At 69.4% G+C, this 450,423-nt stretch carries 446 protein-coding genes, 1 tRNA gene, 5 pseudogenes and 1 riboswitch (1 of these 453 cut by a window edge); of the genes and pseudogenes, 289 read left to right on the top strand and 163 right to left on the bottom strand.

The window, feature by feature from the left end:
• Positions 1–838: 838 nt before the first annotated feature.
• Complete coding sequence (rmuC, locus tag BM362_RS13420) at positions 839–1,753, bottom strand: DNA recombination protein RmuC (RefSeq protein ID WP_093573293.1); 915 nt, start codon at positions 1,751–1,753, stop codon at positions 839–841.
• Between the two features lie 229 nt (positions 1,754–1,982).
• On the opposite strand from rmuC, the gene BM362_RS13415 reads away from it, so the two are divergent.
• Positions 1,983–3,137, top strand: coding sequence for an exonuclease SbcCD subunit D (locus BM362_RS13415; RefSeq protein WP_167545278.1), 1,155 nt, complete (start codon positions 1,983–1,985; stop codon positions 3,135–3,137).
• Positions 3,134–6,097 carry an AAA family ATPase gene (locus BM362_RS13410; RefSeq protein ID WP_093573291.1) on the top strand — a complete coding sequence of 988 codons (2,964 nt, stop codon included), beginning with the start codon at positions 3,134–3,136 and terminating at the stop codon, positions 6,095–6,097. The genes BM362_RS13415 and BM362_RS13410 overlap by 4 nt, the downstream gene beginning before the upstream one ends.
• A 776-nt stretch (positions 6,098–6,873) precedes the next feature.
• On the opposite strand, the gene BM362_RS13405 is transcribed toward BM362_RS13410, so the two are convergent.
• Both BM362_RS13405 and BM362_RS13400 read right to left on the bottom strand, forming a co-directional pair.
• Positions 6,874–7,377: a methylated-DNA--[protein]-cysteine S-methyltransferase gene (locus BM362_RS13405; RefSeq protein ID WP_093573290.1), complete on the bottom strand. Its 504-nt coding sequence runs from the start codon at positions 7,375–7,377 to the stop codon at positions 6,874–6,876.
• Between the two features lie 13 nt (positions 7,378–7,390).
• The gene (locus BM362_RS13400) at positions 7,391–8,800 is read right to left on the bottom strand and encodes a DNA-3-methyladenine glycosylase 2 family protein (RefSeq protein WP_093573289.1); all 1,410 of its coding nucleotides are present in this window, start codon (positions 8,798–8,800) and stop codon (positions 7,391–7,393) included.
• 102 nt (positions 8,801–8,902) lie between these two features.
• Here BM362_RS13400 and ychF point away from each other — a divergent pair, with 102 nt between their 5' ends.
• The gene (gene ychF, locus BM362_RS13395) at positions 8,903–9,985 is read left to right on the top strand and encodes a redox-regulated ATPase YchF (protein WP_093573288.1); all 1,083 of its coding nucleotides are present in this window, start codon (positions 8,903–8,905) and stop codon (positions 9,983–9,985) included.
• Between the two features lie 608 nt (positions 9,986–10,593).
• Here the strand turns inward: ychF and BM362_RS13390 are convergent.
• Positions 10,594–11,184, bottom strand: a complete 591-nt coding sequence (locus BM362_RS13390) for a cysteine hydrolase family protein (protein WP_067575935.1) — start codon at positions 11,182–11,184, stop codon at positions 10,594–10,596.
• 102 nt (positions 11,185–11,286) lie between these two features.
• On the opposite strand from BM362_RS13390, the gene BM362_RS13385 reads away from it, so the two are divergent.
• Entirely contained in the window at positions 11,287–12,264 is a 978-nt protein-coding gene (locus BM362_RS13385; RefSeq protein ID WP_093573287.1) for a GlxA family transcriptional regulator, read from the top strand.
• Positions 12,265–12,281: 17 nt separating this feature from the next.
• On the opposite strand, the gene BM362_RS13380 is transcribed toward BM362_RS13385, so the two are convergent.
• Entirely contained in the window at positions 12,282–15,566 is a 3,285-nt protein-coding gene (locus tag BM362_RS13380; protein WP_093573444.1) for a DEAD/DEAH box helicase, read from the bottom strand.
• A 209-nt stretch (positions 15,567–15,775) separates the two neighbouring features.
• On the opposite strand from BM362_RS13380, the gene BM362_RS13375 reads away from it, so the two are divergent.
• A complete protein-coding gene (locus BM362_RS13375) occupies positions 15,776–16,462 on the top strand; it encodes a hypothetical protein (RefSeq protein ID WP_093573286.1) in 687 nt (228 codons plus the stop codon).
• Between the two features lie 586 nt (positions 16,463–17,048).
• Here the strand turns inward: BM362_RS13375 and BM362_RS13370 are convergent.
• Positions 17,049–17,339: a 4a-hydroxytetrahydrobiopterin dehydratase gene (locus tag BM362_RS13370; RefSeq protein ID WP_093573285.1), complete on the bottom strand. Its 291-nt coding sequence runs from the start codon at positions 17,337–17,339 to the stop codon at positions 17,049–17,051.
• 24 nt (positions 17,340–17,363) lie between these two features.
• Positions 17,364–17,475: riboswitch (TPP riboswitch) on the top strand.
• A 31-nt stretch (positions 17,476–17,506) separates the two neighbouring features.
• Here BM362_RS13370 and BM362_RS13365 point away from each other — a divergent pair.
• From BM362_RS13365 to BM362_RS13355, 3 genes are read left to right on the top strand one after another with little or no spacing between them, the layout of a single operon-like run.
• Positions 17,507–18,574, top strand: coding sequence for a thiamine ABC transporter substrate-binding protein (locus BM362_RS13365; RefSeq protein WP_093573443.1), 1,068 nt, complete (start codon positions 17,507–17,509; stop codon positions 18,572–18,574).
• The gene (locus BM362_RS13360) at positions 18,550–20,187 is read left to right on the top strand and encodes an ABC transporter permease (RefSeq protein WP_232791468.1); all 1,638 of its coding nucleotides are present in this window, start codon (positions 18,550–18,552) and stop codon (positions 20,185–20,187) included. The genes BM362_RS13365 and BM362_RS13360 overlap by 25 nt, the downstream gene beginning before the upstream one ends.
• Positions 20,187–21,194, top strand: coding sequence for an ABC transporter ATP-binding protein (locus tag BM362_RS13355; RefSeq protein ID WP_067575944.1), 1,008 nt, complete (start codon positions 20,187–20,189; stop codon positions 21,192–21,194). The genes BM362_RS13360 and BM362_RS13355 overlap by 1 nt, the downstream gene beginning before the upstream one ends.
• A gap of 9 nt (positions 21,195–21,203) precedes the next feature.
• Here BM362_RS13355 and BM362_RS13350 read toward each other — a convergent pair whose 3' ends face one another.
• Genes BM362_RS13350 through BM362_RS13340 form a run of 3 tightly spaced genes read right to left on the bottom strand, consistent with a single transcriptional unit; the run spans position 21,204 to position 24,168 of the window.
• Positions 21,204–22,082, bottom strand: coding sequence for an ABC transporter permease (locus BM362_RS13350; RefSeq protein WP_093573284.1), 879 nt, complete (start codon positions 22,080–22,082; stop codon positions 21,204–21,206).
• The gene (locus BM362_RS13345) at positions 22,079–23,083 is read right to left on the bottom strand and encodes an ABC transporter ATP-binding protein (RefSeq protein WP_093573283.1); all 1,005 of its coding nucleotides are present in this window, start codon (positions 23,081–23,083) and stop codon (positions 22,079–22,081) included. Before BM362_RS13345 ends, BM362_RS13350 begins: the two co-directional genes overlap by 4 nt.
• A complete protein-coding gene (locus BM362_RS13340; RefSeq protein WP_093573282.1) occupies positions 23,080–24,168 on the bottom strand; it encodes a LolA family protein in 1,089 nt (362 codons plus the stop codon). Before BM362_RS13340 ends, BM362_RS13345 begins: the two co-directional genes overlap by 4 nt.
• A 145-nt stretch (positions 24,169–24,313) precedes the next feature.
• Here BM362_RS13340 and BM362_RS13335 point away from each other — a divergent pair, with 145 nt between their 5' ends.
• From BM362_RS13335 to BM362_RS13325, 3 genes are read left to right on the top strand one after another with little or no spacing between them, the layout of a single operon-like run.
• Positions 24,314–25,024 carry a response regulator transcription factor gene (locus BM362_RS13335; protein ID WP_067575952.1) on the top strand — a complete coding sequence of 237 codons (711 nt, stop codon included), beginning with the start codon at positions 24,314–24,316 and terminating at the stop codon, positions 25,022–25,024.
• Positions 25,021–26,346 carry a sensor histidine kinase gene (locus tag BM362_RS13330; protein WP_093573280.1) on the top strand — a complete coding sequence of 442 codons (1,326 nt, stop codon included), beginning with the start codon at positions 25,021–25,023 and terminating at the stop codon, positions 26,344–26,346. Before BM362_RS13335 ends, BM362_RS13330 begins: the two co-directional genes overlap by 4 nt.
• Before the next feature lie 23 nt (positions 26,347–26,369).
• A complete protein-coding gene (locus tag BM362_RS13325) occupies positions 26,370–26,771 on the top strand; it encodes a (deoxy)nucleoside triphosphate pyrophosphohydrolase (protein ID WP_067575956.1) in 402 nt (133 codons plus the stop codon).
• 27 nt (positions 26,772–26,798) lie between these two features.
• Here the strand turns inward: BM362_RS13325 and trpS are convergent, their stop codons facing one another.
• Positions 26,799–27,764, bottom strand: a complete 966-nt coding sequence (gene trpS, locus BM362_RS13320) for a tryptophan--tRNA ligase (RefSeq protein WP_093573279.1) — start codon at positions 27,762–27,764, stop codon at positions 26,799–26,801.
• A 176-nt stretch (positions 27,765–27,940) separates the two neighbouring features.
• Between trpS and BM362_RS13315 the strand changes: the two genes are divergently transcribed.
• Positions 27,941–28,243, top strand: a complete 303-nt coding sequence (locus tag BM362_RS13315; protein ID WP_067575960.1) for a YciI family protein — start codon at positions 27,941–27,943, stop codon at positions 28,241–28,243.
• Between the two features lie 287 nt (positions 28,244–28,530).
• Here BM362_RS13315 and BM362_RS47390 read toward each other — a convergent pair whose 3' ends face one another.
• A complete protein-coding gene (locus BM362_RS47390) occupies positions 28,531–28,689 on the bottom strand; it encodes a hypothetical protein (RefSeq protein ID WP_167545277.1) in 159 nt (52 codons plus the stop codon).
• A gap of 222 nt (positions 28,690–28,911) precedes the next feature.
• Between BM362_RS47390 and typA the strand changes: the two genes are divergently transcribed.
• Both typA and BM362_RS13305 read left to right on the top strand, forming a co-directional pair.
• Positions 28,912–30,843: a translational GTPase TypA gene (typA, locus tag BM362_RS13310; RefSeq protein WP_067575962.1), complete on the top strand. Its 1,932-nt coding sequence runs from the start codon at positions 28,912–28,914 to the stop codon at positions 30,841–30,843.
• Positions 30,844–31,085: 242 nt separating this feature from the next.
• Positions 31,086–32,789, top strand: a complete 1,704-nt coding sequence (locus BM362_RS13305; RefSeq protein ID WP_369805818.1) for an ABC transporter family substrate-binding protein — start codon at positions 31,086–31,088, stop codon at positions 32,787–32,789.
• A gap of 60 nt (positions 32,790–32,849) precedes the next feature.
• On the opposite strand, the gene BM362_RS13300 is transcribed toward BM362_RS13305, so the two are convergent.
• From BM362_RS13300 to BM362_RS13280, 5 genes are all read right to left on the bottom strand, one after another.
• Positions 32,850–33,881 carry an ABC transporter ATP-binding protein gene (locus tag BM362_RS13300; RefSeq protein WP_067575966.1) on the bottom strand — a complete coding sequence of 344 codons (1,032 nt, stop codon included), beginning with the start codon at positions 33,879–33,881 and terminating at the stop codon, positions 32,850–32,852.
• Complete coding sequence (locus BM362_RS13295; protein ID WP_067575968.1) at positions 33,878–34,975, bottom strand: ABC transporter ATP-binding protein; 1,098 nt, start codon at positions 34,973–34,975, stop codon at positions 33,878–33,880. Before BM362_RS13295 ends, BM362_RS13300 begins: the two co-directional genes overlap by 4 nt.
• A complete protein-coding gene (locus tag BM362_RS13290; RefSeq protein WP_232791469.1) occupies positions 34,972–35,931 on the bottom strand; it encodes an ABC transporter permease in 960 nt (319 codons plus the stop codon). Before BM362_RS13290 ends, BM362_RS13295 begins: the two co-directional genes overlap by 4 nt.
• A complete protein-coding gene (locus tag BM362_RS13285) occupies positions 35,924–36,904 on the bottom strand; it encodes an ABC transporter permease (RefSeq protein WP_067575970.1) in 981 nt (326 codons plus the stop codon). The genes BM362_RS13290 and BM362_RS13285 overlap by 8 nt, the downstream gene beginning before the upstream one ends.
• Before the next feature lie 187 nt (positions 36,905–37,091).
• The gene (locus BM362_RS13280) at positions 37,092–38,831 is read right to left on the bottom strand and encodes an ABC transporter family substrate-binding protein (protein WP_093573278.1); all 1,740 of its coding nucleotides are present in this window, start codon (positions 38,829–38,831) and stop codon (positions 37,092–37,094) included.
• A gap of 656 nt (positions 38,832–39,487) precedes the next feature.
• On the opposite strand from BM362_RS13280, the gene mshB reads away from it, so the two are divergent.
• From mshB to BM362_RS13265, 3 genes are read left to right on the top strand one after another with little or no spacing between them, the layout of a single operon-like run.
• Positions 39,488–40,315 (top strand): N-acetyl-1-D-myo-inositol-2-amino-2-deoxy-alpha-D-glucopyranoside deacetylase, encoded by an 828-nt coding sequence (mshB, locus tag BM362_RS13275; protein WP_067575975.1) that lies wholly within the window; start codon positions 39,488–39,490, stop codon positions 40,313–40,315.
• Positions 40,312–40,713, top strand: a complete 402-nt coding sequence (locus tag BM362_RS13270) for a hypothetical protein (RefSeq protein WP_067576564.1) — start codon at positions 40,312–40,314, stop codon at positions 40,711–40,713. The genes mshB and BM362_RS13270 overlap by 4 nt, the downstream gene beginning before the upstream one ends.
• The gene (locus BM362_RS13265) at positions 40,706–41,497 is read left to right on the top strand and encodes a hypothetical protein (RefSeq protein WP_093573277.1); all 792 of its coding nucleotides are present in this window, start codon (positions 40,706–40,708) and stop codon (positions 41,495–41,497) included. The genes BM362_RS13270 and BM362_RS13265 overlap by 8 nt, the downstream gene beginning before the upstream one ends.
• A gap of 4 nt (positions 41,498–41,501) precedes the next feature.
• Here BM362_RS13265 and BM362_RS13260 read toward each other — a convergent pair whose 3' ends face one another.
• Positions 41,502–42,260: a site-2 protease family protein gene (locus BM362_RS13260; protein WP_093573276.1), complete on the bottom strand. Its 759-nt coding sequence runs from the start codon at positions 42,258–42,260 to the stop codon at positions 41,502–41,504.
• Positions 42,261–42,483: 223 nt separating this feature from the next.
• Here BM362_RS13260 and BM362_RS13255 point away from each other — a divergent pair, with 223 nt between their 5' ends.
• The gene (locus BM362_RS13255; RefSeq protein WP_037355639.1) at positions 42,484–42,807 is read left to right on the top strand and encodes a WhiB family transcriptional regulator; all 324 of its coding nucleotides are present in this window, start codon (positions 42,484–42,486) and stop codon (positions 42,805–42,807) included.
• A gap of 456 nt (positions 42,808–43,263) precedes the next feature.
• Complete coding sequence (locus tag BM362_RS13250) at positions 43,264–46,566, top strand: glycosyltransferase family 2 protein (protein ID WP_093573441.1); 3,303 nt, start codon at positions 43,264–43,266, stop codon at positions 46,564–46,566.
• Between the two features lie 177 nt (positions 46,567–46,743).
• Here the strand turns inward: BM362_RS13250 and BM362_RS13245 are convergent, their stop codons facing one another.
• The gene (locus tag BM362_RS13245; RefSeq protein WP_067575981.1) at positions 46,744–47,172 is read right to left on the bottom strand and encodes a metallopeptidase family protein; all 429 of its coding nucleotides are present in this window, start codon (positions 47,170–47,172) and stop codon (positions 46,744–46,746) included.
• Positions 47,173–47,288: 116 nt separating this feature from the next.
• Here BM362_RS13245 and BM362_RS13240 point away from each other — a divergent pair, with 116 nt between their 5' ends.
• From BM362_RS13240 to manA, 5 genes are all read left to right on the top strand, one after another.
• Positions 47,289–47,642: a DUF3499 domain-containing protein gene (locus tag BM362_RS13240; protein WP_067575983.1), complete on the top strand. Its 354-nt coding sequence runs from the start codon at positions 47,289–47,291 to the stop codon at positions 47,640–47,642.
• A 75-nt stretch (positions 47,643–47,717) separates the two neighbouring features.
• A complete protein-coding gene (locus BM362_RS13235; RefSeq protein ID WP_093573275.1) occupies positions 47,718–49,073 on the top strand; it encodes a phosphomannomutase/phosphoglucomutase in 1,356 nt (451 codons plus the stop codon).
• Positions 49,074–49,141: 68 nt separating this feature from the next.
• Entirely contained in the window at positions 49,142–49,360 is a 219-nt protein-coding gene (locus BM362_RS13230; protein WP_093573274.1) for a Trm112 family protein, read from the top strand.
• Between the two features lie 2 nt (positions 49,361–49,362).
• Entirely contained in the window at positions 49,363–50,448 is a 1,086-nt protein-coding gene (locus tag BM362_RS13225; protein ID WP_067575989.1) for a hypothetical protein, read from the top strand.
• Between the two features lie 82 nt (positions 50,449–50,530).
• Positions 50,531–51,763, top strand: a complete 1,233-nt coding sequence (manA, locus tag BM362_RS13220; RefSeq protein ID WP_093573273.1) for a mannose-6-phosphate isomerase, class I — start codon at positions 50,531–50,533, stop codon at positions 51,761–51,763.
• A 15-nt stretch (positions 51,764–51,778) separates the two neighbouring features.
• On the opposite strand, the gene BM362_RS47385 is transcribed toward manA, so the two are convergent.
• Entirely contained in the window at positions 51,779–51,946 is a 168-nt protein-coding gene (locus tag BM362_RS47385) for a hypothetical protein (protein ID WP_157904808.1), read from the bottom strand.
• 108 nt (positions 51,947–52,054) lie between these two features.
• Complete coding sequence (locus BM362_RS13215) at positions 52,055–52,573, bottom strand: helix-turn-helix domain-containing protein (protein WP_093573272.1); 519 nt, start codon at positions 52,571–52,573, stop codon at positions 52,055–52,057.
• 169 nt (positions 52,574–52,742) lie between these two features.
• On the opposite strand from BM362_RS13215, the gene BM362_RS13210 reads away from it, so the two are divergent.
• The 3 genes from BM362_RS13210 to BM362_RS13200 all read left to right on the top strand — a co-directional run bounded on the left by BM362_RS13210 (position 52,743) and on the right by BM362_RS13200 (position 56,267).
• A complete protein-coding gene (locus BM362_RS13210) occupies positions 52,743–53,657 on the top strand; it encodes a cation diffusion facilitator family transporter (protein WP_093573271.1) in 915 nt (304 codons plus the stop codon).
• Between the two features lie 78 nt (positions 53,658–53,735).
• Positions 53,736–55,280 carry an amino acid permease gene (locus BM362_RS13205; protein WP_093573270.1) on the top strand — a complete coding sequence of 515 codons (1,545 nt, stop codon included), beginning with the start codon at positions 53,736–53,738 and terminating at the stop codon, positions 55,278–55,280.
• Positions 55,281–55,559: 279 nt separating this feature from the next.
• The gene (locus BM362_RS13200; RefSeq protein ID WP_067575999.1) at positions 55,560–56,267 is read left to right on the top strand and encodes an LPXTG cell wall anchor domain-containing protein; all 708 of its coding nucleotides are present in this window, start codon (positions 55,560–55,562) and stop codon (positions 56,265–56,267) included.
• Between the two features lie 295 nt (positions 56,268–56,562).
• Here the strand turns inward: BM362_RS13200 and BM362_RS13195 are convergent, their stop codons facing one another.
• A complete protein-coding gene (locus BM362_RS13195; RefSeq protein ID WP_093573440.1) occupies positions 56,563–58,788 on the bottom strand; it encodes a hypothetical protein in 2,226 nt (741 codons plus the stop codon).
• Between the two features lie 128 nt (positions 58,789–58,916).
• On the opposite strand from BM362_RS13195, the gene ahcY reads away from it, so the two are divergent.
• Both ahcY and BM362_RS13185 read left to right on the top strand, forming a co-directional pair.
• Positions 58,917–60,389 carry an adenosylhomocysteinase gene (ahcY, locus tag BM362_RS13190; protein WP_067576002.1) on the top strand — a complete coding sequence of 491 codons (1,473 nt, stop codon included), beginning with the start codon at positions 58,917–58,919 and terminating at the stop codon, positions 60,387–60,389.
• A 278-nt stretch (positions 60,390–60,667) separates the two neighbouring features.
• Positions 60,668–60,880 carry a hypothetical protein gene (locus tag BM362_RS13185; protein WP_067576004.1) on the top strand — a complete coding sequence of 71 codons (213 nt, stop codon included), beginning with the start codon at positions 60,668–60,670 and terminating at the stop codon, positions 60,878–60,880.
• Between the two features lie 61 nt (positions 60,881–60,941).
• Here BM362_RS13185 and BM362_RS13180 read toward each other — a convergent pair whose 3' ends face one another.
• Entirely contained in the window at positions 60,942–61,484 is a 543-nt protein-coding gene (locus tag BM362_RS13180; RefSeq protein WP_093573269.1) for a helix-turn-helix domain-containing protein, read from the bottom strand.
• A gap of 47 nt (positions 61,485–61,531) precedes the next feature.
• Here BM362_RS13180 and BM362_RS13175 point away from each other — a divergent pair, with 47 nt between their 5' ends.
• Entirely contained in the window at positions 61,532–61,999 is a 468-nt protein-coding gene (locus tag BM362_RS13175; protein ID WP_067576008.1) for a YbaK/EbsC family protein, read from the top strand.
• Between the two features lie 28 nt (positions 62,000–62,027).
• Here the strand turns inward: BM362_RS13175 and BM362_RS13170 are convergent, their stop codons facing one another.
• Positions 62,028–62,990: a hypothetical protein gene (locus BM362_RS13170; protein ID WP_202508091.1), complete on the bottom strand. Its 963-nt coding sequence runs from the start codon at positions 62,988–62,990 to the stop codon at positions 62,028–62,030.
• Between the two features lie 366 nt (positions 62,991–63,356).
• Between BM362_RS13170 and BM362_RS13165 the strand changes: the two genes are divergently transcribed.
• From BM362_RS13165 to BM362_RS48850, 3 genes and pseudogenes are all read left to right on the top strand, one after another.
• Entirely contained in the window at positions 63,357–63,605 is a 249-nt protein-coding gene (locus tag BM362_RS13165) for a hypothetical protein (protein WP_232791471.1), read from the top strand.
• 26 nt (positions 63,606–63,631) lie between these two features.
• On the top strand, positions 63,632–64,273 hold the full coding sequence (locus BM362_RS13160) for a dTMP kinase (protein WP_067576015.1): 642 nt from the start codon (positions 63,632–63,634) through the stop codon (positions 64,271–64,273).
• A gap of 139 nt (positions 64,274–64,412) precedes the next feature.
• Positions 64,413–64,505: pseudogene (locus BM362_RS48850) on the top strand (dTMP kinase); the annotation flags it as partial.
• Here BM362_RS48850 and BM362_RS13150 read toward each other — a convergent pair.
• Complete coding sequence (locus BM362_RS13150; RefSeq protein WP_093573268.1) at positions 64,502–65,074, bottom strand: TetR family transcriptional regulator; 573 nt, start codon at positions 65,072–65,074, stop codon at positions 64,502–64,504. The pseudogene BM362_RS48850 and the gene BM362_RS13150 overlap by 4 nt on opposite strands.
• A gap of 84 nt (positions 65,075–65,158) precedes the next feature.
• Between BM362_RS13150 and BM362_RS13145 the strand changes: the two genes are divergently transcribed.
• The gene (locus BM362_RS13145; RefSeq protein ID WP_093573267.1) at positions 65,159–66,061 is read left to right on the top strand and encodes an SDR family oxidoreductase; all 903 of its coding nucleotides are present in this window, start codon (positions 65,159–65,161) and stop codon (positions 66,059–66,061) included.
• On the opposite strand, the gene solA is transcribed toward BM362_RS13145, so the two are convergent.
• From solA to BM362_RS13130, 3 genes are all read right to left on the bottom strand, one after another.
• Positions 66,051–67,175 (bottom strand): N-methyl-L-tryptophan oxidase, encoded by a 1,125-nt coding sequence (solA, locus tag BM362_RS13140; protein ID WP_093573266.1) that lies wholly within the window; start codon positions 67,173–67,175, stop codon positions 66,051–66,053. The two genes, BM362_RS13145 and solA, sit on opposite strands and share 11 nt — an antisense overlap.
• Positions 67,172–69,409 (bottom strand): FAD-dependent oxidoreductase, encoded by a 2,238-nt coding sequence (locus tag BM362_RS13135; protein ID WP_093573265.1) that lies wholly within the window; start codon positions 69,407–69,409, stop codon positions 67,172–67,174. The genes solA and BM362_RS13135 overlap by 4 nt, the downstream gene beginning before the upstream one ends.
• Positions 69,410–69,590: 181 nt before the next feature.
• A complete protein-coding gene (locus BM362_RS13130; RefSeq protein ID WP_067576025.1) occupies positions 69,591–70,376 on the bottom strand; it encodes an IclR family transcriptional regulator in 786 nt (261 codons plus the stop codon).
• A gap of 173 nt (positions 70,377–70,549) precedes the next feature.
• On the opposite strand from BM362_RS13130, the gene mtrA reads away from it, so the two are divergent.
• The 6 genes and pseudogenes from mtrA to secA all read left to right on the top strand — a co-directional run.
• Entirely contained in the window at positions 70,550–71,227 is a 678-nt protein-coding gene (gene mtrA, locus BM362_RS13125; protein ID WP_005150760.1) for an MtrAB system response regulator MtrA, read from the top strand.
• Between the two features lie 7 nt (positions 71,228–71,234).
• Positions 71,235–72,965 carry an MtrAB system histidine kinase MtrB gene (gene mtrB / locus BM362_RS13120; RefSeq protein ID WP_093573264.1) on the top strand — a complete coding sequence of 577 codons (1,731 nt, stop codon included), beginning with the start codon at positions 71,235–71,237 and terminating at the stop codon, positions 72,963–72,965.
• Entirely contained in the window at positions 72,962–74,719 is a 1,758-nt protein-coding gene (locus BM362_RS13115; RefSeq protein ID WP_093573263.1) for an LpqB family beta-propeller domain-containing protein, read from the top strand. Before mtrB ends, BM362_RS13115 begins: the two co-directional genes overlap by 4 nt.
• A gap of 62 nt (positions 74,720–74,781) precedes the next feature.
• Positions 74,782–75,426 carry a ComF family protein gene (locus BM362_RS13110; RefSeq protein ID WP_093573439.1) on the top strand — a complete coding sequence of 215 codons (645 nt, stop codon included), beginning with the start codon at positions 74,782–74,784 and terminating at the stop codon, positions 75,424–75,426.
• Between the two features lie 984 nt (positions 75,427–76,410).
• Positions 76,411–77,094: a ribosome hibernation-promoting factor, HPF/YfiA family gene (gene hpf, locus BM362_RS13105; protein WP_067576031.1), complete on the top strand. Its 684-nt coding sequence runs from the start codon at positions 76,411–76,413 to the stop codon at positions 77,092–77,094.
• A 261-nt stretch (positions 77,095–77,355) separates the two neighbouring features.
• Positions 77,356–79,911, top strand: a pseudogene (gene secA / locus BM362_RS13100) (preprotein translocase subunit SecA); the annotation flags it as partial.
• A gap of 496 nt (positions 79,912–80,407) precedes the next feature.
• Here the strand turns inward: secA and BM362_RS13095 are convergent.
• Positions 80,408–80,887 carry an Rv3235 family protein gene (locus BM362_RS13095; protein ID WP_198545140.1) on the bottom strand — a complete coding sequence of 160 codons (480 nt, stop codon included), beginning with the start codon at positions 80,885–80,887 and terminating at the stop codon, positions 80,408–80,410.
• A 504-nt stretch (positions 80,888–81,391) separates the two neighbouring features.
• Between BM362_RS13095 and BM362_RS13090 the strand changes: the two genes are divergently transcribed.
• Positions 81,392–81,775 carry an HAD-IA family hydrolase gene (locus BM362_RS13090; protein ID WP_067576037.1) on the top strand — a complete coding sequence of 128 codons (384 nt, stop codon included), beginning with the start codon at positions 81,392–81,394 and terminating at the stop codon, positions 81,773–81,775.
• Here the strand turns inward: BM362_RS13090 and BM362_RS13085 are convergent.
• Positions 81,768–82,532 (bottom strand): TrmH family RNA methyltransferase, encoded by a 765-nt coding sequence (locus BM362_RS13085; RefSeq protein ID WP_067576039.1) that lies wholly within the window; start codon positions 82,530–82,532, stop codon positions 81,768–81,770. The two genes, BM362_RS13090 and BM362_RS13085, sit on opposite strands and share 8 nt — an antisense overlap.
• 34 nt (positions 82,533–82,566) lie before the next feature.
• Between BM362_RS13085 and BM362_RS13080 the strand changes: the two genes are divergently transcribed.
• Together BM362_RS13080 and BM362_RS13075 are read left to right on the top strand one after the other, a co-directional pair.
• Positions 82,567–83,964: a WS/DGAT/MGAT family O-acyltransferase gene (locus BM362_RS13080; protein WP_067576042.1), complete on the top strand. Its 1,398-nt coding sequence runs from the start codon at positions 82,567–82,569 to the stop codon at positions 83,962–83,964.
• Positions 83,961–84,452, top strand: a complete 492-nt coding sequence (locus BM362_RS13075; protein ID WP_093573261.1) for a DUF6912 family protein — start codon at positions 83,961–83,963, stop codon at positions 84,450–84,452. Before BM362_RS13080 ends, BM362_RS13075 begins: the two co-directional genes overlap by 4 nt.
• 351 nt (positions 84,453–84,803) lie before the next feature.
• Here BM362_RS13075 and BM362_RS13070 read toward each other — a convergent pair whose 3' ends face one another.
• From BM362_RS13070 to rsgA, 4 genes are all read right to left on the bottom strand, one after another.
• Entirely contained in the window at positions 84,804–85,601 is a 798-nt protein-coding gene (locus tag BM362_RS13070; protein ID WP_093573260.1) for an SCO4651 family lipoprotein, read from the bottom strand.
• 150 nt (positions 85,602–85,751) lie between these two features.
• The gene (locus BM362_RS13065; protein WP_067576046.1) at positions 85,752–86,660 is read right to left on the bottom strand and encodes an SCO4651 family lipoprotein; all 909 of its coding nucleotides are present in this window, start codon (positions 86,658–86,660) and stop codon (positions 85,752–85,754) included.
• A gap of 178 nt (positions 86,661–86,838) precedes the next feature.
• Positions 86,839–87,639 carry an SCO4651 family lipoprotein gene (locus BM362_RS13060; RefSeq protein ID WP_093573258.1) on the bottom strand — a complete coding sequence of 267 codons (801 nt, stop codon included), beginning with the start codon at positions 87,637–87,639 and terminating at the stop codon, positions 86,839–86,841.
• A gap of 72 nt (positions 87,640–87,711) precedes the next feature.
• Entirely contained in the window at positions 87,712–88,782 is a 1,071-nt protein-coding gene (rsgA, locus tag BM362_RS13055) for a ribosome small subunit-dependent GTPase A (RefSeq protein ID WP_369805801.1), read from the bottom strand.
• Positions 88,783–88,846: 64 nt separating this feature from the next.
• Between rsgA and BM362_RS13050 the strand changes: the two genes are divergently transcribed.
• The 3 genes from BM362_RS13050 to BM362_RS13040 all read left to right on the top strand — a co-directional run bounded on the left by BM362_RS13050 (position 88,847) and on the right by BM362_RS13040 (position 91,473).
• Positions 88,847–89,602, top strand: a complete 756-nt coding sequence (locus BM362_RS13050) for an SOS response-associated peptidase (RefSeq protein ID WP_093573257.1) — start codon at positions 88,847–88,849, stop codon at positions 89,600–89,602.
• Positions 89,599–90,207, top strand: coding sequence for an alpha/beta hydrolase family protein (locus BM362_RS13045; RefSeq protein WP_067576052.1), 609 nt, complete (start codon positions 89,599–89,601; stop codon positions 90,205–90,207). The genes BM362_RS13050 and BM362_RS13045 overlap by 4 nt, the downstream gene beginning before the upstream one ends.
• Positions 90,208–90,735: 528 nt before the next feature.
• Positions 90,736–91,473: a class I SAM-dependent methyltransferase gene (locus tag BM362_RS13040; RefSeq protein ID WP_067576054.1), complete on the top strand. Its 738-nt coding sequence runs from the start codon at positions 90,736–90,738 to the stop codon at positions 91,471–91,473.
• Here the strand turns inward: BM362_RS13040 and ybaK are convergent.
• Entirely contained in the window at positions 91,470–91,949 is a 480-nt protein-coding gene (gene ybaK / locus BM362_RS13035) for a Cys-tRNA(Pro) deacylase (RefSeq protein ID WP_037816530.1), read from the bottom strand. The two genes, BM362_RS13040 and ybaK, sit on opposite strands and share 4 nt — an antisense overlap.
• A 189-nt stretch (positions 91,950–92,138) precedes the next feature.
• Between ybaK and BM362_RS13030 the strand changes: the two genes are divergently transcribed.
• Together BM362_RS13030 and rsrA are read left to right on the top strand one after the other, a co-directional pair.
• Positions 92,139–92,765 (top strand): sigma-70 family RNA polymerase sigma factor, encoded by a 627-nt coding sequence (locus BM362_RS13030; protein WP_037355674.1) that lies wholly within the window; start codon positions 92,139–92,141, stop codon positions 92,763–92,765.
• Positions 92,762–93,085: a mycothiol system anti-sigma-R factor gene (gene rsrA / locus BM362_RS13025; protein WP_067576056.1), complete on the top strand. Its 324-nt coding sequence runs from the start codon at positions 92,762–92,764 to the stop codon at positions 93,083–93,085. Before BM362_RS13030 ends, rsrA begins: the two co-directional genes overlap by 4 nt.
• A gap of 67 nt (positions 93,086–93,152) precedes the next feature.
• On the opposite strand, the gene BM362_RS50505 is transcribed toward rsrA, so the two are convergent.
• Complete coding sequence (locus BM362_RS50505) at positions 93,153–93,227, bottom strand: 50S ribosomal protein bL37 (protein WP_098515123.1); 75 nt, start codon at positions 93,225–93,227, stop codon at positions 93,153–93,155.
• 193 nt (positions 93,228–93,420) lie between these two features.
• Between BM362_RS50505 and BM362_RS13020 the strand changes: the two genes are divergently transcribed.
• The 3 genes from BM362_RS13020 to BM362_RS48185 all read left to right on the top strand — a co-directional run bounded on the left by BM362_RS13020 (position 93,421) and on the right by BM362_RS48185 (position 95,560).
• Positions 93,421–94,941 (top strand): sensor histidine kinase, encoded by a 1,521-nt coding sequence (locus tag BM362_RS13020; protein ID WP_067576058.1) that lies wholly within the window; start codon positions 93,421–93,423, stop codon positions 94,939–94,941.
• 229 nt (positions 94,942–95,170) lie between these two features.
• Positions 95,171–95,317, top strand: coding sequence for a hypothetical protein (locus tag BM362_RS48190; protein WP_208865176.1), 147 nt, complete (start codon positions 95,171–95,173; stop codon positions 95,315–95,317).
• Between the two features lie 75 nt (positions 95,318–95,392).
• Complete coding sequence (locus BM362_RS48185; RefSeq protein ID WP_208865175.1) at positions 95,393–95,560, top strand: hypothetical protein; 168 nt, start codon at positions 95,393–95,395, stop codon at positions 95,558–95,560.
• A gap of 354 nt (positions 95,561–95,914) precedes the next feature.
• On the opposite strand, the gene BM362_RS13015 is transcribed toward BM362_RS48185, so the two are convergent.
• Entirely contained in the window at positions 95,915–96,169 is a 255-nt protein-coding gene (locus BM362_RS13015) for a WhiB family transcriptional regulator (RefSeq protein WP_009082948.1), read from the bottom strand.
• A gap of 271 nt (positions 96,170–96,440) precedes the next feature.
• Entirely contained in the window at positions 96,441–97,367 is a 927-nt protein-coding gene (locus BM362_RS13010; RefSeq protein WP_067576060.1) for a diacylglycerol/lipid kinase family protein, read from the bottom strand.
• A 345-nt stretch (positions 97,368–97,712) separates the two neighbouring features.
• On the opposite strand from BM362_RS13010, the gene BM362_RS13005 reads away from it, so the two are divergent.
• On the top strand, positions 97,713–98,195 hold the full coding sequence (locus BM362_RS13005; RefSeq protein WP_067576062.1) for a hypothetical protein: 483 nt from the start codon (positions 97,713–97,715) through the stop codon (positions 98,193–98,195).
• A 120-nt stretch (positions 98,196–98,315) separates the two neighbouring features.
• Positions 98,316–99,899, top strand: coding sequence for an alpha/beta hydrolase (locus BM362_RS13000; RefSeq protein WP_093573256.1), 1,584 nt, complete (start codon positions 98,316–98,318; stop codon positions 99,897–99,899).
• A gap of 49 nt (positions 99,900–99,948) precedes the next feature.
• Here BM362_RS13000 and BM362_RS12995 read toward each other — a convergent pair whose 3' ends face one another.
• A complete protein-coding gene (locus BM362_RS12995) occupies positions 99,949–100,431 on the bottom strand; it encodes a GNAT family N-acetyltransferase (RefSeq protein ID WP_067576066.1) in 483 nt (160 codons plus the stop codon).
• Between the two features lies 1 nt (position 100,432).
• Positions 100,433–101,023: an acid phosphatase gene (locus BM362_RS12990; protein ID WP_067576068.1), complete on the bottom strand. Its 591-nt coding sequence runs from the start codon at positions 101,021–101,023 to the stop codon at positions 100,433–100,435.
• An 86-nt stretch (positions 101,024–101,109) separates the two neighbouring features.
• On the opposite strand from BM362_RS12990, the gene BM362_RS12985 reads away from it, so the two are divergent.
• Both BM362_RS12985 and BM362_RS12980 read left to right on the top strand, forming a co-directional pair.
• Positions 101,110–101,586: a hotdog fold domain-containing protein gene (locus tag BM362_RS12985; protein ID WP_067576070.1), complete on the top strand. Its 477-nt coding sequence runs from the start codon at positions 101,110–101,112 to the stop codon at positions 101,584–101,586.
• Positions 101,587–101,710: 124 nt separating this feature from the next.
• The gene (locus BM362_RS12980; protein ID WP_093573438.1) at positions 101,711–103,333 is read left to right on the top strand and encodes a GMC oxidoreductase; all 1,623 of its coding nucleotides are present in this window, start codon (positions 101,711–101,713) and stop codon (positions 103,331–103,333) included.
• On the opposite strand, the gene BM362_RS12975 is transcribed toward BM362_RS12980, so the two are convergent.
• Positions 103,330–103,938 (bottom strand): dTDP-4-dehydrorhamnose 3,5-epimerase family protein, encoded by a 609-nt coding sequence (locus tag BM362_RS12975; RefSeq protein WP_093573255.1) that lies wholly within the window; start codon positions 103,936–103,938, stop codon positions 103,330–103,332. The two genes, BM362_RS12980 and BM362_RS12975, sit on opposite strands and share 4 nt — an antisense overlap.
• A 371-nt stretch (positions 103,939–104,309) precedes the next feature.
• Here BM362_RS12975 and BM362_RS12970 point away from each other — a divergent pair, with 371 nt between their 5' ends.
• Positions 104,310–105,491 (top strand): NAD(P)-dependent malic enzyme, encoded by a 1,182-nt coding sequence (locus BM362_RS12970; RefSeq protein WP_067576074.1) that lies wholly within the window; start codon positions 104,310–104,312, stop codon positions 105,489–105,491.
• Between the two features lie 384 nt (positions 105,492–105,875).
• On the opposite strand, the gene BM362_RS12965 is transcribed toward BM362_RS12970, so the two are convergent.
• Positions 105,876–107,300, bottom strand: coding sequence for a bis-aminopropyl spermidine synthase family protein (locus BM362_RS12965; RefSeq protein ID WP_093573254.1), 1,425 nt, complete (start codon positions 107,298–107,300; stop codon positions 105,876–105,878).
• Positions 107,301–107,397: 97 nt separating this feature from the next.
• On the opposite strand from BM362_RS12965, the gene BM362_RS12960 reads away from it, so the two are divergent.
• The 4 genes from BM362_RS12960 to BM362_RS12945 are packed head-to-tail and all read left to right on the top strand — an operon-like array spanning position 107,398 to position 110,769.
• Positions 107,398–108,486 (top strand): ABC transporter ATP-binding protein, encoded by a 1,089-nt coding sequence (locus BM362_RS12960; protein WP_093573253.1) that lies wholly within the window; start codon positions 107,398–107,400, stop codon positions 108,484–108,486.
• A complete protein-coding gene (locus tag BM362_RS12955) occupies positions 108,486–109,178 on the top strand; it encodes an ABC transporter permease (protein WP_093573252.1) in 693 nt (230 codons plus the stop codon). The genes BM362_RS12960 and BM362_RS12955 overlap by 1 nt, the downstream gene beginning before the upstream one ends.
• On the top strand, positions 109,175–109,879 hold the full coding sequence (locus BM362_RS12950) for an ABC transporter permease (protein ID WP_067576082.1): 705 nt from the start codon (positions 109,175–109,177) through the stop codon (positions 109,877–109,879). The genes BM362_RS12955 and BM362_RS12950 overlap by 4 nt, the downstream gene beginning before the upstream one ends.
• Complete coding sequence (locus BM362_RS12945) at positions 109,876–110,769, top strand: ABC transporter substrate-binding protein (protein ID WP_093573251.1); 894 nt, start codon at positions 109,876–109,878, stop codon at positions 110,767–110,769. Before BM362_RS12950 ends, BM362_RS12945 begins: the two co-directional genes overlap by 4 nt.
• A 56-nt stretch (positions 110,770–110,825) precedes the next feature.
• Here the strand turns inward: BM362_RS12945 and BM362_RS12940 are convergent, their stop codons facing one another.
• The 3 genes from BM362_RS12940 to BM362_RS12930 all read right to left on the bottom strand — a co-directional run bounded on the left by BM362_RS12940 (position 110,826) and on the right by BM362_RS12930 (position 114,061).
• Positions 110,826–111,353, bottom strand: coding sequence for a GNAT family N-acetyltransferase (locus BM362_RS12940; protein ID WP_067576086.1), 528 nt, complete (start codon positions 111,351–111,353; stop codon positions 110,826–110,828).
• Positions 111,354–111,563: 210 nt separating this feature from the next.
• Positions 111,564–112,763, bottom strand: coding sequence for an MFS transporter (locus BM362_RS12935; RefSeq protein ID WP_067576088.1), 1,200 nt, complete (start codon positions 112,761–112,763; stop codon positions 111,564–111,566).
• A 59-nt stretch (positions 112,764–112,822) separates the two neighbouring features.
• A complete protein-coding gene (locus BM362_RS12930) occupies positions 112,823–114,061 on the bottom strand; it encodes an FAD-dependent oxidoreductase (RefSeq protein ID WP_067576090.1) in 1,239 nt (412 codons plus the stop codon).
• Between the two features lie 150 nt (positions 114,062–114,211).
• On the opposite strand from BM362_RS12930, the gene BM362_RS12925 reads away from it, so the two are divergent.
• Positions 114,212–114,679, top strand: a complete 468-nt coding sequence (locus tag BM362_RS12925) for a nitroreductase family deazaflavin-dependent oxidoreductase (protein ID WP_067576576.1) — start codon at positions 114,212–114,214, stop codon at positions 114,677–114,679.
• 103 nt (positions 114,680–114,782) lie between these two features.
• Here the strand turns inward: BM362_RS12925 and BM362_RS12920 are convergent, their stop codons facing one another.
• Both BM362_RS12920 and BM362_RS12915 read right to left on the bottom strand, forming a co-directional pair.
• Entirely contained in the window at positions 114,783–118,463 is a 3,681-nt protein-coding gene (locus BM362_RS12920; protein ID WP_093573250.1) for a multifunctional oxoglutarate decarboxylase/oxoglutarate dehydrogenase thiamine pyrophosphate-binding subunit/dihydrolipoyllysine-residue succinyltransferase subunit, read from the bottom strand.
• A gap of 261 nt (positions 118,464–118,724) precedes the next feature.
• Entirely contained in the window at positions 118,725–120,224 is a 1,500-nt protein-coding gene (locus BM362_RS12915; protein ID WP_067576092.1) for an FAD-dependent monooxygenase, read from the bottom strand.
• A 270-nt stretch (positions 120,225–120,494) separates the two neighbouring features.
• On the opposite strand from BM362_RS12915, the gene BM362_RS12910 reads away from it, so the two are divergent.
• From BM362_RS12910 to BM362_RS12875, 8 genes are all read left to right on the top strand, one after another.
• Complete coding sequence (locus BM362_RS12910) at positions 120,495–121,517, top strand: methyltransferase (RefSeq protein ID WP_093573248.1); 1,023 nt, start codon at positions 120,495–120,497, stop codon at positions 121,515–121,517.
• Positions 121,514–123,064, top strand: a complete 1,551-nt coding sequence (locus BM362_RS12905; RefSeq protein WP_208865174.1) for an FAD-dependent oxidoreductase — start codon at positions 121,514–121,516, stop codon at positions 123,062–123,064. Before BM362_RS12910 ends, BM362_RS12905 begins: the two co-directional genes overlap by 4 nt.
• 43 nt (positions 123,065–123,107) lie before the next feature.
• Positions 123,108–123,863 carry an SDR family NAD(P)-dependent oxidoreductase gene (locus BM362_RS12900; protein ID WP_067576096.1) on the top strand — a complete coding sequence of 252 codons (756 nt, stop codon included), beginning with the start codon at positions 123,108–123,110 and terminating at the stop codon, positions 123,861–123,863.
• Positions 123,864–123,986: 123 nt separating this feature from the next.
• Complete coding sequence (locus BM362_RS12895; RefSeq protein WP_093573246.1) at positions 123,987–126,074, top strand: AfsR/SARP family transcriptional regulator; 2,088 nt, start codon at positions 123,987–123,989, stop codon at positions 126,072–126,074.
• A 203-nt stretch (positions 126,075–126,277) separates the two neighbouring features.
• On the top strand, positions 126,278–127,531 hold the full coding sequence (locus tag BM362_RS12890; protein WP_093573245.1) for a beta-ketoacyl-[acyl-carrier-protein] synthase family protein: 1,254 nt from the start codon (positions 126,278–126,280) through the stop codon (positions 127,529–127,531).
• On the top strand, positions 127,528–128,733 hold the full coding sequence (locus tag BM362_RS12885) for a ketosynthase chain-length factor (protein WP_093573244.1): 1,206 nt from the start codon (positions 127,528–127,530) through the stop codon (positions 128,731–128,733). The genes BM362_RS12890 and BM362_RS12885 overlap by 4 nt, the downstream gene beginning before the upstream one ends.
• A 100-nt stretch (positions 128,734–128,833) precedes the next feature.
• Entirely contained in the window at positions 128,834–129,091 is a 258-nt protein-coding gene (locus BM362_RS12880; RefSeq protein WP_067576102.1) for an acyl carrier protein, read from the top strand.
• A 35-nt stretch (positions 129,092–129,126) separates the two neighbouring features.
• Complete coding sequence (locus BM362_RS12875; protein WP_067576104.1) at positions 129,127–130,656, top strand: MFS transporter; 1,530 nt, start codon at positions 129,127–129,129, stop codon at positions 130,654–130,656.
• Between the two features lie 105 nt (positions 130,657–130,761).
• Here BM362_RS12875 and BM362_RS12870 read toward each other — a convergent pair whose 3' ends face one another.
• Positions 130,762–131,790, bottom strand: a complete 1,029-nt coding sequence (locus BM362_RS12870; RefSeq protein WP_093573242.1) for a methyltransferase — start codon at positions 131,788–131,790, stop codon at positions 130,762–130,764.
• 166 nt (positions 131,791–131,956) lie between these two features.
• Between BM362_RS12870 and BM362_RS12865 the strand changes: the two genes are divergently transcribed.
• Positions 131,957–132,715 carry an SDR family NAD(P)-dependent oxidoreductase gene (locus BM362_RS12865; RefSeq protein WP_067576108.1) on the top strand — a complete coding sequence of 253 codons (759 nt, stop codon included), beginning with the start codon at positions 131,957–131,959 and terminating at the stop codon, positions 132,713–132,715.
• A gap of 237 nt (positions 132,716–132,952) precedes the next feature.
• Here the strand turns inward: BM362_RS12865 and BM362_RS12860 are convergent, their stop codons facing one another.
• Positions 132,953–133,375 carry a nuclear transport factor 2 family protein gene (locus tag BM362_RS12860; protein ID WP_198545142.1) on the bottom strand — a complete coding sequence of 141 codons (423 nt, stop codon included), beginning with the start codon at positions 133,373–133,375 and terminating at the stop codon, positions 132,953–132,955.
• On the bottom strand, positions 133,372–133,833 hold the full coding sequence (locus BM362_RS12855; protein WP_143132416.1) for a nuclear transport factor 2 family protein: 462 nt from the start codon (positions 133,831–133,833) through the stop codon (positions 133,372–133,374). Before BM362_RS12855 ends, BM362_RS12860 begins: the two co-directional genes overlap by 4 nt.
• 159 nt (positions 133,834–133,992) lie before the next feature.
• Between BM362_RS12855 and BM362_RS12850 the strand changes: the two genes are divergently transcribed.
• The 6 genes from BM362_RS12850 to BM362_RS12825 are packed head-to-tail and all read left to right on the top strand — an operon-like array spanning position 133,993 to position 140,366.
• Positions 133,993–135,228, top strand: a complete 1,236-nt coding sequence (locus BM362_RS12850; protein WP_067576114.1) for an FAD-dependent monooxygenase — start codon at positions 133,993–133,995, stop codon at positions 135,226–135,228.
• Positions 135,225–136,010: a 3-oxoacyl-ACP reductase FabG gene (gene fabG, locus BM362_RS12845; protein WP_067576117.1), complete on the top strand. Its 786-nt coding sequence runs from the start codon at positions 135,225–135,227 to the stop codon at positions 136,008–136,010. Before BM362_RS12850 ends, fabG begins: the two co-directional genes overlap by 4 nt.
• 13 nt (positions 136,011–136,023) lie before the next feature.
• Complete coding sequence (locus BM362_RS12840; RefSeq protein WP_067576118.1) at positions 136,024–136,983, top strand: aromatase/cyclase; 960 nt, start codon at positions 136,024–136,026, stop codon at positions 136,981–136,983.
• Positions 136,976–138,829 carry an AMP-binding protein gene (locus BM362_RS12835; protein WP_093573239.1) on the top strand — a complete coding sequence of 618 codons (1,854 nt, stop codon included), beginning with the start codon at positions 136,976–136,978 and terminating at the stop codon, positions 138,827–138,829. Before BM362_RS12840 ends, BM362_RS12835 begins: the two co-directional genes overlap by 8 nt.
• A complete protein-coding gene (locus tag BM362_RS12830; protein ID WP_067576122.1) occupies positions 138,826–139,575 on the top strand; it encodes an SDR family oxidoreductase in 750 nt (249 codons plus the stop codon). The genes BM362_RS12835 and BM362_RS12830 overlap by 4 nt, the downstream gene beginning before the upstream one ends.
• A 17-nt stretch (positions 139,576–139,592) precedes the next feature.
• The gene (locus BM362_RS12825) at positions 139,593–140,366 is read left to right on the top strand and encodes a cyclase family protein (protein ID WP_067576124.1); all 774 of its coding nucleotides are present in this window, start codon (positions 139,593–139,595) and stop codon (positions 140,364–140,366) included.
• Positions 140,367–140,426: 60 nt separating this feature from the next.
• Here BM362_RS12825 and BM362_RS12820 read toward each other — a convergent pair whose 3' ends face one another.
• Positions 140,427–141,461 carry a ketoacyl-ACP synthase III family protein gene (locus BM362_RS12820; RefSeq protein ID WP_093573238.1) on the bottom strand — a complete coding sequence of 345 codons (1,035 nt, stop codon included), beginning with the start codon at positions 141,459–141,461 and terminating at the stop codon, positions 140,427–140,429.
• A gap of 152 nt (positions 141,462–141,613) precedes the next feature.
• On the opposite strand from BM362_RS12820, the gene BM362_RS12815 reads away from it, so the two are divergent.
• The 3 genes from BM362_RS12815 to BM362_RS12805 all read left to right on the top strand — a co-directional run bounded on the left by BM362_RS12815 (position 141,614) and on the right by BM362_RS12805 (position 144,305).
• Positions 141,614–142,600, top strand: coding sequence for an acyltransferase domain-containing protein (locus tag BM362_RS12815; protein WP_093573237.1), 987 nt, complete (start codon positions 141,614–141,616; stop codon positions 142,598–142,600).
• Positions 142,601–143,234: 634 nt separating this feature from the next.
• Positions 143,235–143,507, top strand: a complete 273-nt coding sequence (locus tag BM362_RS12810) for a hypothetical protein (protein WP_067576130.1) — start codon at positions 143,235–143,237, stop codon at positions 143,505–143,507.
• Between the two features lie 204 nt (positions 143,508–143,711).
• Positions 143,712–144,305, top strand: coding sequence for a VOC family protein (locus BM362_RS12805; protein WP_093573236.1), 594 nt, complete (start codon positions 143,712–143,714; stop codon positions 144,303–144,305).
• A 186-nt stretch (positions 144,306–144,491) separates the two neighbouring features.
• On the opposite strand, the gene BM362_RS12800 is transcribed toward BM362_RS12805, so the two are convergent.
• Complete coding sequence (locus BM362_RS12800; RefSeq protein ID WP_093573235.1) at positions 144,492–148,247, bottom strand: ABC transporter ATP-binding protein; 3,756 nt, start codon at positions 148,245–148,247, stop codon at positions 144,492–144,494.
• A 533-nt stretch (positions 148,248–148,780) separates the two neighbouring features.
• A complete protein-coding gene (gene ald / locus BM362_RS12795; RefSeq protein WP_067576134.1) occupies positions 148,781–149,896 on the bottom strand; it encodes an alanine dehydrogenase in 1,116 nt (371 codons plus the stop codon).
• 190 nt (positions 149,897–150,086) lie between these two features.
• On the opposite strand from ald, the gene BM362_RS12790 reads away from it, so the two are divergent.
• Positions 150,087–151,028 carry a zinc-binding dehydrogenase gene (locus tag BM362_RS12790; protein WP_067576135.1) on the top strand — a complete coding sequence of 314 codons (942 nt, stop codon included), beginning with the start codon at positions 150,087–150,089 and terminating at the stop codon, positions 151,026–151,028.
• 198 nt (positions 151,029–151,226) lie between these two features.
• The gene (locus BM362_RS48840) at positions 151,227–151,469 is read left to right on the top strand and encodes a hypothetical protein (protein WP_244287152.1); all 243 of its coding nucleotides are present in this window, start codon (positions 151,227–151,229) and stop codon (positions 151,467–151,469) included.
• Here the strand turns inward: BM362_RS48840 and BM362_RS12780 are convergent.
• Both BM362_RS12780 and BM362_RS12775 read right to left on the bottom strand, forming a co-directional pair.
• Entirely contained in the window at positions 151,438–153,006 is a 1,569-nt protein-coding gene (locus BM362_RS12780; RefSeq protein WP_093573234.1) for a PucR family transcriptional regulator, read from the bottom strand. The two genes, BM362_RS48840 and BM362_RS12780, sit on opposite strands and share 32 nt — an antisense overlap.
• A gap of 71 nt (positions 153,007–153,077) precedes the next feature.
• Entirely contained in the window at positions 153,078–153,566 is a 489-nt protein-coding gene (locus BM362_RS12775) for a hypothetical protein (protein WP_093573233.1), read from the bottom strand.
• A gap of 170 nt (positions 153,567–153,736) precedes the next feature.
• On the opposite strand from BM362_RS12775, the gene BM362_RS12770 reads away from it, so the two are divergent.
• Positions 153,737–155,044: a bifunctional o-acetylhomoserine/o-acetylserine sulfhydrylase gene (locus BM362_RS12770; protein ID WP_067576141.1), complete on the top strand. Its 1,308-nt coding sequence runs from the start codon at positions 153,737–153,739 to the stop codon at positions 155,042–155,044.
• The gene (gene metX / locus BM362_RS12765; protein ID WP_093573232.1) at positions 155,041–156,168 is read left to right on the top strand and encodes a homoserine O-acetyltransferase MetX; all 1,128 of its coding nucleotides are present in this window, start codon (positions 155,041–155,043) and stop codon (positions 156,166–156,168) included. The genes BM362_RS12770 and metX overlap by 4 nt, the downstream gene beginning before the upstream one ends.
• A gap of 77 nt (positions 156,169–156,245) precedes the next feature.
• On the opposite strand, the gene BM362_RS12760 is transcribed toward metX, so the two are convergent.
• Entirely contained in the window at positions 156,246–157,016 is a 771-nt protein-coding gene (locus tag BM362_RS12760) for an SGNH/GDSL hydrolase family protein (RefSeq protein WP_067576145.1), read from the bottom strand.
• 195 nt (positions 157,017–157,211) lie between these two features.
• On the opposite strand from BM362_RS12760, the gene BM362_RS12755 reads away from it, so the two are divergent.
• From BM362_RS12755 to BM362_RS12720, 8 genes are all read left to right on the top strand, one after another.
• Complete coding sequence (locus BM362_RS12755) at positions 157,212–157,802, top strand: SACE_7040 family transcriptional regulator (RefSeq protein ID WP_067576582.1); 591 nt, start codon at positions 157,212–157,214, stop codon at positions 157,800–157,802.
• A 52-nt stretch (positions 157,803–157,854) separates the two neighbouring features.
• Positions 157,855–158,352, top strand: a complete 498-nt coding sequence (locus tag BM362_RS12750) for a hypothetical protein (RefSeq protein WP_086024916.1) — start codon at positions 157,855–157,857, stop codon at positions 158,350–158,352.
• Between the two features lie 120 nt (positions 158,353–158,472).
• Complete coding sequence (locus tag BM362_RS12745; protein WP_067576147.1) at positions 158,473–160,086, top strand: carboxyl transferase domain-containing protein; 1,614 nt, start codon at positions 158,473–158,475, stop codon at positions 160,084–160,086.
• 20 nt (positions 160,087–160,106) lie between these two features.
• Positions 160,107–162,092 (top strand): acetyl/propionyl/methylcrotonyl-CoA carboxylase subunit alpha, encoded by a 1,986-nt coding sequence (locus tag BM362_RS12740; protein ID WP_093573435.1) that lies wholly within the window; start codon positions 160,107–160,109, stop codon positions 162,090–162,092.
• Positions 162,089–163,246, top strand: a complete 1,158-nt coding sequence (locus BM362_RS12735) for an acyl-CoA dehydrogenase family protein (RefSeq protein ID WP_067576149.1) — start codon at positions 162,089–162,091, stop codon at positions 163,244–163,246. Before BM362_RS12740 ends, BM362_RS12735 begins: the two co-directional genes overlap by 4 nt.
• A gap of 118 nt (positions 163,247–163,364) precedes the next feature.
• Positions 163,365–163,874, top strand: a complete 510-nt coding sequence (locus tag BM362_RS12730) for a GNAT family N-acetyltransferase (RefSeq protein WP_093573230.1) — start codon at positions 163,365–163,367, stop codon at positions 163,872–163,874.
• Positions 163,875–163,934: 60 nt separating this feature from the next.
• On the top strand, positions 163,935–164,801 hold the full coding sequence (locus BM362_RS12725; protein ID WP_093573229.1) for an SDR family oxidoreductase: 867 nt from the start codon (positions 163,935–163,937) through the stop codon (positions 164,799–164,801).
• Positions 164,802–164,904: 103 nt separating this feature from the next.
• A complete protein-coding gene (locus BM362_RS12720; protein WP_067576155.1) occupies positions 164,905–165,960 on the top strand; it encodes an alpha/beta fold hydrolase in 1,056 nt (351 codons plus the stop codon).
• Here BM362_RS12720 and BM362_RS47380 read toward each other — a convergent pair.
• Positions 165,953–166,111, bottom strand: a complete 159-nt coding sequence (locus tag BM362_RS47380; protein ID WP_157904809.1) for a hypothetical protein — start codon at positions 166,109–166,111, stop codon at positions 165,953–165,955. The two genes, BM362_RS12720 and BM362_RS47380, sit on opposite strands and share 8 nt — an antisense overlap.
• 108 nt (positions 166,112–166,219) lie before the next feature.
• On the opposite strand from BM362_RS47380, the gene BM362_RS12715 reads away from it, so the two are divergent.
• A complete protein-coding gene (locus BM362_RS12715; RefSeq protein WP_067576586.1) occupies positions 166,220–167,167 on the top strand; it encodes an NADPH:quinone reductase in 948 nt (315 codons plus the stop codon).
• Here the strand turns inward: BM362_RS12715 and BM362_RS12710 are convergent.
• Together BM362_RS12710 and BM362_RS12705 are read right to left on the bottom strand one after the other, a co-directional pair.
• Complete coding sequence (locus BM362_RS12710; protein WP_093573228.1) at positions 167,164–168,603, bottom strand: alpha/beta hydrolase; 1,440 nt, start codon at positions 168,601–168,603, stop codon at positions 167,164–167,166. The two genes, BM362_RS12715 and BM362_RS12710, sit on opposite strands and share 4 nt — an antisense overlap.
• 271 nt (positions 168,604–168,874) lie before the next feature.
• On the bottom strand, positions 168,875–169,807 hold the full coding sequence (locus BM362_RS12705; RefSeq protein ID WP_067576159.1) for an NADP-dependent oxidoreductase: 933 nt from the start codon (positions 169,805–169,807) through the stop codon (positions 168,875–168,877).
• Between the two features lie 75 nt (positions 169,808–169,882).
• Between BM362_RS12705 and BM362_RS12700 the strand changes: the two genes are divergently transcribed.
• Positions 169,883–170,239 carry a winged helix-turn-helix transcriptional regulator gene (locus BM362_RS12700; RefSeq protein WP_067576161.1) on the top strand — a complete coding sequence of 119 codons (357 nt, stop codon included), beginning with the start codon at positions 169,883–169,885 and terminating at the stop codon, positions 170,237–170,239.
• Positions 170,240–170,308: 69 nt separating this feature from the next.
• On the opposite strand, the gene BM362_RS12695 is transcribed toward BM362_RS12700, so the two are convergent.
• The 4 genes from BM362_RS12695 to BM362_RS12685 form a co-directional block, all read right to left on the bottom strand.
• The gene (locus BM362_RS12695; protein ID WP_067576163.1) at positions 170,309–171,520 is read right to left on the bottom strand and encodes an acyl-CoA dehydrogenase family protein; all 1,212 of its coding nucleotides are present in this window, start codon (positions 171,518–171,520) and stop codon (positions 170,309–170,311) included.
• Positions 171,521–171,589: 69 nt separating this feature from the next.
• The gene (locus tag BM362_RS12690; RefSeq protein WP_067576164.1) at positions 171,590–172,885 is read right to left on the bottom strand and encodes an acyl-CoA dehydrogenase family protein; all 1,296 of its coding nucleotides are present in this window, start codon (positions 172,883–172,885) and stop codon (positions 171,590–171,592) included.
• A 63-nt stretch (positions 172,886–172,948) separates the two neighbouring features.
• The gene (locus BM362_RS47375; RefSeq protein ID WP_167545276.1) at positions 172,949–173,110 is read right to left on the bottom strand and encodes a hypothetical protein; all 162 of its coding nucleotides are present in this window, start codon (positions 173,108–173,110) and stop codon (positions 172,949–172,951) included.
• Positions 173,111–173,172: 62 nt separating this feature from the next.
• A complete protein-coding gene (locus BM362_RS12685; protein ID WP_067576166.1) occupies positions 173,173–174,354 on the bottom strand; it encodes a TetR/AcrR family transcriptional regulator in 1,182 nt (393 codons plus the stop codon).
• A 159-nt stretch (positions 174,355–174,513) separates the two neighbouring features.
• Here BM362_RS12685 and BM362_RS12680 point away from each other — a divergent pair, with 159 nt between their 5' ends.
• The 6 genes from BM362_RS12680 (at position 174,514) to BM362_RS12655 (ending at position 182,932) form a co-directional block, all read left to right on the top strand.
• Complete coding sequence (locus BM362_RS12680) at positions 174,514–175,725, top strand: acetyl-CoA C-acetyltransferase (RefSeq protein ID WP_067576168.1); 1,212 nt, start codon at positions 174,514–174,516, stop codon at positions 175,723–175,725.
• A gap of 8 nt (positions 175,726–175,733) precedes the next feature.
• Positions 175,734–177,905 carry a 3-hydroxyacyl-CoA dehydrogenase NAD-binding domain-containing protein gene (locus tag BM362_RS12675; RefSeq protein WP_067576170.1) on the top strand — a complete coding sequence of 724 codons (2,172 nt, stop codon included), beginning with the start codon at positions 175,734–175,736 and terminating at the stop codon, positions 177,903–177,905.
• A 71-nt stretch (positions 177,906–177,976) separates the two neighbouring features.
• A complete protein-coding gene (locus BM362_RS12670) occupies positions 177,977–178,426 on the top strand; it encodes a hypothetical protein (protein ID WP_067576172.1) in 450 nt (149 codons plus the stop codon).
• A 101-nt stretch (positions 178,427–178,527) separates the two neighbouring features.
• Entirely contained in the window at positions 178,528–180,879 is a 2,352-nt protein-coding gene (locus BM362_RS12665; RefSeq protein ID WP_093573227.1) for a GH92 family glycosyl hydrolase, read from the top strand.
• Between the two features lie 53 nt (positions 180,880–180,932).
• Positions 180,933–181,406 (top strand): DUF3761 domain-containing protein, encoded by a 474-nt coding sequence (locus tag BM362_RS12660; protein WP_067576176.1) that lies wholly within the window; start codon positions 180,933–180,935, stop codon positions 181,404–181,406.
• A gap of 47 nt (positions 181,407–181,453) precedes the next feature.
• The gene (locus BM362_RS12655; RefSeq protein WP_425285700.1) at positions 181,454–182,932 is read left to right on the top strand and encodes an MFS transporter; all 1,479 of its coding nucleotides are present in this window, start codon (positions 181,454–181,456) and stop codon (positions 182,930–182,932) included.
• Positions 182,933–182,981: 49 nt separating this feature from the next.
• On the opposite strand, the gene BM362_RS12650 is transcribed toward BM362_RS12655, so the two are convergent.
• From BM362_RS12650 to BM362_RS12635, 4 genes are all read right to left on the bottom strand, one after another.
• A complete protein-coding gene (locus tag BM362_RS12650; RefSeq protein WP_093573225.1) occupies positions 182,982–184,544 on the bottom strand; it encodes an acetolactate synthase large subunit in 1,563 nt (520 codons plus the stop codon).
• Positions 184,545–184,549: 5 nt separating this feature from the next.
• Positions 184,550–185,935: an FAD-binding oxidoreductase gene (locus BM362_RS12645; protein ID WP_067576181.1), complete on the bottom strand. Its 1,386-nt coding sequence runs from the start codon at positions 185,933–185,935 to the stop codon at positions 184,550–184,552.
• A 1,108-nt stretch (positions 185,936–187,043) separates the two neighbouring features.
• A complete protein-coding gene (locus tag BM362_RS12640) occupies positions 187,044–187,544 on the bottom strand; it encodes a DUF3830 family protein (protein ID WP_067576183.1) in 501 nt (166 codons plus the stop codon).
• Between the two features lie 3 nt (positions 187,545–187,547).
• Positions 187,548–188,804 carry an aspartate aminotransferase family protein gene (locus BM362_RS12635; RefSeq protein WP_093573224.1) on the bottom strand — a complete coding sequence of 419 codons (1,257 nt, stop codon included), beginning with the start codon at positions 188,802–188,804 and terminating at the stop codon, positions 187,548–187,550.
• A 93-nt stretch (positions 188,805–188,897) separates the two neighbouring features.
• Here BM362_RS12635 and BM362_RS12630 point away from each other — a divergent pair, with 93 nt between their 5' ends.
• The 4 genes from BM362_RS12630 to BM362_RS12615 all read left to right on the top strand — a co-directional run bounded on the left by BM362_RS12630 (position 188,898) and on the right by BM362_RS12615 (position 192,519).
• A complete protein-coding gene (locus tag BM362_RS12630; RefSeq protein WP_093573223.1) occupies positions 188,898–190,361 on the top strand; it encodes an NAD-dependent succinate-semialdehyde dehydrogenase in 1,464 nt (487 codons plus the stop codon).
• Positions 190,358–191,413, top strand: coding sequence for a tartrate dehydrogenase (locus BM362_RS12625; protein WP_093573222.1), 1,056 nt, complete (start codon positions 190,358–190,360; stop codon positions 191,411–191,413). The genes BM362_RS12630 and BM362_RS12625 overlap by 4 nt, the downstream gene beginning before the upstream one ends.
• Positions 191,414–191,482: 69 nt before the next feature.
• Positions 191,483–191,950 carry a DUF4262 domain-containing protein gene (locus BM362_RS12620; protein WP_067576190.1) on the top strand — a complete coding sequence of 156 codons (468 nt, stop codon included), beginning with the start codon at positions 191,483–191,485 and terminating at the stop codon, positions 191,948–191,950.
• Between the two features lie 53 nt (positions 191,951–192,003).
• Positions 192,004–192,519 (top strand): GNAT family N-acetyltransferase, encoded by a 516-nt coding sequence (locus tag BM362_RS12615; RefSeq protein WP_067576192.1) that lies wholly within the window; start codon positions 192,004–192,006, stop codon positions 192,517–192,519.
• Positions 192,520–193,064: 545 nt separating this feature from the next.
• Here the strand turns inward: BM362_RS12615 and BM362_RS50500 are convergent.
• Complete coding sequence (locus BM362_RS50500; protein WP_338080336.1) at positions 193,065–193,274, bottom strand: MerR family DNA-binding protein; 210 nt, start codon at positions 193,272–193,274, stop codon at positions 193,065–193,067.
• A gap of 30 nt (positions 193,275–193,304) precedes the next feature.
• Positions 193,305–193,418 (bottom strand): MerR family DNA-binding transcriptional regulator, encoded by a 114-nt coding sequence (locus BM362_RS50495; RefSeq protein WP_425285697.1) that lies wholly within the window; start codon positions 193,416–193,418, stop codon positions 193,305–193,307.
• Between the two features lie 30 nt (positions 193,419–193,448).
• Between BM362_RS50495 and BM362_RS48180 the strand changes: the two genes are divergently transcribed.
• Positions 193,449–193,859, top strand: a complete 411-nt coding sequence (locus tag BM362_RS48180; protein ID WP_208865173.1) for an amidohydrolase family protein — start codon at positions 193,449–193,451, stop codon at positions 193,857–193,859.
• Between the two features lie 60 nt (positions 193,860–193,919).
• Positions 193,920–194,288, top strand: a complete 369-nt coding sequence (locus BM362_RS48175) for an amidohydrolase family protein (protein WP_208865172.1) — start codon at positions 193,920–193,922, stop codon at positions 194,286–194,288.
• A gap of 107 nt (positions 194,289–194,395) precedes the next feature.
• Here the strand turns inward: BM362_RS48175 and BM362_RS12600 are convergent, their stop codons facing one another.
• From BM362_RS12600 to BM362_RS12590, 3 genes are read right to left on the bottom strand one after another with little or no spacing between them, the layout of a single operon-like run.
• Positions 194,396–195,082, bottom strand: coding sequence for a GntR family transcriptional regulator (locus tag BM362_RS12600; protein ID WP_067576194.1), 687 nt, complete (start codon positions 195,080–195,082; stop codon positions 194,396–194,398).
• A 3-nt stretch (positions 195,083–195,085) separates the two neighbouring features.
• The gene (locus BM362_RS12595) at positions 195,086–195,811 is read right to left on the bottom strand and encodes a maleate cis-trans isomerase family protein (protein ID WP_067576196.1); all 726 of its coding nucleotides are present in this window, start codon (positions 195,809–195,811) and stop codon (positions 195,086–195,088) included.
• 46 nt (positions 195,812–195,857) lie between these two features.
• Entirely contained in the window at positions 195,858–196,598 is a 741-nt protein-coding gene (locus BM362_RS12590; RefSeq protein ID WP_093573221.1) for a maleate cis-trans isomerase family protein, read from the bottom strand.
• Positions 196,599–196,760: 162 nt separating this feature from the next.
• Here BM362_RS12590 and BM362_RS12585 point away from each other — a divergent pair, with 162 nt between their 5' ends.
• Genes BM362_RS12585 through BM362_RS12575 form a run of 3 tightly spaced genes read left to right on the top strand, consistent with a single transcriptional unit; the run spans position 196,761 to position 199,598 of the window.
• The gene (locus tag BM362_RS12585; RefSeq protein WP_067576587.1) at positions 196,761–197,708 is read left to right on the top strand and encodes a D-2-hydroxyacid dehydrogenase; all 948 of its coding nucleotides are present in this window, start codon (positions 196,761–196,763) and stop codon (positions 197,706–197,708) included.
• Positions 197,690–199,072 (top strand): amidase, encoded by a 1,383-nt coding sequence (locus BM362_RS12580; protein WP_093573219.1) that lies wholly within the window; start codon positions 197,690–197,692, stop codon positions 199,070–199,072. The genes BM362_RS12585 and BM362_RS12580 overlap by 19 nt, the downstream gene beginning before the upstream one ends.
• A 49-nt stretch (positions 199,073–199,121) precedes the next feature.
• On the top strand, positions 199,122–199,598 hold the full coding sequence (locus BM362_RS12575) for a MaoC family dehydratase (protein WP_093573218.1): 477 nt from the start codon (positions 199,122–199,124) through the stop codon (positions 199,596–199,598).
• On the opposite strand, the gene BM362_RS12570 is transcribed toward BM362_RS12575, so the two are convergent.
• Positions 199,564–200,784 carry an MFS transporter gene (locus BM362_RS12570; RefSeq protein WP_093573217.1) on the bottom strand — a complete coding sequence of 407 codons (1,221 nt, stop codon included), beginning with the start codon at positions 200,782–200,784 and terminating at the stop codon, positions 199,564–199,566. The two genes, BM362_RS12575 and BM362_RS12570, sit on opposite strands and share 35 nt — an antisense overlap.
• 121 nt (positions 200,785–200,905) lie before the next feature.
• Positions 200,906–202,285: a WS/DGAT/MGAT family O-acyltransferase gene (locus tag BM362_RS12565; protein ID WP_067576206.1), complete on the bottom strand. Its 1,380-nt coding sequence runs from the start codon at positions 202,283–202,285 to the stop codon at positions 200,906–200,908.
• Between the two features lie 183 nt (positions 202,286–202,468).
• On the opposite strand from BM362_RS12565, the gene BM362_RS12560 reads away from it, so the two are divergent.
• Positions 202,469–204,115, top strand: a complete 1,647-nt coding sequence (locus BM362_RS12560; protein WP_067576208.1) for a thiamine pyrophosphate-binding protein — start codon at positions 202,469–202,471, stop codon at positions 204,113–204,115.
• A gap of 30 nt (positions 204,116–204,145) precedes the next feature.
• Here BM362_RS12560 and BM362_RS12555 read toward each other — a convergent pair whose 3' ends face one another.
• Positions 204,146–204,595: a MarR family winged helix-turn-helix transcriptional regulator gene (locus tag BM362_RS12555; RefSeq protein ID WP_067576210.1), complete on the bottom strand. Its 450-nt coding sequence runs from the start codon at positions 204,593–204,595 to the stop codon at positions 204,146–204,148.
• A gap of 63 nt (positions 204,596–204,658) precedes the next feature.
• Here BM362_RS12555 and BM362_RS12550 point away from each other — a divergent pair, with 63 nt between their 5' ends.
• From BM362_RS12550 to BM362_RS12540, 3 genes are read left to right on the top strand one after another with little or no spacing between them, the layout of a single operon-like run.
• A complete protein-coding gene (locus BM362_RS12550; RefSeq protein ID WP_067576212.1) occupies positions 204,659–205,027 on the top strand; it encodes a VOC family protein in 369 nt (122 codons plus the stop codon).
• Positions 205,020–205,871 (top strand): NAD(P)H-binding protein, encoded by an 852-nt coding sequence (locus BM362_RS12545; RefSeq protein WP_093573216.1) that lies wholly within the window; start codon positions 205,020–205,022, stop codon positions 205,869–205,871. Before BM362_RS12550 ends, BM362_RS12545 begins: the two co-directional genes overlap by 8 nt.
• Positions 205,868–206,296, top strand: coding sequence for an EVE domain-containing protein (locus tag BM362_RS12540; protein ID WP_067576216.1), 429 nt, complete (start codon positions 205,868–205,870; stop codon positions 206,294–206,296). Before BM362_RS12545 ends, BM362_RS12540 begins: the two co-directional genes overlap by 4 nt.
• Positions 206,297–206,324: 28 nt before the next feature.
• Here BM362_RS12540 and BM362_RS12535 read toward each other — a convergent pair whose 3' ends face one another.
• Positions 206,325–207,002, bottom strand: a complete 678-nt coding sequence (locus BM362_RS12535; protein ID WP_093573215.1) for a GntR family transcriptional regulator — start codon at positions 207,000–207,002, stop codon at positions 206,325–206,327.
• Between the two features lie 235 nt (positions 207,003–207,237).
• Here BM362_RS12535 and BM362_RS12530 point away from each other — a divergent pair, with 235 nt between their 5' ends.
• From BM362_RS12530 to BM362_RS12520, 3 genes are all read left to right on the top strand, one after another.
• Positions 207,238–208,566 carry an MFS transporter gene (locus tag BM362_RS12530; RefSeq protein ID WP_093573214.1) on the top strand — a complete coding sequence of 443 codons (1,329 nt, stop codon included), beginning with the start codon at positions 207,238–207,240 and terminating at the stop codon, positions 208,564–208,566.
• Between the two features lie 13 nt (positions 208,567–208,579).
• Positions 208,580–208,855: a hypothetical protein gene (locus BM362_RS12525; protein WP_067576220.1), complete on the top strand. Its 276-nt coding sequence runs from the start codon at positions 208,580–208,582 to the stop codon at positions 208,853–208,855.
• Positions 208,856–208,924: 69 nt separating this feature from the next.
• Positions 208,925–210,196, top strand: a complete 1,272-nt coding sequence (locus BM362_RS12520) for an aminotransferase family protein (protein ID WP_093573213.1) — start codon at positions 208,925–208,927, stop codon at positions 210,194–210,196.
• A gap of 57 nt (positions 210,197–210,253) precedes the next feature.
• Here BM362_RS12520 and BM362_RS12515 read toward each other — a convergent pair whose 3' ends face one another.
• The 6 genes from BM362_RS12515 to BM362_RS12490 all read right to left on the bottom strand — a co-directional run bounded on the left by BM362_RS12515 (position 210,254) and on the right by BM362_RS12490 (position 216,057).
• Positions 210,254–211,228: an esterase-like activity of phytase family protein gene (locus BM362_RS12515; protein ID WP_244287134.1), complete on the bottom strand. Its 975-nt coding sequence runs from the start codon at positions 211,226–211,228 to the stop codon at positions 210,254–210,256.
• A 909-nt stretch (positions 211,229–212,137) separates the two neighbouring features.
• Positions 212,138–212,335 carry a hypothetical protein gene (locus BM362_RS12510; RefSeq protein ID WP_093573211.1) on the bottom strand — a complete coding sequence of 66 codons (198 nt, stop codon included), beginning with the start codon at positions 212,333–212,335 and terminating at the stop codon, positions 212,138–212,140.
• Positions 212,336–212,683: 348 nt separating this feature from the next.
• The gene (locus tag BM362_RS12505; protein ID WP_093573210.1) at positions 212,684–213,184 is read right to left on the bottom strand and encodes a GNAT family N-acetyltransferase; all 501 of its coding nucleotides are present in this window, start codon (positions 213,182–213,184) and stop codon (positions 212,684–212,686) included.
• Positions 213,185–213,200: 16 nt separating this feature from the next.
• Positions 213,201–213,956 carry an IclR family transcriptional regulator gene (locus BM362_RS12500; protein WP_067576228.1) on the bottom strand — a complete coding sequence of 252 codons (756 nt, stop codon included), beginning with the start codon at positions 213,954–213,956 and terminating at the stop codon, positions 213,201–213,203.
• A 62-nt stretch (positions 213,957–214,018) separates the two neighbouring features.
• Entirely contained in the window at positions 214,019–215,470 is a 1,452-nt protein-coding gene (locus tag BM362_RS12495; protein ID WP_208865199.1) for a PH domain-containing protein, read from the bottom strand.
• A gap of 74 nt (positions 215,471–215,544) precedes the next feature.
• The gene (locus BM362_RS12490; RefSeq protein WP_093573208.1) at positions 215,545–216,057 is read right to left on the bottom strand and encodes a PH domain-containing protein; all 513 of its coding nucleotides are present in this window, start codon (positions 216,055–216,057) and stop codon (positions 215,545–215,547) included.
• A 174-nt stretch (positions 216,058–216,231) separates the two neighbouring features.
• Here BM362_RS12490 and BM362_RS12485 point away from each other — a divergent pair, with 174 nt between their 5' ends.
• The gene (locus BM362_RS12485) at positions 216,232–217,146 is read left to right on the top strand and encodes a proteasome assembly chaperone family protein (RefSeq protein ID WP_093573207.1); all 915 of its coding nucleotides are present in this window, start codon (positions 216,232–216,234) and stop codon (positions 217,144–217,146) included.
• 268 nt (positions 217,147–217,414) lie between these two features.
• Here the strand turns inward: BM362_RS12485 and BM362_RS12480 are convergent, their stop codons facing one another.
• Complete coding sequence (locus tag BM362_RS12480) at positions 217,415–217,834, bottom strand: MarR family winged helix-turn-helix transcriptional regulator (RefSeq protein ID WP_093573206.1); 420 nt, start codon at positions 217,832–217,834, stop codon at positions 217,415–217,417.
• An 83-nt stretch (positions 217,835–217,917) separates the two neighbouring features.
• Between BM362_RS12480 and BM362_RS12475 the strand changes: the two genes are divergently transcribed.
• Together BM362_RS12475 and BM362_RS12470 are read left to right on the top strand one after the other, a co-directional pair.
• Positions 217,918–218,337, top strand: coding sequence for a PaaI family thioesterase (locus tag BM362_RS12475; protein ID WP_067576238.1), 420 nt, complete (start codon positions 217,918–217,920; stop codon positions 218,335–218,337).
• Positions 218,338–218,383: 46 nt separating this feature from the next.
• Positions 218,384–219,265 (top strand): class I SAM-dependent methyltransferase, encoded by an 882-nt coding sequence (locus BM362_RS12470; protein WP_244287133.1) that lies wholly within the window; start codon positions 218,384–218,386, stop codon positions 219,263–219,265.
• Here BM362_RS12470 and BM362_RS12465 read toward each other — a convergent pair.
• A complete protein-coding gene (locus tag BM362_RS12465; RefSeq protein ID WP_067576591.1) occupies positions 219,255–220,193 on the bottom strand; it encodes an MCE family protein in 939 nt (312 codons plus the stop codon). The two genes, BM362_RS12470 and BM362_RS12465, sit on opposite strands and share 11 nt — an antisense overlap.
• Before the next feature lie 311 nt (positions 220,194–220,504).
• Here BM362_RS12465 and BM362_RS12460 point away from each other — a divergent pair, with 311 nt between their 5' ends.
• Both BM362_RS12460 and BM362_RS12455 read left to right on the top strand, forming a co-directional pair.
• Positions 220,505–220,699 carry a hypothetical protein gene (locus BM362_RS12460; protein WP_093573204.1) on the top strand — a complete coding sequence of 65 codons (195 nt, stop codon included), beginning with the start codon at positions 220,505–220,507 and terminating at the stop codon, positions 220,697–220,699.
• A gap of 978 nt (positions 220,700–221,677) precedes the next feature.
• On the top strand, positions 221,678–222,133 hold the full coding sequence (locus tag BM362_RS12455) for a hypothetical protein (protein WP_093573203.1): 456 nt from the start codon (positions 221,678–221,680) through the stop codon (positions 222,131–222,133).
• Between the two features lie 11 nt (positions 222,134–222,144).
• Here BM362_RS12455 and BM362_RS12450 read toward each other — a convergent pair whose 3' ends face one another.
• Positions 222,145–223,197: a reverse transcriptase family protein gene (locus BM362_RS12450; protein WP_093573202.1), complete on the bottom strand. Its 1,053-nt coding sequence runs from the start codon at positions 223,195–223,197 to the stop codon at positions 222,145–222,147.
• Positions 223,198–223,436: 239 nt separating this feature from the next.
• Between BM362_RS12450 and BM362_RS49915 the strand changes: the two genes are divergently transcribed.
• On the top strand, positions 223,437–224,378 hold the full coding sequence (locus tag BM362_RS49915; protein ID WP_280142724.1) for a MarR family transcriptional regulator: 942 nt from the start codon (positions 223,437–223,439) through the stop codon (positions 224,376–224,378).
• A complete protein-coding gene (locus BM362_RS49910) occupies positions 224,372–225,493 on the top strand; it encodes a chloride channel protein (RefSeq protein WP_342029802.1) in 1,122 nt (373 codons plus the stop codon). The genes BM362_RS49915 and BM362_RS49910 overlap by 7 nt, the downstream gene beginning before the upstream one ends.
• On the opposite strand, the gene BM362_RS12435 is transcribed toward BM362_RS49910, so the two are convergent.
• Positions 225,483–226,811 carry a class I adenylate-forming enzyme family protein gene (locus tag BM362_RS12435; RefSeq protein WP_093573433.1) on the bottom strand — a complete coding sequence of 443 codons (1,329 nt, stop codon included), beginning with the start codon at positions 226,809–226,811 and terminating at the stop codon, positions 225,483–225,485. The two genes, BM362_RS49910 and BM362_RS12435, sit on opposite strands and share 11 nt — an antisense overlap.
• A gap of 58 nt (positions 226,812–226,869) precedes the next feature.
• Here BM362_RS12435 and wzm point away from each other — a divergent pair, with 58 nt between their 5' ends.
• The 4 genes from wzm (at position 226,870) to BM362_RS12415 (ending at position 231,922) form a co-directional block, all read left to right on the top strand.
• The gene (gene wzm / locus BM362_RS12430) at positions 226,870–227,778 is read left to right on the top strand and encodes a galactan export ABC transporter permease subunit Wzm/RfbD (protein ID WP_067576246.1); all 909 of its coding nucleotides are present in this window, start codon (positions 226,870–226,872) and stop codon (positions 227,776–227,778) included.
• 278 nt (positions 227,779–228,056) lie between these two features.
• Positions 228,057–229,136, top strand: coding sequence for a glycoside hydrolase family 3 N-terminal domain-containing protein (locus BM362_RS12425; RefSeq protein ID WP_093573201.1), 1,080 nt, complete (start codon positions 228,057–228,059; stop codon positions 229,134–229,136).
• 1,253 nt (positions 229,137–230,389) lie between these two features.
• Complete coding sequence (locus BM362_RS12420; RefSeq protein WP_093573200.1) at positions 230,390–230,896, top strand: cysteine hydrolase family protein; 507 nt, start codon at positions 230,390–230,392, stop codon at positions 230,894–230,896.
• A 129-nt stretch (positions 230,897–231,025) separates the two neighbouring features.
• Positions 231,026–231,922 carry a hypothetical protein gene (locus BM362_RS12415; RefSeq protein ID WP_093573199.1) on the top strand — a complete coding sequence of 299 codons (897 nt, stop codon included), beginning with the start codon at positions 231,026–231,028 and terminating at the stop codon, positions 231,920–231,922.
• Here BM362_RS12415 and BM362_RS12410 read toward each other — a convergent pair.
• The 4 genes from BM362_RS12410 to BM362_RS12395 form a co-directional block, all read right to left on the bottom strand.
• Positions 231,876–232,733 (bottom strand): LysR family transcriptional regulator, encoded by an 858-nt coding sequence (locus BM362_RS12410; protein WP_067576251.1) that lies wholly within the window; start codon positions 232,731–232,733, stop codon positions 231,876–231,878. The genes BM362_RS12415 and BM362_RS12410 overlap by 47 nt on opposite strands.
• Positions 232,734–233,383: 650 nt before the next feature.
• Positions 233,384–234,136 (bottom strand): SDR family NAD(P)-dependent oxidoreductase, encoded by a 753-nt coding sequence (locus tag BM362_RS12405; RefSeq protein WP_067576253.1) that lies wholly within the window; start codon positions 234,134–234,136, stop codon positions 233,384–233,386.
• 61 nt (positions 234,137–234,197) lie between these two features.
• Positions 234,198–234,482 carry a hypothetical protein gene (locus BM362_RS12400; RefSeq protein ID WP_067576595.1) on the bottom strand — a complete coding sequence of 95 codons (285 nt, stop codon included), beginning with the start codon at positions 234,480–234,482 and terminating at the stop codon, positions 234,198–234,200.
• 200 nt (positions 234,483–234,682) lie between these two features.
• Entirely contained in the window at positions 234,683–235,924 is a 1,242-nt protein-coding gene (locus BM362_RS12395; RefSeq protein ID WP_093573432.1) for a PucR family transcriptional regulator, read from the bottom strand.
• A 189-nt stretch (positions 235,925–236,113) separates the two neighbouring features.
• Here BM362_RS12395 and BM362_RS12390 point away from each other — a divergent pair, with 189 nt between their 5' ends.
• The 3 genes from BM362_RS12390 to BM362_RS12380 all read left to right on the top strand — a co-directional run bounded on the left by BM362_RS12390 (position 236,114) and on the right by BM362_RS12380 (position 240,827).
• Positions 236,114–237,556, top strand: coding sequence for a class I adenylate-forming enzyme family protein (locus BM362_RS12390; protein ID WP_093573198.1), 1,443 nt, complete (start codon positions 236,114–236,116; stop codon positions 237,554–237,556).
• Between the two features lie 74 nt (positions 237,557–237,630).
• Positions 237,631–239,415, top strand: coding sequence for a DUF3556 domain-containing protein (locus BM362_RS12385; RefSeq protein ID WP_093573197.1), 1,785 nt, complete (start codon positions 237,631–237,633; stop codon positions 239,413–239,415).
• Positions 239,412–240,827: a phytoene desaturase family protein gene (locus tag BM362_RS12380; RefSeq protein WP_093573431.1), complete on the top strand. Its 1,416-nt coding sequence runs from the start codon at positions 239,412–239,414 to the stop codon at positions 240,825–240,827. Before BM362_RS12385 ends, BM362_RS12380 begins: the two co-directional genes overlap by 4 nt.
• Before the next feature lie 4 nt (positions 240,828–240,831).
• Here BM362_RS12380 and BM362_RS12375 read toward each other — a convergent pair whose 3' ends face one another.
• Positions 240,832–242,382 (bottom strand): FAD-binding oxidoreductase, encoded by a 1,551-nt coding sequence (locus BM362_RS12375; RefSeq protein ID WP_093573196.1) that lies wholly within the window; start codon positions 242,380–242,382, stop codon positions 240,832–240,834.
• Positions 242,383–242,450: 68 nt separating this feature from the next.
• Between BM362_RS12375 and BM362_RS12370 the strand changes: the two genes are divergently transcribed.
• The gene (locus BM362_RS12370) at positions 242,451–243,521 is read left to right on the top strand and encodes a DUF6670 family protein (protein ID WP_067576261.1); all 1,071 of its coding nucleotides are present in this window, start codon (positions 242,451–242,453) and stop codon (positions 243,519–243,521) included.
• Here the strand turns inward: BM362_RS12370 and BM362_RS12365 are convergent.
• Positions 243,502–244,095, bottom strand: a complete 594-nt coding sequence (locus BM362_RS12365) for a TetR/AcrR family transcriptional regulator (RefSeq protein WP_244287132.1) — start codon at positions 244,093–244,095, stop codon at positions 243,502–243,504. The two genes, BM362_RS12370 and BM362_RS12365, sit on opposite strands and share 20 nt — an antisense overlap.
• A gap of 113 nt (positions 244,096–244,208) precedes the next feature.
• Here BM362_RS12365 and BM362_RS12360 point away from each other — a divergent pair, with 113 nt between their 5' ends.
• Both BM362_RS12360 and BM362_RS12355 read left to right on the top strand, forming a co-directional pair.
• Positions 244,209–245,066 (top strand): alpha/beta hydrolase, encoded by an 858-nt coding sequence (locus tag BM362_RS12360; protein WP_244287131.1) that lies wholly within the window; start codon positions 244,209–244,211, stop codon positions 245,064–245,066.
• A 534-nt stretch (positions 245,067–245,600) separates the two neighbouring features.
• Entirely contained in the window at positions 245,601–247,031 is a 1,431-nt protein-coding gene (locus tag BM362_RS12355; RefSeq protein ID WP_093573194.1) for an APC family permease, read from the top strand.
• A gap of 13 nt (positions 247,032–247,044) precedes the next feature.
• Here BM362_RS12355 and BM362_RS12350 read toward each other — a convergent pair whose 3' ends face one another.
• On the bottom strand, positions 247,045–247,275 hold the full coding sequence (locus BM362_RS12350; protein WP_093573193.1) for a hypothetical protein: 231 nt from the start codon (positions 247,273–247,275) through the stop codon (positions 247,045–247,047).
• A 171-nt stretch (positions 247,276–247,446) separates the two neighbouring features.
• On the opposite strand from BM362_RS12350, the gene BM362_RS12345 reads away from it, so the two are divergent.
• Both BM362_RS12345 and BM362_RS12340 read left to right on the top strand, forming a co-directional pair.
• Positions 247,447–248,625: a sensor histidine kinase gene (locus BM362_RS12345; protein WP_093573192.1), complete on the top strand. Its 1,179-nt coding sequence runs from the start codon at positions 247,447–247,449 to the stop codon at positions 248,623–248,625.
• Positions 248,626–249,291, top strand: coding sequence for a response regulator transcription factor (locus BM362_RS12340; RefSeq protein ID WP_067576272.1), 666 nt, complete (start codon positions 248,626–248,628; stop codon positions 249,289–249,291).
• 175 nt (positions 249,292–249,466) lie between these two features.
• Here BM362_RS12340 and BM362_RS12335 read toward each other — a convergent pair whose 3' ends face one another.
• The 3 genes from BM362_RS12335 to BM362_RS12325 form a co-directional block, all read right to left on the bottom strand.
• The gene (locus tag BM362_RS12335) at positions 249,467–249,847 is read right to left on the bottom strand and encodes a MarR family winged helix-turn-helix transcriptional regulator (RefSeq protein ID WP_067576274.1); all 381 of its coding nucleotides are present in this window, start codon (positions 249,845–249,847) and stop codon (positions 249,467–249,469) included.
• 260 nt (positions 249,848–250,107) lie between these two features.
• A complete protein-coding gene (locus tag BM362_RS12330) occupies positions 250,108–251,463 on the bottom strand; it encodes an aspartate aminotransferase family protein (RefSeq protein WP_067576276.1) in 1,356 nt (451 codons plus the stop codon).
• Between the two features lie 12 nt (positions 251,464–251,475).
• Positions 251,476–252,978 carry a CoA-acylating methylmalonate-semialdehyde dehydrogenase gene (locus BM362_RS12325; protein WP_093573191.1) on the bottom strand — a complete coding sequence of 501 codons (1,503 nt, stop codon included), beginning with the start codon at positions 252,976–252,978 and terminating at the stop codon, positions 251,476–251,478.
• 122 nt (positions 252,979–253,100) lie between these two features.
• Here BM362_RS12325 and BM362_RS12320 point away from each other — a divergent pair, with 122 nt between their 5' ends.
• Positions 253,101–254,654: a PucR family transcriptional regulator gene (locus BM362_RS12320; RefSeq protein WP_093573190.1), complete on the top strand. Its 1,554-nt coding sequence runs from the start codon at positions 253,101–253,103 to the stop codon at positions 254,652–254,654.
• Here BM362_RS12320 and BM362_RS12315 read toward each other — a convergent pair.
• The 4 genes from BM362_RS12315 to BM362_RS50490 all read right to left on the bottom strand — a co-directional run bounded on the left by BM362_RS12315 (position 254,628) and on the right by BM362_RS50490 (position 257,950).
• Positions 254,628–255,362, bottom strand: coding sequence for a GntR family transcriptional regulator (locus BM362_RS12315; RefSeq protein ID WP_093573189.1), 735 nt, complete (start codon positions 255,360–255,362; stop codon positions 254,628–254,630). The genes BM362_RS12320 and BM362_RS12315 overlap by 27 nt on opposite strands.
• A gap of 41 nt (positions 255,363–255,403) precedes the next feature.
• On the bottom strand, positions 255,404–256,117 hold the full coding sequence (gene trpA / locus BM362_RS12310; RefSeq protein ID WP_093573188.1) for a tryptophan synthase subunit alpha: 714 nt from the start codon (positions 256,115–256,117) through the stop codon (positions 255,404–255,406).
• Positions 256,114–257,271 carry a tryptophan synthase subunit beta gene (gene trpB, locus BM362_RS12305; protein ID WP_093573187.1) on the bottom strand — a complete coding sequence of 386 codons (1,158 nt, stop codon included), beginning with the start codon at positions 257,269–257,271 and terminating at the stop codon, positions 256,114–256,116. The genes trpA and trpB overlap by 4 nt, the downstream gene beginning before the upstream one ends.
• Before the next feature lie 196 nt (positions 257,272–257,467).
• A complete protein-coding gene (locus BM362_RS50490; protein ID WP_167545275.1) occupies positions 257,468–257,950 on the bottom strand; it encodes a maleylpyruvate isomerase family mycothiol-dependent enzyme in 483 nt (160 codons plus the stop codon).
• Between the two features lie 62 nt (positions 257,951–258,012).
• On the opposite strand from BM362_RS50490, the gene BM362_RS12295 reads away from it, so the two are divergent.
• A complete protein-coding gene (locus tag BM362_RS12295; protein WP_093573186.1) occupies positions 258,013–258,969 on the top strand; it encodes a sigma-70 family RNA polymerase sigma factor in 957 nt (318 codons plus the stop codon).
• On the opposite strand, the gene BM362_RS12290 is transcribed toward BM362_RS12295, so the two are convergent.
• Positions 258,959–259,537, bottom strand: a complete 579-nt coding sequence (locus BM362_RS12290; RefSeq protein ID WP_093573185.1) for a helix-turn-helix domain-containing protein — start codon at positions 259,535–259,537, stop codon at positions 258,959–258,961. The genes BM362_RS12295 and BM362_RS12290 overlap by 11 nt on opposite strands.
• Positions 259,538–259,625: 88 nt before the next feature.
• On the opposite strand from BM362_RS12290, the gene BM362_RS12285 reads away from it, so the two are divergent.
• Positions 259,626–260,189, top strand: coding sequence for a class I SAM-dependent methyltransferase (locus BM362_RS12285; RefSeq protein ID WP_067576287.1), 564 nt, complete (start codon positions 259,626–259,628; stop codon positions 260,187–260,189).
• A 72-nt stretch (positions 260,190–260,261) separates the two neighbouring features.
• A complete protein-coding gene (locus BM362_RS50485; protein ID WP_425285696.1) occupies positions 260,262–260,534 on the top strand; it encodes a methyltransferase domain-containing protein in 273 nt (90 codons plus the stop codon).
• Positions 260,535–260,570: 36 nt separating this feature from the next.
• On the opposite strand, the gene BM362_RS12280 is transcribed toward BM362_RS50485, so the two are convergent.
• Positions 260,571–261,914, bottom strand: coding sequence for an MFS transporter (locus BM362_RS12280; protein WP_093573184.1), 1,344 nt, complete (start codon positions 261,912–261,914; stop codon positions 260,571–260,573).
• Between BM362_RS12280 and BM362_RS12275 the strand changes: the two genes are divergently transcribed.
• The 5 genes from BM362_RS12275 (at position 261,909) to BM362_RS12255 (ending at position 267,068) form a co-directional block, all read left to right on the top strand.
• Entirely contained in the window at positions 261,909–262,814 is a 906-nt protein-coding gene (locus BM362_RS12275; RefSeq protein WP_244287130.1) for a helix-turn-helix transcriptional regulator, read from the top strand. The genes BM362_RS12280 and BM362_RS12275 overlap by 6 nt on opposite strands.
• A gap of 160 nt (positions 262,815–262,974) precedes the next feature.
• Complete coding sequence (locus tag BM362_RS12270) at positions 262,975–264,555, top strand: ABC-F family ATP-binding cassette domain-containing protein (protein WP_093573182.1); 1,581 nt, start codon at positions 262,975–262,977, stop codon at positions 264,553–264,555.
• Between the two features lie 83 nt (positions 264,556–264,638).
• A complete protein-coding gene (locus tag BM362_RS12265; RefSeq protein ID WP_093573181.1) occupies positions 264,639–265,100 on the top strand; it encodes a GNAT family N-acetyltransferase in 462 nt (153 codons plus the stop codon).
• A gap of 70 nt (positions 265,101–265,170) precedes the next feature.
• Entirely contained in the window at positions 265,171–266,199 is a 1,029-nt protein-coding gene (locus BM362_RS12260; RefSeq protein WP_067576289.1) for an NAD(P)/FAD-dependent oxidoreductase, read from the top strand.
• A gap of 11 nt (positions 266,200–266,210) precedes the next feature.
• On the top strand, positions 266,211–267,068 hold the full coding sequence (locus tag BM362_RS12255; RefSeq protein WP_143132415.1) for a sigma factor: 858 nt from the start codon (positions 266,211–266,213) through the stop codon (positions 267,066–267,068).
• On the opposite strand, the gene BM362_RS12250 is transcribed toward BM362_RS12255, so the two are convergent.
• Positions 267,055–267,696 (bottom strand): TetR/AcrR family transcriptional regulator, encoded by a 642-nt coding sequence (locus tag BM362_RS12250; protein ID WP_037817003.1) that lies wholly within the window; start codon positions 267,694–267,696, stop codon positions 267,055–267,057. The two genes, BM362_RS12255 and BM362_RS12250, sit on opposite strands and share 14 nt — an antisense overlap.
• Positions 267,697–267,776: 80 nt before the next feature.
• Between BM362_RS12250 and BM362_RS12245 the strand changes: the two genes are divergently transcribed.
• The 4 genes from BM362_RS12245 (at position 267,777) to BM362_RS12230 (ending at position 270,908) form a co-directional block, all read left to right on the top strand.
• The gene (locus BM362_RS12245) at positions 267,777–269,252 is read left to right on the top strand and encodes a flavin-containing monooxygenase (RefSeq protein WP_093573179.1); all 1,476 of its coding nucleotides are present in this window, start codon (positions 267,777–267,779) and stop codon (positions 269,250–269,252) included.
• Between the two features lie 196 nt (positions 269,253–269,448).
• Positions 269,449–269,982 (top strand): RDD family protein, encoded by a 534-nt coding sequence (locus BM362_RS12240; protein WP_244287129.1) that lies wholly within the window; start codon positions 269,449–269,451, stop codon positions 269,980–269,982.
• The gene (locus tag BM362_RS46815) at positions 269,979–270,554 is read left to right on the top strand and encodes a hypothetical protein (RefSeq protein WP_093573177.1); all 576 of its coding nucleotides are present in this window, start codon (positions 269,979–269,981) and stop codon (positions 270,552–270,554) included. The genes BM362_RS12240 and BM362_RS46815 overlap by 4 nt, the downstream gene beginning before the upstream one ends.
• Positions 270,555–270,722: 168 nt before the next feature.
• Entirely contained in the window at positions 270,723–270,908 is a 186-nt protein-coding gene (locus BM362_RS12230) for a response regulator transcription factor (RefSeq protein WP_425285695.1), read from the top strand.
• A gap of 42 nt (positions 270,909–270,950) precedes the next feature.
• On the opposite strand, the gene BM362_RS12225 is transcribed toward BM362_RS12230, so the two are convergent.
• From BM362_RS12225 to BM362_RS12205, 5 genes are all read right to left on the bottom strand, one after another.
• The gene (locus BM362_RS12225; RefSeq protein WP_093573176.1) at positions 270,951–271,589 is read right to left on the bottom strand and encodes a helix-turn-helix transcriptional regulator; all 639 of its coding nucleotides are present in this window, start codon (positions 271,587–271,589) and stop codon (positions 270,951–270,953) included.
• A 274-nt stretch (positions 271,590–271,863) separates the two neighbouring features.
• Complete coding sequence (locus tag BM362_RS12220) at positions 271,864–273,069, bottom strand: ABC transporter permease (RefSeq protein ID WP_093573175.1); 1,206 nt, start codon at positions 273,067–273,069, stop codon at positions 271,864–271,866.
• Positions 273,066–273,764, bottom strand: coding sequence for an ABC transporter ATP-binding protein (locus BM362_RS12215; RefSeq protein WP_093573174.1), 699 nt, complete (start codon positions 273,762–273,764; stop codon positions 273,066–273,068). Before BM362_RS12215 ends, BM362_RS12220 begins: the two co-directional genes overlap by 4 nt.
• Positions 273,761–274,810: a peptidoglycan-binding protein gene (locus BM362_RS12210; protein WP_093573173.1), complete on the bottom strand. Its 1,050-nt coding sequence runs from the start codon at positions 274,808–274,810 to the stop codon at positions 273,761–273,763. The genes BM362_RS12215 and BM362_RS12210 overlap by 4 nt, the downstream gene beginning before the upstream one ends.
• Positions 274,807–275,313 (bottom strand): hypothetical protein, encoded by a 507-nt coding sequence (locus BM362_RS12205; protein ID WP_093573172.1) that lies wholly within the window; start codon positions 275,311–275,313, stop codon positions 274,807–274,809. The genes BM362_RS12210 and BM362_RS12205 overlap by 4 nt, the downstream gene beginning before the upstream one ends.
• Positions 275,314–275,461: 148 nt before the next feature.
• Between BM362_RS12205 and BM362_RS12200 the strand changes: the two genes are divergently transcribed.
• Together BM362_RS12200 and BM362_RS12195 are read left to right on the top strand one after the other, a co-directional pair.
• On the top strand, positions 275,462–276,667 hold the full coding sequence (locus BM362_RS12200) for a sensor histidine kinase (protein ID WP_244287128.1): 1,206 nt from the start codon (positions 275,462–275,464) through the stop codon (positions 276,665–276,667).
• Between the two features lie 42 nt (positions 276,668–276,709).
• Entirely contained in the window at positions 276,710–277,381 is a 672-nt protein-coding gene (locus BM362_RS12195; RefSeq protein ID WP_093573170.1) for a response regulator transcription factor, read from the top strand.
• Positions 277,382–277,525: 144 nt separating this feature from the next.
• Here BM362_RS12195 and BM362_RS12190 read toward each other — a convergent pair whose 3' ends face one another.
• Complete coding sequence (locus tag BM362_RS12190) at positions 277,526–279,100, bottom strand: multicopper oxidase family protein (RefSeq protein WP_093573169.1); 1,575 nt, start codon at positions 279,098–279,100, stop codon at positions 277,526–277,528.
• Positions 279,097–279,486: a hypothetical protein gene (locus tag BM362_RS12185; protein ID WP_093573168.1), complete on the bottom strand. Its 390-nt coding sequence runs from the start codon at positions 279,484–279,486 to the stop codon at positions 279,097–279,099. The genes BM362_RS12190 and BM362_RS12185 overlap by 4 nt, the downstream gene beginning before the upstream one ends.
• A 107-nt stretch (positions 279,487–279,593) precedes the next feature.
• On the opposite strand from BM362_RS12185, the gene BM362_RS12180 reads away from it, so the two are divergent.
• Together BM362_RS12180 and BM362_RS12175 are read left to right on the top strand one after the other, a co-directional pair.
• Complete coding sequence (locus BM362_RS12180; RefSeq protein WP_093573167.1) at positions 279,594–280,496, top strand: LysR family transcriptional regulator; 903 nt, start codon at positions 279,594–279,596, stop codon at positions 280,494–280,496.
• Positions 280,497–280,754: 258 nt separating this feature from the next.
• Positions 280,755–281,690: a helix-turn-helix domain-containing protein gene (locus BM362_RS12175; RefSeq protein ID WP_067576304.1), complete on the top strand. Its 936-nt coding sequence runs from the start codon at positions 280,755–280,757 to the stop codon at positions 281,688–281,690.
• On the opposite strand, the gene BM362_RS12170 is transcribed toward BM362_RS12175, so the two are convergent.
• The 3 genes from BM362_RS12170 to BM362_RS12160 all read right to left on the bottom strand — a co-directional run bounded on the left by BM362_RS12170 (position 281,677) and on the right by BM362_RS12160 (position 283,999).
• Entirely contained in the window at positions 281,677–282,459 is a 783-nt protein-coding gene (locus tag BM362_RS12170; RefSeq protein WP_067576305.1) for a hypothetical protein, read from the bottom strand. The genes BM362_RS12175 and BM362_RS12170 overlap by 14 nt on opposite strands.
• A 9-nt stretch (positions 282,460–282,468) precedes the next feature.
• Positions 282,469–283,152 (bottom strand): papain-like cysteine protease family protein, encoded by a 684-nt coding sequence (locus BM362_RS12165; protein ID WP_067576306.1) that lies wholly within the window; start codon positions 283,150–283,152, stop codon positions 282,469–282,471.
• A 253-nt stretch (positions 283,153–283,405) separates the two neighbouring features.
• Positions 283,406–283,999 carry a TetR/AcrR family transcriptional regulator gene (locus BM362_RS12160; RefSeq protein WP_093573166.1) on the bottom strand — a complete coding sequence of 198 codons (594 nt, stop codon included), beginning with the start codon at positions 283,997–283,999 and terminating at the stop codon, positions 283,406–283,408.
• 98 nt (positions 284,000–284,097) lie between these two features.
• On the opposite strand from BM362_RS12160, the gene BM362_RS12155 reads away from it, so the two are divergent.
• Complete coding sequence (locus tag BM362_RS12155) at positions 284,098–284,589, top strand: DUF1453 family protein (RefSeq protein WP_067576308.1); 492 nt, start codon at positions 284,098–284,100, stop codon at positions 284,587–284,589.
• A 6-nt stretch (positions 284,590–284,595) separates the two neighbouring features.
• Here the strand turns inward: BM362_RS12155 and BM362_RS12150 are convergent, their stop codons facing one another.
• Positions 284,596–285,489, bottom strand: coding sequence for a hypothetical protein (locus BM362_RS12150; protein ID WP_143132414.1), 894 nt, complete (start codon positions 285,487–285,489; stop codon positions 284,596–284,598).
• Between the two features lie 298 nt (positions 285,490–285,787).
• On the opposite strand from BM362_RS12150, the gene BM362_RS12140 reads away from it, so the two are divergent.
• On the top strand, positions 285,788–286,585 hold the full coding sequence (locus tag BM362_RS12140) for a thymidylate synthase (protein ID WP_093573163.1): 798 nt from the start codon (positions 285,788–285,790) through the stop codon (positions 286,583–286,585).
• Positions 286,585–287,046 carry a dihydrofolate reductase gene (locus BM362_RS12135; protein WP_093573162.1) on the top strand — a complete coding sequence of 154 codons (462 nt, stop codon included), beginning with the start codon at positions 286,585–286,587 and terminating at the stop codon, positions 287,044–287,046. The genes BM362_RS12140 and BM362_RS12135 overlap by 1 nt, the downstream gene beginning before the upstream one ends.
• On the opposite strand, the gene BM362_RS12130 is transcribed toward BM362_RS12135, so the two are convergent.
• Complete coding sequence (locus tag BM362_RS12130; RefSeq protein WP_093573428.1) at positions 287,043–287,945, bottom strand: S66 peptidase family protein; 903 nt, start codon at positions 287,943–287,945, stop codon at positions 287,043–287,045. The two genes, BM362_RS12135 and BM362_RS12130, sit on opposite strands and share 4 nt — an antisense overlap.
• Before the next feature lie 91 nt (positions 287,946–288,036).
• On the opposite strand from BM362_RS12130, the gene BM362_RS12125 reads away from it, so the two are divergent.
• On the top strand, positions 288,037–289,050 hold the full coding sequence (locus BM362_RS12125) for an aldo/keto reductase (protein WP_067576313.1): 1,014 nt from the start codon (positions 288,037–288,039) through the stop codon (positions 289,048–289,050).
• Here BM362_RS12125 and BM362_RS12120 read toward each other — a convergent pair.
• Entirely contained in the window at positions 289,013–290,200 is a 1,188-nt protein-coding gene (locus BM362_RS12120) for a winged helix DNA-binding domain-containing protein (protein ID WP_093573427.1), read from the bottom strand. The two genes, BM362_RS12125 and BM362_RS12120, sit on opposite strands and share 38 nt — an antisense overlap.
• Before the next feature lie 106 nt (positions 290,201–290,306).
• On the opposite strand from BM362_RS12120, the gene BM362_RS12115 reads away from it, so the two are divergent.
• The gene (locus tag BM362_RS12115) at positions 290,307–290,753 is read left to right on the top strand and encodes a VOC family protein (RefSeq protein WP_093573161.1); all 447 of its coding nucleotides are present in this window, start codon (positions 290,307–290,309) and stop codon (positions 290,751–290,753) included.
• A gap of 133 nt (positions 290,754–290,886) precedes the next feature.
• Here the strand turns inward: BM362_RS12115 and BM362_RS12110 are convergent, their stop codons facing one another.
• A complete protein-coding gene (locus tag BM362_RS12110) occupies positions 290,887–292,317 on the bottom strand; it encodes an FAD-binding oxidoreductase (RefSeq protein ID WP_161269401.1) in 1,431 nt (476 codons plus the stop codon).
• A gap of 211 nt (positions 292,318–292,528) precedes the next feature.
• On the opposite strand from BM362_RS12110, the gene BM362_RS12105 reads away from it, so the two are divergent.
• Positions 292,529–293,866, top strand: a complete 1,338-nt coding sequence (locus BM362_RS12105; RefSeq protein WP_093573159.1) for an MFS transporter — start codon at positions 292,529–292,531, stop codon at positions 293,864–293,866.
• Positions 293,863–295,443 (top strand): carboxypeptidase-like regulatory domain-containing protein, encoded by a 1,581-nt coding sequence (locus BM362_RS12100; protein ID WP_093573158.1) that lies wholly within the window; start codon positions 293,863–293,865, stop codon positions 295,441–295,443. Before BM362_RS12105 ends, BM362_RS12100 begins: the two co-directional genes overlap by 4 nt.
• On the opposite strand, the gene BM362_RS12095 is transcribed toward BM362_RS12100, so the two are convergent.
• The 6 genes from BM362_RS12095 to BM362_RS12070 form a co-directional block, all read right to left on the bottom strand.
• Complete coding sequence (locus tag BM362_RS12095; protein ID WP_067576317.1) at positions 295,427–296,539, bottom strand: mandelate racemase/muconate lactonizing enzyme family protein; 1,113 nt, start codon at positions 296,537–296,539, stop codon at positions 295,427–295,429. The two genes, BM362_RS12100 and BM362_RS12095, sit on opposite strands and share 17 nt — an antisense overlap.
• Entirely contained in the window at positions 296,536–297,438 is a 903-nt protein-coding gene (locus BM362_RS12090) for a dihydrodipicolinate synthase family protein (RefSeq protein WP_093573157.1), read from the bottom strand. Before BM362_RS12090 ends, BM362_RS12095 begins: the two co-directional genes overlap by 4 nt.
• A complete protein-coding gene (locus BM362_RS12085) occupies positions 297,435–298,313 on the bottom strand; it encodes an amidohydrolase family protein (protein ID WP_067576319.1) in 879 nt (292 codons plus the stop codon). The genes BM362_RS12090 and BM362_RS12085 overlap by 4 nt, the downstream gene beginning before the upstream one ends.
• Positions 298,314–298,317: 4 nt before the next feature.
• Positions 298,318–299,043 (bottom strand): creatininase family protein, encoded by a 726-nt coding sequence (locus BM362_RS12080; RefSeq protein ID WP_167545274.1) that lies wholly within the window; start codon positions 299,041–299,043, stop codon positions 298,318–298,320.
• A 331-nt stretch (positions 299,044–299,374) separates the two neighbouring features.
• A complete protein-coding gene (locus tag BM362_RS12075) occupies positions 299,375–300,157 on the bottom strand; it encodes an IclR family transcriptional regulator (protein WP_067576321.1) in 783 nt (260 codons plus the stop codon).
• Positions 300,158–300,212: 55 nt separating this feature from the next.
• Positions 300,213–300,656 carry a MarR family winged helix-turn-helix transcriptional regulator gene (locus BM362_RS12070; protein ID WP_067576322.1) on the bottom strand — a complete coding sequence of 148 codons (444 nt, stop codon included), beginning with the start codon at positions 300,654–300,656 and terminating at the stop codon, positions 300,213–300,215.
• 79 nt (positions 300,657–300,735) lie between these two features.
• On the opposite strand from BM362_RS12070, the gene BM362_RS12065 reads away from it, so the two are divergent.
• The 4 genes from BM362_RS12065 (at position 300,736) to BM362_RS12050 (ending at position 306,268) form a co-directional block, all read left to right on the top strand.
• The gene (locus BM362_RS12065) at positions 300,736–301,971 is read left to right on the top strand and encodes an amidohydrolase family protein (protein ID WP_167545273.1); all 1,236 of its coding nucleotides are present in this window, start codon (positions 300,736–300,738) and stop codon (positions 301,969–301,971) included.
• Positions 301,968–302,528, top strand: a complete 561-nt coding sequence (locus BM362_RS12060) for a GNAT family N-acetyltransferase (protein ID WP_093573155.1) — start codon at positions 301,968–301,970, stop codon at positions 302,526–302,528. Before BM362_RS12065 ends, BM362_RS12060 begins: the two co-directional genes overlap by 4 nt.
• Before the next feature lie 34 nt (positions 302,529–302,562).
• Positions 302,563–305,415: an AfsR/SARP family transcriptional regulator gene (locus tag BM362_RS12055; RefSeq protein WP_093573154.1), complete on the top strand. Its 2,853-nt coding sequence runs from the start codon at positions 302,563–302,565 to the stop codon at positions 305,413–305,415.
• Positions 305,416–305,941: 526 nt separating this feature from the next.
• Positions 305,942–306,268: a hypothetical protein gene (locus BM362_RS12050; protein WP_143132412.1), complete on the top strand. Its 327-nt coding sequence runs from the start codon at positions 305,942–305,944 to the stop codon at positions 306,266–306,268.
• 56 nt (positions 306,269–306,324) lie between these two features.
• Here BM362_RS12050 and BM362_RS12045 read toward each other — a convergent pair.
• Positions 306,325–306,681, bottom strand: a pseudogene (locus tag BM362_RS12045) (RICIN domain-containing protein); the annotation flags it as partial.
• Positions 306,682–306,782: 101 nt separating this feature from the next.
• Here BM362_RS12045 and BM362_RS12040 point away from each other — a divergent pair.
• Complete coding sequence (locus BM362_RS12040) at positions 306,783–307,073, top strand: response regulator transcription factor (RefSeq protein ID WP_244287126.1); 291 nt, start codon at positions 306,783–306,785, stop codon at positions 307,071–307,073.
• 494 nt (positions 307,074–307,567) lie between these two features.
• On the opposite strand, the gene BM362_RS12035 is transcribed toward BM362_RS12040, so the two are convergent.
• A complete protein-coding gene (locus BM362_RS12035) occupies positions 307,568–308,182 on the bottom strand; it encodes a DUF6292 family protein (RefSeq protein WP_244287125.1) in 615 nt (204 codons plus the stop codon).
• A gap of 71 nt (positions 308,183–308,253) precedes the next feature.
• Positions 308,254–308,457 carry a cold-shock protein gene (locus BM362_RS12030; RefSeq protein ID WP_067576327.1) on the bottom strand — a complete coding sequence of 68 codons (204 nt, stop codon included), beginning with the start codon at positions 308,455–308,457 and terminating at the stop codon, positions 308,254–308,256.
• Positions 308,458–309,330: 873 nt separating this feature from the next.
• On the opposite strand from BM362_RS12030, the gene BM362_RS48825 reads away from it, so the two are divergent.
• The 3 genes and pseudogenes from BM362_RS48825 to BM362_RS12020 form a co-directional block, all read left to right on the top strand.
• Positions 309,331–309,738 (top strand): fatty acid desaturase family protein, encoded by a 408-nt coding sequence (locus BM362_RS48825; RefSeq protein WP_244287124.1) that lies wholly within the window; start codon positions 309,331–309,333, stop codon positions 309,736–309,738.
• A gap of 21 nt (positions 309,739–309,759) precedes the next feature.
• Positions 309,760–310,230, top strand: coding sequence for a fatty acid desaturase (locus BM362_RS50480; protein ID WP_244287123.1), 471 nt, complete (start codon positions 309,760–309,762; stop codon positions 310,228–310,230).
• Positions 310,231–310,797: 567 nt separating this feature from the next.
• A pseudogene (locus BM362_RS12020) lies at positions 310,798–311,001 on the top strand (DUF779 domain-containing protein); the annotation flags it as partial.
• 297 nt (positions 311,002–311,298) lie between these two features.
• Here the strand turns inward: BM362_RS12020 and BM362_RS12015 are convergent.
• Positions 311,299–311,374: transfer RNA gene (locus BM362_RS12015), tRNA-Arg, on the bottom strand.
• Positions 311,375–311,479: 105 nt separating this feature from the next.
• On the opposite strand from BM362_RS12015, the gene BM362_RS12010 reads away from it, so the two are divergent.
• The 3 genes from BM362_RS12010 (at position 311,480) to BM362_RS12000 (ending at position 314,272) form a co-directional block, all read left to right on the top strand.
• On the top strand, positions 311,480–312,601 hold the full coding sequence (locus tag BM362_RS12010; protein WP_093573151.1) for an epoxide hydrolase family protein: 1,122 nt from the start codon (positions 311,480–311,482) through the stop codon (positions 312,599–312,601).
• Positions 312,602–312,735: 134 nt separating this feature from the next.
• On the top strand, positions 312,736–313,656 hold the full coding sequence (locus BM362_RS12005) for a cation diffusion facilitator family transporter (RefSeq protein WP_093573150.1): 921 nt from the start codon (positions 312,736–312,738) through the stop codon (positions 313,654–313,656).
• Positions 313,657–313,666: 10 nt separating this feature from the next.
• Positions 313,667–314,272, top strand: a complete 606-nt coding sequence (locus BM362_RS12000; RefSeq protein ID WP_093573149.1) for a flavin reductase family protein — start codon at positions 313,667–313,669, stop codon at positions 314,270–314,272.
• Here the strand turns inward: BM362_RS12000 and BM362_RS11995 are convergent.
• Positions 314,269–314,946 (bottom strand): DUF305 domain-containing protein, encoded by a 678-nt coding sequence (locus tag BM362_RS11995; RefSeq protein ID WP_067576613.1) that lies wholly within the window; start codon positions 314,944–314,946, stop codon positions 314,269–314,271. The two genes, BM362_RS12000 and BM362_RS11995, sit on opposite strands and share 4 nt — an antisense overlap.
• A gap of 110 nt (positions 314,947–315,056) precedes the next feature.
• Positions 315,057–315,893 (bottom strand): thioredoxin-like domain-containing protein, encoded by an 837-nt coding sequence (locus BM362_RS11990; protein WP_208865171.1) that lies wholly within the window; start codon positions 315,891–315,893, stop codon positions 315,057–315,059.
• A 202-nt stretch (positions 315,894–316,095) separates the two neighbouring features.
• Between BM362_RS11990 and argS the strand changes: the two genes are divergently transcribed.
• The 6 genes from argS to rho all read left to right on the top strand — a co-directional run bounded on the left by argS (position 316,096) and on the right by rho (position 325,071).
• Positions 316,096–317,751, top strand: coding sequence for an arginine--tRNA ligase (argS, locus tag BM362_RS11985; protein ID WP_067576333.1), 1,656 nt, complete (start codon positions 316,096–316,098; stop codon positions 317,749–317,751).
• 3 nt (positions 317,752–317,754) lie between these two features.
• Positions 317,755–319,185, top strand: coding sequence for a diaminopimelate decarboxylase (lysA, locus tag BM362_RS11980; RefSeq protein ID WP_067576334.1), 1,431 nt, complete (start codon positions 317,755–317,757; stop codon positions 319,183–319,185).
• 12 nt (positions 319,186–319,197) lie between these two features.
• Entirely contained in the window at positions 319,198–320,523 is a 1,326-nt protein-coding gene (locus BM362_RS11975; RefSeq protein ID WP_255366056.1) for a homoserine dehydrogenase, read from the top strand.
• A 40-nt stretch (positions 320,524–320,563) separates the two neighbouring features.
• Positions 320,564–321,619 (top strand): threonine synthase, encoded by a 1,056-nt coding sequence (gene thrC, locus BM362_RS11970; protein WP_067576335.1) that lies wholly within the window; start codon positions 320,564–320,566, stop codon positions 321,617–321,619.
• Between the two features lie 118 nt (positions 321,620–321,737).
• The gene (thrB, locus tag BM362_RS11965) at positions 321,738–322,649 is read left to right on the top strand and encodes a homoserine kinase (RefSeq protein ID WP_425285694.1); all 912 of its coding nucleotides are present in this window, start codon (positions 321,738–321,740) and stop codon (positions 322,647–322,649) included.
• Positions 322,650–323,055: 406 nt separating this feature from the next.
• Positions 323,056–325,071, top strand: coding sequence for a transcription termination factor Rho (gene rho, locus BM362_RS11960; protein ID WP_067576336.1), 2,016 nt, complete (start codon positions 323,056–323,058; stop codon positions 325,069–325,071).
• A gap of 155 nt (positions 325,072–325,226) precedes the next feature.
• On the opposite strand, the gene BM362_RS11955 is transcribed toward rho, so the two are convergent.
• Entirely contained in the window at positions 325,227–325,751 is a 525-nt protein-coding gene (locus tag BM362_RS11955; protein ID WP_067576619.1) for a hypothetical protein, read from the bottom strand.
• A gap of 233 nt (positions 325,752–325,984) precedes the next feature.
• Between BM362_RS11955 and rpmE the strand changes: the two genes are divergently transcribed.
• Together rpmE and prfA are read left to right on the top strand one after the other, a co-directional pair.
• On the top strand, positions 325,985–326,212 hold the full coding sequence (gene rpmE, locus BM362_RS11950; protein ID WP_067576337.1) for a 50S ribosomal protein L31: 228 nt from the start codon (positions 325,985–325,987) through the stop codon (positions 326,210–326,212).
• Positions 326,213–326,293: 81 nt separating this feature from the next.
• Entirely contained in the window at positions 326,294–327,364 is a 1,071-nt protein-coding gene (gene prfA / locus BM362_RS11945; RefSeq protein WP_067576338.1) for a peptide chain release factor 1, read from the top strand.
• Between the two features lie 145 nt (positions 327,365–327,509).
• Here prfA and BM362_RS11940 read toward each other — a convergent pair whose 3' ends face one another.
• Both BM362_RS11940 and BM362_RS11935 read right to left on the bottom strand, forming a co-directional pair.
• A complete protein-coding gene (locus BM362_RS11940) occupies positions 327,510–328,283 on the bottom strand; it encodes a TIGR03619 family F420-dependent LLM class oxidoreductase (RefSeq protein ID WP_093573147.1) in 774 nt (257 codons plus the stop codon).
• Positions 328,280–329,017 (bottom strand): alpha/beta fold hydrolase, encoded by a 738-nt coding sequence (locus BM362_RS11935; RefSeq protein WP_093573146.1) that lies wholly within the window; start codon positions 329,015–329,017, stop codon positions 328,280–328,282. The genes BM362_RS11940 and BM362_RS11935 overlap by 4 nt, the downstream gene beginning before the upstream one ends.
• 56 nt (positions 329,018–329,073) lie before the next feature.
• Here BM362_RS11935 and BM362_RS11930 point away from each other — a divergent pair, with 56 nt between their 5' ends.
• From BM362_RS11930 to BM362_RS11855, 16 genes are all read left to right on the top strand, one after another.
• Positions 329,074–329,418: a MerR family transcriptional regulator gene (locus tag BM362_RS11930; RefSeq protein WP_067576341.1), complete on the top strand. Its 345-nt coding sequence runs from the start codon at positions 329,074–329,076 to the stop codon at positions 329,416–329,418.
• A gap of 75 nt (positions 329,419–329,493) precedes the next feature.
• Positions 329,494–330,360, top strand: coding sequence for a peptide chain release factor N(5)-glutamine methyltransferase (gene prmC, locus BM362_RS11925; RefSeq protein ID WP_037815384.1), 867 nt, complete (start codon positions 329,494–329,496; stop codon positions 330,358–330,360).
• Between the two features lie 418 nt (positions 330,361–330,778).
• A complete protein-coding gene (locus BM362_RS11920; protein WP_093573145.1) occupies positions 330,779–332,791 on the top strand; it encodes a M6 family metalloprotease domain-containing protein in 2,013 nt (670 codons plus the stop codon).
• A gap of 114 nt (positions 332,792–332,905) precedes the next feature.
• Positions 332,906–334,102: a hypothetical protein gene (locus BM362_RS11915; protein ID WP_093573144.1), complete on the top strand. Its 1,197-nt coding sequence runs from the start codon at positions 332,906–332,908 to the stop codon at positions 334,100–334,102.
• 100 nt (positions 334,103–334,202) lie between these two features.
• On the top strand, positions 334,203–334,853 hold the full coding sequence (locus tag BM362_RS11910; RefSeq protein WP_067576345.1) for an L-threonylcarbamoyladenylate synthase: 651 nt from the start codon (positions 334,203–334,205) through the stop codon (positions 334,851–334,853).
• Between the two features lie 87 nt (positions 334,854–334,940).
• Entirely contained in the window at positions 334,941–336,098 is a 1,158-nt protein-coding gene (locus BM362_RS11905) for a glycosyltransferase family 4 protein (protein ID WP_093573143.1), read from the top strand.
• A 51-nt stretch (positions 336,099–336,149) separates the two neighbouring features.
• A complete protein-coding gene (locus BM362_RS11900) occupies positions 336,150–336,629 on the top strand; it encodes a Cg1360 family ATP-synthase-associated protein (RefSeq protein WP_093573142.1) in 480 nt (159 codons plus the stop codon).
• Positions 336,630–337,013: 384 nt separating this feature from the next.
• A complete protein-coding gene (atpB, locus tag BM362_RS11895) occupies positions 337,014–337,799 on the top strand; it encodes a F0F1 ATP synthase subunit A (RefSeq protein ID WP_067576346.1) in 786 nt (261 codons plus the stop codon).
• Positions 337,800–337,857: 58 nt separating this feature from the next.
• A complete protein-coding gene (locus tag BM362_RS11890; protein ID WP_009082593.1) occupies positions 337,858–338,112 on the top strand; it encodes an ATP synthase subunit c family protein in 255 nt (84 codons plus the stop codon).
• A 28-nt stretch (positions 338,113–338,140) separates the two neighbouring features.
• Positions 338,141–338,689 (top strand): F0F1 ATP synthase subunit B, encoded by a 549-nt coding sequence (locus tag BM362_RS11885; protein ID WP_067576347.1) that lies wholly within the window; start codon positions 338,141–338,143, stop codon positions 338,687–338,689.
• 6 nt (positions 338,690–338,695) lie between these two features.
• Positions 338,696–339,520 (top strand): F0F1 ATP synthase subunit delta, encoded by an 825-nt coding sequence (locus BM362_RS11880; RefSeq protein ID WP_067576348.1) that lies wholly within the window; start codon positions 338,696–338,698, stop codon positions 339,518–339,520.
• Positions 339,521–339,574: 54 nt separating this feature from the next.
• Positions 339,575–341,212 carry a F0F1 ATP synthase subunit alpha gene (gene atpA, locus BM362_RS11875; RefSeq protein WP_067576349.1) on the top strand — a complete coding sequence of 546 codons (1,638 nt, stop codon included), beginning with the start codon at positions 339,575–339,577 and terminating at the stop codon, positions 341,210–341,212.
• Between the two features lie 11 nt (positions 341,213–341,223).
• Positions 341,224–342,162, top strand: coding sequence for a F0F1 ATP synthase subunit gamma (locus BM362_RS11870; RefSeq protein WP_067576350.1), 939 nt, complete (start codon positions 341,224–341,226; stop codon positions 342,160–342,162).
• Entirely contained in the window at positions 342,162–343,589 is a 1,428-nt protein-coding gene (atpD, locus tag BM362_RS11865; RefSeq protein ID WP_067576351.1) for a F0F1 ATP synthase subunit beta, read from the top strand. Before BM362_RS11870 ends, atpD begins: the two co-directional genes overlap by 1 nt.
• A gap of 114 nt (positions 343,590–343,703) precedes the next feature.
• Positions 343,704–344,069, top strand: coding sequence for a F0F1 ATP synthase subunit epsilon (locus tag BM362_RS11860; protein ID WP_009082582.1), 366 nt, complete (start codon positions 343,704–343,706; stop codon positions 344,067–344,069).
• Between the two features lie 27 nt (positions 344,070–344,096).
• Positions 344,097–344,531: a DUF2550 domain-containing protein gene (locus BM362_RS11855; protein WP_037815359.1), complete on the top strand. Its 435-nt coding sequence runs from the start codon at positions 344,097–344,099 to the stop codon at positions 344,529–344,531.
• Between the two features lie 13 nt (positions 344,532–344,544).
• Here BM362_RS11855 and BM362_RS11850 read toward each other — a convergent pair whose 3' ends face one another.
• Positions 344,545–345,591 (bottom strand): alpha/beta fold hydrolase, encoded by a 1,047-nt coding sequence (locus BM362_RS11850; RefSeq protein WP_093573141.1) that lies wholly within the window; start codon positions 345,589–345,591, stop codon positions 344,545–344,547.
• A complete protein-coding gene (locus BM362_RS11845; protein ID WP_093573140.1) occupies positions 345,573–346,139 on the bottom strand; it encodes a cob(I)yrinic acid a,c-diamide adenosyltransferase in 567 nt (188 codons plus the stop codon). Before BM362_RS11845 ends, BM362_RS11850 begins: the two co-directional genes overlap by 19 nt.
• Before the next feature lie 61 nt (positions 346,140–346,200).
• Here BM362_RS11845 and murA point away from each other — a divergent pair, with 61 nt between their 5' ends.
• Positions 346,201–347,475, top strand: a complete 1,275-nt coding sequence (gene murA / locus BM362_RS11840; protein ID WP_067576354.1) for a UDP-N-acetylglucosamine 1-carboxyvinyltransferase — start codon at positions 346,201–346,203, stop codon at positions 347,473–347,475.
• Positions 347,476–347,521: 46 nt separating this feature from the next.
• Here murA and BM362_RS11835 read toward each other — a convergent pair whose 3' ends face one another.
• The gene (locus BM362_RS11835) at positions 347,522–348,115 is read right to left on the bottom strand and encodes a TetR/AcrR family transcriptional regulator (RefSeq protein WP_093573139.1); all 594 of its coding nucleotides are present in this window, start codon (positions 348,113–348,115) and stop codon (positions 347,522–347,524) included.
• A 92-nt stretch (positions 348,116–348,207) separates the two neighbouring features.
• Between BM362_RS11835 and BM362_RS11830 the strand changes: the two genes are divergently transcribed.
• From BM362_RS11830 to BM362_RS11820, 3 genes are read left to right on the top strand one after another with little or no spacing between them, the layout of a single operon-like run.
• The gene (locus BM362_RS11830) at positions 348,208–348,603 is read left to right on the top strand and encodes a nuclear transport factor 2 family protein (protein WP_067576356.1); all 396 of its coding nucleotides are present in this window, start codon (positions 348,208–348,210) and stop codon (positions 348,601–348,603) included.
• The gene (locus tag BM362_RS11825) at positions 348,596–349,402 is read left to right on the top strand and encodes an NmrA family NAD(P)-binding protein (RefSeq protein ID WP_093573138.1); all 807 of its coding nucleotides are present in this window, start codon (positions 348,596–348,598) and stop codon (positions 349,400–349,402) included. Before BM362_RS11830 ends, BM362_RS11825 begins: the two co-directional genes overlap by 8 nt.
• Positions 349,399–350,589: an alpha/beta hydrolase family protein gene (locus BM362_RS11820; RefSeq protein WP_093573137.1), complete on the top strand. Its 1,191-nt coding sequence runs from the start codon at positions 349,399–349,401 to the stop codon at positions 350,587–350,589. Before BM362_RS11825 ends, BM362_RS11820 begins: the two co-directional genes overlap by 4 nt.
• 42 nt (positions 350,590–350,631) lie before the next feature.
• Here BM362_RS11820 and BM362_RS11815 read toward each other — a convergent pair whose 3' ends face one another.
• Positions 350,632–351,261: a LysE family translocator gene (locus BM362_RS11815; RefSeq protein WP_067593817.1), complete on the bottom strand. Its 630-nt coding sequence runs from the start codon at positions 351,259–351,261 to the stop codon at positions 350,632–350,634.
• A gap of 114 nt (positions 351,262–351,375) precedes the next feature.
• Between BM362_RS11815 and BM362_RS11810 the strand changes: the two genes are divergently transcribed.
• Genes BM362_RS11810 through BM362_RS11800 form a run of 3 tightly spaced genes read left to right on the top strand, consistent with a single transcriptional unit; the run spans position 351,376 to position 354,283 of the window.
• Positions 351,376–351,849: a hypothetical protein gene (locus BM362_RS11810; RefSeq protein WP_093573136.1), complete on the top strand. Its 474-nt coding sequence runs from the start codon at positions 351,376–351,378 to the stop codon at positions 351,847–351,849.
• 41 nt (positions 351,850–351,890) lie between these two features.
• Positions 351,891–352,208 (top strand): DUF6191 domain-containing protein, encoded by a 318-nt coding sequence (locus BM362_RS11805; protein WP_338080371.1) that lies wholly within the window; start codon positions 351,891–351,893, stop codon positions 352,206–352,208.
• A gap of 50 nt (positions 352,209–352,258) precedes the next feature.
• Complete coding sequence (locus tag BM362_RS11800) at positions 352,259–354,283, top strand: protein meaA (RefSeq protein ID WP_093573135.1); 2,025 nt, start codon at positions 352,259–352,261, stop codon at positions 354,281–354,283.
• Here BM362_RS11800 and BM362_RS11795 read toward each other — a convergent pair.
• Entirely contained in the window at positions 354,280–354,903 is a 624-nt protein-coding gene (locus BM362_RS11795) for a cysteine hydrolase family protein (protein WP_093573134.1), read from the bottom strand. The two genes, BM362_RS11800 and BM362_RS11795, sit on opposite strands and share 4 nt — an antisense overlap.
• 71 nt (positions 354,904–354,974) lie before the next feature.
• Between BM362_RS11795 and BM362_RS11790 the strand changes: the two genes are divergently transcribed.
• Together BM362_RS11790 and BM362_RS11785 are read left to right on the top strand one after the other, a co-directional pair.
• Positions 354,975–355,973, top strand: coding sequence for a GlxA family transcriptional regulator (locus tag BM362_RS11790; RefSeq protein WP_093573133.1), 999 nt, complete (start codon positions 354,975–354,977; stop codon positions 355,971–355,973).
• On the top strand, positions 355,946–356,719 hold the full coding sequence (locus BM362_RS11785) for an enoyl-CoA hydratase-related protein (protein ID WP_093573132.1): 774 nt from the start codon (positions 355,946–355,948) through the stop codon (positions 356,717–356,719). The genes BM362_RS11790 and BM362_RS11785 overlap by 28 nt, the downstream gene beginning before the upstream one ends.
• A 75-nt stretch (positions 356,720–356,794) precedes the next feature.
• Here BM362_RS11785 and BM362_RS11780 read toward each other — a convergent pair whose 3' ends face one another.
• The gene (locus tag BM362_RS11780; RefSeq protein WP_067593805.1) at positions 356,795–357,334 is read right to left on the bottom strand and encodes an NUDIX domain-containing protein; all 540 of its coding nucleotides are present in this window, start codon (positions 357,332–357,334) and stop codon (positions 356,795–356,797) included.
• Positions 357,335–357,427: 93 nt separating this feature from the next.
• Here BM362_RS11780 and nucS point away from each other — a divergent pair, with 93 nt between their 5' ends.
• The gene (gene nucS / locus BM362_RS11775; protein WP_067593802.1) at positions 357,428–358,087 is read left to right on the top strand and encodes an endonuclease NucS; all 660 of its coding nucleotides are present in this window, start codon (positions 357,428–357,430) and stop codon (positions 358,085–358,087) included.
• A gap of 185 nt (positions 358,088–358,272) precedes the next feature.
• Here the strand turns inward: nucS and BM362_RS11770 are convergent, their stop codons facing one another.
• The 3 genes from BM362_RS11770 to tgmA are packed head-to-tail and all read right to left on the bottom strand — an operon-like array spanning position 358,273 to position 360,760.
• Positions 358,273–359,466, bottom strand: coding sequence for a methyltransferase domain-containing protein (locus BM362_RS11770; RefSeq protein ID WP_093573131.1), 1,194 nt, complete (start codon positions 359,464–359,466; stop codon positions 358,273–358,275).
• Positions 359,463–360,446 carry an ATP-grasp ribosomal peptide maturase gene (tgmB, locus tag BM362_RS11765; protein ID WP_093573130.1) on the bottom strand — a complete coding sequence of 328 codons (984 nt, stop codon included), beginning with the start codon at positions 360,444–360,446 and terminating at the stop codon, positions 359,463–359,465. The genes BM362_RS11770 and tgmB overlap by 4 nt, the downstream gene beginning before the upstream one ends.
• Positions 360,443–360,760 (bottom strand): putative ATP-grasp-modified RiPP, encoded by a 318-nt coding sequence (tgmA, locus tag BM362_RS11760; protein WP_067593792.1) that lies wholly within the window; start codon positions 360,758–360,760, stop codon positions 360,443–360,445. The genes tgmB and tgmA overlap by 4 nt, the downstream gene beginning before the upstream one ends.
• Positions 360,761–361,035: 275 nt before the next feature.
• Between tgmA and BM362_RS11755 the strand changes: the two genes are divergently transcribed.
• From BM362_RS11755 to BM362_RS11715, 8 genes are all read left to right on the top strand, one after another.
• Entirely contained in the window at positions 361,036–362,430 is a 1,395-nt protein-coding gene (locus BM362_RS11755) for a helix-turn-helix domain-containing protein (RefSeq protein WP_244287122.1), read from the top strand.
• Between the two features lie 760 nt (positions 362,431–363,190).
• The gene (locus BM362_RS11745) at positions 363,191–364,888 is read left to right on the top strand and encodes a sodium:solute symporter family protein (protein WP_067593789.1); all 1,698 of its coding nucleotides are present in this window, start codon (positions 363,191–363,193) and stop codon (positions 364,886–364,888) included.
• A gap of 10 nt (positions 364,889–364,898) precedes the next feature.
• A complete protein-coding gene (locus tag BM362_RS11740) occupies positions 364,899–365,174 on the top strand; it encodes a hypothetical protein (RefSeq protein ID WP_067593786.1) in 276 nt (91 codons plus the stop codon).
• Between the two features lie 47 nt (positions 365,175–365,221).
• Positions 365,222–366,229, top strand: coding sequence for a DUF3558 domain-containing protein (locus tag BM362_RS11735; protein WP_143132411.1), 1,008 nt, complete (start codon positions 365,222–365,224; stop codon positions 366,227–366,229).
• Positions 366,230–366,321: 92 nt separating this feature from the next.
• Entirely contained in the window at positions 366,322–367,323 is a 1,002-nt protein-coding gene (gene dhaK / locus BM362_RS11730) for a dihydroxyacetone kinase subunit DhaK (RefSeq protein ID WP_067593780.1), read from the top strand.
• Positions 367,323–367,946 carry a dihydroxyacetone kinase subunit DhaL gene (gene dhaL / locus BM362_RS11725; RefSeq protein WP_067593965.1) on the top strand — a complete coding sequence of 208 codons (624 nt, stop codon included), beginning with the start codon at positions 367,323–367,325 and terminating at the stop codon, positions 367,944–367,946. The genes dhaK and dhaL overlap by 1 nt, the downstream gene beginning before the upstream one ends.
• Positions 367,943–368,629, top strand: coding sequence for a dihydroxyacetone kinase phosphoryl donor subunit DhaM (gene dhaM, locus BM362_RS11720; protein WP_093573127.1), 687 nt, complete (start codon positions 367,943–367,945; stop codon positions 368,627–368,629). The genes dhaL and dhaM overlap by 4 nt, the downstream gene beginning before the upstream one ends.
• Before the next feature lie 114 nt (positions 368,630–368,743).
• Positions 368,744–370,510: a 3-hydroxyacyl-CoA dehydrogenase family protein gene (locus BM362_RS11715; RefSeq protein ID WP_093573126.1), complete on the top strand. Its 1,767-nt coding sequence runs from the start codon at positions 368,744–368,746 to the stop codon at positions 370,508–370,510.
• On the opposite strand, the gene BM362_RS11710 is transcribed toward BM362_RS11715, so the two are convergent.
• Both BM362_RS11710 and BM362_RS11705 read right to left on the bottom strand, forming a co-directional pair.
• The gene (locus BM362_RS11710) at positions 370,504–370,938 is read right to left on the bottom strand and encodes a GNAT family N-acetyltransferase (protein WP_093573125.1); all 435 of its coding nucleotides are present in this window, start codon (positions 370,936–370,938) and stop codon (positions 370,504–370,506) included. The two genes, BM362_RS11715 and BM362_RS11710, sit on opposite strands and share 7 nt — an antisense overlap.
• Before the next feature lie 18 nt (positions 370,939–370,956).
• The gene (locus BM362_RS11705; RefSeq protein WP_067593768.1) at positions 370,957–371,472 is read right to left on the bottom strand and encodes an Lrp/AsnC family transcriptional regulator; all 516 of its coding nucleotides are present in this window, start codon (positions 371,470–371,472) and stop codon (positions 370,957–370,959) included.
• A gap of 59 nt (positions 371,473–371,531) precedes the next feature.
• On the opposite strand from BM362_RS11705, the gene BM362_RS11700 reads away from it, so the two are divergent.
• Complete coding sequence (locus tag BM362_RS11700; RefSeq protein WP_093573124.1) at positions 371,532–372,644, top strand: trans-sulfuration enzyme family protein; 1,113 nt, start codon at positions 371,532–371,534, stop codon at positions 372,642–372,644.
• Positions 372,645–372,819: 175 nt separating this feature from the next.
• On the opposite strand, the gene BM362_RS11695 is transcribed toward BM362_RS11700, so the two are convergent.
• A complete protein-coding gene (locus BM362_RS11695; protein ID WP_067593762.1) occupies positions 372,820–373,023 on the bottom strand; it encodes an FmdB family zinc ribbon protein in 204 nt (67 codons plus the stop codon).
• Positions 373,024–373,068: 45 nt separating this feature from the next.
• Here BM362_RS11695 and BM362_RS11690 point away from each other — a divergent pair, with 45 nt between their 5' ends.
• The 6 genes from BM362_RS11690 to asnB all read left to right on the top strand — a co-directional run bounded on the left by BM362_RS11690 (position 373,069) and on the right by asnB (position 380,106).
• The gene (locus BM362_RS11690) at positions 373,069–374,193 is read left to right on the top strand and encodes an alkaline phosphatase family protein (RefSeq protein ID WP_093573123.1); all 1,125 of its coding nucleotides are present in this window, start codon (positions 373,069–373,071) and stop codon (positions 374,191–374,193) included.
• A gap of 137 nt (positions 374,194–374,330) precedes the next feature.
• Complete coding sequence (locus BM362_RS11685) at positions 374,331–374,636, top strand: hypothetical protein (protein ID WP_093573122.1); 306 nt, start codon at positions 374,331–374,333, stop codon at positions 374,634–374,636.
• A 46-nt stretch (positions 374,637–374,682) separates the two neighbouring features.
• Positions 374,683–375,684, top strand: coding sequence for a helix-turn-helix transcriptional regulator (locus BM362_RS11680; protein ID WP_093573421.1), 1,002 nt, complete (start codon positions 374,683–374,685; stop codon positions 375,682–375,684).
• A 121-nt stretch (positions 375,685–375,805) separates the two neighbouring features.
• Positions 375,806–377,038, top strand: a complete 1,233-nt coding sequence (locus BM362_RS11675) for a Bcr/CflA family efflux MFS transporter (RefSeq protein ID WP_067593757.1) — start codon at positions 375,806–375,808, stop codon at positions 377,036–377,038.
• Between the two features lie 16 nt (positions 377,039–377,054).
• Positions 377,055–378,248 (top strand): cytochrome P450, encoded by a 1,194-nt coding sequence (locus BM362_RS11670; RefSeq protein ID WP_244287121.1) that lies wholly within the window; start codon positions 377,055–377,057, stop codon positions 378,246–378,248.
• A 28-nt stretch (positions 378,249–378,276) separates the two neighbouring features.
• Positions 378,277–380,106 (top strand): asparagine synthase (glutamine-hydrolyzing), encoded by a 1,830-nt coding sequence (gene asnB / locus BM362_RS11665; protein WP_067593754.1) that lies wholly within the window; start codon positions 378,277–378,279, stop codon positions 380,104–380,106.
• Between the two features lie 164 nt (positions 380,107–380,270).
• On the opposite strand, the gene BM362_RS11660 is transcribed toward asnB, so the two are convergent.
• Entirely contained in the window at positions 380,271–380,804 is a 534-nt protein-coding gene (locus BM362_RS11660; RefSeq protein ID WP_067593751.1) for a CGNR zinc finger domain-containing protein, read from the bottom strand.
• Between the two features lie 26 nt (positions 380,805–380,830).
• Between BM362_RS11660 and BM362_RS11655 the strand changes: the two genes are divergently transcribed.
• From BM362_RS11655 to BM362_RS11605, 11 genes are all read left to right on the top strand, one after another.
• Positions 380,831–382,237, top strand: a complete 1,407-nt coding sequence (locus BM362_RS11655) for an MFS transporter (protein ID WP_067593748.1) — start codon at positions 380,831–380,833, stop codon at positions 382,235–382,237.
• Positions 382,238–382,547: 310 nt separating this feature from the next.
• A complete protein-coding gene (locus tag BM362_RS11650) occupies positions 382,548–383,795 on the top strand; it encodes a DegT/DnrJ/EryC1/StrS family aminotransferase (RefSeq protein WP_232792003.1) in 1,248 nt (415 codons plus the stop codon).
• A complete protein-coding gene (locus BM362_RS11645) occupies positions 383,792–384,739 on the top strand; it encodes a ParB N-terminal domain-containing protein (protein ID WP_208865170.1) in 948 nt (315 codons plus the stop codon). The genes BM362_RS11650 and BM362_RS11645 overlap by 4 nt, the downstream gene beginning before the upstream one ends.
• Before the next feature lie 100 nt (positions 384,740–384,839).
• Positions 384,840–385,097, top strand: coding sequence for a hypothetical protein (locus tag BM362_RS11640; RefSeq protein ID WP_067593742.1), 258 nt, complete (start codon positions 384,840–384,842; stop codon positions 385,095–385,097).
• Positions 385,094–386,740 (top strand): (2,3-dihydroxybenzoyl)adenylate synthase, encoded by a 1,647-nt coding sequence (locus BM362_RS11635; RefSeq protein WP_067593739.1) that lies wholly within the window; start codon positions 385,094–385,096, stop codon positions 386,738–386,740. Before BM362_RS11640 ends, BM362_RS11635 begins: the two co-directional genes overlap by 4 nt.
• Positions 386,737–387,486 (top strand): thioesterase II family protein, encoded by a 750-nt coding sequence (locus BM362_RS11630; protein ID WP_093573120.1) that lies wholly within the window; start codon positions 386,737–386,739, stop codon positions 387,484–387,486. Before BM362_RS11635 ends, BM362_RS11630 begins: the two co-directional genes overlap by 4 nt.
• Positions 387,483–388,673: an NAD(P)/FAD-dependent oxidoreductase gene (locus BM362_RS11625; protein WP_093573119.1), complete on the top strand. Its 1,191-nt coding sequence runs from the start codon at positions 387,483–387,485 to the stop codon at positions 388,671–388,673. The genes BM362_RS11630 and BM362_RS11625 overlap by 4 nt, the downstream gene beginning before the upstream one ends.
• Positions 388,670–391,579, top strand: coding sequence for a type I polyketide synthase (locus tag BM362_RS11620; protein WP_093573118.1), 2,910 nt, complete (start codon positions 388,670–388,672; stop codon positions 391,577–391,579). Before BM362_RS11625 ends, BM362_RS11620 begins: the two co-directional genes overlap by 4 nt.
• Positions 391,580–391,587: 8 nt before the next feature.
• Positions 391,588–392,598, top strand: coding sequence for a pyridoxal-phosphate dependent enzyme (locus BM362_RS11615; protein ID WP_167545272.1), 1,011 nt, complete (start codon positions 391,588–391,590; stop codon positions 392,596–392,598).
• Positions 392,599–392,601: 3 nt separating this feature from the next.
• Positions 392,602–393,204, top strand: coding sequence for a serine O-acetyltransferase EpsC (gene epsC / locus BM362_RS11610; RefSeq protein ID WP_067593724.1), 603 nt, complete (start codon positions 392,602–392,604; stop codon positions 393,202–393,204).
• Positions 393,205–393,378: 174 nt separating this feature from the next.
• Positions 393,379–394,047: a hypothetical protein gene (locus BM362_RS11605; RefSeq protein ID WP_093573116.1), complete on the top strand. Its 669-nt coding sequence runs from the start codon at positions 393,379–393,381 to the stop codon at positions 394,045–394,047.
• Between the two features lie 20 nt (positions 394,048–394,067).
• Here BM362_RS11605 and BM362_RS11600 read toward each other — a convergent pair whose 3' ends face one another.
• Both BM362_RS11600 and BM362_RS11595 read right to left on the bottom strand, forming a co-directional pair.
• The gene (locus BM362_RS11600) at positions 394,068–395,039 is read right to left on the bottom strand and encodes a FecCD family ABC transporter permease (protein ID WP_167545271.1); all 972 of its coding nucleotides are present in this window, start codon (positions 395,037–395,039) and stop codon (positions 394,068–394,070) included.
• A 171-nt stretch (positions 395,040–395,210) separates the two neighbouring features.
• Entirely contained in the window at positions 395,211–396,194 is a 984-nt protein-coding gene (locus BM362_RS11595; RefSeq protein ID WP_232792002.1) for a FecCD family ABC transporter permease, read from the bottom strand.
• Between the two features lie 170 nt (positions 396,195–396,364).
• Between BM362_RS11595 and BM362_RS11590 the strand changes: the two genes are divergently transcribed.
• Positions 396,365–397,333 carry an ABC transporter substrate-binding protein gene (locus tag BM362_RS11590; protein WP_093573114.1) on the top strand — a complete coding sequence of 323 codons (969 nt, stop codon included), beginning with the start codon at positions 396,365–396,367 and terminating at the stop codon, positions 397,331–397,333.
• Positions 397,334–397,422: 89 nt separating this feature from the next.
• Complete coding sequence (locus tag BM362_RS11585; RefSeq protein WP_093573113.1) at positions 397,423–398,445, top strand: pyridoxal-phosphate dependent enzyme; 1,023 nt, start codon at positions 397,423–397,425, stop codon at positions 398,443–398,445.
• Positions 398,446–399,117: 672 nt separating this feature from the next.
• Here the strand turns inward: BM362_RS11585 and BM362_RS11580 are convergent.
• On the bottom strand, positions 399,118–399,630 hold the full coding sequence (locus BM362_RS11580) for a GNAT family N-acetyltransferase (protein WP_244287120.1): 513 nt from the start codon (positions 399,628–399,630) through the stop codon (positions 399,118–399,120).
• Positions 399,631–399,692: 62 nt separating this feature from the next.
• On the opposite strand from BM362_RS11580, the gene BM362_RS11575 reads away from it, so the two are divergent.
• The gene (locus tag BM362_RS11575) at positions 399,693–400,430 is read left to right on the top strand and encodes an alpha/beta fold hydrolase (protein WP_067593708.1); all 738 of its coding nucleotides are present in this window, start codon (positions 399,693–399,695) and stop codon (positions 400,428–400,430) included.
• Here the strand turns inward: BM362_RS11575 and BM362_RS11570 are convergent.
• Entirely contained in the window at positions 400,423–401,253 is an 831-nt protein-coding gene (locus BM362_RS11570) for a phosphotransferase enzyme family protein (RefSeq protein WP_067593705.1), read from the bottom strand. The two genes, BM362_RS11575 and BM362_RS11570, sit on opposite strands and share 8 nt — an antisense overlap.
• Positions 401,254–401,388: 135 nt before the next feature.
• On the opposite strand from BM362_RS11570, the gene ctaD reads away from it, so the two are divergent.
• The 4 genes from ctaD to BM362_RS11550 all read left to right on the top strand — a co-directional run bounded on the left by ctaD (position 401,389) and on the right by BM362_RS11550 (position 406,558).
• Positions 401,389–403,161 carry an aa3-type cytochrome oxidase subunit I gene (ctaD, locus tag BM362_RS11565; protein WP_093573112.1) on the top strand — a complete coding sequence of 591 codons (1,773 nt, stop codon included), beginning with the start codon at positions 401,389–401,391 and terminating at the stop codon, positions 403,159–403,161.
• Between the two features lie 950 nt (positions 403,162–404,111).
• A complete protein-coding gene (gene serB, locus BM362_RS11560) occupies positions 404,112–405,341 on the top strand; it encodes a phosphoserine phosphatase SerB (RefSeq protein ID WP_067593699.1) in 1,230 nt (409 codons plus the stop codon).
• Positions 405,338–406,102 (top strand): peptidyl-tRNA hydrolase, encoded by a 765-nt coding sequence (locus BM362_RS11555; protein ID WP_093573111.1) that lies wholly within the window; start codon positions 405,338–405,340, stop codon positions 406,100–406,102. Before serB ends, BM362_RS11555 begins: the two co-directional genes overlap by 4 nt.
• Before the next feature lie 51 nt (positions 406,103–406,153).
• Entirely contained in the window at positions 406,154–406,558 is a 405-nt protein-coding gene (locus tag BM362_RS11550; RefSeq protein ID WP_067593693.1) for an OsmC family protein, read from the top strand.
• 469 nt (positions 406,559–407,027) lie between these two features.
• On the opposite strand, the gene BM362_RS11545 is transcribed toward BM362_RS11550, so the two are convergent.
• From BM362_RS11545 to BM362_RS11535, 3 genes are all read right to left on the bottom strand, one after another.
• Positions 407,028–407,360 (bottom strand): hypothetical protein, encoded by a 333-nt coding sequence (locus BM362_RS11545; protein ID WP_067593690.1) that lies wholly within the window; start codon positions 407,358–407,360, stop codon positions 407,028–407,030.
• Between the two features lie 57 nt (positions 407,361–407,417).
• The gene (locus tag BM362_RS11540) at positions 407,418–409,469 is read right to left on the bottom strand and encodes an ATP-dependent DNA helicase (RefSeq protein WP_067593687.1); all 2,052 of its coding nucleotides are present in this window, start codon (positions 409,467–409,469) and stop codon (positions 407,418–407,420) included.
• A 91-nt stretch (positions 409,470–409,560) separates the two neighbouring features.
• Positions 409,561–410,151 (bottom strand): biotin transporter BioY, encoded by a 591-nt coding sequence (locus tag BM362_RS11535; protein WP_067593684.1) that lies wholly within the window; start codon positions 410,149–410,151, stop codon positions 409,561–409,563.
• Positions 410,152–410,338: 187 nt separating this feature from the next.
• Between BM362_RS11535 and BM362_RS11530 the strand changes: the two genes are divergently transcribed.
• Positions 410,339–410,995: a choice-of-anchor P family protein gene (locus tag BM362_RS11530; RefSeq protein ID WP_167545270.1), complete on the top strand. Its 657-nt coding sequence runs from the start codon at positions 410,339–410,341 to the stop codon at positions 410,993–410,995.
• Positions 410,996–411,112: 117 nt separating this feature from the next.
• On the opposite strand, the gene BM362_RS11525 is transcribed toward BM362_RS11530, so the two are convergent.
• Positions 411,113–411,688 carry an isochorismatase family protein gene (locus tag BM362_RS11525; protein WP_093573109.1) on the bottom strand — a complete coding sequence of 192 codons (576 nt, stop codon included), beginning with the start codon at positions 411,686–411,688 and terminating at the stop codon, positions 411,113–411,115.
• Positions 411,689–411,698: 10 nt separating this feature from the next.
• Positions 411,699–413,003: a nicotinate phosphoribosyltransferase gene (locus BM362_RS11520; RefSeq protein ID WP_067593675.1), complete on the bottom strand. Its 1,305-nt coding sequence runs from the start codon at positions 413,001–413,003 to the stop codon at positions 411,699–411,701.
• A gap of 74 nt (positions 413,004–413,077) precedes the next feature.
• Between BM362_RS11520 and clpS the strand changes: the two genes are divergently transcribed.
• Genes clpS through BM362_RS11505 form a run of 3 tightly spaced genes read left to right on the top strand, consistent with a single transcriptional unit; the run spans position 413,078 to position 414,944 of the window.
• Positions 413,078–413,377 carry an ATP-dependent Clp protease adapter ClpS gene (gene clpS / locus BM362_RS11515; RefSeq protein WP_067593947.1) on the top strand — a complete coding sequence of 100 codons (300 nt, stop codon included), beginning with the start codon at positions 413,078–413,080 and terminating at the stop codon, positions 413,375–413,377.
• On the top strand, positions 413,374–413,931 hold the full coding sequence (locus BM362_RS11510) for a DUF2017 domain-containing protein (protein WP_067593672.1): 558 nt from the start codon (positions 413,374–413,376) through the stop codon (positions 413,929–413,931). Before clpS ends, BM362_RS11510 begins: the two co-directional genes overlap by 4 nt.
• Positions 413,892–414,944, top strand: coding sequence for a P1 family peptidase (locus BM362_RS11505; protein WP_093573108.1), 1,053 nt, complete (start codon positions 413,892–413,894; stop codon positions 414,942–414,944). Before BM362_RS11510 ends, BM362_RS11505 begins: the two co-directional genes overlap by 40 nt.
• Here BM362_RS11505 and BM362_RS11500 read toward each other — a convergent pair.
• A complete protein-coding gene (locus BM362_RS11500; protein ID WP_093573107.1) occupies positions 414,928–415,299 on the bottom strand; it encodes a hypothetical protein in 372 nt (123 codons plus the stop codon). The genes BM362_RS11505 and BM362_RS11500 overlap by 17 nt on opposite strands.
• A gap of 81 nt (positions 415,300–415,380) precedes the next feature.
• Here BM362_RS11500 and BM362_RS11495 point away from each other — a divergent pair, with 81 nt between their 5' ends.
• From BM362_RS11495 to BM362_RS11485, 3 genes are all read left to right on the top strand, one after another.
• Positions 415,381–415,788, top strand: a complete 408-nt coding sequence (locus tag BM362_RS11495) for a M67 family metallopeptidase (RefSeq protein ID WP_093573106.1) — start codon at positions 415,381–415,383, stop codon at positions 415,786–415,788.
• A 68-nt stretch (positions 415,789–415,856) separates the two neighbouring features.
• On the top strand, positions 415,857–416,135 hold the full coding sequence (locus tag BM362_RS11490; protein WP_009082495.1) for a MoaD/ThiS family protein: 279 nt from the start codon (positions 415,857–415,859) through the stop codon (positions 416,133–416,135).
• 4 nt (positions 416,136–416,139) lie between these two features.
• On the top strand, positions 416,140–417,090 hold the full coding sequence (locus BM362_RS11485) for a PLP-dependent cysteine synthase family protein (protein WP_067593660.1): 951 nt from the start codon (positions 416,140–416,142) through the stop codon (positions 417,088–417,090).
• 53 nt (positions 417,091–417,143) lie between these two features.
• On the opposite strand, the gene BM362_RS11480 is transcribed toward BM362_RS11485, so the two are convergent.
• Positions 417,144–417,788 (bottom strand): TetR/AcrR family transcriptional regulator, encoded by a 645-nt coding sequence (locus tag BM362_RS11480; protein WP_093573105.1) that lies wholly within the window; start codon positions 417,786–417,788, stop codon positions 417,144–417,146.
• Positions 417,789–417,810: 22 nt separating this feature from the next.
• On the opposite strand from BM362_RS11480, the gene BM362_RS11475 reads away from it, so the two are divergent.
• From BM362_RS11475 to BM362_RS11430, 10 genes are all read left to right on the top strand, one after another.
• Positions 417,811–419,145: an MFS transporter gene (locus BM362_RS11475; RefSeq protein WP_093573104.1), complete on the top strand. Its 1,335-nt coding sequence runs from the start codon at positions 417,811–417,813 to the stop codon at positions 419,143–419,145.
• Between the two features lie 191 nt (positions 419,146–419,336).
• Positions 419,337–420,023: a rhomboid family intramembrane serine protease gene (locus tag BM362_RS11470; protein ID WP_369805897.1), complete on the top strand. Its 687-nt coding sequence runs from the start codon at positions 419,337–419,339 to the stop codon at positions 420,021–420,023.
• Positions 420,020–420,820, top strand: coding sequence for a glutamate racemase (gene murI / locus BM362_RS11465; RefSeq protein WP_037815260.1), 801 nt, complete (start codon positions 420,020–420,022; stop codon positions 420,818–420,820). Before BM362_RS11470 ends, murI begins: the two co-directional genes overlap by 4 nt.
• 122 nt (positions 420,821–420,942) lie before the next feature.
• Positions 420,943–421,710, top strand: coding sequence for an MBL fold metallo-hydrolase (locus tag BM362_RS11460; RefSeq protein ID WP_093573103.1), 768 nt, complete (start codon positions 420,943–420,945; stop codon positions 421,708–421,710).
• Between the two features lie 38 nt (positions 421,711–421,748).
• Positions 421,749–422,525, top strand: a complete 777-nt coding sequence (gene rph, locus BM362_RS11455) for a ribonuclease PH (RefSeq protein ID WP_067580269.1) — start codon at positions 421,749–421,751, stop codon at positions 422,523–422,525.
• Positions 422,522–423,130, top strand: a complete 609-nt coding sequence (gene rdgB / locus BM362_RS11450; protein WP_093573102.1) for an RdgB/HAM1 family non-canonical purine NTP pyrophosphatase — start codon at positions 422,522–422,524, stop codon at positions 423,128–423,130. The genes rph and rdgB overlap by 4 nt, the downstream gene beginning before the upstream one ends.
• A 66-nt stretch (positions 423,131–423,196) precedes the next feature.
• Positions 423,197–423,886 carry a response regulator transcription factor gene (locus BM362_RS11445; RefSeq protein WP_067580273.1) on the top strand — a complete coding sequence of 230 codons (690 nt, stop codon included), beginning with the start codon at positions 423,197–423,199 and terminating at the stop codon, positions 423,884–423,886.
• Positions 423,876–425,621, top strand: coding sequence for a sensor histidine kinase (locus BM362_RS11440; protein ID WP_067580275.1), 1,746 nt, complete (start codon positions 423,876–423,878; stop codon positions 425,619–425,621). Before BM362_RS11445 ends, BM362_RS11440 begins: the two co-directional genes overlap by 11 nt.
• Positions 425,622–425,654: 33 nt before the next feature.
• Positions 425,655–426,488: a helix-turn-helix domain-containing protein gene (locus tag BM362_RS11435; RefSeq protein WP_093573101.1), complete on the top strand. Its 834-nt coding sequence runs from the start codon at positions 425,655–425,657 to the stop codon at positions 426,486–426,488.
• A 66-nt stretch (positions 426,489–426,554) separates the two neighbouring features.
• Positions 426,555–427,133 (top strand): dihydrofolate reductase family protein, encoded by a 579-nt coding sequence (locus BM362_RS11430; RefSeq protein ID WP_093573100.1) that lies wholly within the window; start codon positions 426,555–426,557, stop codon positions 427,131–427,133.
• Between the two features lie 50 nt (positions 427,134–427,183).
• Here BM362_RS11430 and bcp read toward each other — a convergent pair whose 3' ends face one another.
• From bcp to BM362_RS11410, 4 genes are all read right to left on the bottom strand, one after another.
• The gene (bcp, locus tag BM362_RS11425; RefSeq protein ID WP_067580279.1) at positions 427,184–427,660 is read right to left on the bottom strand and encodes a thioredoxin-dependent thiol peroxidase; all 477 of its coding nucleotides are present in this window, start codon (positions 427,658–427,660) and stop codon (positions 427,184–427,186) included.
• 15 nt (positions 427,661–427,675) lie between these two features.
• Positions 427,676–428,215 carry a hypothetical protein gene (locus BM362_RS11420; protein ID WP_093573099.1) on the bottom strand — a complete coding sequence of 180 codons (540 nt, stop codon included), beginning with the start codon at positions 428,213–428,215 and terminating at the stop codon, positions 427,676–427,678.
• Positions 428,216–428,412: 197 nt separating this feature from the next.
• Positions 428,413–428,595 (bottom strand): hypothetical protein, encoded by a 183-nt coding sequence (locus BM362_RS11415; RefSeq protein ID WP_037358542.1) that lies wholly within the window; start codon positions 428,593–428,595, stop codon positions 428,413–428,415.
• 31 nt (positions 428,596–428,626) lie between these two features.
• Complete coding sequence (locus tag BM362_RS11410) at positions 428,627–429,499, bottom strand: LysR family transcriptional regulator (protein WP_093573098.1); 873 nt, start codon at positions 429,497–429,499, stop codon at positions 428,627–428,629.
• A gap of 116 nt (positions 429,500–429,615) precedes the next feature.
• Here BM362_RS11410 and BM362_RS11405 point away from each other — a divergent pair, with 116 nt between their 5' ends.
• Positions 429,616–430,515, top strand: coding sequence for an MBL fold metallo-hydrolase (locus tag BM362_RS11405; RefSeq protein WP_093573097.1), 900 nt, complete (start codon positions 429,616–429,618; stop codon positions 430,513–430,515).
• On the opposite strand, the gene BM362_RS11400 is transcribed toward BM362_RS11405, so the two are convergent.
• Complete coding sequence (locus tag BM362_RS11400; protein WP_067580287.1) at positions 430,502–431,101, bottom strand: TetR/AcrR family transcriptional regulator; 600 nt, start codon at positions 431,099–431,101, stop codon at positions 430,502–430,504. The genes BM362_RS11405 and BM362_RS11400 overlap by 14 nt on opposite strands.
• A 75-nt stretch (positions 431,102–431,176) precedes the next feature.
• Between BM362_RS11400 and BM362_RS11395 the strand changes: the two genes are divergently transcribed.
• From BM362_RS11395 to BM362_RS11375, 5 genes are read left to right on the top strand one after another with little or no spacing between them, the layout of a single operon-like run.
• Positions 431,177–432,241, top strand: coding sequence for an FAD-dependent oxidoreductase (locus tag BM362_RS11395; RefSeq protein ID WP_093573096.1), 1,065 nt, complete (start codon positions 431,177–431,179; stop codon positions 432,239–432,241).
• A 47-nt stretch (positions 432,242–432,288) separates the two neighbouring features.
• Positions 432,289–433,098 carry a metalloregulator ArsR/SmtB family transcription factor gene (locus tag BM362_RS11390; RefSeq protein WP_093573095.1) on the top strand — a complete coding sequence of 270 codons (810 nt, stop codon included), beginning with the start codon at positions 432,289–432,291 and terminating at the stop codon, positions 433,096–433,098.
• Positions 433,095–433,685, top strand: coding sequence for a dihydrofolate reductase family protein (locus BM362_RS11385; protein WP_093573094.1), 591 nt, complete (start codon positions 433,095–433,097; stop codon positions 433,683–433,685). Before BM362_RS11390 ends, BM362_RS11385 begins: the two co-directional genes overlap by 4 nt.
• A gap of 45 nt (positions 433,686–433,730) precedes the next feature.
• On the top strand, positions 433,731–434,486 hold the full coding sequence (locus BM362_RS11380; protein WP_093573093.1) for an SDR family NAD(P)-dependent oxidoreductase: 756 nt from the start codon (positions 433,731–433,733) through the stop codon (positions 434,484–434,486).
• A gap of 18 nt (positions 434,487–434,504) precedes the next feature.
• Positions 434,505–434,870: a MerR family transcriptional regulator gene (locus BM362_RS11375; RefSeq protein WP_067580298.1), complete on the top strand. Its 366-nt coding sequence runs from the start codon at positions 434,505–434,507 to the stop codon at positions 434,868–434,870.
• 247 nt (positions 434,871–435,117) lie between these two features.
• Here the strand turns inward: BM362_RS11375 and BM362_RS11370 are convergent, their stop codons facing one another.
• From BM362_RS11370 to BM362_RS11365, 3 genes are all read right to left on the bottom strand, one after another.
• Entirely contained in the window at positions 435,118–436,413 is a 1,296-nt protein-coding gene (locus tag BM362_RS11370; RefSeq protein ID WP_167545269.1) for a tyrosine-type recombinase/integrase, read from the bottom strand.
• A gap of 32 nt (positions 436,414–436,445) precedes the next feature.
• Positions 436,446–436,844: a hypothetical protein gene (locus tag BM362_RS47370; protein WP_167545268.1), complete on the bottom strand. Its 399-nt coding sequence runs from the start codon at positions 436,842–436,844 to the stop codon at positions 436,446–436,448.
• A 106-nt stretch (positions 436,845–436,950) separates the two neighbouring features.
• Positions 436,951–437,268: a hypothetical protein gene (locus tag BM362_RS11365; protein WP_143132410.1), complete on the bottom strand. Its 318-nt coding sequence runs from the start codon at positions 437,266–437,268 to the stop codon at positions 436,951–436,953.
• 298 nt (positions 437,269–437,566) lie between these two features.
• Between BM362_RS11365 and BM362_RS11360 the strand changes: the two genes are divergently transcribed.
• The 30 genes and pseudogenes from BM362_RS11360 to BM362_RS11225 all read left to right on the top strand — a co-directional run.
• Positions 437,567–437,893, top strand: coding sequence for a hypothetical protein (locus tag BM362_RS11360; RefSeq protein ID WP_143132409.1), 327 nt, complete (start codon positions 437,567–437,569; stop codon positions 437,891–437,893).
• A complete protein-coding gene (locus tag BM362_RS11355; protein WP_093573089.1) occupies positions 437,890–438,105 on the top strand; it encodes a helix-turn-helix domain-containing protein in 216 nt (71 codons plus the stop codon). Before BM362_RS11360 ends, BM362_RS11355 begins: the two co-directional genes overlap by 4 nt.
• Positions 438,106–438,131: 26 nt before the next feature.
• The gene (locus tag BM362_RS11350) at positions 438,132–438,884 is read left to right on the top strand and encodes a phage antirepressor KilAC domain-containing protein (protein ID WP_093573088.1); all 753 of its coding nucleotides are present in this window, start codon (positions 438,132–438,134) and stop codon (positions 438,882–438,884) included.
• 114 nt (positions 438,885–438,998) lie between these two features.
• Complete coding sequence (locus tag BM362_RS11345; RefSeq protein ID WP_093573087.1) at positions 438,999–439,409, top strand: hypothetical protein; 411 nt, start codon at positions 438,999–439,001, stop codon at positions 439,407–439,409.
• Positions 439,409–439,771, top strand: coding sequence for a hypothetical protein (locus BM362_RS11340; protein ID WP_093573086.1), 363 nt, complete (start codon positions 439,409–439,411; stop codon positions 439,769–439,771). Before BM362_RS11345 ends, BM362_RS11340 begins: the two co-directional genes overlap by 1 nt.
• Positions 439,768–440,061 (top strand): hypothetical protein, encoded by a 294-nt coding sequence (locus BM362_RS11335; RefSeq protein WP_093573085.1) that lies wholly within the window; start codon positions 439,768–439,770, stop codon positions 440,059–440,061. The genes BM362_RS11340 and BM362_RS11335 overlap by 4 nt, the downstream gene beginning before the upstream one ends.
• 156 nt (positions 440,062–440,217) lie before the next feature.
• Positions 440,218–440,520 carry a hypothetical protein gene (locus tag BM362_RS11330; protein WP_093573084.1) on the top strand — a complete coding sequence of 101 codons (303 nt, stop codon included), beginning with the start codon at positions 440,218–440,220 and terminating at the stop codon, positions 440,518–440,520.
• Positions 440,517–440,771 carry a hypothetical protein gene (locus BM362_RS11325; protein WP_093573083.1) on the top strand — a complete coding sequence of 85 codons (255 nt, stop codon included), beginning with the start codon at positions 440,517–440,519 and terminating at the stop codon, positions 440,769–440,771. The genes BM362_RS11330 and BM362_RS11325 overlap by 4 nt, the downstream gene beginning before the upstream one ends.
• Positions 440,768–441,004, top strand: a complete 237-nt coding sequence (locus tag BM362_RS11320) for a hypothetical protein (RefSeq protein ID WP_093573082.1) — start codon at positions 440,768–440,770, stop codon at positions 441,002–441,004. Before BM362_RS11325 ends, BM362_RS11320 begins: the two co-directional genes overlap by 4 nt.
• A complete protein-coding gene (locus BM362_RS11315; RefSeq protein ID WP_093573081.1) occupies positions 441,001–441,588 on the top strand; it encodes a hypothetical protein in 588 nt (195 codons plus the stop codon). The genes BM362_RS11320 and BM362_RS11315 overlap by 4 nt, the downstream gene beginning before the upstream one ends.
• The gene (locus BM362_RS11310; RefSeq protein WP_093573080.1) at positions 441,585–442,265 is read left to right on the top strand and encodes a hypothetical protein; all 681 of its coding nucleotides are present in this window, start codon (positions 441,585–441,587) and stop codon (positions 442,263–442,265) included. Before BM362_RS11315 ends, BM362_RS11310 begins: the two co-directional genes overlap by 4 nt.
• Positions 442,258–442,695 carry an HNH endonuclease signature motif containing protein gene (locus tag BM362_RS11305; RefSeq protein WP_143132408.1) on the top strand — a complete coding sequence of 146 codons (438 nt, stop codon included), beginning with the start codon at positions 442,258–442,260 and terminating at the stop codon, positions 442,693–442,695. Before BM362_RS11310 ends, BM362_RS11305 begins: the two co-directional genes overlap by 8 nt.
• The gene (locus tag BM362_RS11300; protein WP_093573078.1) at positions 442,692–443,084 is read left to right on the top strand and encodes a C2H2-type zinc finger protein; all 393 of its coding nucleotides are present in this window, start codon (positions 442,692–442,694) and stop codon (positions 443,082–443,084) included. Before BM362_RS11305 ends, BM362_RS11300 begins: the two co-directional genes overlap by 4 nt.
• Positions 443,081–443,461 (top strand): hypothetical protein, encoded by a 381-nt coding sequence (locus BM362_RS11295; RefSeq protein ID WP_093573077.1) that lies wholly within the window; start codon positions 443,081–443,083, stop codon positions 443,459–443,461. Before BM362_RS11300 ends, BM362_RS11295 begins: the two co-directional genes overlap by 4 nt.
• Positions 443,458–443,685 (top strand): hypothetical protein, encoded by a 228-nt coding sequence (locus BM362_RS11290; protein WP_093573076.1) that lies wholly within the window; start codon positions 443,458–443,460, stop codon positions 443,683–443,685. The genes BM362_RS11295 and BM362_RS11290 overlap by 4 nt, the downstream gene beginning before the upstream one ends.
• Positions 443,679–443,942: a hypothetical protein gene (locus tag BM362_RS11285; protein WP_093573075.1), complete on the top strand. Its 264-nt coding sequence runs from the start codon at positions 443,679–443,681 to the stop codon at positions 443,940–443,942. Before BM362_RS11290 ends, BM362_RS11285 begins: the two co-directional genes overlap by 7 nt.
• Positions 443,939–444,379 (top strand): annotated as a pseudogene (locus BM362_RS50475) (DNA cytosine methyltransferase); the annotation flags it as partial. The gene BM362_RS11285 and the pseudogene BM362_RS50475, both read left to right, overlap by 4 nt.
• Before the next feature lie 351 nt (positions 444,380–444,730).
• The gene (locus BM362_RS48815; RefSeq protein WP_244287119.1) at positions 444,731–444,889 is read left to right on the top strand and encodes a hypothetical protein; all 159 of its coding nucleotides are present in this window, start codon (positions 444,731–444,733) and stop codon (positions 444,887–444,889) included.
• The gene (locus BM362_RS11275; protein ID WP_093573073.1) at positions 444,886–445,125 is read left to right on the top strand and encodes a hypothetical protein; all 240 of its coding nucleotides are present in this window, start codon (positions 444,886–444,888) and stop codon (positions 445,123–445,125) included. Before BM362_RS48815 ends, BM362_RS11275 begins: the two co-directional genes overlap by 4 nt.
• Entirely contained in the window at positions 445,122–445,616 is a 495-nt protein-coding gene (locus tag BM362_RS11270) for a DUF6011 domain-containing protein (RefSeq protein WP_143132407.1), read from the top strand. The genes BM362_RS11275 and BM362_RS11270 overlap by 4 nt, the downstream gene beginning before the upstream one ends.
• Positions 445,616–446,035 (top strand): hypothetical protein, encoded by a 420-nt coding sequence (locus BM362_RS11265; RefSeq protein WP_093573071.1) that lies wholly within the window; start codon positions 445,616–445,618, stop codon positions 446,033–446,035. The genes BM362_RS11270 and BM362_RS11265 overlap by 1 nt, the downstream gene beginning before the upstream one ends.
• A 13-nt stretch (positions 446,036–446,048) precedes the next feature.
• Positions 446,049–446,375, top strand: a complete 327-nt coding sequence (locus tag BM362_RS11260) for a hypothetical protein (RefSeq protein ID WP_093573070.1) — start codon at positions 446,049–446,051, stop codon at positions 446,373–446,375.
• Between the two features lie 72 nt (positions 446,376–446,447).
• Positions 446,448–447,320, top strand: a complete 873-nt coding sequence (locus BM362_RS11255; protein WP_208865169.1) for a helix-turn-helix domain-containing protein — start codon at positions 446,448–446,450, stop codon at positions 447,318–447,320.
• Positions 447,317–447,541, top strand: coding sequence for a hypothetical protein (locus BM362_RS11250; RefSeq protein WP_093573068.1), 225 nt, complete (start codon positions 447,317–447,319; stop codon positions 447,539–447,541). The genes BM362_RS11255 and BM362_RS11250 overlap by 4 nt, the downstream gene beginning before the upstream one ends.
• Positions 447,538–447,753: a hypothetical protein gene (locus tag BM362_RS11245; protein WP_093573067.1), complete on the top strand. Its 216-nt coding sequence runs from the start codon at positions 447,538–447,540 to the stop codon at positions 447,751–447,753. The genes BM362_RS11250 and BM362_RS11245 overlap by 4 nt, the downstream gene beginning before the upstream one ends.
• Positions 447,746–448,015: a hypothetical protein gene (locus BM362_RS11240; protein WP_143132406.1), complete on the top strand. Its 270-nt coding sequence runs from the start codon at positions 447,746–447,748 to the stop codon at positions 448,013–448,015. The genes BM362_RS11245 and BM362_RS11240 overlap by 8 nt, the downstream gene beginning before the upstream one ends.
• Entirely contained in the window at positions 448,008–449,228 is a 1,221-nt protein-coding gene (locus BM362_RS11235; protein WP_093573065.1) for a hypothetical protein, read from the top strand. The genes BM362_RS11240 and BM362_RS11235 overlap by 8 nt, the downstream gene beginning before the upstream one ends.
• 606 nt (positions 449,229–449,834) lie before the next feature.
• Positions 449,835–450,110, top strand: coding sequence for a hypothetical protein (locus BM362_RS46810; RefSeq protein WP_143132405.1), 276 nt, complete (start codon positions 449,835–449,837; stop codon positions 450,108–450,110).
• A complete protein-coding gene (locus BM362_RS11230) occupies positions 450,107–450,418 on the top strand; it encodes a hypothetical protein (RefSeq protein ID WP_093573064.1) in 312 nt (103 codons plus the stop codon). Before BM362_RS46810 ends, BM362_RS11230 begins: the two co-directional genes overlap by 4 nt.
• Positions 450,419–450,420: 2 nt before the next feature.
• A protein-coding gene (locus tag BM362_RS11225; protein WP_093573063.1) for a hypothetical protein crosses the window boundary here: on the top strand, positions 450,421–450,423 show its beginning. The gene runs 915 nt beyond the window's last position; 3 of the gene's 918 nt are visible here — the first part of the coding sequence; its start codon is at positions 450,421–450,423; the stop codon falls past the right edge of the window.

Here is a 450,423-nt window from a genome sequence, read left to right as displayed (position 1 = left end):
CTCACCGGGAGGGCGCTCAACTCACCTTGGACGCCTACCTCGCCACCGCGATGCGCTACCGCCCACGGCGACTCCCGAGGGAGCTCTCGCGCTCTGCGTGCGAAGAGCGCCAGGGCGCCCGAGCCGGACCGAGCTAGGACGCTCAGCCGCTCCCGCGCCCAGGCTCACTCCCGCCGGACGATGCCAACCCAGATCGCGCCGCCGAGACTCGCAGTGCCGGATCGCACCGCCGGGGCCCACACCGCCAGGGCCCACACCGCCAGGGCCCACACCGCCAGGGCCCACACCGCCAGATCGCAGTGCCGTGGCGGGGCTCCGGCGAAATGCACCGCTGATGCCCAGGTCCGCCCGGCCGCCGTGCCCTGGCTTGCTCCCGACGCCCACGTCACCAGGGCTGACTTGCTCCCGACGCCCACGCCACCGGGGCTGGCTTGCTCCGCCGCGACGAGCCGCCGAGGCCAATGCCGCCAGACCGTGCTGCTGTGGCTTCCGCCGCTAGACCGCGCTGCAGGGTCCGGCTCGTCGGAACGTGCCTGCTCGCGACCGTGCCACCGGATCCGTGCCCCGGCCGCATTTCGGCGAACTGTTTCGCCACGTGCGCGCCCGCCAAGTCCGCACGGCCGTCGTGCCATTGGGCCGGGCAACCGAAACCTCGCCCTCCCCAACAGCACGGCCAGGCTTCAAGCACACTCCACGCGCGAGCGCATCAGCCCACGCCCCGCGAACCCAATGCCGTCATCCTGACGCCAGCAAGCCACGCCGCTGAACCCGTCCCGCAAGACGAGACCGTCGATCGTCCGATCGCGACTGTCGAGCCCGCGGCCATCGCGCCGCGACCTCAACCAGCTGCCACCTCGTCTCCCTTCCGAAGCTGCGGTACCGGCGCCGGACTGCCCGACGCGTCGGTGAGCGGCGCGACCGTCGCACGGAACGACTCCAGCGCCTCGAGTTCCCGGCGGCGGGCCGAGACGAAGCGCTGCAGGTGCGTAGAGGACAGATTCAGCGCCTCCACCGCATTGCCGGCGGCTCGGTGCGCGGCGGCGGCACCCGCGCGCACTTGCTCGACGTCCTCGACGAGCGCCCGGTCGCTGGCGGCGAACAGCGCTGCCGACGCGAGCACCCCGAATCCCGTGGGGCCGCACAGGAAGACGCGGCGGTCGATCAGCCAGCGCAGCAGTTCGGGATCGGTGTCGAGCGCGGCGACCACGGCCGCGTCGGACGGGACGAACATGATGGTGCCGTAAATCGCGTCCGCCCAGCGCTGGTAGCCCTTGCCCGCCAGCTCCGCCGCGCGGGAGCGCAGCTGCCGGACGTGGACGCGCAGCGCGTCGAGCCGTTCTTCCGGATCGTCGGTCTCGACCGCCTCCGCCCAGATGGCCATGCTTGCCTTCGCGTCGACCGGCACCGCCCGGCCGCCGCCGACATTCAGCACCAGGTCGGGTTTCGCGCTTCCACCGCCGCCCAAATCGGTCTGCAGGGTGAAGTGCAGTCCCTCCCGCAGTCCGAGTGCGCGCGCGGTCTCCACGAGCACCTGTTCGCCGAGTTCGCCGCGGCCGTGAATCGACGCGAACGCCACCTCGTACCGGCGCAGCGCGAGCTGCTGCTGGTCGCCTTTCGCGCGCTCCGTGGCCACGAGCCGCGCGGCTGCGTCGGCGCGGCGCATTCCGTCGTTGTACAGCCGCCACAGCGCGACAACCGCGACGCACAGGAGCAGCGCGAGCACGACGGCCGCAGTGGTGATCACCGTCTCCACCCGGTCCTCCTCTCCGTCGGGTCCGGCGGGTGTCCGGACGCGAGACATCATGGCGGACCCCACCGACAAAAACCGGCACCCGCGGTCGCGCTGCGTAGCTGACCTGCGACTTTCCAGATTCGAGGCTGGGCGTGTCCGCAGTGGACCTGATCGGCTTCGTACACACGTTCGAGTGGGGCATCGGCGTGCCTCCGGGATTTCGTCGGGGTCTGCTCCTAACGTGGTCGCCGTGAGAGTCCTCCATACGTCTGACTGGCACATCGGCCGCACGTTCCACGGCGCCGATCTGCTCACCGAACAGGAGGCCGCCCTCACGCACATCGCCGAACTCGTCGACCGCGAGTCGGTCGACGTCGTGGTGGTGGCCGGTGACATCTACGACCGAGCGGTGCCGTCCGCCGAAGCCGTCCGCGTCGCCACGGCCGCAATGACCCGCATCCGCCGGGCCGGCGCGGAACTCGTGGTCACGCCTGGCAACCACGATTCGGCCGCGCGGCTGGGCGCGTTCGCCGAGTTCGCGGCGGCGGGCGGGCTGCACGTCCGCGCGACCGTCGAAGGCATCGCGGAACCCGTTGTGCTGCACGACGAACACGGCGCGGTCGCGTTCTACGGCATCCCGTATCTCGAACCCGAGCCGTCGCGGCACGCGCTGGGCGTGCCGGAGGCGCGCGGCCACACCGGTGTGCTCGGCGAGGCGATGCGGCGGGTGCGGGACGACCTGGCCAGTCGTCCGGGGGCTCGATCCGTAGTGCTGGCACACGCTTTCGTCACCGGCGGCGAGGCCAGCGAATCAGAACGCACCATCGCGGTGGGCGGAGTCGAGCAGGTTCCCGGATCGGTGTTCGACGGCGTGGACTACGTCGCGCTCGGGCACTTGCACGGACCGCAGACGCTCGCGGAACACCTCCGGTACTCCGGGAGTCCGCTGGCGTACTCGTTCTCCGAAGCGCGGCAACGGAAATCGGTGTGGTTCGTGGATCTCGACGCGACCGGTCTGGCCGAGGTCCGCCGGCATGAGCTGCCGGTGCCGCGTCCGCTCGCGACGCTCTCCGGCGAGCTCGCCGCTTTGCTCGAAGACCCGGAACACGAGCAATGGCGCGAGCATTTCCTCTCGATCACGGTCACCGATCGAGTGCGCCCGATCGACGCGATGCGGTTGCTGCAGGACCGTTTTCCCTATGCGGTGCACATGGATTGGCGGCCCGACGGCGGGGTCGCCGGCACCGAACTGAAGTACGCCGAGGCGGTGCGCGGGCGCAGCGACATCGAGATCGCGCGCAGCTTCCTCGACGATTGCCGTGGCGCTCCGCCGAGCGAACGAGAGGAGCGGCTCGTGCACCTGGCGCTCGAAGCAGCGAACCGGGCGGCGGTGGAGAAGCTGTGAGACTGCATCTGCTGGAGGTAGAAGCCTTCGGCCCTTACGCGGGGCGGGAGGTGGTGGACTTCGACGCCCTTGGCACCGACGGTCTCTTCCTTCTCCACGGCGACACCGGAGCGGGCAAAACCACGCTGCTCGACGCGATCGCGTTCGCGTTGTTCGGCGTGGTGCCGGGTGCGCGCGGCGACGTCAAGCGGTTGCGGTGCGATCTCGCCGAACCGGATCGGCAGACCGAGGTCGTGCTGGAGCTGACCGTGCAGGGCCAGCGGTTGCGGATCGTGCGCAGTCCGGAGTACCAGCGGCCGAAGAAACGCGGCGACGGATTCACCACGCAGCAGGCCCGGGTTTCGCTGACCTGGGTCGGCGAACCGCCCGCCGGGCTGCCGCCGGACGGGAGCATCCGCATCGACGAGGTGGCGCGCACCGTCGAGCGGCTGCTGGGCATGACGGCACCGCAGTTCTTCCAGGTTGTGCTGCTGCCGCAAGGAGAATTCGCGAAGTTTCTCCGCAGCGACACCACCGAGCGCGAGAAGCTGCTGGAACGGCTTTTCGGCACCGAGCGGTTCTCCGACGTCGAACGCTGGTTCGCTGACCTTCGCGCGGAACGCGGCCGTGCGCTGGACAAGCGGCAGCAGGAGGTCCGCGAGCTGCTCGCCCGCTACGCCCAGGAAGCGCAGCAGGAACCGCCGGAGGAAGGGCGGCCGGAGTGGGTCGAGGCTGTGCTGGCCGAGATCGCTGTCCAGGCCGAGGCGGCGGAAACCGAGGCAGGGCAAGCACGTTCGGCGGCGAAGTCCGCTGAGGTCGCGCTGCGCGAGGCGGAAGAGGACGCGGAAAAGATCCGCCGGGTCCGCACCGCGCACACCCGGCTGGCGCAGATCGCCGAGCAGGCGACCGAACGTGCTGAGTGGACGGAAGAAATCGCGGCGGCTCGGCGTGCTGCCGCGGTAGTTCCCGAGGCTGAGTTGATGGACCGGCGCACGGCCGAACTCGGCGATGCGCAGGTGCTGGTGGCCGATCGGATCCGAGATCTCGCCGACCTCGGTTTCGACGCGGTCGGGCTCGCGGTCGCGGACCTGCGCGAGCGCGCGGGCTCCGTTCGCGAGGAGGCGGGTGCTCTCGCCGAGTTGGCCGCGGAAGCCAACCAGCAGAAGAGCGACGAGCAACGCCGCGCGGAGCGGCAGAAAGCCGCGGAGAAAGCCGCTGAGCAAGTTGCTGGGCTCGCCAAGCGGTTGGCCGAGCTGCCCGGTCGGATTGCCGCTGCGCGTGCTGAAGCGACGGTAGCCGGAGAAGCGGCGGCGAAGCTGGACGGTGCTAAATCTCGCGTCGAAGAGCTGATGGTGCTCACTCGTGCAGCCGAGGAGTTGCCGCCAGCTGAGGCCAGAGTCGAGCGTGGTGAAGCGAAACTGCGCGAAGTGGTCGACGAGCACCAGACGGCTCGGCAACGTCGGCTCGATCTCCGCGAGCGGCGTCTCGACGGTATGGCAGCAGAGCTGGCTGCTGGCTTGGCCGAGGGAGCGGCGTGCCCGGTGTGCGGGTCGGCCGAACATCCGGCACCGGCGAACCATGACGCGCCATTGGTGGACGCGGCCGAAGAACGTGCTGCGGAAGAAGCCGAGCAGAAGGCGTCCGCGTTGCGCCAGCGAGTGGTGTCCGCGCTGGAAGAGGCCAAGGCACGGGCTGTCTCCCTGCGCGAACGGTTGGACGGGCGTACTGCGGAGGAGATCGCGACCGCGCTGACCGAAGCCCGGACGCTCGTCGCCGAACTCTCCGAGAAGGCGCAGCGCAAGGACCAGCTGAACACGAAGGTCACTGAACTGGAGCGCGGTGCCGAGCAGTTGGCCGAACAGCGTCGCCTCGCCGAGCAGACGGTTACCGAGGCGAACGGCGAGATCCGCGCGTTGGACGAGCGGATGGCCGAGCGCGAGCAGCGGCTGGTCGCGGGCCGGGGAGAGTTCCCGGACGTTCCCGCCCGGCGGCAGCACCTGCTCACGTTCGCCGGCGCGCTCGACCTGGCGGCGGAGGCGCACACGGCGGTGTCCGGGGCGGAGGCCCGGCTGGCTGAGCAACGGGATCTGGTGGAAATCTCGTTGCATGCCAAGGGTTTCTCGACCCTGGTGGAAATGCGCGCCGCCGTCCGGACCGAAGAGCAGATCACGAAGCTCGAACAGGGCCTCGCCGAGGCGGAAGCGACCGCCGCCGGTGCGCGGGAGATGCTCGCGCAACCGGAACTGTTCGGGATCTCGCCGGACGACGCGGTGGACGTCGTGCCGCTGGCCGAGCAAGCGAAGGAGACGCGGGCTCGCGCGGATACCGCTTTCGCCGCGCAGCAAGCGGTTTCGGCGCAGCACCGCGAACTGGTGAAGCTGGCCGGGCGGTTGAGCAAGGCACTGTCGGAGCTGGTGCCGTTGGAGGAGGAACACGCCGAACTCCGGGCGTTGTCCGAAGTGGTCAATGGACGAGGGCAGAACGCGCGGAAGATGTCGCTGCGCTCGTATGTCCTGGCTGCCCGGCTGGAAGAGGTCGCGCTCGCGGCGACCGCACGACTGCGGACCATGAGCCAGGGCCGCTATTCGTTCGTGCACTCGGACGCGGCCGGCGCGCGCGGCACTAGGGGCGGCCTCGGCCTCGACGTGCTGGACGACTACTCCGGCGCGGTGCGCCCAGCGAAAACGCTGTCGGGCGGCGAGTCGTTCCTCGCGTCGCTGTCGCTGGCGCTGGGTCTGGCCGATGTGGTGGCAGGCGAAACCGGCGGCGCGCTGCTCGACACCCTCTTCGTGGACGAGGGTTTCGGCACCCTGGACGCCGAAACGCTGGACGTGGTGATGAACATCCTCGACGAACTCCGCGCTGGCGGCCGCGTGGTGGGCCTGGTGTCGCACGTCGAGGAACTCCGCCAGCGCATCCCCACGCGGCTGCGGGTGCGGAAGTCCCGCACCGGGTCGAGAGTGGAGCTGCAGATGGCTTGACGAGAGCAGGATGAGCCTGCGCCGGACGGCGGTTGGCTCCTGCACCGAGTTGCCGCTGGGCTGGCCGCGTGGCCGGATGGCTGAGCAGCCGATGACTGGGGCGCGCGGCGGCCAAACGGTTGGTGCGGCTGGATGGCGGGGCTGGCTTGTGACCGGGTAGCCGGATGTTTCGGCTGGAAGCGGGCTGGGCTGGAAACGGGCAAGTCGGAAGCTGGTGTCAAAGTGCTGGCTGGCCGCGGAATGTCGACCGCGAAGCATGTTGCGTGGCCATAGCCGCAGTGCCGCTGGTGCTGTGCGGCTGGTGTGGTGAGGGAAGCGCGACAGTCACGTCGTGATGCTCGCAGTTCGCCTAGCCGGGTGTCGCTGGCTGGCGAGCGGGGCTGAACACTGCGGTGGGCGGCCGTTGCAGCGGCGGGCTGAGTGCTGCGGCGGGACGCTGCTGAAGTGGCGGGCTCAGCCCGGTCACTTCAGCAAGACTCGCCACGTCGGCCTGGCCGCCCCAACCACGCTCGCCGCGTCGGCCCAGCCCAGCCGACCCGGCCCGACCAAGCCGACCCGATCAGACCCGAGCCAGCCTGCCGACCCGGCCCAGCCCAGCCGACCCAGGCCGCCGACCCGAGCCAGCCAAGCCGCCCCAACCACGCTCGCCGCGTCGGCCCAGCCCAGCCGACCCGGCCCGACCAAGCCGACCCGATCAGACCCGAGCCAGCCTGCCGACCCGAGCCAGCCAAGCCAACTTGAGCCAGCCAAGCCAACCCCCGACCCGTAGCGGATCGTCAGGCGGACTCTTCGTGGTGCAGGAGCCACCGCTTGGCGTTGACGCCCCAGCGGAAGTTGCCGATCGCTCCGCCCGTCCGCACCACCCGGTGGCACGGCACGAACAGAGCCGCAGCGTTGCGGGCGCAGGCAGTTGCTGCGGCGCGGACTGCCGACGGGTTGCCGGAGAGGGCGGCGTACTCCGCGTAGCTCACCGGGCTGCCTGCTGGGATTTTGCGCAGCATCTCCCAGGCGTGCTCGCGGAACGGGCCCGAGCGTTGGCGTACCTCGATGTCGGCGACGGCGTCGAGGTCGCCGCCGTGGTAGCGGCGGATTGCGGTCGTCACGGGGCCCAGGTCGCGGCGTTCGGTCAGAGCCGCCGGGGCCAGGGACGGCGAGATGAGGGGTGTCAGCTCGGCGACGTCGGCGGTCCAGCCGGAGGCCAGTACGGCGCCGTCGCCGGTCACTGCTGCGGTGAACGGGCCGATGCGTGTGTCCAAAGTGGACCAGAAGGCGGTGGGCACGGGAAAAGTCTCCTCAAGCGGTTCGGGAACTGAGATACCGGCTGGCGTACGAACTCCACGGCTGCCAGCCGCGCGCGGACGTCGCCAGGTCGATGCCCAGCTCGGCCGCGCCTCGGCGGACGGCTGGGTCGGCGGTCAACAGGACGTCGGGGGCACCGAGCAGGCGCATCACGACGTAGTCGGCGGTGGCGGGGTCGACGCCGACCGCGAGCATTTCGGTGCGGAGCTCGTCCGCGTCGCGGCCTACGTGCGGGTCCAGTGCACCGCCGACGATTGCGGCGGCGACTTTCTTGACCAGGGGTTTTACCTCTGCCTCGGCGATGGCGGACGGGGTCGGGAAAAGGGTTGTCAGGGTGTCCATGGGCGGGTCGGCGGGTGGGACAGGCTCGCCGAGTTCGACAACGTCGGCCACGTCCTCGCCGAGCAGGGTGCGGAGCAGGACTTCCGGGCCGTCGACAGCGCCTGGCACGCGGATGCCGGGGACGGCGGCGACCAGTGGGGCCAGCGCATCGTCGGCGGAGAGCACACGCGAGACGGCTTCCGGGTCGGCGTCCAGGTCCAACAAGCGTCGTACGCGGCTGACGGCGCTGCTCAGGTCGCGTAGGTCCGAGAGAGCCAGGTCGCATTGTACGTAACCGGCGCGCGGGCTGACCCACGCTGACGCCGGGCCGTGCGGCAGGCGCAAGGTGCGGCCGTAGCCGTCGTCGGAGACGGCTTCGATGCCTGGCAACGCCCGCGAGGCGTGGTAGTTCAGCACGCTCGCGGCGTCGAACGGGACACGGAACGGCAGGCGAAGGCTGAGCCGCGTCGCGCCGCTGGGTTCGTTGCGGTTTCCGCGGCGAAGCGAAGCTGCTCGGAGCTGCGACGGGGTCGTCGCGAACACCTCGCGGATGGTCTCGTTGAACTGCCGGATGCTGGAGAACCCGGCTGCGAATGCGACATCGGTGAGCGGCAGCTGCGACATCTCGATCAGCAAGCGCGCCGAGTGGGCGCGGTGTGCTCGGGCGAGGCGGATCGGGCCTGCGCCCAGTTCGGCTGTCAAAACGCGTCCGAGCTGGCGTTCCGAGTAGCCGAGTTGACGGGCCAAGCCGGGCACGCCTTCGCGCTCGACCAGGCCGTCCGAGATCAGTCGCATCGCGCGGGCGGCCAGGTCGGCGCGCACGTTCCAGTCCGGCGAACCGGGGACCGCGTCCGGCAGGCAGCGGCGGCAAGCGCGGAAACCGCCGGCCTGCGCGGCTGCCGACGTGGGGTAGAACCGGACGTTCTGCGCCTTCGGCGTGAGCGCCGGACAGGACGGGCGGCAGTAGATGCCCGTGGTGCGCACCGCCATGATGAACTGGCCATCGAACCGCTGGTCGCGGGCGGTCACCGCGCGGTAGCAGCGCTCGGTGTCGCGCCAGATCGGGATGGTCGAGGTAGCCATGTGGTCGATGATGCCAGCAGGTGAGAGCTCTGACTGGCGGAAAACCGACACGACGTTACCGGGTCGGCGACGGTCCGCGCGCAGCACGTAGACTTACCGGTCGTGAGTCTCACCCTCGGTATCGTCGGCCTGCCCAACGTCGGCAAGTCCACCCTGTTCAACGCGCTGACGCGCAACGACGTGCTCGCCGCGAACTACCCGTTCGCCACGATCGAGCCCAACGTCGGCGTCGTGCCGCTGCCGGACCCGCGGCTGGACCAGCTGGCCGGGATCTTCTCGTCGGAGAAGACCGTGCCCGCCGTGGTGTCCTTTGTGGACATCGCGGGCATCGTGAAGGGCGCGTCCGAGGGCGCGGGGCTGGGCAACAAGTTCCTCGCGAACATCCGCGAGGCCAACGCGATCTGCCAGGTCATCCGCGTGTTCGACGACCCGGACGTCGTGCACGTCGACGGCCGGATCGAACCGATGTCCGACATCGAGACCATCAACACCGAGCTGATCCTCGCCGACCTGCAGACGCTGGAGAAGGCGCTGCCGCGGCTGGAGAAAGAGGCGCGCACCAAGAAGGAAGCGCGTCCGGCGCTCGAAAACGCCCAGAAGGCCAAGGAAATCCTCGACTCCGGGCGCACACTGTTCCAGGCGCAGAAGGACATCGACGGCGAGGCGCTGCGCGAGCTGAGCTTGCTCACCACGAAACCGTTCCTGTACGTCTTCAACGCCGACGAGGCCGTGCTGACCGACGAGGCGCGCCGCGAGGAGCTGGCGAAGCTCGTCGCGCCGGCGGACGCGGTGTTCCTGGACGCGAAGGTCGAAGCCGAGCTGCTGGAGCTGGACGACGAGGAGTCCGTGCGCGAGCTGCTGGAGTCCGTCGGCCAGCTGGAACCGGGCCTGCACGCGCTGGCCCGCGCCGGTTTCCACACGCTCGGCCTGCAGACGTACCTCACGGCCGGTCCGAAGGAATCCCGCGCCTGGACGATCTCGCAGGGCGCGACCGCCCCGCAGGCCGCCGGCGTCATCCACACGGACTTCGAGCGCGGCTTCATCAAGGCGGAGGTTGTGTCCTTCGAGGACCTGGTCGAGGCGGGTTCGATGGCGGCCGCGCGCTCGGCGGGCAAGGTCCGCATGGAGGGCAAGGACTACGTGATGGCGGACGGCGACGTCGTGGAGTTCCGCTTCAACGTCTGATCGGGTTCGCGGCTGAACGGCTTCCCCGGTCGTCAGTCTTCGACTGATTGCCGGGGCTCTTCACCTCCTCCCTTGCCGGATAGCGCGGGGGGAGGTCGTCCGGGTGGCGCGCCGCCCGTGGCGATCGAGGCGCATCAGTTTCTCGCGACGCATCGCTACCTGCTGACCGTCCCCGCAACTCCATGGTCCCGGGCTACGAGGTTTCCGTGGTGCTGCACAATGGATTCGACATTGACGATGCGGACGCTAGTACGCCCACCCTCATCGCGCGGTGAGCGAGCCGACCTCGGGTGGCCTGAGCTTCGCTCGGCGGCGCGCTCCGAGATGCCTGACGCGGAAGACGCGATCGCCCTTGTCCAGTTCGGGTCGAACCGGTGCTGATTCGAAACGAGCCGAGCTACGCCGATGCCGTACGAGCCGACGGGCATCAGTTTCTCTTTCGGGTCAACGAAGAGGGCTGGCCGGTCGAGGAGTATCTCTGGGGCTAAGGGCCGGTCTACTTCTATGGCACTCCGGAAGCAGACGGGACCGTGCGTGAGGTCGTTGCGGGGTTCATCGAGTTCTGAAGAACCCGCCTCGGCAGAACAGGCCTGCCGAGGCCAGGGGGTTCAGTTCAGCTCGGCAACGCTCGGCACGACCACGCCGTAAAGATCCCCGATGGTCGCCAGCGCGCTGTTGTGCAGCTGATCCGCGCTGACTTCCCCGGCCGGGGTCGGCAGCGGACGGGTGGCGCAGGCGTCGGCGACGACGGTCGGGTGGTTGCCGCGCAGGAAGGCGCCCTCGGTGGTGAACGTGACGCACATGTTGGTCATGAACCCGGCGATCACCACGTTCTTGTGCCCGGCCGCGTCGACCTGTGCGCCCAGGTCCGTGTCGACGAACGAGTTCGGCGCGCCCTTGACGACGACCGGTTCGCCCTCGATCGGGGCGACGTCCGGGTGGATGCTGCCGATCTCGGCCCGGATGTCGTACGGCGTGCCTTCGCCACCGTCGTTGACGACGTGGACCACTTTCGCCCCGGCGGCGCGGGCCTTGGCGAGCAGGTCTTTCGCCGCGGTCAACGCCGGACGCCAGCCTTCCAGCTCCATCACGCCGCGGGTGTAGGTGTTCTGGTAGTCGACCAGGATCAGCGTCGCGTCGGCCAGCGTTGCCGGGGTCTGGTCGAGACCGTTCAGCTCTCGCAGCGTTTTCCTTGCCATGGTGGGGGTTTCCTCTCGTTTCTGTTCCGCACGACCGACGCTAGACTCGGCTCCGGATGTCGGCAATGACATGCAAAGCGCAGAAACCGACATGGGGTGCGAATGAAGAGACTGGTGGTCGTGGTCCTGTTCGACCAGATCGACCTGCTCGACGTGACCGGTCCCGCTGAGGTGTTTTCCTTGCTGCAGCGGGAACTGGACCGTCCGACGGGCTACGAGGTAGTGCTCGCGGCTGAGACGCTGGACCCGGTGACGACCTCGGCCGGGGTGCGCGTCTTGCCGGACGTGACGTTCGCTGAGCTGGCGAGAAAGGCGATCGACACCCTGATCGTCCCCGGTGCGGTGACGACAGGGGAAAGCGGGGAGATCGTCGCCCAGTGCGACCCAGCGGTGGTCGAGGAGGTGCGCCGCCTGGCTGGGCGGGCGCGCCGGGTGGCGTCCGTCTGCGTCGGCGCGCACATCCTGGCGGCGGCGGGGCTGCTCGACGGCAAACGCGCCACTACGCACTGGTCGACGGCCCGGCAGCTGGCCGCGGAGCATCCCGAGGTGACCGTCGACGCGGACCCGATCTTCATCCGCGACGGGTCCGTGTGGACGGGGGCTGGGCTGAGTGCCTGCCTCGATCTCGCGCTGGCGCTGGTAGCCGACGATTTCGGTCCGGAATCAGCCTCGCGAGTGGCTCGTCAACTGGTGATGTTCCTGCGGCGGCCCGGCGGGCAGAGCCAGTTCAGCGTGTCGCTGGAGCCCGCGTCCGCGACCCGGCGGGTCGACGAACTGCGGCAGTACATCGCGGCTCATCTGGCGGATCCGCTGACGGTGTCCGATCTCGCCGCGCACGCGCATGTGACGGACCGGCAGATCACGCGCGTGTTCAAGGCGGAGTTGGGGATGACCCCTGCCGCCTACGTCGAGCACGTGCGGGTCGAAGCCGCGCGGCATCGGCTGGAGACGACTGACGAGACGTTGTCGCGGATCGCCGGGGCTTGCGGATTCGGGACTGTTTCTACGTTGAACCGCTCATTTCGGCGGACGCTGACCACGACGCCGCATGAATACCGCGAGCGGTTCCGGATCGGTTAACGAGGTGGCCGGACTGGTCATCGCACCGGTTCCGCCACCGCTAGTTGCGCCGCCAGCACCGTGAAGTGCGGAAGGTCCTTCCACCGTTCCCGGTTGCCGATGACGTAGAAGCGCCGTTTCGCCCGGGACACCGCGACGTTCAGCAGGTTCGGCTTCTCCGCGGCCCACTGCCGAGCCCCCGACCGGTTCGGCGCACTGCCCAGTACCAGCACCACAACGTCGGATTCCTGGCCTTGCACGGTGTGCACGGTGCCGATGTTGCGCGCCGGGAAGGCGTCGGCGAAGGCGTCGGCGACGCAGGTCTTGACACCCCGCACGACGTCGGTGAAGGGACTGACGACGCGGATGTCCTGGGGCGCGGTGCCGTGGCCGGTGAGAGTGTTGAGCAGCGCGATCAACGCCGTTCCTTCCGCCGGGATCCAATGGTCCTTCGCCTGATCGGAACGGACGTCGAGCCATTCGTTTCGCCCGGGGAATTCCGGGCGCTCGGGAGTGCCGTAGATCATCAGGTCGCCGCCGTAGGCGACGGTGTTGGAGATGTGGAACATCGGATAGTCGCAGCGCCGGTGGACTCGAAGCGGCGCGCCGACCCACACCTTCTCGTCACCGGCCGGTGCCGGGACCCAGGTGCCGTACCGGGCGTGGCAGTCGGCGACCTGCTGGGCGGAAAGGGCCGCCGGACTCCACTGTTCAGCGACTCCGTGATACCGGCGGAGCGCGTGTTGCGCGGGCACCGGCAGTGTGACGATCGGTTCGAGCTGGAGTGGGTCTCCGACCAGCACCGCGCGGCGGCAGCGCCAGATTCCGCCTGCCACCTGCTGTGGCGTGGCCTGTCCGGCCTCGTCCACGAAAAGCCAGCCGAGCGACTCGCTGCCGAGATCCGAGAACAGCCGGGGCAGCGACGCGAAAGTGGTGGACACGACTGGCACGGCGAGGAACAACGTTTGCCAGGCGGCGAGCGCGGTCCGCGGCCCGACCTTCGCTTTGCCCTGGATGAGCTGGACGACGGCGGCGAGATTGACGTCGGTCTGTTCCGCGGTCGAGCAGAGGAAGGCTTTGTGGAGGGCGAGCGCGCGAAGGAACAGCCGAGTGCGGGCCGCGATGAACTCGGGATCCGCCCAGGGCGCGCACAGCTGAAGTTGCTCGTCTCCGGCGATCGCGGGTCCGAACGGGACGACGCCCGGCCAGCGGGCACATGCCGCGTCCACTTGCCCCCGGACTCGCGCTAGCGCCTGCTCGGCGGCAGCGTGCTCGGCCGCCAGCCGAGCGTGGTTCTGCTGCGCTTGCCGGAGTTCATCCGCCAGTCGCGCCGCGGCACCCGCGTGCTGCTGGTAGGTCTGGTCGGCCGCGATCCGGGCTTTGATGGCTTCGCGATAGGCCGTCCGCCATTCCCGTGACGCGCGGAAGAAAGTGAGCACAGAGGTCCAGAAGCTTGGCCGGCAATCCAGCCAGCCGCGAATCCGCTGATCGGCTTCGTTCAGCGATTGCGCTGACCTCGCGCGGAGTTCCTCGGTTTGCCGCGCGGCCTCGCCGAGCTGACCGCAGTAGGTGTGCGATTGCCGGAGGCGTTCGGTCGTCCACGCGACGGCCTGGGTGCACCGGGCGTGCTCGCCGAGGCTGGCGGCCGCGGCTTGGCGGGCGGTGGTCAGATCGCGGACTGCTGCGTCCGCTTCGGCGAAGGCTTTGACCGCGCCTTCCCAGCCGTCGAACTGCTCTGGTGCCGAGCGGACTTCCTTGAGCTGACCTTTCATCCCGAGGACTTCGCCCGCGGCGCTCGCTTCGGCTTTCGACTTGGTGTGCGCGCTCCACCAGAACTTGTTCGCGAAATCCCTGCGGTGCTCCATCTTCCCGAGCATCGCCGCGACCAGGCCCCAGGCCGGCTTCCCCAGTACGTGGCTGCCCAGTTCGGTGAAGTAGTCAGCGGCGACAGCCTCTTCCTCGACTCCCTTCACCGCGCTCAGCGCCGGCATCTCCTGGGTGATGTTGGCTGCCGCGTCGTTGCTTGCAGTCGCGACGACGATTTCGAACCCGGTCAGCTCAGGCCGGAGCGCGCGAACCGGACTTGAGTAAGGGCGAACAGATTCCCGTGGTTCGGTGTAGGCGTCCGACGGAGTTCCGAGCCGGCTGAGCAACCTCGCCCGCTTGACTACGATCCCCGCGAGCACGTCCCGCAGCATCGTGGTCTTACCGGTGCCGGGCGGTCCGTTCACCGCGAACAGACCCGCATCAGGTCCGGCCATGATCCAGTCGACCGCGAATTGCTGTCCGGTGACGAGAGGGTATGCCGAAGGCCAGCGCCCGCCGGGGATGGCGGCCGGTTCGACACCGGCGAGCAGCGCACCGGGCTGCTCGCGGAGATCGACGCGGTCGGACCCGGCTGCGGAAGGCTCCTCGCTGAGGAAGGCGCGCAGCGCTTCGCCCCGGTGGCCGGCCCGGACCTCCTTCCCGAGGAGCCCGAGGTCCCCGGCGATCGAGCTGTTGAGGAAATCCTGATCGTCCGCCCTGCCCGCGTTCCGGCGGGAAATCTGGTAGCACTTCACTCGGATCCCGGTCGCGTGCAGGCTGTCCTTCAGCCCGAGGGCCGTGACCAGTTCCCGGGTGAACGCATGCAACGTCCTCGAAGTCAGTTCCACTCGCGGCTCGCGGTCTTGCTCGGTTTCGTCCGCGGCTTTCTTCGCGCCGGGCGGGGTCAGGAGCCGTTCGGCGAAGGCTCCGGCTGTCGCTCCGGCGATCCCGCCGACGACCGGCCCGACGACGGGGCCCGCCAGCGATGTCGCACCGGCCGCTACCGCGGTCTTCACCGCGGAGCCGGTCGCCTTCGCCCCGGCAGCAGCCGCTTCGTGGGCGGCTTCCTTGACCTGGCCGGCTACTGCGGCGGCCAGCTTGCCACCCGGTTTCTTCTTCGGCGAAAGCCGGTTGAGCTGTTCGGCAAAGGAACCGCTTTCGTCGTCGAAACCGTCCAGCCACTTCGGATCACGCGGTCCTGGAGACTTCAGTCTGCTGATTGCCCAGGCGCACGCGGATAATACCGGGGAATCCTCAATGAGGGTTCCCTCGGAGTCCACTGTGAAGGCGTACACCGCCGTGGTTCCGTCTTTTCGTCGTTCCTCCGGGGTGTCTTCCTTGCCGAATTGCGCGCTGAGCTCAGCGTGGACCGACGAGACGTCGTACAACGCGCCGTACACGACGAATTGCCAGGTCTTGTCGTGCGGCAACCGGGCCTGGGACAGCGGATGTCCTGCCTCCCACGGGGCTGGCTGGCCCGGCTCGACGTCGCATACGAGGTACTCGGTCTTCGCCATGGAACGAGGCGACGTCAAGTCTGGAATATTCTGCGGACCGAACATTTCCACCGTGCGCCAGAACTGCAGCAGGTGCGCAGCGCGCACATTTTCCTGCACCGGAATGGCTCCCCTCCACTGAGTGCAGCGGGACCATACTCCATGATCCGATTTCGGATCCAGGCGGTGCGTACCGCTACGATCGTCCCTCATTCAGCGAGGGGGTTTGAATGGCGAAAGAACAGTCGTCCCCGATGACACCGCCCTGGACCTATCGCGACGACGTGCTGAGCTATACCTGCTACCTGGCGGGCTTGATGGCGGACAACGCCGACCTCGGCCACGTCGAGGAAGTGCTCGCGCCGTTTCCCGGCCGGAACGTGGCCGGCGAACGATTCTGGGCTACCGGGCAGGTCGTGGTTTCGGACTTCCGTGCGGTCGGAGACGGGAGCTGGAGCGTCTCGACGCCGTTCGTGGCCGGGACGGGCGCACTGGGGGTCGGGCTCGTGGCCGGTTCGCTGGTGGGCGGGGCGATCGCGCGGTCCCGGGCACGGCAGGCGGCGGCCGCGGCCGCGGTTCCGCGCTGGGTGCCGATCGAGCAAGGCGGGCTATACCTGAGCGTGCACGGCTTCCACCTCTACACGCCGCGCGTGCTTTCGTGGCGCTGGGGGGCGGTCACTGGCGCGGCGATGGTCGCTCCCGCGGTCGTGCACGTGACGGGGAACAGCAAGGACGGCCCGGTGTCCTGGCTGATCCAGTCGGAGTGGGCCGAACTGCTCTTCGTGACCTGGGCGAACGCCGAACATCCCCGGCATCCGCAGCTCGTCACCGGACAGTGGCTGCCGCCTGGCTGGGTCGAGCACGCGAGGTGGCATCGGAGAGTCCCGGCCTTGCCGCCCGGGGACGCGGTGACCTGACCCGCGCGAGGCAATTTCGGCGAAACGTCCCACTCGTGCCGATCGCTGGCCGATCAGGGCGTTCCCGAGACCGTCAGCGACAACTCGCCGCGGCGAGGTGCGAGGCGTCAGGTCCCGGTGAACCCTGCGGGCCGGCCAGGATGTGGGTGATCGGTCGTGCTCGGGCTCATCGGGATCGCCGTGTGCTGGCTCATCCGGATGTTCCCGCTGCCGTGACGCTCAGCCGAGCAGGCCGAGCACGATCATCGACAGGAGGACGACAGCGGTCGAGAAAGCCGCGACCCACGTGCGCTGTGCGGCGGTGAGCTGGGCGGTTGTGCTGTTCATGGCGAGTCCTAGCGGGGCGAGTGCCGACGGTTCCGCTGGGATAGCGCCTTGATCTAGCTCACTGTTACCTCTTGTGATCAAGGTCACGTCGATTGCGCGCGGTGTGCCACAGCACCCCGCCCGCGGCGGCCACCATCAGGCCGAACGAACCCATTCCCACCACGAGTGCCTGAACCATGAGGCCTCCTTTCTTCGCGTCTGTCCGGAAGACGCGCGAAGGGGCCGCTTGTGTTGCCAGGGTTGCCGACATCACACCTGGTCAGCGGGCCGCGAGGACCTCGTCGATCTGGCGGGCCAGTGCGAAATCGCGTTCGGTCAGGCCGCCGAGGTAGTGGGTGCTGAGGCGGAAGGTCAGGGTGCGCCAGCGGATGTCGATGTCGGGATGGTGGTCGGCTTCCTCGGCGAGTTCGGCCACCCGGTCCACCACCTCGATCGCCGCCGGAAAGGACGGGAGTTCGACCGTCCGCGCGATGCTGTCGTCCTCGCGCCGCCATTCCGGAACGCTGCCGAGGGCCTGCTCCACTGCCGAGTCGTTCAATAGCTGCGTCATCACTCCATGGTGTCGGCTACGCTGCGGCATTGCCACGGGAGTCCGGTACGCCGGACTGAGAGGCGGGCCGTCAACCCGCGACCGTTCGCACCTGGATCCGGATCATGCCGGCGTAGGGAGGCCGTATCGCTCTCCCTCGTCCGGCGCAGTGCAGGAGGGGAAGAATGATGTCGCGGACCGTCCGCACAGTGGCAGGCCTCGCCGGAGTCTCGATGCTCGCCAGCGCCTGCTCGCTGTCCAGCGGCGACTCGGGCGGGTCGTCCGCGAGCCAGGACCAGCAGACGCCGACCGTCACGCTGGTCACGCACGATTCGTTCGCCGCCCCGCAGGACGTGCTCGACGCCTTCCAGCGCCAGTCCGGGATCAAGCTCAAGATCCTCAAGTCCGGCGACGCCGGCGCGCTCACCAACAAGCTCGTGCTCACCAAGGGCAGTCCGATCGGCGACGTCGCGTACGGCGTCGACAACACTTTCGCCTCGCGCGCGCTCAGCGAGGGCGTCTTCCAGCCCTACACGAGCCCGGAGGCCGACCGCGGCCCGCAGCGCTACTCCGTCGACCCGCAGCACCGGCTGGCGGCGGTCGACCTCGGCGACGTCTGCGTGAACATCGATCCGGCGTACTTCGCGAGCAAGGGCCTCCCGGAGCCGAAGAGCTACGACGACCTCGCCGACCCCAAGTACAAGGACCTGACCGTCGCGGAGAGCCCGGCCACTGCGTCGCCGGGGCTGGCTTTCCTGCTCGGCACGGTCGCGAAGTACGGCGAGAACGGCTGGCAGGGCTACTGGCGGAAGCTGAAGGACAACGGCCTCAAGACCGTCAGCGGCTGGGAGGAGGCCTACACCAAGGACTTCTCCGGCTCGTCGGGCAAGGGCTCGCGGCCGATCGTCGTGTCCTACGCGTCGTCGCCGGCCGCCGAACTCGGCGAGGACGGCAAGCCGCGTACCAAGGCGCTGCTCGACACGTGCTTCCGCCAGGTCGAGTACGCGGGCGTGCTCACCAACGGCAAGCAGATCCCGCAGGCACAGAAGGTCGTCGACTTCCTGTTGTCGCAGCAGTTCCAGACGACGGTCGCGGCGAACATGTACGTCTACCCGGCGCGCCAGGGCGTCGAACTGCCCGCAGGCTGGGCCACCGCGGCTCCGCTGCCGCAGACGCCGGCGACCCTGCCCGCGGACAAGGTGCAGGCCGGCCGGGAGAAGTGGATCGGGGAATGGCGCTCGCTCATGGGCGCGTGATCCCCGCGCGCACTCTCGGGCTCACGCTGCTCGGCTTGCTGCCGGTCGCGTTCCTGGTGGTGTTCTTCGCCTGGCCGGTCGTCGCGATCGTCGGCCGGGGGTTTTCCGCGGGCGGCGTCGACACCGTGCTCGGCGACCCGCAGACGTGGCGGCTCGCCGGGTTCACGCTGGCCAGCGCGGCCGCGTCGACCGCGGTCGCGGTGCTCGCCGGGCTGCCGGTGGCGTACCTGCTGGCGCGAGTCCGGCTGCCCGGGGTCGGACTCGCGCGCACGATCGTGCTGGTCCCGTTCGTGCTGCCGACGGTCGTCGTCGGACTGGCTTTCCGGGCGATCTGGCCGGACGGGGGCGTACTGCCGCTCATCCTGGCCAACGCCTTCTTCAACGTCGCCGTCGTCGCGCGCACGGTCGCCGGACTGTGGGCGCACCTCGATCCGCGAGCGACCGAGGCAGCGCGGGCGCTCGGGGCCTCGCCGTGGCGAGCGTTCCGATCGGTGACTCTGCCCGCGCTCGGCCCGGCTGTCGCGTCCGCCGCCGCAGTGGTGTTTCTGTTCTGCGCCACCAGTTTCGGCGTGGTGCTGATTCTCGGCGGCGGGAGTTATCGGACGCTGGAGACCGAGATCTACCTCCGGACGGTCGACCTGCTGGACCTCTCCGGCGCGGCCGCGTTGTCGCTGATCCAGTTCGCCGCCGTGGTCGCCGCGCTGGTGCTCGGGGCGGTGGCGCGCCGGAAGCGGGAGAACGCGGTGAAGCTGCGGTCCGCGCAGGTCACCGCACGTCGGCCGCGCGGCGGGGAGTGGTGGACAGTCGGCGCGGCGGTCGTGGTGCTCGGTCTGCTGCTGACGCCGATCGTCTCGCTGCTCGTCGAGTCGGTATCGAGTTCGGACGGATGGAGCCTCGCCGGATACCGGGCGCTGAACACTGTCGGGCAGAACGACGCGCTGCAGGTGTCCGGCTGGATCGCAGCGCAGAATTCGCTCGCCGCGGCCACTGACGCGACGCTGCTGGCGATGGCTGTCGGACTGGTCGCCAGCGTCGTGCTGGTGGCGCTTCGCCGTTCGCCCGGCGGGCTGGCACGCGGGATGGGCGAGACCATGGACGTCGCGTTGATGCTCCCGTTGGGCGTGTCCGCGGTGACCGTCGGCTTCGGTTATCTGGTGACGCTCGACGCGTTGCCCGGCGACCTCCGCACGTCGCCGCTGCTCGTGCCGTTCGCCCAAGCGCTGGTGATCATGCCGCTGGTCGTGCGGATGATCCTGCCGGTGCTGCGCGCGGTCGACGTCCGGCTGCGCCAGGCCGCCGCGACGCTCGGCGCGAGCCCGGCGCGGGTGTGGCGGGAGATCGACTTTCCGCTGGTCGCGCGGTCGGTGGTGGCCGCGGCGGGCTTCGGGTACGTTGTCGCGCTCGGCGAGTTCGGCGCGACCAGCTTCCTCGCCCGGCCGGACGCGCCGACGCTCCCGGTGGCCGTCGCGACGCTGATCGGCAGGCCGGGGGAGCTGAACAACCAGATGGCGTACGCCTCGTGCGCCCTGCTCATGGTGGTGACTGTGGTGGCGGTGGCGCTGATCGACCGGTTCGGCTCGGTCCGCGGCCGCAGCACGGTCGGGGAGTTCTGATGGCGTTAACGGTACGGGATCTGACTGTCCACTATGGATCATTCGCTGCGGTCCGCGACGCGAAGCTGGACATCGCCGACGGCGAGGTGCTCGCGTTGCTCGGCCCGTCCGGTTCGGGCAAGTCGACGTTGCTGCGGGCGATCACCGGACTGGAGCCGGTGTCGTCCGGTTCGGTGTCGTGGGACGGTACTGATCTCGCCGCGGTGCCGGTGCACAAGCGCGAGTTCGGTCTGGTGTTCCAGGACGGACAGCTGTTTCCGCACCGCGATGTCGCGGCGAACATCGCGTTCGGCCTGCGGATGCACGGCGTGCCTCGCGAGCGGCACGCGGCACGCGTCGAGGAGCTGCTGAAGCTGGTCGGGCTGGAAGGCTACGAACGGCGACGGGTGACCGAGCTGTCCGGCGGGCAGGCGCAGCGGGTCGCGTTGGCTCGCGCGCTGGCGCCGGAACCGCGCTTGCTGCTGCTGGACGAGCCGCTGTCCGGATTGGACGCCGGCCTGCGCGAGCAGTTGGCGATCGACCTGGCGGATCTGTTGCGGCGCAGCAAAATCACCGCGCTGCTGGTGACGCACGATCAGGAGGAAGCGTTCACCCTCGCCGATCGCGTGGCCGTGCTCGACGCCGGGGAAATCCGGCAGGAGGGCGCGGTCCGGTCGGTGTGGAACAAGCCGGTCGACGACGAAGTGGCGCGATTCCTTGGGGTCACTACGTTCCTGGACGGCACCGCGACCGAAGGGGTGGTGCGGACCAAGCTGGGCACCGTCGAGCTGCAAGGGCTCGACGACGGCCCGGTAAGGCTCGGACTGCGCCCGCATGGCTTGAAAGTGTCCGCCGAAGGCGTGCCCGGCGAAGTGACCGCCGCGGTGCACCGGCGGGAGCACCTGCGGCTGGTCGTCCGGTGCGGCGAGTCCACTGTGGACGCGATCGCCCCGGCGGGGGCGGACTTCCGGGCGGGCGATCCCGTCCGGCTCCAGCCGGATCCGGACGGGATCGCCGTGGTGGGCTGAACCCCCAGGTCAGCCGTCCCGGGTGGCGAGACGCGCGTACGCGAGCGAAAGTCCCACCACGATGTAGCAGACCGCGCGGATCGCGCCGTCGCCGAACCTGGTCAGCATCATCGGATCCTGGAGGACGGCGGCCGGGGCCAGCGTCCAGTCCTGCGTGAGCAGGAACGGATGCAGCCACTTCAGCGAGGTCAGGAAGCCGAGGATGGTGAAGACGATGTTCATCGCCAGCACCGAGGCGACCACGAGCATCGGGTGCTCGGTCCAGCTCGACACCGCCAGCGCGACCGCGCCGACCGCCCACAGCTGCAACACGATCCAGCCGCCGACGAGCAGGATCCGCAGCAGCGCCTCGCCGAGCGACAACGTGGTGCCCGAGAGTGTGAACAGCGAATCCGTGCCGTTGATGATCAACCCGGTGGCCACGCCGGTCACGCACATCGCGAGCACCGCGACCACGGACACCGTCGCCACGCCGAACGCCTTGACCGCCAGCAGCCGTCCCCGGCTCACCGGCGCGATGAGCCAGCCGCGCAGCGTGCCGTGCGCGGCCTCGCCGGCGATCGCGTCCGCACCGGCCATCGCGGAGGCGAGCGGCAGCAGCAGCGTGAGCGTCATGACCATCGCGGCGATCGGCAGCACGAACGCGTTGTTCACCGCGGACGCCAGCAGCGCCCCGCCGCTGTCGTCCGGCGCGTCGCTCCCGGAGTTCTGGCCGACCAGGGTGAGGCCGATCCCGACCACGATCGGCACCAGCGCCAGCAGCCCCAGCACGGCGAGCGTGCGCGGCCTGCGGAAGATCCAGCGCAGCTCCGCGGCGAACAGCCGGAACAACGGCACCGTGTCGTGCCCGGTCCGGCTCACCGGCACCGAAACAGCCATGGCGGTCATGCGTCCCCCTCGGATTCGTCGCCGGCCGCCGATTCCCCTTCGGTCAGCCGCGCGAACAGGTCCTCCAGCCCGGTCCGCGCCCGGGTCGCCTCGTGCACCTCGACCCCCGCTTGCACGAGGACCTGCAGCACTCGCGGCGCGGGCGTGGCGGTGAGGTCGGCGCGGACGCCGTCCGGGGTCAGCCGCGCCCCGATCCGGTTCTCCCGCAACGTTTCCACCGCGTGCTCGGCGTCCGGGGTGCGCACCAGCAGCGCGGCGTTTCCCGACTCCAGCAGGTCGGACAGCTCGCCTTGCGCGACCACCGTGCCGGACTGCAACACCGCCACGTGCGTACAGGTCGCTTCGACCTCAGCGAGCAGGTGCGACGAAACCACCACAGTCACGCCGTCCGCGTGCAGTTCGGCGATGATCCGGCGGATCTCCCTGGTACCCGCCGGATCCAGCCCGTTGGTGGGTTCGTCGAGCACGACCATCCGGCGCGGCACCAGCAGCGCGCTCGCCAAGCCGAGCCGCTGTTTCATGCCGAGCGAATAGCCCTTGTACCGGCGGCGCGCGGCGACCGACAGCCCGACCCGGTCCAGCGCGGCATCGACCGCGCCGGGGATCGCGGGCGACGCCAGCCGCGGTTCGGCCGCGGCGAACCGCAGCAGGTTGTCGCGTCCGGAAAGGAAGGGGTGGAAGCCCGGCCCCTCGACCAGCGCGCCGACGTCCGGCAGCGCGTGCGCGGATTCCTCCGGCATCTTCCGGCCGAGCAGTTCGACCTCGCCCGCGGTCGGGCGGACGAGCCCGAGCAGCATCCGGATCGTGGTCGTCTTGCCCGAACCGTTGGGCCCGAGCATGCCGAGAACGGCGCCTTCGGGCACGTCCAGGTCCACGTGGTCCACCGCGACCGTGCTGCGGTAGACCTTGCGCACCCCTCGGGTGCGCGCGGCCAGCGGGACCGCCGGGGCGGGCGCCTCCTCGGAGACGCCCGCCCCGGTTTCGACCGCGGTGCTGGTCACTTGGCGCCCAGCGCTTCGTAGAGGACCTGCTCCGGGACCGCGCCGGCGGCGAACCGGCCGTCGTCGGTCAGCACCGCGCCGCCCACCTTCGTGGTGAAGAGGTAGCCGCTGCCCCACGGGCCGTTGACCCGCTTGGCGAACCGGCTCAGCATCTTCTGCACGTCCGCGCCGCCCTTTTCGTCGCCCTGTGCCTGCTTCGGCTTCATCAGGTCCGCGGGCACCTTGCCGGTGACGACGGTGTCCCAGCCGTCGCCGACGAGCTTGGTGGCCTGCTTGGCCTCGTTCGCGAGCGCCTTGTCGCGGTCGTCGATCTTGGCCTGCTTCTCGGTCACCTTCGCGCCCTTGGGCGGGGAGAAGGCGAACAGGTCGGCCGACTGGCCGGCGAACTCGATCTTGCTGAACGCCAGCTCCAGCGCCGGGGCGGTGGTTCCGTTGCTCAGCACCGAAAGCCGCAGCGGCATCCGGGTCTGCGAGTCGACCGCGACGCGGATCTCGCGCAGCAGCGTGCGCTCGGTCGGCTTCGGCGTGAGGACCAGCTCGTACGCCGGCCGGTCGGCGACCGTGGCCGTGCCGTCGACCGCGACGTTGCTGCTCTCGCGCACCTTGGCGAGCAGTTCCTTGGCCGCCGTGGACGGGTCGGCGGTCTTGCCCTCGACCGGTGCGTGCTTGGTCGCGACGTCCGCCGGGACCGTCGTCTTGGTCGCGCTGTTGGTCTTGGAGTCGTAGTCCCACACGGTGTTGCCGTTGTGGATGATCGTCTCCTGCGCCTGCCCCTTGGTGAGCGACACCTTCGTCTTGCCCGCGCCGTCGCTGAACACCTGCGCCGAGTCGATGCCCAGCGCGCTCGCCCCCGGGACCGCGCCGGTCGCCATCTTCGGCAGGCCGAGGTCATTGCTCACCGTGACCGTGCCGTCGAACGGCGCCGGCTTGGCGGTGACCACCGACTGGACCAGTTCCTCCGCGCTGACCTGAGGCAGCTTCGGCGCGTCCCCCGCCGAGGCAGGCATTGCCACCACGACCAGTCCGCCCACGCCGAGCGCGGTGCCGACGACGGCCGCGGTGATGGCCTTCTTCTTCGGATCCATCTCGTCTCTCCCTGTGTTCCCGGGCTCTGGTGGGCCCGGCTCCCGGTGCAGACGTTCCCCCGCCGAGGCTGAGATACCCCTGAATGTTCGGCCCGTTCAGCTGAGATGGCACTGAGAGTACGCGCGTCAACTGCACAAACCGGCCATGATGAGGATCGTGAAACCTCGGGTGCTGGTGGTCGACGACGAACCTGGTGTGCGCAAGGCGCTGCAGCGCGGCCTGCGCGCGGAGGACATGGACGTGGTCACCGCCGCGGACGGGCCGACCGGGCTGCAGCTCGCGCGCACCGGCTCGTTCGACGTTGTGCTGCTGGACATCATGCTGCCCGGCCTGTCCGGCTATCGCGTGCTGGAACGGCTGCGCGCGGAGAACGTGACCACGCCGGTGCTGCTGGTGTCGGCGAAGGACGGCGAGATCGACCAGGCAGACGGCCTCGACCTCGGTGCCGACGGTTACCTCGTGAAGCCGTTCTCGTTCGTCGTGCTGGTCGCGCAGGTGCGGGCGGTGCTGCGCCGTGCCGGGCCGGACGCCTCGCGCGGCGCGCTGAAACTCGGTGCGCTGGAGGTCGACCGGGCGCTGCGGCAGGTGCACTGGGACGGCCGGGAAGTGCCGTTGAGCCCGCGCGAATTCGGCTTGCTGGAGGTACTAGTCGGGCGCGCGGGGACGGTCGTGACGAAGGACGAGCTGCTGCGCGCGGTGTGGGGCGAGGAGCAGGCCGTCACGCGGAATCTCGTTGAGGTGTATGTGGGTTACGTGCGGCGCAAGCTCGACGCGGTCGGCGCGGGCTCGATCCTGCGGACGGTGCGCGGGCACGGCTATCTCGCCTCCGACGACCAGCTCGACGAGGTCATGTGACCGGCTCGCCGTCGTCGTGGTGGAGCCGCCGTTCGCTGCAGGTCCGGATCACCGTGCTGGCCGCGGCGATCACCCTCGGCTGCCTGCTGGGCCTCGCCGCGCTGGCGGCGAACAAGCTCGACCCGCTGCTCACTGATTCGGTCGACAAGGAGCTGTCCGCCGCGCTCGTCCCGGCGGCCGGCGCGGTTTCCGCCGGGACTTCGCTCACCTCGGCGGACCCGGTTTTGGTGCGGGTGCTGGACATCGCCGGGAATCCGGCGGACGGCCAGGCGCGGCCCAAGCTGACCGGCCACGAGATCTCGCAGCTCAAGGCGGGTGTGCCGGTGCAGTCGGACGGATCCCGCTGGCGCGGCCAGGTGGTCAGCACGCCGAATGGCAGCCAGCGGCTGGTCGTCGCCGGGGCCGGGCTGGTCGGCTTCGCCGCCGCGGTGCATTACGGCGGGCTGTGGCTGGTCGTGGTCGCGCTGGTCGGCGCGCTGGTGGCAGGCCTGGCGACCTGGCTGGTCGTCCGGCTCGCGCTGCGGCCGGTGGCGCGGATGCGCGGGCTGGTGCGCGCGCTGCCGCCGGGTTCCCGGCTGCCGCTGCCGACGTCGCACGACGAAATGCGCGCGCTGGCCGAGGAATTCAACGCGCTGCTCGAACGCCAGGAAGAGGTCAGCCAGCGGCTGCGCAGGTTCACCGGCGACGCGGCGCACGAGCTGCGGTCACCGGTCGCGTCGATCCGGGTGCAGGCCGAGGTGGCCGTGACGAATCCCGATCCGGAACTGTCGCAGGAGACGCTCTCGGACATCCTCGAAGAGTCCGAACGACTGTCCGGCCTGCTCGACGGCCTGCTCGCGCTCGCACGTTCCGACGCTGGCGAGGTGCCGCCCGCGGAACCGGTCGAGGTGGTGTCCGAGGTCCGCGCGGCGGTGCGCCGGCTGCCGTCCGGAGCACCGGACACACGCGTGAGCAGCGGAGTCGCGCAGGCCTGGGCGTCGGCGGCGCACCAGGAGGTCGAGCTGGTGCTGGACAACCTGCTGCGCAACGCCTGCCGGTACGCGTCCGGGCAGATCGTGGTGTCCGTGCTGGCCTCGCGCTCGAAGGTGCGGGTCGTGGTGGACGACGACGGTCCCGGCATCGCGCCCGAGCACCGGAGCAAGGTGTTCGACCGGTTCTACCGGGTGTCCGACGACCGGGCGCGCTCGTCCGGCGGAACCGGGCTGGGCCTGGCGATGGTCGCCGAAACAGTCCGCCGCCGAGGCGGTCAGGTGCGGGTAGGCGAGTCGCCCGACGGCGGCGCGCGGTTCGAGGTCACCTGGCGGGCGGGCGCGGACCGGTGAATCCGGTGGGGGAGACTGAGCGCATGGACGCGGTCATCGTCGGGGCGGCACTGGTGCGCGACGGCAAGCTTCTTGCCCAGCAACGGGCTTGGCCGCCGCATCACGCAGGCCAGTGGGAACTGCCGGGCGGGCGCGTCGAGGAGGGCGAGACCGAGGCCTTCGCGCTGGCCAGGGAATGCCATGAGGAACTGGACGTGGTGGTCACCGTCGGCGACCGGGTCGGCCCGGAAATCCCGCTGCCGGGCGGAAAAGTCCTGCGCGTGTATGCGGCCGCGCTGCTGTCTCCCGGTGACGAGCCGCGCGCGGTCGAGCACACCGCGCTGCGCTGGGTGGGGTGCGACGAACTGGACGAGCTGGACTGGCTTCCGGCGGACCGGGATCTGCTGCCGGCGCTGCATGGTCTCGTGAGTGCTGAGCACGGTTAGAACCGTGCTCAGCGCTCACGAGCCCCCTCACGCAGCCCCCACCATCCGCAAGGCCGCCGACACCCGGTGCGCACTGCGATCGATCGCCCGTTCCGCTCCCGCCTTGCGAACCCGTTCCAGCTCAGCGACGTCGTCCAGCAACGCGCGCGTGCCCTCCCGGATCGGACGCAACTCCTCGATCACCGCATCCGCGACAGCGTCCTTGAGCACGCCGTACGACGGGTACTTCTCGGCCAGCTCCGGCGGCTCACCGCCCACGCAAGCAGCCAGGATCTCCAGCAAATTCGAGATCCCCGGCCGATTCTCCGGGTCGTAAACCGGTATCGAATCACCGTCCGTACGCGCCTTGCGAATCTTGCGCCGAACCTGATCCGGCTCGTCCAGCACGAACACGACGCCCGCGGAATCCTGTGCGGACTTGGACATCTTCCGCGTCGGCTCAGCCAGGTCCTTCACCCGCGCCCCAGCAGGCGGCAACGTCGCCTCCGGAACGACGAACACCTCGCCGTACGTGGAGTTGAACCGCCGGGCAAGCGTGCGAGCCAACTCGACATGCTGCCGCTGATCCTCGCCGACCGGCACTTCATCCGCCCCTTGCAACAAGATGTCGGCCGCCATCAACACCGGATAGGTCAGCAAACTGAGCCGTACCCCGGCCTGCCCCTTGGATTTCTCCTTGAACTGGATCATCCGCGCCGCCTCGCCGTACGAGCAGGTGCACTCCAAAACCCACGTCAGCGCACCCAGCTCCCGGGCAAGATCGGACTGCACGAACACCCGCTCCGGCGCGATCCCGGCGGCCACCAGCACGGCAAGCTGCTCCGTCGCCAAGGACCGCAACTTCGCCGGATTGTGCGCGGTCGTCATCGCATGCAGGTCGGACACGAAATACAGATCGTCCGGCCCGCCTTCAGCAGCCCAGCGCCGCAACGCGCCGAGGTGGTTGCCGAGCTGAACGTGCCCAGACGGAGTGATACCGGACAGCTGGACCATGGGTCTTCCTCTCCCTTGGATGTCGGGACCCCGGGAGCAGGCACAAAAAAAGCCGCCCACCGGGGCGGCCTTCGCTGATTTTTCAGCGCAGAGCTTCAGGGCCGCCAACCGGCGGCCACCACTGAGTGCTCTGAAAACGCATGCGACGAGCCTAGCACCGGACTACGGTTCGAACCATGTTCGTCGTCGTGCTCACGTACATCGTTCCGCTGGCGGAAATCGACCGCGCCCTCCCCGCTCACAACGAGTGGCTCACGAAGCAGTACGAAGACGGCCACTTCCTGGCCTCCGGCGGCCAACGCCCCCGCACCGGCGGCGTGGTGATCACCCGCCCCATGGAGCGCGCGCAGCTGGACGCGATCCTGGCCACCGACCCGTTCGCGATCGGCCAGCTGGCCACCTACGAAATCATCCACTTCCAGCCCACCAGGACAGCCCCCGAACTGAACCTGGTGAACGAACTCCTGGACAACAACTAGCGAATTCCGTGCGGGCCACCCTCACGGCCAGCAACGGGTCCGAGCGGGGTCCCTCGGCGGTCCGCTGGCCCCGCTCGCGAAACCGCAGCCGGTGCACCCAGTGAACGGTGCATCCATACCGCCCCCGCACCCCGATACGAAGCCGAAATGCGGTCCGAGGGTGCTTGTCAAGGCATCTTTCCCGCCTTGACAAGCACCCTCAGACCGTCAGCACAATCAAGCTTCGGGGCGCCCCGCGACCCCGGGCGCAATGTCGCCGCCAGGCGACGAGCCGCCGAACAAGACCGTCAAGCAGCCTTAGCCACCTGCTTCTTGGCCTTCTTCAACGCCAAAACCGGACACTTCTTGCACCGATCCTCCGACCGGCAGCACTTCTTCTTGACCTTCCCGGCCTTCATCAGCTTCCGCACCACAGCCCGAGGATCGTCCGCGTGCTTCTTCCCCACCGCGCACTCCTCAAACCGGCCGCCGAAAACACCTGAAACGTTAGGTGAGCCTAACCGATGATAGGGCGTGGCGCTCCTCACACCAACCCAACAGGTATCCTGATTGAAGTCCGCGTGTGGCCAAAGCCGGTCAGCGAGAGCCGGTCTCAGTGCCCGGAGCCCGTGATCTCTTCTTCGCCGCGCGGCGCCACCCGCCTTTCTTTCGAGTTCAGGAGTCTTCGCGTGCCCGCAGCCAGCGCCACCGCGGTCGAAACCGGCCGCGCGTCCGGCAAGACCCGGCCCGACCTGCGCAACGTCGCGATCGTCGCCCACGTCGACCACGGCAAGACCACCCTGGTCGACGCCATGCTCCGCCAGTCCGGCGCCTTCGCCGAACGCGCCGAGCTGGTCGACCGCGTGATGGACTCCGGCGAGCTGGAGCGGGAAAAGGGCATCACCATTCTCGCGAAGAACACCTCCATCCACCGCCAGACCCCCGAGGGCACGGTCACCATCAACGTGATCGACACCCCGGGCCACGCCGACTTCGGCGGCGAGGTCGAGCGCGGCCTCTCCATGGTCGACGGCGTCGTGCTGCTGGTCGACGCGAGCGAGGGCCCGCTGCCGCAGACCCGCTTCGTGCTGCGCAAGACGCTTGAGGCGAAGCTGCCGGTGATCCTGCTGGTCAACAAGGTCGACCGGCCGGACGCGCGGATCTCCGAGGTCGTCGAGGAGACCCACGATCTGCTGCTCGACCTGGCCGGCGACATCGAGGACGCCGATCTCGACGCGATCCTCGACCTCCCGGTGGTCTACGCCTCGGCGCGCGCGGGCAAGGCATCGCTGACCCAGCCGGAGGACGGCGGCCTCCCGGACAGCGAGAACCTCGACCCGCTGTTCGAGACCCTGCTCCAGCACGTCCCGGCCCCGGCCGCGGACCTGGACGCCCCGCTGCAGGCGCTGGTCACCAACCTCGACGCGTCGAACTTCCTCGGCCGCATCGCGCTGATCCGCATCCACGCCGGCAAGCTGCGCAAGGGCCAGACCGTGGCCTGGATGCGCGAGGACGGCACCGTGCAGAACGTCCGGATCTCGGAGCTGCTGGTCACCGAGGCGCTCACCCGCGTTCCGGCGTCCGAAGCCAGTGCGGGCGAACTGGTCGCGATCGCGGGTATCCCGGAGATCACCATCGGCGACACGCTCGCCGACGCGGAGAACCCGGTCGCGCTGCCCCGGATCACCGTGGACGAGCCCGCCATCTCGATGACCATCGGCGTCAACACCTCGCCGCTGGCCGGGCGCAACGGCGGCGACAAGGTCACTGCCCGGCTGGTCAAGGCCCGTCTCGACCAGGAGCTGATCGGCAACGTCTCGATCCGCGTGCTGCCGACCGAGCGCCCGGACACCTGGGAGGTGCAGGGCCGCGGCGAGCTGGCGCTGGCCATCCTGGTCGAGCAGATGCGCCGCGAGGGCTTCGAGCTGACCGTCGGCAAGCCGCAGGTGGTGCTGCGCACGATCGACGGCAAGCTGCACGAGCCGTTCGAGCGGCTGTACATCGACTCGCCCGAGGAGCACCTCGGCGCGATCACGCAGCTGCTCGCGTCCCGCAAGGGCCGCATGGAGGACATGAGCGGCAACGGCACCGGCCGGATCAAGCTGGTCTACGTGCTGCCCTCGCGCGGCCTCATCGGCTTCCGCACCGACTTCCTCACCGAAACCCGCGGCACCGGCATCGCGAACCACGTGTTCGAGGGCTACTTCCCGTGGGCTGGCGAGATCCGCACCCGGCACAGCGGTTCCTTGGTCGCCGACCGTTCGGGCCCGATCACCGCGTACGCGATGATCCAGCTCGCCGACCGCGGCACGTTCTTCGTCGAGCCCGGCGCGGAGGTGTACGAGGGCATGGTCGTGGGCGAGAACCCGCGGTTCGAGGACCTCGACATCAACATCACCAAGGAAAAGAAGCTGACCAACATGCGGCAGTCCTCGGCCGACGTGATGGAGACGCTGGCCCGCCCGCGCAAGCTCAGCCTCGAAGAGGCGCTGGAGTTCTGCGCGAGCGACGAATGCGTCGAGGTCGCGCCGGAGGTCGTGCGGGTCCGCAAGGTCACGCTCGACATCAACACCCGCGCCAAGGAGCGCTCGCGGGCCAAGAGCCGCGACAACAACAGCTGAACCTCTCGCAGGTGAAAAGGGCGCCTCCCGTTCCCGGGAGGCGCCCTTTCGCGTGAACCGCGACGGTGGTTCGCGCGTCCACTCTTATGGCGGTACCCGCTCCGATGTCACGGAGCGGCGGCCGATGTGGGAATCTCGATGCCGGCCCCCGCCCTGGCATGGCAGCATGTCCGCTCGGACCACGGAGCGCGGCGGGAACTTTCAGGAGGACGAGCGTGCGATTCGGACGCCGGCTAGCGCCGGTGCTGGCGCTGGCGGGAGTACTGCTCGCCGCGTGTTCGAACACCCCGCCGCCCCCGGTGGTCACGTCGGCCCCGCCGTCGAGCACGACCAGCGCGGCGTCGCTCTCGCAGATCGTGGTCGGCGTGGACGACGTGGTCGGCGGCTACAACCCGCACAGCATCGCGGACTCCTCGACGATCACCACGGCGCTGTCGCAGCTGCTGCTGCCCTCGGTGTTCCGCCAGTCCGACGACGGCACGCGCACGCTCGACAAGACGCTGATGGTCTCGGCCGAGGTCGTCTCGCAGGTGCCGTTCACGGTCAAGTACGTCATCCGCCCGGACGCCTCGTGGTCCGACGGCGCTCCGATCGCCACCGAGGACTTCATCTATCTCGCCAACGCGATGAAGACGAATCCCGGCGTGATCGACCCGGCCGGGTACCGGCTGATCTCGGACATCGAATCCCGCGACGGCGGCAAGGGCGTCGAGGTCACCTTCAGCAAGCCGTACCCGGCCTGGCAGACGCTGTTCGACAACCTGCTGCCGCAGCACCTGCTCAAGGACTCGCCCGGCGGCTGGACGAACGCCCTCGCGACGAGCTTCCCCGCGGTAGCCGGACCGTTCGCGATCAAAACGATCGACACCGCCCGCGGCGAAGCGACGCTCCAGCGCAACGACCGGTACTGGGAAAAGCCGGCCGCGGTCGACACCCTGATCCTGCGCCGCTCCGACGCGGCCGGCATCGCGACCGCGCTGCGCAGCGGCAACGACCAGTTCTCCCTGACCCGCACCGATTCCACCGGCCTGCAGCTGCTGAACGACCTGGGCTCGGCGGTCAAACTGCACCCGGTGCCGCGGCCGCTGACCGCGTCGGTGCTGCTGCGCCCGGTGAGCGCCACGCTTTCCGAGCCCCAAGTCCGCGCGGGCATCGCCGCGCTGCTGGACCGCGGAAAGCTGATCACGACCGGGGCGAAGGGCGGCCCGTCCGCGACGCTCAAAGCGGACGCCCAGGTCCTGCCGCCTTCGGCGAAGGGGTACGCGGCCACCATTCCGGCCGGTCCGCCAGCCGCGCCGGACGCGACCAAGGCCGAGCAGTACTTCACCGCCGCCGGGTACAAGAAAGAAGCCGGCGTGTGGCGCAAGGGAAACAAGACGCTGTCGATCGTGCTCGCGTCGCCCGGCGATCAGGAACCGTACGCGTCCATCGCGAAGGAACTGGCATCGGAGCTGGTCGCGGGCGGCATCGAGGTCAACCAGATCAAACCGCAGCCGCGCGATCTGTATTCGTCCCTGCTGGCAATGCCGGTGGTGAACGGGAAACAGCAAGCGAGCCCGGACTCGAACAGCACCGTCGGCGTCGACATCGCCGTGGTAGGCCAACCCGTCGGCGGCGACCCGGCGACAGTCTTGGCTTCGAGCTACGGCTGCGCCCCTGAACCCGCGCCCGTGGACAAGACGAAGCCCGTCATTCCGGCCAACCCCGCGGGAATGTGCGACCAGGGCCTGCAGGCGACGATCGATTCCGCCCTTACCGGTTCGGCGACCGTCACCGACTCGCTCAAGACGCTGGAACCGCAGCTGTGGTCCCAAAACGTCGTGATCCCGCTGTTCCAGGAAGCCGAGACGTTGGCGGTAGGCAAGGGAATCTCCGGCCTGACGCCCGGTCCGCCGATGCAGGGCCCCTTCGGCTCGGCGGTGAACTGGACCCGCGGCACCACCTGATCCGGCACGGGAAAAGGGGCCCCGCATTGATCCGTGCGAGGCCCCTTTTCCCGTGCTGCGTCAGATCAGCTGCAGGCTTTCCGCGAAGTGGCACGCCACCGGGTGCGCGTGGCCGCGGTCCACCAGGGCGGGCTCTTCCGTCTTGCACTTCTCGCGTCCGGCGTCGTCCAGCTGGTTCGCGAACTTCGGGCACCGGGTGCGGAACCGGCAGCCCGACGGCGGGTTGGCCGGGCTGGGCACGTCACCGGTGATGACGATCCGCTGCCGCGTCCGCTCCTTGCGCGGATCCGGCACCGGAATCGCCGAGATCAGCGCCTGCGTGTACGGATGCGCCGGGGTCTCGAACAGCTCCTCCGAGGGCGCGGTCTCCACGATCTTGCCGAGGTACATCACCGCGATCCGGTCCGCCACGTGCCGCACCACCGAAAGGTCGTGGGACACGAACAGATACGACAATCCGAACTCCGCCTGCAAATCCTTCAGCAGGTTGAGCACGCCAGCCTGGATCGAAACGTCCAGCGCGGACACTGGCTCGTCCAGTACCAGCACCTTCGGCCGCAACGCGAGCGCGCGGGCGATGCCGATGCGCTGCCGCTGACCGCCGGAGAACTCGTGCGGGAACCGGTTGCCGTGCTCCGGGCGCAGCCCGACGGTCTTCATCAGGTCGCGGACCTGCTGTTTGCCGCCGTTGTCGTACAGCCCGTGGATGCGCAGCGGCTCGGCGATGATCTCGTTCACCGGCAGCCGCGGGTCGACCGAGGCGTACGGGTCCTGGAACACGATCTGCATGCTGCGCCGCAGCCGCTGCAGTTCGCGCTTGCCCATGGACGCGAGGTCTTTGCCCTCGTAGGTCACCTTGCCGCCGGTGAGCGGCTGCAGCGCCAGCGCGATCCGGGCGGTGGTCGACTTGCCGCAGCCGGATTCGCCGACCAGTGCGAGCGTCTCGTGCGGATAGATGTCGAACGACACGTCCGACACCGCCTGCACCGCCCCCGAAACGCGGCGGATCAGGCCGCCGCCGCGGATGGGGAAGTGCTTCACCAGGTTCTGCGCGGAGAGGACGGGCGACTGTCCCGTCGTGGCCTCGCTCATCGGTTCGTCTCCGTGTCGGTCGCGGCGGCCTCCACGGCGACCGGGACGGCTGCCGCGTCGGCCGAGGTGGCGCTGAACAGCTCGGCCGGGTCCTTCCCGACAACCTGCTCGGTGAAGTGGCAAGCCGCGTGCTGGCCGTTCGGACCGGCGACGAGCGCCGGCTCGTCCTCGTCGCAAATCGGCTGCGACAACGGGCAGCGCGGGCTGAACGGGCAGCCCGGCGGCATGTTCTGCGTGGCGGGCGGCGAACCGGTGATCGGCGTGAGCCGTTCGGTCTTCACGTCCAGCCGCGGCAGGCTGCCGAGCAGGCCCAGCGTGTAGGGCATCCGCGGGTTGTAGAAGATGTCGTCGACCGTGCCGGACTCGACGACCTTGCCCGCGTACATCACGTGCACCCGGTCCGCCTGACCCGCGATCACGCCGAGGTCGTGGGTGATCAGCACCATCGCCGCGCCGGTTTCCTTCTGCGCGGCCTGGAGCGCTTCGAGGATCTGCGCCTGCACCGTCACGTCGAGCGCGGTGGTCGGCTCGTCCGCGATGATCACGTCCGGATTGTTGGCCATCGCGATCGCGATCACCACGCGCTGGCGCATGCCGCCGGACAGCTGGTGCGGGTACTCGTCCGCGCGCTGCGCCGGGTTCGGGATGCGGACCAGGTCGAGCAGTTCGACGGCCTGCTTCTTCGCGACGTCCTTGCGCACGTCGTGGTGCGCGGTGATCGCCTCGGAGATCTGGTCGCCCACGGTGTACACCGGGTTCAGCGAGGTCATCGGGTCCTGGAAGACCATCGCGATGCCCTTGCCGCGGACCCTGTTCAGTTCCTTCTCGCTGCACTTCAGCAGGTCCTGCCCGCCGAACCGGATCGAGCCGGACACTTTCGCGGTCTTCGGCAGCAGGCCCATCACCGCGAGCGAGGTCACCGACTTGCCGGAGCCGGATTCGCCGACGATGCCGAGCACCTCGCCGCGGCGAAGCTGGTAGTTCACCCCGCGCACGGCGCTGACCACGCCCTCGCTGGTCGGGAACTGCACGGTCAGGTCCTCAACGACGAGGACGGGATCGCCGCCGCGTCCGTCGGAGACGTTCTGGGTCATGCGCGCACCTTCGTCTGCTGGGGGTCGAACGCGTCCCGCAGGCCGTCCCCGATGAAGTTGATCGTCAGCGCGATCAGGATGATGAAAATGCCCGGGAAGTAGAACAGCCACGGCCGCGTGTCGATCGCGGTCTGCGCGCTGCTCACGAGCAGCCCGAGCGAGGTGTCCGGCGGCTGCACGCCGAAGCCGAGGAACGACAGCGCCGTTTCGAGCAGGATGGCGATCGACACGAGGATCGTCAGGTTGACGATGATCGCGCCGAGTGCGTTGGGCACCAGGTGCCGGAAGATGATCCGGCTGTCGCTCGCGCCGAGCGCCTTCGACGCCTCGACGAACTCCTTCTCGCGCAGGGAAAGCACGACGCCTCGCGCCACCCGGGACACATACGCCCAGTAGAGGCCGGCGATGACGACCGCGATCAGCCACCACGTGCCGCCGGACTGGTGGCCGAGCACCGCGGCCACCGCGAGCAGCGGCAGCGTGAGCACGAGGTCGGCGATCCGCATGAGGACCGTGTCGATCCAGCCGCGGTAATAACCGGCGATCGCGCCCCACACGGTGCCCACGACGGTCGCGAAGATCGCGACCAGGATCGAGATCTGCAGGGAGATCTGCGTCCCGCGCATGACCTGCGCGAGGGTGTCGTGGCCGACCGCGTCGGTGCCGAACGGGTGGTCGCCCGAGGGCGGGGCCGAGTTCTGGTCGGTGATGGCGCCCGCGTCGTACTTCCAGATCGCCGCGCCCACGTAGGCGAACAGGATGATCAGCACGAACACGACGAGGCTGATCATCGCGAGCCGGTGCTGCAGGAACCGCCGGAAGACCAGCTGCGCCTGGCTGCGCTCCTTGACCGTGAACTCGCGTTCCGGCGCGCCCTTCGGGGTCTGCGGGTCGTCCGGAGCGAACCGAGCACCGCCCAGGGTGGTGGGCGGAGTGGGGATTGCGTCGTTAGGCATAGCGGATCCTCGGGTCGAGCAGGCCGTAGAGCAGATCGGCGACCAAGTTGAGCAGGATGATGAACGTGGCCGCGATGAGAAGCCACGCTTCCACCGCGTACACGTCGCTTCGCTTGATCGCGTCCAGCAGGAAAGCGCCCGCGCCTTGCCATTGGAACACGGTCTCGGTGACGACCGCGCCGCCGAGGATCGAGCCGATGTCGAGTGCGGTCACCGTGGTCAGCGGGATCAGCGCGTTGCGCAGCGCGTGCTTGCGCGTCACCGTCCAGCGCGGCAGGCCCTTGGCCCGCGCGAGGCGGACGTAGTCGCTGTTGAGCACTTCGAGCATCGACGCGCGCTGGTAGCGGCTCCAGGCCGCGTAACTGGTCAGCGCGAGCGAGATCGTCGGCAGGATCAGGTGGCCGAGCACGTCGCCGAACTGGTCCCAGAACCCGCCCGCGGCGACCACCGACGAGGACCCGATGGTGTAGAAGACCTGGTCGCCGACCGTCGTGTTGATCGAGATGCCGATCTGCTTCAGCACGAGGGCGAACCAGAACGACGGCATCGACAGGAAGAGGAAGCCGAAGAAGGTCGCGGTGTAGTCGAACTTGGAGTACTGCCGCGACGCGCTGATCACGCCGATCAGCACGGCCAGGATCAGCGCCACCACCATGGCGAGCACGATCAGCCGCAGCGTCACGCCGAACCGGCCGAACACCTCGCTGCCGATGTTCATGGTGGACTGGACCGAGGGACCGAAATCACCGTGCAGCACGCCGGTGATCCAGTGCCAGTATCGCTCAAGAATCGGCTGGTCGAGATGCAGCCGGATGCGTTCGAGCTCGATGGTGCGAGGGGGCGGCGGCGGGTTTCTCGCGATCAGCGGAGTCAACGGGTTGGCCGAAAGCGACACCATCACGAAGACGACGAACGTCGACACGATGAGGATCGGCACCGAGACGAAAAGCCGGCGCAGTGCGAAGGCAAGCATGGAGGTCTTCCTGCTCTGGACGGTGTTCTGCCGGCGCCCGCCGCTCGTGGTGGCAGGGCCTTGGCGACGTAACGGGGCAATCGTGGTGTTCGGGAACTAATGGGGCAATTGTTCGCGGATACGGTGAAGGGCCGGCTTTGCGGCCGGCCCTTCACCGGTGCTCCTGCGGGAATCTACCGGTCGTTGATCACTTCCGGATGCCCCACTCCTGCATGTTGTACACCGGCCCGTCGAGGGTCGAGTTGTTGCGGATGTTCGCGATCTTGTCCGACGAGGCGATGAAGGTCGGCTTCTGGTAGAGCGGAAGCACGTACGCGTCGTTGGTCATGATCTGGTCGGCCTGGTTGAGCAGGTCCGCCGCCTTGGTCTGGTCGGTCTCGGCGTTGGCCTGCGCCATCAGGTCGTCGACCTGCTTGCTGGTGTACTTGCCGTAGTTGCTGCCCTGGCCGGTGCCCCACAGCTGCTTCGCGCCGCCGAACGGGAACGGCGAGGAGACCCAGGCGAACACGATGACGTCGTAGTCGCCGCTGGTGGTCGTCTGGCCGAGGTCGTCAGTGGACTGGACCTTCACCTTGACGCCCAGCTGGGCCGCGGTCTGCGCGAACAGCTCGCACTCGTTCTGCCGGATCTGGTTGCCGACGGTGTAGCGGATGCGCAGTTCGGGGATGGCCTTGCCGCTCGGGTCGGACAGCTGGTTGTTGGCCAGCTTGTAACCCGCGTCGGTCAGCATCTTCTTGGCCTTCTCGATGTCACCGGAGCCCTGGCCGGTCGAGCTCACCACGTCCTTGTAGCCCTGCTGCTGCGGCATGAAGTTGTGGTTGTTGAGCGGCTCGACCTTGTTGGTGAACTGGCCGACGGTCTTGGCGATCATGTCCTTGCGGTTGATCGCGGTGTAGAGGGCCTGGCGCAGCGTCTTGTCGCCGAGCGCCGGGCTCTTCAGGTTGAAGTCGAAGTGCTCCCAGGTCAGGCCGAGGCCGATGAACGAGGAGATGTTCGGCATGTTCTTGACCTGGTTGATGAGGTCGACCTGCGGCTGCGGGTAGATGACCTGCACCTCGTTGTTCTGCAGGGCGGTCGGTTCCTGCGTCGCGTCGGTGATGACGCGGAAGATGACGCTGTTCAGCTTCGGCTTCTCGCCCCAGTACTTCTCGTTGGGGACCTCGGTGATCGACTGGTTGTTGACGAACTTCGAGATCTTCCAGGGGCCGCCGGTCCAGGTCGGGACAGTCGTGCCGAACCACTTGTAGGACGACGCGAGGCCGGCCGGGGTGTTGGTGTCGCCGTGCTGCTTGGCCAGGTGCGCGGGGTACATCGCGCCCGACGAGCCCCACAGCTTCTTCCAGTCGGTGAACGGCGTGGAGAGAGTGGCGGTCACCGTCTTGCCGCCGTCCGAGCCGACCACCGAGGCGAGCTGGTCGTAGCCGGAGGTGTCGGCCGGGGTGCAGTCCGGGCAGTCTTTGCCGTTCTGCACCTTCCAGTTGTAGATGAAGTCGTCAGCCGACAGCGGCGTGCCGTCCGACCAGACCGCCTTCGGGTTGATCTTGTAGACGATCGTCGTCGGGTTGGTCAGTTCGGCCGACTCGACGAAGTCCTTGTTCAGGACTGGCTTCAGGTCCGGCGTCGCGTAGAAGGTGTAGGGCAGGATGCCCTTCGTGACCATGCCCGTTTCGAAGACGTTGCCCTCGGCCGAGGTCACGTTCCAGTTCGGCACGTTCTTCTCGATGGCGTAGGTGACGTCGCCGCCCTGCGTCAGCTGATCGGCCTGCGCCGAGTTGCAGGTGTTCGGGTTCTTGTCGCAGTCGGCGAATGCCTGCCCGGTCTGCACCGCGCTGTTGCCGCCTCCGCCACCGCATGCGGAGAGCAGAAGGGCCGCGCCCGCGACGAACGCGCCGAGTTTCGCGGCGCGCGACCTAGTCGTCACTAACATTCATTCTCCTTGCTCGACGCCGTCGCGGGTTTGCGAGGCGGCTCTTCCTGACGCGCAAGCACCGATCGGTATCGCGTTGCTCACCGTAGCCGTGAAACTTAGGCATTGGACAGACGGCAAACCTATCGATCCGGACACTCTCAGTGAGATCGTTGCGGAACAGATATCTCGTGCCCCCTGGTTGCACCGTGGTTTCCGCACTCGATTGACTACGGACTGTAGTTGATCAAGGGAATTCCAGACCGGTTCGGGTGGCAGTTCGGTCCAGCGGGCCGATGGGCCCGGCGGACAATTACCGCCCCGTTCCGTATGCGGTACCCCAGCTAATGGAGTAGTCACGCGGCCGCGACGTACCCGAAGTGACAAGAAATTGGTCCGATCTCGTGAAGCGAAACAATGCGCCCCCGCCGAACGCGGGCACGGCGGCCCGGACGGCGAAAGGCTCGGTGGGTGTTCCGAGCATCTTGCGTCCTGACCCCGGTATTCCGAACCGCGGAACGTTCCGCGGCCGGAAACGCCCACCGCTCGGGACGCTGGTCCGGCTTTGTGGGATGCGAGTGCATTTTCCCGTGCATGCCGCGGATTTTCCGGTCATCGAGCGCCGCGCCGGGGGTCGGCCTCCCCGGCGCGGACCCACCGGTCATTAACCTGAGGGCGTGAAGCGGAAGCTGCTGCTGGTCCACGCGCACCCGGACGACGAAAGCATCGCCACCGGCGGGGTCATCGCGCGTTATGCGGCCGAAGGCGCCGAGGTGTGCGTCGTGACCTGCACGCTCGGCGAAGAGGGTGAAATCGTCCCGCCCCGGCTCGCGCGGCTCGTCGCGGCGGAGGCCGACCAGCTCGGCGGGTACCGGTCCGGGGAAATGGCTGCCGCGGCCGCCGCCCTCGGCCTCGCCCGCCACGATTACCTCGGCGGCATCGGCCGGTGGCGCGATTCGGGCATGGCGGGCACTCCCGCCGCCGAGCACCCGCGGGCGTTCACCGGCGGGCCGGCGGTGGAGCAGGCCGCTCAGCTGCGCGAGCTCATCGACGATTTCGCCCCGCAGGTAGTCGTCACCTACGACTCCTTCGGCGGCTACGGCCATCCCGACCACATCCGCGCGCACGAAATCACCATGGCGGCGGCCCCGGAAGCCTCGTCGGTCCGGCGGGTCTTCCACGTCGTCCAGTCCGAGGCCGCGCTCACCGCAGGGCTCGCCGAACTGCGCGCCGACCGAACGTCACCGTTTCGGGTGGCTGACGACGGCGAGCTTCCGTCCACTCCGGACGGCAAGATCACCACCGTGGTCGACATCTCCGCGCACCGGCAGACGAAGCTGGCGGCACTGCGCGCACACGAAACCCAGCTGACCGTGGTCGACGGCGCGGTCAGCCACTTCGCACTGACCAACAGCATCGCGCAGCCGATCCCGTCCGCCGAATACTTCGTCCTCGCCCACGGCGACGCCGGCGGAGCCGAGACCGATCTGTTCGGCGGGTGGTGACCGTGCCTGCCCCGCTTGCTCGCGACCAGCGGCTGATGCTGGTGCTGCTGGCGTTCGACGCGGTTGTGCTGGCGCTGCTCGAACTGTTCTTCCTCCCGCTGCGGCTCGGCCCGCTCGGCGAGGTGCCGTTGCCGATCACCGCGGTGGTCGGCGCGGTCACCACGCCGTGGCTGGTGCTGACCGCGGCGAAGCTCGTCCGCCCGGGGCTCTCGTTCGTGCCGCTGCTGGTGTGGGTACTCGTCGTGTTCGGGGTCGGCCTGTTCGGTCCGGGCGGCGACGTCGTGCTCGTTCAGGACTGGCGCGCGCTGCTGCTGCTCGGCGCGAGCGCTCTGCCCGCCGCGCTCGTTCTCGGCGGCGGGCTGGGCCGGGCCGCGGCGAAGGGAGGTGCCCGTGTCTGAGGCCATTTCGGACCGCCAGGTCGTAGCGATTCTGCGCCCGTTCGTCCGCGCCTGCGCTCCGATGATCGACGCGCTGCGCGAGGCCGACCCGTTCGGCTTGCAGGCGCGAGCCCGGCGCGGCGAGGGCGAATTCTCCGATGCCGGGTTCAAGAAGAAAATGCTCCACGCGCTGACGACAGTGAAGGTGCCCGGCACCGCCGGATGGGCGGCGATGGACATCGACCAGCGCGCGAGCTGGTGGGTCAACCGGGTCGGCAGGCTCACCTCGTTGCTGACATCTATCCCCGGACTCGGCGGCGCGCTCGCCGACCGGCTGCCGGTGCAGGACACCCTCGGCGCGGCGTCGCAGGGACTGGTGCTGTGCGCGATCGCGGGGGAGTACGGCGTGACCGACGTCGGCAGCCGCGTCCGGCTGATCGCCTCGGCGCTGTTCGAACGAGACATCGACGCCGACCTCGCGGCGGGAGTGGCCCACGACAAGTCCGCGAAGTCCGCAGAGGACAGCGAGACCGCTCGGCTCACCGAGGAACTCGACGAATCCCACCGCAAACACGGCAAGGTGACCGCGAAAGCCGTCGCCAGCACGCTCTGGCACCTTGGCAAGTCGCTGTGGGGGATCACCGGCGAACTCGAGAAGCGCCCGCGCGGCCGATGGTTCCACCGGGCACTCGGGATGCTGCCGGTGGTCGGCGCGGCGGGCGACTACCTCGGCGAGCGCTCCGGGCTCAAAAAGGTCTGGAAGCGCGCGCACGCGTGGCTCATGGTCCACCGGGAGTGGGCCTGAGCCCTCAGCGCCAGAAGAGGAACGCTTTCTGCCCGATGGCGGCCGCGACCGCGTTGCCGCCGAGCGGTTCGTAGATGGCCCCGGCGATCGTCCAGAGCAGATCCGACACCGGACGGAAAAGGAAGAACAGCGCGAAGAGCACCAGCGGAGCCCACGGCCGCACCCGCGCGCCGAACGCCCGCGCCTGCGGCGAGAGGTACGGCTCCAGCGCGCCCCAGCCGTCCAGTCCCGGCACCGGCAGGATGTTGATCAGGAACGTCATCATCTGCAGCAGCGCGAGGTACGACATCGCGTAGAAGAGGCCGCTCGCCATCGGGATCAGCATGGTCGCCAGGCACAGCGCGGCGCCGACGGCGAGGTTGCTGAGCGGGCCGGCCAGCGAGGTCCACGACGCGGTCGCGCGATTGCGCAGCGCGCCGCGGTTGATCCACACCGCGCCGCCTGGCAGCGGGATGCCGCCGATCACCAAGAAGATGAGCGGAAGCACGAAGGACAGGACGGGGTCGGCGTAGCGCCGGACGTCCAGCGAGAGGTACCCCTTGTGAGCGATCTCGTGATCACCGCCGCGGAAGGCGACGAAGGCGTGCCCGAACTCGTGGAGCGTCAGCGAAGCCATCCAGCCGCCCAGCACGAGCAGCACGACGCCCGCGATGAACATCGGGTCGCGGGAACTGAGAAGAGTCGTTGAATCACCGTATGCAGCCAGGAAACCACCGGCGACGGCGACGGCGAGGATGCCGAGGAAGATCGGGCTCGGACGCACTGCTGATCTCTGCACCCCACCAGTCTTCCGTATGCCCGGTGTGAAGTCTTCGGCGTGTCCCCTTGCGCACCCGGGCCCAGAGATCCCCCGAACTCGCTACTCGGCTTGACCTGGCCGCACTACACAGGTGTAATCACAGTGATGTCATTCGCTGCCGGAGGGGGCAGCGGGTGTCGTTTCACCACCGCCAGCCTGGGGAGTGCGTAGGAGCGAGGAGGCGGACGTGCGGTTGGAAGCGGACAACAGGGAATGGGGGCACGTCGTGGGTTGGGGAGAGAACCCGGAGCAGCAGCTCGGGGATCTGACCGACCTTTTCGACGTCCCCGAGGAGCAGGACTGGCAGGAGCGCGCCCTGTGCGCGCAGACCGACCCGGAGGCGTTCTTCCCCGAGAAGGGCGGCTCGACCCGCGAGGCCAAGCGGATTTGCCTTGGCTGCGAGGTCAAGGACGACTGTCTCGAGTATGCGCTGGCGCACGACGAGCGCTTCGGCATCTGGGGCGGACTGTCCGAACGGGAACGTCGCAAGCTGAAGAAACGGGCCGTCTAAACGGGTTCCGGTTCCCCCGGTCCACGCGGACCGGGGGCGCGCCCCGCCGACGGCACGGCGGCGAGCGAGTGCTGCGCCCGGCGCGGCACGGCGGGATGGGAGTCCTCGCCGAGGTGGCACCGGGCACATTCGCCGGATTCGCGCGGCCCGGTCCAGCAGCGGGCGTGCGGGCAGAAGTGCCGTCACAGCGGCCGGAAAATCGGTGCTGTGCCGTGGTTCTCTTTGTGATCTTCGTCTTCCGCGGCGGAAACCCCGGGCCGCGGCGGATCTCGCGGCTGCACCGGGTGCCGCTGGTTCCCGCTTGAGCGAGCCGGTTCGGCGCTCGCGGAATTTCTCTCGCGCTCGGTTCGTCCACGCGGTGGGATCCGCCGGACGCGCGGCGTGGGCCGGTGCCCGCGCGTCGGCGCAGGCCGTAGGGTGACCGCACCCATCGTCCCGTCCGAGCAGGAGCCGTTCTTGCCTCGCACCGTCGTTCCGCCCGCTGTGCGGACGTTGCCCGTTCTGGCCATTGTGGTCTGTCACGACGGCGAAGAATGGCTGCCGCTGGCGCTTTCCGCGTTGCGGCGCAGCACAGTCCGCCCGCGGCACGTGCTCGCCGTGGACACCGGATCAACCGACCGTACCCCGAAACTGCTCGCCGACGCAGCGCAGCCGGGCGCGGCCGCCGAGGAACCCGTGCTGTCCGGAGTTGTCACTCTGACGAGTGAAACCGGATTCGCGGAGGCGGTCGCCGCGGGCGTCGCGCACGCGGTGGAACGGTGGGGCGACCCGGGAACGTGGCTGTGGGTGCTGCACGACGACTGCGCCCCCGAACCCGACTGCCTCGACCAGCTCGTCCGCGCCGCGGAGGAAAACCCGTCCGCGAAGGTGCTCGGGCCGCTCGGCATCGACTGGGCCGATCCGCGGTTGATCGTCGAAGCGGGGCTGTCCACCGACGCCTCCGGGCACCGCCAGCAGATGGCCGCGCCGGACGGCGAACCCAGCGAGGTCCTCGCCGTCCCGAGCGCCGGATCGTTGGTGCAGCGGGAACTCTGGGACGCCCTCGGCGGCTACGACGAGGACTTCCCGTTGCTGCGCGAGGATCTCGACTTCGGCTGGCGCGCCAACGCGGCGGGCTCGCTCGTGCTGTCGGTGCCCTCCGCGCGCGTCCGGCACGCTCGCGCCGTGTCCACCGGGCAGCGCACCCCGGACGCCGCCGGTCGTCCGCTGGCCGCGCTGAACCGTTCGCACGGCGTCCGCGTCTTTCTCGTGAACTGCTCGACCCCGTCGTTCTGGTTCGGTCTCGTCCGGTTGCCGGTCATGCTGGTGCTGCGCGCATTCGTGTTCTTCGTGCTGCGGCGCACCACCGAAGCCGGCGCGGAACTGGCCGCGCTCGGATACCTGTGCGGCGGCAAGGGGAATCTCCGCGCGGCCCGTGCGCGGCGGCGCGAGCAGCCGCGGCCGGGCACCGTCCGCGGGCTCTTCACGAGCCGGATCGCGCGGCTGCGCAACGCGATCAGCGCCGGAGTGGTTGGACTCGTCCGGCGCGGGGTACAGAGCGATGTAGCACTCGGGACGGTGCCGGACAGCGTCGAGCAGGAGTCGGCGTGGATTCCGCCGGAGGCGCTCGCCGCGTCCGGCGCGCGTCCGGTCGGTCCGGACGCCTTGCCCGCCGGTGCGCTGCGCGGGCTGAGCACTCGCGGCCGAGGACTGCGTCGGCCGGGCACGGTCGTCGCAGTCACGTTGCCGGAAGCGCCGGTGTCCGAAGAGGACACCGAACCGGCCGGGGAGACCGCGGCCCAGCCGTCGCCGTCGCCCCGTCCGGAACCGGCCGCGCCGGAACCGGATCTGGTGTTCGTGGAGGTCAACCGGCGACGCGTGCTCGCCGCGACCGTCTTCGCGCCGCCAGTGGTGCTGGTCGTTCTGCTCACCGCGCTGGCTTTGGCGCTCAACCGCGGACGGCTCGGTCTCGACCTGTGGGGCGGCCAGCTGCTGCCGGTCGGCGGGCTCGGCGAGATCTGGTCGACGTACCTGTCGCCGTGGCATTCGGTGGCCGGCGGCACCGGTGCGCCCGCTCCCGCGACGCTGCCGGTGCTCGGCACGATCGGCGCGATCTTCGCTCCGATCGGCGGTCCGGCCGCGCTCGTGGCGATCCTGCTGATCGGCGACATCCCGCTTGCCGCGCTCAGTGCGTACGTCGCCACTCGCAAGCTCGCTGTGCGCCGCTGGGTGCGCGCTGCTGTTGCCGCGACGTACGCGTTGCTGCCTGCCGCGACTGCGTCGGTCGCGCAGGGGCGGCTTGATGTGGTTGTGGTCCATCTTGTGCTGCCGCTTGTGGTGGCGGGCATCGTCCGGTTGCTGACCCGGCCGGGTACGCGCTGGTTGCACGTCTCGGCGCTGTCGGCGTTCGGGGTCGCGTTGCTTGGGGCGTTCTCGCCGCTCGCGCACGGGCTCGCGCTGGTCGGGCTGCTGGTCGGGTTCGTGGTGTTGCCTGCGCCGTCCGGGCTGGCTCGGCGGGTGGCGTCGGTCGGGATCGTGGTGCTGCTGCCGCTGGTGCTGTTGCTGCCGTGGCCGACTGTGCTGCTGCGGCATCCGGAACTGCTGCTGCAAGGTCTCGGCGGTCCGGCCGCACCTGCGTCGGCTACGGATCTTGCCGGGCTTACGCCGGGCGGGCCGGGGGCGTGGCCGATCGGGGTGGTGGTGCTCGCGGCGACGCTTGTCGCGCTCGTGGTTCGGCCGCGGAAGCAGGTCGTTGGCGGGCTGGCGCTCGCGGTGCTCGGCCTGATCGGCGTGGTGTTGGTGCGGCAGGTGCAGTTGACGCCGATGCAGGGCGGGGCGCCTGCGTCTGGGTACGCCGGGGTGCCGTTGCTGGTGGTCGGTGCCGGGTTGTTGTGGGCGGTGCTGGCCACTTGGCAGCGGGGCGGTCCGGCGGTGCCCGCCGTCTGGTTGCCGAAGGTGCTGGCGGTTGCTGGGGTCGTGGTGGTGGCTGCGTTGGCTGCCGGGGCGGTCGCGACTGGTCCCGAGGGGCCGTTGACGGCAGCGGCGCGGCCGCAGCTCGCTCCTGAGGTGGCGGCGGATGTCGCGGCTACTGGGCGGGCGGTGCTTGACGTGAGTGCCGGGCAGGTTCGGCAGACCGGGGGGCGGTTGGCGCTCTTCGGCGATGATGAGCTCGCGCCGGTCAAGGGGACGCCGGAGCGGCTGGCTGAGTGGCGGCGTGGGCTGGGGCAGGGGGATGTCGCGGCGCTCAAGCGGGTGTTCGCGGCTGCTGCGGCGGCTGGGGTTCAGTACGTGGTGCTGCCTGCTGGGACGGATGCGCGGGCTTTCGCCGCGGCGGCTAGTGATCTCGCCGCGGTGGCGGCTCCGACTTCGGACGGGCGTCCTGCGTTGCGGTTGCTGCCCAAGTCCGGGGAGGTCGCGTTGATCTCGCCGGAGTTGGCTAAGCAGGCTGTTACCGGCGGGGGTGCGCCGGGGACCAATCCGGGGATTTCGCCGGTGGCCGCGCGGTTGCCGGAGGTGCGGGTGCGGGCGTCGGAGGGGCCGACGGGGCGGTTGCTGGTGCTGGCGGCTGAGCAGGAGGCCGGGTGGCAGGCGAGCGTTGACGGGAAGGCTGTGCCGATCGTGCCTGCTTGGGGGCATCAAGTCGCGGTGTCGGTGCCGCCTCGGTCTTCGGAGGTGTCGGTGACGTTTCCGGGGACTGAGCGGGGGTTGTTGCTGCTGGTGCAACTGGCGGCGGTGTTGTTCACGGCGTTGACGGCTATTCCGTCTCGGCGGCGGGAGTGACGGGCTCGTCGCCTGGCGGCGACATTGCCTTTGGGGGTTGCGTGGGGCACCCCGAAGCTTGAGTGTGCAGGGGGGCTTCGTATCGGGGTGCGGGGGAGGGCCTGGGTGCCTCGACTGTTGGGTGCGCTGGCTGCGGTTGGGGTGGGGCTGGTGGTGGCCCTCACAGACGGTGGTGTGTCAGTCGCCTTCGATGACGTCTGGTTCTACGCCTAGGTAGCCTGCGACTTGCTCTACCAGGACGTCGTGGACCAGGTCTGCCAGTTCCGCCGGGTCTTTGGCGCGTGCTTCCAAGGGGCGGCGGTAGAGCACGATGCGGGCTCGGGTGGGCAGGCCGGTTCGGTCGACGCCGGCTGGGACCAGGCGGGACAGGGGGACTGCGCCGTCGTGCAGCACTCCGTCTGCGGGGGCTCGGCCGTCCATGCGGACTTCGGGGACGTCGTCTACCGCTACGTCCAGTTTCGTCAGTTCGTGTCGCCAGCGGGCCTCGATGGGCTCCAGGGCGTCCAGCACCAGCGCGTCGAAGCGCTCCGCGCGGCTCGCTGCTGCGGGCAGGGACGCTGGATAGAGCGTCCCGCGCAGGCCCCGGCCGTGCCGGTCCCGTCGCATTCGCTGCCGTTGTCGGTAGTCACGAGCCGTCGCCACCGTCCAAGTCTATGCGGTCGCCAGGACAACGCGCGTGTCGCCGGTACTTCACTTGCGGCGACGCGCTATCGTTTCCGATCGTGCGGAGCGTACGGAAATGTTCGCGAACGGGTTGCCTCGAACCCGCTGTCGCCACGCTCACGTATGCCTACCAGGACTCGACCGCGGTCGTCGGACCGCTGGCCACCGCTTCCGAACCGCATTCCTACGACCTCTGCGAGGCCCACGCGCTGCGGCTGACCGTCCCGAAGGGCTGGGAAGTCGTCCGCCACGAGGGGGCCTTCGCGGCTCCGGAGCAGTCCGCCGACGAGCTGACCGCGCTGGCCGAGGCGGTTCGCGAGGCCGGTCGCTCTGACGTCCCGTCCGTGCAGCCCGAGCCCGAAGGGCCCTCCGGCAGGCGCGGCCATCTGCGCGTCCTCCCGGGGCGCGCCTGAGCCATCCTCCCGACCGGTAGGCTTTCGCCCGCGGCGCGAGTGGCGTCGCCACGGAACTAGCGGCGGGGAGAAGGCGTGCCAGACCTTTCGGGCATCGTGAAGGCCTACGACATTCGCGGCGTGGTCGGCGAACAGCTCGACGCCGCCCTCGTCCGGGACTTCGGGGCCGCGTTCGCGCTGCTCATCAAACCCGAGGCACCGGCCGTGGTGATCGGCCACGACATGCGCGATTCGTCGCCGGAGCTGTCCGCGGCGTTCGCCGACGGGGTGACCTCCCAGGGCCTCGACGTGGTGACGATCGGCCTGGCCAGCACCGACCAGCTCTACTTCGCCTCCGGCTCGCTCAACCTGCCCGGCGCGATGTTCACCGCGAGCCACAACCCCGCGAAGTACAACGGCATCAAGATGTGCCGCGCCGGAGCCTCGCCGGTCGGGCAGGACACCGGCCTCGCGGAGATCCGCGACACCGTCGAGCAGGGCGTTCCCGCCTTCGAAGGCCAGCGCGGCACCGTCTCCGAGCGCGATGTCCTCAGCGACTACGCCGCTTACCTGCGCAACCTCGTCGACCTCTCCGGCTCGCGGCTGCTCAAGGTCGTGGTCGACGCGGGCAACGGCATGGGCGGGCACACCGTCCCGACCGTGTTCGAGGGACTGCCGATCGAGATCGTGCCGATGTACTTCGAGCTCGACGGCACCTTCCCGAACCACGAGGCCAACCCGCTCGACCCGGCCAACATCGTCGACCTGCAAGCCAAGGTGCGCGAGGTCGGCGCGGACGCCGGGCTGGCATTCGACGGCGACGCGGACCGCTGCTTCGTCGTCGACGAGCGCGGCGAGCCGGTCTCGCCGAGCGCGATCACCGCGCTGGTCGCGGTGCGCGAGCTGGCCAAGGAGCCGGGCGGAACGGTGATCCACAACCTGATCACGTCGAAGGGCGTGCCGGAGATCGTCGCCGAGCACGGCGGCAAGCCGGTGCGCACGCGGGTCGGGCACTCCTTCATCAAGGCCGAGATGGCCCGTACCGGGGCGATTTTCGGCGGCGAGCACTCCGCGCACTACTACTTCCGCGACTTCTGGCGCGCCGACACCGGCATGCTGGCCGCGCTGCACGTGCTCGCCGCGCTCGGCGAGCAGAACGGGCCGCTGTCCACGCTCACCCAGGACTTCTCGCGCTACGCGGCGTCCGGCGAGATCAACTCGACGGTCGGCGACCAGGTCGCGCGGATGCTCGCGGTGAAGGACGCGTACGCGGGCAAGTCCGGCGTCGAGATCGACGAGCTGGACGGGCTCACCGTGCAGCTGCCCGGCGGCGCGTGGTTCAACCTGCGCCCCTCCAACACCGAACCGCTGCTGCGGCTCAACGTGGAGGCCGCCGACCGGGCCGCGGTCGAGGCGCTCACCGCCGAGGTGCTGGCCATTGTCCGGGCCTGACCGGCTGGCGCCGGATTGTGTCCGGAAGGCGCCCTCAACACCCCAACGACGCGTGGTATGGAGGAACTATGGCCATCACGCTTGACGCACAGCTGCTGGAGATCCTCGCGTGCCCGTCACCGGATCACGCGCCGCTGCGTCCCGGCACGCCGGACGACGCCGAGGCCGAAGCGCTGACCTGCACCGAATGCGGCCGGGTGTACCCGGTGCGCGACGGCATCCCGGTGCTGCTGCTCGACGAGGCGACGCTGCCCGGTTCGGCCGCTGACCATGGCGACAGTGCTTGACCATGCTTGACGATTCCCTGCTCGACGACTCCGCGCGGCTGGCCGACGCCGACCGCGCGGGGTTGCTGCGCGCTGCCGCGATGGCGGGCGCGCAGGTGCGGGCCACCGCCGAGGCGGCGGCCGAACTGGAGCTGAGCGAACGGCTGGACGTCGGGCGGCCGCGTTCGCTGGTGCTCATCGACCGGCCGGGGGTGAGCCGCACGCTCACCCGGCTGCTGGCCGCGCTGCTCACGCCGTCGTGCCCGGTGCCGGTCGTGGTGACCGAATCGGTTCCGGCCTGGATCGGCGCGCTCGACGTGGTGTTCGCGCACACCGACGACGCGGGCGACCGCGAGCTGGCCGCTTCGCTGGAGCGCGCCGCCCGGTTCGGTGCGTCGGTGGTGCTGTCCGGGCCCGCGGAGGGGCCGGTCGCGGCGTCGGTGGCGGGCAAGGGCGTGCTGCTCGTGCCGCGCGTGCCGGTGCCGCCGGAGCTGGCGTTCCCGCGCGGGCTGGCCGCCGGGCTGCTCACCGCGAACGCGCTTGGCCTGCTGGTCGCGGACGTGCAGGCGCTCGCCGACCAGCTCGACCTCGAAGCGGAGAAGGACTACCTGGCCCGCGAGTCGTTCGCCAACCCGGCGAAGGCGCTCGCGCTGCGGGTCGCGGACCGGGTGCCGCTGCTGTGGGGGCTCGACCCGGTCGCGGTGGCGGTCGGCGAGCACGCGGCGCACGCGTTCGCCGCGCACGCCGCGCTGGTGTGCGACGTGGAGGACTACCGGCAGGCGCTGGCCCGCCCGGCGTTGCGCCGCGTCGCACAATCGAACGGCGTGGAACGAGACATTTTCGCCGACCCGGACGACTCCGCCGGTGGCGTCGCGACGCGGGTGCTGCTGCTGTCGGTGCGGACCGGCCCGGCCGCCGAGGCGGCCCGGTACCAAGCCGAGGAGTTCCTGCCGGGTGCGGACCTGATCGCGCCAGCCGAGGAGATCGAGGCCGACGAGATCGTCCGCGCCGCGGTGCTGGCGCTGCGGTTCGAGCTGGCCGCGGTGTACCTGGGGCTGGCGGCGGGCAGCATCGGCGGGGCCGGGAGATACGAACCGGCCTCCGCCTGAGGGAGCAGGGGGGAACGCGGGCAGGCGGTTCCGCCGCCGCGTGCGTCGGCCCAGTGCCGACGGGAAGGATGGGGAGTTGACAGTGGAGCTGTTGCGCAACGCCGTACGGCCCTACGCCTGGGGATCGCGAACGGCGATCCCGCAGTTGCAGGGACGCCCGGTGCCGGCGCCGCACCCCGAGGCCGAGCTGTGGATGGGAGCGCACCCAGGGGACCCGTCGCACGTGCTCGGCCCGGACGGCGCCGAACTGAGCCTGCTCGAACTCGTCGACGCCGATCCGGTCGGCCAGCTCGGCGAGGATTGCGCGCGGCGCTGGGGCAACCGGCTGCCGTTCCTGCTGAAGATCCTCGCCGCGGAAGAACCGCTGTCGATGCAGGCGCATCCGTCGGCGGCGCAGGCGGCCGAGGGACACGCCCGCGAGGAGAAGCTGGGCATCCCGCGCGACGCCGCGAACCGGAATTACCCGGACCCCACGGCGAAGCCGGAGCTGGTCTGCGCGCTGACGGAGTTCCACGCGCTCGCCGGGTTCCGCGACCCGAACCGCACGGTCAAGCTGCTGAAGGCGATCGAGACGCCCGGGCTGGGCAAGTACACCGGCCTGCTGGAAGCCCAACCGGATCCGGCGGGCCTGCGTGCGCTGTTCACCACCTGGATCACGCTGCCGCAGTCCGCACTGGACGAACTGCTGCCGGAGGTGCTCGACGCGTGCGTCCGGCACGTCCAGGACCACGGCGAGTTCGCGACCGAATGCCGCACGATCCTGGAACTGGGCGAGACCCACCCGCGCGACGCCGGCGTGCTGGCCGCGCTGCTGCTCAACCGCCTGACCCTGCGCGCGGGCGAGGCGATCTACCTGCCTGCCGGAAACCTGCACCTGTACCTGCACGGCACCGCGGTGGAGATCCTGGCGAACTCGGACAACATCCTGCGCTGCGGCCTCACCCCGAAGCACGTGGACGTGCCGGAACTGCTGCGCGTGGTCGACTTCGCGTGCGGGGAAATGCCGGTGCAGCACGGAGAATGCGCCGGCCAGCGGATGGCGGTGTACCACACCGACGCCCCGGAATTCGAACTGTCCCGAATGGAATGGCCGGCGGGGGACGACGCCGAGATCGAGGTCGACTCGGCTGGGCCGCAGATCCTGTTGTGCACCGAGGGAGATCTTCTGGTGCTCGCTTCGGACGGGGAACAGGTGGAATTGCGGCGGGGGCAGTCGGTGTGGCTGCCTGCCGCGGATCCTGCGGTGCGGGTACGGCCGTGGGGCGGGGAGCGGTCGCAGCTGTTTCGGGCTACAGCCGGGGCCTGCGAGCTGTGATCTGACTTCAGACGTTCAGCGGCGCAGCGCAGGGACCTCGTCGAGGGCGAGGGGCAGCTCCCGATTTCCGAAGCGGGACAGGAAGCCGAGCATCTGCGCGAACACCGAGGTATCGAAGCCCTGATCCTGTTGAGTAAGTGGCGGACAGCCCGTAGACGTCGGTGAAGTCGCGTGCTTCGGCACGGTCGAAAAGTGCGACCACCGTGCTCTGGGCTTGCGAAGAAGTCGAGATCCTGCGTCGGCCGGCCCTCGACTGTTGCGCCAGCAGCGCCGCCCCCCCCACTGGCGCGGTCACGACGTAGTTGCCGGCCGGACGCTCTCGATGAGCGGAGCCCAGGCAGCCCGCACACCCCGCGGCAGGACCAGTTCGTCCCACAGGTCGACCAGCAGTGCGCCATCGATGTATTCCGCGATGTGTTCGCTCGCTCCTTCCCTCAGCACGATCTCGTAGACCCTGGCCCGTTCCGCGCGTGCGGCGAGGTCGAAGCGGCGTTCCGGTTCTGCCCAGTCGAGTTCGATCGGCAGGACAACCGTCGCGAAGGCTTTCGCGAGGGGCAGCCGGGGCAAGCTGGCGGGTACTGAAATCGAACGGCCGCTGGTCGTGTGTTCGTGGAAAAGGAACTGCGGCTCAAGGGCAAGCGTGAAGCCCGCCCCGGCGAGCAGGCGGATGACCGTGTCGACAGTGGGCGACTTCTTGCCCCTCTCGTACGCGGACAAGGTGGGGCGCGAAGTACCTGCTCGCTGGGCCAGCTCCTGCTGGCTCAGCTCCGCTGCCCTGCGTGCTGTCGTGAGCAGTTCGGCTGTGCGCATCGTCGCCCTCCTCGCGGCCGCCAGGTATCCGATAGGATACCACCGCAGAGGTATCTGATCGGATACGTGGGGGAGAACGGGCAAACAGGGTGACGGCCCCGCGCTCCCCGCCGCCAAGGCTCCTCTAGGCTCCCACCGGGCAATTCGGGCGCGGAGCAGGGAGCGGGAAGTGTCAGCTGGCGGGGGAACCAAGGCGATCATCGCGGCGCTCGCCGCCAATGCCGGGATCGCGGTGGCCAAGTTCGCCGGCTTCCTGGTCACCGGGTCGTCGTCGATGCTGGCGGAGGCGGTGCACTCGCTGGCCGACACGTCGAACCAGGGGTTGCTGCTGCTCGGGCAGAAGACCTCGAAGCGGCGCGCCACCCGGGAGCATCCGTTCGGGTTCGGCCGCGAGCGGTACTTCTACTCGTTCATCGTCGCGCTCATGCTCTTCACCCTCGGCGCGGCGTTCGCGCTCTACGAGGGCATTCACAAGATCATCGAGCCGCAGCCGCTGGAGACGCCGGTCGTCGCGGTGGTCATTCTGCTCGTCGCGATCTGCCTTGAGGGCTACAGCTTCCGCACCGCGATGGGCGAATCGCGCAAGATCAAGGGCAATGCGAGCTGGTGGCGGTTCATCCGCCAGGCCAAGGAACCCGAGCTGCCGGTCGTGCTGCTGGAGGATTCCGGCGCGCTGCTCGGCCTCGTGTTCGCGTTGCTCGGCGTCGGGCTGTCGGTGCTGACCGGAAACCCGGTGTTCGACGGCATCGGCACGGTCTTCATCGGGGTGCTGCTCGGCGTCATCGCGATCATCCTGATCGTCGAGATGAAGAGCCTGCTGATCGGTGAGGGCGCGACCGAAACCGATCTCGCGACCATCGTGGACGAGCTGGCCGCGGGCAAGGTCGAGCGCGTCATCCACATCCGCACCCAGTACCTCGGCCCGGACGAGCTGCTGATCGCCGCGAAGCTCGCGCTCGTGCCCGGTCTCGACACCGCCGCGGTCGCCGGCGCGATCGACGACGCCGAGGCCCGTGTGCGCGCGAAGGTTCCCGTCGCGACACTGATTTACCTGGAGCCCGACCTCGACCGCGAGGCGCGCTGACTGTCCGGACAGCTGGCGCCCAACTGACAGGCTAGGGTGGCGCCCGGTCCCCACGAAGGTCACCGCAGGAGGTCAACGTTGCCCGGCACTGGGTTGTGGCGCACTAAGTCAATCGAGCAGTCCATTTCGGACACCGATGAACCGGAGACGAAACTCCGCAGGAACCTGGGCGCGTGGGACCTCACGGTCTTCGGCGTCGCGGTGGTCATCGGTGCTGGCATCTTCACGCTCACCGCGCGCACGGCAGGGGACTTCGCCGGTCCGTCGGTGTCCGTCGCGTTCGTGATCGCGGCGATCGCCTGTGCGCTCGCCGCGTTGTGCTACGCCGAATTCGCTTCCACCGTCCCGGTCGCGGGCAGCGCGTACACGTTCTCCTACGCCACCTTCGGCGAGTTCATGGCGTGGATCATCGGCTGGGACCTGATCCTGGAGCTGGCTGTCGGCGCCGCCGCGGTCGCCAAGGGCTGGTCGTCTTATCTGCAGACGGTGCTGGAGTACATCTTCGGCAAGGGCACCAAGACGTCGATCGATCTCGGCGGCGGATTCGGTTTCGACTGGGGCGCGCTGATCGTGGTGGTGGTCCTGGTGACGCTGCTGGTGATCGGCACGAAGCTGTCGTCGCGGTTCTCGATGGTGATCACCGGCATCAAGGTCGCCGTCGTGCTGTTCGTGGTCATCCTCGGCATTTTCTACATCAAGTCGAGCAACTACACGCCTTTCATTCCCGAGGGCAAACCGGCGGGCGCCGGCGAAAGCGGCGTCGACCAGTCGCTGTTCTCGCTCCTCGCCGGCGGCGGCAGCAGCTCCTTCGGCATCTTCGGCCTGCTGGCCGGCGCGTCGATCGTGTTCTTCGCGTTCATCGGCTTCGACATCGTCGCGACCACCGCGGAGGAGACCCGCAACCCGCAGAAGGCCGTGCCGCGCGGCATTTTCGGCTCGCTGGCGATCGTGACCGTCCTGTACGTCGCGGTGTCGCTCGTGGTCGTCGGCATGGTGCCCTACACCGACCTGTCGACCTCGGCGGGCGACGGCAGCCACAAGACGCTCGCCACCGCGTTCTCCGCGAACGGCGTCGACTGGGCCGCGAACGTCATCTCCGTCGGTGCGCTGGCCGGGCTGACCACCGTCGTCATGGTCCTGATGCTCGGCCAGGTGCGGATCATCTTCGCGATGTCCCGCGACGGTCTCATGCCGCGTTCGCTGGCCAAGACGAGCGATCGCGGGACGCCGAAGCGCGCGACGCTCGTGGTCGGTGCCCTGGTCGCGGCAGGCGCGACGTTCTTCCCGGCCGACAAGCTTGAGGAAATGGTCAACGTCGGCACGCTGTTCGCGTTCATCCTCGTGTCCGCGGGCGTGCTGATCCTGCGCAAGACCCGCCCCGACCTCACCCGCGCGTTCCGCGTGCCGGGCGTGTGGGTCATCGCGCCGCTGGCGATCCTGGCGTGCCTGTGGCTGATGCTGAACCTGACCGTGCTGACCTGGCTGCGGTTCGTCGCCTGGATGGTGATCGGCGTGGTCATCTACTTCGCCTACAGCCGCCGGCATTCACTGCTGGGGAAGCGGCAGTCGGGCGTCGAACAGGGCGGGGCGGTTTCCGAGCCACCGCCGCCGGTTGCCGACTGACCTGTTTTCGCTGCTCAGCGGCCCGTCGCCCAGTGTGGGCGGCGGGCCGTTTCGCATGGGCGGGCACGGGCGCGCAACTCGCGGATTTCGGTTCGGGCGGCGACGCGAACCCAGGGCGATCGGGCCACTGCGAGTGCGATACTCTCCGCGTCGTCTTCCCTCTGACGGGTTAATCACTCTCGGGTAATTCGCGCGAACAGTGGTCGGGGTTCCTCCGGAGGGTCGTGGTTTTCCGCATGCGCTTTCCCCCGTTCGGAATTTCCTTCGAGGAGTAACTCCATGCCTATCCCCACCAAACTTCGCGCCGGGTTCGCGGTCGCCGCGGTCGCTGGACTTGCCCTGCTCGGCACCGCGACGTCGGCGCTTGCTTGCACCACCGGCGACGACCGCGGGCACCCGGTTCCGGGTACGAAGATCACTGACTGCAGCAAGGTCGAAGGGGTCAGCGGTAAGACGCTGGACCAGGGTGAGGTGAAGTTCACCGGCGGGGCCGGCGAGAAGACGCTGACGATCACCGAGGCTGCCGAGGGGGTCACGGTCGAGGCCATCGTGGTCGTGGGTGGCGACGACGGGCACGCGGTTTATGTGCCGGGGAAGAAGAAGCTGCCCGAGGTCGCGCCTTGGAAGGACCTGGTCGCGCCGCACAACCATGACGGGTCGCAGCCCAAGATCGATCGGTGGTTCGCCTGTGGCGTGAAGACCGCGCCGACTAAGCCGCCGGTTTCCGAGACGCCTACTTCGCCGTCTGAGCCGACTTCCCCCGCGCCGTCCGCTTCGCCCACTTCGGCTCCGTCCAGTGTGACTGTCGCGCCGACTACGACTAGTGCTCCGGCTGTTGTGCCTGCTGGGAACCAGAACGGGACCGGTGGCGGGTTGGCTAACACCGGGTTCGACAACGCTTGGCTGTTTTGGGTCGGCGGGGTGTTGATTGTCGGCGGCGGCGGTCTGCTGGTGCTGCTGAAGCTGCGTCGTCGCGGGACTAACTGATCGCGGTAGGGGTTCGGCTCGTCGCCTGGCCGCGACATTGCGCCCGGTCTGGTTTGGGGCACCCCGAAGCCCGATCGTGCTGACGGACGGCGGGTGCTTGTCAAGGCGGGAAGGATGCCTTGACAAGCACCCGCCGTCCGCATTGCGGCTCCGGATCGGAGCGCGGGGGTGGTGTGGGTGCACCGGCCGCGGTTTCGCGAGTGGGGCGCTCTCAGCGGGCGGGCGGCGGTGGTGGTGGCTGGTCGTGAGGGAATCAGCGGCTGTGAGGGTGGCCCTCACGGACCTCCCGGGGGAGTTAGCGGGGGCGAGGGAGGTCGCCGAACAGGGAGCCTTGTTCGCCCAGGGTTTTGGGGCGGCCTAGGCCCGCGGCCATCGCGACCGCGTTGTCCCACTCCGGGTCGGCCAAATACTCGGTGTGTTTGAGGACTCCGGGGGCCCAGCGGCTGCGGCCGTCGGGGGCTCGCAGGGGGTCGGGGACCCAATGGTCGCCGCCGAGGATGAGGACTCCCGCGTCGTCTGGGGTGGTTTCCAGTGCGCCCCATTTGCCTTCGGGGAGGTAGCCCTCGCCCAGCAGGTGGCCGTTGCTCGTTTGGTGGCGCCAGGTGGTTACGCCGCCGCCGAAGATGTCGGTGCCTCGGCACAGTGCGCGCCAGCGGCCGTCCAGCGACGAGAACAAGTCGGCCAGTGAGTCCTGGGGCAGGACTGCGGGGAAAGCGCGCTGGTAGCCCCATTGCAAGGGGGAGCCCGCGGTGAGGAGGCCGAGTCGGTCGCGTTCGTCCGGGGGGAGTTCGGCGCTGAGTTGAGCTGCGGTGAGCACGGTGAGGATGCTGCCAAGGTTCAGGCCGGACAGGACGACTCGGGTGCCGGGTTCGGCGAGGTGTTCCTTGACCCGTGCGGCCAGTTCGGGAACGACCTTGAGCGCGTAGCAAGGGGGTACGCCGGGGTGCGCGGCGCGCGGCCAGAACGAGACCAGATCCGCCAGCGCGCCCAGGTGGCGGCTTCGTTGTGGGGAGCGTGCCGCGGAGTAGACCACTCGCAGCAGACCGGCGGCCAGCGCGCCTAGCGCGAATACGCCGATCGCCGAGACGGTGGTGAACCAGCCTGGTTGCAGGGTGAAGCCGAAGCGTACGACCAGCAGTGCGATCGCGCCGACGCAGAGACCCAGTGCGACGATCACGGCCAGATGGTGCAGGTGGCGGCGTTCCCAGGCCGAGCGTGCCCAGGCTCGGGCGGCGTCTTGTTCCTGTTGTTCGTCGTGTTCCATCAGTTCGACGATGGGCGGGATGCCGCGTCGGCGGCGGCGCAGGGGGACGGCGATGGCGTACCCGGCGATGGCGAGCAGGGCCATCAGGCCGAGTCCGCCGCCCCACAGGACGGTGACCAGGTCGTATGTCGTGGGCAGGGCCAGGTTTTCCTCGCGGAGCAGTTTTCGGACAGCGATCGCCAGTCCGGCGCCGAAACCGCCGCCGAGGAGGCCCGCGAGGGCGAGTACCGGGGCCGCTGCCCAGCCGCCCAGCCACGGGCGGAGCCGGCGCGGGCGGTCGCGCCAGGCGGGGCGGGCCAGCAGCGCCGACGGGATCAGCGCGAGTGCGAACAGCACGGTCACCACGAGCAGAGAGCCGCCGAGTCCTTCGACGGTGTTGTCGACGCCGGGCAACCGGTTGTCGACTGGCGCGGCCAGCACGGTGGCGTAGATGACCAGCAGCGTCGCGAAGGTGAGCAAGCTTCGGCGTGCGATGGCGCCGGTGTCGCTGCCGATCGCGCCGCCGAGCAAAACCGCGAGGACCAGGGCGAGGGTGCAAATCCACGCGATCAATTGCGGGATTTTCGTGGGCACGTGGAATGGTCCGCCCAGCAAAAGCAAGGCGATGCAGGCGAGTGCGGCAACGGCGTGCGTCGCGGACATTCCGGGCGCTTCCGGATCGGCGCGCAACCGCATCGGGACGCCTTTGCGGCCGGGATGTCCGGGCGGGCGGACGCGCCAGTTCGTCGCCGAGATCCGGTGCAGGGCGTAGACCAGGGCCAAGAGCAGCGCTACGCCGATGCCGATCCGCAGCGGTCCCTCGCGCAGCTCCGGGGTCACCCAGGTGAGGCAGGCGCGTCCGGGGGCGAGGCATTGGGCGGCGACGAGGTCCAGTACCGCGGCCGCGACCTGGCTGACCAGCAGCATGGTGAGCAGCACCGAGGCGATCCGCAGCAGGCCGCGGCACAGGCCGCCGAGCCAGCGGCCGCGGTGGACCGGCGGCAGCATCCAGAACGCGACGTTCGCCAGCGAGAACGGGAACAGCAGCGCCCAGGCGGCCTTCGCGACGCCGCCGGAGGTCATGCCGCTCCACAGGTAGCCTTCGACGGTGCGCGGGATCGACCGGCCGAGCGCGGGTACCACCGGACCGGGAGCCGGGCGCCGCAGCCGGTCGGCCGGGCGCACCACGCGGCCGAGTTCGTCGCCGGCGACGTCGACGGTCTGGACCGTGTCGAGGAGCGTCTCGCCGCTCGTGCCCACGAGTCCGGACACCCTCATTTCGACGATGCGGGTGTCAGGGCCGGGGAGCGGGGCGGGCACGGTGATTCTCTCCTCATCCGTTCGAGTCAGGGTCGAGCCGACAACGGTACTGTTCAGGTGCCATCAAACCTTGGAGGAACCGCACTATGACCCCCGAAAGCGTTGTCAAGCGGCACGACACCCGGGGCGGCATCGAATTCGCCGTCGCCGATCTCGAGGCCGCCGAGTTCGGCCGGAAGGAGATCCGGCTCGCCGAGCACGAGATGCCCGGCCTGATGGCGCTGCGTCGTGAATACGCTGAGGTCTACCCGCTGCGCGGGGCGCGAATCGCCGGTTCGCTGCACATGACCGTGCAGACCGCGGTGCTGATCGAGACGCTGGTGGCGCTCGGCGCTGAGGTGCGCTGGGCTTCGTGCAACATTTTCTCCACCCAGGACCACGCCGCGGCCGCGGTCGTCGTCGGACCGCACGGCACGCCCGAGGAGCCCAAGGGCGTCCCGGTGTTCGCGTGGAAGGGCGAAACGCTCGAAGAGTACTGGTGGTGTACTGAGCGGATGCTCACGTGGGAGGGCGAAGGCCCGAACATGATCCTCGACGACGGCGGCGACGCCACCATGCTGGTGCACAAGGGCACCGAGTACGAGAAGGCAGGCGTGGTTCCGTCCGCCGAGGACGAGGACCCCGAGGAGTGGAAGGTCTTCCTGGAGCTGCTGCGCGCGTCGCTCGCGGCGGACAAGGGCAAGTGGACCGCCATCGGGCAGAGCGTCAAGGGCGTCACCGAGGAGACCACCACCGGCGTGCTGCGGCTGTACCAGCTGGCGGCCGCGGGCGAGCTGCTGTTCCCGGCGATCAACGTCAACGACTCGGTGACGAAGTCGAAGTTCGACAACCGCTACGGCATCCGCCACTCGCTGATCGACGGCATCAACCGCGGCACCGACGTGCTGATCGGCGGCAAGGTCGCGGTGGTCTGCGGCTACGGCGACGTCGGCAAGGGCGCCGCGGAATCGCTGCGCGGTCAGGGCGCCCGGGTGATCATCACCGAGATCGACCCGATCTGCGCGCTGCAGGCGATGATGGACGGCTACGAGGTCAAGCGCCTGGAAACAGTGCTGGACGAGGGCGACATCTACGTGACCACCACCGGCAACAAGAACGTGGTGATGGTCGAGCACATGGCGCGGATGAAGCACCAGGCGATTGTCGGCAACATCGGCCACTTCGACAACGAACTCGACATGGCCGGCCTCGCCCGTTACCCCGGCGTGCGGCGCGTGAACATCAAGCCGCAGGTCGACGAGTGGGTGTTCCCGGACGGCAAGAGCATTCTCGTGCTTTCCGAGGGCCGGCTGCTGAACCTGGGCAACGCGACCGGGCACCCGAGCTTCGTGATGTCGAACAGCTTCGCGAACCAGGTCATCGCGCAGGTCGAACTCTTCACCAAGACCGAGGAGTACGACAAGGAGGTCTACCGGCTTCCGAAGAAGCTGGACGAAAAGGTCGCGCGGATCCACCTTGAGGCGCTGGGCGGCGAGCTGACGAAGCTTTCGAAGGAACAGGCGGAATACATCGACGTGGACGTCGAGGGCCCGTTCAAGTCGGAGCACTATCGTTACTGATCGCTGACGCTGAAGCCGCCCCGGAATGCGTTTCGGGGCGGCTTTTGTCTGCGATTGATCACTCGCGTCGACGACGAGCTGCACGCTCGGCTGAAGGCCGGGGCCGAGGCTGAGCGACGCTGGAGGCATGGAAGGCTCGGCTGCTCGCGGAGGGCAAGCTGATCACCTTCGAGCCTGAACGGGAGCCGGTCGGCCTTGACGAACTGGAGCGGCGTTCGGCTGGATGAGGCGCGTCGTGCAGTGAGGCGCTCGGCTGGTCGCCGGGGTGTTCTTCGCCGGTGAGCCTGAGCATGCTGAGTTGCGCGACCTGCGGGAACCGGGTTCTCGCCAATGAGCTGACCCGGATCGAGTCCGCGAGCGCGATGGCGGCGGCCAAGCGATCCGGGCGCATCCCGGATGCGCGGGAGTTTCTCGATCAGTTCGATGCGATGAGCCGTTCGCCGAAAACTATTTTCTCCGCGCGCTCGACGCGTTTCACCGCGCGGTCGTGATGAGGGAAACCGGCGATCTCACCGGTGGTGAACCCGGCACTGCCAACGGGCTCCTCGTCCGCTAACGCGGATACCGCATCGTCAGCACCGCAGTGGCCGGCCCGCCGATTCCGCGATAAACATGGTCCGTTTCCGCGATAAACGTATGCGTCCCCGCCGCGGAAACCGTCACCGGCGCGTCGACCGGCCCCACCTCCGCTGTCCCGGTGAGCACCGTCAGCACCTCCCGCACTCCAGGGCTGTGCGGATGCGACACCTGAACCCGCTCATGGATCGTCAGCCGGTACACCTCGGTCACGCCGTCCGCGTCCTCCCATCGGCCGAGCAGGGTCGCGGCCACGCTGTCGCCGTGGGCTTCGGCTACCCCGTCGTCGCCGAAGAGCAAGTCGCTCAACGGGATCGACAGCGCTGTGGCGATAGCGAACAGCGTGTCCAGCGTCGGGTTGCGGCGGCCGTTTTCCAGTTCCGACAGCGTTCCCTTGCCGAGGCCGCTGTCGGCGGCGAGCGTGGTCAGGCCGACGCCCGCGCGGGTGCGCAGCGTGCGGATGCGGGTACCGACCGCTGCGGCGAGGGCGCGGCCGTCCGGGGCGGGTGACGTCGACACTCGGCCTAGTCTAGTGTTCTGTTTACAGAACATCTGGAGGTGTGCGAATGTCGGCAGTGCACAACGTGCAGGAAGCGCTCGACGCGGCAGGCGTCGAAGGCCGGGCGCGGACTCTCCCGCAGTCCACGCGGACGGCGGCCGAAGCGGCGGACGCGCTGGGCTGTCCGGTCGGCGCGATCGCGAACAGCCTGGTCTTCATGGCCGACGACGCTCCGCTGCTGGTCCTGACCAGTGGTGCGCACCGGGTGGATGTCGAGGCGCTCGCCGCGCGGCTCGGGCGTCGCCGGATCCGCCGGGCCAAGCCGGACGAGGTGCGGGCCGCCACGGGACAGGTGATCGGCGGGGTGTCGCCAGTCGGGCATCCGGCTCCGCTGGAGACGGTGGTCGACGAGGCGTTGCGGCAGTACGCCGAGGTGTGGGCCGCGGCCGGCACGCCGAACGCTGTCTTCCCGACGACGTTCGACGAACTGGTGCGGATCACCAAGGGCACGGTCGTGAGTGTTGCCGCCGGTTAGAACCGGCGCCAACACTCACGACGGCAGCTCAGTTCCATTCCACCGCGATGCCGGCCAGCCCTGGTCCGGTGTCGCGGAAATACCCGCTCGTCACGCCGCCGGTGTCGCACGGCAACTCCTCCGCCTCGACGGGCAGGGCGTCGTCGCGGGCGCGGACTTCGCGGGTGATCCGGGCGGGCATCGCGGTCGGCGCGAACTGCAGTTGCAGCAGATAGCTCGCGCATTGGTCGCGCAGCATCCGGTAGTACCCGGGGAACGTCACGGCGGAATTGTCGTGGATTTCGAAGCAGAAAACGTGGATCTCGCCCTCGGCGAGCTTCCGGTCGAAAAGCAGTTCCGTCGCCATCGTCTCGCGCGCCGGATGCCTGCGGATGCGCCCGACGCGGCAGCCTTCCGCGGTGATCAGTTCGACGTCGTCGATCCGGCAGCCGGGGTCGCCGTTGTAGACCGCCACGTACCGGTCCGGTCCGTGCCGCCGCGCGCGGGTGACCAGCCGGGTGCGAAATTTAACCTGATGTTTTTGCTCGTCGATGGTGATCTGGTCGTGCACCGACAGCATTTCCAGATCGGAGTTCGACTGTCGCGACGTCGGCGGCGCGCCGAGGTCGCTCATCAGCTGTTCGACGATCGCGCCCATCTCGCCCGAGCGCAGGTCGTGGAACGACGCCGCGGCCTGGTGCCCGCGCGGGCGCGCCGTGCGCGGGCCGATGAGCACCACGAGCGAGTCCGCGGGCAACTGCAGCACTGACTCCAGCGCGCGGACCGCCGGCAGCGCTTTCGGCACCTCCGGCTGGCGCAGTCCCCGCTGCCAGTAGCTCAGCGTCGACTGTCCGATGTGGACGCCGCGGAGCGCGAGATGCGCCCGCAGCCGGGCGAGCGACAGGCCGCGATGCGCGATCGCGAGCCGCAGCGCCTGATGGAATTCTCCGGATCGCAAAGCTTCGCCGAGCTCGGGCGGCAGTTCACCCGCGCCGCGCCGGCCAGGTTCCATGATCAGTGGGCCATCCCCGTCTCGTGCCACCGCTGTCCCTTCAACGCCGCCCGTGCGCTGGGCGTGAATGCCGCGGAACGTTCACGTTAGCAGCGCGCGGTAACGGGTCCGGCCCCCGTTTGGTGTGCTTGGCCACGGAAGGGTAACCGTTCCGTGTTCCACCGCCGACCCGGAACACCCTCGTCGCGGGACAGGCATCTTGCTCGGCGTGATCGACCAGTTCACCGTTGTGACAACCACTGGCCACGTCTAGGCGGGAGGTGCGTCATGGATCTGGGGAAACCGAATCACGTGGAGAGCACTGCCGGGCGAGTCCGGCGGTCCTCGACCACTTGCCGAAGGCACGTCGGACGCCTGCTGCTCCTTGTGGCGTTCACGGGCCTGGCGTTGCCGGTGTCGGCTCCGGGCGCGGGCGCGGCGCAGCCCGCTGACACCGGCAACGCCCACCTTACGGCCGCACCTCGCAGCGAGGTGGTGCCGCGGGACGGCGGCCAGAGCACGCCGGCGCAGCCGCACGGCGACGACTGGATTCCGCTGCTCTGCCTCGCCGGGCTGCTGGTCGCGGTGCCGGTGGGTTACTTCGGCTACGTCCGCGCGCGCCGCGAGACGGCCTGAGCGCGCCACCAAGTATCTTCGACGGCGTGGGGCGACTGGTCGTAATCGAAGGTCTGGACGGCGCGGGCAAGCGGACGCTGTCCGAGGGGCTGACTGCTGCGCTGGAAGACGCCGGCGCGAGCGTCGGCAGTCTCGCCTTCCCGCGTTACGGCCGCAGCGTGCACGCCGATCTGGTGCGGGAAGCGCTGCATCGCGGGCACGGCGACCTCGCCGACTCGGTGTACGGAATGGCACTGCTCTACGCCCTCGACCGCAGCGGTGCGGCCGAGGAGATCCGTGCGCTCCTCGCGGCCAACGACGTGGTCCTGCTGGATCGCTACGTCGCCTCGAACGCCGCGTACGCGGCCGCGCGCCTGCGCGAGCACGCGGATGGCGCTGTGGTGCAGTGGGTTTGGGACCTCGAGGTGACGCGGTTCGGGTTGCCGCGGCCGGACGCGCATCTGCTGCTGCGGGTGAGCCCGGAGGTCGCTGCCGAGCGGGCAGTGCGCCGGGCGGAGTCGGACGCGGCGCGGGCGCGGGACGCCTTCGAGTCGGACGATTCGCTGCAGCAGCGTTGCGCCGCGGTGTACGACGAGCTGGCCGCGGCTTCGTGGCTCGCGCCGTGGCGTGTGTTGGACGGTGTGGCTGGTGTTGATCTGCCGATGTTGGCGAAGTCCTTGCTCGCTTAGTCCAGGGCGGCGGTTGCGGTGCGCAGTTCGGTGAGGGCTTCGTCGGCGAGTGCGCCGAATTCGCGCTGGTTGCTTGTGTCGATCCAGCGGTGGAAGGTCGTGCCGAACGCGAGGCAGCCCGATTCGGCCGTGGTGCGGGCTGGCCGCGGCTTCGTGGCTCGCGCCGTGGCGTGTGCTGGACGGTGTGGCTGGTGTTGATCTGCCGATGTTGGCGAAGTCCTTGCTTGCTTAGTCCAGGGCGGCGGTTGCGGTGCGCAGTTCGGTGAGGGCTTCGTCGGCGAGTGCGCCGAATTCGCGCTGGTTGCTTGTGTCGATCCAGCGGTGGAAGGTCGTGCCGAACGCGAGGCAGCCCAATTCGGCCGCGACGCGCGCGGTCGGCTCGCTGACTCCGCGTGCGGCGAGTGCGTCGTGTATGGCCTGGACCATCTTGGTGCGCTTGAGCAGTTCGCGTTCGAGCAGTTCGCTGTTCGCTGCCACGACCGGCTGCCGCGCCCGGGCCTGAGCCAGCCGCTCGCTGGTGAAAACCGCCGCCACGGCATCCAACGCCCCGCCGACCGCTTCGAGCGGCGTCGCGCCCGCTGGTGTCCCGGCAATGCCCTCGGAGAACAGCCGGGTCAGTTCCTCCTGCCCACCGAACAGCACCTCGCGCTTGTCGGCGAAATAGCGGAAGAAGGTTCGTTTCGTGAGCCCGGCGTGCTCGGCGATTTCGGCGACCGTGGTCTGGTCGTAGCCGCGTTCGGTGAACAGGTCGAGCGCGGCCCGTTCCAGGCGTTGGCGTGCGTTCGGTTCCCAGCGGCCCATGCCGTCCAGTCTAGGTGATGACACCGGATGACATCAGGCGTACTGTGATGGCACTAGGTGTCATCATGAGTGAAAGGACAGCCCATGCGGGTTTTCGTCACCGGGGCCAGCGGCCACGTCGGCTCGGCCCTCGTTCCCGAACTGCTCTCCGCCGGACACGAGGTGGTCGGGCTCGCCCGGTCGGACGCCTCCGCCGCGGCGCTCGCCGAACGCGGTGCGCAGGTGCGGCGCGGCGACCTCGACGATCTCGACGGCCTGCGCGCGGCGGCCGCCGAGGCGGACGGCGTCGTGCACTTGGCGTTCAAGCACGACCTGATGGCCAGCGGCGAGTTCGCCAGCGCGGTCGACGCGGATCTCGCCGCGCTCCAGGCGCTCGGCGAACCTCTCGTCGGCACTGGCAAACCGCTGGTCTCGACCTCCGGAACCCTGATGCTCGCCGGGCTCGGCCGCGCTGGCACCGAGGCCGACCGGCTTCCCGGCGGCCCGCGCGTGGACGCGGAGAACTACGTGCTCGGGCTCGCTGACCACGGTGTCCGGTCGGCAGTCGTGCGGCTGCCGCCGTCGGTGCACAGTTCGCTCGACAAGCACGGTTTCGTCCCGGCCATGATCCGTTTCGCCCGCGCGGCCGGGGTTTCCCCGTATGTCGGCGAGGGTGCCAACCGCTGGTCCGCCGGTCACACGCTCGACGCGGCCCGGCTCTACCGGCTGGCCCTGGAGAAGGCTCCGGCCGGGGCCATGCTGCACGCCGTCGGCGACGAAGCCATCTCGCTCCGGCAGATCGCTGAGACGATCGGCGCGCGGCTGGGCGTCCCGGCGAAGTCCATCGCGCCGGAGGAAGCCGCGGCGCACTTCGCGTTCCTGGCGCCGATGGTGCAGTCGGACGCGCCGACGTCCGCCGCGAGCACGCGTGAACTCCTCGACTGGAAGCCGGAACACCCTGGCCTGCTTGAAGATCTGGCTGAAGAGCACTACTTCGCTACGGCGTGAACCTCGCCGGGTCAAACAGCGAGATCGGGTGCCGCGTCTCCCCGTCGACCACCAGGTCCGCGAGGATTTCCCCCATCACCGGCACGAACTTGAACCCGTGCCCGGAAAACCCGCACGCCACCACCACTCGCGGATACTTCGGGTGCGGGGCGATCACGAAGTGTTCGTCCGGGGTGTTCGTGTAGAGGCAGGTCGCCGCTCGGCGGAAGGCCGCCGGGAGCGTCGGCATCCGGGAGCCGACGACGTCCGCGACCGCGCGTACCTCGTCGTCGTGGACCCGCCGGTCGATCGTGTCGGTGGTGCACGGCGTGCCGCCAAGGTGCACGGCGACTTTGACGCCTTGTGCGGTGTGCGCGGGAAAACCGTAGAACTGGCCGCCTTCAGCGGTTTCCCAAAGGTAGACCGGATGATCAGTGAACTGCTGCACGTCCGCTGGTTCGAACCAGTACTGGACCTGGCGCCGCACCTCGAAATCGACGCCTAGGTCCGCGAGCAGCACGGGTGCCCAAGCGCCGGGGCACAGCACGAGCCGCTCGGCGGTGTAGTAGCTCGAAGCGGTGCCGACGCGCACCCCGGTTTCCGTGCTGGTCCACGTGAATACCTGCTCCTCGTGGTGCAATTCGGCACCGTGGCGCGCGGCGAGTTGCAGGTGCGCGGCGACGCTTCCCTCCGGCGAGACGAAACCGGCACCCGGTTCCCAGAGTGCCACCTCGTCCTCGGCCGGGGTGATGGTGGGGAACCGGTGCCGGATCTCGGCCGCGTCCAGTATTTCGTGCGGGATGTCGAACTTCTCCGCGGAAAGCGTGCTGCCCGCGATCGTGCGCGACTCCGGCGGTCCGCCCATCACCGCGCCGCAGCGGGTGAACAGCGACCGCCCGGAGTCGCGTTCGAGTGCGTCCCACATCTCGTGCGCGCGCAGCAGCAGCGGCACGTAGTCCGGACCTTCGAGGTACGCCTGCCGCGTGATCCGCGACCCGCCGTGGCTCGAACCGAGGTTGTGCACCGGCGCGAACTGGTCGATCCCGAGCACCTTCTGGCCTCGTCGTGCCAGCCGGTAGGCGGCGGCGCTGCCCATTCCGCCGAGACCGATCACGATCACGTCGTAATGCGTCATTCGCTGCTCCTCAGCGGCTCCGCGGTCACCCTTGCCGCGAGCCGTTTTCCGAAGTGCTCGATTTCCACTGGCGACCGCGGCCGGGTGTCCTCGACGGGAAGCCAGGCATAGGCCAGATTTTTGTCGACGGTGTAGCCGTACGCGCCGCTCGTGACGTATCCCGCCGGACGGCCGTCGACGTACACCGGCTCCCGGCCCTGCATCACCGAATGCGTGTTGGCGATGGTCAAGCACGCCAGTTTCCGCCGTACTTTCGAGGGAGAACGGTGGAGAAGCGTGTCCCGGCCGAGGAAGTAGCCCTTGTCCATCCGCACCGCGAACCCGAGACCCGCCTCGTACGGATCGTGCTCGGTGGTCACGTCGATGCCGCAGGTGCGGTGGCCTTCCTCCATCCGGAGGCTGCGCAGCGCGTCCTCTCCGGCCGCGACGATCCCGTACGGCTGCCCGGCCGACCAGAGCGCGTCCCACAGCGACCGGCCGAGATCCGCGCCAGTGTGCAGCTCCCAGCCGGGTTCGCCCACGTCGGACACGCGCAGCACGGTCACCGGCACGTCGCCGAGGTACGTCCGCCACGCGCGAAAGTCCGATGTGGACAGTTCGGGCAGCACCTGTTCGGCGAGCGGCCCCCACAAGCCGAGACAGCAGGTGCCGCCGGTGGTTTCGCGCAGCTGGACCGAGCCGTCGCCGGGCAGATGCCGGCGCAGCCAGGCGACGTCCCGATGATGGTGCGCGGCGACGTGAAACTGCTCCACGCCAAGCCGGGTGACGGTCAGATCGCTGCGGATCCCGCCGTCTTCGCCGAGCAGCAACGTGCTGGTGACCGAGCCGGACGGCCGGTCGAGCTGGTTGGTGGTCATCGTCTGCAGGAACGGCAGCGCGCCGCGACCGGTGATCTCCAGCCGCCGCCGCGGGGTCAGATCGAACAACGCCACCCGGCTGCGAGCCGCGACTGCCTCCGCGCGTCCGCCAGAGGGGTACTGCTGCGGCCGCGCCCAGCCGTCTTCCTCGCGAAACTCCGCGCCCAGCGCGACCTCGCGTTCGTAGCAGGGCGTGGTCCGCACCGGTTCCGCCGCCGGTCGCGGATGGCCCGCCGCCGCCAAACTCCGCTCCCGCACCCGGCCGGGCGCGAGCTGCAGCCGATCGAACCGAGCGAGGTCGACGGAGTGCAGGTCGAGGTGCGCTTGCCCCTCGATGAGCCAGCGCGTCAGCTCCCGCGCGACCCCGGCGGACCACGCGCAGTCCACCGCTTCGGCGACCCAGAACCCGTCGAGATCCGGATGTTCGCCCAGCAGCGGCAATCCGTCCGGCGTACCCGGGACCAGCTGCCGGACGCCCTCCTCGACCTTCGCGTCGGCGAGCGCGGGCACCAATCCGAGCGCGGCCGTCCACGACTCCTCGAAGCCCGCCGGAGCGAACGCGGCGTCGGTCTCGACCGGACCCAGCGCACTGATGCCCAGCCGGTCGACGTGTTCGCGCAGCGACAGCCCGGCTCCGCGCAGGATCGGTTTGTCCGCCTCGGTGAAGTGGTCGTTGTCCCCGGCGAGCTGCGCCAGCGGGGTGGTCCGCGCGTGCTCGACGGCGATCGGCACCACCGGCACCGCGAGATCGACCAGGCGGCCGAACTGCGGCCCGCGCACTCCGGTGCACGAGATGACCACGTCGGCGCGGAACCGATCGGTCGCGGTCGCCACCGCGGTCACCCGGCCCGCCGTGCGTGCGATCTCGACAATCTCTTGCCCGGTAAGGAATTTCGCGCCCCGCTCGGTCGCGCGACGAGCCTGGGCGAGCGCCGCGCGGATCGGTTTGACCAGCCCGTCGCCGGGAATGTGCAGGCCGCCGAACACCTTCGCGGAGTCGAGCAGCGGGTGCAGCTGGGCGCATTCGCCCGGTTCGCGCAGGTAGCCGCGCACGCCGGACGACGTCGCCCAGCCAAGCCGTTGCCGCAGCCGGGAAAGCTGCTCGGGCGAGGTCGCGAGTTCGAGGCTCCCGACCGGCTGGAAACACCAGCCGCCGTCGACGGTCAGCCCGCTGTACTTCTCCGCGGTGTACCTGGCGAACTCGGACGCCGTGCGGTCGGCGTGCGTGCGGAAGAGCAGCCCCGGCCCGGCGGAAGCGACCGCCGGTTCCGGTTCGAGGACGGTGACGTCCGTCCAGCCGCGTTCGGTCAGCTCGTCGGCGACCGCGCAACCGAGGAGCCCGGCGCCGAGCACAACCACCCGCGGTCGCACCGCCATCGCGAGGTACCTCCTGCCTGCCGGCCGTCGCGGACGGCCCGGCTCGGGACGAGACAGGCATGCCGGAACGCCCCGCCGGGGAACGGACGCGTTGCGGATGGAGATCGGTGTTCCGTCTGCTGCAACTCACAAATTGCGGGATCGCGGGCGCGCTGTCAAGAGAGCCGCCGCGGCCGCCGGGTCACGCGGAAAAGTAGCCAAGCTGAGCGGAAAGCTCCCGGGCCGCCTCCGCCATCGGCGCGACGATCTGCCGGATCCGCTGTTTGGACAACCGGTAGGACGGGCCGGACGCGCTCATCGCCGCGACGACCTCGCCGCCGGGGCCGCGCACCGGCACCGCGACCGCGTGCATGCCCAGCTCCAGCTCCTCGAAGGAGGCCGCGTAGCCGTCCTCGGCGACGCGATCCAGTTCGGCCGCCAGCTCGTCCCGGTCGACTGTGGTGCGCGGCGTGTACTGCTCCAGTTCGTGCGCGAGCATCCGCTTGCGCTCGGCGTCGTCCATCGCGGCGAGCAGGACCTTGCCGCTGGACGTGGCGTGCAACGGCGTGCGCTGCCCGGTCCAGTTCTGCGTGGTGATCGCCGCCGACCCGCGGGCCTGGCTGATGTTGATCGCTACGCCGTCGTCGGCGATCGCGATGTTGACCGTCTCGCCCAGTTCCTCGGCGAGCGACTGGCAGGTCTGCCTGCCGAGCTTCGCCAGGTCCATCCGGCCGGTCGCGGCGCCCGCCAGCCGGACGACGCCGAACCCGATCGCGTACTTGCCGCGTTCGCCAAGCTGCTCGACCAGCCCGTGCGCCTCCAGCACGCTCAGCAGCCGGGACGCGGTGGACTTGTGCACGCCCAGCTCGCCCGCGATCTCGGTGATGCCGATTTCGCCATTGCGGGCCAGCAGCTCCAGGACCGTGATCGCCCGGTCGACGGACTGCACCGCGCTTCCCGTTGCGTTTCCCGAGTCCTGGTTCCGCATAGCGCAACAGTAACCGTTCGGCTGCGATCTGTTCGGCTGAGCGGGCGAATCCCGTCGCGGCCGGACGCCCGAGGCGTCCGGATGGCCCAACCGGGCCGGTGATCTTGATCTTTCCGGTGGTCAAACGCGCGGGTCGTGCGCACGGGTGCGGGCGGTAGTGCGAACATGTGGTCATGAAGGCACGTGTCTTGGTGGTCGACGACGACCCGGCGCTGGCGGAGATGCTCACCATCGTCCTGCGCGGCGAGGGGTTCGACACCGCGGTGGTCGCGGACGGTTCGCGGGCGCTGCCCGCGCTGCGGGAGCTGAAACCGGACCTCGTCCTGCTCGACCTCATGCTGCCCGGCATGAACGGCATCGACGTGTGCAAGGCGATCCGCGCCGAGTCCGGCGTGCCCATCGTCATGCTCACCGCCAAGAGCGACACCGTGGACATCGTGCTCGGGCTCGAGTCCGGTGCCGACGACTACGTGGTCAAGCCGTTCAAGCCGAAAGAACTCGTCGCCCGCGTGCGCGCCCGGATGCGCCGCACCGAGGCCGAGCCCGCCGAATCGCTCACCATCGGTGACCTCGCGATCGACGTTCCCGGGCACGAGGTCACCCGCGAAGGCAAGGCGATCCCGCTGACGCCGCTCGAGTTCGACCTGCTCGTGGCGCTGGCCCGCAAGCCGCGCCAGGTGTTCACCCGCGAGGTGCTGCTCGAACAGGTGTGGGGCTACCGGCACGCGGCCGACACCCGGCTGGTGAACGTGCACGTCCAGCGCCTTCGCTCGAAGGTGGAGAAGGACCCGGAGCATCCTGAGGTGGTGCTGACGGTGCGCGGGGTCGGGTACAAGGCCGGCCCGCCGTGATCCGCCGATGACCGGTTTCGCGGGGCGGCTTCGCGCCGCCGCCCGCGCCACGGCTCGGCTCTCGGCCCGGGTCGTGGTTTTCGCCCGCCGCCGCGCGGTGGCGTTCAACGAGCTGTGGAAGCACTCGCTGCAGTTCCGCGTCACGATCTCGACGCTCGCGCTGTCCTCGGCCGTGGTGTTCGTGCTGGGCATGGTCCTGCAGAACCAGATCACCGAACGGCTGCTGGACACCAAGCGCCGCGCCGCGATCGAGCAGACCCAGGCGCTGGCCGACACCGCCGCGCGCGAACTGGTCGGGATCGGCGGCGAGTCCCCGGAGGCGCTGCACACGCGCCTGCAGAACGCGCTCAAGAAGATCTCGACCACGTCTTCCTCGCGCGCGGGTTCCACCGCGGGCACCTTCGAACCGGTGCTGGCCAGCGTCGGCCGCGGCCAATCGGATGCCGACCCGGTATACGTCGGGCCGTTCCCCGCGGTGCCGGAGCGGCTGCGCCAGTTCGTCGAGGCCGACCATCTCGCGCGGCTTGAGCACACGGTCGACGAGAACGGCGCCCGGACCACTTACCTGATCGTCGGCACCCCGCTGGCGACCGCGGCCAGCCCGCTGCAGCTGTATTTGCTGTTCCCGCTCACCAGCGAGCAGACCACCGTGTCGACGGTGCAGAACACGTTGTTCGTCGCCGGCATCGTGCTGCTGCTGTTGCTCGCCGGCATCACGAACCTGGTGGTCCGGCAGGTGGTGCGGCCGGTCCGGCAAGCCGTCGCGGCGGCCGAGCAGTTCGCGGGCGGCGACCTCGACCAGCGGCTCGCCGTCGTGGGCGAGGACGATCTCGCCAAACTCGCGGTGTCCTACAACAGCATGGCGGCCAGCATCCAGAACCAGATCCGCCAGCTCGAGGAATTCGGCGGACTGCAGCGCCGGTTCACCTCCGACGTGTCACACGAGCTGCGCACCCCGCTCACCACCGTGCGGATGGCCGCCGACGTGCTGCACGCCTCCCGAGAGCAGTTCCCGCCCGGCTTGGCCCGCTCGACCGAGCTGCTCGTCGACGAGCTGGACCGGTTCGAGGCGCTGCTCGGCGACCTGCTGGAGATCAGCAGGCTCGACGCGGGTGTCGAGGAGCTGTCGGCGGAGTACATCGACGTGCGGCCGATCGCGACGCGCGCGGTCGAGCAGGTGCGGGTGCTCGCCGGGACCGCGGGCAGCGCGGTCGAACTGGTGTTGCCGGACGAGGACACCTCCGCCGAGGTGGACGCGCGGCGCATCGAACGGATCCTGCGCAATCTGCTGGCCAACGCCGTCGACCACAGCGAGGGCAAAACGGTGGTGCTGACGGTCGCGGTGAACGAGTCCGCGGTCGCGATCACCGTCCGGGACTACGGCGTCGGCCTGCGGGCGGGGGAGGCCGAGCTGGTGTTCAACCGGTTCTGGCGCGCCGACCCGTCGCGCAACCGGCGCACCGGCGGTACCGGGCTCGGCCTCGCGATCAGCCAGGAGGACGCGCGGCTGCACGGCGGCGTCCTCGACGCGTGGGGCGAGCCGGGACACGGTGCGTGCTTCCGGCTCGTGGTGCCGCGCCGGCAAGGCGTGCCGATCGCGGACAGCCCGCTGGTGCTGCCGCCGCCGGACGCTGTTTCGGAGATCACGCTGTCGCCGTCGTCGGTCGCCGAACTGCACCCCGCGCCGGAGGCGATCCTCGCCGATCCGGCCCCGGACCGGGAGGAGGTCGGTCAGTGAGGCGAGTGCTCGTCCTTCTCGCCTGCGCACTGGTGCTCGTGAGCTGCGCGAACGTTCCGCAGGAATCGCTGCCGGTCGTGGTGTCGGTCGAAAAAGCGCCACAGCAGGCCAACAACGCGCCGGAACCGCCGGCCAACGCCGAACCGCTCGACATCGTGCGGCTGTTCATCAAGGCCAACGCCGATCCGCGGTCGGGCAACGCGGCCTCGCGGGCGTTCCTCGACGACAAACAGCGGGGCGCGTGGCGGCCGAACCGCTCGTTCACGATCATCGACAAGACCTTCAGCACGGTCTACGACCCCACGGCCAGCACCGGCCCCACCACGACGCCCACGCCGTCGTCGGCCGCGCCGGACCCGAACGTCCGCACGGTCACCGTGCGCGGTTCGGTGCTCGGCACGCTGAGCGCGGACTCCGCGTTCATCCCCAGCAGCGGCCCCGCCGAGCAGACCTTCCAGGTGCGCAAGCAGGCCGACGGCCAATGGCGGATCTCCAGCCCGCCCCCGCCGGTGCTGCTGGTGACCGACGACGAGTTCGACGGCAACTACAACCCGGTCGTGGTGAGCTTCTACTCCGGCGACTCCGGATCCTTCGCGCCGGACCTGCGCTACGTCCCGGCGAAACCGCAGTCGGGCATGCCGGGCCGGGTGATGGACCTGATCCTTCAGGGCCCCTCCGCCGGACTCACCGGCGCGGTGAAAAACCTGTTCGGCGACGGGGTGTCGCTTGAGAACAACGTGAAGAACAACGACGACGGCTCGCTGACCGTGCAGCTGAGCGGGCTCACCGGCGTCGGCCCGGACACACGGTCGCTGATCGCCGCGCAGATCGTGCTGTCGATGCAGACCGTCACGTCCACCCGGATCCGGCTGCTCGCCGACGGCGCGCCGCTCGTGGCAGGCCACGAATACTGGCGCAGCAGCGATTTGCCCTCGTACAACGCTTCCTCGTCGCCGAACGGCCTGATGACGGTCGGCGGCCGCGTCCGCTCGCTCAGCGACGGCGCCCCGATCGCGGGCGCGGTGGGCAACGGTGCGTACCCGGTGGTGAGCGCGGCCCAATCGATCGACGGCAAACGCCTCGCGGTGGTCGAGCAGGACGGCGACCGCGTGCGGCTGCGCATCGGCGACCTCGGCCGCGACCTGCCGACGGTCGACCTCGGCGGCGGTTCGCTGAGCCGCCCGACCTGGCGTCCGGCGCAGATCGGGGCCGGGCCGTCGAACGAGGTGTGGACGGTCGTCGACCATTCGATCATCGCGCGGATGGTCCTCGACCCGAACGGCCACTGGCTGCGCCAGAGCGTCAACGCGAACGACCTGCTGGCGCTGGGGTCGATCGGCGTCCTGCGGCTTTCCCGGGACGGCACCCGCGTGGCCGCGACGGTGAACGGCCAGCTGGTCGTGGCGTCGGTGGTGCGCAGCAGCGACACGGTCACCTTGCGCGAGCCGCGGGTGCTGCAGCCCGGCGTGCTGACGGACGTGCTGGACGTGGACTGGGGCTCGACGCCGGACACCCTGGTGGCCGCGACGTCCTCGCCCTCGCAGCCAGTCCAGCGGCTGTCGATCGACGGGCGGCGGATGGACGCTTACAACAGCTCGAACCTCACCGCGCCGGTGCGCGCGGTCGCGTCCGCCCCGAGCCAGCCGATCGTGGTCGCGGACGCCGGAGGGCTGTGGACGGCGACCGAGCTGGGTGAGGTGTGGCGGCCGCAGGCGCACTCGATGCAGAACGCGGATCCGTTCTATCCGGGGTGATTTCCCGGCTCCGGTGTTCGCGCGGCCGAAAACTGTCGGTGCTCGGGTGCACACTCGGAGTCATGTTGCTGAGACTGCTGTTGAACCTGCTCCTGCCGACCTACTGTGCGGGCTGTGCGACCCGTGGCGCGCCTGTGTGCGCCGGATGCTTCACGACGTGGGGGTCCCCCACTGCGGTGTTTCGCGCGCCGCTGGCGACCTTGGTCCCGGCCTATGCCTTGGCTCGTTACGCGGGCGTCGCCAAGCGGACCTTGATCGCCGGCAAGGAACGCCGCCGTCGGGACGTGGCCCCGTTTTTGGGCCGAGTGCTGGCGGCTGGGCTGATGGCGTTGCCTTCCGGTGGTCCTCGCGCCAGTCCGTGGTGTCTCGTACCGGCACCGAGCCGGCGGATCGCTTCGCGGGTGCGCGGAGGTCCGCACGTCCAGCGAATCGCGTCGGAAGCCGCTCGGCTGGCGGGGGCGTATGTCGCGCCTGCCCTGGTGCTGAAGGGCGGACGGGACGCGGTCGGGCTGAGCCGGGCGGAACGGACGGCCAATCTGGAGGGACGGCTGCGGTTCGCCGCGGCCGGCCGTCCGCCGCCGGGTACGCGGGTCGTGGTGGTGGACGACGTGATCACCACAGGCGCCACGTCCGCCGCATGCGTCACGGCGTTGAAAAACGCGGGCGTGCCGGTGGTGGCGGTACTCGCCCTGCTGGCGACAGTCTGAAAGGCAGCGTGTCTCGCGTTCGAGACCTGGCCGGGTCCCTGGCTGTCTGCGCATCCGAGTTCTGTGGTCTCGGGAACCGGAATCGGGTTACCAGGCAGAGCGTGTCCCGTGTTCGAGACCTGGCCGGGTCCCTGGCTGTCTGCGCATCCGAGTTCTGTGGTCTCGGGAACCGAAATCCGGTTACCAGGCAGAGCGTGTCCCGCGTCCGAAACCCGGCCGCGTCCCGGCCGCCTGCGCATCCGAGCCTTGCGTGCCACCGGAAGCGCTCCACGATCGGCTCCGGATCGCCGGGGCAGCGGCCCTGGAAACCGAAATCCGGTTACGCGGAAACCGATCGTCCACTCCGCACCCGGCCAAAACGGAACGATTCCAAAAACCGTCCGCCCGAAAACTTCCGCCCGCTTTCTCACCAGGGAGGCCACTCGCGTTCGAGCACCCACTACCGCCAGGCGTCACCTACACGAGTGACGTCAAGAGGGAACCTCCTGCCGTCGCCGCCCGTTGTCCGGGCATGAGGGTCAAGGCCGGAACCACCCCCGCGACGGGGCAGTCCACCGAGGTGGCGGCTGCGCCGGAGGGGCCGGTCACCCTCGGCGTCCGAGGTGCCGCTTTGTTGAGCCGTCCGCGTGAAACTTGGGCACGCGCGCTCGGCCTTCCGAGCGGCGGTTCCGGGCTGCGCACGCATGATTCACTGCGCCCCGTGACGAGTTCCCGGATCGTGACATCCCCCGGCTCGGGGGCTGTTGCGGACGGCGTGATGAAGCTAACGTGCTCCGCTATCAGCAATACCCGCAGGCAGGGAGGTGTGCAGCCCATGTCCCTGGCGCCGGCGGCCCGCTGAGTCCGCGTTCGCGCTACCGCCACGAGACGTCGTGACCCGGTCGCGAATTCTTTATCAGCCCGCCGAATCCGTGCAGTAGCCGTTCAGTACCGGTGCCGTGAGAACACAACAGCTCGCAGTTTCCTCAGCGAGGGAGGTCGTGTATGGACATCGTCGTTAAGGGCCGCAACGTGGAGGTGCCCGCGCATTACCGGGCGCTTGTCAGCGAAAAGCTGGCCCGCCTTGAGCGCTACGACAAGAAGGTCATCCGCTACGAAGTGGAACTCTTCCACGAGCCCAACCGCAGGCAGGCCAAGAGCTGCCAGCGCGTCGAGATCACCGGGAAGGGCCGCGGTCCGGCTGTCCGCTCCGAAGCGAGCGCGGCCGACTTCTACGCAGCGCTCGACTCCGCCGTCACCAAGCTGGAAAACCGGCTCCGGCGGACACACGACCGCAGGCGCGTGCATTACGGACGCAGCCGTCCGGAGTCGGTCGCCGAGGCGACGTCGATGGCCGGCGGATCCGATGCCGTCGCCGGGCCCGCGATGGGCACGGCCGTCCTGGACGCACCCGACGCGACCGAACCCATGGTGAACGGTTTCGCGGCGACGAGTGCGGGCGACATTCCCCGGCAGGGGCGCTGGGAGGACGAGGACCTGGGCCATCAGCCCGGCCGCGTCGTCCGCGAGAAGCAACACGACGCGGACCCCATGACGGTGGACCAGGCTCTCTACGAGATGGAGCTGGTCGGCCACGACTTCTACCTGTTCAACGACTCCGAGGCGGGCCGGCCGAGCGTCGTCTACCGGCGAAAGGGCTTCGACTACGGCGTGATCCGGCTGGGCTGATCCAGTCCGGGACAACCGCACCGGCGGCCCGCACGCGAACGCGTGCGGGCCGCCGGTGTGCCCGGAGCACGACCCGAGGCACGACCTTCGTCGGGACCTGTGCACACCTCCGTGACCTTCTGCGACGACGTGCGTGCGCGGACCAGCCCGCGTTCCCTACGATGGGGGAGACGGCGGCGGCGCACACGGGCGCCAGCCGTGGCGATTTACTGCCCGGGAACGGCCTGGGCGCGATCATGATCAGCTAGTGAGGTCGACCGGATGGTGCTGAACCGCCTGCTCCGCGCGGGCGAGGGCAAGATGGTGAAGCGGCTGCGCAACATCGCCGATCACATCAACACCCTCGAAGACGACGTGAAGGACCTGTCGGACGCCGAGCTGCGGGCCAAGACCGACGAGTTCCGCGAGCGGTACGGCAAGGGCGAATCCCTGGACGAGCTGCTGCCGGAGGCGTTCGCCGTCGCCAGGGAAGCCGCGCACCGGGTGCTCGGCCAGCGGCCGTACGACGTCCAGCTCATGGGCGGGGCCGCGCTGCACCTCGGCCAGGTCGCCGAGATGAAGACCGGCGAGGGCAAGACGCTGACCTGCGTCCTCGCGGCCTACCTGAACGCCATCCCCGGGGACGGGGTGCACGTCGTCACCACCAACGACTACCTCGCCAAGCGCGACGCCGAGTGGATGGGCCGCATCCACCGCTTCCTCGGGCTCGAGGTCGGCGTCATCATCGCCGAGCAGGACCCGCAGGAGCGCCGCAAGCACTACAACGCCGACGTCACCTACGGCACGAACAACGAGTTCGGCTTCGACTACCTGCGCGACAACATGACCTGGTCGCTCGACGAGTGCGTGCAGCGCGGGCACAACTTCGCGATCGTCGACGAGGTCGACTCGATCCTCATCGACGAGGCGCGCACCCCGCTGATCATCTCCGGCCCGGCGGACCAGTCGTCGCGGTGGTACGTCGAGTTCGCCCGGCTCGCGCCGCTGATGCAGGGCATCGACACCACCACGATGGGCACGCGCGAGCGGGTCGAGAAGGCCAACCTGATCAACTCGAAGTACCACTACGAGACCGACGTCCGCAAGCGCACCGTCGCGGTCACCGAGAAGGGCGTCCGGTTCGTCGAGGACCAGCTCGGCATCGAGAACCTCTACGAGGCGGCGAACACCCCGCTGGTCGGCTACTTGAACAACGCCTTGAAGGTCAAGGAGCTCTACCACAAGGACAAGGACTACATCGTCCGCGACGGCGAGGTCATGATCGTCGACGAGTTCACCGGGCGCATCCTGGTGGGCCGCCGGTACAACGAGGGCATGCACCAGGCGATCGAGGCCAAGGAAGGCGTCGAGATCAAGGCGGAGAACCAGACGCTCGCCACGATCACGCTGCAGAACTACTTCCGGCTCTACAAGAAGCTGGCCGGCATGACCGGTACCGCCGAGACCGAGGCCGCGGAGTTCCACCAGACCTACAAGCTCGGCGTGGTGCCGATCCCGACGAACCGGCCGATGGTCCGCGCGGACCGCGCCGACCTGATCTACAAGAACGAGCAGGCCAAGTTCGAGGCCGTCGCCGAGGACATCGCCGAGCGGCACGAAAAGGGCCAGCCGGTGCTGGTCGGCACGACGAGCGTGGAGAAGTCCGAGCACCTGTCGAAGCTGCTGCTCAAGCTCGGCGTGCCGCACGAGGTGCTGAACGCGAAGTACCACAACAAGGAAGCGCTGATCGTCGCGCGCGCGGGCAAGAAGGGCCAGGTCACCGTCGCCACCAACATGGCGGGCCGCGGTACCGACATCGTGCTCGGCGGCAACCCGGACATCATGGCCGACGAGGTGCTGCGCGAGCGCGGTCTCGACCCGGTCGAGCACTCCGAGGAGTACGAGGCCGCCTGGCCGAAGGTGCTTGAGGAGATCAAGGAAGAGGCGCTGGCCGAAGCCGACGTCGTCCGCGAGGCGGGCGGGCTCTACGTGCTCGGCACCGAGCGGCACGAATCGCGGCGCATCGACAATCAGCTGCGCGGTCGTTCCGGACGGCAGGGCGACCCCGGCGAATCGCGGTTCTACCTGTCGCTGGGCGACGACCTGATGCGCCGGTTCAACGCGGTGCTGGTCGAACGCATCATGACCACGATGCGGCTGCCGGACGACGTGCCGATCGAGCACAAGATGGTCTCCAAGGCGATCAAGAGCGCGCAGACCCAGGTCGAGCAGCTCAACATGGAGACCCGCAAGAACGTCCTCAAGTACGACGAGGTCATGAACGAGCAGCGCAAGGTGATCTACGCCGAGCGGCACCGCGTGCTTGAGGGCGAGGACCTGCGCGAGCAGATCGAGCACATGATCATCGACGTGGTGAAGGCGTACGTCTCGGGCGCGACCTCCCAGGGGTACGCCGAGGACTGGGACCACGAGCAGCTGTGGACCGCGCTGAAGACGCTGTACCCGGTCAGCCTCGACTGGGACGACCTGATCGAGGACGGCGACCTCGACGCGGAATCGCTCAGCCAGGCGCTGGTCGACGACGCGCTCGACGCCTACGCCAAGCGCGAGGCCGAGATCGACGAACTGGTCGGCGAGGAAGGCTCGATGCGCCGCCTCGAGCGCCAGGTCATGCTCACCGTGCTGGACCGCAAGTGGCGCGAGCACCTCTACGAGATGGACTATCTCAAGGAGGGCATCGGCATGCGGGCGCTCGCGCAGCGCGACCCGCTGATCGAGTACCAGCGCGAGGGCTTCGACATGTTCCGCGCGATGCTCGACTCGCTGAAGGAGGAGGCCGTCGGCTTCCTGTTCAATCTTCAGGTCGAGCGCGCGGAGCCGGAAACCGTGCAGCAGCCGGAACCGTCGGCGCTCCCGGGCGGCGTCACGTCCGCGACCGCCGCGGCGGCGGGCGCCTTCGGCAACCAGGGCGAGGACGAGGGCAAGCACGCCCGCCCGGCCCCGCCGCAGCCCCCGGCCACTGACTCCGATTCGGTCCCGTCCGCCTTGCGCGGCAAGGGAATCGGCGGCGGTGTCCAATCCGGGCTGACGATGTCCGGCCCCTCCGAGGGCGGCGGTGTCGAGTCCCATTCGGACAGCGCGAACGACGCGGACGCCGGGTCCGCGGGCGGCACCCGCCGCGAACGCCGGGCCGCTGAGCGGGCACAGGCGAAGAAGGGCAAGAAGGGACCGCGTCGCTGACGCCGTCCACTGTGGATGGTTTGACCGGGAACGGCAGCACGAGAGCGCTCGTGCTGCCGTTCTTTTTCAGTTCCCCAGTGGACTCGATATAGGCTCAGTGTCCTGATGTTGAGGACGTCTGTCCCAATCGGGTTCAGGCCACCGAGGGCCGACCCGCCTGTGCGATCTCGGCGCGCGGCGCGAGCACGTGAAACCGCGTGCACACCCACCCCGTCCGCGTGCGCTCGAACCGGGCCGCCAGCGCCAGCACCCGAGGTCCGGAATGGATGATCGTGCTGGTCTCCAGCACGGTCTCGGTCGGACGGCAGACCCGCAACTCCCCGGCGACGTGATGGCGGATGCCCGGCATCAGCCCTTGACTGCTGAGCCGGGAAAACAACGCCTCGTCCACGAGCGGACGGATCTGCCCGGCCGAGCGTCGCCCGGCGAGGACTTCGAGGATGGCGTTGAGCCGTTGGCTGAGCCGCTGCCCGGTAGGCGGGTCGGCGAGCCGCGACAGCCGATGCCCGGCAGGCGGCAGATCGTAGGGCGAGGGCCACCGGCTGCGCCGATGCGTACGTCGGCCCTTGACCTCCGGGACCGCGGCCAGCGGCCGGAGGCTGTGGTTCGTCATTGAGTTCCCTCCCCGAAACATGGACGTCCACCCGCGGATTAGTGCGTCCTGCGGCCGGGTGATGGGACGGTGAGTGCCTGATCCGGCGAAAAGGGCAGATTGGCGCAGACGGTATGTGCCTGATGCGCTAAGGGGGAGGACTGCCTGGCCGATTCGGGTAGGGCGAGCGGACTGTGGACTGCGGGGTGAAGTTTTGACCTGCTCGCGGCAGGAGGCCCGCGACGAACCCGGTCAGTTCGCGTGCCACGTTGAGCGGCGTACCGGAGGTGATGACTTGAATCCCGCGCGGGACTGCTTCTCGGGAATCCGTCCTGTCCGAATTGCCGCAACGCACACCGCACTGTCCGCCGAGAAAGCCTCAATGGGGTTCTCTCAGCAGCGGGCGCAGCGTCGTGGCGCGCGAAGCTGTACCTGGTCGATGGGCGTGGTCCGGCCGGTCGCGGGAGCGAAACCCGGTGGCTCGTCTCGCCGCAGGGGCTCCGAACAAGCAGATAGGCTGGCGAAGTGCTGAAAGGTTTGCTCGTCGACTACGCCGGAGTGCTGACCGACCCGGACGCCGCGCTGCTCTACGAATACCTCCGCGACGCCCGCGCGAACGGTACCCGCACCGCACTGGTCTCGAACGCGCCTGGAGCCGCTCCTGGGGTGAAAACCGAGCTGGCGCAATACTTTGACGCGCTCGTCTTCTCCGGCGAGGTCGGCGTCGCCAAGCCGAACCGCGAGATCTACCTGGTCGCGGCGGAACGGATCGGGCTGGCCGCGCCCCGGTGTGTGTTCGTGGACGACGCCGAGCGCAACGTGCGCGGGGCGGTGGCTGCGGGCATGGTCGGCGTGCAGCACCGCACCATCGCCGAAACGCTGGACGAGCTGGCGGCGTTGTTCAGCTGACCCCGCGCCGCACCAGTTCGAACGACAGCACAGCAGCCGCGGCGGAGACGTTCAGTGATTCGACGTCGCCGGGCATCGGGATCGACAGCCACTCGGTGACCAGCTCGGCAACAGCCTCGCCGACGCCTTCGGTTTCCCCGCCCAGCACGAACGCCGAACGCTGCGGCAGCTCTGCGTCGAACACTGACCTCGACGCTGAGGCACCGAGCGCGAACAGGCTGTACCCGGCCTCCACCAGCATTTCCGCCGCCTCTCGCGCCGATCCACAGCGCAGCACCGGTGCCCGGAAGGCAACGCCTGCCGAGGATTTCACCACCATCGGATCCAGCGCGGCGACGCCCCGGCGCGGCACGATCACGCCCGACAGCCCGGCGGCCGTCGCGGTGCGCAGGATCATTCCGACGTTGGCCGGCGTGGTGATGCCGTCCAGGAGCAGCAGCCGGGCGGGCGGGCGGCGGTCGTCGAGGGCCGCGGCGAGGGCGCGCATTCGCGGCGCGACGACGTCGGCCAGTACGCCCTGGTCCTGTTTTCCGTTGCCGGCCAGCACTTTCACCCGGTGTGCGCTCGCTCGCTGCACCGGTACCCCGGCGGCTTTCGCGGCGCGCTGAATCTCCGCGGCGGCGGGACCGCGCGCGGTGTCGGCGAGGATCACCTTGTCCACGCGCAGGTCCGGATCGCCCAGCGCCTCCAGCACGGGCTTGCGCCCGTATACGGTCAGGAAGCGGTCTTTCGGCGAACCCGCCAGCTCATCACCCACACCGGTCAGTCTCGCATTGTGTAAGGATCGGCTCATGCCCGACCGCCTGTCCGCGCTGGACGCCTCGTTCCTGTACGTCGAGGACCAGACGACGCCGATGCACGTCGGGGGCGTGGCGATCTTCGAACGGCCGTCGTCCGGGTTCTCCTACGAGCAGGTGCTCGACCTCGTCGGCGCGCGGCTGGCGTTCCTGCCCCGCTACCGCCAGCGCGTGCTCGGCGTGCCGGGGCACCTCGCGCGCCCGGTGTGGGTGGACGACGTCGACTTCGACCTGAACTACCACGTCCGCCGTTCCGCGCTGCCCCAGCCGGGCAGCGACGACCAGCTGTTCGACCTGGTCGCGCGGCTGATGTCGCGGCGGCTCGCGCCGGAACGTCCGTTGTGGGAAGCGTATTTCGTCGAGGGGCTGGCGGGCGACCGGGTCGCGATGGTGACGAAAACGCACCAGTCCGTTGTGGACGGTGTCGGCACGATCGACCTCGGCCAGCTCATCCTCGACGAGACTGCCGAACCGCCCGAGCCGTTCGAGGACATGTGGGCGCCGCGGCGCGAGCCCAGCCGTGCGCAACTGGTGCTCGACGCGATGAGCGAGACCGTGCAACGCCCCGGCGAGCTGATCGAAAACGTGCGCGCGATCGCCGGTGATGCGGTGACCACGGTGAGCAAGGCTGTCGAGACGCTCGGTGGTGTCGCGGCGACCATCACGCGGCCCGCTCCGTCCGGGCCGTTGAACGTCCGGGTTTCCGGCGGCCGCGTGTTCTCGGTCGTGCGCACGCGGCTGGAGGATTTCCGCAAGATCCGCGCGGACCACGGCGGTACGGTCAACGACGTCATCCTGGCCGCGATCACCGGTGCGCTGCGGGAATGGCTGCTGTCACGCGGGGAGAACCTCACGCCGACCGAGACCGTGCGCGCGCTCGTGCCGCTGGCGGTCACCGACGCCGAAACCGCCGAGTTCGCCACGCCCGCGCTGGTCGGCAACCAGGTCGCGGCCTATCTGGTCGACCTGCCGGTCGGCGAGCCGAGCGCGGTGCTGCGGCTGCAGCACCTCGGTCACGCGATGGCCGAGCACCTGGATTCGGGAAGATCGGTGGCCGCGCGCGGGTTGCTGAAGGTGAGCGGGTTCGCGCCGGCGACGCTGCATTCGCTCGGCGCGCGGGCGGGCGGATCGCTGTCCGGGCGGATTTTCAACCTGATGATCACGAATTCGCCGGGGCCGCAGGTGCCGATGTACGCCGGAGAGGCGAGACTGGTGGAGATGTTCCCGGTGATGCCGCTGATGCGCACGCAGGCGCTGGCGATCGGGGTCACCTCCTACCACGGCGGTGTCTACTTCGGACTCAACGGCGACCGCAAGGCCGCGTTCGACGTCGGGCTGCTCGGCGGGATGATCGAAGAAGCACTGGAAGAGCTGAAGGGTGCGCATTGGTGAGGGTTTATCTGCCTGCGACGATCGCGATGCTGCGCGATCTGGAGGCCACTGGCGAGTTCCGCGCTCGCAGCGGCACCGGTTTCGCGCTGACGCCCGCCCTGCGCGAGGCGTATGCGAGCGGTTCCGACGAGGAACTGGAATACGCGGCTTTGCTGGAGGCGGCCCGTGCTTCGCTGCGCCTGATCGCCGCTGAGGAAAAGGCCGAACCGCGGCGAGCCGTGGTTTCGGTGGACGTCGACGACGCGACGCTGCGGCCGGATCTGGACGCGGCCGTCGTGCGCCTCGCCGGTCCGGTGCCGAAGTCCCAGATCGCGGCGATCCACGTGGACTCGACCGAGGCGGAGGACGCGGTGGCCGCCGCGGCAGCGGTGATCGACGCCGCCGACCTGGGCGACGAGGACGCCGAGTTCACCCTCGGCGACGCCGAGGACCACGAGCTGGCCTGGTACGCACTGCAGGAGCTGCCCTTCCTGCTCGAACTGCTCTAGCGGTCTGAGGGGGCACGCCTGGTGTGGGCGCGCGGGGTGTCGTGAGTGTTTATCGCGGTTCCAACCCTCTCCAGCACGTTCAACCGGACCGCCCCATCGAGACCTCCTCGGTAGCCGCTACACCCGGTCTCGCTACCGCGCTGCGCAGCACCGCCCGGACCGAGGGGCCCCTCACAGACGGGCGCACCAGCCAGACCGCACCCCCACGACCAGGGGACGACCTCGCCCCCCGCTACCGAGAAAACCTCAATGCCACCTCGGGTGCATGTGACGCACCCAAGGTGAGACGGTTGGGTCCGTAGGCAGCCGGAACACGGTGCGCCCTAACCGGCATAACCCACTCGCGAGACTTCAGCCGCCGGTGAGGGTGCCGATGTCGGCCGGGGCGGGAGCGTTGACCGTGACCGGGGAGTTCCAGTCCGTGTAGCGCGCCTTGACCGTGGCGACGCCGGTCTGTCCGGTGGCCTGCATGACCGGCGTCAGGTCCAGGACCAGCTGCATCGGCCGGTGCTGCGGATCGAGCCAGAGGTCGAACGGGACCGTCTTGCCGCGGTCGCCGAGCCGGGTCAGCGCTTCGGCGGGCAGGCCGCCAGGCAGTTCGGAGCCGAGTTTCGCCAGGTCGACGGTCAGGTGATAGTGCTCGGCCGGGGCGCCGTCGAGGGTGGTTTCCTCGCTGGAGGCCACCGTCCCGGCCGTGCGGACCTGCGTCAGGGTGCGCGCTGGGTCGTTCTGCTCGGCCAGTTGCGCCAGGCTGCCGCCTAGCACCTGCGAGAGCGGATCGGTGCCCTCGGGCGACACCTTCACCCACGCTTTGTGGTCGCTGACCTGGTCGCGCGCGCTTTCCGGGACCTTCGCGTACAGCGTCTTGTCCACCAGGCGCAGTTCGAGCGGCTCGCCGACGTAGTCCGTCGTCATCGACAGCGAGGTTCCGGAAGGGGCGAATTTCGCCTGGCCCTGCCCGTGGGACACGAGGGTGCCGGTGGTGACGTCAGCGGTGAACTTCGCGGTGTGCCCGGCCAAAGTCGCGGCCGACGCGGCGTCGGCGAGCGCGCGGGCGTCGGTGAAGCGCTGCGGTTCGGGAGCGCTGGAGCAACCCGCCGAGGCAATCGCCAGCAGCGCGGCGACACCCGTCACGGCCGTCCTGCGCATCCCAAAACCCTCTCTGACCGGCCGTAAGTGCCTCAAGCCAAGCACAACGGGCGGGTCCGCCCCGTTCGGGGGAACGCGTGCTACTGGCAGTAGCGCCTAAAAACGGGCCCCGAGCCGGAATGGCTCGGGGCCCGCGAAAAGCCGAAGGGATCAGTGCCCCAGCTTCTTCATGATCTCGCCGAAGTCGGTGACCTGGTCGGCGGCAGGCGCGGCCACGTCGACCGGCTTGCCCCAGTCGGTGTACTTGACGGTGATCTTGCCGCCCGCGGCAGCGGCGGCGCCCGAACCCGTCGACGCGCCGAGCGACTTCATCATCTCGGACTGGTCCATGGTGACCTGCAGCGGAAGCTGGTCCTTGTCGATCCAGATCTCGGCCGGGATCTTGATGTTCTTGCCCGCGAGCATCTTCTTCATCTGCTCCTGGACCTCGGCGGGCTGGCCCTTGGCGTAGGTCTCGATGGACTTGCTGACGTCCAGTTCGACCTTGTAGTGGTTGACCTTCTCGCCGTTCAGGTCGACCTGGTCGGCCCCGATGATCTGGCCGGTCTTGGAGACCTGGTCGAGGATCTGCGTCGGGTCGCTCTGCTGGGTCGACTGCGCCATCGCCTTGCTGAACGACTGCGACATCGGGTCGGTGGCGTCCGGCGAGATCTTCAGCCACGGCTTGTCGGTGCCGAACTGCTTGGCCTGCGCGGCCGGGACCTTCATGTAGAGGGTCTTGTCGACGTAGCGCATCTCGGTGGCGCCCTGCGGGGAGTCCATGGTCATCGTCATGGCGGAGTTCTCGCCGTCGAAGCGCATCGAACCCTCGGCCTTCATCGACTGGCCGCCCATGGACATGTCCATCGACATCTTCGCCGACTTGGCCTTCTCCGTACCCTGCTTGGCCGCGTCGGCCAGCTTGAGCGCGTCGCTGAACGGCGACGCCAGGCCGGACCCGCCGTCCTTGGACTGCCCGGCCGGGGCCGCGGTGCCGTTCTCGGCGCTCGAGCCGCAGCCGGTCAGCACCAGCGCCAGCGCCGCACCGGCGGCGACAGCGAACGTCGTGGTCTTGCGCATCGTTCTCCCCCTAGGAAGGAATCGGTCTTTCACCTGCGTTGTCGCCGGCCGGCCATGAGGCCGCGTCCTTGCGTTCCGGCGCGCGGGCCACTGGCGGGGTGACTCCGCGAGGTTGCTCCTGTGACGCTGTCCGGCGGGAAAAGGTTCCCTCCGCCGGAGAGGTTTCTTCCGGTTTATCTTATCCGCCCAGGTTGTCCACCAGTTCCGCAGCCGGAGCCGCGACCTCGACCGGAGTGCCCCAGCGGCGGTACTGCACGGTCAGCACGGAGCCGGTCACGTCGGGGTCGAACCGGGTCATGGGCCGTTCGTCCAGGGTGACCTTGACCGGCCGCTGATAGTCGTCGAGCCACAGGTCCAGCGGGATCCGGACCCCCTTTCCGGCCAGTCGCGACCGGATCCGGTACTGCGACTCGTCGGCGATGAATCCGATCAGATGGTTCGAGACCCGGTCGAAATCAAGCCGCGCGCGGTAGTGCGTGAGCTTGCGGCCGTCGAGTTGGACCTGCTCCGACCCGGTCAGTTCGCCGGCTTGGCCGAGCTGGTCGACGGTGCGCAGCGGGTCGGTCTGCTCGGCGGTTTGCTTCGCGAGCGTCCAGAACGCCCTGGAGTAGATGTCGGCGGCGAGCGGGAAGAACCGGATCCACCGGCGAGCGGAGCCGAGCTGGTCGGGCTGTGCGCTGGGCGGCTTGAAGAACAGCGTCTCGCCGGCCATGCGCATTTCGCTGCCGTTGGACAGGCGCAGGTCGACCGCGGTGTGCGGGCCGTTGTAGAGGAGGCCGACCTCGACTTCGGTCGCTTTCGTGCCGCTCTCTTCGGACATGACCAGCCGCACCGTGCCGGTCTTGCCGAGGCTCTGGCGGACGGCCGCGGCGAGCGATCCGGCATCGGTGAACGGCTTCGCCGCCGACGCCGCGGGCGCGCCGCATCCAGCCAGCGTGAGCGCGGCGCAAACGGCCGCGGCGCCACCACGGAGCCGCATGGATTTCCCCCTGGACTTGAATGCTGTCGCACTCCGTATCGGCGGCCGACGCCAGGGGTTACGCCATTCAGGTCACGATTCGGTGCGGATGTCCCCGCTGCCGCCCGAGCGCGACACCAGGAGCCTGCGCAGCGAAGCCAGCCGCTCCGCTCCGGCGTTTCCGTCGGCGACCACGTCGTCCAGCGCGCAGTCCGGGTCCTCGGGCGGGCCGAGGTGGCCGCAGTTCGGCGGGCATTCCTCGGCGGCCTCGGCGAACTCCTCGAAGGCGTTCACGATGTCGTCCGCGGTCACGTGCGCGAGCCCGAAGGACCGGACGCCGGGGGTGTCGACCACCCAGCCGCCGCCCGCCAGCGGCAGCGCCACCGCGGCGACCGAGGTGTGCCGTCCCTTGCCGACCGAGCTGACGTCGCCGGTCGCCAGTTCGGCGGCGGGCACCAGGCGGTTGACCAATGTCGACTTGCCGACTCCGGAGTGTCCGACGAGGGCGGTGGTCCGGCCGGCGAGGCGTTCGCGCAGGCCCTCGGGTTCCTCGTCGTGCCGGGTGACGATGGCCGGGACGTCGAGGCCCGCATAGCCGGCGAGCAGCGAATCCGGGCTGGCGAGGTCGGCTTTGGTCAGGCACAGCACGGGTTCCAGGCCGCCCGCGTAGCACGCGACGAGGCAGCGGTCGATGAATCCGGGGCGGGGAAGGGGATCGGCCAGCGAGGTGACGATCAGCAGTTGCGCGGCGTTGGCGACGACCACGCGTTCGTACGGGTCGGTGTCGTCGGCGGTGCGGCGCAGCACGCTGGTGCGCTCGTCGACGCGGACGATCCTGGCGAGCGTGTCCGGCCGTCCGGACACGTCGCCGACCAGCGCGACCAGGTCTCCGACGACCACCGACACGCGGCCCATTTCGCGGGCTCGCATGGCCATCACGACGTGCCCCGGATCGGCGTCGACCGCGCACGTCCAGCGGCCGCGGTCCTTGCCGATCACCATCGCGGTGACCGCGTCGGCGTGCTCGGGCCTGCGCTTGCTGCGTGGCCTGGTGCCCTTGCCGGGACGCACCCGCACGTCGGATTCGTCCAGCCGCCTCCAGTCGCCTCGCCCCAAGCCGCCCACGTCCTCCCGGTCGCCCTTTGCCTGGTCGAATGATCCCATGCCAGTCGCGCCGGGCCCGGTTTGCGTGCGACGATGGCACCCGAGGCACCCCGAGGAGGTTGGCATGTGCGGCCGTTACGCCGCGACGAAAGACCCGGCGAAGCTGGTCGAGGAGTTCGCCGCGGTCGACCTGACCGAGGGCCGGGCGCGAGCGGACCACAACGTCGCGCCGACCAAGAACGTGGTGACCGTGGTGCAGCGGCATCCCCGCGACGCCGAGGGGCTCGTCCTGGAAGACGAACCGGCGGAGCGCTCGCTGCGGATCATGCGGTGGGGCCTGGTTCCGTTCTGGGCCAAGGATCCTTCGGCGGGTTCGCGGATGATCAACACCCGTGCGGAAACCGCGAAGGAGAAGCCCGCGTTCAAGCGCGCGCTGGCGTCGCGGCGCTGCCTCGTTCCCGCCGACGGCTGGTTCGAGTGGCGGCGCACCGGCAAGGAGAAGGAGCCGTTCTACATGACGGATCCCTCCGGAAAATCGCTCGCCTTAGGCGGAATCTGGGAAAGCTGGCGGCCGAAGGACGACGCCGGCGCCGAACCGCTGATCACCTTCTCGATCCTGACGACGGACGCCGAGGGGCAGCTCACCGACGTCCACCACCGGATGCCGCTGATCGTGCCGCACGAGCACTGGGCGGGCTGGCTCGACCCGGACCGCTCCGAAGTGGACGAACTGATGGTGCCGACCTCGCCCGAGGTCGTGGAAGCGCTGGAGCTGCGGCCGGTGTCGAGCCTGGTGAACAACGTCCGCAACAACGGCCCGGAACTGCTGCGGCGCACGGAAACCGAGCAACCCGTCGACTCGCTGTTCGACCTGCCATGACCACGCTTGAGATCGACACCGAACACGGGCTCGCGCGAGTCGAACTGCATTGCGCGCCCGACGGCGACGCGGTGCTGCTGCTCGGCCACGGCGCGGGCGGCGGCATCGGGGCGAAGGACCTCGTCGCGGTAGCCCAGGCGGCGAAGGCGGCCGGGACGCATGTGGCGCTGGTGGAACAGCCGTACCGGGTGGCCGGCCGCCGGGCTCCGGCCCCGGCCAAGCAGCTGGACACGGCGTGGCTGACGGTGGCGGACGAGATCTCCGCCCGGTTCGACGATTTGCCGCTGGTGTTCGGCGGTCGTTCTTCCGGAGCCAGGGTCGCCTGCCGGACAGCTTCGGCCGGGCAGGCGGTCGCGGTGCTCTGCCTGGCTTTTCCGGAACATCCGCCGGGGAAGCCGGAGAAGTCGCGGCAAGCCGAGTTGGACGCGGTCGAGGTCCCCGCACTGGTGATCCAGGGTGAGCGGGACCCGTTCGGGCGGCCTTCGGCGGCTCCGCATCATGAGGTCGTCATGGTGGCGGGGGACCACACGCTGGCCGGCGATTTGGACGCGGTGGCGCGGGCTGCCGCGGAGTGGCTGGGGCGGGTTGTCCGGCCGCATCTGTGATGGCCTCGGTTTGGCCGCGGTGGAGGTGCGTGAGGGGAAATCTGATTCCCTCAGGGTTCCCCTCACGCACCTCTGAGCCGACGCGAACTGGCCAGTGCGGACCGCGGCTGTCTCGATGTGCCTGCCGCATTGTCTGGCGCGTTTTCCGACTGTGCCGTCGCGGCGGCCTGTGGATAATCGTCTGCGAAGAATCCGCAGGCCAGCACCTGTTCGGTCGAGTTATCCACAACCTGGTGAGCCTGTGGGCAACTCAAGGAGAGCCCGGTCCTGCGCGGGTGCTGGCGGATAGACTGGGCAAGGGCAGCCCCCGTTATCGTTTTCGCAGTTTCTGATCAAGGAGCTGTGGTCGCCAGGCCCGGCATGTCTTTGTCCCCACCGCGGCTTGACGGCCACATAAGGACACCCCCGTGGCGGGCGGGGGTGCGCGCCGTCTTCTTCGGTCCGCGGCCGCGGCTGCGGCTGCAAGCGGCGGCAGCGGCTGCGGCTGCAAGCGGCGGGCAATGGGTAAACCCGTGCCAGGGTGGATCCATGGCTGCCAACGCTTCCGAAGAGACCCTCGCCAACGACTACGACACTTTCGGCGAGGCCTACGCGATCGAAACCGAGCACAGTCTCATCAACGCCTATTACACCCGCCCCGCGATTCTGGACCTCGTTGGCGACGTGGCAGGCCGGAAGATCCTCGACGCGGGCTGCGGAGCCGGACCGCTTTCCGCCTCGCTGAGGGATCGCGGCGCGCGGGTGAGCGGCTTCGATTTCAGTGCCACCATGGTCGAGCTGGCCCGGAAAAGACTCGGCGAGGACGCGGACCTCCGGGTCGCCGACATCAGCCAGCCGCTGCCCTACGCCGACCAGCAGTTCGACGACGTCGTCGCGGCATTGGTGCTGCACTACCTGGAGGACTGGACCGCCCCGCTGGCCGAGCTGCGGCGGATCATCCGGCCCGGCGGGCGGCTGATCCTGGCCGTCAACCACCCGCTCCTCTACAAATTCGTCCACCCCGAGGGCAACTACTTCGCCGTCGAACGGTGGTCCGAGGAATACACCTTCAACGGGCAACAGGGCGTGCTCGCGTACTGGCACCGGCCGCTGCACGCGATGACCGACGACTTCACCCGGGCCGGTTTCCGCGTGTCGGTGATCAGCGAGCCGTACCCGGCGGCGGGCGCCCAGGAGAAGTTCCCCGAGGAGATGCAGGGCAAGGAAGCTTTCCTCTGCTTCCTGTTCTTCGTCCTCGAAGTACCCGAGGCGCCCGAAGCCGCTTAACCCGCCGCGATCCCGGCCACGACCGCGCCGGTCAGCCGGACCAGTTCGGCCGGGTCCAGTTCCACCTCTAGCCCGCGCCGGCCGCCGGAGCAGAACATCGTGGGGTGGTCCAGTGCCGAGCCGTCCAGGACCACGGGCAGGCGGCTCCGGTGGCCGAGCGGCGAGATCCCGCCGAGGACGTATCCGGTGGCCCGCTGGGCCGCGGCCGGGTCGGCCATTTTCGCCTTTTTGCCCCCGGCCGCCGCGGCGAGCGCCTTCAGGTCCAGCTGGCCGGTGACCGGCACCACGCCGACGACCAGTTTCCCGTCCACGTCCGCGACCAGCGTTTTGAACACCCGGCCGGGCTCCAGGCCCAGCGCTTCCACCGCCTCCAGGCCGAACGACTCCGCCCGGGGGTCGTGGTCGTAGGTGTGCACGGTGTGCGCCACCTTCTGCTTCTGCAGCAGCGCCGTCGCCGGAGTGCCCTTGCCCGCCATGCCGGGGAGTCTACGAAACAGCTCGGGAATGCCTGGTCGGCACTCTCTGTTGAAGACAGCGTGACCACCACGCTCGCCACCCCCCGCCCCGCAAGGAGCCGTCCCGGGACCGGCTTTCCGAATCCCCGCGTAAACTCGGTACTGCCGTATGCGCAAACGCGCATCGACGCCGAACGGGAAGGGAACGGTTTGCCGAGCACCCCCAACTCCGCGCCGGAGACGGCGGCCGACGAACTGGAGCTCGCGGAGCGCTTCGAGCGCGACGCGATGCCCCTGCTCGACCAGCTATACGCGGCCGCGATGCGGATGACCCGCAACCCCTCCGACGCCGAGGACCTGGTCCAGGAGACCTACCTGAAGGCGTACGCGGCGTTCGCGTCCTTCAAGGCGGGCACGAACCTCAAGGCGTGGATGTACCGCATCCTCACCAACACCTACATCAACGGCTACCGCAAGCGTCAGCGGCAGCCGGTGCAGCAGCCGACCGACGAGATCAGCGACTGGCAGATCGCCCGGGCGGAAAGCCACACCTCGAGCGGCCTTCGCTCGGCAGAGGTCGAGGCGATGGACAATCTCCCGGACACCGACGTCAAGGCCGCTTTGCAGAAGCTGCCTGAGGAGTTCCGGCTCGCGGTTTACCTCGCCGACGTCGAGGGCTTCGCGTACAAGGAGATCGCCGAGATCATGGACACTCCGATCGGCACCGTGATGTCCAGGCTGCACCGCGGCCGCGCTCAGCTGCGCGACCTGCTGGCCGACGTCGCGCGCGAGCGCGGCTTCATCCGGGGGAACCGCGAGGAGGTGGCGAAACGATGAGCTCGGAAGACGTGCCCGCGGAGAAGATGCCCTGCGAGGACGCGCTCGCGGAGATCTACCTGCTGCTGGACCGCGAGTGCAGTCCGGAGCGGGACGCGGAACTGCGCAGGCACATCGAGGACTGCCCGCCGTGCCTTGAGGAATACGGCATCGACGAGCAGATCAAGCACCTGCTTGCCCGCAAGTGCGGCGGCGACCTCGCCCCGGCGGAGCTGAAGAGCAGGCTGCGCGCCTCCATCCGGCAGACCGTCGCCACCCAGGGCGGCGTCACCGTGGAGCGCACCGAGATCACCGTGGAGCAGCGCACCACCAGCGACTGAGCACCACACACGACAACGGCCCCCGTACCGATCCGGTGCGGGGGCCGTGTCACGTCCGGGCGCGGACTCAGGCGTTGGGCTTCTTGCCGTGGTTGGCGCCGTTCTTCTTGCGGTCGCGACGCTTGCGGGCGCGCTTCGACATGTTCTCTCCTCGGGTGTCCGCTGCATGTCCCGGGGCGGGGTTCGACACACCGACCGGGAACGGGTCAACCGTTCCAGTGTGTCATGCGGCCCCCGCGCTCCTCGGCGGCACCCGCGCCTACGCTCTGGTTGGATGAACTCAGGAGGTGCGCAGGCATGAACGAACACACCGCATTCGAGGACGGCCGGTAGCCGTGTCGACCCTTTCCGACCTGCTCGCCGAGAACACCGGCCTCCCCGGCGAAGCGGCCGACCATCTGCAGACCGTCGTCGCGGAGTGGCAGCTGCTGGCCGACCTTTCGTTCGCCGACTTCCTGCTCTGGGTTCCGGTTTCCGCCGAACACCAGCCCGACGGCGGCGATTTCGTGTGCGTCGCGCACGCCCGGCCGACCACCGCGCCCACCGCGCATCCCGAGGACGTCGTCGGCACCCGGTTCACCGTGGACGAGCACCCGCAGCTGGCCAAGGCCATGCGCGAGGTCAAGATCTGCCGCGAGGAAGACCCGCACTGGTACCGCGACCTGCCGATGCGCCGCGAAGCGGTGCCGGTGAGCTTCGCCGGCGAGGTGGTCGCCGTGCTGAGCCGCGAGACCAACCTCGCCGCGCCGCGCGTGCCGAGCCCGCTGGAGATCGCGTACCTCGGCAGCGCGGGCGACCTGTGCCAGATGATCGTGGACGGCACCTTCCCACCGGCCGGGGGCAACCAGACCGACACGCACACCAGCCCGCGCGTCGGCGACGGTCTCGTCCGGCTCGACCAAGCAGGCACCGTCGTGTTCGCCAGCCCCAACGGCCTGTCCGCCTACCATCGGATGGGCCACGAATCCGACCTCGTCGGGCAGCGGCTGGCCCCGCTCACCCGGTCGCTGATCCGCGACCCGTTCGACGCCACCGAGGTGTCGCACCGGATCATCGAGGCCCTCGACGGCAAGCCGTCCACCCGCACCGAGGCCGACTCGAAGCGGGGCGCGGTCGTGCTGTTCCGGGCGCTGCCGCTGCGCCCGGCCGGACAGCCCGCGGGCGCGTTGGTGCTGGTCCGTGACGTCACCGAGGTCAAGCGCCGCGACCGTGCGCTGATGTCGAAGGACGCCACGATCCGCGAGATCCATCACCGCGTGAAGAACAATCTGCAGACCGTCGCCGCGTTGCTGCGGCTGCAGTCGCGGCGCACCACGAGCGAGGAGGCCCGGCTGGCGCTGGGCGAATCGGTGCGGCGGGTGTCGTCGATCGCGATGGTGCACGAGGCGCTGTCGATCTCCGTCGACGAGCGCGTGGACCTGGACAAACTGCTCGACAACGTGCTCCCGATGGTCGGCGAGGTCGCCACCGCGGAATCGCAGGTCGGGCTCACCCGCAAGGGCTCGTTCGGCGTGGTCGTGGCCGAGATCGCGACGCCGCTGGTGATGGTGCTGGCCGAACTCGTGCAGAACGCGATCGAGCACGCGTTCCCGCAGGGGCGGCCGGGCAAGGTCGAGCTGATCGTGGAGCGGTCGGCGCGCTGGCTGGACATCCTGATCCGCGACAACGGCCGGGGCCTGCCGTCCGGGTTCTCGCTGGAGCGCAGCGACGGGCTCGGGCTGCAGATCGTGCGGACGCTGGTGGAATCGGAGCTGCGCGGGTCGCTTTCGCTGCGCCAGGTCCGGACCGACGAGGCGGGCAACCGGGTGCCAGGCACCGAAGCGGCGCTGCGGATCCCGTTGTCCCGGCGGCTCTAGGAAATCCGGCGACAGCCTGCCCTCAAGCGGCGGCCGATCTGCTCAACGCCATCGAAACGGCCGACGTCATCGGCGCAAACTACACCGCCGATGCAGCTCTTCAAGGCCTGATCGCCGCGTTCGACGGCGCCGGACAAGCGCCATCGACATCCACCAGGCCGAGCACATCGCCGGGGCGAAAGAACTCTTTGTCGCACAAGGATTTTCGCCCGCCCGCTACTTCCAGCGCATGGAACATCCATTCGGGACGTCCGGCGAGGAGTCCATCCCGGACGGATTCCAGGTCGAACAGTGGACCCAGGACCTCGACGAGGAGTTCCGGCTCGTGCGCAACGAGTCCTTTCCGGACCGCTGGGGCGCGACCCCGGACGCGTGACAGAACAAGTTCGTCAACCACACCCTTCAGCCGGAGAACAGTTTTCTGCTGCGGGACAAGACCACCGGTGCTCCGGTGAGTCTCGTGCTGACCCTGTCCTGGGTGGCCGACACCGAGGCGACCGGCATTCGCGACGCGCACATCGGCACCATTCCCGGCTACCGGAACCGCGGACTTGCCAGCGCGGGCATCGCTGCGGGCCGCCGCCGCGCACGGGTACGACCAAGCCAGCCTCACCGTTGATGCGGCGAGCGCTGCTGGGGCTTCCGGAGTTTCGAGCGCGCCGGGTTCGCGGCGAAGACGCGGTACGTGCGCTGGGCACGAGAGGCTGAGGCGGCCGCCTCGGACCCCAGACGCGTTGAAGGGCCGGTACCAGTGAAGCTCGGCGGTACCGGCCCGTTCAACGTTCCGCGGGAGGACTGGGATAGTCCTTGGCGAGGCGGCACCCGGATGCGGGGTGGCCGACCTCGGTTGTTACGCTTGAACCGGGTATTTGTCGCCATGTGCGGCACGGGCACGCGAATGCCCGCCGGGCGAAAGTCCGGTCCGAAGTGGTGGTGCTTGCGATTCTGGGTGCTGCAGCTGAGTCGAAAAGACTCAGGCGGTGGTACGCGTGCCGATGTGCGTACGGCGGCGCTTGAGCGCGCGTCGCTCGTCTTCGCTCATTCCGCCCCAGACGCCTGCGTCCTGGCCGCTGGCCAGAGCCCAGGCCAGGCAGTCAGACGCTGCGGGGCAGCGGTGGCACACGGCCTTCGCCTCGGAGACCTGCAACAGAGCCGGACCGCTGGTTCCCACCGGGAAGAACAGCTCGGGGTCCTCGTCTCGGCAGGCCGCGTCGTGGCGCCAGTCCATGTTCGTGAGCTCCTTCACAGTGACGCGGGAGGGCCGCGCCACAGTAGTGGCGGTCGTGTTTTTGGGTGCTTGTGAATGCTTTCACGAAGCACCGCGTTCGACAAGGGTTTCGACAAGATCGGTGAGTCAGCTCACCCGGCCGAGCTATGCCTCTGACCTGCGGTTTCGTTCTGAAAAGCTCCGCTCGCCGGAAGGCCGGTGCGGTGAACGGAGGGTTTGCGTCGCCGAGCGGCAGAACGCACTTTGCCGCAGGCGATCAGCGTTCACTTCGTCATCCGACTACGGTGAGTGCGTCCGGGACGCTCTGAAACTCGACTCGGGTGCGTTGCCCGACCAGGTCCCCGTCGACCTGGAAGTTGACCGGTTCAGCTGCGTCGATGCGGATCAGCGGCACATCGTCGCGGCGGAGCAGCCGGCGGCCGCGCTGATCGCTCTCCGTGAGCAGAGCTTGCCGTACATGCGTGAACACGGTGGGCAATCGCAGACCGTTCAACGCGAACAGGCCCAATCCGGTCTCGAACGAGCAGCCGGAGTTGAGATGGACCGGACGTTCCCCGAGGTAAGTCCACGGATCGGTGTTGGACACGAACGCGGTCACCGCCTCGGCCGGTTCCTCGCCCGGGATCCGGACGGTCAGCGCCGGGCGCCCGAGCGGCGGACGAAAGTAGGAGCGCACCGCGGCCCGCAGGTAAAGGCTCGCGCTGGTTTGCTTGCCGCGCCGTTTCGCGACGCGGCCGACGACGTCGGCGTCCCAGCCGAGGCCCGCGTTGAAGGTGAACCAGTGCCCGTCGGCCAGCCCGAGGCCGATCCGCCTGCTCCGTTCGGTTTCCAGCGCGGTGAGCAGTTGGTGGGTCGCCTCGACCGGATCGGCGGGAAGGCCGACCGCGCGGGCGAACACGTTGGCCGAGCCGCCCGGCACGACGCCGAGCATCGGCACCGACCCGGAGCGTCCGGGAGCGCCCGCGGAATCGGCGAGGAGGCCGTTGACGACCTCGTTGACCGTGCCGTCGCCGCCGTGCGCCACGACCAGGTCGAAACCGTCGCGGGCCGCCGAACGGGCCACCGCGAGCGCGTGCCCGCGGTAGTCGGTTTCGACGACGTCGAGCTTCACCTGGCTGGCCAGCGCGTGCGCCAGCACGTCCCGGCCACCCGCGGTGGTCGAGGTGGCCTGGGGGTTCACGACGAGGATGGCGCGCACTACCGCAGGGTAGGTGCTTTCCGCCCGGCGGACGTACCTTCAGCGCCACATGGTGACGCGAAGCTCAGCCGCTCGCGCACGCCGTCCCGGCTCGGTGACCTGTGGCGGGCGGTCCTCCTCTGCAGACGGCGAAAACTCCGCGCGTCGTGACAAGTGCACCCGGGCCGACCGCCCGCTCATCGACGACTACCCCGATTTTCTCCGCGGCCGCCGCCCCGGAAAACGGCCGACCGGGTGGCATACGATCAGTAGTGCTCACGCACGGTGACTCGCGCTGGTCGGGTGGCTGTGCCCCGGCGAAGCTCCCCGCAAAGTTCCCGCACAGCAGCTGAAAGGGCCGCGCCCGTGTCGCATCCCGAGAACCCGCCGCCCACCCCGTTCGAGGTCCGTCTCGCCGGCGTCCTGACCGGGCTGCCCGGCCTGGGCCTGCTGGTCTTCGGCGTGGTGCTGCTGGTGCACGGGCTGCGGAACCCGCCGATGCCCGGCAACAACGTGTGGGCCGAGTTCGGCACCTACGCGGTGCTGGCGCTGGTCTTCCTCGCCGCCTCGGTCGGACTGCTGCTCGGCCAGACGTGGGCGCGTTCGCCCGGCGTCGTCGTGGCGCTGCTGCTGATCGGGATCGGCTGGTACCTGCTCGGGCCGTCCGGGCAGCCGCTGTGGGGCGTGCCGATCGGGCTGTGCGGGCTGGCGGCGCTGGTGCTGCTGTTCCGTCGTCCGTCGCGGGCGTGGGCGCTCGGAATGCACGACGACGAGACCGAGGAAGAGGCGGCCGAGCGCGGCGGTCTCGCGGGACGGCGTGCCGAGCGGGAGCGGCGCGAACAAGACTGAGCGACAGTGACGTCACGTCATAGCGGACAGGTGACGCGACGGCACTGGCAGCGGCACCCCTCAGCCGATGGAATCGGGACTGCGCAACCGAATTCACCCGAATTCCGAAGAGGGGAACCCATGCGGAGACTGCGTATCGTCGTGACCAGCACGGCGGTGGTGTGCGGGCTGCTCGCCGGGGTACTGCCGGCCGCGGCGGGCAGCGCCACAATCCCGGCCCGCTACACCGGGCAGGCGCTGGACTGGCACGCCTGCGCGCCGGACGAGCTGGCCGACCTGCCACCGGGCACCGATATCTCGGGGCTCGAATGCTCCGCCTATCGCACGCCCCGGGACTGGGATCGTCCGGACGACGGGCAGTACCTGACCATCGCGATCAGCAGGCTCAAATCCACCGGAGCCACGACGGCGTCGGTGCTCACCAACCCGGGCGGTCCCGGCGGTCCTGGCCGCTGGTTCCCGGTCGAACTGCGCGGCCAGGGCAAACTGCGCGAGCACCAGGAGATCATCGGCATCGACACCCGCGGCACCGGCCGCAGCACCAATGTCACCTGCGGTGGCGCGGCCAGTACTGGCGCCGATCTCGACCCGCGCGACCGCGATCCGCGCAATCTGAACCAGATCGTCGACGCGGTCCGGTACGTCGCGACCGCCTGCCACCAGACCGCGGGCGAACTGGGGGAGCTGATCAGCACCTTCCAGAACGTCCGGGACCTGGACCTGCTGCGCACCCTGCTCGGCCGCGACCGGATCAACTGGATCGGATACTCGGCGGGCACCTGGCTCGGTGCGCACTACGCCCAGCAGTTCCCGCAGCACACCGGCCGGTTCGTGCTCGATTCCTCGACCCAGTTCACCGGTACCTGGCAGCAGTCGTTCGACTTCCAGCCGGCGGGCTACGAACGCCGCTGGCGCCAGGATTTCCTGCCCTGGCTGGCTCGCTACGACGCCAAGTACCATTTCGGCGCCCGCGGCGAGGCGGCCCGGCAAACCTACGAAAGCGTCCGGTACGCGCTGACCCGCGAGCCGGTCGAGGTGAACGGCACGAAGTTCGGCGCGGTCGCGCTGGACTCCTTCATCGTCGGCGCGCTCAAGGCCAAGAGCCAGTTCCCGACGATCGCCGCCGTGCTGGTCCAGGTCAAAACGCTGACCGACGCGCGGGCTTCGGCGCAGGCCAAGGGCGACGCTCGCGCGGCGCTCGGCAAGACGTTGTCGGGAGCGAAGAAAGCCGGTCCGATGGACCTTGCGGTTCAGTCCGGTGCTGATGACGCGATGGTGTCGACGTTGATCACGACCCTGTGCAACGACGGGCCGTGGACGGGCAGTCGGCAGTCGCTGATCCGCCGGTCGCAGGAGTATCTCGACCGGGGCGTGACCCTGCACAGTTCGCTGTGGATGGGGCTTCAGGTCTGCGCCTTCTGGCCGGGGCAGCCGCGGCCGATGCCGGTGCTGAACGGCAAAGGCGTGCCGCCGGTGGTGATCGTGCAGTCCGAGCACGATCCGGCCACGCCGATCGAGGGTGCGCGGAAGGCCCGTGCTGAGTTTCAGAACTCGCGGTTGCTGACTGTTGCCGGGGAAGGCGACCACGGGATCTACGGCATCGGCGGAAACAAGGCGGTGGACAAGGTGGTCGACGAGTATCTGGTCGACGGGGTGGTGCCGGCGGACCAGAGTCTGCGGGGGCTGCCGTTGCCGACGCCGTGAGGGACTCGTGAGTGCTGATCACGGTTCTGACCGTGATCAGCACTCACGACTACGCCTCCTTGGCCAACCCCCGCAACGCCTCGTCCGTCAGCCGATACACCGACCACTCGTCCTGCGGCCGTGCTCCCAGCGCCCGGTAGAACCCGACCGCCGGGTTCCAGTTCAGCACCGACCACTCCAGCCGGTGGTAGCCCTTGTCGACGCATTCCGCGGCCAGTGTCGCCAGCAGCACCTTGCCGAGGCCCGAACCGCGCTGTTCCTCGCGCACGTACAGGTCTTCCAGGTAGATCCCGTGCGTGCCGCGCCAGGTGGAGAAGTTCAAGAACCACAAGGTGAATCCGGCGATCTCGCCGTCCACCTCGGCCACGTGGCCGAACAACGCCGGGGCCTCGCCGAACAGCGCGCCGTGCAACTGCTCGGAGGTGAGATGGCATTCCTGCGGGGCGCGTTCGTATTCGGCCAGTGCGTAGACGAGTTCCACGACGGCGTCGACGTCTTCCGGCCGGATCCGCCGTACGCGGGGGTCGGTCACTTCATCCCTCCAACGCGGGCAGCAGGTTCAGGTGCTCGATCTGCGGTTCGCCGCGCTCGTCGCCGAGCACCGCGAGACCGGCCGGGTCCAGTCCGAAGTGGACACCCGAGGTGCCGGGAAGGCCGAGCCAGCGCGCGACGAGCACGCGGCTGAAGTGCCCGTGCCCGACCAGGACGACGTCGCCGTTCTCGATTTCGCGCCGGGCGCGGTCGAGTACCTTGTCCGCGCGGGCCTGCACGTCGTCGGCGCTTTCGCCGCCGGGGACGGGGTGGGTCCAGACTGTCCAGTCCGGAACCGTCTCGCGGATCGTCGGCGTGGTGACGCCTTCGTAGTCGCCGTAGTCCCATTCGGCGAGGTCGTCGGTGACCTCGTCCACGCGCAGGCCGGCGAGTTCCGCCGTGCGCAGCGCGCGGCCGCGAGGGCTGGAGAGCACCAGCCCGGGCCCGCCGAGCAGGGTCCGCAGGGTGCCGCCCGCCGCGCGCGCCTGGTCCTCGCCCGCCGGGGTCAGCGGGATGTCGGTGCGTCCGGTGTGCTTGCCGTTCGACGACCATTCGGTCTGGCCGTGCCGGAGAAGAAAGAGCCGATGTGCCACGCGGCCGAATATAGCCGGGGCGGGTTTGCCCGGCAGGTTCGTCGTGTGCTTCGCTACTGGAGAGTAACTTCACTTCGGGAGGACTGATGGGTACGCCGTCGACGTACGGGCTGTGGCGCAAGCTGGCCGCCAAACCGGGCGGCAAGCAGCTGTTTTCCGCCGCGATGTGCCTGCGTGTGCCCTACTTCGGCACCGTGCTGCCCACCATCCGGGAGATCCGTCCCGGCCACTGTTCGGTGACCGCGCCGAAGTGGTGGGGTGTCCACAACCACATCCGGACCTTCCACGCGATCGCCGCCTGCAACCTCGCCGAGATCGCGATGGGGATGCTGGCCGAGGCCACCGTCCCGGCCACGCACCGGTGGCTGCCCAAGGGGATGGAAGTGAGTTACGTCGCGAAAGCCGGAACGGGGCTGCGGGCGATCGCCGCATTGCCGGAACTTCCCGAGTTCGGTCCCGAGGGATTCGATCTTCCGGTTCCGGTGCGGATCGTCGACGCCCGCGGGACCGAGGTCGTCACCGCGACGATCACGGTGTGGGTCACGCCCCGGAAAGCCGCCTGACCGGCGAAACCTGTCCGTCCCGTTACCCCGGCCGAGTGAAACTTAACACCGTTTACTGGGCAAATGCGAATAGCGTTCGTTTTAGCCTTGCCAGGGTGCGCGGGACCACGTCAGCATGCCGGGCATGGCCTCCCTCAACCGTCGCCGATTTCTCGGCCTCGCCGCGCTGAACTCCGCCGCGGCCCTCGGACTGACCAGCATTTCGGCGACGACCGCGCGTGCCGCGACCGTTGCACCGCTGCCGGACTATTCGCCCGCGGTGGTGATCGGCACCGGGTACGGCGCGGCGGTCACCGCGCTGCGGCTCGGCGAGGCGGGCGTGCCCACGGTGATGCTCGAAATGGGCCAGCTGTGGAACGAACCGGGCCCGGACGGCAAGGTCTTCTGCGACATGCTGAAGCCGGACCGGCGGTCGATGTGGTTCAAGAAGCGCACTGAAGCGCCGCTCGCGTCCTTCCTGTGGCTGGATATCGCGAACCACGACATCGATCCGTACGCCGGGGTGCTGGACCGGGTGAACTACGGCGGGATGTCGGTGTACGTCGGGCGCGGCGTCGGCGGCGGGTCGCTGGTGAACGGCGCGATGGCGGTGCAGCCGAAGCGTTCGTACTTCGAGGAAATCCTGCCGCGGGTGGACGCCGACGAGATGTATGGCAAGTACTATCCGCGCGCCAACGCTGGTCTCGGCGTGAACCACATCGACGAGGACTGGTTCGAGACCTGCAAGTCCTACCAGTTCGCGCGCGTTTCCCGGAAAGCCGCGCGGAAAACCGGGCTGAAGACGACGTTCGTACCGAGCGTCTACGACTTCGAGTACCTGAAGAAGGAAGAGGCCGGCACAGTCGAACGCTCGGCGCTGGCTTCCGAGGTCATTTACGGCAACAACCACGGCAAACGCTCGCTGGACAAGACGTATCTCGCCGCCGCGCTCGGCACCGGGCACGTGACCATCCAGACGCTGCACGAAGTCCGCGAGATCATCCAGCAGCAGGACGGCACGTACACGCTCGTAGTACGCGAGTCCGACGCGCTCGGCAACGTGCTCGCCACCAAACACCTGTCCACGAAGTACCTGTTCCTCGGCGCGGGCAGCCTCGGCTCGACCGAACTGCTGGTGCGCGCCCGCGACACCGGACGGCTGCCGCGGCTGTCCGAGGCCGTCGGCCAGGGCTGGGGCACCAACGGCAACGTGATGCTCGGCCGCGCCAACCACGTGTGGGACACGACCGGCAGCCTGGAATCGGGAATGCCCGCGCTCGGCATCGACGACTGGGACAACCCGGCGCATCCGGTGTTCGCCGAGATCGCGCCGGTGCCCGCCGGACTCGAAACGTGGGCCAGCCTGTACCTGGCGATCACCAAGAACCCCGAACGCGGCCACTTCACCTATGACGCCGTCAGCGATTCGGCGAAACTGCAGTGGACGCCGGAGCAGGGGCAGCCGTCGATCGACGCGGCGAAATCGCTGTTCGACCGGATCAACAAGGCGAACTCCACGATCTACCGCTACGACCTCTTCGGCGACACGCGGGCGTTCGAGAACCGCTTCACCTACCACCCGCTCGGCGGATTGGTGCTCGGCGACGCGACCGACGACTACGGGCGCGTGAAGGGGTACCGGAACCTGTACGTGACGGACGGTTCGCTGATTCCGGGCAGCACCGGCGTGAACCCGTTCGTGACGATCACCGCGCTGGCCGAGCGCAATATCGAACGGGTCATCGCCGAGGACGGTGTGCGCGCCTAGCGGTGCGCTGACCGCAGCTTTTCGTAGTACGCCACGCAATCCGCGTATGTCGGCAGCAGGCCCTGGCCGAGCGCTTCGGCCAGGGTCGGCGCCGCTTCGTCCTTTTCGGACACAATGGGCGTCAGATCCGCCGGCCAGGGAAGGTCCAGTGCCGGGTCGAGCGGGCTGATGCCGTGCTCGCGCGCCGGGTTGTACGGCTCCGAGCAGAGATACGCCATCACGGTGTTGTCTTCCAGCGCGATGAAGGCGTGCCCGATGCCTTCCGCCACGTAGACCGCGCGGAACTCGGCCGCATCGAGCCGCACCGAATCCCATTCGCCGAACGTCGGCGAGCCGACGCGCAGGTCCACCACCACGTCCAGCAACGAGCCGATCGGGCAGTAGACGTATTTCGCCTGCCCGGGCGGGGTGTCGGCGAAGTGCACGCCGCGGATCGAGCCCGCGCGGGAAACGCTGTGGTTCGTCTGCGCGACCCGCAGCGGATGTCCGGCGGCGCGGACGATCGCTTCCTCCTGGAACGGCGCGACGAACAACCCGCGTTCGTCGGGGAAGACACGCGGGACGAACTCGAAAGCGCCGGAGACCTTGAGCGGGCGGAAGTCCATGCCCGCCACCCTATCGAGTGCGAATTGCGGCCCCGGAACGGAACTGCTTCCGAAACCGGACGGACGTCTTGGGAATAGCGAATCTGTGACATGAGCCGCACCGAGGGGTCGGGTGTGACCGGGGGCCTGTCATGATTGACGAACCGCAGCGTCGGCGGCCATCGCCACACCCCACGGATCGGATGGCCGTGCAGACGCCTCGCCGACAGGCCGGCGCTACCGCGCTGGGCTGCCGTCCGGAGGACGAGTTCCCACACGCGACGGGCGTGTTCGCCCGTCGACCAGGTGGTCCCCCGCTCGCAGTCCCAGGAGTACGTTCGATGACCCAGACCCATCCGCCCGCTTCCGTCATTTCCACGACAGGAACCCCGATGACCGACCAGGCCAGCACCGTCGAGGCCGTGACCGACGCCGAGATCTTCACCGGGCACGAGGGCGGCAAGCTCTCCGTGGCGGCGACCCGGCCGATCTCCGACCCGCGCGACCTCTCGATCGCCTACACGCCCGGCGTGGCGAAGGTGAGCCGCGCGATCGCCGAGGACGCGGCCAAGGCGAAGCGGTACACCTGGGCGGACCGGCTCGTGGCAGTGGTCAGCGACGGCACCGCGGTGCTCGGCCTCGGGGACATCGGCGCGAGCGCGTCGTTGCCGGTCATGGAGGGGAAGTCGGTCCTCTTCAAGACCTTCGGCGGGCTGGACTCGATCCCGCTGGTGCTCGACACCACCGACGTCGACGAGATCGTCGAGACCCTGGTGCGGCTGCGCCCGTCGTTCGGCGCGGTCAACCTGGAGGACATTTCCGCGCCGCGCTGCTTCGAGCTGGAGGACAAGCTCAAGGAGGCGCTGGACTGCCCGGTCATGCACGACGACCAGCACGGCACCGCGATCGTCACCCTCGCCGCCCTGCGCGGTGCGAACCTGGTGCTCGACCGTGACATCGCCGGTGAGCGGGTCGTGGTCTCCGGGGCGGGCGCGGCTGGGGTGGCCTGCGCGAAGATCCTGCTCGCGGCCGGGGTCGCGGACGTGACGGTGCTCGACTCGCGCGGCATCGTGCACGCCGGGCGCGAGGACCTGAACCCGATCAAGCGGCAGCTGGTGGCGACCACGAACAAGGCCGGGCTCACCGGCGGTCTCGCCGAGGCGCTGCGCGGGGCGGACGTCTTCCTCGGGCTGTCCGGGGCGACGATCGACCCGGCGCTGCTGTCGACGATGGCGGACGACTCGATCGTGTTCGCGCTGTCCAATCCGGACCCGGAGGTGCACCCGGCGGTCGCCGCACAGCACGCGGCGATTGTCGCGACCGGGCGGAGCGACTTCCCGAACCAGATCAACAACGTGCTGGCGTTCCCCGGGGTGTTCCGCGGGGCGCTCGACGCCGGGGCGCGGGCGATCACGGAGAACATGAAGCTGGCTGCCGCGGAGGCGATCGTGGCGGTGGCTTCGGATGATCTCGGGCCGGATCGGATCGTGCCCAGCCCGTTGGACCCGAGGGTCGCGCCCGAGGTGGCGGCCGCGGTGGCCAAGGCGGCTGAGCAGGACGGCGTGACTGGCTGAGTGTTCTTGGGAAGGGCTCTCCGGCTTTGGTTGCCGGGGAGCCCTTCTTGCTGGAGTGGTGTGGACTGGTGGTCCGTTTTTCGTTCGGGTGTTGACCGCTCCGGCGACGGCCGCCGAGATCGGGCAGCTGGGGTTGCTTCGGCGGCGGCTCGTCGCCTGGCGGCGACCTTGCGCCCGGTCGTGTTGGGGCACCCCGAAGCCCATTGTGATGACAGTCTGCGGGGGCGCAGACTGCATTTCCGGCTTCGTATCGGGGTGCGGGGGTGGTGTGGGTGCCTGGTTTCGTGGGTGCATCGCGGGCGGCGGGTCGTGAGGGGGTCCCTGACGGACTCTGATTCCCTCAGGGGTCCCTCACGACCATGCGCCGGGAGCGCTGCGCGCGGATCAGCCGGGGAGCAGCTCCGCCAGCCGGTGTCGTGGGACGTCCACCAGGCGCAGGTCGGCCAGGTCTTCCGGGACGTTCAGCGCGGCATTGGCCAATCGGGCGTGGGCGCGGGTGAGCAGTTCGGAGGGATGGTCGACCAGGTCGGCGGCGACGATGGCGTGGCGGTTGTCGGGGGTGCTGCGCAGCAGGCGAAGGCGGTACTTGTCCGCCACCAGCGTGGTGAGCGCGGCCTGGGCGGCTGCGTCCGCGATGTCGGGGTGGTTGTTCGGCAGCAGCAGTGCCAGGCGCCGGGCGTTCGTGCCCAGCAGGGTGCGCAGGAGCCAGGGGCCGGGGTCGGCGGAGAGGTCCATGGCGACGGCATCGCCTTCGGGACCGGACGTGGCCCAGCCGACGGGGCGGGTTTCCAGGGCCAGGCCGCCTTCGGAGGCGATTTCCCGGGCGGCGGCCAGGAGGCCCGGTTTGGTGCCGGCTGATTCGACTGATTGCGGGCCGTGCGTGTAGATGGCGGAGCTTCCCTTGCGGGCGAACGATTTCTTCGCTTTCGCGGTTGGTTGGCAGACATACAAGTCCGCCGCGCTGCCGATTGCTTGGGCACCGGTGTAGCGGTTGAAGTCCGGGAGGATCGCTTCGAAGGTCAGGCCAAGGGTGGCGAGGGAGCGCTGCACCTGCGCGCCTAGGGCGGGGTGGCGTGGGCTGTAGCCGTAGGCCAGAAGGATTCGGCCTTCGGTGGGTTCGCGCAAAGCTTGCACCGCGCGGGCGGCGAAGAGGCCCATGCCTTCCGGCGTGTAGGGCGGGTCGCTGAAGACCAGGTCTGCCTTGCCGGTCAGGGCCGGGGGCAGGCCGACGCGCAGGTCGGCGTGTGCGGTGAAGATGGTGCGTTCGCCGGTTGTGTCCAGGTAGGACAGGACGCGTTCGTCCAGGTCCACTACGGACAGTTCGGCTTCCGGGCACACCGCGCGCACGGCTAGCGACGTCAGGTCGTGGTCGCCGAGGAAGAGCACCTTGCCGCGGCGGAGGTCGTAGCGAGAGTTCAGCCACAACGCGCGGCGCAGCACGGTCTCCGGGGTCGCTTGCACGTGGTCCAGGGCGGCGAGCGGGGGCGGGACGGCGGCGATTCGTTCGGCCAGCATGGTGAGCAAGGCCGGTTGGGCGGCGACTGCTGCTTCGAGCGGGTCGGGCAGGGACGGCAAGGAGTACGGCGTGTAGGCGGCGCGTGCGTGCGGGGCGATGCGGACGCCGGCGGCGGAGCGTTCCAAGTCCGGTTCCAGCGCCGCGAGAAGGTCCTCGATGCTTCGGCGTGGGGCGGCGGTGAGCCGCACTAGGTCGGCCAACTCGTACGAGCCGCTGCGCAGCAGGGCGAGCACTTCGTAGAGCGGGCGGACGGCGGCGCCGTGTGCGGCGAGGGCGTCGTCTAGGGCGGTCACGGGGTCCGAGGGTAGTCGGCCACGCTGCGGGACAGGCTGCCAAGGCCGCGCGAGTGGGCTACCGTCGGACTCTGCACCAGGACGTGGGGAGAAGTCTGTGACCATCGAATTCCGAGACGTCGTCAAACGCTATCCGGACGGCACGGTCGCGGTCGACGGCCTCTCGCTCACCGTGGAAGACGGCACGATCACAGTGTTCGTCGGCCCGTCCGGGTGCGGGAAGACGACCTCGCTGCGGATGATCAACCGGATGGTCGAGCTGACGTCGGGCGCGGTGCTGCTGGACGGCAAGGACGTCAGCGAAGGCGACCCGGCGGTGCTGCGCCGCGGCATCGGCTACGTGATCCAGCACGCCGGGCTCTTTCCGCACCGGACAGTGCTCGACAACATCGCTACCGTGCCGCTGCTGTCCGGATGGGACAAACGCAAGGCGCGCGCCCGGGCGGCCGAGCTGCTCGAGACGGTCGGCCTGCCGACGGAACTCGGGAAGCGTTATCCGGCGCAGCTGTCCGGCGGGCAGCAGCAGCGCGTCGGCGTGGCTCGCGCGCTCGCCGCGGATTCTCCGGTGTTGCTGATGGACGAGCCGTTCTCCGCGGTCGACCCGGTGGTCCGCGAAGGGCTTCAAGACGAGTTGCTGCGGCTGCAATCCCAGCTGGGCAAGACAATCGTGTTCGTCACGCACGACATCGACGAGGCCGTGCGGCTCGGGGACAAGGTCGCGGTGATGCGCGTCGGCGGGAAGCTCGCGCAGTACGGCACGCCAGCCGAGGTGCTGCGGCATCCGGTGGACGACTTCGTCGCGTCGTTCGTCGGCCGGGACCGGGGGTATCGAGGGCTTTCGTTCCTGCCGGCGAGCGGTGTCGAGGTGTCGCCGGCTCGCACGATCGAGCTCGGCAGCAAGATCGACGGTCCGTCGGAGGGCTGGCTCCTCGCGGTGAACGACGAGAAGCAGCCGCGCGGCTGGTTGCCACCAGGCTCCACAGTGGACGGTCCGTTGACGGAAACCGACCTCGTGGCAGGCGGATCGCTGTACGTGCAGGGCACGCCGATCCGCGGGGCGCTCGACGCGGCGCTGTCGTCGCCTGCCAGTCTCGGCGTCGTGGTGGACGGCGGGAACCGGGTGCTCGGGACGGTGGTCGCGCACCAGGTCCTGGACGTGATCGAGGCCTCCCCGCAGGCGTCCTGATGGGCGGCTTCTTCGGCGAACTCGGCCGGTACCTGTCGAGTTCCAACAACCGCGGCGAAATCCTCGCCAACCTGCTTGAGAACATCTATCTCGCGCTGGTGCCGCTGGTCGCGGGCATCGTGCTGGCGATCCTGCTCGGCTGGCTCGGGCATCGCTGGCGGCCCGCGCGCAGTGTGCTGCTGGTCGTGGGGAATCTGCTGTACACGATTCCGTCGCTGGCGCTTTTCGTGGTGATTCCCGGCATTATCGGCACAAAAATTCTCGACAGTGTCAACGTGATCGTCGCGCTGACCATCTACACCACCGCGCTGCTGGTGCGTCCGGTGCTCGACGCGCTGGAAGCCGTGCCACCGCACATCGTCGCGGCGGCCACGGCGATCGGATATCGCGGGCCGCGCCGGTTCTTCAGCGTCGAACTGCCGCTCGCGGTACCGGTGCTCGCGGCGGGGGTCCGGGTGGCGTCGGTGAGCAACATCAGCCTGGTCAGCGTCGGTGCGCTGATCGGGACCGGGGCGCTCGGCGTGCTGTTCACCGACGGGTTCCAGCGAGAGTACTTCTCGCCGATCGTGGTCGGGATCGTGCTGACCATGCTGCTCGCGTTGATCGTCGACCTGCTGCTGGTGCTGCTGCGCAATCTGTTGACGCCTTGGGAGAGAGCGGGTCGCGCGCCGGCCGCGGAGGTGGCGGGATGATCGGCGACGTCTTCACCTGGTTCACCACGGCCGCGAACTGGCAGGGCACGGACGGCATTCTCGCCCGGCTGGCCCAGCACGTCGGCTACGTCGCGCTGGCACTGGTCATCGCGCTGGTGATCGCGATCCCGATCGGACTGTTCGTCGGGCACACCGGCCGCGGCGGCGTCGTGCTGGTCGGTGTCGGCAACGCGATCCGCGCACTGCCGACGCTGGGGCTCGTCACGTTCCTGTTCCTGCTCTTCACCGAAAGCACCACGGCGACCATCATCGGCCTGGTGGTGCTGGCGATCCCGCCGGTGCTGGCGGGCACGTACGCCGGTCTGCAAGCGGCCGAGCACGACGTCGTCGACGCCGCGCAAGGCATCGGGATGACCGGCTGGCAACGACTGTGGCAAGTGGAGGTGCCGATCGCGCTTCCGCTGGTGCTGGGCGGAATCCGCAACGCCGTCCTGCAGCTGATCGCGACCGCCGCGGTGGCCGCGTACGTGGGTCTCGGCGGCCTCGGTCGGTTCCTGCTCGACGGACTGGCCATTTTGGACTACACCGAGGTCGTCGCGGGCGCGATTCTCACCGCGTTGCTGGCGATCGTGATCGACCTGCTGCTCGCCGCGGCACAGCGAGCCTTGGTGCCCAAGGGGGTCCGGCTGGCCGCGCAGGCAGCGTCCGGCCGGGCAGTGGCTGCGGGAGGAGCGGCGTGAAACGGTGGGGCATCCTGGTGGCCGGGCTGGCGCTGCTGGCGTCGGCATGCGGAAACCCGCTGTCGGGCGGGGGTGAGGGCGGCAGTACCGGCGATATCATCATCGGTGCGTCGGATGTCGGGGAAAGTTCTTTGCTGGCCCAGATTTACGCCGGGGCCCTGCGGAATGTCGGTGCGCACAACGTGACGGTTCGGCCACCGGTCGGCAGTCGCGAGGTCGTGGTGAAAGCGTTGCAGGACAAGTCGTTGTCGGTGGTGCCGGATTACTCCGGGAACTTGCTGCGGTACTTCGACAAGAATACCGCGGCGACGACTTCGGAAGATGTCTACGCGCAGCTCAAGCAGAAGATCCCGGGTGGATTTGAGGTGCTCGACCAGTCGCCCGCGCAGGACAAGGACTTGCTCGTGGTGGGCAAGGAACTCGCGGCCACCGGCGTGAAGACGTTTTCCGACCTCGGACCGAGGTGCGAAGACCTGGTGATGGGCGGGCCGGGGCAGTGGAGCAGCCGGTGGAAGGACCGGATCAAGCAGCTGTACGGATGCGAGTTCAAGGAAATCCGCACGACGGACACCGGCGGACCGGTGACGGTGGCGGCGTTGAAGTCTGGCGATGTGCAGGTGGCGGACCTGTTCAGCACATCGGCGACTATCGCGTCCAACGGGTTTGTGCCGCTGGAGGACGACAAGCACATGTTCCCGGCGCAGAACATCGTGCCGCTGGTGTCGCGGGGGACGTTGAATGACGCCGAGACGGCGGCGTTGAACCGGGTTTCGGCTGCGCTGACTACCGAGCAGTTGACCGAGTTGAACGTGCAGTACACGGATGAGAAGCGGAATGCCAAGGATATCGCTGGGGAGTTCTTGCGGCGGAACGGGCTGGCGGCGTCGTGAGTGGCGATCCCGGTGAGAACCGGGATCGCCACTCACGACTCGTCCTCAGCCATTGCTCACAGCCGGTCGAAGGCCGCGGCGTAGCGGAACGCTCCGCGGTTTCCCGGGTTGTACGCCGCGAGCGGGAGGGCCTGGAAGTGCGGCGCCCATTCCGGCACCGGCGGCGTGACGCCGAGCTTCTCGGCCAGGACGAAGCCGAAGCGGGAGTAATAGCCCGGGTCGCCCAGGAGCACGATCAGGCCGTAGCCGAGTGCGTTGGCGGCGCCGATCGTTGCGTGGACCAAGGCGGAGCCCGTGCCGCCGCGGTGGTGGGCGGGGAGGACGCCCAGCGGGCCGAAGCCGATGGCGGAATCTGGGTCGTCGTCGAGACGGCCTGGGCTGGAGCAGGCGTGGCCGATCACCTCTCCGTCGCGGAGGGCGACGAGCGAGAGCGCGGGGAGCAGATCGCCGTCGGCGGTGAGTTCGGCGACTAGCTTCGCTTCCGGCATTTCGCCGGTGACGTCGGGGTTGTGGGCGCGGAACGCGGCGGTGTGCACGGCGTGGATCGCGGGTGCGTCGTCGGCGGTCGACTGGCGGATCTGCATGCGTCCAGTTTCCGTGAGCGACGGCCTGTGCGGAAATTGATTTTGGCCGGCCGCGTCAGGGGAACCGGGGGACGATGAGCGAGTCGGTGGCGATTGGGGCGCGGGCGAACACCTGCGGGGCGGCCGGCGGGTTCGGCTGGCGTCGATGGAGGAGCGGCTCGACCCGACCGACACCGTGGCCGGCTGTCGTTGCGGATCGGCGAGCGCTGATCAGGCCGTCGCTGTCTGCGGAGCAACCCGCGCCGGGCGGTCGTCCCGCATGAAGAGGAGGACCAGGGCTCCCACGAGCGGTCCGGCGGCCAGGGTGAGGAACGCCGAATAGAACGAGCCGGTCGCGTGGAAGACCGGGCCCACGACGGCGGGCACGATTACGCTGCCCAGTTGCCAGAAGGCGTTCACCGCGCCAGCGGCGGAACCGGCTAGCCCGGCACCGGTCAGGGCGGGGATCATGGCGGCTGTCAGCGGGCTGTAGGCGTACGCGCCGATGCCGAGAATCGGGGCTACCACTAGGAAAGCGCTGTAGCTGCTGAGGGAACCGAAGACCAGCAGCGCCCCGCCGAAGAGGATGAGGACGGCGATGATCGGGATTCGCCTGCCTAGGCCGGCTTTGTCGGTGAGCCAGCCGATCAACGGCTTGATCACGACCGCGGTGCCGGAGAAGATGACCAGGACTACGCCAGCCCGTACGGGGTCGATGTGTTCGCCGCGGATCATCAGGGTGTTGGACCACGTGACGAAACCGTAGGTGCCCCACAGGCCGCCGAAACCGGCCAAACCCAGCAGCAGTAGGTCGCGGTTGCGGAAGAGCGGGCGGGGATCCGGCAGTGCGCGGCGGGTGGAAGCGGAGACGGTGCCGTTGCGGATGAAGGCCAGGCACAGCAGGCCGAGTGCGACGGTGACTCCGCCGAAAAGGTGGTACGACACTGGCCAGCCGCTGTTTTTCACGAGCGTGGGCACGACGGCGTTGGCTACGACGGTGCCCAGTGACGTCGCGGTCATGAAGACGCCGCTCGCGAGACCGTGTTCTTCTGGGCGGAACCAGGTGGTGATCAGCTTCAGCCCGGCCGAGAAGTCGACTCCGGCGAAGAGGCCTAGCAAGGCTTGCAGGACCAGGCCCCAGGCGATCGAGGTGGTCGAGCCGAACCCCACCATCAGCGCGCCCGCGACCAGCGAGCTGATGCCCAGGACCGCCCGGCTGCCCAGCCAGTCGGAGAGGAAGCCGCCCGCGGTGTTGGAGACGACGTAGCCGAGGTAGTAGCAGGTGGCGAAGATTCCGAGCGCGGCGAGCGGGACGCCGAGCGAATCGCTGACCGCCGCCGACGCGGGGCCCCAGGTTGAGCGGTCTACCGAGGTCATCGTGAACACTGCCCAGCAGAGCAGCAGGACGACCCAGCGATAGCGGCTCGGCATGGGGGCTCCTTCGACCGGGCGGATGATCAGGGAAGGTTCCCGTCGCCGGCGGTGGCGGGTCAAGCCAAGGCGCCCTGCCGGTGCAACTCGGCCCGGATCGCGCGAACGTCGTGGGCTCGGCCGCCGACGTACTGGGCGGCGGCGATTCCCGCGGCGTGGCCGGTGGCGAAGGCGGTGCCCATGACGCGGACGGAGGCGTACGCGTCGTCGTCGGAGCTGGTCAGCCGGCCGGCTGCCCAGAGGTTCGCGGTGTCGGCGGAGCAGATCGCGCCGTAGGGGAGGTCGTACCAGCCTCGGTCGGCGATCGGTTCGTAGCGGGTGACGCCTGGGCCCGCGTGGTCTTCGATCGGCCAGCCGCAGCGGCCGATGGACGCGCCGGGGCGTTTGCGGGCGGTCAGGACGTCGCGGCCGGTGAGTTGTTCGCGGCCTGCCAGGTGCCGGCCTTCGCGGATGCCCAGCTGGGGGCCGGTTTCCTCTAGGCGCGCCGACGACCAGCCGGAAAGGTGTTTGCGCAACGCGTCCAGGTATTGCCATGCCTGGCGTCGCGCATTGGCCTCGTCGCGGCTCAGCGAGACGGCGTCCAGGACGTCGGTTTGTTCGTCCACCAGGAGTGCGATGACGTCGCGGGTCAACGGAAGGTGCACGGCGATGCCGTAATCGCGGGACAACTGGACGCCGGTTTCCCGTTGGTACGCGGCGACCGCGGCGCGCAGGCCCTCGCGCGAAAGGTCGGCATCCTCGGGGACGCCGGAGAATCGGCAGACGAGCGTGCTGGTTTGCCGCTCGCGCACCGGGGCTAGGCGGACGGCGGCTCCAGCGGCGGCCAGGAGTGCGCCGTCGCCGCTGGTGTCGATGAACGCACCGGCGGTGACCCGTTCCCGGCCGCCGCGGTGGTGCAGTTCGACCTCGGTGACGACGCCGTGCGTGCGCCGCGCGCCGATGAGTTTGGTGTGCAGGAGGACGTCCACGCCGGCGTCGGCGGCCAGTTCGTCGTAGACCAGCTTGGTGGTTTCCAGGTCGAGCAAGACGATCTTGTTGCCGGTCCAGCCCATCGTCTTCTCTTCGTAGGCGCCGCGGTGGCGCAGCCGCCGCAGCACCTCCTCGCCGACGCCCGCGACGACCTGCTGCCCGGTCTGGTCGAAGAAACCGCAAAGGGTCAGCACGGAACTGATCGTCGCCGCGCCGCCGAGGTACGGGTACTGCTCGACCAGCAGCACCCGCGCCCCGGCCCGCGCCGCCCCGGTCGCGGAGGCGATACCCCCAGCACCGCCTCCGACTACGACGACGTCGTAGTGCACTCCAGCCCTCCTCGGGTGTTTGGCACCCAGTGAACTGGGTCCGGCCGGGACGTCGCCACTGCCTTTCCGGCACCCCGGGCATACCCGCGAGGTATATATATGAATACCAGAAAGTATGAAACTCATACAAGTTGGCGTACGATCGAAGGTATGGACACGAAGGCCGCCGGATACCGGCGCAAGGTCAACACGATCAACCGGGTCATCACCGCCCTGCAGCGCGCGGGGCTCGCGTTCGGGCCGATGCAACTGCTCACCGTCCCCGGACGGCGCAGCGGCGAGCCGCGGACGTTTCCGTTGGCAGTATTGAAAGTCCAGGGCGGGGAGTACCTGATCCAGGCGTTCCCGAAGGCGGCGTGGGTGGCGAACGTCCGCGCGGCCAAGGAAGGCACGCTGTCGCGCGGGCGGCGGCAGCGGCGGGTGCGGTTCGTGGAGTTGCCGGTCGCGGAGCGGGGGCCGGTGTTGCGGGAGGTGGTCGCGGGCGGGCCGCCGAGCGTGGGGCGGCGTTACGTGACGACGGGGTTGGCGGAGTCGCCGACGCCGGACGGGGTGGCGGCCGCTGCGGCTGCGGGGAGGATCGCGGTGTTCCGGGTGGAGGCAGCGGGGCTGGGGTCGTGAGTGGCGATCCCGGTGAGAACCGGGATCGCCACTCACGACCACCCCACAACGGCGAAGGCCGCCGCGGGAACGATCCCGCGGCGGCCTTGCGCGTAACTGAGGATCAGTCGAACGCCTTGGCGATCAGCGCCTTCTGCTCGACGTCGTGCACCTTCGACGAACCGGCCGACGGGGCGGCCATCGGGCGGCGCGCCACCACGTCGAGCCCGCCGAAGAACTCCGGGAACTTCCGGGGCAGGTTGAGGCCGAAGAACGGCCACGCGCCCTGGTTTTCCGGCTCTTCCTGGACCCAGGCGATCTGCTGGGCGTTCGTGTAGCGCTCCACCGCCGCCAGCAGCTTCTTCTTCGGCAGCGGGTAGTACTGCTCGATCCGCACGATCGCGACGTCGTCCGCACCGCGCTTCTCGCGCTCGGCCACCAGCTCCCAGTAGAGCTTGCCCGAGGTGAGCAGCACCTTGCGGACCTTCGCCGGGTCCTGGGTGGCGTCGTCGATCACCGACATGAAGCGGCTCTGGCCGGTGAAGTCCTCGACCGTCGACGTCGCCGCCTTGTTGCGCAGCATCGACTTCGGGGTGAAGACGATCAGCGGACGCTGGATGCCGTCGAGGGCGTGGCGGCGCAGCAGGTGGAAGTAGTTCGCCGGGGTGGAGGGCACCGCGACGGTCATCGACGCTTCCGCGCACAGCGACAGGAACCGCTCGATCCGGCCGGACGTGTGGTCCGGGCCCTGGCCCTCGTGGCCGTGCGGCAGCAGCAGCACGACGTCCGAGCGCTGGCCCCACTTGGCCTCGCCGGAGGAGATGTACTCGTCGATCACGGTCTGCGCGCCGTTGACGAAGTCGCCGAACTGCGCTTCCCACATCACCAGCGCCTCGGAGTTCGCCACCGAGTAGCCGTACTCGAAGCCGACGGCCGCGTACTCCGACAGCGCCGAGTCGTAGATCATCACGCGGCCCTGGCCCTCGGCAAGGTGCTGCAGCGGCGAGTACTCCTGGCCGTTCTTGCGGTCGATGAACACCGAGTGCCGCTGGGTGAAGGTGCCGCGCCGGGAGTCCTGGCCGGACAGCCGCACGAGACGGCCTTCCAGTGCCAGCGACCCGAACGCGAGCAGTTCGCCGAACGCCCAGTCGACGCCGCCCTCGCGCGACATCTTGTGCCTGCGCTCCATGACCGGCTTGACCCGCGGGTGCGGGGTGAAGCCCTCGGGCAGGTTGACGAACGCGTCGCCGATCTGCTCGACGACCTCGCGCGACACGGCGGTGGTGACCTTCGCCGGGATCTGCTGCTCGCCCTCGACCGACGGGCTCGCCTTCGCCGGGTGCTTCTCCAGTTCGCGCACCTCGTTGAAGACATGCTCTAGCTGGCTGGAGAAGTCGCGCAGCGCGGCCTCGGCCTCTTCGACGGAGATGTCGCCCCGGCCGATCAGCGATTCGGTGTAGATCTTCCGGACCGAACGCTTCGTGTCGATGATGTCGTACATCGCCGGCTGCGTCATGGAGGGGTCGTCGCCCTCGTTGTGGCCGCGGCGGCGGTAGCAGATCAGGTCGATCACGACGTCCTTGTGGAACGCCTGGCGGTAGTCCATCGCCAGCTTCGCGACCCAGTGCGCGGCTTCCGGGTCGTCGCCGTTCACGTGGAAGACCGGCGCGCCGATCATCTTCGCGACGTCGGTGGCGTACTGGCTGGAGCGCGAGTGCTCCGGCGCGGTGGTGAAGCCGACCTGGTTGTTGACGACGATGTGCACGGTGCCGCCGGTGCGATAGCCGCGCAGCAGCGCCAGGTTCAGGGTCTCGGCCACGACGCCCTGCCCCGCGAAGGCCGCGTCGCCGTGCATCAGGACCGGCAGCACGGTGTAGCCCTCGCCGCCCTTGTCGAGGACGTCCTGCTTGGCGCGGACGATGCCCTCGAGGACCGGGTCGACGGTCTCCAGGTGCGACGGGTTGGACGCCAGCGACACCCGGGTCTCCCCGTCGCCGAACATCCGGAAGTACTTGCCCTCGGCCCCGAGGTGGTACTTCACGTCGCCGGAGCCGTGCGCCTGGCCCGGGTCGAGGTTGCCCTCGAACTCCTGGAAGATCTGGCTGATCGGCTTGCCGACGATGTTCGCCAGCACGTTCAGCCTGCCGCGGTGCGGCATGCCGATGACGACCTCGTCCAGTTCCGCCTCGGCGGCCTTGTCGAGCACCGTGTCCAGCAGCGGGACCAGGGTCTCGCCGCCTTCCAGCGAGAACCGCCGCTGGCCGACGTACTTGGTCTGCAGGAAGGTCTCGAACGCCTCGGCGGCGTTGAGCTTCGACAGGATGTACTTCTGCGCGGACGGCTCCGGCTTGTTGTGCCGGACCTCGACGCGCTCCTGGATCCAGCGCCGCTCCTCGGGGTCGAGGATGTGCGTGTACTCCACGCCGACCGTGCGGCAGTAGGAGTCGCGCAGCACGCCGAGGATGTCGCGCAGCTTCATCCGCTCGCGGCTGGAGAAGTCGCCGACCGCGAACTCGCGGTCCAGGTCCCACAGGGTCAGGCCGTGGCTGAGCACGTCAAGGTCGTGGTGGCTGCGCTGGCGGTAGTTCAGCGGGTCGGTGTCGGCCATCAGGTGGCCGCGCATCCGGAACGCCTCGATCAGCTCCATCACGCGCGCGGTCTTGTCGACCGGGCCGTCCGGGATGTCGGCGACCCAGCGGATCGGCTCGTAGGGCAGCCGCAGGCTGGTGAAGACGTCGTCGTAGAAGCCGTCCTCGCCGAGCAGCAGTGCGTGAATGCGCTTCAGGAACTCGCCGGACTCGGCGCCCTGGATGATGCGGTGGTCATAGGTCGAGGTCAGCGTCATGATCTTGCTGACGGCGAGGTCGACCAGGGTCTTCTCGCTGGTGCCCTCGAACGACGCCGGGTACTGCATCGCGCCGACGCCGATGATCGCGCCCTGGCCCGCCTGCAGCCGCGGCACCGAGTGGTTCGTGCCGATGCCGCCCGGGTTGGTGAGCGAGATGGTGGTGCCCGCGAAGTCGTCCGCGGTGAGCTTGTTCGTGCGGGCCTTCTTGACGATCTCCTCGTAGGCCTGCCAGAACTGCATGAACGTCATGTTCTCGGTGGCCTTGATGGAGGCCACGACGAGAGTGCGGGAGTCGTCCTTGCCCTTCATGTCGATGGCAAGCCCGAAGTTCACGTGCTCCGGCGTGATCGCGAACGGCTTCCCGTCGATCAGCTGGTAGTGCCGGTTCATGTTCGGGAAGTCCTTCAGCGCCCGCACCATGGCGTAGCCGATGAGGTGGGTGAAGGAGATCTTGCCGCCGCGGGTGCGCTTGAGGTGGTTGTTGATGACGATGCGGTTGTCCGCCATCAGCTTCGCCGGGACCGCGCGCACGCTGGTCGCGGTGGGCACGGTGAGCGAGGCGTCCATGTTCTTGGCGATCGCCGCCGCGGCGCCGCGCAGCTGCTTGGACTCCGGCTCGGCGTCCTTCGCCGGAGCGGACTTGGCGGGCGCGGAAGCCGCGGGCTTCGCGGCCGGGGCGGGCTTGGCCGGAGCCTTGGCCGCCGGGGCCGCGGCGGCCTTGGCGGCCGGTGCTGCCGGGGCCTTCGCGGCGGGCTTGGCCGCGGGGGCGGACGCGGCGGCCTTGGCTTCCCCGTTCCCTTCCTGCGTACCGTTGCCGCCCGGAGTGGGCTTGTAGTCGGCGAAGAAATCGTGCCAGGCGGCGTCTACCGACTGGGGGTCCGCGAGAAACCGCTCGTACATTTCTTCGACGAGCCACTCATTGGCACCGAACTGCGATGCGGGACTGCTGCTGGCCACGGCTGGCTCTCGCCTCTATCCATTCTCGATCCGATATCACAAGCATCTGCTGACCGCCAGGCTAGTCCCCTGCCGGTGGCCCGAAACACGCCACCTGGACGCTCGTGAGACAGGTCATTGTCTGGATCGGTTGAGAGGCCCAGCCTGACAGACAGCAGGGCCCACCGTACGCGTCGCAAGGGCCGAATGCCGTCACCTCGGCCGCTCTGGGGTGACCTCGGCCACAACACAGCCACAGCTTTCTCCGCGGCGCGGCCGGGGTCAGCTCGCCGCGGCGGGCAGCGAGCGCACGGGTGCTGGTCCGAACCACGCGCGCAGGGCTTCGCGCAGATCGGCGGGATCGGTGTCCGGGCTCGCGGCGAGCCAGGCGACGTGCCCGTCCGGGCGGAGCAGGAACGCGGCGGGGACCTCGCTGGTGCACGGGGTGCCGGAGACGAGGTCGAGCCGGTCGAGCCACGGCGCGGCGGTGCGGGCCACGGCGGGGCCGTCGGTGAGGTCGACGAGCACGCCGCGGCCGGAGTGCAGCAGCTTCATCGTGGTCGTCGCGGTGCCGTCCACGACGATCGACCACTCCGGAACGCGGGTCCCGGCCAGCGGGTGGTCCGAGGCGGGGAAGGTCGGGTAGCGCACGTCGAGCGCGGTGATCATCTCCGCGAGGTAGCGGTTGACCTCGTCGAATTCCATCAGCGTCCCGAACAGCTCGCGCAGCGGGCCGATCTCCGGGCGCGGGTCCATCAGCGCGAGCTGGGCCTGGGTGTTGAAGCAGACGCGCGCGCCGACCGGATGGCGTTCCTCGTGGTAGGTGTCGAGCAGGGCGTCGGGGCTGCCGTTGACGACCGCGGCGAGTTTCCAGCCGAGGTTCACCACGTCCTGGATGCCGGTGTTGAGGCCCTGTCCGCCGGCCGGGAAGTGCACGTGCGCCGCGTCGCCGGCGAGCATCACGCGGCCCTTGCGGTACTGCGCGGCCTGCCGGGTCGCGTCGCCGAAGCGTGACAGCCACACCGGGTCGCGCATCGGGAGCTCCTGGTCGGTGACCCGCTTGACCGAGGCGGCGAGTTCTTCCAGCTCGACCGGGTCGTCGCGGTGCGCGGCAGGCGGCCGGAACTCGACCGACACGACGCGGTAGAGGTCGCCGCCGAGCGGGACCGTGCCGAACACGCCGCCCTGGCAGCGAGCCAGGTGCGGGCCGTCGGGCACCTGGTCGAGGTGGACGTCGGCGAGCATCGCGTCGATGTTGGAGGCGGTGCCGGGGAAGTCGATGCCGGCCAGTTTGCGGACCAGGCTGCTGCCGCCGTCGCAGCCGACGAGGTAGCGGGAGCGGATCCGGTACTCGCCGTCCGGGCCGGTCACGGTGGCGACCACCGCGTCGGGCCCGTTCTCCAGTTCGGTGAGCCGGTGCCCGCGGCGGATCTCGACGTCCAGTTCCCGCGCGCGCTCTTCGAGGATCGCCTCGGTGCGCGACTGCGGGACCATCAGCGCGTAGGTGTGTCGTCCGTTGAGCTTGCTGAGGTCGAGCAGCCGCATGCCGGCGAAGTGCCCCTTCGGCCAGACCGGCGCGCCCTCGCTGAAGCGGGGCAGCAGGCCGCGCTGGTCGAGCACCTCGACGGTGCGCGAGTGCAGGCCGAGCGCGCGGGACTGCCCGCTCGGCTCGGGAAGCCGCTCCAGCACCAGCACTCGGCCGGGCCGCAGCCCCAGCTCGCTCGCGAGCATCAGCCCGACCGGGCCGCCGCCCACGATCACCACGTCGTACTCGACATCCATCCCGGTGCTCCCCATATGTCCCGTCCCTGTTGTCAGCCCGGTCAAGCCTGGAGTACCGCGCGGGTTCGCGGCTATACGCGCTGTGCTGGGGATTCAGCGCTCGCCGAGCGGTCCTGGACGCTGCGCGAGCGGGTCCGAGGCGGGCGTCGGCGGAGGTCGAGAGCGTGTTGAGGGGCCTTCGAGATCCGGCCGGAAACATCGCCGCACACGAGGATTTCCGCGGCGGTGCCGCCCGCGGACCACCAGAACGGAAGGCAGGTACGACCCGGGATGACTGCCCACACCACCGTGGACGCGCAGGCGATCGCCCGCCTCAACATGTTGTTCACCCAGTCGAAGATCCTGCACAGCGCGGTCGAACTGGGCGTGTTCGAACTGCTGGCTTCCGCGCCGCGGACGATCGACGAGATCCGGCAGGAACTCGGGCTGCACCAGCGGTTCACCGGCGATTTCGTCCAGGCGCTGGCCGCGCTCGGCCTGCTGGAACGCGACGGCGAGAAGTTCGGCAACACCCTGGCGGCCGCGGAGGTGCTGGTGCCGGGCGCGCCTGGCGGCGGTTACCTCGGCGCGCGGGTCCGCACGACCGCGCAGCGGCATTACGCGATGTGGGGCAAGTTGTCCGAGGCGCTGCGCGACGGCGAGCCGAAGGCGGATATCGGCGGGCACGGCGCGTTCGCCAAGCTGTACGAGGATCCGGTGCGCGCCAAGGCTTTCCTGGTGCACATGGACGCGAACAACGCGTTGGTCGCGCCGCAGCTGGCCGAGCACGTGGACTGGTCTTCCTACAAGAGCTTTGTCGACGTCGGCGGCGCTCGTGGCAACGTCGCGGCACAGTTGTGCCTCGCGCACCCGCACCTGCACGGCGGGGTGTTCGAGCTTCCGCCGATCGAACCGCACTTTGCCGAGCTGATGGCGGAACTCGGTGTCGCGGACCGGGTCACGTTCCACGCGGGTGACTTCTTCGAGACGCCATTGCCCGAGACCGATGTGGTCGTGTTCGGTCATGTGCTGCACGACTGGGACCCGAAACGCCGGGTGGAACTGCTGAAGCGAGCCAAGGACGCGGTGCCGGGCGGGGGCGCGGTCGTGGTGTACGACCAGATCCTCGACGACGAGAACCCGGATCTGCGCAGCCTGATCGGCAGCATCAACGTCGGCCTGATCACCGACGGCGGTTCCGAGTACACCGTGCCGCAGCTGCGCGAGTGGCTGGCCGAAGCCGGACTGGAGTTCCGGGCCGCCACCGCTCTGCCGAAGGGCAACGACACCGTTGTGGTCGCGGTGAAACCGTGAGTGCGCAAGCCCTGGTGGTCGGTGCCGGACCGGTCGGGCTGACCGCGGCGCACGAGCTGGCCCGGCGCGGCGTGCGGGTGCGGATCGTGGACCGGGCGGCCGGTCCGGCGGTGACCAGCCGGGCGCTGGCGACGCATCCGCGTTCGCTGGAGATCTACGACCAGATGGGCGTGCTCGACGATCTGCTGCCGCGTGGACAGCAGGTGCGCGCGTTCACGATTCACATGCGCGGCAAGCGAATGGTCGGTCTCCGGGCGGACTACTCGCGGCTGCCGACGCGGCTGCCGTTCACGTTGATGGTCGACCAGGTCATCACCGAGGAGGTGCTGCGGACCGCGTTGGCCAAGCAGGGCGTCGAGGTCGAATGGGGCGTGGCGCTGGCCGGCTTCACCGACACCGGAGACGGCGTCCAGGTGCGGCTCGAACGCGACGGCGAGAGCGAGGAGACCTCGGCGGACTGGCTGGTCGGCTGCGACGGCGGGCACAGCGCGGTGCGCAAGAAGCTGGGGCTGAAGCTCGAAGGAGACTCGTCGGAGACCTGGCTGATCGCCGACGCACAGGCGGATACCGCGTTGCCGCGCGACAGCATCCACCTGATCCGGACCCCGGGCGGTTCGGTGATGCTGGTGCCGTTCCCGGACGAGGGCAAATGGCGGCTGCTCGACACCCGGGACGTGGAGTACTCCGGCCCCGGCGACGACGCGGCGGTAGCGCGGCGGTTCTCGGAGAAGGTGTCCGCGGCGACCGGCGTGCCGACCGTGGTTTCCCCGCCGACGTGGGTTTCGGTGTTCTCCATCCAGCAGCGGATGGTGCCTTCGATGCGGTCTGGCCGCTGTCTGGTCGCCGGCGACGCCGCGCACGTGCACAGCCCGGCGTCCGGCCAGGGCATGAACACCGGCGTCCAGGACGCGTACAACCTCGCGTGGAAGCTGGCGATGGTCATCGACGGACACGCCGACGAGCGGCTGCTCGACAGCTACTCGCGCGAGCGCGTGCCGGTGGGCGCGGAGCTGCTGCGCACCACGAAGAAGGCGACTTTCCTGGTACAGCTGAAAAATCCGTACGTCGCCGCAGTGCTGCCGGTGGCCTTCGGCGTGATGCGCAACGTTTCGGCGCTGCGCGGCAAGCTGGAACGCAAGATCATGGGCGGGATGTCCGCGCTCGGCCTGTCCTATGGCGACGGTCCCGCGGCGGCCGGGCCTGGACCGCGACCGGGCGAGCGGCTGTCGGTCGTCGCCGGTGCGGACGCGGAAACCCCGGCGTGGCAAGCGTTGCTGGCGCAGTTGCGCGAGCCGGGCTGGACGCTGGTGCTCGGCCCGGAAGCGGATCGAGCCGATCTGCCGTCCTTGGGCGGCTGGCTGGTGCCGCAGGTGGCGGGCACTGGCGGAGACCTGCCGGACGCCGACGGCGCGTTGCGGCGGGCGCTCGGCCTTTCAGCGGCGGGCTGGATCCTGACGCGTCCGGACGGCTACGTGGCCGACCGCGGCGACCGGACGTCCGCTGCCGCCGTGCGCGCGGTCCTGCGGCACGCGCACATCACTGTCTGAGGAGCGGGAAGTCCTTCACGGACCTGAGGAGACTGGAGCGAAGGTGGATCTGGGGCTGACCGGCAAGGTCGTGCTGGTGACCGGCGGCAGCGGCGGGATCGGGGCCGAACTCGCGCGCACGTTCGCCGCGGAAGGGGCCAAGGTCGCGGTGACCTACCGGGCCAACCGCGAGGCGGCCGAAGTGCTCGCGCGCGAATGCGGCCCGGACCGCGGCCTCGCCGTGCACTACGACCTGACCGAACTGGCCAGTGTGGACGCGGCAGTCGAGCAGGTGACGCGGCACTGGGGGCCGGTGGACGTGCTGGTCGCGAATGCGATCAGCCCCGGCGCGCTGCGCAAGCCGGGAAAACTGTTCGAAGAACTACCTACGGAGGATTGCGCTTCGTTCATCAATGTGAATATCGCGCCGGTGTTCCACACAGTGGCGAAGGTGCTGCCCGGTATGCGCGAGAAGAAATGGGGACGGATCGCATTTATTTCGTCGCGCGCGGCGACCGCGGGCAAGCCGGGCCGCGAGGCTTATGGTGCGGTGAAGTCGGCATTGCACGGTTTCGCCACGAGTCTCGCCTGGGACGTCGGCCGCGACGGAGTGCTGGTCAACACCATTCTTCCTGGCCTGACCGTCACTCCCCGTGTTGCGGAACAGGTTCCGGCCGCGGTTCTGGAGCGCGAGCGAGCCATCACGCCCAGTGGCCGGTTGAGCTGTCCGGGTGATGTCGCGCAACTGGCAGTGTTCCTGTGTTCGGCCGCCAACGGCAATACGAACGGGCAGTTCGCAGAAGTATCAGGTGGACGTTAAGTTTTTCCCGCCCGGGATCAGGAAGCCGTTTCTCTGCTAGCGTCGCTGGCGTCTCACTGGGGGAAAGCGAAGCACGCGAGGCCGCTGCCTGGCGTGCTCTTTCGGCAGGTATCTGGGGGTCGGATGCAGATCGCAATATTGGGACCGCTGGCGGTACGTGCGGACGGAGTGGGCAAGACGCCGTCCGCGCCGAAGCTCCGCACCGTGCTGGCCATGCTCGCACTGAACGCCAACCGGGCAGTGCACTTCGAGCAGTTCGTCGAGGAGCTGTGGGAGAACAACCCTCCGGCGAGCGCGGCCACGACGTTGCAGACCTACGTCTACCAGCTGCGCAAATCGCTGCGGCTGGCCGGTTCGGCCGAGGAGGGCGCGACAGTTCTGCTGACCCGCCCGCACGGCTACGAACTGCAGGTGCCGCGGGCGGACGTGGTCGACGCGGTGCGCTTTTCGGCGCTGCTCGACCAAGCCCGCGACCGGCACGACGCGGGTGATCTCGAAGCGTGCGCCGAACTGGCCAGACAGGCGCTCGCACTGTGGCGCGGGGCCGCGCTTTCCGATCTTCCGCTCGGCCCGACCCTCGCCGCGCGGGCGACCCAGCTGGAGGAGAGCCGCAAGGCGGCCCTTGACCTGCGGTTCGAGGCCGAACTGGCGCTGGGCAGGCATCGCCGCGTCGTGGACGAGCTGGCCGGGGTGGTCAAGGCGAATCCGACGCACGAGGCGTACTCGGCGAAGCTGATGGTCGCGCTCTACCGGTGCGGCCGCCGGGTCGAGGCGCTCGACGTCTACCACCGGGTGCGCAGCGATTTCATCGCGCAGCTGGGCATCGAGCCGTCGGCGACGCTGCGCTCGGTGCATCAGCAGATCCTGGTGGACGATCCCGCGCTCACCCTTCCGGCCCCGCGCGGCTCCGGTGTGAGTGAAGCCACAACTGGTCTAGACAACGGGCAAACCGGGCAGGGTGCGCAAAACGATCGCGCTGCGAAAGCAGTCGTCCGGAGTATCGACGACAACGACACCGTGACTGAGAGCAGTGTCGTCGAAGTGGTTTCCGCCGTGCGCGCGGATGCGGAGGGTGATCTGGTCCCGCTGCGGCCCGCGGCACCGGAGGCGCTGGGGCCGAATCACCTCCCGTCCGACGTGACCGACTTCGTCGGCCGGGGCGAGGAGATCCGCGAGCTGGTGCGGCGGTGTTCCGCCGCGCGCACCAAGCTCACCGGCGGCAGCGCCGTCGTGGAGATCACCGGCGGGCCGGGCGCGGGCAAGACCTCGCTGCTCGTGCACGTCGCGCACCGGGTCCGCGCGACATTCCCGGACGGGCAGATCTTCGCGTCGCTGACGCCGGTGCACCGCGGCGAGGAGACGATGGCCGAGGTGCTCGCCGGCTGCCTGCGCGCGTGCGGGGTTCCGCTGTCGCCCGCGCCGTCGATGTCCGAGCTGGTGAACGTCTACCGCGACTACACCGCCACCCGGCGGCTGCTGGTCGTCGTGGACGACGCGTCCCGGTCCGCCGAGGTGGATCTGTTGCGCCCCAGCGGTTCCGGTAGTCTGCTGCTGGTCGCGAGCAGGCGGCGGCTGTACCTGCGCGGCGTGGTCGCGCCGGTCAATCTGCCGCCGCTGACGGTCAACGAATCGCTGGAGCTGCTCGGTCAGTTCATCGGGCGGCGGCGGATGCTGGAGGACCTCGACTGCGCCAGCGCGCTGGTGCGGATGTGCGGCAGGCTGCCGCTGGCCGTCGCGGCGGTCGGCGGGTATCTGGCTTACCGGCCGGCCTGGTCGTTGCGCCGGATGCACGACCGGCTGTCCCGCGATCCCGGTGCGGTGCTTCGGTTGCCGTGCGGGGAAGGCACGGTCGACGCGAGCGTCCGGGCGAGCTACCGGACCCTGTGCGGACCGGCGCAGGAGGCGTTCCGGCAGCTGGCGGGCATCGACGAGTTCACCGTGCCGGACGCGGTCAAGCTCCTTGGCAGGCCTGGAGAACTGGTGCGCGAAGTGCTCGAAGATCTCGAATCCGCCGGGCTGGCCGAGGAAATCGGCGAACGCGGCGGTTCGGGACCGCACCGGTACCGCGACGCCGAGTCCAATGTAGACTTTCTGCGCCCGTCCGCATCGGACGCGGTCTATTGCGTTCCCCGGCTGCCGTCGTTCGCGGGCCGCCTGCTGGCAAGGGAAGCCGAGCCCGCGGCGCGCGAGGCGGCGGTCGCCACCGGCTGAAAACGAGGCGGGGTCGAATCCGGCTGGAGCGCGTTCGACCCCTCTTCGATCCGTCTTGGACACCCCGGGCCCAGACTCGACATCAGCGACGTCGGGCGCTCGGAGCGCGAAGGGCAGGTGCAGACGGAGTGAGTACGAGTGCGGGGCACCCCGGGGCAGCGGGAGTGCCGGCGCGGCACGGCAGCGGAGGTCCGCGGCGGGCGGTGATCACCGGAATAGGTGTTGTCGCACCAGGGAAACCGGGGCGCGAACCGTTCTGGGACATGGTGTCGGGCGGACGGACCGCCACCCGGCCGGTGTCGTTCTTCGACGCCTCCCAGTTCCGCTCGCGGATCGCCGCCGAATGCGATTTCGATCCGGAGGCGGCGGGGCTCGGTCCGCAGCAGGTGCGGCGGATGGACCGGGTGGCCCAGTTCGCGGTGGCGTGCACGCGGGAGGCGCTGGCCGACGCGGGGCTCGCACCGTCCGATGTGGACCCGTACCGGACCGGCGTGTCGATCGGCAGCGCGGTCGGGGCCACGATGAGCCTCGAACGCGAGTACGTCGTGGTGAGCGACGGCGGCAGGAAGTGGGAGGTCGACGCGGACTACGCGGTGCCGCATCTGTTCGACCAGTTCGTGCCGAGTTCGATGGCCAAGGAAGTGGCCTGGGAAGCGGGCGCGGAAGGTTCGGTGCAGGTCATCTCGACCGGGTGCACGTCCGGATTGGACTCGGTGGGCCACGCGCGGGACCTGATCGCCGAAGGCAGCGCGGACATCGTCCTCGCGGGCGGCTCGGACGCGCCGATCTCGCCGATCACTGTGGCGTGCTTCGACGCGATCAAGGCGACTTCGCCGCGCAATGACGAAGCGGCGACGGCGTCGCGGCCGTTCGACAACACCCGCAACGGGTTCGTGCTCGGCGAGGGCGCCGCGGTGTTCGTGGTGGAGGAACTGGGCCGGGCGCTCGCCCGAGGGGCCCGGATCTACGGTGAGATCGCCGGGTTCGCCACGCGGTGCAACGCCTACCACATGACCGGCCTGCGCGCGGACGGCGTGGAAATGACCGAGGCGATCCGGCAGGCGATGGGCCAAGCGCGGGTGCCGCCGGAAGCGATCGGCTACGTCAACGCGCACGGCTCGGGCACGAAGCAGAACGACCGGCACGAGACGCAGGCGTTCAAGAATTCGCTGGGAGAACACGCTTATCGTGTCCCGGTGAGCTCGATCAAGTCGATGGTCGGGCATTCGCTCGGCGCGATCGGCTCGATCGAGATCGCCGCCAGCCTGCTCGCGATGCGCGACGGGCTGCTGCCGCCGACGGCCAACCTCAACGAACCCGACCCGGAGCTCGACTTGGACTACATTCCTTTGGTGGCAAGAGAAGCCGCGGTGGACACGGTGCTGACGGTCGGCAGCGGGTTCGGCGGTTTCCAGAGCGCCATGGTGCTCACCGGCAACGTCGGCGGCACGGCATGAACGCGGTGATCACCGGTCTCGGCGTGCTCGCGCCGACCGGAAGCGGGGTCAAGCAGTTCTGGGAAGCCACTCTCGAAGGGGCCAGCGGAATCGGCCCGGTGACCCGGTTCGACGCTTCGAATTACCCCAGCACGCTCGCCGGCGAGGTCACCGGGTTCAGCGCGAAGGGCATCCTGCCCAGCAGGCTGCTGCCGCAGACCGACCATTCCACTCGAATGTCGCTCGTGGGCGCGGAATGGGCGCTGGCCGACGCCGGGGTCGACCCGGCGGCGCACGAGGGGTTCGACCTCGCGGTGATCACCGCCAGTTCGGCGGGCGGCTACGAGTTCGGGCAGCGCGAACTGCAGAACATGTGGAGCAAGGGCGGCAAGTACGTCAGCGCGTACCAGTCGTTCGCGTGGTTCTACGCGGTCAACACCGGGCAGATCTCCATCCGGCACGGCATGCGCGGGCCCGGCGCGGTGGTGGTGTCCGAACAAGCTGGCGGGCTGGACGCGATCGGAAAGGCCCGGCGCGCGGTGCGTTCCGGGACCGCGGTCGCGCTGACCGGCGGCATCGACAGCGCACTGTGCCCGTGGGGCTGGGCGGCGATGCTTACTTCCGGACGGCTCAGCGGGAGCAGCGATCCGGCGTCGGCCTATCTGCCGTTCGACCGGTCCGCCGCCGGGTACGTGCCCGGCGAGGGCGGCGCGGTGCTCGTGCTGGAACCGGCCGACTCGTCGCGGGACCGGCAGCCGCCGTACGCCGAGATCGCCGGATATGCGTCCACTTTCGACCCGAAACCGGGCAGCGGCCGTCCGCCTGGACTGCGCAGGGCGATCGAACTCGCCCTGACGGATGCGGGCATTTCCGCCGCCGAGGCCGACGTCGTTTTCGCCGACGCGGCCGGGGATCGGAAGCTCGACCGCGAGGAGGCCGAAGCGATCAGCGCGGTGTTCGGCGAACGCGGTGTCCCGGTCACCGCGCCGAAGGCCGGGGTGGGCCGGTTGGCCGCGGGCGGGGCGGCGCTGGACGTCGCGTGTGCGGCGCTGGCGATCCGGCACGGCGTGGTGCCGCCGACGCCGAACGTCTCGGATCCGGTGCCGGAGCACGGGATCGACCTGGTCACCGGCGCCGCGCGGGAAACGCCGGTGCGCACCGCGGTCGTCCTCGCCCGCGGCATCGGCGGGCACAACGCCGCGCTGGTGTTGCGCGGAGTGTGAGGGAAGACTTTTCAAGATCACCCGAACGGCCGAACCGCAAAGCTTTGTCCAGCAAGAAGAACCCACTGACAGCCGCTTTCGCGCGGCAGGAGGAGCGATCATGCGCGAGCTGACCTACGAAGATCTGATGGAGATCATCCGCCGCTGCGCCGGAGAGAGCGACGAAATGGCACAAACCGCCGACGCGCGCGACATTCCGTTCGCCGAATTGGGCTATGACTCGCTCGCACTGATGGAGACCGCGAGTATGCTCCAGCGCGACTACGGAGTCGAGCTGCCGGACGAAACGGTGGTCGACATCGACACGCCGCGCGCTCTGGTCGAACTGGTGAACAGCAGGCTCGGTTCCGCGGTGTAAGGGGAATTCCGCCAAAGCCTTCCGAAGGAGGACAGGTGTCCGAGCCTGCCCTGAACCCGCGCCGCTGGGCGATCCTCGCGGTGCTGCTGACGTCCTTTTTGCTCACCGTGCTGGACGCGACGATCGTGACCATCGCCTTCCGCGCGCTCGCCGATCCGGTCGGCGGGCTCGGCGCGTCCGCGGACCAGCTGCAGTGGGTGGTCAACGGGTTCACCCTCGTGTACGCCGGTCTGCTGCTGGCGTGGGGCGTGCTGGGGGACCGGCTCGGGCACCGGAAGGTGCTCCTGATCGGACTCGTGGTGTTCGGCGTCTCCAGCGTGCTGGCGGCGTTCGCGCACTCACCCGGCGAACTGGTGCTGTGGCGCGTCGTGATGGGCGCGGGCGGAGCGGCGATCCCGCCGACCACGCTCGCGACCATCTCGCACGTGTTCGGCGACAAGGAGCGCCCGCGCGCCATCGGGTACTGGGTGTCCGCCGCCGGCATCGCGGCCGTGGTGGCCCCGGTGCTTGGCGGCTTCCTCATCCAGTTCGCTTGGTGGGGCTCGATTTTCCTGGTGAACGGCCCGATCGTGCTCGCCGCGATCGTGCTGACCGTGCTGATGGTCCCGGAGTCCACTTCGACCGCGCGCAAGCTCGACGTGCCCGGGGTGGTGCTGTCGGTCGCGTGGAGCACCGCGCTCGTCTACGGAATCATCCAGGCGGGCAACCTGGCCACGATCGCCGATCCGCGGGTGTACCTCCCGCTGGTGCTCGGCGTGGTGCTGCTGGTCGTGTTCATCCTGGTGGAACTGCGGTCCGCGGCTCCCGCACTGGACCTGCGGCTGGTGTCGGATCGCCGGGTCGCGGGCGCGACCAGTGCGGTGACGCTCGCGTTCTTCGTGAACTTCGGCGTGCCGTTCTTCCTGATTTTCTACCTGCAGAGCGTGCTCGGCGTGAGCCCGCTGATGACCGGTTTGGCGATTCTCCCGCTGGCACTGGCCCTGGCGGTGTTCTCGCCGCGCTCGGCGACGCTGTCGGCGAAGTTCGGCGCCAAAACCGTGCTGGTCGGCGGCTTGCTGCTGCTGGCTGCCGGCGTGGCGATCTTCGCGCTGCTGGACCAGAACAGTCCGTTGTGGCCGGTGTTCGTCGCCGACTTCCTGGTCGGTTTGGCGATGGCCAACGTGATGCCGCCCGCGACCACCACGATCATGTCGGCGGTGCCGCGCGAGCGCGCGGGGGTCGGTTCGGCGCTGACGAACATGGGCCGCAGCATCGGTGGCGCGATCGGCATCGCGGTGCTGGGTTCGCTGCTGACTGTCGTGTACCGCAACGGGGTTGAGCCGGCGTTGTCGGTGCTGCCGGCGCAGTCTCGCGCCGCCGCGGGCGATTCGATCGAAGCGACGAAGGCCGCCGCGGCGGGCCTGGGCGGCAACCAGGGCGCTGACCTGTTCGCCGCGGGCGCGGACGCGTTCTCGGTCGCGATGCGCACGACGGCCCTCGCTGCCGCCGGTGCCGCGGTGCTGGCAGCGATCGTGGTGCTCGTGGTGGTGCCGGCCCGGGAACGGCAGGCGGCTGAGGTTTCCTGACGCGTTCCCGGGCCTGAGCTTTTCCTGATCCGGTCAGAAGCAGGCTGACCCTGAAGCGGCACGTGACCGTCGCAGCGAAGTCATTCGGCCGTGGCTGTGGTCTGATTAGGAGTAGTTTCGGCGGGTGGCGGTGATCAGCGAGAACTCCTGCGGCAGCGGAGTGATCGCGTCCAGCGCGAACCCGGCTTCCTCAAGCAGCCGGGTCACTTCCGCGCTGGAGCGGATCCCGCCCCCGCCGAAGAGCACGTACATCAGGGTGTCGTGCGAAAGCAGCAGTGCGTTGTCGACACCCGGCCCGGAAACCCGCTCCACCAGCAGCAACCGCGTCCCCGGAGCGGCCGCCGCCGCGCAGTTCGCCAGGATCCGCGCACAGTCCTCGTCCGGCCAGTTCACCAGCACTCGAGCGAGCAGATAGACGTCGCCGCCTTCGGGAACGGACTCCAGGAAGTCCCCGGACGCCACCTCGCATCGCTCGATGAGACCAGCGTCCGCGATGGCCTTTTTCGCGGCCTCAGCGGACTGTTCGGCGTCGTAGACCGTGCCGTGGAGGTGCTGGTGCGCGGCGAGCAGCCGGCCCGCCAGCTCGCCACTGCCGCCGCCGACATCGACAAATCGCTGGTGCGCACCGAAGTCGTAGGCAGCGGGCAGCGCGTCGAACAACGCCGTGTTGCCCGCCATCGCGCGGTCGAAAAGTTTTCCGCGTTCGGGGTTTGCGGAGAGGTACTCGAAGAAGCTAGACTGAAATGCGCCTTCGAAAGCATTTTGTCCGGTTCGCACGGCGGAGGCGATGTCAGTCCAGGCGCGATGGAATTCGGAGCCCGCGATGAGCGTATACGGCCGCAGGGAGTCTTCCCGGTCGCTGCGCAACAGCTCGCCGAGTTCGGCGAGGGAGAATGAGCCGTTCTCCTCGCGGAACACGCCCAGTGCGGTGAGGTACTGCAGGAACCGGTGGGTGGCAACGGGATCTGTGCCCGAGGCAGCGGCCACCTGAGCGGCCGTAAGGGGCCCGTCGGCGAGCCGGTCGGGCCAGCCGAGTTCGGCCGCCGTGTAGACGGCGCGGGCTTTCCAGTCGCCGATGATGAGATTCATCAGCTCGAGCTGCGGCGTTTTCGCGCGCGCGGGATCGTCGGGCATCCGGGTTGTCTCCTCAGCCGTTTCGGGTAGTCCTCCGATGCTCGCCGCCGCCGTTCAAGAGGTTCTCGAAGATCTCTGAAGGCGGTGTCGCGGCAACGGTTTCAGCCGATACATTGGCAGAAACGGCACCCGGAGAAGCCGGGAGCCCGAAACCGAGGAGCAGCGGGTGGAAGACCAGGTACGCCGCGTCGCGGTGGTGACCGGTGCGGCACGCGGAATCGGCCGCGGCATCGCGGAACGGCTGGCCGCACGAGGCGACCGGGTGGTGATCAACTACCTGACGTCCAAAGAGGCCGCGGAAGAAGCGGTAGCGGCCATCACCGCCGCCGGCGGCGAAGCGATCGCAGTAGGAGCCGACGTCCGCAACGAGGAGGGCGCGCAAGCACTGGTGGCCGCGACCGTCGAAGCATACGGCCGCGTGGACGCACTGGTCTGCAACGCCAACGTCGGACTGGCTCAAGGCTCGGTCGCGGAAATCCCGTGGGAAACGTTCTCCGCGAAGGTGAACGACGAACTGGCAGCGGCCTTCCACCCCACCCGCGCGGTGTGGCAGCTGATGAAGGACCAGGGCTACGGCCGCATCGTCTACCTGGCGGCAGAAGCAAGCAAGGGTCCAGTAGGCGCAGAGGTAGTCGCGCACGCCGCGGCAAAGTCGGCCCTGATCTCCTACGCCAAGTTCGCCGCCCGCGAAGGCGCCCCCAACGGCGTAGTGGCAAACGTGGTTTCTCCCGGCCTGACCCGCACCGACGCCCTGGGCGAGGCCCCGCCGGACTGGTTCGCCGCCTTCGAAAAGCGCATCCCAGCGGGCCGCGCGGCAGAACCGGAAGACGTAGCGGCCATGGTCGCCTTCTTCACCAGCGAAGAAGCAGGCTACATCGCAGGCACAGTGGTCTCAGTCAACGGCGGCTCGGACATGACCCGCTAACTGCGCGAGATGTCGGTGAGGGGAGCCCTGAGGGAATCAGATTCCCTCAGGGCTCCCCTCACGACCCGCCTGCCGTCCCCAGCGTCGGCTGTGTGGCTTGCTCGGGCGGACCTCACCGTCGCGCTGCGAGTCAGTCGGCAGGGCGAGCACCACGTGCGCTGCTAAACCGCAACCCGCCTACGCAACAGCCAAGGCGCCCCGGTGCAACCATCTTTTCCGGCCGAAGGCCGGCTCAGCTCAACGAATATCATCCCGAGAAACAGTCCGGTATTTAACGAGCCAAGCCCCGTCAACCCGAACCAGCTGATCCTCACACAACGTACTGCAGTGAATCCGAGGCTCCCCGCCCTTGCGCGTAGCAATAATCAACGCATAACACCGAGTATGCAGCTCGTCCGCTGAAGCGCCCGGGGAGACAGTCAGCATCCCCAGCCAATGCCGCCGCAGTTCATGCACCTCGGCCAGCTGCCGATGCGTAGCCGCCGAAGCCGCGGCAATAGCGGCACGACCCTTAACCGGCTCCGGCGCGGCATTAGCCGCGAAAACCCCGTCCTCGGTGAAAGTATCGGCCCACTCATCAGTACGAGCCTGGTCAAGCAACTGCATCTGCCACGCGTAATACTGCTGAATCTCCTGATACAACTCGCCCGACACAGTCACGCCTGCTCCTCCGATCGAGAACCCTGAATATCGTCATGAGTCACCACCCGGCGGGCGACCTGCCACCCGCCCGCCCCGCGAACCAACGTGTCCCGGCAAAACGTGCTACGCCACAACCGAGCCTCACCCCCAGCGGGAATCTCGGCGACCATCGCGTACAACTGCGTGCGCACTTGATCCGCACTGTCCTCTGTGACCACCAGCATCCCAGTCCAATGCCGATGCTGAACCCCTCGCGAAACAACGTCGGCGGCTAGCTTCCGAGCCACCTTCAAGATCAACTCCCGCCCCGTGGCCGGGGCCGGGTTGGCGTTGTTCGCGATAGTGGCGTCCGCGGTGAACGTTTCCGCCCACGGTTCCACGTCGCCGTCGTCCATCAGCTGCATCTGCTTGGCGTAAAAGGCCTGCACCTGGTGGTACAGCTCCATTTTCACCCGCGGGTGCGCGGTTGTCGCCACCGTTTCCTCCTCGTCGGCCGCGTGTCGTCCGACAGTCGCGCGGCCGGCTCAAAGTCCCCTCGTGGACCACTCGCGCGGGACGGCCGACTGTGCGTCGAGCCGTTTTGGACCGGCTCGCTGGAGGGTGGGCCGAGGCGGTGCGACAGCGGGAGGGATCGAGTGCGCGAGATCGAAGCGGACGTGTGCGTGTCCGGTGGCGGACCGGCGGGTCTGGTGCTGGCGCTGCTGCTCGCCCGGTCCGGAGTGGACGTCGTGGTCGCGGAGCGCAGCGCGTCGCTGGACCGCGAATACCGCGGCGAGATCATCCAGCCCGGTGCGCTGCGCACGCTTGACCAACTCGGCGTCCTCGACGGCCTCGGCGGTTACCCGATGCGCCATTTCCAGCTGGTGCAAGGGGAACGCACGCTGCTCGACATCGACTACCAGACGCTTCCCGCGCCGGATGACCATTTGCTCAGCCTGCCGCAGCGGCTCCTGCTGGAGCGCTTGCTCGGCGAATGCAAGGCGACGCCGGGCTTCCGTCTGCTCAGCGGCTGCTCGACCCGGGCGCTGCTGGAGGAGAACGGCGCGGTGACCGGGATCCGCTGCGGCTCCGGCGACGGCGAGACGCAGGTGCGCGCTCGCTGGGTGGTTGCCGCGGACGGCCGGTACTCGAAGACTCGCTCGCTCGCCGGGATCGGCTACGACAAGTTCGAGAAGTTCGAGCACGACGTCGTGTGGTTCAAGCTGATCGCCCCGGAGCGGCGCACCAGCGCGGTCCGCATTCACCGCACCGCCGCCGATCCGGTGCTGGTGCACGATTCCTACCCGGACCGCGTCCAGATCGGCTGGACGCTGGCGAAGGGCAGCTACAAGACGGTGGCCGCCAAGGGCATCGAGCACGTCCGGGAGCAGCTGATCGCCGCGGTCCCGCAGCACGCGGACCTGATTCGAGAGCAAGTGACCGCGCTGTCCGAACTGTCGCCGCTGGACGTGTTTTCCGGCCGTGCGCAGGAATGGGTCCGGCCGGGCCTCGTGCTCATCGGCGACGCGGCGCACACGCACAGCCCGATCGGCGCACAGGGCATCAACCTGGCCATCGCGGACGCCGTCGCGCTGCACCCCGAACTCGTCGCCGCCGTCGCCGCGAAAGACAACCGACCGGCCGCGCTCGCCGGCTTCGAAGCCGAGCGACGCGCCGCGGTGGACACCGTGTTCACGCTCCAGTCGAGGCAGAACAAGGGAATGCTGTCCTCCGGCCGGATCGTGGACGCGGTGCGACCGGTGATCGCGAAGCTGCTGCCGCACACCCCGATCTTCCGCAAGATCCTCAATCTCGTCGCGTTCGGAGCTCGCCCGCGCGACGTGCGCGCGGACCTGTTCCGCGCGCCGAGCAACCCAGGAGGGACACGATGACCGAACAGAGCCGGGGCGTAGCGCTGGTCACCGGCGGCACCAGCGGGATCGGGCTCGCGGTGACCCGATCGCTGGCGCAGCAGGGCTACCAGGTGTACTTCTGCGCCCGTACCCAGGGATCCGTCGACGACACGGTGCGGGACCTGCGCGCCGAGGGACTGGACGTGGACGGCAGCACCTGCGACGTCCGCGAGAAGGACGACATCCAGTCGCTGGTTTCGGCCGCGGTGGACCGGTACGGCCCGATCGACGTCCTGGTCAACAACGCGGGCCGCAGCGGCGGCGGGCAGACCGCGGAAATCCCGGACGAGCTGTGGTTCGACGTGATCAACACGAACCTCAACAGCGTGTTCCTGATGACCCGCGAGGTGCTCACCAAGGGCGGGATGCTGGCCAAGGACAAGGGCCGGGTCATCAACATCGCGTCCACCGCGGGCAAGCAGGGCGTGGTGCTCGGCGCGCCGTATTCGGCGTCCAAGCACGGTGTCGTCGGCTTCACCAAGGCGCTCGGGTTCGAACTGGGCAAGACCGGGGTCACGGTCAACGCGGTGTGCCCCGGTTACGTCGAGACCCCGATGGCACAGGCGATCCGCGGCCGCTACGCGAAGGCGTGGGACACCACCGAGGAAGCCGTGCTGGAGAAGTTCACCGCGAAGATCCCGCTCGGCCGGTACTCCACTCCGGAGGAGGTGGCGGGCCTCGTCGGCTACCTCGTCACCGACACCGCGGCGTCCATGACCGGGCAGGCGATCAACGTCTGCGGCGGGCTTGGCAACTACTGAGAGGACCGAGCACGTGGCTGCACCACTCCGGATCTACGAGACCGAACACAAGATCGACGTCGCCGCGCCCGCCTCGGCGGTGTACGCGCTGCTCGCCGACGTGACCCGCTGGCCGGTCTACTTCGGCCCGACGGTCCACGCACGCCAGCTCGAACGCGACGGCACCACTGAGCGAATCCGGTTGTGGGCTACCGCGAACGACGAGCCCAAGACCTGGACCTCGCGCCGCGACCTGGACGAGGACGGCCTGCGCATCGACTTCCGCCAGGAGGTTTCGCAGCATCCGGTCGCGTCGATGACCGGGGCGTGGAACATCCAGCCCGGCGGCCCGAACTCGTGCACGGTCGTCCTGGAGCACGCGTTCAGCGCGGTGCGGGACCTGCCGGAGAACGTCGAATGGGTGAGCAAGGCGGTCGACCGCAACAGCGAGCACGAGCTGGAGAATCTCCGCGGCATCGCGGAAGGCATCGCCGAAACCGAAGAACTCACCACGGTGTTCGCCGACAGCGTCGACATCGACGCGGACGCGGCGGCGGTGTATGAGTTCCTCTACCGGTCGGACCTGTGGCCGGAACGGCTGCCGCACGTCCAGCGGCTCGACCTGACCGAGGAAACCCCGGGTCTGCAGGTCATGGAGATGGACACCAAGACCGCGACCGGTGCCGTGCACACCACGAAGTCGGTGCGTGTGTGCTTCGACGACGAGCACGCCATCGCATACAAGCAGCAGGTGCTGCCCGCGCTGATGACCGTCCACAACGGACTGTGGACGATCGTGCCGCAGCCGGGTGGCGGGGTGCGTGCGACGTCCGAGCACACCGTGGTGATCAAGCGCGACGCGGTGGAGAAGATCCTCGGCGAAGGCAAGACTGTCGAGGACGCGAAGGCTTTCGTGCGCAATGCGTTGGGTACCAACAGCACCGCGACGCTGAACCTCGCCAAGGGCTGGGCGGAGGAGCGCGCCGATGGCTGACGGTGTCCTCCCGGTCGCGTCGCTGCTCGACACGCCGTTGCTGCCGGACGCGCTGCGCATCCTCGCGGAGAACAGCCCGAACCAGATCGCGGTACGGCTCGGCGAGACAGCCCTGACGTTCGCTGAACTCGACCGGGCCGCGTCCGGGTTCGCGGCCGCACTGGCGGATCGGATCGGGTCGGCTGGTTCGGTCGTCGCGATGTCGTCGGTGCTGCACCCGGAGTTCGCGATCGCTTACTACGGCACTTTGCGCAGCGGAAACGTCGTGCTGCCGTTGAGCCCGCTGCTGCGGGAAGGCGATCTCGGCCGGGTGCTGACCGAGTCCGCTGCCGCTGCCGCGGTGCTGAACGATTCGATGACCGCAGCGGTCGCTCGTGCCTCCGCGACGCCGGAACACCTGCTGTGCTTCGGGAATCCGGACCGCGCTGCGTCGGTCGCTGCTTTGGCGGCAGGCCCGGTCGGTGCGCCGGTGGAACTGGAGCCGGACGCGGTCGCGTGCATCCACTTCACCAGCGGCACCACCGGTCAGTCGAAGGGCGTGCGGCTCACCCACCGCAATATCGCGGTCAACGCGGTGCAGGTCGCCGACGCGCACGGGGTGACCGGAACGTCGGTGACGTTCAACCACCTGCCCAGCTACCACCCGATGCACCTGAACTCCGCGCTGATCGCCGGCGCCACCCAGGTGCTCTGCCTGGTGCCGGATCCGGTGGCCACGATCGCTCTCGCGGCGGGGGTGACGCACTACTATTCAATGCCGTTCCGCCTGGCCCGGCTCGCCACCGACGCGCGGCTGGCGGACCTGAAGCTGCCCGGCTGCGAGGTCATCCTGTCCGGCGGTTCGGCGTTGTCCCCGGTGCACGCGGAAATCCTCCGCGCCCAGTTCGGCATCCCGGTCGTGCAGGGTTACGGCCTCGCCGAAACCGCGCCGCTGGTGCTGTCCGACGGCCCGGCGGCACCGCGCCCGGGTTCGGTCGGCCAGGTGGTGCGCGACACCGAGGTGCGCGTCGTCGATTTGACGACTCGGGAGCCGCTCCCGGCCGGTGAACGCGGCGAAGTCGAGGTGCGCGGCCCGCAGGTGATGCGCGGCTACCTCGGCCGCCCGGACGGCGACGGCATCGGCGCGGACGGCTGGCTGCCCACCGGCGACGTCGGCTGCCTGGACGAGGACGGGTACCTGTTCCTGGTCGACCGCATCAAGGACGTCTTCAAACGCGACAACTGGCTGATCTCGCCCACCGAAATCGAGGCCGAGCTGCTGCGCCACCCCGGCGTGGCCGACTGCGCGGTGGTCGACCAGCCGGACGAGTTCGCCGGCGCGGTGGCGGCCGCGCTGATCGTCCCGGCCGGCGACGAGTGGGTGCCGCGCGCGGGAGAGATCGCCGCGGAGATCAACGCCGCGCAGCCGTATTACAAGCACATCGAGCACGTAGAGCTGACCAGGGCGATCCCGCGTTCGCCCAACGGCAAGCTCGTCCGCCGCGAGCTGCGCGAGGCGCTGTCCTCCGTGCGCGGCAGCCAGAATCCCGGAACCGCACTGCTAGGAGCCGATACCGTGGTCACGTTCATCAGCAAGTTCACCGTCAAGGGCGAGCCGGAAGAGTTCGAGAAGGTCTTCACCGAGCACGCGCAGTACATGGCCGAGCAGCCCGGGTTCGTCGCCTACCAGATGGTGCGGTCGCTGCGCGATCCCAAGGTGTATCTGAACATCGGCCAGTGGGTCGACGCGAACGCGCACAAGGCCGTCGTGACCAGCCCGGAGTTCCAGGCGCACGTGAAGAAGTTCGTCGAGCTGGTCGACGTCGAGGCGGACCTCTACTCGACGGTCTCCGAGGCGTCGGCGTGAGCGAGCTCGGTCTGGCCGGCCGCAGCGTCCTGGTGGTCGGCGCCACCAAGGGGCTGGGGCTGGCCATCGCCCGCAAATTCTGCGCGAGCGGCGCGCACGTCCTGCTCGACTACGCACACGACGACGAAGCCGCCAAAGCCGCTCTAGCGAGCCTTGAGGGGCTTCCCGGTTCGGCGTCGCTGATCCGCGCCGATCCATCCACTGAGGACGGTTCCGCGCAGCTGGCCGCCGCTGTTTCGGCGGCCGGTCGCGGCTTGGACGTCCTGGTGCACAACGCCGCGTCGTGGCATCCGATGCCCGCTGCCGGAGCGTCGGTCGCCGACCTGCACACCGACGTGGCCGCTGCGCTGAATCCGTTGTTGCGCTTGGTTCCCGCGCTTCTCGAACACTTCAAGCCAGGTAGTCGCGTGCTTGCCGTTTCCAGCTCCGGCGCGCAGCGGGTCATCCCGCGCTACGTCGCGCTGGGCGTCGCGAAGGCCGCGCTCGAATCGCTCGTGCGCTACCTGGCGGTCGAGCTGGCCCCGCGCGGCATCACGGTCAACGCCGTCACGACCGCGAAGCTGGACAAGGGCGACGAGACCACCCAGCCCGAGATGGTGCAGGTCCTGGCGGCTCGCACCCCCGCCGGACGGTTGAGCACGCCCGCCGACGTCGCCGATGTCGTCGCGCTGCTGAGCGCGCCGGAAGCGAGCTGGATCCACGGCCAGGTGATCACCGCGGACGGCGGCCTCGGCCTGCGGTCTTGACGATAAGGAGAACTCCGTTGCAGCTGATTGACCTGTCCTCCCCGATCGACCCGGCAGGCTGGGAGCCCGAGCCGCTGTCGCTGGTCACCATGTCCGCCCAGGACGGGGCCAAGCACCTGGTGTCGGAAATGCGCGAGCACTTCGGCATGGACCTCGACCCGGAAGTACTGCGGGACGCCGAGTTCCTGACGAACGACACGGTGTCGCTGACCACGCACACCGGCACGCACATCGACGCGCCGGCGCACTACGGCGACGCCACGTCGTACGGTTCGGCCCCACGCACGATCGACCAGATGCCGGTCGACTGGTTCCACCGTCCCGCCGTGGTCCTGGACTTCACCGGCCGCGCGCCGGGCGTCCTCACCGCGGACGACGTGCGCGCCGAACTGTCCCGTGTGGACTATCAGCCGAAGGAGCTGGACATCGTCCTGCTCCACACCGGAGCCGACCAGCACGCCGGTACGCCGAAGTACTTCACCGAGTTCGTCGGCCTCGACCAGTCCGGGCTGGACCTGCTGCTGGACTTCGGGGTCCGCGTGATCGGCACGGACGCGTTCAGCCTCGACGCGCCGTTCACGCACATCATCGAGACCTACCAGCGGACCGGCGACAAGTCGGTGCTGTGGCCGGCGCACATGCGCGGACGCGACCGGGAGTACTGCCAGATCGAACGGCTGGCGAACCTGGCCGAACTGCCGCGGGCGCACGGTTTCACGCTGTCGTGCTTCCCGGTGAAACTGGCCGGCGCCGGCGCCGGATGGGCTCGCGCGGTCGCTATCGTCGAGTAGCTTTCCGCGCGAGAAAAGGCCCCGCGATTCCTCCTCTCGCGGGGCCTTTCCTGGTGCTCGCTAGTCAGCCCACTCGGGCTTCTCAAGAAGCTCGATCACCGCACTGCTCCACGAAAATCCCGCGCCGACGCCCATCAGCAGGCACGTCTGCCCCGGCTGCAACCCGCCGGTACGCACCAAGTTTTCCAGGCTGACGATGTGGTCGCCCGCGCCGAGATGGCCGATCTTGCTGTCGAAGTCCCACGTGGTTCGTTCGAGCGGAACGTCCATGTGCCGCAGGTAGTTCGACACCAGCCGCCGCCTCCCGAAGTGCGGCAGCACCAGCCGGTCCACATCGGACAGTTCCAGCTCGGCGTCGCTCAGCGCGCGCTTCAACGCCTCGCGCTGCCCGTCGAGAATGGCCGCGAGGGTCTGTGACATTCCGGCTTCGGACAGGTATGATCGTTTGTGCGCGTCCAGATCGACCAGCTGCCGAGTCCGCATCTCGACCTCACCGAACGCCGCCCCCGCACGGTGCATGCCTTCCAGCTCAGGTCCGCTGACCACCGCCAGGCTGCGCAACCGCGCGAACCCGCCGACGCGGGACAGCACCATCGCCGTCCCGCCATCGGCGTACGCCGTCCCCGGATCGCTGTGCCAGCGGTCGAAATCGGGCCCGTCAAAGCGATCCGCCGCGGTGATCAACGCCGCCTGCCGAGCCGGGTCCGCGAGAAGGTAACTGGCCGCGAGGTCGAGCGCTGCCATTCCGCCATTGGAAACCTGCCGCACCTCGATCGCCGGACAGGTCCCGCCGACCGCTGCCCGCTGGACGTACGCGGCAGGCGACCACAGGTCGTACCCTTGATGGAACAACGTCGCGTGCAGCAACACCGCGATGTCGCCACGCGCCACCCCGGACCGCTCCAAGGCGACTCGCGCGGCCCGAGCCGCCATCTCCGGCGGCGCGATCCCGTCAGGTGCGACGAGGACCGATTCCATCTCGCTTTTGCGCGCCGTCTCGGCCGAGCATTGCCCGCTCCGCACCGCTTCGGCGCTCGTCGTCGCCGGTGGCAGCCAGCTCCCGAGCCCGGCGAGGTACAGCCCGTCGAATCTCATGCCGCCACCCTTCCGGCGAGCCCTCGACAGCCTGTGGGAACGGACTCGACCTGGCGGTCCAGCGGGGGTCGAGCAGCCGTCGACCGCCGTGCCCGACGATCCGGTTTGTTTCCGGTGCTTCCGGTGTTTCGGGGCGGAAGGAGTTTCGTTTGATGACCGAGGTCGCACTGCTGTTCCCGGGCCAAGGCTCGCAGCACGTCCGAATGGCCGCCGGCCTGTACGGTCACGACGACGTCTTCACTGATGCGGTAGACGAAGTCTTCGCCGCGTTGGGCCCCGAGGGCCCCGCCGTCCGCGCCGACTGGCTGAGCGATTCGCCCGCTGTTCCTCTTGACCACGTCACCCGCTCGCAGATCCTGCTGTTCACCGTAGGCCACGCCCTGGGCCGGATGATCCTTTCCTGGGGCGTGCAACCAGCCGCTTTGCTGGGCCACAGCGTCGGCGAAGTAGCCGCCGCGACTCTGGCCGGTGTCTTCGAAGTCCCCGCCGCCGCCGAGCTGATGTGGCACCGGGTGCAGGAACTGGCGTCCGCCTCCGCAGGCGGAATGCTCGCCGTAGCCGCGACCGTCGAGGAGGTCGCCTCGGTCCTGACCGATGAGGTTGTGATCGGCGCGATCAACGCTCCCCGCCAGCTGATCCTCTCCGGCCCGGAAGCGCCGTTGGCGGAGGCCTCGGCGAAGTTGCGCGCCGAGGGGCGGACTTGCCTCCGGGTCCCCGCGACGTCGGCCTTCCACAGCCCTGCCTTGGCCGAAGCTGCCGCCCGGTGTCTCCCGTCGGTCGCTGCCGCACAGCCATCGCCGCCGAAGATCCCGATGGTGTCGGGCTACACCGGCCGCCTGCTCACCGATACGGAGGCGACAGATCCTTCCTACTGGGCTTCGCACCCGGTAGAACCGGTGCGGTTCTGGCCCGCATTGGGCACGCTGCTGGGTCCGGATTCGCCGCTCTCGGTTGCGGGCCGACGGGTGCTGGTGGAGACGGGGCCGTCGCAGTTGCTGGCCAAGGCCGCACGCATCCATCCGACGGTGCGAGCGAAGGAGGCTTCGGTACTGGCGATGCTGCCCGCGCGAGCTGGAGGCCCGGACGCGGATCTCACCGCAGTGGCGGCTTGCCGGGAAGCGGTGGAGATGGCGGGGTGATGGTGGCGGTCTGGTTAGCTGGGCGGTTGCGTATCGCGTGGTGGTGGCGGTTTGTCGGGGAGCGGTGGAGATGGCGGGGTGATGGTGGCGGTCTGGTTAGCTGGGCGGTTGCGTATCGCGTGGTGGTGGCGGTTTTCCGGGAGCGTTGGAGATGGCGGGGTGATGGTGGCGGTCTGGTTAGGCGGACGGCCGCGAATCGCGTGGCGGTGCCGGTTTTCCGGGTGAGTGGTTTGCCAGTGCGTTTCGTGTGCGGTGGGAGTTTGCGGGGAGGGCTTGGGCGCGCGGGATGAGTGGTGTGCCGCAACGGGTGTCGTCTGTTGGGCGGAGGCGATTCGTGTGGTGCGAGCTCGCCGGAAGGCGTTGGGTGCGCAGGTGCCTTCCGCCGTGGCGAGCCGGGTCGGTTGGACACGAACCGCGTGTCGTCCGTCGGTGTGTTGCGCGCGGTGGCGGCTTGGCAGTCGATATCGCGGGCCGCGTCACTCACGTGAGCGGTGCGGGGCAAGGACGTCCACGCCTGTTACGGCTGAGTTGGGATCTGCGTAGCGACTCGTTCACTGACCGGTGTTGTGCTGTCGAAAGGCTGCGGCCTCACCGGGCCGCAGCGATTTCCGAGGTGCGAGGCGGTGGTGACGCGATGTGGCTGGTCGAATGCCCGTCGTTCTGGGACCAGGGTTTGATCCGCCCGCTTGTCACCGAACACGGCAAGGTCGTGCTGATGTGCGATTCCTGCACCGCGGTGTGGCGAACCCCGTCCGGTATCGACGAGTTCGAGCACGTCGAGCCGGAAGCGCCCGAGTGGTCCATCGGCTCGGACACGCACGTCCGCCCCGGGACTACCCGCTGGGCCGAGCTGGCCGACGTCGCCTCAGCAGGCTGGGGCGACCTCCGCTGGCGCGAGCTGCCCTGAACCGCGGCAGCACGGATCCTCGGGAATGGCGCGGATTTCCGGTGCGCGCAAGTCCGAGATGCCACGCACGCCGCGAGATCGCTCGTCCCGGACAGCGCGAACAGCAGGTCCCCACCGACGTGCAGCGCGACTTTGCCGGGCAAGTTATTCGCATGAGCAAATAGCTCCGTGTCGTTTCGGCGAGTTCGGGCCTAGGTTCGGGCGGTGGCGAACGAACTGACCATTCCGCTCCTGCCCTGCCCCTCCATCGACGAGATCGCGTCGTTCTACCAGATGCTCGGCTTCGAGATCACCTATCGGCAGACGCGGCCGAACCCGTACGTCGCGGTGCGCCGGGAAGACATCAATCTGCACTTCTTCGGCATGGACGGCTACGACCCGGCACAGTCGTACAGCACGTGCCTGGTCATCGTGCCGGACATCGGCGGGCTGTTCGAGGCCTTCGCGGCCGGGATGCGTTCTGTGCACGGAAAACTGCTCATCTCCGGTATCCCGCGGATGACCCGGCCGCGGCTGCGCAACGACCGCTACACCGGGTTCACCGTCGTCGATCCGGGCGGCAATGAGATCCGGATCAACCAGAAAGGCAAGCAACCCGAGGCGCGGACCAAGCTCGCGAAAGCACTGGAGAACGCCGCGCGGCAGGCGGACGCGCACGGCGACGAGCCCCAGGGGCTGAAGATCCTGGAAGGCGCGCTGAAGCGGGCGACCGGCGACGAACCGGAGTTTCAGGCGGTGCGGGAGTACCGCGACGAGCTCGTCGAACGGATCAACGGGGCCGAGTCGCTACGTCCTTGACCGCCTCGGGGGAACCGACGTAGCGGGTCGTGGCCGGTCTCGGATCCGGGACCGGCCACGACGCCCTTGTCCGTCATCGACCGCGGCAACGGTCCTGAGCCAGCAACGCCGCGACCGAGAAGCCGTTGTCTCCGATGCCCGCCCCTGCGACGGTCCGCGAGGGGACAGCTCACAAGATCTGCTGGCTCACCCCAAAGCCCACAGCCGTGCGTAGTGGCCGTCCGCGGCGACCAACTCGGGGTGGGTGCCCTGCTCGACGATGCGGCCGTGGTCGAGTACCACGATCCGGTCGGCCTTCGCGGCGGTTGCCAGGCGGTGGGCGACTACGAAGGTGGTGCGGCGCCGGGCGAGGTGTTCGGTGGCGCGCAGGACTGTGGCTTCGGTGGCTGGGTCCAGTGCGGCGGTGGCTTCGTCCAGCAGGAGCACGTCCGGGTCGACCAGCTCGGCTCGGGCGAGTGCGACGAGTTGCCGCTGTCCGGCGGACAGGGAGCGGCCGCGTTCGCCTACTGGCTGCCGGAAACCGGCGGGCAGCGCGGCGACTCCGTCCAGGGCGCCGACGGCGCGCACGGCTGCCTCGACTTCCGCATCGGTGGCGCCGGGGCGGCCGTACCGCACGTTGTCCGCGACGGTGCCGGAGAACAGGTGCGCTTCCTGCGGTACCACGCCCATCCGGGCGCGCAGTGCGGGCAGGTCGTACTCGCGGACGTCGACACCGTCAATCAAGACCGCGCCGCCGGTGGCGTCGTAGTAGCGCGCGACGAGCTTCACCGCAGTGGACTTGCCCGCGCCGGTCGCGCCGACCAGCGCGACGGTTTCGCCTGCCGCGACGTCGAGCGTCAGGTTCTCCAGCGCGGGCTTTTCCGCGCCGGTGTAGGAGAAATCGACGTCCTTGAACCGCACTTCGCCGGACAGGTGTGCGGGCAGTTCGACCGGTTTCTCGGCCGGAGGCACCGACGTCGGCGTGCGCAGCAGGTCGCCGATGCGGCTCAGGCCGACGCGGGCCTGCTGGTAGCCGTCGAACACTGAGGACAGTTGCTGGATCGGCGAGAAGAATTGCTGCAGGTACAGCAAGAATCCGAGCAGCACACCGGCTTCGAGGGTGCCGCCTGCGACGCGGTGGGCGCCGACGACCAGCACCGTGGTGGTCGCCAGATCCGACAGCAACGAGACGAGCGGGAAGTATGTCGCGATGTACCGCTGCGCCCGCAGTCGCGACCGGCGGTAGTCGTCACTGCGCGACGCGAACACCTCCGCCGAACGCTCTTCGCGCGTGTACGCCTGGGCGACCCGCAGACCGCTGACGTTCTCCTGCATGTCCGCGTTGACGACGCTTACCTTCTCGCGCGCCTCGCTGTACGCACGCGACGCGACCCGCCGGAAGATCAGGGTGGCTACGAGCAGGATCGGCAGCATGGCCAGCGCGTACCCGGCCAGCGCGGCATCGGTGACCAGCAGCGCGACCGTGATGCCCACCAACGTGAGCGCGCTGACGACTGCGGTGGCGAGGCCGGTTTGCAGGAACGTCGACAACGCGTCGACGTCCGTGGTCATCCGGGTCATGATCTTGCCGGACAGTTCGCGCTCGTAGTAGTCCAGCCCAAGTCGTTGCAGGTGTGCGTAACTGCGCACGCGCAGCGAGTACAGCACCGTCTCGCCGACGCGGGCAGTGAGCCGGGTTTGCCAGCGCACCACGAACCAGTCGGCCGCCACCACCACCGCGCCGATCCCGGCCAGCAGCCACACGACGCTCGCCACGCCGGGCAGGACGCCGTGGTCGACCCCGCGCTGGTACAGCGCGGGCAGTGCGAGCGAGGCCAGTGCGTCCGCCGCGACCAGACCGATCACGCCGATGAGCGGCCACCGCACCGGACGAAGGATCCGGGACAGCTTGAAGCCGGGGTCCGAGGCCGTGACGTCCACATCGGACAGCCGGGGCCGGTCGGTAGCCGGAGGCAGCCGGCGGACGCCTTCCAGCAGTTCCGGAGTAGGTGGCACGTCAGCGCCGCCGCTGCCCGCGAACCCGCTGCCGCCGCCTGGCATGCCGCCGCGGGACTGCGCGGCTTCCGCGAGCGCGTCGACCTCGTCGCGGTCGTCGTTTGGCCACAGGACTGCCGTGGTGCCGTCCGCGCCCGGCTCAAGATTGTCGCAACGGTGCGGCTTTTCGACGTCGTCGTCCGGACCGGCGACCAGTTCGCGGAACAGTGCGCACCGCGCCAGCAGTTCCTCCTCGGTGCCGACGTCGACCACTCGGCCCTGATCCATCACCGCGATCCGGTCAGCGAGTTGCAGTGTCGACCGGCGGTGCGCGATGAGCAACGTGGTGCGTTCGGCGGTGACCGCGCGCAGCGTGTCGTGGATCGCGGCTTCGGTGACGGTGTCGATCGCCGAGGTCGCGTCGTCCAGGATCAGCACGCGCGGGTCGGTAAGCAGGGCCCGGGCCAGCCCGAGCCGTTGCCGCTGCCCGCCGGACAGCGTGAGGCCGCGCTCGCCGACCTCGGTGGCGTATCCGTCCGGCAGCGCGCGGATGAACTCGTCCGCCTCCGCCGCGCGGGCGGCCGCGAAGACCTCCTCGTCGCTCGCGTCCGGGCGGCCGTAAGCGATGTTGTCCCGCACTGAGGTGGAGAACAGGAACGCTTCCTCGAAGACCACGCCGATCGCCTGCCGCAGGTCCTTCAACGGCACGTCCCGCACATCCAGCCCGCCGACCCGCGCCGAACCCGAGTGCACGTCGTAAAACCGGGGCAGCAGCATGGAAATCGTGGACTTGCCGGACCCCGCCGTGCCCACCAGCGCGAGCGTTTCGCCGGGCCGGGCTTCGAGAGTGAGCCCGTCGAGCACCGGGTCGCTGCGGGTGTAGCCGAACTTCACGTCGTTCAGCTCGACGCCCAGCGCGCCGGGCGGCAGCGGCCGCGCGTCGGGGCTGTCGGTGACCTCCGGCTGCGCGTCGATCAGCTCGTACACCCGCTCCGCACCGGCACGCGTGAGCTGCGCCTGCACGACCAGCCCGGACAGGAACCGCGCCGGGCCGATCAACGCGGCGAGATAGGTGGCGAACGCGAGGAACGTGCCGAGACTGATCTGCCCGTTCAACGCCAGCATGCCGCCGATCGCCAGCACCGCGACCTGACCCGCGGCAGGCAGCGCCGACGTGGTCGCTGTCGGCAACGCGGACAGCTTCGCCGCGCGCAACCGCTCCGCGAAAAGCTTCCGTGCCGTGCGCTCCAGCCGCGCGACCTCGCGTGCCTCCTGCCCGAACCCCTTCACCACGCGCACGCCGGTGACGGTTTCCTCGACGTGCTGCGCGACATCCGCCGCGCGCTGCTGCGCCGACCAGGTCGCCGGGAACAACCGCCGCCTGCTCAACGCCACGACGATCCCGACCCCGGGCGCGACCACCAGCGCGATGAGCGTGAGCAGCGGCGACATCCACACCATCGCGCCCAGCGACAACACCGCGAAAATCACCGACCCCGCCGACAGCGGAACCTGCATCAGCAACCCGGTGACCAGCTGCAGATCCGAAATCGCGCGCGACACGACCTGCCCGGTGCGCAACGCGTCCTGCTTCCCGCCGTCCAGCCGCGAGACCGCGCCGAACACCCGGTTCCGCAGATCGTGCTGCACGTCCAGCGCCAGCCGCCCGCCCACATACCGGCGCAGAAACGCCGACCCGAACGCGACCAGCTGCAACGCCACCAGCCCCACCGCGAGCCCGGTCAGCTGCGACGTATGCCCGGCCACCGCGTCGTCCACCGCCGACCGCACCAGCAACGGACTCGCCGCCTGCACCCCGACGCTCAGCACCGCCGCTGTCATCGCGAGCACGACGACGCCGCGGTGCTCCCAGCAGGCAGCGGACAACCGGCGCACCCAGCCGACCGGTCGGGGCGCCGTCTCAGCAATCGGACGGTCTTGACGCGCAGGCGTCGCAGTGGTGGTCACATCACAAGGTTAGGCAGCGGCACCGACAATTTATTCCCGGGCGAGCCGGCGGCCCGGACCAAACAGGCACAACCGGCGCTCCGGCGGGCAGAGGTGACGAACGGCACGCCAGCGCGTTCCGAAGGACCCTGGAAGCCTCGTGGAGCAGGGAAACCCTGGTCCGGGCAGCAAAGGTGAAAGGTTGAACGTTCACCTGGTCACCGGGAAGAACCCCGGCGAAATCCACCCCCGGACGAGCGCTCCCGCCCAATGTTCTTTAAGCTAGTACTCGGCGACCCGCTCCCAGTGACCCCCAGGCTGGTTGAGCGGGTCGCCCCTTCTGGCCTTCCCCTACTCGCGCCTGGTGGCGCTTCGTCGGGAAGGGGCGTCGTAGTACCCGGGGGGCCGAGCCCCCCGGACCCCCGCGGTGCCTTCGGCGGCGGTTGGGTGGGGGGCCGGGGTTGGGGTTGGGATGGCGTGGGGTGGAACAAAAAGCGTTGTGGCGTGGCAAAAGCGGCGAGGGCCTTGGGGGCCTCGCCGCTTTTGTGTGCTGGTTATGCCAGGGCGGTTTCGACGGGGGTGTGGGGGAGGTTGTGGGCGGTGGCGACCGGGGCGTTGGTCAGGGCGCCGGAGTGGGTGTTGAGGCCAAGGGCCAGGGCTGGGTCGGCGGAGAGGGCGGCCTTCCAGCCCTTGTCGGCCAGCTGCACGGCGTAGGGGAGGGTCACGTTGGTGAGGCCGTAGGTGCTCGTGCGCGGGACTGCGCCAGGCATGTTGGCCACGCAGTAGAAGACCGAGTTGTGGACCGTGTAGGTCGGGTCGTCGTGCGTGGTGGGGCGCGAGTCGGCGAAGCAGCCGCCCTGGTCGATGGCGATGTCCACGAGGACGCTGCCCGGCTTCATGCGCGAGACCAGGTCGTTGGAGACCAGCTTCGGAGCCTTCGCGCCGGGGACCAGGACCGCGCCGACGACCATGTCCGCTTCCAGGACCGACTCTTCTACCGACAGGCGGTTCGAGGTGACGGTGCGGATTCGGCCGCCGAAGTCGTTGTCGATCTGGCGCAGGCGGTCGACGTTCGTGTCGAGGATTTCCACGTCGGAGCCGAGGCCGAGGGCGACCCGGGCGGCATTGAGGCCCGCCACGCCGCCGCCGATGACGACCACGCGCGCCGGGTGCACGCCGGGGATGCCGCCGGGCAGGACGCCCCGGCCGCCGCTCGGCTTCATCAGGGCGTAGGCGCCGACCTGCGGAGCCAGCCGGCCCGCGACCTCGGACATCGGGGCCAGCAACGGCAGCGCGCCGTTCGGCTTCTGCACCGTCTCGTAAGCGATCGCGGTGGTGCCCGCGGCCAGCAGCGCGTCGGTCAGCGGACGGTCCGCGGCGATGTGCAGATAGGTGAACAGCACCAGATCCTTGCGCAGGCGCGGGTACTCCTCGGCGATCGGCTCCTTCACCTTCAGCACGAGCTCGCCCTCGGCCCACGTCTCGTCCGCGGTGGCGAGCACCTTCGCGCCCGCGGCGACGTACTCCTCGTCCGTGATGGACGACCCGGTCCCGGCACCCGTCTCGACGAAGACGTCGTGCCCGCGACCGACCAGTTCGTGCACGCCTGCCGGGGTCAACGCGACCCGGTACTCGTGCTTCTTGATCTCACGGGGAACGGCGATGCGCACTGCTTGCCTCCTGGCGGCGGTTCTGTCGAAGGTGGTGCCACTCACGGTGATCTACCCGGACGGCGGTGTCATCATCCTTCCGGCACAGTCTTGCGCTGGGTCAATAGTGCTGCCAGGACAACGCACTTGACCTCGACCGCACTTGAGGTAGTTGGCTGGCCCCCGGCGGAGACTTCGAGGAAGGGCTTACATGCGAGCGGTGTGGCTGCGGGAGTTCGGCGGGCCGGCGGTGCTGGAGGCGGGGGAGGCCCCCGATCCGGCTCCCGGGCCGGGACAGGTGCTGATCGAGGTGGCGTTCGCCAACGTCACCTTCGTGGAAACGCAGTTCCGGGCGACGGGGACGGGGCCGTTCGGCAGCACGCTTCCGATGGTGCCCGGCAACGGCGTCGGGGGTGTGATCAGCCGCGCCGGGGAGGGCGTGGACCCGGCGCTGGTCGGGAAACGCGTGGTGACGTCGACCGGCGGCAGCGGCGGTTACGCGCAGCGCGTGGTCGTGGACGCGGCGTTGGTGTTCCCGGTGCCGCACGCGCTGAGCCTCGACGCGGCCGTCGCGCTGCTGGCCGACGGCCGCACGGCGACCGGGCTGGTGCACGCGACCGCGGTGGCGCCAGGGGAACGGGTGCTCGTCGAGGCTGCCGCCGGAGGGGTCGGCAGCCTCCTGGTGCAACTGGCGAAGGCCGCGGGCGCGGAGGTCGTGGCAGCCGCGGGCGGGGCGGAAAAGCTTGCCCGCGCCCGGGAATTGGGTGCGGATCTGGCGGTCGACTACACCGATCCGGAGTGGACCGCCGAGGCCGGGGAGGTGGACGTGGTGTTCGACGGCGTGGGAGGCGCGGTCGGCACCGCGGCGTTCGCGCTGGTGCGGCCCGGCGGGCGGATGGCGATCTACGGTCTGGCAAGCGGTTCCTGGACCGAAGTGTCCGAAGAGGACGCTGCCGCGCGCGGCGTGAAGCTGATCCGATCGATCGGCGACGCGGCGGAGATGCGCGGCTACACCGAATCGGCACTGGCGGCCGCCGCGTCCGGACAGCTCACGCCGGTGATCGGACAGCGGTTCCCGCTGGAGCGGGCGGCTGACGCGCACGCGGCGATCGAATCTCGGGGCACGATCGGGAAGACGCTGCTGGTCGCATGACCGGTTTCGACGTCGACAGTTTCCTCGCGCAGCCGCTGACCGCACGGGTCGCCACCGCTGGTCCGACCGTCCGGCCCACCTGGTATCTCTGGGAGGACAGGGCGTTCTGGATCCTCAGCGGCCCGTGGTCGCGGCTGCCCGCTCGGGTGCGCGAGGAGCCGCGGATCGCGGTGACGGTGGACGTTTGCGACCGGCTTGGTGCGTCAGGTGGTCGCGCGCGGACCAGCCGCCCTCGAACCGTTCGACGTGCCGCGCGGACGGCGGAAACTAGTGCGGTACCTGGGCCCCGACGAGTCCGTGTGGGATCCGCGGTTCCGCGCGTATCTGCTGGACGACCCGGCCGAACGCGGCACGGTGTGGGTCCGGATGGAGCCGGAATCGTTGCGTGCCAACGATCTCAGCTACCAGGTCAGCTCCAGCGGAGTGCGATCAGCTGGGTGAGCAGAGCAAGCCGCGTATCCGGGTCGTCGAGGTTCAGCGGGACCAGTTCCAGCAGCCGTTTCATCCGGTACCGCAGCGTGTTCGGGTGAATCCGCAGCCGTTCCGCGGCGGCGCGGGGGTCGCCGGGATACCGGAGCCATTCGTAAAGAGTGTCGACGTACCCGGCGTTGCTCGCCTCGTCGTGTGCGCGCAGCACGCCGAGCGGGCCGAGTTCGGACACCTGCGCCGCCGCTGCTCCGGCGGCGGCGCGGTGCAAAACCAGCGCGGTCCATGCCTCGTCGTACGCCACGACACGGCCCTCGACCAGTCCTGCTCGCAGCAGTCCCAGCGCCTCGTCCGCCTGGGCTCGCGACGCGGCCAGCGCAGTCGGATCGCCCGGCGCGCCCGCAGCCGCGCGCGGTAGCCCGCCCCGGCGAGACGCGGGCTGGGCGAGCAGCGCCTCCCGCAGTTCCGGCCAGCCGCCCTCGCCGGGGCGATCCGGAACCACGACGTAGAGCAACCCACCCAGTTCAGCCGCGACCGGACGGCGTCCGAAACCCTGCGAAATCCGTTCCAGCAACGCCAGCAACAGTCCCTCGGCGTCCCGGCTGTCGCCGCCGCTGACGTCCACGACGACGACCCGATGCGGCTCGTCGGACAGGTCCAGTTCGGCGACTACCCGACGCGGAGGGACCTGTCCTTCCAAAACCGCGCGCAGCAATTCGGCGGAAGCCCGGCGTTGTGCGTCCGTATGCGCGCGCCGCCGCAGCAGGTGCAGCGCGACCACCGGGGCCGCGTCGGCGAAAGCCGCCGCGCGTTCCTCGGAAACCGGACCGGGGACGACCGCCCACATCGAGCCCAGCAGTTCGCCGCCCATCCGGATCGGCACGATCAGCCGCGGCAGGGTGCCGTCGCGCTGGGCCGGGACGAAGATCGTCTGCCTGCCGCGGGAAAGCTCGCGGAACACGCCGCGCGAGCGGAACCGGGCCAGCACGTCGTCCGGGATTCGGCGGCCCATGATCGTCGCGACGCGCGCCGGGTCGGTGAGGTCCTGGCGCGCGGAGTAGGCGAGGACGCGCGAGTTGGTGTCCTCGATCGTGACCGACGCGTCGACCACCGCGGCCACGGCGTCGGCGAGCCGGAAGAGGTCGCCGGAACCCGGGTCGCCGCCTTCTTCGAGCGCTTCGGATTCGTCGGCGAGTGCGTCCAGCACCGTGCGCAACAGCCAGACCAGCTGGGCCCAGGAGGTCGCCGCGTGCACCTGGATCAACGCGATCCCCGCCGACTTCGCCGCGCGTCGCACCGGCTGTTTCGCCGCCAGCGGCGGTTTCAGCAGCACCGCTGCCGCACCCCGTCCGGCGCTCACCCGGACGAGTGCCGCGGCGTCGGCCTGCTCGATCGTGGCGACGCCCAGCACCAGGTCACCCGCGGCGATGGCGGACTCCGCACCGGGCTCGGCGATCACCACGTCGCCGACCGCGGGACAGCCTTCGGGCACGAGAAGCGCGTGGAGCAGCGTCGGACCGACCCGGTCCACGACGCTGCGCACCGAAACCACAGCTACCTCCAGCGCTCCTGACGTTCTTGCTGGAACGGTAGAAGACTGCACCGGTTTCGCCACCCGCGGCACTAGTTAGCGCGAAACACCTTCGGCCACGGCTTGAAGTACGACACCAGCGTCGCCCCCAGCAGCAACGTCAGCCCGACGCTCATCGCGCCGGTGCCCGACACCGCGCCCGCCCCGACGATCTCCCCGCGTGAAGCCTGCTCGCCGTGCTCGACGAATAACGGGACCACCATCAGGTTGCCGCCGGCGAAGAGGGCCAGCGTGGCCAGCAGTTTCCACAGCACCCAGTGGTAGCGGACCAGCTTCCACTTCGTGCCGAGGCCGAGGACGACACCGGTCGCCAGCGCGAGGAGGCTGGCCGGGAAATAGAGTGCACCGGCGAGCACCCCGGCGATGACGTTCGCGCTGCGCGTGGTCACCGGATCGGGGACGGCGATCGCGAGAATGCTGCAGATCAGCACCGCGAGCTCGGCGCCGATCCAGCCGACCGACGTGACGACGTGGCCGAACAGGAGCCACTTCCGGGTCGACGGCCGCATTCTCCAGTCCATGCGCCTGAGCGTGCGCTTCACCGCGCTGTCGCGTCGTCCGTCAGCGCTCGGCACTTGCTCATACGTCCGGGTGCGTAGGACTCTCATCTCGTGAGAGCGGTTGGGCGTTTCGTCCGGCCTGGTTAACGTCGCGCCCAGCCGACCCGTTCACGACCGCTAGGAGCGAGCAGATGCCGGAAGACACCACGAGCTGGTCCTTCGAGACCAAGCAGATCCACGCGGGGGCGGCGCCCGATCCGGCCACCGGCGCCCGCGCGACGCCGATCTACCAGACCACGTCGTACGTCTTCCGCGACACTCAGCACGGGGCGGATCTGTTCAGCCTCGCCGAGCCCGGCCACATCTACACGCGCATCAACAACCCGACCCAGGACGTCCTGGAGCAGCGCGTCGCCACCCTCGAAGGCGGCGTCGCCGGTCTCGCGTTCGCTTCCGGTTCGGCGGCGGTCACCGCGGCGATCCTGACCCTGGCGAACGCGGGCGACCACTTCGTCACCAGCCCGTCGCTGTACGGCGGCACCTACAACCTGTTCCACTACACGCTGCCGAAGCTCGGCATCGAGGTCACCTTCATCGACGACCAGGACGACGCCGAGCAGTGGCGGGCCGCGGTCCGGCCGAACACCAAGCTGTTCTTCGCCGAGACGCTGGCCAACCCGAGCAGCGCCGTCCTCGACATCCGCAAGGTCGCCGACGTCGCGCACGAGGCCGGTGTTCCGCTGGTCGTGGACAACACCGTGCCGACGCCGTACCTTGTCCGCCCCATCGAGCACGGTGCCGACATCGTCGTGCACTCGGCGACGAAGTACCTCGGCGGCCACGGCACGACTGTCGCCGGCGTGCTGGTCGACGGCGGCACGTTCGACTTCGGCAAGGACCCGGCCCGGTTCCCGGGCTTCAACGAGCCCGACCCCAGCTACCACGGTCTCAAGTACTGGGAGGCGCTCGGCCCGGGTGCGTTCGCGGCCAAGGCACGCGTGCAGATCCTGCGCGACACCGGCGCGGCGATCGCCCCGTTGAACAGCTTCCTCATTTTGCAGGGCATCGAGACGCTGTCGCTGCGCGTGGAGCGGCATTCCACGAACGCGCAGGCGCTCGCGGAATGGCTGGAAGGGCGCGACGAGGTCGAGAAGGTCTACTACGCCGGGCTGCCGTCGAGCCCGTACCACGCGGCGGCGCAGAAGTACCTGCCGCGCGGCGTCGGCGCGGTGCTGTCGTTCGAGCTGCGCGGCGGGGTCGAAGCGGGCCGGAAGTTCGTCGACGGCACCGAGCTGCACAGTCAGCTGGTGAACCTCGGCGACGTGCGCAGCCTGATCGTGCACCCGGCTTCGACCACGCACAGCCAGCTCGGCCCGGAGGAGCAGGTCGCCGCGGGCGTCACGCCGGGTCTCGTGCGGCTCGCTGTCGGACTGGAAGGAATCGAGGACCTGAAGGCCGACCTCGAGGCGGGCTTCCGAGCCGCCAAGGCGGCGCTGTGACGGATCCCGGCGCGAGTCTTCCGCCCGTCACCGGTGCGTGGCGGGCGGGCGACCCACCCGGCAGGCGGCAGTGGTTCACCGGCCCCGGCGCGCTCGCGCTGGAGGCCGGTGCGACCCTGCCCGGCTACACCCTCGCGTACGAAACGTGGGGAACGCTCAACTCCGACGGGTCCAACGCGGTCCTCGTCGAGCACGCTCTCACCGGCGACAGCCATGTCGCAGGCCCCGCTGAACCCGGGCATCCGAGTCCCGGATGGTGGGAGGGACTGATCGGCCCCGGCAAGGCTTTCGACACCGACGAGCTGTTCGTCGTCGCGCCTAACGTGCTCGGCGGCTGTCAGGGGTCGACCGGCCCCGCCTCGCCCGCTCCGGACGGTGCGGCGTGGGGCAGCCGATTCCCGGCTTTGACCGTCCGGGACCAGGTCAATGCCGAAGCGGAGCTCTCGGACGCACTCGGCATCGCACGCTGGGCCGCCGTCGCGGGCGGTTCGATGGGCGGGATGCGGGCTCTCGAATGGGCCGTAAGTCAACCCGATCGGGTCGCCTCGGCGCTCGTTCTCGCTTCGACCGCTCGCGCGTCCGCCGAGCAAATCGCCTGGGCCGCCCCGCAGCTGCACGCGATCCGCGGCGACCGGGCCTGGCACGGCGGCGACTACTACACCGCGGCCGAAGGCCCGCACCGCGGACTGGGCGTGGCCCGGCGGATCGCGCACGTCACCTACCGCTGCGAACCCGAATTGGAGACGCGTTTCGGGAACCGTCCGCAGCGGGACGAGGATCCGCTGGCCGGCGGCCGGTTCGCGGTCGAGTCCTATCTGGACCATCACGCGGCCAAGCTCGCCCACCGGTTCGACGCGGGTTCCTACGTGGTGCTCACCGAATCGATGAACACCCACGACGTCGGACGGGACCGCGGCGGGGTAGCTGCTGCCCTGGGCCGGGTCACCGCGCGCACCGTGGTCGCGGCAGTGGACAGCGACCGGCTTTACCCGCCGTACCAGTCGCACGAGATCGCGGCGGGGGTCGGCGGCGAGGTCACGGTGCTGACTTCGCCGTACGGCCATGACTCGTTCCTGATCGAGACCGAGCAGATCGCCGCGCTGGTCAAGACTCTGCTGGGCTGACCTCGCCCGCTGGGCGGTCCGGGAAGGGCTCCTTGCGGGACTTGGATTCCCGCAAGGAGTCCTTCCCGGACCGGGCCTCAGCCGATCGCCGAGGTCAGCGGCGCGTAGTATCCGCCCCGCTGCCCAGCGGCAGTCGGGTGGTACGACTCGTCCACCGGCCACGTCAAGCTGTGCAGGTAGTCGCTCGCCGACGAGCAGATGTTGTGCCCGACGAACGCCGACCGGACGTCCACGAACTTCCCGCCCGCCGCGGAAACCCGCGACGACAGCACCGAGGCCAGCGTGTCCGCCCCGGAGTTGATCGCCGACCGCTTCGTGTCGCTCAGCCCGACGTTGCACGAGCCCGGCACGGTGTAGAAGCGCGGGTACGAGAGCACGACCAGTTGCGCCCCGGGGGCCTTGCTCTTGGCCGCCGAGTACACCTTGTCCAGCAGTCCGGGCAGGGTGTTCTGGACGTAGGTCTTGGCGGTGTTGACCCGGTCCGTGCAGGTCTGGTCGCTGCCCAGCGTGCACGTCTTGATCACGTCGGTGAACCCGGCGTCGTTGCCGCCCACGGTGAGCGTGATCAAGGTGGCGTTGGAGGGCATCGAGCTGATCTGGCTCAGCACGTCGCTGGTCTTCGCGCCCGAGCAGGCGAGGAAGGTGAAATTGGTGCCGGAGTGGGCGTTGGCCCACAGTTGGCTGTACGCGTTGGCACTGCGTTTGCAGCTGCCGGAATCTCCGTAGCTCCCGGCGCCCACTCCGGCGGAGTAGGAGTCGCCGAGTGCGACATAGTTTTGCGACGCGGCGCTCGCGGTGTTGGCGAAGCCGAGCGAGGCAGCGAGAGCGACCCCCAGGGCCGCGCACATCCGAAGGATGCGTCGTGATGGTTGACGGGTGTTTGCAGCCATGGGTCACTCCTGTCGTGACAGCTTGACGCGGTAAAGCTTTACCAGGTGCAATCCCCACGTGACACCCCTCAAATCCGGGTGCCGCCACTTGGCTCAAGCAGGAAGTAGGACCGGAAGTTAGCGCTCGCTAACCACGGGACCTACTATGTGCCGATGCCGGCGAATTCCCTCCCACTGGTGAACGGCGCGAAGCCGAACAGGCGGGAACAGATCCTCTCCGCCGCCGCCGAGCTGTTCGCCCACCACGGTTTCCACGGCGTCGGCATCGACGACATCGGCGCGGCCGTCGGCATCTCCGGTCCCGCGCTGTACCGGCATTTCCGCAGCAAGGACGCGATTCTCGGGGAAATGCTGAACTCGATCAGCCACTTCCTGCTCGAAGGCGGCACCGCGCGCGCCGCGGCGGGCGGCACGCCGGACGAGCTGCTGGCCGCGCTCGTGCGGTTCCACGTCGACTTCGCGCTCGATCATCCGGCGCTCATCACCGTGCAGGAGCGCAATCTCGCGAACCTCACCGACGGTGACCGGAAACAGGTGCGCGCGCTCCAGCGGCAGTATGTCGAGGTGTGGGTGCGGGCGATTCGCGAAGCTGTGCCCGGCCTCGGCGAACGCCAGGCGCGCTCGGCGGCACACGCCGTGTTCGGCTTGATCAACTCGACGCCCTACAACCGCCATCTCGGTGACGGCCCGCTCGCCGATCTGCTGTGCCGGCTCGCGCTGGGTGCGCTTTCCGCGGCGGGCTGAGCCCGCGATCCGGGGTATCCCGCCGACCGCCGGTCTGGTGTTTGATAGGCACGTGACCGCGGACCGGAGCGAGGGCGAGCAGCGACTCGTCGAGAAGGCACAGCGCGCGCTCGTCGCCATCAGCCTTGGCGAGGACACGGAGGCGCTGGAAGAGGTCACGCCCTCGTCGCAGGAGCCGGGCGAACGCGACGAGGAAACCAAAGAGCTGATGCTGCTGCTCTTCGGCGAGTGCAGCGCCATGGTGTCCACCCTCGGTGACGGCGGCACCGCGCCGGTCAAGGTGCAGGTTTTCGACGAGGCCGGCGAAGAGGTTTCGATCGACCAGGCCGACCCGCCGGTCCGCACCGCCGTCCGCACGCTGCTCGCCGAGGTGCACGGCAATACCGCGGCCGCGCGCGAACAGGTCGAGATCGCGTTGGCGAGCGCCGCGCCGAACGAGGTGGACAGCCTCTTGCTGCAGGCGCTGCGCTGGACGATCCGGCTGTCGGTCGAATGTCTCGAACGGGACCTGCCGGTGGCCGGCTGGATCTCCGACGCCGTCGCGGGCTGAGTGTTTCCTCTTTCACCCGCCTCGCGGGGGCGGGCGCTTCGGGCTGGACTGGACAGGGCGGTTAACGAGCACTAACATCTCCGACGGAGTTAACGACCGCTAACGTCTCGACGGAGAGCCATGGACACGCCGGTACTGCGCAGTTCCGCGGATCCGAACAGCGACACCTTCACCCGCAGCGTCACTTCGCACGGAGAATTGGTCGAGGATCTGCACAAGCGGCTCGCCGCCGCCCGTCTCGGCGGGCCGGAGAAGTCGCGTGCCCGCCATGTGGAACGCGGCAAGCTGCTGCCCCGCGACCGGGTGGACGCGCTGCTGGACCCGGGATCCCCGTTCCTCGAGCTTTCCCCGCTCGCGGCCACCGGGCTGTACGACGACGAGGCACCGTCGGCGGGCATCATCACCGGGATCGGGCGGGTGGCCGGCCGCGAATGCGTGATCGTGGCCAACGACGCCACGGTCAAGGGCGGCACGTACTACCCGATGACGGTGAAGAAGCACCTGCGGGCGCAGGAAGTCGCACTGCACAACAACCTGCCGTGCATTTACCTGGTCGACTCGGGCGGCGCGTTCCTCCCGCGCCAGGACGAGGTCTTCCCGGACCGCGAACACTTCGGCCGGATCTTCTACAACCAGGCCACCATGTCCGCGCGCGGGATCCCGCAGATCGCCGCCGTGCTCGGCTCGTGCACCGCAGGCGGCGCGTACGTCCCGGCGATGAGCGACGAAGCGGTCATCGTGCGCAATCAGGGCACCATTTTCCTCGGCGGCCCGCCGCTGGTGAAGGCCGCGACCGGCGAGGTCGTCACGGCCGAGGAACTGGGCGGCGGCGACGTGCACTCGCGGCAGTCCGGTGTCACCGACCACCTCGCCGACGACGACGCGCACGCGCTGCGCATCGTCCGCGACATCGTTTCCACGCTCGGCCCGCGCACGCCGCGGCCGTGGGACGTCAAGGCGATCGAGCCGCCCGCGGCGGACGAACGCGAGCTGTACGGCGTGGTGCCGACGGATTCGCGGACCCCGTACGACGTGCGCGAGGTCATCGCCCGCGTCGTCGACGGCAGCCGGTTCGCGGAGTTCAAGAAGGAATACGGCTCGACGCTCGTCACCGGCTTCGCGCACATCCACGGCCACCCGGTCGGCATCATCGCGAACAATGGCGTGCTGTTCGCCGAGTCCGCGATGAAGGGCGCGCACTTCATCGAACTGTGCGACCGGCGCTCGATCCCGTTGGTGTTCCTGCAGAACATCACCGGCTTCATGGTCGGCCGCGCGTACGAGGCGGGCGGCATCGCCAAGCACGGCGCGAAAATGGTCACCGCGGTGGCCTGCGCGCGGGTGCCGAAGTTCACCGTGATCATCGGCGGCTCCTTCGGCGCGGGCAACTACTCCATGTGCGGCCGGGCGTATTCGCCGCGGTTCCTGTGGATGTGGCCGAACGCGCGGATTTCCGTGATGGGCGGCGAGCAGGCGGCCTCGGTGCTGTCGACGGTGCGCCGCGACGCGATCGAGGGCCGCGGCGGCGAATGGTCCACTGAGGACGAAGAAACCTTCAAGGACCCGATCCGCGAGCAGTACGAGGAACAGGGCAGCCCGTACTACTCCACGGCGCGGCTGTGGGACGACGGCGTGATCGACCCGGCGGACACCCGCACGGTGCTCGGGCTCGCGCTTTCGGCCGCGGCTAACGCTCCCTTGCCCGAGGTCAACTACGGCGTCTTCCGGATGTGATGAGCGTGTTCGAGGGTTCTCTGTTCAACACTGTTCTGGTCGCCAACCGCGGGGAGATCGCGGTTCGCGTAATCCGGTCGCTGCGTGCGCTCGGGATCCGTTCGGTGGCGGTGTACAGCGACGCGGACGCCGACGCCCGGCATGTCCGCGAGGCTGACACCGCGGTGCGCCTCGGCCCGGCCGAAGCGGCGAAGAGCTACCTGTCGATCCCGGCGATCGTCGCCGCGGCAACGGAAACCGGTGCGCAAGCGGTGCACCCGGGTTATGGCTTCCTTGCCGAGAACACCGCGTTCGCGCGGGCTTGCGCGGAGGCCGGACTGGTGTTCATCGGTCCGCCGCCGGAAGCGATCGACAAGATGGGCGACAAGATCCGGGCGAAGGCCACGGTGTCCGCGGCCGGGGTACCGGTGGTGCCCGGTGCGTCCGATGTGGACATCCCGGAGGGCGGGTTCGCCGAAGCCGCGGCGAAAGTCGGCTATCCGCTGCTGCTGAAGCCGTCCGCGGGCGGTGGCGGCAAGGGAATGCGCCTGGTGCACGAAGAGTCCGAACTGGACGCTGCGATCGAGTCCGCGCGCCGGGAAGCGAAGAGTTCGTTCGGGGACGACACACTGTTGATGGAGCGGTTCGTCACCACGCCGCGGCACATCGAGATCCAGGTGCTGGCCGACACCCACGGCACCGTGCTGCACCTCGGCGAACGCGAGTGCAGCCTGCAGCGGCGGCACCAGAAGATCATCGAGGAAGCGCCGTCGGTGCTGCTGGACGAGGCCACCCGGGCGAAGATGGGCGCGGCGGCCGCGGAAGCCGCGCGGTCGGTCGGCTACGTCGGCGCGGGCACGGTCGAGTTCATCATGTCCGCGCACAATCCGGACGAGTTCTTCTTCATGGAGATGAACACCCGGCTGCAGGTCGAGCACCCGGTCACGGAAATGGTGACCGGCCTCGACCTGGTGTCCTGGCAGGTTCGGGTCGCGGCCGGGGAGCCACTCGGCTTGACGCAGGACGACGTGCGCCTCGACGGGCACGCGGTCGAAGCCCGCGTCTACGCCGAGGACCCGGCACGCGGATTCATCCCGACCGGCGGCACGGTGCTGGCCGTGCACGAACCGTCCGGCGACGGCGTGCGGGTGGACTCGTGGATGTCGGCCGGTGCGGTGGTCGGGTCGAACTACGACCCGATGCTGGCGAAGATCATCGCGCACGGCCCGGACCGCGCCTCGGCGCTGCAGAAACTGGACCGCGCGCTGGCCGACACCGCGTTGCTCGGCCTCGGCACGAACATCGCGTTCCTGCGCGGGTTGCTGGCTGACGAGGACGTTCGCGCCGGACGGCTGGACACCGAACTGGTGGACCGGCGACTGTCCGAACTGATCTCTTCGGAAGTCCCGGCTGGGTTTTTCGTCGCCGCGGCCATGGACCGGCTGCTCTCGCTGCAGCCGACCGGCGCGGTCGTGGACCCGTGGGACATCCCGAGCGGATGGCGGCTCAGCGGCCCCGGCGGGATCACTTTCCGCTTGCGGACTGGGGAAAGCCAGGCCGTGGTGCGGGTCGAGGGCACTCCGTCGGACGCTTCGGTGCAGGTGGACGACGCCGAGCCAGTGCGCGTTTCGGCTCGCCGCGAAGGCGATCTGCTTGAAGTGCGCCGGGCGAATGGCATGGAGCGGTACCGCTGCGCGGACGGTCCACAACGGACGGTGTGGCTGGCCCGCGAAGGCCGGTCGTTCGCGTTCGCCGACCAGGAATTCACGTTGTCCTCGCGCGGCGAGGCGGCGGGCGCCGGCCCGGTGAAGAGCCCGATGCCGGGAACGGTGCTGGTGGTGAAGGGCGCCGAAGGCGACGTGGTGAGCGCGGGGACGCCGCTGCTGGTCGTCGAGGCGATGAAGATGGAGCACACCGTGACCGCGCCGATCGACGGTGTGGTGACTGAGCTTTCGGTGCGGGTCGGCCAGCAGGTCGCGCTCGACGAGACGCTGGCCGTGGTGAGCGCGGTGGAGGAGAAGCAGTGATCGACTTCCGGCTGGACGACGAATACGAAGCGCTTCGCAAGACGGTCGAGGACTTCGCTCAGGCGGAGGTCGCGCCGGTGATCGGCCCGCTGTACGAGAAGGAAGAATTCCCGTACGAGCTGGTCGCGAAAATGGGCGAGATGGGCCTGTTCGGCCTGCCGTTCCCGGAGGAATTCGGCGGCATGGGCGGGGATTACTTCGCGCTGTGCCTCGCGCTGGAGGAGCTGGCGCGGGTCGATTCCTCGGTCGCGATCACGCTGGAGGCGGGGGTTTCGCTCGGCGCGATGCCCATTTACCGCTTCGGCACCCAGGAGCAGAAGGAAACCTGGCTGCCGATGCTGACCACGGCCGAGGCGCTCGGCGGATTCGGCCTCACCGAACCCGGCGGCGGCTCCGACGCCGGGGCCACCCGCACGCGCGCCCGGCTCGACGGCGACGAGTGGGTCATCAACGGCAGCAAGGCGTTCATCACCAACTCCGGCACCGACATCACGAAACTGGTCACCGTCACCGCGGTCACCGACGTGATGGAGAACGGCCGCAAGGAGATCTCGGCGATCATCGTCCCGTCCGGCACGCCGGGCTTCGCGGTGGCCCCGAAGTACTCGAAGGTCGGCTGGAACTGCTCGGACACCCACGAACTGTCCTTTTCCGACGTCCGGGTGCCCGCCGAGAACCTGGTCGGCAAGCGGGGCCGCGGCTACGCGCAGTTCCTGTCCATTTTGGACGAGGGACGGGTGGCGATCGCCGCGCTGAGCGTCGGTCTCGCGCAGGGCTGCGTGGACGAATGCCTGAAGTACGCGAAGGACCGCGTCGCGTTCGGCCACCGGATCGGCGAGTACCAGGCGATCCAGTTCAAGATCGCGGAGATGGAGGTCCGCGCGCACACCGCCCGGCTGGCGTACTACCAGGCGGCGTCGAAAATGCTGCGCGGCGAACCGTTCAAGAAGGAAGCGTCGATCGCGAAACTGGTGGCGTCGGACGCGGCGATGGACAACGCCCGCGACGCGACGCAGATCTACGGCGGATACGGCTTCATGAACGAATTCCCGGTCAGCCGTTTCTACCGCGACGCGAAGATCCTGGAAATCGGCGAGGGAACCAGCGAGGTCCAGAAGATGCTGATCGCGCGCCACCTCGGGGTCGGCGCCTGAGACCCAGGCACCGCCAGGGCGTCCGGGCCGAGTCGCGTACGTGCACACTGGCCGCACCGGAGGACTGCGTGCACGGTTGTCGCGGTGTCTGCTGCGGAGAAATCCCTATTGTGGGCATATGGAGTTCACTATCCGGCCTGGGGTCGCCGGAGACGCAGACGTTGTACTGGGGTTTTTCGACGACGCCGTCGCCTGGCTGGTCGCTCGCGGCAGCGCGGGTCAATGGGGCACCGAACCGTGGAGCAAGATCCCGAAGCGGGCCGAGCGAGTGCGCGAGTACGCGGCGGACCCCGAGTTCCGGATGGCGGAGATCGACGGAAAGCCCGCGGGCGCGTTGATCCTCGGCCAAGCCATGCCCTACGTCCCGCCGGTCGACGAGCCCGAGTTGTACGTGCGGCTGTTGATCACCTCGCGCCAGTTCACCGGGCAACGGGTCGGCTCGCGGCTGCTGCGGCATTCGATGGACGAGGCGAAACGCCGCGGGATCGACCTGGTGCGCGTCGACTGCTGGGCGGGCGGCGACGGCGATCTGCCGCGCTACTACCAGAGCCAGGGCTTCACGCCGGCCGAGCAGTTCACCGTCGACGGCTGGCTCGGGCAGGTCCTTGAGCAACGGGTTGGGGGATAGCGGCCCGGACTGGTCCGGAGGACGATATTGGCCAAGTGTCAATAGACCGAGGAGTCCGCCATGGCGAGGCAGTCGCTCTCCGGAAAGGTCGTTGTCGTCACGGGCGGCGCGCAGGGCATCGGGGCGGCCACCGCCGCCGCGCTGCACCGGCGCGGCTCCCGGCTGGTGCTGGGTGACCTCGACCGGGTCCGCGCCGGGAAAACCGCTGGTGAGCTGGGCCCGGAGGTGGTCGCGTCGCCGCTGGACGTCACCGACCCGGCCGCCTTCACCGCGTTCCTGGACGACGTCGAACGCACCGTCGGGCCGATCGACGTGCTGATCAACAACGCCGGGATCATGCCGCTTTCGCCGCTGGACGAGGAGGACGACGCGGCCACGCGGCGGCTGCTGGAGATCAATGTGCACGCGGTCGTGCACGGCACGCGCGAGGCCGTCAAGCGGATGAAGCCGCGCGGCCGTGGACACATCGTGAACGTGGCGTCGATGGCTGGAAAGTCCGGATTCTCCGGAGCGGCCACGTACTGCGCTACGAAACACGCAGTGGTCGGGCTGTCCGAGGCGGTGCGGCTGGAGCTGCGCGGCACCGGTGTCGAGGTGTCCTGCGTGATGCCCGCGGTGGTGCGCACGGAACTCGCGTCGGGGCTGGGCGAGGCGCGGTTCATCAAGTCGGTGGGGCCCGACGACGTCGCGGCGGCGATCGTCGACGCGCTGGAGCGGCCGAAGTTCGACGTCTTCGTCCCGAAATCGCTCGATCTGACCGGCCGGATCACGCGGCTGTTCCCGCGCGCGTTCGGGGAATGGCTGATGCGCGCTCTCGGGGGCGACCAGCTGCTCGCGTCGGCCGCGCATTCGCCCGAGCGCGCCGAATACGAGGGCCGGGCCGCCCGGAGCGCGCCGTCGGCCGTCCCGCCTGGTGGGAGCGGCTGAGGCGCACGTGCGCTTGCCGGGTGCTTGCGGGAGTGGCGTGTTGATGCCGCGCCCGCGCGCACGGCAAGATGCCCGGCAGACGACGAGTTCCAGGAGGCGCTGAATGGTTTCCCCACCGGCCCGGTTGGCTGCCGCGGCGGCCAATGTCGTGGGCAAGGTTTTTCAGGGTGGGGTCGCCGATCTGCGGCCGATGCCGAGGGTGCTGATCGACCAGGGGCCGAACCGGTCGGTGTACCGGATGACGCACGGCGCGGCCGAGACCTCGGGCCCGCCGGTGCTGCTGGTGCCGCCGCTGGCCGCGCCCGCGCTCTGCTTCGACCTGCGCCGCGGCTGCAGCCTCATCGAGCACCTGGTCGAGCGCGGACGCCCGACCTACCTGGTGGATTACGGCATGGTCGCCTTCTCCGACCGCCGCCTCGGCATCGAGCACTGGATCGACGAGGTGCTGCCGAGGGCGATCCGGAAGGTCAGCGAGGACGCCGGCGGACAGGGCGTGCACCTGGTGTCGTGGTCGCTCGGCGGGATCTTCTCCATGCTGGTCAGCGCGGACCAGCCGGACCTGCCGATCGAATCGATCACCGCGGTCGGCTCGCCGGTCGATTTCACCGCGATCCCGATCGTCGCGCCGTTCCGTCCGCTCGTGGACCTGACCGGCGGGCATCTGCTCACGCCGGTGTACCGGGTGTTCGGCGGCGCACCGTCCTATGTGGTCACCCGGGTGTTCCGCGCCACCGGGATCTCCAAGGAGATCACGAAACCGCTGGCGATCCTGAAAAACCTCGACGACCGCGACTACCTCGCGCAGATCGAGGCCGTGGACCACTTCATGGGCAACATGTACGCCTACCCCGGGCGGACCTTCGGCCAGCTGTACCACCGTCTGTTCCGCACCAACGACCTAGCCGAGGGCACTGTCGACCTGAACGGGCGCAAGATCAGCCTGTCCGACGTGAAGACGCCGATGCTCGTGGTGGCGGGCGAAAACGACACCATCGCGCCGCGGGCGTCGGTGGAACGTGTGGTCGCGCTGCTGGAGAACGCGCCGGAGGTCCGGTTCCGCACCGCGCCCGGCGGGCACCTCGGCGTGCTCACCGGACGCCGGGCCCGAGGCACGACCTGGCGGTACCTGGACGAGTTCCTGGACGAACGGATCAGCTGACCGACGGCTGCGGCGGGAAGAACCAGGTCCGCACGTCGCGGGTGCGCACCGCGAGCCCGGCGAAAATCAGCGGCAGCAGCGGCCCGATCGCGCTCAGCGCGACCTGGATCCACCTGAAGATGCGGGCCTGTTCGAGGTCGGCCGGTGCCACCGGAGCGGTCAGGTCGAGCGGCTCAGGCCGGTTCCGCGGATTTCCGCGCGGCGGAGAGCAATCCGATGTCCGCGCGAAGCCGGGAAAAACCGGCGGTACCGTGTGCCGGTGATCGGTGCATATGTGACCTCCCTCGGCAGCAGTTCCGAGATCAAGATCGGCCCGCTCCCGGACCCGGTGCCCGGCCCGCGCGAGGTGCTGGTGAAAGTCTCCGCGGTGGCGGTGAACCACGTCGACACCTTCGTCCGTTCCGGCGCGTACGCCACCGACGTTTCGTTTCCGTTCGTCATCGGCCGGGATCTGGTGGGCACCGTCGTCTCCTCGCCGGTCAACCGCTTCGCCCCCGGCGACCGAGTGTGGTGCAACAGCCTCGGCTACGACGGACGGCAGGGTTCCTTCGCCGAGTACTGCGCGGTCCCCGAGGACCGGCTGTATGCGTTGCCGGACGGGGTTTCTGACGACGCGGTCGCCGTCCTGCACTCCGCCGCCACGGCGTATCTCGGTCTCTTCGAGCACGCCGACGCCGGCTACGGCGAGACGATCGCGGTGCTCGGCGCGGGCGGCGGCGTCGGCAGCGCGGTCGTCCAACTTGCTTCGACCGCCGGCCTGCGCGTCATCGCCACCGCCCGCGCCGACGACGCGGAGTGGTGCTGGGAATGCGGTGCCGAAGAGGTTTTCGACTACACCGATCCCGACCTCTACGACAAACTCCCCGCAGTGGATCTGTTGTGGGACAACGCGGGCCGCCACGACCTGATCTCGGCAGTGCCGCTGTTGTCCCGAGGCGGACGCATCGTGGCGATGGCCGGACTGCGGGAGACGCCGACGCTGCCGATCGGCGAGTTGTACACCCGGGATGCCAGCATCCGCGGTTTCGCCCTCAGCAACGCCGGTGTCACCGCGCTGGGTTCCGCGGCTCGCGTCATCAACCAGGGCCTGTCCACCGGCATCCTGCGTCCCCGGATCGGTACCCGCCTGACTCTGTCGTCGGCCGCCGAAGCGCACCGATTGCTGGAGTCAGGCGAGGCGCGCGGCCGGATCGTGCTGGAGGTTTAAGCCGCGCAGAAAACGTCCGCCGCGGGCCGCTTTCCGGTGGTGAGGAACTCGTTCACCGCGTTGTTCCCGCACTTGTTGGCCGCGAATACGTAAGCCCCGTGTCCGCCTTGGTCGACGGTCACCATCCGCGCCCGGTCACCGAACGCCGCGCGCAGCTTGCGTGCGTTGACCAGCGGCGTGCCCGGGTCGCGCGTGTTCTGCACCATCAGCACATTCGACGGCCCGCGGTCGCTGATCCGCACCTTCTGCTCGACCGGCGCGGCCCAGTACGCACACGCCGCGATGTTCGCCTCGCCCGCCCCGATCAGCGGATACCGGACGCGGTCGAGCGCCACGTTCACCTGGTAGGCTCCGATCGATTTCGGCCAGTTCGAATCGCCGCAGATCACCGCGAACCGGGAGGCGAACATGTTCTCGCTCGCCGCCGGTCCTTCTTGGGCCGGTTCCTTGCCCTGGTCAAGGTCGTGCATCATCGCGGCCAGCGTCGTGAACTGAGAGTCGCTGTAGGTCAACGAAAACGCCGCCCCGCGCAGGAGCCCGCCGGTGATCCCGGCGACCGGGTGCCGGTCCAGCCGCGCGACCAGGTCGTAGAACTTCGCCGTCGCCTGCGCTGGCGTGCTGCCGAGACCGTACTGCGGATTCGCCGCGGCGTACTTCGCGAAATCGGGGAAGCGATCCTCGATTCCCCGGCCGAAGCCGTGCATCGCGTCGATGTCGTAACCGCCCGGTCCGAGGTTGCTGTCGAGCACGATCCGGTCGCTGCGCCGCGGGTACATCGTGGTGTACACCGCGCCGAGGTAGGTCCCGTACGACGCGCCCAGGTAGGAGATCTTCTGCTCGCCCAACGCCTCGCGGATCCGGTCCATGTCGCGCGCGGTGTTCGCCGTGGTGGTGTAGGGCAGCATCCAGCCGGTTTTGGCGTCAGCGCACTGTTTGGCCTCCGCCTTCGCCACGGCTGCCTGCTTCACGACGTCTTGCGGTCCGTTGGCGTACGGCAAGTTCCCGATCGCCATCTGTTCCGGCGTGAGATTGCAGGTAACCGGCGCACTGTGCCCGACCCCGCGCGGATCGAAGCCGATGAGGTCGTAGCTGTCGAGCACGTCCTTCGGCATCGGCGACGGAATCCCCGGCACCTGAAGCGACAGGACGCCGGGATAGCTCAGCCCTTCGCCGCCCGGACCGCCTGGGTTGAGCAACAGCACCCCGCGCTTCTTCGCCGGATTCTTGCTGGGCAGGCGGGAGATCGCGAGATCGATCTTGCGCCCGTCCGGATCCTGGTAGTTCACTGGCACCTTGAGTGTCGTGCATTGCAGCCCCGGAGCTGGATGCGCGTCGGCCGGGCACGCTCCCCACTCGATCGCTGTGGATGCTGACGCCGCCGGTGCCGTAGTCGCCGCGATCGCGGCGACGGCGGCGAGCAACAGGACTTTCCGCATTGGATCCCCTTTCCTCCTCCCGATTTCATCGGAATCCGGGGCCAGCGGCCAGTGCCGCCGCGTCATCGCTCCGCCGTGACATTCCGGCCGGAAGGCAATGACGCGGTGTCACTGGCGTAAGCAATTGCCAACAGGTACAAGCGCCCGTGACAAACCAATCGCCGCGATGCGCGAGGTGCGAGATGCGACCGAAGACCTGCCCGGAATGCCTGGGCTCCGGCATGGACCGAGACCGGAAGATCTGCCCGAAGTGCGGCGGGCTGGGAGAGATCTACGAGTTCAGCGTGAGAACCACTTTGCCCTGCAGGTGACCGCCGTCGAGCAGGCGATGCGCGTCGGCGACGCGCTCGAACGGGAACGTCTCCTGCACGTGGACGCGGAGCTTGCCCTGGTCCACGAGTGCGACGAGGTTGCGCAGACCGACCGGATCCGGGTCGACCGCGATGCCGCTGAAGCGCATGCCCGCCGCCTCGAACCTCCCGATCAGCTCTGTGTCCTCCTCGGCGACCGCCGTCACCAGATGCCCTCCTGGGCGGAGCACTCCGAGCGACCGCTCGACGGTGTCGCCGCCGAGGGTGTCGAGTACAACGTCGATGTCGCGGACCACCTCGGCGAAGTCGACCTTCGTGTAGTCGATGACTTCATCGGCACCGAGCCCCTCGACGAACTCGCGCTTGCTCTCGCTGGCCGTCGTAAGCACCTGCGCGCCAAGGGCTTTCGCGATCTGGATCGCGACGTGCCCGACCCCGCCGCCACCGCCGTGGACCAGAACGCGATCGCCCGCCGCCACGCCGCCGAGGTCGACCAGGCCCTGCCACGCCGTCAGCCCGACGACCGGCAACGCCGCGGCCTCGACGTGCGAAAGCTCCTTCGGCTTGCCGACGAGATGCAAGGCCGGAGCAGCCACCGCCTCGGCGTACGCGTTGGCCGCACGGGGAAACAACGGCATCCCGAACACTTCGTCACCAGGCCGGAACCGCCAGGTCAACGCCTCTTCGACCACGCCGCTGAGGTCCCAGCCGAGGACGAACGGCGGCTGGCCGAGCAACGGGAACTCGCCGTCGCGCAGCCGCGCCTCCAACGGATTGAGCCCGATCGCCTTGACGCGCACGAGGACTTCGGTCGGCAAGGCCCGGGGTTCGGGCGCGTCCGCGACCGTGAGCACTTCGGGGCCGCCGAGCTTCTGCTGGGTGATGACTCGCATGACTCTCCTGGTTTCTGGAGGGATACGAGAACCAGGCTAGGATTGCGATAGGTACCTGCGGGTACCTTGGCCGCCATGAGCGGTTCCCGCGGCATCTTCCTCGCCGACTGCCCGGCGCGGCTGGCAGTAGAGCTGATCGCCGACAAGTGGACCGTGGTCGTGCTCGCGGGCCTCAGCGAGGGCCCGGTCCGCCACGGCGACCTGGTCGAGCTGATCGGCGGCATCTCCCGAAAGATGCTCACCCAGACCCTGCGCCGGCTCGAAGCGCACGGGCTCGTTCGCCGCCAGGCGTATGCGGAGGCACCGCCGCGGGTCGAGTACGAACTGACGCCGCTGGGAGCGACGCTGATCGAGCCGATCCATACCCTGACGGAGTGGGCCCGGGCGAATGGGGACGCGGTTCTGGATGCGCTGGACGCTGCGCACGGCTGAGCGCTGAGTGTCTGGACACGAGAAAGCCGCCCGGTCGAAACGCCCGAGCGGCTTCCCCTCGCCGCATAACTACTTCAACTGCGCCGAAGTCTTCCCCAGCACCCGCCGAGCCACGATCAACTGCTGAATCTGCTGCGTACCCTCGAAGATGTCCAGGATCTTGGCATCCCGGGACCACTTCTCCAGCAGCGATTCCTCCGTGTACCCGTACGACCCGGCGAGTTCAACACACTTCAGCGTCACCTCGACCACCGTCCGCCCCGCCTTGGCCTTGGCCATCGACGCCTGCAGCGAGTTCGGCTGACGGTTGTCCGCCATCCAAGCCGACTCCAGCGTCAGCAGATACGCGGCCTCGTAATCCGCCTCCAACTGCAGGAACGTCGCCGCCGCGGCGTGCTGGGTCAACGCCGGACGGTCGTAGTCGATGCCGACGCCGGCTTCGGTCAGGATGCGGCGGGTTTCGTCCAGTGCCGCGCGGGCGACGCCGATCGCCATCGCGGCTACCAGCGGGCGGGTGTTGTCGAAGGTCTGCATGACCCCGGCGAACCCCTTGGCCGTGTCGATTTCCGGCGTGCCCAGGAGGTTTTCGCGCGGAACGCGGCAGTTCTCGAAGCGCAGCACGGCGGTGTCGGACGCGCGGATGCCCAGTTTGTGTTCCACGCGCACGACCTCGAAACCGGGCGTGCCCTTCTCCACCACGAACGACTTGATCGCGGCGCGGCCCTTCGTGCGGTCCAGTGTCGCCCAGACCACGACGGCGTCGGCGCGCTGGCCGGAGGTCACGAAGATCTTTTCGCCGTTCAGGATGTAGTCGTCGCCGTCCTGGGTGGCCGTGGTGGTGATGGCGGCCGAGTCCGAACCGCAGCCGGGTTCGGTGATCGCCATCGCGGCCCACAGGCCCTTGAAGCGCTCAAGCTGCTCGTCGGTCGCCACGGAGCCGATCGCGGCGTTGCCGAGGCCCTGGCGCGGCATGGACAGCAGCAGGCCGACGTCGCCCCAGCACATTTCGATCGTGCCGAGCACCACGTTCAGGTTGGCGCCGTTGCGGTTTCCCTTGGGGCCGTCGTCCTTTCCGGACCGGCGCACCCCGGCCGCGCCCGCGCCGCCTTCGCCGGAGGAGTTCAGGCCGTCCAGCAGCGCGGCGAACATGTCCAATTCGGACGGATAGGTGTGCTCGGCGCGGTCGTACTTGCGCGAGATCGGCCGGAACACCTCGGCCGCGGCCTGGTACGCCTGGTTGATCAGGGCGCCGGCTTTCTTCGGGGTTTCCAGGTTGATCATGAGGGGGGTGCCTTTCGGAGGGGGTCGTGAGTGGCGATGCCGGTGAGAACCGGGATGAACACTCACGAGTCAGAGGAGGACGGCGCCTTCCAGCACGCCGATCGCCCGCAGGTCGCGGTACCAGCGCTCCACCGGGTGCTCCTTCACGAACCCGTGCCCGCCCAGCAGTTGCACGCCGGCGTTGCCGATCTGCATGCCCTTGTCCGTCGCGAGCTTGCGGGCGAGCGCCGCTTCCCGCGCGTATTCCTTGCCCTGTTCGGCCCGGGCGGCCGCGCGCAGCGTGACCAGGCGCAGGCCCTCCAGCTCGATCGCGATGTCCGCCACCGAGAACGCGACCGCCTGCCGGTGGCTGATCGGTTCGCCGAACGCGGTGCGCTCGTTCACGTAAGGCACCACGTAGTCCAGCACGGCCTTGCCGACACCGGCGGCGAGCGCCGCCCAGCCGAGCCGGGAAAGCCGGACCACCTCGGTGAACACGTCCGCCTTGCCGCCGCCGAGCAGCGCGCCCGCGGGCAGCGAAACCTTCTCCAGGTGCAGTTTCCCGGTGGCCGCGCCGCGCAGCCCCATCGCGGGCTCGGACTCGATCGTCACGCCCGCGCTGGACGATTCGACCAGGAACAGCGCCGGTCCGCGGCCTTCCAGATCGGCCGAGACAATGAACAGCTCGGCCTCCGCCGCACGCGGGACGAGCGACTTCACGCCGTCGAGCTGATAGCCCTTCGGGGTGCGCTTCGCCTTGGTGGCGGGCTTGAACGGGTCGAACAACGGCGTCCGCTCCAGCAGCGCGAGCGCCGCGGCGGGCACCTGCTCGCCGGTGAACGCGGGCACGTAGTCGGCTTGCTGCTGCTCGTCGCCCCACGCGACCAGTGCGGTGCTCACCGCGGACGGGGCCAGCACGGCCACCGCCAGTCCGAGGTCGCCGTGCGCGAGCGCCTCCGCGACCAGCGCGTTCGTCACGACCGAACGCTCAGTTCCCGCGCCGCCCAGCTCTTCTGGAATACCGATGAGGCTGACGCCCAGTTCGGCCGCGCGGCTGAGCAGGCCCTCCGGCGCGGCGAGCTTCTCGTCGGCGTCCGCGGCCGCCGGACGCAGCTGTTCGGCGGCGAACTCGCTGACCGTCTCGACGATGAGCTTCTGGTCCTCGTCCGGCGTCAGGTCGAACAGCCCGCGGTCGTCCGGCTTCGCCAGCCGCGCCGGTTTGCCCAGCCGCTGGACCGAGGTGAACGACCTGGTCGCCGCCCCCGCCGCGCGGAAGCCGCCGCGGGTCCCCGTCTTGACCAGGTTCTGCACCGGCCCGCGCAGCCCGACCCGGTCGATCGCCTTGCTCCCGGCCAACCGGGTGAGCGCGGCCAGGCCGAGGCCCATCGCGTCTCGTTTCCTTGGCGCAGCCATGCAGCATCTCCCTCGCGTTACCTACTCACGAGTAGGTTAGCGTGGCGATCCGGAATCCGCCAGTGCGGCCCGGCTCACCCGGCGACCGGCCGGCCGGGTGAGCGACGTGCGTTCGAACGCGATGAGCAGCGGGACCGAGGCCGTGACGACCAGCGGCGAGGCCGCGGGCACGTAGCTGCACCAGCACCGCCACGGCACCAGCAGTCCCTCGCCGACGCCACGTGCCCGCGTGACCCGACGAAGCTGGATATTCCCAAACCTCAGCCGAGCCCGAGAACCGCGTGCAGCACCGTCGTCAGCTCCGTCTGCAGATGCGGCCTGCTCTTGATCCGTCCAGTCCGGCTGAGATCGTTCGCGATGGTCAGCGCGGCGTGCACCCGGATCTTCGCCTCGCGTGCCGGAAGCTCCGGAAACACCGTGCACAGCAAGGAAACCCACTGATCGACGTAGTCGCGCTGAACCCGGCGCAGATCGGCTTTGTCCCGCTGCGGCATGGTCGCGCGGTCCGCGGTGAAGGACACCAGCAATTCCGGCGTGCGCAGCAGAATATGCACGTACGACGCGGCGAGCCTGCCCAGTGCGGACCGTTCGTCCGGGGCTTGCAGCGCCTGTTCGGCGGCCAGCGCGAGCCGATCGGCGGCGCGGTGTCCGATCGCGACCATCAGCGCGGCCTTGCTGGGGAAGTGCCGGTACACGCTGGGCCCGGCGATGCCCGCCGCCGCGCCGATGTCTTCCATGCTCACCGTGTGGAAGCCGCGTTCGGCGAAGAGCCCGGTCGCGGCGGTCAGCACCTGCTCGCGCCGGGACGGCGTGCCGAGGCTGCTCGCGACCGGCGGCGCGGGCTCGTCCGGGGCCGGCAGTGAGACGTCGAGCACAGTCTGAGCCAGTTCGGCCAGCAGCGGCACGAAGCGTTTGCGCGCCACCGACGTGTGGTGCACCGCGACGCTCCCGAACACCGACAGCGCGGCCCAGCACAGCAGCTCGGCCTCGTCCGCGGACAGTTCCGGACGCAGCGTGAGCAGGGCTTTCGTCCACGCGCCGAGCACCGCGCCGGACCGGCGGCGGATCTCCCGGCGCTGCTCGCGCGGCAGATGCGGACCTTCCCAGCGCCACAGCGCGGCGATCTCCCGGCGTTCGACCGCCTGCGTCGCGAGGCCGGTGAGCAGGGCGTCCAGCTGGGAAAGCGGCGGCGCGGAATCTGCGAGCGCGGCCGCGGTGGCCGACTCCATGTCGTCGATCCCGGCGAGCACGACGTAGGCGAGGATCGCCTGCTTGTCGGCGAAATGCCGGTACAGCGCGGGTCCGGTCACGCCCGCCGCGGCGGCGATGTCGATGACCGCGACGCCGTGGAACCCCCGCGCGCGAAACAGCTCGGCCGCGACGGCGGCGAGCTGGGCCTTGCGGTCGCGAGGCCGCGTGCCGCGAGCGGGAGACGTACTCATGGTGAACTGACCATAGCGCCTATCGAAACTACGGCAACCCATTGACACCATGGGGTTCATCGGGCTTATGTTAATGGCGATTAGCACCTACTGGCCGGTATAGTCGGCGGCGAGATACACCGCAGTGTCCAACCATGCCGCTTCGCGGAGGAGTGTTCAGTGAGTAGCGAGGCCTACATCTACGAGGCGTTGCGCACGCCCCGGGGCAAGAACAAGGGCGGTGCCCTGCACGGCACCAAGCCGGTCGACTTGGTGGTCGGCCTCATTCAGGAGCTGAAGGTCCGCCACCCGAACCTCGATCCGCAGGCGATCGACGACATCGTGCTCGGCGTCGTGTCCCCGGTGGGCGAGCAGGGCGCGGACATCGCGCGCACCGCCGCGCTCGTCGCGGGCCTGCCGCAGACGGTCGCGGGCGTGCAGCTCAACCGGTTCTGCGCGTCCGGGCTCGAAGCCACGAACGTCGCGGCGCAGAAGGTCCGCTCCGGCTGGGACCAGCTGGTCATCGCGGGCGGCGTGGAGTCGATGTCGCGCGTGCCGATGGGTTCCGACGGCGGCGCGCTGTTCATGGACCCGGCCACGGCCTACGACCACTACATCGCCCCGCAGGGCATCGGCGCGGACCTGATCGCGACGATGGAGGGCTTCTCCCGCGAGGACGTCGACGCCTTCGCGGTCCGTTCACAGGAGAAGGCCGAGGCGGCCTGGTCCGGCGGCTACTTCGCCAAGTCCGTGGTGCCGGTGAAGGACATGAACGGCGTCACGATCCTCGACCACGACGAACACCGCCGTCCGGGGTCCACCGTGGAGGGTCTGGCGAAGCTCAAGCCCGCCTTCACCACGATCGGCGAGATGGGCGGCTTCGACGCCGTCGCGCTCCAGAAGTACCACCAGGTCGAGAAGATCGACCACGTGCACACCGGCGGCAACTCCTCCGGCATCGTCGACGGCTCGGCCATCGTCCTGGTCGGCAGCGAGGAAGCGGGCAAGCGGGCCGGTCTCACGCCGCGGGCACGCATCGTCGCCACCGCCTCGATCGGCTCCGAGCCGACGATCATGCTGACCGGTCCGACGCCCGCCACCGAAAAGGTGCTGAAGACCGCGGGCCTGACCCCGGACGACATCGACCTGTGGGAGCTCAACGAGGCGTTCGCGTCCGTCGTGCTCAAGTGGCAGAAGGACTTCGACCTGCCGGACGAGAAGATCAACGTCAACGGCGGCGCCATCGCCATGGGCCACCCGCTCGGCGCGACCGGCGCGATGCTGGTCGGCACCGTGGTCGACGAGCTGGAACGCCGCGAGGCGCGCCGGGCCCTGGTGACCCTGTGCATCGGCGGCGGCATGGGCGTCGCGACCATCATCGAGCGGGTGTGAGGACCGACATGACCGAGAGCAAGACCATCCGCTGGGACAAGGATTCCGACGGCATCGTCACGCTGACGCTGGACGACCCGGACCAGTCGGCCAACACGATGAACCAGGCCTTCCGCGAGTCGCTCGCCGCGACCGTGGACCGGCTCGAAGCGGAGAAGGACGACATCGCCGGTGTCGTGCTCACCTCGGCGAAGAAGACCTTCTTCGCCGGCGGCGACCTGCGCGACCTGATCCAGGCGCAGCCGGAGCACGCGGCCGAGATCACCGCGTCCAGCACCGCGATGAAAGGCCAGATGCGCCGGCTCGAACAACTCGGCAAGCCGGTCGTCGCGGCCATCAACGGCGCGGCGCTCGGCGGCGGCCTCGAAATCGCGCTGGCGACGCACCACCGCATCGCGGCCGACGTCAAGGGCAGCCAGATCGGCCTGCCCGAGGTCACCCTGGGCCTGCTGCCCGGCGGTGGCGGCGTGGTCCGCACCGTGCGGCTGCTCGGCATCCAGAGCGCGCTGCTGAACGTCCTGCTGCAGGGCCAGCGGCTCAAGCCGCGCAAGGCGCTGGAGCTGGGCTTGGTGCACGAGGTCGTGGACACCGTCGACGAGCTGGTGCCCGCCGCGAAGGCGTGGATCAAGGCCAACCCCGAGGGCGGCGTGCAGCCGTGGGACGTCAAGGGCTACAAGATCCCGGGCGGCACCCCGTCGAACCCGAGTTTCGCGGCGAACCTGCCCGCGTTCCCGGCGAACCTGCGCAAGCAGCTCAAGGGCGCGCCGATGCCCGCGCCGCGCGCGATCCTCGCCGCCGCGATCGAGGGTTCGCAGGTCGACTTCGACACCGCGATCACCGTCGAGACGCGCTACTTCGTGAGCCTGGCCACCGGGCAGGTCTCGAAGAACATGACCAAGGCGTTCTTCTTCGACCTGCAGACGATCAACTCCGGCGGTTCGCGGCCGGACGGGTTCGAGAAGTTCACCGCCAAGAAGGTCGGCGTGCTCGGCGCCGGGATGATGGGCGCCGCGATCGCCTACGTCTCGGCGAAGGCGGGCATCGACGTGGTCCTCAAGGACGTCTCGCAGGAGGCAGCTGACAAGGGCAAGGGCTACGCGGTCAAGCTTGAGGAGAAGGCGCTCTCGCGCGGCAAGACCACGCAGGAGAAGTCGGACGCGCTGCTGGCGCGGATCAAGCCCACCGCCGACCCGGCCGACTTCGCGGGCGTCGACTTCGTCATCGAGGCCGTGTTCGAGAGCGTCGAGCTGAAGCACAAGGTGTTCGGCGAGATCGAGAGCATCGTCAACGCGGACGCGGTGCTGGGTTCCAACACCTCGACGCTGCCGATCACCACCCTTGCCGAGGGCGTGCAGCGCACCGAGGACTTCATCGGGATCCACTTCTTCTCGCCGGTGGACAAGATGCCGCTGGTCGAGATCATCTGCGGCGAGAAGACGTCGCCCGCCACGCTGGCGAAGGTCTTCGACTACACGTTGCAGATCCGCAAGACTCCGATCGTCGTCAACGACAGCCGCGGCTTCTTCACCTCGCGGGTCATCGGCACCTTCATCAACGAGGCCGTGGCCGCGCTGGGCGAGGGCGTCGAACCGGCGTCGATCGAGCAGGCGGGTTCGCAGGCCGGTTACCCGGCGCCGCCGCTGCAGCTGATGGACGAGCTGACCCTGACGCTGCCGCGCAAGATCCGCGCGGAAACCCGCGCCGCGATCGAGGCCGCGGGCGGCACCTGGAACGCGCACGCGTCCGAGGCCGTCATCGACACGATGCTCGACAAGTACGACCGCAAGGGCCGCAGCAGCGGGGCTGGCTTCTACGAGTACGACGAGAACGGCAAGCGCACCGGTCTGTGGCCGGGCCTGCGCGAGGCGTTCAACTCGGGTTCGGCGGACGTGCCGTTCGAGGACCTCAAGGAGCGCATGCTCTTCGCCGAGGCGCTGGAAACGGTGAAGTGCTTCGACGAGGGCGTCCTGACCTCGATCGCGGACGCCAACATCGGGTCCATCTTCGGCATCGGCTTCCCGCCCTGGACCGGTGGCGTGATCCAGTACATCAACCAGTACGAGGGCGGCCTGCAGGGCTTCGTGGACCGGTCCCGCGAGCTGGCGGCGCGGTACGGCAGCCACTTCGAGCCGCCGCAGTCGCTGGTGGAGAAGGCCGCCAAGGGCGAGATCTACGAATAGAGCTCGGTCTTGCGCTGACGGGGCCGCTTCGGGGGATTCCCCCGGGGCGGCCCCGTTTCGCGGAGGTGACGATGACGGAACAGCAGCTGCCGGTCTTGGACGAACATCGGATCGTCGTGCACGCGGACGCCGAGACAACCTGGCGTGCGGTCAACCAGGTCGCCGAACATTTCTCCGGCCGGCTCGCCACCGCCTACGCCTGGGCGGTCCGCTGCGCTGACTGGAAAGCAACCGGCCCCCGCCCCCTCGCGGAGGGCTCCACCGTCCCCGGCTTCCGGGTCGCGGTCGCCGAACGGCCGCACCGGCTCGTGCTCGCCGGGCGGCATCTGTTCTCCGAGTACCGCCTCACGTTCCGGCTCGAATCCGTTTCCGAAGAACAGACCGTGGTCCGCGCCGAGAGCCGGGCCCGGTTTCCCGGCGTGGCCGGGGCGGGCTACCGCTTGCTCGTCGTCGGGAGCGGGGGCCACGTCTTCGGAATGCGGAGGCTGCTGGGGACGATCGCGAGACTCGCGAACGGCTGAATCCGTGCCGTCGCGCGCAGTGATCCGGCGGATGGCGCAGTCAGGGCGGGCGTTCGGCCCGAATTCTCCCGGAAGTCACCGATCGCGGTTAAAGTCGCGTCATGCGCCGTAGTGCCACGGTGGTTCTCGCCGCCGTTCTGCTGACCTCCGCCTTGGTGCCGACAACGTTGTCATCGGCCAGTCCGCTCGATCCCGCCGCCTCCGTCGACCCGTTGATCGGCTCCAAGGGCGACGGCAACACCTATCCGGGCGCGACGGCCCCGTTCGGCATGCTGGCCTGGAGTCCGACGAGCACCCGCGGCGACCAGACCAGCACCGGCGCGGCCAACGGCTACCAGTACGACACCACACGGCTGCGCGGGTTCAGTCTCACGCACGTCAACGGCGCGGGCTGCAATCCAGGCGCGGCGGGTGACGTGCCAATCATGCCGTTCACCGGGAACGTCACGTCATCGCCGACCGCGGACACCAAAGACGCGATGTATGCCAGCGACTTCAGTCACGCGGACGAGAAAGCGACCCCGGGCCGGTACCGGCTCGGCCTCGCGAACGGCGTGACCACGGACTTCGCCGCGACCGAGCGCACAGCGGCCGGGCGGGTGGAGTTCCCCGCGGGCTCCCCGGCGAACCTGCTGTTCCGCACGTCGAATTCGCTCAACGGCAGCGAGGACGCGGAGACGCACATCGATCCGGCGCGCCGGCAGGTCACTGGCTCGGTGCTCACCGGCGCGTTCTGCGGCCGCCGCGCCAACGGCGGCGTGAACAACCGCAAGACCTACTACCGGCTGTACTTCACCGCGCAGTTCGACCAGCCGTTCACCAGCACCGGCACCTGGCGCGACAGCACGCTGCAGCCGGGCGGCCGGGACCAGACCGGCGGCGAGGGCTACGCGACCGGCAAGGACCGCGCCGGCCGCGGTTCCGGCGGCTGGGTCGGGTTCGCGCCGGGCAGCCGGGTCGCCATGCGGATCTCGATCTCCTACGTGTCGCTCGCCGGGGCCGAACGGAACCTGCGCGCGGAGCAGCCGCCGTGGTCCACTGTGGACTCGGTGGCCGCGGCGGCTCGCCGGGAATGGAACACCAGGCTGGGCCGGGTGCGGATCGGCGGCGGAACTCCCGCGCAGCGCACCGTGTTCTACACCGCGCTGTACCACTCGCTGCAGCAGCCGAACCTGGTCAGCGACGTCGACGGCCACTACCTCGGGATGGACCGCGAACCGCACCGGCTCGAACGCGGCCAGGACGCGCAGTACAGCAACTTCTCCGGCTGGGACCAGTATCGCGCGCAGATTCAGCTGCTGGCTTTGCTTGAGCCGCGCGTCGCCGGGAACTTCGCGCAGTCATTGTTCAACTATGCCAAGCAAAACGACGGCGTCTGGGACCGCTGGGTCCACGTGAACGGCGCGACCCACGTGATGACCGGGGACCCGACCGCCGCCACGCTCGCGACCTTCTACGCCATGGGCGTGCGCAACTTCGACTACCGCGGCGCCTTCGATTCGTTGTACGCCCAGGCCACCGTGCCGCGGCCGGAAGGCTTGCAGGACGCGGGTTGTCCGGGGCAATGCGTCGGCCAGCGACCGAATCTCGCGCAATATCTCCAATCGCACTACGCGGCCAACGACGTGTGCCATTGCTGGGGCGGCGGCGCGGAAACGCTGGAAGACTCGATCGCGGACTTCGCGCTCGGGCAGTGGGCCGCGCAGCTGGGGCGGAAGAAGGAAGCCGCTGAGCTTTCCGCGCGCGGCGAATACTGGCGCAACGTCTTCAACCCCGCGACCGGGTACCCGCAGGCCCGAAATCTGGACGGCTCCTGGGCGACGCCGTTCGACCCGGCCAGCGACCGCGGCTTCGCGCAGGGCAGCGCCGCCGCGTATGCGTGGCTGGTACCGCAAGACGTCACCGGCCTCGCAGATGCCATGGGTGGCAAGGAAACCGCGGCGAAGCGGCTGGACGGGTTCTTCCACGACGCGGCCGGGAACTGGCAGTTGCGCGGCGGCGGTCCGTTGAAGTACGACCCGACGAACGAGCCGGACATCCACGCGCCATGGCTGTACAACGAGCTGGGCCGTCCGTGGCAGACGCAGGAAACCGTGCGGCAGATCGTCGACACGGTCTACACCACCGGTCCGTCGGGCCTGCCGGGCAACGACGATCTCGGCACCATGTCGGCCTGGTACGTCTTCGGCGCGCTCGGCATTTACCCGCGTACGCCGGGGTCAGGCGAGATGCTGCTGTCGAGCCCCCTGTTCCCGCACGCGGAGGTGCGCTCCGGCAGCGGCGCGGTACTGACGATCACCGGGCTGGGTTCCGGGAAGTACGTGCGGTCGGCCTGGCGCGACGGCAAGCCGCAGCGGGACTGGAAGGCGCCCGCTTCGCTGACCCGGTACGGCGGGCGGCTCGATTTCGTGCTCTCTCCGTCACCGACCGAGTGGGCTTCGCAACCGCTGTAACAGTTTTCCGCGGATTCTCGACCTCCTCGCATTGGCTCTAGAGGAGGAACCGCATGCTGCGGAAACTGGGGATGGCGTTGGCCGCGGGCGTTCTGGTCGCCGGATGCGGTGCGGTACCGACCGGGACCGCACCGTCGGCGGTCACGAGCGAGTACTCGCCGACGACGACCTACAGCACGCCGGAAACGTCGGCGACTTCAACCACGCCGACTTCAACGGCACCGTCCACGTCGGTCGCACCACCGGTCACCACGCCTCCGGTGGTCCCGCCCACCACGGTCGCCAAGCCGAAAACGACACCGAAGGCCCAGGCCGCACCGCGGGTCGCCCCGGCCCAGCAGCCGCCGGTGCGGAAACCAGCGGAGTGCGGCTCCGACTACTACCGCAACTCCTCGGGAAACTGCGTCCACCGCCCGGACTCGAACCCCTCCGGCGCGACCGCCCAGTGCAAGGACGGCAGCTACAGCTACAGCCAGCACCGTTCCGGCACCTGCTCCGGTCACGGCGGTGTCAAACAGTGGCTCTGACCCCAGCGAGCACTGGGCCAGACGGAGCAGCCCGGTAAGTCGGATCGATCACGAACCGCCCGTTCCGCCCGCCTCGCCCGGTAGCGTACGAATCCGGTACGGCATACGGGACGGGGGACGTGGTGGCGCGGGCGGGTTCGGGGCCGATCATCGTGGTGCTCGCCTCGTGCGGGCTGGTCGCTTCGTTCATGCAGACGCTGGTCATCCCGTTGATCCCGGCGTTTCCGAGACTGCTGGACACCACGCCGACCGACGCCTCGTGGGTTGTCACCGTCACGTTGCTCGCGGCGGCGGTGTGCACGCCGGTCGCCGGGCGGCTCGGCGATCTTTACGGCAAACGCCGGGTGCTGCTCGTGAGCCTCGGGGTGCTGATCGCCGGGTCCGTGGTCTCGGCGCTCACCAGTTCGCTCGCGCTGATGATCGTCGGCCGCGGGTTGCAGGGCTGCGTGATGGGCGTCATCCCGCTCGGCATCAGCATCATGCGCGACGAACTGCCTGCCGAGCGCGTGAGCGGCGCGATTTCGCTGATGAGCGCGACGCTCGGCGTCGGCGGTGCGATCGGGTTGCCGGTCGCGGCGATCGTGGCCGAGCACGCGGACTGGCACGTCCTGTTCTGGGGCGCGGCCGGGCTCGGGCTCGGTTGTGCGCTGCTGATCCTGCGGTTCGTCCCGGAATCGCCGGTGCGCACGCCCGCACCGTTCGATTTCCTCGGCACGCTCGGGTTGATCGTCGGGCTCACCAGTCTGCTGCTGCCGATCGTGAAGGGCGGCGAGTGGGGCTGGGGCAGTCCGGCGACGCTCGGGTTCGCCGCGACGGCCGTGGTCGTTCTCGCGGCCTGGGGCTGGTATCAGCTGCGCCGTCGTGACCCGCTGGTCGACCTGCGCGTTTCGGCGCGGCGGCCGGTGTTGTTCACGAACCTCGCATCGGTCCTCGTCGGCTTCGCGATGTATGCGATGTCGCTGTCGTTCCCGCAGTTGCTGCAGGCGCCTTCGGTTACCGGCTACGGCCTCGGGCTCACCATGGTGCAAGCCGGACTGTGCCTCGCGCCGAACGGCCTGGTCATGATGGCGCTGTCCCCGGTCTCCGCGCGGCTGACCAACCGCTACGGCGCGCGCGTCACGCTCATGACCGGCGCGATCGTGATCGCGGTCGGCTATGTCTTCGCGATTTTCCTGATGGCCACGGCGGTCGAGCTGATCATCGCGTCTGTGATCATCGGGGCGGGCGTCGGCATCGCTTACGCCGCGATGCCCGCGCTGATCATGAGCGCGGTGCCGGTCACCGAAACCGCGTCGGCGAACGGGCTCAACTCGCTCATGCGGTCCGTCGGCACCTCGACGTCCAGCGCCGTGATGGCCACGATGCTCGCCCACCTGACGATCACCGTCGGCTCGTTCACCGTGCCCTCGCTCGCGGGTTTCCGCGCCACGTTCGCGGTCGCCGCGGTCGCGGCGGTGGCCGGGCTGGCGTTGACCGCGGTGGTGCCGCGGTTCCGTGCCGCCAGCCCGGAACTCGCCCGGGTCTAGAGCCTCGTGAGTGTTTGTGCCGGTCAGAACCGGCATCAACACTCACGAGTCAGAGCAGCGGGGGAACGGCCGCGTCGATCAGATGCGGTCCCGGTTCGGCGATCGCGCGCCGGAACTGTCCGGCCAGCTCCTCCGCGGTCGTCGCCCGGGTCGCCGGAACGCCCATGCCTTCGGCGATCTTCACGAAATCCAGGTCCGGACGGCCGATGTCCAGCAGGTCTTTCGCCCGCGGCCCGTCTCCGGACGCGCCGACGCGCTGCAGCTCCATCCGCAGGATCGCGTACGCGTTGTTGTTGAGCACCACCGTGGTGACGTCGAGGTTCTCGCGCGCCTGCGTCCAGAGTGCGGAGATCGTGTACATCGCGCTGCCGTCGGATTCGAGGTTGACCACCGGTCGCCTCGGAGCCGCGATCGCCGCGCCGACGGCCACCGGCATTCCGTAGCCGATCGCGCCGCCGGTCAGGGTCAGCACGTCGTGCCGCGGCGCGCCCGCGGTCGCCGCGGGGAGCATCAGCCCGGACGTGTTCGCCTCGTCCACGATGATCGCGTTCTCCGGCAGCAGCGCGCCGATCACATCGACCCAGTTCTGCACAGTGAGCGGACCGCTCGGCAGCTCCGGCCGTCCAGCCTCCCGCACAACCGGCTCGGTGTCCGCGGCGACCAACGCGGCGACCGCTTCCAGCGCGGCCGGGACGTCCTGTCCGACGTTCGCGAGGACGTGGACGTCCGCGCCTTCCGGGGTCAGCTCGCTCGGCATGCCGGGGTAGGCGAAGAACGACACCGGTGCCCGCGTGCCCGCGACGATCAGGTGCTTGATTCCGTCCAGCTGGTACTTGGCCTGCTCGGCGAGATACCCCAGCCGTTCGATGTTCGGCAACCCCGCGCCGAGCTCCAGCCGGGCGGGGAAGGTCTCGGCGAACACCTTCACCCCGGTTGCCGCCGCGATCCGGCTGGCCGCGCGCAAACCGGCCTCGCGGCAGGCGGATCCGCCGATCAGCAACGCCACCGGCTCGCCGCTGCGCAGCACGTCCGCGATCTTCTGCACGGTCGTCGAGTCGACCGCCTGCGGCACGCGCGGCGGAATCGGCTCGCACGTTTCACCGCCCTCGCCCCACGACGCGTCGGCGGGAAGGATCAGCGTCGCGACCCGGCCCGGTGCGTCCTGCGCCGCCGCGACCGCCGCCGCGGCGTCCGCGCCGACGTCCTTCGTGTGCCCGGACCGGCGCACCCAGCCTTCGAGCGAGCCCGCGATGGCGTCGATGTCCGACTCCAGCGGGGCGTCGTACTGCTTGTGATAGGTGGCGTGGTCGCCGATCACGTTGACCACCGGCGTGTGCGCGCGCCGCGCGTTGTGCAGGTTCGCCAGGCCGTTCCCCAGCCCGGGGCCGAGGTGCAGCAGCGTCGCGGCGGGCTTGCCCGCGACCCGCGCGTACCCGTCCGCGGCCCCGGTCACGACGCCCTCGAACAGCGCGAGCACGCCGCGCATCTCCGGCACCGAATCGAGCGCGGCGACGAAATGCATTTCCGACGTGCCGGGGTTGGAGAAGCACACGTCGACCCCGCTGTCGACGAGCGTGCGGATGAGGGACTGGGCGCCGTTGAGCGTGCTCACTGTGCTCACTTTCCGGTTTGCGCGAACAGAACGCCGGGGTTCAGGATCCCGGCCGGGTCGAAGCTTTCCTTGACCCGGCGCAGCAGATCGAGCTTCGCCGGGTCTTCGAGCTTGGCGTAGTACTTGGTCTTGGTGCGGCCGAGGCCGTGCTCGCCGGAGATCGCGCCGCCCAGCTCGTACGCGTAACCGAAGATGTCGGTCAGCAACTGCGCGCGGGTGTCCGGGTCCTTGCAGAAGATCGCCAGGTGGACGTTGCCGTCGCCGGCGTGCCCGCAGCCGATCGCGCCGCCGCCGGTCGCCATCGCCAGCTCGCGGGCTTTGGCCAGGAACTGCGGCATCGCGGTCCGTGGCACCACCACGTCGATCACGTCGTCCGCGCCCGCGGCTTTGGCGTTCCAGAAGGCTTTTTCGCGGGCTTCGATGAGCTTGCGCGCGGCTCCGCCTTCGAGCACGTACGCGTCGATCGCGCCGAGTTCGGTGAGCAGTTCGCCGAGCGCCTCGACGTCCTCGCCGAGCCGGTCGGCCACCCGGTTTTCCAGCGCCACGGCCAGATACGCCTGGGTCCGGTCGCGGATTTCCGCCGGGACGCCCAGTTCGAGCTTGTCGTTGTAGACCATCGCGGCCATCGTCATGTTGTCGATGTACTCGAGGATCTGCGGGGCGAGACCGCTCGCGGCGATCTTCGGCACCGCCGCCATCACCTGCTCGAAATCGTCGAACGGGGCCAGCACCGTCGCGCTGTGCGGCAGCCGGGGCTGCAGCTTCACGATCACCTCGGTCACCAGCGCGAGCGTGCCCTCCGAGCCGATGATCAGCTGGGTGAGGTCGTAGCCGCTGGAGATCTTCGACATCCGGCCGCCGGTGCGAACGATCTCGCCCGTCGCGAGCACCGCCTGCAAACCGGAGACGTTGCCGCGGGTGATGCCGTAGCGGATCGCGCGCATCCCGCCGGCGTTGGTGCCGACGGTGCCGCCGACGCTCGCGCTCAGCTCGCCGGGATAGACGGGGTAGGTGAGCCCGTGTTCGGCGGTCTTCGCGTCGAGTTCGGCCAGCGTGACGCCCGGCTGGACGACGGCGACGTGGTTGCCGTCGTCGATCTCAAGCACCGAGTTCATCCGCTCGAACGAGACGACCAGCCCGCCTTCGACCGGCCGAGCCGCGGCGGACAGCCCGCTGCCGGACCCGCGCGCGGTCACCGGGATGCCCTCGGCGGCGGCGATCTTCAGCAGCGCGGAGACTTCTTCGGCAGTGGCCGGCTTCGCGACGTACGCCGGTTTCTGGACTGGCGTGCTGAGTGCCTCGTCGTGCGCGTAGTCGTCGGAAATCGCGTCACCGGTCAGCAGGTTCCCCGCTCCGACGGCCCCTGCCAGCTGTGTTGCGATCTCGCTCATGCCACTCCCTCGTGCGCGTGCCTCGTGGCCGAAGCCTAGCTGTTCTGGCACGAGGCTGGCCATGAATAGTTTTCACGTTAGCCGACGCGGGCACGAAAAAGGCCACGCCGCGCGCGTGGCCAGGAAGGGGAGAGAACCCAAGCAGGGACCGGCCCGCGCCAACAGGCCGGCCCCTGGGTTAATCCTCGGTGCCGGTCAGACGAGCCAGCCGAGCACGTGCGCCAGGTGCGCGAGCAGACCCGAGATCAGGTCGTGGCCGTGGTGCACGTGCTGGGTGAACATCTGCATTGAGGGGCTCCTTGTTCGGATTGTTCTTACTTGGTGCTCTCGCGAGGAGCCAACGCAGATTTCCACCGGCCCGCTCGCGGTGTCAAAACGCGGGTTTCCCTGTGCTGGCAAGGGATCGGCGGCCGGAGAATCTTCCCATGTTAAACATGTAAGGCTTTCGGGTTTGTCGCCGGGGGTGCACTGTGGACTCTTCGCCACGGTTCGTAGCGAACCCCGGCTCCGATCACCCTGGGTAGCAGACGCGCACTGCGGCAACCGGGCGGCGCGGCCCCTCGAACCGGTGAATGTGAGGCCACGATTGGTGAGTTGCCGAGGTTCACACCGCCGGGTGATCAGCGGGGGCTGGATCCCTTGTCCGGCAGCGAATATCGGGCCGAGTTCATGATCGCGGAGGGTTAACCCGGCTTCACTCCGGAGGAACAATCTGGCCCGATGGGGTTTTCTCGGCAGTGGGTGCGGGGTCGGCGGTGCGCGAGGGATCTGCCCTGCCGGTGGATCCGGCGCACGATGCGGAAGTCCGTGAGGGGCCCTTCGCGGGAATCTGATCCCCGCGAAGGGCCCCTCACGGACTCGGCGGGGACGGTGCCGGGCGGGCTTCGCGGGGGCGGTGCCGGGCGGGCTTCGCGGGGGCGGTGCCGGGCGGGCTTCGCGGGGGCGGAGTCCGGCGACCCGTCTCGTCGGCCGGTGCTGGGCGCTGCCTTGGCGAGCCATGCGCAACCGAGCGGCGCGCGGCTAATCCGGGGGCTCGTGAGTGTTGATCACGGTGAGAATTGTGATCAACACTCACGAGCCCACCTGCACGTCGCCGTCGGACGACCCGTCAGTCAGCTCGCGCGAACGACAGCGTCTCGCCTTCCACGCCGCGCAGCCACAGGTCCTGCGCGGCCGCGGCCATCTCGGACAGGCCTTCTTCGATCGTCGCGAACACGTTGCCGGGCACCCAGCCCGCGTCGCCGTTGATCAGCAGGTTGTTGCGGCCGTAGAAAATCGCGAGATCCGTGGCACCCTGGTCGCTGTGCGCCTCGCTGCCGTCGTCGTAGCCGTACGCTGGATTGCCGATTTCCCACGCCTCGAATCCGAAGTAGACGACATCGCCCGGAATCGGGGTGATCGTCGGATTCTCACGGCCCGGCTTAGGCTCCGCGAAGGGCGGCACGAGCGTGTAGACCTCGTTGCGCGCGTACTTCGCGTGGTAGGCCGAACCGCTCTGCGGCAGTGCGTCCCACACCGCCTTGCAGGTGCGCGGTGCTTCGTCGTCGAGCAGCCGGGCGCGACAGGTGACGCCGCGCTTGTCGAGGCTGATGGTGATGTAACGCGCCATGCCTCAGCTCCCCGTGACCGAAGTGACGACCTCGCCCCAGATACGCAGCGCGTCGTCGACCTGTTCCGCGTTGACGACCAGAGGCGGCACCATGCGCACGACGTTCGAGTACGCCCCACAGGTGAGCAACAGCAGTCCGCTCTTCGCGGCTGCCTGCTGCGCGGCCTGCGCGGTGGCCGTGTCCGGTTCGCCGTCCGCTGTAGTGAACTCAGTGCCCACGAGGAGCCCGAGACCGCGTACGTCGCCGATAGCCGGCGTCTTGTCCGCGATGACGCGCGCGCCCTCGAGAAGCTGACGGCCACGCTCCGCGGCGTTCTCGACCAAGCCTTCGTCCTGAATGACGTCGAGCGTCGCGATAGCCGCCGCGCACGACACTGCGTTGCCGCCGTACGTGCCGCCCTGCGAGCCCGGGTACGCCTTCGCCATCAGCTCTTCCGAAGCGGCGATGCCCGACAGCGGGAAGCCGCTCGCGAGACCCTTCGCGATCAGCACGACGTCCGGGTGGACGTCGAAGTGGTCGTGGCCCCAGAACTTGCCGGTGCGGCCGAACCCGGCCTGCACCTCGTCGAGCACCAGCAGGATCCCGTGCCGGTCGGCGCGCTCGCGCAGCCCGGCCATGAACGCGGTGTTCGCGGGGACGTAGCCGCCCTCGCCGAGCACCGGCTCGATGAAGAACGCTGCCGTCTCGTTCGGCGCGGAGACTGTCTGGAAGAGGTAGTCGAGCTCGCGCAGGGCGAACTTCGTCGCCGTCTCCTCGTCCCAGCCGTAGTGGTAGGCGTACGGGAACGGCGCGACGTGCACGCCGGACATCAGCGGCGAGATGCCCGCGCTGAACCGCGTGCCGGAGGTGGTCATGGCCGCCGCGGCGACCGTGCGGCCGTGGAAGCCGCCCTGGAACACGATGACATTCGGCCGCTTGGTCGCCTGCCGGGCCAGCCGCAGCGCGGCCTCGACAGCTTCGCTGCCCGAGTTGGCGTAGAAGAGCGAATCGAGCCCGGACGGCAGCACCTCGCCGAGCTTGCGGGTCAGTTCGAGCAGCGGCTGGTGCATCACCGTCGTGTACTGGCCGTGCACGAGCTTGCCGATCTGCTCGCGCGCGGCTTCGACCACGCGCGGGTGACAGTGCCCGGTGCTGGTCACCCCGATGCCCGCGGTGAAGTCGAGATGACGTTTCCCGTCCACGTCGTAGAGGTAAACCCCTTCACCGTGGTCGACGACGACGGGCGTTGCCTGCTTGAGCAGCGGGGAAAGCTGGGCCATGCGGCGCCCTCCTGGATGCGGGTGGAGACGGTTGTCGATTGTTGACAATATCCATAGCATGAGTTCGGGACAACAGGAACAGGAGCAACCTGGATGAGCGGGATCACCGAGAACGGCGTCGTGGACGCGGTCGGCAAGGAACTCTTCATCGGCGGCAAGTGGGTCGCCGCGCGCAGCGGGAAGACCTTCGACGTGCAGGACCCCTCCACCGGCGAGGTGCTGTGCCAGGTCGCGGACGCCGCACCGGAAGACGGTCTCGCGGCGCTCGACGCGGCCGTCGCGGCGCAAGCTGACTGGGCCGCGGTGGCCCCTCGGGAGCGCGGCGAGATCCTGCGCCGCGCGTACGACAAGCTCATCGAGCGCCGAGACGAGCTGGCGCTGCTGATGACCCTGGAAATGGGCAAGCCGCTGGCCGAGGCCGCCGGGGAAATCACTTACGCCGCCGAGTTCTTCCGCTGGTTCGCCGAGGAAGCGGTGCGGATCGACGGCGGCTACGCGGTGGCCCCGAACGGTTCGGGCCGGTTCCTGATCGCGCGCCAGCCGGTCGGTCCGACGCTGCTCATCACGCCGTGGAACTTCCCGATGGCGATGGGCACGCGCAAGATCGGCCCGGCCGTCGCCGCGGGCTGCACGATGGTGATCAAGCCCGCCGCGCAGACGCCGCTGTCGATGCTCGCGCTCGCCCAGATCCTCGCCGACGCCGGGCTGCCCGAAGGCGTGCTGAACGTCGTCACCACCAAGGACGCGGGCGGCGTGATGGAGCCGCTGATCCGCGACGGACGCGCGCGCAAGCTGTCCTTCACCGGCTCGACCGGGGTCGGGCGCAAGCTGCTGGAGCAGTGCGCGGAGAAGGTGCTGCGCACGTCGATGGAACTGGGCGGCAACGCGCCGTTCGTCGTGTTCGACGACGCGGATCTGGACGCCGCGGTCGAGGGCGCGATGCAGGCCAAGATGCGCAACATCGGCGAGGCGTGCACCGCGGCCAACCGGTTCTACGTGCAGCGCGGTGTCGCCGAGGAGTTCTCCCGCCGGCTCACCGAGCGGATGCAGGCGCTGCCGATGGGCCGCGGCACCGACGAAGGCGTCGTGGTCGGCCCGCTCATCGACGAGGCCGCGGTGAAGAAGGTGACCGAGCTGGTCAAGGACGCCACAGACCGGGGTGCGCGGGTGCTCACCGGCGGCTCACGCGTCGACGGTCCTGGGCACTTCTACCCGGCCACCGTGCTCACGGACGTTCCGGTGGACGCCCGGCTGGCCAGCGAGGAAATCTTCGGCCCGGTGGCGCCGATCACCCCGTTCGACACCGAGGACGAGGCGGTCGAGAAGGCCAACGACACCGAATTCGGCCTGGTGTCCTACCTGTTCACCAGCGACCTGAAGCGCGCGCTGCGGGTGTCGGAACGCTTGGAGGCCGGGATGATCGGCCTCAACCAGGGCATCGTGTCCAACCCGGCGGCTCCGTTCGGCGGCGTCAAGCAGTCCGGCCTCGGCCGCGAGGGCGGCACGGTCGGCATCGACGAGTTCCTGGAGACCAAGTACATCGCGGTGAGCCTGTGACACACCGGATTGCGAGCATCCCCGGCGACGGGATCGGGGTCGACGTCACGATCGAGGCGCGCCGGGTCCTCGACGCGGCCGCGGCGAAGTACGGATTCTCCCTGGAGTGGACCGAATTCGACTGGAGCTGCGAGCGGTACGCGAAGAGCGGCGCGATGATGCCGGAGGATGGGGTCGAGCAGCTGTCGGGTTTCGACGGCATCCTGCTCGGCGCGGTCGGCTTCCCCGGCGTCGCGGACCACGTTTCGTTGTGGGGCTTGCTGATCCCGTTGCGGCGGGCGTTCCAGCAGTACGTCAACCTGCGCCCGGTCCGGTTGCTTCCGGGGACGTCCTCGGTGCTGGCCGGGCGGAAGGCCGACGAGCTGGAAATGGTGATCGTCCGGGAGAACTCCGAGGGCGAGTACTCGGAGATCGGCGGACGGCACAACGCCGGGCGGCCGGACGAGTTCGTGCTGCAGGAGTCGGTGTTCACCCGGGTCGGGGTGGAACGGATCATCCGGTACGCCTTCGATCTCGCGCGCACGCGTTCCCGGCGCGTGACCTCGGCGACCAAGTCCAACGGGCTGATCCACTCGATGCCTTACTGGGACGAGATTTTCGCCGAGGTGGCGGCGCGGTACCCGGACGTCCGCGCGGAACAGTGCCATGTGGACGCTCTCGCCGCGCGGATGGTGCAGGCCCCGGACCGGCTCGACGTGGTGGTGGCGTCGAACCTGTTCGGCGACATCCTGAGCGACCTCGCGGCCGCGATCACCGGCGGACTGGGCATGGCGCCGTCGGGAAACATCAACCCATCAGGTGAGTTTCCGTCGATGTTCGAGGCGGTCCACGGCAGTGCTCCGGACATCGCCGGACAGGGCATCGCGAACCCGGTCGCCCAGATCCTCGCCGCGGCGATGCTGCTGGAGCACCTCGGGGAAACCGTTGCCGCACAAGCGATCCGCGCCTCTGTCGACGAGGTGCTGGCCGCGGGCGAAACGCTCACCCCCGACCTCGGCGGAACCGCTACCACAACCGCGCTCGGCACCGCGGTGGCCGCTTCGCTCCGCTGATTTTTCGTCGGTGCCGCGCGGTTGACTCTTCCCTGACCCGCCGACGGGTCCCGAGGGGAGGAGGAGCCGATGTGCCAGAGGTGCGAGGAACCGGAAAGACCGGAGGAGCAGTACCTGATCGAGGTGCTCGACGAGATCAGGGAGAACGGCTGGTGCGTCCAGGGCGTGCTGGGAACAGGTTCCCGGCCGCCCTGGGCCTACACCGCGGGCCTGACCGTGCAGGGCCTGCCTGAGCTGATTGTCACCGGATTGCTGCCGCACCGTGCGATGCGGTTGCTGAACGCCGCGGCCGAACAGTCGCTGTGCACCGGCCCGCCGGTGCCCGGGGAACAGTGGCTGCTGCCCCGGTTGCCGCGACTGGAGATCGTCCAGCTCAGTGCTCCCGCGGCACACCTGGATATCGCGGTGTGCTGTTACGGCACGGGAATCGAAGCCAGGCAGCTGGTCTACGCCGACTCGGCGGGCCGGTTCCCGTGGTCTCCGCAGTACAACTCCGGCCGCGGCGGACAGCCCGTGCTGGGGGTGCGTCGTGCCTGAGTTTTTCTCGCTGTGCCAGGTTTTTCGTCGCCGGTGGCCGGTAGCATCGGAGCATGCCCGAACTTCTGGCCCCCACTGCCGGTCTGTACCGCTCATGGCTGGAAGCGCATCGCGAATGGGGCCCGGGTTTGCACGAGGACGGTTTCGGCCTGTCCGCGTCGGATCAGGTCGATTCTCCGGCTGGCTTCGCCGCCTGGGTCGGCTCATTGGCGCGAGACCGCGCCGTATACCGCTGGCTGGTCGAGGACGGACAGGTGCTCGGCGGAATCGCCCTGCGCACTGGACCGGCCGAGTATGTCCGATGGGCCGGACACCTCGGCTTCGGCATCCGCCCGTCGGCGCGCGGGCGTGGTCTCGCTTCCTGGGCACTGCGCCAGATGCTGACCGAAGCCCGGCGGATGGACCTGGCTCGCGTGCTCTTGGTGTGCGCGGAGGAAAACCTGGCTTCCGCCACGACGATCGAACGCGCGGGCGGAGTGCTGGAGGAAGTCCGCCAGACCGGCCGCGGACCGGTTCGGCGGTACTGGGTCACGGTGGGAGCCGCATCGTCTGGGGCTCCTTCGAGCTGACTGCGGGGCCGGTTTTCCCTGGCATTGTGGAAGCCGGGGGCGCTCCTCCCTTCTTCGCTGACGGCGATTTCGTGCCAGTCCGGGATGCCATCGGGCACAAGGAGCCGCGGTTGTTCAGTTATGCGAAGCGGATGGCGGTGGAGCGGCTGGAACTCGATACTCGCCTCACCGGCACGCCGGTGCCGAGCTGCCGAGACCTCAACGCGGATTCGGCCATTCCGTTGCTGCTGCTCACGTTGACCGGTGGCTCGGGTTTCGCGGCCTGTTGCGCGGCGAGTGCCGTCAGGATCGGCCAGCGGGACGGCGAGCCTGGCGAAAGAGAGGTCCTGTTCCGGGAGAGCGCCGCCTATCCCGCCCACGCGGTAAGGGGTGAAGCCGCCAAACCCGGCCAGGCGGCGTTCGGTCGGCCGGTGCCGCACCAGTTTTCCCGCGAGAAGCGGACCGCCGCGCGGTTCCCGCTCCGGCGGGAGCAGCGGGCCAGGTCAGGTGTGGAAGGGAGCGCGGCTGGCCGGGATTTCGTGTGCCCGGGCGGTGCGGGAGTGAGTTCAGGTGGCGTGCTCCGTCGCCGCGATCGCCGCACGGAGCGTCCGCCGCGCCTGCGCGATGTCCTCCGCTCGGCGGTCGAGTTCGCCGAGGTGAGTGCGCAGCGCACCCAGTACTCCCGGGCACGGACGCAACGAACCGTCCGCTTCCGCGCACGGCAGCATCCGCTTGATCATGCTGGTCGGCAACCCGGCCGCCAGCAACGCGCGAATCTGCCGGACGGTCTGCTCGGCGGCCGGAGCCTAGTCGCGGTAGCCGTTGGGCAGCCGGTCCTCCGTCAGCAGACCGAGGCGTTCGTAGTACCGCAGGAGCCGTTCGCTGGTCCCGGTGCGTTCGGCAAGCTGCCCGATTCGCATCGCCCCTCCGCTGAGCTTGACCTTGGCATGGTGCCAACGTTCAGCACTGGTCCCGGCGGCCGCATTCCGCGCGCCCAACCCGACCGGGAGCTGCTGTTGATCATCGACGCCCACAGCCACGTCCACGACCCAGTGCGCCAGCACCTCGCCCTCCTCGGCGAAGCCGGCGTCGACCGCGCCGTGCTCTTCGCGACCCGGCCGCACCCGGAACGCGCCGTCGACCTGGCTTCGTTCCGGCAGGAAATGAGCGTGCTGGACGCCGCGCTCAACGGGCGCTCCGGCGAGGGCTATCAGTCCGCTTGGCAAGGACTGGACGCCGCGCTGGCCGCGCACCCTGGCCGGTTTCCCGGTTTCCGCTCGATCCGGCTCGACCTTCCCCGGACGACATCGCCGCCGCGGTCGACTCCGCCGCCAGTGGCTTCCACGGAATCGGCGAACTGACGCCGACTCCCGGCGCGGCCGCCCGGATCGAACCGGTCCTGCGAGCCGCCACCGACCACAATGGACTCCCGGGTCGTGGTGCACGGCTCCGCCCCGACCACGGAAGACGATCTGTCCACCCCGGCCGCACTGGCCCGCCGCTACCCGGCCGTACCGCTGGTGATCAGCCAATTGGGCGGGGCCCATTGGCTCACCGCGATCGAGCTGGCCCGCGAAACGCCGAACGGCTACCTGGAACTGTCCGCCGCCAGCATCGTTTTCGCGGTCCGGCTGGGCATCGCCGAACTCCCGGACCACACCGTGTTCGGTTCGGACGCTCCTTACGGCGACCCGGCCCTGTCCCGCACGACTGTCGAACGCGTGACCCCGCCCGGAGAACTGCGCGCCCGCGTCCTGGGCGGCACGATGGCGGAGTTGCCGCGGTTGTGAACTCGGCTCCCGGCAGAGAGCGAAGCCCGGCCTGGCAGGGGAGGCTGGGCGGTGCGACGGGTTACCGCGCGGAAGCTGGCGCGGGCGCGATCAAGAAGCCGCCCGCCTCACTCCGCGGCCGCGGCTCCACCCTTCAAACTCCGCCCCGGAAGCAACCGGCTGATCGCGTCCTCCATGTGCGCGTCCAGCAAGTGCAGCGCAGTTTCCTCGTCACCCGACCGCAGGGTTTCAATGATCCTGGTGTGCTCCTCCAACCGATCCTCCACGCCCTGATACGTGCTCTGCAGCAGCGTCAGGCACATCCGCGTCTCGATCAGCAGCGTCCGCGCCATGCGCACCAGCCGTTTGCTGCCGGACGCATTGATCAGCGCCTCGTGGAACCGCAGATCAGCCTCCGACAACGCAGCCGGGTCGTCCGCGGCGGCGGCCATGTCGGCCACGTTCTGCTCCAGCATCGCCGCCACTGCCTCGCGATCTCCCCGGAAGGCGCAGAGCAGGGCAGCCCGTTCGACCGCCGAGCGGGCGAGGTAGATGTCGAAGACGTCCGCCGGTTCGAGGTCGATCACGAACAGGCCCCGATGGCGTTCGCTGCGCAGCAGACCCTCGGACACGAGGTGCTGCATCGCCTCGCGCAGCGGGCCGCGCGAGACCTGGAAGCGGGCGGCCAGGTCGGTTTCGCCGAGCTGGGTGCCCGGCGGCAGCGCGCCGGTCATGATCGCGTCGCGCAGCTGGCGCGCGATCACGGCGGCGGTCGATTCCCGGCTGACCGGTTCTATGTCAGGGAGTGCGACCACGGGTCAGCCCCTCGTCCGGAACAACGCGCCCAGCGAACGCACCAGCCTGCTCGCGCCGGTCAGTCGCAGGCCTTCCCACACCGTCACCTGGTTCGCGGTCAGCACCGGCTTGCCGAGCTTCGCCTCGATGTCGGTGATCTCGCCGAGCGTGCGCATCGCGGTGTCGGGCACCAGTACCGCGTCGGCGTCGGGATGGTCGTGGCTTACCGCGAGGTCCACCACGGCCTCGGGAGCGAGCTGGCCTACCTCGGCGGCGGTGTCGATGTCGGCGCTCGACATCGAGAGCACCTCGACGCCTCCCGCGGCGAGGAAGTCCACGAACAGCCGCGCGACGTCGTCGGGGTAGCTCGCGGCCACTGCGACTCGTTGCACGCCAAGGGCTTTCGCCGCGTGCACGAAGGCGAACGACGTGCTCGAAGCCGGCACTCCGGCGGCCTTGGCGAGCTGGTCGGCCTGGTTGCGCGCGCCGTCCCAGCCGTACACGAAGCTGCCGGACGTGCATGCCCACACCACCGCTTCCGGCTGGTGCTTCGCGAGCAGCCGGGCGCCTTCGGCGAGCCGGGTTTCGCTGCCGAGGTCGAGCAGTTCCGGCACGGCGTGCAGGTCGGTGCCGTAGATGTGCGCGACCGGCAGGCTGATGTCGCCGTCGGAGCCGCCGAGAAGCTGTTCCGCGAGCGGGTAGTCGTCCTCGGCCGCGTGGTCGGGGTAGATGAAGCCGATCGTGGTCACGAAACCTCCGGGATGCGCAAATTGTCGACAATATTAGCGGGACCGGTCAAGACACCTCCCGCAGCCACTGGCCGGGTCCCACGATGGGCAGCCGCATCCGGCGCAGGCATGCCCACATCGTCAGCTGGTTGGCGGTCAGCACGGGTTTGCCGAGTGCCTTCTCCAGCGGTTCGATCAGGTCGAACGTCGGGAGGTTGGTGCAGCTGACGAAGATCGCCTCGGCGTCGCGGTGGTCCGCGGCCAGGATCCGCTCGGCGATGGTGCGGTAGCTGACCTTCCAGATGCCGCCGCCCAGTCCGAGATGGTCGCTGGACACCGTGGTCACGCCGACCTCGCCGAGGAAATCGTGGAGTTTGCCGGTGAGATCGGCGTCGTAGGGGGTGAGCACCGAGACCCGCCGCAGGTCGAGCTGGTGCAGCACCTCGACCAACGCCCCGGAGGTGGTGACCGCGTCCGGCGCGCCCGCGTCGCAGATCGCCTTGGTGAGGGAGCGTTCGTAGTCGATGCCGTTCACGAAGCTGCCCGAGGTGCACAGGTACGCGACCACCTCCGGCTCCACGTGCAGCACGTCGCGCGTGGCCGTGGCGAGGTGCCTGCTGTCGCTCACCAGCTGTGCCATCTCCATGCTCACCGGAACCGGTTCGTAGGGGGTGCGGGCGAGATGCAGCGACACCTCCATCGGCACCCAGCGCCACAGCTCGCGCTCAAGCGCGAGGTCGAACGGCGCGATCACGCCGATGCCGCGCTGGGCGAGCGGGCCCTCGAACGCGAGGAAGTCCAGATCCAAGGTTCAGCCTCCGGAATACGCCTGTGCCGATGCCCGTCCGGTGCTCCGGGGGTGGTCCTCGGATTGTTGACAATCATACGAGCCACTTTTACCGTGTCAATCGTGATCGCCCCGGAAAACCCCGTACTGGCAGTGCTCTGCGGGGCAGACCATCCACCGGACATGGCCGCTATCGAAGACGCGGCGTCAGTTCGTTACACCGACGAGCGCGGCCTCGCCGGTGCGCTGGCCGGTGCCGACGCGCTCTTCGTCTACGACTTCCTGTCCGGAGCCGTCCCCGGAGCCTGGTCTGCCGCGGACCAGGTGAAGTGGCTGCACATCGCGAGCGCCGGCGTCGACCCGGTGCTGTTTCCGGGGCTGCGCGAGAGCGATGTCGTGCTCACGAACTCGCGTGGGGTGTTCGACGACGCCATCGCCGAGTACGTGCTCGGCGTCGTGCTGTCGTTCGCCAAGGACTTCGCGCGTTCGCTCGACCTGCAGCGCGCCGGCACGTGGAAGCACCGCGAGACCGAGCGGATCGCCGGGCGGGAGGTGCTGGTGGTCGGCACCGGGCCGATCGGCAGGGCCATCGCGCGGATGCTGCGTGCGGCCGGGATGCGCGTGTCCGGGGCGGGCCGGCGGGCCAGGGCCGCGGATCCGGACTTCGGTGTCGTGCACGAATCCGCCGGGCTGACGCGGTATCTGCCCGAGTTCGACTACGTCGTCGCGGTCGCGCCGCTCACCGACCAGACCAAGGGCATGTTCGACGCCGCCGCGTTCGCCGCGATGAAACCGTCCGCGCGGTTCGTCAACGTGGGCCGCGGCGAGCTCGTGGTCACGTCCGAGCTGATCGCGGCGTTGCAAGCAGGCGAAATCGCCGGTGCCGCGCTCGACGTCTTCGAAACCGAGCCGCTGCCCGCCGAGAGTCCGCTGTGGACCATGCCGGACGTTCTGCTGTCCCCGCACATGTCGGGCGACTTCATCGGCTGGCGGCGGACGCTGGTCGAGGTGTTCGCGGGGAACTTCCGGCGCTGGCTCGCCGGGGAACCGCTGTGGAACGTCGTGGACAAACGGCTCGGGTACGTGCCGTCCGAATCGCAGGGAGGCGCCGGATGGGTGACCGGGAATTGACTGCCAGCGAACTCGTCGCCGCTTACGCCACCGGCGAACTGTCGCCGGTCGAGGCGACGAAAGCCGCCCTGCAGAACATCGAGAATCGCGACGGCGAGGTCAACGCCTTCTGCCTCGTCGACGCCGAGCGCGCGCTCGACCAGGCGAAAGCGGCCGAAGCCCGCTGGCGCGACGGGAATCCGATCGGTGCGCTCGACGGAGTCCCGGCGTCGATCAAGGACATCTTCCTCACCCAGGGCTGGCCGACGCTGCGCGGTTCCACGAGCATCCCGGTCGAGCAGCCTTGGGAGGTGGACAGCCCGGTAATGGCGCGGATGCGCGAAGCGGGCCTGGTCGTGCTGGGCAAAACGACCACGCCGGAGATCGCCTGGAAAGGCGTCACTGACAGCGCGCTCGCGGGCATCACGCGCAATCCGGTGAATCCGCGGATGACGGCGGGCGGGTCCAGCGGCGGCAGCGCGGCCGCGGTCGCCGCGGCGATGGGCGAGCTGTCCGTCGGCACCGACGGCGGCGGCTCGATCCGGATTCCCGCGTCGTTCTGCGGAATCGTCGGCATGAAGCCGACCCACGGCCGGGTCCCGCTGTTCCCGGCGAGCCCGTTCGGCCCGCTCGCGCATGCCGGGCCGATGGCCCGCAGCGTGGACGACACGGCGTTGCTGCTGGACGTCCTGGCGCTGCCGGACCACCGCGACCCGACCGGGCTCGCGCCGCCGATCAGCGCATACCGCGAGGCCGTGCGGCGCGACGTGCGCGGGCTCATCGCCGCGTACTCGCCGACGCTCGGTTTCGCCGACGTGGACCCGGAAGTCGCGGCGATCGTCCAGTCGGCGGTGCAGTCCCTCGCCGACGCCGGATTGCAGGTGGAGCAGACCGACCCCGGCTTCGCCGACCCGAAGAACGCCTTCGACGTGCTGTGGTCCGCTGGCGCGGCGAAGTCCCTCGAAGCGTTCCCGCCGGGCAGCGAGTCGCGGATCGATCCGGGCCTGCGCCGCGTGTGGGAACAGGGCCGCACCTATTCCGCGGGCGACTACCTCGACGCCACCGCGGAACGCGCCGCGCTCGGCATCCTGATGGGCGAGTTCCACACCCGCTACGACGTGCTGCTCACGCCGACCGTCCCGATCCCGCCGTTCGAGGCGGGCCACGACGTGCCGCCGGGCAGCGGGATGACCGAATGGCCGGAGTGGACGCCGTTCACCTACCCGTTCAACATGACGCAACAGCCCGCGATCAGCGTCCCGGCCGGGCGCACCGAATCGGGTCTCCCGGTGGGCCTGCAGATCGTCGGCCCGCGGCATTCGGACGACCTGGTGCTGGCGGTGGCGAAGCTGCTCGAGGAGGTCCGGCCCTGGGCCGCGCCGTGACGACGCGCGGCACCGTCCCCGGGTGCCAAGCTGTGGCAGGCTGTCGCGCATGACCGAGTTCACCGCGCCCATCGATGACCGCTGGTTCGAGGATTACCCCGAGGGCTCGGTGTACGAGTTCGGCGACACGACCGTCACCGAGGCGGAGATCATCGAGTTCGCCGGGAAGTACGACCCGCAGAGCTTCCACGTCGACCCGGTGGCGGCGAAGGAAGGCCCGTTCGGCGGGTTGATCGCGAGCGGCTGGCACACGTCGAGCCTGATGATGCGGATGTTCGCCGACCACTACCTGTCGTCGGTCGCGAGCCTCGGCAGCCCGGGCGTCGACGAACTGCGCTGGCCGCGCCCGGTTCGGCCGGGGGACCGGCTGCGGATGCGGGCGACCGTCACCGAGGCGCGGCTGTCGAAGTCGAAGCCCGGTCGCGGTCTCGTGCGCACCCGGATGGAGCTGTTCAACGGCGACGACGAGCTGGTGTTCAGCGCGAGCGCGGTCAACTTCCTGTCGGTACGTCCTGCCGGTTCGTGAGCTGCCGGATCTCGCGGCTGCACAGCGCGAGCCCGGTCGAGACGAGGATCAACACACCACACGCGACGAGCACGGTTTCGCGGCCGAAGTGCTGCACGAAGGGACCCGCCGCGATCTGCCCGAGCGGCATCGCGGCGAGTGAACCCAGCATGTCGTAGGAGTACACGCGGGCGAGCCGGTCGGGCGGGATGTGTTCCTGCAGCGAAACGTCCCAGGCGACGCTGAACTGCTCCATCGCCAGCCCGGCCGCCAGCATCGCGATCAGCAGCGGGACGAGCGAGGGCCACCAGCCGAGTGTCAGCACCGGCAGCGCTTCCATCGTCACCAGCAGCACCCCGGCGAACAACGCGCGCCGCGGCCGCCAATGCGCGGCGACGATCCCGCCGGCCAGCGCGCCCGCCGTCTGCGTCGCCAGCGCCAGCCCCCATCCGGACCGCCCGAACGTCTCGTCCGCGACGACCGGCCCGATGACCACGAGCGTGCCGAGCCCGGCGGCGTTGACGAAGGCGAACTGCGCCACCACCACCCACACCCAGGTGCGGGACCGGAACTCGTGCCACCCGGCGACCAGCTCGGCGATCGGCCGGGCACCCGAAACCCGCTCGGCGCGCGGCAGCCGAACCGCGTGATAGGCGAGTGCGGCGGCGAAGAACAGCAGCGCGTTCACCGCCAGCGCCCAGCCGGACCCGGCCGCCGCCACCGCGACCCCGGCGACCCCGGCCCCGGCGATGCGACCGCCGTTGACCAGCAGCCTCAGCAACGCGTTCGACGGGGCCAGTAGTTCTCGCGGCACGGTCTGCGGAGTGATCGCCGCCGCGGCGGGCAGCGACATCGCCGAGACCGCGCCGTTGACCACGCTCAGCGAGACGAGGACCGGGAGGGAGGAGAATCCACAAAGGACACTCACGGCGATGAGCGCCTGGCTGAGCCCGGCGGCGATCTCGGTGCCCTGGAGGATCACCGCGCGCGGCAGCCGGTCCGCGAGGACCCCGCCGAAAAGCAGCAGCAGCACGTTCGCCAGCGACCGGGCCCCGACGACCAGCCCGAGATCGACCGCCGACCCGGTGCGGTCGAGCACCGCGAACGCGAGCGCGACCGGAGCGACCGAATTGCCGAAGGTCCCGAGCGTCCGCCCGGCGGCGAGGGCGCGGAAACTGCGGTGCCGCAACGGCTCCAGGAGGCTCACCGGCCGAGCCTCCCGCGGCCGTCAACCGAATAACCCGCGGCTGAGAGCGGCAAGCGGCGACGTCGGGTCCGGCTCGTGCGGACGAAGGTTCGTGAGGGGAACCCTCACGACCCGCCGCTGTTCAGAGGCCCGGCTGCCCCCGGCTCGCGAACTCCAGCTCGGCGAGCGCCGTGTCCAGATGCGTCAGGATCCGCTGCAGGTGCGGGACGCTGCGCCGGCACCCGGTGACGCCGAAGTCGAGATTGTCCCCGTTGCTGGTCAGCGTGATGTTCAGGGCTTGCCCGTCGAGCAGCACCGACGCCGGGTAGATGCCGTCGAGCGCCGCGCCGTTCCAGTACATCTGCTTGCGCGGGCCCGGCACGTTCGAGATCACCAGGTTGAACGGTGGCCGCGTGTTGCCGACGACTCCGGGGATCGGCGACGCGCCCAGCTGGGCCACGTTGATCCCGGACAGCAGCAACGTCTGGAGCGGCGAGAGCTGCGAAAACAGCTTCTTGCCATTCGCCATCGATTCGGAGATCGCGGCCAGCCGCTGCGCTGGATCGGTCAGGTCGGTGGCGAGGTTGCACAGCAGCGCGCCGATGTTGTTGCCGGTCGCGTCGCCGGAGTCGCGGCGGCGCAGCGACACCGGGACCATCGCGACCAGCGGCGCGTCCGGCAGCGCGCTCTGCTCGATCAGGTAGTCGCGCAGCGCGCCGGAGCACATCGCGAGCACGACATCATTGCGGGACACGCCCGCGGCGGTCGCGACCTCGCGCACCCGCTCGATCGGCCAGGACTGCGCGGCGAACCGGCGCGCGCCGCCGATCGGCACGTTCAGCATCGTCTTCGGCGCCTGCATCGGCAGCGTGAGCCGGTGCTCGCGGAACGCCTCGCGCGCCACCTTCGCCGCGGCCGGCGCGATCCCCGCGATCTGCTCGAACGTCTTGCCCACCAGGGCGAACGGCGACGCCGGGGCCCGGCCGTCGTGGTTCGCGGCGGGCTTGTCGCGCGAACCCCACGGCGGCGGACAGTCCAGGTCAGCGGGGTCGTCGGACAGCGTGCCCTGCAGATGCCGCAGCGCCGAAACGCCGTCCATCAGCGCGTGGTGGATCTTCGAGTACACCGCGAACCGGCCGTCGCGCAGTCCTTCGATGAGATGCGTTTCCCACAGCGGCCGGTGCCGGTCGAGCAGCGTGCTGTGCCAGCGCGAGGTGAGTTCGAGCAGCTCGCGGACCCGGCCCGGTTGCGGCAGCGCGGAATGCCGGAAGTGGTAGTCGAGCTCCAGGTCGGCGTCGCGGGACCAGCGCACGTGCCCGACGGTGTTCACCGGACGGCTCGGCCGCATCCGGAACACGCCGCGCATGTTGTCCGATTCGAGCAGGGACCGGCGGAGATCGCGCAGGTAGTCCTCGCCCGCGCCGTCGGGTTTGCCGAACAGCTGGAGCCCGCCTACGTGCATCGGGTGCTCGCGGGTCTCGACCATCAGGAACATCGAGTCGGTCACCGGCATCAACGGCATTCGGCCACCCCTTTCCGCCGCCTTGGGGACCTCGGCGTCCCCGGCACCCGGAGTGTACGCACGAAAAAGGCGGCGCCTCGGATCTCGCGGCCAGGTGGGGGACAGCCGGGCCGCGCGGCGATGACAAACCCTGTCCGGTGACGTGTCTGCAGCTGCTTACGCGAGGCGGATACCATCGCTGGCGTGGCAGGACGGACTGGAGCTCAGCAGCTGGGGGACACGCTCACGGCTCTCGGGACCGAGGTGGTGTTCGGCCTGCCGGGAGTCCACAACCTGCCGCTGTGGGAGGCGTTGGCCGACACCGGGATCCGGCTCGTCAACGTCCGGCACGAACAAACCGCGGGGTACGCCGCCGACGGTTATGCGCGCAGGACGGGAAAACTCGGTGTCGCGCTCGTGACCACCGGCCCCGGTGCGGCGAACACGCTCGGTGCGGTCGGCGAAGCGATGGCCTCCGCGGCTCCGGTGCTCGTGATCGCCACGGACATTCCGTCGACGCTGCGCCGTCCGGGTGTCGTGCGCGGAGTGCTGCACGAAACTTCCGACCAGCAGGCGATGTTCGCACCGGTGACGAAAGCCGGTTTCACGGTGCACCGCGCGGACCAGATCGCCGCGACGTTGCACCGCGCCGCCCGGCTCGCGCTGATGCCGCAAAGCGGCCCGGTGTATTTGGGTATTCCGACCGATTTCCTCCGCGAGGCCACGCCGCCGCGCGAACCGCCCGCGCCGCCCGCCGAACGCGTGCTCGACCTGCCGGACCTGCCTCGCGCGGCGGAGCTGCTGGCGTCCGCGCGCCGTCCGCTGATCTGGGCGGGCGGCGGTGCGTTGCGCTCCGAAGCGGGCGAAGCGATCGGGCAGCTGGCTGAGCGGCTGGCCGCGCCGGTGCTCACCACCTTCGGCGCCCGCGGCCTGCTGCCGCCCGAACATCCTTGCCTGGCCCCGAATCCGGTGCACGCGCCGGAGGTCGGACAGCTGTGGGACGAGGCCGACGTGGTGCTCGCGATCGGCACCGATTTCGACGGCCTGATGACGCAGAACTGGCTGATGCCCGCGCCGCCGAAGCTGATCGCGATCAACGTCGACGCGGGCGACGCGGCGAAGAACTACCGGCCGGATGTCACCCTGGTCGGCGACGCCCGCCGCGTCGTCGAATCCCTGCACCCGGAAACGCGGCCCGGCCTGGACGAACTCACCACCCGGCTGGCCGGTATCGGCCGCCGGGTGCGCAGGCGCATCCGCGACGAGGAACCGCAGGCCGCCGACTTTCTGTCCACTTTGGAGGAAGTGCTCCCGGCGGACGGGACGATCGTCACGGACATGTGCGTCGCCGGGTACTGGATCGGCGGCTTCCATCGGGTCCGCGCGCCGCGGCGGCTGGCGTACCCGATGGGCTGGGGCACGCTCGGCTACGGCTTCCCGGCGTCGCTCGGCGCGGGCGCGGCAGCCGAGGCGGCGGGTGGCGGGCGCGTCCTGTGCGTCACCGGTGACGGTGGTTTCCTTTACGCGGTAGGGGATTTGGCGACCCTCGCCGAGGAACAGCTGCCGGTGACGGTCGTGGTCGTCGACGACGGCGGCTACGGCATGCTGCGCTTCGACCAGGACCAGGAAGGCCTGCCGCACCGCGGCGTCGACTGGGACAGCCCGGATTTCGTCGGACTGGCCCGTTCGTTCGGGGTGCACGCGGACCGGGTGTCCGGCTTCGGTCGCGCCTTTCGCCGTCTGCTGAGCGAATTCGTGGAGTCGGACGAGCCGAACGTGCTGGTGGTGCGCGCGAAGCTCAAGCCGCCGCTGAACACCTCGCCGCGGTGGTACCGCAAACCGCGCGGCTGAGCGGCGAACGCCGGGGAAGTCGGGGTCGGGCTATCTGCCGTCCCGCAGGGAACTGGCCATGTTCCGCAGGATCCGGAACGCGTCCGATTGCTCGGCCTCGGTCAGCCCGGACAGCATCCTGACCTCGACAGCCCGTACCGCGGCGCTCGCCTTCTCCAGGTTCCGCCGCCCGCGCGGCGTGAGACGAGTGGGAAGAGCCTTCCCGACCGGTGCCTCCGCGGGCCTGGTCACGTAACCGTCCCGTTCCAGAGCCTGGAGCAGCACGTTCATCGACTGCCGGGTCACGAACGTCCCCCGCGCGAGTTCGGAGTTCGACAGGCCCGGCCGCTGCGCCAGCAGTTCGAGACAGGAGTAGTGCGTCACCGTCATCCCGAGCGGACGCAGCACCTCCTCCATAGCCGCCCGCAGCGCGCTCGACGTCTCTTTCAGCAGGTAGCCCAGTGACTTGTTCAGGTCGACACCGCCACGGTCTTGACTCATGTCAGGATTCTGACATACAGTGGATCGTGTCAGAAACCTGACATGAAGAAAAGGAGCAGCACCATGCCCGCCATCGGCCCCGATTTCCTCTCGCTCCAGGCGCGTGACCTGGACGCTTCCCAGGCGTTCTACGAGCGCTACCTCGGCCTCGTCCGCTCGCCGGCCGGACCGCCGCACGCTGTCGTCTTCGAGACGAAGCCGATCGCGTTCGCCCTCCGCGAGGTCGTTCCCGGCACCAGCCTCGCCTCCGTCGCCCAGCCCGGCATCGGCGCCGCGATCTGGCTGCTCGCCACCGACGTCCAGGCCATTCACGACGCGCTCGTCGCCGACGGGCACCCGATCGTCTCCGCGCCGATCGACGGTCCCTTCGGCCGCACGTTCACTTTCGCCGACCCCGACGGCTACCACGTCACCCTTCACGACCGTGGCTGAGGCGAGCACCCTCGTTTTCGGGGCTACCGGAGCACTCGGCCAGCACGTCCTGGGCGCGCTGGTCTCGCGGGGCATGAATCCCGCGACGATCACCGCGGCCGGCCGCAACCCGGCGCGCCTCGCGGAACTCGCTTCCGCCGGGTTCCGCGCCGCGTCCGTCGACCTGTCGGACGCAGCTGGTGTCGCGGAACTGGTCACGCGGCATTCGGACATCGTGCTGATCTCGGGACGCGACGAGAATCGCCTCGCCCAGCACAAGTCGGTCATCGAAGCCGCGAAGAACGTCCGGCAGATCTACTACACCAGCGGCGTCCGGGCCGACGACGACCGGTTCGAGATCAACGCGGACCACCGGGCGACGGAGAAGGCCCTTGTCGAGTCCGGCGTGCCGTACACGATCCTGCGGAACACTTGGTATATCGAGAACTATGTCCAGTCGCTGGCCGGTCCCCGCTTCACCGGCGTTCTCGCCGCGGCGACCGGCGACGCTGTTGTCGCGGCGGCGAGCCGGAAGGACCTGGCCGAGGCGCTGGCCGTCGTGGTCACCACCGATGGGCACGACAACGTCACGTACAGCCTTTCCGGCGACACGGACTTCACCTACGCCGACATTGCCGAAGCGATGTCGGTCGTGCTGGAGCGGGAAGTCGCCTATCAGCCGGTCGCTCCCGGGGAATTGCGGGCACTGCTCAGCAAAACGGGAATGCCCGACGAGCTGGCCGGCTTCCTGGTCAGTCTCGACGAAACCATTGCCGCCGGGGTTTTCGCCCGGGTCGGCGACGATCTTTCCCGGCTCCTCGGCAGGCCGACGACCGGCCTGGTCGAAGGGCTGACAGCAAAGTGACCCCGTCCGGCCAGCGATTCTGGATCAACACCGTCAGCCTCGACCACGTGGAAGCCGCCATCGAAGGCGGCTTCACCCAGGCGGATCACGGTGCGGGCAAACGTCTCCGCCAGCCGAGTCCCGGCGACGAGATGATCTTCTACTCGCCGCGCACGAGCTTGCAGGGCGGCGCACCGGTCCGGCAGTTCACCGCGTGGGCCACTATCACCGGCGAAAAGCCTTACCAGGCCTACGTCAGCGACGACTTCCAGCCATGGCGGCTCGCGGCTTCCTTCCACGCCTGTCAGCGGGTGGACGCGAAGCCGCTGGTCGGCCAGTTGTCGTTTGTCACCGACCCCGCGCATTGGGGATTGCCGTTTCGCCGCGGCTTGTTTCCCGTTCCACAGCAGGATTTCGCGACGATCCTCGCGCGCATGACCGCGTGACGGTGCGGAGCTCTGCGGCTGAGCGCGGTCAGCCGTGGTGCGCCTCCGCCTCCCAGCTGAGGAACGCGTCCAGCGTCGCTGACCGGTGTGCCCGCGCACAGTGCTCGATCCATTCGGCTCCGGAACCGGAGCGGATCAGGTCCAGCAGCTGGTCGTGTTCAGCGACGGAGGCGAGTGCGCGGGCGGGCACGAACGAGAAGGTCGAATCGCGGATCGTGGCGAGCTGGGCCCAGCCCTTCTTGACCAGGTCGACCAGGCTCGGATTGGGGCAGCGGCTGTAGAGCACCTCGTGGAACTCGTGGTTGAGCCGGGTGAATTCGACCGGTTCGAGCTGGTCGAGACCGGCGCGCATCCGGTCGTTGAGCTCGCCTGCCTCGGCGAGGTCGTCGGCGGTCAGATGCGGCGCGGCGAGTGCGGTCGCCGCGCTTTCCACGATCGCGAGCATCTGCATCGTGTGCTCGTAGCCGACCGGGTCGATCGCCGCGACAGTCGCACCGACGTTGCGCTCGTAGTGCACCAGCCCCTCGGCCTGCAACAGCCGCACCGCTTCCCGCACCGGGACCGAGCTCACGTCGAATTCCTTGGCCAGCGAACCCAGGACGAGCCGGTGCCCGGCCGGGTATTCGCCCGCGGTGATCCGGGACTTCAGCACTTGATACGTGTGCTGGCTCTTGCTGAGCCCCGCCTGCTCGTGCGTTGTGGACATCCCTGTCGCCTCCCCTTCGCGGGCCCGCCGGGGCGGGGTGTCCAGGCCACGGTAACCGGTCCGTTCGCCATGCTAAATAATATACTATCCAGCCCGCGCGGCCGCTGGCTGGAATCCACGCGCACGCTGTCAATAGACGAAAAGCCAGCTCAGTTACCGCAGTGAGGCTTGTCGAAATGGCGACTGATTATATACGATCCGGCACGACCTGAAGCACTGTCAGCAGGGAGGCGCGATGCCGCGCACGACCGGGATCAGCAGAGAGCACCGCCGCGTCGTGCTGGCGGCGATGGTCGGCACGACTATCGAATGGTTCGACTTCTTCATCTACGCGATCTGTGCCGGACTGGTCTTCGCGACGCAGTATTTCGCGGTGCTCGGCAAGGACGCGCTGATCGTCTCGTTCGCGACGGTCGGCATCAGCTTCTTCTTCCGCCCGATCGGCGCGGTGATCGCCGGGCATCTCGGCGACCGGCTCGGCAGGCGCGCGATGCTGATCCTCACGCTGCTGCTGATGGGGATCTCGACGGTGCTGATCGGCCTGGTGCCGAACACCGCGTCGATCGGGGTGTGGGCGCCGATCATCCTGGTGCTGCTGCGCGTCGTGCAGGGGCTTTCGGCAGGCGGCGAATGGGGCGGGGCGGCCCTGCTCGCGGTCGAGCACGCGCCCGCTGACCGGCGCGGGCTCTACGGCGCGTTCCCGCAGATCGGCGTGCCGATCGGGTTGCTGCTGGCCAACGGTGTCCTCGCGCTGGTCACCGCGCTGACCTCGCCGGAGCAGTTCCTGGCGTGGGGCTGGCGGATCCCGTTCCTGCTGAGCGTCGTGTTGATCGTCGCCGGCCTGATGATCCGGTCCCGGGTCGCGGAAAGCCCGGTGTTCGAGGAGGTCCGCGAGAAGAAGGCGCGGTCGAGCATGCCGCTGGTGCAGTTGTTCCGGCACCACTGGAAGCTGGTCGTCGCGGGTGCGCTGCTGTTCGCGGCCAACAACGCCGTCGGGTACATGACCACCGGCGGGTACGTGCAGTCGTACGCGACGAAGACACTGCACCTCGGCCGTTCGACGGTGCTGATCGCGGTGATGCTGTCCGCGGTCGCCTGGCTGGTGAGCACGCTGCTCGGCGGCTGGCTCGCGGACCGGATCGGCCGCGTCCGCACTTACCAGATCGGGTTCGTCATCCAGCTGGTGTGGATGTTCCCGTTTTTCGCTCTGATCAACACGGCCAACGTCGGACTGCTTCTGGTGGCGCTGTTCCTGTTCTCGATCGGGCTCGGGTTCACCTACGGCCCGCAGTCGGCGCTGTACGCGGAGATGTACCCGACGACAGTCCGCTACAGCGGCGCGGCGATCTCTTACGCGATCGGCGCGGTGCTCGGCGGGGCGTTCGCGCCGACCATCGCCGAAACACTGCAGACCAGCACCGGCACGGTCTACGCGGTCGGCGGCTACCTCGCCGTGATGACCGTGCTCGGCCTGGTCACCAGCTTCTTCATCAAGGACCGGAAGGGTGCGTCACTGAGTTCCGCGCCCGCGAACGCACCGGCAACCACCGTCGAAAACGTCTGAGCGGGGGCGCGCGATGCGGACCCAGACCCGAAGCGACTACTGCGCGTGGCTCGACGCGGCCGCCCGGGACGCGCACGACGCGATCAACCGGATCCACGTCGAGGCCTACGCCGATCTGGTCCGCGCCGCCGAGCTGTACAAGGGCGAGCTGGCCTGCCGCCGTCCGGCGCGGCGGCCCGCGACCGGTCTTCCCGGCCGGGGACATCGCCATCGGGACTACGGACTGCGGAGTTCCGCGATGGCGCGCGTCGAGGGGTCGCGGTTCGCCGATCCCCGGCCGGGCGGGTAGAAAGGGCGGCGGCGGCCGGTCACCGCTCCCCGCGGCACCGGCCGGTTGAGCCGACCCCGAGGAGGAGCAATGCCGGACCAGCAGCCGAACCCGCTGTGGCACCCGTTCGCGGACATGGGCGCGGTCGACGGGAACCGGTTCGTGGTGACCCGCGGCGAGGGGTCTTATGTCTGGGACGACGCGGGCCGTCGCTACTTCGACGCCTCCGCGTCGCTGTGGTACTCGAACCTCGGCCACGGCCGTCCGGAGATCACCCGCGCGGTGACCGAGCAGCTGGAGAAGCTCGACGCGTACAACCTGTTCGGCGGCGTCGCGAACGAACCGGCGCTGAAGCTGGCTTCGCGGCTGGCCGAGCTGGCTCCGGTGCCGGGGTCGAAGGTGTTCCTCGGCTCGGGCGGCGGCGACATGGTGGACACCGCGGTGAAGATCGCGCGGTCCTACTTCGTCCACACCGGACGCCCGGACAAGACCCACGTCATCAGCCGGACCCAGGGCTACCACGGCACCCACGGATTCGGCACTGCCGCGGCCGGGATTCCGGTGAACGCGGAGGGCTGGGGCCCGCCTGCCGCGGATTTCTCGCAGGTGCCGTATGACAACGCGGCGGCACTGGAGGAGGAAATCCTCCGCGTGGGCCCGGATCGGGTGGCCGCGTTCTTCTGCGAACCGGTCATCGGCGCGGGCGGCGTGCTGCTTCCGCCGGACGGCTACATCGAGGAAGTGGCGGCGATCTGCCGCAAGCACGAGGTGCTGTTCGTCGCGGACTGCGTGATCTGCGCGTGGGGCAGGCTCGGCACCTGGTACGGCATCGACCGCTGGTCAGTGCGGCCGGACCTGGTGACCACGGCGAAGGGCGTGACGAGCGGGACGATTCCGCTGGGCGTGCTGCTGGTCGCGCCGCACGTGGCGGAGCCGTTCTTCACCGGCCGCCCGGGTGCGCCGATCCTGCGCCACGGAGCGACCTACGCCGGGCACCCGGTCGCCTGCGCCGCGGCGAACGCGACGCTGGACATCTACGAGCGCGACGACATCATCCCGCGCGGCAAGGCGCTGGAGAAGCCGCTCGCGGACGCGCTTTCCGGTGCGGTCGGGCATCCGGCGGTGGCGGAAGTCCGTGCCGGGCTGGGATTCCTGGCCGCGGTGGAACTCGCGCCGGACCTGCTGGCCGCGGATCCGGGCGCGCCGGGAAGGCTGCACAAGTTCCTGCTCGAAGAGGGCGTGATCGTGCGCTCGCTCGGCAAGGGGATGGCGGTGTCGCCGCCGCTGGTCGCCGAAGAGGCGGAACTGGACCTGCTGGCCGCGGCTGTTCCGCGGGCGCTGGACCGGTTGCTGAAGAACTGACGTACGCAGGACACTGCGGCGGCACCTTTCGGTGCCGCCGCAGACTGTCGGCAAGGACTATTTACAGGAGAGCGTCCCCGTGCGCAGGGCGTGGTCGTCGTCGTTGTCGTCGTCGGACCACACGACCTGCTTGCTTCCATTCGCGCAGGTCGGCGAGATGGCGAAGCCCTCGTTGTTGTAGTTCGACATCCCGGACGGGCGGTCGTACTGCGCGGTGACCGCGAACGCGCCCTTGGAGTTGACGTCGAGCGTGCTGGTGCGGCCCTTGCACGTGTTGTCGCATTCGGCCCACAGGTGGCCGGTCGACGGTTCGTACTCAAGATCCATGATCGCCGGGAATCCGCTGTCGATGGTGGCGACGCGCGTGTACTTGTCGCCGGACTGGTCGAGCGCGTACGCGTAGACCTTCCCGTTGTCTTCGAGCCCGACGAAGTACAAGCCGGTCCCGTGGTTCGGGTAGCTCGCCGGGTTGTAAGCGGCTTTCGTGTGCTCGTCCCGGAACTTGTGCGCGGTGAGCGTCGAGTCCGGAACCCAGGCGATGGCCTCAAGCCCCTTGTTGGGCTCGACGGACGGCAGGTCGGAGGTAAGGTCCCATTCCCCGGTCGCGTTCAGCGATTTGCCCGACCCGGAAGTCGCGTACCGGAGCACGGCGGGCTTGCTCGTGTCGCCGTCGTCGTTGTCGCGCTCGGTGGCCGTGAAGACGCCGTCCGGGGTGAAGACGACTCCTTCGGCGTCCGGGTCGCCGCTGCCGTCGGAGTAGTGCATGGACTTGCCCTTGGCCCAGTCGTTGGCGGTGTCGGGCCGCCACTTCTTGCCGTCCTGGACGAGCCGGTACAGGGTGCTCGGGCCGTTTTTCACCGCCCACAGCACGGTGGGCGATTCGTACGACACGCCGCTGAGGTTGCTGCCGAAAACCCCGGAGTCGTCGGCGATGGCCACCTTCGACCCGCCGGGCCACGCCGTGGCTTTCGGGGTGGCCGTCGGCGCCGCGTGGGCCGCGCCGGCCCCGACCGCGAGCGCGAGGACCGACAACGCGACGGTGACCCGGATTTTTCCACGGCGATTGTTTCCACGCAGATGTGTTCCACGCTGGTGCGCAAGCAAAGGAGCCGCTCCTTCTGTCCGTCGGGCACGGGTGCAGGGCCGTGCCGAGGTGGTCGCTGCTGACAAGCGGCGGTCCCCGCTGACGCGGGACTTACAGCAGTGGGTGATCGACAGTGGAGCACAATGCGTGGCCGGTAAGCAACAAACAGCAGGTGACGTTGTTCCGGTGATCGGCACGACGGTTTCGCGCTGGGCCGATCACCGTGCTGTCACCGGGCAAACGGTCCTCAGCGGCGACGACCGGACGGCGGACACCTGGCGATCGGGTGACGGATGCCGAGCCGGTGTTCACCGGACAGCCGCTCGGTGACCGCCGTCGAGCGGAAGCCGCCAGGACAGCCGCTCGGCGACTGTTGCCAAGCGGAAGCCGGTCAGGCGGATGGTCGCTGCGACGCCCGCTGAACGGCGGCAACCACCCCCGGCAACCGCCCGGGGCCTGCCGGAGGGCGGTTGCCGTGCGGTAATCGCCGGGGGCTGCCGGGAGGGTGCCGATTGCCGTGCGGCAACCGCCGGGAGGATGCCAGTTGCCGCGCGGCAGCTGCCGGGAGTCGCCGGGGGTGGTTGCTGATTGCCGTGCGGCGATCGCCGGGAGTCGCCGGGGGTGGCTGCTGATCGCAGTGCGGCGATCGCCGGGAGTCGCCGGGGATGGCTGCTGATCGCCGGGCAGCAACCACCGGGAGCCACCGATGACAGCCACCCATCTGACAGCCGCCCATCGTCGGGCGGCGATCGCTGGGAGCTGCCGGGGTCGGCCGCCGGCCACCGCGCGGCAGCCACCCACCGGGAGCCACCCACCGGGAGCCACCCATCTGACAGTCACCCATCGTCGGGCAGCAATCACCGAGCGACAGTCCGCCACACCGGCACGTTGACGACCGCCGCGGGCATCCCAGGAGTCCCACTGTCCCCGGGGACGATCGTGAACCGCCACTTGTCCACTCCGCCGCCCATGATTTCGGCATAGCGGCGGGCGCCGTCCGCGTTCGCGAAGCGGACCTGCTGACCACTGGCGAGGTGGGTGATCTTGACCGCCACACTGCCTCCTGGGGATCGATCGAAGGACACGTTCTGCCTGGGTGCCGGCCCGCGGAGCTTCCCCCTCCGGGGCCGGCCCGATCAGTAGAACACGTGTTCGATTCACGAGGCAATCCAGGTCCCCCTCCCGAGCGACCCACGCGCGGGCGACGTTGAAAGATCGCCAGCCCGGCAAGGAAAACCCGCGAGGCATGGCCGAGCCGGATGAGCGGCGGGCAGTGCGCGAAGTTCCGGCCGTAGTGAGACGGAAGCGCCGAGTACTCGACGACCCGGACGCGGGCGACCTCGGCGGCATCAGCCCGAACAACGGCAAAACCGCTTATCCCGCAACAGAAACGCGGGCAGACCTCACTCCGCCCGCACCATCGCCACCCGCGGCCACCGGTCCAGGCCCCGCGCGATCTCCGCCCGCCGGATCTCCCGCAGCGCCGGACCCTGCTCGTCGTCGGCCAGCACGCGGAACCCGAGCCGCTCGTAGTAGGGCGCGTTCCACGGCACCTCGGCGAACGTCGTCAGCGTCAGCCCGGACAGCCCGCGCTCCGCGGCCCACGTGCCGACCGCCTCGATCAGCGCCCGCCCCAATCCTCGGCGGGCGTGGCTCGGCAGCAGCGAAACCTGTTCCACATGCCCGAAACCGTCGACCTCTTCGGCGAGCACGTACGCCGCGATCGTCCCGTCGTCGTCCCAGACCCAGCATCGGCTCGCGGACTGGAACACCGAGAGCTCTTCGACCGAGGGCGGTGCGTCGTCGGCGATCTCGGCCATGCCGACGGTCCGGAACGGTTCTCCGGCGGCACGTTCGAGGTCAGGCAGCACAGGAAGGTCGGCTGGGGTGGCGAGGCGGATCACTGGCCCGATTCTACGGCTACTCGGAGTACTCGGAAATCGCTTTTCCGATCTGCTCCGCGTAAGCGCGCAACGCCGTGATGGCCCGATCGCGCTCCGCGTCGCCGACGCGCGTGGCCGGTCCGACCAGGCTCAGCACGCTCGGCCGCAGCCGGTCCGCGTCGACTGGCACCGAGCACGCCCACACGCCGTCCTCGATTTCGCCCCAGCTCTGTGCGTAGCGGTTGGCCAGCGCGTGTTTGAGGGCGTCACGCACCTCGGTGCCGCGTTCTTCGGCGATCCGGGCGGCCTGGCGTTCGCGTTCGCCGTCGGACAGCAGGGCGAGCAGCATCTTCCCGGTCGCGCCGACGCCGAGCGGGATGGAATGCCCCGGCTGGAACGTGAACCGCATCGCGCGGTCGCATTCCACCCGGTCGCTGCACACCGCGAACTCGCCGAAGTGCTGGAACAACAGGATCGTCTCGCCGAGTTCGCGCGCGGCCTCCTCCATCGTCGGCCGCGCGATCCGCGCCAGGTCGTTCGCGAGCCGGGCGGCGCGCGCGAGCGGCATGACGCGGCTGGTGACGTGATAGCGCCCGGACCGCGCCTCTTCGAGCAGCTGCAGTTCCTTCAGCAACTGCACGTAGCGGTAAGTCGTGGCGACCGGGCTGCCGATCACCTCGGCGAGTTCCGCCACGCTGGCCTCCCAGCGCTGTTCGGTGAACGACAACAGCAACTGGAGCACTTTCCGGGAACTGTTGGCGCCGGCCGTGCGACGGAGTCCGGGTTCAGACATCCTGAAACCTCTCCGTAGGAGCGCCGAATTCAGACACGAACGCGTCGGTAAATTACCACAGGTCACGGTTTTTCCGGGACAGCGAGAAACGGCGTCAGCAATCCGGGGACGGCGGTGTCGGCGAGCGCGAGCCCGGTGCCCTTCTCGACGTCCAGCACTCGGTAGTGCCCGCGCCCGGCGGCGACCGGTGCGATGACGGTGATCAGCCCGGCCCGCCGCTGGAACAGCGACTGCCGCACGACGATCCCGGTGAGCCGATCCCGCCGGACGGCGACCGTCGCCCTGGCCAGCGACCCGGAACGGGTCACCAGGTACCGGCCGGTGATCGCGTGGCCGAGCGAGCGGTACCGGTCGAAACCGACCAGGACGGCGAACGGCAGCAGCACGAGCGCGGCCTGCCACGGCCATTCCGGCAGGACATCGAGCCGAGCCAGCGCGAACAGCGCGGCCGACAGCGCCAGCACGGAGAAGACGGCGCGGGTGATCCGGCGGGTCAGCGCGCGCCGGGAATGCCGCACGAGGGGGGCATTCGCGAAGTCCTCGCCGAGCACCTCGCTCGCGATCTCCCGGGCTTTCCCGGCCGGAGCCGGCGGCAGCAGCAGGCCGCCGCCGCGGTCCGCGCCCTTGCCCTCGCGCAGTCCGGCCGCGACCGCGACGCACTTCGCGCCGCCGACCATCCGCAGCGGCAGCGGTTCCTTGACCTCGACGCCGCGCAGCCGGTCCTCCTCGATCGACACCGACCGCGTCGTGATCAGCCCGCGCCGGATGTGCAGCGTGCCGCCCGGTTCGCGGGTGAGCCGGAAGTTCCAGAACGACAACACGTATCCGCCGACCGACAGCACCGACACCAGCACGAGCAGCCCGGCCGCCGTCAGCACCACGGTGAGCCACACCGGCTGTTCGAGCGCGCGGGCGGTGAGGTCGCGGACCGGCCCGAAACTCGTCGGATCGAAGTGCAGTTCGTGCGCGAAGTGATAAACCGTGCCGAGGATCGCGGCGACCACCGCGAGTCCGGACAGCGTGAACGGCGCGTAGCGCACCCAGCGCTTGTCGACCTCGGCGACGAGCGACTCCGGCGGTCGCGCCGCTTCGGTTTCGGCTGGTTTCCGGTGCAGCAACAGAGTCCGCAGCCGCTGGGCTTCCGCGCGGGTGACCGCGTCGAGCACCAGCTGGTCCTTGCCCGGTCCTTTTCCGTGATCGTGCCGTCCAGTACCGATTCGTACTGCCGACAGCGAGAAAAGCCGATGTTTCGGTTCCGAAAGCACGTCCACGGTACGGATTCGATCGCGCGGAATGGCGCGTTGCTTGCGCAGCAGCAACCCGGTGTGCCATTCGATCTGGGTCGCGGTGACGCGGTAGCGCGAGGTGAGACAGTGCGAAATGCCGACGCCGATCGTCACCGCGGTGGCGGCGAGACCGATCCACTGCCAGTGATTTCCGTGGCCGAGCACCAGCGCGCCCACGAGCACCGGCAGTGACTTCACCAGGTCGAGAACCGGGCGGATCAACAACATCCGGCGATCGAGGCGATGCCAGGGCGCGTCGCCGGTGCCCTCCGCGGCGGCCGGCGGGGAAGGCGCGGTCGCGTTCACGTCGCGTCCCCGCGAACGGCCTGGGTGGTGCGGGTCAGCTCGTCGGCGAGCGCGACCGCGACGTCGCGGTCGAGGCCGGAGATGCGCAGCGGCCCGGCGGCGGAGGCGGTCGTGACGGTGAGCCGGGCCAGCCCGAACAGCTGCTCCAGCGGGCCGCGTTCGACGTCCACCGTCTGGACCCGCGAGACCGGCGCGATCCGCCACTCCTGCTTCAGCCAGCCGGACTGGGTGTAGACGGCCTCGCCGGTGACTTCCCAGCGGTGCACGCGGTAGCGCCACTGCGGCATGACGAGCAGATGAAGCGGGGCGAGCACGCAGGAGAGCAGCAGCGTCACGGTGAGCCACGACGGCGGGTCGTCCGCGGTCGCGACCACCACCGCCTGCACCGCGAGCACGAGCAGCCAGGCCGCTCCCGCCGACGTCGCCCAGTGGCCGATCGCCCGGCGGCTCACCCGGTGTTCGGGCGGACGCAGCCGCAGTTCAAGCGTGGTGGATTCCTCGAAGTTCACGTGCTCAGAGTGCCTGACCGCTGGGGTCGATGCCCACGACAAGTGTCACGATGCCCCGATCCGGGGTGGCTGATGAGTGCGGGGCGTTACTATTTCCGCCGCGCGCGGGATGGATTCGCAGCCGGGCCGCGTTGTATCGCGTACGTCCGTGCAAGCGAGCAGCAGGAGGATCCGGTGGGACTCGATCCCGTGGAACTGTACGAGGTGGACTCGGACGTCCCCGACCTGGACGGAGCGGTGCTTCTGCACTTCTTCGAGGGCTTCATGGACGCGGGCTCGGCCGGGCGGCTGGTCACCGACCACCTCACCGGAGAGGTCGAGAACCGGGTCGTCGCGCGGTTCGACGTCGACCGGCTCATCGACTACCGGTCGCGCCGCCCGTCGATGATCTACGCGGTCGACCACTGGGAGGAATACGAGGCCCCCGAGCTGGTCGTGCGCCTGCTGCACGACGACGACGGCATTCCGTTCCTGCTGCTGTCCGGCCCCGAGCCGGACCGCGAATGGGAGCTGTTCGCGGCCGCCGTGCGGCAGCTGGTGGAACGCTGGGGCGTGCGGCTCACCGTGGGGTACCACGGGATTCCGATGGGGGCCCCGCACACGCGCCCGCTCGGCGTCACCGCGCACGCGACCCGGGAGCACCTGGTCGGCGAGCACCAGCCGCTGCCGAACCGCATGCAGGTCCCGGGCAGCGCCGCCGCGATGCTGGAGTACCGCTTCGGCGAATGGGGCCACGACGCGATGGGCTTCGCCGCGCACGTGCCGCACTACCTGGCGCAGTCGACCTACCCGGCCGCCGCGCTGACGATCCTCGACTCGATCGGCAAGGCCACCGGCCTGCGCCTGCCCGACGGCGAACTGCGCACCGCGGCCGAGGTGGCCAAGGCGGAAATCGACCGTCAGGTCGCCGAATCCGAGGAATCCGCCGACGTGGTGCGCGCACTGGAACGTCAGTACGACACGTTCACCGAAGCTTCCGGGCACAGCCTGCTCGCCGAATCGCAGGAACACATGCCGACCGCGGACGAACTGGGCTCGCAGTTCGAACGATTCCTCGCCGAGCAGGGCGGGGACGGCTCCGACCGCTGAGCCGAGAGGTAAGCAACGCCCGCGGATCGGACCGTCTGCCAGGCCCACCAGAGCCGGGCCGCCATGATCGCCACGCGGGACATGATGGGGCCCGCACGTTGCCGCGAGGCAGCGGGGGCGGGTGTGGTGGATGACATCTCTGGTGAAGCTAGCCGGGTGCTCCTAACGCTCCGCGCCCGGCTTGTTCGTGAGGGGAACCCTGCGGGAATCTGATTCCGTCAGGGTTCCCCTCACGGCCAGGCGCGTCGCGGGGGAGGTGTGCCGGGGGTTAGCCGGGCCAGCCAGCGAGGTATCGCAGTGCCTCGCTGGTCGGCCCGAACGCGTCCCCGAGCAGCGCGTGCAGCTCGCGGTTGAACGACTCGATCACCGGCCGCAACCGGGCGATCGTCGCGTTCCCCTCCGCGGTCAGGTCCAGCACCAGCGCCCGGTGCTGTTCTGGATGCGGCTGCCGGACGATCAGCCCCGCCTCGATCAACCGCCCGGTCATCGCGGTGATCGCCGATTCGCGCTGGCCCAGTTCGGTGGCCAGTTCCCGCTGGGTGAGCCCCGGCTGGTCGTGCACCGCGAGCAGTGCGCCGAGCTGCGCGGTCGTCACGCCGCCCGCGGCGAGGCAGCGCCGGTCGCCCTCGACGCGCAGCCGGTGCGCCGCGCTCTGCAGCAGGAAGAAAAGACGTTCGTCGGCGGCCATGCGGGGATCTTGACAGTGTTCTCTTCCCGCCGCCATCCTCACTTCACTACTGAAGTACTTCACTACTGAAGTGAGGATCGGAAATGGACTTAGACTTCGCGCGCGCCGGGCTCGCCGCACAACCGTTCAGCGTCCTGCTCGGCGCGCGGGTCGAGGAATTCGGCGACGGACGCGCGGTGCTGGAACTGGACGTCCGCGACGACCTCCGGCAGCAGAACGGCTACCTGCACGGCGGCGTCCTCGCCTACGCCGCGGACAACGCGCTCACCTTCGCCGCCGGAACCGTGCTCGGTCCGCAGTTGCTCACGAGCGGCTTCTCCATCGACTACCTCGTGCCCGCCGACGGCATGCTGCTGCGTGCGGAAGCGACGGTCGTCCAAGCGAGCCGTTCGCGGGCGACGTGCCGCTGCGATCTGTACACAGTGGACGGAGAAGGAAACTCGGCGTTATGCGCGGCCGCACAGGGATCCGCGGTGGTGAGGCGGCAGGCTACTTCCGGGTAAACCGGGCAGTTCGGGACGGTGTCCGGTTGTCGGTTATCGTCCCGGGATGAACCAGGAAAGCCAAGATCGGCTGACGACCAGGACTTTGGGCCCTGCGCTGCGCCGGAAGGCCGGCCTGGTGCTGCGCCGGGCCGCGGCCCGCCTGCACGATCCGCACACCGAGCAGCTCGCCGAATTGCGCTCGGAACTGCGCGCGGAGCTGGAACGGACGCGCGAGGATCTGCGGTCCGAGATCGCCTGGCAGGGGGGCCGCCTGCTGGACCGCGTGGTCGAGTTCGAGATCCGCAGCCGCCGCGACATCGTGTACGCCGGCGATCAGGACGCGGCGCTGGAGAGCAACGTCTTCGCGCGCGAAAGCCTGATCGGGGCAGAGCATTTCGGCAGCCCGAAGGAAACGCTGGAGTACGCGCTTTCCCTCGCGCCCACCGGCGGAATGGCGCTGGAGTTCGGCGTCGCGTCCGGCAACACGTTGCGCACCATCACGGCCGCGCGCGAGGCGACCGAGGTGTACGGCTTCGATTCGTTCGACGGCCTGCCCGAGGCGTGGCTCAACGGCATGCCAGCCGGCGCCTTCGCCCGCGACGACCTGCCCGACGTGCCGGGGGCCGAACTCGTCGTCGGCCTGTTCTCCGACAGTCTGCCCGGATTCCTGGAGAAACACCCCGGTCCGGTCGATTTCCTGCACGTCGACGGCGATCTCTACAGCTCCGCGAAGACGGTGCTGGACAACGTCGGCCCGCGGCTGCGCGTCGGCAGCATCGTGCACTTCGACGAGTTCTTCAACTTCCCCGGCTGGAAACGGCACGAATACCGGGCGTGGACCGAACACGTCGAGAAGACCGGCGTCGAGTTCGCTTACGAGGCCTACACCTACAACGACAACCAGGTCACCGTGCGGATCACCGGCGGACCGGGGCTCATGGACTGAAACAGCCGTGCTCGTTGACCGGCCCGATCGCGGGAAAGATCAAGCCGCACAGGTAACCGTCGATCCATCGGCCGTTGCCGGCGAGATTCGCGGCGAAGCGGACGAGCGGGGCCAGTTCGCGGATCCCGTCCGCGAGTGAGGCGCGGTTTCGTTCGAGCAGCGCGGTGAGCCGGTCGAGCTGGGCGAGCACCGGGCCGAGTTCGCGGTCGTTGTCGGCGACGAGCCCGGACACTTCGCTGCTCAACCGGCGGGCTCCGGCGAGCAGCGACTGAATGGCCGATGCGCGTTTCCGCACCTCGTCCAGCAACTGGTTGCCATCGGCGAGAAGCCGGGTCAGCTGGGTGTCGCGGTCGGCGAGAGTGGTGGAAACTGTGCGCGCCTGAGCCAAAAGGTGAGCCAGTTTCGTGTCCCGGGCGGAGAGAGAATCGGACAGCCGCGACAGTCCGGTCAGCGTGGCGCGGACGTCGGCCGGGGTGTGCGCGAAGGTGCCGGAAATGGCGCGGAAGCTCTGCGCCAGCTGGGTGGTGTCGATGGCGTCGACGGTCGTGGCCAGCTGCCGGAACGCGGGCAGGACGTCATACGGAACAGTGGTCCGGTCGCGTGGGATCGGCGTGTCCGGATCCAGCGGTCCGGCACCGACCGGGTCGAGCGCCAGATATTTCTGCCCGAGCACCGTTTTGATCCGGATCGACGCGGATGTCCGGTCTCCGAGCCACGCCCCCGACACCCGGAACGACACCCGGACGGACGCGCCGTCGAGCGAAACCTCCGACACCCGGCCGACTTTCACTCCCGCGACCCGGACGTCGCTGCCGGTCTGGAGTCCCGCGGCTTCGCTGAACTCGGCGGCATACGCGGTGCCGTCGCCGATAATCGGCAGATTCGGCGCCTGCAGCGCGGTGAGGACGCCGAGGACGAGCACGGTCATCCCGGCGAGAGCGGTGCGCACGGGGCGCCGATCGGGACGCACAGCGTGGATAGTGGCTCGCCCGGCCGGGTGAGGCCACTCACGCCACCCGAATGGGCGCATTCCCGGTGTGTCCACTTAGGACGATGGGCTTCCGGCCCTGCGCACGGTCCGTTTTCCGGAGCCGCACCGGCGGCTCCCGCCTTGTGTCATTCTGGTCTGGCTGGCAGACGTGACCGGAGTCATCGGAACATCCGGTGCGGCTCGGCCGTTGAAGGGGTGTGCAGGGAGCGCGGGGAACCCGCGCCCACGCCAATCGGGGAGGAGCCACCATGCGAGACCTGACCACCGGATTGCACCCGGCGCCAGACCTCGTGGACGACACGGACGTGGCCCGGCAGGAGGAACGTCGCCGCAAGGCGGCGCTGGCCGTCGCGTCCCGGTCCAAGGACGCGCAGGAATGCGCCCTGCTGCTGGACATGCTGGGGCTGCACGCCCCGGGCGGCAGCCGGACCGAGGTCGCCTGAGGCGCTTCGGTTCCGCCGGAGTGCTCCGAGGTTTCAGGGGAAGAACACGCCGCGGCCGGCGTGCGAGCCGGTCGCGGGGTTGTCGGCTGATGTGCCAGCCTGGTCCTGGGGAGGGCCGGGCTGGTCGTGACTGAGCTGTGCCGGGCTGGACGGTTCGGCGTTTGGTGCGGGTGAGAGGTTTCGGGGCTGACGGGTGGCGTAACCCGGCGGGACCTCGATTGCCGGCGAGCTGACCGGGCAGCCGAGTCTGTCCGGAACCCTGGCGGGGGTGGACCTTGGCTGAGCAAATCCAGTTCTGTCCCGCAAGCTTCGTCACCGTGCTCGTGATGCCACACGCTCTGCGCGCGAGAGGTTGCGCGCTCTCGGACGCTCGACGTGCCCGAGGCCGCCTCTCTCGGTTTGCACGTCCTCGGTGTCAGGTCCCCTGGGCGCCGCGCGGCCGGGAATCCTTCCGTGCACGGGCTTTCTCTCCCTGCGCTTCGTTCTCTCGATCCGACGCGCCCGACTGGGCCGAACGGGTGAAATCGCGCCCGGAAATCAAACTCGAAAACCGCGCTGCCCAAGGCGACCCGGACGCGAACTGTGCGGAGGCCTGCTCCGCTTGCCGGAACCAAGCCCTTGGTGTGAAAGCGTTTCGCAGTCACCGTCCCGCTCGCTGCCGGGTATCTGCTGCAGTCAGTCATCGTGGAATGCGGATTCTGCAGCAACTCGCCCCATCCGCACCGGCAACCCAACCCAAAGCGCTAGGCCGATGCGGAAACCCTCCCGCGCCACAAACTCCCGCCCACCGCGCTGAGCCGCCCGATTCCTGCGGCACAACAAGGATTCCCGGACTTGCGCGGTCGGGTACTGTCGATGCCTCTGGGTGATATTTTGCTCCGAACGGCTGAGTGTCGCCGACGTATCTGTCACCCTGGTGGAGCATCCTGTACCGGGAAGCGGCCTGGGTCGGGACCGGGCGCAGGGGGAGGAAACGCTGTGCAGTATCTGCGGGAAGACGAATATCTCATTCGGCAGCAGCGAGCGCTGGCGGAAATGGTGCGCCGGGGGCGGCGGAAGCGCAGTTTTCAGCTGGCGGAACATCTGGCGGCGGAGGGCGGGGTGCGCCGGTCGGACGTCCTTGCCGTGACGGCGCTTTTCCTTGCCTGCCAGGCGGTTCGGCAGGGCGACGCGGTGGGCGTGCAAAGATTTTCGAACGCGTTTCGCAGTTGTGCGCCAAGCAGTATGGATCTTGCTCGGCAGCTCATGCGATTGGAAGCGGGCCGGGAACAGGGATGGCTTCCGCGGGTGCATTACGACGAGCTTTTTTCCTACGCTTGGCGAGAAAACCGGCCCGACATTCTGGTCAAAGCCTCGTTGATTCAGCCGCGGGATGTTCCGGCGGCCGGATGGTGGGCCGAGATGGAGCGGAATCTCAGCCTGTTGCCGGTCTGAACCGGTCGCGTTCACGACCAGTCGATCCGGTCGAACAGGTCGCGCAATTTCGTGCCGCGGGTGGCGTTCGTGGCGCTGATCCACGCGATCCGGCCCAGCAGGTGCGCGCGGAAATCGGGGTGCTCGGCGCGGTTCTGCGGTGCCGGGCCGGTGCGCGCGCAGTTGTGCAGCACGGCCCGAAGTTCGTCGTACTCGGCGCGGGCGACGGCTGGCGCGGCGTTCACCACCAACCCGGCGACGCGCTGCTGCCGGTAAGCCGGTTTCACTGACGTCTTGTCGTCGCGCAGGCGGAACCCCTCGTCGGTCACGATCCGCCGGACGCCCGGCAGCAGCCGGTGCAGCGGCAGGCTCGCGTCGCCGGAGAAGGCAAGATCGTCGGCGTAGCGGGTGTAGTTCGCGCCCAGCACGGCGGCGAGGCCGGAGAGCCTGCGGTCCAGGTGATGGGTGACCGCATTGGCCACCGAGGGCGAGGACGGTGCGCCTTGCGGAAGATGCGTGCCGGCGAGATGGCCCAGCATGGCCGATCGGGCGGGTGCGGCGCGCAGGACGTCGACCGGGGTGCGGGTGGTGAGGATTCCGGCGATGGCGGACGCGACGGCTGGCGGGTAGCCGGCCAGGTCGAGCAGCGACCGCACGCGCGACGCGGAGACGGTCGGGAAGAAGCCGGCCAGGTCCAGCCGCACCACCATGTCTTGCCCGGCGTGCGGGCGGGCGCAGGTGTGGATCGAACGGCCGCGGCGGAAACCGTGTGCGGCCTCGTGGACCGGCAGCGCGTCGAGCACGTGCCCGCGGACCCGGCGTTGTACCTCGGCCAGCCGGGGTTTCGGCCGTTCGATCAGCCGCGCACCGCCGGTGGACGTGGGGATCCAGCGGTAGCTGTAATGCCGCAGCACCGGCCGGGACCGCCGGTGCCAGCCGCGTTCGTCGGCGAACCAGGACAGCTCGCCCGGCGTGAGGTCGAGGGCGGCGGCACATTCGTCGAACGTGGTCCACCGGGCGACCGGCCAGCGCCACACCGGCATCGGTTCGAGCAGCGACGCGGAGGCGACTCGTTCTCCGTTCATCCGCGCTGTCTCGCACGCGGAGCGTGCCGCCGCTGCGCGGGGCGCTGTGGATACGTGTCGTGCTGCTCCCCGGGGTTGCCCCGGAGTGGGTGGTCCTCCACCGGCTCACCTCCGCGTCGCCGAAACCCACCCTAGCCAAGATCACCGACACGACCGGCAGCCCGGGAAGGAACCCCTGGTGACCGAGCACCCCCTTGACCCGAAGCATTGCCTATAGCAACTTTTGCACTATGCAAGATGTGCCGGACGACGTGGCCGCTCTCGAACGGCTGACTCGCGTGCTCGTGGCCGTGGCCTGGGACAGCGCGCACGCCGCCCCGCGCGGCGTCACCTTCCCGCAGGTGCGATTGCTGGTGGTGCTCGACAGCCTGGGACGGGTGCCGTGTTCGCGGCTCGCCGAGGTGATGGGCGTTAACGCGTCCTCGGTCACCCGGCTGGCCGACAAGCTCGAAGCGCACGGGTACGTCGTGCGCGGCGAGGACGAGCACCGTCGCACGGTGGTGACCATCGAGGTCACCGCTGCCGGGCGCGAGGTCGTGGCGGGGGGTCGTCGGCAGGTGCCAGCGCGCGCTGTCCGAGCTGCTCGCGGAAGTGCCTGCCGCGCGGAACGAGGCGGTCTCGACGGCGGTCCGCGACCTGGTCATGGCGGCGGAATCGGCATCGGGCGTGCCCACGGCGGGGCCGGGCCGGCTGTGAAGGTTCCGGCGCGGGCCGCGCACCTCGGCGACTTCGCAGTCAATCCGCGAATGCTGCTGATCACCGCGATCGCGCTGCCAGTGGGCGGCGCGGCGGCGGTGGCGGCGTTCGCGCTGCTCAAGCTCATCGGCTTGATCACCAACCTGGTCTTCTACCAACGCGTCGCGACGGATCTCGTCGCGCCGGGCGCGCAGCACCATCCGTGGTGGCTCGTGCTGCTCGCGCCGGTTGTCGGCGGGCTCGTGATCGGCCTGATGGCGCGCTACGGCTCGGAGAAGATCCGCGGCCACGGCATGCCGGAGGCGATCGAAGCGATCCTCACCGGCGGCAGCCGGGTGGCCCCGCGCGGAGCGGTGCTGAAACCGGTGTCGGCGGCGGTCAGCATCGGCACCGGCGGCCCGTTCGGCGCCGAGGGGCCGAGGGGCCGAGGGGCCGATCATCATGACCGGCGGCGCGGTCGGTTCGATCCCTCGCGCAGCTGCTGAAACTGTCCGCGGACGAACGCAAGACTCTGCTGGTCGCCGGTGCCGCGGGCGGGATGGCGGCGACTTTCAACGCACCGCTCGCGTCCGTCCTGCTGGCGGTCGAATTGTTGCTCTTCGAGTGGCGGCCGCGCAGTCTCGTGCCGGTGGCTGCCGCGGTGTCGGTCGCGACGGTGTGCCGCGGGTTCCTGCTCGGTACCGGACCGGTCTTCGGAGTCCCGTTCACCGGGGCCAGCCCCGGCCCGGCCGCCGGCGGTCTCGCCCTCGTCCCCGGCCTGACCGGCGGGTTGCTGGCGATCGGCGCGACCGCGCTCGTCTACTTCGCCGAGGATCTTTTCGGGCGGCTGCCCGTGCACTGGATGTGGTGGCCCGCGATCGGTGGCCTCGTGATCGGCATCGGCGGCCTGATCGAACCGCACGCGCTCGGCGTCGGCTACGACGTGATCGACACGCTGCTCACCGGGCACGCGACCGCGTCGCTGATTGCCGGGAACCTGGTCGTGAAGACGCTGATCTGGGCGCTTTCGCTGGGATCCGGGACCTCTGGAGGCGTGCTGGCACCGGTATTCATGATCGGCGCCGCGGAAGGCGGCTTGCTACCGCATATCGCGCCCGGGTTCTGGGCGACGGGCGGGTTGGCCGCGGTGGTCGGCGGCGTGCTGCGGTCGCCGTTCACCGGCATTGTGTTCACTTTGGAGCTGACCCACGCGTGGAGTTATCTGCTGCCGCTCGTCGTCGCGTCGTTCTCGGCGTACGCGCTTTCGGTGCTGCTGCTCAAGCGTTCCGTGCTCACGGAGAAGATCGCGCGGCGGCGGCTGCACCTCACTCGCGAGTACACGACCGATCCACTTGAGACGTTCTTCGTGCATGAAGTGATGACGCACCAACCGGACGTGCAGATGTCGGCCGATGTCGTCGTGTACGAGGACGACACTCTGCGCGACGTCGCGAACGATTTGGCGCTCGGGCACACGACGCAGGCGCTGGTGGTCGACCGGCACGACCCGTCGCGGGTACTCGGCAAGGTGACGCTGGCGCAACTGCTGCACGCCCGGCGGCGGGACCTGCGCGAGGAACATCACCGGGAACGCTTGCTGGGCCGGTCGGTCAACGCTTGAGCCGCTGTTTGTCCACTTTGCCCACTGGGGTCAGCGGCAACTCGCCGCGGAACTCCACAGTGGACGGTACGAAGTGCTCGCCGCCGAGTTCTTCGCGGACCTGGTCGCGCAGTTCGTCAGCGGTGGTCTTTTCGGCGACCACCACGGCGTGCAGCAGGGTTCCGTCCGGCCCCGGTGCGGGGACGACCGAGGCGGCCTTCACCTTGGGGTGGCTGAGAAGCGCGTGCTCCACCGCGGTCGAGGAGACCTTCGTGCCGTGCTCGCCGGTGACGATGACGTCGTCGATCCGGTCCTCCAGGTAGAGGTAGCCCTCGTCGTCGAAGCGGCCGAGGTCGCCGGTGCGCAGCCAGCTGTCGCCGATCGGCGGTTTCCCGTGGTAGCCGTCCATCATCGACAGCCCGCGGACGAGCACTTCGCCATCCGCGATGCGGGCTTCCATGCCGGGCACGATGCGGCCGACGGAACCGAGAAGTTCCGGCCGGGCAAGGACTTCGTCCGCGGAAATGCTGGCGATCATCGGCGCTTCGGTGAGCCCGTATCCCTGTCCGACGACCGGGCCGAACACCTTGAGCGCCTCGGCCAACCTGCGTGGCGCCAGCGGTGCGGCACCGAGGGAAAGCTGTTGCACGCTGGACACGTCCGTGGCGGCCAGATGTGGATGGTCGAGTACGGCGGCTAGCCGGGGCGGGGTAAGGGAAAATGTGGTGACGCGATGCCGCTCCACATCGGAGAGAAGCTTCTCCGCGTTGAACTCACGGTGCAGTACCACGGTGTTGCCGCAGCAGAGCGCGCCCAAAACGGCCGCGTTGCCGGTCATGTGCGTGAGCGGCGCGGTGACGAGAGCGGTTTTGGTGCCGTCCGGCTGGAAGATATGGGCGACGCCGTCGTAGATTCCGCTGTGCCGGATCAGTTTCGGAGTTCCGGTGGTGCCGCCGCTGGGGAAAATCGCCGTGACACTGTTCGGCAAATTGTCCGGAATGGACGGTCGCGCGATGGCGAGCGTGTCGAGTTCGGCATCGGTGAGCAGGGTCGCCCCGGTCGCCGCGAGCGTCGCCGCTCGCGCCGGACGGCTCGCGGAGGCCGCGATCAACACTACTTCCAGCCCTCGCAGCTGCGCGGCAAGCTGGGTCAGCACCACTTCCGGCCGGTTGGCGGCGTCGATCGCCACCACGGCGCGCACCTCGGCGAGCCCGCCGTACAGCCTCGACAGCAGTTCTGACGCCGCCCGGTACGTCATGGTGGTGTCGTCGTGGTGGAACAGCACGGTGTCGCCGCCGTCGCGGAGCGCGGAAAGGACGCGGGACAGGAAAAAGCTCACCCGGCACACCGTAGTCGTGTGTTGGCCGAGAACGGCGATCGCGGCTAGGTTCGTGGTCATGACCGCTCCGCCCGCGATCGACGCGGACCCGAGAAGCTGGCGTCGAGCCTTCGCCGATCTGCAGGCCGGGTTGCGTGCCCGGGAACTGTGGGCGTTGCTCGCGTGGCAGGACATCAAACAGCGCTACCGGCGCTCGTCGCTAGGGCCGTTGTGGATCACCGTCGGGATGGCAGTCACCGCGCTCGCGCTGGGTGTCGTGAACTCCGCGTTGTTCGGCACTTCCATCTCGACCCTGCTGCCGAGCATCACCACCGGGCTCATTCTGTGGAACTTCATGAACGGCTGCATCGTTGAGGGTTCGGAAACGTTCATCGCGAACGAAGGGATGATCAAGCAGCTGCCGGCTCCGGTGTCGGTGTACGCGCTGCGCACGGTGTGGCGGCAGGCGTTGTATCTGGCGCACAACCTCGTCGTGTACGTGCTGGTGCTGGCGATCTTCTTCGGCAAGCTCTCGCACCCGTACCGCTTGGTGGACAAGGAATACGCACTGCTGCACCCCGGGCTCGGCTGGGGAATGCTGCTCGCCGTGCCCGCGCTGATCCTGGTCCTGCTGAACGGCGCGTGGGTGGTGCTGCTGTTCGGCGTGGTGTCCACGCGGTTCCGCGACATCCCGCCGGTGATCCAGAGCTTCATCACGATGCTCTTCTACGCGACACCGATCATGTGGTCGATGGACCAGGTCCGCGCGATGAACCAGGCCTCGCACGAAGGATTCGGCTCCATCGCGGTGAATTTGCTGCAGCTCAACCCGGTTTATCACTTCGTCGAGATCGTGCGCGCACCACTGGTCGGGCAGCAGCAAAGCTGGACGCATTGGCTGGTCGCGGGTGTGGTGACCGTGGTCGGCTGGTCGCTGGCGATGCTGGTGCTGCGCAATTACCGGGCTCGGGTCGCTTACTGGGTCTGATTGTCCACTGAGGACTCAACCCGGGCAGCGAGTCCTGTCCGGTCTGATTTCGCGCGCGCGGGCAGCAGCGAGTCCTGCACCTTCGAGGGCAGCCGGGACGCCGGTGCCGCTCGGTCTCTCGACCGGCATGCGGACGACCCGCCGCGCACCTGAACCCACCAGATATCGCTGTGCCCGCCATTCTTCGGCGATCTCGTTCACCGCGCTAACCCCCGGCAGCCGAGCACGCCCGCCCGCCGGGGGTTAGCGTGGTCCTACGGCTCGTGAACGGAGGTCGCATGAAGCGTCGGAAGGCATTGCTGGCTCTGGCCGTGACGGTGCTCGCGTTGAGCACGGTCGCCGCCACTCCCGCCGGACTCACGCCGCGGCAGCTCGCCGGACAGCGGGTGATTTACTCCTATCCTGGTCTGACGCCGCCCGCCTCGTTGCTGCAACGAATCCGCGCCGGCGAGGCGGCAGGCGTAATCTTCTTCGGCGAGAACATCTCAAGCTCCCAGCAGATCAGCGACGTGGTACGACAATTGCGGGACGCGAACGCGCAAAGCCCGGTGCGTCGTCCGTTGCTGCTGATGACCGATCAGGAAGGCGGCAAGGTCCGCCGGTTGCCCGGCGAGCCCGTTCTGTCGGAGAAGCAGGTAGCGCAGTCCGCTGACCCTTCTGCCGCGGCCAAAGCCGCGGGCGCCGGTGCCGGCCAGAACCTCGCCGGGGCAGGAATGAACGTCAACCTCGCGCCGGTTCTGGATGTCTACCGCCAACCGGGCAATTTCATCGACAAATACGACCGCTCATACAGTCAGGACCCTCAGGTGGCCGGTGCGCTGGGCCGGGATTTCGTCACGGCCCAGCAGTCAACGGGCGTCGCCGCGACGGCCAAGCACTTCCCCGGCCTGGGCGCCGTGCCCGCCGGAAGCGACACGGACGCCGGCCCGGTGACGCTGAACGTGCCCTTGCCCGAACTGCGTGCCAAGGACGAGGCCCCCTACCGTCCGATGGTCGACGCTGGCGTGAAGCTCGTGATGCTCTCGTGGGCTGTCTACCCCGCGCTTGACCCCTCCCACCCCGCCGGACTCTCGCCAACGGCCGTGCGGGAACTCCGAAAAGACACGAACTTCGCCGGGGTGACCGTGACGGACGCCTTGGAAGCCGGTGCGCTGAAGTCCTATGGCGGAACGGGAAACCGCGCGGTGCTGGCCGCGAAGGCGGGAATGGACCTGATCCTGGCCTCGGCCCGAGACGTGAGCCAGGGGGACGATGCTGCTTCGGCGTTGGCCGCCGGGTTGTCGGATGGATCCCTGCCCAGCGGAGATTTCACCGCGGCGGTGGACCGGGTTTCGGCGCTGCGGGACGGGGTGAAGTGAGTCGTTCGCGGGTGGGACCGTGTGCGATTGGGTGCGATGCGGCTTTCGGTTGCTGCGTCGCCGATGGGCCCGTCCGGCTTTGGTGCTGCCGGGGGTGACGTGAGCTGTTTGCCGGTGGGGTCGAGCGGGCCGGGGCGAGGTGCGGGCGTCGGTGCTGCGGGACGGGGTGAAATGAGCCCTTCGCCGGTGAGGTTGTCGGTGCTCGGCTGAGGTGCGGCTTTTGCTGCCTGCAGAGGCGAGTCGTTCGTGGATGGGGTAGTGCGGGTCTGGGTGAGGTGCGGCTTTTGCTGCTGCGGGGCGTGAGCTGTTTGCGGGCAGGGTCGTGTGGGTCTGGGTGAGGTGCGCGAGTTGGTGCTGCGGGGGTGAAGCGAGCCGTTCACCGGTGAGGTTGTCGCTTGGGTGAGTGCGGCTTCGGCGTGGTTGGCCGGAGGCTCTGCGCGCCGCGGGCCGGGACACTCAGCGTCATGCTTCGCACCTTTGCGGCGCTAGCCATTCCCACCGAGATCCTATGTTGCGTGGCAGCTTTCTCGCGGCTCCAGACTCCACGTGCGTTGCCGCGCGGCAAAATTTTGGCACCGTCCGTGTGCTTCACTGTGAAGCCCCGTCGTTATGCGGACCAGTTAGCGTCGTTGAAGCAGGACCCGCCCGGCTCTTCGCGATTATCCAGCAAACAACCCCCGTTCCGGTGACACCCGGCGGTGTGGACATCGCGCTGTCCTCGTGCTGAACGGGCACCCTTGCGTGCGACCCACCCACGACGGGAGGACGAATGCAAGCTTGGTGGCTCCTGGTGGCCGTCGCCGCGGTGTTCGTGGTGCTGGCCGTAGTGTTCCTGCGCCGCGCCGCCCGGCGTCGCTCTGCCGTCCCGCCGCCGAATGCTCCTCCAGCCTCCCCTCCGGACGACTCGACGCGCCGCTGGGTCTCCCCGTCGGACGACGTACCCCGCCGCGCCCGCCATCGATTGGACGAGGCGCACCCCCTGGCGCGCTACCCAGTCGCCCGGCAACGCCCGATGCGGCATCCGAGACCGTCGACCGAGCAGGAATCCGCGCGAGAACGGCGAGACCCGTAGCCCGAGCCAACGCAGGGCGGGCGCGACAGCCCGACGCGGAAGCCTTGCCGAAGAGCCGTCCCGGCAAACGCCGCCTGGTACCTGCTCCGTCAGACCACTTCGAAGGCCTCGTCCGGCGTTCATCCCTGTGGGCGAACGCCGAAGCCCCGGTTTTGTCGGTGCCCGCTGAGATGCTTCCGGCATGGTTCTCGTGCTGCTCCTCATCTATGTCCAGAACAACATGCTTCTCCCGCCCGCTCCCGTGCCCGATGCCGACCGAGTCGCCGCCGCGATCTCGCATGTCCTGGAGCGGGCGCGGGCCGGGGGCGCAGGTGGTGCACATCCGGAACAACAGCATCGGCGACGACCCCGACGTACCCGGAACCTCCGGCTGGGAACTAGTGCACGAGGCCCGCCCAGGCGAGCACGTAGTCGACAAACAGACACCCGACTCCTTCGCCGGCACCCAGCTGGGCTCCGTGCTGCCGGAGTCGGCCCGCTGGTCGTGGCCGGAATGCAGAGTGACTTCTGCGTCCGAGCCCCCGCCTTGGCCGCCCTCAAGCGCGGTCATAAGAGCACGCTGGTCCAAGACGCCCACGCCACGTACGACGACGAATTCTCCGCCGCCGAGGAGAGCGCCCGTGTGGACGAGGAACTGTCCGCGGCTGGCGTGAAGCTGATTGGAAGCGAGGAGGTGGTCTTTGCCTGATCCCGGTGCCGCCGAGCCGACGGCGACTGCCACGTCGACAAGCCTTCGCGAGGGCGATCGATTTCATCGCTGAATCGCAGCGAAAACAGGTGTTGGACTGGGAGGTCGAGGCAAGCCAATACTCAGCCCATGACGTCTGCGTCTGGCGATTCCGCCGAGAACTCCGGACAAAGCGAAGACCGGCACCTCGACGGTGACGTGTCGGCGGACCGGTCCGCCGACGCCGAAACTGGCCTGGACGGTGAGGGAGGCCTGGACGCTCGTGGGAGCGCACCGGACGGCGCTGCCCTCGGCGCGACGGTCGAGCGTGGGAGCGCACCGGAGGACGCTGCCGTCGATCCGGTGGGCGATTGCACGGCGGCCAGCGTCAATGAGGTGGCGCGCGACGAGTCGGCAGTCGGCGACGACCCGGCGGTGAGCGTCGAGTCTGCGGCCGGTGTCGAGTCTGTGGCTAGCGCTGGGCTTGGGGCCGGTGTCGAGTCTGTGGCTAGCGCTGGGCTTGGGGCCGGTGTCGAGTCTGTGGCTAGCGCTGGGTTTGGGGCCGACGTCGGGTCAGCGTCTGGCGTTGAGCCTGCGGCCGACGTCGAACCGGTGGCTGGTGCCGAGCCTGCGGGCAACGTCGGTTTGGCGGCCGATGACGACCCGTCGGGTGGCGTTGAGTCGGTGGCGAGCGCCTGGCGGGCGGCCTGCGTCAACCCGGTGGTCTGCGTCAATCCGGTGGTCGGCGTCGAGCCTGCGGTAGATGTCGAAGTGGCGGCTGCCGTCGAGCCTGCGACCGGCGGCTTGATGGCCGACCTCAACCCGGCAACCGGGGTCGGGTCGGCTGACGGAGCTGCTCGGGATGTTGTCCGGTTGCTGCGGCGGCTTGGCGGCAGGGCGTTCGCATTGGCGTTTGTCGCCGGGATTACCGGGCTGACGACCGTCGCGCTGGCGTTGGGTTTGGCCGGGTTCGCGCTGGTGCTCGCGCCGGTGCGCGGGGTCAGGCGAGAAGATGGGCCAGCAGCGCCCGTGCCGCCGGGTTGGTGAGGTTTGCCGAGCGGCCGGTCAGGGAGATGGTGCGGGCCAGCGTCGGCTGGGTGAGGCGGGCGAACGGCAGTCCGGACCGGGCGGCGACCTGCTCTGGGAGCACGGTGACGCCTAGGCCTGCCGCGACCAGGTCGACCAGCAGCGGGACGGTTGTCGCCTCGCAGACCTGATCACGACGGACGCCAGCCTCGGTGAAGGCTCGGTCGACCAAGGCTTGCAGGCCGCTGCCGGTGAAATCCACGAAAGGCTCGCCGTCCAGTTCCGCGAGCCGGACTCGGCGGCGGGCCGACAGACGATGTCCGGGGTGGGTGAGCAGGACCAGGTTCTGCTGCCAGCTGGCGAATTCGGCCAGCTCCTCCGGCAGCGGACCGCCCACATAGGACAGATCCAGTTCGCCGTCGGACACCGCGGCGGTCAGTCCGGGGATGGTGCCTTCCCGGACGCGCAGCCGGATTCCCGGGTAGCGGGCGCGGAATTCGCCCAGCTTCGCGGGCAGGTCGACGACGGTCAGGGTCTGGATGGTCCCGATCGACACCCGGCCGCGCGCGAGGCCAGCCACCGCGGCTACCTCGCCTCGGGCGGAGTCGACGTCCGCGGCGATTTGGCGGGCCAGCGGGAGCAGGGCCTCGCCCGCCGGGGTGAGAGTGACCCGGCGGGTGGTGCGGTCGAACAGTTCTGCGCCGAGGCCGGTTTCCAGCTTCCGGATGGATGCGCTGAGAGCGGACTGCACGACGTGCACGTCCTGGGCGGCGCGCGTGAAGTTGCCGCGCCGGACCACAGCCAGGAAGTGTTCGACCTGCCTCAGTTCCACCGGCTTCGCCTCCGTCTCGCCACCGGGCGGTGGCCCGGTGAACGTACCGCGCGCGCCGGTCGGTGACGGCTGATTGAGGCAGAGGGGGTCACAGCAGCAGAGTTCGATGGTGGGCAGGGGCGGGTGCGCAGGGCTCGGCTGGTGGAGTTGGTGCGCGGCGGGGCCGGTAGTGACCGCGGCTGGTGGAGCTGGTGCGGGGCGGAGGGCCGGCAGTGGCCGTGGCTGGTGGAGTTGGTGCGCGGCGGGGCCGGTAGTGACCGCGGCTGGCGGAGTTGGTGCGGGGCGGAGGGCCGGTAGTGACCGCGGTCGGCGGAGTTGGCGCGGGGCGGAGGGTTCGCAGCGATCACAGCGCCGGCTCCGATGGTGGCCAGGGCGAGTCAGGGCGTCGACGAGTCCGCTGCGGCTGGCGGGAGGTGGTGAGTGCCGGAGAGCCGAATCCCGAGGACGGACCAGGGAATCCGGACCGAGTGGCCGCGGGAGTCGGCGCGCGCGGCGGTGGGTGTCCGAGGGGCTAGCGGCCACCGGATCAGGGGAGCCAAGGTCGAGCGGGAGTCGGCACGAGACAGAGGGCTGACGGCGTCACGATGCCACCCCCAGCGAGCCGGGACTGCCGCCGGGATCCGCAGGGGCCCCAGCGCGCCCGAAAACGTCTACTGGGCTGTGTAACCCCCGTCAGCGAGGATCTCCACCCCGGTCACGTACGAGGATTCCGCGGAAGCCAGGAACAGGATCACATCCGCGACCTCCTGTACCTCCCCAGTCCGCCCCATCGGGACGCCCTCGACCTGCTTCGCTCGCCACACCGGATCGGTGGAGCCGCGAGAGGTTCGCATCGGTGGCAGCAGACCGGGTGCCACCGCGTTGACTCGGATGCCTTCGCTCGCATAGTGGACGGACGCGGTGGTCGTCATCGCCTTGATCGCGCCCTTCGAGGCGGCGTATCCCAGATGGACGCCGACCTGCCCGATGGACGCCGAGATCGACGTGAGGTTCACGATCGAACCTCCGCCTCGGCCGGACATCGCCGCCGCACCGTGCTTGATGCCCAGGAACACTCCGCGGGCGTTGACTTGCAGCAGCCGATCATAAAACGCCGTGCTGGTCAGGTCTGGGTCGAAGGTGCCGCTGATGCCGGCGTTGTTGACCAGCACGTCGAGTCGTCCGTGCCGGTCCAGGACGTCGGCGATCGCGGCGGTCCAGGAAGCTTCGCCGGTGACGTCCAGGCGGCGGTATTCGGCCTGGCCGCCGTTGGCGCGGATTTCCTCGGCCACGGCGGTGCCGTCAGCGTCTTCGACGTCGGTGACGACGACCGTCGCGCCTTCGCGGGCGAAGGTCTGGGCGGCTGCCCTGCCCATTCCGCTCGAAGCGCCGGTGATCAGGGCGATCTTGTCCGCCAATCGCATGGGGGGGTGCCTTTCACTGGTGGGGACCCCAGTCTGCCGCCGGGCCACGCGACGGGCCGAATCAGGCCAGTTCCGCGGAGACGACCGACGAAAGGGCCCGCAGCGCGTCCAGCAGGGCGTCGAGCGCGTCGGGACTGACCAGGACGGTGCTGACCATGCTGCTCTCCCGGACTCCCTCGCGGACGTCGACGGACAGCTCGTGGATCAGCTTCCCGTGCTGGGTCAGCGTCGCGACCAAGGCGGGGATCTGGTCGATGCCGCCGACGAAGTACGTCGCGATCCGGCGGCGGACCAGCATGGCCGGGCCGGAGGTGTAGGGGGCGGAGGAAAAGGTGCTCAAGGACATGGCGTACTCCGGGAAAAAGGTCTGGCGGGAAAAGAGGGCCAGGTCCCGAAGCAAAAAACCGCATACCGGCATCGCGCGCCGGCAGCCTGGTTCAGCCGGCGCGCCGGGTTACGAGTCGCTCGGACGTCATGAGGCGCAGCACGGCGACAGGCTAACACGGCGCCGCGCGAAGGCAAAAGAATCCACAATGGACTGACGGATCAGCCGGGCTCGTTCCACGGCAGCCGCTTGCGCAGCAAAGTGGCCGCACGCAGGGCGACTTCCACTTCCAGCCGGTGTTCGGCGAGCGGCCGTCCGCACAGTTCCTCGGCCTTGCGGACGCGATAGTGAACGGTGTTCTTGTGCAGGTGCAGCCGGGCGGCGGCGTGCGTGTAGCTGCCGTCGGTGTCGAGGAAGACTCGCAGCGTCTCGCGCAGCTGCCCGGTGCCGGGATCGTCGGCGACGAGGTCTCCGAGGACTCGCGTGATCCAGCGGTAGACGTCGTCGGACTGTTCGGTGAGCAGGGCGGCGATCGCGACGTCGTCGAACCGCACCACGTTTTGGCTCTGGTCCTCGTCGGTCTCCGCGACCGCTCGTGCCCGGACCGCCTCGCGCAGGGAACCGCGGAACCCGGCCAGCCCGTAGCCGGGCGCGCCCAGGGCCAGTCGCAGGCCGCCGCCGATGGCTGCCACGCCGGAGCGGAGGCGTTCGACCTCGATGTCGTCACGTTCCGTGCTGACCGTCCAGCTCCACAGCGTGCGGTCGTCGGCCAGCATGGTGAGCGCTGGACCTCGTCCGCACACCTCCTGGAGCAACCGGGCCGCGGCCTGCAGTTCTCCCGCGCCCTCGGCGGGCAGCCACGCGACCGCCGCGCAGTGCCACTGCCGCATCGGGAAGGCGAGCAGCTGCTGTGCCGCGTCCTCGGTCAGCGTGTCCGAATCGAGCACCAGCCGGATCTGCGCGGCCCGCGCGGCTCCGGTGCGGCTGCTCCAGCGCCGGCGTTCGGTTTCGAAGATGTCGATCAGACCCTCGATGACCTGGTCGATGTAGCGGTTGGTGCGGCGCGACAGTTCGGCGAGCACGCCGAGCGCGAGCCGGGTGTCGATGTTCGGCTGCCGTCCCAGTGCCTCGATCGCCCATTGCTCGAACCGGTGCTCGCCGAGCCGGTAGGCGCGCAGCAGTGCTTCCAGCGACAGCTCGTGCTGGGCGAACCGGCGCGCGTACTCGGCCGCGGCGGGCGGGACGGTGATCCGGTCGAGCGGGATGGAATGCGACAGCATGTCGAGGATCGCGACCAGATTCGCCGACGTGCTGGCGATCATGAGCTTGCGGACCGTCTCGTCGTGCCGGAACTCCGGGATCATCTCGACGAACCAGTCGGTGAGCTCGGCGGTGCGGGCGGGGAGGTCGGCGTCGATGGCGTGCGCGATCTCGGCCACGACGGCGTCGACGGCGTCGGACATGGCGGTCAGGGTAACCACCGGACCGCCCCCGGCGACAGGCGAGCGGCGTCGTTCACTCCCTCGGTGCGGGCGGTTGTGACCCCGGCACAACAACCGGCGGAGCCTTCGGTTCTGCGGCCTATGGCTTGGGTCACGGCCCGTCCTTACCGTCATTTCCCACCTGAGCCGCCCTGGGAAAGGACTTCGACGATGCACCTCGCGGCGCTGCCTGAAGAACGGGCCCGGCGAAACCCGAACCGGCCCTGCCTCGCTGACGAACACAGCGAACTCGGCAACGCCGGTTTCGCGGTGCGAGTGCGCGGCGCGGCGGCCGCGTTGCGGGCCCGAGGGGTCGGCGCGGGCGACGTCGTCGCGGTCTGGTTGCCGAATCGCGTCGAGTTCGCGGTGGTGTTGTTCGCTGCCTGGCGCCTCGGTGCCGCGGTCACGCCGGTGAACCCGGAGCTGACCGACGGCGAAGCCTCGTTCCAGATCGCCGACGCACGGGCGAAAGTCGTGGTGGGACAAGGTGATTCGGGCCTGGTGACGATGCGGATCGAGGAACTGGCGACCGCCGTTCCCGACGAGCGTCCGGTGGCAGGCGACGACCACGCGGTCGCGTTGCTCATCTACACCAGCGGCACCACCGGACAGCCGAAAGGCGTGGTGCTCGACCACGGCAACGTGCGGGCGATGACCGCGATGATCGTCGACGCGCTCGGACTCGGACCGGCAGACCACAGTTTGCTGGTCCTGCCGCTGTTCCACGTCAACGGAATCGTGGTCAGCGTGCTCGCGCCGCTGCTCGCCGGTGGCCGCTCGACGATCACCGCGAGATTCCGCGCCGATGACTTCTTCGACACGATCGAACGCGTCCGTCCGACGTATTTCTCCGCCGTACCAGCGATTTACGCTCGGCTAGCGGGTCTCCCGGACACTGTGCGGCCGGACACCTCGTCGCTGCGGCTGGTGGTCTGCGGGGCCGCGCCGATGCCCGCCGGGCTGATCCGGCGCGTCGAGGAACGGTTCGGCGTGGTGGTCGTCGAGGGCTATGGGCTGTCTGAGGGAAGCTGTGCTTCGACGCTGAACCCGCTGGCCGGGCCGCGTAAACCGGGGACGGTCGGGCGTCCGCTGCCCGGACAGGAAGTCGCGCTGATGGACTCGCGGGGTCGGCTGGTGACCGACGGTCCCGGCGAGGTCGTGGTCCGCGGCCCGAACGTGATGCGCGGCTACCTCAACCGGCCCGAGGCGACCGCCGCGACGATCGTCGAGGGCTGGCTGCACACCGGCGACGTCGGGCGGTTCGACGAGGACGGCTATCTCGTCCTGGTCGACCGCATCAAGGACATGATCATCCGGGGCGGGGAGAACCTCTACCCCAAGGAGATCGAGAACGCACTGCACGCACACCCGGCGGTGCTGGAAGCCGCGGTGGTCGGCGCGCCGCATCCGGTGCTCGGCGAAGTGCCGGTGGCGACCGTGACGCTGTACCCGGGCGCGGTCGTGAGCGAGGCCGAACTGCTTGAGCACTGCCGGGCCCGGCTGACGCGGGTCAAGGTGCCGGCGCGGATCGGCATCGTGCCCGCGCTGCCGCGGAACCCGGTCGGCAAGATCGACAAACCCGCGCTGCGCCGGGAACTCGCCGCGGCCGGCTGATCCGATTCTGCACGACAAATCCGTGCCCGCGGCTGCGGGCCCGGTCGATGCTGCCCGGAGAAAGGCGGAGAACAATGGGGTTCAAGACAGGGGACTTTCCCCCGGTCGATCCGGAAACCTTCCTGCGGAAGCCACTGTTCGAACGAACCAAGGCGCTCGCACTGCACTGGGTCCAGTTCGGATTCGGCTCGCCCAAGATGATTCCGGCGACGTACGTGGTGAAGCTGGTTTTCCTCTACGTGCTGGCCGGGGTCGCGCTGGCGACCTCGACGTCCGGTGCCGGCCCGTTCTGGGACGTGGCCGCGTGGTGGCACGAGCCAGTGGTTTACCAAAAGCTCGTGCTGTGGACGGTCTTCCTGGAAGCGTTCGGCGTCGCCGGTTCCTGGGGCCCGATCGCGGGCAAGTTCAAGCCGATGACCGGCGGGATCCTGTTCTGGGCGCGGCCCGGCACGATCCGGCTGCGGCCGTGGAAGCGCGTGCCGTTCACCGCGGGTGACCGGCGGAACGGCTTCGACGTGCTGCTGTACCTGGCTTTCCTCGCCACGCTGCTGACCGCGATCGTGCTTCCCGGTGTCCAGGACGCCGCACTGTCGGCCGCGCTGCCCGGCAACACCTCGGGACTCGTGCGCCCGGCATTGCTGATCGCGCCGATCGTGCTGTACGTGCTGAACGGCCTGCGGGACAAGACAATTTTTCTCGCCGCTCGCGGTGAACAGTATCTGCCCGCATTGGTGTTCTTCGCCTTCCTGCCGTTCGTGACCATGATCATCGCCGCGAAACTGCTGATCTGCATTGTCTGGATCGGCGCGGGCGTCTCGAAGTTCGGCAAGCACTTCACGAATGTGGTGCCGCCGATGGTGTCCAACAGTCCGTGTGTTCCGTTCAAATGGCTGAAGCGCGCGCATTACCGGAATTTCCCGGCCGACATCCGCCCGTCGAAGCTCGCGTCGTTCATGGCGCACGTCGGCGGGACGACGGTGGAAATCATCACGCCGCTGGTGCTGCTGTTCTCCACCAATCACTGGGTGACGCTCGCCGGGGTCGCGCTGATGGTGGTGTTCCACCTGTTCATCACGTCCACGTTCCCGCTGGCGGTGCCGCTGGAGTGGAACATTCTCTTCGGCTACTTCGCGATCTTCCTGTTCCTCGGCTTCCCGGCCAGCGATGGGTACGGCGTCGGCGACCTGACGCCGGGCTGGCTGGCCGTCGTGATCGCGGCCGCGCTGCTGTTCTTCCCGATCCTGGGCAATCTGCGCCCGGATCTGGTGTCGTTCCTGCCGTCGATGCGGCAGTACGCGGGGAACTGGGCGTCGGCGCTGTGGGCGTTCGCGCCAGGTGCCGAGGCGAAGCTGAACACGTTGCCGCACCGGCCGACGAAAAACCAGGTCGACCAGTTGCAGGAGATGGGCTACCCGGCGGAAATCGCCGAGATCACCATGCAGCAGACCATCGCGTGGCGGTCGATGCACAGCCAGGGCCGCGGGTTGTTCTCGGTGCTCGCGAAGAACCTGCCGGATCTCGAAACGCGGACTGTGCGCGAGGGAGAGTTCGGCTGCAACTCGATCATCGGGTTCAACTTCGGCGACGGGCACCTGCACAACCTCGACTTCGTCAACGCGGTGCAGAAGCGCGTCGGGTTCGCGCCCGGCGAGTGGATCGTGGTGTGGGTCGAGTCGCAGGCGATTCACTCGAAGGTGCAGCATTACCAGGTGATTGACGCGGCGCTGGGGGTGATCGAGCGTGGCCACTGGACGGTGGCCGACGCGGTCGACGAACAGCCGTGGCTGCCGAACGGCCCGATTCCGCTCACCGTCACCTGGACCGCGAGCCCGGCGGCGACGAGCAGCGTGCTGGCATGACCACCGCGGTGGTGGTCGGCAGCGGACCCAACGGGCTCGCCGCGGCGGCCGTGCTGGCTCGCGCCGGGGTCGACGTGACGGTGCTGGAGGCCGCCGGCGAGATCGGCGGCGGCACCCGCACCTCCGAGGCGATCGTCCCCGGCCTGCGGCACGACCACTGCTCCGCGACGCATCCGATGGCGGTCGGCTCCCCGGTGCTGACCGACCTCGGGCTCGACCAGTACGGCCTGCGCTGGCGGCTGCCGGAGATCGACTGCGTGCACCCACTCGACGACGGCAGCGCCGGTGTTCTGCGTCGCTCGGTCTCCGGCACAGCCGCCGGGCTCGGCTCGGACGAACGTCGCTGGTCGGCGCTCTTTTCTTCGCCCGCGCGGAACTACGACGCGCTGAGCGAGGACATCCTCGGGCCGCTGCTGCGAGTGCCGAACCATCCGTTGCTGCTGGGCCGGTTCGGTCTGCCGACAGTCGCTCCGGCGACCGTGCTGGCCCGCTGCTTCGGTACCGAACAGGCCCGCGCGCTGTGGCTCGGGGTCGCGGCGCACGCGTTCCGTCCGCTCGACCGCCCGCTGTCGTCGGCGATCGGGCTCGGCATCATTACCGCTGGTCACCGGCACGGCTGGGCGGTCGCGGAGGGCGGGTCGCGGGCGATCAGCGACGCCTTGGCCGCGCTGGTCGCCGATTTCGGCGGGAAGATCGAGACCGGCGTGCGAGTGGAGTCGGTTTCGCGGCTGCCGCGGGCGGACGTGGTGATGTGGGACGTCGGACCGGACACTCTCGCGCAGGTGCTCGGCGACCGGTTGCCGCCGCGGATCCGGCGGGCGTACGAGCGGTTTCGCTACGGTCCCGGCGCGTTCAAAGTGGACTTCGCGGTACAGGGCGGGATTCCGTGGCGGTCGCCGGAAGCGCGCGCCGCTGGGACCGTCCATTTGGGAGGATCGGCGGCGGAGATCGCTGCCGGTGAACGCGAAGTACACAATGGACGGATGCCGGATCGGCCGTTTGTGCTGCTAGGACAGCAGTATCTGGCTGACCCGTCGCGTTCGGTCGGAGATGTGCATCCGGTGTGGGCGTACGCGCATGTGCCGCACGGATACGCTGGTGACGCCACCGAGGCGATCACCGCGCAGATCGAACGGTTCGCACCGGGCTTCCGGGATCGGGTCATTGGTTCGGTGACGACCTCGTCGGCGGAATTCGCCGCGGGGAACCCGAATTTCGTCGGCGGCAACATCCTCACCGGGGCGAAAGACACACGGCAGCTCGTCTTCGGTCCGCGGACGACGTTGCAGCCCTACGATATGGGTGTCCCCGGGCATTTCGTGTGTTCCGCGGCCACGCCGCCGGGGCCGGGTGCGCACGGGATGTGCGGCAGCCACGCGGCGGCGCGGGCGTTGCGGTATCTGCGGCGGTGACGGGTCAGCGGAGAAGGACGCCCGGGTTCAGGATCCCGGCCGGGTCGAGGGCGTCTTTCGCCGCGGAGAGGGCGGCGGCGAACGGGTCCGGGCGCTGCCGGTCGTACCACGGGCGGTGGTCGCGGCCGACCGAGTGATGGTGCGTGATCGTGCCGCCGTTGGCCAGGATCGCTTCGGATACCGCGGTTTTCAGCTCGTCCCACTGCGCGACGGTGCTGCCCCAGCGACCGGTCGCGTAAATGCCGTAGTACGGCGCGGGGCCGTCCGGGTACACGTGGGTGAACCGGCAGGTCACCACGCCCGCGCCGCAGATCTCGGCGATCGCCGCGTTCGCGGCCGTCGTGACCGCTTCGTGCAGGGACTCGAACGCGTCCCAGGTGCAGGCGGTCTCGAAGGTCTCCACCACCATCGACCGGCGGGCGAGGGCGTCGCGCTGGTAGGGCATCCGCAGGAACGCCGACCGCCAGGCCGAACCGGACTCGCCGCGGCGGGCGGTGACGGTGCCGCCGTGGTCCGCGGTCAGTTCGAGCGCGCGGTCCAGCCAGGCGTCCACCGGATGGTCGGCGGACTCGAACGCGAGCAACAGCAAGCCGTCTGCCTGGACGCCGGTGTTGAGGAACGCTTCCGCGGCGTCGAGGAGCCGGCAGTTCGCCGGGTACAGGCCGGACTGGGCGATGGCCCGGGTCGCTTGCACCGCGTCGGAGTAGCGGGCGAAGCTGACTGATGCTTTCACTTGCCACTGCGGGCGTTCTTGCAGGCGCATCCAGGCTTCGGTGATCACGCCGAGAGTGCCTTCCGAGCCGAGGAACATCCGATCCGGGGATGGCCCGGCCCCCGAACCGGGCAGCCGTCGCGACTCGCTGACACCGGCCGGGGTCACGACGCGCAGCGATTCGGCGAGGTCGTCGATGTGCGTGGCCAACGTGGCGAAGTGGCCGCCGGCGCGGGTCGCCAGCCAGCCGCCGAGCGTGGAGTGCGTGAACGACTGGGGGTAGTGCCGCAACGTCAGCCCGTGCGGGCGGAGCTGGTTTTCGAGCGCCGGCCCGTACACCCCGGCCTGGATCCGCGCGGCGCGGCTCGTCCGGTCGATCTCCACGACCTGGTCGAGACGGCCGAGGTCCAGTGACACCGCGGGGGCGGGGAACCGCGGTTCGATGCCGCCGACGACGGAACTGCCGCCGCCGTACGGGATTACCGGCGTGCCGCCGGTCGAGCACCAATGCAGGAGGTCGAGCACGTCCTGCTCGGACTCCGGGCGCGCGACGACGTCCGGCACCGCTTCGACCCGCCCTTCCAGGTTCCGCACGACGTCGCGGAACGCCTTGCCGCGTGCGTGCGACAGCCGGTCGGCCGGGTCGGTCGAGCACAGCCGGGCCAGCGCGGCGGGCGGGCGGAGCCGGGACGGCGGCACCGGCAGGTCGTCCGGCGAGGGCGGAGCGTGGTCGGTGAAGTCGTGGGCGGGCAGGAAGGCGGCCGTGCGGGCGACCAGCGCTTCGGTCTCTTCGGCGGTCAGTGCTTCCTCGAGGTCGCCCCAACCCCACCAGGACCGTGTCATCCGTCTGCTCCCTTCCGAATTGACTCTAAGGTAACTTACTCTAGGGTAATAATCATTGAGGAGGAAAGATGAGCGTGCTGACCGCTGCCGCGCCGTTCGTGGTGAACAAGGTGTTTCCTCGCTTCGACCAGCGGATCGAGGAGTCCGTGAAGCCGTTCGACCGGCCCGGCCTGCTGCGGCCGCATCCGGGCTCGCGGACCTGGGCGTGGACGCATTACGGCATTTTCGTGCCGGAACTGCCGCGGCCGCACCGCTACCTCAACACCATGACCCTGATCGGCAGCACCGGCGCGGTCTGTTTCGACAACGACTACCTCGCGACCTCGGACGCCCGCCGCACCACGACCGTTCTCTCGTCCACCGCCGCGCCCGGGCATCATCACTACCAGGCCTACGATTCCCGCACGGAATGCCGTTTCGCCGACGACGGTTCGCGGCTGGAGTGGGATTCGGATCTGGCTATCGAAGCAGCGCACCCGTCGTATCAGGTGCACGCGCGGTACGACGGGTTCTCGGCGGACCTGGCGATCACCGCGACGCCGCAGGTCTCGTGGTTTGTGCGCAATCCGGCTTACGACCACTTGAGCCTTCTCGCCACCTTCACCGGGATGATCACTGACGACACCGGTGAGACTGAAATCGGCGGTCTCTGCACCGTTGAGTACGCGCGATCCCTTTCCCCGCAAGCACTTCGGCGTTCGCCGCTGCCGCGGCGGTTCAAGCTGCCGATTGACTTCTTCACCTATCAGATCATCAATCTCGATGACCGGACGCAGCTGTTGCTCACCGATGTTCGCGCGGCCGGGGCGACGGCTTGCCGGCTCGCGCACCTGCGCACGCTCGACGGTGCCGCGGCGGTGTTCCGGGATGTGCGGGTCGAGGTGGAGCATCGGGCCGAGCCGCAGGTCGATCCGCGGGGGCGGAAGATGCGCGTCCCGGAGCGGTTCCGGTGGACGGTGCGGGATGGTGCGGAGGAGGTCGTGACGCTGGAGGCGGTGGTGGACAGTCCGCTGCGGTACGGCCATGGGCGCGGTTACGTCGGTGCTTACACGTATTCCGGCGCGTTCCGGGGGCGGCCGGTGTCGGGAAGCGGATACTTCGAGTGGGTGGACTGCGAGATCAGCCGCGCAGGGAGGTGAGGATGCGGGCGCAGCGCTGGGTGGTGGTTTCGGCGGGTTCCTCGGGGTGTTCGAGCCACCAGTTGACAGTGGCGGCGACCGCGCCGTACCAGATGCGGGCGAACAGCGAGGCATCGGCGGGATCGGCGAAACCGGCTGAGGTCAAGGCTTCCTGGGTGCCTTCCGCGCCGAGCACGGAGAGTTTGCGGCGGTAGGCGCGGGCTGCTTCGTCCACTGCCGAGCGTGGGGGCAGCGTCGGGTCCCAGAGGACGGCCCAGTCAAGGCGGCGGGGTTCCAGGGTGCGGAAGATCGCTTCCAGGGTGCCGAGGGCGCGGGTCAGGCCGGTGCCGGTTTGGGCTTCGGTGACGGCGTCGACGAGCGGGGCCGCGCCTCGGTGGAGGCAGGCCAGGTAGAGGCCGTCCTTGGACTCGAAGTAGCCGTACACCAGCGGTTTGGAAATCTCCGCCCGGCCGGCGATGGCGGCTACTGAGGCGTGGGCGTAGCCCTGGGTGCCGAACTCCTGGACGGCGGCGTCGAGGATCAGCCGCTCCCGCTCGGGACGCGGCATTCCTTTGCTGCCTGCCGAATTCGCCACGTCTTCAGCATAGCTGATGAGGATCGCGGGGTGCGTCGGTCCATTGTGGACTTTCATGCCGGGTGATCGGGTAGGCTGCTTGAACGGGTTTCACGAGGCAGGGGAAGGTCGCTGTGTCTGCTCATCATCTTGTGGTTGACGGTGCGGACATCGTTTACGACGTGCACCACCAGCCGCTCGGGGAGGGGTCTCGCCCGTTGATGATGATCGGGCAGCCGATGGACGCCAGCGGGTTCACTACGCTGCTGTCGTTCTTTCCGGATCGGACGGTGGTTACCTATGACCCGCGGGGGATTGGGCGCAGTACGCGGACTGACGGTCTTACGGAGAATCGGCCTGAGGTTCAGGCTGGGGACGTGCACGCGGTGGTCGAGGCCCTCGGGGTCGGACCGGTCGACCTTTTCGCCAGCAGCGGCGGGGCGGTTACCGCGCTGGCGTTGGTCGCGAAGCATCCCGAGGATGTCGTGACGTTGGTGGCGCATGAGCCGCCTGCGATCGCGGCGTTGCCGGATGTCGAGGCGGCCAAGCGGGCCTGCGATGCGATGACTGCCGTGTACCTGGCCCGGGGCTGGGGGTACGGGATGGCTGCGTTCATCGCGCTGACCAGTTGGGCCGGGGAGTTCACCGAGGAGTACTTCGCGCAGCCGGTTGCCGAGCCGGGGCAGTTCGGGATGCCTGCGGAGGATGACGGCAAGCGGGATGATCCGTTGTTGTCTGAGCGGTCTCGGCCGGTTATTGACTATGTGCCGGATGTCGCCGCGTTGCGGAATGCTTCGACTCGGGTCGTGTTCGCGGTGGGGGAGGAGACCGGGGATACGTTTACTGGGCGGACTGTTCGGGCGATTGCTGCTCGGGTTGGGTATGGGGTGACAGTGTTTCCCAGTCATCACGGGGGGTTTCTTGGCGGGGAGCATGGGTATGCGGGGGAGCCGGAGGCGTTTGCTGGCCGGTTGCGGGAGGTTTTGGGGTGATCGGCTCGTCGCCTGGGGCGACATCGCCCGTGGTCTTGGCGTGGGGCACCCCGAAGCCCTGAGTGTGCTGACGGTTCGGGGGTGCTTGTCAAGGCGGGAAAGATGCCTTGACAAGCACCCCCGAACCGCAGGGAGGCTTCGTATCGGGGTGCGGGGGAGGGGCTGGGTGCCTCGATCGTCGGGTGCGTCGGCTGCGGGTTTGTTGGTGGGATTGGTTGGGCGTGGCGTGGCGGGTGGGTGCGTGGCTTGGGTGGGTGGCCGTGGCGGGTGGGTGCGCGGCTTGGGTGCGTGGCCGTCGCGGGTGGGTGCGTGGTTGCGGCGGGTTCGCGGTTGCGGGGCATTCCGGCGGATGGTGGCGGGCGGGTCGTGAGGGGAACCCTGAGGGAATCAGAGTCTGCTCACGGACCTCGGCTGGAGCGGGGGTGCGCGGATTGGCAAGACCTCTGCCTGCGACGACAAGGCCATCGGCCGCTGAGCAAGCACACTGGGACGCCGCGGGGCAACGGGCGCCCTGGAGCGGATCGGGAGGCCTGGATGGCACAGCAGTCGACATCGGAGGCTGTCGGAGGGCAGCTTCGCGCTAATGCGCTTGGCACTGGCGGGATTGCGTTTCTCGTGCTCGCTGCGGTCGCGCCGTTGACCGGGATGGTGGTGATCGCGGGGCTCGGGATCGCGCTGGGCAATGGCGGCGGAATGCCTGCGTCGTTCCTGATCGCCGGGATTGTGTTGCTGTTGTTCGGTGTCGGGTACGCGCGGATGAGCCGGTACGTGTCGAACGCTGGCGGGTTCTACGCCTATCTTACCGCGGCGCTAGGGCGTCCGGCGGGGCTTTCCGGGGCGTTTGTGGCGTTGGCTGGGTACAACTGTTTCGTCGCGGGGGCGGTGGGGACCTCCGGGGCGTTGACGGGGGGCGTGGTCAACCGGGTCTTTCACTTGGACTTGCCGTGGGAGTTTTGGGCCGCGCTGTCGGTCGTCGCGGTGTTTTTGCTGAGTCGTCGTGGGGTGGACGTGTCGGCGAAGGTGCTTGCGGTGTCGCTGATTCTCGAGGTCAGCATTCTGGTCGTGTTCGATGTCGCGGTGCTCGTGAAGTCCGGGTATTCGCTCAGTGCGTTGTCGCCTGCCGTCGTCACGTCCGGGTCGATTGGGCTTGGGTTGTTGTTCGCTGCCACGTGTTTCATCGGGTTCGAGGCGACCGCTTTGTTCAGCGAGGAAGCGCGCGACCCGAACAAGTCGGTGCCGCGCGCTACGTATATCGCGGTGATTGCGATTGGGGTGTTCGCCGCGGTTACTTCGCTTGCGCTGGTCAGTGCGATCGGCGTGGGGAACGCGAAATCCGTGGCGCAGGATCATCTTGCGGCGGGCGACCTGCTTCTTGCTACCTCGCAGGACGTTCTCGGGACCGTGCTTACCGATGTCATGCAATTGCTGCTCGTGGTGAGTCTGTTCGCCGCGTTGCTGGCGTTGCACAACTCGGCGAGCCGGTACATCTACGCGCTTGCTCGGGACGGTGTGCTGTCGAAGGCGTTGGGGCGTACGGTTTCTGGTACGCCGCGTAATGCCAGTGCCGCGCAGATCGGGTTCGCTACGGTCGTCGCGGCGATCTTCGCGGTGCTTGGGCTCGATCCGGTCGCGTTTCTGACGTCGTCGATGACGGGGTTCGGGACGCTGGCGATCCTCGTGCTGCAGGCGATGGCGTCGATCGCGGTGGTGGTGTTCTTCCGGCAGCGGCGGGATCCGCATTGGTGGAGCACGTTTGCCGCACCGGGGCTTGGCGGGGCGGGACTGATCGGGGTGATTGTGCTGGCGGTGCTGAATTTTCCGACGATGGCCGGATCCGACGCGGCATGGATCGGGTTGTTGCCTTGGCTGCTGCCGATCCTGATTGTCGCGGGGCTGGCGATGGCGGAATATCTGCGACGGAAGCGTCCGGAGACTTATGCGGCGCTCGGGCCGGAAGTGCATTGAGTCCGCGGTGGACTCAGCTTTTCGCCTTGGCGCGGTCGTGGGCCCAGCCGGCGAGGACCATTCCGGCGAGGGCCAGCACCACCAGGGCGGCCAGCTGTCCGCCCCAGCCGCCGGGGATCCAGTCGAGCGCGCCCCACAATTGACGCGCGTCGTGGTCGAAGAAACTGCGGATCGCGGCCTGTGCGGATACGACGGTGATCACCATTCCGGCGATCTGCACTGCTGAGTAGCCGCCCTTGCTCATGTGCTCTCCCTGAGTTCGCGATGGTCTCAGTGTGTGGGTCGCGGCCACGACGCGCATCGGACCTGCGGAGCGGACCTGGGTCGACCAAAGTCGAGGGTTACTACTTTGGTCCAGGTGCGGAGTGTGCCGCGGGCGGCTGCACGGCGGGGGCGGATCGGCGAAGATGGGCTCGTGGTCGTTTCGCAGGTCAAGCTCAAACCGTGGCAGCAGGGGTGGCGGCTGGTCGTGGCCGCCCTGCTCGGCGTGCTCGCCTGGCTGGCGGTCGCCTCCCAGCTGCCGGCGGGATCCGACGACCCGCGGATCGGGTGGCTCATTTTCGGCGACCCGGTCATCGGGCTCGGCTGCCTGGTCGCGTCGATGTGGCGGCGGAAGTATCCGCTCTCGGTCGCGACCGGGGTGGTGATCGTCTCGGCGGTGTCGGCCTCCGCCGGGGGAGCCGCGCTGCTCGTGCTCGGGTCGCTCGCCACTCGGCGCCGGCCGCTTGAGACCACCTTCATGGGGGTGGCGTGCGTCGCTACCGCGGCGGTCACCGAAGGGCTCTACCCGCGCGGTTCCGATCCGGACCCGTGGTGGTTCTCTATTTTGTTCATCGTGCTCATCACCGGCATCGTCGTGGCGGTCGGGGCGGCGATCGGGGCGCGGCGCGAGGAGTTGCAGTCGCTGCGGGAACGTGCGGAGAGCGCGGAACGCGAGCAGGTCGCGCGGGCGGCCGAGGCGCGGATTGTCGAGCGGCACCGGATCGCGCGCGAGATGCACGACGTCCTCGCGCATCGGGTTTCGCTGGTCGCGATGCAGGCAGGGGTGCTGGGGCATCGCACCGATCTGCCACCGGAGCAGGTGTCGCTGCTGGCCAGGGGAATCGCTGACGGCGCGCATCAGGCGCTGGAGGAACTGCGCGAGGTGCTCGGGGTCCTGCGGGCCAGTCCGGGCGGGCTTGAGCCGCCGCAGCCGTCGCTCGCGAATCTGCCCGCGTTGGTCGCTGACGCTCGGGCGCTCGGGGTCAATGTCGGCTATACCCCGGAGTCGGTCGGGACACCGCCGGATCTGCTCGCGCGCACGGCGTACCGGATCGTCCAAGAAGGACTGACCAATGCCGGAAAACACGCGCCTGGCACTGAAGTGTGCGTCACCGTTGCGGGCGGGGAGGGCGAGGGGCTGCGCGTGACGGTGCGGGATTCCGGCGCGGCGAAGAGCGGGCCGCCGCCGCCTTCGGCCGGGTTCGGGTTGCTGGGGCTTTCCGAGCGGGTCGGGCTCGCCGGTGGTGAACTGGACCATTACGCGGACCCGGACGGCGGGTTCGTGCTGACCGCGTGGCTGCCATGGCCTGCCCGCGGCGAAGGGAGCGAGTGAGTGGACCGGGTGCGGGTCGTGATCGTCGACGACGATCAGCTGGTACGGATGTCGTTGCGGCTCATGCTCGACGGCGAAGCCGACCTGGAGGTCGCGGGCGAGGCCGCGGACGGCGACGCCGCGATCGCCGAGGTCCGCAGGCTGCGGCCGGACGTCGTGCTGATGGACGTGCGGATGCCCGGTCGTGACGGGCTGAGCGCGACCGAGGCGATCCTCAGCTGGCCGGACCCACCGCGGATCCTGGTGCTGACCACGTTCGATTCCGACGAGATGGTGCTCGGCGCGCTGCGCGCCGGCGCGCTCGGGTTTGTGCTCAAGGACACCCCGCCGCCGGACATCCTGGCCGCGGTGCGCGCGGTCGCCGACGGGGACCCCGCGCTGTCCCCGGCCGCCACCAGCCGGTTGATCACCGCGGCGATGGGTCCGCAGTCGTCGGCGACCCGGAGTGCCGCGCGGGAGGCGGCACTGGCGCGGCTGGCCGCGTTGACCGAACGCGAACGGGACACCGCGCGGGCGATCGCGGAAGGGCTGTCGAACGCCGAGGTGGGCGCGCGGCTGCACATCAGCGTGGCGACGGTGAAGGCGCACACGAGCAGCCTGTTCGCGAAGCTCGGCGTGGTGAACCGGGTGCAGATCGCGCTCGTAGTGCGCGACAGCGAGGGATAACCAGAAATCCGCAGTGCCGGACAGCTTCGACGCGCGTATTCCGAGATGGTGCCGAAATTGGCGTGAACGGAATCTTTATCCGGTAATTTGCGCTGTTGGCCACAGCGCATCACCTTCGCGCTCCGGTGCGGTCTCGACCAGCCCGGCAACCTGCTCCACGAGGCGTGCAAGGAGGTCAGGCCGTTGCCTGCGCGTGTTCTGGGCAGTCTGTGCGCAATTCGGTCAGTGCCAAGGGTTTCCGCATCAAGTGGCAGTGGTGCGGGGCCTTCGGGCCGGGGTGCTCGTCCGGCCCGAAGAACCGGCAGGTCGTGCACACCCGGGCGACGCTGATCGCGCCGCTGCGCTGCAGGTCCGCGATCACCCGCAACAGCGTGTGCAGCGTCGTGGCCCGGTCCGGCTCCGGCAGCGCGGCCACCAGCTGTTCGTCCCACGCCGACAACTCGGCGGAGACCTGGAAACCGCGGTCGGTCAGGGCGAGCAGGCGGCGGCGTCCGTCCGAACCTGGCGAGCGGATGAGGAGTCCCTTGCGTTCCAGGGCGCTGACCGCGTCGGACATCGTCGGCGTGCCGGCTGACCGGAAAGGGACAGCACTGCTTGTTGTTGCAGCGGCGAATGGCCTTGAGCGCGGGCGCTGCGCTGGGACAGTGCGCGCAGGCCGTTCCCGAGCCGTTCGACGGCGTCGGCCAGCCGGCGGTCGAGGCCGGGTTCGTGCTCGGGCATGCGCGTCGCCTCGTGGACTCCTTGTCACCATGGTCAGCGACGGCCCGGAAGAAGGCCGGGACCACCCGGTCCCGGCCTCCTCCCTCGCCAGGTGGCTCAGACGAGTTTTTGCGCTTCGAGCAGCGTGTCTCGCAGGATTTGCTCGATCTGGTCGAACTCCGCCTGCCCCGCGATCAGCGGCGGGGCGAACTGGACGACTACGTCGCCCCGGTCGTCCGGACGGCAGTAGAGGCCGCGTTCGAACAGCGCGCCCGGCAGGAAGCCGCGGACGAGGCGTTCCCGCTCGTCGGCGTCGAACGTCTCCCGGGTCGCCTTGTCCTTGACCAGTTCGACCGCCCAGAAGTACCCGTCGCCGCGGACGTCGCCGACGATCGGCAGGTCCAGCAGCTTGTCCAGGGTCGAGCGGAACGCGTCCTGGTTGTCCAGTACACGCTGGTTGAGGCCCTCGCGTTCCATCAGGTCGAGGTTCGCGAGGGCGACCGCGGCCGACACCGGATGCCCGCCGAAGGTGTACCCGTGCGGGAAGGCGACCTTCGCGCCGAGGAACGGCTCCATCACCCGGTCCGACGCGATCAGCGCGGCGATCGGGCTGTAGCCGGAACTGAGGCCCTTGGCGCAGGTCAGCAGGTCCGGCTGGAGGCCGAACTTCTCGCTGGCGAAGGTCGCGCCGTGCCTGCCGAAGGCGCAGATCACCTCGTCGGCGACCAGCAGCACGTCGTGCCGGTCGCAGATTTCCCGCACCCGCTCGAAGTACCCGGGCGGCGGCGTGAGGCAGCCGCCGGAGTTCTGCACCGGTTCGAGCACGACCGCGGCGACCGTGTCCGCGCCCTCGAACCGGATCGCCTCCTCGATCCGGTCCGCGGCCCAGGCGCCGAACGCTTCGAGGTCGCCGGCGAACTCCGGATGCCGGTACAGGTTGGTGTTCGGCACCCGGAACCCGCCCGGTGCCAGCGGTTCGAAGTCCTTCTTCATCGCGGGCAGCCCGGTGATCGCGAGCGCGCCGTGCGGGGTGCCGTGGTAGGCCACCGCGCGGCTGATCACCTTGTGCTTGCCGGGTTTTCCGGTCAGCTTGAAGTACTGCTTCGCGACCTTCCACGCGGACTCGACCGCTTCGCCGCCGCCGGTGGCGAAGAAGACGCGGTTGAGGTCGCCCGGCGCGAGGTGCGCGAGCCGCTCGGCCAGCTCCGCCGCGGGTTTCGTGGCATAGCCCCAAATCGGGAAGTAGGCCAGCTCGTTCGCCTGCTGTGCGGCGACGTCTGCGAGTTCGCGGCGGCCGTGTCCGGCCTGCACGACGAAAAGCCCGGCCAGCCCGTCGAGAATCTTGCGGCCGCGGTCGTCCCACACGTGCACGCCCTCGCCGCGGGTGATCACCGGGACCGGCGAGTCCGGGTAATTTCCCATGCGGGAGAAGTGCATCCACAGGTGCCGGGCTGCTGCCGACTGAGTGTCCATCGCTGATCCCTCTCAGACGTTCCGCGGGAAACCGAGGTCGAGGCCACCCTGTTCGGGGCCCGGCCAGCGAGTGGTGACGACCTTGGCGCGGGTGAAGAAGTGCACGCCCTCGCCGCCGTGCGCGTGGGTGTCGCCGAACAGCGAGTTCTTGCGGCCGCCGAACGAGTGGTAGGCCACCGGGACCGGCACCGGCACATTCACGCCGACCATGCCCGCCTCGACGTCGGCGGAGAACCGGCGGGCCGCGCCGCCGTCGTTGGTGAAGATCGCCGCGCCGTTGCCGTACGGTCCGGCGTTGATCAGTTCGATCGCCTCGGCGAACGTTTCCACCCGCACGACCGAAAGGACCGGGCCGAAGATCTCGTCGGTGTAGATCGGCATGTCCGGGCGGACGTGGTCGAACACGGTGGGGCCGACGAAGAATCCTTCGCCGTCCGCGTCGAATTCGCCTTCCCGGCCGTCCAGGACCAGCGTCGCGCCAGCCTCCGCACCTGCCGCGATGTAGCCGGAGACCCGGTCCTTCGCCGCGGCGGTGACCAGCGGGCCCATGTCGCAGGAGCGGGTGCCGTCGCCGGTCACCAGCGTCTTCGCGCGGTCGGCGATCCGCGGCACCAGCGCGTCGGCGACATCGCCCACCGCGACCACCACCGACACCGCCATGCAGCGTTCGCCCGCGGACCCGAAACCAGCGCTGACCGCCTGGTCGGCGACCAGGTCGAGGTCGGCGTCGGGCAGCACGACCAGGTGGTTCTTCGCGCCGCCGAGCGCTTGGACGCGCTTGCCGTTCGCGGTGCCGGTCTCGTAGACGTACTGCGCGATCGGGGTTGAGCCGACGAACGAAACCGCCTCGATGTCCGGGCTGTGCAGCAGCGCGTCGACCGCGGTCTTGTCGCCGTGCAGCACGTTGAACACGCCTTCGGGCAGACCGGCTTCGCGCCACAGCTCGGCGAGCCAGTTCGCGGCGGTCGGCACCTTCTCCGACGGCTTCAGCACCACGGTGTTCCCGGCCGCGATCGCGATCGGGAAGAACCACATCGGGACCATGGCGGGAAAGTTGAACGGCGAGATGACAGCGACCGGACCGAGCGGTTCGCGCAGCGTCGTGACGTCGATGCCGGTCGACGCGTTGGCCGTCGCCGCGCCCTTGAGCAGCTGCGGGATCCCGCAGGCGAACTCGACGACCTCCAGGCCGCGCGCGACCTCGCCCGCCGCGTCGGACAGCACCTTGCCGTGCTCGGCGGTGATGATCTTCGCGAGTTCTCCCGACCGCGCGTCGAGCAGTTCGCGGAACCGGAACAGCACCCGGCTGCGCTTGGCCAGCGAGGTCTTGCGCCAGACGGGGAACGCGGCCTTCGCGGCGGCGATCGCGGCCTCGGCGTCCGCGGCCGAGCCGAGCGGCACGCGCGCGGTGACCTTCCCGGTCGCCGGGTTCGTGACGTCCCCGTAACCGTCCGGCGAGCCTGCTGCCTCGCCGCCGGCGATCCACTGGGACAGCGTCGGCACGGAATCGCTCATCGAGCCACCTTTCGTCCTGGTATTCGCCCTCTGAGGGTCCCTCGCGGACGGGGCACGGGTAACCGACGAATCGTCGCATTGTTGACCGCTGCCGGTACATTTCGTCGGGTTATGCTGCCTGCGTGGACCTGACCCTGCGAGACGTCCTGGAGCTGCCCGTGATGGCCGCCGGGTCGCCGGTCGTGCGCTCGGCGGCGGACCGGGTCGACGTGCCGGTGCGGTCGGTGCACGTGAGCGAGCTGAGCGACGTCGCCGGGACGCTGACCAGCGACGTTCTGGTGCTCTCGATCGGGCGTGCGTTCGCCGAACCGGGCTTCGACCCGGTGGCGTACGTGCGTTCGCTGCGCGAGGCCGGCGCGATCGGGCTGGTCGTGGATCCGTGGGAGCGGCCGAAGGCGTTGCCCAGCGGGTTGGTGCAGGCCGCCCGGGCGGTCCGGTTCCCGCTGGTGGAGCTGCGCGGCACGATCCGCTTCATCGAGGTGACCGAGATCGTGCACGCGCGGATCGTCAACGCGCATTACGAGCGGTTGCGGCTGGCCGAGCGCGCGCACGAGGCGTTCAGCACGGTCGGTTCGGCGTCGCAGGCACCGGACGCGGTCCTCGCGCACGCGGCGGACCTGATCGGGCTGCCGGTGGTGCTGGAGGACCGGACGCATCGGGCGCTCGCGTTCGCCGGGGCGGGTTCGGCGGAATCACTGCTGCGCGACTGGCCGGCCCGGTCCCGGCGGGTGCCGTTTTCCGCGGCGACCGCGGTCGGCGGTCCGGAGGGCTGGATGTGCACGCCGGTGGGGCCGCCGCGTGAACGCTGGGGCCGGCTGGTCGTGCCCGCGCACTCGGCAGAGCAGCCGTCGGCGTGGATGGTGCTCGAACGCGCGGCTGAGGCGTTGACCGTCGGGAAGCTGCTGGAACACTCGCCGCTGTCGGTGGAAATCGAGGCGCAGGGCGATTTGCTGCGGGACCTGCTGCACGGAGCGGACGAGGGTTCGGTCCGCGCGCGGGCCAGGGCGTTGGGGCTGGCCGCGGCGGCGTACTACGCGGTGCTGGTGTGCCGTCCGGCTCGGGCCGGGCAGGAGCGAGCGTTGCTGGACGCGGTGCTGACCAGTGACGGGATCGGCGGCGTGCTGGCGGAAGGCCGGGTGGCGGCGGTGTTCCCGTGTGCCTCGGTTACTGCGGAAAAAGCGTTGCTGGAGCGCGTGGTCGCCGCGGTTCCGGCTGGACTGGCGGCGGCGTTCGGGGCGGCCGGCCCGGTGCGTCGGCTCGGGGAGCTGCCGGCGGCATTGCAGGAGGCGGTGCATGTCGCGGATGTCGAATCGCCTGGTGCGCCCGGACTTCGGCGGGCTGGTGACCTGGGCGTGCGCGGGTTGTTGTGGTGGCTGCGGGAGCATCCGCGGTTGCACGAGTTCACCGAGGCGCAGCTGCGGCCGTTGCTGACCTTGCCGGAACCGCGGGCCAGCCGGACGTTCGCGACGTTGCGGGCGTTTGTCGAGGCGGGGTATTCGATGACGGAGTTCGCGAAGGCGTTGAACCTGAGTCGTCCGGCGGCGTACTCGCGGTTGGCGACGATCGAGCGGTTGCTCGGCGTCGATCTGTCCGATCCGGACACTCGGCTTTCGGTGCACCTGGCGGTTTTGGCGCACGGGCACCGGGATTCAGCTTCCGGCGCCCCAGCGCAGTGACAGCCGGTCGGCCGCGCGTTCGGTGCTGATGTGCATCATGCTGCCGAGAATGGTCGCGCGGTCGATGACGACGATCGTGCCGTCCGGGGTGCTCGTGGTGCGCTCGCTGACCAGGACCGGGGTGTCGACCGGTTCGTCGAGAAGCTGGGCGAGCTTGTCGTCGAGAGAATCCGGGCGGATCGTTTCGGCGGCCCGGTCCACCGCGACGTCCAGTTCGGACAGTGCGGTGTAGAGCGAAGTTGTGGTGAAATCGGTGTTCCGCAACCGTTCTCCGTGCGGGGGAGCGATCCATGACACCTGATGGATTGCCCTTCGACCGCCGAACTCGCGCACTCGTTCCAGTCGCAGGCCGGAATCGGTGGCCCTGGCCTGCAATCGCGCGGCGACGCGAGTGGGCAACCGGCGTACTGCCTGGCTGACGACCTCGGTGCGCACGACGTAACCCTGATCGCGCAGGTCCTCGGTGAAGCTGCGCAAGGAGCCCAGCTGGTACGAGGCCGATGTCGGCGCCACGAAGGTGCCGCGGCCGGGTTGTTGCACGATCAGGGCTTCGTCGCTGAGTTCGCGCAGCGCTTGCCGGAGCGTCATGAGCGTGACGCCGTAGGACGCGCTGAGCTCCCGCTGCGGTGGCAGGGCCGCGCCGGGCGCGTACTCCCCGGCGCGGATCCTCGCGGCGAGATCCGCGGCGATCGCTCGGTATCGGGCCATGCGCGTCCGTTCTGGTCCGGTTCTGCGGGGACCAGCGGATTCTAGTCCAGCGCGGCCCGCATGGTCGCGGCGTACTCGCCGACCTCCGCCGGACCGGCACCGTCGAGCACCCGCCGCATGATCGCCGCGCCCACGATCACGCCGTCGGCCACCCGGGCGGCCTCGGCGGCGTGCGCTGGTCGCGAGATGCCGAAGCCGACCAGGATCGGCTGGTCAGTGGCGTTCTTCAGCCGGGTGGCCAGGTCGATCGCGGAGGCGGGCAGCTGGTCGCGTTCGCCGGTGGTGCTCATCGACGAGACGGCGTAGACGAAACCTCGGCTGCGCGCGGCGATCTCGTGTGCGCGGTCGGCTGGCGTCGCGGGGGAGACCAGCAATGCCAGCTCGATTCCCTTCTCGATCGCGGGCACTTCCTCCAGCGGAAGATCCGGCACGATCAGAGCGTCGACTCCGGCTTCTCGCAGTTCGGTGCGGAAGCCCTTCCGGACGGCCAGATTGGCGTAGGTGCTCACGATGATCGGGATGTCCACTGTGGTCTCTGACAGTGCATTGAGGACACTCTGAGGAGTAGTTCCGTTAGCGAGAGCGACGGTGGACGCTTCCTGGATGGTCACACCGTCCAGCGTCGGGTCGGAGAACGGGATGCCGACTTCGATCGCGTCCGCACCGGCTTCGGCCAGCGCCGGGAGATAGTCCGTCCACTGTGGATTGATGCCGCCGGTGAGGTACGGCATCAGGATTTTGCGATCGGTTTTCATGCGCGGGACTCCTCGGCGCGAGCGATGAGCGTGGTGATGTCCTTGTCGCCCCGGCCGGACAGGGTGAGCAGCACCGTTGAGCCAGCGGGGAGATCCGGCGTGCCAGCGGCTTCGGCCACCCAGGCGAGCGCGTGCGCGGATTCGAGGGCCGGGATGATTCCCTCGGTGCGTGCCAGTCGCGCGGCCGCGGCGACCGCTGCTTCATCGTTGACCGCGACGTACTGAGCCCGCCCGAGGTCGCGCAGGTGCGCGTGTTCCGGTCCGACACCGGGGTAATCCAGTCCGGCGGCGATCGAGTGGGCTTCGAGGATCTGCCCGTGCTCGTCCTGGAGGAACAGCGACCGCGATCCGTGCAGCACCCCGGCCTGGCCGGACGTCGCGCCCGATCCGCCGATCGCTTCCACTCCGACCAGTCGTGCGCTGGTGTCGGCGAATCCGGCGAAAGTGCCCGCCGCGTTGGATCCGCCGCCGACGCACGCGACGACGAAATCCGGCACCGTCACGTGCTGCTCGCGGGCTTCGTCGCCGATCACGCGCTGGAACTCCCGCACCATCCACGGATACGGATGTGGTCCGACGACCGAGCCGAGGCAGTAGTGCGCCTCCTCGGTCGAGCTGACCCAGTGCCGCATCGCTTCGCTGGTCGAGTCCTTGAGCGTGCGGCTGCCCGAGCGCACCGGGACGACCTCCGCGCCGAGGTAGCGCATGCGGAACACGTTGTGCGACTGGCGTTCGACGTCCTGTTCGCCCATGAACACCGTGACCGGCAGGTCGAGCAGCGCGCCCGCGGTGGCCGTCGCGACGCCGTGCATCCCGGCTCCGGTCTCGGCGATCAGCCGCTGCTTGCCCATCCGCTTCGCGAGCAGCGCTTGGCCGACCGCGTTGTTGATCTTGTGCGACCCGGTGTGCGTGAGGTCTTCCCGCTTGAGCGCGACGGTCACGCCGAGTTCCGCGGACAACCGTTCGGCGGGCGTCACCGGCGTGGGCCTGCCGACGTGCCGGGCGAGCATCGTCTGGAGCTGCTCGCGGAAGCCGGGGTCGACCCATGCCTTCTCGAAGGCGTCGGCGACTTCGAGGCAGGCGGGCACCAGTGATTCCGGCACCCAGCGCCCGCCGTACTCCCCGAAACGTCCTTCCTGGGGTGGGGTGCGCATGAGCGGCTCCTTAGAGTTCTATAACTGTCTCCACTGTTATAGAACTCTTGGCGGCGCAGCGCAAGACCGTCAGCGCTGCCGCAGGATCTCGGCGCCGTCGCCGTCCAGGTCGTCGAGGAACCGGGAGCGGCCGGTCATGGCCATGATCAGCGCGAGCGTCGGGCCGGACACGAGGGGGCCCGAGCCGCCGGAAAAGTCACTGTCGGTTGCTTCGAGGCGAAGGCCGCGGACGCGCCCTTTGGCGAGCACGACGAGGTCGGAGCCGAGGTAGTAGCGGGCCACCGTGGTGAGCGTCTCGACCGGATACTCGTGGCGGATGCCGAGCGGACGGCGGATGTCCTCGCCGTGCACGACGGTCTCGCCGAGCATCGCCACGACCGGCAACGGCGGTTTCGTCGTTGCCGGTGACGACCCGGCGGAAGCGGGCCAACGTGTCGGCCGGGCTGTCGCCGAGGTGCTCGGCCAACCGCATCGCGACCTGCCGATCGAAGTCGAACCGGCAGCGGAGCACGCCCGCCGTCCAGCGCAACGGCGTGAGCGACGCGCCCGCGGTGAGGTGGGCCAGCACCTCGCGGACGGAGAGCCCCTCGCACAGTGATGGCGTGCTCCATGCGGCGTCGGACAGATCGTCGGCCAGTGCGGCGCGTTCGGCGTGGATCTGCGGCCAGGCGGCGGTCATTTCAGGTCTCCTCGGTAGTGGTTGCCAGGTGAGACCGGCCGGATGCGGCAGAATCGTCGGTCGTGGGGGAAATTTCTTCGGAAGCCGCATTCACCCGTGCGGTGGCCCCGTTGCGGGTGGAATTGCGTGCGCACTGTTACCGGATGCTCGGCTCGATCCACGACGCCGACGACGCCATGCAAGAGGCACTGTTGCGAGGGTGGCGCGGGCGGGCCGGGTTTGAGGGCCGCAGCACGCTGCGCACCTGGCTGTACACGGTCGCCACGCGGACCTGTCTGGACCTCATCGAGCAGCGCGGCCGCCGCGCACTGCCGGTCGACCTGGGCCCGGCGGGCGAGCAGGTCGTCCTCGACTCAGCCCCGCGTACCGACGTGGCCTGGCTGGGTCCGTGCCCCGATTTCCCCGCGGCCAGTTACGAACAACGCGAGGCGGTTGAGCTGGCTTTCGTCGCCGCGTGCCGTCATCTGCCGGGCAACCAACGGGCGGCGCTGCTGCTGTTCGACGTCCTCGGCTTTTCCGCCGCCGAGATCGCCGCGATGATGGAAACGTCCGTGGCCTCGGTGAACTCCGCCCTGGCCCGCGCCCGTCGGACCATCTCGGCGCACGTTCCCGCCCGAACTCGGCAGCGGCTCCTCGGCGACTCCCGCTGCCAAGAGCTGGCGACTGGTTTCGCGACCGCCCTTGCCGAAGGCGACGTCGACGGCCTCGTAAGCTTGCTGACCGAGGACGTCACCTGGTCGATGCCGCCGCTGCCGCACTGGTATCGCGGCGGCGCCGCCGTGACGGAGTTCGCCGTCCAGGTCCCGATGACGCGCTGTCCGAGCTGGCGCTTCCGGCTGATCAGCGCGAACGCCCAGCCCGCGGTGGCGTTCTACCTCGGCGGTTCGGGGACTGTCCCGCACGAGGCGTGGTCCATCACCGTGCTGACCCTGCGGGAGGACCGGATCTGCGACCTCACGTCGTTCCTCGGCGCAGCGCATTTCCCGGCCTTCGGGCTGCCTGCCACGGTCATGCCTTAGGCGCGGCCCGCACGTGCGCGCGCTGCCCCTGCCGTCCGACCAGACACAGGTACTCCACCGGTTCCGCCGACGCCGCGCCGAACCAGTGCGGTATCCGGGTGTCGAATTCCGCTGCCTCGCCCGGGGAAAGCGTCATGTCGTGCTCGCCGAGCACCAGCCGCAACTGTCCATTGAGGACATACGTCCACTCGTAGCCCTCGTGCGTCTTGGGCTCGGGCTCTTGCTTTGCCCGCTGCCCGGGCAGGATGAATTTGTACGCCTGGATTCCGCCCGGACGGCGCGTCAGCGGCAGGATCGTCACGCCGTCGGCACAGCTGATCGGGCGAAGATGGATGCGCGGATCGCCGGTTGGCGGGGCGTCGACCAGTTCGTCGAGGGGCACGCCATGTGCGCGAGCCAGCGGCAGCAACTGCTCCAGCGTGGGCCGCCGATTGCCGGATTCCAGTCGCGACAGCGTGCTGGCGGCGATGCCGGTCTGTGCGGCCAGCTCGGCCAGCGTGACCTCTCGCTTCCGGCGCAGCTCGCGCAACCGGGGGCCGACTGCGTCCAGGGCTCGGTCGTCGTCCATTCCCCGAGTTTGACAGATTGGCAAGTTTGCTTGCCAGCTGTGCCGGCGGGTTTGCAAGGTGGAACGGGAACCCACGAAAGGAACCGTTGTGCCGCACGCATTCGATCAGTCCTATTGGGACGAGCACTGGCATGGCACCGCCGGGCACGCGAAGCTCGAGCCGCATCCGAAGCTGGTCGAAGAGGCGGGGAAACTCCCGCCCGGACGCGCGCTGGAGGCTGGCTGCGGGGAAGGAAACGAGGCGCTCTGGCTCGCCGGGCACGGATGGCGGGTGACGGCGGTCGACCTGTCCGAGGAGGTGCTGCGACATGCGCGCGAACGGTCGAGCGAGGTCGAGTGGGTGTGCGCTGACCTGCTGAACTGGGCTCCGGACGGGCAGTTCGACCTGGTCGCTACGCACTACGTGCACGCGGCGGGCTCGCTGTTCGAGCGGCTCGCGGAGTGGGTCGCGCCGGGCGGGACGTTGCTGGTGGTCGGGCACCAGCACGGGGAGCTGCATCCGCCGGAGTCGACGATCACCGTCCACGACGTCGGTCTGGATGCGGGGCGATGGGAGATCACGGCCGCCGAGAACCGGACGCGGAAGGTTCCTGGCGGGGAATTGCACGACACGATTCTCTGTGCCCGCAAGGATTCTTCGCCTAACGCGTAATCGGTGGCGGCCTATGCCGAGATCGCGGACTGGTACCAGGAGGAGTTCGCCGCGCCCAGCCAGTGAAACCTGGTGCGGGAGCTGGGCTGGACGCCGCTCGGCGTTGACCTGTCCAGCGGGATGCTCCGCGCCCGGCTGCCGATCGCCCAGGCCGACGCCGCGCGGTTGCCGGTTCGGGACCGCAGCGTCGATGCGGTCGTCTCGGATGCTGGTGCACGCCGACATGCCCGGGTACTTCGCGGTGCTGCGCGAGGTGGCGAGGGTCGTCCGGCTGGCTATCACGGACCGACCAGGGGATTCGCGACAAGGTCGGTGCGGCGCACTGGCCGTTGGCCGAGTTGCTGAACGGCCGTTGCCGATCGTGCTGGCGGCGAACCCACGTCAATTCCGCGGCAGCAGCCGCAGAACCGCGATCGCACCGGCGGTGAGAGCCAGAATCCCGCCGCACGCCAGCGCGAGCGCGTGCAGCGGCGACCCGTCGAGCGCGGAGTAGTAGACCGCGCCGACCACCGCGACCCCCAATGCTCCGCCGATTTGCTGACCAGTCGCCAGCACGCCGGAAGCCGTCCCGGCGTCGGCGCGGGGGACGGCGGACAGGACGTGGTTCAGCAGCGGCGGCACGAGGAGGCCCTGGCCCGCGCCGATGAGGAGCAGCGCGGGAACGAACGACCAGCCGGTGCCGAGAGTGGCCGACAGCGTGATCAGGACGGCATAGCCGGCGCCTGCGGTCGCCGCGCCGGCCAGCGGGGCTCGGCCCACGCGGCTGCCGAGGAGACTCATCGAGAGGAAGGCGGCGGCGAACGGCAGGTACGTCAGCGCGGCGGCGAGCGGGCTGAGGCCCAGACCGTCTTGCAGGGCAAGCGAAAGCACGAGGAAGAACGAGTTGATCCCGGCGTAGGTGAGCAGCACGAGGCACATGCCGAGCCTGAATTCGCGCTGCCGCACCAATCCTGGCCGGACCAGTGGCGCGGGTACGCGGCGTTCGACGGCGGCGAAGACCGCCATCGCGAGTCCGCCGCAGGCGAGGCTGCACCAGGACCACAGCGGCCAGCCCGCTTCCCGCCCGACGACGAGCGGTACGACGAGCAGGGAGAGTGCGACGGTCAGCACCGCGGTGCCGCGAAGGTCCAGCCGCGCGGCACCGTTCGGCCGGGTCCGGGGCAGGAAGCGCGCGGCGAGAGCGAGGGTGATCAGTCCGAGGGGGACGTTGACCCAGAAGATCGGCCGCCACGGGCTGCCGAAAAGGTTCGCGGTCACAAGCACCCCGCCCAGGAGCTGGCCGGTGACGCCGGACAGCCCGATGACCGCGCCGAGCACGGCGAACGCCCTCGGCCGGTGCGGGCCGGGAACCACGACGTGGATCATCGCGAGCACCTGCGGGAACATCGCCGCGGCTCCGAGTCCTTGGACGAACCTCGCGGCGACCAGCCAGCCCGCGTCCGGTGCGGCGGCGCACGCGGCCGACGACAGGGAGAACACCAGCAGCCCGGCCAGGAACACCGGTTTGCGGCCGTAGCGGTCGCCGAGCCGGGCGAACGTGACGAGCGCCACGGCATACGCGAGCTGGTAACCGGCGAGCAGAAACTGGAGTTCGGCGGGCGAGGCGCCGAGATCGGTCCGGATGGCCGGTGCTGCGACGAACACGATGAACGTGTCGAGCACCGCCATGAAAACGCCGGTGAACAGGATTGCGAGTGTGCGCCAAGGCGGAGGAGCGGGGTGCATGTCTTGATCGTCGGCAGCGGGCCGGACGCGGTGGTAGCGGGCGAATATGCTGGTATCGCCACTACCAGGACCGGGGAGGAACGCATGGGGTCCGCGTCGCGCCGCCGCGCTCTCGCGGACTTCCTGCGTTCGCGGCGCGATCGGCTCACCCCCGCGGAGGTCGGTCTTCCGGCGGGGCCGCGCCGGCGCGCGCCGGGCCTGCGCCGCGAGGAACTCGCTCAGCTGGCAGGGGTCAGCGTCACCTGGTACACGTGGCTCGAACAGGCGCGGGACATCACTGTCAGCAGGCAGGTGCTGGCGAGCCTCGCCAGGGAGCTCCGGCTTTCCGGGACCGAACGGCAGCATCTCTTCGCCCTCGCCGAGGAACCGCCGGCCGACGGCGAGCCGACATCTTCGCCGCAGGTGCTGCAGGGCATGGTCGACGCATTGGACCCGAACCCGGCGTACGTGCTCGACGCGCACTGGGACTTCGTGGCGTGGAACCGGACCGAGGCCGCGCTGATCGGCGATCCGGCGCTGCTGCCTGCCGGGGAGCGGAACCTGCTGTGGCTGGTGTTCGCCGTGCCGCGGGTCCGTGCGCTGCTGGTCGATTGGCCCGGGCAGGCCCGGAACCTCCTCGCGCAGTACCGCGCCGACGTCGCGCATCGGGCCGAGGATCCGCGTGCGGCCGGGCTGGTGCGGACGCTGCGCGAGGCCAGTCCGGAGTTCGGCGAATGGTGGGCCGCGCACGACGTCGCGCCGTTCGCGGGCAACCGGAGAGTTTTCGACCATCCGCGGGCGGGCGTCCTTGCCTTCGACTACGTGAAGCTGTCCACTATGGACGAATCCGGCCGGAAGCTGTTCACCTGCTTGCCCGCGGATTCCGGCACCGCGGCGAAGCTCGCGTCCCTCACGGCGTGAAATTCGGATGCGCGCCGCCGGGAAGACCTTTACCCTGGTGACCGTGATACAGCACCAGCTCTACCTCTGAGGGATCACCGCCTCCACCGGTACCGCGCGCGTTCGCGGCACCGGCCCTCGTCCTTGTTGCTGATCACTGTTCATCGGAGGCATTTCCCTCATGACATCTCCGCTTTCGCCTGTGCTCGTGCGCACGGCGCATGTCCGGCTGTCCGACGTCCACGTCGCCTTCGGCGGTGCTCCGGTGCTCGCCGGGGTCGATCTGGTCGCGGCGGCCGGCGACCGGGTCGCCATTGTCGGCGAGAACGGGCGCGGCAAGACCACCCTGTTGCGCGTGCTGGCCGGGACCCAGCCGGTCGATCGCGGCGAGGTTCGCCGCGCGGGCACGATCGGGATGGCCGACCAGCAGATACCCTTGGGAGAACAGGAAACCGTCGGTGATCTGATCGATCTTGAGCTGGCGGCCGCGCGCACTGCGTTGGCCTGCTTGGCAGCCGCGACAACCGCGCTCGCCGAGGGACAGCCCGGTGCGGACGACGCCTTTGCCGCCGCGCTCTCGGCCGCCGAAACGCTCGACGCGTGGGACGCGGACCGGCGGGTCGAGGTTTCGCTGGCCGCGCTGAACGCGGTCGAGGACCGGAGCCGTCCGCTCGGCACGTTGTCGGTCGGGCAGCGGCATCGGGTCCGGCTGGCGTGCCTGCTCGGCGCGGGGCATTCCGTGCTGCTGCTGGACGAGCCGACCAACCACCTCGACGCGTCCGGTCTCGCGCACCTCACCGAACGGCTGCGCGCGTACCCGGGCGTGGTGGTGCTGGTGAGCCACGATCGCGCGTTGCTCGCCGACGTCGCCACGTCCGTGCTGGACCTCGACCCGTCGAGCGACGGCCGTCCGCGCGCCTACGGCGGTGGCTATCCGGCGTACGTCGAGGCCCGGCAGGCTGAACGGGCTCGATGGGAGGCGCTGCACGCCGGGCAACTCGCGGAACGGCGACGTCTCGCGGACGACCTTTCCGCCGCACAGAACCGATTGCGCGACAACTGGCGTCCGGAAAAGGGCCATGGCAAGCACACCCGCGCGACCCGGGCACCCGGCCTGGTCCGCGCCGTGCACCGGCGGCAGGAGGAGTTGAGCGCGCACGTCGTGGCCGTTCCGCCGCCACCGGCGCGGTTCGCCATGCCGGAACTGCCGCGGCACCAAGGAACTGTCGCGCTGCGAGCGGCCGGGGTGACCGTCGCCGGACGACTGGACCACCCGGTCGACCTGACCCTCGGCGGCGCGGACCGGCTCGTGGTCACCGGCCGGAACGGGGCGGGAAAGTCGACGCTGCTGGCGGTTCTGGCCGGGACGCTGGAGCCGACGTCGGGCACGGTCACCCGCGCCCGGTCGGTGCGGATCGGCTGGCTGGGCCAGGAATCCGACCTGCCTGCCCGGCGCACGGCCGCCGAACTGCTCGAACAACGGTTCCCGGGCCCGGCCGAGCTGGGCTTGCTCAGCGGATACGACCGCCACCGCCCGATCGCCGAGCTGTCGACCGGAGCCCGGCGGCGGCTGGATCTGGCGCTGGTGCTGGCCGCGCGCCCGCAGGTGCTGTTGCTGGACGAGCCGACGAACCATCTGTCCGCGACGCTGGTCGACGAGCTGACCGAAGCCCTGCACTCGACTCCGGCCGCGGTGGTGGTGGCCACGCACGACCGGCAGTTGTTGCGCGACACGGCTTCCTGGCCGCGGTTGGCACTGTAGGCCGCTCCGATGTGGCGTTGGGTGCGCTCAACGCCACATCGGGCGCTAACAACCGCGAAACATCCGCCGGGCAGCCTGGGGCCATGCCTCTGCTGATCGAGCGAGCCGACTTCGCGGACCCGCGACTCCGGGCCTTCCTCCAGTCTCACCTGGACGAACTGGCCCCCACCGCCCCGCCCGAAAGCCGGCACGCTCTCGACCTGGCCGCACTCCAGCGTCCGCACGTCCGGCTCTGGACTGTCCTTGACGACCAGCGCATCGTCGGCACCGCAGCCCTGGCCGCGCTGGAACCACGGCATGAGGAACTGAAAAGCATGCGCACCGACCCCGTGCGACGCGGGCGAGGCATCGCTCGCACGCTCCTGGATCACCTGTTCCAGGACGCCAAAGACCGCGGCATCGAACGCATCTCCCTGGAAACCGGCAGCATGGACTTCTTCGCCCCGGCCCGTGCTTTGTACACCCGAGCGGGCTTCACCCCATGCGCGCCGTTCGGAAGTTACCGAGACGACCCCAGCGGCACCTACCTGTCCCGCCGCGGCTGAACCCGGCTGTCACAGATTTCCCGCGACCGGTGTCCATCCGCTGAAAACCCCGAAAGCGGAGGAGGACAGCATGACGACGACAGTGCTCGGCGCGGGATACGCCGGGGTCATGGCCGCGAACCGGCTCGCCGGGCGCGGCGAAGAAGTGGTGCTGGTCACGCCGAACGCGTGGTTCGTCGAGCGAATCCGGCTCCATCGCGTGGCCACCGGTCTCCGGGAGAACGCCCGGCTCGATCTTCAGACCGTGCTGAACCCCGCCGTGGAGGTCGTCCAGGACACCGCGACCGAGATCGGCGACGACAAGATCCAGCTGGCGGCTGGCGAGAACCTGCCCTACGACACCCTCGTCTACGCGGTCGGATCCGGGACCAGCGACCGGAACGGCGCCTGCCGGATCGTCTCCGAGGAGGAGACCGAGCGGCTCCGCACCGCCCTCGCCGAGGCACCGGACGCTCCGGTCACCATCGTGGGCGCGGGCCTGACCGGCGTCGAGCTGGCCGGGGCGCTGCGCGAGGCCGGGCGCGCGGTCAAGCTGGTCTCTACCGCCCCGGACCGGCGCGCGATCCAGGCGCATCTGCGGTTTCTCGCCAGACAAGGGGTCGAGATCGAACTCGGCAGGCGCGTCGATCCGGCCGGAATCGACGGGCTCGTCGTGGACACGACCGGGTTCACCGTGCCGAGTCTCGCCGCCGATTCGGGACTGCCGGTCGACGACCTCGGCCGGTTGCTGGTGGACGAGCAGCTGACCGTCCCCGGACACCCGAACATCCTCGGCGCGGGCGACGCTGTGCACAGCTCCTTCCGCGCCGCGTGCGCGACGGCGTTGCCGATGGGGGCGCACGTCGCCGACGTCATCACCGCGCGCCGCGAAGGACGAGCCGGGAAACCGTTCCGGATGGGCTACGTGCTCCAGTGCACCGATCTCGGCAGCGGGCGCGGGCGCGTCCAGTTCCTGCACCCGGACGACACCGAGCGCGCGATCGCGATCGACGGGCGGGCAGGCGGGCTCGTCAAGGAGACGATCTGCCGGATGACCGTGCGGTGGCTGAGCCAGGAACGGGACCGTGCGGGCCGGTACTCGTGGCCGGCCGGTGCCTAGACTTGGCCAGCATGGAGCACGGCGACGTCTTCACCGCGCATCGGCCGACGATGCTCGCCGCCGCTTTCCACATCACCGGATCGCGTTACGACGCGGAGGACGTCGTGCAGGACGCGTGGGAGACCTGGTCCCGGGTGGACCTCGAAACGGTCCGCACGCCGCACGCGTTTCTGTCGGTGATGGTCTCGCGGCTGGCGCTCAACGCGGTCCGCGCGCAGCGGCGCCGCCGGGAGAACTACCCCGGTCCGTGGCTGCCGGATCCGGTGGTCGAGGGGGATTCGCCGGAGTGGGAAGTGCTGCATCGCGACGGTCTTGGCCAGGCGCTCGACTTCGTGCTCAGCACGTTGACCCCGGAGCAGGCCGCGGCCTATGTCCTGCGCAAGGTGCTCGACGTCGACTACCCGTCGGTCGCCGAAGTACTGGAGACGACGCCCGCGGCGGCCCGGCAACTCGTCTCGCGCGCGCAACGGGCGGTGACCTCGGCGATCGGGGATTCCTTGCCGGATCAGGGGAATCGTGACGCCGAGGCGCTGGCGACGCTCGCCGAGGCGGTGCTGTCCGGTGAGATCGGCAGGGTGGCCGCGTTGATCGCGCCGGACGCGGTGCTGTACTCCGACGGCGGCGGCAAAGCCATGGCCGCACGCAAGCCGTTGTTCGGCCGGGACCGGATCGCGCAGTTCCTTATCGGGATCTCGACGATGGAGGAGGTCACGATCGTGCCAGCGATCATCAACGGCGGCGCTGGTGCGGTCTTCCTTCAGGACGGCAAGGCGACGACCACGGTCACCGTCCGGGCGGGCGATGCGGGTGTGTCGACGCTGTGTTTCGTGCGCAACCCCGACAAGCTGACCGAGATCACTCCCGCCTAGCCGCGATCCCGTCGTACATCATCCGCCGCACGGCCTCGCTCACCCGGCGTTGCTCCTCGGGATCCGGGTTGCGCAGCGAGGCGATCGCCGACGCCAGGATCATGCCGTTGATCGCCCGCGCGCTGTTTTCGATGTCGAGATCCGCGCGCAGGTATCCGAGCTCCACGCCATGCGACAGATATGCCGCGGTCAGCTCGGTGGCCAGTTCGAAGAAGTCGAGTACGCGCGCTGCCATCGCTTTGTCGATACCGGCGGCCTCGAACAGCAGCAGCCTCGGGACGCGCGGGTCCTCGCCGAAGATCTGTGCCAGCGCGTCGCCGATCCGGGCGGTCTGCTCGCGGTAGGCGTCCAAAGTGGACACCGCGTCCGGCGCGTTCTCCGCGGTGAGCGCGGTGACGATGCGGGCGACCAGGTCGTCGATGACGTGGTCGACGATGTCGCGCTTGTTCTGGAAGTAGCGGTAGAAGGTGCCGTGCCCGATGCCGAGCTTCGTGGCGATGTCGGAGATGCCCGTGGCGTGGTAGCCGAGGTCGGCGAAGCAGTCGAACGCCGCGTCGATGATCTCGCGGCGCAGTTCCTGCTTCTTGCGCTCGGCTCGGGTGGTGCGGGGGCTCTCCTGGGCTGTCACGCATTGCAGTGTATTGCCAAGTCCGCTGAAGTGACATACCGTTCCGTTACTGACAAGTAGTTCCGAACGAGAGGTCGGACATGGACGCGCAGTACGACGCAGTCATCGTCGGCGCGGGCTTCGGCGGCATGGGGGCGGCCATCCAGCTCCGCCGCCTCGGCTACCGCGACCTGCTGATTCTCGATCGCGAGGACGACCTCGGCGGGACCTGGCACGTGAACCGGTATCCGGGGCTGGCCGTCGACATCCCGTCGTCCACCTACTCCTACTCGTTCGAACCCAATCCGTACTGGTCGCGGCTGTTCGCGCCGGGCGCGGAGCTGAAGAAGTACGCCGAGCACGTCGCCGACAAGTACGGTCTGCGCGCCTCGATGCGCTTCGGCGCCGTCGTGACCGGCGCGACCTGGGACGGCTCCAGCTGGCGGGTCAGCATCGAAGGCGGCGAGACGGTCACCGCGAAGTACCTGCTCACCGCCACCGGCTTCCTGTCGCAGCCGAAGATGCCGGACATCGAGGGCATCGACCGGTTCGCGGGCAAGGTCATCCACACCACCAAGTGGGACGACAGCTACGACCTTGCCGGAAAGCGTGCCGCGGTGATCGGCACCGGCGCGACGGCCGTGCAGCTCATCCCGGAGATCGCCAAGGTCGCCGGGGAGCTGACCGTTTACCAGCGCACGCCGATCTGGGTCAGCCCGAAGCCGGACTACGCCGTGCCGAAGCCGCTGCAGCAGGCGTTCGCGAAGCTGCCACTGGTACAGCGCGCGGTGCGGCTGGCGGGCAGTTCGGTGCTGGAGCTGATGATGATCTCCGGCGTCGTCCAGTACCGGCAGTTCCGCGGTGCCAACCGGATCGCCGAACGCTGGTGCCGCGCGCATCTGTACCGCCAGGTCCGCGACCCCGTACTGCGCCGCAAGCTGACGCCGGACTACTCCTTCGGCTGCAAACGGCCGACGTTCTCCAACGACTACTTCCCGGCCTTCACCCGCCCGCACGTGCACCTCGAAACCACCAGCATCGAACGGATCGACGAGACCGGGATCGTCACCGCGGACGGCAAGCGCACCGAGATCGACACGCTCGTGCTGGCCACCGGCTTCAACCTGTGGGACGTGAACTTCCCGGCGATCGAGATCATCGGCCGCGACGGCAAGAACCTCGGGAAGTGGTGGCGCGACAACCGGTTCCAGGCCTACGAGGGCGTGACCGTGCCCGGGTTCCCGAACCTGGTTTCGCTCAACAGCCCGTATTCCTACAGCGGCCTGTCGTATTTCACGACCATCGAATGCCAGATGAAGCACCTCGACCGGCTGTTCAAGGGGATGCGCGCCCGCGGTTCGGACGTGTTCGAGGTGACCCAGCGGGCGAACGACGAGTTCCTCGACCGGATGAAGCACAAGGTCGGGCACTCGGTGTTCGCGCTCGGCCAGTGCGCGACGGCCAACAGCTACTACTTCAACCAGCACGGCGAGGCGACCCTGCTCCGGCCGACATCGACGATCAGCGCCCACCGGGAGGCGGCACGATTCCCGGTGGAGGATTACAGCTTCGCTTGAGGCTTGCCGCCGGGTCTCAGCGCAGTTCGACACCGTCGTCGAGGGTGCGGACCTGGCCGAGCCGGTGACTGTAGGTGCTGGACAATTTCACGATCACCCCGCGAAAGCGGCTGGGGCGAGTTGCTGCGCCCCCCGTGTCAGGGTGATGCGCGCCGGTCGAGGGAACCTCCAGCCCCCGATCGGCGTCGAGGATGGCGTGAACACTCAGCAAGAGGTCATGGTCAGCCTCCGCACGCAGGCCGAACCCGTTCTCGGCAACGGCGCGGCGGCTCGGATTCGCGAGTTCGAGAACGGCGAGCTGTACGTCGAGGCGCGCACCGCTTCCACGATCTGGGCCTGGCTGGTCGACTTCCTCCTGGTCACCGGTTTGTCGGTGGCTGCGGCGGTGACGTACTACTTCAAGTCGCACAGCGTCGACGCCGCGGTCGGCGCGAGTGTGATCGGGATAGTGGGACTGTTTGTGCTGCCGCTGCTGTACGGCTGGTTCTACGGCAACGGACGCGGCCTCGGCGCGTTGTTCACCGGCATCCGCCTCGTCCGGCTTCGCGACGGCGGCCGGATCGGGCTCGGCAAGGCGGGCTGGGCGATGCTGATCCGCACGCTCGGCTTCGTGATCATCGCGCTCGGGGTCCTCAACGGCGACGTCACCGTGACGAACGGAGCCCGCACGAGCATCGACGTTCGCGAAACGAAGCGGCTCCGCGCGGCCGGTTTCGTTCGGAAGCCGTGAGCGGACACCAGGTCCGCGCGGTCGCGGACACTCCCGAACAGCGGCGGCGCGACTACACGACGCGGCTGCAGGCGATCGTCACCATGCGTCGGGTATACCGGGTGATGACGGCCAGCCTCGCCGCGCTCTTCGGCTTCAGCGGGCTTTTGGTCGGAGTGCTGGCCCATTCCGCGGCGGGAGGGTTCAGTTTGGCGGGCGGCGGTGTCTTCTTCGCGGTGCTGTGGCTCGGCGGAGTCTTGAGCTGGCGGAGCAGGCCCGCGACCGAGCGTGCGTTGAGCCCGGGTGCGCATCCGTCTGCTGGTCGTACGCCGGGGAACGTGCGTGGCGCTTTCAGTGCCGCGGTGGGGATGGGTTGCTTGGCTGCTGTCGTTTGTGGACTGTCCTTTATGTCCTCCCCGCCGCCGGACGCTGAGTTGAAGCTGGCGATCATCGGGATCGGTGGGTTCGTGGTCTTCGCTGTCTTGTTCGTCCCGCCGGGATATGTCTACACCCAGTCCGATCAGTACTTCGCGAAATGGCTCAACCGCAACCGCGCGGCTTATGAGGCGGCTTTAAGGCGTACGACGGCGTAGGACAGCGGCAGCACGAACTACCCGGCGACCACGCCGCGACCGGCCCATACCCGGCGAGCAGGTGGAATTTCCCCAGCGCCAACGTCATCAGCCGCTCCAGGGTGCCCGCGGCGCGCTGCTCAGCCACTTCCGCCGCCCGATCGAACCCGTCCGAAGCACAGTTCCGGCTTGACCCAACGGGAAATCGACGTGCTGCGCCGGCTGGCCGAAGGCCTCGACACGGCGGAAACCGCGGAGAAAACCACCTTCTCCGAACGCGCGGTGAAGAACGTCATCCACGACCTGTCGCAGCGTCTGGAGTTGCGCAACCGGACGCACGCGGTCGCCTGCGCACTCCGGAACGGCGCGATCTGAGGCGGGCGGCCCGCGAAGGCCCGGGGCTCCCGGTGCGGCCGTTCAGATGATGCCGGTCCGCAGCGCGTAGGCGACCGCGTGCGAGCGGTTCCGCAGATCGAACCGGACCAGCAGCGTGCTGATGATGTTTTTGATCGTCCGCTCCGAATACGCCATCCGGTCGGCGATTTCGACCGTGCCGAAGCCGTCCGCGAGCAGGCCGAGGATCTCCACCTCGCGGCTCTGCAGCCGGTGCCGGTCGAGGAAGCCCCGAGGGTAGCGGGCTTCGCCCTCGCTGGTGCGGAACTCGTGCGTCAGCCTCGTCGCGCGGGTGTCTTCCGGTTCGGCCGACGGCACCCGGGCGGCCAGTGCGTGCAGGATTTTCTCGCGCGTCGCGGAACCGCGGTACAGCACCGCGGACAGGCCGAATCCGCCGAGCCTGCCCAGTTCGGCCTTCTCGATCCGGTCGGTGACCAGCACCGCGCGCACCTCCGCGACGAGCGCGGTCCGGCGGATCCGCGCCAGGTCGGCCAGGGTTTTCTCGCGGACCTCCGGCACGATCACGAGCAGGACGTCCGCGCGCGGGACCTCGCCGGCAGCCATCACGGCGTAGCGGGGCGTGCCGCGCAGGTAGGCGGCGGCTCCTTCGCCGCTGATCGGGTCGTTGGCGATGATCGCCACTCGTTCGGGCAATGCGCTCATGTCAGCTCACAGACCAGTCGTTCCCGGCGGCCGCGCCGCATCCTCCGCTGGGCCGAGGATCCGCGGTCCGGCGCGCGGGGCCGATCCCCCGCACTGCCGGGACGCGGTAGTGCCTGCGGTACCTCGACAGCCCAGCATCAGTTAAGGACTTAATCGAACGTTAGTGCTTGTAACCTTAGTTGCACGATAGCACTAGACGGGAGTCCAGTGTTGATGATTGCCCGCACGACCGGCTGGCGTTCACGCGGTCCGGTCCTGCGGGCCGTCAACGGGGTCAGGCCAGTGCTTGAGCAGGGGGAAGCCGCGCGGCCCGCATCGCCGGATACGCCCCGGCGATCGCGCCGACCGCGGCCGAAACCGCCACTCCGCCCGCCAGCGCGACCGGCGGCAGCACCGCGGGCCAGCCCTGGCTGAGCGCATAGCCCGCCGTCGCGCCGACCCCGAGCACCACCCCGACGAGCCCGCCCAATCCGGACAGCAGCACCGATTCGGCGAGGAACTGCCCGCGGATCTGGCCTCTGGTCGCCCCGAGCGCGCGCCGCAATCCGATCTCCCGCCGTCGTTCGAGCACCGAGATCACCATCGTGTTCGCCACGCCGACGCCGCCGACCAGCAACGCCACCCCGCCGAGGCCGAGGAACAACGCGCCGTAGGTGTTCTTCGTCAGCTGCCGCGCGGCGAGCGCGTCGGAGGGCCGGTCGACCGCTACCTCGTTCGGCGCGGCCGGGTTGATCGTCGCGGCGAGCACCGACCGGACCGCGCTGACCTGCGATTCCCTCGCGCGCAGGTACACCGTGCTCGGATGGCCGTCGAAGCCGAAGACCTGTTCGGCGACGTCCCAGCCGATCAGCACCGACCGTTCGACCTCCGGCGCGAGCGGCATCGGGGCGAGAATCCCGACTACGCTGAACCACGACGAGCCGATCAGGACCTGCGGTGGCCGCGCCGGGCCGAGGTGGTCGATGCCGAGTCGCGAAGCCGCTTCCGAGCCGAGCACGACCGCCGGGAAGCGCTGGTTCGCCGGGCTGAGGAACGTCCCGGTGCGGACCTTTCCGCCGAGCACCGGCAGCAGATCCGGCCGCGCGGCGAACACCGAGACGCCTGCCGAATCGTCCTTGCCGACCCGGTCGTTGCGGTACACCTTGGCGTTGACCTTGCCGACCTCCACCGCGCCCTCGACCGGCGCGATCCGCCGCACCATCGGGACCGCCGAGTCCGGCAGCTTCGCCGAGCCGCCCATGAGGGTCTGCCCGGCTTCGGCGCGGAGCAGGTTGGTGCCCATCGCGGCGAGCTTGTCCTGCAGCGCTTGGTCCGCCGACGCCGGGATGGCCAGTACCGCGACCATCGCGGCGACGCCGATGGCGATGCCGAGTGCGGACAGCATCGCGCGCAGCGGGCGAGTGCGCATTCCGTGCGCGCCAAGGGAAAGCAGATCGGCGGGACCGAGCCGGTTCGGGCTGGGCGGGGCAGGTGCGCTCATCGCGGCGCTCCCGCCAGGTCGGCCGCGCCGGTGTCGAGGCGCAGTTCCCCGTCGAGGATCTCGATCCGCCGCGGCATTCCGGCGGCGATCTCCCGGTCGTGCGTGATGAGCACGACCGTGGTGCCGCCGGCGTTGAGTTCCGCGAGCAAGGACAGCACCGCCGCGCCGTTGCCGGTGTCGAGGTTCCCGGTCGGCTCGTCGGCGAGCAGGATCGGCGGCGTGTTCACCACCGCCCGCGCGATCGCGACCCGCTGCCGTTCGCCGCCGGACAGTTCGCCTGGCAGGTGTCCGGCGCGATGCCCGAGCCCGACCCGGTCGAGCGCCTCCAACGCCCGCGTCCGCCGTTTCCGTTTCGGGACTCCGCTGTACAGCAGGCCGCCGCACACGTTGTTTACCGCGGTTTCGCCGTCGTCCAGGAAGAACTGCTGGAACACGAACCCGATCCACCGCGAGCGCAGCGCGGCGAGTTTGCGGTCGGACAGTTGTGCGACGTCGTGGCCCCGGATTTCGATCCGGCCTTCGGTCGGCCGGTCGAGGGTGCCCATCAGTTGCAGCAGCGTGGATTTGCCCGAACCGGACGGTCCGACGATCGCCGCCATTTCCCCGTCCGAAAAGGACAGTGAGACACTCCGCAGCGCGGGCACGTTCCCGCCGTAGGTGCGCGACACCCGATACGCGGCCAGCACGGGGATCATGACGTGGTCACCACCCGCTGGCCCGCGTGCAGACCGGTGGCCGTGACCTCGACCTGGCCGCCGGAGAACAACCCGGTCTCGACGCTGACCAGCCGCCGCTTGCCCTGCTCGTCGATTTCGACCGCGTATCCGCCCTCGGCGAGCGCGACCAGCGCGCCGACCGGGACCACCAGGACGTCCTGGTGGACCTCTTTGGTGAACCGCACCGAGACCGGAACGTCGGCGACGTCTCCGGCGGCGGCCGGGTCGGCCATCCGGATCTGGACGGTGACCTTGGCCTTGCCGGTTTCCTTGTCCTCCGCGGCGGTGTCGCCGACGTCGGTGACAGTGCCGGTCAGCGTGCGGCCATTGAGCGAGACGGACACCTTCGAGCCCTTGACCGCGACGCTCTGCTTGGTCGCGTCCAATTCGGCCTCCACGACGCGTGCCGTGCCGGTGTACTTGAAAACCTCGCCCGCGCCGGGGCCGCCGAGCTGACCGGTCACCGACGACACCCGGATCTCGCCGGGAGCCAGCACGACGTCGGCCGGATCGAACGATCCGGTCTGCGCGAGGCCGAGCGATTTCTGCCACCGCTTGAGCGCGGCAGCGGTCGCGGAGGTGAACTTCTCGTCCGGACTGCCGAAACCGCCGTATCCCAGCGCTTTCAGGTTCTCCTCAAGCTCTTTGACGTCCGGTCCCTTGTCCACGCCGCCGTTCAGCACGCGGTAGAACGGCAGACTTCCGTAGAACAGCGGCACCGGCTTGGCGTCCACTGTGTAGGCCGTGCTGCCGCAGCCGAGCACGTCGCCCCGGCCGGGCAGCCAGGTCACGGTGCCGTTTTTCTTCCCGCTCAGTGCGGATTCCTTGCCGTAGCCGAGTTTCCCGGTCGCGTTCTCCTCCGCTTTCAAGTCCGATTTGGTCACTTCGGCGGTCGCCACCGGCTTCGCCGCCGCGGCCGGTTCGCCGCCGGAAGCGACGTGGGTCAGCACGACGGCCGAGGTCGTGCCGAGCACGACGGCAGTCGCTCCCGCGGCGATGAACCAGCGTCCTCGTTTCCCGGTCACTTTCCGGCCATTCCCATTCCGCACGCCTTGAGCGCTTCCTCGAATGTGGTCCCGTCGTCCTTCATCGGCAGCGCCCGCGCACCGCCGTTCGCGTCCGGATCCGGCAGGTCGACGCCGTGGTCACGCATGCATTTGGCTTCCTTGCGGGCCTTGTCCAGTTCCTCCGGCGTCAGCTTCTTCGGCATTCCGCCGCCCGGCAGCAGCTTCTTGCAGGCTTCGAGCGCCGCCATGGTCTTGGGATCGTTGGAGAAGTTGATGGTCGGGGCTTCGTTTTCACCCGGATCCGGTGTGTCGACACCGTGCTCACGCATGCATTTCGCGTAGGCGCGCATCGCGTCCCGGTCCGCGGCGGGATCAGCTTTTCCCGCGGCGGCGTCCTGCTCCGGGCTTGCCTTCGGGCTGGAGATCGAGGGCACCTGCGGCGCGGTGTCCCCGGACGAGCACCCGGTGAGCAGCGCCAGCGCCAGTCCGGCTCCGACGGCCGCCAGACGTGCTTTCCGCATCGGGATTCTCCTTCGCTCGGGCGGGTCGTTCCCGCCGGTGGCCCAGTAGTACCGACGCGGCGATACAGGCCCGTTAAGCGATCTTGTTTATCCTCTCCTTATGCCCGGATCCGGCAGACTGCCGGCAGCCACGACCTGGGAGGATCCCTTGGCCGAGAAGAGCGCCGGCCCGCGCCGGGGGCCGCTGCGGCTGTCCGTGCGGACCCGGCTCACCGCGCTGCACGGCGGGTTCTTCCTGCTGGCCGGGCTCGTGCTGGTGGTGGTGACCTACCTCGTGGTCAGCAACGAACTGCCCGCGCCCGCGCAATATCTCGGCGACGACGCCTCATTGAAGCTGAGCCAGGTCGCCGCCGACGTCGAGTCGGTCCCGGCGGAGGCGACGACACTCCCAGTGCAGGCTGTCCCTGCGTCGGCGGAGAGAGTGGCGACAGTCGTGCTCACCGATTACCGCAGCTCCACAATGTCCGCTTTGGTCCTCGCGTCGGCCGTCGCGCTGGTGGTCACCGCGGCGCTGGCGTTGCTGTTCGGCTGGTTCATGGCCGGACGCGCACTGCGGCCGTTGCACACGATCACCTCGACCGCGCGGCGGCTCGAAGCCGGGAAACTCGATCAGCGGATCAACCTGGACGGCCCGCGCGACGAACTGAAGGAACTCGCCGACACTTTCGACAGCATGCTGGACCGTCTCGCCGGTTCGTTCGACAGCCAGAAACGGTTTGTAGCCAACGCTTCGCACGAGTTGCGCACGCCGCTCGCGGTGCAGCGGACGCTGATCGAAGTCGCTTTGGAGAATCCCGAAGCCGGTCCCGTGCTGACCAAACTGGGCGCGCATTTGCTGCGGACCAACGAACGCAGTGAACGGCTGATCGAAGGATTGCTGGTGCTCGCGCGCAGTGATCGCGGCCTGAGTGCACGGGCACCGGTGCGACTGGACAAAGTGGTCCGTGCCGTAGTGAAACTCACTGCCGCACAAGCCAAAGAGGCTGGCGTGACGGTGGAGACCCGGCTGCGCGCGCGGACGGTGATCGGTGATGCCGTGCTGCTCGAACGCCTGGTGCTGAACCTGGTGAGCAACGCGATCAGCTACAACATCCCGGACGGCTGGGTGTCGATCACCATCGGTGCGACACCCGCGCTGAGTGTGCGCAACTCCGGGTCTAATGTGGACGAACGGGAGGTCGCGGGCTTGTTCGAACCCTTCCGGCGGGGAAAACCCGATCGCACCGGCGCGGCGGAGCACTCCGGACTGGGGCTGTCGATTGTGCGTTCCGTCGCCCGCGCGCACGGCGGGGACGTCTGCGCGCGGGCGAATCCGAACGGCGGGCTGACTGTGGAGGTGCGGTTGCCCGCTTGATCCTTATCTCGCCTTTATCTCGGGTCAAGGCATGATGATCGAATGCGGGTACTGATTGTCGAGGACGAACCGCTCCTGGCGGATTCGATCGCCGAGGGCTTGCGCCGCTATTCCATCGCGGTGGACGTCTGTTACGACGGCGACGAGGCTCTCGAACGCGTCGCCGTGCACTCCTACGACGTGGTCGTGCTGGACCGGGACCTGCCGACCGTCCACGGGGACGAGGTCTGCGCGGCGATCGTCCAGGCAGGCGGCGAGACCCGGGTCCTCATGCTCACCTCGGCCGCCGACGTCACCGACCGTATCGAAGGCCTGAACCTCGGCGCGGATGATTACCTGACCAAGCCGTTCGTCTTCGCGGAACTGGTCGCCCGGGTGCACGCGCTGGCCCGCCGGGCGCGTCCGGCGCTGCCGCCGGTGCTGGAGGCGGCCGGTCTGGTGCTGGATTTGCCCCGGCACCAGGCGTCCCGGGACGGCCGGTTCCTGCCGTTGTCGCCGAAGGAGTTCGCGGTGCTGGAGGTGCTGATGCGAGCCGGCGGGACGGTGGTGAGCGCGGAGCAGCTGCTGGAAAAGGCCTGGGACGAGCACACGGACCCGTTCACCAACACAGTGCGGGTCACGGTGATGACGTTGCGGCGGAAGCTGGGTTCGCCGCCGGTGATCGAGACAGTCGCCGGAGCCGGGTATCGGCTGGCCGCACCCGCACCCGCCTAGCCCCGTGGCCGGTCCTTCACGGACGTTCCGGGACCGGTCCCGTCGGCGCCGGACTGGGTTTGCCGCGACGCGGATGGGGTGCTTCCGCTGCTGGTGTGCGCATTCGTGACCGGCAGGCGCGCGAAAAACCTGGGCGCGAGCTGGCTAAACGGTCCTGAACGTGGCCATCATCCCCATGTCCTCGTGCTCGGCGTTGTGGCAATGGAACATGTACCGCCCGCGATATCCGTCGAACCGCGCGATCACCTCGACCGCTTCGCCGGGCTGAAGGTCCACAGTGTCCTTCCGGCCCGCGTCGTGCGGGGCGGGATCTTTGCCGTCCCGGGAAAGTACCTGGAAGTGCACCAGGTGCAGGTGGATCGGATGGTGCAGATCCGCGACGAACCGCCAGATCTCGACGTCGCCGAGTTTCGGCTGAGCCGCGATCTTCGTCGGGATGAAGGCCTCGCCGCCGATGGTCCAGCCGTGCCTGCCGTCGAACTGTCCACTTCGGAACGCGAACTCGCGCGTCACCGTCGCTTGTGCACGGTCGAGTCGCTCCACTTCGGACAGTTTCGCCGGAATATGGCTCTCGTCTTTCGCCCGGTGCGTGATACGGAAACGCATTACCTGCGCGCTGGTCCCGGTTCCGAGACGGTTGACCAGCGTGACCTCGGTGCCGACCGGATAAGCGCCGAAGTCGACCACCAGGTCGTACCGTTCGGCGGGCGCGATCGGCAGATGCGCGTGGCCGCGCGGTGCGTCGAGCAAACCCTGATCCGAGCCGATCTGCGTGAACGCGGGTCCGCTCGGCGGCGGTGGGCTGAGGGCGAGATCGTACCGGCGAGCGTTGGAACCGTTGAGGAATCGCAGGCGATACCGGGTCGCCGACACCTCCGCGACCGGCCACGGCGCGCCGTTCACCAGCAGCACGTCGCCGAGAACGCCTGCCGCGTAAGCGTCTTCGACTCCCGGTACGGTTCGCAGCGAAGGATCCAGCGACGGGTATCGCATCGATCCGTCTTCGGCGAACGCGCGGTCGGTGATCATCAGCGGAATCTCTCGCTCGCCGCGCGGCAGTGGCAGTGCGTCTTCCTCGGCGTCGCGCACGATGTGCAGCCCGGCGAGTCCGCGGTATACGGCCGGGCCGGTGAAATCCATCCGGTGGTCGTGATACCAGAGCATCGCGGCCTTCTGCCGCAACGGATACGTGTACTCGCGGCTGCCAGCGGTCACGACGGCGTCCGGGTCGGCCATCCCCGAATGCCCGTGCCCGGCGCTGGACAGGTACCGGCCGTCGGCGGGCAGGACGAGGTCGGTGGCGTAGCCGTCGGACTCCGGCGGCGTGCGTCCGCCGTGCAGGTGCACGACGGTCGGGACCGGAAGTTCGTTGCGGTGCCGGACGATCGTGGTCCGGCCACTGCGGGACTCGATCGTCGGGCCGGGGAAGGTGCCTTGGTAGCCCCAGATCGGCGTGCGCAGTCCGGGCAGGATCTCCGCGGTGCTGGCCCGCTGCACGATCTCGTACCGGTCGACGCCACCGTCGCGGGAAACCGGGCGCAGCACCGGCGGCAGCGGCAACGGAACCTGAAACGGTCGCGGCAGCGGAACTTCGCTGGTCAGCAGCTCACCGGTAGCGGCGGCCGGGCGCAACAACCGCGGGGTCACGAACCCGGCCGTGAGCACGACTCCGGCACCGCCCGCCAGTCCGAGAAACCGGCGGCGTGACATCCCGCTCATCGCCGAGCCCCGGTCCGCCAGATGCCGAACAGTGTCCCGAGCGCGATCGCGACCAGCGCGACGCCGAGCGGGATGTGCAGGTCAAGAGCACCGGCCTGGCCGGCGAAGTACTGCGCGGTCTCGCCGCCGGCCAGCAGCAGGCTCGCCCAGAACAGCCACTGGACGCCGCCGCGCCACCAGTACAGCGCGGCAGGCACGAGCTGCACCAGCGCGAGTGTCGACACGATGTTCGCGCCGAGTTCGTGCAGCGCCAGCATGTCGTAGTCGCCGATCAGATACCGTCCGGCGAACACCGGCTGACCCAGGATCGCGACGGCGTGCACCGTCACGACGACCCGCAGCACCACCAGCAACGTCCGCCCGCGTGTCAGGGCCGCTTCGGCCACTGTTCCCCCTAGTGCGCGTAAGAATTCCCCCGTTCAGACGCTAAGCTGAAGTTCTCATGCCGTCCAAGACCAAGTTCGCCATGTATTCATGACCTCGGAGCTATGAGATGGATCTGCTGCACCTGCGCTACTTCCAGGCGGTCGCCTACCGCGGCCACCTCAGCCAGGCAGCGGCCGAGCTGCACATCGCCCAGCCGTCATTGAGCCGGGCGATCGCGCGGCTGGAGGCGGATCTCGGCGTGCCGCTGTTCGAACGGGCCGGGCGGGGCCTGCGGCTCAATCACTTCGGCACCACGTTCCTGCGCCGCGTCGACCGGGCCCTGCGCGAACTCGACGACGCCCGTCAGGAACTCGTCGACCTGGCTGGTCTGGACCACGGCCGGGTCGCCGTCGCGTCGGAAACCCTGCTCACGCTCACCGGCCTGATGAGCGCCTTCCGCGCGGAGCACCCCGGCATCGAACTGCGGCTGTACCAATCGTCGGCGGAAACCATGGCGCAGCAGCTGTGCGCGGGCGAGGTCGACCTGTGCTTCGCCTCGCAGCCGCTGCGGCAGCCCGGCCTCCAAGCGCGGGAACTGCTGCGTGAGGAGGTGATTCTCGCCGTGCCCAGCACGCACCGGCTCGCGCGGCGCAAACGCGTGCGGATGGCGGACCTCGCGAACGAGCCCATGGTGACCACCCGGCCCGGCTATTGGCCGCGCACCCTCGCCGACCGACTCTTCGCCGAGGCCGGGCTGGAACCGAACTACTCCTGCGAGAGCGACGAACCCGGCGCGACCGGCCAGCTGATCGCGAGCGGGTTGGGGATCGGGCTGGTGCCGGAGGTCGCCCGGCGGGCCGCCAAGGACGAGACAGCCGTCGGGCTGGAGCTGGATGCTCCGGATTGCTATCGGACGTTGACGGTGGTGCGGCGTGCGGACGCCTATCTTTCCGCTGCGGCACAACGGTTGACGGAGTTCTCGATGGCTTATTTCGCTGGAGACCGCAGGCGTGGAGCGGGTTCCTCTTGACGCACGAGCGGCTGTGGCGCATGCGGGGGACGCGGCATGCGGATAACCGACCTCGCTCGGCACCGCCATCGCGAGGACCCGCGGACGCTCTTCTTCGGCCGGTTGGCCGACGAGCAGCTGCGCCTTCTGGCGGGTTCTCCAGGACAGCTGAACCCCCGCAAGTGGGGGGATTTGTCCGATTCTCGACCATGGACGGTTGTTGCCCGGTCACGAACTGCTCATGCTGAACAGCTATTCGGCACGAGCAGGGGAAGCCAGATGCAGCAGCAGAGCTTGGCGGTCCGGTGGTCGGCGCGAACAGTCCGGTCCGGCCCGTTTCACCGTGCGTTGTCCGAGGCTGTCGATCGGCGCGGACTGTCCCTTTCGCGGCTCCGCGCGCATCTCGCCGCGCACGGGGTTTCGGTCGCCGAGTCCACGCTGAGTTACTGGCAGCGTGGTCTGCGGAGTCCGTCCGCGCCCCGGTCGCTCGATGTCGTGCGCGCTCTGGAGTCGGTGCTGAACCTTCCGCCGGACAGCCTGGTCGTGCTGATCGGGCCGCACCGGAGCGCGGACGCCGACCGCAGGCCGTCCCTGCCGGAACTCCAGCAGAGCTGGGCGGAGACGTTCGCACTGCGCGACGAGCTGAGCGGGACGCCCGGCGTCGAGGAGAACGCGGACCTGGACGTCGCGACGGTGGTCGACGTGCTGACGCTCGGCGCGCAAGGCCGGACCGAGGAGATCTCGTCGACCATGGTGGTGCGCGCGCGAAGATCCGGCCCGGACAGCTTCCTGGTGACGCACCAGGACGAGGACGGCAGCGACGTCACGGCGACCGAGATCATCGCGGTCGACGGCTGCCGCGTCGGGCGGGTGCGCCGCAGCGTGCGGTCGGCGGGGATGGTGTTCGAGGTACTCTTCGACCGGGGCCTCGCCGAGGGGGAGACGCACACGTTCGGGTTCACGCTGCGTCCCGCCGCCTCGGTCCGGCCGGGGAGTTTCCATCGGGTCGTGCGCTCCCGAATGTCGGCCTACCTGCTGCGGCTGCGCTTCGACCCGGCCGCGCTGCCCGCGCGCTGCCTGCGGACCGTCCGGCCGAGGGAAGACCTGGAACTGCTGGTCCGCGAGCCGCTGTTCTGCGGGCCGGGGAACACGGTCAGCGCCTACTTCGAGGAACTCGGCGTAGGCATCGCCGGGGTCGATCTCATTTGGGACTGATCCGCCGCTTCGTCCAGCGCCACGCCACGAACGCGCCGCCGATCGCCACCGCGGAGCCGACCACGATCAGCGCGACGACCAGCGAACCGGCCGGTCCGGTGTCGCGCTGGAGGGTCTGGGCGAACCCGATCCCGCCGCCGCGCTGGTAATCCGAGCCGGGCAGCTTGTCCGCGTACCGGGAATGCACCTGCTGCTGGTACTCGGCGATCGGCGTGAACTGGCCGACCGGCGACTGCGGAAGGCTGGCCTGCAACAGCACGACGCCGTCGCGGCCGAGGTCGTACCAGCCGTTGATCTGCGGTTCGTTCAGCAGCACCGAACCCGGGCGCAGCCGGGCGCTGAGCGTCTCCTCGTCGTTGCCGGACAACACGTTCCCGACCGACCAGCCTCCCGGCGCGGCCTGGTCGGGCGCGGCGCGGAGGGTGGCTTTCGCCCCGGTGGCCGCGGTGGCGGTCACCGCGATCGCCCGCAGCACCCCGGCCGGGGCCCCCGGTTTCGCCGTGACGAAGTCGGCATTGAGCGTGTAGACCGGGAAACCCTTGTGCTCAAGGGTGATCCGGCCCGGATCGGTGTGGCCGACCTGCCGGAAGTTCGACGTGGCGAAACTGATCGCACGCGTCGTTTCCGCGGCTTTGACCGCGGCCGCGACGTCCTGCTCCGACGGCGGCGCGACCCACGAGGCCCCGGCGGCCTCGACGGGACCGGCGGACAGGAGCGCCGCGACCGCGATCGCCGCGCCGGCGGCGAACTTCCGGCAGATCTCACTCATGGCGCCCGGTCAGCCCTTCTTGATGTTGACGACGGTGTCGTTCCACCTGAACTGGCCGTTGCTGCGGTACTGGTTGTAGTCCCAGGTCTGGTACCGCTGGTAGCTCGGCCACGGGTCGCCGACCATCAGCGACTGGTTCGAGCTGTCGTATCCGTAGATCACCTCGGCGTGCCCGCCGCCGGAGGTCCAGTAGATGCCGGTCAGGTTCAGGATCCCGGAGTTGACCTGGTTCTGGATCGAGGAGTAGCTGATCGGTCCGCCCGCGTCCTGCGCGGAGAACCCGGTGCCCTGGAAGCCCCGCACGATCTCGTAGATCTGCGCGGCCTGGTTCGGGCAGTACCCGGCCTGGGTGCCCTTGCCCGCCGCGCAGAACTGGGCCTGCGAGGCGCTGCCTCCTTGCGACTGCTCGATGCTGGAGCCGTCCGCGGCCCAGCACCACTGGTCGTTCTGCTGCACCTGCTGGCTGTACTGGAGCTGCTTCGACGCGGGCAGCGCCGCCGCGTGCACGCTTCCGCCGAGCGGCTGGACCTCGCGCACCTGAGTGTGCGTCGCGGTCTTGATGAGGCCGTTCGGCTGGCTCGCGTCACCGTTCGACTGGGCCAGCGCGGTACCCGGCAGCAGCGCCACGGCAAGCGCGGCTGCCCCGGTCGCCACCGTAATCCGGACTGTCCGCCGAGTGGGTCGGTAATCCATCGAATCTCCTTGTGCCAGACGGGGAAGGGAGCTTGGCGGGGTTGCCCCGGCCGAGCATCACTGTGTGCTGGCCCACTCCCGCAGGGCAACGGCTCCGGCACGCGGTGTGAGTGTTCACAGCCGGTTCTGCGGGAAAATGACGGGCACCGCCGCGGTTTCGAGCACCGCGATGACCGGTAATTCGCAATATTCACCACGCGTTCACATGCGATGAACCGCGCTTGCCGGGGTTCGGTCCACAAGGGACCGGGCGTTACGGCAGGCTTTGCCGCAGTGCGGCGCGGAGCAGTTCCGGCGGCGTCGATTCCGGGTGCAGCACCGCCTGCATGGTCAGTCCGTCCAGCAGCGCGGAGAGCCGGACCGACTCGACGGTCAGGTCCAGTTCTTCGGGGAGCCTGCCGAGCGCGACGGCCTCGCGCAGGATCCGCGTGATCAGGTCGCGCAGGTGCTGGTGCTGGGCGTCGGCGCTCGCGCGGAACGCCGGGCGGGTGCGGGCGGCGACGGCGAATGCCAGCCAGGCCATCGCCTCGTCCCGGCGCTCGTCGTCGAGCGGGAGGAACTCGGCGAGCAGGTCTTCGACCAGCGTCCGGCGGTCGGTTCCGGCGGCGAGCAGCCGGTCCGCGCGAACCGCGACGCGCTCGCCGATCCGGTGGCCGAGCTGGTCCATGGTGAAGATCATCATCGCTTCGTGGTCGGCGAAGTAGTGGCGGATCGATCCGATCGCGAGGCCTGCTTCCTTGGCCACATTGCCGAGGGTGGCGCCTTCGACGCCGGAGTGGCGGACGACTCGGACCACGGCCTTGCTGACGGCCTTCCGCCGGTCTTCGGGCACCACGATCTTCGGCATGGTTGCGTTTATAGCACGGTGATGCCACGATGGCAGTTAGCATGATGGTGCTAAATAGGGGGTCGTGAGGCTCCGGCGCAGGGGGAAGGGGGTCCGCGATGAGCGGGTGGGTGCTCGTGAGCTTGGTCGCCGGCGTCGTGGTGATGCTGGTGTTCCGGATGCTCGGGGAGCCGCTGAACTGGCGCGACACCGTGGTGCCGCCGGTGGTGCTGATCGCCATCGGTATCGCGGGTGTCGTTGGTTTCAAGGGGCTGACCAGCACCGACGTGTGGTGGATCGTCGGCAGCTGCGTGGTCGGTCTCGCCTTCGGCGCGGCGCGCGGCGCGACGATCCGGCTGTATGCGAAGAAGGGCGAACTGTGGCAGCGCTACCGGAAATCGAGCCTCGCGCTGTTCGTGCTCGGCGTCGCCGCGTCGCTCGGATTCACTGTGCTGGCAATGAAATTCGGCTTGCACGAACAGGCGAGGCCCGATCAGCTGGCGATCGGTGTCAGCTTCGCCGGGGAAGCGCTGGTGCTCATTCCGCGTGGGCTGCTTTCGGAGGTGCCGTTCGCGAAGGACAAGCAACGGCGGTGGTCGCGGTCCCGGTGAATCCGCTCAGGACAATTCGGCCCGGCGTCGCTTCAGCTCGTCGATGACCTGGTCGAACACGGCGCGGTGGGCTTCGAGCCGGGCGAGTGTCAGGTTGATCGATTCCTGTACCTGCGCGACGTCCCCGGCGGCGATCTCGACGTGGTCGGCTCGTTCGGTGGTGGTCGTCCCGACCGCGAGCGGACGGTCGAGGCGGGGGAGGAGCCGCCCTTGCGGTTCCCGGTCGAGCCAGGAGGCCATGTCGCGCATCTCGTCCTCCAGCCGCACCGTCCACGACAGCCGTCGCCGTTCCGTCCATCCCGGATCGCGGCGTTCCCAGCCCGCGGCGACCATGTCCTCGATGGCCCCGGCAGCGGTGCGGCACGCGACTTCCAAACGGGGCAACGGATCCAGGCCGACTGCCGAGATCTCCTCCAGGATCGGTTCGCCCGCGGTCCACGTCCCGTCGACGGTGTGGGTCTCGGCGACATCGTGCGCGGTGGCGAGCAAGGCGCTGATCGCCTCGCGCACCTTCGCGACATCGGCCGGATCCAGGTCTTCGTCGGTCAGCCGGTGCGGCGGCTCGGTGCGCGGCGGGCGTTCCTTGGCTGGCCAGGAACGGTTCCCGCCGCGCCGGCGGTAGTGCTGCTGCATTGCCTGTTTGGACCGGTTGCCGTACTCCGCCCCCAGCTGTTCCCAGGTCCAGCCGCGGTCGAGCACCGATTCGATCAGTGTGACCTCGGCCCGGTCCAGGTCGTGCCGGACGCCCGGGACCAGGTGCAACGCCCCCGCCGCGTCGTCGGCGCTGAGGTCCTCGCCGGGTGGGCGGCCGGATCTCGCCGCGCGGACCAGCTCGATGAAGAAGGGGTTCTCGCGTTGCCGGAAGTACCGGGTGGCCATGGCCTGTACGGAGTCCGTCATAGTCGTCAACGTATAGGTTGACGACTGCTCACGTCAACTGGTCCGTTGACGCCATGGGCTGCGCCAGGTCACGCGCAGCTCGTGGACGCCGTAGATCACCAGCGACGGAACCGGAGATGATCGAGCTGCCGCTGCGCGATTTCGGCGATGTGCTCCTCCTGCGCCTCGGGCATGCTCGGCGTCTCCCGCCGCCGGGCGACGGCGACGGCGGGTCCCCTCTCGGCGGTGGTGCGACCAGCGTCACCGCTGCGGCTGACATCCCGCTGGCACGGCGCTGGTTCGACTACCATCCGCGGACATGCCGGACACGCAGTACGAAGACCTGCTTCAGCACGTGCTCGACACCGGAGCCGCGAAGGGGGACCGCACCGGTACGGGCACGCGGTCGATTTTCGGGCACCAGCTGCGCTACCGGCTGGCCGACGGATTCCCGCTGATCACCACGAAAAAGGTGCACTTCCGGTCCATCGCGTACGAACTGCTGTGGTTCCTGCGCGGCGACTCGAACGTCACCTGGCTGCGTGAGCACGGCGTCACGATCTGGGACGAATGGGCCGCTCCGGACGGCGACCTCGGTCCGGTGTACGGCGTGCAGTGGCGGTCCTGGCCGACGCCCGACGGCGGGCACGTCGACCAGATCAGCGACGTGCTGCGGACGCTGCGCGAGAACCCGGACTCCCGGCGGATCATCGTGTCGGCGTGGAACGTCGGCGACATCCCGCAGATGGCGCTGCCGCCCTGCCACGCGTTCTTCCAGTTCTACGTCGCCAACGGCGAACTGTCCTGCCAGCTCTACCAGCGCAGCGCGGACCTGTTCCTCGGCGTGCCGTTCAACATCGCGAGCTACGCCCTGCTGACGCACATGATCGCCGGCCAGGTCGGCCTGCGCGTCGGCGATTTCATCTGGACCGGCGGCGACTGCCACATCTACGACAACCACGTCGACCAGGTGCGCAAGCAGCTCTCCCGGGACGCGCGGCCGTTCCCGGCGCTGAGCCTGAAGCCGGCGGAGAGCCTGTTCGAGTACCGCTACGAGGACATCTCGCTGGAGGGCTACGACCCGCACCCCGGCATCAAGGCTCCGGTGGCCGTCTGATGATCGGACTCATCTGGGCGCAGGCGGCGAACCGCGTCATCGGGCGTGACAACGCGTTGCCGTGGCACATCCCGGAGGACATGAAGCACTTCCGCACGGTGACCGCGGGCGCGACGGTGCTCATGGGACGCCGCACGTGGGAGTCGCTGCCCGAGCGCTTCCGGCCGTTGCCGGGGCGGCGGAACCTGGTGGTGTCCCGTACGCCGCAGGAGGGCGCGGAGACGTTCCCCGGCCTGGAGCAAGCGTTTGCCGCCGCCGACGGCGACGTGTGGGTGATGGGCGGCGCGCGGATCTACCAGGAGTCGCTGCCCTTCGCTGATCGGATCGAGGTGACCGAACTTCGGGAGTCCTTCGAGGGCGACGTCTACGCGCCGGAGATCGGCCGGGAGCCGGACACTGTCGGGGAGTGGCGGGAGTCGAAGAACGGGCTGCACTACCGGCATTTGAGCTGGGGCTTTTAGCTGACCGCGGGTCCGACGGTGAGCGTGTCTCCGTCGAGCTTCGCGACCGGTCCGAGCGGGACTGACAGCGGGTCGCTGCCGTGGCCGACGTCGATGCCGCCGAGCACCGGGACGTCCAGCGCGCCGAGCCGGTCGCGCAGCACGTCCAGCACGGTCCAGCCGCGGTCGGTGTAGTCCTCGAACCCGGGGAACCGGCCGAGCGCGACCCCGCGCAGGCCGCGCAGCGAACCGGACCGCATGAGGTGCGTCAGCTGCCGGTCGACCTGGCCAAGCCCGATCGCGCGCGGGGCTTCGAGGAACAGGATCGCGCCGTCGAGGCTGGGCAGTCCGGCTCCGATGAACCCGACGACGGAGCCGAGATGCCCGCCGACCAGGTTCCCGGTGGCGGTGCCGGGAAACGACACCGCGGCGGTGAGTGCGGTGGGGTCCCGGTGCAGCGTCGTGGGTTCGGTTTCGAACAGCAGCCGCCGGGTCGATCCGGCGGAGCGCGCGCCGGCGAGGAAGCCGTGGATCCCGGCGATCCGGCAGTGCCGCCACAGTGCCAGGTGCAGGTTGGTGATGTCGCTGAACCCCATGAGCGGCTTGGGATCCGCGCGCACGGCGGCGAACTCGATCCCGTCGGCGATCCGGTACGCCCCGGCCCCGCCGCGGGTCGCGATGACCGCGCGCACTCCCGGATCTCGGTAGGCGTCGTTGAGGTCGGCGAGCCGGTCCTCGTCGCGCCCGGCGAGGTACCCGTGCCGGTCGAGGGCGTGTTTGCCGACTTCGACGATCAGCCCCCAGCTCTCCAGCGTCCGCACGGAGTCCGCGAGCAGTTCTTCGGTGGGCCAGCTGGCCGGGGAGACGAGCCGGACCCGGTCTCCGGGTTGGATTCGGGACGGCAGCAGGACGTCGGTCACCTGATCACTTTCGCAGGCGTCGCGCGCGGTAGCGGACACTGCCTGGCCGCTTCCGCTGGGACCGTGGCGTGATCAGGAAAGGAACCGGCACATGCAGATGCGGCTTCTGGGGCGGACCGGAATCAAGGTCAGTGCCTACTGTCTCGGCACGATGAAATTCGGGCAGATCGGCAATCCCGATCACGGCGAGTGCGTCCGGATGGTGCACCGGGCACTCGACGCGGGGATCAATTTCGTCGACACCGCTGACGTCTACGGGCCTGGCGGGGAGTCCGAGGAGATCCTTGGCGCGGCTTTGCGGGGCCGCCGCGACGACGTGGTGGTAGCCACGAAGGTCAACGGCTCGATGGGGCCTGGCCGCGGTGGAAGCTCCCGGCGCTGGATCGTCGCGGAGGTCGAACAGTCGTTGCGGCGGTTGCGAACCGACCACATCGATCTCTACCAGCTCCACCACCCCGACCCGGACACCGAGCTGGAGGAAACCCTCTCCGCGCTGACCGACCTGGTGCGCGGCGGCAAGGTGCGCGCGGTCGGGTCCTCGAACTTCCCGGCGTCCGAGATCGTGGCGGCCCAGTGGGTGTCGCAGCGGGCGGGACTGGCCCGGCTGCGGACCGAGCAGCCGACGTACTCGCTGCTCAACCGGGGGATCGAGAGTGAAATCCTGCCGGTGTGCCACCGGTACGGGATGGGTGTCTTGGTCTGGAGCCCACTCGCGATGGGTCTGCTGACCGGCCGCTACCGACCCGGCGGCGAGCGACCGCGGGAAGCGCAGCTGCGGTTCGTCCCGCGGCACATGAGCGACGAACGCAAACACGCCGCGGTCGAACAGTTCGCGCGAGTCGCCGAGGAAGCCGGGCTTTCGCTGACCCATCTGGCACTGGCGTTCGCGGTCAACCATCCGGCCGTGACGTCCGCGATCCTCGGCCCGCGGACGTTGTCGCAGCTGGACGACTTGCTGGCGGGGACCGAGACCCGGCTGGACGACGATGTCTTGGACCGGATTGACGAGATCGTCGCGCCGGGCGCCGATGTGGGGCCGATCGACGTGTCGTACGTCCCGCCTTCGCTTACCGACCCGAAGCTGCGTCGGCGGACCCACGGCTGACCCGGCCGCGGACGATCGGCGGCACGTAACCCGTAGCGATCGTCTCCCCGTCGAACCAGGCGGTCAGCTTCGCCGCCTCCGCTTCCAGCGCCGCCGCGGCAGCGAGAGACAGCGGTTCGATCGGCACGACCTCCACCGTCCCGTCCGGCTGCTGCGTCCAGGTCCCGACGATCCGCCCGTTCCACCACGCGGTCGGACCGGCGTTGCCCGCGCCGTCGAAGAGGTACGGGCCGTGGTCGCCGAGGTAGAAGCCGCGGCGGCGCCAGCCCATCGTCGTCGGGTCGAGGGTCGGGAGAAGCGCCGCCCAGTCCCGGTCGAGGCGGACTTCTTCCGCGTCATCGGGGTGCAGCCACGCCGGAGTGTCGTCCTCCAGCAGGGCGGGTGTCGCGCTGAGGTCCGCCAGTGCCCGGCGGACCGCGGTTTTCGTCGCGCCGAGCCACCACACCAGGTCGTCCTCGGTCCCCGGCCCGAACGACCACAGCCAGCGCCGCACCAGCTCCCGGTAACCCTCCCGTTCGTCCAGGACGCCGGGATCCTCGCCGAGCCACTGCTCAACCGCTGTCCACACTGGCCGCGACGCTTGCCAGCGCCCGGCGTTGTCCCCGCGAACCACCGAACCGCCGGACGCGAGCACGGAAAGCACCCGGGAGCCGACCGGGGCGAGCACCGCGGGCCGTCCCTCGGCGGCGATCCGCGTGTTCAGCTCGGGAATGCGAGCGCGCAGTTGCGCGGTGGTGCCGGGTTCTTCGCGGATCGCCCTCAGCGCCTCGGCGCACCGGTCGGCGACCCACCCCGGACCGTCGTCGATTCCGGCGAGTTCGGCGTCTTTGGCCAGCCGCGCGGTCATCTGCTTCGCGACCCGGGCTGAGGCGCTTCCCCTTGCGGCGGCGAGCAAATCGACTGGGAAGGCGAAGACGGTCCGGCGCATCGCCAGCTGCCGCACCACAGTCCGCCGTCCGAACAAAGCGTCCGAAATGGACTCTCGGGAGGCCCGAGACCGGGCGTATGCGGACAGATAGACGCTGCTGGCCTCAGTCGCGTGCAAGCAGGTGACCGCGCGGACGGCGGCCTCCACTCCGGACGCGGCGGTCGCCAACGCGTGCCGCAGCCCGATCCGGTCGCGCCGTTCGGCGTCGGTTACCTTTCGCATGGTTTCGATCATGCCGGAAGTAGCGGTCACTGCCTGACCGCTACTGCTGCGAGTCTCGATTCCAGCGCGGGAACGAGTCCGGCGCGGGAATCGAGGAGTCGAAATCATGGCAGTGCACGCCGTCGCCCACCTGAACTTCCGGGGCGAGGCCAGGGAGGCGCTCGAGTTCTACCGGTCGGTGTTCGGCGGGGAGCTCCGGATCGCCACGTACGGCGACTTCGGCATGCCCAAGGACGCGCCCGGCGCGGACCACGTGGTGTTCGGCCAGGTGGTGAACGAGAGCGGGTTCCAGGTAATGGCTTACGACACCCCTGGCGTCTCCGCCGCCGCGCCGGTCGGCGAGACCACCCGGGAGAACGGGATGACCATCACCACGGAGAAGTTCTTCCTGTCGGCCGGCGGCGATTCCGTCGAGGAAGTCGGCGAGTTCTGGAAGAAGCTGTCCGAGGACGCGACTGTCATCGAGCCGTTCGGCCCGTCGCAGTGGGCTCCGGCGTTCGGCATGCTCCGGGACCGGTTCGGGGTCACCTGGATTCTGCAGGTCGCCGCCTAGCCGCGGCGGGCTGACTGGATGGCCCATTCCCGCAGGGTTCCCCTCACGAACCGCAAGAGCATCGGAGGTGTGCGGTCGCGGGGTTGGCCCGCCGGTCTGCGGCCGGAGTCCTGCGCCGGCCGCAGACCGGCTTTCACACCGGGCGCGGCGAGAGACCCTGCTCGAACGCGAGCACCCCACTCGGGTCGTACTTCGCCGCTGCCGCCCGGAGCGTCGGAAGGTTCACCCCGTAGTACGCGGTGGCCCAGTCCTTCTGGTCGTCGTTGAGGTAGTTGACGTACGCGCCGCCGGTGGCGAATTCCGCCAGCCGCGCCTGAACGTCGTTCACCTCGTGCTTCGCGGTTTCCCGATCGACGTCCGGGTCGGCGCTGAGATACACCTGCACGTCGCCGAAAACCCCGCGGTGCGCGAACGCGGTCTCGGTGGGGCAGACGTCGGAGACCGCCGCGTCGAGCGGGTTGATTTCCAGCGCGATCTTGGTCTCGCCGGTGACGAGCGCGCTCAACCGCGCGGGATCGGCCTTCTTCGCCAGCACCCGGGAGGCGGCCGCGAATCGGCGGCGGCCCAGGCTTCCGGACCAGAAATCCATCGCGCCGAGGTAGTCCATCTCCTGGAAACCGCTGACGGTGCCCTTGACCCCGGCCCGGCGCTCCAGATCGGCGATGAGTTCGCGGGCCTGCTGTTCGCCGCCGAGGAGACAGCCGGGGACGCCCGCCGCCGGGTTCGGGCCGCCGAGCACCGAGATGTTCGACCAGAATTCCCTTGGCGCGGCGGTGACCCAGTCCTGCCAGGCCCCGTAGACGTCGGTGCCCGAGCCCTCGGGGAAGTTCACCACGAACACCGTGACCCGCGGCGGCGCGGGCACCGTGCGGAAGGTGAATTCCGTGGTGATCCCGAAGTTCCCGCCGCCTCCGCCGGTGAGCGCCCAGCCGAGGTCCGAACCCGGGTCGACCGAACGCACGCGAAAGTCGCGCGGCGTCACGACTTTCGCGCCGTCCAGGTGATCGCAGGTCAGTCCGTACTTTCGCATCAGGACGCCGATTCCGCCGCCGAGCGTGAGCCCGGCGATGCCGACCGAACCGCACGTGCCGCCCGGCAACGCGCGGCCCTCGGCGGCGAGTGCGTGATAGACGTCGATCAACCGGGCCCCCGCACCGACGACGGCGGTGCCGTTCCGGCGGACCTCCACGCGGTTCATCAGCTTCAGGTCCGCGACCAATCCGTCGCCCGGAGTGGAATAGGCGACGTAACTGTGCCCGCCGCTGCGTGCCGCGAACTTGATTGTGTTTACCGCGGCGAACTCCAGGCACTTCCGGACGTCGTCGGCGTCGGTGCACCGGGCGATCGCCGGCGGGCAGCGATCGTCGTAGAGGAGGTTGAACGGCGGGCGGATTTCCTCGTAGCCGGCCTGGTTTCGCTGCAGCAGCGCGCCGTGCAGCCGTTTGCGCAACGCGGCCCAGTCCGGCTCCCTCCCGGCGGCCTCCGCGACGGTTCCGGTCCCGACCGCGGCCGCACCCGCCGCGACCGCGGACAACTGCAAAAGACGACGACGGCTCAACGTCATGGACGCCCCCTCCACGGCTCGGCGGCCCGCGCGCACGAGAAGAAACCCGCCGGCCCGCCCCGAGATTCCCCTTGTCCGACGCCGCCAGCATAGACTAATCTTTCCGAAATAGAAGACGCATCTACGGTATTTCGAAAATGCGTGATTCGGGGGCGCTGGGGTCGAGGTCGACCGGCCTTGATCCACCATCGGATCAGGAGGTGCGGGCGACATGGGCGCAGACCGCTCCGGCTCGGCAGACTCGGCTCCGGCGCGCTCGGCGCGCCGGTCCGCGGTGCTGGCTTCCAGTATCGGCACGCTGCTGGAGTACTACGACTATTACCTGTTCGGCCTAGCCGCCGCCGTCGTGTTCCCGGCCGTGTTCTTCCCGTCCGAGGACCCGCTCACCGGGCAGCTGTCGTCGTTCGCCACCTTCGCCGTCGGGTTCGTGCTGCGTCCGGTCGGCGGCATCGTGATCGGGCACATCGCGGACCGGTTCGGCCGGAAGAAGGCACTGATCCTCACCATCGTGGCGATGGGGATCGCCACGATTCTCATCGGGGTGCTTCCCGGATACCGCCAGATCGGCGTCGCGGCTCCGATTCTGCTGGTGATCCTGCGGCTGCTGCAGGGTTTTTCGACCGGCGGCGAAATGGGCGGCGCGGTCTCGCTGGCCGTCGAGCACGCCCCGCCGCGCAGCCGCGGTCTCTACGGAGCCCTGCTCCTTTCCGGAGCGGGTGTCGCGCTCCTCGTTTCCTCCGGGCTGATGGCGTTGTTCTCGATGCTTCCGGACCGGGATTTCCTCGCCTGGGGCTGGCGGATCCCGTTCCTGCTCAGCTTCGTGCTGCTGGTCGCGGGGTTGATCATCCGGATGCGCGTAGGCGAAACGCCGGACTTCGAACGCGCGCGCAAGAAGAGCGCCGGCGCGCGCATTCCGCTGGTCGCCGTGCTGCGTCGGCCGCGCAATGTGATCTACGGCGTTCTGTTCGGTTTCGCCAACAGCATCGGCGGATACGTCATCACCACCTACGGCGCGTCGTACGTCAAGAAAGATCTCGGCATGCCCGCCTCCGTGGCACTCACCGCGACCATGGTCGCCGCAGGCGCGCAGATCGTTCTCGCGCCGACGTGGGGTGCGCTGTCCGACCGGATCGGCCGGAAACCGGTGTTCCTCGGCGGCTGCGTCGGGCTCGCCGTGGTGATCTTCCCGGTTTTCTGGTTGTTCGAGACGAAGAATCCGGTGCTCGTGGCGGTCGCGATGGTGCTGGGCTTCTCCGTGTTCGTGATGGCGATGTCCGCGCTGTCCCAGACGATTCTGTCCGAACTGTTCGACACTCGCTCGCGGGTCACCGGAGTCAACCTGGGATATCAGCTCACCGCGGTGCTCGGCGGCGGATTCGCGCCGTACCTCAGCGCGTTGCTGGTCGGCGCGACCGGCGCGGTGTGGGGCGTCGGCATCTACGTCATCGCCGGCTGCGTGCTCAGCGCGATCGCGATGCTGCTGTTGCCCGAACGCGCCGGGCGGCCGTTGCCGGAACCGGCCGCCGAACCGAAAGCTGCGACAGTATGACCTTGCTGGGCTACGTCAGCGACGAACGCTATCTCGCCCTGCCCGATGTCACCGTCGAGATCAGCGCGCGCGATGCGCACTGGACCGCCCGCTCGACCGCGACCGGCGCGATCCACGCCGACGTCCCGCCCGGCGACTACCGCGTCACTCTCGCCAAGGACGGGTACGGCGCCAAACACGTCGACCTCGCGCTCGGGGCTGAACCGTATCAGTTCCGGCTGCTGTCCGATCGGATTTTCGGGTACCTCTGGCCGAAATGGGCCCGCAGCGGCGACGGGGGCGAGTTCCGGATCCACAGTCCCGAGCCCTACCGCCTGAGCCTGTGGCGACACGGCGCGGCGGCCGAGGAGACAGCGCTGATCGGCTGGTTCGACGAGCACGCGCCGCGCGCCACTGTGCAGGTGACTCCCGATGGCGACTACACGCGAACCGGCGTGCGATTCAACGAAAAGGGCTACGCCGACCCGTCGCACCGCCAGTACGTCACGGCTCCGGACCGCAGCGGCCTGTACTACTTCCACGTCGAAGGCGAATCCGGGGCTCGCTTCTCGTTTCCGTGGGTGGTCGCGCCGCGCCAGCCGACCGCGCCGATCGCCGTCGTCGCGTCCACGAACACCTGGAACGCCTACAACAATTTCGGCGGCCGCAGCAATTACGTCAACGCCTCCGGCCTGCCCGCCGCACCGGTTTTGGTTCCCCGCCTGGAAATGCCCCGCTACCGGGAATCGAGCTTCAGCGAACACGCCCTGCCCGACGACGCGTATCCGCCGCTCTCCTTCGAACGCCCGGAACCGCTGAACCAGCTCAGCGCCGACGCCCGGCCGGAGGACCCGATCCGCGGCAGGCAACCGTGTCACCTGGCCGCCGCGGAATGGCGGCTGCTCAGCTGGCTGGAACGCAACGGCTACGAGTACGACCTCTATTCCGACGCACACCTGCACGACGGCACCTTGCCGTTGGACAGCTACCGCGCGCTGGTCTTGAGCACGCATCCGGAGTATTGGTCCCGTGAGATGTACTCCGCAGTCTATTCCTGGGTGCACGACCGCGGCGGAAAGCTGGCCAACTTCGGCGGCAATGTCGCCGACTGCGAAGTGGTGTTCTCCTCGGACGCGCTGCGCTTCCGCACCCAGGCGGTCGAGTCCGGTGCCTACGAGAGCCGGATGCACCGCACGTTCCGGCCGACGTCGGAGCTGTTCGGCGTGGTGTTCACCAGCGCGGGCGCGATGACCGGGGCACCGTACGAGGTCGTCGATCCCGGCCATTGGGCGTTCCGCGGCACCGGATTGGACAAGGGAGACCTGTTCGGCGTCCGGAGCCTGCACGAGCGGTGTCCAGGCGGCGCTTCCGGGCACGAAACCGACAAGACCGGTCCGCGTAGTCCACAAGGGACTCACGTGCTCGCCCGCGGCCTGAACCCCGGCGACGGCGGCGGCGAAATCGCTTGCTACGCCACGACCAGCGGCGGCGAGGTGTTCTCCGTCGGCTCGATCGCTTGGACCTCAGCTGTGCTGGTAGACGACGGCGTCTCCGCGGTCACGGCGAATGTCCTCGACCGGTTCACCGGACGCTCCTGAACCCGGCGGCGATCTCGTCGGCCACCTCGACACCGAGGCCGGGCGCGTCGCCGAGCCGGACTGTCCGGCCGTCACTGTTCAACGGCGTCTTGAGGATGTCGCGCTCGTAGTAGTGCGCGCCAATGATGTCGGACGGAATCCTGCCCGACAGCCCAGGTGCGGCACACGCCGCGTGCAACTGAGCCGCCGCACCGATGCCGAGCTCCCCATTGGAGCCGAGCACGACGTCGAGCCCGAACGCGCTCGCGAGCTGCGCCATCGCCACTACTCGGCCCGGCCCGGCTGCTTTGCCGACATACAGGCTGACCGCGTCCGCCGCTTCGGCCCGGATCACCGACACGAGGTCGTCAGTGCCGAAGACGCTTTCATCCGCCACAATGGACAACCCGCGCCCGCGCAGCTCGCGCATCCCGGCCAGATCCCCGGGTGCCACCGGCTGTTCGAGAAATGCCGGATTCTGGTCGCGCATCAACTCAATCGCCCGGGCGGCAGCTGCGGGCCGGTAGCCGCCGTTCGCGTCCAGGCCGAGGAACGTATCCTCTCCGACGAGCTTCCGTGCCTCCGCGAGCCGGCGCGCGTCGTCTTCGGGGTCGAAGCCAATCTTGAGCTTATAACTGCGAAACCCGGCCTCGAAGGCTGACTGGCAGACGTGGCGGAGCCGTTGCCCGCTGCCGCTGAGCGAGCACTTCACCGGCACTTCGGTCCTTAATGGACCCCCGAGCGCCACCGCGAGCGGGACCCCGAGTGTGCGCGCGTACGCGTCCCACAACGCCGTGGAGATCCCCGCTTTGGTGAACGGCGCACCGGCCGTAGCCTCGTCCATGCGCCGCTCTAGATCGGCGACCGGAACGAGCGGCCGACCGAGGATCGCCGGGGCAAGCGCCTTCTTGATGAGATACTCCGCCGTGCCAGCGTCTTCGCCGCTCCACTGAAGCGTCGCACTGACCTCGCCGAGCCCGGTCGTACCGTCCGAAGTGCTCACCCGGACCAGCAGGAAGTCGGAATGGTCATGCGTCCCGCGAGCCCCGGCCACGATCAGTTCCGGCCGGACGACCGGACTGATCGCGGTGACTTCGAGGTCTTCGACCGTACTCACAGGAACTCGCGGAACTCGGCGAGAAACCGGTCGATCATCCGGATGTCCTCGGCGTCGAGCCGATGCGCGGGCGCGCGGCAGTACGAACTGCCAAAGAGGCCGCGGCGGACCGAAATCAGCTTCTCCGCGGCGATGATCCGCTCGGTGTCCAGCATCCAGTAGGAAATGTAGGGCAGCAGCCGTCGATGCAACTCGTCGCCGCCCGCGTCGTCGCCGTCCTCGAACCGCCGCCAGATCTCCACGTAGATTTCAGTGAACGAGCATCCCGGCTGGGTCCCGACGGCCCCGCGCCGGATGGCGTCCGGCAACTGCACGCCCGCATACCCTTCGACCGCTGGAATCGGCGGATCCCCTGCGGCCAGCTCGGCGATCAACGGCCCCGGCGGGCTGGATTCGACCTTGACCAGTTGCAGATTGGCATGCTTGGCCGCGATCTCGCGCAGCACGTCGGCATCGAGGCTGGTACCGGTCTCCGCGGGCGCGTACTGCACCACGACCGGTGTCGGCGCGACCGCGTCAAGCACTTCCCGGATATGCTTGACCAGCGCCTTCCGGGACGGCTGCAGATAATGCGGCGGCAGAAGATTGATCAAGTCCGCCCCGGCCGCCACCGCCTCCGTCGCCCGCTGCACCGCCAGCCGCGTCGCGTGGTCCTGAATCGCGATAATGGCCTGGACATCCGCCCGCGGGTTCGTCTCCGCTAACAGTACTTCCGTCAGCGTCTGCCGCTCGTCCTCTGTCAACTTGTAGAACTCCGAGGCGAACCCAGGAAACATCACGCTGCCGACCCCGGTTCCGAGGACATGCCGGACGACCCGCCGAAAGCCGGAAACATCGATCTCGCCGTCATCGGTGAAAGGCACTTCGAGAACGGGAGACACTCCGCGAATAGGCGTCATCGAATCCCCTTCTGGAGGCCGAGTGCGGCAACCGCGTCCGCGTGAATGATTCCCTCGATGAGTTCGGGCGAGATCTTCGGCAGCGCGGTGCCCGCGACGATGTCGTTGACCCGCCGGATCCCCGCGATCGCCTCCGCGGTGGTGGCGATCGGAAAGTCCGAACCAAGCAGCAGCTTGTGCGCCGTGCCCCACTCCTGCGCCGCGAGCAGTGATTCGTAACAGACCCAAGGCCGGAGATAGATCGAGGAGACGTCGGCGTAGACGTGCGGATGCTTGCGGATGGTCACCACGGTCTCGCGTCCCCACGGATGGCCCATGTGCGCCATGACGATCCGGAGTTCCGGGAACTGCAGCGCGACCTCGTCCGTGACCAGCGGATACGTGTACCGCAACGGTGCTTGGCGGATCGGCGAGGCACCCTGGTGGAACAAGATCGGCAACCCGTGCCGCTCGCAGTAGCTGTAGAAGTCCAGCGCCGGCTGGGACAGCGGGTCGAAGTTCTGGTAGTTCGGCCCGAGCTTCACTCCGACCAGCCCGAGCTCCCGGCACCGATCGGCCTCTTCGAGCACGTCGGGCGCAGTCGGATTCACCGACATAAATCCCATCCGCCGCGCCGGATCAGCCGTCACGAACGCCGCGGTAGCAGTATTGGTGTCCTCCGCCCGATACGGCAACCCGGTGGCTTCCTCCGGCTTCTCGACCGCGATGTTGAACACAATGGACAGATCAGCGGCCTCGGTGGCTTTGTCGTAGTCCGTCCAGGAATTCGTGGTGACCACAGCCCGGTCAGTCCGCCACCCCTGGTAACCGCGCCGCTCATCCTCCGGCACCGCGGCCTGGTGGGTCGGAGTATGCGTGTGCACGTCCACGATCATGGCTTCACAACACCTTCGCCAGCTTCACAAACCGATCCGCGAGCCCGCTGGTGATCTCCTCGAACCACCTGCCGCCCTGATCCGCGGCTGCTAACTCGGGCCGGTCGGTATACCCGTCGATGTCCTGCCAGGCCTTTTCGGAATGGACGTCCACATCGGACACTCTCGGTTGCCTGGGCTGCTCCCGGACCGCCGGTTCCCGAACCAGTTCCCCGCGAACCGCCAGCATCAGCGAAGTCTCGAACTCGCCAGCGTGCCCAGGCACGATGTCCTCCGGATCGAGGACCCGCCAGTAGTCGGTGTGCGCCACCGCAAGCCCGTGCCGAGTCGATGCCGCACCGGCGAACGCGTGGCAGACGCCGACGTTGCCCCCGTGCCCATTGACGATGACCAGCCGTCGCCCGCCCTGCACCGCGATCGAACGGGCCAGATCGTCCAGCACGTGCGACAAAGTCTGCGCCGAAAGGGAAAGGGTCCCGTTGAAGGGCAGATGATGGTCGGAAGCCCCGTACGGAATCGGCGGCGCGAGCAACAACGCCCGCTCAGCCCTCGGCGCGGCCAGTTCGGCCGCGTGCTCGCACACCGCGGCCGCGAGAAAGGCGTCCGTCCCCGTAGGCAGATGCGGCCCATGCTGCTCGGTCGCACCGATGGGCATCAGGACGAGCGCTTCGGAAAGCACCCCGCGCACCGCCGCGCGATCGGCCTCCGCCCAGCGCAACAGTGCGCCCACGAGGTCTCCCCGATACTCCGGTTGGCCTATCTTCCGGTATTTCGTAGAAGTCTTCCTGATTCAGGAAGATAGTCGATCGGGAAGGGAGACGCAATGCCGTTGGCCCGGACGTGGATACGGCCAGGCTCGCACCCGCGACGCGAGCACCGCTGCGTTGGCCGGGGGCGAACAACCGCTTGCTGGCTGAGGGCCATGGCGGCTCGTCCGGTCGCACGTCGCGGACCGGTGAAAGGAAATGCGGATACAAAAGATGTGGCCAGCCGTGGCGATCCTGCTGGTGGGCCGTTTCAGACGTTGAAGCCGCGAACATTCCCAGGGTGAAGACCGTCGCTCACGCCACAAACCCCAACCGCCGCGAGACCTCCTGCCCAACCTGCACCACACCCCGCACTGCGGCTTTCCTCTTCTCCCCAACCAACTGCCGCGCAAACCCCGTCACGCCGACAGCCCCGGCGACAGCCCCCTCGGCGTCAAAGAACGGTGCGGCAAGGCAAGCGATCTCAGCCTGCTCCTCCTCGCTCTCAATCGCATACCCGTCCGCCCGCACCTTCGCCAGCAATGCCAGAAACTGACCCGCGTCAGGAGCGGCGGCCTTAGGCCCGACCCCGCGTGAAAGCCGGGACAGCAACGGCTTCAGCTCAGCCTCTGGAAGATGCGCGGCGATGGCCCGCCCCAAAGCGGTCAGGTCGAACGGGGCGACCTTCCCGCGGTAGGTGTCGAACTGGACGAAACCGGGCGTGGAGGCCTTGGCGACATAAACTATCGAGGCGTCCTCCAAGATCCCCACATGCGCGGGCATTCCCAGGCTTTCCGCAAGCCGCCGCAGGTCGGCCTGTACCAGCGATGGCAGGTCGACCTTCCGCACCAGTTCGATGGCCAGCCCGTACAGCCGCAGGGTGGGGCGCCAGAAGTGACTCCGGCCGACGACCCGGCGCACGGCATACCCCCGCTGCTCCAGCGTGTACGCGATAGACGCGCAGGTGGCGAGCGGCACCCCGGCGGCCTTCGCGAGGGCGGTCAGCGTCAGCGGTTCCTCGGCCCGCACCAGTGCTTCCAGCACGGTCAGCGTCCGGTCCGCGGCCGGCGACGCTGCTTTGCCCGATGCGTCGCTCATCCGGCATCAACCTTTCGGATACCTGTAGTCATCTTCGGAACACGGTAGCGTCCGGTCATCCGGCTGGCTCGATTCGCGCGATCGTCTCCTCGGTCCACGAGCGAATGGCGTCGGCTTGGGCGGGGGTCAATTCATCGAGGAAGTGGCGGCGAATGTTGCTGCCGTGGACCGCCAGAGCCTCCTGGATGACCGAGCGGCCGTGCGCGGTGAGGGCGATTCCGGTGCGCCGTCCGCTGGGGCCGCTGCGGGCCGGGGTGACCAGGTCGCGCGACTCCATTCTGGTCAGCTGGTGCGAGACCCGGCTCTTCTCCCAGCCGAGGGCCTCGACCAGATCGGCGACGCGCGCTTCGTGGCCAGGGGTGCGCCAGAGGGTCACGAGGACGCTGAACTCGGCCTTCGAGATACCGCATGCACGCTGCAGTCCGCGGTCCAGTTCGCGGGTGAGCAGGCGTTGCGCGCGCACCCACGCGTTCCACAGCTCCCAGTCGTCGGGGGTCATGAGCAGGGAGCGTACCTGTGGAGTTGACTCATCAACTCAGGCGGCTCTAGAGTTGATACATCAACTTTGCGGAGGGCGCATGCGGACATTGCTCCAGAACGGGACCGTGGTCAGTCTTGACCCGGCGGTCGGGGATCTTCCGCGCGGGGACGTGCTGATCGAGGACGGGCGGATCGCGGCGGTCGGGCCCGCGATCCAAGCCGACGCCGAGGTCGTCGATGCCGCGGGCAAGATCGTCCTGCCCGGATTCGTGGACACTCATCGGCACACCTGGCAGACGGCGTTCCGCGGGATCGGCGCGGACTGGACGTTCGCCGAGTACCGCGACGTCATGCACGAGACGCTCCGGCGGCACTACCAGCCGGAGGACGTGTACCTCGGCAATCTGCTGGGGCGGCTCGAAGCGCTGAACTCGGGTGTGACGACGATGCTCGACTGGTTCCACTGCTCCGACCGGCCGGAGAACGCCGACGCGGCGATCGACGCCCTCCAGGAGGCTCCCGGAAGGTCGATCTTCTGCTACAGCGCGATGGACCCAGCCGACACCGCCCGCGTGCGGAATCGGCTGCCCGGCGACGAAATGGCCTTCGGGTTGCGCGGGCCGATGGTGACCTCGATGGACACCACCGCGGCCGATGTCGCGTTGGCGAGGGAACTCGGGCTCAGGGTGAGCGTGCACGTCCACCACGCGGCCTGTGACTCGATTCCCGAGATGCGCGAACGAAAACTGCTTGACGACCGTACGACGATAGTTCACGGCAACGGGCTCACCGACACGCAGCTGGCGATCCTCGCGGCCGCGGGCTGTTCGGTGACGCTCAGCCCGGACGTCGAGGTGAAGATGGGGTTCGGGTGGCCGGAAACCGGACGTCTGCTGGCGGCTGGGATCCGGCCGTCGCTGTCCATTGACGACTGCCCGTCCGCGGGGGGCGACATGTTTTCGGCTATGCGCACGGCGTTCGCCGCGCAGCGCGGTCTCGACGGCGGTCTGGTCGCGCGCGATCTGCTTGAGTTCGCCACCGTGGACGGTGCTCGGACCTGTGGCCGCGGCGACCGGGCGGGCAGCATCAGCGTCGGGAAAGACGCGGATCTGGTGCTCATCGACGCGGCGGACCTGTCGGTGTTTCCGGCCAGCGATCCGGTGTCCACAGTGGTCACCGCTGCGCATCCGGGCGTCGTGGACAGCGTCTTCGTCGGGGGCGAGGCAGTCAAGCGGGACGGCCGGTTGCTGGGAGTGGATGTGCCGAAGCTCAGGACCAGGCTGCTGGACTCTCGCGACCGGATCGCGGCGGCGGCCGGATTGGTGATCGGGTGAAAGTTCTGGAGACGGATCGGTTGCTGTTGCGGCGGTTTGCCGAAGCCGACGTCGAGAATCTGGTGCGGCTCGACAGCGACCCGCGGGTGATGCGGTTTCTCGCCGGCGAGCCGACGCCTCGCGCGGAGATCGAGCAGAAGGTGCTGCCGGAGATCCTCGGCGATTACGAACGCGGGCCGGCCGGGCGGTGGGCAGCGGTCGAGAAGACGACCGGCGAGTTCATCGGCTGGATTTCCCTGCAGCCACCGGAAGACGGCAGTACGGCGGAGCTGGAACTCGGCTATCGGCTGCTGGCGAAAGCCTGGGGGCGCGGATATGCGACCGAAGGCGCCCGGGCGGCGATCCACAAGGGATTCACCGAGCTGGGCACGCGGCGGGTGTGGGCGCAGACGATGGCGGTGAACACCCCGTCGCGGCGAGTGCTGGCACGGTCCGGGCTGACGTACCTGCGCACGTTCCACCTGCACTTCGACGATCCGTTGCCGGGCACGGAACACGGCGAGGTCGAGTACGAGCTGACCCGGGACCAGTGGGCGGCCCGGACGAGGTCGCGGTGAACTTCTCCGCCAGGCCGCGAATTAGACTCCTGGTATGTCATCGGGTGCCGCGGGAACCGGCGGGGGAGGGGCGGAGCGCGGGCTGGAGTTCGCGGTGCTCGGACCGGTCCGCGGCTGGTACGGCGGGCGGCCGCTGGAGCTCGGGCCGGTGCTGCGGACGACGATGCTGGTCGCGCTGCTGCTGCGGCCGGACGTGACGGTCAGCCGGGCCGAGCTGGTCGACCGGGTGTGGGGCGAGCATCCGCCGGAGAGCGACGGGGTGCCCGGCTACCTCTACCAGCTGCGGAAATCCCTGGCCGCGGGCGGTGCGGACGCGAAATCCGTGCTCCGGACCGATCCGGGCGGGTACCGCTTCGCCGGGGCGGGCGTCGAGGTGGACGCCGTGCGGGTCGACGAGATCGCCGCCCGGGCCAAGAAAGCCGCCGCGGCCGGCGCGCTCGCCGCGGCGGCCGCGGGGTACGGACAGGCGCTGGCTTTCTACGAGGGCGTTCCGCTGGCCGGACTGCCCGGTCCGTTCGCCGAACGGGAGCGGAGACGGTTCGCCGAACGCCGGATCGGGCTGGTCGAGGGCCGGACGGACGCGTTGATCCGGCTGGGCGATTACGCGTCGGCGATCAGCGAGGTGTCGGCGCTGCTCGCCGAGCATCCCGACCGCGAACCGCTGACCGGGCTGCTCATGCGGGCCCTTTACGGGGCTGGCCGGCCCAGCGACGCGCTTGACACCTGGCGCGAGTTCCGCGTCCGGATGCGCGATGAGCTGGGGCTGGAACCCAGCGAAGACCTGCGTCGCGTGCACGAGGCGGTGCTGCGCGGCGACGACGGAGCGCTCGCCGTCGCGCCGCGGCCGGCCGCGGCGCCCCGGATCCGGGACGAGCTGCCGCACGACGTCGGGGAGCTGGCCGGCCGCGACGACGAACTGGCCCGGCTCGCCGCGCCGGGGAGTGCGGTGTCGGCGGTGGACGGGGTGCCCGGGGCCGGGAAGACGGCGCTGGCGGTGCGCGCGGCCCAACTGCTGCGCGAGGAACATCCCGACGGCTGCCTGTTCGTCGGACTGCACGGGCACAGCACCAGCCGGGCGCCGCTCGCTCCGGTGCGGGTGCTGCGCCGGTTGCTGCGTTCGGCGGGCGTGAACGACCAGAACATTCCGGACGACCTGGACGAGCTGTCCGCGAACTGGCGCGCCGCCACCGCGCCGTTGCGCCTGGTTGTGGTGCTGGACGACGCCCTCAGCGCCGAGCAGGTCCGCCCGCTGCTGCCCGGCGGAACCGGAAACCGGGTGCTGATCACCAGCCGTCGCCGATTGCCCGGGTTGGACGTTGAACGCCGGATTTCCTTGGGCCCGTTGACTTCCGACGCCGCGGCCGGGTTGCTGAGCCGGATCGTCGGCCCGGCGCGCGCGAGCCGGGAACGCGCGGCTGTGCGCGAGCTGGCCAGCCTGTGCGGACGGCTTCCGCTCGCTCTGCGCATCGCGGGAGCCCGGCTGCAGAACCGTCCGATGTGGACTTTCCGGGACCTGGTGGACCGGCTCGCCGACGACACCGGCCGGCTTGGCGAACTGACCGCTGAGGAACGCAGCGTCGAGGCCGCGTTCCGGCTCTCGTACGACCAGCTTCCGGCGGACACGCGACGTGCTTTCCGCACCCTGGGTCGCGCGCCCGCGCCTGAGTTCGACGAACTCGTCCTCGCCGCGATGCTCGGCTGTTCCCGGCGCGCCGCGGAAAGCGTGCTCGAGGATCTGGTCGACGCGAACCTCGTGCAGGCGCCCGCCGCGGGCCGGTACCGGATGCACGACCTGGTCGCGGTCTACGCGCGCCGCCTCGCCGCGGACGAACCCGACGTCGCCAGCGGACTGGAGGTCTACCTGCACGCCTGCCGCGCCGCGAGCGAATGGGACGAACCCGGTTTCCCCAGCGGCCCGGCGTCCACCGCCTCGCCGTTTTCCGGACTGGTGGACGCGTCGGCGTGGCTGGACCGGGCGGGGGACCTGGTGGAAGTGGTCTCGGCCGCGGCCGCCGCGGGCCATCCGGACTACGCGTGCTGGATCGCCGAGGGAGCCGTCGACTACCTCGTGCGGCGCATCCGGTACCGCGAATGCGTTGCCCTGCTGGAAGTCGCCGTGTCCGAAGCAGCCAATGTGGCGGACCGGCGGATGACGACGGCGCTGCGGTTCGGGCTCGGCTGGGCGCACCTCGCGCTGGGCGATTCCGTCCAGGCCCGGCAATGGTGCGAAGAAGGTCTGCGGATCAGCCGGGAAAACGGCGACCGGCGGGAAACCGCGCGGGGCCTGTGCGGGCTGGGAATGGTCGCGATGCTCGCTGGCCCGCTGGACGAAGCGGAACAGGTGCTGACCGAGGCCCGGACGCTGGCCGCGGAGGTGGCGGACAGCTGGCTGGCCGAACGGGCGGTCTCCGGGCTGGGGTACCTGCATTTCAAACAGGGCGAATACGAACGCTCGCTCGCCTGTTTCGCCGAATCGCGGGAAGTCGCGGTTTCGACGGGAAATCCGGCGATGCTGGGCCGGGTGTCCAGCCACATCGGCAGCGTCCGGCTGCATCTGGGCCGTCCGGCGGAAGCGGCGGAACCCTTGCGCGAGGCGGTCGAATTGGCCGAGCGGGTCGACGACCGGTTGTTGCTGGTGAGTTCGCTGTCGCGGCTTGGTTCCGCGGAGCAGGCATTGGGGAGCCTGGATCTCGCGCTTTCGCATCACCTGCGAGCGCTGGGTGCTTTGACCGACCAGATGTCGCCGTGGGCGGAGGTGGAGGTCCGGAACCGGCTGGGGGCTTGTCGGCAGGCGCGAGGTGAGCAGGAGGCGGCGAGGGAGCAGTTCGATCTCGCTGCCGCGGTGACGGCCGGGCTGGACCAGCAGTGGGCAAGTGAGGTTCCGTGAGGGATGCGAAGGATTCGGCGGGCGGAGAAATTCCGGGTTACGCGTTGACCGGACCTCGAAAAGCGCCGCGGGGTCGTGTTTGGGGATGGACTCGCCGACAGGCGTCCACTGCCCCTTCTGAATTTCGACGCTCTCCGTCGTGCTCTTGGTGGTCAAGGTGGCTTTCGCGGTGTGCGAGTCGCCCTTGAGCAGGGTGAGGTTCCGTTCCATCAGGACGGTAAAATGGACTACTTTGCCAACCAAAAGGGCATGTCAATATTTCCCCTGAGAGGCGAGTGGCGCATTGAGGACATTGCCACAAGCTGGAGTCGGAGTCCGTGTCGGTATCTGGGTCGGCACCGTCGATTTTGCCGAGACGGTCGACCGATGACGTTCGTTGGCAGGTGAGTCCGGAGAGTCCGTGGCGAGGGTTTATCGCCACCCTGTACTGCGCCTTTCCCGGTCGAATCAGTGGCTGCCAAACATCTGTCAGCGGTGAATACCTCGACTTCCATGGTGATCCAGAAGAGGGCGGGTATGCCAATCTTTGGAGGAATGTTTCGGCGTTATCGCCAAAGTGAATGTCCATTTTTCGGGGGACCATTCCCTCCTGATCGCGGAATCGGTCGGGTTGTCCAGCCTCCAGCTTCTGGCAGCGGAGGGTTTCTGCGAGGCGGTGCTGTTCGCAGTGCGCCCCGTCGTCGAGGGGGAGAACCTGGAAACCAGCCTGTGTCGCATCGGGGCGGCTCTGGCGGTGGACCCGGGTGCGTTCGTTCTGCGCGGGGCAGGAGAAGATCTCGTCGGCGCGCTTGAGCCCAGCGACGACAGCCAACCGGTCGCGGTGCTGCGCGGGCGAAGGGCCGAGGAGGATTGAGCGTTCCCGGTGGCTTCTGGCCCTCAAGGTCGGAAGCCACCCGGGCGCCGCCTGGGTCAGCGCATTCGCCACAAGTGGTCCGCAGTCCCGTTGTCGCTGAACTGCACCACCTGCGCGCTGTCCGCAGTAGACATCCGGTCCACGCCAAGCACCTTGCCGAAGTTCCGGAACCAGCCGCTGCCGTCGTCAAGCAGCCGCCAGTCGTGGTCGGTGGTGCCGTTGTCGGCGTACTGGGCCACCCTGGCACTGTCCGCAATGGACATGCGGTGCACGCCGAGCACCTTGCCGGAGTTGCGGTTGACGATCCGGAACCAGCCGTCGCCGTTGTCGGTGTACTGGACGACCACCGCGCTGTCCGCAGTGGACATCTGATCGACACCGAGTACCTTGGCCGAGTGGTGGTTGCGGATCCGCCTTCGCCGGGCTCAAAGCCGGTGCGTCGGGCTTCCAGCTCAAGAACACCAGACCGGAGGAACTGCTCACCGCGATCCGCACCGTAGCCGCTGGCTACGCGGTGGTCTCCCCGCGCGTCACCGGCCGCCTGCTGGAGAAATTCCGCCCGCACCTCCCCGACGACGCCACCACCGCCCGCGACGAACGGCTCAGCAGAATCAGCGCCCGCGAACGAGAGGTGCTGGTCCAGGTGGGCTGCGGTTTGTCCAACGCCGAGATCGCGGCCGCCTTGCACCTCGCGGAGGCGACGGTGAAGTCGCATCTGGGGCGGATCCTGCACAAGCTCGAACTCCGCGACCGGGTCCAGGCGGTGATCTTCGCTTACGAGAGCCGCCTCATCCGCCCGGTGTGAGATGGCGGTTTCGAGTATCGGGCCAGTGCGGTGCCGCCGGCAGGACTGTCAACAGATCGGAACCGGGCTGAAGAGGGGTTCATCGGCAGGTCGAGGCGACCTGGGGGCGCCCCCGGGTCGCGGACCTGACCGTTCCGCGCGATCAGCGCTGCGAGTGCTGACCCCGGACCAGCGAAACCGTCTGGCTCCTCGTCCTCGCGACCGAAGCCGACGTGATCGACAGCCAACAGCGGAAGCCTGCCGGACGATGGCTCTCGACGAGGAACTTGGCCGGTCGCCGACCTGCGGAGCGCGTTCGTGCAGGGCGGGCAGTGTCTTCGGCTCGGCTTCATCCGTGGTGATCTGGCGGCCTCACGGACGTTGCGGAGCAGTGGGCATATCCCGGCTGCCGCGCTGAGGTGACGGAATTCGCTGACTTGCGGGGAAGGCGATCGCTATTCGGGAAATGACGAAGAGCATCGCTCAGCGAAAAACGTGAATTGACTGGCTGAAAGCTACTGCCGGATTCCGCGGGCACTCGCGTCGGTGTTCGAGAGCCTGCCCGGGAATGCGTTGATGTGTGCCGCCAGGGCTGCCCGGTCGAGTTGGGCGGGCACGGGGCTGAGCTGTTCGTTGTGGCGTCCGTCGAGGACGTCGGCGACGAACTGCGCGACGATGCCGGGCGGGGGCGCGAGGTGGCCGCGGAGGCGGCGGATCACGGGCGGACGGTCGTTGCCGCGTGGTTCGATCGCGATGGACCAGCCGAGTCGTTCGTCCCAGACGAGCATCAGGTCGCGCCGCGGGAGCGCGGCGGTGCTGGAGCTGAGGCCGAGATAGGCAGTGGCGGTGTCGGTGACCTCGTGCGTCACCGCGTCGAGGGGGACGCCGATCTGCTCGGCGACCTGACGGACGTAGCTTGCCAGCGCGGACTCCAGGCTCGGTGCCGTGGCACCGGGTTCGAGGTCCAAAATGGACAACAGGAGGGTTTCGTCGTCGCGGTCGCGCGCCTTCCGGGCGACGGTGCGTGCGGCGAGGGCGCGGTGCTGCTGATGTTCGCGCAGGTGGGCGGTGCGGCAGGAGGCGAGATGCGCTGCCGTGCCCTCGCTCGGCGGGGCGGGAGTCGAGATCACGGTCGGTACCTCGAAACCCGGAACGTTGAGCGGGGCGGGGATGCGGGTGGGCGCGGCCGGCGTGGTGGTGATCAGAGGACCGACACCGCCGTGGCCTGCGGGCCGCGGTTGCCCTGGCCGACGTCGAACTGCACGCGGGCGTTCTCGTCGAGACTGCGGAAGCCGCCGCCGGTGATTTCCGAGTAGTGGACGAACACGTCGCTGCCACCGTCGTCGGGAGCGATGAATCCGAATCCCTTTTCGGAATTGAACCACTTCACAGTACCCTGGGACATCAGAATTTTTCCTTCTCGCGTCGAGTATGCGGCGCAACCTCGTACGAGGCGGCCGGGTCGCGAGCGTGAAATCAAAGAGCCCCGAAAGGGGACAGAGCCGACGCTCGCCAAAAACCTCTGCGGGCGTCAGGAACAACGAGCACAAAAATCTTTAACCTTGAACAGTGGAGCACACCGGCACGCGGGCCGTCAAGCAAGGGCCCTCCGCTGGCGGTTTCCCTCTGATGCGCGTAGTGTCGACAGGAGCAGGCTCGCGCCGCGCCTCCGACTCTGGGTCACGAGGAACCTTGGCGACGCTGTCCGAGCTGCGACCAAGCCTCTGCCCGAACCCGGTGCGCGTCGACCTGCTCGACGCCGCTGTTCGGTGCTCATGCGTCACCGCCGGCCGTGTTCACCTTCCGGCCTCTTTTCCAGGAGTTTCTTTTGTCGCGCACACCCGTACATTCCCGCAGCGCCCGCGTCCCGGCTTCACCGGTGCTGTTCAGTCATCCCGACTCGCCCGCCGCCGGACGCACGCTCTCCGCCGCCGATCACCGCCGCAGCCGCGGCGTTCGGTTTTCCTCCTTCGCCGCCGGAGCGTCTGCGACGTCGCGCTGGTGAACGCGTCGGCGGGGTAAGGCAGCCTGCTCGCCGAAGTTCGCGGAGCCGGGCTGCTGCGCCGCCGCCACTGCTAGCACGCCGCGGTGATCGTCGCGGACCTGGCGGTGTTCTCTGGACCGTGGGTCGGGTTCGCGTTCCTGGGCGGCACGTGGTGGCAGCTGCTGATCGCGGTTCTGCTGGCCGTGGTGTTCGCGCAGCTGGTGTTCGTCGGCCACGACGCCGGGCACAAGCAGATTTTCCGGACCCGCCGTCGTGCACGGCGGTCTGGTCGGGATGAGCTACCAGCGGCGGAACGACGGGCACAACCGGCACCACGCCGACCCCGGCCACGAGGAGCACGACCCCGACCTCGACCTCCCGGCGCTGGCTTTCACCAGCCGGCAGGCCCGCGTGAAACAGGGTTTTCTCCGCTGGCTGGCCAAGAATCAGGCGGTTCTCTTCTTCCCGCTGCGCACCCTCGATGGGCTCAACCCGCACGTCTTGGGAATCCGGGCGGTGTGGCGCGGCGAGACGAAGATGCGCCGCGTCGAAGGCACCTTGCTGACCGCGCCGTCACGGGCTGCCGCACGCGGTGTTTCTCGTGCTCTCGCCCGGTCACGTTCGTCGTGGTGCACCAAGCCCTCTGGGGCATTTACCTGGGCTGTTCGTTCGCGCCCAACCACAAGGGAATGCCGACGATGACCGGCAGGCCTGCTCCGGCAAATGCTGACCTCGCGCGACATCCGCGGCAGCCTGAACTACCAGATCGAGCACCACCTCTTTCCCGGCATACCCCGCCCGCACCTGCGCCGCACTCACCTGATCGTGGAACGATTCTGCCGTCAGCACGAGATCCCTTACGCACAGAACTGGTCTGCTGCACTCCTGCCGGCCGGTCCTCGGCCACCGGAATCTGCTCGGCGCTCCGCTGCGTGCCGCAGACCGTCTTACCGGTTCGGTGCGGAAGTACTGGGACGGCTGCGCCAGCCACGCCGAAACGGGTTGCGACCTGGGCAAAGCCTGCCTGCCGAGCGGGCAAGGAAAACCGTTCTTGAGGCCGACCCGTTCTGGCGCCCGCAGCTCGCAAGGCAATCGCTGGCGAATCGAGTGTGCGCCATCCTCGTCAACTCGAAGCACACCGGGCGCATGGTGCGGAATCGGGTAGTTGCGCAGCCTGTCCATGAACCCCGCTGATCGGACCAGCAGCCTCGGCGGAGCAAAAGGCCGCTCACGACGCCGTCATCGTGTCGTGTGCGCGCAGCAGGCGGCGAGGGTGGTGACACTGCTGTTGAACGTTGCGGATCGGGTGGTCCGAGGCGGGCCCAGGACTGCTCTGGGACGCTGAATCCGGATCGGAACAGCGGTTTGGCTCATTCTCAAAGCCGAAGTACGACCGCGCTGAGCGGGAATCCGCGGAGGACCACCGGAGGCGCTGTCGCCTGCCGTTTTCCGAGGAGAGGCCACGGAGGCCTTCGCGGGTCGGCGCGAGAACTTGGTCGGGTCAGCTCGGCGGCGCGGCGCTCGGGAGTCCCTGACACCGGTCCTTCCTTCGCGCGGCCCTCGCCGGAAACGGCCACGCGCGCACAAAGACCGGCAAAAGGCAGGCTGGTCCGAGACGGTCGAGGCAATCGCCTGACTCGACGATCGGCACGCGGGCGATGACGGCGCACGGGTTCAGCCGATGCCGGGCACGAGTTGTCGCTGCCGCCCGGTCGTGCGGAACCGGCGCACCGCTCGGCCGGGATCGGGTCTCGGCGAATTCCCGGCTGGATGAGCGCCGACCAGTACGAGTACTGGCGGCGCACCGACCTGACCGTCGACGTGGTGCCCGGGCGGGGAAACGAGTTCTCCCTCGAAGCACCGGAAGGCGTCCGGTTCCAGGTGCGGTCGAGGATGCGCAAGGACGCGGGGGCGAGCGCGCGGCAGCCGCCAGCCCCGGCGCTTCGGCGGACTGGCTTGCCGTAAGCACCCCGGTGGGCTTGGCCCGTCGTTCGCGGAACCCGGGCGGCAGCGGTACCCGGCACAACCGGGCGGCGACGCGGGTGCCGCGGTGTGCGGAGACGAACCGGCGGCCGCGGGTCAACGACTCATCCCCGGCTCACGAGCCGCCGACCGCGCCAACGCGATCTCATCCCGAAGGCCGGAATCCGGGGAACGGCGGCAAAGCCAGGCCCGGTCGCGCTGATTGGACCTGCGGTCCCGCCGTCTGAAAACGAAAAAGGGAGGATGTCATCTCTGACATCTCTCCCGTTCCCATCCTTGTGGTGCCCTCGGCAGGATTCGAACCTGCGACACCTGCCTCCGGAGGGCAGTGCTCTATCCCCTGAGCTACGAGGGCTCGCTTGCGCGACTGGACAGAGCCTAGCGCATGCCCCGTTCCGGTCGTGCACAGGAGGGTGCTTAACGCGGTAGCGTCGAACCGTCGACGCGGAGGGAGGCGGCGGTGAGTGCCGAGCCGTTCCAGGTCAGGGTGGCTGAAGCGGACATCGACGACGTGCGAGCGCGGTTGCGGCGCACTCGGTGGCCGGAAGCGGAGACTGTCGGCGACTGGTCGCAAGGGGTGCCGCTGGGCTATGCCGAGGAGCTGTGCCGCAGCTGGGCCGAGGACTACGACTTCGGGTTCGCCGAGCGGCTCAACGTCTTCCCGCAGTTCCGTCAGGAGATCGACGGCCTCGGGATCCACTTCGTGCACCTCCGTTCGCCGGAGCCGGACGCGTTTCCACTGGTGATCACGCACGGCTGGCCTGGTTCGGTGCTTGAGTTCCTCGACCTCCTCGGCCCGCTGGCCGACCCGCGGGCGCACGGCGGCGACCCGGCGGACGCGTTTCACGTCGTCGCGCCTTCGTTGCCGGGGTACGGCTGGAGTGCCAAGCCGGGCGAAACCGGTTGGGGCGTGCGGAAGATCGCGACGGCTTGGGATCAGCTGATGGTCTCGCTCGGCTACGACCGCTATGGCGCGCAAGGCGGCGACTGGGGTTCGGCGGTCTCGGGCGCACTCGGCGAGGTGGCGCGGGAGCGGGTCGCGGGGGTGCACGTCAACATGGCGGCCGCGCCGACGGGCGACTTCGAGGACGAGACCGCCGAGGAACGCGAAGGCGCGCGAGCGGCGGCGGAGTTCCGGCGCACCGGCCGGGGGTATTCGGGGCAACAGGGCACGCGTCCGCAAACGCTCGGCTACGGCCTGACCGACTCGCCGGCCGGTCAGGCAGCCTGGATCGCCGAGAAGTTCTGGGCCTGGACCGACAACAACGGTCACCCGGAGGACGCGGTCACCCGGCAGCAGCTGCTCGACGCGATCTCGGCGTACTGGTTCACCGCGTCGGCGACGTCGTCCGCGCGGCTGTACTGGGAGAGCTACCGCAGCTTCGGCGATCTCGTCACGGCGCCGTCCGGCATCTCCGTCTACCCGCGCGACATCGTCCGCCCGTCGCGGCGGCAGGCGGAGCTCAAGTACACCGATCTGCGCTGGTTCGAGCGGTTGCCGCGCGGTGGGCACTTCGCGGCGATGGAGCAACCGGCGTCGCTCGTCGAGCAGATCCGCGGGTTCTTCCGGCTCGTGCGCTGATCTTTCCCACCTCGCGGAACAGGGCTGGGAGAAACGCTCCACCAGGCATTAGAGTGAAGTTAGGCTACCCTGTATTGCACATATGCGCATGTCACTATATATTCCTCTCGACACCGAAACCCGGGAGGCGAGCGATGGGACACGGGCACGGCCACGGGCACACCGCCGCTCCGGCGAGCGCGTCCGGCCGCTACGTCCGCGCGCTGCTGATCGCTCTCGCGGTCGGCGCCGGGTTCATGGTGCTGGAGTTCGCGGTCGGCTTCGCGACCGGTTCGCTCGCGCTGATCTCCGACGCCGCGCACATGTTCACCGACGTTCTCGGCGTCGGAATGGCGCTCGCCGCGATCGTGCTCGCCCGGCGCAGCGGGCCGACGCCCAGCCGTACGTTCGGCATGTACCGGGCGGAAGTCCTCGCCGCGCTTGCGAATGCGGTGCTGCTGTTCGGTGTCGCGGGGTACGTGGCGGTCGAGGCGATCGGCCGGATCGCCGACCCGCCGGAGGTGCCCGGCCTGCCGGTGCTGCTCGCCGCGGCCGCGGGTCTCGTCGCCAACGTCGTGTCGTTCCTGGTGCTGCGCTCGGGTGCGAAGGAGAGCCTGAACGTCCGCGGCGCGTACCTCGAAGTGCTGGCTGACCTCGTCGGTTCGGTCGGCGTGCTGCTCAGCGGCGCGATCACGCTCACCACCGGCTGGCGCTACGCCGACCCGATCATCGGTGTCGCGATCGGCCTCTTCGTGCTGCCGCGCACCTGGGCGCTCGCCCGCCGCGCGCTGCGGATCCTGTTCCAGCACGCGCCCGCCGGTGTGGACGTGGGCGAGATCAGCACCGAACTCGCCGCGCTGCCGGGCGTCGCGGACGTGCACGACCTGCACGTCTGGACCCTCACCTCGGGTATGGAGGTCGCTTCGGCGCACCTGACGATGCAGGCCGGCGCCGAACAGTCCACCGTGCTCACCGAGGCGCAGGACCTGCTGTCGGTCCGCTACGAGATCAAACACGCGACGCTGCAAGTCGAGGGACCGCAATGCGCCCGCCGGTGCACGGAGCTGTCCTGGTAGACCGGGGGTTATGCGCAAGGACTTCGACCCCGCACAGCTGGCCCCGAACGCGTTCTACCACCTGATGACCGCGACCGTCGTACCGCGGCCCATCGCCTGGGTGTCGAGCATTTCCCGCGACGGAGTGGACAACCTCGCGCCGCATTCGTTCTTCACCGTCGCCTCGGCCGCGCCCGCGGTCCTGCAGTTCACCTCGGTCGGCCGGAAAGACACCCTGCGCAACGTCGAGGCGACCCGGCAATTCGTGGTCAACCTCGCGCCCGAGCCGCTGTTCGAGCAGATCAACGCCACCGGCGCGGATTTCCCGCCGGAGCTGAGCGAATTCGACGAGGCCGGGCTGACCCGCGAGCCGAGCCTGAAGGTCCGCCCGCCGCGGGTGGCGGAATCGCCGGTGGCATTCGAATGCGAACTGCACAGCACGGTGGGTTTCGGCCGCTCGACGGTGGTGTTCGGCCGGGTCGTGCACCTCGCGGTCGCCGAGAACGTTCTTGACGGCGACCATCCGCTGATCGAGCGGCTGCGGCCGCTGTCCCGGCTGGGGCGCGACGAATGGGGGACGCTGGGCGAGGTCAAGGACCTGGCGCGGCCTGCGTACAAAAGCTCGGGAGCGCTCTAGGGGAAAGGCAGCGGCTGCGCGTCCCGCCCCTTCAGCATGAGCTTCATCTGGTCCATCTCCGCCCCTTGAGACACCAACATGCTGCGGCACAACGCTTTCACCGCGTCATTGGACGTGTGGTCCTGCGCGTACTCGGCCATCGCCACACCGCCCTGGTGATGCCGCAGCATCAGCTGCAGGAACTCGACGTCCAGCGCGCGGCCGGACAGCGAGCGCAGCTTCGCCAGGTCCGCGTCGGTGGCCATGCCCGGCATCGGCGCGCCGCCCGCCGGGCTGCTCGTCGGCATCCGCATGCCCGCGTGGCCCATCGGCTCGGTCATCCACGTCATGTACGCGCCGGTCGCCTGTTCGGGCTGGTCCCACAGCATGAGCCAGCCCTTCATCCGCCCGACCTGCTCGGTCTGCGTGCGCTCGATGTCGAACGCGAGCTGGCGGATCTCTGGGTCGGTGGAGTGGTCGCGCGCCCAGCCGGCCATGGTGACCGCCTGCAGGTGGTGCACCGACATGTCCTGGGCGAACCCGACCTCGACCGAACCCGCACCCGGCGTCGCGGGCACCGCGTCGCCGCCGTCGGTGAGCCGCGTCGCGAAGACCCCGATCGCGGCCCCGACCAGCAGCACCGCGATCAGCGTCCCGCCGATGACCACCCACCGGGACCAGCCGGTCCGTTCCACCGGCGCGGACTCCCCGGCGAACTCGGCGGTCTCGGCGGAGCGGGCGGTTTCGACGCCGCCCGCCTCATCCTGGCCGGAGTGGCCGGAGCCGTCTTCGGTGCGGCTCACGGTCACTGCCCGGCCGGCGGGGTCCCCGGCATGCCGCCCTGCTCGCCCTGCGCCCCGGTGCTGCCCTTGTAGTCCATCGGCTTCGCGTCCTTGCCCGGCTTGCTCGGGTCGAACTTCGGCGGGTTGGCCGGGTCGAACATGCCCTTGCCGAGCGCGTCGCACGAGGCGCCGATCTCCGGGTACACACCGTTCGGGTTGGTCCGCAGCGCGGCGATGAACTGGTCGATGCGCGGGTCGTCGGCGCTGTCCAGCTTCAGCTGGTGGCCCCACGACTGCAGCGAGATCGGCTTGTCCAGGCCAGGGTAGGGCGACATCATCGTGTAAGGCTTGCCCTTGACCCGCGCCTCGAGCAGCGGGATCTGATCGCCCTTGACCTGGTCCGGGTTGTAGGCGATCCACACCGTGCCGTGCTCAAGCGCGTGCACCATGTTCTCGTTGCGCACCGCGGTCGGGTACACGACGCCGGTGCAGGTGGCCCAGTAGCCGTCGTGCGGGCCGCCGAAGGGCGGGCTCTGGTCGTAGGCCACCCGTTCGGTGGGCAGAATGTGCACCGATCCGGCGTATTGCTTGGTGACCACGCCGGGGATCTTCTTCGACGGGTCCGGGTTGCTCGCGGTCGGCGCGAAGGACGCCGCCGCCTCGTCCCGGGAGGCCTGGTCGCGCTTGGGCGCGGAGGCCTGCAAGTAGTAGACGATGACGCCGGCCAGCAGGGCGACCACCACGACGACGCCGATGATGGTGCCCCAGGGCGTACGCTTGCCCATGACGACCGAGCGGTTCTTCGCCGCCTTCACCGCGGATGCGGACGAGCCCTTCTTCTTGGTGGTCCCGTTGGCCATGATTGCCGAGATCTCCTCGTGAGAGCGGGGGAGGGATCCGGACGGACCCTGCCGGTAGCCCAGTGTAGAGACCGCGCGTGCGATCACCGTGAACACCCACGGGCGCCCCGGCGAGGGGGAACATCCGCCTCCGGTGTGCCCGCCGTCTCGCCAGCCTGTACCGCCGGAAGCGCGCGGCTGAAGCGCACCTAGAATTCGGCGAGTGACTCCCGCCGCTCTCGCCGATCTGGTCCGCAGCTCCGCCGTGCAGGTCCTCGCCGCACGCGGCGTCGACGCCGCCGTGCTGCCGGAGACCGTGACCATCGAACGCCCGCGCAACCCGGACCACGGAGACTACGCGACCAACCTCGCGCTGCAGGTGGCCAAGAAGGCGGGGATGGCCTCCCGCGAATTCGCCGAGGCGCTCGCCGAGGTCGTCGCCGGCGCCGACGGCGTGACCGCGGCCGAGGTCGCCGGACCGGGCTTCCTGAACTTCCGGCTCGCCGCCGACGCGCAGGGCGAGGTCGTGCGCCAGGTGCTGGCCGCGGGCGCGGAGTACGGCCGCGGCGACGCGCTGGCCGGGCGCCGGATCAACCTGGAGTTCGTCTCCGCGAACCCGACCGGCCCGATCCACCTCGGCGGGACGCGCTGGGCCGCGGTCGGCGACGCGCTGGGCCGGGTGCTGGGCGCACAGGGCGCGGAAGTGATCCGCGAGTACTACTTCAACGACGCCGGCGCGCAGATCGACCGTTTCGTGCGTTCGCTGATCGCCGCCGCGAAGGGCGAGCCCGCGCCGGAGGACGGTTACGCGGGCGGCTACATCAGCGACATCGCGGCCGAGGTGATCAAGGCCGAGCCGAGCGCGCTGAGCCTGCCCGAGGACGAGCGGCACGAGACGTTCCGGCGCATCGGCATCGACCTGATGTTCAGCCAGATCAAGCAGAGCCTGCACGAGTTCGGCACCGATTTCGACGTCTACTTCCACGAGAACTCGCTGCACGAGTCCGGCGCGGTCGCCGCGGCGGTGCAGGAGCTGAAGGACTCCGGCAACCTCTACCTCGCCGACGGCGCCTGGTGGCTCAAGTCCAGCGAGTACGGCGACGACAAGGACCGGGTCGTGCTCAAGAAGGACGGCAACCCGGCCTACATCGCGGGCGACCTGGCCTACTTCAAGGACAAGCGCAACCGCGGCGCCGACCTGTGCATCTACATGCTCGGCGCGGACCACCACGGCTACATCGCGCGGCTCAAGGCGGCCGCCGCGGCGTTCGGCGACGACCCGGCGACGGTCGAGGTGCTGATCGGCCAGATGGTGAACCTGGTCAGCGACGGCAAGCCGGTGCGGATGTCCAAGCGCGCGGGCACCGTGATCACGCTTGAGGACCTCGTGGAGGCGGTCGGCGTCGACCCGGCCCGCTACGAGCTGATCCGCTACTCCGTCGATTCCTCTTTGGACATCGATTTGGACTTGCTGCGCAAGCATTCCAACGACAACCCGGTCTACTACGTGCAGTACGCGCACGCCCGGTTGTCGTCGCTGCGGCGCGGTGCGGCGGACCTGGGCCTCAAGATCGGCGAGGACGTCGATTTCGGGCTGCTCACCCTGCCCGCCGAAGGCGACCTGATCCGCACCATCGGCGAATTCCCCGCGGTGGTGCGCCGGGCGGCGGAGATGCGCGAACCGCATCGCGTGGCCCGCTATCTTGAGGAACTGGCCGGCGCGTACCACAAGTTCTACACCGTGGGCCGGGTCCTCCCGCAGGGCGACGAGGAGGCCACTCCCCTCACGTACGCCCGGCTCGCCCTGTGCGAAGCCGCGCGCCAGGTCCTGGCGAACGGCCTGTCGCTGCTCGGTGTCTCCGCTCCGGAACGGATGTAAACCATGGCGCACCCCGCGGGCCCCCGCCACGCCGACGTCTACCCCCATGCCGACGCCTCCGGGTTCCCGCCCGCGAGCGCGGGCGAACTCGACCAACTGCCCGCGAAAGTGTGGCCGCGCAACACTTATCGCGCCGCGGACGGCGTCGTCCGAATCGCCGGCGTCGACGTGCGCGATCTCGCGCAGACATACGGCACACCGCTGTTCGTGGTCGATGAGGCGGACTTCAAGTCCCGCTGCGCCGACTACGCCGAGGCGTTCGACGACCCGGCGCTCGTGCATTACGCGTCGAAGGCGTTCCTGTCCGTCGAGATCGCCCGGTGGGTGGCCGAACAGGGCCTGAGCCTCGACGTCTGCAGCGGCGGCGAACTCGCCGTCGCGCAGCGCGCGAACTTCCCGGTGGAGCGGATCACGTTCCACGGCAACAACAAGTCAGTCGCCGAACTGGACGCGGCCGTCGAGGCAGGCGTCGGCACCGTCGTGGTCGACTCGTACTACGAGATCGCCCGGCTCGCCGAAATCGCCGCCGCGCACGAGGTCGAGCAGAAGGTGCTCGTCCGGGTGACGGTCGGCGTCGAGGCGCACACCCACGAATTCATCGCGACCGCGCACGAGGACCAGAAGTTCGGTTTCTCGCTGGCTTCCGGCGATGCCGCCGAAGCCGTGCGCCGGGTGCTGAACGCGCCGTCGCTGAAGCTGGTCGGGCTGCACAGCCACATCGGTTCGCAGATCTTCGACGCGGACGGTTTCGAGGTCGCCGCGCGCCGTGTCGTCGGGCTGCTCGCCGAGCTGGCCAAGGAGCACGGCCGGGACCTGCTGGAGCAGATGAACGTCGTCGACCTCGGCGGCGGTTTCGGCATCGCCTACACCGAAAAGGACAACCCGCCGCCGCCCGCGCAGATGATCACGCAGATCCGCGAGATCGTCCGCAAGGAATGCGCGTACGCGGAGCTTCCGGTGCCGCGCATCGCGGGCGAACCCGGCCGCGCGATCGCCGGTCCGGGCACGTTCACGCTGTACGAAGTGGGCACGATCAAGGACGTCGCGCTCGGCGACGAGACCGCCCGCCGGTACGTCAGCGTCGACGGCGGGATGAGCGACAACATCCGCACGGCGCTCTACGACGCGGTGTACGACTGCCGGGTGGTTTCGCGGTCGGCCTCCGACGGCGACGAGCCGGTGACCCCGGCGTTGTCTCGCGTGGTGGGAAAACACTGTGAGTCCGGTGACATCGTCGTCCGAGACTGCTGGCTGCCAGACACGCTGGCTCCCGGCGACCTGCTGGCCGTCGCGGCGACCGGCGCCTACTGCTACGCGATGGCCAGTGGTTACAACCGGCTGCCGCGGCCCGCGGTGGTCGCCGTGCGCAACGGCGCCGCCCGGCTGCTGCTGCGCAGGGAGACGACGGACGACATGCTGCGCCTGGAGGTTTGAGAAGTGTCCACTGTGTCTCCGAAAGGCCTGTCTCCAACCGACCGCGCGCCCATCCGGGTCGCGATGCTCGGCTGCGGCACGGTCGGCAGCGAGGTCGCCCGGCTGCTCACCGAACAGGCCACCGAGCTGGCCGCTCGTGCGGGCGCGCCGGTGGAACTGGTCGGCATCGCGGTCCGGCGTCCGGACAAGCACCCGGAACTGCCCGCCGAACTGCTGACCGACGACGCCGCGGCGCTCGTGGTCCGCGACGACGTGGACGTCGTGGTCGAGCTGGTCGGCGGGATCGACCCGGTGCGCAGCTGGCTGCTCGCCGCGCTGAACGCGGGCAAATCCGTGGTCACCGCCAACAAGGCGCTGCTCGCCGAGCATTCGGCCGAACTGTTCGAGGCGGCCGACGCCAGCGGAGCGGACCTCTACTTCGAGGCCGCCGTCGCCGGGGCCATCCCGCTGCTGCGCCCGCTGCGCGAATCGCTGGCGGGCGACCGGATCACCCGCGTGATGGGGATCGTCAACGGCACCACGAACTACATTCTCTCCGCGATGGACGCCACCGGCGCGGGCTACGCCGAAACGCTCGACGAGGCGAGCCGGCTCGGGTACGCGGAAGCGGATCCGACTGCGGACGTCGACGGCTACGACGCCGCGTCGAAGGCCGCGATCCTTGCCTCGCTGGCGTTCCACTCGCGAGTCACCGCGAAAGACGTGCACCGCGAAGGCATCGCCGACGTCACGGCGTCCGATCTGGCCGCGGCGCGCACGCTCGGCCGCACGGTGAAGTTGCTGGCGATCTGCGAACGCGTGACCGCGGACGACGGCACGGAATCGGTGTCCGCCCGCGTGCATCCGGTGATGATTCCGCGCAGCCACCAGCTTGCCGGCGTCAGCGGCGCGTTCAACGCGGTCTACGTCGAAGCCGACGCGGCCGGCGAGTTGATGTTCTACGGCCAGGGCGCCGGTGGCGCACCGACCGCCAGCGCGGTGCTGGGCGATCTCGTCGCGGTAGCGCGCAACCAGGTGCACGGCGGCCGCGGCCCGCGCGAATCGGCGCACGCCGCGCTTCCGGTGCGGCCGATGGGCCAGACGCCGACGCGCTACCACGTGAGCCTCGACGTCGCGGACCGCGCGGGGGTGCTCGCCCAGGTGGCGCAGGCGTTCGCCGCGCACGGCGTGAGCATCGCCGCGGTGCGCCAGCGCGACGCGAACGACACGGCGAGCCTCGTCGTGGTCACTCATCTCGCACCCGACGCGGCTTTGCAGTCCACTGTGGACGAAATCGCGAAACTCGATGTGGTGCACGAGGTTGTCAGCGTGATGCGGGTGGAAGGCGAAGACCAGTGAGCGCAGCTTGCCAGCGAACCGTGGATATCGAGGCGGAAGCATGAGTGCGTGGCCGGGGATTATCGAGGCCTACCGCGACCGGATTCCGGTCCCCGACGGGGCGCGCGTGGTCACGCTCGGCGAAGGCAACACCCCGCTGCTGCCCGCCGCGCACCTGTCGGAGCTGACCGGAGCCGAGGTGTACCTGAAGGTCGAGGGCGCGAACCCGACCGGCTCGTTCAAGGACCGCGGGATGACCGTGGCGATCACGCACGCGCTGGCGAGCGGTCTCAAAGCGGTGATCTGCGCGTCCACCGGCAACACCTCGGCCTCGGCCGCCGCGTACGCCGCACGGGCCGGGCTCACCTGCGCGGTGCTGGTGCCGCAAGGCAAGATCGCGATGGGCAAGCTCGCCCAGGCGGTGCTGCACGGCGCGCGGATCCTCCAGGTCGACGGCAATTTCGACGATTGCCTCGAACTCGCCCGCAAGACCGCGGCGGACTATCCGGTCACGCTGGTCAACTCGGTCAACCCGGTGCGCATCGCCGGGCAGAAGACCGCGGCGTTCGAGATCTGCGACGTGCTCGGCGCGGCCCCGGACGTGCACTGCCTCCCGGTGGGCAACGCGGGCAACATCACCGCGTACTGGAAGGGCTATTCGGAGTACGCCGCGGACGGTGTGGTCAAGAACACTCCGCGGATGTTCGGTTTCCAGGCCGCCGGCGCCGCGCCGCTGGTACACGGCGAACCGGTCGCCGACCCGGACACCATCGCGACCGCGATCCGCATCGGCAGCCCCGCTTCGTGGGACGGCGCGGTGCACGCGCGCGCCGAATCGAACGGCCTGTTCGACGCGATCACCGACGAGAAAATCCTTGAGGCGTACCGGCTGCTGGCCCGCCGCGAGGGAGTCTTCGTGGAGCCCGCGTCCGCTACGAGCGTGGCCGGCCTGCTGGCCACCGCGGCGGACGGACGGCTGCCGAAGGGCGCGAAGGTGGTCTGCACGGTCACCGGGCACGGCCTGAAGGACCCGGCGACGGCATTGGAGGGCAACGTCGAGGTGGAACCGCTCGCGGTCGATCCGACGGCCGTCGCGGCGGCGCTGGACCTGCGATGACCGGCCCGGTACCCGCTTCGCCCGCATCGCCCCGAGGTGGCATTGGGTGCTCCGTCCATGCCCCTGCCGCCGCACTTCACGGAGGCGCTGCGCGCCGCTGGCTCATTCCCTGCACCCAATGCCACCTCGGGGCGCGGTCGTGACGGCGGTGACCGGGCTCCGCGCGACGGTTCCGGCGTCAACGGCGAACCTCGGCCCGGGATTCGACGCACTCGGCCTCGCCCTTGCCCGCTACGACGTGGTCGAACTGCAGGTCACCGAGGGCGGCTTGAAGATCGAGGTGCTCGACGCGGGAGCGGGCGGCGTCGAGGACGTGCCGACCGACGAATCCCACCTGGTGGTCCGTGCGCTCCGGCGAGCCTGCGAACACCTCGACGTGCGGTCGCCCGGCCTGCATCTTCGTTGCCACAACAGTATTCCGCACGCGCGCGGCCTCGGGTCGTCGGCGGCCGCGGTGGTGACCGGCGTGGCGCTGGGCTACGCGCTGGCGGAGCGTCCGCTCGACGCCGACGCGCTCCAGCTCGCAGCCGAGTTCGAGGGCCACGCGGACAACGCGGCGGCGAGCCTGTTCGGCGGGCTCGTGGTGGCGTGGTCCGAGGACGGCCGGTTCCGCGCCGAACGCGTGGAGCCGAATGCGGCGATCCGGCCGGTGGTCGCGGTGCCCGCGGAGAAGTCGTCCACCAACATGACGCGGGGGCTGCTGCCGTCGCAGGTGCCGCACGCCGACGCGGCGCACAGCGCGGGACGGGCGGCGCTCGCCGTGCTGGCGGTCACCGAACGGCCCGAACTGCTGATGGCCGCCACCGAGGACCGCTTGCACCAGGATTACCGAGCCGAGGCATACCCGGCGAGCACGGAACTCGTGCGCACGCTGCGTGCCCACGGCGTTCCCGCCGCCATTTCCGGGGCCGGTCCGACTGTGCTCGCTCTCACGCTCACGGGAATACTCCCGGCGGGAGTGGACGTTACCGGGTTTGACGTCGCCGAATTGCCCGTGGACCGCGATGGCGTGCAGGTTGTGGCCGGGTGACGACCTGGTCACAGGCTGGACGGCAGCGTGCGCCACGCGGGGGGTGGTTGTTGCACCCGGACAGGGCGCGGTCTACCCTCGGGGGCGTTCGATCACCGTGCGTTTCCGCACCCGATGCCGGGCCTGTCCGCCCCTAGCGGCGGCTCCGGTCCGCATCCTTCGTCGATCCGCCGATTCCGCACCGCCCGGCACGCGGGAGGCGGAGGGACGCAGGCGGGTTTCCGGTTCCGGCGGTGCCGAATTCCGCTTTCTCCGTCCGGAGGGGGCAAACACCCTGTGCTGGCGGCGCTTCGCTGTGTCTCGCACGGCTGGGCGCGAGCCGTCCGCATCGGAGGCAGAAGCCGTCTCGCTACCGGCGGCAGTCCGCTGATCCACCTGGAACGTGGATCGGTCAGGAAGGACATGTGTGAGCAACACCGATCTGTTGAGCGGCGACGTGGAGACCCCCGCCGCGGCCGCTGAAACCAATGGGACCGCGGCCGCTCCGAAGCGCCGCGCCGGGGGCCTGTCCGGAATGGTCATCGCCGAGCTCCGCCAGCTGGCGGGCGAACTGGGTGTGGGCGAGACCACCGGCATGCGCAAAGGGGACTTGATCGCCGCGATCCGCGAGCGCCAGGGCAAGAGCAAGAAGCGCGCCGCGGCGGCCGAGACGCTGCCGCTCGACGGCGTCGGCGAGCCGGTCAAGGCGGAGAAGGCCGAGAAGCCCGCCCGCCGGGCCAAGGCCGACGCGCCGAAGGCGGCCGCGACCGAGGCTCCCAGCAAGACCGAGGCCCCCAAGGCCGAGCCGGTCAAGGCGGAGACTCCCCAAGCTGACGCCCCGAAGGCGGAGACCGCGCAGGACGGCAAGCCCGCCGCGCAGGAGCGCCCGGAGCGACACGACCGTTCCGAGGGCCAGTCCGAGGGCCAGTCCGAGGAGGGCGGCCGCAACCGGCGCCGCCGCGGCGGCGCGAACCGGGGCGACGGCCAGCGCGACCAGCGCGGCGACCGCCAGGGCGGCAACCGCGACAACAACCGGGACAACCGCGACAACAACCGCGATAACCGGGACAACGGCCGCGACAACCGCGACGGCAACCGGGACAACCGCGGCGGCCAGGACAACCGCCAGGACAACCGGCAGCGGAACCAGCAGGACAACCGCGACAACCGGAACAACGGCCCGCAGGACGACGACGAGGAAGGCGGCCGCCGCGGGCGCCGCTTCCGCGACCGCCGCCGCCGGGGCAGCGGGGGCGGCCAGCGCGAGGGCGGCGCTCCGGACACCGAGATCCGCGAGGACGACGTCCTGCTGCCGGTCGCGGGCATCCTGGACGTGCTCGACAACTACGCGTTCGTGCGCACCTCGGGCTACCTGGCCGGGCCGAACGACGTGTACGTGTCGCTGTCGCTGGTCCGCAAGTTCGGCCTGCGCCGAGGCGACGCGATCACCGGTGTCGTGCGCCAGCCGCGCGAGGGCGAGCAGCAGCGGCAGAAGTTCAACCCGCTGGTGCGCGTCGACTCGATCAACGGCCTGGAGCCGGACGAGGCCAAGCGCCGTCCCGACTTCACCAAGCTGACGCCGCTGTACCCGAACGAGCGGCTGCGGCTGGAAACCGAGCCGCACAAGCTCACGACCCGGGTGATCGACCTGATCATGCCGGTCGGCAAGGGCCAGCGCGCGCTGATCGTGTCCCCGCCGAAGGCGGGCAAGACCACGATCATGCAGGACATCGCGAACGCGATCACCACGAACAACCCTGAGGCCCACCTCATGGTCGTGCTGGTCGACGAGCGTCCGGAAGAGGTCACCGACATGCAGCGGTCGGTGAAGGGCGAGGTCATCGCCTCCACCTTCGACCGCCCGCCCTCCGACCACACCTCGGTCGCCGAGCTGTCCATCGAACGGGCCAAGCGCCTGGTCGAAATGGGCCACGACGTGGTCGTCCTGCTCGACTCGATCACCCGGCTGGGCCGGGCCTACAACCTGGCCGCTCCGGCGTCCGGCCGGATCCTGTCCGGTGGTGTCGACTCGACCGCGCTGTACCCGCCGAAGCGTTTCCTCGGCGCCGCGCGCAACATCGAGAACGGCGGCTCGCTCACCATCTTCGCGACCGCGATGGTGGAGACCGGGTCCACGATGGACACGGTGATCTTCGAGGAGTTCAAGGGCACCGGCAACGCGGAGCTCAAGCTCGACCGCAAGATCTCCGAGCGCCGCGTGTTCCCGGCGGTGGACGTCAACCCGTCCGGCACCCGCAAGGAAGAGCTGCTGCTCTCGCCGGACGAGCTGGCGGTCACGCACAAGCTGCACCGGGTGCTGCACGCACTGGACTCGCAGCAGGCTATCGACCTGCTGATCTCGCGGCTGCGCAAGACGAAGACCAACATCGAATTCCTGATGCAGGTCTCGAAGACCGCCCTCGGCGGCGGAGACGACGACTGAGTCTCGCCGCAACGCGAACCGGCCCGCCCCCATCGGCTTGGGGGCGGGCCGGTTCGCGTGGCGGTCCGTGAAGGACTCCGTGCGGGAATCAGATTCCTTCAGGGAGCCCTTCACGGACTTTTCTGCCGCACCGGGGAGGTGGCGCGGCAGAAAGCTCAGTGGCGGGGGACAGCGGCCGGAGTCCAGCCCCGGTAGTTGTTGAAGTAGCTCGTGGAGCTGCCGTGGCCGATCTTGCCGCCGACGCTGGTGGCGTAGAAACCGCCGTTGCCGTCCGCGATGCCGACGTGGCCGTAGGCGCTGATGTTCCAGTACACGAACGAACCGGCGGGCGGCTTGCCGCTGGTGTGCTTCGGGCTGGCCCCGTTCCAATGTGCGTTGGCCGACGCCCAGACCCCGGTGACGCCGTAGGAGTTCTCCGCGGCCTTCTCGCAGTAGTGCTCCCACCCGGTGCTTCCGGCGTGCGCCTTGTACCAGGCGACCGCACCGGCCGGAGTGCCGTCGGCGGCTCCGGTCAGGTTCGCCTCGGACAGCTCCGAGAACGTTCCGGCGGCGGGGTTCACGTCCGCGGCGGTGATTCCGCCGGAAGCATTCGCGGCAGGCGCGAAGACCGCGGCGGAAGCGGCGAGTGCGAGCGCCGCGGCCGGCTTCGCGAGCCGGGTGAGCAGGTCGGTCGTGCGCATGTCCGGACCTCCAGTAAGTGAGCGATTCACGAACTCGGCCAGCTTCACGCCAGCGGGTACAAAATCCGTACAATGCGAATTTCCTTCACCGCCGGCCGTCGCGACCGGGGGCGGAATACCTGGTCACCGGGGTGTGTTGAAGCCCTTGCCAGCGCGTCTGGCAGAATGACCCGCTGAAGTCCGGCACCGGTTCACCCCGCACTGGGGACCCGGGGCCAACGAGAGAGGACACCATGAAGAGCGGTATTCACCCCGAATACGTGGCCACGACCGTCACGTGCAACTGCGGGAACAGCTTCGTCACCCGCAGCACGAAGGAGTCGGGTCAGATCCACGTCGAGATCTGCTCGAACTGCCACCCCTTCTACACCGGCAAGCAGAAGATCATGGACACCGGTGGCCGGGTTGCCCGGTTCGAGAAGCGCTACGGCAAGCGTCAGCAGAAGACCGACGCCAAGTAGCTTGTTCGACGGCGCCCACCCGCACGCCCGGGTGGGCGCCGTTGTTCTGTCCGGGCCTGTTCGCGAGAGGGAGACGGCGAAGTGGATTCGAGTTCGCTCAAGGGGCTGCTCGACGAGCACGCACAGCTGGAACAGCAGCTCGCCGACCCCGCGGTGCATGCCGACCAGGCCCGTGCCCGCAAACTGGGCCGCCGCTACGCCGAGCTGAGCCCGGTCGTGCGCGCGGTGCGCGAGCTGGACCAGACCCGCGACGACCTGTCCGCGGCCAGGGAACTGGCGGCCGAGGACGCGGCGTTCGCCGCCGAGGCCGAAGAGCTGACGGCGAAAATCCCGCAGCTCGAAGCGAAACTCACCGAACTGCTGCTGCCGCGCGACCCCTACGACGGCTCCGACGTCGTCATGGAGATCAAATCCGGCGAAGGCGGCGAGGAATCCGCGCTGTTCGCCGGCGACCTGCTGCGGATGTACCTGCGCTACGCCGAGCGGCACCACTGGAAGGCCGAGGTGCTCGACTCGACGGAGTCGGACCTCGGCGGCTACAAGGACGTCACGCTGTCGCTCAAGAGCAAGGCCGCGGACGTCGAAGGCGTCTGGGCGAGGCTGAAGTTCGAGGGCGGCGTGCACCGGGTGCAGCGGGTGCCCGCGACCGAATCGCAGGGCCGCATCCACACGTCCGCGTCCGGCGTGCTGATCTACCCGGAACCGGAAGAGGTCGAGGTCGAGGTCGACCCGAACGACCTGCGCATCGACGTGTTCCGCTCGTCTGGTCCCGGCGGGCAGAGCGTCAACACCACCGACTCGGCAGTGCGGATCACCCACCTGCCGACCGGGATCGTCGTGTCGTGCCAGAACGAGAAGTCGCAGATCCAGAACCGCGCGCGGGCGCTGCAGGTGCTGCAGGCCCGGCTGCAGCAGGTCGCCGAGGAAGAGGCGGCGGCGAAGGCGTCGGACGCGCGCCGTTCGCAGGTCCGGACGGTGGACCGTTCGGAGCGGGTGCGGACGTACAACTTCCCGGAGAACCGGATTTCGGATCACCGGGTGAACTACAAGGCCTACAACCTGGACCAGGTCCTCGACGGCGAGCTGGACGGGGTGCTGGACGCGCTGGCGTCGGCTGACCGGGAGGAACGGCTCGCCGCTCAGGCTGGCTGATTCTCCGGCGGCGGCGGGGATTTCCTCGGTGCGAAGAACACCAGCAGAGCGGAAAGCGTGCACGGCTCCGGCTGACGAGTCTGCTGAGGACAGTCGGTGTCGGGGCGTCGTGCGTGTCTATCGCGGTTCTGACCGGGACAGACACTCACGAGACTTCCGCCGCGAACCCCGCCATCCGCTCCTCGTATCCCTCGTCACCCCCGAAGTGCAAGGCAACCGCGTCCGCCCCGGCCTCCCGATACGCACGGTAGGTCTGGACGGCTGTCTTCTCGTCGAACTGCTGCCGGGCGATCCGCCGCACGCGCCGCTCCGGATCGAGTTGGTCCAGCTTCGCGACCCGTTCCGCGAAAGTCCCCGGCGAGAGACCCGCGCTGAGCCACTGGTCCCCGGCCCGGACCGCCCGGCGCAGCGCGACCGTCGAGTTCCCGCCGACCAGAATCGGGATCCGGCCCTCCGGCCGCGGCTCGAAGTACCCGCCGGAGCGGCCCCGCCCCGTGGTGAACAGCTGCTCCAGCAATGAAAGCGTCTCGTCCACAGTCGCACCGCGGCGAGGGAAATCCGCGCCGAGCTCCGCGAACTCCGGCTCGTTCCAGCCAGCGCCGACGCCCAGCACCAGCCGGTGCCCGGACAGCCGGTCGATCGTCGCGGCCTGTTTGGCCAGCAGATGCGGTTCGCGCAGCGGCACGATCACCACGGACGTGCCCAGCTGGACCCGTTCGGTCGCCGCGGCCAGGTAGGCGAGCGTCGCCAGCGGTTCGTACACGCCGCCGAAGACCTCGCCGAACGGTTCCGGCGGCAGCACGTGGTCCGGCAGCCAGACGGATTCGTACCCCAGTTCCTCGGCCAGCCGGGCGAGGTCGGCGAGGCGGTGCGGGGTCAGATCGGGCGACTCGTTCGGCAGGACCACCTGGCGGCTCATCGCAGCGCCTTCCGGATCGCGGTGAGCCAGGCTTCCGGCGCTTCCTCGCCGATGCCGTGCCCGGACGAGATCTCGACCAGCTCCGCGCCGGGAATTCCGTCGGCCAGCTCCTGCGAGTGCCTCGGCGGCACGAGCGAGTCCAGCGTCGTGGCGATCACCAGCGTCGGGACGGCGATCGACGCCAGTTCCGCGCGGGTGTCGGCATTCCGCGCCAGCTCGACCTGGTACGCCGTTCCCGCGGGCACTGACTCGGCCAGCCCGGCGACTGCCGCGGTGAGCTGCTCCGGCGTCAACGTGGCGAGGAACGGCTCGCTGACTGCGGTCAGCGTCAGGTACTTGGCGAGCAGGGCGCGGTCGCCCTTCAGCAGCTCTGCCCACAGGTCCAGCGCCAGCTCCATCCGTGCGTCCGGCCGGGCGAAGCCCGCGGTGAGCACGAGGCCGGTCACGCGTTCGGGATACCGGGTGGCCACGCGGACCGCGACGGCCGTGCCGAGCGAGTAGCCGAGCACGGTGAACTTCCCGACCCCGGCGTCGACGGCGGCCGCGACCAGTCCGTCGGCCAGTTCGTCGAGCGTGCCGCCCTCGACCGGGTAGTCGGCCCCGACCACGGTGTGCGTGCGGGCGAGATCGTCCAGCAGCGGACCGAAATTGGCGGTCACGCCGCCGCCCGCGCCGTGGGCGAGCAGCAGGCCGGGGCCCTGTCCTGCGACGAGGGGCGCGAAATGTTCTGTCATGTCCGCGACGTTAAGGATTGACACCAGTGTGAAGGCCAGAAACAGAGGAAAATCGGATGCTGATCGGCGAACTCGCGCAGCGCACCGGCGTCGCGCCGCGGCTGCTGCGGTACTACGGCGAGCAGGGCCTGCTGACCTCGACGCGCAACACGAGCGGCTACCGGGTGTATGACGAGAAGGCCGTCGTCCGGGTGTGCCAGATCCGGAAACTGCTGGCCGCGGGCCTCACCACGGAGATGATCGCCGGGATGCTCGACTGCGCGAGCGGACCCGCCGCGCATCTCGACCTGTGCCCCGACCTGGTGCGCAGACTGCGCGGCGAACTGGCCGAAGTGGACCGCCGGATCGGGGATCTCGCCCAGCGGCGCGAAGTCCTGTCCGGGTATCTCGGCCAGGCGTGAGGTCTGCGCGGCCGGGGGTCGATACGCTGGGCAGCACCCCCGCCGGGGGCAGTTTCGACGAGTGAAGGACGACCAGTGAATCGGCAGCCGCTGCGCCTGGCCATCATGGAGGCCACCCGGATCCTCACCGAGGCGGGCGTGGAATCGCCGCGGTCGGACGCGGATCTCATCGCCGCGCACGTGCTCGGCGTCGAACGGGGCAGGCTGCCGATGGTGCCGCTGGTCGACCCGCCGGTGATCGACGCGATCGGCCAGCTGGTCGCGCAGCGCGCGAAACGGATCCCGCTGCAGTACCTGACCGGCTGGGCCGCGCTCGGCAACATCACGGTCAACGTCGGCGCGGGCGTGTTCGTCCCGCGCCCGGAAACCGAACTGCTGCTCGAATGGGGCGTGAAGTTCCTCCAGGGCCGCGAATACCCGGTGGTGGTCGATCTGTGCACCGGCTCCGGCGCGCTGGCGCTGGCGCTGGCGCACGAACGCCCGGACGCGGTGGTCTACGCGGTCGACGTCGATCCGCAGGCACTCGCCTGGGCCCGGCACAACGCCGACGTGCACACCGCGGCGGGCAACACCCCGATCCGGCTCTACTCCGGCGACATCGCCGACCCGACGATGTTCGCCGAACTCGACGGTCTCGTGGACCTGGTGCTCTGCAACCCGCCATACGTGCCGGAGGGCACGCCGGTCCCGCCGGAGGTCGGCGAACACGACCCGGCGCGCGCGGTCTTCGCCGAGGAAAGCGGGCTGGCGGTGATCCGGCACGCGATCGCGGCCGGCGCGCGGTTGCTGCGCCCGGGCGGCGGACTGGCGATCGAACACGACGACACCCACGGTTCGGCGGTGCCCGCGCTGGTCCGGGCGCGCCGGGTGCTGACCGGGGTGGAGGATCATCCCGACTACAGCGGACGCGCACGGTTCGTCACCGCTCGCCGGCTGGGCTGAGCCCCGCTTCGCCCAACGCCCCTGAAGGACCCCTTCAGGGCCGGTGGGCGTTCGTGAGGGGAACCCTGAGAGAGTGTTTCGAAACCCGCGTGGTCAGTCGCTGAATCCGTGTGTTACACGGCAGCTTGCACACAACCGCCCGATGAACGCCACGCCGCCCCGGTGTCACAGCTAACGCTCGACCACGCCACCGGGTTTCGAAACACCCTCTGAGGGAATCAGCGCCCCTGAAGGTGCCCCTCACGGACTTCCCGCGGTGCTGTCCGGCCTCCGCGCTGGGCCATTCGCACCTTTGCCCCGCTCCTGCCCGACTTTCGTCGTGCGGCAGCGGGGTGGATTTCGTTCGCTCGCCTAACGATCACCGTTAGCGTCGGGCCTCGGGACCGCCGGGCGGACCGGCGGACTGTGAGGAGCGAGGATGAAATCCCCCTTACCCCGCCGCGATCACCGGAGCCGGAACGCCCGTGGCCGCGTCGGTGTCGTCGTGGCGGTCGCGGCGCTGGCTCCCGCGTTGCTCGCCGGGACCGCCGCGGCCGATCCGCTCACCCAGGGCTGGCCCGCGCCGCTGGACTCCGCGCACTGGGCCGACCAGGCGAGCATGACCTGGCAGGACTACCGTCACGTCCCCGGCACGAACTGGGCCGACCCGGCGCTGAAACCGACCGTGCGCACGTTCAAGGGCGCCGTCGTGCTCGCCGACTACCCGGACGCGGATTTCGTCGTCACGAAGCCGCCGCATTCGACCGTCTTCGGCAATCCGTCGCCGTCGGCCAGCAATCTGCCGCGCGAGAAAGTCGCGCAGCACTACCAGGATTTCCTCAACAAACCCGAGACCCTGAACCACGGCCACACCATCAACGAGTACTGGATGGAGGACTCCGGCGGCCGGTTCGGCGTCGACCTCACCGCGTTCGGCCCCTACCGGATGCCGGGCGCATCCTTCGAGTACGGCATGGAAATGCAGCCGGAGGACTGCCCGGCGAACGCCGACTGCACCCGGGACCTGCGCAAGGACGCGGGCGACGCGTGGCGCGCCGACGTCGGTCCGGTCGCCGACCAGTTCGATTTCGTCTTCTTCCTTTCCGCGGGCCAGGACGAAAGCTCGACGTGGCAGGAATTCGGCGAGATGAAGTTCGGCTCGAAGGAGAACGTGCCCGCCGAATTCGGCCCGCCGGGCAGCAAACCGGGCGAGCGGAACTGGGCGCACACGCGGTACGTGCCGTGGACGTCGTGGGCCTCGGCCTCGACCATCTGGCCCAACGCCGCCAACGGATCCTCGACGCAGGCGGAAAGTTCCGGCCAGGGCGTGTTCGCGCACGAGTTCAGCCACATCCTCGGCATCGGCGACAACTACAACAACCCGTTCGGCGATCCGCCCCGGCGGTCCTACACCGGACCGTGGGAAATGTTGTCGCGCGGCAGTTTCAACGGTCCCGGCGGCCCGCACACGCGCTGGCAGATCCCCGCGACCGAAGGCGGTTCGATGGGCGCGCACCACATGCTGCGCAACAAACTCAAGCTCGGCATCGTCGATCCGAAGTCCGTCCTGAACCTTGACCGGAACCAGCTCGCCACGACCGGTCCGGTCACCGCTCGCGTGACCGCGCGGGAGGCGGTGCCCGAGCAAGGCGCGTACGCGGGCATCACGATCGCGCTCACCGGCGGCGACCGTTCACCCCGGTGCGATCCGGCGAAGGACCCGAAGTGCGACGGCGGCGGGTACGACCACTACAGCGTCGAGGTCGTCGACCGGATGGGCTCGGATTCGTTCGCCCCGGACTCCGGCGTCCTGCTGGCCAAGACCAAGAGCCGCGACGCCGCGCCGTTCGAATGGATCGTGGACGCGAACCCGCAGGATATCGGCTTGACCGACTACGTCCGGCCGGACGGCACCCCGGTCAAGATCACTGTCGGCGACTACCGGCAGCTCAACGACGCCACGTTCAAGGCGGGCACCGGCGCGTCCAGCGGTTACGAGTACACCGACGAGGCCAACCGGTTGCGCTTCCTCGTCACCGACCTCGACCGGGACAGCCGCGGCGTGCTGTCGTACACGGTCACCGTCGCGTCGCTCGACGGCGCCGGACCGCAGACGCGCGGCGCGTGGTTGTGGCCCGCACTGCCCGCGTTCACCCGCGGTGGCCTCGCTACCTGCGACTTCCGCCTGTCGAACCAGGGTTCGGCACGCGGCGCGGCAGCCCCGTACGACCAGGACACCTACCGGCTGACCGCGTCCACGGACACCCGCGGCTGGGAAGTCCGGCTCCCGAACGCGTTGACCACCGCCAAGTTCGGCGGCTCGACGCAAATCCAGGCCTATGCGAAACGCTCGGCAGGCGCACCGCACACCGCTCGCGTGCGGCTGACCGCGACGTCTGTCGCCGACCCGGCGAAGACCACGACGACCGCCTGTCCCGCGATCGGGTTCTGATCCGGGAAAGGCGCCCTCCGTCCGCACGGCGGATGGCGCCTTTCGCCCGGGTTGCCCTCAATCGAGCGACCCCCTACCTTGGGGCGGCCGAACAATCAGACTTCTGGGGGAGTCATGTTCTTGCGTCATCGCATCACGGCCGGCTGCGGCGCTGTGCTCATCGCCGCCAGTGCGCTCACCGCGAGCGCCACCAGCGCGTCCGCCGCGGCCGGACCGACCACCCTTCCGGCCGGCGAATACACGCTGACCTCGGATTACCACAAGTACGACGCGGTCTACTCCGGTCTCGCGGCGAAGCTGCACACCGCGCCGGTGCACACCGTCATGGCCACCGCGAACCACGACCGCAAAGCCCTGCCGTCGAGCTTCAAACCGGCCGGGCTCACCGGCGGTTTCCGGTTCGACGACGGCGACAACGGCGACTGCACGAACTACCCGCAGGGCATCACCACCAGCCGCGACGCGGTCGGCGGCGACAACGGCGGCAACTACGACGGGCACCAGCTCGTCGCGGTCAGCTGGTACACGCGCGACAAATGCGGCGGCAAACAGGTCCGCAGCCGGATCACGCTCGCCGACTGGGACGCGACGTACCCGAACAAGTACCGCAAGATCCTGCTCGTCGAACCGACCGGCACGAACGCTTCGCCGAACTACCAGGACATCCCGATCCACGCCGGCGGCGTCTCCTGGTACGGCGACTACCTGTACGTCGCCGACACCGGCGGCGGCATGCGGGTCTTCGACATGCGCAAGATCCTTGAGGTCAACCCGGGCGGAACGGCGGGCCAGATCGGCCAGTCCGGCGGCCAGTACTACGCGCACAACTACCGCTACGTCCTGCCGCAGGTGGGCACGGTCGCCGCGCACACCACGTCCGGCACGAACCTGGCCTGGTCGAGCATCTCGCTGGACCGCGTCAGCAAGTCGATCGTGATGACCGAGTACACCTGCAAGGCCGACTGCAAGGACTACCCGAACCGCCCGCCCCGGGCGGTGCGCTTCCCGTTCGCCTCGGGAGCGACGACGTTCGCCGCCTCCACGACGGCGAGCCAGGCGCTGAAGCTGCCCTGGTACAACCTCAACGGCGTCGCCTCCCACAACGGCCGCTGGTGGTTCAACTCCTCCGCGGCGAAGCAGTTGTACTACTGGACCCCGGCCGCGGGCCCGGCTACGCACGCCTGGGTGAGCAGCGGGGAGAGCATCTCGTACTGGGAGGACCCGAAGGCCGCGGATCTGCTGTGGTCGCTGCAGGAGGGCAAGGGGAATCGCAACGTGTTCGCGGTGAAGCAGGCCACCTACGGCGCCTGACCGCTCGGCGAGGTACGTGCGGGGAACCCGGAGGGAATCAGATTCCCCTCACGTACCTCGGCAGCGCCTGCCAGGGGCGCCGGGGGATAGGCTTCCCGGCATGAGTGCGGTCTACGACTGCGGCAAGCGCGAATCCCGAGCCGAAGGCCTGTCCGCGGCGGCCGCCGCGGTGCGGTCGAGCCGGCTGGTCGTCCTGCCGACGGACACGGTGTACGGCATCGGAGCCGACGCGTTCGACTCCGGCGCCGTCCAGGCGTTGCTGCGGGCGAAGAACCGCGGCCCGGACATGCCGGTCGGCGTTCTCGTCGGTTCGTGGTCCACTGTGGACGGTCTGGTGCTCGGCGTCCCGCCGCAGGCGCGGGCGCTGATCGAGGCGTTCTGGCCGGGCGATCTGTCGATCGTGCTGCCGCACGCGCCGAGCCTGCAATGGAATCTCGGCAACTCCCGCGGCACGGTGATGCTGCGGATGCCGCTGCATCCGGTCGCGCTCGAGCTGCTGCGCGACGTCGGCCCGATGGCGGTGTCGAGCGCGAACGTTTCCGGGCGTTCGCCCGCTTCGACCGTCGAGGACGCTCAGGAGCAGCTCGGCGATTCGGTGTCGGTGTATCTCGACGGCGGGTCGAGCGGGGAAACGGTGGCGTCGTCCATCGTGGACCTGACCGGCGACCAGCCGCTCGTGCTGCGCGAGGGCGCGGTCGCCAAGGCCGCCATCGCCGAGGTGATCGGCGTCGCCGAGGAGACGCTGGACTGAGCCGGGGAAGTGACTGCCGTTCACCGGGGCCGCACGCGGGCGCGGTAGCGTGAGCCGGTGACTCCGACCTCCCGGCGGGCGTGACACATGCCTGTAGTCCAAGGACTTCTCCCGATCCGGGAGTACCTGCTCGTCGCGCTGACCGCGACCGCGGTGACCTATCTGCTGACCGGCGTCGTGCGGCGCGTGGCCATCCGGATCGGCGCGATCGCCAACCCTCGCGCGCGCGACGTGCACGTCAAGCCGATCCCGCGGATGGGCGGCGTCGGCATCTACCTCGGGATCGCCGCGGCGATGGGCCTCGCGCACCAGCTGCCCGCCCTCAGCCACGGGTTCGACGTCTCCTACGACGCGGTCGGCGTGCTGCTCGCGGCGGGCGTCATCTCGCTCATCGGCATCCTGGACGACCGGTTCGAGCTGGACGCCTGGACGAAGCTCGCCGGGCAGGTCATGTGCGCCGGGATCCTCGTCATCTTCGGCGTGCAGTGGGTGTCGTTCTGGGTGCCGTGGGGCGGCAACGGCGATTCCATCGGCTCGGTGCTGGTGCTGGACAAGAACCAGGGCGCGCTGCTGACCGTCGTCATGGTCGTGGTGATGGTCAACGCGATGAACTTCGTCGACGGCCTCGACGGGCTGGCCGGCGGGCTCGGCTTCATCGCCGCGACGGCCACCTGCGTGTTCTCGCTCGGCCTTCTCGACAACGCGGGCGGCGACTTCGGCTCGTACCCGCCCGCGCTCATCGCCGCCGCGCTCGCCGGGGCCTGTCTCGGTTTCCTTCCGTACAACTTCCAGCCCGCCAGAATTTTCATGGGCGACTCCGGATCGATGATGATCGGGCTGATGCTCGCCGGGGCCACCACCTCGGCGAGCGGACGGGTCAACTACACCCGGTTCTCCGCCTCGGACGCGCTCGCCCTGCTGTCCCCGCTGGTCGTCGTCGTGGCCGTGCTTTTCGTGCCGGTGCTCGACCTCGTGATGGCCGTCGTCCGGCGCACCCGGCGCGGGCAGAGCCCGTTCGCCGCCGACAAAATGCATCTGCACCACCGGCTGCTGGAAATCGGCCATTCGCAACGCCGCGCGGTGCTGCTGATCTATTTGTGGGCCGGAATTCTCTCGTTCGGAGCGGTCTCCATCACGATTTTCGACAGCCCGGTGGTGTTCTGGGCGATTGGCGCCGCGCTGGTGGTCGCGGTGCTGGTTTCGCTGGTGCCGCGACTGCGTTCCCGCCACCGCCACGGCATCTGAGTCCGCGGGCGGTCTATACTGGCGGGTCGAACCGAACGAGGAGCGATTGCAGTGAGCGACACCGAGACGCCCGAGACGTCCCAGGCACCGGCTCAGGCCACAGCTCCGGAGAACCCGCACGCCGCTCCGGTGCGTCAGCTCGCGCGCTCGATGACGCGCGCCTCGCTGCTGTTCACCCCGCCGTTCATCCTGGTCTGCATTGTGCTTTTCACCGTCCTCAACGGACTGCACGGCTTCCTCGGGGCGTTGGTCGGCGGCGTGCTGGCGATGGTCGCCTCGCTGTCCACGCTGGGCATGATGAAGGTATCCGCCGGACAGGACCCGTCTCTGGTGATGCTCATCGCTCTCGGCGGTTACGCGGCGAAGGTCATCCTGCTGTTCCTCGCGCTCACTCTGCTCAAGGGCGTCACCGTGCTGCACCCGCTTTCGCTCGGGATCACGATGATCGTCGCCATTCTCGTGGCGGCCGCCGTGGAGTTCGCGGCATTCCGCAAAGCGCGTATCCCGACCATCATTCCCGCTTCGAATTGACGGGTTCGGGACAAGGGTCCCCGCCGGGTCCGGGACCTAGGTCCTGGACCATTCGGCTGGTAAGGAGTACGCCTGTACGGCAGTGATTGACCTGCTGGTATGGTCCGCGTCATGGGTGGCGGCCTCGGCCGCGCACTCCCGACGACGAACCGCGATCAGCAGTGTGGCGACCGGATGGTTCCGCCTTCTCAGCAGCTGGTCCGAAGTAGACCGCAGGGCAGTGTTCACGCGAGACCTCCCTCGTGCGCGGACCGGCTGACTGGCTCCGCGCACGGTGGGTACCGCCGCCTCCGGCGTCCCGATGAGTATCGGGTACGTTAAGTCCAGATCGTGACGATTCCCCCGGCGGAGTGAACGCCGGCCGGGAGAACCGGGAGGAGCCCAGTGGCCGCGCTGGTACTGACCGAGGGTGCGACCTTCGCGCCCCCTGGCGCCGAAAGCTTTGAGCTGCCGCCGTTGTTCGGCTTCGTCACGAAGCCGATGCTTCTGGTGGTGCTCTCGGTGATCATCATCGCGGGGTACTTCCTGCTGGCGACGCGCAAGCTGAAGACGGTCCCGACCAAAGGCCAGTTCGTGGCCGAGGGCATCTACGACTTCGCGCGCAACAACATCGCCCGCGAGCAGATCGGCTCGAAGGACTTCCAGCGCTTCGTGCCGGTGATCTTCGCGTTGTTCACCTTCATCCTGCTGAACAACCTCTACGGGGTCATCCCGTTCCTGCAGTTCCCCACCATGGCGCGGTTCGGGTTCCCGATCGCGTTGTCGGTGCTCGTGGTCTACCCGATGTACCACTACGTCGGGATCAAGAAGCACGGCCTCGGCGGGTACTTCAAGAAGGAACTCGCTCCGGCCGGCGTCCCCGGCCCGGTGCTGCCGCTGTACGCGCTGATCGAGTTCGCGGAGAAGTTCTTCCTGAACCCGCTCACGCTCGCCATCCGTGTTTTCGCGGCCATGTTCGCGGGACACCTGATCCTGGCGGTCTTCACCCTCGGCGGCACCTTCCTGCTGACCGAGACCTCGAGCATCGCGCTGAAGCCGGTGTCGCTGGTGGCGTGGATCTTCGCCATCGGCCTGACGTTCCTGGAGGCGTTCATCCAGTGCCTCCAGGCGTACATCTTCGCCCTGCTGTCCGCGGGGTACATCGGCGCCGCGCTGGCGTCGGAGCACTGAGAACACCTCAAGACCCCGATCCGCGTGAGTGCGCGGACCGAAGTGAAGGGAAACGCACGTGAGCAACATCGTTCTGGCCCAGGCCGCCGCCGAGACCATCAACCTCAACAAGGGCCTCGCCGCGATCGGCTACGGCCTGGGCGCGATCGGCCCGGGCATCGGTGTGGGCCTGATCTTCGCCGCGGTGATCAACGGCACCGCCCGTCAGCCGGAGGCCCAGAGCAAGCTCCAGGGCATCGGTTACGCCACCTTCGTGCTCACCGAGGTGCTGGCCCTGATCGGTATCGTCATCTACTTCATCGCCTCCGCCTGAGTCGTCCGCTCTCGCGTAAGGAGACGTTGTGCTGAAGACCGAAGCGGTACTCGCATCAGAGAACCCGATCGTTCCGGCGTGGCCGGAAGTGATCCTCGGCATCGTCGCCTTCCTGATCCTGCTGTTCATCCTCAAGAAGTACGTCGTCCCTCGTTTCGAGAAGGCGTACGAGGAGCGGGCGCAGAAGATCGAAGGCGGGATCGAGAGGGCCGAGAAGGCTCAGGCAGAGGCCGAGAAGGCGCTGTCGGAGTACAAGGCGCAGCTGGCGGACGCCCGTTCCGAAGCCGCGAAGATCCGCGACGACGCCCGGCTCGAAGCCGAGCAGATCAAGGCGGAGCTGCGGGAGCAGGCGGAGTCCGAATCCCAGCGGATCGTGGCGCAGGGCCACGCGCAGCTGCAGGCGCAGAAGGCGCAGATCGTCGCCGAGCTGCGGGCCGAAATGGGCCGCAACGCGGTCGAGCTGGCCGGCCGCATCGTCGGCGAGTCGCTCGAGGACGAGGCGCGCCGTCGCGGCACCGTCGACCGGTTCCTCGCGGAGCTGGACACCGCCGGGGCCACCAACGGAGCGGGGAAGTAACCAGAGATGACGCTGCATGCTGCGAGCCGTGAAGCGCTCGACCTCGCCGAGCGTTCGCTCGGCGAGGTGCTGGCCGGAGCGGGCGCCGAACCCGCGAAGGTCGGGGACGAGCTGCTCTCGGTCGTCGACCTCCTCGACCGCGAAATCGGCCTGCGCCGCGCGGTCGGCGATTCTTCGGTCGCTCCGGAGAGCCGCCAGGGCCTGGTCCGCCGCCTGTTCGACGGAAAGCTGAGCGAGCAGGCCCTGAAGGTGCTCGACACCGTGGCGGGCAGCCGCTGGTCCAGTCCCCGCGAGCTGGTGGACGGGCTCGAGTCGGCCGGCCGTTCGGCGCTGCTCACCGCCGCCGAGAAAGCCGGGAACATCGAAACCGTCGAGTCTCAGCTGTTCCAGGTCGCGCGGATCGTCGCGGGCGCCCCGGAACTCGAGGCGGCGCTGTCTGACCTGAGCGCTCCCGCCGACGCGAAGCGGACCCTGGTCCGCGGGCTGTTCGCGGGCAAGGTCGACGCGGTCGTCGAGACCCTGGTCGAGCAGGCCGTGCAGCGCGCCAAAGGGCGCGGCATCGGCAACGCGCTCGACAAGCTGGTCGCGCTGGCCGCGCAGCGGCGCGAGCGCTCGGTCGCGTACGTGACCTCGGCGAACGCGCTCACCGACGAGCAGCGGGCCCTGCTGGGGACCAAGCTCGACGGCATCTACGGGCGGCCGATCGCGCTGCACGTCGAGATCGACCCGGCACTCGGCGGCGGCCTCGTCGTCCGCGTCGGGGACGAGGTCATCGACGGCAGCACCTCCGGGCAGCTGGCGGCGGTGCGCCGCACGCTGAGCCGGGCCTGAGCGGCACTACAGACTTTGCACACTGGACAGAACAGAAGCGAGAGCGGGAACGAAATGGCGGAGCTGACGATCTCCTCGGACGAGATCGCCCACGCGATCGAGAATTACGTCTCGAGTTACGCCCCTTCGGTGGAGCGGGAAGAGGTCGGCGTCGTCGCCGACGCCGGTGACGGCATCGCCCACGTCGAAGGGCTGCCCTCGGCCATGGCCAACGAGCTGCTCGAGTTCCCGGGCGGCGTCCTTGGCGTGGCGCTGAACCTGGACGCGCGTTCCATCGGCGCGGCGATCCTCGGCGACTTCGAGAGCATCGAAGAAGGCCAGCAGGTCAAGCGGACCGGCCAGGTCCTCTCGGTGCCGGTCGGCGACGGCTACCTCGGCCGGGTCGTCAACCCGCTCGGCCAGGCCATCGACGGCCTCGGCGAGATCGAGACCACCGGCCGCCGCGCGCTGGAGCTCAAGGCCGCCTCGGTGGTCGAGCGCCAGCCGGTGGCCGAGCCGCTGCAGACGGGCATCACCGCGATCGACGCGATGACCCCGATCGGCCGCGGCCAGCGCCAGCTGATCATCGGCGACCGCAAGACCGGCAAGACCGCGGTCGCGGTGGACACGATCATCAACCAGAAGGCCAACTGGGAGACCGGCGACCCGAAGAAGCAGGTTCGCTGCATCTACGTCGCGGTCGGCCAGAAGGGCTCCACGATCGCCTCGGTGAAGTCGGCGCTCGAGGACGCGGGCGCGATGGAGTACACCACCATCGTCGCCGCCCCGGCGTCGGACTCGGCGGGCTTCAAGTGGATCGCCCCCTACACCGGCTCGGCCATCGGCCAGCACTGGATGTACGAGGGCAAGCACGTCCTGATCGTGTTCGACGACCTGACCAAGCAGGCCGACGCCTACCGCGCGATCTCGCTGCTGCTGCGCCGTCCGCCGGGCCGCGAGGCGTTCCCCGGCGACGTCTTCTACTTGCACTCCCGTCTCCTTGAGCGCTGCGCGAAGCTCTCGGACGAGCTGGGCGCTGGCTCGCTGACCGGTCTGCCGATCATCGAGACCAAGGCCAACGACGTGTCGGCCTACATCCCGACGAACGTCATTTCGATCACCGACGGCCAGTGCTTCTTCCAGTCGGACCTCTTCAACGCCGGTCAGCGCCCGGCTATCGACGTGGGTATCTCGGTCTCCCGCGTGGGTGGTGCCGCGCAGGTCAAGGCGATGAAGAACGTCGCGGGCTCGCTGCGCATCGACCTGTCCCAGTACCGGGAGCTGGAGGCGTTCGCCGCCTTCGCCTCGGACCTGGACGACGCGTCGAAGGCGCAGCTGGAGCGCGGTGCCCGGCTGTATGAGGTGCTCAAGCAGCCGCAGTACTCGCCGGTTCCGGTCGAGGAGCAGGTCGCCACGGTGTACCTGGGCACGAACGGCTACTTCGACTCGGTCCCGACCGAGGACGTGCGCCGCTTCAACCTCGAGTTCCTCGACTCGGCGCGGCGCAAGCACGCCGAGGTGCTGGGCGCGATCCGCGACACCGGCAAGTTCGAGGACGACACCCGCGACGCGCTGATCGCGGCGGTGAACGAGTTCAAGAAGGAGTTCACCACCTCCGAGGGCAAGCCGCTCGAGTCGAACGCCGACGCGATGGCCGCCGAGAAGGTCGGGCAGGAGACCGTCAAGGTCAACAAGCCCGCCCCGAAGAAGTGAGCTGGTAGCCCATGGCCGCACAACTGCGGGAGCTTCGCTCGCGCATCAAGGCGACGAAGTCGATCGGCAAGATCACCAAGGCGATGGAACTCATCGCCACCGCGCGCATCACCAAGGCGCGCGCGAAGGTCGCCGCTTCCCGGCCGTACGCGGACGAGATCACCAAGGTGCTCTCGGCGCTGGCCGGCGCGGCGGCCAACCTCGACCACCCGCTGCTGGTCGAGCGCCCGAACCCGAAGCGCGCCGCCGTCCTGGTCGTCACCAGTGACAAGGGCCAGTGCGGCGGTTACAACTCCAACGTGCTGAAGGCGACCGAAGAGCTGCTTGCCCTCCTGAAGAAGGAAGGCAAGGAGGTCGACGTCTACACCACCGGCAGCAAGGGCCTGAACTACTACCGGTTCCGCAACCGTGCGGTGGCCGGCAGCTGGACCGGCTTCTCCGACCAGCCGGGTTACCCGGACGCGGTCGCGGCGGCGGAGACGCTGGTGCAGTCCTTCAACGCGGGTGTCGACGACGCCTCTGGCAACGCCGACGGCATCACCGGCGTGGACGAGATCCACGTCGTCTACACCGAGTTCGTGTCGATGCTGACGCAGCGCCCGGTCGCCAAGCGCGTCGCGCCGCTGGAAGTCGAGTACTCCGACGGCGAGGACGAGAAGCCGGCCGGTCTGCTGCCGAGCTACGAGTTCGAGCCCAGCGCCGACAAGCTGCTCTCCGCGCTGCTGCCGAAGTACATCAACACCCGGCTGTACTCCGCGCTGCTCGAATCCGCGGCGTCCGAACTGGCCGCCCGCCGGACGGCGATGAAGGCCGCGTCGGACAACGCGAACGAACTGGTGAACACGCTGACGCGGGAGATGAACCAGGCCCGGCAGGCGCAGATCACCCAGGAGATCTCCGAAATCGTCGGTGGCGCGAACGCGCTCACCGCAGCAGGAAGTGATGATTGATGACCAGTACTGAAGCCCCGCGCGCCAAGGGGCGCATCGTCTCGGTGACCGGGCCGGTCGTCGACGTCGAGTTCCCGCGCGGTTCCGTTCCCGACCAGTTCAACGCGCTCAAGGTCGACATCGAGTTCGAGCAGCTGCGCAAGACGGTGACCCTCGAGGTGGCCGCTCACCTCGGCGACAACCTCGTGCGCACCATTTCGCTGCAGCCCCAGGACGGCCTCGTCCGCGGCGCGGAGGTCACCGACACCGGCGGCCCGATCACCGTTCCGGTGGGCGACAAGGTCAAGGGCCACGTCTACAACGCGCTCGGCGAGTGCCTCGACGAGCCCGGCTACGGCGAGGACCTCGAGCGCTGGGGCATCCACCGCAACCCGCCGCCCTTCGACCAGCTTGAGGGCAAGACGGAGATGCTGGAGACCGGCCTGAAGGTCGTCGACCTGCTGACCCCGTACGTGCAGGGCGGCAAGATCGGCCTGTTCGGCGGCGCGGGCGTGGGCAAGACGGTGCTGATCAAGGAAATGATCACCCGCGTCGCCCGGAACTTCGGCGGTACGTCGGTGTTCGCCGGCGTCGGCGAGCGCACCCGTGAGGGCAACGACCTCTTCCTGGAGATGTCCGAGGACGGCGTCATCAACGACACCGCCCTCGTGTTCGGCCAGATGGACGAGCCGCCGGGCACGCGCATGCGCGTCGCGCTGTCCGCGCTGACCATGGCGGAGTACTTCCGCGACGTCCAGAACCAGGACGTGCTGCTGTTCATCGACAACATCTTCCGGTTCACCCAGGCCGGTTCCGAGGTGTCGACCCTGCTGGGCCGCATGCCTTCGGCGGTGGGCTACCAGCCGACGCTGGCCGATGAGATGGGCCAGCTGCAGGAGCGGATCACCTCGACCCGGGGCCGTTCGATCACCTCGATGCAGGCGATCTACGTTCCCGCGGACGACTACACCGACCCGGCCCCGGCCGCGACGTTCGCCCACCTGGACGCCACCACCGAGCTTTCCCGGTCGGTGTTCCAGAAGGGCATCTTCCCGGCGGTGGACCCGCTGGCGTCGACGTCGACGATCCTCGACCCGGCGATCGTCGGCGAGGACCACTACCGCGTCGCCTCCGAGGTCATCCGGATCCTGCAGAAGTACAAGGAGCTGCAGGACATCATCGCGATCCTCGGCATGGACGAGCTTTCCGAAGAGGACAAGCTGACCGTGCAGCGGGCGCGCCGGATCGAGCGGTTCCTGTCCCAGAACATGCTGGTGGCCGAGGCCTTCACGCAGATCCCGGGCTCCACGGTGCCGCTGGCCGAGACCATCGAGTCGTTCGACCGCATCACCAAGGGCGATTTCGACCACTACCCGGAGCAGGCGTTCCTGGGCATCGGCGGGCTCGAGGACCTCGAAAAGAAGTACCACGAGATCACCGGCAAGTGAGTGCGTGAGACCGGCGGGGGCACTGTCCATTGTGGACATCAGCCCCCGCCGTTCTCGTAACCGAAGCAAGACCTATTACACTCGGTGGTGACACCCCGAGCGAAGGAGTGCTACGTGGCTGAGATGTCCGTGGAGCTGGTTGCCGTCGAGCGCCGGCTCTGGTCGGGTACCGCCACCTTCGTGGTGGCGCAGACCACCGAGGGCGAGATCGGCATCATGCCCGGACACGAGCCGGTGCTGGGCCAGCTCGTCGAGGGTGGCGTGGTGAAGGTGAACACGACGGACGGCGACGTGCTGACCGCCGCGGTGCACGGCGGATTCCTGTCCGTCACCGCGACCGGGGTGAGCGTGCTCGCGGAGAGCGCCGAGCTGTCCGACGAGATCGACGTGGCTGCCGCGAAGGCGGCCCTCAGCACCGGCGACGAGGCGGAGCGGACGAGGGCGACAGCCCAGCTCCGCGCGGCCGGGCAATCGGTCTAAGCGGACTAGACGGGCAGGAGCCGGGCCGTGCAGATCGCTGTCGTGGTGCTAGTGCTCCTGATCGTGCTCGTCGTCGTGGTCGGCTGGTACGGCCAGCGGTGGATCCGGATGCGCCGCGGCGGCGGCGTCAGCGTGGCGCTGCGGTGGCGTCCGGACAGCCCGCGGTCGAGCTGGCATCTCGGCCTCGGCCGGTACGAGGGCGAGAAGTTCGTCTGGTACCGCGTGTGGAGCCTGCGCACCGGCCCGGATCGCGTGTTCCAGCGGGAAAGCATGCAGATCGCCGACCGGCGGGACCCGTCCGGTTCCGAGGCGTACGCGGTGCCCGAGGGCTCGACGGTGCTGCGGTGCGAGTCCTCGGACCAGGAGGCGATCGAGATCGCGATGGGACCGGGTGCGCTGACCGGGTTCCTGTCGTGGCTCGAATCGGCCCCGCCCGGACGACGGCTGCCGCGCGCTTCGTAACCCTGTTCACCTGTCAGCCGATGGCGACAGAGCGGACGATTTCCGTGAACTGCGCGGGTTTCTCCCCGTGCACGTTGTGCCCGCTGTCCACCCGCACGACCTCGACGTCGTGGATCAGCGAGGCGATCCGCTGCGCGTCCTTCGCGTCGATCGCACCTTGCAGGACGCCGTCCCCGCCGTATTTCCAGTTCGCGTGGATGAGGATCGCCGGTGCCTCGATCTTGCGCAGCGTCGCCTCGTGGTCGAAGCCCGCATCCCAGGCACCGGTGTAGAACGCGTCCCCGAAACGCGGGTCGTAGAGCTCGATCGCGCGCTGCATGTCGTTCCAGCTCGGCGGCATGAAGAACACCGTGATCGGCCGGTCCGGATGCTTTTCCCGCCGCTTGAGCCCGGATCGGATGATGCGGTCCGCGCCGTCGCCGAAGAAGTCCCACAGCTTCTGGTGCGCGAAGAGGTAGGCACCCCAGTCGGTTTCGCCGGACTCCAGATAGGCGTGGCAGGCCGAGGCGAGGTCGACCCAGTTCCAGGTTTTCTCCGCCCGCGGCAGCAGGGTGGTGAACAGCGGCGGGTCCTCCAGGACGACCGCCCGGACCAGGTCCGGCCGGTTCCCGGCGAGCCAAGCCGCCAGCTGGCCGCCGGACGAATGCCCGGACACGACGACCCGCGCGCCGATGACCTGCTCGGCGAACCGGGCCAGATCGGCGCCGGCCGCTGTCGCCGTGTACTTCTCCGGCGTCCGCGCGGACTGGCCGTGCCCGTGGACGTCGACCGCGTAGACCGTGAAGTCCCGCGCCAGGTCCGGCAGCACGCACGCGTAGCTCTGCCAGTCGACAGCCTGGCCGTGGACCAGCAGCAGCGGCGGCTTGTCGCCCGCCGGGCCTTGGGCGTAGTGCAGTTTCGAGCCGTTGACCACCACGTCGTGTTCGGTGAATCCGGCTCGCCGGGTGCGGGCCAGCGCCCAGTCGTACATCTTGCGGTTGCGCGCGGCCCAGCCGCCGGCCGCGAGGCCCGCCGCCGCCAGGACAGAGCCGCCTGCCGCGATCAGCCGCCCGGCTGCCACAGGACGTCACCTTCGGGGTTGGCCAGCCGGGCGAGGATGAACAGCAGGTCCGAAAGCCGGTTCAGGTACTTGGCCGCGATCGGGTTCGACGTGTCCGGCTCGGCCTCCATCAACGCCCACGCGGACCGCTCCGCGCGTCGGGAGACCGTGCGTGCCTGGTGCAGGAACGCCGCGCCCGGAGTGCCGCCGGGAAGGATGAACGACGTGAGCTTCGGCAGCCGCTCGTTGAACTCGTCGCACCAGCCTTCGAGCCGTTCCAGATACGCCTCGGTGATGCGCAGCGGCTCGTACGGCGGGTCTTTCTGGATCGGCAGGCACAGGTCCGCGCCGACGTCGAACAGGTCGTTCTGGATCCGGCGCAGCACGCCGGCGATCTCGTCGGTGAGCCCGCCGAGCGCGATCGCCAGGCCGAGCACGGAATTGGCCTCGTCGGTGTCGGCGTAGGCGGACAGCCGGGCCGAGGTCTTGGGCACCCGGGAACCGTCGCCGAGCGCGGTCGTGCCGCTGTCGCCGACCTTCGTGTAGACCCGGTTGATACGAACCACCATACGGTCGACTCTACCGGCCCGGGTTCGGGCAAAACTGGGCGAGAGGGCATGATTGGCGGCCATGAGCGAGCACTTCGACGTGCATGGCGGAGCCCGGCTGGTCGGCGAGGTCGACGTGGTCGGCGCCAAGAACAGCGTGCTGAAACTGATGGCCGCGGCACTGCTGGCCGAAGGCACCACGACCATCACGAACTGCCCGCAGATCCTGGACGTCCCGCTGATGGGCGACGTCCTGCGCAGCGTCGGCTGCGAGGTGGAGATCGAGGGCGACACGGCGCGCATCACGACGCCGGCGGAGCTGTCGCATCGCGCCGATTCGGCGGCGATGGGCAAGCTGCGCGCCTCGGTGTGCGTGCTGGGCCCGCTGGTCGGCAGGCTGAAGCAGGCGGTCGTCGCGCTGCCCGGCGGCGATGCGATCGGCCAGCGTCCGCTGGACATGCACCAGAACGGCCTGCGCAAGCTCGGCGCGACGAGCACCATCGAGCACGGCTGCGTCGTCGCGAAGGCCGAAACGCTGGTGGGCACCCAGATCTGGCTGGACTTCCCGAGCGTCGGCGCGACCGAGAACATCCTGATGGCGGCCGTGCTGGCCGAGGGCACGACGGTGATCGACAACGCCGCCCGCGAGCCGGAAATCGCCGATATCTGCACGATGCTGACCGAGATGGGCGCGAAAATCGAGGGCGCGGGCACCTCGACGCTCACCGTCCACGGCGTCGAGACGCTGCACCCGACCCAACACCGCGTGATCGGCGACCGCATCGTCGGCGCGACCTGGGCGTTCGCCGCCGCGATGACCCGCGGCGACCTGACCGTGCGCGGCGTGAACCCGCACCACCTCGACCTGATCCTGGACAAGCTGCGCCTGGCCGGCGCGGACGTGACCACCTACGACGACAAGGGTTTCCGGGTCGTCCAGCCGGAACGCCCGAAGGCGGTCGACTGGGTGACGCTGCCGTACCCCGGTTTCGCCACCGACCTGCAGCCGTTCGCGGTCGCGCTGTCGGCGGTGTCCGAGGGCACGTCGATGATCACCGAAAACGTGTACGAGGCCCGGTTCCGGTTCATCGAAGAGATGATCCGGCTGTCCGGTGACGCCCGCACGGACGGCCACCACGCGGTGGTCCGGGGCGTGGAGAAGCTGTCGAGCGCGCCGGTATGGGCGTCGGACATCCGCGCGGGAGCCGGGCTGGTGCTGGCCGGGCTGTGCGCGGACGGCGTGACCGAGGTGTGGGACGTGTTCCACATCGACCGCGGGTATCCGCATTTCGTGGAGAACCTGAACCGGCTCGGCGCGCGGATCGACCGGGTGACGGGGGAGCCGGAGCGGGCTTGAGCGATGGCTGGTGAGTGTTTGTGCCGGTGAGAACCGGCACAAACACTCATGAGCATTTCAACGCCCGCACCACCACATCCGTCACCCGATCCACATACCCCTCCTCCGCCGGAACCCCGCGCACAATCAACCGCCAGTAAACAATCCCCGCCCCCATATCCAGCGCCAGCTCGAGATCGGTGTCCGCCGGGATCTCCCCGCGCTCGATCGCCCTGGTGAACACTGCCCGGTTGATCGCCCGCCGCGGCTCGCCGATTGTTTCGCGGGCGAATTCGGCCATTGCCGGGTTGCGGCGGGCTTCCGCGATCAGCCCGGGGAAGATCCGCGAAAACCGCGGATGCGTGATCCATTCGCAGAGCGCTTCCAGCGTGGCCCGGATATCGCCGCGCAGGCTGCCGGTGTCCGGATCCACCGCGCGCGCCACGCTGAATTCCGCGATGACCGCGCCGATCATTTCGTCTTTCGACGGCCAGCGCCGGTATAGCGCGCTTTTTCCGACCCCCGCGCGTTTCGCGACCGCTTCCATCGACAGCCTGCCGAAGCCGACCTCGGCGAGTTCGTCGATCACGGCTTCGGTGATGGCGTGCGTGACGTCGGGCTGCAGAACGGCAGCCCCGGTCGGCGTCCGGCGGGTTGTCATGCGGTCAGCATAGCGTGTGGACGAGACGGTCCCGTCCCGTGTACGTTGACGTCGAGACGATACCGTCTCGTCCGTTCCTGAGGAGGGGCTCGATGACACTCATCGATCACGCGCTCGACCTGCTGGTCGAGCACGACATGGCCGGATTCCTGCAGTTGTTCGCCGAGGACGCCGTGACCGAGTTCCCGTTCGCCGCGCCCGGCAGGCCTGAGCGCATCGAAGGCCGCGCGGCCCTGGCCGAGTACCTGCGCGACTATCCGAACCTGCTCGACCACCGCGAGATCGTCGCGAAGACCGTGCACCAGACGACCGATCCGGAGATCTCGATCGCGGAGTTCGAGCTGGCCGGGATCGCGGTCGCCACCCAGAAGCCGTACCGCCTGCGCTATGTCGTGGTGCTGACTGTCCGCGACGGCCTGATCCGCCGCTACCGCGACTACTGGAGCCCGCTCGCCGTGACCGACGTGCTCGGGGTGCCGGGTGTCTGACGTCCTCGTGCTCGGCTCGACGGGCACCACCGGCAGCCGCGTCGCGCGCGGGCTCGAAGCCGCTGGCCTACGGCCGCGCGCCGCGACTCGTAACCCCGTCAAGCCAGGCCAGATCCGGTTCGACTGGGACGAGCCCGCGACGTACGGTCCGGCGCTGGACGGGGTTTCGGCGGTCTACCTGATCGCGCCGGTCGGGGCCGATCCGCAGCCGCTCGTCAAGGAGTTTCTTCAGTACGCGCCGGACGCGCGGGTGGTCTTGCTCAGTTCGTCCGCCGTGGACGAACACACCCCGGTGCTGGGCGGGCTGCCCGGGTTGGTCCGTCGTCAGCCGGGCTGGGCGGTGCTGCGGCCGTCGTGGTTCATGCAGAATTTCACCGCCGGGCAGCTGCTCGGCGACAGCGCCCGTGCGGGCCGGATCGTGACTGCGACCGGCGACGCCAGGGTGGCGTTCGTGGACGCGGGCGACATCGCCGCGGTAGCCGTCCGCGCGCTGCTCGACCCGGAACCGCACAACACCGACCACCTCATCACCGGTCCGCGCGCGCTCAGCTACGCCGAGGCCGCCGAGATCGTCGGGAAACGGCTCGGGCATCCGGTCGTGCACGCCCCGGTTCCCACCCGTGAGTACCAGCAATTCCTGGTCCGCGACGGCCTCCCCGAGTCGTACGCCGAAATGCTCGCCTTGCTGGACGAGGCGATCCGCGGCGGCGCCGAGGACCGCGTGACCGACACCGTCGAGCGGGTCGCCGGACGTCCCGCCCGTGATTTCCGCACCTTCGCGAAAGAGGAGATCCGATGAAGCCGCTGCTGTTCGAAGACGACCCGCAATTCTGGTTCGAAACCCTGATCGCCCTTGGCGAGACCGCGTACGGGGGCGCGGATTTCGGCGAGGTCGTCGCGATCGCGTCGAACATCAAGTCCGGTGACTACGACAGCTGGCACGACGCGTGGCTCGCCGGTGCCGAGCGGCTCTACGCCGAAGCGGCCACCATGCACCCGGTCAGCGCGCGCGACGCGTACCTGCGCGCCTCGACGTACTACCGCCGTGCCGAGTTCTTCTTGCACGGCAACCCGGAAGACCCGCGAATCAACTACGCCTACGAGCGCAACGTCGAGTGTTTCCAGCGCGCGGTGGAGACGATCGACGACGTCGAACGGATCGAAATCCCTTACGACGGCCACGTCTTGCGCGGCTACTTCTACCGCGCTCCCGGCGACGGTCCGAAGCCGCTTCTGGTGGTGCACAACGGTTTCGACGGCAGCGCCGAGGACCTGCACTTCATGGGCGCGACTGCGGGGCAGGAACGCGGCTACCACGTGCTGACCTTCGACGGCCCCGGCCAGCCCAGCGCCGTCCACCGCGACGGAATGCGGTTCCGCCCGGACTGGGAGCACGTCGTCGGCCAGGTGCTCGACTACGCCCTCGCTCTGCCCGGCGTGATCCCGGAGAAGGTCGCCCTGATCGGCTGGAGCCTCGGCGGAATGCTCGCGCCGCGCGCCGCCGCGTTCGAACCGCGGCTGTCGGCTGTCGTCGCGGTGGACGGGCTCTTCGACGCCGGTGCGGTTTTCGTGCAGCAACTCCCGTGGGACCGCGACGAGATCGTCCGTCGCGCGAACGCACCGGAGGATCCTGAGCTGGACGCCTTTCTAGCCGGGGCGAAGGAGCAGAGCCCGACCGTCCGCTGGGCACTGGGCCACGGCCGCTACGTGATGGGCGGCGCGTCTGATCGCGAGTTCCTCGCGAAGTACCTCGAATACAACCTCTACGACGGCGTGGCCGAGCGCATCACGTGCCCGGCGCTGATCTGCGACGCCCCGGAGGACCTGTTTTTCACCGGTCAGCCGCAGCAGCTGTACGACCGGATCAGCGGCCCGAAGAAGCTGCTGAACTTCACCGCGGAGGAGGGTGCGGACGCCCACTGCCACGTGGGTGCCATGCGGTTGGCGAGCGGGCGGATTTATGACTGGCTGGACGACGTGCTGTGAGCGGTCGTGAGTGTTTATCCCGGCTCTCACCGGGATAAACACTCACGAGGATTCCAGGGCCAGCGCCGCGCCGAACCCGACCAGTGCGGTGCCGGTCACCCCGTCCAGCGCGCGGCGGACCTTGCGACGGCTGAGCCACGCGCGGACCCGGTGCACGAAGAACAGCAGGACCAGCAGCCAGATCGTGCCCAGCACGGCGACCGTGTACGCGAGCACCAGCGCGTCCCAGGTCGTCGTGCGCACCGGGTCGAGGAACTGCGGCAGCACCGACAGGTACAGCACCAGCACCTTGGGGTTCGTGATGTTCGAGAGGAACCCTTCGCGCCACCGCCGGAAGCCGCTGGTGCGCTTGCGCTGAGTGTCGGCGACTGCGTCGTAGTTGCCGCGCCACGCGCCGCGCAGTGCCTGGAAGCCGAGGTACAGCAGGTACGCCGCGCCGAGCCACTTGAGCGTGAGGAACACCGGCTGCGAACGGGCGATGACGACGCCCAGTCCGAGCGCCGCCGCGGTGCCCTGAACCGCGTTGCCGGCGAAGATGCCCGCCGTCGCCAGCAAGCCGCCGCGCGCCCCGCCGGACAGCGCGTTCTTCAGCATCACCATCGTGTCCGGCCCCGGCGCGAGCACGATGAGGACCACGATCACCAGATAACTGCCGTACCCGCTCCACGTCACGTCTGACCACGGTAGATCCCGGATCGGCCGACGTCTCGCGGATTTCCGTCACAGTGCTTTCGGCCGACCGGGCGAACCGGACGGCGTGCACTCTTCGGGAGCGAGGAGGGCCTCATGTACCCGCTGGCCGAAGGCGAACAACTGCTCTGGTCCGGGCGGTCGAACCTTCACGGTTACGTCGTAGGGACGGCGGCCTTCGCTGCGCTCGGCGTCGTCGCCAGTTCGAAATACGGCGCGCATTTCGAGATCTTCGTGCTGTGCCTAGCTTTGCTGGGGACGGCGCTCGGGCTGAGGACAGAGCGGAACCGGCAGCGCAAGAGCCTGGTGGGCGTCCTGACTTATCTGGTGACCGACCGCCGGATCGTGTTCGTCGCCGAGCGGCCGTCAGGTGTCGAGTTTCGCTGGGCGTGGTTCACCGAGCTTCGCACGCCGCGAGTGCACGACTACCGTGACGGCACTGGCACCGTCGACTTCCATCCGACCCTCAGCGAGTGGCTCCGGGACCAGAAGTACCGGGCGCAGCAGTCGGCCTGCCGATGCTGCCTGAGCTGGTGGCTATCGCCGACCCGGCCCACGTCGCCGAGCTGATCGCCCGGAACGCTCCGCGTGCCCCGGTCGTTGGGTGAAATATGCTGCTGACCTTGCTGGGTCTCTCGCTGCCGGTCGCCACCATCGCGCTGCTGATCGTCGGCGGGTGGGAGCTGCGCCGGAAGAAGAAGCCGTCCCGGCTCAAGGCGCGGCTGTCCTCGACGTACCTCGACGAGGTCACCGCGTTCCTCTACGGCACCAAGCGCAATGAGCTCGAACACCGGGATTCGGTGGAGATGACGCTTGAGGAGGACGCGCAGGGAGCGCCTCCGCTGGGTACCGTCGACCTCGACCGCGGGGTAGTGGTCGTCCGGCCCGGCGCGTCACCCGGGCGTGGCCGAATCCACTCCGCCGATTAAGTTACCGGCGGGTACACTCGGACGGTCGTCTCGGCGAAGAGAGGTGCACCGTGCCGTACCCCACCGACCACGAGCGCGACCGGCCCTGGGTGATGCGCACCTACGCGGGTCATTCGTCCGCCGCCGCGTCCAACGAGCTGTACCGGCGGAATCTCGCCAAGGGGCAGACCGGGCTGTCGGTCGCCTTCGATCTCCCGACGCAGACCGGCTACGACCCGGACCACGTGCTCGCGCGCGGCGAGGTCGGCAAGGTGGGCGTGCCGGTGTCGCACATCGGCGACATGCGGCAGCTGTTCGACGGCATCCCGCTGGCCGAGGCGAACACCTCGATGACCATCAACGCGCCCGCGATGTGGCTGCTCGCGCTGTACGTCTCGGTGGCCCGCGAACAGGCCGAGGCGCAGGGCCGCGACGTCGACGAGGTGCTGGCCAAGCTCACCGGCACCACGCAGAACGACATCATCAAGGAGTACCTGTCGCGCGGCACCTACATCTTCCCGCCGGGGCCGAGCCTCCGGCTGATCACCGACATGATCGCGTGGACCGTGCACCACGTGCCGAAGTGGAATCCGATCAACATCTGCAGCTACCACCTCCAGGAGGCGGGCGCGACGCCGACGCAGGAGGTCGCGTACGCACTGTGCACCGCGATCGCCGTGCTGGACGCGGTGCGCGACTCCGGCCAGGTCGACCAGGCCGACATGGAGAAGGTCGTCGCGCGGATCTCGTTCTTCGTCAACGCGGGCGTCCGGTTCGTCGAAGAGATGTGCAAGATGCGCGCGTTCACGCAGCTGTGGGACGAACTGACGCGCGAGCGCTACGGCGTCGAGAACCCGAAGGCGCGCCGGCTGCGGTACGGGGTGCAGGTGAACTCGCTCGGGCTGACCGAGGCGCAGCCGGAGAACAACGTCCAGCGGATTGTGCTGGAGATGCTGGCAGTGTCGTTGTCGCGGGGTTCGCGGGCTCGGGCGATTCAGCTGCCTGCTTGGAATGAGGCGCTGGGGTTGCCCCGGCCGTGGGATCAGCAGTGGGCGTTGCGGATGCAGCAGGTGCTCGCGTTCGAGACGGATTTGCTGGAGTACGAGGATATTTTCGACGGGTCGCATGTGGTGCGGGCGAAGGTCGAGGAGATTGTTTCCGGGGCTCGCGAGGAGATCGCGCGGGTGCAGGATCTTGGCGGCGCGGTGGCTGCGGTCGAGAGCGGCTACATGAAGTCGCAGCTGGTTTCGTCGCTCGCGGAGTATCGGCGGGGGATGGAGAACGGCGAGCGGGTTTTGGTGGGGGTCAACAAGTTCGAGACCACTGAGCCGTCGCCGTTGCAGGCTGAGGGCGCCAAGGCGATCGAAACCATTGATCCGGCGGTGGAGAAGGCCGCGGTCGCCTCGGTGGAAAAGTGGCGCGAGGAACGGGACAACGCCGCGGTGGCGGAGGCGCTCGCCGCGCTGAAGGCGAAAGCGTCCACTTCGGACAACCTGTTCGAGGCCACTGTGGACTGTGCGCGAGCGGGCGTGACGACCGGGGAATGGTCGGGCGCGCTGCGCGAGGTGTTCGGGGAATACCGGGCGCCGACGGGCGTTTCCGCGGCCTCGGCGGCCGGGCAGGGGGATCCGGAGCTGGAGCGCGTCCGGGAACTGGTTCGCCGCACCGAAACCGAACTGGGAGAGCGGCTGCGGATTCTCGTCGGGAAACCCGGTCTGGACGGGCATTCCAACGGTGCCGAGCAGGTCGCGGTGCGCGCCCGCGACGTCGGGTTCGAGGTGGTCTACCAGGGCATCCGGCTGACCCCGGACCAGATTGTCGCGGCCGCGGTGCAGGAAGGCGTGCACGTCGTCGGGCTGTCGGTGCTGTCCGGGTCGCATCTGGAGGTCGTGCCGCTGGTGGTCGACGGCCTGCGGGCGGCTGGGGCCGGGGATATTCCGGTTATTGTGGGTGGGATTATTCCTCCTGATGATGCTGCCCTGTTGACTGAGCGGGGGATTGCTCGGGTGTTCACGCCCAAGGATTATGAGCTGACGGACATTATGGCTGGAATTGCGGAGTTGGTTCGGGAGCGGCACGGGTTGGGCGGGGGCTAGCCCGGCGAGACCAGCGGGTCGTGAGGGGAACCCTCCGGAACTCTGATTCCCTCAGGGTTCCCCTCACGGAATGTGGCGAGGATTTCCTTGGTGGACTTGATCTTCGCGAAACCGTCGCCATGGAGGTTCGTCGCGGTCGCGCGATACAGCTCGTCGGCGGTCATGGTGGTGCCGTCCGGGCCTTCCAGATCGAAGGTGAAGGTGGCGTCCAGGGCGAAAGTGACTTCGTAGCCCAGGTTCCCGCCCATGCGTGCGGTGGTTTCGCAGCAGAAGTTGGTTTGGATTCCGGCCAGCACGAAGCTGGTGATGCCGCGGGTCTTGAACCACGCGTCCAGGTCGACGTCGCCGAGGAAGGCGGAGTTGACTTTCTTGCCGAAGAGCAGGTCCGGGCGGGCGCCGTCGAGTTCGGGTGTGAAGTCGTTGCCGGGCTGGCCGGGACGCAGCGGCGAACCGGGCGTGGTCGAATCGTGGTGCACGAGCACGACCGGGTCGCGCCGGTCCTGCCAGGCTCGCAGCAGGGCCTTCATGTTCGCTTCCGCGCCGGGGTTGTTGCGCGGTCCCCAGAACTCGGCGTCGTCGAATCCTCGCTGGACGTCGATCAGCAGCAATGCGGTAGTCATGGCCTCGATTCTGTCCGGGGGAGCGCACGGCGGGGAGTGGCACAAGATGCGCGATACGATACTTTTCTGCCATGTCTACGATCGGGGTGCTGCTTCTGCCGGGCAGCCGGATGTTCGACCTCGCGGTGATCGCGGAGGTGTGGGCTCAGGACCGCACTGACAGCGGTATCGGTCCGTTCGCGGTGCGCGTGTGCGCACCGGGGCGAGAGCGGACGCGGGTGTCGCCGTTCGGCGAAGTCGTCGCCACGCATGGACTTTCCGGCTTGGCCGACTGCGATCTGGTCCTTGCCCCGGGTCGGGACGATCCGCTGGCTGAAGTGCCCGCCGTCGCTCGTGCCGCACTTCGCCGCGCTCATCGCGCCGGTTCGACGGTGGCCGGGCTGTGCTCCGGAGCTTTCACCCTCGCCGCCGCCGGGCTGCTCGACGGCCGCCCCGCCACCACGCATTGGCGCGACCTGGACGCACTCGCGACGGCCGCGCCAGCCGCAGACCTTCGTCGCGACGTGCTCTACACCGAGCAGGACGGGGTGCTCACCTCGGCGGGTGTCGTTGGCGGTCTTGATCTTTGCCTGCATCTGGTGCGTCGTGATCATGGGGCGGAGGTGGCCGCGCGGCTTGCCCGGCGTCTGGTGATGCCGCCGGTCCGGGAAGGCGGGCAGCGGCAGTACGCGGAGGCTCCGTTGCCCGCCAGCGCTTCCCGGCCAGGGATCGCGTCCACAATGGACTGGGCACTGACTCGGCTCGCGGACGAGATCGGGGTGCCGGATCTGGTCGAACACGCGGGGATGAGTGCTCGGACCTTTCATCGCGAGTTCGCTGCCGCGACGGGGAGCACGCCTGGGCGGTGGCTGCTCGTCCAGCGGGTGCGGCACGCGCGGCGGCTGCTGGAGACCACGGATCTGCCGGTCGCCCGGGTGGCCGAGCGGGCGGGGCTCGGCAGCGCCGCGAACCTGCGGCGCCGGCTGCGGGCGGAGGTCGGGGCCGGGCCGGATTCGTATCGGCGCACTTTCCGCATCCCGCCGGTCGGGGTTACGGTCGGGGCATGGGCGAGTACGAGCACCTCCTCGTGAAGCGGGACGGGGACACGGTCACCATCACGATGAACCGCGCGGCGCGGCGCAATTCGCTGTCCGCCGAGCATCTCGGCGAGTTGCTCGCCGCGTTCGGCGAGGCGGGCGAGTCCGACGCGACCGGCATCGTGCTGGCCGCCGCGGGACCGGTCTTCTCCGCCGGGCACGACTTCGGCGACGTCGCCGCCCGTGACCTCATGGGGGTGCGCGAGCTGCTCACCCTGTGCACGACGCTGATGCGGACGATGGAATCGGTGCCGCAGGTGGTGATCGCCCGGGTGCACGGCCTGGCGACGGCCGCGGGGTGCCAGCTGGTGGCGTCGTGCGATCTGGCGGTCGCGGCGGAGTCCTCGGGATTCGCGCTGCCCGGCGGCAAGGGCGGCTGGTTCTGCCACACGCCCGCGGTGCCGGTGGCGCGCGCGATCGGCCGGAAACGCCTGATGGAACTGGCCTTGACCGGCGACGTGATCGACGCGGCGACGGCGCTGGACTGGGGCCTGGTCAACCGCGTAGTCCCGGACGACTCCCTGGACGAGGCGGTCGCCGACCTGCTCGGCCGCGCGACCCGCGGCAGCCGGGCCAGCAAGGCGATGGGGAAGCAGACCCTGTACGCGCAGCTGGACCGCCCGGCAGCGGACGCGTACGCGATCGCCGTCGAGGTGATGGCGTCGGCTTCGCAGCTGCCGGGGGCGCGGGAGGGGATGGCGGCGTTCCTGGAGAAGCGCAAACCCGACTGGACGGATTGACCAGCTATCGTCGGTGAGGGAATCAGATTCCCTCAGGGTGACCCGCACGGACTTCTGGCGAGAAGCCTCGGGCGGTCAGCGGCGTTCGTGCAGCAGCAGCAACGTATAAGCCGCCACCGTCTGCGCGTCCGAGATCTCCCCGGTGGAGATCATCTTCTCCACCTCCGTCCGGCTGAACCACGCCGTCCGCATGTCCTGTTCTTCCAGCTCCCGCTCCGGCGCGCCCTCGGTGAGACCGGTCGCCAGGTACACGTGCCCGCGCTGGCTGGCCAGCCCGGGCGCGACGTCCAGCATCCCCAGTTCCGTGAACGCCGAGGCCCGCAGTCCGGTCTCCTCCCGCAATTCCCGCTGGGCCAGTTCGACGGGCGGGGTCTCGGCGAGATCGGGCGCGGTGCCCTGCGGGAATTCCCAGCGCCGCATCCCGAGGGGATAGCGGAACTGCTCGACCAGGTGCAGCCGGTCGCCGTCGAGGGGAATGACCAGTGCGTAGGTCGGTTTGTCGACGACGCCGTAGATGCCGTCGCTGCCGTCGGCGCGGCGGATGGCGTCCTCCCGCACCGTCATCCAGTTGTTCCGATACACCTCGCGGGTCGCGACACGCTGAATGGGGTCCACCTCGCCAGTATCGCCGAGCCTGTCCTACCCTCGGCGGGTGCGTCTCGTGCTCCCTTCCCAGCAAGCCAGCCCGCTCCGTGCGGGGCGGGTCCGATGAGGCTCGTCGTCGCCCGGTGCCAGGTCGACTACGTCGGCAGGCTGACCGCGCATCTCCCGATGGCCAACCGCGTCCTGATGGTGAAGGCCGACGGTTCGGTGCTCGTGCACTCCGACGGCGGCTCCTACAAGCCGCTGAACTGGATGTCGCCGCCGTGCTGGCTGATCGAGGACCCGGACGTCTGGACGGTCCAGAACAAGGCAGGCGAGAAACTCGTCATCACCATCGACGAGGTCATGCACGACCTGAAGCACGACCTCGGCGTCGACCCGGGCCTGCAGAAGGACGGCGTCGAAGCGCACTTGCAGGAACTGCTCGCCGAGCACATCAAAACCCTCGGCGACGGCTACACCCTGGTCCGCCGCGAGTACCCGACCGCGATCGGCCCGGTCGACATCATGGCCCGCGACGCCAGCGGCGGTTCGGTCGCGGTGGAGATCAAACGCCGCGGCGAGATCGACGGCGTCGAGCAGCTGACCCGGTACCTCGAACTCCTCAACCGCGACCCGCTGCTGGCCCCGGTGCAGGGCGTGTTCGCGGCGCAGGTGATCAAGCCGCAGGCGCGCGTCCTCGCCGAGGACCGCGGGATCCGCTGCGTCGTCTTGGACTACGACGCGTTGCGCGGCACGGATTCGGACGAGTTCCGGCTGTTCTGATTGACCAGTCGCAACAATTTGTCACGACCAAAGTTAATCCGCGCAGGTGTTGCACCAAGCTGATCGCCGCGGGTCGACGCGGCGGCTGGCGTAGCCGTGGGCGCGCAAGCCCGTGACTGTGTCGGGGTTCGTCGTTGCCGAACGCGACGAGATCGCCGTGGTGGGGGCGTATCCCTTGGATATGGTCAGTGGCTGGCGATATGCCAGGCACGCTTGCCGTCGGGGTGGTCGAACCACACGGTGTGCATCTCGCGGGTGACGGTGAGCCCGAAACGGTTCCAGCCGGGCTGACCGAGCTCAGTCCATGTGTCGTGGGCGTTCTCGACGAGCTGCCAGAGGCGGCGGAGCCCGCCTTCGGCGACCTCATGCTGTCCGTTGTCAGAAGCCAGGGCGATTTCGGCCCAGGAGCCGTCCGGGGTGGCCATCCAGCACGCAGTCGGCGCGGTGTCGCTGCGCACGGGAACCGCGCCGCTCTCGGGAAGGGTGTAACCGTAGGAGATCCCGGGGCCGAGGTCGAACGAGGCGAGGAACCAGACCAGCAGCGACGTCCACGGGGTGTTCGGGTCCAAGCTGGTGGTGCGGTGCTCGGCCTGGCCGTGGTCGCGCTCAACCTGGAATCCGGCGGGGTTGTCGCCCGCTGTGTGGCGCAGGTCCATGAAAGCCGCGTAGGTCGGGTCGAACCGGCCTTCCGCGCGGTCTTCGGCGGTGCGGGTGAGGCGGACGAGGCTGCCGGCGCCGGGCGCGGGTTTGAGGTCGGTCAGGATCACTCCGCCGGGCCGGACCTGCTCGATCCAGGCCCACGGGATCGCGGGGACGGCGCAGGTGGCGATGATCGCGTCGAACGGCGCGTGCTCCGGCAGTCCGGCCGCGCCGTCGCCGACGCCGAGGGTCGGGTGGTAGCCGAGTTCGGCCAGCCGCTGGCGGGCCAACTCGACGAGGTCTGCTTCGACGTCGACTGAGCAGACCTGCTCATCGCCGAGCCGGTGCGCCAACAAGGCGGCGTTGTAGCCGGTGCCGGTGCCGACTTCCAGCACCCGCGCCCCGTCGGCGAGGTTCAGGGCTTCGATCATGCGGGTCATCAACCCTGGCTGGGTCGACGACGACAGCACCGTCGTGCCGCCGGTCGCGGTCCGAGCGAGCGAGGTGATCAGCACCGTGTTGGAGTAGACGGCGGCGAGGTCGTCGACGCTGGTGCGCTGTGCCCAGCTGCCGTCCGGGGTCTGCTGGTGGTAGGTGGGCACGAACGCGTGCCGGGGAACCGCCCGGACCGCCTCGGCCAGGCGCGGGTCGGTGAACTTGCCCGCCGCGGCCAACTCGTCGGCGAGCCGTTGCGCGTGCGGCTCCCACTCGGCGTCAGCCGGGGTGTTGGTCGTGATCACGGGCGTCCCCTTGGGTGGGTGAGCAGGTCGGCCAGTGCCGTGGTGATCGGTGCCCCGGTCTGGGCTTCCAGCCAGCCGTACTGGCCGGACGAGTTACTTTCGAGGAACCAGAATCGGTCCTTCGCGATCGCGAAATCCACTGCGGCGTAGGCCAAACCCAGGGTATTCAGGTAGCGGCGCAGCCCCTTCTCAACCTCCGGGGGTGTGTCGACGAGTTGGTAGCGCAGCGCGGCGAAATCGGCCCGCCAGTCCACGTGGGCCGCCGGTGAGTCCGCGGTGATCGCGATGGTGACCATGCGCTCGCCGATCACGATCACCCGTGCTTCGCGGGTCTTGTCCACCCAGCGTTGCAGCTGGGTCGCGGTCGAGGCCACCCCGTCCAGCTCGTCGAGGTCGGTTTCGTCGAGACGGCGGGTGTAGGCGATCTTGAGCTGGCCACCTTCGGTGATGGTGTTCGGGCCGAACGACTTGCAGATCGTGGTGGCGGCGCCGTGTTCGCGGGCGAACCGGGAAGCGGCCGCGGGCGAGTTGGTGACCAGGGTCGGGGCGATGCGCAGCCCGCAAGCGGCGGCGGTGGCGAGTTGGAGGGGTTTGAACATCGCGTCCGCGGCCCGGTTGGGGTGGTTGACCCAGAGCGCTGGCAGCGCGGCGAGGACGCCGCCGAAGCCGAGCCGTGCCTCGCGGTGGGCGTAGGCGCGCTCGACCTCGGTCAGCGTCGCCGGGAACGCGAAGGCCGACGGGTCGCGATACCAGATCGAGGCGATGTCCTCCAGGTCGACGGCACGGTGCTCGGTGAACAACACCCCGCGCCAGCGGCCGTCGCCGTCGAGGCGGGCCTCCAGCGACAGGTGCCGAGGGAACCAGGCGGTGTCCGCCCGGAACACCTCCACTCCGCGCTGATCGAGCTCGCGAACGACGGCGTCGACCGGGGCGTCGGCCTCCTGGGCGAAGATCACCACGGTTCCCGGCGGGTTGGTCATGATTCTTCCCAGCCCCAGTTCTCCTCCGGGCCCTCGTCGCCGTCGGTGGAGGACTTGGTCTTCCAGTCCTTGCCCATCGTTTCGATCAGCGGACGGCCGCGCTCGTCGACGGCGACCTGCTGCTCGGGGCAGTAGCGAAACTCCCGCCGCACCGGCGTCTCGACCGGCGTCGCGCCATGCAACCCGAACGGGCGGGTCGTGTCCGGTCCGGGCTCGTCGGCGACCGCGGGCTGGTGCACCAGGTAGCGCAGGCTCGCCGAGGACAACGGATTCGCGCCCGGCTCCGGCTCGGCGGCTTCGAGGGTGGTGGTCATGATCTTCGGGCTCCTTCCCGCCGGATGGTGGCCGGCGTTGGTGCGGCGTGGTCCCGGCCGGCAGGACCACCGTGTTCGGGGAGGCCGCGATGCGGCGTTCCGGCCGGCCGATCCGGCGGGAGGTCGGGGCCTGCTGCCGCCGAACCGGATGCCTTCGACGCTAGGAACGCGCCGACCAGGTGAGAAGCCCGCTGTGCCAGGTGTGCACAGGGTGTGCCAATCACGCAAATCTTCATGCGTGCGTGGTGGAGCGACTACGGTAGGTAGGACAACACGTGCGCGAAGTTCGGGGGTGCGCTGTGCCGGACTGGTGGCCACCCGCCCTGTGGGACGCCGCCCGCCGAGGCGAGCACGCCACCGTGCTGCGCCTGGCCCGCGAGGAACGGGGCTGGTCGCAAGGCCAGCTCGGAGAGCGGTTCGGTTGCTCGGCCTCGACGGTCTCCCGGTTCGAGAACAGCCGCCGAGGGCTGCGAGACGTCGCGGTGCTGCGCCGCTTCGCCAGCATCCTCGACCTGCCCGCCGAAGCGTTCGGCCTCACCGGGGCCGATCGTGGACGGCCTGCCTCCCCCGCCTCGACCGCACTGGCTTCTAAGGTGAGCATCGACCTGAGCCAGGAAGGGGATGATCCGGTGCGACGACGCGCGTTCCTGCTCGCCGCGGGCCTGGCCGGAACCGCGGTCGCCTCCCCGAACGCGCTCGCCGCCGACGGCATGGAAGTCGATCCGGCGGCGTTCCTTGCCCAGCGTCTCGACGGCATCCTGCTGGGCACCACTGCCGGATCAGCACGCCCCGCGCCGATCAGCACGCTCCAGACGGTGCTGACCACCGCGCGGACCGACTTCCGCGCCTGCCGTTATGTCGACCTGGCCGCGCGGCTGCCGGAACTGATCACCACCGCCGAAACCACGCACCAGCAGACCGGTGATCCCGCCGCAGCGGGCCTGGTGGCGCAGGCATACAACCTCGTCACGCGCGCGCTGATCAAGCTGGAGGCCAGCGGCCTGGAATGGGTCTCCGCCGACCGGGCGCTGCGCGCCGCCGCCGGTGCCGACGATCCCCTCGCTCTCGCGGAGGCGCAGCGTCTACTCGGCTCCGCGTGCCGTCGGGCCGGACATCACGATCGCGCCCAAACCCTCACCATGACCGCGGCCGACCAGCTCGACGTCGGCGGGAAAGCCCCCGATCCGCGGCACCTGGCCTTGCATGGAGTGCTGATGTGCTCGGCCGGGTATGCCGCCGCCCGCGCCGGCGACCACGACCGCGCCACCGACCTTCTCGCCGACGCCGACGCCACCGCCGGCCGGCTCGGTGACCATCCCGCGCAGCAGCAGGCGCTGACCGCGAACGTGGTCAGCCACCAGGTGTCCGCCGACTACGTGCTCGGCAACGCCGGTGCCGGCCTGTATCACGCCCAAGCCGCGCAACTCGGGCAGTTCCCCGACACCGAACGCCGCGCCCGGTTCCTCGTCGACGTCGCCCTGTGCTTCGCCCAATGGAACAAACCCGGCCGGGCGTATCAGACCTTGCTCACCGCCGAACGCACCGCGCCCGGCGAAGTCCGCACCCGTGCCACCGTCCGCCGCCTTGTTAGCGACCTGCTCCACCACCCCCAGCAAGCCAGCCTGCCGGGCCTGCGCCAACTGGCCTCCCGGACGCACGCACTGGTGTAAGACGAACCTCTCGCGTCGTCTGCTCGCCCGCGCTGGGCTGGACGATTGATCTCCGTCTCCAAACGGGACGGGTCGCCGTCGGCTGCCCTCTGATTTGCGGACGCGGCCGCGCAAACGCTCGATCTCTTCGCGCTGATTGTGGTGGTCGACCACGAGCGCGGCGACCTCATGCTTCGGTGTGCGCACCAGCGCGTCGAGTTGGGCTTTTTCGCTCTGCAAGGTCGCGATCCGCGCGGCCAGGTCATCACGTTCCCTGATGAGCCGGGAAACCATGGCCACGGCCGGCGGGGCCCCTCAACTCCGGCGGCGAAGGCGTACGACAGGTACTCCAGCGAGTACAGAATCGAAAGCAGCTCCTCGCCGTCGGCGCGCTTGTCGATCTGCCGCTGGGCGAACACGTCGAACACGCCGTTCAGCAGCGCTTGCCAGAGCGGCCCGGAGGTCCGGGCACGGGCAGCGCGGGACCGGTCATCGCGGCGGAGGGACTTCTCCAGGATCGCCGAAGGTGCCGGGATCTGAGGGGCCCGACGCCGAGCACCGCCCCGGAACGGGTGAATCTGGCCGGTTGGCGAGGGGTTGGCCGGCGAAGCGACAGGACTCAACACGGGTGCTTCCGGGCACGCGGAATGCACAGGTCAGCGGCAGGTTGGTGAAAAACCGCGGTGTCGGGGTGCCGCTTCGGAATCCATGCAGTACTGTGCCGGTCTGACAGGAACGATGGTGTTTTCTGTGTGAGAATGTTTGATTCGGAGGTGGCAGGGTGCCGTTCCTCGCCGACGCGAACTTGCGGCTCGACGCGAGTCCGATCGACTACATCGAGTTGGCGTTCTATTTCGTCCTGGTGCTCGGCATCGGCTATCTCGCGCGAAGGCAGGTGTCGAGCAGTCTCGACTTCCTGCTGTCGGGCCGGTCGCTGCCGGCGTGGGTCACCGGTCTGGCGTTCATTTCCGCGAACCTCGGCGCGGTCGAGGTCATGGGCATGTCCGCCAACGGCGTCCTCTACGGCCTGCCGACCGTCCATTACTTCTGGATCGGCGCCATCCCGGCGATGCTGTTCCTCGGCCTGGTGATGATGCCGTTCTACTACGGCTCCAAGGTCCGCAGCGTGCCGGAGTTCATGCGCCGCCGGTTCGGGCCGACCGCGCATCTCGTCAACGGCATCAGCTTCGCCGCGGCGCAGATCCTCATCGCGGGTGCGAACCTGTTCCTGCTGGCCAGCGTCGTGAACCTGCTGCTGGGCTGGCCGCTGTGGGTGTCGATCGTCATCGCCGCCGCCATCGTGCTCGGCTACACCGCGCTGGGCGGGCTTTCGGCCGCGATCTACAACGAGGTGCTGCAGTTCTTCGTGATCGTCGTGGCGCTGCTGCCGCTCACCATCGTCGGCCTGGTCAAGGTCGGCGGCTGGCAGGGCCTGGTGCAGAAGATCACCGACAGCCCCGGCGGCACCGCGCAGCTGCACTCCTGGCCCGGGGACAACCTCACCGGCTTCGGCAACAACTTCCTCTCCGTGCTCGGCATCGTGTTCGGTCTCGGCTTCGTGCTGTCCTTCGGCTACTGGACGACGAACTTCGTCGAGGTCCAGCGCGCGATGGCGTCGAAGAGCATGTCGGCCGCGCGGCGGACGCCGATCATCGGCGCGTTCCCGAAGATGCTGGTGCCCTTCATCGTGATCATCCCCGGCATGATCGCCGGCGTCGTGGTGCCGGAGTACTTGCAGGACAAGGGACTTCTGCTGCAGGACAAGGCCGCGCCGAGCGGGGTCACCGCGAACAACGCGCTCCTGCTGCTGATGCGCGACCTGCTGCCCAACGGCATCCTCGGCATCGCGATCGCCGGTCTGCTGGCGTCGTTCATGGCGGGCATGGCGGCGAACCTCAGCTCGTTCAACACCGTCTTCACCTACGACATCTGGCAGACGTACGTGAAGAAGGACAAGCCGGACGGCTACTACCTGAACCTCGGCCGCAAGACCACGGTCGTCGCGACCGTGCTGGCCATCGGCACCGCGTTCGTCGCGTCCCAGTCCTCGAACATCCTGACCTACCTGCAGGACCTGTTCTCGTTCTTCAACGCGCCGCTGTTCGCCACGTTCATCCTCGGCATGTTCTGGAAGCGGATGACCGCGGCCGCCGGGTGGATCGGCCTGGTGGCGGGCACCGCGTCGGCGATCACGATCTGGGCGCTGTCGCAGGCGGACGTCCTCTCGCTCGCCGGGCAGGGCACCAGCTTCGTGGCGGCGGGCACCGCGTTCGTCGTCGACATCGTGGTGAGCGTCGGGGTTTCGCTGGCCACCCAGCCGAAGCCGGACGCGCAGCTGGTCGGCCTGGTCTACTCGCTCACGCCGCGCGACGCGCTCAAGCACGACAACACCGGCGAGAACGCCGGCTGGTACCGCAAGCCGGGTCTGCTGGCCGGCATCGTCCTCGTCATCACCATCGCCCTCAACATCATCTTCTGAGGAGGCCCGCATGACCGAGAAAACCTCGCGGCCGCACAAGGCGGGCGCCTTCGACATCCGGCTGATCATCGCGCTGCTGCTCGGCGTCTACGGCGTGATCCTCACGATCATGGGCGCCGGGTTCACCAGCGACGACGATCTGAAGAAGGCCGCCGACGTGAACATCAACCTCTGGTCGGGCATCGGCCTGCTGGTGGTGACCGCGTTGTTCGTGCTGTGGGCGGTGCTGCGGCCGCTGGTCGTGCCCCCGTCGACCGAAACGACAGAAGAGTCACCCGCCGAATAACCGGGTTGGCACCACGTCCGGCGGCCTCGCCCGCTAGGTTGCCGGACGTGGTGCACGATCCCCGGTTCGGCCGGTTCCTGAAGGTGTCCGCCCTGGTGGCCGCGGGCGCGGTCGCGATCTCCGCGCTGTCCGCGTGCGGCGGCCCGAATCTGGGCAAGGAGAACTTCGCGCGCACGACCGTCCCCGCCGCCGGGGACGGTGCCGCGACGTCCGGCCCGATCACCGATCCCGCGGTCGCCCCCGCCGTGCTGCGCGACCTGCTGCCCTGCCAGTTCGTGGACAAGACCGCGATGAGCCCGCTCGGCACGATGCAGGGCGAGGCGACCGCGTCGAGCACGCAGTTCGACTCCTGCGTCGCGAAGGCGAACGACCCGGGCGGCAAGGAAATCCGGGCGAGCGTCGAGGTCGGCGGCATCGTGACGTTCGCTTCCGACAAGACCACCGGTGCGGTCGGCGGGCTGCCGCAGGTCGAGGTGCCCGACCTCGGTGGCGGCTCCGGGTGCGTGGTCAGCGCGCTCACCGCGCGGAACCCGGCCTTCGGCGTCTCCTTCCGGGTCGACTACACCGGTGGCGACGCCTGCGCGGCCGGTCGCAAACTCGTGGCTACAGCCGTCGAGAAACTGCACAACAACCCGCAGAAGTACACGCCCGGCCCGGGCACGCTGCTCGCCGTCGACCCGTGCACGGTGCTCGACCCGGCCGCGGTGGACGGGGTCGTGAAGGGCGGGAAGCCGCGACCGTCCGGACTGCACTCGTGCGAATGGGGCCTCATCCCGAGCGTCCGGGTGACGATGTTCCCCGGCATCGCGCCGTCCGAAGGCGACGGCTGGCTGAAGGCCGACGTCGGCACGCCGAGCCAGGCGTACGCGAAGCAAGGCACCTCCGGGTCGAGCTGCCAGGTCAAATGGCAGCACCGGCAGTGGAAGGAAGACCACGTCGAGGTGGTCCAGCTGGAGTACACGAACTCCGACGCGCAGGCGGACAAGGACGACCCGTGCGGCAAGACCGTCGGGCTGGCCAAGCAGCTGGCCGGGAAGCTGCCGCCGGCCTCGTGAGTGCTGATCACGGTGAGAACCGGGATGGGCACTCACGAGCCCGGCGCACTAGGTTGGGGTCGTCCACGACGCCGAGGTGCCGGAGGTCCGCCATGAAGAAGATCATCAACGATCCGGCGGCCGTCGTCGCCGAATCGCTGAGAGGGCTCGCGGTCGCGCACGCGGACCTGCTGCGTGTGCGCGACGATCCGGCGCTGGTCGTGCGCGCGGACGCGCCGGTATCGGGCAAGGTCGCGGTGGTGTCCGGCGGCGGGTCCGGGCACGAACCGCTGCACGGCGGATTCGTCGGCCCCGGGATGCTCGACGCCGCGGTGCCCGGGCCGGTGTTCACCTCGCCGACCCCGGACGCGGTGCAGAGCGCGCTCGCGGCGACCACCGGACCGGCCGGGGCGCTGCTGATCGTGAAGAACTACACCGGCGACGTGCTGAACTTCGAAACCGCCGCCGAACTGGCCGCGGCCGAGGACCTCGACGTGCGCAGCGTGGTGATCGACGACGACGTGGCGGTCAAGGACTCCACGTTCACCGCCGGGCGGCGCGGCGTCGGCGGCACCGTGCTGCTGGAGAAGATCGCCGGTGCCGCGGCCGAGCGCGGCGATTCGCTGGACGCGGTGGAAGCGCTGGCGCGCAAGGTGATCGGGCAGGTCCGCTCGATCGGGGTGGCGCTGTCCGCGCCGACCGTGCCGCACGCCGGCGAGCCGAGTTTCGACCTCGGGCCGGACGAAATCGAGTTCGGCATCGGCATCCACGGCGAGCCCGGCCGCGAGCGGATCCCGGCCGAACCGGCCGACGCGCTGGTCGCCCGGATGGTCGAGGCGGTGGTGTCCGACCTGCCGTTCGAATCCGGCGACAAGGTGCTGCTGTTCACCAACTCGATGGGCGCCACCCCGCAGCTGGAGTTGTACCTCGCGCACGGCATCGCCGAGCGGCTGCTGGCCGAGCGCGGGATCCTGGTCGAGCGCAGGCTGGTCGGCCCGTACATCACGAGCCTGGAAATGCAGGGCATCAGCCTGACCCTGCTGAAATTGGACGACGAGCTTACGCGGCTGTGGGACGCGCCGGTGCGCACGCCCGCGCTGCGGTGGGGGATCTGATGGCCTGCACTGCCGAAGGGGTCGCGGCCGCGTTGCGCGCCGCCGCCGAAGTGATCGCCGAGCACCGCACCGAACTGGTGGACCTGGACCGCGCGATCGGCGACGCCGACCATGGCGAGAACCTCAGCCGGGGCTTCACCGCCATCGTGTCCGCGCTAGAGACCGCGGTGCCGGAAACCCCGGCCGGCGTCGTGAAACTCGCTGCCACCACGCTGATTTCCAAGGTCGGCGGCGCGGCCGGACCGCTTTACGGCACGGCTTTCCTGCGTGCGTCGGCGAAGCTCGGCGACGCGGCGGAGATCGACGTGCCGCTGTTGCTGGACGCACTGCGGGCAGCGCTGGAAGGGGTGCGGGCGCGCGGCAAGGCGGCAGGCGGCGACGCGACGATGGTCGACGCGCTGATCCCGGCCGTCTCCGCGGCCGAAGGCGTTGCGGACGGCACGATCGCGGACGTGCTCACCGCCGCGGCGGACGGGGCCGACCGCGGTGCGGAGTCCACTGTGGACTTGATCCCGCGCAAGGGCCGTGCCTCCTACCTCGGGGAACGCGCGGTCGGGCACATGGACCCGGGCGCCCGTTCGACGGCGCTGCTGCTGCGTGCGTTCGCGGAGGCGGCCCGGTGACCGTCGGAATCGTTCTTGTGTCGCACAGCGCGAAACTGGCCGAAGGCCTGGCCGACCTGGCCGCCCAGATGGCCCCGGACGTCCGGATCGTCCCGGCGGGCGGACTGCCCGACGGCGGCGGCATCGGCACTGACTACGACGAGGTCGTCGCGGCCGCCCAGCGGGCGGATTCCGGCGACGGCGTGGTGCTGCTGTACGACCTCGGCAGCGCGCAGATGACCGCTGAGCTGGCGGTGGAGTCACTGGCCGACCCGTCCGCCGCGGTGGTCGTCGACGCGCCGCTGGTGGAAGGCGCGGTGGCCGCGGCCGCCGCGGCGCAGGGCGGCGCGAACACCAAGGCGGTGGGCGAGGCCGCGGCGAGCGCCGGTGTCGCACCCGACCTGACCGCCGCGGAGCCTTCGGCCACCGGCGAGGAAGGTGTGGTGGAGAAGGAATTCACGCTGACCAATGACGTCGGCCTGCACGCGCGCCCGGCCGCGGTCGTGGTGCGCAGCCTGGCGGACTTCGAGGCCGAGGTATCGATCCGGCTGGGCGAACAGGAGGCGGACGCGCACAGCGTGCTGGCGCTGATGTCGCTCGGCGCGCGCCAAGGCGACCGGATCGTGGTGCGGGCTCGCGGGCCACAGGCGGCGGAGGCGGTCGCGAAAGCGGCCGAGCTGGTGGAGTCGAACTTCGGGGAGTGACGCCGGTTTCCGACCGGGTGACTTCGCCGGGACTGACTCGATTCCGATGTGCTTTCGAGGGTCGCGCGTGGCACAGTGAGCGGCAATTACCAGCGGGTAACCTCTGGAGGCCCTGTGGCACGGGAAATCTCGACGGTCGGCGTGGTCGGTCTTGGCACGATGGGCGCGGGCATCGCCGAGGTGCTCGCCCGCAGCGGACTCGGCGTGGTCGCGGTGGAACTCGACGAGGCCGGGGTCGAACGCGGCCTCGGCCACCTGCGGCATTCGACCGAACGGGCGCTCGCGGGCGGGAAACTCGACGAGGCGGGCCGCGCGGCGCTGCTCGGCCGGATCCGCGCCACGACCTCGCTGGCTGAACTGTCCGAAGTGGACTTGGTGATCGAGGCGATCCCGGAGAACCTCGCGGCGAAGGCCGAGGTTTTCACCCAGTTGGACCAGGTGACCCGGCCGGACGTGGTGTTCGCGTCCAATACCTCCTCGCTGTCGATCACCGAGATCGGCGTGCACACCGCGCGGCCGGGCAAGGTCGTCGGGATGCACTTTTTCAACCCGGCTCCGGTGCTGAAGCTGGTCGAGGTCGTGCGCACGGTGGTCACCGAGCCGGACGTGGTGTCCGATGTCGTGGAATTCGCGCAGCGGCTGGGAAAATCGCCGGTGGTGATCGGCGACCGGGCCGGGTTCATCGCGAACGCGCTGCTGTTCGGCTATCTCAACCACGCGGTGCGGATGTACGAGCAGCGCTATGCCACCCGGGAAGATCTTGACGCCGCAATGCGTTTCGGCTGCGGTTACCCGATGGGTCCGCTCGCGCTGCTCGACCTGATCGGGCTGGACACCGCGTACGAAATCCTCGACACGATGTACCACCAATCCCGGAACCGGCTGCACGCGCCCGCGCCACTGCTGAAGCAGATGATCACCGCGGGGCAGCTCGGACGCAAGAGCGGACACGGTTTCTACGCCTACGACGCGCCGGATTCCCCGGTGGTGGTGGATTCGGCCGTTTCGGCCGAAGCGGACTCTTCGGTGGCTCGCGAAGTGCGTTCCGTCGGTGTGATCGGCACTGGGACAATGGCGACCGGCATCGCGGAAGTCTTCGCCAAACGCGGTTTTGCCGTCGTGCTGAGGGCTCGCAGCACGGAGAAGGCCGAAGCGTCGGTGGCGAAGGTGAAGAAGTCGCTCGACAAGGCAGTGGTGAAGGGCAAACTGTCCGAAGAGGACGCTGCGGCCGCGCTCGGGCGGATCCGGCCGGTGACGGAATTCGAGGCACTGGCCGGCGTCGACCTGGTGGTCGAAGCGGTGGCCGAAGAGCTTTCCGTTAAGCAGGCGGTGTTTTCGGCTTTGGACGAGGTCGCCAAGCCGGGCGCGGTTCTCGCCACCACGACGTCCTCGCTGCCGGTCATCGAATGCGCGGCGGCGACTTCGCGGCCCGGCGACGTGATCGGGCTGCACTTCTTCAATCCCGCACCGGTGATGAAACTGGTCGAAGTGGTGTCGACGATCGCGACCGCTCCCGACGTCACCGCCACCGCGACGGCAGTGTGCGCGGCGGTCGGCAAACACCCGGTGCAGTGCGGCGACCGGGCCGGGTTCATCGTGAACGCGTTGTTGTTCCCGTATCTCAACGACGCGGTGAAAATGCTGGAAGCGCATTACGCGTCGGCGGACGACATCGACACCGCGATGAAGGTCGGCTGCGGTCTGCCGATGGGGCCGTTCGAATTGCTGGACGTGGTCGGGCTGGACGTGTCGCTGGCGATCGAGCGGACACTGTTCAACGAGTTCCGCGAAGAAGGCTTCGCCCCGGCGCCGTTGTTGGAACACCTGGTGACGGCAGGACGATTGGGTCGCAAGACCGGCAAGGGCTTCAAGGACTACTGACGCTTGTACGTGTAGAGCATAAAGCCGTCGTGGTATTTGCCCACGCGGTCGTAAAGCGCGCGAGCCGGGGCGTCTTCGAGGGTGTTCCAGTAAAGCGACGGAAAGCCTTGTTCGGCGGCGTCGCGGGCAACCCACTCGATCAGCGCGGTCGCGACACCTTTTCGCCGGACGTTCTCGTTGACGAACAGATCAGCGAGATAGCACCTTCCGGAGTACCAGATGCTGGCGTGGAACAGGTAGTGCGCGATGCCGGCCATTGTGCCGTCCAGCCGCGCGGCGATCCCGCGGATCCGGTCGTCGTCGAGCAGGCGGCGCCAGGTCCGGTCGTAGCTGTCGCCGGTGCGTTCGACGTCGAAGTAGGCGTCTTTGCCGCGAGCGAGGATTTCCCAGTCGGCGCGGTCGGATTCGGTCAGGTCGCTGATCTCCACGGGGCTATCTCGCGCTGCTCACCGGTCGCGCCGCCGGATGCGCGCGCCTGGGGCGGGTTCGCCGTCCGGCGGCAGCAGCGGGCCGCCCTGCCATTGCTGGAACACGAGGTTCGTGTGCACGCGGGCGACCTCGTCGCGGGAGGTGAGTTCGTCCAGCACCAGCCGCTGCAACTCGGCGGCCGAGGTAGTGGCGACGTGTGCGAGGAAGTCGTCCGGCCCGGTCAGGTGGTAGACCGCGCGGATCTCCGGCAGCGCGAGAAGATGTTCCGCGAACTGCTCGACCAGCGGCCGTCGATGCGGCCGGACCTGCACGAACAGGAACGCCTCCAGCGGACGCCCCACCTTCGCCGGGTCGACCTTGGCGTGCTGGCCGGTGATCACGCCGGTCTCCCGGAGCCGTGCCACCCGGTCCAGGCAGGTCGACGGCGCGAGCCCGACCGCGGCCGCGAGTTCCTTGTTCGACGTCCGGGCATCATTCTGCAACACCCGCAGAATCTCAAGATCAACCGGGCTCAGTTCGACGGTGTCGCTCATCGTTGAATCTTATCCGAGATTGTTGCTTTACCGCCGTTGTGTGTCCGAACGTGGCTGCTATGACTTCCGCCTTGCGCACCCGAGCCGTCCACGCCGGTCGCGACGATCTCGCCGACCTCGGCCTGCACGCCGCCCCGCTCGACTTCTCCACGACCTACCCCGCGCGCGACAGCGCCGAGGAGGCCCGCCGGATCGACGAGTTCGCCGCGGGCGGGAACGTCACCGGCATCTACGGCCGGATCGGCAACCCGACCGTCGAACGGTTCGAACAGGCGCTGGCGGAACTCGAAGGCTTCGACCACGCGGTGGCTTTCGCCAGCGGCATGGCGGCGGTCTCCGCGTGCCTGCTTTCCGCGGTATCGCGAGGAAAACGGCACATCGTCGGTGTCCGGCCGCTGTATGGCTGCACGGACCACCTGCTGACCACCGGCCTTCTGGGCACCGAGGTCACCTGGACCGCGCCCGAGGATGCCGCCGACGCCCTGCGCCCGGACACCGGCCTGGTTTTCGTGGAGACCCCCGCGAACCCGACCTTGAGCGAACTGGACATCGCCACCCTGACCGCGGCCTGCGGCGACGTCCCGGTCCTGGTCGACAACACCTTCGCGACGCCAGTCCTGCAACGCCCCGGCCGGCTGGGCGCCCGGATGGTGCTGCACAGCGCGACCAAGTTCCTGGGCGGCCACGGCGACGTCATGGGCGGCATCGTGGCCTGCGACGCCGAAGAAGCCGCGCGCCTGCGCTCCCTGCGCTTCGCTACCGGCGGAGTGCTGCACCCGCTCGCCGGATACCTGCTGCTGCGCGGCCTCTCGACACTCCCGCTGCGCGTGAAGGCTGCTTCGGAAACCGCGGCGGTCTTGGCCGAGCGCCTCGCTTCGCACCCTTCGGTACGCACCGTGCACTACCCCAAACTGGGCGGCCCGCTGGTGGCCTTCGAGGTGACCGGCGACCCGCACGCGGTGATCGGCGCGGTCCGGCTGATCACGCCCGCGGTGAGCCTGGGCAGCGTCGACACGCTGATCCAGCACCCGGCTTCGCTGACGCACCGCATCGTCGCCGAGGACGATCGCACCGGTTCGGGCATCACCCACGGTTTGCTGCGGCTTTCGGCCGGGCTGGAGGATGTCGAGGACTTGTGGCTTGATCTGGATCAGGCGCTGAAGTCCTGCTGATCGGGTGCGCACGCGGTATCCACCGCCCGGGTCGGCGGTGGATACCGGGCGGCCCGGCTGGGCACAGCCCTCGCCTGGCAGCCCGCCGAACCGGCGAGCACGCCGGGCGGGACGTTCTGCTGGCCAGCTTCGGCAACTGACCGGGGCCAGCCCTTCGTCAGCCGCGACGCGTCGATCAGCCGCAGCAACCGCCGCCGCAGCACCCTCCGCCAGCCGGTGCGGGCGCGGCGGCCGAACCGGTGAGCGCGACCGTCGTGAGCAGCTTGACCGTGTCCGCATGCCCCTCCGGGCAGGGGGCGGGCGCGCTGGACTCGGCCATCGGGCGCTGGAGTTCGAACGTCTCGGTGCAGTCGCGGCAGCGGTAGGCGTAAGTGGGCATGGCTTGATTATCGCTGGCGGGCCGCGTTGGTGGGAAGCTGTCCGGGTGGATGTGCCCCAGTACGCGGATGTTCCGCACCTCGGCCAGGTCGTTCCCGCCCTGCTCGGCGCGCTGGGCGTGCCCGGCGAGGACGGCGGCCTGGCAGTGCCCGAAGCCCGCAGCGCGTGCGTGCTCCTCATCGACGGCCTCGGCTGGGAACTGCTGGCCCAGCACGCGGCGGACGCTCCCGTTCTCACCGAACTCGCCGGCAGCCCCCTGCGAGTCGGCTTCCCGTCGACCACCGCCGCCGGCGTCGCCGCGATCGGCACTGGTCTGGCGTCGGGCGAGCACGGCATGGTCGGCTACACCTTCGAGATCCCAGGAACCGGCGTCCTGAACGCGCTGCGCTGGCGCTCCCACGAGGACGGAAGCGACCTCCGCGGAGCCCTGCCGCCCCGCGATGTCCAACCTCTCCCGACGACCTTCGAACGCGCCGCCGCCGCGGGCATCGAGGCCGCGGTGGTGTCTTCGGCGCAGTTCGCCAACACTGCCTTGACCCAAGCGACGCAAAGCGGTGCCCGATACGCCGGCGTGCACGCGCTGGGCGACCTGGCCGCGCGAACCTTGGACATACTCTCTTCGCGCGCGTTTTGCTATGCCTACCACAGTGAACTGGACCTGCTGGGCCACCTTTACGGCCCCGGCTCGACCGCGTGGCGGATGCAGCTCCGCCAGGTCGACCGGCTGGTGGAGTCCATTGTGGACGGATTGCCCGCCGGTGCCGTCCTGGCGGTGGTGGCCGACCACGGAATGGTGACCGTCGAGGAAAAACTGAACCTGGAGGACACTCCGGAGCTGCTGGGGGGCGTCCGCGCGTTCGGCGGGGAGGTTCGCGCGCGGCATGTCTATACGGAGCCCGGTGCGACTGCGGACGTGGTGGCCGCGTGGCGCGAGGTCCTGGGTCCCCGGGCGTGGGTGCTGCCGCGCGAGGAAGCGATCGCGGCGGGCTGGTTCGGCGCCGCGGTGAGCGACCGGGTGCGCCCGCGAATCGGCGACGTGATCGCCGCGGCGACGGGAACCTTCGGCATGGTTCGCGAACTCGCCGAGGCAGTGGAGTCGAACCTGGTAGGCCAGCACGGCTCGCTGACGTCCGCGGAGCAACTCGTCCCGCTTGCGATCGCCCGGGCCTGATCCATGCGGAGCCTTCGCTCTCGCCGAGGTACGTGAGGGGAACCCTGACCTACCTTGCACAGCGCTCGGCAGCGTCGGCGGGCAGCGGTTCGGTGTGGGGCTGAACCATCCCGCCGACGTCCGGTTACCGTGGCTGCGTGCCCAGACGCAATCGACCCGGCCGAGGCCGTTCCGGTGCCGTCGAACGGCCGGATGCCGGTGCGGTCAGCGGCTGGGCCCGCAGCGAATCCGCTCCCGACGGCGACTGGCTGGTGCGCACCGTTCCCGGTTCGCAGGCCGCCAAGACCTATCGCTGTCCCGGTTGCGATCACGAGATCCGTCCGGGCGTCCCGCATCTGGTCGTGTGGCCCGCGGACGAGACCGGCGGGGTCGCCGACCGCAGGCATTGGCATCGGCCCTGCTGGGAGGCCCGGGCCCGGCGGCGTCCGCAGCGGCGCCGGTGAACGGGAAAGCGACACGGGCCGGCGAGTAAGGCTACCCTTGCTTGTCGTGATCCAGTCTCACCAGATCTGCGGTCCGACCGGCTCGGCCGAGGACAGCCATGCCGCCTACCTGTCGTCGATCGCGTGCGCCGAACCGGGTCCCGACGGGACGGTCCGGCACCGGCTGCGGCCGGAGTTCGGCGACGGCGCGATCGAGGTCACGGCGCTGCGCCGCGGGCTGTCGCTCGTCCGCTACGACGTCGAGTTCTCCGGGACCCACCGGGTCGAATACCGGTTCCCGGGCGATCATTTCGAGCTGGAGCACTGCCTCGGCGGGCGGATGCGCATCCGCGAGTCCGGCACCGGCACCGGCGAGATGCGCGCCAGCGCGGTGTCGCTGAGTTCCCGCAGCGCCCTCGAAGGAGTGGTCGAATACGAGCCGGGAGAGCGTTATCGCGCGGTCTCGGTGACCGGGACGTGGACCGGGCTGGAGTCCTATCTCCAGGACCTCGGCGCGTATTCGCTGCCCGCGATCGGGCCGGAACACCTCGCCCGCGAGCGGTATCTGGGCCGCTCGACGGCGTTGCTGCCCGCCGCTGATCCGCTGCGGGAGATCTTCGCGCATCGCCGAGGTTCCGCCGGCCGCCTGCTGTTCCTGGAATCGCGGTTGATGGCCGCGCTCGCCGCACTGGCCGACGGTCTGGTGGCCACGCCAGCCGAAACCGGCGAACCCGAGCTGGCCGACCACGAGGAGACCGCTTTGCGCCGCGTGCCCGACCTGCTGTGGCAGCATCGCCACGACCCGCCGACGCTGGCCCAGCTGGCCAGGGCGTCCGCGATGTCGGTGCGTCGGCTCACCACCGGCTTCCGGTCCCTGTACGGGATTCCGGTGATGGAGCACCACCGGCGCCGCTGCCTCGACCGGGCGGCGGTCCTGCTGGTCGAGACGGACTGGCCGATCGCGCGGATCGCGTCCGAGATCGGGTACGCCTCGGCGAGCAATTTCGGGTACGCCTTCCGCCGGGACCGCGGGAGTTCGCCCGCCCGGTTCCGGCATGCCCGAACCTGACGCCGCAACGATCTCCACAGCACCGAGCAGCGCGCTCCACACCACAACCGGGCCGAGCCGCCGACGATAACGGCAGCGGTCGCTCGCCGGCCGCGTTGTGGCTCGGACGGAGTGGAGGCTCATGAACGGCGGCATCGACACCGCGACCCCGCGTACCGGAACCGGACGGCTTGTCCTCGTCCTCGGCGGTCTTTCCGCGGTGTCGCCGTTCGCGGTCGACATGTACGCGCCGGGATTCCCGCAGATCGTCTCCTCGTTCGGGACCACCACCGCGGCGGTGCAGTTCTCGCTCACCTCGTGTCTCGTCGGGTTCGCGGCCGGGCAGCTCGTGCTCGGCCCGGTCAGCGACACGCTCGGCCGCCGCCGGCTGCTGCTCGCCGGGGCCGCGCTGTTCGCGGTCTTTTCCGTGGTGTGCGCGCTTGCCCCGAACCTCGCGGTGTTCGACCTCGCCCGGCTGTGCCAGGGGGTGGCCGGCGGCGCGGGGATCGTGCTCGGACGGGCGGTGATCAGCGATCTGTTCACCGGCGCGGGCGCGGCCCGCAGGCTGACCGCGCTGAGCGTGATCGGGTCGACCGCGCCGGTGCTGGCCCCGGTGCTCGGCGGGGTGGTCGTCGGGCTGGGTTCCTGGCGGCTGGTGTTCGCGGTGCTCGCCGTGACCGGGATGCTGCTGCTGGCCGGGGTCGGCTCCTGGGTGCCGGAATCGCTGCCCGCGCACCGGCGGCTGCCCGGCGGCTCCCGGCGGGCAGCCGCCGCGATGGGCCGGCTGCTCCGCCGCCGCGCGCTGGTCGGGCATCTCCTCGTGGCCGGCTGCGGGATCGGCGCGTTGTTCGCTTACATCAGCGGCTCGCCGTTCGTCTTCCAGGACGGCTACGGCTTGTCGCCCGCCGTCTACAGCCTCGTTTTCGCGACGAACGCGGTCGGCACCGTCCTGGCCGGCGCGCTGTTCGCCCGGCTCGCCGGGCGCGTGCGGCTGAACACCCTGCTCACGATCGGTGTGCTCGTGATGGCGCTCGCGACGGGGACGCTCGTGCTGCTGCTTCTCGCCGGCGTGAGCACGGTGCCCACGACCTGGATCTGCCTGTTCGGCGCGACCTTCGGATTCGGCATCGTGCTGCCCGCTTCGACGACGATCATCCTCGCGATCGGCGGTGACGCCCCCGGCGCGGCCTCCGGCCTGATCGGCGGCGCGCAGTTCCTGATCGGCGCGGCGGCGGCCCCGCTGCCCGGAGCGGCCGGAACGACCACCGCGCTGTCCACCGCCGTCGCGGTGCTGGGTTTCGCGCTCGTGGCGGCGGTCGCCTTGTTCGTGCTCGCGCGCCCGGGGGAAGGGAACGGCGAGCCCGAAACCGCATGAGCGAAAGGAGAATCCCGTGCTCGTTCCGGAAGACGAACTGACCGCGGCGCCCGAACTGGAGCTTGCCCGAGCCTGCCCCTACCGGCCCAACGCGCAGCACGTGCGAGTGCGGGACGCGGCCCGCCCGGTGCGGATGCGGCTGCCGTCCGGGATGCCGGTGTGGGCGGTGGCCGGTCACCGCGGCATCCGCGCCGTGCTCGCCGACGACCGGTTCAGCGCCGACCGGCAACGGCAGGGTTTCCCCTTTGCCGTGGACGGCCAGCCGGGCGCCTTCCGCCGCACGATGATCTCCATGGACGGCGCCGAGCACCGCGCCGCCAGGTCCGCGGTGGCCGGCGAGTTCACCGTCCGCCGGGTCCGGCAGTTGCGGCCGCGGATCGACCGCATCGTGCACGAATGCCTCGACGCCCTGCTGGCCGGTCCGAAACCCGCGGATCTGGTCCGCGCGCTCGCGTTGCCGGTGCCCTCCCGGGTGATCTGCGAACAGCTCGGGGTGCCCTACTCCGACCACGACTTCTTCCAGACCCGCTCCACCACGATGCTGCTGCGCACCGCCACCGCGCCGCAGCGGCTGCGGGCGATCGACGAACTGCTGGCCGCGCTGGAGACGCTGATCGCCGAAAAGGAAGCGGCCCCGCCCGAGGATCTGCTCGGCCGGCAGATCCGGAAGGGCCGCGAGGACGGCGAATACCGGCGGACGGCCTTGGTACGGATGGCTTTCCTGCTGCTCGTCGCCGGACACGAGACGACGGCGAACATGATTTCGCTCGGCGCGCTGAACCTGGCCGAGCGGCCGCTGCTGGCGGCGGCGCTGCGCGCGGACCCGGCACGCGCCCCGCTGCTCGTGGAGGAGCTGCTGCGCCGCTTCACGATCGCGGAGTTCATCCCGACCCGGGTGGCCACCGAGGACGTGCACCTCGACGGCGAACGGATCGCCGCGGGGGAGGTGGTCGTGCTGCTGTGCAACGCGGCCGATCACGATCCGGCGGTGTTCCCCGGTCCCCGGCGCGGCGCTCGCGACCACCTGGCGTTCGGGCACGGTCCGCACCAGTGCCTCGGCCAGCAGCTGGCGAGGACGGAGCTGGAAATCGTCTATACCGCGCTGGCCACCCGGTTGCCCGGCCTGCGCGCCGCGGTGCCCGCGCGGCGGCTGCGGTTCAAAACCGATGCCGAGATCTACGGCATCCACGAATTCCCGGTGACCTGGTGAACCCGGGCGTAGAGGAGGCGAAGATCCGATGTGCGGCATCGCGGGGTGGGCGGATTTCGAACGGTTTCCCAGCCGGGAACCACAGGTGCTCCAGGACATGACCGAGGCGATGGCCTGCCGGGGTCCGGACGCGCACGGCTGCTGGTTCGACGAGCACGTGGCCTTCGGCCACCGCAGGCTTTCGGTGATCGACCCGGCGGGCGGCGGCCAGCCGATGACGCTGGAGCACCTCGGCCGCACGGTGCTGGCGATCACCTACAGCGGCGAGGTGTACAACTACCGCGAACTACGCGCGGAACTCAGCGCGCTCGGCCACCGGTTCCGGACCGCCAGCGACACCGAAGTGGTGCTGCACGCCTACTTGCAGTGGGGCACGGCGATGGCACGGCGGCTGAACGGGATGTTCGCGTTCGCGATCTGGGACGCCCGCAGCGAGCGACTGCTGCTCGTGCGCGACCGGCTCGGGATCAAACCGCTCTACTACTGCCCGGCCGGCCGCGGGCTGCTGTTCGGTTCGGAGGCCAAGGCGATCCTCGCGCATCCCGACGTGGCGCCGGTGGTGGACCGGGACGGGCTGCGCGAGTTGCTGGCCGGGGTCAAAACCCCGGAGCACGCGATCTTCCGCGGCCTGCGGGAACTGCGGCCGGGACACCTGCTGGTCTTCGACCGCGAGGGCAAGCGAATCCAGCGGTACTGGGCGTTGGAGGCACGCGAGCATCCCGACGATCTGCACACCACGGTGCGGACGGTCCGCGCGTTGCTTGAGGACATCGTGGAACGCCAGCTGGTCGCCGACGTCCCGCTGTGCACCCTGCTTTCCGGCGGCCTCGACTCCAGTGTGGTGACGGCGCTGGCGGCGCGCTCGCTCGCCGCTCAAGGCGCCGGCCCGGTCCGGTCGTTTTCGGTCGATTTCGCGGGCAACGAACGGGATTTCGCCGCCAGCCTGGTGCACGAATCGCCGGACGCGCCGTTCGCCGCGGAAATGGCGCGGCATGTCGCGGCCGAGCACACGAACCTGGTGCTCGGGCTCGGCGAACTCGCCGCTTCCTCGACCCGGGCCGTGGTCCCGCGGGCGCACGACGTGCCCGCGGCGCTGCTCGGCGACGCGTTCGCCTCCTTGTACCTGCTGTTTCGCGCGGTCCGTGAACGGTCGACGGTGGCGCTGTCCGGGGAAGCCGCGGACGAACTGTTCGGCGGCTACCCGTGGTTCCACGTGCCGGAGCTGCGCGACGCGGACACTTTCCCGTGGGTGGCCGCCGGGTACGACCTGCTCCCGGCGCTGTCCGGGCTGCTGGATCCCGGGCTGCTCGCGGACCTGGACGTCGAGGGCTACCGCGCCCAGCGGTACGCCGAGGCGCTGGCGGAGGTGCCGGTGCTACCCGGCGAGGACGCCGCGGCGCGGCGGATCCGCGAGGTCGGCTACCTCGCGGTGACCCGGTTCGTGCCGATGCTGCTGGACCGGAAGGACCGGATGAGCATGGCGGTGGGCCTGGAGGTGCGGGTGCCGTTCTGCGACCACCGGCTGGTCGACTACCTGTTCAACGTGCCGTGGCGGATGAAGTTCTTCGACGGCAAGGAAAAGAGCCTGCTGCGGGCGGCGGCAGGCCACCTGCTCCCCGAACCGGTGGCGAACCGGAAGAAGAGCGCGTACCCGATCACGCACGACCCGGGATACGACGCGGCACTGCGCGCCGAGTTCGCCCGGCTCGCGAGTTCTCCCGGTACACCCGTGCACGCGCTGATCGACGGCACCGCGACGGCCCGGCTCGGGTCCGCGAACGGCTGGCCGTCCCGGTCCGGGCTGGAGTTCATGGTGCAGCTGGACTCCTGGCTCGCCGACCACGACCTGGCGCTGTGAACCCGGAAACCGCTGCCGCCGGACTGCGGCGCGGGCGACACGGGCGTGGCCGCGGCAGCGCCGCGGGCGCCGAACCGTCCCGACGGCGCCCGGTTGCCGTGGCTGCGTGCCCGGCCGCTGGGCGCCCCGGCGGCGGCCGGACCAGCGCTGGCGAAGAGAAACCCTTACGGCGAAAGGGTTTCCTTCCGGCGCGCCCGGTGCCGCCGGACCGCGTCGCGGTTGACGCAGGCGTGGGTGCAGTACCGCTGCGTCCCGCTGCGGGTGAAGTCGACGAACGCGCGGCGGCATTCCGTCGCGGCGCAGCGGCCGAGGCGGTGCAGGCTGGTCGAGGTCAGGTACTGCGCCGCGGCCACGGATGTCACCGCGCGCAACACCGCGGGCAGGCGCATCCCGTCGTCCTGGTAGTGCAGATGCCAGCTGTACCCGTCGTGCTCGGTGATTCGCGGGTAGGCGGCGGCCTCGGCCAGCAGGGCGTTCAGCAACCGGACCCGGTCCGCTTCGCCGGTCGTGTCGATGACCTCGACCCACCGGTCCAGGAAGGCGCACACCTGCGGAAAATCCTCGTCGGCGGCGGGCGGGACCGGGCCCATCTCCGGCTCGTCCCAGCGTCCGACCAGGTCAGCGAGGTCTGCCGGGCGATCGTTGGTGAGGCCGGTCACAAACTTGAGGAAACTCCGGTAGTAAGAGTTATGTGTCATAAGCCTATTACACCACGATCTTAGGCATGCCTCACTTGACGAGTCGCGCCGAACCCGCGGTGGCCGCGCCGTCCTGGGTTCCGTTGATCGCCGCGTGCGTCGGCACGTTCCTGCTGCTGATCTACACCAGCATCGTCACCGTCGCGCTGCCCGCGATCGGGGCCGAGCTCGGCGCGGGGTACGGCCAGCTGCAGTGGATCGTGGACGTCTTCACGGTAGCGCTGGCCGGATTGCTGCTGGGCTTCGGCTCGCTGAGCGACCTGCTCGGCCGCAAGCGCGTCTACCTCGCCGGACTGGTTCTGTTCTCCTTCGCGACGCTGGCCTGCGGGCTGGCCGGAACGCCCGGCGAGCTGATCGCCGCGCGGGTCGTGCAGGGCGTCGCGGGCGCGGCGATGTTCGCGACGATCCTGCCGCTGGTCGGGTTGACCTACGAGGGCCGGCACCGGGCCCGGGCGTTCGCGGTCTGGGGAACGGTCGCCGGAGTGGCCAGCGCGGTGGGCACCTTCTCCGGCGGCGTGCTCGCGCAGTTGCTCGGCTGGCGCTGGATTTTCTTTGTCTCCCTGCCCCTCTGCGCGGTCGCGATCATCATGGCGGCGACGTCGTTGAAGGAGGGGCCGCGAGTGCGCGGCCGCAGCGTCGACTACCCGGGCATCGGCACGTTCTCGCTCGCCGCGACGGGCCTCACCTATTCCGTCATCACCGGCGGCGATCGCGGATGGTCGTCGGCCGGTGCGGTGATCGGGTACCTGGTCACGGCGGTTGCCATCGGAGCGTTCGTGGTAGTGGAGCGGCGCAGCGCCGCGCCCATGGTGCCGACCGGCCTGTTCGCGACGCGCCGGTTCCTCGGCGTAGTGCTCGTCGCGTTCAGCTACTACTTCGCCGGATTCGGCGCGCTGCCGGTGATTTCGCTGTGGTTGCAGAACGTGACCGGCCTGAGTTCGGCGGCGACGTCGGCGGTGCTGGCGCTGCAGGTGGTGGTGTTCGTCGCGGTGTCGGCGCTGATCAGCGGACGGTTGCACGCCAAGTCGCCGGGCCGGGTGCTGGGCGGCGCGACGATGTTGCTCGGCTTCGGCTGCCTGACCGGGGTCGCGGTGCTGCTCAGCCCGACCTGGATCGCCCTGCTGCCGGCGTTGGTCCTGACCGGAATCGGTGCGGGCATCGTGTCCCCGGTCTTCCCCGCGGTGGCGATCGCCTCGGTCCCCGCGGAGTACGGCGGCACCGCGGGCGCGGCCGCGAACAGCTCCCGGCAGCTCGGGCTGGCGCTCGGGATCGCGGTGTCCGGCGCGGTCTACGCGACCCGCGGCGAGGGGAGCGCCGGGGCGACGCACGGGGTGTTGCTGGTGTTGCTGCTGTGCGGCGTGCTCGCGGCAGTGAGCGGTCTCACGGGCGGCTGGCTGCTGCGGGACAGCCCCGGGGGCAACGCTCAGGGATGAGTTGACCGCTGTTTCGTCACCTGAAAGGAGGAAGCTGGAAACGGGGGGACGATTGCTATTGTTCGACCTTGCCAAAATCGTCTGTCCACAATGTACATTCAGCGCACGGGTGCGGTGACCAATTCACCAGGCGATAGCAGGCTGGTTCGTGCCGCGCAAGGAACTTGGGTCGGTAAAGCTGCTTTACCCGGTTGACATTCCCGGTCGGGAGAAAACCCTTCCAGCGGGTTCGTCCGCGATGCTTGAATGAGGCGGATGGCATTCGACCTGAACTGGGGAGATGTGTTCGGCCGTGTCCAGGAAATTTATTGTGCCCTGTCCTCTGCGCGGCAGCGTGCTGGCCTCGCCCGAGGCTGACGCGCTCGTCGAGCTGGTCACCAGCGAGTCCACCTTGTCCATGGGCGAGCACCGCGGGCGGTTCGAGCGGCAGTTCGCCGCGATGGTCGGGGCCCGGCACGCGGTCTCGGTCACCAGCGGCACGGTCGCGGTGCAGCTCGCGGTCGAGATGCTCGATCTTGAGCCGGGCGACGAGGTCATCGCGACCCCGCAGACCTACCAGGCCACCGTCCAGCCGCTGCTCGACCACCGCGTGCGAGTCCGGTTCTGCGACGTCGACCCGGGTTCGCTCACCGTCGACCCGGCCTCGTTCGAGGCACTGATCACCCCGCGCACCAAGGCTTTGCTGCTGGTGCACTACGGCGGCTGTCCCGCGGACATGGACGCGATCATGCGGATCGCCCGCGCGCACGGGGTGCTCGTCGTAGAGGACTGCGCGCACGCGCTCGGCGCCGGCTATCGCGGGCGAGTGCCGGGCGGGCTGGCCGACCTCGGCTGCTTCAGCTTCCAGAACTCCAAGAACATCACCACCCTCGGCGAGGGCGGGATGATCACCTGCGACAGCGAGGTCTGGGCGCACCGGCTGCAGCGGCTGCGCGGCAACGATTACGACGGCCACCTCAGCACCTCGGCGCTGCCCGGCGAGGACGAACCACTGCTGCTGCCGTGGATGAAGTACTCCGAAGGCGTATACCGCGACACGGTGCACCGGGTCCGCCGCAGCGGCACGAACGCGACCCTGTCCGAGGCCGCCGCCGCGGTCGGGGTGGTGCAGCTCGCGCGGTTGCCGGAATTGGCCGCGCTGCGCAGTGCGATCGCTTCGCGGCTGGACGAGGTGATCGACGGATATTCCTTTGTCACGCCGCAATCCGCCCCGGCGGGCAGCACACACGCCTACCACCTGTACACCTGCTTCGCGGAAACCGCCGAACTGCGCGAGGAAATGGTGCTGGCGCTCGACCGCGGCGGCGTGGAGATCCAGCTCCGCTATTTCCCGCAGCATTTGCTCCCGGAATGGCGCCACCGCGGGCACGGGCCGGGCGAATGCCCGGTGGCGGAACGATTGTGGTTCAGCTCGCTGATCAACCTGCCATGCCATCCGGGGCTGCGCCTGGCGCAGGTCGACTATCTGGTCGACACGCTGGACCGGGTGCTCGCCGACCTCAACGGGCCTGCGCCGGCGATGCTGCTGGCGGCCGGGGCGCGGGCGAGCGGCTCGTGATCGGCTTCGCGACACCCGGCGCGGTGCTGTCCGGCGCCCCGGTTTCGCTGCCGGTGCGGAATCTCGTGCTCGGCGGTTCGCCGCGGGTGGACGGCCCGGTCGCCGAACACGTCCGGATGCTGACCGGCCGCGATCCCGAGGTGCTGCCGCCGATCGTCGTGCAGCGCGACACGTTGCGCGTGGTCGACGGCGAACACCGCGTGCGGGCGGCGGTGCTGCGCGAGGACGAGCGGATCCGCGCGGTGCTGTGTGAAGGCACCGAAGCCGAGTGCTTCCTCTACGCGGTGCGGTCGAACATCGCGCACGGCCTTCCGCTGTCGCTGGAGAGCAGGCGGGCCGCGGCGGTGCGGATTGTGCGGGAATTCCCGGGCTGGTCGGACCACGTGGTGGCGGATCTGGCCGGGCTCTCGGACAAAACGGTGGGTGCGCTGCGGCGTTCGACCTCGGAAATTCCGGAGTCGAACACCGCGCGGATCGGCCGCGACGGACGGGCGCGCCCGTTGTCGGCGGCGCAGGGACGCCGCCAGGCCGGCGCGCTGCTGGCCGAGGAGCCCGGCCTGTCCCTGCGCGAGGTCGCCCGCCGCGCCGGGATCTCGCTCGGCACCGCGCACGACGTGCGGCGGCGGCTGGATTCCGGTCAGGATCCGGTGCCGGACCAGCGGCGTTCGCGCGCCGAGACGGTGCCGGAAGCCCCGCCGCGGGTGGACGCGGCGCTGCTGCTGCGCCAGCTCCGCACGGACCCGGCGCTGCGTTCGAGCGAGCCCGGACGAGTGCTGCTGCACCTGCTCAACCTGACCGGACAGGCGCTCGGCCGCCGGTCGGACATCCTCGGCGCGGTGCCGCCGCACTGCCTGCCCGCGGTGGCCGCGATGGCCGAGGCCTACGCGCGGGACCTGTCCGGGCTCGCCGAGCAGATCCGCGCGGCGCTGCCGGATCCGCACTGAATTCCTGGCTGTGCCCCGGCGTCCGGCAGGCCCCGGACGGCCCGTTCCGAACTCCCGCGCGCCCGGACGCGGGACCAAACCGTGAAAGGTATGGAGAGCTGTGCCATCCTCGCACCCGGCCCCGGCCGCGGAAGAGATCTTCGACCTGCTGACCGAAATCGGTCTCGACGCCGAAACCCTGGCCGAGGCCGACTCCTCGACCCGGCTCCGCGCGGACCTCGCGCTCAGCTCGGTCGAGACGACCGACCTGCAACTGGAGCTCACCGCCCGGTTCGGGCTCGCGGTGAACCTGTGGGACACCGAGGACTACACCCTCGGCCAGCTCGCCGAACTGGCCGGTGCGGCGGTGTCCCGATGACCGGGGTGACCGGAGAACGCGCCCGGCGGTACCGGGAATCCGGGCTGTGGAACGACGAACTCGTGGTGACGCCGATCCGCCGGCAGTTCGCCGAAGCGGCGGGCCGGTGTGCCGTGGTCGACGGTACGCGCCGCATCGGCTACGCGGAACTCGGCGACGCGGTGGGCGTGGCACGAGACCGGCTCGCCGGGTTGGGCGTGCGTCCTGGCGATCGGATCGCGGTCGCGCTGACCAACTGCGCCGAGTACGTCGTGCTCGTGCTGGCGGCGCTGGAACTCGGCGCCGCCCCGGTGTTGATCCTGCCTGCCTTCCGGGAACACGAACTGGACCACGTAGTCGCCGTGACCGAGCCGGTGCTGCTGGCGGTGGACGCGACCGGACGGCGCACGGAAGCGCTGACCGTCGCCCGGCGGCTGCGAGAACGCCATGCGGGGCTGAAAAACCTGCTCGTGCGCGGCGGGGAGACCACCGGCGACGAGGTGGATCTCGCGCTGCTGTGCGAACCCGGCGGCGAGACGCCGAGCGAGTGGAAGCCCGCGGCGGCCCCGTCCGACCCGGCGGTGTTCCTGCTTTCCGGCGGTACCACCGGCCTGCCCAAGGCGATCGCGCGGACGCACGAGGGCTACGGCTGCATGATCCGGCACGCGATCACCGTGAACGCGATGACCCGGGACGCGGTGAACCTGGTCGTGATGCCCGCCGAGCACGGCTTCGTCATGAACTGCCCTGGCATTCTCGGCGCGTTGTCCGTCGGGGCGACCGTGGTGCTGAGCTCGCCCGAATCTCCTTCGGGCGCTTTCGAAATCATCGAACGAGAGCGGGTCACGCACAGCACGCTGGTGCCCTCGGTCGCGCTGCGCTGGAGTGCCGAAGCGAAGCGGACCAGCCGCGATCTGTCGTCTCTCCGCGTGCTGCTGGTCGGCGGTTCCCGGCTCGCGCCAGGGACTGCCGACGAACTCCGCACCGCGCTCGGCGGCACCGTCCAGCAGTGCTACGGGATGAGTGAGGGACTGCTCTGCTACACCCGCCTGGACGACCCGGACGAGGTCATCCGCGACACCCAGGGCAGGCCGTTGCTGCCCGAGGACGAGATCAGGGTGGTCGCCGCCGACGGTTCGGACGTCGAGCCCGGCGAGGAAGGGGAACTGCTCACTCGCGGGCCCTACACCGTCGCCGGGTACTACGCGAATCCCGAAGCGACCGCGGAAGCGTTCACGCCGGACGGCTTCTACCGCACCGGCGACCTCGTCCGCGTCGATCCCGGCGGCAACCTGGCGATTCTCGGACGGCTTCGGGACGTGATCAATCGCGGCGGCGAGAAGATCTCCGCCGAGGAACTGGAAGCGATGGTGCTGCGGCATCCCTCGATCGCACAAGCGGCCGGGGTCGCCATGCCGCACGCGGTCCACGGGGAAACGGTCTGCCTCTGCGTGGTGCCTGCCGCCGGTGCCGAGCGGCCGGGACTGCGCGAGGTCCGGAAATTCCTGGACGGCCAAGGACTTGCCCGGTACAAGTTCCCCGAGCATCTCGTCGTCCTCGACGCGCTTCCGCTGACCGGCACCGGCAAAGTCGACAAAGCCGCACTGCGCCGGGACGTAACCGGGCCGCCGGAGCCCACGATGCTGAGCGGGGCACGAGGATGACCGGTTCCGCGTGGCTCAAACGGCTTCCCGGTGAAAGCCCGGTCCGGCAGCAGTTGCTCTGTCTTCCGCACGCCGGGGGCGGCGCGTCGTCGTTCCGGCCGTGGCGGCAGCTGCTTCCGCCGGAGGTCGAACTGCTGGTCGTGCAGTATCCGGGCCGGGAGGACCGGATCGGCGAGCCCGCGCTGACCGAGCTGGCGGAGCTGGCCGAAGGCGTGGCCGGCGCACTGCCCGAGGCGCTGGACGCGCCGTACACCGTGTTCGGCCACAGCATGGGTGCGCTGGTCGGGTATGAGCTGGTGAATGTGTTGCGGCAGAACGGTTTTCCGGCACCGCGGCGGTTGATAGTGTCCAGCCAGTTCCCGCCCGGGCTGCTGCCCGACCGGGGAGTCCGCGACTTCGGCGACGAGGCGGTGCTGGACCTCGTGGACTGGCTGGCCGGCGGATCCTCCGGCATCCGGGCCGATTCACGGCTCAGCGCGTTCGTGGCCGCGCTGGTCCGCGCCGACTACGAGGCGGTCGAGACCTACCGGCCGGGCACGGCGGACATCACCGTGCCGGTCAGCGCTTTCTGCGGGGCCGGGGACCCGGCGGTGAGCCCGGACGAGGTCGCGGGCTGGGCCGCGTGGTGCCGGGCCGGTTTCGACCGGACGGTCTTCCCCGGCGGCCATTTCTATCTGCGCGAATCGGCGGCGGAGACGGTCGCCGCGATCACCGGGATTCTCCGACGAGAGGACGTACTGGCATGAGTGCCGAGAAGCATTTCGACGTGATCGTGGTGGGCGGCGGCCCGATCGGGCTGTCCGCCGCGTGGCGGTCGGCGGCCGGCGGCGCGCGTGTGCTCGTCACCGACCGGTTCGGCTTCCTGAACGAGAGCTGCGGATCCAGCGGCGGCGAACGGCATTGGCGGGTGCAGTACACCCAGCCGGACATTTTCCGGCTCACGCTGGCCACCGCGCCGCTGTGGAAGGAACTGGAAGCCGACACCGGGCGCACGCTGGTGCACGAACTGGGCAGTCTGTGGTTCGGCGACACCCACGTGCCGACCAACGAGGGGCACATCGCCGACACCGCGGCCGCGATGGACGAACTGTCCGTGCCGTACGAATGGTTGTCCGGCAAGGAAATCGAGCGCCGCTACGGATTCCGCGACCTGCCCGCGCACTTCGAGGGCTTCCTGCAGCCGAGCGGCGGAGCCATCGACGTGCGCGGCACGCTCGCCGCACTGGTGCGGCAATGCCACCTCAACGGCGTGCGGATGCAGTCGCCCGAACGGATTCTCGCGGTGGAACCGGGCCAGGACGGCGTCGTGGTGCGCAGCGACCGGGCGACCTACCGTGCGGACAAGGTGGTGCTGGCGGCCAACGCGCACGTCAACGAGCTGATCCGGCCGTGGGGAGCGGGAGAGCTGGACCTGCACACCTACGAGATGGCGCTGGTGACCTTGCGCGACCGCGGCGACGGCGTGCGCAGGCCGTTCTGGTTCGCCTTCCAGGAGCCGACCGCCGAGGACACCAACCTGTTCTACGGTTTCCCGCCCAACCCGTGGTCGAACGACGGGCTCGCCCGGCTCGGCCCGGATTTCGAGGTGGACGCGCTGGCCGACGCCGACCTCGCCACCGGCCGTCCGCGTCCCGCGCACGTCGAGCGGGTGTCGGGCTGGGTCCGGGCGCACCTGCCGTGGCTGGACCCGGAACCGGTCTCCACCGGCACCTGCCTCGCGGTGCTGCCCGGGGACCCGCAGCGGCAGTTCTACCTCGGCACCGCCGAAGGACTGGTCGAGGGCGGCGAGAACGTCGTGGTCGCCGCGGGCGGCTGGGCGTTCAAGCTGGTCCCGTTGTTCGGCCGGATCTGCGCCGACCTGCTTTCCCGCGGCAAGACCGAGCACGACATCGCCCGGCACGCGTTGACCGGCCTTCGGGCCGCCGTCCAGTGAGTGCCGGCCAGCGGATCGCGGTCGTCGGCATGGCGGGCCGGTTCCCCGGCGCGCCCAGCACGGCGGCGTTCTGGCGCAATCTTCGCGACGGGGTCGAATCCGTCGCCCCGCTCAGCGAAGCCGAACTGCTCGCGGAAGGCGTGCCTGCCGAGGAAATCGCGCACCCGGATTACGTGCCGGTGGCGGCGACCCTGGCGGAGCACGATCTGTTCGATGCCCGCTTCTTCGGCTTCGGTGCCCGCGAGGCGGCGCTGCTGGACCCGCAGCACCGGGTGTTTCTGGAATGTGCCTGGCACGCGATGGAAGACGCGGGGATCCGGCCGGGCGACGCGAGCAGCGGCGGGGTGTTCGCTTCGGCGGGAATGCCCGCGTACCTGATGTCGAACCTGCTGGGCGGGCGTCCGGTGGTGCTCGGTTCGGAGGTCTTCGAACTCCAGATCCACAACGACAAGGACTATCTCGCCACCCGGGTCGCGCACCGGCTCGGCCTGACCGGACCGGCGGTGAGCGTGCAGACGGCGTGTTCCGGTTCGCTGGTCGCGGTGCACCAGGCGGTGCGGGCGCTGCGCGCGGGCGAATGCGAGATCGCGCTCGCCGGCGGGGTGTGCGTGCGGGTTCCGCACCGGGTCGGCTATCGCTGGGAACGCGGCATGGTGTTCTCGCGGGACGGGCACTGCCGTCCGTTCGACGCGGCGGCCTCCGGGACGGTGTTCGGCAACGGGGTCGGCGTCGTGGTGCTCAAACGGCTCGGCGACGCGCTCGCGGCCGGGGACCGGGTGCTCGCGGTGCTCGCCGGATCGGCGGTGAACAACGACGGCGCGGGCAAGGTCGGTTTCACCGCGCCGAGTGCCGCCGGCCAGGAGGCGGTGGTGCGCGCCGCGCTGCGGGACGCGGACTTCGACCCGGAGACGATCACCGCGGTGGAGGCGCACGGCACCGCGACCCCGATCGGCGACCCGATCGAAATCACCGCGCTGAGCCGGGCGTTCGGCACCTCGCGCACCGGGTTCTGCACGGTCGGCTCGGTGAAGGGCAACGTCGGGCACCTGGAGTCCGCGGCCGGGATCGCCGGGCTGATCAAGGCGGTTCTCCAGCTGCGGCACGGTGTTCTGGCCCCGACGGCGCAGTTCGCCGAGCCGAATCCGGCGATCGGCTTCGCGAGCACGCCGTTCGTGGTGCGAACCGAGGCCGGGGAATGGGAGACCGGCGGGCTGCCGAGGCGGATCGGGGTCAGCGCGTTCGGCATCGGCGGGACCAACGCCCACGTTCTGCTTGAAGAAGCGGCCCCGCCGGAGCCGACGCCGCCGGTGCGCCGTCCGCAAGTGCTGGTGCTGTCGGCGAAAACGAAGGAAGCGCTGGAAACGATGGCCGGTGAGCTGGCCGCGGTGCTTCGGGAGCCGGACGCGCCGGCTATCGCGGATGTCGCCGCGACATTGCGCCGTGGCCGGGAAGCCTGGCGGTACCGGCGGGCGGTGGTGGTGTCCGAGTCGTCCGCCGCACTTGCGGCTCCAGCGGCCGCGGTGTCGGCGAACAAGCCCCGGGTGGTGTGGATGTTCCCCGGGCAAGGCGCGCAGTACCCGGGGATGGGCGCGGAGTTCTACCGGGAACTCTCCGGCTTTGCCGAAGCCGTCGACGAATGCGTCCGGGAGCTGACGCCGCGCCTCGGCGTCGACCTGCGGGAGCTGATGTTCTCGCCGGACACCGATCCCGCTCGGCTGCGGGCGACCGAACTCGCGCAACCAGCGTTGTTCGTGACCTCCTACGCGCTCGCTCGCCAGCTGCTCCGCTGGGATTGCCGCGCCGACGCCATGGTCGGCCACAGTCTCGGCGAACTGGTGGCCGCCTGCTTGGCCGGAGTGCTGTCGCTGCCGGACGCATTGCGGTTCGTCGCGGAGCGGGGGCGGCTGATGGCGGAGCAGCCGCCGGGAGTGATGCTCGCCGTTTCCGCGGCCGAGGAGCGAATCGCCGGGTTGCTGTCCGGTGACGTCACGGTCGCCGCGGTCAACGCGCCGGAGCTGTGCGTGTTGAGCGGGCCCGCGGAGGCGATCGCGAAATGCGCTGAAGTCCTTGCCGGGCAAGAGATTCCGCACAAACCGCTGCACACCTCGCATGCCTTCCACTCGGCGATGATGGACGAGGTCGTGCCGCGGCTGGCCGATTTCCTCGGCACCGCGCAGCTCAGCGAACCCGAGGTGCCGGTGTTCTCCGCGGTGACCGGAGCGCTGCTCACCGACGAGCAGGCCGTCGATCCCGGGTATTGGGCGGCACAGGCGAGGGAACCGGTCCGCTTCGCCGCGGCGCTGGCCAGCGCGGGCGGCGGGCTGGTGCTGGAAGCAGGGCCCGGTGCCACGCTCGGCACGTTCGCGCGGGCGACGCTCGGCGAACCGGTCGCGGTGGCGCGAACTATGCCGCGTCCGAACGAAAACCGGCCCGAACTGGAGGTGCTGCTGGGCGCGGTGGGCGCGCTCTGGCAGCGGGGTTGTCCGGTCGATCTGGAAGCGGTGCACGACGGAGCTGGGCAGACGGTCTCGTTACCCGGGTACGCCTTCGCCCGGCAGCGCTACTGGATCGGACGGCAGCCGGGCGCTCCGGAACCGGCCGCGGTCCCGGCGGACGAAGCCGTTTCCCGGCCGGCCGAGCTGAGCGGGAGTTTCGCCGAGCCGGACACCGAACTGCTCCGCCGGATCGTCGCGGTGTGGGAGGACGTCCTGCAGTACCGGCCGATTGGCGTGCACGACGATTTCTTCGAACTGGGCGGCCATTCGCTGCTCGCCGCGAAGCTGAGCGCCGGTCTCGCCGCCGCGCTCGGCCGCGAGATCTCGCTGCCGGACGTGCTGGGGCGGCCTACCCCGGCCGCGTTCGCCGAGGCGCTGGAAAAGACCGTGCCCGCTGAACCGAAGGAGTGAAGAGCGTGGTGTCCACGCGACGGTTCCCGAACTGGACCGCACTGTCCGAGCCGCACGGTTCGCTGTTCCGGGAAAGCGGTCCGCTTTCCCGGTTTCCCCGGCTGCGCGCCTTCCGGGCCGGGCTCGGCCTGACCCGGCTCGCCGAGGTGCCCGGACCGGCGGGCGGGGCTCGGGTGCTGGCCAAACACGAGTACGAGAACCCGACCGGATCCGACGCGGACCGGGTGGCCTACGCGCTGGTCTGCCAGGCGATCGGGGCTTCGGCGAGGCAACCGCGGTTCGTCGCCGCGGCCGGAGCGGACCTGGCTCGCGCGCTGAGCCGCCTCTGCTCGCTGATCGGCGCGCCGCTGCGGCTGGTGCTCGCCGAGGAAGCGGCGCTCGGTCCGGACGGGGCCGGCGTGCGGGTCGACCGGTCTGCTCCGGAGGACGGGCTGCTCGGCGCGATCGCGCTGGCCGAGGAGATCGCGGAAGCCGGACAGGAGTGGATTCTCCTGGCCGCACATCGTGATCCGGTGTGCGTGGCGATGCACGAATTCGTGACCGGACGCGAGATCATCGGCCAGCTCGACGGACTCGTCCCGGCCGCGTGGGTGTGCGGGACCGGCACCGGCGGCTGCCTCGCCGGGGTGACCAGGGCGTTGCGCGCGACGGGCGCGGACCCGGTCGTCACCGGGGTGACCGCCGCGGAGCTGCCGTACGGGTCGGCCGCCGCGCCGAGGTCCGGGCTGCCGGGATGGGCCGGACTCGGCCACGGCTACCGGCAGCCGCTCGTGGAGGGAGAACTGCCGGACTTGGCAACGGAAAGCGTGCGCATGGCCGAGGCCCGGGCAGGCATCAGGGAATTCCGCGCGGCGACGGGGCGGGAGATCGGCCCGGCTTCAGCGGCGAACTGGCTCGTCGCCCGCGCAGTCGCCGCGAAGCTGCCGCCGGAGGACGTCGTCGTCACGATGTTCCCGGACGGCCCGCACGAAGTCACCGCAGTAGCCGACCTTGGGGAAAAGACGAAGGGGAAGGGCTGAACGATGGTCACTGTCCGGTCCGCCCGCCCGGCGCCGCCGCGTCGTGCCGAGTCCGGCGCCGCCGCGGATTCCGGTCGCCTCGGCGCATTGGCACGGATGCGCGAAGACCTCCGTACGATCGTCGAACGGGATCCGTCGATCGACACCCTCGCCGAGGCGCTGGCCCATTCCACGCTGCCCGCGGTCTGGATCCATCGCGTCGCGCACGCGCTTTACCGGCGCGGGCACCGGATCGCCGCACGGTTGCTGACCAATCTCGCGCGGGTGCTCACCGGCGTCGAGATCCATCCCGGCGCGGTGATCGGCCGCCGGTTGTTCATCGACCACGGCACCGGGGTGATCATCGGGGAGACCGCGGTAGTCGGCGAAGACGTGACGCTGTACCAGCAGGTGACGCTCGGCGCGGTCGGCTGGTGGCGCGACAACAGAAGGGACGCGGGCGAACGACGGCATCCGGCGGTCGGCGACCGGGTCACCTTCGGGGCCGGCGCCACGGTGCTCGGCCCGGTCGAGGTCGGCGACGATTCGTTCGTGGGCGCGACCGCGCTCGTGGTCTCCGACCTGCCCGCGGGAAGCAAAGTGCTCGCCGTTCCGCGGACCGCGTAATCGGACCGCGAAAAAAACCGTCGCGAAGGAATTTTCCCGGTATTCGTGAGGCAGCTCACCGGCGCCGGTCAATTGTCGGGGCGCGGCCGGTCCGTTAGCATCGAGGCAAGACGTCGCGATCCGGCGGATGTGGGGGATTTCGTGCAGGCACGGTATCCGATACGGGTAAATCATGTGCCCGGTCCGGAAGGCAATGCGCTCAGTCGCGGACGTGCGGGCCGGACCGGCCCGGCCGCCGCCCCGTCCGGTTCGCCGCGCCCGGGTTCCCGGCCGTCGGTTTCGCCTGCGGCCAAAGGCGTTCTCGGTGCCTGCCTGCGGCGGCTTTCCTGGTCGCCGGACCGGCTCGCCCGCGAGATCAACCGCAGGCTCGGGCCGGGCACGATCAGCGCCAAGGCCCCCTACCACTGGCTGCGCGGGGTCACGCCGCGCGATCCGCTGCCCGCGGTGGTCGTCTCGATCCTTTCCGCTGAGCTGGGCGAGGAAATCCGGCTGGCGAACCTGTGGCCCGCGCTGGCGGCCCGCGACGTCTGCCCGCCCGCCCCGGCCCCGGTCACGGTCGAGCCGCTGATGATCCGCGCGCTGCGGTCGAGGGTGGACCAGCTGCTGGCACTGGACGGCAGGCTGGACGACCGCGCGCTGCTTTCCTGGGCGGCGCAGGACGTGAGCTGGATCCGGCAGCTCAGCGCGGGCCCCGGCGTCCCCGCGGCGGCCGAGCGGGAACTGCGCCGGATGGCCGCGGACCTTTCCCGGGTGATCGGAAACGTTTCCCTGCGAATCGACGATTGTGTCGGCGGGTGCGATTTTCTACTGGCGTCGATTGAAGAGTGCGAAACGATCGTGTGAACGGTTTCGGCGGTATTCCTTCACCGCATTCCCCGGCCGACGAGCAAGAACAGCAGATACGCCCCGCCGACGATCCCGGTCACCACCCCGACCGGGATTTCCGCGGGCGAACTCAGCGAACGCGCGAGCAGATCGGCCAGCATCAGCAACGCGGATCCCAGCAACGCCGACGCCGCGAGCGACGGCTCCCGGCTGCCGGTCAGCAGCCGGGCTAACGCCGGAGCAGTGAGTGCCACGAAGGCAACGGGCCCCACCGCCGCCGTGGCGGCCGAAGCGAGCACCGTGGCCGCAATCGTCAGGAAAACGCGGGTCCGGCCCACCGCGACCCCGAGCGAGCGGGCAAGGTCGTCGCCGTGCCCGAGAAGCGTCAGCGGCCGCGCGAACGGCACCACGGCCAAGGCCGCCGGGATCGTGAACCACAGCAGCGGCACCAGCTCCGGCCAAGACCGGCCGTCGAGCGTCCCGGTCAGCCACACCAGCGCGGCCTGCGCTTCAGTCACCTCGCCGACGGTGAGCAGCCAAGACACCCCGCCGGCCAGCAAGGCCGCGATCGCCACGCCGATGAGGACAAGGTTCCGCCCCCGCGCGGTGGCCAGCAGATGCACCACGCCGGTGGTGACCAGCCCGCCGGCCAACGCCGCGCCCGACACGGCAGGCCCGGTCCAGCCGAACAGCAGCAAGGCGGACACCGCGGCCGCCGCGGCTCCGGAGGTCGTGCCGAGCACGTCCGGGCTGGCGAGCGGATTGCGGACCAGGGATTGCACGATCGCGCCCGCCAGCCCGAAGGCCGCGCCGGTCGTCACGGCGAGCAGCAACCGGGGAAGCCGGACGTCCAGGACGAAGAAGCTCGCCCGCGGGTCGGCGGTTCCGGCGAGCGCGCGGAGGACGGACGACGGCGCGAGGGGGAAGTCGCCGTAGAGGAGTCCCGCGACGAGGAGACCGGCCACGAGGACGGCGAGGATCGGCGGGACGAGGCGGGCGGTTCGGTTCATGGTCGGTTGCCGTGGGGTTGTCGCGCCTGGACTGCGCACGGTGGGCGGGGACGAGTGGCCGGAAGACTCCGGTGGGCGAGGGGCGCGATTCATGCCAGCCCGCCGCGCGTGAGCGGTGCCGGACCGGCGGGATCGATAGGCCCATCGCGGCGGGGCCTGGCGTGCTGCACCTCAGGCCGCCGAGAGCTTCTTGCGGCGCGCCAGCACGATCAGCACCGGCGTCCCGAACACCGCGGTCACCACTCCCGCGGGCAGCTCCGCCGGTCCGGCCGCGAACCGGCCGAGGAGGTCGGCGAGCAACAGCAGCAGCGGGCCCAGCACTACTGAATAGCGCAGCACCCAGCGCTGGTCCGGTCCGGTGATCAGCCGCGCCAGATGCGGCACCAGCAGTCCGAGGAAGCCGATCGGCCCGGCGATCGCGGTGGCGACCCCGGACAGCACCACGACCACCGCGCTGGACAGCAGTTTCGCCGGCGCGCTTCGTTGCCCCAGCGAGATCGCGAGGTCCTCGCCCAGCGCCTGCACGTTGAGCGCCCTGCCCAGCAGCAGTCCGCAGCCGAGCGCGGGCACGAGCAGCGCCGCGCCGAAAAGGAGCACCGAGACCGGCCGTCCGGTCAGGGAACCGACCTGCCAGAACCGGAACTGGGCGAACGTGCCGCCGTCGGTGAGCAGGACAGCGCTGGTCGCCGAGGTGAGGATAGCGGTGAGTGCGGTTCCGGCGAGCAGCAGCGTCACCGGGCCGCGCGACCGGTGGGCGAGCAGGTGCACCACGGCCGCGGCGATCGCGGCACCGGCCAGAGCGAGCCAAGCGGTGGACGATCCGGTCAGCGAACCCATGGTGGTCAGGCCGAGCACGATCGCCAGTGCCGCTCCGGCGTTGATGCCCAGGATTCCGGGATCTGCCAGCGGGTTTCGCACCGATGACTGGAGGATCGCACCGGCAAGGCCGAGCCCGGCTCCGGCCGCGAGCCCGACGAGTGTGCGAGGCAGCCGCAGCGTCCGCACCGCGAGCTCGTCCAGCCGGGCGGGGTCGTAGTGCAGCAGTGCGTCCAGGACCGTGCCGGGGGAAACGAACGTCGCTCCCGCGCACACGCTGGCCAGCGCGACGATCGCGAGCGCCGCGAGCGCGCCGGCCCATCCCGCGCCGGGACGCACGGCGATTCGGTGCGGAGCGGGTATTCGCTGAGCTGGTGCCATGTTCATCCCCGGAGAAGGCGAGCGGCTTCTCCGTTCGCAGGAGCCGGATTATGGTTAGGCAATCCTAATCCGGGCAAGTGTCCGACTGGGGCGGACGAACACTTTCTCCCTGCGGCACAGGAGGTTTGATGGCGAGGGGCGCGGGCAAGCCCGCCCGGCGGACCGTGCTCTTCGGCGCGGTCGCCGCGACAGCCGCGGTGGTCGCGCCGCGGCTGTCGCCGGGTTCCGCGGCCGCCGGTCCGGTCCGGGAGGCGCCGCCGGGCCCGTGGACGATCGCCGACGACGCCGGGCTGCGGTTGGAATTCTCTTCGGTGCCAAGGCGAATCATCGCTTACGTCACCGTGGCCAGCACTCTGCACGACTACGGCGTCGACGTGGCCGGGGTATACGGCGGAGTTCTGGCGCAGGGGCGCAAGCTTGATCGGGCGACCCTGGGAAGTCTTGACCGCGCCGCTGTTCTAGGCTCCGCGTGGGGCCAGCTGAACGTGGAACGAGCAGGCGCGCTGAGGCCGGACCTGGTGCTGGACTCCTTGCAGTACGGGCTTTCCCAGCTCGATCCAGGGGTAGGGGCGCAGGTGCGGAAGTTCTGTCCGGTGGCGTCTTTCGAGAGCTACGCGGCCGAGCTGCCGGATTCGCTGCACCGGTTCGGCGACCTGGCCGCTTCGCTCGGCGCGTCCGGCGTCGCGGCGCAGCGGGCCGAGTACCTGCGGGCAAGTGCTGAACTGCGTGCGGTGGCGCGGCGGACGCCTCGGGTGCTGTTCGTTTCGATCGACCCGGACGGGATCCGGATCGCTCGCACGGGTTGGCCGTTGCTGCGGGAGTACCTCGCGCTCGGAGTGCCCGTCGTACTGCCGCCCGGGGGCAAGTACGCACTGAAACTGTCCTGGGAAAACTCGTTGCGGTACCCGGCGGACGTGCTGATGGTGGACGCCCGTTCCACGAGCCTGCAACCCGCGGACGTCGCCGGGCATCCGTTCTGGCAACGGCAGGAAGCCGTCCGGACCGGGCGGGTTTATCCGTGGCAGCCCGAACCGCCGCTGAGCTACCGCGCGGCGGCGGTTCAGCTGACTGGCCTCGCCCGCGCGCTCGCTGGCTGAAGCGTTCAGCCATGGGTGCGGAAAAACGTTGATACGCAAGAGAAAACGGCTACAGTTCGACGCGGTTTCCGAGGCGAGAAAGAGGAGTCATGACGAACGCCTACCAGGACGTGATCGACCTGACGATCGGCGAGCCGCTGGACGAGATGTTCGACGAGCGGCTGACCCTGGAACGGTTCCCGGCGTTGAAGGAGTTCCGGGACCGGCTCGGGCACTCCCGGCTCGTCGAGGTCCCCGGGCCGGACGGCGGTGCGAAGATCTTCGCCAAGTACGAGTTCGAGAACCCGTTCGGCTCAGTGAAGGACCGCACCGCGTACTCGCTGCTGTGCGGCGCGGTGAACGCCAACGCCGACCGCCTGGACGACCTGCGCATCGTCGCCGGGTCGGGCGGCAACATGGCGCGAGCCTTGGCTCAGCTGGGAAAACTGGCCGGAATCCCGGTCAAGGTCGTGCTGCCGAGTTCGATGGCCGAGAGCGTCGTCGAGGAGATCCGCGGCACCGGAGCGACTGTCGAATTCTCCCGCGGTTCGGAGTTCGTGCTCGGATTTCTCAAGCTCTCCAAGGAAATCGCCGACGCCGACCCCCGGTGGACGATGGTCGCGCAGCACCGCGACCTGCACAACTTCGGGGTGAACCAGTTCCTCACCGGCCAGGAAATCATCACCCAGCTGGCCGGACGACGCCCGTCCGCGTGGGTGGCCGCGGTCGGCAGCGGCGCGACCCTCGGCGGAGTCGCCCGCGCACTGCGCACCGAGTACGGCGACCTCGACGTCGTCGCGGTGACCCCGGCCGAACTTCCCTTCGGCACCGCGAGCCCGCCCAACGAAACCGCCAAGTTCCCCGGAGCGGGCGGCCTCGGATACGGGATGCGCCAGCGCTTCGTCAGCGACCTGATCCCCGGCGTCCAGCACCAGACCGTGTCCTACCCCGAGGTCCTCCGCAGCATGCGCGACTTCCGCGACGCCACCGGCACCGCCATCGGCGGCTCCGCGGCGGCCAACTGGCTCACCGCCCGCCGCCTGGCCGCGACCCGCACCCCGGACGACACCGTGGTGACCTTGTTCGCCGACTCCGGCACCGCGGAGGACTGGAAGAACGCCAGCCGCCTCTGAGACTCGCCGATCTTGGCCCGCGCTGTCCTCGGGCCCGCGTTCCCCCACTGCCGCTGGGCGCGGGCCCAAGGGCGACGAATGCCGTCACCCGGCGTGCGGCACGTTCACCTGCCGCCGAGCGTGGCGAGTCCGGTGGAGGCGGAGTTCCGCCCGGCCGGTTCGGGGAAGCCGGGGTCCGTGCACCGGCGTCGTCTTGCGAAGTTTGCGCCGCGGCGAGGAAAGCAAAGCCGTGCGATCTCGCATTCGCCCGCCTGCTCCAGGACGGCGGTTACGGGTGCAGGTGTTGGCTCGTGATGTCCGTGTCGGAGCGGGGATGGAGGACCTCGCGTTGGCCGGGCTCTTTCGGGGGTGGTGCAGGCGTTGGCTCGCGAAGCCCATGCCGGATCGGATCCTGGAAAAAGTCGCGAACCGACGCCCGAGCGTTCGCCTGGCCACTCCAGGGGACGGCGGTCGCGGGTGCATCCATTGTCTCGCGAAGCCTGTGTTGGAGCGGGGAGCCTGTGTTGGAGCGGGGAGCCTGTGTTGGAGCGGGGAGCGGAAGGCATCGCGATCCCACGCCCGAGCGTCCGCCCGGCCGCTCCGGGAACACCGATCGCGGCTACCGGCGCTGTCCCGCGAACCCCGCGCCGGATCGAGAACCGGAAGATCTCGCAAGCCCGCGGCCAGCCACCCTCACCGCCGGAAATGCCGTGAAAGCGCTCCGTCGTACTCCTCCTCCACGTAGTCCGTGAACCCCAGCTTCTCCACCACCCGCAACGACGGCGTGTTCGTCACCGCGACGCTGATCAGCACCGGAATCGCCGGTATTTCCCGCTCCGCCCACTCCACCGACGCCCGCGCCGCCTCCGCCGCGTAACCCTTCCCCCACGCCGACGGACGGAAGCGATACGCCAGGTTCAGCACTTTCTCGCCCCGGAACTCCCGGTTGCGCACTCCGGTCATGCCGATCACGTCCGACCCGTCGGCGGCCTCCGGCCTGCCCCGCTCCCGGACCGCCAGGTACCCGTAGCCGAACGTCGCCCAGTGCTCGAGCCAGCTGCCGAACATCACCAGCGTGGTCTCGGTGTCCGGCGGACGCGGGTGGTACCGGTTCGTCTCCGGGTCGCTCTGGATCTCCACCACTGCTTGCCGATCTGTCTCCACGAAGTGCCGCAGCACCAGCCTTTCCGTCACGATCTCTGTCACGTCCCGACCATAACGACCGGGTCCGACAAAAATCGCGGCGAAAAACAGCGACAATCTCCGCCATGACCGAACTGCCGCTGGTGCTCCTGCACGCCTTCCCGCTCGACGCCCGCATGTGGGACCCGCTCCGCGCGCCGCTCGCGGAACGCCTCCGGGTCATCACGCCTGATCAGCGCGGCCTCGGCCGGAGTCCGTTGCCGGAGACCGAAGCCGAGCCGGAGCTGGCGGACGCGGCGAGGGACGTCGTCGCGCTCCTGGACAAGCTCGAACTCGACCAGGTGGTTCTCGGCGGCTGTTCGATGGGCGGCTACCTGGCGATGGCCGTCCTGCGGCAGGCTCCCGAACGCGTCGGCGGGCTGGTCCTCATCGACACCAAAGCCACCGCGGACACCCCCGAAGCCGCGCAAACCCGGCTCGATGTCGCGAACCGCGCCGAGGCCGAAGGCGTCAAGGGCTGGCTGGCCGACGGGAACCTGCCGAACCTGCTGGCCGACACCGCGTCCGCCGACGTTCGCGCGCGCGTGCGCGAATTGATCGACGCGCAGCCGCCGTCCGGGGTCGCCTGGGCCGCGCGGGCAATGCGCAACCGGCCCGATTCCGTTGACCTGCTGCGCGAAACCGACGTCCCGGCGCTCGTCATCGTGGGGGAGCGCGACGCGATCACGCCGCTCGACGCCGCCAACACCATGGTCGAGGCGCTGCCCGACGCGACCCTCGCCGTCCTCCCGGACGTCGGGCACCTGACACCGCTGGAGGACCCGGCTGGCGTGGTCGAAGCGATCCTCGGCTGGGTCAGCTGAAGTAGTCGACGGCCGCGGCGCGTGCTTCGCCTAGGCGGTGAGGGAAGCGCTGTGCGATCAGGAACCGCCACGCCACCGCGAAGAGCGAGCGAAGCTGCGTACACGTGGCGAGGACGGCTTCGTCCGCTTCGCCTGGGTACGCAGCGAGGAACTCCGGACCACCCTGTCGCGCGAGGATTGCCAGGTCCCATTCGAGCGGTCCGCGCCAGGTGTCCTCGAAGTCGAGCCAGCACGGGCCGTCGGCGGTTTCGATGAGGTTGCCGGGGTGTGCGTCGCCGTGCAGGGCCTGGACCGGGCCCGACGGCAGCAGCGCGGCGAGCCGTTCGGTTTCCGTGCGGATCCGGTCGGCGAAGCCGTCCAGCAGCGAACCGCTGCGGTCGACGGTGTCCAGGAGCTCGCTGACCGGGCCGCGGGAGGGCAGTTCGCCGGGATAGTCGCGCAAGGCGGCGTGGATCCGGGCGAGCGATCCGGCGGTCTCGTCCGGCCCGTGCCGATGGTCCGGATCGTGCGGGGTCCAGTGCCAGAGCGTGACCGGCAATCCCTCCGCGAAATGGGGTCCGGCCGGGGGATCCGCGGTCGGTGAGACGACGCGCACACCACGTTCGGTGAGGTAGGCCGAAAGGGCGACATCCCGCTCCAGCCACGCGGTCGCGTCCGGCCGCAGCAACCGGGTGGTGGCCGGGACTCTCGCCACGACCGGACCCATCCTCACCAGCACGTTCGAGCGCTCGTGCAGCACCTCGGCCGAGTCCGTCGCGAGGCCGAACCGGCGGCCGGCGGCGAGCGCGGAGGAGACCGCCGCGGTGCGGTACGGGTCGGTCATGCGGTGATCTAACCAGCCGGTGCGCGCGACTGTCGGTACCGAGGGCTACGATCCCCTTAACCGCCCGGATCAGGCTCGCCTGAGCCCGAGCGCCCCGAAGTTGACCACCACAAGGTTGCAGTGTTGGAGGCAGGAGTGACGGCCGTAGCCCCCAAGCCGATCGCGACGCGCCCGTATCCCGCGCGCGAGACGGCAAAGGGTTCGTACCTGCTGCGGTTGTTCCGCACGACGGACCACAAGCAGATCGGGATCATGTATCTGGTCTCGTCGTTCGCCTTCTTCATGATCGGCGGCGCGATGGCCATGCTCATCCGGACGGAGCTCGCCCAGCCGGGGCAGCAGTTCCTGTCCCAGGAGCAGTACAACCAGCTGTTCACCATGCACGGCACGGTGATGCTGCTGCTGTACGCGACGCCGAGCCTGTTCGGGTTCGCGAACTTCATCCTGCCGCTGCAGATCGGCTCGCCCGACGTGGCGTTCCCGCGGCTGAACGCGTTCTCCTACTGGCTGTTCCTGTTCGGCAGCCTGATCGTGCTGTCCGGCTTCCTGACGCCCGGCGGCGCCGCCGACTTCGGCTGGTTCGCCTACACGCCGCTCTCGGACGCCATCCACTCGCCCGGCGTCGGAGCCGACCTGTGGATCGCCGGGCTGGCCGTGTCCGGTCTGGGCACCATCCTCGGTGCGGTCAACATGATCACCACGGTGGTCTGCCTGCGCGCGCCCGGCATGACGATGTACCGGATGCCGATCTTCACCTGGAACATCCTGATCACGAGCATCCTGATCCTGCTCGCGTTCCCGATCCTCACCGCGGCCCTGTTCGGCCTGATGGCGGACCGGCACCTCGGTGCCCACGTGTTCGACCCGGCCAACGGCGGGGTGATCCTGTGGCAGCACCTGTTCTGGTTCTTCGGCCATCCCGAGGTCTATATCGTCGCGCTGCCGTTCTTCGGGATCGTGTCGGAGATCTTCCCGGTCTTCAGCCGCAAGCCGGTGTTCGGCTACAAGGGCCTGGTCTTCGCGACGCTGTCGATCGCGGCGCTGTCGGTGGCGGTGTGGGCGCACCACATGTACGCGACCGGCGCGGTCCTGCTGCCGTTCTTCTCCTTCATGACGTTCCTCATCGCGGTCCCGACCGGCGTGAAGTTCTTCAACTGGATCGGCACGATGTGGAAGGGCCAGCTGTCCTTCGAGACGCCGATGATCTTCTCGATGGGCTTCATCGTCACGTTCCTCTTCGGCGGTCTGACCGGCATCATGCTGGCCGCCCCGGCGATCGACTTCCACGTGTCGGACAGCTACTTCGTGGTGGCGCACTTCCACTACGTCCTCTACGGCACGATCGTGTTCGCGACCTTCGCCGGGATCTACTTCTGGTTCCCGAAGATCACCGGCCGGATGATGGACGAGAAGCTCGGGAAGTGGCACTTCTGGACCACGTTCATCGGCTTCCACACCACGTTCCTGGTGCAGCACTGGCTGGGCGCGGAAGGCATGCCGCGGCGGTACGCGGACTACCTGGCCAGCGACGGGTTCACCACGCTGAACACGATCTCCACGATCGGCGCGTACATCCTCGGGGCGTCCACGCTGCCGTTCATCTGGAACGTGTTCAAGAGCTACCGGTACGGCGAGATCGTCACGGTCGACGACCCGTGGGGCTACGGCAACTCGCTCGAGTGGGCCACGTCCTGCCCGCCGCCGCGGCACAACTTCACCGAACTGCCCCGGATCCGCTCCGAGCGGCCCGCGTTCGAGCTGCACTACCCGCACATGGTCGAACGCCTCCACACGGAAGGCGAGATCGGCTTCTTCGGCAAGGCCAAGCACATCGGGGCCCCGTCGCAGAAGCTCGTGGACGCCACCATGCCGGGCGACCACAGCAAGGACAACGCGAGCGAGCAGTAACCGGCGCTCGAAGATATGCCCGGCGCGTGCCCGGTCGAGGAACAACCTCGGCCGGGCACGCGCGGTTTTCGCACGCTCCACGCGGCGCTGTGGCCCGAGCGGTGCCAGGCGGTCGTCCCGGTCAGCGGGTACATCGCGCGAGCACCCGGAATTGCTCGCCGCTCGCCGGGGCGTCGTGAGTGGTGATGCCGGTTAGAACCGGCATCACCACTCACGAGCCCTTACCCCGCGGGCCTCGCTGCGCTGCCCGCATCCGGCCGTGCGGCCGCCAGCGGCACGCTCCGCGTGCGAGCCCGCCCAGCCGTGTCTCACTCGGGGCGAGCCAGATTCGCTCGCCCCGCTCACACACGCTCCACGTGCCAGACCCCGGCGAGTCTGGCTCGCTCCGGCGAGTCTGGTTCACCTCTGGCCAGCCGGGCTCACTCCGGCCATCCGGCCGGCTTCGCTCACCCCGGCCAGCTCCGTCACCTCGGCTAGTCGACCTCACTCCGGCCAGCCGACCTCACTCCGGCCAGCTCCGTTCACCTCGGCTAGCCGGGCTCACTCCGGCCAGCCGGGCTCATTCCGGCCAGCCGGGCTCATTCTGGCCAGCCGGGCTCATTCCGGCCAGCTCCGTTCACCTCGGCTAGCCGGGCTCACTCCGGCCAGCCGGGCTCATTCCGGCCAGCAGACCTCATTCCGGCCAGCCCCGCTCACCCCCGGCCAGCCCGGCTTCAGGACCTCTCCTCGTCCGCTCGTGGCACCGGCGGTGTGCTCGCCGCTTAGCGACCTCACCCCAGCCCCGGACCCCCGCTCCCCGCACGCCGCCCTCTCATCGCCCGTTCGTGGCACCGGCGGTGTGAAGCAGGGCACGGGGGCGTTCTGCCCGCCGCCGCTGGAGGCCAGACTGGGCGTGCCGACTCGCCGTGGCCTAAGCGTCGGTGCCGAGACGAACGAGGGATACCGAACCAGTGAGCCAGACTCCCGTCCTCATCACCACGACCGGCCCGGACAAGCCCGGGGTCTCGTCCGTGCTGTTCGCCGTGCTCACCCGGCACGACGTGGACGTGCTCGACATCGAGCAGGTGGTCATCCGCGGGCAGCTCGTGCTCGGCGTGCTCGCCGGGGTCTACCGCGACCCGGAGGGGCTCCAGGAGTCCGTCGAGCAGGCAATGGCGACCGTCGGCATGGAGGTCGAGGTCCGGATCGGCGACGCGATCGGCGCGGACCCGTTCGCGCTCGGCAGGCGCGATTCGTCGCACGTGCTGGTCCTGCTCGGGCGTCCGGTGACCGCGCGCGCGTTCTCCGAGGTCGCGCGGCGGTTGGCGGGCGTCGGGGCGAACATCGACTCGATTCGCAGCGTCGCCGACTACCCGGTGACCGGGCTTGAGCTGTACGTCTCGGTGCGCGAAGACACCGAGGAGACCGACGCCGAACTGCGGTCCACGCTGGCTGACGCGGCGTCCGAGGCCAACATTGACGTCGCCGTCGAGCGCGCGGGCATCACGCGCCGGGCGAAGCGGCTGGTGGTCTTCGACGTCGACTCCACGCTCGTGCAGGGCGAGGTCATCGAGATGCTCGGCGCGTACGCCGGGGTCGAGGAGCAGGTCCGCGAGATCACCGAGGCCGCGATGCGCGGCGAGCTGAACTTCGCCGAGTCGCTGGAGCGGCGTGTTTCGCTGCTCGCGGGGCTGCCCGCCAGCGTGATGGACGAGGTCGCGGGGAAGCTCGAACTGACTCCGGGGGCTCGCACGACCGTCCGCACGCTCAAGCGCATGGGGTTCCGCTGCGGTGTCGTGTCCGGCGGGTTTACCCAGGTCATCGACCATCTCGTGGACGACCTCGGCCTTGACTTCGCGGCGGCCAACGAGCTGGAGGTCGTGGACGGCAAGCTCACCGGCCGCGTGGTCGGCGACATCGTGGACCGCGCGGGCAAGGCGACCGCGCTGCGCCGGTTCGCCGGCGAGTACGGGATCCCGCTGGGCGCGTGCGTCGCGGTCGGCGACGGGGCCAACGACATCGACATGCTGGCCGCGGCCGGCATGGGTGTCGCGTTCAATGCCAAGCCCGCGCTGCGGGAGGTCGCCGACACCGCGCTCTCGCACCCGTACCTCGACGCGGTGCTGTTCGTCCTCGGCGTCACGCGCGCCGAGGTCGAGGCAGCGGACGCGGCCGACGGACTCGAACTGGCCCGCCCGTGAACCCTCTGCTCGAACCGCTGCGCAGCCGGTACGCCTCGTGGCTCGGCCTCCCCGCCGAGGACACCTCGGACGAGCACCCGGACGAGGTCCGCGCGATGCCGGTCATCCTGCGGATCGAACGCGCTGAACCGCCCGGCCGTACCGCGCTGCTCGAAGCGGCGGCCGCGGCGGCGCTGGCGGTGTGCCTGGACGAACGCGTCCAGCCCGGCGGCGAATGGGCCGAGCCGGTGCACGCGTGGCTCGACAACCGCATCCGGAAGGTCGCGCGCCGGGCTCGTGGCGCGCATTGGCAGGCGGTGCTCGACCTGCCGGGAAGCACCATCGAGGTCGACGGTGCGCAGGCGCGGGCGCTCGTGCCCGGGCTGGTCAAGGAGGCTCCGAAAGAGGTCTCGCGGCTGCAGATCTCCGGCAGCGAACTGCCCGCCGACACTCCCGGCCCGGCTCCGGCGGACGTCCCGTTGCTGATGCTGAACCCGGATGTCCCGATGACCGTCGGCAAGGCGTCCGCGCAGGTCGGGCACGCCACGATGATCCTCGCGGCACTGCTGCCGGACGACGAGCTGGCGGCGTGGGCGGCGAAGGACTACCGGGTCGCGGTCCGCACTCCCAGTCCGGCCCGGTGGAAGGAGCTGTGCCCGGTCGAGGACCCGGAGGCGGGCTGGCGGGACAATCGCGTGATCGCTGTCCGCGACGCGGGATTCACCGAGGTCGATCCCGGCACGATCACCGTGCTGGCGCAGCAGCCCGGAACATCGGCGTGACCCGTGCGGTTGCGCCCATGCAGTGACCCGACGGGTGGAAAGGCGTCTCGGATGACCTTGGAAGTACAGCGCGAAGGCACGCACAGTTTCGTCGGCCGCAACGAGCGCGGCGCGGAAGTGCGGTTGGGCCGGGCCGGCGCGGAGGGCGCGTTCTCCCCGGCGGAACTCCTGCAGATCGCGGCCGCGGGCTGCTCCGCGGTGACCGCGGAACAGCTGATCACGCGGCGCGTGGGCGAGGACTCGAAGTTCCGGGTCTCAGTGACCGCCGACCGGCGCGAGGGAGCTTCGGAACTGGACGCGGTGCACGTCGCGTTCGACGTCGACGTGTCGGCTCTCGACGAAGCTCAGCGGGAAGCCCTGGCGGGCGCGGTGGACCGGGCGATCGAGCGGCTGTGCACGGTGAGCCGGACGCTGAAGAAGGCCATTCCGGTGACGGAGACCTTCCCGACCGCTTGAGGCGCGGCGGCGGGTGGTCGGTGTGGCGGGCCGCCGAATCGCGCTCGCGGGCGGTTCATGGCAAAGGCCGCAGAGCCGCGGGTGGGTCTCGTTGCCGAACAAGCCGGGCGGCGCTGTGCGGTCGGGCTGGCGTAATGGGCGGTGCTTGCGGCGGACCGCTGAGCCGGGGTCGCAGGTGGTTCTTGTGGTCACGCTGCCGTGGGCCGTTCCGCGACGGCGCGCTGGGCAGCGGCGACGGGCAGTTCGCGGTCGGAGCACCGAGCGGCTGCGGTGAGCGGTTGCCGGGGCACCGCGCCGAGCTGAGGCGGCGAGCCACCGGCATCGCGCAGCCGCGGCGAGCCACCCGCACCGCGCAGCCGCGACGAAACTCGTCGGCACCACGGCTCGCCAACCCTCGCCCGGCAAGAATTCCCGATCCCGCCGGCCATAAGCACCCCCCACTCTGGAGCGGGGTATCAGCGAAACGCGCTCAGCTTTGCCACACCACGTACGCCTGGTCGGCGTCCGTGGTCATCGCCTCGATGAACTTCTCGTTGTCGAAGCCGGGCAAGGTCTGCAGGCGTTCGATGAGGGCGTCCGCGGCCGGGTCGCCGCTCGGGACCGCAGTGCCTTTGCCGTCGTTGCCGACCAGCATGAAGAAGACGTCTTCGTTCCAGGGGCCGTCCGGGATGACTCTCACCATGACGGAGCTCAGTTCCGACCACGTCACAGCTTCTTCGCTGCCATCGGCGAGCCGGCGCCGAACCCCGGTGTCGTCAACACTGACGGTCCGGGATTGTGCGCTGGACGAATCCTGGGTCAACGGTGCTCCCTGTCGTGTTCGTTCCACTCACCGTACCCGCCTGTCCGGTTCGCTCGGTCAGGCGGGCGCGGCCGCGTCGAGTCGCTTCAATGCGTCGCGGGCGACCTGCGGATCTGTTGTCGGCCAGAACGGCGGCAGCGACGCGCGCAGGAAACCGCCGTAGCGTGCGGTGGCCAGACGCGAGTCCAGCACGGCCACTACGCCGCGGTCGGTGACCGAGCGGTGCAGCCGCCCGGTGCCCTGTGCCAGCAGCAACGCGGCGTGCGTCGCGGCGACGGTGAGGAATCCGTTGCCGCCTCGGGCTTCCACCGCGCGCTGGCGAGCGGAGGACACCGGGTCGTCCGGACGGGGGAACGGGATCCGGTCCACCACCACGAGCTGCAGCGACGGCCCTGGCACGTCCACGCCCTGCCACAGCGTCAACGTGCCGAACAGGCAGGTGCGCGCGTCTTCGGAGAACTGCCGCACCAGCAACGGCGTGGCGTCGTCGCCCTGGCAGAGGATCGGGTGGTCGAGGCGTTCCCGCATCGCTTCGGCGGCTTGTTTCGCCGCGCGCATCGAGGAGAACAGGCCCAACGTCCGGCCGCCCGCGGCGTCGACCAGCCCGGCCAGTTCGTCCATTGTGGACTCGGCGAGGCCGTCCCTTCCCGGCGGCGGCAGGTGCTTGGCGAGGTAGAGGATGCCGTTGCGGCGGTGGTCGAACGGCGAGCCAACGTCCAGCCCGGTCCACTTCGGGCCGGTGTCCTCGTCCGAGGGAGCTTCCTTGTCGGTGGCCGTGCCCGGAGACTTCACCACGCGCGCGCCGCTCGGCGGGAGACCCCATTGCCGCGCCATGGTGTCGAATTCGCCGCCGAGGGTGAGCGTCGCCGAGGTCAGCACGGTGGTGTGCTGGTTGAACACGCGCTCCCGCAACAGCCCCGCGACGCCAAGCGGCGCGACTTTCAACGCCGGCGGTCGCGGGTTCGCCGAGTATTTGTCGCCGGTCAGCCAGACGACGTCGCGTTGGTGCGCCAGATCCTCGTCGTACGCTTCGAGCAGCCGTACTGCGGTGTCGTGCACTTCTTCGAGCAGCGACCGAGCCAGCTTGCGCGCGGTGGCTTCGCCGACGTCTTCCTTGCGATCCGAACCCAGCGCGGTGAGGCATTCCTTCGCCGCGTCGCGCACCGCCGGGATCGCGCCCTGCAACGGACGGGGCAGCGCGTCGAGCCTTCCGGCCGGGATGTCGTCGAGGATCAGCGCGAGCCCGTCGGAGGACTCCAGCAGCCGGTCCGCGATGCCCGCGTCCATCAGCTTTCCGCAGCGTCGCGCGGCGGCCGACACCATGGCGCTGGTGAGTTCGCCGGTCGCGACCGAGGTGACCCGGTCGACCAGGTCGTGCGCCTCGTCGATGATCACCAGGTCGTGGTCCGGCAGCACCTGGTAGCCCTGCAGTGCGTCGATGGCCAGCAACGCGTGGTTGGTGACCACGACGTCGGCCCGACCCGCTTCGGCGCGCGCGCGTTCGGCGAAGCAATCGGTGCCGACCGGGCACTTCGCGGCGCCGAGGCATTCCCTTGCGGTGACCGAAACCTGCCGCCACGCCTGGTCGGACACGCCGGGCACCAGCTCGTCGCGGTCGCCGGTTTCGGTGTCCGACGTCCACTCGTGCAGCCGCGTGACCTCCTTGCCCAGCCGGGACACCGCGAACGGGTCGAACAGCTGCGCGTCCTCGGGCTCGTCGGCCGGGCCGGTGTCGAGCCGGTGCAGGCACAGGTAGTTGCGGCGGCCCTTGAGGATCGCGAAGGTCGGTTCGCGCCCGAGCGGCTTCTTGAGCGCCTTCGCCAGGCGCGGGAGATCACGGTCGACCAGCTGGCGCTGCAACGCGATGGTGGCCGTGGAGACGACGACGGTGGTGTCTTTCTCCACCGCGTGCCGGATCGCGGGCACGAGGTACGCCAGCGATTTGCCGGTGCCCGTTCCCGCTTGCACGGCGAGGTGTTCGCCGGTGCGGATGGCGTGGCCGACGGCGTCGGCCATCTTCACCTGGCCGGGGCGTTCAGCGCCGCCGACAGACTCCACCGCGTGGGTGAGGAGTTCGAGGACGCCGGGGAAATCGGTTCGGGCGGGCACAGCGAGACACGATAGCCGCCAGGTCCGACAGGATCTTCGATCCGGCGCGAACGGACCCCTCGCGCCGGATCGAAGCTCCCGGAAATCCGGCTCAGTCTTCCTTGCGGAACCGCGAAACCGCGGTCCACGCGAGCGGCAGCACGCCGGCCGCGACCACGGTCTTCAGCACGTCACCCACGAGAAACGGCGTGACGCCCTTGTCGAAAGCGGTGGCGAGATCGAATCCGGTGGCGGCCATCAGCCACGGCACGCCGAACGCGTAGATCGCGACATTGCCGAGCACCATGGTCCCCGCCATGCGCAGCGGGGTGCGGTCGCCGCCGCGGCGGGCGAGCGCGCCCACCAGCGCACCCGCGAACACGAAGCCGACGATGTAACCCGCCGAGGCTCCGGACAGCCCGGACGTCCCGCCCTGGAACCACGGCACGCCGGCCGCGCCGACGAGCAAGTACAGCAGCATCGAAGCGGCACCGCGGCGCATGCCGAGCGTCGCGCCGACGAGCAGCGCGGCGAAGGTCTGGCCGGTCATCGGCACCGGCGTGCCCGGAAGCGGGATGACCAGCTGCGCGGCCACGCCGGTGAGCACGGCGCCGCCGGCGACCAGCGCCAGGTCGCGCGCCAGGGTGCCGGGCACGAGGTCGGCCAGCACCTGACGGCGGGCCGGGAGAGACAGTGACGACACGGGACCTCCAACCACGGAAAACGGACGTCCGGGCAGGTTATCGTCGAGCGAGGCGGTGGAACGAGACAAGTTGCGTTCCTCACCACCCCTGTCTTCCGCCACTCGTCCGGGTGAGCTGCGACCGTCGACGTTTGGGATCCCCGCCGCGCTGCCGATGTCGAAGCACGGGCGAAGGGAGACAGGTCGAATGCGCGGACGGATCCTGCTGGTCACCGGGGTTTTCCTGGCGACGGCACCGGCGGTGGCGCACGCCGATCCGCCGACCTCCACCGGCTGGGGTTCCGCGGGAAGCCTCGACGTGCTGGTGGATCACGAACACGTCGTCACTGGCGAACTGGCCCGCTGCGACGCCGACGGTCCGGCTTCCGCGCGCACCCCCGGCGGCGCGGCTGGCGAGGTCGCGGTGTTCGGCTTCGGCGGCACCACCTGCGAACGGAAGGGTCCGGTCGCGGACGTGCGGACCGGCGGGCAGCGGTTCGAATCCGACCTGCTCACCCGGTACGGCGGGCCGGAGCTGAAGGTCCGCACGTACTCGGTCGGCTGCGCCACCACGACGGATTCGGGCAGCACCGGGTCGATGTCGATCGGCGAGGTCTCCGGATTCACCGTGCCGTCTTCGATCCCGGCGAACTACCGCGTCACGATCCCCGGCGGCGCGGCGGGCACGGCGCTGGCGACGATCACGCTGAACGAGACCGTGACGCCGCAGCCCGCCGACGGCAGCCTGGTCACGCACGCGGTGCACGTGAAGCTGTTCCCGCAAGGCGGTCCGGCCAGCGGGGACATTTACCTGGGCACGGCGGCGTGCAACCCGTACGGGAGGGGCGGCGCGCCAGAGTCGTGAGTGGCTATGCCGGTTCTCCCCGGGATAGCCACGCACGACGTCTCCGCTGCGAGCCCGCCGTCCGCCGCCTGGCCCGGGGTCGTGAGTGGCGATGACGGTTAGAACCGGGATTAACACTCACGAGGGCGGCAGGGCGGGCGTGCCGGTGTAGCGCACCCCCGCCTCGTCGAAGTCCTTCAGCGTCGCGTCCACGGTCGGCTGCGAGCCGCCCACGGTCAGGTCCAGCAGCACCCGCACGGTGAACCCGGCGCCTGCGGCGTCGAGGGCGGTGGCGCGCACGCAGAAATCCGTCGCGATGCCGACAACGTCGACGTCGGTCACCTCATGCGCGCGAAGCCATTCCTCGAGCGTCTTGCCGTCGCCGGACTTGCCCTCGAAACCGGAGTACGCGGCGGTGTACTCGCCCTTCGAGAACACCGCCTCGACCGGCACCACGTCCAGCGCCGAGTGGAACGACGCGCCCGCCGTGCCCGCGACGCAGTGCGGCGGCCAGCTGGTGTTGAAGTCGGGCGTGTCGCTGAAGTGGTCGCCCGGGTCGATGTGGTGGTCGCGGGTGGCGACAATGTGCGTGTAGCCGCCCTCGGTCATCCGCTGCGAGATGGCCGCCGCGGCAGCCGCGCCGCCCGGCAGGCCGAGCGAGCCTCCCTCGCAGAAGTCGTTCTGCACATCCACCACGATCAGCGCGGTCCCCATGGTCGGCTCCCTACAGAAAAGTCGTCGGTATCGCGGGCTCGCCGTGCGAGAGCTTGAGGCCTTCCCAGGGCAGGCTCACCTGCGCGCGCCGCAGGCGGGCACGCGCGTCGTCCAGCGTGGGCAGATCATCCATCGGCACGCCCCCGCGCACCAGGGGGATTTGCAGATCGACATCGTTCTCGCCTGCTTCCGGGCGGCCGCTCGCGGCGGTCCAGACCACTTCCTCGACCGCGGTGCCGGTGCTGCGGTGCCGGCGCAGCGCGTGCTTGCGCCCGCCGCGGGATTCCTTGTGCGCGCTGCGTTTCGCGACCGGACGGCCGTCGACCTCGACCAGCTTGTACACCATCCCGGCGGTCGGCGCGCCGGATCCGGTGACCACCGAGGTGCCGACGCCGTACGCGTCCACCGGCTCCGCGCGCAGCGCCGCGATCGCGTGCTCGTCGAGGTCGCCGGACACCACGATCCGGGTGTCCTTCGCGCCGAGCGAGTCAAGCTGGTCGCGGGCCTTGCGGGCGAGCGGGCCGACGTCGCCGGAGTCGATCCGGATCGCGCCCAGCTCCGGGCCGGCGACGCGCACGGCCGCCTCGATGCCCGCGGTGATGTCGTAGGTGTCCACCAGGAGAGTGGTGTCCGCACCCATCTTGCTGACCTGGGCGCGGAACGCGGCTTCCTCGCTGTCGTGCAGCAGCATGAACGCGTGCGCGACGGTGCCGCGGGTCGGGATCCCGTAGCGGCGGCCCGCTTCGAGGTTCGACGTGGTGGCGAATCCGGCCAGGTAGGAGGCGCGCGCGGCGGCGACCGCGGCGTACTCGTGGGTGCGCCGTCCGCCCATCTCGATGATCGGCCTGCCGTGCGCCGCGCCGGACATCCGCGCCGCGGCCGAAGCGATCGCGCTGTCGTGGTTGAGGATCGACAGCACCACCGTCTCCAGCACGACCGCTTCGGCGAAACTGCCGGTCACGGTCAGGATCGGCGAGCCGGGGAAGTACAGGTCGCCTTCGCGGTAGCCGTCGATGTCGCCGCGGAACTCGTAGTCGGCCAGCCACGCCAGCGTTTCCGGGTCGACGACCGCGGTCTGCTCCAGCATGGCCAGTTCGGCGTCGGTGAACCGGAAGTCGGCGATCGCGTCGAGCACGCGCGCGGTTCCCGCGACGACGCCATAGCGGCGGCCGTCGGGAAGCCTTCGCGCGAAGACTTCGAACACGCACGGCCGGTCGGCCGTCCCGTCCGCGAGCGCGCTCGCCAGCATGGTCAGCTCGTAGTGGTCGGTGAGCAGCGCCGTGCTGGCGCTGGTGACCGGCTCGGGGGAACCCATGGGAGCAGCCTATTCACTCACATGGACGGACCTGGCGCGGCGTACCGGGATGGCCCCGTGACACCATGGTGGGCATGTCCACGCCTGTCGCATCCGAACAGACGCAGGTCGATCCACTCGGGGCCGAGCTGGCCGAATCCGACCAGCCCTGGCGGACGATCGTCTGGAACGACCCGGTCAACCTGATGTCGTACGTGACGTACGTCCTCCAGAAGCTGTTCGGCTACAGCCGGGACCACGCCACGAAGCTGATGCTCGACGTGCACAACAAGGGCAGGGCGATCGTGTCGTCCGGTTCCAAGGAGAAAGTGGAGACCGACGTGGCGAAGCTGCACGCGGCGGGCCTGTGGGCGACCATGGAACAGCCCTCGTGAAGGCCTGGCGGCGCAAGGGGGACGCCATCCTCGCCGGGTTCGAACAGCAGGAAGCGGCGGTGCTGCGCGGGCTGGTCGGGCAGCTGGAGGACATGCTCACCGCCCGGGCCGAGGAGGCCCCGCAGGACGAACTGGCCGAGCTGACCGGGATCCGCACCGGGCCCGCCGAATCGCCGGACGACCCGGTGCTGTCGCGGCTGCTGCCGGACTTCCACCGGCTCGACCCGGACAACCCGAGCCGCGAGGACCTCGATTCGGCGGCCGCGATGCGCTCGCTGCACGAGCCGGAGCTGCTGGAGAAGAAGGTCGGCGTCGCGAAGATCGTGCTCGACACGCTCCCGCGCGACGGCGGCTCGGTGAAGCTGACCTTCGAGCAGGCCGACGCCTGGCTCGGCGCGCTGAACGACGTCCGGCTGGCGCTCGGCACGGCGCTCGACGTCACCGAGGACATGCCCGACGAGCTGCCGGACGACGACCCCCGCGCCCCCCATCTCGGCGTCTACCATTGGCTGACATGGGTGCAGGAGACGCTGATCCAGGCGCTGACCGGCTGACCGGCGGCAAAATCACCGACGTTCCCGGCGTGCTCGTAGGCCATCACCAGCGACTCGGCGACGGCTGGGCCTCCGGAACCACCGTCGTGCTCGTGCCGGACGGCGCGACCGGCGCGGTCGACCAGCGCGGCGGCGCGCCCGGCACCCGCGAGACCAATCTGCTGGAGCCGGAAAACCTGGTGCAGCAGGTGAATGCGGTCTGCCTGTCCGGCGGAAGCGCGTACGGGCTCGCGGCGGCGGACGGCGTGCTGCGGTGGCTGTCCGAGCGGAATCTCGGGTTCCCCGTTGGCGCGCAGCCGTATGAGGTGGTGCCGATCGTGCCCGCGGCGGTGCTGTTCGACCTGCCGCGCAGCGCGTGGGGCAACCGCCCGGACGCCGATTTCGGTTACGCCGCTTGCGAAGCCGCCGGGGAGGCGGTCGCGATGGGCACCGTCGGCGCGGGCGCTGGAGCCGTGGTCGGTTCGCTCAAGGGCGGCATCGGGACGGCGAGCGAGGTCGTCGGCGACGTGACTGTCGGCGCGATCGCCGCGGTGAACGCGGCGGGCCAGGCGGTGGATTTCGCGACTGGCCGGGCCTATGCCGCCGATCACGAGGTGGACGGCGAGTTCGGCGTCCGCTGGCCGGATCGGCCCGGCGAAGTGCCAGGGCAGCGGACCGATCTGAACACCACGATCGGTGTGGTGGCCTGCGACGCGGCGCTGACGAAGGCCGAGGCGCGCCGGTTGACGGTCGCCGCGCAGGACGGGTTGGCGCGTGCGGTGCGTCCGGCGCACTCGATGTTCGACGGCGACACCGTGTTCGCGCTGGCAACGGGCGCGCAGCAGCTGCCGGGGGAGCCCGGGTCGTTCGCGGTGGCGGCGCGAGCGGGCGCGCTGGACGCGTTGTGCGCGGCGGCGGCGCGGGTGTTCGCGCGGGCGATGGTGCACGGGCTGCTGTCGGCGACTTCAGTGGCTGGCATCCCGGCTTATCGGGATGTATGGCCGGAGGCGCCGACGATCAGAACGGGTCCTTAGGGAGGGCGTCCTCGCTCCGTTCGAGGTCGGCGGCGCGCACGGCGGCCACGTACTCGTCCTCGATCTCCAGCACCAGGTCGCCGAACGACACCGTCGGCCCGAGCGAGGGATGCAGGTCCACCGGGCCCAGTTCGGTCGAGTGCGACAGCTGCGCCCACACCGAAACCGGCTTCCACCGGCGGAAAGTGCTGCAGGTGAGCACCGTCACGTGCCGGTCGGTGACTACGACGAGGAAGTTCCGGTGCGCGGCCATCATCGTCACCATCAGCGATGTGGCGGGGAACACGTACTGGACGACGTCCCCTTCGGCCAGCAGGCCACGGCAGCGTTCGCGGATCTTCGAGGACACCGGCATCCGCCAATTGTGCCCTGACCTGGGGTTGAGCGGTAGCTCTCACAGTGTGGACTCGTTCGGTCCACGAACTAAGATGTCCGTGTGCTCCGGATCCGCCGTGAACTCGTCGACGAGATCGTCGCCCACGCCCGCCGTGACCACCCCGACGAAGCGTGCGGGGTGGTGGCCGGTCCTGCCGGCTCGGACCGCCCCGAGCGGTTCATCTCGATGCTGAACGCGGCGCGCTCGCCGACGTTCTACGAGTTCGACTCGGGCGACCTGCTCAAGCTGTACCGCGAGATGGACGCGAACGACGAGGTCCCGGTGGTCATCTACCACTCGCACACCGCGACCGAGGCCTATCCCTCGCGCACCGACGCGAACATCGCCGCCGAACCCGACGCGCACTACGTGCTCGTCTCGACAAGAGAGCCCGATTCGCACGAGTTCCGCTCGTACCGGATCGTGGACGCCGAGATCACCGAGGAGCCGGTCGAGATCCTCGACTGAACTCCCGCGGAATAAAGCGCGGCGTCCGATGCGTCAGCGTGTAGGAACCCACCCGGAGGTAGAAGACCATGGCCGTGACCGTGTCCATCCCGACCATCCTGCGCACCCACACCGGCGGCGAGAAGTCCGTCGAGGCGTCGGGCAAGACTGTCCTCGAGATCATCGACGACGTCGAGTCGCGGCACGCCGGGCTGAAGGCGCGCCTGGTCAAGGAGGAGAAGCTGCACCGCTTCATCAACGTCTACGTCAACGACGAGGACGTGCGTTTCTCCGGCGGGCTCGACGCCGAGGTCAAGGACGGCGACACCCTCACCATCCTGCCCGCCGTCGCGGGCGGCGCGCGCTGAGCCGATGGCTCGCTACGAGTCCCTCCTCGACACGCTCGGCGGCACCCCGCTGGTCGGCCTGCCGAGGCTGTCGCCGACCGACGAGGTGCGGCTGTGGGCGAAGCTCGAGGACCGCAACCCGACCGGCTCGATCAAGGACCGGCCCGCGCTGGCCATGATCGAGGCGGCGGAGCGGGACGGCATCCTGCGGCGCGGGTCCACGATCCTTGAGCCGACCTCGGGCAACACCGGGATTTCGCTGGCCATGGCCGCGAAGCTCAAGGGCTACGGCCTGGTGTGCGTGATGCCGGAGAACACGTCCACCGAACGCAAGCAGCTGCTGCAGGCGTACGGCGCGCGGATCGTGTTCTCGCCTGCCGCGGGCGGCTCGAACGAGGCCGTGCGCCGCGCCAAGGAGCTGGCGAAGCAGAATCCCGATTGGGTGATGCTCTACCAGTACGGCAACCCGGCCAACGCGGACGCGCACTACCGCGGGACCGGGCCGGAGCTGCTGACGGACCTGCCGACGCTGACGCATTTCGTCGGCGGCCTCGGGACGACCGGGACGCTGGTCGGGGTCGGCCGGTACCTGCACGAGCACAAGCCGGACGTCCAGGTCATCGCGGCGGAGCCCCGGTACGGCGAGCTGGTGTACGGCCTGCGCAACCTCGACGAGGGGTTCGTGCCGGAGCTGTACGACGAAAGTGTGCTCAACGGACGCTATTCGGTGGGGGCGTACGACGCTCTCCGGCGGACGCGGGAACTGCTGGAGCACGAGGGCATTTTCGCCGGGATCTCCACGGGCGCGGTGCTGCACGCCGCGCTCGGGGTCGCGGAGAAGGCCGCTGCCCGCGGCGAGAAGGCGGACGTGGCTTTCGTGGTCGCGGACGCCGGCTGGAAGTACCTGTCGACCGGCGCGTATTCCGGGTCGCTGGACGAAGCGGCAGAACGGCTTGACGGTCAGCTCTGGGCCTGACCGAACGTCCGTGAGGGGAACCCTGTGGGAATCTGATTCCCACAGGGTTCCCCTCACGGCAGCAATCCGGTGACGAGTGCGCGCACGCCCCGTTCGTAGTCGGCTTGTGCGGTAAGGGTTTCCCAGCGCGGCCCGACCTGGGCGAGCGTCGGGAATTCCGTCGCGTCCAGTTCCGCGAAAACTCGCTGACGGTAAGTGTCGCCGCCCTGATCGCGTCGTCGCGCGGCGGCCGCGCGTGAGCTGATCTCGCCGAGCGTGTAGTGCCACACCGCTCGGTAGACCTCCACCGCCGCCTCGATCGGCAGCCCGGCTTTTCCCGCCGCCGCAACGATTTTCTCCGGGTACCACAGCCCTCCGACCGACAGCAGGTCGTCAGAGCGCAGTACCTCCACGATCCACGGGCAGTTCGCCAGCCCGTCCCGCATCGCGCTCGCGACAGCCACGATCCGCTCCGCCGGTTCCTCGGGGAGGTTCTCCGGCCGAGGCATTTCGCGGCGCGCGTAGTCGTCAAGCAGCAGAAGAAGCAGGCCCTCTTTGTCGCGCACGTGGTGATACAGCGCCATCGCCGTGCTGCCGACCTCCCGGGCGAGGCGGCGCATGGTCAACGCGTCGACGCCGTCGGAGTCGATGACCCGGTGAGCTGCGGCCACGATATCGGCCTTGGAGATCTTCGGCGGTCGGCCGGTGCGCGCTGGCATGCCGCCATGCTACTTTTTATACATGTATAAAAACTACTGGGGGACGGTCGCCGCGCTGGCGTTCGCGGTGGCGGTCGGGACTTTGCAGATGACCGTGGTGGTGCCGTTGCTGCCGCGGCTGCAGCTCAAGCTGGGGGTGCCGCTGAGTTCGGTGTCGTGGGCGCTGACCGCCGGGCTGCTGGCGGGCGCGGTCGCGATTCCGCTGGTCGCGCAGCTGGGCGATCTCTACGGCAGGCGCACGATGTCGCTGGTCGTGCTCGCGTCGCTGGTCGGAGGATCGGTGCTGGGGGCGGTGGCGGATTCGCTGCCGCTGCTGGTCGTCGGCCGGATCCTGCAAGGGGCGGCCGCGCCGGTGCTGCCGCTGGCGATCGGCCAGGTCAGGAACGTTCTGCCGGCGCGCTCGCTGCCGACCGCGATCGGCGTGCTGAGCGCGACGATCGGCGCGGGCAGCGGCGGCGGGATGATTCTCGCCGGGCTCGCCGGCGGCGATCACCAGCTGGTCTTCTGGGTGCTGGCGGCGCTCGGCGTGGTGGCGTTCGCACTGGTCGCCGCGGTCCGGGAGGACCGGACGGCCGAGGTCCGGAGCGGTTCGCCGGATCTGCTGGGCGCGGTGCTGGTGTCGGGGTGGCTGATCTGCCTGCTGCTGGCGATCAGCAAGGGCGCCGAATGGGGCTGGGCGACTGTCGGGCTCCTGGTCGCGGCCGTGGTGCTGGCGGCGGTGTGGATCGCGACGGCGCGGCGCACGAAGACGCCGTTGATTGAGATTCCGATGCTGCTGCACCGAAAAACGATCGGCGCGACGGTGGCGTCGTTCCTGCTCGGCTTCGCGTTGTTCGCCACGATCATGACGCTTTCCGCGTACGCGCAGGGTGTGCTCGGCGCGTCGGTGTTGCAGGTGGGGCTTTATCTCCTGCCGACGACGGTCTTGATGCTGGTGGTTTCGGTGCTGGCCGGTGCGTTGATGCGCCGGTTCAGCGCGCCCGCACTGGTCGCGGGCGGTTCGGCGGTGGTGCTGGTGGCCGCGTTGTGGCTGACGACGCTGCCGGGGGACGGGCTTGGGCTCTATGCCGTCGCGGCGGTGCTGGGGCTGGGCATCGGGCTCGGTTACGCCGCCTTGGGGACGATGGCGGTCGAGCACGTCGAGCCCGCGAAGACGGCCGCGGCAGGCGGGATCAACGCGCTGGTCCGGGTGGTGGGCAGCAGCCTCGCCGGCGCGGTCGGCGCGGTGGTGCTGCCGGCGGGCGGCCCGGGATGGAGTTTCGCGGTGGCGGCGGTGGCCGCGTTGCTTTCCGCCTTGTTCGCCGCTGCCTACGGAAACTTGCTCCGGAAACCCGCCACGGCCCGGCTGCCCTCCTGACGGCCCCCCGCACGACCTCGCCGCCGCACTTCCGTGGGCGAGGTCGTGCGGGCCACCTTCAGGGAATCTGATTCCCTCAGGGCCCCCTCACGACCCGCTGCCGAGCACCGGAGGTCGTGAGGGGGGCGGCGGAGCGAAGTTCAGGGATTTCTCCCGAGGCCGCCCGCCCGCCCGCGACGTAGCCTGAGGACGTGAGCACACTGCCTCCCCTCCCGCCGACGTCGCCGCCGCCCGCCGCTGGCAGCGGCAAGCCGGTCGACGCCGCGAAGCGCATCCTGCCGCCCGATCCCAAGGCCGCGGCGTTCGTCGCGTTGGGGTTCGTGGCCGTGCTGTACCTCGTGGAACTCCTCGACGTGATCCTCCCGGGAGAGTTCACGCACGGCGGGATCCTGTCGCGGGAAGCGTCCAGCCTCGACGGCATCCTCTGGGCGCCGCTGCTGCACGCGGGCTGGTCGCATCTGTTCTCCAACACGGTGCCGGTACTGGTCTTCTCCTTCCTCGCGATGGCGGCGGGCATCGGCCGGTTCGCCGTGGTCACCGCGATCATCTGGCTGGTTTCCGGGCTCGGCGTGTGGCTGGTCGGACCGGCGAACACCTATACCGTGGGCGCGTCCGGGCTCGCCTTCGGCTGGCTCGCGTACCTGCTGGTGCGCGGCCTGTTCCACCGGTCGTTCGCGCAGATCGCGGTCGCCGTCGTGCTGCTCGGCATCTGGAGCGGGATGCTCTGGGGCCTGCTGCCCGGCAACCCCGGCATCTCCTGGCAGGGCCACCTCTTCGGCGCGCTGGCCGGCATCCTCGCCGCGTGGCTGACCTCACGCGGGGAACGCGTCAAATCCCGGAAGATCGAGCCGACGACCCCGGGTAACCTCGGGATGTGAGTTCTCCAGGCGCGCCCATCGGTGTTTTCGATTCCGGCGTCGGCGGGCTCACCGTCGCACGCTCGATTCTCGAACTGCTGCCTGCCGAACAGTTGCGCTACGTCGGCGACACCGCGCGCAACCCGTACGGTCCACTGCCCATCGCCACTGCTCGCGAGTACGCGTTGGCCGCCCTCGACGACATGGTCGAGAGCGGCGTGAAGGCGTTGGTGATCGCGTGCAACACCGCGTCGGCGGCCTGCCTTCGCGACGCGCGCGAACGCTACGACGTACCTGTCATCGAAGTGGTCCTTCCAGCCGCGCGGCGAGCCGCAGTCGCGACGCACAGCGGACGCGTCGGTCTGATTGGCACCGAGGGCACAGTGCGTTCGAGGGCGTACGACGACGCCTTCGCCGCCGCGCCCGACGTACGCCTCACTAGCGTCGCTTGCCCGCGCTTCGTCGACTTCGTGGAGCGCGGCATCACGACCGGCCGACAGATCCTCGGTCTGGCACAGGGTTATCTGCAGCCGTTGCTCGAAGCCGAAGTCGACACACTCATCCTCGGCTGCACGCACTATCCGCTGTTGTCCGGCGTGCTGCAGATCGTGATGGGACAGGACGTCACGCTCGTTTCCAGCGCCGACGAAACCGCCAAGGACCTCTACCGCGTGCTGACTGAACTCGACCTGCTCGCCGAACGCGACGAGCCGCCGAAACACGAGTTCCTCGCCACCGGTTCGCCGGAGCCGTTCGCCCGCTTGGCGCAGCGGTTCATGGGCTTCGCGCCGGGTGCGCTGGACCCGGTGAGCGCGTGACGCCGCGGCACCGCTGAGCACAGGTGCCAATTCGACCAAAAGCAGGCCGACGCTGAAGCGGTACGTAACCGTTGCAGCGAAGTCATGAGGCCGTGACTGTGGCCGGATTATAGGCTGACGGGGTGCGACTGACGATCCTCGGGTGTTCGGGCAGCATCCCCGGGCCGAACGCAGCCGCGTCCGGGTACCTCCTGGAGGCGGAGGGCTACCGGCTCGGTCTTGAGCTGGGCTCGGGCGCGTTCGCCCAATTGCAGACCGTGCTGGACCCGTTCGACCTGGACGCGCTGCTCCTTTCGCACCTGCACGCCGACCACTGCGCCGACGTCAACTCCCTGACGGTGCTTCGCCGCTACCACCCCGCGCCGCCGTACCCCGCGCGGCCGAAACGGTTGCCGCTGTACGCACCAGCAGACGCGCCTTCGCGCCTCGCGCACGCGTACGCGGCCGACGCGGCTGAGCGAGCCGCTGTGGATCTGTCGGACGTCTACGAGTTCCATGAGTTGCGCGAAGAGATGATTGAGATCGGTCCCTTCGACGTGACCGCTGTTGCTGTGTACCACCCGACGCCTGCATTCGGCCTACGCATCGCGTACGGCGGCGCCATCCTCGCGTACACCGGCGACACCGGACTGTGCCGCGGCCTCGGCGAACTGGCCGACGGTGTCGATGTTCTGCTTTCCGAAGCGTCCTGGACCGATGCTGCCGACCGTCCGGAAGGCGTGCACCTCTCCGGGAAAGAAGCAGGAGAACTGGCCAAGGAAGCCGGTGTCGGCCGTCTGCTGCTGACTCATGTCGCGCCGTGGACGGACCGGAACGCTGTCCTGGCCGAGGCCAAAGCGGTGTTCCCGGACGCCGAGCTGGTGACGCAGGGCGCGGTCTACGACCTCTGATCGCGAAAGTGTCAGAGGTAGGTCCTAGAGTGCTCCCCGTGGTGAGAAAAGATGGCAGGAACGACGACCAGCTCCGCGAAGTGAAGCTCACCCGCGGGTTCCAGAAGTGGCCTGCCGGGTCGGTGCTCGTCGAGTTCGGCAACACCAGGGTGCTGTGCGCGGCGAGCGTGACCGAGGGCGTGCCGCGCTGGCGTGCCGGGTCCGGTCTCGGCTGGGTGACCGCGGAGTACGCGATGCTCCCGTCCGCGACCAACACCCGCAGCGACCGCGAAGCGGTCAAGGGCCGGATCGGCGGCCGGACGCACGAGATCTCCCGGCTGATCGGCCGCTCCCTGCGCGCGTGCATCGACTTGGCCGCGCTCGGCGAGAACACGATCGTCATCGACTGCGACGTGATCCAGGCGGACGGCGGCACCCGCACCGCCGCGGTCACCGGCGGGTATGTGGCACTGGCGGACGCGATCACCTGGCTGGGCGCGGCGAACCGGCTCAACGACCCGCAGCCGCTGTCGTCCTCGGTGGCCGCGGTGAGCGTCGGCGTCGTGGACGGCCGGGTGCGCCTCGACCTGCCGTATGAGGAGGACTCGCGCGCCGAGGTCGACATGAACGTGGTCGCCACCGACGCCGGGACCCTCATCGAGGTGCAGGGCACCGGTGAAGGAGCCACCTTCGCTCGGTCCACTTTGGACACCATGCTCGACCTGGCGCTGGCCGGCTGCGCGGAACTGACCCGGCTGCAGAACGAAGCGCTGGCGCTGCCGTACCCGGGCGAGCTGCCGGAACCGCGTCCGGACCGGAAGAAGGGCCAGAAGTGACCAAGCTGCTGCTGGCCACCCGGAACGCGAAGAAACTGGGCGAGTTGCGCCGGATCCTGGAGGCGGAAGGCATTCAGGGCATCGAGGTGCTCGGCCTGAACGACGTCGAGGAGTTCCCGGAAGCTCCGGAAACCGCCCCCGACTTCGAGGGCAACGCCGCGGCCAAAGCGCGCGACGCGGTGGCCGCCACCGGGTTGCCCGCCATCGCGGACGATTCGGGCCTGACCGTGGACGCGTTGAACGGCATGCCCGGCGTCCTGTCGGCCCGCTGGTCCGGCAAGCACGGCGACGACGAAGCGAACCTGAACCTGGTGCTGGCGCAGTTGACCGACACCCCGGACGAGCGCCGGGGCGCGGCCTTCGTCTGCGCCGCCGTACTGGCCCTTCCCTCCGGCGAGACCAGCACGGTCCGCGGCGACTGGCGCGGCACGCTGACGCGGGAAAAGCGCGGAACCAACGGTTTCGGCTACGACCCGATCTTCGTGCCGGAAAACGAAACGAAAACCAGCGCGGAACTGGCCCCGGCGGAAAAAGACGCCGTTTCGCACCGTGGAAAGGCATTGCGCGCACTTCTGCCTGCCTTGCGGAAACTGGCCGACGCATAACTGCCGCGCCTGCCCCGGGGCCGCACTGGTGGCTTCGGGGCAGGCCTGCGGCTAGTCTCGGCAAGCATGTGCGCCCATATCGTCCTTGCCGAAGACGATCCCAAACAAGCGGAACTGGTCCGCCGCTACCTGGAACACGAGCAGCACACCGTGCTCGTCGCGCCCACCGGCGAGGCCGCACTGGCGGAAATCCGCACGGCGGAACCCGATCTCCTGATCCTGGACGTCATGCTCCCGGGCATGAACGGCCTGACCGTCTGCCGGACCATCCGGGCCTCGTCCGACCTGCCGATCCTCATGCTCACGGCCCGCTCGACCGAGGACGACCTGCTCCAGGGCCTCGACCTGGGCGCGGACGATTACGTCACCAAGCCCTACAGCCCGCGCGAACTCATGGCGCGGGTCCGGACCCTGCTGCGGAGAACGAACTCGGCCAGCGACGGTCCGATCAAAGTCGGCACCCTGACCGTCGACAAGGAAAGGCACGAGGTCGCGGTAAGCGGAAACCCGGTCGAAACGACTCCGGGAGAATTCCGGATCCTGGAGATCATGGCCGCTCGTCCGGACCAGGTTTTCACCAGGGCGCAACTGCTGGAACATCTGCACGGCTTCGACCGCTACATCACTCAGCGCGCCATTGACGTGCACGTCATGAATCTCCGAAAGAAAATCGAAGCCAATCCCAGAAAACCCGCGAAGCTCCTGACGGTTTACGGCGTTGGCTACAAACTGACCGCGAAGTCCGATGCCCCGTAGCCTTCTCTTCCGCCTCTTCGCGGTAACCGCCGCCATCGCGGTGTGCGCCATCGCCGCCACCGCCTGGCTGGCCTCCCGGACCACTTCCGGTGCCATCGAACGGGAACAAGGCCAGCTCTTCGCCGACGACGGCACGATCTACCAGGCCCTCCTCTCGTACGCGGCGACTCATCCCGCGTGGTCCGGCGCGACCAAGACGATCGACGACTACGCGGAGAAAACCGGCCGCCAAATCGTCCTGACCACCCCGCAGGGGAAGCTGATCGCCAGTTCGGAACAGCACCCGGGCAAACTCCCGCCGCAGCCGTCCGCCGTCATCGACCCGCTGGCGGTCGACACCCGGCTGGGCATCAAATCCACCCCGGACCGCATCGACCCGGACGCGGTCGGCCCCTACCGGCTCCCCGCCGACGAACGCGAAGAGCTCCAGGAAATCGCGGGCAAGGTCCTGTCCTGCACCCAGCGCAGAACCGGCTTGGGCAGCCTGGAAGTCTCCCCGAGCGGCCACCCGAGGGTGATCGCGCCCGCGGGCACCGCCCAATGCGGCACCGCTCTGCTGGAGCGCCCCACCGAGACCGAGCGAGCCGCGTTGAACAAGCTGTCCGGCCTGATCGACGCCTGTCTCGGCCGGAACGACAGCACCGTCCCGGTAGCCAAACTGGGTCTCTTGTGGACCTTCGACGGTCCCGTCGTCCAAGCCACCGACCAGACCATCACCAACTGCGTAACGTCAGCTCGCAAAGAGCAGCTGACCCCCTACGTAGCCCCCGCGGCCTGGCTCTACATCACCGAAAAGGGCACCGACCAGCCACCGACCGGCTTCACCCTCTCCGCGGAAAACCGCACGAAACTGGTCGCCGTCACCGCCGCGATCCTCCTGCTGACGGTCATCGTCACCGCATTGGCGTCGATCCGCCTGATCCGCCCGCTGCGCGCGTTGACCGGCGCGGCCCAGCGCCTGAAGGCAGGCGAGACGGGTGCCCGGGTCCGCGTCAAAGGCAAGGACGAGATCGCCCGCCTGGCCACCGCGTTCAACGAGATGGCGCGGGCGAGGGAAGAGCTGGAGAACGCCCGCAAGGCGATGGTCAGCGACGTCGCGCACGAACTGCGCACTCCGCTTTCCACCATCAGAGGCTGGCTGGAAGCCGCCCAGGACGGCATCAGCCAGCTCGACGACGACCTGGTCGCCTCCCTGCTGGAGGAGGCGGTCCACCTGCAGCACATCGTGGACGACCTGCAAGACCTGGCCCTGGCCGACGCTGGTGCGCTGCGCGTCCACCCCGAACCCGTCGACGCCAACACCCTGCTGGCCCACCTCGCCGCCGCGCATGCCCCGCGCGCCGAATCCGCCGACGTCCGCTTGTCCGTCCCGCCCATGGAAAACCCCGCCATCACCGCGGATCCCGTGCGCTTGCGCCAAGCACTGGACAACCTGGTCTCGAACGCGATCCGCCACACCCCGCCCGGCGGCTCGGTTACCGTCACCGCGAGGCAGGTCGGAAACGACGCAATTTTCGAAGTAACCGACACTGGAACCGGCATCGCTCCCGAAGATCTGCCCCGGGTTTTCGACCGTTTCTGGCGCGCGGATCCCTCCCGCAGCCGAGTGTCCGGCGGCAGCGGTCTAGGCCTGGCAATCGTCCGCAAACTAGCCGAAGCCCACGGCGGCGAAATCACCGCCGCCAGCACTCCCGGGCGCGGCACCACCTTCACCCTGCGCTTCCCCCGTGAGTAGCGCTGGCTGGCGGCTCTAGGCAATGCTGGCTGCGTGGAGTACGTGTCCCAGGCGCCGCGACCGCCGCTGGACGGCCTGATCGACGACCTCTACTACCTGGCGGGCACGCCGCCGTACGCCCGGCTGACGCTGCCGCCGGCACCGTCGGCGTTGCTCATCGTCAATCTCGGGGCACCGTTCCGGATCCGCACCGGTCTCGAGACAGCCGAGTACGCCGACGGCTGCGTGATCACCATGCCGACCCGCGCCTACGAATTCGGCTATCCGCCCGGGACCCGCTCCGTCGGCGTGCACTTCAAACCGTGGGGGCTGGCGCCCTTCCTGCCGATGCCCGCCGCCGAACTGTGCGACCGGCCGGTGACGATTGAACAGGTCTGGGGCCGACCCGCCATCGCCGCACTGCGAGACCGGCTGGCCGCGGCCACCGGACCGCACGAAATGCTGGCACTCCTCGAAGCCGAGCTGATGCGACGGCTGACCGAAACCACGGGGTTGGGCCTGGTCCGCCAGATGAGCAGCATCATCGCGGCCACTCGTGGCGCGGTGGCGATCGGCGGCTTGAGCGAGGCAGCCGGGGTCAGCAGCACCCACCTGGCACAACGGTTCAAAGCACTCGTCGGCGTCACCCCGAAGCGGCTGGCCCGCACGCACCGCTTCACCGCCACCGTGTTCGCGATCGACCCGGCCGGACCGATCGACTGGGGCGACCTCGCCGGTCGCGCGGGCTACTTCGACCAAGCCCACTTCGGCCACGAGTTCCGGGCGTTCACCGGCTTCACGCCGACCCGATACCTCGAAGTCCGGCGGCGGTTCCTGCGCGAACATCCCGGCCACACCCTGGACGGCTGGCCGCTGCCCGCCGATTGATTTCTTACAAGAGCGACCGCGCGCGACCCGCTAGTTTGGGGCCATCCGAAGCAGAGGAGAACCCCCGTGGGCAAGGTCGTCATGTACAGCTCAGTGTCGGCGGACGGCTTCATCGCCGATGAAAACGACCAGCCCGGTCCGCTGTTCGAGTGGCTGACCAGCGGCGACGTCCCGCTGGACGAGAGTGGCGTGCTGAAGGTGTCGCAGGCCTCGTACGACTACACCCGTGCGTACTGGGACCAAATAGGGGTGACCGTCGCGGGCCGCCACGTCTTCGACCTGACCGACGGCTGGGATGGAAAGCCGCCGAGCGGAATCGACCACGTGGTCGTCGTGACCCACCGCCCAGCGCCCGAAGGCTGGGACCCCACGGCGCCGTTCCACTTCGTCGACGGCGTCAAGGCAGCCGTGGCCAAAGCACAAGAGCTGGCAGGCGACCGCATCATGGAGATCGCCGCTGGCGACGTCGGCGGCCAAGCATTAGCCGCGGGCCTGGTTGACGAGGTGCGCATGGACGTGGTGCCGGTGGTCTTCGGATCCGGCAAACGCTACTTCGGCTCAGTCAACGCACAGCACCTCTTGGAGAACCCCGAGGTGGTCCAGGGCGACCGGGTACTGCACCTGCGCTATCCGGTGCGTCGCTGACCGATCGCGCGGAGAGACCAGCCCGGCCTCTCCGCGCTTCGGGAACTCATTCAGGCGGAAATCCCCAGATCCCGGATCAACTTCGCCACATGCCCAGTCGCCCGCACGTTGTAGGCGGCCTTGGCGATCTTCCCGTCCGCGTCCACAATGAACGTGGACCGGATCACCCCCTGCACGATCCTTCCGTAATTCTTCTTCTCCCCGAACGCTCCCCACGCGGACAGCACTTCCTTGTCCACATCGGACAGCAGCGGGAACGTCAGCTTCTCCGCCTCGACGAACTTGGCCAGCTTCTCCGGCTTGTCCGGCGAAATTCCCAGCACCTGATACCCCGCGTCATTCAGTTCCGCGAGACTGTCCCGGAAATCGCAAGCCTGCTTGGTGCACCCCGGCGTGCCCGCGGCCGGGTAGAAGTACACCACCACGGCCTGGCCCCGGAAGTCGCTGAGCGAGACGTTCTTGCCGGTGCTGTCCGGCAGGGTGAATCCGGGCGCTTCGTCGCCCACGGCAAGTCGCTGGTCGGTCATGGGGACGAGAGTAATTCAGGCGTCTCCGCAATAGGTGACGACGGCGGGCTCGCCCGTGCTCGGCCGCACCCGCACCGCCATCCGGGCGCTGCCCGCAGGCACCGCGAAAGCGAGCGTGACCTGCGTAGACCGGCCCGGCATCAGGTCCTTTCCCGCGTCGGAAACGCCGCCAAGCCCCTGCGTGGCGTCCACGACCTGCTTCGCCGGCTTCCCGGCGACCGTCGCGGTGACCGAGAGCCCGGAAACCCGGTACGGGTCGGTGCCGTTGTTCGTGACCTGGATGTAGAACGCCGCCGCGCGGGCACTGCGCGGGTACGCCGCCGGGCTCGGCTGGAAGGACTGCGGAGCCGACAGCGAGACCGTGATCCCGCTGGCGAAGCGGTGGTTGGCGCCGAACTGCAGGTCGCCGGAGGCTTGCTCGGCCGCGGGCTGCGCCGCCGGGTTGCCGACGCCCAGCGCGGCGGAGCCTTCCCGAGCGTTGACGCCGCCACAGGCTGCCACGGAGAACAGCAGGCAGGCGGTCACCAGCAGTTTCGGGGTGCGCGGGGGCGCCATCGCGGGGGTACTCCAGTCGGGGTGGGGCGGTGTGCCGTTCGGCGTAGTTGCCGGGCGGACCCGCTCCACTCTGGCGGCAGTAATGCCGTCACGGTGCGGAAGACGCGGACCTGGTGTACACCCGTGGCCGATCCGTGATCGAAAGAGCACTCCGGGTGACAGTCATCACCCCGATGTCAACAGTCGCAGGTAGGGATTCAGACCGCGAACGCGAACAACAGGATGAACACCGCGACCCCCGCGCCCCAGGCGACCATGAGCCAGCCGAAGTCGCGCACCGGGTCGACCGCGCGGCTTTCCTCGCCGGGGATGTACACGCCGCGGTTTTCGAACCAGTCCGCGCATTTGCGCAGGATCCGCAGCGGATTGCGTTCCGGCACCGCCTGCACCTCCCCGATGTCCGGGCCCAGCCTACGGGTTCGCGGGGGTTTCGCGGCCGTCGCGCCCGGCGATGCGCACGGCGAGTTCGACGAACGAGCGGACCAGCGGCGGCGTCGAGTCCTCGCGCCAGGCGACCACGAGCCGGCTCGGCGGGCAGCCGGCGAGCGGGACCGTCGTGACGCCCTCGGGAAACGAGTGCGCGAGCGGGGCGAGCCCGACGGTTCCGTTCCACAGCACGGCTTGCAGGCATTCGTGCACGGTCCGCACGACCGGGCCGCCGGTGCCGCCGCTCCAGAACTCCCGCCACCGCGGGTCGGTGCCGTCCGGGAACCGGAACCACGCCCGGTCGGCGAGTTCCTCCCGGCGCACCTCGGCGCGTCCGGCCAGCGGATCATCCGCGCGCAGGACGACGCCCATCGGGTCGGAGCGCAGCACGTGCGTGCGGATTCCGGTGGTGTCGAACGGAATCCGGGTCAGCGCGACGTCCACGAGCCCGGCGCGCAGGCCGGTGGCCGGATCGGTGAGATCGGACTCGCGGACGCTGATCCGGACGCCCGGATGCCGTTCGCGGAACTCGCCGGCGAGCCGGATCCCGACCGGTTCCGAGCTGTCGGCGAGGGTGCCGAGCGTGAGCGTTCCCGGCCCGGCGGCCGCGGCGACCCGCGCGCGGGCCTGGTCTGCTCCCGCGAGCAGAGTGCGGGCCTCGTCGTAGAGCGCGGTTCCGGCGGCGGTGAGCGTGACTCCGGACGGGGAACGCTCCAGCAGAATCGCGCCGAGGCCGGTTTCGAGCTGTTTGATCGCGCGGCTCAGCGGCGGCTGGGTCATGTGCAGCCGCGCCGCCGCCCGGCCGAAGTGGCGTTCCTCGGCGACCGCGACGAAGTACCGGAGTGAACGGAGATCCACAACCAGCGACAATACCCGTGCGGTATTGGGAAAAGCGGATCGGTCTTGGACACCGCGCGGGCGCGGCGCTGGACTGGAACCGTCACTGATTCCGTGCTTTCCGAGGAGCCCCGGCGATGGCCGACTACCCGTATCCCGATCCCGTCGTGCAGACCTCCCAGGTGCGCGAACTCGCCCGCGACCTCGTCGTGGTCCCGAACCAGGGCGTGCAGCTGGTGCCGAACGTCGGCGTCATCGGCGGGACGCATTCCGTGCTCGTCGTCGAGACCGGCATGGGACCGCGCAACGCGGAAACCGTGCTGAAGTTCGCCACCGAGTACGCGCGCGGCCGCCGGATTTACTTGACCACCACGCATTTCCACCCCGAGCACGCGTTCGGCGCGCAGACCTTCTCCGGTGCCGCGACCTACCTGGTCAACCGCGCGCAGGCGACCGACCTCGCCGCGAAAGGCCCCGGTTACCTGCAGATGTTCAGCGGTCTGGGGGAGCCGGTCGCGCGGCAGCTCGACGGTGTCGAACTGCCGGCCCCGGACCTCGTCTACGACTCATCGCACGACCTCGACCTCGGCGGTCGCGTCGTGCAGCTGCGCGCCACCGGCCGCGCGCACAGCAAGGGCGACCAGGTCGTCACGGTCCCGGACGCGGGCGTCCTGTTCACCGGCGACCTCGCCGAGACCGGCCAGTTCGCGATCTTCCCGTGGTTCCCGCCGCACGACACCGACGTGTCCGGGATCCGCTGGATCGAGGTCATGCGGAAGCTGTCGCGGCAGCGACCCGAAATCGTCGTGCCCGGCCACGGCGACATCAGCGGTCCGGAACTGCTCGACGACCTGCGCGCCTACCTCGAACTGCTGCGCGACGAGACCTGGCGCCGCCGCGATGCCGCGATGGACGAGGCGACCGTGATCGCGGAGGTGCGGGAGGAGCTGATCAAACGGCATCCGGAGTGGGAAGGCCGCGAGTGGATCGACACCGCGGTGGCGTGCCTGTGCGCGGAGCACGTCAGTCACGCTTGAGCAGCGGCGCGAGCGTCGTCACGATGGCCTGCCGGGTCGCTTCGGCTCGCTGCTCGGGAGGCAGCTCGCCGGTGCGGTCGAGCATGGCCTGCGACGCTCCGCGCACCGCGCCGGCGAACGCGCCGGTCAACGTGCGGGCGGTGAGGTCGTCGAGTTCTTCGGGAAAGGCTTCGGCGAGGATTTCGGCGATCCGGCGCTCGGCGTTGAACTGGATCTGCAGCGCCCGGCCCTGGATGGCGGGCACGGTCTGGAGCAGCCGCATCCGCAACGGGGTCAGCTTGCCGATGATGTCGTTGCTGACCTCGCCGCCGTCGGCGAGGACGCGGACCAGCAGGTCGATCGGCCGGTCGTCCGGGGCGCGGTTCGCGAGAGCCTGGAGCAACGCCTGCACCCGGCTCTCGGCGTCCGGGAACAGCAGTTCTTCCTTGCTGGCGAAGTAGCTGAAGAACGTGCGCGTGCCGATCTCGGCGGCGGCGGCGATGTCAGCGATTGTCGTCTCGTCGTAGCCGTTGCGCTCGAAGAGGTCCATGGCCGCGTCGATCAGGGCCTGGCGCGTGCGGGCGCGCTTGCGTTCACGGAGCGACATGGCGCAAGTATACGGCATCGAGTGCAAACCGGCACTCATTGCAAATCTGCACTGAGTGCGGTTATATTCGGACGCATGACTCGTGACGTGCTCGTGTGCGGTGCCGGGATCGCTGGCTCGACCCTCGCGTTCTGGCTGGCGCGCAACGGTTTCCGGCCGACCGTCGTGGAACGGGCGACTGGGCAGCGCAGCAGCGGCAACCCGGTGGACGTCCGCGCGGGCGCGATGGAGGTGGCCGACGCGATGGGTGTCGTGCCGCGGCTGCGCGAAGTCGCGACGCACGCGAAGCGGCTGCGAGTGCTCAACGCGCGCGGGCGTTCGGTGACCACAGTGCGAATGGCGGTGCGCAAAGAAATCGAGGTCCCGCGAGCCGACCTCGCCTCCGCACTGTACGAATCGGCGCGCGACGACGCGGAGATTCTCTTCGGCGACACCGTCACCGCGTTGCAGCAGGACGACGGCGGGGTCGACGTGACCTTCGAGCACGCTGCTCCGCGCCGGTTTGACCTGGTGATCGGCGCGGACGGGGTGCACTCGGCGGTGCGGCGGCTCGTGTTCGGCGTCGAGGAGAAGTTCGTCCGGCACGCCGGGCTGTATGTCGGGACGGTGTCACTCGGCGAGCCGTCCGGCTATCCGGAGGACGTGGTCCTGCTGAACACCCCCGGCAGGCTCGTGGCGATCCATCCGGTGCGGGGCAATTCCGGGGTCGCGTTCATCTTCCGCGCGCCCGACTCCGGGCAGGGCAAGGAAATCGTGTCCGCCGCCTATCGCGGTCTCGGCTGGCGAGTCCCGGAGTTGCTGGCCCGCTTCGAAGCAGCCGACGACGTGTTCTTCGACGCGGTCGCCGTGGTCGATCCGCCGACGTGGCACCGCGGCCGGGTCGCGCTGGTCGGCGACGCCGCGTCCTGCGTCTCGCTGCTCGGCGACGGTTCCAGTCTCGCGATCGTCGGGGCGCACACCCTCGCCGCGGCGCTTGCGGACGGTGCCCCCGCCGAGGCGTTCGCGCGCTACGAGGCGGCCCATCGAGCGCGCGTGAAGCCCAAGCAGCGCGGGGTTCAGGTGGCGGCTTCGATGCTGGTCCCGCGCACGAAACGGGGCCTGGCGGTCCGCAACCTCGCCGCCCGGCTGCTGCCGAGGTAAGAAGAATTCCTTGACGCGAATATTCGATGTGATGAATACTTTGCGGTATGGACGGGATCGCCTCAGCACTCGCAGACACCACCAGGTGGCAGCTGGTCGAACTGCTCGCGCAGCGGCCGCGATCGGTCGGCGAACTGGTTGAGCTGACTGGGCTGCGGCAGCCGCAGACGACCAAGCACCTGCAGGCCCTTGCCCGCGCCGGCCTGGTCACCATGGCCCCGCTCGGGCAGCGGCGGGTCTACGCGGCCGAAGCGGCTCCGCTGCGGGAGTTCGCGGGCCAGCTCCACAAGTTGGCCGCGACGATCGAGGCGCATGCGGGGGAGCGCGACGTGCTCGACCGTTACCGCGCGGCGATCGAAGCCGAAACCGCGGCTGCGGACGAGGATCGCTGGGCTGACGGCCGCGCGTTCTCCTTCGAGCGCGAGCTGCCGGTGCCGCCGGAAACGGTTTGGCGGCACTGGACGGACGCCGGGCTGCTGGCGTCGTGGTGGGTCCCGCCGTCCCTGACTGTCACCGAGTGTGTCCTCGAACCGGAGCCGGGCGGGCGTGTCGTTCTCGCCTACCGCGACGCCGAAGGCACTTACCGCTCGGAAGGGCAGGTCCGGGCCGCTAGCGAAACCGAGCGGCTCGTGTTCGACCTGTCGGTGCTGGACACGGCCGGAGCCGTCGCGTTCAGCGGCCACTACGACCTCGCCCTCGCCGCCGCCGCGAACGGCGGCACCCGGCTGCGGCTGGGGCTGGAGATCAGTGCGACGACGGCCGGGGCCGTGTCCGCCGTCGCCGGAATCGAAACCGGCTGGGGACAGGTCCTCGACCATCTCACCGAAGTCATCACTCGAAAGGACACCCAGTCATGACCGAGCGTCGGGTCACCGCCAACCTCGCCCTGACCCTCGACGGCCGCTGCCACGGCCCGGAAGGCCCCGGCGACATGAGCGCGATCATCCCGTACATGACCACCGAAACCGCCCGCAACCAGATGAGCCGCATCTGGGCGAACGCGACGACCGCGCTGCTCGGCCGCCGCAGCGCGGAAGGCTTCCTCGGCTTCTGGCCGGCCGTCGCCGCCGACGAAAACGCCGACCCGCGCGACCGCGGCTACGCGAAATGGCTGGTGGACACGGAAAAGGTGGTCCTGTCGAGCACGCTCGCCGAGTCGCCGTGGGAGCGCACGCGCATCGTGAACGCGCCCGCCGCCGAGGTCGTCGCCTCGCTGAAGGCCGACGGCGAGGGCGACATCCTGGTCAACAGCAGCGTCAGCGTGATCAAGGCGCTGCTGGCCGAGGACCTGGTCGACCGGCTGTACCTGACCATCTGCCCGCAGATCGCCGGCGGCGGCCCGCGGCTGTTCGACGACGGCCTTCCGGGTACTAAGTGGACAGTCGCGTACCAGGAGACCGGAGACCTCGGCGAAGTGGCCCTGGTTTACGACCGCGTGCGCTGAGCGGCTTGACCTTCACGCATACGGCAATGTTTAGCGTCGGATGACATGAGTGAAGGACAGTTTGAAGGCAAGGCCGTGATCGTCACCGGCGGCGGAACGGGCATCGGACAGGTCACCGCGCGCGAGTTCGCCCGGCGAGGCGCGAACGTCCTCGTCGTCGGCCGCACCGCGGAGCGGCTCGCCGAAACCGCGGAGGGCTTCTCGCGGATCCGCCCGTTCGCCGCCGACATCACCGAGGCTGGTGCCGCGGAGACGATTATCGCTGCGACGCTTGCCGAATTCGGCCGGATCGACGTGCTGGTGAACAACGCCGGCATCGTCGAACCGGCCGCGCTGGGCGAAATCAAGCCCGGCGCGTTCGACGGGGTGGTGGCGACGAACCTGCTCGCGCCGGTCCATCTGGTGCAGGCCGCGCTGCCGCACCTGAGCGAGGGTGTGGTGGTCAACGTGACGACCGCGATCGGCCAGCGCGGCTGGCCGATGGCCGGCCGGGAGTTCTACGCGGCGACGAAAGCCGCGCTGGAGTCGCTGACCCGAAGCTGGGCAGTGCAACTCGCCCCGCGCGGCATCCGCGTCACCGCGGTAGCACCCGGCCCGGTCGCCACCGAGATCTACGCCCGCGAGGGCCTGACTGCCGAACAATCCCAGGCGCAGCACGAAATGCTGCGGGAAATGGTGCCGCTGGGGCGGCTGGCCCGTCCGGAAGAAGTCGCGCACTGGATCGTGCAGCTCGCCAGCCCCGGAGCGGAGTACATCACCGGCGTCGTGATGCCCGTCGACGGCGGCGCAGTGATCGCTTAGCGGCGTACGCTCGGGTCGGTGCGGATCGGAGAGCTGGCGAAGGCCACCGGCGTGACGACCAGGGCGCTGAGGTTCTACGAGGAGCAGGGCTTGCTGACCGCGGCCCGCTCCCGCAACGGGTACCGGCACTACGACGAGTCCGCGATCGAGCGGGTGGCGAACATCCGCTACCTGCTCGACTCGGGGCTCACGATGGAAGACATCCGGCCGTTGGGCTCGTGCCTGCAGGGAGACCTGCCCGCACGGCGGCTGTCCTCGAGCGCGGTGGCGCTGGTGGATCGGCGGTTGGCGGTTTTGGACGAGCGGATCGCTGCGTTGACGCGGGCACGGGAGCAGCTGGCTTCGCGGGCGAGCGCTGCGCGCGGCGGGGTTGCCTGCGATTGACGCTGTGCTGACCCGGCTCCGCGCACCAACGACTGAGATGTCCGTGAGGGAACCCTGAGGGAATCAGATTCCCTCAGGGTCTCCCCCTCCCGGACAGCCAAAGCCCACTGGGCACGGGGGCGCGCTGAAGGTGCGGGGGTGGCGGCCGGGGTGGGGCCGGAGAGACTCGAACTCTCACTGGCACGGACCTAGGTTCCCGGGAATCAGCCTCGGTAATCATGCCTAAGTTTGTGTGTTCCCGCGCAGGTCAGACGGCTTGTTCGGTGATCATCGAATCAGCCGGAATAAGCCCGGTTAAGCCCGCGCCTGTGGCAAACGGTGTGGCACGCCCCGCGGTCAGTTCCGCCAGTGCGGTCTCCACGGCGGCGAGCCGCCGAGCCAGAGCGGCCACATCCGCTGACGGGTCCGGTTCGTCCGTCGGGGATTGCCCGGTTCGTCGCTCAAGCGCGGTCCGAACGGTCTCGAAACCGTCGTCGCTCAGGTGCGCGTACCGCTGGGTCACCTCGACGTCCGAGTGCCCCATGACGCGCGCGATCTCCGGCAGCGACACGCCCTCCTGGATCAGCCACGAGGCGTAGGTGTGTCGCATGTCGTGCGGCCGCACCCGGCCCTCGATGCCCGCGCGGTCGAGGGCCTTCCGCCAGATCGTCTTGCCCCAGTCGTTCGACTTCAACGGCGCGCCGCGCGCGCCGCGGAAGAGGATGTCGCCCTGGCATTCGCCGACCCGGTGCACCAGCCCGCACGTCGCGCGCTGCTCGGTGTGGTCCCGGTGGGCGATCAGCTTCCCGACAAGATCCGACGGCAGCGGGACGGTGCGCTCCTCCTTGTCCTTCGGCACCGGGTCGATCATGTAGGACTTCTGATCGAACTTCTCCACCACCCTGATCGCGCCGCGTTTCAGGTCGAGGCGGTGCCAGTGCAGCCCCGCGATCTCCCCGAACCGCAGACCCGTCTCCACCCCGAGTCGCACGAGCAGCGCGTTCGGGCCGTCCAGCGCCCACGTGATCGCGTCCACCTCGTCCGGAGTCAGGTACCGCTCAAGGCCCTGCGGCAGATCCGGGTACTCGACGCTCTTCGCCGGACTGGACGCCAGACGCTTGTCGTCGACAGCCGCGTTCAGGCTCGTCTTCAGCAGCATCAGCGCAGACCGGAACGTCCACGGCGGGCACGGCGGCTTCTCGCCCCGTTTCTTCGGGGTCGTCAGCTTCTTCTTCCAGCGTTCGATGGACATCGGGGTGATGTCCGCCAGTCTCGTGGTCGACCACTCCTTCATCAGCCAGTTGCCAGCGATGGACCGGTAGTTCTCATCCGTCGCGAACGCCAGCGATCGGCTGCCGTGCCACAGGTCGAACCACGCGCCCCACTGGATCTTCGCGCCCTTCACGTCGAGCGCACCCGGCTCCCGTGACTCCGCCTCGCGGCGTCCGGCCTCCCGCAGCGCTTGCGCTTCCTGGGTGAATGTGCCTGCCGACTGGTCGACGCCAGCGGCGTCGCGGTAGCGACCCTGGTATCTGCCGGACGGAAGCTTTCTAGTGGACGCCATCGATGCCCCCGCTCTGCTCGAACCGACCCGTTCTAGTCCATGCCATGCAAGTGATCTCCTTCGTCGAAGTGCCTCGTGATCTCGCGGAACGCTTCCTCCTCTCGGCGGCGTTCCTCGTCGTGGGCGCAGCGCAGCCTCGCGATTAGCGCTTCGTCGGCACGCTGCTCGGCTGCGACGCGATGCAGGTGCATGCGCCAGATCCATGCGAGCGCGGCGCTGGCCGCGGCGACGAAGAGCGCGGTCGGCGTCGAGTCGTTGCCGAGGTTGGGGACCAGCAGCACTACCAGGGCTGCGGTCAACGCGAGTGCGGTGCAGGTCGCGAGAAGCGTGGTGGATGGCCGCCAGCTCTGCGGTTTCTGGATCAAAACAGCCCCCTGTAGGCAGGCATTGTCAATGCAATCGAACGTATGTGCCCATACGTCGCTGATCACAGAGCGTGCGTTAACAGCCTGCGATGTGCCGAGCGGGCAGTTCACTTGAACGGCCGAATCATGTAACGCCGCAGGTAGGTGCCTCGATTGGGGGCCAGTGTGGTTGCTAACGCTCCGTGTTCGGCTGACTATCCATTTTGGTCTCGGCCTCGGCTTTGACGCGCATCACCTCGCGCAGCCACACGTCGGCCAGATATTCCGACCGGCGCCGGAAAATGTCGTGAGTCTCCTGCACCTCGGCCATCGACATGTCTCGCATGCGGGCGCGTTCGGAGGCGGACCACTCGTGGCGCGGTTCTTCCGGCGCTGTCGCCGTCGGCTCCGGACCGCCATCGAGGTACGCCTGCATGCTCCGCTTCGGCCAGTCGAGTGCCGATTCGATCGCGTCGAAAGTCTTCGCGCCAGCATATTCGCCGCGTTCCACGTCGCTGACCCTGCGGGCGCTGATGCCTGCCCGCTTGGCGAGGGCGGGCTGGGACCGCATGCCCCGGCGGACTCGTTCATTGCGAACGAGCGCGCCGAGTTCCTTCCGGCGGAGCGTCACTCGCGCAGAATATCGCAGACCTTGACACCGGCGCGAAGCCCTCGACCTGGGCCTGCTCCCTGCCGTTCTTCGTCTCGCCATGCCGCAGAAGCTACAGAAACTCGCAGAAGAAAGCAAGACAACGTATAACTGCGATGTTCTGCTTGACACCTCTGCGAGGTTCTGCGAGTCTCTACGCATGCCAGATCGATTGAACGGCCCGCGAATCGACGAGCGGCTCGCCGAACTGGGGGTCACCCCGAAAGAGTTCGCCGGCCGTGAAGAGATCTCCGACGGCTACTTCCGCAACCTCCGCAACAACAGCGACCTGTGCTCCCGGCACATGTCGCATCGGATCGCCCGCGGCCTCGCGCTTCCCGTCACCGAGATCGTCCTCGAGACCGTCGGGGACGGACGCCGCGGCGCTCGCGGTGCGAAGGAGACCGAGCGGAAGGAAGAGTCGACCGGGCCGACGAAGCGACAGGACCAGGAGAAGTCGACCGGCCCGAAGCGGGTGGCGGCGTGAGCGACTGGATGACCCCGCACCAGGTCGCCGCCGAGTACGACCGGCACCCGATGACGGTCTACAAGGCGCTCGAAAGCGGCGAGCTACACGGCCACCAGAAGAAGCGTCGCGGTCGCTGGTCCGTCCTCCGCGCCGCGGTCGAGGCGTGGATGCGCGGCATGCCTGGCGAGCCCGCGTGCGGCTGCCGCAAGCACCTCCGCCGCGTCGCCTGAACCCCAGCCGTCGAAAGGAGATCACAGTGTCCGAGTTGGACATCTTCACCGCTGCCGGTGACGGCTTGGCGGTCGAGCACTTCGGTCTCGCCGAGGACGGCCGCGCGTTCGTGGTGGCCGGTCCGTTCGCGAAGGCGATGGGCTACCGCGACGCGGCGAACGCCGTCCGCGTCCTCGACGAGGACGAGAAGGGTACTCAGATCGTGAGTACCCCTGGGGGCGACCAGCGCGTTTCCGTCATCTTCGAGGACGGGATCTGGGAGCTGATCTTCCGTTCGACGCTCCCGTCGGCGAAGACGCTGAAGTCGCGGGTGAAGGCGATCCTGCGCCAGTTGCGGGAGACCGGGGTGGTCGACACGCGGGAGCGGCCGATGTCGGAGCTGGAGATGGCCGAGCGGTACGTCGCGGCGCTCCGTCGTAACGCCGAGCTGGAACCGGCTGCGCACGCATGGAACACCCTGGCCTCCGGTGAGGGCGACCTCGACGTCGCTGGCGCGGCGAAGATCCTTTCGCGTGATCCGTCGATCAAGACGGGGCGGGATCGCCTCTTCGACTACATGCACCGCCAGGGCTGGCTCTTCCGCAACGGCCACGGTCGTTGGGAGGCGTACCAGGACCAGATCGAAAACGGCCGCCTGGCCTCGATCCCGAAGAAGCACAAGCACCCGCGCACCGGCGAGATCGTGATCGATCCTCCGCAGGTTCGCGTGACGGTGAAGGGCTTGCAGGAGCTGCACAAGCGGCTCGGCGGCTCCGGCCCGCTGCTGCTCGCTGCCTGACTTCCGGCGGGCCGGGTGACCCCAGCACCTCGGCCCGCCGGATCCCCACCCAAGAAGAAACGCCCGCCCCACGGTGCAACGCGGGACGGGCCAACCAAAGGAGAGGTACCTCCGATGATCACGGCACAGACTACCCGGCAGCGATGCCGCCAGACGCTCGGCGCGTGGCTGCACGGCCGTCGCCGCCCGGTTGAGGCGACCCCGGCGAGCTGGGCACTGCTCGCGCCGGTCGGCGACCGGGTGGCGGAGATAGAGGCGGTCGCCGAGCAGATGCACGGCGCGCTGCGAGTGATGATCGATCCGCATTTCACGCCCGGCGCGTGCACCTGGTGCGCTCCGGCGCGGCCGGAGCTGGCGACGGTGCGGGTGTGCGGCGACCCCGACCCGGATCGGGAGGACCTCAAGCCGTTGTTCGCGGTCGAGGTGTGCCACCGGTGCGCGGTCAACCCGCGTACGGGCGCGGTGCGGCAGGCGCTGATCGAGGCCGGTCCGCACCGGCTCGTCGAGGTCGAGGTGTGCGAGTGATGCCGTTCCTGAAGAAGATCCGCGAAGCGTCGATGTGGATCGACGAGGTCGTTGAGGCCGAGGCCCCGCGCCCGAAGAAGGCGGAGAAGACCGCGCCGGAACCGAAGCAGAGCAACAAGGAGAACCCGAAGGGCGGCAGGTCGGGGAAGCTCCAGACGCTCGGCGAGCGGCTGGGTTTCGCCGGGATCGTCGCTGTCACCGCGGTCGCTGCCCTGGCCGGTTTGGTCGGGTGCAAGCCGGTCCACGGCACGCCGGAACGGGCCCCGGTGTCGGTGCAGTGCAACGAGGACGAGCCGTGCTGGGACTGCCGCACGATGGGCAACCGCCGGTGCGGCCCGGACGACACGGCGGTGAAACGGTGAAGCGCCGCGCAGCCTCGGCGCTGCTCGTGATCACGCTCGCGGTGCTGGTGTACGTCGCTCCGGCGGCGCTGGTCGAGCAGACCGGCCCGGCGCACAGCTTCCGGATCACCGGCGACGGCACGCTCCTCGCGATTGCGGCCGGGCTGATCGTGTTGGCGTACGGCGCTTTCCTGCTCGCCTGGCACGCCTACCGCAAACGGGACGAGGTCGAGGAGGCGGTCGTCGCTGACGACGAACTCGGCGGACTGTTGCGCGCGTGGGCCGCTGACGTCGAGTCGGTGCCGCTGTGAACCTCCTCCGCCGAGCGCTCGTGCGCGCTGTCCTCGCTGCCGCTGTCGCGGTGTGCCTGGTCGTCGTGCCCGTCGGATTCGCCAATCCCTACTTGCTTCATGCCATCGCGCGCTGACCGTGCGCACCCACATCCTTTCGGAAGGAACGAACAGATCATGAGCAGCCTTCAGGACATCGCCGCGCAGCTGATGGCCATCAGCGGGACAGTCCCGGTCGGACAGGCCGAGCAGGTGAGGGGCCTGGCGGAGCAGTTGCACGTGGCGCAGGCCGAATCGGCTGGGCAGGTGCTGGCGTTGCTCGGCGACCAGTCGGCGGTCAACGCCCGGTTGCAGCAGAACTCGGAGGACGTGCACGGCGCGATCCGCCAGCTGGAGGAGTCGGCCGGGAACGTGGTCGCGATGTTCGCCGGTTTCAAGGAGTCGCTCGCCGACGCGGCCAGTGAGGTGATCAACCGGTGACCGCCGACGAAGCGGCGGTGCGCGCCCAGTTGGCGGAGATCGACCGGCGCAGCGTGTTCGTGCACCGGGTCGAGGACTTCTACGCCGGGATCACCGCGCGGGCACCGGAAGACGAGCCGTACGTCAGCTCCGCCGAGTTCGTGGACGCGGTCACGGCCGCGCACGCGTCGACCGTCGACCAGTTCAAGAACACCTATCTGAGGCTCGTCGCGCAGCACGCTGGGGCCGGACGCATTGGAGGAACCCTGTGAGCCAGGCAGAAAACGAGTTGCGGCTGCTGCGCCAGAACATCAGCACCTTCGCTGACGAGCTGAAGAAGAACGAACAGCGGGCCGTGCGGCTGGTCGAGAAGTACGAGACGCCGTCCAACAAGCGCAGCGCGGAGGACGAGCGCGACACGTATCGGAGGGTCCAGAACCTGCTGCACATCTGGACCGGCGGCGAGTTCGGGACGTCAGACGACAACGCGGCGGTGTCCTCGTGAGCGACCCGAACACGGTGGCGCTGCGCGTTGCGGCGCTGAAGCACTTGAAGGACCGGATCGACGACGCCTACAACGCGGCCCGCGCGGAGCAGGCGGAGGCGATGCCGAAGGGCGCTCGCTGGCCGGTGGTGTCCCCGTTGGACGGGGTGAAGCTGGGGACGGTGTCCAAGTCGGACCCGAAGGTGACGGCGTCGGTGCGGGACGAGACCGCGTTCGGGGCGTGGGCGGCGAAGCACTACCCGGACGACACCGAGTACGCGTTCCGGGTCGTCGGGTCGGAGCAGGAGGTGCACGAGGCGCTGTACACGCACGCGCCGCACCTGGTGAAGTCGGTGACGGTGGTGTCGCGGGACCTGCGCAAGCGGGTCGAGCGGATGTCCGCGACCACCGGCGTCCCGACCGGGCCCGGCGGGGAGCTCGACGTCCCGGGCGTGTCGGTCGGTAAACCGGACGGGGTCGTGTCTTGCCTTCCGGCCGAGGGCGGCTGGGAGTCGGTGGTCGCGCTGGTGCGCGCCGATGCGGCGCTGCTGGAACTGCTCGCCCGCCCGGCCGGCGAGATCGAGGCCGGGGGCGATGCTTCGTGACTCCGGAGATGCTGGGCAAGCTGCGCGCCCCGTTCGAGGACAGCCAGATCGGGAAGCTGCCGCGCGTCACCTGCAAGGCGTGCTCGGACCGGGCGTGCAGCGAGCACAAACCCTCGCAGTGCCGGGTGTGCAAAGGGTTCCTGGGCAAGCACATCCACCTCGACTACGTCGGGCACGCGCACGTCACCGAGCGGCTGCTTGAGATCGACCCGGGCTGGTCGTGGGAGCCGTTCGCGCTCGTCGAGCGCGGCCTGCCCGCCCTCGATGCCAGCAACGGGTTGTGGATCCGGATGACCGTCGGCGGGAAGACCGTCATCGGCTACGGCGACGCACCCGGCAAACGCGCGGCGGTGAAGGAGCTGATCGGCGACGCGATCCGGAACGCCGCGATGCGACTCGGGGTGGCGCTGGACCTGTGGAAGAAGGAACCAGCCGACACGGTCGCCCGCGCCGAGCCCGCGCCTGCTGAGAAGCGTTCGTTGAGCCCAGAGGAGCGGGCCGCGGAGCTTCGGAACCTGATCCTCGCGGTCGGCAAGAAGAAGCGGATGAGGCTGGCCGACATCGCGGGCGCGTTCCACGAATGGTGCCGCGGCGAGCGGGAGTTCCGGACCGCCCCGGCCGAGGTGCTGGAGGAGTTCCAACAGCACTTGCAGAAGATCGGCAGCACCGATGCTTAGGCGGACTCCGTTGCGACGTCGCGGGTTCCTCGCCCGCGGCGCTGGCCTGAAGCGCACCGCGCCATTGAAGGCGCGCCGTCGCTCGAAGGCGGACGCCCGCGCGGAGTGGTCCGAGGACGACGGGAAGAAAGCGCTCGAAGCGCGGTCGGAGTGCTGCGAGCGGTGCGGCAACGGCGGCCGCCTGGACTGGCACCACCGCAAGAACCGGTCTCAGGGCGGCGGCTGGAACCCGGCGAACGGGCTCAGGTTGTGCCGCCCGTGCCACCGGTTCGTCACAGTCAACCCGGACGCGGGCCGGGTGGGCGGTTGGTGCGTGAAGCCACACGAGGACTCGGCCGAGGTGCCGTTCGAGCACTGGCAATGGGGACCCGTCCGGATCACCGACGACACGACCACCTATCACATCGTCCAGGAAGGACAAGCATCGTGACTGCAACTGAGGTCGGCGGCGTCGCCGTGGTGTCGGATGAGCCCACGCGCGCGCCGTTCGACGCCCCGGGTGGGAAGGCTGTGTTCTGGCAGCAGATCCGCACGCTCACGCTGGCTGATGGAACAACAGCCTTCGGGTGCGTGCACTGCGACTACACCAGTGCAAACCGCAACAGCATCCGGCCGCACCTGCATCGGCACAACGGGAAACGACGCGGTGCCGCGCGGACCGTCAAGACGGCGGCCTCCTCGCTGTCACTGGCGGATCTGATCGAGAAGGCCGAGCAGATCGACGCCCTGGCTGCGGACCGGGACGCGTGGAAGGCACGCGCGCGGGAAGCGGAGAAGAAGCTGCGGATGCTGAGGAACGCGCTGGGTGGTGCAGCGTGAGCGCGAACCTCGATCTGTTGCTGCATGTCTTCGAGCACGCCGCCCGGTGGCGGATCCCCCGCGACTTCAAGCAGTTCGACACGACCGCCCAGCAGACGAACCTCACCCTGCCGGATCACGACCTGGAGCTGTTCGTGCAGTGGGGACAGCATCTCGGCGGGATCGAGGTCACCGCGTCCAGCGGGCGGGCCCGGACGCTCGGGATCCTGCACGCCCGCGGGCATCTGCTGTCCGGGCACGTCCTGAACGTGTACGTCACCAGCGACGGGGAGCGGATGCGCCGGGCGGGTTTGCACGGGGGCGTGCTGCTGGCCGAGGTCGAGCAGTACCGCCGCCGCAACATCGTCGGCCTGCCGGTCGTGGGCGATGCCCGGTGAGCGGCGAGCTGAGGACCCCGACCGAGCAGGGGCGTGCGTTGCTCGGCGGCCCGATCCCGAAGGGCAGCGACGCGGAGGTCGCCGCCTGTGTGCGGCGGGTGCGGCTGGAGTCGCGGGATTCGGCTGAGGCGACGGAGATCCTGCAAATGCTCGGTCTCGTCGACCAGGACTTCGAGTGGGTCGCGACGTCCCGCAACCACCGCAAGCGGGTGCCGAAGTGCTGACCGGCGACCGCTACCTCGAAACCCTTGTCGAGTCCGCGGAGAAGCTGGTCCGCGCGGTGCGTCGCGAGAACATGCTGATGGTGGACGCGATGCTCGCCGACGCGGAGATGGTGTACCGGGATCCGCTCACCGGAGCTCGCGCGATGGTCGTGCTGCTGGCCGCGATGGTCCCGGACGACCGGACGGCCGCCGAGCTTCTCCAGTGGCGCGCCGCCCCGCGGCGGCTGCGCCCGGTCGCGAAGGGCAGCGCGGCATGAGGGCCGGGTCGCTGTTCACCGGCACGGCCGCGCTGGACATGGCAGCGGGCGAGGTATTCGGCGCGAAGCCGGCGTGGTTCGCCGACGTTGATCCGGCCGCGTCCGCGTTGCTCGCGCACCACTACCCAGGCGTGCCGAACCTGCGCGACATCACTGCGGTGGATTGGGACCTGGTCGCGGTGCTTGCTCCGGTCGAACTGGTCGCCTTGGGCTGGCCGTGCCAACCGTTCTCCCTCGCTGGCAAACAGAAAGGCGCTGACGATGAGCGTGCGCTCTGGCCCGACGTGGACCGATGCCTTCGCGCACTACGACCCCGATACGTCCTCTTGGAGAACGTCCCAGCTGTCGTTGGAGCTGAACTCGGGCGAGTCGCCGACACCTTGGCCTCGCTCGGGTATCGCTTTGCGTGGGTGTGCGTCCCCGCTTCCGCCGTGGGAGCGCCGCACCGGCGTGAGCGGTTCTTCTGCGTCGCTGTTGCCGACACCGAAGACGAGCGACACGAACGGCCCGGGGACACACGGCGACGGAGGCCTGGACCTGCGGACTGTCGCCGCGCTGTTGCCGACCCCGGACGCGACGCACGGCCGCAAGACGACCCGAACGGGCCTGCTGCTGCCCGGGGTCGCGGAGCTGCTGCTGCGCCCAGCACTGAGCAGCCCCGCCTCGACTGGGCCGGCTATACCCTCGCCATCCGCCGGTGGGAAACCGTCCTCGGACGACCTGCACCCGCCCCTACCGTTCGCGGGGCCCGGGGCGGGCGAGTCCTGAATCCGGAGCTTCCCGAGTGGATGATGGGCCTTCCCGCTGGCTGGATCACCGGTGTTCCTGGGCTCTCCCGCGCGCAGCAGTTGAAGCTCGTCGGCAACGGCGTCGTGCTGCGGCAAGCGGTCGCGGCGTACCGCTACCTGCTCGGCGTGCTCGACGAGCACGCGGGGACAGCCGCATGACCGGCCGCGTGTTCACCGCCGGCGACCCGGAGCCGCCTGCGAGCGAGGTCCGGTCGGTGCTCGGCGCGTCCGGCACCGTGTACGCGCGCAGCGAGCCGGCCGGTCTGTACTGGCATCCCCGGTACGGGGTGGGTCTGGTTCGGCATTGGCCGAGGCTGCTGGCGCACGACGGCCCGCTGACCGTCGAGGTCGAGTTGCCGCCGCTGGCGTTGTTCGACCTTCCGGGGGCGTCATGACCGGGACCGCTGTGTGCGAGAAGTGCCACCGGCCGCTCAAGGACGAGGTGAGCAGGCGGCGGCGGTACGGCCCGGTCTGTTTCCGGCGCGAGTTCGGGCCGTCCGCGCCGAAACCACGCGGCGGCACCACGATCCCGGCCGCCGCCCGGCCCGTCGACCACCACCCGGTCGACCCCGACCAGATCCCGCTACCGCTGGAGGTTCGCACCGTGGACGCCGAAACCCGCAAGGCCGCGATCGACGCCGTCGCAAGGCACGCGCTGTTCCGGAAGCTCGACTACGCCGTGTCCGTCGGCGACATCCTGTGGGAGGACTACCCCGACCTCGGCGAGTTCCAGTGGGACAGCGTCCTCGAACGCATCCTCGCGATCGCAAAGTCGGTACGGCCGACCGACGAGGAATACCGGGCCGCCTACGAACACCTCGCCGATGCGGTGTCCGCAAACGATGACAGCCACCCTGCCGCCACCGTCCAGGAAGGACAGAACTGATGAGGTACGACGTCCAGAAACTCCGTGAAGCCACCGAGAAGGCCATCGCCGCCGAGCGTGCGCTGGCTGAGGAGCGGCACGCCGAGCGCGTCGCGCAGTACCAGGAACGCGCCGCGGAATGGACCGAGAAGCACGCGGAGCAGTGGCGTGCCGCCGCCACGGCGGTCGGTCGTCGCATCCGAGCCGGGAAACCGGTGCGGCGTGCGGATCTGCCGCGCGGGAACTATGACCGGATCGCCGTGTTCGGCGAGACCCCGCCGGGCAAGTTCGAGCACTCGACGAGCAGGGACCTGACCGTCCTCACGTCCGCGCTCGCGCTCGTCACCGACGACACGGTCAGCCCGGCTGAGCTTGGTCGCCTCGGTGTCCGTGCCCCCGAGCTGCGGACCGTGCTCGAACTCGCTCGCTCTGACGCCTGAAAGGACAGACCACATGAGCGTCACCCTCAGCGGCAGCTTGCCTGCCGACGACCGCAACGGCATCGCCCGGATCGCGGCCGCCCTGGTCGACAACCCCGAGAGCGCGCACCTGATCGTCGCGCTCGTCGACTGCACGAAGATCACGACGAAGGTCGAGAGCGGCGACGTCGTGCCCACCGCGCGGATCCGCGCGATCGAAGGGTTCGAGGGGCACACCGCCGACGCGAAGGAGCTGCGGCGGCTGCTGCGCCGCGCCTACGAGCGCCGAACCGGGCGGGTCGAGCTGCCGCTGGAGATGGAAAAGGCGTTCGACGACATCGACGGCCGCACCGACGCCTGATCCCGCGGTCCCGGTCGTCCCTGATACGTCCGGGACCGGGCACCACTTGCACGAGAACGAAAGGGGGCCATGGTGAGCCACGAAGCCGTGAGCTGGGCGCTCCACGATGCCCCGATGCCGATGACCGAGAAGGGCAAGACCGACAGCACGGCGCGCCTGGTGTTGGTCGAGCTGGCTGAGCACGCCGCGGTCGACGGCCGGAACAGTTTCCCCTCGGTGCTGCACATCCGCTACGCCACCGGGTTGGACGAGCGGACGATCCAGCGTGCTTTGCGCCGCCTGGAGGAGGGCGGGTTGATCCAGCGCGACGGCGTGGCGCGCAACGGGTGCACGCGGTGGAAGCTGCACATGTCGGTGACGCGTCCGGATACGGACTGGGTGTTCCTGGAGGGGGAGGCGGAGGAGGCGAAGCGGCGTCAGACGGCGGCGCGCGCGGTGCGGCGTTCGCGTTCGGCCGTCGCTGCCGTGTCCGGGACGCAGAGTGCCGGACACGACCCCTTGTCCGGCACGGAGAATCCCGGACACGAGGGGTTGTCCGGGACGCAGAATGCTGGACAACCTACGGATGTCCGGGACGCAGAGTGCGTTGTCCGGGACGCAGAATCCCGGCGTCCGGCACTCTGCGTCCCGGCGTCCGGCACGCAAAATCCCGGCGTCCGGCACGGAACGCCACCCGAACCATCAGTTAACCCTCAGGAACCACCAGGAACCGTCACCGGGGGCCACGCTGCCCCCCGGACCCCCTTGCGACGAGACGACCCGCAAGCGGGCCGTCTCAACGATCAAGCGAACTCGCCATCCGAAGTGGACCTGTTCGAAACCGGTTTGGGAACGCAACCCACCACCGCGCGCGTGCGCTGCCTGCACGGCCTGTCCGCGCACACCGACCCCGCCACCGGCGAACCCACTTGCCCGCTGTGCCGTCGAGCCTTGGAGGCTTCATGACCACGCCGATCGCCGCGCTGCACGAGCACGGCCTCACGTTCCACCAGACCGGCCCGCTCCGGAACGCCGGCCACGACACCGCCGAAGCGGTCGCGCAGCTCGTAGACGAGCACCGCGGCTATGGCCCGGACGGTTCGACGCTGTCGCAGGTGCCGAGCATGGGCCCGCGGCGCGTCGCGCTCGTCTGCGCCGCTGTCGACGCCTGGCGCGGCGCGTCATGAGTGGGCACCTCGACCGCACCGGCGAGCCGATCGACGAGGACGGCCACGACCCGCGCTGCCGCAACGGATGGCTCGACCGGGACGCCGACCCCGCCGTCCCGTGCCTCGTATGCAAACCGCACCTCGCCCCAGCGGTGCTGCGCCGGGCAACGCTCGACGCCGACCAGCTCCGTCAGGAGCCCCGAAACCCCGAAGGGACACCAGATGCCTGAACGAACCGACATGCAGGGCCTGATCGAGACCCTGATCGACGCCGCTACCGAGCGGATCCTTCCGATCGCGAACGTCCCCGGCGACCCGTACGGCGAGGTCGGGAAGCAGGTGGCGCGCGACACCGTCGCCGATGTGCTGCGGGTGCTCGACGAGGAGATCGGCAACGCCAACGACAACGGCGACGACTGGCCTGACTTCGGAGACCTCGGTCTCCTGGCCGCTCAGATCGCCCCGGAAGCCGAGGAGGGCACCGATGCCTGACCAGACCGAGAACGCCAGCGAGCGGCCGAATGCGGGCCAGCACGGCGCGATCTTGCACGAGCTGTCCGACGCGATCGCGGTGGAAGCGACCGTGCCCGTCGAGCCGGGGCAGTTGTCACGACTCCATGAACTCGCGGTGCGCGTCCGCCAGGTCGCGTCCGAAGTGCACGCTGATCGTCGCCGCGCCGATGCCGCAGAGGCGAAGCTCAAGGCTCACCGCGAGGGCACCGAGGCGGGCGACGACATCGAGCCGTGCGGCTGGTACGAGGCGATGTGGCGGGAACGGCACCGCGCCGAGGCTGTGGAGGCGAAGCTCAAGATCCGCGACGACCACCACCGGATGGAGCTGGCGCAAGCTGGCGAGCTGCTGAGGGCTGCGGAGGCGAAGCTGGCCGAGAACGACAGCGATTGGACGCGGCTCAAGCAGGTGCTCGGGATCGGCACCACCGAGCGGCTGCCGTCGAACGAGGCCGCGGTCAAGGCGGCTGCCGCGCTCTACATCGAGCGGAACGAGGCCCGGGAGAAACTCGACGAGGTGCGGGCGGACGTCGATCGCGGTGGCGTCGGCTCGCTCGGAGAAGCGATCGCTCTTGCCCTCGGCGACGCCTATGCGGGCGAGACATTCAGCGACCCGACGTTCGAGCGCGGCACCGAGGCGATCCTCGGAGTACTGCGCGAACGTCTCGCCGAGCCCGTCGCGGACCGCGAGGACGAGATCGGTTTCCTGCCCAACCGGATTCCCCGTGATGCCCGGACCTGGCTGACAGCTCTGCTCTTCGACGCGTCATCGAACAACTGGGACGTCGACACCTGCCAGGCGAAGGCCGAAGGTCTGATCGACTCGTGGAAGGGGCTGGAAGGTTCGGCCGTCACGGACCGCGAGGAACCGGCGAGCGACTGGGACGTCGAAGCGGACACGCACCGCATCAGCGAAGACCACGAGGAACCGGCGGGCACCGTGGACACCTGCGAGGAACACGGCCATCCGGTGCGCACCTGCACCTACTGCATCACCGACCCGGTACAGCGCGGCGAGATCGACGAGTCCAGGGCCAGGAGGAACCGGCCGGCGAGACGAAGCCGCGCGTGTGGAACCCAGGCGACCCGATGCCGGACGACGTGTTCAAGGTCCGTGACTCGATGGGCGACGTCTGGGAACGCAACGCGATCTCCGATGTGGATCTGTGGTTCACGCCCGACACGGTTCCGATGACGTGGGAGCGGATCGCGAAGAAGTACGCGCCACTGACCGAGGTCGAGCGCCAGGCGGACAGCGAGGCAAAGCGATGAGCGACGTCGCGTGCTTGCCCCGGGGGTCAGCTCGGACGAGACGGGAGCTTGGCGTCAGGTTCCCGCAGGTACCAACGGATGAAGTCGGCAACTGCTGCGGATCGGTCCGTGCCGCCCTTGGCTGTGGCGGCTTCGAAGCGGTCCCAGAGATCTTGGGGGATGCCGCGGAGCCCGCGAACCGGGTGCTTGTGCATGTTGGCCATGAGGTAATTCTGCCAGGGTGGTTGACCACCTGCAACGCGGAGTGCTTTACTGAGGTGGTCAACCACCTTTCATCAGGTGTTTCCGCAGTCAGGGAGGCTCGTATGTGCCAGGCGAATCTCGAAGCCCACGGCCGTAAGTGGCAGTGCGACCGTCACGGGGCGAAGAAGTACAACGGCATGTTCTGCGGGCGCTGCGCCTCGATGATGAAGCGGTGCTTCGTCATCTCCCGGGAGCGCTTCGGGCTACCCGACGAGGAGCGACACTCCGCGCTCTGCAAGTCCGGTGCAGGCAGTTGCGATCTCCGAATCCGCGAGGAGGCTGCCCGATGACCGACGCCGACACCCCGACCCTCGATCAGTTTGCCTTTCCGCTGCTGCCGGATCTTCCAGGCAAGGTTCACGGCATCGTGCAACTGGAACCGTTCGTACGAGTCCAGTGCGATGGATGCGGATTCATTTACGACGGAGAGCCCGGAAGGATCGCTTTAGGCATCATCCTCAGCGGAATTCGTTTCAACCACAGACTCTGCCAGCATCCGAAAAACCCTGACCGTCGCCGTCTGTGCCGCTCGTGCCGCGCCACCGAGTGGGGGCAGCAATGAGCGAACTGGCACCGGTCAAGCGTCCCAACGGCAAGATCTACCGTCCGCGCAAGATCCGCGCGATCTACGCCGAGGACGAGTACCCCCTCCGAGGCAACGTGTACGTGCTCGGCACCCACGACGTCTACCGGGCGCTCGAACTCGCCAGCGCCGAGGCCCGATACCGCATCGGCAGCGCCAATTTCCTGCTCGACGCGATCGGCGAAGTCGGGTGGTGGCGAACCGCCATGGACCGCGGCGAACCCGTGATCGTCTGGGATGAGTTCCGTGGCGCTGCCGGAGTCCGATTCGAATGCGAGGAGCGATAACGATG

It is taken from the genome of Amycolatopsis rubida (assembly GCF_900115345.1).
Taxonomy (GTDB): Bacteria; Actinomycetota; Actinomycetes; order Mycobacteriales; family Pseudonocardiaceae; genus Amycolatopsis; species Amycolatopsis rubida.
The sequence above is the reverse complement of the archived record's forward strand: the minus strand, read 5'-3'. Positions and strand labels throughout refer to the sequence as shown.

Excerpts from the sequence above, each read along its gene's own strand:
- BM362_RS13400 (WP_093573289.1), bottom strand. The coding sequence starts at position 8,800 with ATGGCTACCTCGACCATCCCGATCTGGCGCGACACCGAGCGCTGCTAC.
- BM362_RS13390 (WP_067575935.1), bottom strand. The coding sequence starts at position 11,184 with ATGGCAAGGAAAACGCTGCGAGAGCTGAACGGTCTCGACCAGACCCCG.
- BM362_RS13385 (WP_093573287.1), top strand. The coding sequence starts at position 11,287 with ATGAAGAGACTGGTGGTCGTGGTCCTGTTCGACCAGATCGACCTGCTC.
- BM362_RS13380 (WP_093573444.1), bottom strand. The coding sequence starts at position 15,566 with ATGGCGAAGACCGAGTACCTCGTATGCGACGTCGAGCCGGGCCAGCCA.
- BM362_RS13375 (WP_093573286.1), top strand. The coding sequence starts at position 15,776 with ATGGCGAAAGAACAGTCGTCCCCGATGACACCGCCCTGGACCTATCGC.
- BM362_RS13370 (WP_093573285.1), bottom strand. The coding sequence starts at position 17,339 with ATGACGCAGCTATTGAACGACTCGGCAGTGGAGCAGGCCCTCGGCAGC.
- BM362_RS13365 (WP_093573443.1), top strand. The coding sequence starts at position 17,507 with ATGTCGCGGACCGTCCGCACAGTGGCAGGCCTCGCCGGAGTCTCGATG.
- BM362_RS13360 (WP_232791468.1), top strand. The coding sequence starts at position 18,550 with ATGGCGCTCGCTCATGGGCGCGTGATCCCCGCGCGCACTCTCGGGCTC.
- BM362_RS13355 (WP_067575944.1), top strand. The coding sequence starts at position 20,187 with ATGGCGTTAACGGTACGGGATCTGACTGTCCACTATGGATCATTCGCT.
- BM362_RS13350 (WP_093573284.1), bottom strand. The coding sequence starts at position 22,082 with ATGACCGCCATGGCTGTTTCGGTGCCGGTGAGCCGGACCGGGCACGAC.
- BM362_RS13340 (WP_093573282.1), bottom strand. The coding sequence starts at position 24,168 with ATGGATCCGAAGAAGAAGGCCATCACCGCGGCCGTCGTCGGCACCGCG.
- BM362_RS13335 (WP_067575952.1), top strand. The coding sequence starts at position 24,314 with ATGATGAGGATCGTGAAACCTCGGGTGCTGGTGGTCGACGACGAACCT.
- BM362_RS13325 (WP_067575956.1), top strand. The coding sequence starts at position 26,370 with ATGGACGCGGTCATCGTCGGGGCGGCACTGGTGCGCGACGGCAAGCTT.
- trpS (WP_093573279.1), bottom strand. The coding sequence starts at position 27,764 with ATGGTCCAGCTGTCCGGTATCACTCCGTCTGGGCACGTTCAGCTCGGC.
- BM362_RS13315 (WP_067575960.1), top strand. The coding sequence starts at position 27,941 with ATGTTCGTCGTCGTGCTCACGTACATCGTTCCGCTGGCGGAAATCGAC.
- BM362_RS13300 (WP_067575966.1), bottom strand. The coding sequence starts at position 33,881 with ATGAGCGAGGCCACGACGGGACAGTCGCCCGTCCTCTCCGCGCAGAAC.
- BM362_RS13295 (WP_067575968.1), bottom strand. The coding sequence starts at position 34,975 with ATGACCCAGAACGTCTCCGACGGACGCGGCGGCGATCCCGTCCTCGTC.
- BM362_RS13290 (WP_232791469.1), bottom strand. The coding sequence starts at position 35,931 with ATGCCTAACGACGCAATCCCCACTCCGCCCACCACCCTGGGCGGTGCT.
- BM362_RS13285 (WP_067575970.1), bottom strand. The coding sequence starts at position 36,904 with ATGCTTGCCTTCGCACTGCGCCGGCTTTTCGTCTCGGTGCCGATCCTC.
- BM362_RS13280 (WP_093573278.1), bottom strand. The coding sequence starts at position 38,831 with ATGTTAGTGACGACTAGGTCGCGCGCCGCGAAACTCGGCGCGTTCGTC.
- BM362_RS13245 (WP_067575981.1), bottom strand. The coding sequence starts at position 47,172 with ATGCGACGGGACCGGCACGGCCGGGGCCTGCGCGGGACGCTCTATCCA.
- BM362_RS13230 (WP_093573274.1), top strand. The coding sequence starts at position 49,142 with ATGGCCATCACGCTTGACGCACAGCTGCTGGAGATCCTCGCGTGCCCG.
- BM362_RS13225 (WP_067575989.1), top strand. The coding sequence starts at position 49,363 with ATGCTTGACGATTCCCTGCTCGACGACTCCGCGCGGCTGGCCGACGCC.
- BM362_RS13215 (WP_093573272.1), bottom strand. The coding sequence starts at position 52,573 with ATGCGCACAGCCGAACTGCTCACGACAGCACGCAGGGCAGCGGAGCTG.
- BM362_RS13200 (WP_067575999.1), top strand. The coding sequence starts at position 55,560 with ATGCCTATCCCCACCAAACTTCGCGCCGGGTTCGCGGTCGCCGCGGTC.
- BM362_RS13195 (WP_093573440.1), bottom strand. The coding sequence starts at position 58,788 with ATGAGGGTGTCCGGACTCGTGGGCACGAGCGGCGAGACGCTCCTCGAC.
- ahcY (WP_067576002.1), top strand. The coding sequence starts at position 58,917 with ATGACCCCCGAAAGCGTTGTCAAGCGGCACGACACCCGGGGCGGCATC.
- BM362_RS13175 (WP_067576008.1), top strand. The coding sequence starts at position 61,532 with ATGTCGGCAGTGCACAACGTGCAGGAAGCGCTCGACGCGGCAGGCGTC.
- BM362_RS13170 (WP_202508091.1), bottom strand. The coding sequence starts at position 62,990 with ATGGAACCTGGCCGGCGCGGCGCGGGTGAACTGCCGCCCGAGCTCGGC.
- BM362_RS13150 (WP_093573268.1), bottom strand. The coding sequence starts at position 65,074 with ATGGGCCGCTGGGAACCGAACGCACGCCAACGCCTGGAACGGGCCGCG.
- BM362_RS13145 (WP_093573267.1), top strand. The coding sequence starts at position 65,159 with ATGCGGGTTTTCGTCACCGGGGCCAGCGGCCACGTCGGCTCGGCCCTC.
- solA (WP_093573266.1), bottom strand. The coding sequence starts at position 67,175 with ATGACGCATTACGACGTGATCGTGATCGGTCTCGGCGGAATGGGCAGC.
- BM362_RS13135 (WP_093573265.1), bottom strand. The coding sequence starts at position 69,409 with ATGGCGGTGCGACCGCGGGTGGTTGTGCTCGGCGCCGGGCTCCTCGGT.
- BM362_RS13130 (WP_067576025.1), bottom strand. The coding sequence starts at position 70,376 with ATGCGGAACCAGGACTCGGGAAACGCAACGGGAAGCGCGGTGCAGTCC.
- mtrA (WP_005150760.1), top strand. The coding sequence starts at position 70,550 with ATGAAGGCACGTGTCTTGGTGGTCGACGACGACCCGGCGCTGGCGGAG.
- mtrB (WP_093573264.1), top strand. The coding sequence starts at position 71,235 with ATGACCGGTTTCGCGGGGCGGCTTCGCGCCGCCGCCCGCGCCACGGCT.
- BM362_RS13110 (WP_093573439.1), top strand. The coding sequence starts at position 74,782 with ATGTTGCTGAGACTGCTGTTGAACCTGCTCCTGCCGACCTACTGTGCG.
- hpf (WP_067576031.1), top strand. The coding sequence starts at position 76,411 with ATGGACATCGTCGTTAAGGGCCGCAACGTGGAGGTGCCCGCGCATTAC.
- BM362_RS13095 (WP_198545140.1), bottom strand. The coding sequence starts at position 80,887 with ATGACGAACCACAGCCTCCGGCCGCTGGCCGCGGTCCCGGAGGTCAAG.
- BM362_RS13080 (WP_067576042.1), top strand. The coding sequence starts at position 82,567 with ATGCCCGACCGCCTGTCCGCGCTGGACGCCTCGTTCCTGTACGTCGAG.
- BM362_RS13070 (WP_093573260.1), bottom strand. The coding sequence starts at position 85,601 with ATGCGCAGGACGGCCGTGACGGGTGTCGCCGCGCTGCTGGCGATTGCC.
- BM362_RS13065 (WP_067576046.1), bottom strand. The coding sequence starts at position 86,660 with ATGCGCAAGACCACGACGTTCGCTGTCGCCGCCGGTGCGGCGCTGGCG.
- BM362_RS13060 (WP_093573258.1), bottom strand. The coding sequence starts at position 87,639 with ATGCGGCTCCGTGGTGGCGCCGCGGCCGTTTGCGCCGCGCTCACGCTG.
- rsgA (WP_369805801.1), bottom strand. The coding sequence starts at position 88,782 with ATGGGATCATTCGACCAGGCAAAGGGCGACCGGGAGGACGTGGGCGGC.
- BM362_RS13050 (WP_093573257.1), top strand. The coding sequence starts at position 88,847 with ATGTGCGGCCGTTACGCCGCGACGAAAGACCCGGCGAAGCTGGTCGAG.
- BM362_RS13045 (WP_067576052.1), top strand. The coding sequence starts at position 89,599 with ATGACCACGCTTGAGATCGACACCGAACACGGGCTCGCGCGAGTCGAA.
- BM362_RS13040 (WP_067576054.1), top strand. The coding sequence starts at position 90,736 with ATGGCTGCCAACGCTTCCGAAGAGACCCTCGCCAACGACTACGACACT.
- ybaK (WP_037816530.1), bottom strand. The coding sequence starts at position 91,949 with ATGGCGGGCAAGGGCACTCCGGCGACGGCGCTGCTGCAGAAGCAGAAG.
- rsrA (WP_067576056.1), top strand. The coding sequence starts at position 92,762 with ATGAGCTCGGAAGACGTGCCCGCGGAGAAGATGCCCTGCGAGGACGCG.
- BM362_RS48190 (WP_208865176.1), top strand. The coding sequence starts at position 95,171 with ATGGAACATCCATTCGGGACGTCCGGCGAGGAGTCCATCCCGGACGGA.
- BM362_RS13015 (WP_009082948.1), bottom strand. The coding sequence starts at position 96,169 with ATGGACTGGCGCCACGACGCGGCCTGCCGAGACGAGGACCCCGAGCTG.
- BM362_RS13000 (WP_093573256.1), top strand. The coding sequence starts at position 98,316 with ATGCGGAGACTGCGTATCGTCGTGACCAGCACGGCGGTGGTGTGCGGG.
- BM362_RS12985 (WP_067576070.1), top strand. The coding sequence starts at position 101,110 with ATGGGTACGCCGTCGACGTACGGGCTGTGGCGCAAGCTGGCCGCCAAA.
- BM362_RS12980 (WP_093573438.1), top strand. The coding sequence starts at position 101,711 with ATGGCCTCCCTCAACCGTCGCCGATTTCTCGGCCTCGCCGCGCTGAAC.
- BM362_RS12975 (WP_093573255.1), bottom strand. The coding sequence starts at position 103,938 with ATGGACTTCCGCCCGCTCAAGGTCTCCGGCGCTTTCGAGTTCGTCCCG.
- BM362_RS12970 (WP_067576074.1), top strand. The coding sequence starts at position 104,310 with ATGACCGACCAGGCCAGCACCGTCGAGGCCGTGACCGACGCCGAGATC.
- BM362_RS12955 (WP_093573252.1), top strand. The coding sequence starts at position 108,486 with ATGGGCGGCTTCTTCGGCGAACTCGGCCGGTACCTGTCGAGTTCCAAC.
- BM362_RS12950 (WP_067576082.1), top strand. The coding sequence starts at position 109,175 with ATGATCGGCGACGTCTTCACCTGGTTCACCACGGCCGCGAACTGGCAG.
- BM362_RS12940 (WP_067576086.1), bottom strand. The coding sequence starts at position 111,353 with ATGCAGATCCGCCAGTCGACCGCCGACGACGCACCCGCGATCCACGCC.
- BM362_RS12935 (WP_067576088.1), bottom strand. The coding sequence starts at position 112,763 with ATGCCGAGCCGCTATCGCTGGGTCGTCCTGCTGCTCTGCTGGGCAGTG.
- BM362_RS12925 (WP_067576576.1), top strand. The coding sequence starts at position 114,212 with ATGGACACGAAGGCCGCCGGATACCGGCGCAAGGTCAACACGATCAAC.
- BM362_RS12915 (WP_067576092.1), bottom strand. The coding sequence starts at position 120,224 with ATGGATGTCGAGTACGACGTGGTGATCGTGGGCGGCGGCCCGGTCGGG.
- BM362_RS12910 (WP_093573248.1), top strand. The coding sequence starts at position 120,495 with ATGACTGCCCACACCACCGTGGACGCGCAGGCGATCGCCCGCCTCAAC.
- BM362_RS12895 (WP_093573246.1), top strand. The coding sequence starts at position 123,987 with ATGCAGATCGCAATATTGGGACCGCTGGCGGTACGTGCGGACGGAGTG.
- BM362_RS12885 (WP_093573244.1), top strand. The coding sequence starts at position 127,528 with ATGAACGCGGTGATCACCGGTCTCGGCGTGCTCGCGCCGACCGGAAGC.
- BM362_RS12880 (WP_067576102.1), top strand. The coding sequence starts at position 128,834 with ATGCGCGAGCTGACCTACGAAGATCTGATGGAGATCATCCGCCGCTGC.
- BM362_RS12870 (WP_093573242.1), bottom strand. The coding sequence starts at position 131,790 with ATGCCCGACGATCCCGCGCGCGCGAAAACGCCGCAGCTCGAGCTGATG.
- fabG (WP_067576117.1), top strand. The coding sequence starts at position 135,225 with ATGACCGAACAGAGCCGGGGCGTAGCGCTGGTCACCGGCGGCACCAGC.
- BM362_RS12835 (WP_093573239.1), top strand. The coding sequence starts at position 136,976 with ATGGCTGACGGTGTCCTCCCGGTCGCGTCGCTGCTCGACACGCCGTTG.
- BM362_RS12820 (WP_093573238.1), bottom strand. The coding sequence starts at position 141,461 with ATGAGATTCGACGGGCTGTACCTCGCCGGGCTCGGGAGCTGGCTGCCA.
- BM362_RS12815 (WP_093573237.1), top strand. The coding sequence starts at position 141,614 with ATGACCGAGGTCGCACTGCTGTTCCCGGGCCAAGGCTCGCAGCACGTC.
- BM362_RS12810 (WP_067576130.1), top strand. The coding sequence starts at position 143,235 with ATGTGGCTGGTCGAATGCCCGTCGTTCTGGGACCAGGGTTTGATCCGC.
- BM362_RS12790 (WP_067576135.1), top strand. The coding sequence starts at position 150,087 with ATGCGAGCGGTGTGGCTGCGGGAGTTCGGCGGGCCGGCGGTGCTGGAG.
- BM362_RS12775 (WP_093573233.1), bottom strand. The coding sequence starts at position 153,566 with ATGGACTGGAGAATGCGGCCGTCGACCCGGAAGTGGCTCCTGTTCGGC.
- BM362_RS12770 (WP_067576141.1), top strand. The coding sequence starts at position 153,737 with ATGCCGGAAGACACCACGAGCTGGTCCTTCGAGACCAAGCAGATCCAC.
- BM362_RS12760 (WP_067576145.1), bottom strand. The coding sequence starts at position 157,016 with ATGTGCGCGGCCCTGGGGGTCGCTCTCGCTGCCTCGCTCGGCTTCGCC.
- BM362_RS12755 (WP_067576582.1), top strand. The coding sequence starts at position 157,212 with ATGCCGGCGAATTCCCTCCCACTGGTGAACGGCGCGAAGCCGAACAGG.
- BM362_RS12745 (WP_067576147.1), top strand. The coding sequence starts at position 158,473 with ATGGACACGCCGGTACTGCGCAGTTCCGCGGATCCGAACAGCGACACC.
- BM362_RS12730 (WP_093573230.1), top strand. The coding sequence starts at position 163,365 with ATGGAGTTCACTATCCGGCCTGGGGTCGCCGGAGACGCAGACGTTGTA.
- BM362_RS12725 (WP_093573229.1), top strand. The coding sequence starts at position 163,935 with ATGGCGAGGCAGTCGCTCTCCGGAAAGGTCGTTGTCGTCACGGGCGGC.
- BM362_RS12720 (WP_067576155.1), top strand. The coding sequence starts at position 164,905 with ATGGTTTCCCCACCGGCCCGGTTGGCTGCCGCGGCGGCCAATGTCGTG.
- BM362_RS12710 (WP_093573228.1), bottom strand. The coding sequence starts at position 168,603 with ATGCGGAAAGTCCTGTTGCTCGCCGCCGTCGCCGCGATCGCGGCGACT.
- BM362_RS12705 (WP_067576159.1), bottom strand. The coding sequence starts at position 169,807 with ATGCGAGTCATCACCCAGCAGAAGCTCGGCGGCCCCGAAGTGCTCACG.
- BM362_RS12700 (WP_067576161.1), top strand. The coding sequence starts at position 169,883 with ATGAGCGGTTCCCGCGGCATCTTCCTCGCCGACTGCCCGGCGCGGCTG.
- BM362_RS12695 (WP_067576163.1), bottom strand. The coding sequence starts at position 171,520 with ATGATCAACCTGGAAACCCCGAAGAAAGCCGGCGCCCTGATCAACCAG.
- BM362_RS12690 (WP_067576164.1), bottom strand. The coding sequence starts at position 172,885 with ATGGGCCTCGGCCTGGCCGCGCTCACCCGGTTGGCCGGGAGCAAGGCG.
- BM362_RS12685 (WP_067576166.1), bottom strand. The coding sequence starts at position 174,354 with ATGAGTACGTCTCCCGCTCGCGGCACGCGGCCTCGCGACCGCAAGGCC.
- BM362_RS12675 (WP_067576170.1), top strand. The coding sequence starts at position 175,734 with ATGACCGAGAGCAAGACCATCCGCTGGGACAAGGATTCCGACGGCATC.
- BM362_RS12670 (WP_067576172.1), top strand. The coding sequence starts at position 177,977 with ATGACGGAACAGCAGCTGCCGGTCTTGGACGAACATCGGATCGTCGTG.
- BM362_RS12665 (WP_093573227.1), top strand. The coding sequence starts at position 178,528 with ATGCGCCGTAGTGCCACGGTGGTTCTCGCCGCCGTTCTGCTGACCTCC.
- BM362_RS12660 (WP_067576176.1), top strand. The coding sequence starts at position 180,933 with ATGCTGCGGAAACTGGGGATGGCGTTGGCCGCGGGCGTTCTGGTCGCC.
- BM362_RS12645 (WP_067576181.1), bottom strand. The coding sequence starts at position 185,935 with ATGAGCGAGATCGCAACACAGCTGGCAGGGGCCGTCGGAGCGGGGAAC.
- BM362_RS12640 (WP_067576183.1), bottom strand. The coding sequence starts at position 187,544 with ATGGCGCGTTACATCACCATCAGCCTCGACAAGCGCGGCGTCACCTGT.
- BM362_RS12635 (WP_093573224.1), bottom strand. The coding sequence starts at position 188,804 with ATGGCCCAGCTTTCCCCGCTGCTCAAGCAGGCAACGCCCGTCGTCGTC.
- BM362_RS12630 (WP_093573223.1), top strand. The coding sequence starts at position 188,898 with ATGAGCGGGATCACCGAGAACGGCGTCGTGGACGCGGTCGGCAAGGAA.
- BM362_RS12620 (WP_067576190.1), top strand. The coding sequence starts at position 191,483 with ATGTGCCAGAGGTGCGAGGAACCGGAAAGACCGGAGGAGCAGTACCTG.
- BM362_RS12615 (WP_067576192.1), top strand. The coding sequence starts at position 192,004 with ATGCCCGAACTTCTGGCCCCCACTGCCGGTCTGTACCGCTCATGGCTG.
- BM362_RS50495 (WP_425285697.1), bottom strand. The coding sequence starts at position 193,418 with ATGCGAATCGGGCAGCTTGCCGAACGCACCGGGACCAGCGAACGGCTC.
- BM362_RS48175 (WP_208865172.1), top strand. The coding sequence starts at position 193,920 with ATGGACTCCCGGGTCGTGGTGCACGGCTCCGCCCCGACCACGGAAGAC.
- BM362_RS12585 (WP_067576587.1), top strand. The coding sequence starts at position 196,761 with ATGGCCGCTATCGAAGACGCGGCGTCAGTTCGTTACACCGACGAGCGC.
- BM362_RS12580 (WP_093573219.1), top strand. The coding sequence starts at position 197,690 with ATGGGTGACCGGGAATTGACTGCCAGCGAACTCGTCGCCGCTTACGCC.
- BM362_RS12575 (WP_093573218.1), top strand. The coding sequence starts at position 199,122 with ATGACCGAGTTCACCGCGCCCATCGATGACCGCTGGTTCGAGGATTAC.
- BM362_RS12565 (WP_067576206.1), bottom strand. The coding sequence starts at position 202,285 with ATGCCGTTGATGCCGGTGACCGACTCGATGTTCCTGATGGTCGAGACC.
- BM362_RS12555 (WP_067576210.1), bottom strand. The coding sequence starts at position 204,595 with ATGAGTCAAGACCGTGGCGGTGTCGACCTGAACAAGTCACTGGGCTAC.
- BM362_RS12550 (WP_067576212.1), top strand. The coding sequence starts at position 204,659 with ATGCCCGCCATCGGCCCCGATTTCCTCTCGCTCCAGGCGCGTGACCTG.
- BM362_RS12535 (WP_093573215.1), bottom strand. The coding sequence starts at position 207,002 with ATGTCCACAACGCACGAGCAGGCGGGGCTCAGCAAGAGCCAGCACACG.
- BM362_RS12530 (WP_093573214.1), top strand. The coding sequence starts at position 207,238 with ATGCCGCGCACGACCGGGATCAGCAGAGAGCACCGCCGCGTCGTGCTG.
- BM362_RS12525 (WP_067576220.1), top strand. The coding sequence starts at position 208,580 with ATGCGGACCCAGACCCGAAGCGACTACTGCGCGTGGCTCGACGCGGCC.
- BM362_RS12520 (WP_093573213.1), top strand. The coding sequence starts at position 208,925 with ATGCCGGACCAGCAGCCGAACCCGCTGTGGCACCCGTTCGCGGACATG.
- BM362_RS12500 (WP_067576228.1), bottom strand. The coding sequence starts at position 213,956 with ATGTCTGAACCCGGACTCCGTCGCACGGCCGGCGCCAACAGTTCCCGG.
- BM362_RS12495 (WP_208865199.1), bottom strand. The coding sequence starts at position 215,470 with ATGTTGTTGATCCGCCCGGTTCTCGACCTGGTGAAGTCACTGCCGGTG.
- BM362_RS12480 (WP_093573206.1), bottom strand. The coding sequence starts at position 217,834 with ATGGCCGCCGACGAACGTCTTTTCTTCCTGCTGCAGAGCGCGGCGCAC.
- BM362_RS12475 (WP_067576238.1), top strand. The coding sequence starts at position 217,918 with ATGGACTTAGACTTCGCGCGCGCCGGGCTCGCCGCACAACCGTTCAGC.
- BM362_RS12470 (WP_244287133.1), top strand. The coding sequence starts at position 218,384 with ATGAACCAGGAAAGCCAAGATCGGCTGACGACCAGGACTTTGGGCCCT.
- BM362_RS12465 (WP_067576591.1), bottom strand. The coding sequence starts at position 220,193 with ATGACCGTGCTCGTCCTCGGCGTCCTCACCGCGCTGCAGGCGCCGAAT.
- BM362_RS12460 (WP_093573204.1), top strand. The coding sequence starts at position 220,505 with ATGCGAGACCTGACCACCGGATTGCACCCGGCGCCAGACCTCGTGGAC.
- BM362_RS12450 (WP_093573202.1), bottom strand. The coding sequence starts at position 223,197 with ATGAACGGAGAACGAGTCGCCTCCGCGTCGCTGCTCGAACCGATGCCG.
- wzm (WP_067576246.1), top strand. The coding sequence starts at position 226,870 with ATGACCGCTCCGCCCGCGATCGACGCGGACCCGAGAAGCTGGCGTCGA.
- BM362_RS12425 (WP_093573201.1), top strand. The coding sequence starts at position 228,057 with ATGAAGCGTCGGAAGGCATTGCTGGCTCTGGCCGTGACGGTGCTCGCG.
- BM362_RS12420 (WP_093573200.1), top strand. The coding sequence starts at position 230,390 with ATGGTTCTCGTGCTGCTCCTCATCTATGTCCAGAACAACATGCTTCTC.
- BM362_RS12415 (WP_093573199.1), top strand. The coding sequence starts at position 231,026 with ATGACGTCTGCGTCTGGCGATTCCGCCGAGAACTCCGGACAAAGCGAA.
- BM362_RS12405 (WP_067576253.1), bottom strand. The coding sequence starts at position 234,136 with ATGCGATTGGCGGACAAGATCGCCCTGATCACCGGCGCTTCGAGCGGA.
- BM362_RS12400 (WP_067576595.1), bottom strand. The coding sequence starts at position 234,482 with ATGTCCTTGAGCACCTTTTCCTCCGCCCCCTACACCTCCGGCCCGGCC.
- BM362_RS12395 (WP_093573432.1), bottom strand. The coding sequence starts at position 235,924 with ATGTCCGACGCCGTCGACGCCGTCGTGGCCGAGATCGCGCACGCCATC.
- BM362_RS12390 (WP_093573198.1), top strand. The coding sequence starts at position 236,114 with ATGCACCTCGCGGCGCTGCCTGAAGAACGGGCCCGGCGAAACCCGAAC.
- BM362_RS12385 (WP_093573197.1), top strand. The coding sequence starts at position 237,631 with ATGGGGTTCAAGACAGGGGACTTTCCCCCGGTCGATCCGGAAACCTTC.
- BM362_RS12380 (WP_093573431.1), top strand. The coding sequence starts at position 239,412 with ATGACCACCGCGGTGGTGGTCGGCAGCGGACCCAACGGGCTCGCCGCG.
- BM362_RS12375 (WP_093573196.1), bottom strand. The coding sequence starts at position 242,382 with ATGACACGGTCCTGGTGGGGTTGGGGCGACCTCGAGGAAGCACTGACC.
- BM362_RS12370 (WP_067576261.1), top strand. The coding sequence starts at position 242,451 with ATGAGCGTGCTGACCGCTGCCGCGCCGTTCGTGGTGAACAAGGTGTTT.
- BM362_RS12355 (WP_093573194.1), top strand. The coding sequence starts at position 245,601 with ATGGCACAGCAGTCGACATCGGAGGCTGTCGGAGGGCAGCTTCGCGCT.
- BM362_RS12350 (WP_093573193.1), bottom strand. The coding sequence starts at position 247,275 with ATGAGCAAGGGCGGCTACTCAGCAGTGCAGATCGCCGGAATGGTGATC.
- BM362_RS12335 (WP_067576274.1), bottom strand. The coding sequence starts at position 249,847 with ATGTCCGACGCGGTCAGCGCCCTGGAACGCAAGGGACTCCTCATCCGC.
- BM362_RS12330 (WP_067576276.1), bottom strand. The coding sequence starts at position 251,463 with ATGGACACTCAGTCGGCAGCAGCCCGGCACCTGTGGATGCACTTCTCC.
- BM362_RS12325 (WP_093573191.1), bottom strand. The coding sequence starts at position 252,978 with ATGAGCGATTCCGTGCCGACGCTGTCCCAGTGGATCGCCGGCGGCGAG.
- BM362_RS12315 (WP_093573189.1), bottom strand. The coding sequence starts at position 255,362 with ATGGCCCGATACCGAGCGATCGCCGCGGATCTCGCCGCGAGGATCCGC.
- trpA (WP_093573188.1), bottom strand. The coding sequence starts at position 256,117 with ATGAAAACCGATCGCAAAATCCTGATGCCGTACCTCACCGGCGGCATC.
- trpB (WP_093573187.1), bottom strand. The coding sequence starts at position 257,271 with ATGCGCACCCCACCCCAGGAAGGACGTTTCGGGGAGTACGGCGGGCGC.
- BM362_RS50490 (WP_167545275.1), bottom strand. The coding sequence starts at position 257,950 with ATGACCGCCGCCTGGCCGCAGATCCACGCCGAACGCGCCGCACTGGCC.
- BM362_RS12290 (WP_093573185.1), bottom strand. The coding sequence starts at position 259,537 with ATGGACGACGACCGAGCCCTGGACGCAGTCGGCCCCCGGTTGCGCGAG.
- BM362_RS12280 (WP_093573184.1), bottom strand. The coding sequence starts at position 261,914 with ATGCACCCCGCTCCTCCGCCTTGGCGCACACTCGCAATCCTGTTCACC.
- BM362_RS12270 (WP_093573182.1), top strand. The coding sequence starts at position 262,975 with ATGACATCTCCGCTTTCGCCTGTGCTCGTGCGCACGGCGCATGTCCGG.
- BM362_RS12265 (WP_093573181.1), top strand. The coding sequence starts at position 264,639 with ATGCCTCTGCTGATCGAGCGAGCCGACTTCGCGGACCCGCGACTCCGG.
- BM362_RS12260 (WP_067576289.1), top strand. The coding sequence starts at position 265,171 with ATGACGACGACAGTGCTCGGCGCGGGATACGCCGGGGTCATGGCCGCG.
- BM362_RS12255 (WP_143132415.1), top strand. The coding sequence starts at position 266,211 with ATGGAGCACGGCGACGTCTTCACCGCGCATCGGCCGACGATGCTCGCC.
- BM362_RS12245 (WP_093573179.1), top strand. The coding sequence starts at position 267,777 with ATGGACGCGCAGTACGACGCAGTCATCGTCGGCGCGGGCTTCGGCGGC.
- BM362_RS12225 (WP_093573176.1), bottom strand. The coding sequence starts at position 271,589 with ATGAGCGCATTGCCCGAACGAGTGGCGATCATCGCCAACGACCCGATC.
- BM362_RS12220 (WP_093573175.1), bottom strand. The coding sequence starts at position 273,069 with ATGAGCGCACCTGCCCCGCCCAGCCCGAACCGGCTCGGTCCCGCCGAT.
- BM362_RS12215 (WP_093573174.1), bottom strand. The coding sequence starts at position 273,764 with ATGATCCCCGTGCTGGCCGCGTATCGGGTGTCGCGCACCTACGGCGGG.
- BM362_RS12205 (WP_093573172.1), bottom strand. The coding sequence starts at position 275,313 with ATGCGGAAAGCACGTCTGGCGGCCGTCGGAGCCGGACTGGCGCTGGCG.
- BM362_RS12195 (WP_093573170.1), top strand. The coding sequence starts at position 276,710 with ATGCGGGTACTGATTGTCGAGGACGAACCGCTCCTGGCGGATTCGATC.
- BM362_RS12190 (WP_093573169.1), bottom strand. The coding sequence starts at position 279,100 with ATGAGCGGGATGTCACGCCGCCGGTTTCTCGGACTGGCGGGCGGTGCC.
- BM362_RS12180 (WP_093573167.1), top strand. The coding sequence starts at position 279,594 with ATGGATCTGCTGCACCTGCGCTACTTCCAGGCGGTCGCCTACCGCGGC.
- BM362_RS12175 (WP_067576304.1), top strand. The coding sequence starts at position 280,755 with ATGCAGCAGCAGAGCTTGGCGGTCCGGTGGTCGGCGCGAACAGTCCGG.
- BM362_RS12170 (WP_067576305.1), bottom strand. The coding sequence starts at position 282,459 with ATGAGTGAGATCTGCCGGAAGTTCGCCGCCGGCGCGGCGATCGCGGTC.
- BM362_RS12165 (WP_067576306.1), bottom strand. The coding sequence starts at position 283,152 with ATGGATTACCGACCCACTCGGCGGACAGTCCGGATTACGGTGGCGACC.
- BM362_RS12160 (WP_093573166.1), bottom strand. The coding sequence starts at position 283,999 with ATGCCGAAGATCGTGGTGCCCGAAGACCGGCGGAAGGCCGTCAGCAAG.
- BM362_RS12155 (WP_067576308.1), top strand. The coding sequence starts at position 284,098 with ATGAGCGGGTGGGTGCTCGTGAGCTTGGTCGCCGGCGTCGTGGTGATG.
- BM362_RS12150 (WP_143132414.1), bottom strand. The coding sequence starts at position 285,489 with ATGACGGACTCCGTACAGGCCATGGCCACCCGGTACTTCCGGCAACGC.
- BM362_RS12140 (WP_093573163.1), top strand. The coding sequence starts at position 285,788 with ATGCCGGACACGCAGTACGAAGACCTGCTTCAGCACGTGCTCGACACC.
- BM362_RS12135 (WP_093573162.1), top strand. The coding sequence starts at position 286,585 with ATGATCGGACTCATCTGGGCGCAGGCGGCGAACCGCGTCATCGGGCGT.
- BM362_RS12125 (WP_067576313.1), top strand. The coding sequence starts at position 288,037 with ATGCAGATGCGGCTTCTGGGGCGGACCGGAATCAAGGTCAGTGCCTAC.
- BM362_RS12120 (WP_093573427.1), bottom strand. The coding sequence starts at position 290,200 with ATGCGAAAGGTAACCGACGCCGAACGGCGCGACCGGATCGGGCTGCGG.
- BM362_RS12115 (WP_093573161.1), top strand. The coding sequence starts at position 290,307 with ATGGCAGTGCACGCCGTCGCCCACCTGAACTTCCGGGGCGAGGCCAGG.
- BM362_RS12110 (WP_161269401.1), bottom strand. The coding sequence starts at position 292,317 with ATGACGTTGAGCCGTCGTCGTCTTTTGCAGTTGTCCGCGGTCGCGGCG.
- BM362_RS12105 (WP_093573159.1), top strand. The coding sequence starts at position 292,529 with ATGGGCGCAGACCGCTCCGGCTCGGCAGACTCGGCTCCGGCGCGCTCG.
- BM362_RS12100 (WP_093573158.1), top strand. The coding sequence starts at position 293,863 with ATGACCTTGCTGGGCTACGTCAGCGACGAACGCTATCTCGCCCTGCCC.
- BM362_RS12090 (WP_093573157.1), bottom strand. The coding sequence starts at position 297,438 with ATGACGCCTATTCGCGGAGTGTCTCCCGTTCTCGAAGTGCCTTTCACC.
- BM362_RS12085 (WP_067576319.1), bottom strand. The coding sequence starts at position 298,313 with ATGATCGTGGACGTGCACACGCATACTCCGACCCACCAGGCCGCGGTG.
- BM362_RS12075 (WP_067576321.1), bottom strand. The coding sequence starts at position 300,157 with ATGAGCGACGCATCGGGCAAAGCAGCGTCGCCGGCCGCGGACCGGACG.
- BM362_RS12070 (WP_067576322.1), bottom strand. The coding sequence starts at position 300,656 with ATGACCCCCGACGACTGGGAGCTGTGGAACGCGTGGGTGCGCGCGCAA.
- BM362_RS12065 (WP_167545273.1), top strand. The coding sequence starts at position 300,736 with ATGCGGACATTGCTCCAGAACGGGACCGTGGTCAGTCTTGACCCGGCG.
- BM362_RS12055 (WP_093573154.1), top strand. The coding sequence starts at position 302,563 with ATGTCATCGGGTGCCGCGGGAACCGGCGGGGGAGGGGCGGAGCGCGGG.
- BM362_RS12030 (WP_067576327.1), bottom strand. The coding sequence starts at position 308,457 with ATGTCCCAGGGTACTGTGAAGTGGTTCAATTCCGAAAAGGGATTCGGA.
- BM362_RS48825 (WP_244287124.1), top strand. The coding sequence starts at position 309,331 with ATGAGCTACCAGCGGCGGAACGACGGGCACAACCGGCACCACGCCGAC.
- BM362_RS50480 (WP_244287123.1), top strand. The coding sequence starts at position 309,760 with ATGCTGACCTCGCGCGACATCCGCGGCAGCCTGAACTACCAGATCGAG.
- BM362_RS12005 (WP_093573150.1), top strand. The coding sequence starts at position 312,736 with ATGGGACACGGGCACGGCCACGGGCACACCGCCGCTCCGGCGAGCGCG.
- BM362_RS12000 (WP_093573149.1), top strand. The coding sequence starts at position 313,667 with ATGCGCAAGGACTTCGACCCCGCACAGCTGGCCCCGAACGCGTTCTAC.
- BM362_RS11990 (WP_208865171.1), bottom strand. The coding sequence starts at position 315,893 with ATGGCCAACGGGACCACCAAGAAGAAGGGCTCGTCCGCATCCGCGGTG.
- lysA (WP_067576334.1), top strand. The coding sequence starts at position 317,755 with ATGGCGCACCCCGCGGGCCCCCGCCACGCCGACGTCTACCCCCATGCC.
- thrC (WP_067576335.1), top strand. The coding sequence starts at position 320,564 with ATGAGTGCGTGGCCGGGGATTATCGAGGCCTACCGCGACCGGATTCCG.
- thrB (WP_425285694.1), top strand. The coding sequence starts at position 321,738 with ATGCCACCTCGGGGCGCGGTCGTGACGGCGGTGACCGGGCTCCGCGCG.
- BM362_RS11955 (WP_067576619.1), bottom strand. The coding sequence starts at position 325,751 with ATGCGCACGACCGACCTGCTCACCCGGCTCGCGAAGCCGGCCGCGGCG.
- rpmE (WP_067576337.1), top strand. The coding sequence starts at position 325,985 with ATGAAGAGCGGTATTCACCCCGAATACGTGGCCACGACCGTCACGTGC.
- BM362_RS11940 (WP_093573147.1), bottom strand. The coding sequence starts at position 328,283 with ATGAGCCGCCAGGTGGTCCTGCCGAACGAGTCGCCCGATCTGACCCCG.
- BM362_RS11935 (WP_093573146.1), bottom strand. The coding sequence starts at position 329,017 with ATGACAGAACATTTCGCGCCCCTCGTCGCAGGACAGGGCCCCGGCCTG.
- BM362_RS11930 (WP_067576341.1), top strand. The coding sequence starts at position 329,074 with ATGCTGATCGGCGAACTCGCGCAGCGCACCGGCGTCGCGCCGCGGCTG.
- BM362_RS11920 (WP_093573145.1), top strand. The coding sequence starts at position 330,779 with ATGAAATCCCCCTTACCCCGCCGCGATCACCGGAGCCGGAACGCCCGT.
- BM362_RS11915 (WP_093573144.1), top strand. The coding sequence starts at position 332,906 with ATGTTCTTGCGTCATCGCATCACGGCCGGCTGCGGCGCTGTGCTCATC.
- BM362_RS11910 (WP_067576345.1), top strand. The coding sequence starts at position 334,203 with ATGAGTGCGGTCTACGACTGCGGCAAGCGCGAATCCCGAGCCGAAGGC.
- BM362_RS11905 (WP_093573143.1), top strand. The coding sequence starts at position 334,941 with ATGCCTGTAGTCCAAGGACTTCTCCCGATCCGGGAGTACCTGCTCGTC.
- BM362_RS11880 (WP_067576348.1), top strand. The coding sequence starts at position 338,696 with ATGACGCTGCATGCTGCGAGCCGTGAAGCGCTCGACCTCGCCGAGCGT.
- atpA (WP_067576349.1), top strand. The coding sequence starts at position 339,575 with ATGGCGGAGCTGACGATCTCCTCGGACGAGATCGCCCACGCGATCGAG.
- BM362_RS11870 (WP_067576350.1), top strand. The coding sequence starts at position 341,224 with ATGGCCGCACAACTGCGGGAGCTTCGCTCGCGCATCAAGGCGACGAAG.
- atpD (WP_067576351.1), top strand. The coding sequence starts at position 342,162 with ATGACCAGTACTGAAGCCCCGCGCGCCAAGGGGCGCATCGTCTCGGTG.
- BM362_RS11845 (WP_093573140.1), bottom strand. The coding sequence starts at position 346,139 with ATGGTGGTTCGTATCAACCGGGTCTACACGAAGGTCGGCGACAGCGGC.
- murA (WP_067576354.1), top strand. The coding sequence starts at position 346,201 with ATGAGCGAGCACTTCGACGTGCATGGCGGAGCCCGGCTGGTCGGCGAG.
- BM362_RS11835 (WP_093573139.1), bottom strand. The coding sequence starts at position 348,115 with ATGACAACCCGCCGGACGCCGACCGGGGCTGCCGTTCTGCAGCCCGAC.
- BM362_RS11830 (WP_067576356.1), top strand. The coding sequence starts at position 348,208 with ATGACACTCATCGATCACGCGCTCGACCTGCTGGTCGAGCACGACATG.
- BM362_RS11820 (WP_093573137.1), top strand. The coding sequence starts at position 349,399 with ATGAAGCCGCTGCTGTTCGAAGACGACCCGCAATTCTGGTTCGAAACC.
- BM362_RS11810 (WP_093573136.1), top strand. The coding sequence starts at position 351,376 with ATGTACCCGCTGGCCGAAGGCGAACAACTGCTCTGGTCCGGGCGGTCG.
- BM362_RS11805 (WP_338080371.1), top strand. The coding sequence starts at position 351,891 with ATGCTGCTGACCTTGCTGGGTCTCTCGCTGCCGGTCGCCACCATCGCG.
- BM362_RS11795 (WP_093573134.1), bottom strand. The coding sequence starts at position 354,903 with ATGACTACCGCATTGCTGCTGATCGACGTCCAGCGAGGATTCGACGAC.
- BM362_RS11790 (WP_093573133.1), top strand. The coding sequence starts at position 354,975 with ATGTCTACGATCGGGGTGCTGCTTCTGCCGGGCAGCCGGATGTTCGAC.
- BM362_RS11785 (WP_093573132.1), top strand. The coding sequence starts at position 355,946 with ATGGGCGAGTACGAGCACCTCCTCGTGAAGCGGGACGGGGACACGGTC.
- nucS (WP_067593802.1), top strand. The coding sequence starts at position 357,428 with ATGAGGCTCGTCGTCGCCCGGTGCCAGGTCGACTACGTCGGCAGGCTG.
- tgmB (WP_093573130.1), bottom strand. The coding sequence starts at position 360,446 with ATGACCAACCCGCCGGGAACCGTGGTGATCTTCGCCCAGGAGGCCGAC.
- tgmA (WP_067593792.1), bottom strand. The coding sequence starts at position 360,760 with ATGACCACCACCCTCGAAGCCGCCGAGCCGGAGCCGGGCGCGAATCCG.
- BM362_RS11740 (WP_067593786.1), top strand. The coding sequence starts at position 364,899 with ATGACCGAGAAAACCTCGCGGCCGCACAAGGCGGGCGCCTTCGACATC.
- dhaK (WP_067593780.1), top strand. The coding sequence starts at position 366,322 with ATGAAGAAGATCATCAACGATCCGGCGGCCGTCGTCGCCGAATCGCTG.
- dhaL (WP_067593965.1), top strand. The coding sequence starts at position 367,323 with ATGGCCTGCACTGCCGAAGGGGTCGCGGCCGCGTTGCGCGCCGCCGCC.
- BM362_RS11705 (WP_067593768.1), bottom strand. The coding sequence starts at position 371,472 with ATGAGCGACACCGTCGAACTGAGCCCGGTTGATCTTGAGATTCTGCGG.
- BM362_RS11700 (WP_093573124.1), top strand. The coding sequence starts at position 371,532 with ATGACTTCCGCCTTGCGCACCCGAGCCGTCCACGCCGGTCGCGACGAT.
- BM362_RS11695 (WP_067593762.1), bottom strand. The coding sequence starts at position 373,023 with ATGCCCACTTACGCCTACCGCTGCCGCGACTGCACCGAGACGTTCGAA.
- BM362_RS11675 (WP_067593757.1), top strand. The coding sequence starts at position 375,806 with ATGAACGGCGGCATCGACACCGCGACCCCGCGTACCGGAACCGGACGG.
- asnB (WP_067593754.1), top strand. The coding sequence starts at position 378,277 with ATGTGCGGCATCGCGGGGTGGGCGGATTTCGAACGGTTTCCCAGCCGG.
- BM362_RS11660 (WP_067593751.1), bottom strand. The coding sequence starts at position 380,804 with ATGACACATAACTCTTACTACCGGAGTTTCCTCAAGTTTGTGACCGGC.
- BM362_RS11655 (WP_067593748.1), top strand. The coding sequence starts at position 380,831 with ATGCCTCACTTGACGAGTCGCGCCGAACCCGCGGTGGCCGCGCCGTCC.
- BM362_RS11635 (WP_067593739.1), top strand. The coding sequence starts at position 385,094 with ATGACCGGGGTGACCGGAGAACGCGCCCGGCGGTACCGGGAATCCGGG.
- BM362_RS11630 (WP_093573120.1), top strand. The coding sequence starts at position 386,737 with ATGACCGGTTCCGCGTGGCTCAAACGGCTTCCCGGTGAAAGCCCGGTC.
- BM362_RS11625 (WP_093573119.1), top strand. The coding sequence starts at position 387,483 with ATGAGTGCCGAGAAGCATTTCGACGTGATCGTGGTGGGCGGCGGCCCG.
- epsC (WP_067593724.1), top strand. The coding sequence starts at position 392,602 with ATGGTCACTGTCCGGTCCGCCCGCCCGGCGCCGCCGCGTCGTGCCGAG.
- BM362_RS11600 (WP_167545271.1), bottom strand. The coding sequence starts at position 395,039 with ATGAACCGAACCGCCCGCCTCGTCCCGCCGATCCTCGCCGTCCTCGTG.
- BM362_RS11590 (WP_093573114.1), top strand. The coding sequence starts at position 396,365 with ATGGCGAGGGGCGCGGGCAAGCCCGCCCGGCGGACCGTGCTCTTCGGC.
- BM362_RS11585 (WP_093573113.1), top strand. The coding sequence starts at position 397,423 with ATGACGAACGCCTACCAGGACGTGATCGACCTGACGATCGGCGAGCCG.
- BM362_RS11575 (WP_067593708.1), top strand. The coding sequence starts at position 399,693 with ATGACCGAACTGCCGCTGGTGCTCCTGCACGCCTTCCCGCTCGACGCC.
- BM362_RS11570 (WP_067593705.1), bottom strand. The coding sequence starts at position 401,253 with ATGACCGACCCGTACCGCACCGCGGCGGTCTCCTCCGCGCTCGCCGCC.
- BM362_RS11550 (WP_067593693.1), top strand. The coding sequence starts at position 406,154 with ATGACCTTGGAAGTACAGCGCGAAGGCACGCACAGTTTCGTCGGCCGC.
- BM362_RS11530 (WP_167545270.1), top strand. The coding sequence starts at position 410,339 with ATGCGCGGACGGATCCTGCTGGTCACCGGGGTTTTCCTGGCGACGGCA.
- BM362_RS11525 (WP_093573109.1), bottom strand. The coding sequence starts at position 411,688 with ATGGGGACCGCGCTGATCGTGGTGGATGTGCAGAACGACTTCTGCGAG.
- BM362_RS11520 (WP_067593675.1), bottom strand. The coding sequence starts at position 413,003 with ATGGGTTCCCCCGAGCCGGTCACCAGCGCCAGCACGGCGCTGCTCACC.
- clpS (WP_067593947.1), top strand. The coding sequence starts at position 413,078 with ATGTCCACGCCTGTCGCATCCGAACAGACGCAGGTCGATCCACTCGGG.
- BM362_RS11505 (WP_093573108.1), top strand. The coding sequence starts at position 413,892 with ATGGGTGCAGGAGACGCTGATCCAGGCGCTGACCGGCTGACCGGCGGC.
- BM362_RS11500 (WP_093573107.1), bottom strand. The coding sequence starts at position 415,299 with ATGCCGGTGTCCTCGAAGATCCGCGAACGCTGCCGTGGCCTGCTGGCC.
- BM362_RS11490 (WP_009082495.1), top strand. The coding sequence starts at position 415,857 with ATGGCCGTGACCGTGTCCATCCCGACCATCCTGCGCACCCACACCGGC.
- BM362_RS11485 (WP_067593660.1), top strand. The coding sequence starts at position 416,140 with ATGGCTCGCTACGAGTCCCTCCTCGACACGCTCGGCGGCACCCCGCTG.
- BM362_RS11480 (WP_093573105.1), bottom strand. The coding sequence starts at position 417,788 with ATGCCAGCGCGCACCGGCCGACCGCCGAAGATCTCCAAGGCCGATATC.
- BM362_RS11475 (WP_093573104.1), top strand. The coding sequence starts at position 417,811 with ATGTATAAAAACTACTGGGGGACGGTCGCCGCGCTGGCGTTCGCGGTG.
- BM362_RS11445 (WP_067580273.1), top strand. The coding sequence starts at position 423,197 with ATGTGCGCCCATATCGTCCTTGCCGAAGACGATCCCAAACAAGCGGAA.
- BM362_RS11440 (WP_067580275.1), top strand. The coding sequence starts at position 423,876 with ATGCCCCGTAGCCTTCTCTTCCGCCTCTTCGCGGTAACCGCCGCCATC.
- bcp (WP_067580279.1), bottom strand. The coding sequence starts at position 427,660 with ATGACCGACCAGCGACTTGCCGTGGGCGACGAAGCGCCCGGATTCACC.
- BM362_RS11420 (WP_093573099.1), bottom strand. The coding sequence starts at position 428,215 with ATGGCGCCCCCGCGCACCCCGAAACTGCTGGTGACCGCCTGCCTGCTG.
- BM362_RS11405 (WP_093573097.1), top strand. The coding sequence starts at position 429,616 with ATGGCCGACTACCCGTATCCCGATCCCGTCGTGCAGACCTCCCAGGTG.
- BM362_RS11400 (WP_067580287.1), bottom strand. The coding sequence starts at position 431,101 with ATGTCGCTCCGTGAACGCAAGCGCGCCCGCACGCGCCAGGCCCTGATC.
- BM362_RS11395 (WP_093573096.1), top strand. The coding sequence starts at position 431,177 with ATGACTCGTGACGTGCTCGTGTGCGGTGCCGGGATCGCTGGCTCGACC.
- BM362_RS11390 (WP_093573095.1), top strand. The coding sequence starts at position 432,289 with ATGGACGGGATCGCCTCAGCACTCGCAGACACCACCAGGTGGCAGCTG.
- BM362_RS11385 (WP_093573094.1), top strand. The coding sequence starts at position 433,095 with ATGACCGAGCGTCGGGTCACCGCCAACCTCGCCCTGACCCTCGACGGC.
- BM362_RS11380 (WP_093573093.1), top strand. The coding sequence starts at position 433,731 with ATGAGTGAAGGACAGTTTGAAGGCAAGGCCGTGATCGTCACCGGCGGC.
- BM362_RS11370 (WP_167545269.1), bottom strand. The coding sequence starts at position 436,413 with ATGGCGTCCACTAGAAAGCTTCCGTCCGGCAGATACCAGGGTCGCTAC.
- BM362_RS11360 (WP_143132409.1), top strand. The coding sequence starts at position 437,567 with ATGCCAGATCGATTGAACGGCCCGCGAATCGACGAGCGGCTCGCCGAA.
- BM362_RS11345 (WP_093573087.1), top strand. The coding sequence starts at position 438,999 with ATGATCACGGCACAGACTACCCGGCAGCGATGCCGCCAGACGCTCGGC.
- BM362_RS11340 (WP_093573086.1), top strand. The coding sequence starts at position 439,409 with ATGCCGTTCCTGAAGAAGATCCGCGAAGCGTCGATGTGGATCGACGAG.
- BM362_RS11330 (WP_093573084.1), top strand. The coding sequence starts at position 440,218 with ATGAGCAGCCTTCAGGACATCGCCGCGCAGCTGATGGCCATCAGCGGG.
- BM362_RS11305 (WP_143132408.1), top strand. The coding sequence starts at position 442,258 with ATGCTTAGGCGGACTCCGTTGCGACGTCGCGGGTTCCTCGCCCGCGGC.
- BM362_RS48815 (WP_244287119.1), top strand. The coding sequence starts at position 444,731 with ATGATGGGCCTTCCCGCTGGCTGGATCACCGGTGTTCCTGGGCTCTCC.
- BM362_RS11275 (WP_093573073.1), top strand. The coding sequence starts at position 444,886 with ATGACCGGCCGCGTGTTCACCGCCGGCGACCCGGAGCCGCCTGCGAGC.
- BM362_RS11270 (WP_143132407.1), top strand. The coding sequence starts at position 445,122 with ATGACCGGGACCGCTGTGTGCGAGAAGTGCCACCGGCCGCTCAAGGAC.
- BM362_RS11265 (WP_093573071.1), top strand. The coding sequence starts at position 445,616 with ATGAGGTACGACGTCCAGAAACTCCGTGAAGCCACCGAGAAGGCCATC.
- BM362_RS11260 (WP_093573070.1), top strand. The coding sequence starts at position 446,049 with ATGAGCGTCACCCTCAGCGGCAGCTTGCCTGCCGACGACCGCAACGGC.
- BM362_RS11250 (WP_093573068.1), top strand. The coding sequence starts at position 447,317 with ATGACCACGCCGATCGCCGCGCTGCACGAGCACGGCCTCACGTTCCAC.
- BM362_RS11245 (WP_093573067.1), top strand. The coding sequence starts at position 447,538 with ATGAGTGGGCACCTCGACCGCACCGGCGAGCCGATCGACGAGGACGGC.
- BM362_RS11240 (WP_143132406.1), top strand. The coding sequence starts at position 447,746 with ATGCCTGAACGAACCGACATGCAGGGCCTGATCGAGACCCTGATCGAC.
- BM362_RS11235 (WP_093573065.1), top strand. The coding sequence starts at position 448,008 with ATGCCTGACCAGACCGAGAACGCCAGCGAGCGGCCGAATGCGGGCCAG.
- BM362_RS46810 (WP_143132405.1), top strand. The coding sequence starts at position 449,835 with ATGACCGACGCCGACACCCCGACCCTCGATCAGTTTGCCTTTCCGCTG.
- BM362_RS11230 (WP_093573064.1), top strand. The coding sequence starts at position 450,107 with ATGAGCGAACTGGCACCGGTCAAGCGTCCCAACGGCAAGATCTACCGT.